A 461,373-nucleotide genomic window follows, 5' to 3' on the forward strand; every position below is an offset into this window, starting at 1 on the left:
GCGCAAAACAGCGGCCTGACGTCAGCTGCCGCTTCCCTACAAAGCCATTTGATCGCTTTCGCAGCAGAACAATCTCGATTATCCGGCGGCAAGCCGGTTGAACTGTCTTCCTCCTTTATTCCCCTAGGACAATAGGTTTCAACGCCCCCTAAGGAGCAGGGTCGTGTATATCGAAAGAAAGAATAGTGAAAATGTAAAATAAGCTCTCATGGCCAGCAGACCATTGAGAGCTTATTTTATGTAATGTCGCAGGTCTCATGCCTACCATGACATGCTGCCGCAGGTAGACGTTCAAATCAGCATATCACAACTGGATTAGGTTTCGAGTCGAAATATTAATTGAGAATGAAAACCTTCACATATTGAAAGCCGAATTCTGAAGCCTGCTTTTGCGATTGCGGGATGAAAATATCAATTCGATCTCCTTTAATGGCACTGCCCTTATCAGTAGCAATAGCCATCATACCACCAACTGGCAAGCCGGCATGATCATAACCGGTAATGTATACTTTACTGCCCATTGGAATTCGGTTAGGGTCTACCGCTATCGTTCCTAGCTTCAAAGGATTACCGTAATAATCTACTGCTCCCCAGCCATTCTCGGAAGCTGCTGCTGTGTAAGCGCTAGCTTTTGCCTGTACGACATCCGAGACGCTATAATCACGACCGCCGACTGTTATGCTATCTGCATTTACAGTGCTTTTTGCAGTCATAACCTGATTACTTGCCTGTTTCTTGGCAGCCTCCGTCGAGCTCACGTTCGGGTTGTTCGTGGCGGATGCGGGAATGACAATAGGAAGTCCTTCATAAATGTTCAGTGGATCTACGTTCGGATTAAATTTCTTAAGCTCCTCCAATTGAATGCCAAATTGCTTGGAGAGCTTCCACAACGTATCGTTCTCTTTGGCCTTGTAGGTCGTGGCCGCGCTGGCCGATCCTGCATGAATAAGAATAGCAATGCTGAGCGCTGCAGTAGCTGCGCTTTTTTTCCAAACTTTGTTGAACAATTTAATGTCCTCCTTTTTTTCGCCTGCGAGGTTAGTTGTCGGATTCGGATTGAGGAGTTCAACCCTACACATTTGCGGATAGCTCCGCTCTGCGATTCACCCCCAGCGCTTGCGCGCAATCACCGTGAAATCAACCACTTCTCAGTGTTCATTCTCGGTGGAAAACACCTTCTAGTGTTCTCCAAAAGATCCCCCGTACAAAAGTTTCGGCTCGCGTAAGAGAATACCATAGCTCAGCAGCTATTCCTACAGGTAAATCAGCCCAGTTGCATCAACGGCACGTACAAATACCGTTCCAAAGGCATCTAGAAGATGAATACAATAACAGTATATTTACGGGTTTCTCTGTCTTTTTTCACAGAGCCCATCCCTTGTCTTCTGTATGGAGGTGACCTAACAAATTGAATATTGTCATTATGGCAGGTGGCAAAGGGACACGATTTTGGCCCCGAAGCGTAGATAACCTGCCCAAGCAATTTCTTAATTTTCACTCGCAGCAAACCTTAATTCAAGAAACAGCGGCCCGCTTCCAGCAGCTCGTCTCTGCGGATCATTTATTCATTGCGAGTCCTGAACGATATTTACCACTACTTGATGAGCAGCTCCCCCTTTTTCCCAAGCAGCAGCTTATTGTTGAGCCCGAACAGAAGGATACCGCAGCATGTATTGCGCTTGCAGCCTTTCAATTCTTGAACGCTAACAATGATGAGGCTATCGTATTCGTCCCTTCCGATCAGCATGTTGCAAATGAACCAGCTTTCCTTCATGCCATTAAGCTAGCTGCTGATACGGCTGAGATGGAGGATGCAATTGTCACGCTTGGCATCACGCCAAGCCGACCAGAAGTCGGTTTTGGCTACTTAAAGACCGCAGAATCCAGCGATCATTTACCCCCTAGCGTTCTCCAAGTTGTTCGTTTTTTGGAAAAACCTTCAGAAGAGCGGGCCAGGCAGCTCCTGCAGGAGCCTGGCATGTATTGGAACAGTGGTATTTTTGTCTGTCGTCCCTCCACCATTGCTCGATGTATTCAGCTTTTTCAGCCAGACATATGGAATAGCTTGCTCCAATACCCTCTAGATCCCGCAGCTGCTTACGCATTGATGCCCAAGCTATCGATTGATTATGCCGTCATGGAGAAAGTCGAGACGATGTACTGCATTCCCGTAGATTGCGGATGGGATGATATCGGTTCTTGGGCAGCCGTTAGCCGTCACTCTTTAGCTGATGTGGATAGTAACGTAAGTCAAGGTACAGTGTCTCTAATTGGCTCCACAGGCAATACGGTTTTCACTGATGATGATAAACAGGTTCTTATAATTGGTGTACATGACCTCATCATCGTCTCCACTTCTAACGGCCTGCTCATCTGTTCTAAGACAGAAGAACCCCGACTAAAAACGTGGTTAAATCAAACACCGAGGTGATTTCCCCTTAAAAGGCTGGCTTGCGAATGGGGCTGTCCCACAGCCCCATCCTCTTATTCAATATTGTTGGATGACTGGTAGCTGAATGGTCACTGTTGTACCTTTATTAAGCTCACTGGTAATGAACATTGTACCTTGATGGGCTTGAATAATTCGATGGCAAACCATAAGCCCAAGACCCGTACCGCTGCTTTTCGTCGTAAAAAATGGACCTCCAAGCTTACCCAGCTGTTCCTTTGGTATACCGATTCCTTGGTCCGTAATTTGGATCATGACCAGATCTGACTGCCGCGTATCTAATTCGATCATTACCTCGCCGCCTTCAGGCATCGCTTCAATGGCATTCTTCAGAATATTAATAAAGACCTGTTTCAATTGATTCTCATCACATCTTACAAAAGGGTGACCGTCATCAATTTGGGTCCTGATCTGTACATTATTCAAATTTGCTTGAGTTTCCAACAACGTATTCACATGCTGCATGATATTAATTAAATCGTGATTCTTCAAATGGTTGGCTTGCGGCTTGGCAAGCGCCATAAACTCCTGAACGATGGCATTGATCCGATCAAGCTCAGTCAGCATGATATCATAATATTCATGGTAGTTATCAGTCTTAGATTTTAGAAATTGCGTAAATCCTTTAAGTGAGGTTAGTGGATTGCGGATTTCATGAGCTATACCAGCAGCCATTTGACCCGCAATGAAGAGTTTTTCCGCCTTAATGAGCGCTTCTTCTTCCTTTTTTCTTTCCGTAATATCTCGAAAGACCGACTGGACCACATATTCATGACCCTGAAAATTATGGATGCGTACACTAGATACTTCCGTATCAATAATTCGTCCGTCCATCGCAATTAATTTAAATTCACTAAACTCATTCGGCTCATCCGTCTTCAAAACTTCTTCTATACGCTGAAAGCTTTTAGCCAAATAATCAGGATGTAAGAGTTCTTGACAAGAATAATTCAATATCTGCTCCTCATCCGTAGCTCCCAGTAAAGCCATGCATGCATTATTGATAACAGCAGCTTATTTCCATCGTGGACTATAATGGGTTCAGGGAGATAGCGTATCAGCTGTCGATAACGCATCTCATTCTCGCGAATGATTTGATTGGCTTGAACGAGATTCGTGATATCTATGACCGTACCGAGCAGCGCTGGCTTCCCATTTAACAGGAATGAAGTTGCTTTCGTTTCATAATAAAAAAAACTTTTATCTTTTCGAATGCCCCTTAGCGAATAAAACTCCCTCTTCTCATGACCTTGCAGCCTTTGTTCCGTTTCTTTTCTAAGACGATCGCTATCTTCGGGATGAACAAAATCCAAGGGTCTCATAGCTAGCATTTCATTTTGCGCATATCCAAATAAATTGGCAAGGCTTTGGTTAACATATACAATCTTGTCATCTTGAACGAGATAAGCACAAGTAAGCGATTTATCTAATAAATGATACAATTGTTCCACGATCGTGATTGAACCAGAACCGATAGACATGGAAGAACGAAGTGACTTAAACAACTTCCTTCGTTCCATGTATTTCTTAGCAAGAGATTCATTGACGTATAGGGCTCGGTATCTCATCATCTATCCCCCGGTGTATAGAAGAAGCTATATTACATCAATTCGCTATCTCTATTGGAAACACCTTGGTACTTGAGAACTATTTATAAACGAATAATAAGGTATACTATGGATTTCGCATACCGGTTACCAAAATCTGTATGCCTTCATTAAAGATCGGTAATATTCTCTCCAGTAAGCTCTCAACTGGCTCACTATGATCGGTATAAGTATGAATAAAGCCCTGCAGATAATACACGAGTATCCGTCCGTTATTAAGGGTTCTGTTAGCATCTGTCGTCTGCGTTGCTTCCTGCAGCAGAGACATGATATGACTGAACAAACGATTGCGAATTCGATTCACTTCTAGTTCCGGCTCAACTACATCAACTCGAACAGAGCCTGATGTGAATAATACGGTTTGAAGACTACCATGCGTTAGGCAAAAGACGACGTATTCTCCGATGGCAGCCATTATTTTGTCCATGCTGTCTAGTGCCTCATTATTAGTTTGCGCCAGAAGTCGCTGTTCTAGCTCGAGTAGAGGGGGGATTGCGATTTGTTGAAGCAAATCCTCTTTGTTCTTAAAATATAAATAAATGGCCGTATGCGAGCAGCCTGCTTCCTTGGCAATTTCTCTCATCGTTACGGAATGATAGCCTTTCTCTGCAAAAAGCGAAGCAGCCGCATTGCGAACGGCTGCTTTCATTTCCTCCGTAAGCTGTTTCCGCCTAGATGTCGCCATATCTATCTCTTCCTTTCCAAATTAACACAAAAGTAAATAACCGTTGGTTATATTATAACCGACGGTTATTTACTGGTCAACTTTGATTGTGAAATGTTTTCTCAGATTACTTGTACATACAGTATATGTCAACGACCTCACGTCCGTCACGATACATTCCCACTAACTACTCACGATTGGAACGAAAACATCCCTAGGTTTGTGCGGTATCGATAACGAATTAGCCTCTGGCTTTCGAATGATGAATTGTGGACCCAGCTATTAATAGGCATTTCCCTCGAGGATTAGACAAAAAAAGCGGCCTCGATGGCCGCTTTGCTGTAGGAAAAGATAATAAGGAATAGACCCTCAGGAATGATTAAGAGGTAAACTCTTGTACCCATTCTCCATTGTAGTACGCAACACCAATTTTATTGTAATTAGCGCCTAGAATGTTGGCACGGTGACCTGCGCTGTTCATCCACGCTGTCATGACCTCTTGAGGTGTACGCTGTCCTTTGGCAATATTCTCACCCGCATAGGAATAGCTAACCCCATAGGCACGCATCATATCAAATGGAGACCCGTAAGTCGGAGAATTATGATCAAAATAATTGTTGGTATACATGTCTTTTGCTTTATCAAGCGCTACTTTATTCAATAGCGAATCGGATTTCAATGCTGATAGTCCAGCTTTTGCCCGTTCTTGATTAACTAGTGCAGCAACCTGTGTAGCAAATTGACTCTGCGTAACTGTACCTGTCGATCCGCCACCAGTAGTTGTGCCTGTGCCTGTGCCAGTTCCAGTGCCAGTTCCAGTTCCCGTTCCAGTGCCAGTTCCAGTTCCCGTTCCAGTGCCAGTTCCAGTGCCAGGTTTCACCGGTACTTTAACGGTCATCCCAGGACAAATCCAGTTAGGATTAGCTAGTGATGTATTCGCTCCGAGCAAAGTGTTTAAGTTAATGCCATACTTCTGAGCGATTTTGTACATCGTATCAATGCTCGTTACATTATACGAGACGGAGGTTACGTTTGTGGAGGCTGCATTGGCCTTCTGTACGGCTACTCCTCCGCCAAGCACGATTAAACCTGCTGCTAGCACGCTGGCTACACCTACGCGAAATGGTTTTTGCATCTTCATGAATGAATCCTCCTAAAAGTTTTTTGCGCTACTTCCTGAGTTACATCTCTGCAAGCAGAAAACCACTTCGGAAGCATACGCTTAGTTTTTTGCGCTACTTCCTGAATTACATCTCTGCAAGCAGAAAACGACTTCGGAAGCATACGCTTAAGTTTTTTGCGAGATAACATGACGTTCTTCCCGACGCCACCCATGTTATCACAGGAGGATTCATCATTCATGCCACAATATATACCAAAGCCCCATTTAGGCTCATGTTTACACGCTTGTTTACCCCTTTATTCCGAACTGATTTCCGTCTTCATCCACGAAAGAAGTGAAATTAACCAAAGGCCATTTTTGTGGTTTCTCAATCTGTACGCCATGCGCTGAAAGCTCCTTATAGTCTGTTGAGAACACTTGCTTTCTGTTGATCCTCCACGTAAACATAATAACCTAGCGAAGCGGACGGAATCGTTCTGAAGAAGCGGTAGCGTTCGCCTTTGTCTCCGTATTTCTACCCCTGAGGGCTAGAATCAAGAAATAGGGAGACAACAGCGATCGTAAGAATGATCCGTCCGCGCAGCGGGCTTTTACGCACAATGCTTCGAACTTATCAAGCTCTTATTAGTATTGAGCAAATTTAAAACCACTCCATTATTTATGATTTCAATGTAATGATATAGGTAATAAATACATATTTGTTATCCTGAAGAACCGCTGTCGTGGTAATGATTTTATGACCGGAAGGACTCCAGACAAGAGGGTCTGCAATAGACTGCACGTCTACCGCTATCTGGGTTGATTTACCAGATACAACATCTGCTACAAATACCCCTTTAACCCCTCCTGTCTCGGAGCTTTCGCTATAAGCCAGCTTCGTTCCATCTGGTGACCAGCTTGTACCGAATACCTGTGTGCTTTTGGCAAGAGCGACCTTTTTGTGAAGGGAAGAATCCGTTATGGTTAATTCCATTTCTGTATCGGAGGTACGTTTCACAAGTGCTAATTGCTTCCCGTCAGGTGAGGGGATAAGCCAAATCACATTCCTATCCAGCAAGGTTGTTTCTTTGGTTACAGTGCTAAATAGAAAGAGATTATTATTGATTCCAATATAATACAGATTGGCTCCGCGCTGTACCACATTATAGAGGAGTGGATTTTTGGTAATTGTAATCACGTTCATTTCACCATTCAAGTTAGAAGAAAGGATTCTCCCCGTCATGACTGGAAAGACCAGCTGTTCATTCCCGTTCCAGCTGCCTTCCTGAGTACTCATCTGCTCGGAACCCGTCTTAACCGTCTTACGCGTTCCAAGATCCATGATATAACCCGTCCCCGTCGTTTCCTCCGTCACTTTGTAGAACATATATTTCTTATCTGGTGAGAGGACCGCAGCACCTTGATTATCTGTTCCCTCTTTCAGCGCCTCGTCCTTGCTTTCTCCTTTACTTAGATCACGAATATAGAGATTATGCGGATAACGCTCCCGACCTTCTATCGTAGTCGGCTCCATCTTCTTGTTCTCTTTATCAATAATTAATTTATCCTCGCCCAGCCAGTCCAATCCACGAATTCCATTCAGCTCGTCAATTTTCACGACTTCAATTTCTGTATGGGCCGCTGCCGGTTCAGTATCCACTATTGTGATTGTTTTCTGCGGTTTCTCGATCACTTCCCGGCCCGAGCCTTCACCGCCGTTATTGGTAACAGGGCCGCTGCAGCCTGTCATAAGCAGGAAGCCTACAATCCCAACCGCTGCGGCTATCTTTGTCATATTCCTTTTGCTACCCTGCAAGTCTCTCATCTTATGACCTCCTGTAGAGCTGATAGGTCTAATCGTACAAAACGAATTTATCCAACATTCGCCCAACTTGTTTCAAGCTTGTAAATTTTTCTTCGAAAGAAGCGGGAAAGTTACCGTGAATTGCGAGCCTTGAGCAGCAGAAGGCGGCTCGGAGTATACAACCGTACCCTGTTGAAGCTCCACCAGCCGCTTAACAAGCGATAACCCGAGTCCCGTTCCTCCACTTAATCGAGCACGGTCTTTGCTTACGGTATAGAACGGCTCGAACAGCTTTGCCCTTGCCTCCTCGGGAATGCCGATCCCCGTATCACGGATAACGATTACCGCTTTGTTCGAATCCGCACGGCATTTAATATGAATAGATCCACCAGGAACATTATATTTAATGGCATTATCAAGTAAATTCAGGAAAATATGCATGAAGCTTTCCCGATCCGCCCTTATCATTGCCGCCTCAAGATCGGTTTCAATGCTGATATTGAATTGCGCCGCTTTCCCTCTTAACCTGCTGCAGACAGCGTTTAGTGATTCTTGAACATCCAGATTCTCTGCATGCAGGCTGAACTCATACTGCTCCATCTCGGATAAATGAAGCACCTTCACAACCATTTCGAGAAGTCTGTCAGCCTCTTGGCGAATATTGACTATAGCCTCATCAAGCAGCTTAGGATCATCACGATACATATCCAACAAATCGGAGTACGCGATAATAGACGTCAGGGGGGTCTTAAATTCGTGGCTGACACTGCCTATAAATTGCTTCTGCCTAGCTAAACTTTGCTCGATCTCGCGGCTCATGTAAGTAATTCCTTCGCTGAGTTCGCCAAGCTCATCTCTTCGTCTAATCGGTGATTGCCCAATATAATGCCCAGCACGAATTTGATCAGCTGCCGCCCGAAGCTTCCTCAGTGCTGAGGTCACTCGCTGCACATAAATGAAGCCAAGCAGGAAACTCACAGCTAAAGCGGCTAATCCGATATTTCGAAGCGAAAGGGCAATAGAGCTATAGAAGGCTTGATCGGCTTTCAATGAAAGCTGAAGCTGTACGATACCAACTTGGCCTACGGACCAAATGATCGGTGCCAGGTAGATTAATGAATCACCAGATTGCTCATAAACAATCTTCCCCTGCTTGGCATAGACCATGATATCCTTGACATCAGCACTTCCGGAGAGGGGCATCGAATTCCCGATTTCTTTTCCATTACTATCGTAAAGCATAACATGGGTGCCATTAAGAAGAGCACTAAGATCAGCCGCAAGCTCGGTCCCGCGTCTCCTTAAGAAGGTCGGTACATCATCAAGCGCACTACCGCTTAGATAGATTTGACGAACTCGCAAGCTCGCGAGCTCACTTCTTTGCTTCAGATCAGTCTCAACCTTCTGCTGCTGATCCAGTTTAATCTCGCGAAGTACTAACCAGCCAAGAGCCGAGATCGTCAGCAAGAGCAAAGCTGCTAATCCGATCGTGAACCGCCATTTCAAGCTGAATTGAATCGGATGGCTTCTCCTGCTCATTCGGGGAGCTCCCTTAACGCTTTATAGCCAACACCATAAACAGTCTGAAGCAAATGCTGATAGGAATCGCCCAGCTTCTTGCGCAGACGCTGCATATGAATATCCACGGTACGAGTACCTCCCGCATAATCCATACTCCAGACAAGGTCAAGCAGCTCATCTCGCGTATATACACGCTCAGGATGTGAGATCAACAAGGCTAATAAATCAAATTCCTTCGGTGTTAAATCAAGTGCTGTATGGTTAAGCTGAACAGTACGATTTTGCCTATGAAGGCGAAGATCACTGATCTCTACAAGCTGCACTTCTTCCTCAGGCTTGCTCTCCATACGCCGGAGCAGTGCCTTTGCCCTAGCAACAAGCTCACGCAAATCGAAGGGCTTCGTCATGTAATCATCGGCTCCTAACTCAAGTCCAATGACCTTATCGACAATATCATTTTTCACCGTTAGCATGATGACCCCCATTCCGGAGCGATTCTCCAGCTTGCGGCAAACATCATAACCATTTAGCTTGGGCATCATGACATCCAATATCATGACATTAGGTTTAAAAGACGCTGCAACCTTCAAGGCTTCCTCACCATCATAGGCAATTTCTACTATGTAGCCCTCACGTCGGAATGCATACGCAATTGCACCAGCAATATTTTGTTCGTCGTCGACGACAAGAATTTTCTTATCCAATGCTGTCAGCTCCTCAAGGAGTATAGTCATTATGATATCCAACCATAGTAAAAAGCTCCCTGTTTTTGAGGGAGCCTTCTATATAAAATCATCATATACGAAATCAAGGCTATCCGCTTTCTTTAAATTACATTCTGCGCAAGCACACACACAATTAGCTGGGGTAGATAAACCACCTTTAGACTTTGGCATAACGTGATCAATCGTATCCCCGAACCGACCACAGTAATGACAGATATAATGATCACGCTGCAAGACGAGCAGACGAAAATCAGTCTTCGTATACAGCTTATGAATTAATCCAGGGCTAATAATGCCAGCTGCACCTTCTTCCACCATACGAACGGCCATTTCTGTCGGAATTTCCGTTGACCATCGCTTACCCGTCTCCCGATGGCCGCGCAGCCGGATCATGCCTTTACCGCGATCATTCAAGATCGACGTCTTATACGTAAATGGTCCTTTTAACGGTTCAATTGACTTATCTGGGGGACGAATCACACTTATCGTATGTGCAGAAGGGTTCTCAACGTGCCCCTGCTTCAGCCTAGCTGCGCTTGATTTTTGACGTTTCCTTCGGCGTTTCCTTTTATTTTTACTGCTAGGGGTCATCTCACTGATTAGCTTAACTTGATTCTCGGATTCCCCTTCGCTAGGCAGCAGTTGATCCAACTGATTCGAGGTACTTTCTGACTCTATAGAAGCAGCTTGTAAGCCTAGTCTTTGCTTGCTGCCCCTGCTTCTCCGCTTGCGGCGACGCTTGCGTTTCGGAGGTGAACCTTCCGAATTGGTAAGTGTTCGCGCAACCTCGTCACTTCCTACATCTGCTTCAAGCCTCTCACCTGCTTGGCTCCAATGTTCACGCTGGCGCTGGCGTAAGCAAGCACGACATGTTCCACGCCGACTGCTGCTCCCAGATCGCTTCGTAAAAGCGGATAACGGTTTCTCCTGACCGCAGGCCGCACATTTTTTTACATCCATCGGTATATTCCGCTCCGTTCATTTTGCACCCCTACAAAACTGCAAGTCGGCAATTTCTCTAGTAGCTGTTGAGCCCATGCAGCTTCCGGAACTGTTCCGGTGTCATGCCTTCCGTCTTCCCGAAAGCGGAAATGAAGTGACTCGTATCCCGGTATCCTGACAGCTGAGCGATATCCTTAATCGTCTTACGGTCACTTAAACTCATAAATTCCTTTGCTTTGCGTATTCGAAGCCGAATGAGGTAGGCATAAGCTGTTATCCCAAAAGCCTGTCTGAATAATGAATTCAAATAACGTGGACTTATGCCTAGCTGGTCTGACATATCGTTTAAGCCAATTTCCGGATCACTAAATTTCCCATCCAGCCAGATCAGAAGCGGATCAAGCTTCTCCAAATGCTGAAATAAGGAAGAGCGACCACCTGTTTGACCAAAAATTTTTATCATCGTGAGGAAGCGGTATAGCTGTGCAGAAGCATTAAGCCCTGTTCGGTCATCATCATGCTGTGCTTGCTCAATCATTTCGATTAGATGCGATGTAACAGGTGCATCCTCTTCCCAATGAAGCCATTCTGTATGTCTAATTCCCAGTGAAGCCAGCATAGATGCAGCAATAGAGCCACCGAAGGTAACATAAAGAGTCGTCCATTTCTTTTCTTTTGCCGTATAGGAATGAGGGACACCGGGAAATAATAGAGAGCCATTGCCAGGGGGAAGCGAGAAGCGCCTGCCGCTCAGCTCAAATTCGCCTTCTCCGTCTAACGTTTGCAGCCAATGAAATACAGGATATCCTTTGGGGCGAATCGTTGTTTCCTGATCGGGATTGAGGCCTATACTTTCGATATAAAGCGGAAGCTCGAATTCACCCAGCTTAAACAAGAAACGCCGCATTGAACCTTCGACAACCCATTCCTTCCGCTCCAGTATCTGTTCCATATTATCATATCCTGCCTATTATTTTATATATATCTCTAACTGGAATCATAACATAAAATAAAAAAATATCATCATAAAATATGATTTCTACGCACTTTTATAAAGATAAACGCTGAGAAGGAGCAAGTAAACATGAATACATCCAAACTGCCCAAAATGTTATATGGTGGCGATTATAACCCAGAGCAATGGGATCGTAGTATATGGCCGGAGGATATGCGCATGCTTCGACTTGCGGGAATGGATATCGCAACGATAAACGTTTTTTCATGGTCGCTGCTTCAGCCAAGTGAAGATAGCTATCAGTTTGAGACCCTTGATGCCATTATGGATATGCTGCACGAGAACGGCATTTATGCTTGTTTAGCCACTAGCACGGGGGCTCATCCCGCATGGATGGCCCATCGTTATCCAGATGTGCTGCGAACCGACTTTGACAACCGAAGACGTAAATTTGGTGGTCGGCATAATTCCTGTCCGAATAGCCCGACTTACCGCAAATATTCAACTCGCTTGGCATCTAAGCTTGCAGAACGTTACAAAGACCATCCTGCCTTGCTGCTATGGCATGTCTCCAATGAGTATGGCGGTGAATGTTATTGTGATCATTGCGCAGCTGCTTTTCGCATTTGGCTTCAAAAGAAATATGTTACGCTGGACAAGCTTAATGAGCAGTGGAATACACGGTTTTGGGGACATACTTTTTATGATTGGGAAGAAATCGTGCTGCCAAATTCCTTGTCCGAGCAATGGTCAAGCACAAGCACTTGTTTCCAAGGGATCTCGCTTGATTATACTCGTTTCAATTCCGATGGCTTGTTAGATTGCTACAAACTTGAATATGAAGCCATTAAGCAGTACACGCCTGATGTACCAGTGACAACGAATCTGATGGGTACTTATAAACCACTTGATTATTTCAAGTGGGCCAAGCATATGGACATTGTTTCATGGGATAATTACCCTTCTGCTGATACCCCATTCAGCATGACCGCCATGACGCATGACCTGATGCGCGGAATTAAGGGCGGCGCCCCTTTTCTGCTTATGGAGCAAACACCGAGTCAGCAGAACTGGCAGGACTATAATACACTTAAGCGTCCAGGAGTTATGCGGTTGTGGAGCTACCAGGCAGTTGCACACGGGGCGGATAGCGTGATGTTCTTCCAGCTTCGCCGCTCTGTTGGCGCATGCGAGAAATATCATGGAGCATTGATAGAGCATGTTGGACATGAGCATACTCGTGTATTCCGTGAGTGCGCAGCGCTCGGTGATGAGCTGCAACAACTTGGTGACCAACTTCTCGGTTCTCGCCTTACCAGCAAGATTGCCATTATGTATGACTGGGATAACCGCTGGGCCATCGAATATTCAAGCGGACCGACCATTGCGCTGCAGTATGTAGATGAAATTCATAAGTACTATGACGCTTTATATCAGCAAGGTATTCAAGTCGATATTGTCTCTTTTGAAGATGATTTGAGTCCTTATGATGTCGTCCTTGCCCCAGTCATGTATATGGTTAAGCCTGGGATGAAATCACGAATCGAGTCATTCGTGCAGGCTGGCGGTTCATTCGTAACGACCTATTTCAGTGGGATTGTAAACGAGAATGACATCGTTACACTTGGAGGTTATCCAGGTGAATTAAGGAACTTGCTTGGCATTTGGGCAGAGGAAATCGATGCTCTATTCCCGGATCAATCCAATCGAATCATCATGAAGGAATCCCTTGGTACGCTTCAAGCCAATGCCGAGTTCAATTGCTCGCTGCTCTGTGATTTAATTCATTCCGAAGGTGCTGATGTTCTAGCGGAATACGGGGATGATTTCTACGCCGGCATGCCTGTACTTACGCGTAACCGTTTCGGTTCAGGTGAGGCATGGTATCTGGCATCAAGTCCAGATGCAGAATTCTTACAAGGCTTTCTCCGTGAACTCTCCGCTCAGCATGATATTCACCCATTACCTGGAAAAATGCCGAATGTAGAAGTAACTCGGCGAGATAAAGACGGGCGGGATTACCTCTTTATTATGAACCATAATGCAGACAGCACAATGATCGACCTTGGCTCAAATCGAGGTGTAAACTTGCTGACAGGTCATTCTCTATCCGGTCAAACCGAGTTAGCTGGCCGCGACCTCTTGATTGTGGAATTAATTTAATTATTATTACAAAATTTGATCTGTGTTGACCTTCACACCATTGAGCATATTAGGTAATGTATTCATTCGTGTGAAGGGAGTTTATGAATCGATGAAGAAGCTTCTGCTAGCTGCCTGTGCTTTTGTTATCCTCGTAGGCGGAGGATCCTACATCTACAAAATGAATCAGAATGCCAAAATCAAGCCACAAGCAAGTTCGATTAGTACAGGCAACAAGCCCATTCATACGCCGCAGCTGCGTATGAAAACTACAGAATCGGTAACACCCATCGTAACAAATGACTTAAGCCAGCTTCCTCCATGGTTGCAGCAGCAATTGTCTCAGACGGGGCAGATAACACGGACGACTCAGCCTTCTACACAGCCTTCTACCCAGCGGACAACGCAGCCTGTTACACAAGCTCCAGCAACGAATACGGGAACTGGAGCTGGAACTGGAGCTGGAACGAGCGCAGGATCGGGTTCCATTGAAACTCAGGTGCTGCAGCTGGTGAATGCCGAACGTGCCAAAGCAGGCCTTAAGGCGCTTACAATGAACGCTTCACTTTCCAAGGTGGCTTCGACTAAAGCTTCGGATATGCGGGACAATAACTATTTCTCACATGATTCACCTAGCTACGGCAGCCCTTTCGATATGATGAAAAAGTTCGGAATTAGCTTTTCCTATGCGGGCGAGAACATTGCTGCTGGCCAGCAAGATGCGCAAGCCGTTATGACTGCATGGATGAACAGCCCTGGTCATCGGGCGAACATCATGAGTCCTAATTTCACAGAAATGGGACTTGGATATAGTCCCGGTGGCAATATGAGTCCATACTGGTCGCAAATGTTTATCCAACCTTAAAGGTCAAAAGCACCAATCCATCTAAAGAAATGGATCGGTGCTTTTGCTTATTATTCAACCTTGGCGATAGTCGGTTCAAATACTCGGCTAATGTATGTGAGAGTGAATGTTCAAAGTGCATGTTCAAAGTGCATGTTCAGGGCCCGAGACTGGGCTCCAGTCGCTGTTGAAATCCTGTTCCTTGAATTTATTTTTCAAAGGTAGGAACTCGATTTCAAAGGCGACACGTAAACTTTCCACTCCATTCCCGGTTCCCTTTCACACCTTTAATACCCGTTAAACCCTCAATCCTTCAGTCCTTTAATCCTTCAGTCCTTCACTCCTTTCAAACCTTTGTACCCTTTCAAACCTTCAATCCTCGAAATTCATTTATGCAAAATTCAAGCTATAATAATGGCCATATGCCATAATCAGTATTTGTCGACACGAAACAAAAGCGATGCGGACGGAATCGTTCTGAAGAAGCGATAGCGTTCGCCTTTGTCTCCTTATTTCTACCCCTGTGGGATAGAATCAAGGAATAGGGAGACAACAGCAATAGTAAGAATGATCCGGCAGCAACGCGGGCTTCTACGCACCATGCTTCGAATTTAAAGATTCTCACCTTGAACTTCCGCTGGTTGCATGGATGAAAATTCGTTTTCCTATTTTTACATTATTCGGTAATTGGGTGCGGTTTTCTGTGGATAAGTAGTTTGTCTTAAGTTGTTTGCAACCGCTTGGTTGATTAATAAGTCGCTTTGGAATGAACGGATCGCGTGTGGAATACGAATGGGAAATTGGTACTGAGAAGGCCAAACGTTCCCGTTTCGCCCTGGATTTTCTTAGAGAATGATCGGTATCAGAAAAACAAAAGCGAAGCGGACGGAATCGTTCTGAAGAAGCGATAGCGCTCGCCTTTGTCTCCTTATTTCTACCCCTGAGGGATAGAATCAAGAAATAGGGAGTCAACAGCGATCGTTAAGAATGATCCGTCCGCGCAGCGGCCTTCTACGCACAAGGCTTCGAGTTTAAAGATTCTCACCTTGAACTTCCGCTGGGTGCATGGATGAAAATCCGTTCTCCTAATTTTACATTATTCGGTAATTGGATATGAATTTCTGTGGATAAGTAGTTTGCCTTAAGTTGTTTGCATCCGCTTGGTTGATTAGAAAGTTGCTTTGTAATGAACGGATCGTGTGCGTGGGTACGAAGGGGAAATGGTACTGAGAAGGCCAAACGTTCTCGATTCGCCCTGGATTTTCTGTTAGAATGGTCGTTATCAGAAATTCCGGGGCAATAGGGATCGGGGAAATCATCTTCGGACGAAGTGGTTATCTGTATGTCTTGAAATTACTGAATATCAACCATAATCAATGTTTGCCATCACGAAGTACCTAGCGAAGCGGACGGAATCGTTCTGAAGAAGCGATAGCGTTCGCCTTTGTCTCCTTATTTCTACCCCTAAGGGATAGAATCAAGAAATAGGGAGACAACAGCGATCGTAAGAATGATCCGTCCGAGCAGCGGCCTTCTACGCACAATGCTAATCAGTGGTTACAATCGCGAAGTACCTAGCGAAGCGGACGGAATCGTTCTGAAGAAGCGATAGCGTTCGCCTTTGTCTCCTTATTTCTACCCCTAAGGGATAGAATCAAGAAATAGGGAGACAACAGCGAACGTAAGAATGATCCGTCCGAGCAGCGGCCTTCTACGCACAATGCTAATCAGTGGTTACAATCGCGAAGTACCTAGCGAAGCGGACGGAATCATTCTGAAGAAGCGATAGCGTTCGCCTTTGTCTCCTTATTTCTACCCCTAAGGGATAGAATCAAGAAATTGGGAGACAACAGCGATCGTAAGAATGATCCGTCCGCGCAGCGGCCTTCTACGCACTATGCTAATCAGTGGTTACAATCGCGAAGTACCTAGCGAAGCGGACGGAATCATTCTGAAGAAGTGATAGCGTTCGCCTTTGTCTCCTTATTTCTACCCCTAAGGGATAGAATCAAGAAATAGGGAGACAACAGCGATCGTAAGAATGATCCGTCCGCGCAGCGGGCTTCTACGCACCATACTAATCAGTGGTTACAATCACGAAGTACCTAGCGACGGACGGAATCGTTCTGAAGAAGAATGCTCCGTCCGCGCAGCGGCCTTCAACGCACCATGCTTCGAGTTTATCAAACACTTAGAGTTAAGCCAAATTGATATCACGGATAATTGCAGGGTCAATTTTGGGCTCGCGGTCGATTGTCATTAGACCATTCACTTCCTGCTGCACGTCCGTAATTTGGGTGTAGCAGTAGCCGACCATATAGGGTAAATCTTTGATTGCTTGTGTAATGCTGTGGAAACGTTCAATGAACTGCTCATCTGTCTTCACTTGATTGCCATAGCCCCAGCCTTCCTCGGAGTTGAAGGCAATACCCCCATATTCACTCATCAGAATAGGCTTGCCATTGTAGGCATACCCTTGAGCGAATGCATATTTGGAATTATTAAAGCATCTGTCAAAGCCAAGCACTTCTTCCTTGTTCGCATAACGCTCAGCAAGCACTTCGCCTCGCTCCTCATAATCATGCAGCGTAATAATATCGGAAACGGTATGCTCCCATCCATCATTAACGACAACCGGACGCATGGAATCGAAGGCTTTGGTCATATGATAAATCGCAACGGTTAACTGCTGCTGCTTCACATCCGTCAGAATGTTATGAACTCCCCATGATTCATTAAACGGTGTCCAAGTTATAATGCTCGGATGGTTATAATGCTGCTGCACCACTTGCATCCACTCCCGTGTGAATCGCTCGATCGCATCATCATTGAACTCATAAGCAGCTGGCATCTCAGACCAGACGAGCAGTCCCTTGCGGTCACACCAATAAAGGAACCTTGGATCCTCCAGCTTCTGATGCTTTCGAACGCCATTGTAGCCAAACTCTAACGTTCTATCAATGTCCAAAATAAGCGCATCAACCGATGGTGCCGTCAAATGAGAATCCTTCCAGTAGCCCTGATCGAGCAGTAAACGCTGATAGATGGGTACATTATTAAGCAATACTTTGCCGTTCACAATTGAGATTTTGCGCATGCCAAAGTAAGATTGTACTTTATCCGTTTCGACATTGTCCTTGAGAAGCGTGAATTCGACTTCGTACAGATTCGGATTATCCGGTGACCAGGTATGCGCTGCTTTCCACTCACCAATTCGATCGTTCACAACATGAAGCTGAATACTCGATCTAGAGCGGTCAACAGACATTGTCACCTCGCGAATTAGCTGGCCTTTGAAAGTCATTCTAGTCCTCAAGGACAGGTTGTCCAGTTGGGTGTAATTCGGTACTACATACTCGAACAATACAGAATTATTATCAACATCCGGCGTTATTTTGACAGATTGCAGGTACTGCTCTTCTACCGCTTCCATCCATACCGATTGCCATATTCCCGTCGTCTGTACATACCAGCAGCCAAAGTTATTCTGGGTCCAGCGCTGTTTGCCGCGAGGCTGGTTGCAGCTATCGCTGTCTTCAACGCGAACAACCAGCTTATCCGATCCCGTACCTGACAAGCTGCTGGTGATATCAAAGGAAAAAGCGGTGTAACCGCCTTCATGTTCGCCAACAAAGCTGCCGTTTACCCAAACCTTAGTTAAGTAATCGGACGCTTGAAAATGAAGCTTCACAAGCTTGCCATCCCATTCTGAAGGAACCGCAAGCTGGCGCTCGTACCAAACGCAAGGATGGAACTTCTCCTCCTCGATTCCACTTGCCTTAGTCTCGTAGGTAAATGGAACAATAATTTTCTTGTCTGCCGTTACCTCTTTATACCACTCTGCTCCTTCACCTTCATAAGCATCATCAAAACGGAAGTCCCATTCCCCATTCAAATTAACCCATGATTGACGAAAAAATTGCGGTCTAGGGTATTCTTTATCCACTTCAAATTGCAGCATTCCTTATCCCTCCAATAGGTAAATTTGTACCATAAGGGGATTATAGCATATTATATATACACTTTATATATTTAATATACATCTATATTTTTCTCCATTTTGCGATAAGCACCTGGCGCAATTCCAACCTGTTTTTTGAATGCTTTAGCAAAATGATGAATATCTGCAAACCCGCAATAATCCGCAATCTCGTTCATTCGAAGCTCGGAGGTGATTAGCAATTCTCTAGCATGATGAATACGCAGATTCAACAAATATTGATGGGGTGCAGTGCCAAACTGTTCCCGGAACTTCGCACTAAAGCGCGATGGCGATAAATGGGCTCTTCTTGCCATTTCATGAATACTAAGCGGTTCGGATAGCCGGAACGAGATAAAAGACGTAATCCAATTAAGCGGCTGCGGCGCTGCTTTCTCCGTTGTTCTGAGATCCGTGTGATCCTCTAGAATCGTGAGAATAACCTCTGTCGCAAGAGACTGCGCTCTTAGCTGCATAAGTGGATCACGATACTGCCAGCATTCAACCAGACGTAGGAAGGTATCCCGTAAGGCAATGGGCTGCTTGGGGCGCAGCTTGACTGGGATTTGGATACCATTCAGGTCATTCAGCTTTGTCTGCATAAGATGTGCGTATGCGGACAGATCAATTTGTCCCCCTTTAGTGGGGAACCGCTCCTCACGGTATGAATCATAGAATAGATCCATATGCACGAACGGTGTAATCGTATTGGTGCGTCCCTCCAAGCGGATAAGGCTGCTCGGTTGAATGAGACAAAAGTCGCCTACTCGAAACTCATAATCCACATCGTCTACCCGAAACATACATTCCCCTTCCTGAAAATAGACAAGCAGGTAATCTAGCAGTCTTCGTTCCGGAAGAATCCAAGGATTACGAACGGCAAAATCACCCTCGCGTATAAAAGGAACGATTGGATGCTTCGCCATCATTTCGGATAAATACATATTTCAACCTCCATGCGGGGTTATTTCTCTTATCCCTATTATAAGGCCATAACAGTTGTTTTTGACAAAAGAATCAGTACAGCCATACAAAGCCAATCCAAGGTTCCACACCTATAATAGGATTAAGTTAGCCACATGAAAGGGAGTTTGTAAATGGAAGCAAATGCGAAGCTAGCACAATTACCTACTTTGTCCGAAAATAATGATTTAGCAGAAGAGCAAGTTGCTTCTTTTCAAACGAAAGGTCATATTTTACTGCGCGGCGTCGCTTCTGCCCAAGAGGTAAGCAGATATGAGCCTGTTATTGAACAATTCGTCAGGCAGCACAACAATCACACACTGCCCGTGGATCAGCGCGATACGTACGGAAAAGCCTTCATCCAAGTCGGCAACATTTGGGCGCAGGATGAAGCAGTTAAGCGATTCGTTCTAGCAAGACGTTTTGCCAAAATCGCTGCAGAGCTGATGGGTGTGGACGGTGTGCGGATTTATCATGATCAAGCCTTGTTCAAGGAGCCAGGCGGCGGTCATACCCCTTGGCATCAGGATCAAGTCTATTGGCCGCTCGACACCACCAAAACGATAACGATGTGGATGCCGCTCGTTCCCATTTCTGAAGAAGTCGGCTCCATGACATTCGTGGACGGCTCGCACAGCTCAGGCTATATGAGTCGCCAGTTTATCTCCGATGAATCGCATAAAACACTCGGATCTTATATTGCTGGTAAAGGTCTGACCACCACCAACTACGGTGCAATGGCTGCAGGAGATGCAACATTCCACGCGGGATGGACGCTCCACTCTGCACCTGGCAACCCAACGGATAAGATGCGTGAGATTATGACGATCATCTATTACGCTGACGGAACACGAGCATTAGAGCCCGATAGCAGTGCACGGGAAAGTGATCTGAAGAACTGGCTCCCTGGCATTAAACCTGGTGAAATTGCTGCGTCACCACTGAATCCACTTTTATTTATACGTTAATCGCAGAGATATCTATTCACAAATAAGCAAGCGATCATCCCCAGACTGTTGGTCAGGAGTGATCGCTTGCTTAGTCATGTTATACCATTCGATTCGAGTGTAGTTGACTGCTTCCTATTGTGCTGTATAACCCCCATCAATAACTACAGCCTGCCCCGTTATACCCCTTGCTTGATCACTTGCCAAGAAAATGGCATAGTCAGCGATTTCACCTACATCTAACAGACGACGCTGTGGAACAAGTAGATATATGACTTCCTCAAGCACATTTTCAATTGAAACATTACGTGACTTAGCCAATTCCTGAAGTTGTCCGCGTACAATCTCTGTATCTACATATCCAGGGCAAAGGGCGTTTACTGTAATCCCAAAAGCGGCCGCTTCGAGTGCAGCTACTTTCGTTAGACCAATGACACCATGCTTGGCACTGTTATATGCGGCTTTCCCGGCAAAGCCAATTAAACCATTAATAGACGAGATATTGATAACTCGTCCGAATCCTTGCTCTTTCATGATAGGTAACACATTTTTTATTGCAATAAATGGAGCTGTCAGCATGATCTTTATCATGAATTCAAATTTTTCAGTGGGAAACTCTTCTATCGGAGAGACATGCTGCAATCCTGCATTATTGATCCATATGTCTACTCGGCCATATTCACTTTTCACTTTACGAATCATACTTACGATCTCATCTTCTATGCCAACATCTGCCTTTAAACCAATAGAATCATATCCCATACGTCGAAGCTCTTCAGCTGATGCTTCAACTTTCTCCTGGTTTATATCCGATAAAACAACCTTTGCTCCGTTTTCTGCAAATCTTTTACCGATCTCAAAGCCAATTCCTCGCGCAGAGCCTGTAATAACAACAACCTTATTTCCCACCATTCCTATGACTCCTTTTTTGTTTCCGCCCTATTTTACAACCTTCCAATATATAGCTAGAATACATATATATAATAGTTTTCATTCATTCATGCCATAAATAGAGGTGAAGCGTATGGATATTCGACAATTAAGCTACTTCTTGGAGGTAGCCAAAGAGGTAAGCTTTTCAAAAGCCAGTGTAAAGCTTCATCTTTCTCAGCCTACCTTAAGCAAAGTTGTGAAAAACTTGGAGGAAGAGATCGGTATGGCTTTGTTTGATCGCTCTACAAGACGTATGCATTTAACTGAAGCTGGCGAGGTCGTCCAAGCTCAAGCACAAATGATTATACAATCGATGGAGAATCTACTTTCTGCAGTGGCCGATTTATCACAAATGAAAACGGGGAAATTCAGACTGGGATTACCTCCTGTAATCGGTTCTAGCTTTTTCCCGGAAATAATTGCGCAGTTTCATGCCCTGCATCCGCAGATAAAGATTGAACTCATTGAAGAGGGTGGGAAATTAATAGAACGGTCCTTGCTGGAAGGGAACATTGACCTTGGGATCGTTGTGTTACCGGTCGATGAACAGCTTTTTGAGATTGTTCCGATCATACAACGTGAATTGAAGCTAGTCGTGAATATCAAGCATCCTTTGGCAGGGAGAAACAAAGTAAACCTTCAAGAATTGCAAAACGAAGCTTTCATTCTATTCCGGCAAGGATTCGCCATTCATGACCGCGTTCGTGAAGCATGCATACGCAAGGGTTTTGAACCGAATATAAGCTATGAAAGCACACAGTGGGATCTAATGAGTGAGATGGTTATTGCAAACCTAGGAATCTCTCTTTTACCAGAGACCATCACCGCTAAGCTAGATCCCACTCGAATTTGCATCATCCCTGAAATCGAACCTGCCGTACATTGGAACTTAGGCATTATTTGGGCTAAAAATAAATACCTCTCCCATGCTGCAAGAGGTTGGATTGAGTTTGTGCGTGATAGGTTTCAAGTGAATTAATGGTTTTCCTTCAGTTTTACGATCTGAAGTAGTTTCTGTTCTCTTTCATTTGATTGCGTATCTCTCACGGAGGCATCGCCGTATTCATAAAACCCTTTACCGCTTTTCACACCCAGCTCTCCAAGTCGTACTTTATTGCTAATCGACTCCGGCGAGAGTAAGTTAGGATCAAGCTGCGGAAACAAATGGCCGGTCACCTTTTCCCAAACATCGAGTCCGCCCATATCAGCGATCTCGAATGGACCATTTATAGCCCATCGCATACCTGGTCCTTCCTTCATAGCTGTATCGATCTGACTCGCATCTGCTACTCCACTCTCCATGAGATAACAAGCTTCTCTCATAACGGCCGCCTGCAATCGGTTAGCAATAAAACCAGCAATATCTTTCTTCAATAGCACGGGAACTTTACCGCATCTGAGTAGTAATTCGATAACTCGCTCGGTAATCTCTTGCTCAGTTTCAGCTAGTTGGACAATTTCAACTAAAGGAATAATGGCAGCTGGGTTGAAAAAATGAGTAATGATCATCTGCTTGGCAAAAGACTGTTGCTGCGCCAGTGTTTCTAAGCTGTAGGTAGATGTGTTGGAAACAACAATGGCGTCCTTTTTTAATAATGGCGTTAGGAGACGATAAAGCTCTCTCTTTATTTCCAAATTTTCTGATACGGTCTCGATAATGAGATCTGCTTCCTTTACAGCATCCGTCAAGTTATCCGCATACTGTAAATTCCATTCCTTTTGTCCTAATGCTTGCTTGTCGCCCAGCGCTTGTTTTGCAGCTTTAATCGCGTTAGCATTGGGATCATATAGAACAACAAATATTCCATGCTGAGCAAATACTTGGGCAATACCGCGTCCCATCGTTCCTGCACCAAGTACTGCTATTTTGTTGAACATGTACAATCCCTCCAATTGATTATTCTACTAATAGGCATCTACTATAACTTTCTCGTCCACAAGGAGATTCGGTTCCGTTGAATTCTGGATATCTTCAATGCTGTAACCTATAGCCACTTCGACAAGTCGTAAACCCTCTGAAACGACATCGATCACCGCACGATCGGTTATAATTCTGCTCACAACTTGTTTTCCAGTAAGGGGAAGGCTGCATTGATTTAAAATTTTGGGCTGCCCTTCTTTGTTGACATGATCCATAATCACAACGACCCTTTTCGCTCCGTGTACCAAATCCATCGCTCCACCCATGCCTTTAACCATTTTGCGAGGGATCATCCAATTAGCGAGATCTCCTTCTTTGGAAACTTCCATGCCTCCAAGAATGGCTAAATCAATATGTCCGCCTCGAATCATTGCAAATGAATCGGCGCTGTTAAAATAGGCGCCTCCGGGTATAGCTGTTACGGTTTCTTTTCCTGCATTAATGAGATCAGGATCGACCTCATTTAGGTTTGGATAGGGTCCAATCCCAAGTAAACCGTTTTCCGATTGCAGCACAAACTGCTTATTTTCCGTAATAAAGTTGGCTACTAGGGTTGGTATGCCGATGCCTAAATTGACGTAATAACCGTTTTTAATTTCCTTTTCCGCCCGTTTAGCAATTCGTTCACGAATAGAAATTTTATCTTCTTTCATTACACCTACTCCTTAACTTGTTGTTAGTCTCTCGATCCGTTTTTCTTGACGGCCCACAATGATTTTATTTACATAAATACCGGGTGTATGAATATTTTCAGGTGCGATCTCCCCGATTTCGACAAGCTGCTCGACTTCAGCGATCGTTATCTTTCCTGCAGTTGCCATCATCGGATTAAAATTCTGGGCTGTCTTGTTATAAACCAGATTTCCCATCCTGTCGGCTTTTGCTGCACGAATGAAACTGAAATCAGCTGTTAGCGCTTCTTCCAGCATATACGTTTTACCTTGAAAATTGCGCAGCTCCCGTCCTTCTGCAAGGACTGTTCCCACACCAGCAGGCGTGTAAAATGCCGGGATACCCGCTCCTCCTGCTCTTATCTTTTCTGCAAGAGTACCTTGAGGGATAAGCTCCACTTCAATCTCTCCTGATAAAGCTTGACGTTCAAATTCTTTGTTCTCACCCACATAAGAGGCTATGATCTTTTTAATCTGTTTGTTTCGCAGTAGTAACCCTAATCCCCAATCATCCACACCGCAGTTGTTAGAAATAATCGTTAACTGATTAACCTTCTTTTCAACTAGAGCAACAATTAAATTTTCTGGAATTCCAACCAATCCGAAGCCACCCACCATTAACGAAGCCCCATCTTCTACATCCTGAATCGCTTCTTCAAAAGACTTCTCTATTGTTTTCATCCTATTCACTCCATCTTTCGATGATTGTTGCAATCCCTTGTCCTCCGCCTATACACAAAACAGCCAAACCATATCGAACTTTTCTTCTCTGCATCTCATGAACTAACGTCACCATAATACGCGCTCCGCTTGCACCAATTGGATGGCCCAAAGCAATCGCTCCCCCATTTACATTGAGAATAGCTGGGTTATAATCAAATTCATTTGCAAAAACAAGAGATTGCGCTGCAAATGCTTCGTTTGCTTCAATAAGATCTATATTCGCCATTGTTAAACCGGCTTTCTTCAGAGCCTTCTTGGTTGCTGGCACAGTACCGAATCCCATAATAGCTGGATCGACTCCGGCTGTTGCATTGGCACGAATGACTGCAAGCGGGCTTAAACCTAATGCTTTTGCTTTTCTCCAACTCATTATGACCAGAGCGGCAGCACCGTCATTGATTCCGGATGAGTTGCCCGCTGTAACCTTGCCGTCGCTTTTAAAAGCAGGGCGTAACTTCGCTAGCCCTTCGATGCTTGCCTCCGGACGCGGGTATTCATCAGCCTCCACAATCACAGGATTACCTTTCTTCTGCGGCACTTCTACAGGTACAATTTCATCTAAGAAGCGTCCTTCAGCCAAAGCATTTGCTGTCTTTTTTTGACTCTCCAGAGCAAAATGATCTAGATCCTCACGTGTAAGCCCGTATGCGTCACATAAGTTTTCAGCCGTAATTCCCATCTGATAATCGTTGGTAGCACATCTTAAACCATCTTGAATTAGACTATCGACCACAATTTGATTACCCAGGCGATAACCAGATCGCGCACCTGCAAGCAAATAAGGGGCTTGACTCATATTTTCCATACCTCCTGCCACAACGATTTCGTTGTCTCCGCTTCGAATCGCTTGCGTGGCAAGATGAACTGCTTTTAAACCCGAACCACACACTTTATTGATCGTCATGGCAGGGGTCTCCACTAATAAGCCAGCAGCAAGAGAGGCTTGACGAGCAGGGTTCTGACCCAATCCAGCCTGCAATACATGTCCCATAATAACTTCGTCAACTTCTCCTATGTCGATATTCGCTCGACTTATAGCTTCTCTAATTACGAGCGCACCCAACTGGACTGCAGAAACGTCCTTTAACAAACCATTAAAATTACCGATTGGTGTGCGAACGGCACTGACAATTACAATATCATCCTCATTCATCCCATTTTCCCCTTTGGCTATTTTAGATAACTTTTCCTTGGAAAGCGATTACATTTCTCTTGAATCCTATTCTAAAACGGTTCATTTTATAAGTAAAATACATATATAGCATAGTTAGTATGCATTAAATTGATAAATAAATGGTTACATAAAGCCCTACTAATTCCGGTGAGATTGATGCATCTCCACTGATCTACTTGTATATCACTGTTAATCGCAGAGGTTACTATTTCTCTGGCCTACGGTCAGGAGTGATCTGTCTAGTGACAAGCCTTGTCATTTCCATACGTCAAGAAAATGATCCGATTGCCGATGGATGATTGAAATCTGTCCAATATCGAACTGTCCTGTCGCAGCAGATTTTTCGATGATGATTGAACTCCCTCGGTACGATATGATTTACTCACGAATGCTCGCTTATTCGCAGGATTTCACCGGTTGGTAGGGGCGAAGTGAGAAGAATGGGGACACCGCCAAAGACATTGGCAACATGAAGGCGTGCGGGAATAGAGGGGGAGGTTGTCGCCCCATAAATTTCCATGTACTGCACGCTATCTCCACGCCGCCCTTGGAGGCTTTCACTCCCATGTCTCAACGGGTCATTGCCCTCTCATTCCTTCGTTACACCTATCCAAGGGGTGGAGGCCGGTCTTGCTAACGGTACGGGTCGGTGCCCTTTGGTTCAACTGCATCCGGTACTCCGTGCTTTCTTTGAAATCCCGCGAATAAGCCAATCTACGTACAACGAAACGGTATTAAGTATTAAGCTGCAAGCTGGAGAGACAACGTTTTTGAGGGGTTGTAGGCTTCACCGCTTCGAGCCATCCCAACTAATATCCGAGCTAATTTGCCACAAAGCTTCATAATGGATCTCATTTTCTTCATCTTTTTCACTTGCACATTGTGTGCATGCATGGCTTTAAACTCTGGATTGTTCATCACTAGACTCATGGTCATCATGAAGATGAATCGACGGAGGCGAGATCGTCCGCGTTTGCTAATCTTCATCTGTCCAGTCCATTTACCTGAACTGGCTTCTGCAAGATTGAGGCCAGCATGACGCAGCAAAGCATTTCCGTGAACAAATCCGCTTAAATCTCCAGCCTCACCAAGAATACCAGCCAGCGATACAACACTAATTCCTTTAACGACAAGCATAGACTTAACAAACGGAATGCGTTCTAACACGGATGTAACCTCAAGTTCAATAGCCTGCAGCTGTACACAAGCGAGTTCGTACTCCTCGAGCAGTTGCTTTAAGTGAAGTTTGTAAGCATACGTTGCTTGCTTGGAACCGACAGAACGACCCGCTAGAGCGATTAGTGCTTTCGCTTTACGTTCGCCGGAGTGACGCTTCATCAGCGATTTCCAGCCCTGAATCAAGTCCTGAGGCTGTAACATCCTTAGCTCTGCCGGCGTAGGGAACAGGCGAAGTGTTGCCAGGGAACCCACACACATGATGTCCTTGAAGACATGTCGCAGTTCAGGGAAAACAACGTCAACCCAGCGGTGTATCTGGTTTTTCGCGCTAACGAGTCTCGTAACGACAGAATCGCGGTTTGAGAGGAAGACACGCAGTTCTTCAAAGGCTTCTGGCGTCGTTCGAGTAAAGGAGTAGTACCCGTTTTTCACCATGTCAGCGATGACAAGCGCATCCTTTTTGTCACTCTTTGAGGGCGTGTTGTCGCGGTTTTCTTTGTTCTTCTTCACAAGGTGCGGATTGACTAGAACGACTTCAAACTGGCGTTCGGAGAGCCACTTCGATAGGTTAAGCCAGTAGTGTCCGGTTGGTTCCATGCCAACGATGGCTGCGGATAAGTTATGAGCGTTTTGTAGCCGTTCTATCCATTGATAGAGTGAATGAAAACCATCTTCATCGTTAGAAAAGGATAAGGGGTTGCCGATCACAATACCGCGAAAGTTAACGGCTCGTGCGACATGCGTCAGTTGGGCGATATCGATCCCGACGACCAGATGCTTAGGCGTAATTTTTTCAATGAGTTGATTTTGTTTGTCCTGCGATTTAAACTTCATAGTAGAGCGTCCTCCTGGATGATGGGATTTTAAGGGCTATGACCCGTTGCGTACTCCCATCGTACCGAGGCGCTCGTTTTTTTGCAAAGCTGAAATTTAACGCTCTACAGGAATGCTAACGGGCAGTTTACTTGAATATCTTTCATTGTTGAAACATATCTGTTCCGCAACATTCCCACTGCAGTTTCCGTTAATTGGAAAGGGGGATGATGATGAAAAAAAACTTACTTCTAATCATATGCATTTGTATCCTTTTAATGGGATGTGCAAAAGAAAAGGAAAACCCTATTCAAGAAAATTTCGTAGATTGGGTGCATGCACTTGTCACGTGGAAGGGATATTCTTATGTCTATAAAGACGAAACCGTTCCAGCTTCCACAATCGGAGAGAAAATCGGTGAAGTGGATGCTTATGACAATCAGGGTTCACGTGGATACAATGACGAGCATGTCTTCTCAAATAGATATCCAGTGGGATCGGAACTGTTTCAATTGAAAGATGTCCCAGAAAGTAAATCCATCACGGTTCTGCATGATGGTGTCTATTATAAGTTGGATAATAGTCAACCCTGAATCTTGCGATCTTTAAGGCCCTTCGTTACGCTAACTGGCAGGATTGCGTTGTAGTATAAGTCAAAAAATATTAAAGATAAACTTTCTCACTTATAAGCAAAATGAAATGGTATAATTGGTAATTGGTAAGCATAATATTCGCCCGTAGTTTGGAAGGGCGAGACGAAGAAATTTTATATTAGGCGGTGTACTAAATTGGAATATAGTACTACTACATTTCATAAAATATTGACTGATTTAGATTTAGGCTCTTTCAAACTACAACCACAAAGGGTTTCTGGTGGTTTTATGCATAAAATGTATTGTTTAGAGACCACCACAGGAAAATATGCAATAAAGCTATTAAACCCTGCTATTATGAAAAGGCCGGATGTATTCCGGAATTATCAAAGGGCAGAGCGTTTAGAACGGGTATTGCAAGAAAACAAAATGCCTATTGTTCCGGCAATGGAGATAAATGGCCGCAAAATGCAGTATATCGAAGACCAATATTACTACGTCTTTCCGTGGGTTGAAGGGAGAGCGCTCCATGGGGATGAAATAAAAAAGGAGCATTGTAAAATAGTCGGTGAACTCTTGGCTAAAATTCACAAAATTGAGCAGTTTGAGAAACCATTTGTCAGAGATGAAATTTGTATTGATTGGGGCGCATATATTGCGACGGCAACTACAGAGTGTCCAGAAATCGCAGGCAAGTTAAATAGTTGTAGAGAAATCTTGTACTCTTGCCAAAAAGAATTTAATATGGCACTAAAAAAGATACCGGCTGTCACCTGTATCTCCAACGGCGATATGGACTGCAAAAATATTTTGTGGGTGGATGGAAATCCTTTTATTATTGATTTAGAATGCCTTGATTATGGAAATCCATTTTGGGATATGTTTTCACTGGCTTTAAGTTGGTCGGGCAATGATCATTGCAGCATAAATTTTGATCTATTAAAGGCGTTTATCGTATCCTATCACGAAGAGTACGGGAATGTTCAGGTTGATTGGGAAACGCTGTACAGCAGCGGCTTTGGTTGGCTTGAGTGGCTTGAATATAATATAAAAAGGGCTTTGATGATTGAATGTACAGATGAGGAAGAAAGAAAAATGGGTATCAGCGAAGTCCACGGAACAATTCAGCGTATCGTTTATTATCATTCTATAAAAGAAAAACTATTACAAAATATAACAACAATGTTTTGCTAAAAATTATATTGCACAGTTTAAGCATTAGTGAAATTTTTGTTAATAATATATGTATTTGTTGATAATTGTAATTAGAGTGCCAGTTCAACTAACGTATACGATAGTGTGGAGCAGCTGCCAGGAACAGCTCCTTTTTTCTATTGATGTAACGGGCAGAATAGCTCAACACAGAAATTATGACGCACTTACTGGGAACTATTTCTTGTCTTACTCCGTACTAGTAGTATTCAAAAAACAAAGGAGATATATCATGGATAACTTTATTGAAATCGGCCGTCGTGAAGGTAAGAAACTTCTAGGTATTGCTCTTGCGCTGGCCTTGATATTTGAGGGTCTACCGGCCTTCGCGAACTATCTGGACAGCCTTCACTAAAAGTGCATATAGAAGGGTCAATATGGCTTTCTCAGATAAATTAATAGCATTATTAAACGAAGTTAAAGTATTTCAAGAAGCAAATATGCCCCACCAACTCTGGTATAGGGGGCAAGGCGTAGATAAACCTTTACATTCAAGTCTTTTCAGAACAAATTACTCAAGTATTGAAAAGTTGAAGAATACTGAAAGAAATGCATATTTCTTATTCCGTAATCTCGGTTATTCCCTCCTTAACAAGCAATCTGATATAGAATTACTTACTCATATGCAGCACTACGGAGTTAAAACTCGATTATTAGACTGGACAACTTCTCTGTTGTTTGCTGTATTTTTTGCGGTCGAATCAGGCGAATCACCAGTGATTTGGATGTTATCACCCGAAAAGATGAATAAAATAATGTTTAACGAAGAAATCTTACCCACGCCACCGTTCGCGGAGTCATATGAGGATGCAATTGGTACTGGTCAGCTATTCCCACATACTGTGGCATTCACTCCGATAAAGAATTCACCACGCCTATTAGCACAACAGGGCTTTTTCACCATGCAGGGTGATTCTGGTAACCCCTTGGAACTTGAGAAAAACGGTCAGTTAATTCACGCGGGAATATCGAGGAAACTCGAAATAGATTCGGACTTGGCAACGGATTTGAAATGGTACCTAAACTTGAACAGCATAAATACCTTTGTAATTTACCCCGACCTCGATGGCTTGAGTAAACATTTGAATAAACTCTGTTTTAGAGACCGCGCCCTATAAACCTATAAATTCCATCGTTTAACGACGGGTACGAGAGCTCAACATCCAAAATACGTTCTTCAGAAGAATGTGTAGATTCGATTCTAAAATGTTTGTTTGGTAGGTCCGAAGGTTAATCACAATACCGAGGGACGGGGAACGATATCGCAATGAACTACATCATGAGGCTGCCGTTGATTGAACGGCAGCCTCGTTACGAACGGGCAGGTTAGCGCAGCCATGATATTTGAAATTCCCAGCAATGGTCGTTCACGCTGTCATCTACATCAGAGTGAGCACTGAGGAGCAAGCATTGCAGGGGTACAGCCTTGAACTCAAGTCGAAGAAGTTAAGGCAAAATGTCGGCAGGAATCCAGGAAGTTTCCAGCAACGATGACGTACATCGGAGCTTCCGATGTGACGCCGTAAACGTTTGTCAATTCCACTGTCGATTCACCGACTGGAATGCCCGCGTCGTCTACGACATCACGAGCAAGCCGCCGGCGACGATCGAATGGGAGTAATGAAAGAAACTCCGAAAACCCACTACATTCAAGGGTTTTCGGGTTTTCGGGTTTTCGGGTTTTCGGAGTTTCTTTTTTAGAGTCTACCCTGTGCGGGGCTGGTCTTCATTTCATAGATTTTTTGAAGCGTGTGGACAAGCTTAGTCTTCTCGTCATCGTCCTCTGTATGGAGATACCACTCCACAAGCCTGTACCCGAATACGAGAAGGATCAGCTCGTAGACGCAATGATCGGCGATAGGGGATACATCCGCATACTCCGAAAAGCCTTTGTAATACGCGGGGACACATCGCTGGTAGTATTCGACCATGTGATCGATATCCGCTTCATCCGCAATCAGGCTTGCGAGATCCTCGCCCAAGTAGCCCCATCCGGATGTATCCCAGTCGATGAGCGCGATTTTCCCATCGGCATAGATCAGGTTGGTCACCCAGAAGTCCCGGTGGCATAGCACGAGGGGCAATTTTTCGATGCGGGAGAGTATCTCGTCTGCGTGCTCATCGATGTCGATGAGCATTTGCCGCACGTGCTGCAGGAATTCGCAGTCATCCGAGCGTATATAATCGTAGACGACCGGCCATGACCGGTAATGCAGATACGTATTCTTCATGAGATCCGCATGGCTCAGGTTGGTCAGGCTCTGCAGCACAGCGGGCTGCTCCGCATACAGCTTGCCTTGATAACGTCCTAACTCCAGTGCAGCCTGTTCATACATGTTACCGGTCAAGTCTAAACCGGTTACGCCATCGATATATTCCAGCCACAGCTGGAATTCATTTTCTTCGGCATTGATCTCGGCATGATAACATGTCGGCCAGCGGAAGGCATCCGAGAACGTCGCTCCAAAGTCAGACGCATAGAGATCATATTCTCGGCGCCATGAACCCGGATCGCCGTAACGCTCCCATTTCTTCTGGATTTTCAGCACGATACGGTACGGCATTTTTTCGCCATCCGCAGTTTCGGCGATCCCCGTTACCAGGTACACATTTCCCACAGTTCCGCCCTGTAACGGCATGGTTTGGCAGTCGGCCGAGATGATATCCTTCTTGAACCGTCGGCTTAAGGCATAGATCAGCGTTTCGAATTTAATATTCATTTCTTCCATCCTCCGTTTTTCTTCGTTTGCTTGCTCCACATGGCGATCGTTTTGTTTCGAGCCCTCTTGTCGATGAGGTAGCTCGTTTTATCCTGGACATACTTGTTCTCATGCTGCTGGGCAACATAATGCTCCCACCGTTCACGCGGCAACGAACCGTCGGCAAGCACGGCGAGAACGGCACAGCCCGGCTCGGCCTGATGGCGGCAATCCGTAAATCGGCATTGCGGGAACCATTCCTCCACATCGGTAAAGCTTGCGCGTATGCCTTCGTCGGCATCAAAAAGCCCAAGCTCACGCATACCCGGCGTATCGATGACCATCGTACCGGAGGGGAGCATGAACAGCTGACGGTGCGTTGTCGTATGCCGCCCCCGGCTGTCGACCTCCCGGATCGCCTGAACCTTCATTACGTCCTGTTCTATCAACGCATTGAGTAGAGATGATTTACCGACGCCGGACATGCCGAGAAAGACGACTGTTTTACCAGGCATCAAGTAGGGAGCGAGTTCGTTCAGCCCCAGGCCTGTATGACTGCAGATCGCGTGAACCGGCACATCAGGGATGCTTTGTGTGACATCTGCGAGCAGGAGATTATAATCTTCAACGACAAGCGTGCCCCTTCCTGAACCCATGTCCGGCAAAGCGCCCTTCCAAGCCTGCTGCGAGCTTTTCTCCAAAAAACTTGCCCTACTTGCGATACGGTCCACCTCGTTTGAGGCTTCGGCAACGTAGGAGCACAAAAAAAGAGGGGTGGCTGTCCCCTCTCTTCGCTAACCATTTCTGGATTAATGGATATTGCTTTTACTTTTTACCAATCAATCTTTCCTTAGTTCCACCATCCGTTTGAGCACTCACCTGAACAGACTTGCCAACTCCGAAAGCGTAGTAACTAAGTACAACGATACCTATGAAAACAATTCCGGCAATAAGAGAGACGCGTGTATCATCATTAATCCACATACTGACCAATACCATAAGTAAAAAAGCAATGGTTACATAGTTTGTCACTGGTGCGAAAGGCATTTTGAACGGATGATTATCCAATTCAGCTCCCTTTACTTTTCTGAATTTCATTTGACTGATCAGAATAACAAACCACGGCACCATACCGGGAAGTACGCTGGCGCTGTACACATACACAAACAGATTTTCCGGTGCAATGTAGCTTAAGATCACACCAATGCCCAATCCCACGAGTACGCCAATCGTTCCCAGCAGGGGCACGCCGTTATGGGATAGCTTCGTAAATATTTTCGGTGCCTGTCCATTTACTCCTAATGTATAAAGCATGCGCCCTGCGCTATAAATCCCACTATTACAACCTGACATAGCTGACGTGATGACGACAAAGTTGATGATCCCTGCCGCTGCTGTAATCCCGATTTTCGCAAATGTTGCCACGAACGGGCTGCCGATTGCATGCAATTGATCCCAAGGGTAAACAGTTACGATCACAAAAATCGCGCCAATATAGAAAATTAAAATACGCCAAATAATACTTTGAGTCGCACTCATTAACGTTTTTTGTGGGTTTTTTGCCTCGCCCGCAGTAATCCCGATAAGTTCCACACCTTGATAAGCCCCAATTACCAGCGAGAGAGCAAAGAAAAAGCCTGACCATCCACCGGTAAAAAAGCCCCCATGCTCCCATAGGTTAGATAACCCGATTGCGTTTCCACCGTTGCCAATCCCAAAGAAAATTAGACCAATCCCTGCAACAATCATCAATACGATGGTTACGACTTTAATCATGGAAAACCAAAACTCAAATTCACCGAATGATTTAACAGAGAATAGGTTCGCTGCACCGAGAATCACCATTGCGATAATACCTGGTATCCACGCGGGTAAATCCGGAAACCAATACTTCATATATGTCCCAACCGCAATGATTTCCGCCATCCCGACAACGACCCACTGGAACCAGTTGCTCCAAGCCGTCGTGTAACCTGCCAAAGGATGAATGTACTTATAGCCAAAGGTCGCAAAGGACCCCGTGCTCGGTTCTACGTACTGCATTTCCCCCATTGCACGCATGATGAAAAATATAAAAATCCCTACAAGTGCATACGCAAGCATAACTGATGGACCTGTCCATTTTATCGTGCTTGCAGAACCCATAAATAACCCTACGCCGATTGTGCCGCCCAAAGCAATCATTTGAATATGACGCGCTTCGAGGCCCCTCTTCAATTCTTTATTTTTCACTTCAGCTCCTCTTCCTCTCTGCTACTCTAGAATGTTATTTTGAACAAGCTGAAAAAACCAACAATGATAAAGCAGGTCCGTATTTTAATTATTTGCAAGCATTTTCCAGTACATTTCTGATGAATCCCATTGTAATGTTTTTATCTGATGAAAACAATCACATTAAATTGGAAATTTACGCTACCTTGATTTAAGTCAATGACAAGCCATGCAATTAGAGAAATTCTGCGTCACTTGCGGTACGGTTCAGCTTAACCTAGCTGTCCGCACCTGCAAATGAAGAAAGCCTTGCAGGAGAATTGCTTTATATCTATAATTTTTCAGTTAAAGGAACCTGTTTTTAAGCTTGGGGCTTCATTGAGAACTCTCGGAATATGCTTATTTATTATATCGTCAAGATCCAATGCAAAAATATGTGCGTGTACATTCACTTTCGAAGCATAGAACACCTTTTTCACCAATTTTCGTCATCCCTTAAAAAAATACTACCATTTTACTATTCCCCTTTACTATAAGTAATTCAAATTTTTCAAAAAAAACGTTGCCTTCACTTATGATAAGGCTCACCGTGAATTATCCTAGAATTTATCGCATGGATTAGCTTATTTACAGTTCTCTCGATGCTCCGATAACCCATTCTTTAATCGTAGTGGAGTGCGAAAGAAAGTACGTGCTGATGCTGAGTCAATGGAAGAATGAAACTCATTCCATAATCTGTGGTGCTGCATCAGCAGCATGTATGGCTAACGGGGAACGATAGTTGAATAAAGAAGGAGCAGATTTCGCCGCGGCAGTTGCTCCTTCTTTTTATTGAGCTCACAGGCATTTCAGTGCGATAAGCAGACAATAAAAGAGACCACTTCAAGTGGTCTTTGGGGTAAGAAGTGATAGGATGATGGCTCATCGTTTTAGTCTTAGCGGTTTAGTAAAGTTGAGAGGAGTCTTCCACACCACGAATCATGTCCGTAATAGCAACATAAATGTTTGGAGGATATTCGGCGATTCTATGGCAAAGGTATAAGTACCACTCAGTACCATAGGTTAGATAAACCCGAACGGGTAGCCCGTCATCTTTAAGTTGTTTACACAGATCGGGATGGATTCCATATAGCATCTCGGCTTCTACATTCGGGTTTTGCAAATAACCTCGTTCGATGATTTGTTGGTACATGACTTCATCATGAGAAGCGATTGAAACTTGTTTCCCTGCTTTCACGCACAAATCTACCAATTCAAGGTAACGCTCATTTAAATTTTGTGAACGAGGAATACAAATATCTGGCGGCTCTTGGTATGCACCTTTAACGATACGAATTGTACCAGCGTAGTTTAGTAGATCGTTGATATCATTAAGAGTACGTTGTAATTGGGCTTGAAGTGTAATCCCTACATTGGAATAATCTACAACGACCCTTTTGTAAATAGACAGTATTTGATCCGTTTTAGTCGATTCCTCCATGCTAATCATAATAGACAGATCGTCGGATTGTGCTTCTTTAGCAATTTCTACTAAGTATTGATAGGCAAGCTGAGGGTCAATAGATAAGCCAATATGGGATAGATCAAGAGAAATGCGAGAACTTAATCCTTGCTTTGCACATTCTTTCATCAAAGTTATAAACTCATCTTTGGCTTGAATACACTCGTCCTTACTGGTGGTGTTCTCCCCTATATATTCAAGAGAAATACGGTATCCCTTCTGTATTAGTTGATTCCCTACCGATAAGCCGTCTTCTCTTGAATCGCCTGTTACAAATCGTTTAGACGCACGCTCAAAAATCGGATAAAGCTCGTTGGATTGTTGAATGTACTTCTTAATTTCTAAATTTCGCGCAACGGATTTTAACGTATCTGTAAACTGTTTTTCAACGGATGATTGTGCCAATTTTTCTCCCTCTTTCATTTTGAGTCCCATAAAAATTATAATTCAAATAGCTCTCTAAACACTATAACAGTTTTGAAAGCACCGATACAATTGGAGGAGAGACACTAAGTTTGGAATCGGACAATGTTCTTGTCATCCGACATGATCGTTTTTTTTCGGTAAATTCTCCCCTCACTCCCCCTTTGCCCTCCCTTCACTCCCTTTTTTATGGTAGAATGTAGATTCCTATTTTCATAGGGCTGCAACATTTACAGGTGGAGCCTACGTCTCTACCAATAGTAATTCAAGAGGAGATTGATTAACTATGAATGCCACCACGATCGAGTCGTCGACACCTAGCGGGTATGAACGCCAGCCCCGTAAATCCAAACCATCCATTTCCTTATTCCTTTCCATATGGATTATCTTAATTGCAGCCGGGGTGCTTGGCACTATCTGGTATACAGGGAAAATGAAAGAACAGCTTGCCACTCAGATCAGCAAGCAGACCGCTCAGCAAATCGCCATTCTTCAAACCAATTACGAGACTCAGATCAAACAATTGGAGACCAATTTCACAAGTGAAATCGGCAAGGTTCAAGGAAAGGTCGATGCTCTTAATGAGCTGCTGGAGTTCTCCAAGGATAATGCCAGCAGCAAGACCGATAATAGCAACAAACTATACAGCCAGATTAGCGAAGTGAAGAAGCAGCTGGATGAATTAAAGAAAAGTTTGGATGTGTTGAAATGACCTTGAATGTCAAACAGCTTAATCGGTTAGCTCTGCTGACTTTGGCTCCTTTTCTCGGATTAGTTATTTGGCTAGCTGCAGCAAATGTTTCCTTATCTTTACCTGAAGAAGCTTTTCCCAAGCAAACAACGGAGATTACGGCTATCCCTGCCCAGACATCTGTTCTCCTGAAGCAGCTTGATCAAGCCAAACAATCTGCCTTACATACGGCATCCGCTATCAAGAAAACAGTGTCACTCTACCATGCTACGAATCAAAGCATGTCTGTTCTTGTGAAGACAGCTTCCATGCAAGCAGATAGACCTGGAGCTATCTATGATCGCCGAATTACTAGGGCAATAGGATCTCCTGCACGTTCGGTGCAATCCGACAAAATAACGGCGCAGCTCTTCAACATTCATGCTCAGAATTTCAATGGCTATGCGCTGAAAGTGAAATTGAAATCAGACAGCGGCATGAAAATGGTGCTTGGTAAGGATAAGCTTGGCGGTGCAGAGACGACTTTAGCCGCGGCCAAGCGATACCAAGCCATCGCCGGTATTAATGCCGGCGGCTTCGCTGATCAGGATGGCAAGCGTTACCCGCTTAGTACGACTGTTATGGAAGGGCAATATTTGAGCGGCTTCGAGCCTACCTATAAGGATCTCTTCTTTGTGGGACTTAACAAAGACAGGAAACTGATTGGCGGGAAATTCAACGATAAGAGTCAACTGGATAAGCAGAGTCCTAAGTTCGGAGCTTCCTTTGTACCCGTGCTGATGAAGAATGGTGTACCGCAGACCATTCCGACCAAATGGCAATCCAGTCCTACCCGAGCACCTCGTACAGTAGTAGCTAATTACAAGGATAATCAGCTCTTGTTTCTCGTTATCGATGGTCATAATGAAAGCGGCAGCTCAGGGGCAACACTGAAGGAAATGCAGATCCTGCTCTCCAGATTTGGTGCGATTGATGGCTATAATCTCGATGGAGGCGGCTCCTCCTCGCTCGTATTTAATGGACAGGTTGTCAACCATCCTTCTGATGGCGCATTGCGACCCGTACCCACCAACTTTCTATTCTTCGAATAGTTCTTCTCGTGCAGAAGAGCCCGGTTCCATAAGGAACCGGGCTCTTCTGCTATATGGTTTCGCATCATCGCTTACAGGCTAATGACTTTACCTGTCGCTTGTGCCTCGAACGCTGCAAGAATGACTTCCAGCGACTTGCGGCCTTCTTCTCCTGTAATGCTAGGTGGTGTATTCGTAACGATGCTTGTGATGAAAGCATTAATGACACCGCTTGTTTCTTGCTTATCATTCGTAGCAATAGCACCAACATTATAGCGCTCTACTGTTCCATTGCGAAGCTCCACGATGATTTGATCCTCAGGATGTGTTCCGATTTTGATTAGACCGTTCTGGCACCAGATCAATGTACCGTTGTCTTCACCTTTGTAATACGTCCAGCTTGCTACAAGCGTACCGATCGCTCCGCTCTTCATACGTAGAAGAACAACAGCATTATCATCCACATCTGTACCTTTTTTATCAATGGTATCAATAAAGGCCGATACCTGCGCAACCTCGTCATCAAGCAGATAGCGAATCAGATCAGACTTATGAACACCAAGATCACCCATAGCGCCCATAACGGCTTCTTCCTTACGGAAGAACCAGCTTTCTCGGCCATCAATACTCCAACTCTCAGGACCTGGATGTCCGAAGGACGTACGGAAAGATAACACTTTACCAAGCTCACCTTTTTGCAAAATCTCTTTAGCCTTCACATGTGGCGGCATAAAGCGTTGGTTATGGCCGACCATCAAGTAAACACCATTCTTACTAGCAGCTTCAATCATCGCTGCCGCTTCTTCGTCTGTTGAAGCCATTGGCTTCTCAACAAGAACATGCGCGCCTGCATTGGCAGCAGCAATGGCTACAGCTGCATGCAGGTAATTCGGTGTACAGACGCTGACAGCATCCGGCTTCAGCTCACTTAACATATCCTCGTAGTTCGTGTAAGCCTTAGCCCCATATTCATCGGCATATTTCTGTGCGCGTTCTACAACAGGATCACAGAAAGCAACAAGCTCTACATTCTCATTCGCCGCATATTCAGGAATATGACGGTATTTAGAGATTGAACCACAACCGACTACCGCAACTCTTATCTTACTCATCCTTGTCTCGCTCCTCTATCATGTTGTTATTAAGCTTTATGTCCGTTCGCTCTCAGCCACTCGATGCTAGTCCGAACAGATGCTAGTGGTGGATTCGCGCAGCGGTCCTGCTCTACGATCAACCATTCTACTTGCGCTTTCTCAGCTGCGCCGATAAGATCATTAAGAGCCAAATCGCCTTGACCAAGCTCAACTGTATCGATGTCTTCGCCCGGTTTGCCTTGACGGAAATCCTTCAGGTGAAGCAGCGGCAAACGACCTGCGTATTTGGCAATATATGCAAGCGGGTCTTGTCCAGCGTATTGTACCCAGCCCAAATCGATTTCAACTTTAAGCAATTCTGAATCTACAGCGTTATACATCGCATCAAATACGAATTCACCGTTAATTTTTCTCTCGAATTCAAAAGCATGGTTATGGTAAGCGAGCACTAGACCTTCTTCACGAAGACGCTGACCAATGCCATTAAATTTATTGAATAGCTCAAGCCAGAATGCTTCTCCACCAGCTAATTGCTCCCCTGTCAGATAAGGGCAGACGACATAACGAGCGCCCACTGTTTTCAAATAGGCTATTTCTTCATCCAAATTCTCTTCAAGACGCTGCAGGCTGACATGGCTTCCGAATGCTTCAAGGCCAAGCTCATTCAGCAAATCGCGCATTTCCTCGGCAGTAGCATCTCCGTATCCAGCAAATTCAACGCCCTCATAGCCCATCTCTGCAACCTGACGAAGCGTGCCTGTGAAGTCCTTCGCGGTATCGTCGCGAACCGTGTACAATTGCAATCCAATTTTCATTATAGGATCTTCCTCTCATGAAAAAAAATATAGTTGACGAATCTGATTATTATTATAGTGGAAAAGCTTCTATAAGTAGATGTAGAATATAGCAATGACATGTACAATATTGCTACAAAAAAAAGGAGCCGCTATGTATACAGAAACGATGGACTGCGGATATTCGTATCACTCCCAGCCTTTTCAAACTGGATTTCCGGAAGGAATGAGTAATTATTTATTCCGCTTCCAAACAGAAGGCTCCTGTGAAGCGCTTGTTGATGGCCGCATGCAGCGCATTGATGCGGGTGATTTATTATTGTTCAAGCCAGGTGATGCTTACGTACTTAATATGACGAACTTACAAAGCGGTCAGGACATTACCGATACAGCTATCTCTAGCGGTGACTACTACATCATGTGCAGAGGTCCTTGGCTGGATGAATGGTGGAGCCGCAAGGATCGACCGCAGCGAGTAAAGGTGGTTGCTGATGAGCGCTGGCTATCCATCTGGCAAGCACTCATTCTGGAGAAGCGTCGATTTCTCGAGGAGGATCTGGAGCTAGCTGATTATTTACTTCGTTCCCTCTGTCTAGGCCTTGATCGGGCTATTAAGACCCAGTCCGTGCTTCAAGGCAAATCCTTCATCGCTACCCGTATGAAGAATTTTATCGATGAGCATGCCGGAGAGGCTTTTACCATTCAAATGGTTGCCGATCATGTTGGACTTAGCGTCTCGCGGACCGTTCATTTGTTCAAGGAATGCTACGGGATGACCATCATCCAGTATACCCAAAATGTCCGTCTATCTATGGCTGCAGAGCGAATCAAATTCAGTCGAATGACATTGGAGCATATCGCTGAAACCTGTGGATTCGGCAGCTATTCCTATTTCTTTCGCGTATTCCGGCAGAAGCATGGCATCTCTCCGGCAGCTTACCGGGATGCGCAGCGTTAATCCAATTCCTTCTTATCTGCCTGACCTTGACCTAATTCATAGAGTAAAGCCAATTTATAGGCATCTGCAGCCATATAGTGACTAGCCAGCTCATGCTTCCCGGATTGAAAAAACATGCGGACGAGCGAGCTGTTCGTCTGCATATGCTGCGTATAGGGAGAAAGGTACACCGTTTCGGCAGTAGTCGTATTGCGGATATATTGCTCTAACTGAAGCTCATATTCTAGGTCTGTAGCGTTACGAATCCCCCGGATCACGGCTCCGATCCCGTTGTCATTAATATAATCGGCAACAATGCCCTCGAAAGGGGAAATAACGATGCGTTCGGCAAATTGCTCTGGAATCGATCGGCTGACTAAGCTAGATCGCTGCTCTAACGAGAATAAATGCTTCTTCGAACGGTTATTCGCGACGACTATGTGAATGATGTCAAACAGCTTGAAGGCTCGTTCAATAACGGACACATGCCCAAGCGTAATCGGGTCAAAGCTCCCTGCATAAACAGCTTTCATCGATATCCATCTCCTTTGTTGAATACCACTTTTGCAGAGATTGTAACATGATTCTTGAAAACAACCAAGATACGCGTTACCCTTTGCGCGTTATCCTTTTGCGTTACCCCTTTATGTATCGCGTGTCCGACCGCAAGCCCACCTCTAAGTAAGCGAAAGACAAAGAGGCAGCCTCCATAAATAACTGGAAGCTGCCTCTTTGAAGGACTATACTTGAATTTACAGTTTATTCAACGTTTCTGTAAGAACAGGAACGATCTGCGATTTACGTGAAACAACGCCTTTAAGAGTGGCTTTGTTATCAGCTAATGTTACGTTATAAGCTTGCTCTACCGCATTTGCCACTTTACCAAGAGCCAATGCAACAGAGTCGTTATTCAAGATATCTGTTACGACGAATACGAACAGATCCAAGCCTTTGTCCGCGATAATCGTGTTCAGCGCAGCTTCAACCTCTGCTTGACGGTTAAGAACATCGTTCACGTCCACCGCATTCACTTGTGCGATTTCGACTTTGTAGCTGCCCATTTGGAATTCTTTTGCATCTAAGGAAATGAGCTGCGCGATTGTTTTGTCGCTCAGGTCTGCTCCTGCTTTGAGCATCTCAAGACCATAGCTATCCGCATCTACACCAGCAATTGCTGCCAGCTCACGAGCTGCCGCAACATCTTCAGGTGTACAAGTTGGTGACTTGAACAGCAAGGAATCAGAAATAATTGCGGAAAGCATCAAGCCAGCAATTTCTGGACGAATGGCTACGCCGTTTTCTTTGTACATTTTATTAAGAATCGTTGCTGTACAGCCAACAGGCTCGCAGCGGTAGTAAAGCGGGTGGCTTGTCTCAAAGTTAGCAATACGGTGATGGTCGATAACTTCTACCACGCGAACTTTATCGATATCGCTAGCGCTTTGCTGACGTTCATTATGATCAACCAGAATTACTTGGTTCACTTCATTGGCTACTGTTTCGACAAGGCGCGGTGCCTCTACTTTGAATTGGTTAAGCGCATATTGCGTTTCGCCGCTAACATCGCCAAGACGAACGGCTTCAGCGTCAACACCTAGGCTTTTCTTAAGTTCTGCATATGCAACTGCTGAGCAAATTGTGTCCGTGTCCGGATTTTTATGACCGAAAATAAGTACTTTTTCCATGATCAAACTCCTTAATCTGATGTATTGGGAAATCCCTCTCCAGATTATATCGTTATTTCACTCTTATTTCTATATTCTATCGTTCTTTGTCTTCAAATGGATGCGATTCCAATTACGCAAAGCGTATTACCACGCTTTCATTGCCATGCTCGTAAAGCCAAATGAATTTATAAGTACCACTGTGGTTTATAACCGATTATAATATATATAATAGTTAGATAACCACATGCTGAAATTTCAATGATGACGAGGTGCAAGATGATTATAATCAAGACAAAAGAAGAAATTAATAACATGCGCAAAGCCGGTATTATTTTGGCTTCCTGCCATAAAGAAATAGCCAAGCTCATCAAGCCTGGAATATCGACCAATGAAATTGATCAATTCGCAGAAAAATTCATGCTTGAGCATGGCGCAACACCCGAGCAGAAGGGCTACAACGGCTACCGCTTCGCAACCTGCGCATCCATCAATGATGTGATCTGCCACGGATTCCCATCTGAGACCGCTCTTAAGGATGGCGATATCGTAACCATAGATATGGTTGTTAATTTGAACGGCTGGCTTGCGGATTCCGCATGGTCATATGCAGTAGGCTCCGTTGCTCCTGAAGCGCAGCGCCTCTTGAACGTTACTGAGGAATCACTTTATAAAGGAATTGCACAAGCGGTTATAGGTAATCGGATCGGTGACATCTCCCACGCCATTCAAACCTACGCGGAGGCAGAAGGCTTCTCCGTCGTTCGGGAATTTATCGGTCACGGTATCGGCTCGATCATGCACGAAGAACCGCAGGTTCCGCATTACGGCCCCCCTGGAAGAGGTCCCAGGTTGAAGGAAGGCATGGTATTAACGATTGAACCGATGCTTAATGCCGGCGAATGGAAGAGCAAGCTGGACTCCGACGGATGGACCGCAAGAACGATAGACGGCAGGCTTTCCGCCCAATATGAGCATACGCTTGCGATTACTGAGGATGGTCCGTTCATTCTTACCAAGCTTTAAACGACAGAGGGCTGTATCCACTCGTGATGGTTTTCATCACAGCGGGTACAGCCCTTCACTTATTATGGGATCGCTTCAAGCTCAAGCTTTACCAGATAAGCATTTCTCGATAATCGCCATGCGAATGTACAATCCATTCTGGGCTTGTCTGAAATATGCCGCACGAGGATCTTGATCCACTTCGATCGCAATCTCTCCCGCACGGGGCAGCGGATGAAGGATCATCGCTTCCTTCTTCATAAACGAAAGAAGATGACGATCAATGATGTATTTACCTGCGGCCTTATTATATTCCTCTTCTGATGGGAAGCGCTCTTTCTGTATACGCGTCTGGTAGAACACATCTGCCACTTTAGCCACTTCTACCAAATCCGTCGTTTCTTGATATTTGATCCCTTTATCATCCAAATACTGCTTGACCGAATCCGGAATGACGACATTATCAGGTGCGATGAAATAGATATGAACATTTTGATAGTTAGCTAGCAGATAACTAAGTGAATGAACCGTTCTTCCGTAGGTTAAATCCCCAATCATGGCAATATGCAGCCCATCAATTCGGCCGAATTCCTTCTGAATGGTGTACAAATCGAGCAGCGCCTGCGTGGGATGCTCTCCAGAGCCATCGCCCGCATTAATAACAGGAACACTTGATACGGCAGCCGCTCGTTTAGCAGATCCAATCTCCGTATGACGTAGAACGATAAGATCGCTATAGCCTGAAATAATTCGTATCGTATCCTCAAGGGTTTCCCCTTTAATCGTGGATGAGAACTGACTGGCATTCTCAGTCCCTATCACACGTCCACCAAGACGGTGCATGGCTGACTCGAAAGAAAAACGAGTACGCGTGCTGGCCTCAAAAAACAACGTGCTCATAATTTTGGAAGTAAAACGATCTGTACCGGCATGTTTGGCAACGTGCTCCATCTCTCTTGCTGAGATGAAAAGCTTATCGAGCACAGCCCGATCGAATTGCTTGGCTCCGAGAACATGATACAAAGTACTCATATGCCTGTCCATTCCCTTCATGTGCTGGTTTCAACCAGCATTTGATTAGGTTCATACTGATTATAAGCTTTGAATGTAAGCGGACACAAATTGAATTGGTATTTTCAATCGTAACTTTAATTCTGGCTCAACACTAAAATAAGTGCTTCATGTGCGTAGAAGCCCGCTACGCAGACGGATCATTCTTACGATCGCTGTTGTCTCCCTATTTCTTGATTCTATCCCTTAGGGGTAGAAATAAGGAGACAAAGGCGAACGCTTGCGCTTCTTCAGAATGATTCCGTCCGCTTCGCTAGGTACTTCGGGATGGCAAGCACTGACTTCCCTAATTGATAGAACCTGAGGAGTGGAGGCTTTTATCCGAATAACGAGTCAGACGCTAAGAAAAAACCTGAAATTCCTTAGTTATCAAGGAATTTCAGGTTTTGTTGTTTGGGCTCCAGTCGAAGAGATTGTACCCTCATCAATCCTCTTGTGTAAAGACCATTGCCGCAGCAACTGCTTTTTGCCAGCCTTTATAGAGGGATGCACTTCTCTCCGGCAGCATAGTTGGCTCAAACCTTTTATTGACTTGCCAATTATCTTTAATCTCTTCTCTGTCCTTCCAATATTCGACCGCCAAACCAGCCAGATAAGCTGCACCCAGCACGGTTGTCTCGCTCACATTCGGTCTTTCCACTGGAATGCCAAGGATATCACTCTGGAACTGCATGAGCAGACCATTCATAACCGCTCCTCCATCGACTCGAAGTGATTGCAGCTTAATGCCGGAATCCTCTTCCATCGCATTCAATACATCCTTAGTTTGGTAAGCCAAGGATTCAAGCACTGCACGAATGAAATGCTCCTTACTTGTACCTCTCGTGAGCCCAAAGACAGCACCACGCATGTCACTGTTCCAGTAAGGCGTACCAAGTCCCACGAATGCTGGCACCACATAGACACCTTTGGTCGACTCCACTTTTTCGGCATATTTCTCACTATCACTGGCTTTTTTGATCATCCTCATACCGTCACGCAGCCATTGGATCGCAGATCCGGCCACAAAAACACTTCCCTCAAGCCCATATTCCACCCGCTCCCTGGAGCCGCATGTAATGGTGGTTAGAAGTCCGTGCTTCGAGAATATTGCTTGTTCTCCGGTATTCATTAGCATGAAGCAGCCGGTACCGTACGTATTCTTAGTAGAGCCGCGCTCGAAGCAAGCTTGACCAAATAGGGCAGCTTGTTGGTCACCAGCGGCGCCGGCAATGGGAATGCTTTGACCAAAAAAATGATGTTCGATCGTATGACCATATATCTCCGAGGAAGAACGAACCTCCGGCAGCATAGACTTCGGAATGTTTATAATTCGGAGCAGTTCATCGTCCCATTTCAGCTCATGGATATTGAACATTAAGGTTCGGGAAGCATTCGTATAATCCGTCACATGCACCCGTCCACCTGTCAGCTTCCAGATGAGCCAAGTATCGATCGTACCGAACAGCAAATCGCCTTGTTCTGCTCTCTTGCGAGCGCCGTCTACGTGATCCAGCAGCCATTGTACCTTCGTTCCTGAAAAATAAGCGTCAATTAACAACCCCGTCTTTTGCCGAAAAGTTTCTGAATGCCCCTCTTTCTTGAGCGCCTCACAAATATCTACGGTTTGCCTGGATTGCCATACGATTGCGTTATAAATAGGGATACCCGTATTTCGGTCCCATACTACTGTCGTTTCTCGCTGATTCGTAATTCCTATTGCTGCAATCTCATCCGCTCTGATATTCTTCGCGGATAACGCAGAGGCCATTACGCCAAGTACGGAAACCCATATCTCTGAGGCATCATGCTCAACCCAGCCCGGTTGAGGATAATATTGCTTAATTTCCTGCTGGGCAGAGGAGACAATCTCGCCCTGCTTATTAAATACAACGGCCCGGGAACTCGTTGTTCCCTGATCAATGGATAGAATGTAAGTTTGGGACATGCGTGCCTCCCTATTGATTTTGTTCGTAATGCTTCCAGAGCTCCGCCTTGGAGGTAGTTACCGCAGTGGCTCCCGCCGACAGAGCCTGTTCAACATCCGATACGGAGCGGATCAATCCGCCCGCGAATATAGGTATACCCGTTCTTTCATGTACTTCCGCTATGATATGCGGCATAACTCCCGGCAATACTTCGATATAATCCGGCCGTGAGCGCTCTAACAGCGCGTGACTCTTCTCCAGAGCATTCGTATCTAAGAGAAACATTCGCTGGATAGCCAACAGCCCGTTCTGCTTCGTCTTCGAAATAACACTGGCTCTTGTAGAGATCAAGCCTGCAGGCTTCATGACCTGACATAGATATTCTGCTGCATACTCGTCGTTCTTGAGTCCTTCGATCAGATCGGCGTGCAGCAATACTTTCTTACCATAACCTCTCGCGATATCTAGAATGGGCTTGATCTGGCTAATATGACTATCCAGCAGCACAATGTACTCATAGGAGGTTGTCATCAAGTTCTCTAAGTCTTTCATTTTCCTTGCGGCTGGTAAAATCAGTTGGTTATGAAACGCCAAATTCCTTCCCCCTCCAAAAGATTGCAGTCTCTCTATTCCGCTACGCGCACGGATCATTCTTCTCTCTATTCCGCTATGCGGACGGATCATTCTTACGATCGCTGTTGTCTCCCTATTTCTTGATTCTATCCCTTAAGGGTAGAAATCGTGAGACAAAGGCGAACGCTGCCGCTTCTTCAGAACGATTCCGTCCGCTTCGCTGGGTACTTCGTGATGGTAAGCACTGATTATGATTTTGACCCTATCAAAGAAAAGGAAACCCTTAACGAGTTTCCTCCTTTTCTAGGAATGAAAATCTAGTTAGAGTTATGCCGATAGACTGGAATCGGCCTTAGAGGCTTTTGTGCGCTTCACGAGAAGGATAATTGCAGCAACAACCGCGCAAATCAGGAACGTAACTATAGATGAAGTATTAGAAACAGCCTGACCGGCATATTGCGTAGCCTGACCTGCTACGATGTACCAGGTAATTAATAGCGTGTTGGCGATCGCACCCGCGTAAATCGTTCCTGTCTTACGGAAGAAGTAAGTGGACACGAGCGAGATGACGATATTCACCGGAACAAACTGGAACGCGACAATCCCGAGAAGTGCTTGCGTTTTCCAAAACAATTCCCCTGTTGAGAAGAGAGTGACATACTGCATCAAGATTAATACCAAGATTCCAAGTGTATTAATCGCGGCATTTGCCCCGAACCATTTCCATGCAGTAGCCGTTTCGGAACTACCTTCTTTGAGGCGAAGCTGACCATGAATCAGTAAGCCGTTCGCAAGGAAGAACAAGAGGAAAGGAACGGTGTACTTCAACATGAGTACAAATTGATCCCAGCTCATTACTTTAAACGCCATAACCCAAATTCGGAAGTCAAGATGGAACCATGAATCGATTAACAAGGTTAGCAGGTATAGGGATCCGACCGAGCTAACAGCGAGAACAATGGATGCCCACAAGCCTCGCAGATCAATTTCAAACCTCGCTGCGGAATAAGAAACGCCATAATGGAATGTACTTCCGCCTTCTTTGCGGTTTAAGAAGAAATGCCACAGACCGATCAAGATCGCTGCAATAACTGCATTGAACAAGACCCAAATCACGAATCCGTTCGTAATTGACTGGCCCCAGAAGCTTCCGGCCGGGAACCATTTGGATCCCCATTCTTGGAACTTGAAGAAGGTAACCGCGGGAATAGCTGTCGAGATCAATGCTCCCACAATCCAGCCTGATCCCGTAATTCCCTTGCCATCCGGTCTCGGTCTTACGGCAGCTTGGAAAAGCCCTGCTCTTAACATATTACCTGCTACCGAGAATAAGAAGAGGAATGCTCCGATCATCGCTACGAATGTTCCATATTCCTTCGTTCGCCATACTTGCGAGCTTGGATCGATCGGCGCCGGCGCTGGCATAGATTGTTGAAGGAAATCGATCGCATTGCCAACCGCTGCCTTAGACCAGTGGTCCCCAGGATGTATGACATTCGGGGTATAGAGCATACGAGCCGATTTATTATCGAAGGAGCCATATAGCTTCTCAGGTACGATAGAATCCGCAGCGCCGAATACTTTCTTCAGCTTATCGGTACCAACGATCTGAGGCGCCTTTGCCACCTCCCACATTAAAGGTGCGAACTCATCATATTTACTGAAGACGATTGCATAATTGAATGGCGTTTTTGCGGTTACTTCTCCGGAGTAGAAGGTTTCCGTAGAAGAACCCTCCTGAATAACCGTGTGTACCCATTCCGGCTTAGCTGTAGCTGCGGCCAATATCGACCAGCCACCCATGGAATGACCTTCAAGTGCAATCTTCTCTTTATTAACGAAAGCTAGGTTGCGAAGGTAGCTGAGACCGGCCAAGGAGCCCCTCATTGTAGGGTCAAGGGGAGATTGCTCAGAATATCCATGACCTTCCATGTCCATGGAAAGCACAACGTAACCTCGTCTTGCAAACTCAATGTCAAAAGCGGTTTGAGCCTCACGTGAGTTGATATAACCATGCATGGTAAGCACTGCGGGCAGCGGCTTCGTTGGATCCATCTTGGCAGGCGTATACAGCAGTGCACTTAGCAAATTGCCATTATCACCAACGAATCGGACATCTTTGATGCTAACGTTCCCATTGTCCGTCTGAACATTATTTGCGATTAGGCCGCTGATCAGAACAATCAACAATGATACGATAATCGATAATGGTCTAGAGAAAAAGTTTTTCATAACGCTGATCGACCCCCTGTTAATAATTTGCTATCCATTCTCCATTACCTGCTTGCGGATCTTGCTTTTATTCCGTAGAGCAATACTCTCATCACTCCTTCCAGCACAACAAAAAATCCACATCAAACTGCTCTCCCTAAGGATAGCAATTAATGTGGATCTCCAGTTCTCCATCACATTATTAACTTGTGATATTTATAACACGCCATGAAAGCGGTGTCAATAGCTTTTGACGCTGAAAGATTTGGTTAGTTCTCTTCATTGACCGTCGTAGGGAGAATCGCTTCCTTTAGTTGTCGCTCAAGGTCAAGTTCATATGCTGCAATTTGCTCAGCGGAATAACCGAGCTGAGCGGCCATGATGCGGATGACTTCACTTTTCCAAGCATGAACGGATGCGATGTCGAAGAAAAGTGCACCGGTTCTTCGAATGAAAAAATCGACCGGCTTGACTGCCATTTCAAACTTCATTGCATAAAGCAGCGATGTGTAAATATCAGGCGGAAGCTCTCCGCAATTTATCCTTTCGTCTGGTTTGGGCAGCAGTTCGAACACGAGTGACACATTCGTGCCGTAACGCTTTACTAAACGCTCAGCGGAAGCTTCAGATAATCCGAGCAGAACCCCCTGTTCCCGCATATTCCTCACGAACTCCGGATAACGTCCAGAACCTCCGACATCTCCACCGGAAATTGGGATGGATTTCGTTGTACAAGACCGAAATGTCCCTTTCCCCTCATCAACAAGTTCACGTGAGAGCAGGTCCGTTACCGTTTCCGCCATTTTTCGATAACCGGTGAGCTTTCCACCCGCTATTGTGAACATGCCGGAATCGGAGTGGAATATTTCATCTTTTCTGGAAATTTCGGAAGGCGATTTATCTTCTTGGTAGATGAGAGGACGAACTCCTGCCCAGCTCGATTCCACGTCATCCACCCTCAACTTCAAATCCGGGAACATTTCGTTCGTCGCCCGAAGCACATAATCGCGGTCTGCAATTGTCATCGTCGGATGTGCCGTATCCGCTTCATAATCCGTATCCGTAGTGCCGACGTACGTCTTGCCTTCGCGTGGAATAGCAAACATCATTCGGCCATCCGACGTATCGAAATATATGGCTTGATGTAACGGAAAGCGATCCGAATCAAAGACAAGGTGAATACCTTTGGTAAGCCGAAGCGTTTTTCCCTTCTTAGAATTGTCCTTTTCCCGAAGCATGTCCACCCAGGGCCCCGTAGCATTGACGATTTTTCGCGCCTTAATCGTATAGGTCCCGCCGCCTATTTGATCACCTGCCACGACTCCGACCAACTTCCCATTCTCATAGAGAAGCTCATCCGCCTTCGTGTAATTAACCACAGTGGCGCCAACCTCGACTGCTTTCTTTATGACTTCTATGGTTAAGCGGGCATCGTCGGTGCGGTATTCAACGTAGTAGCCTCCGCCCTTCAAACCTTTGCGTTTCAGGAGCGGCTCTTTGACTAGCGTTTCATCCATACTTAGCATTTTTCGGCGCTCGCCATGTTTTACGCCTGCCAAAAAGTCATATATGGCTAATCCGATTGATGCAGTAAATTTGCCGAATGTTCCTCCTTCATAGATCGGCAGCAGCATCCATTCAGGCGTAGTCACATGCGGTCCATTCTCGTAAACGACTGCCCGCTCTTTGCCTACTTCCGCGACCATCTTCACTTCAAATTGCTTCAAGTAGCGAAGACCACCGTGGACGAGCTTGGTCGATCGGCTCGATGTGCCTGAGGCAAAGTCCTGCATCTCAATGAGGGCCGTCCGCATCCCCCGTGATTGAGCGTCAAGCGCAATACCCGCCCCAGTAATACCGCCTCCGATAACGAGCACGTCCCATATTTCTTGTTCCATTTCTTTCAACCTGTCTACCCGGTGTGCAGCAGATAATTGATTTTCCATGTTTTCTTCTCCCTCCTAATCGATAAGAAAAAACAAAAAAACCACAACAATCTCAAGCTGCGCCATGTGCGCAGCCGAGTGTTGTGGTGTCTCCTGATCTCCAACCCACTATTAACTTGTGACCTATGATAACATATCCGGCATTCATTTGAAAGCCCAGATCGTCTTATGTTGTTCTTCTGTGATAATGTCACCCTATAACTGTTCTGAGATAATGTCACTATGGGACAGGAGATAATGACATTGACACGAGAAGAGATGAAGAAGGTTTTAGTGGTGGAGAAAGTTCTTGATGGATATATGACAAATAGAGAAGGAGCTGTGTTGCTGGGGCTGTCCAAAAGGCAGCCGATCAATAAGTGCCATCCATACCTGATTCATCACAGCATTTTCGCTTGTACCGTAGAATGTCTTGATCTTAATGTGTTGTTTCATCCACTTGAAGAACGTTTCGATGGCCCAGCGACTTCGATACATTTCACCAATCTCGTCTGCCGTCAGATCAAACCGATTCGTTAGCAAGAACAGCAGATTGCCTTCGGAATCAACCGTTTGAACCATACGAAGCGGATGTTTCATTCGTTTCTGTTGCGTGCCAACCCTGATTTTCTCATCCAAGCTAACCGTACTATTGGGCGGCAGGTCATACGTAAGGAGTGGCTCAATAACCGCGTTATTTTTCAATCGCGTAACGAAGAAAATCTGATTCATGCAGAATCGGTCGTAGGCTGCATAATCGACATAGCCTCGGTCGAACACATACGTAACCCCTTCTTCATCGGCTAGTTCTTCTAACAGATTCCGATCATTAACCTTAGCGGGTGTAACCTTTACTTGATCTGGATAAACATCATCGTCATCCCATTACGCAATACGCGAGTGCAACTTGATTCCGGCCTTCGTAGATCGAAAGTGCTCCCACTTAAATTTCTGCAAGCAAAGCACAATCGTCGTGGAGTCGATAATCTTGAGCTTGTTACGGGAGAGATGAGGATTAGCGTGTGAATGGATTTGCTTCACCAACCGGGTGAATACCTGTTCAAGTAATGCAGGATCGACCTGATTATGTTTTCGACTTAATTGCGCTGCTGAAATGGAAGGAAGATTGAGCTCGCGTTGAATTTCTAGGGACAATACATCATTTGCTATGTCACGAAGTCCGTCTCGTCCTTTCAACTCCGCAAGCAGAAAGAGTTTGAAGTAAGCAAGAGTCGTTAGTTTTTTTACGTACTTATCCTGATTGATTTCGTTGACACGATCTGTGAATGTTTTCGTACAAATTGGCGCTAGCCATTTACCAAATGATGAAAATAGAGTATTCTTGTCCATGAGCTATCCTTTTCAGTGGATTATGGACAGGTATTACCTACCATAACCATTGTAAAGGATTTTTTTTATGCTTGAATGCGAAAAGCACAGAAATTTTTGAAGATTCTAAAAACTTTTATGCAACGCTAGTGACTTAAGTTAATAAATCCAATTGCTTGAGTCTCCTCTGGTAGATTTCTTTTACAGATAATGGATTACAAAGGCCGTTTGAATCATACTTCCTTGTTTCTTCTCTAGTTAAAACTTTATCTGTGATAATCCCCATGAAATCGTTAGCAGTACCTTTTACCAAATGATAGACACCCGTCATCCCCTCTTGCCAGAAATATGGCATATCGACGATTCCTTCCACTAAATTATTTCCTATGATCTCCCAATTCCCCTTTTTTAGGGGAGTACTATCACACCAGATCTTAGACACAGTGGTTGTATCGTTTATTACTGCAAAATTCACCTCTTCTTTTGAAGTAATAGGCTTCATCTTATACAATTCGACAAATACAATATTTTCTAGAATTATTAACACACGTCCAACTCCATATAATTCTTCTTCTAAATTTATTAAGAAAATATCCCCGAGTTTATATTTTTTCTTTGACATTTGTATACACTTCCCATTTTCATAATAAGATTTTCAGAAATTTTTTGGCAAGTCTATAATATTCTTCTATTTTGGATGATTTTTCCGGTTTAGTTACAGTTCTATCAATAGGAAGTTGCCGATTTAGCAATTTTTCAAATCCACCTTTTTCTTTAAACCAGTAGTCCTCTAATACCACTGCGCCATGTGTGCAGCCGAGTGTTGTGGTGTCTCCTGATCTCCAAACCACTAATAACTTGAGTAACCAGTGTCTTTACCTATCCTGCATACAACTCTTTCATAATAACTTCAATCGGCAGCGGTTCTATGGACATATCGCGAATACCGTAGGTTTCATTAAACTGCGAGATAAAGTGCTTCAGAGGCAAAAGATCAGTGTCAATTTCAAGCTCTGCTTCTGATTCGTGAATCCTTTTTAACAACACAATTCCAGCTAATGACACATCAGGAAGGGGAATTTCCGTCGTCACTCGAATCGCCTTCTTCTCCCCTACCCTGCTCCTTAGTACATGCAGCGCATCATCAAATACGATTTCTCCATGGTTGATTACAATTATTCGGTCCGCAAGCAATTCCACATCATCGAGGTCATGCGTGGTCAGAATAAAAGTCACGCCTTGGCGATTCATATCCTTAATAAAATGACGAATATTTTCCTTGGCAATAACATCGAGGCCGATTGTAGGCTCATCCAGGAAAACCAGTTCCGGACCATGCAGCATCGCCATAATAAATTCGCATTTCATCCGTTCGCCAAGCGACAACTGGCGAGTTGGCTTGCGCATGACATCGCCAACCTCCAATAAAGTCGTTAGATGATCTAGTCTCTGTGCATACACTTGCTCTGGCACACCATAAATCGCTTTATTCATATAGAAGGCATCAATCGGGGGAATGTCCCAGAGCAGCTGTGATTTCTGCCCAAATACCGCGCCGATGCGCCGGACATATTCACTGCGCTGCTTCCAAGGCGTTAGTCCCAATGCCTTTACTTCCCCGGAAGTCGGATGCAGGACGCCGGTCAGCATTTTAAGCGTAGTGGATTTGCCTGCACCATTGGGCCCAAGAAAGGCAACCATCTCCCCTTGTCCCACCGTAAAAGAAATATCCTTAACTGCCGTAACCTCTTTCATAGGTCTGCGAATTAAGTTGGCCGCAATTTCTCGCAGCGTATGCCCTCGTTCATGAGTCATATAGGTTTTAGTTAAACTGCTGACTTCAATCATAGGTAATCTCCTATTCTTTATCCACCTGCGCTTGTATATCCGCGAAGCATCCAATGCCAATATAGAATTCCCGCACCCAAGAATGCCACTGAGCAAACACCAGCACCTAAAGTCTCCCAACCGACGCGACCTAATAAAGCAGAGGCTGGAACGAAGGCAATGATACCTACCGGAATAACATAGGTCATTAATTGCTGAAAGGATTTGGCATAAATCGTTCCTGGGTACATCCCAAAACTCGTTACCGAATCAAATATATCATAGACTCGACTGCTCCCTACCCATCGAAACAGTAATCCTGATAACACAAGCGAGAATGCACATAAGACCGCCAGTGATGCCAGGAACAATCCGCCAAACTGTATCCAACCGGTTAATGTCGGTGCCGGCAGGCCCGACAATGCATAGCCGAAGAGCACGCCTCCACTGAGCAGCCTGCCAAAATCCTCTGGATCCAGCCCATTTAACATCGTCATGAACAACGCTGGCCGAGGCTTCAGCAGAAGCAAATCAAATGTCCCTTCTCTAACCAAAGATAATGTGCTGCCCACCATTCCAAAGAAGAGCGGAAAGGCAATTCCTTTGGCAATGCCAAAAACACCTTGAATCAGAAGCGCTTCATGCAAAGACCATCCGGGAAAAGAGGCGCCTGATCGATAGACAAGCAGTGTAATCATCGGTACAAGCAGATCCCCTGCAACCAGAAGGATAATGCTCAGGAAGAAGTGGCTTCGGTACGCCATCTGCTCTGCAATTTTTGTCCGAAGTATAGAAGCGATGCAAGCAGCAATGCCTCTCATACCCCCACCCCCGTAAAGCGTTTCATAGAAGCACGATATAAGAGGAGCATCAGGATCGCCATTAACGCCGTTGCGCCAGCTTGAAGCGCGACAATGGTAGGAATTTTAAGCGAATACCCTGCTAATTCATATTTACCTATGAAGACCCGGGTCGGTACATAGGTAATGAATTGAAACGGCAGGAAGAACAGCAGTTTTTGTGTCCATTCCGGAAAAAAGGTGAGCGGAATGAATACACCAGCGCTTATATCCTTAAGCAGCAAGAAGACTCGCCTAATACCTTCCGCACGAATAAGCCAGAAAGCTGTTAGACCAACACAGTAATTAATCAGGAAATTCATCAGGAAGCTAAGGATTATCGATATCACAGCCCAAATTGGTGCAGCTGGTAAAAGCTTAATACCAAAGACAAACATAAATACAAGGAAAATAGGCACAAATTCAATCATGAAGCCTAGTGAGCGATGGCCGATTTTTTGTGCGAATGCAAACAGCCAATGCGGCATTGGCCGAAGCGCGAATGTAATGAATTTTCCTGAGCGAACGAGCATCTGCAAATTCCAGTCGGCAAAATCGAAAGTCAAATAATTGATGACTGCCGCGATACCGAAGTAGGCTAGCATCTGCTCCAAAGTCAAACCATTTAAAGTATCTTTCCCTGTATAAACAGCATTCCAAATGAAATATTGCACAAGAAAGTAGACCGGTCCAACAAGAAGCGAGACAGCCATATGCGATCGATAGGCTGCCCATTCCTTGTAGGTTGCAAAGCCGATAGCTTGAATGGATTCAATTACCCTCTTCATTTCCACCCAGACCCTATTATCTGCAGTGGGGTAATTATGGATTCTGGCACCCAATCCGAATTTGATGGAACGAAGAAGACGATAACAGCATTATGTTTGGGGTCAATAATGAGTTTCGAGCGTCCAGCGCCTTCATGACCGTAAGCACCAGCCGAGATCCATTCATTTTCTAGTGTTACACCTGGCCCCATACCATAAGGCATTGAAGCAACCTTGCCCCCCCAGCTATAAGCAAACAAATTTCGTCCTTCAAAATGATTGCGTGTCATCCGTTCGATGGATTTGCGAGATAGGATACGCCTCCCCTCGTACGAGCCATTGTTAAGCAGCATCTGACCGAACCGGAACAGATCTTCAAGGGTCGAATACAATCCACCTCCCGTTCTTGGCGGATCATAGGTTCTGTCTCGCTTATCCAGCCGCGATACATCCCATTCGTTCGTAACACATATCTCTCCGTGCAGCTCTGCAGGCACATCAAAAAATGTCCGATTCATTCCAAGCGGCTCTGTGATGTGCTTGATCACATATTCCTCGAAATGCATACCGCTCGCACGTGAAACGATTTCACCTATCAAAGCATAGCCAGCAGATGAATAGTTCCAATTCTCCCCTGGCTTGCATACAGGCTTTAGAGAAAGAATGGATCGAATCCATGCTGACTTTCGCAGTTTCAACCGCTCGTCCTCGTTTACTGCTGTATCTTCATTATCCGGCTCGAAAGCAAAGCGTACATCCCAATGCCCGAAAGGATTGGGTTCGTTATAATATCCAGGGTCTGGCCATAATCCAGATGTATGTGTAAGAAGATGCCAGATTTGAATTCTCTCAAACATTGGATGCTTGAACTCTTCTATCCACTCGGATACTGCCTGCTTCAAGAATAGCTTTCCTTGTTCGATGAGTTGGAATATAGCGACTGCCCCGAACAGCTTAGTGACAGAAGCAATTCTTCGAATGGTGTCCGTAAGCATTGGAGAATCGTCATCATTCTTATACGTACGTCTCCCCATAGCGCTGCTTGCAACAATCTTCCCGTCCTTGGCAAGCAAATAGGAAGCCGATTGTAATTGGTTTTCTTGGATAAGATTCTGGAAAAGCTGTTCAAGTCGGACCAGTACCTCTGGGCGAAACGAGGCTTCTTCAGGCGTCGTCGTTTGAAGCGAAGCGATCATCGTCATTTTTAATTACCTCCCTATAATAATCCCGACCATACGATCGCTTTCGGAACGAGGACAGACTCCGTGGTGTAGCCGCGTGTACTCGGAACTAAAAAAGCGAACACCATCTGTTCCACAGGATCAACATAAAGACCGCAGTGTCCGAATCCTTCATGATTGAAGGTGCCTGGTGTGCAAAGGTCGAAGTCTTCCAATGAGAAACCCAGCCCGAATCGGAAATTGTCTTCGTCGTTTCCCCAGCCCTGCATTCGAACATTAGTCAAATGATTTTGAGTCAGCAATTCCACCCCGCGTCTGGATAAAATAACTTCTCCATCCAACGTACCTCCGCCGAGCAGCATTTGACCAAATCGCAATAGGTCGGAAAGCGTTGAATACATGCCGTTCCCAGCCCTCGGTGGTGAATTTGCGTCAAGCTCTGTAACTAATAGCCCATTCTCCTCCCTTGAGCTGGTTATACAAACATCTTCTCTCCAGGCCGGGGGCACGATGAAGAAAGAATGCTCCATTCCAAGAGGAAGCAAGATTTCATCCTGAACATATTGATGATATGGAGTTTCAGCAATTCGTGTAATAATTTCGCCTAGAACCGCATAGCCGGCTGTCGAGTAGTGCCACTCCCTTCCAGGTGCAGCCATAACAGGGCCAGCTAGAATAATCTGAATCCAATCCGTGGTTGGATCCATTTTTTTTCTCTCATGATAGGCCCATTCAAACCAAGGCAGCGGATTCGGTTCAAAATAGTAGCCCGGATCTGCCCTCAAGCCTGATGTATGTGTTAACAAATGAAATATAGTGATATCTCGGTGCATAGGCGTATCAAACTGCTTTAATATACTGCTTACGGGTTGATGGAGATAGATGAATCCTCGTTCAATAAGCTGCATAATGGCGGATGCAGTCATAATTTTAGTTATGGAATACGTTTTTCGGATAGAATCCGGCAGTAAATCCAGACTTTCTTCCTTATGTGTGAGCTGTCCCATTGCTGCATGCGCAAACACCTTGCCATGTCTAGAAAGCACATACGATGCGCCTTGAATTATTTTGCTTTCGATCAACGACCTATAATGGTCATTTAATCGTTCCAAACTGGCCGAATCGAAACCCACCTCTTCCGGTGTTACTTCCGTTCTTCCATGATGTAACGTGATCGTCTCCATCATAATGCGGTCCAACCTCCATAGACTATTTGGTTAAAAGTGGAAATGATGTAAGGTGTACATATTGTAATCGATGTCACAATTAGCTGTCTATAAAAAAACATAGAAAATAGGAAGTAGTTCCTTGGTTATTACAGCCCTATGAAAGCTATAGAGTCCTGAGAGTGCCATAAGACTACTTCCCCCAAATCATTCCATTGAATGAGTGTGCCTGGGCCAAGCCATGACACTTTATGGCTAATAACATCAATCAGCCAAATTCCTGTAGCAGCTATTTGTACAGCGTAATAACGCTCTTTCTCTCCACTTGGATTCGGCAGCACTCTTAGGATTTCCGCGTCAGTACCTCCAATATAGTTCTCCAGTAATTGCATGGCCTCGTCAGGAAGTGATACATCCGCTTCTTTCTTCATGGAGGCGTCCTCTATGTTAATGTAGGCTTTTCCTCTTAAAAATTCTTCATCACCCTTTCCTTGGAAGATCACACCTATTCTATGATTATCCAACCAAGAGATTGGATAAACGAACAAAAATCCGTCACTATGCCCAGAAAAGCTTGCTTTATTTTTTCTGAATATTTCTTTACCCAAGCTGTTTAATACGATTAGGTCGGCAAAAGAGCTAATTATCGAATCAGAAGAAACAAGAATGGCAACTCGCTTGTTGTCAGGCGAAGCAGCGATACCGTATATCGGCTTCTCAGAAACATAAAGCTTACTAGCCTCGCCAGTTCTGCTATTTACCCTGTAAACCGTCTTGTTCTCCTTAACTGCATAAGACATACCACTAGTAAATCTATCGGCGTATAATACCCCTGTACCATAATCATTCCCATAACCTTTCTTTAGTTGAGGCCATTCAGTAAGGTTCATTGCATGAATGTCTCCGGTGGACAGTTTAATAAGACTTTGACTATCGTTATGATGGTATACCAATAGGGAATCTTGTTGGTTATCTGACCAAATAGGTTGAATGAGCACAGCAGAATCATATTTTTGTTCCCGTTCGATTTCTCTATTTGTATTTACCCACCTAAGACCTGAGCTCTTGCCATACACAATTACTTGGTTACGAAATGGTTGTGACTTACTTGCAAACGATTCACCCGTCTCTGCCATTACTCCATCTAACCTGAATAGTAAGGAATTTCCTTCCCCTACTTTTGCGAAGCGTATAACAAACCGCTGTGGGTCACTCCAATAAATGTGATAATCTAGCTGATCATTGGTTTCCATCATGCTGGTAACTAACGTATCCTTGATCGCTTTGTCAACTGAATCACGGTTCATGTTTCGATTGGACTGCACCACAACGCTATTACTAAGTGTATTGACACTAGCATATAGAAGCGGTTCTTCATTCATAGAAGAATCATAACCAAGAAGAAGACGAGCCCATGCAGTTGGGAGCACCCAGGCCCGACTAGGACCGTCGCTATTATCAACGTATATTTTCACACTATAATCAAGGGAATCTGTCTCTCGTAAATCATTAACGGTATACGTTTGAGTAGCAGATTCATTCGTCATTTTCACTTTTAATAACTTGCCGGATGGTTCGGGATCTTCAATATAGGAAGGAACAGCATCATGCAGTCCCAACAGCAAGGCTGCAATGACTTCTTCATTCTCTAGATTTGCTAGAACCTCAGTACCCTCATCATTCGTAACTGCAACCGACTTCACACGTTCCATTACCGGGAACATAGGGTCCGGTTTCTCTACTTCCGGCTCTGTGTTCTTGCAGCCCGCTGCGAATAATAGGACAAGAATAAGTAAGATTGACCATCCATTTGCTGCTTTCACAACACTCACCCCACTAGTAATAATTACCAAAATTACTAATCTAGACGTTATCAAAGATTGTTTTGTTTCAGCAGACCAACAATCCGGATATCTGCTAGCCCGAAGAGAGAACTGCCAGGACCAACAGAATGGGTGAATTTTCTGTGCGCGGAACTCAACAAACATGCTACGATACGTATATGAATTCTGAACGAAGAGGGGTACACTCATGCCTATACGCAAGGAGGTCACATTAAAGACGATCGCCAAAGAGCTGGGACTAACCGTGCAGACGGTCAATAAGGCTTTAAAAGGAAAGTCGGGCATGTCTGAGACGACCCGGCAGCTTATTGTCGAAACTGCGGAAAAGCTGGGCTACTTCACGAAAGATCAGATTCGCAGCCTAAGGGCTGAACGCATTATCTCTTATCCGATGGAACGCAAGCGATTCTTACTTATACAAACCGAACAATCGGTTGGCTACAACCGACTGTTACTCGAAGGCTTGCACGAACGCTTCGCTTCCTTCGGCCATCATATTGAAATCTGTATGCTTCCTGGCGCTATCAGAGAAACGGAGATGTACGACTGGATTGATGAGAATGGACTGGAGTTTGCCGATGGCTTATTCATCGCTCCCAGTATCGTCCCCAAAGCTTGGGAGCCTGCACTTCTTCAACTATCTATTCCTAGGATACTGCTTAGCTATCCCCCACTAGGGACTAGAGTGGACAGTGTCATCTGGGACATCTACGAAGCAACCTATCAAGCAGTCGCCTATCTGCAATCCATCGGTCATCACCGTATTATGTATGTGGGTGACACGCATTCCCAAAGGGGGTATATTTTACGCTGGCAGGCCTTTCTTCACGCCATGAATGAATTCCATACGGAGGTCGACCCGATTGTCCATTCGACCTGCCAACGGAGCACCCATCCCCAGTGGCTGGAGGAGCTTAGTGAAAGGCTTGTTCACTATGCTCCCACAGCTATCATCTGCGGAGTCGACGGAGAGGTTGCCACCGTATACCAACTCTGCACCAAGCTTCAACTGAGCATTCCTCAAGATATTTCCATAATAGGTATCATGAACGAACAACAGGAGCAGCTGCCGTTATTTACTCGTCCTCTACTGTCCATTCGGGAAACCGGATACCGGGCAGCCGATCGGATGTTATGGCGTATCGCTAATCCTACCCTCCCTTATGAGCACATCCGTATTCAAGGTGAATTATTCATTGGGAGCACTACGGCTGCTAATCAGCTAAAATGATTCCTTTTTGATAGTCGATAGTCATACAAGGAGATAGGTTACACTCGAGGTAAAGCGCATGTAAAATTGAAAATGGAAGAAGACACGCAGTTGTGTCTTCTTCCACTCTTAGCTTTTGTCATATCGTGTTACTCTGTTACTTCTTAGCCGTAGCGTACCAATCATTCACTTCTTTATAACTTGCTTCTCCGCCTGAGGATTTGAATTTGGCGATGAAAGCATCTAGACCGCTCAATTGCTCAGCACCGAAAACCAGCTTCATCGTATAATCCCCCGCCAAAGTGTACAACTGCTGAAAGTTTTTCGAGAATTCAGGCAGATAAGGAGCAAAACCTAATGGATCTTCTACTTTCGTATTAGCTGGCTCTTTTTTGTTCATGAATTCCCATGCTTCGAACAAACGCATATCCTTGCGAACACGTGCCTGCCAGTAGATCGGATAGTTCGTGTCGTCGGAGCCCGTTAAGAAATTATTGGCGGCAGCCCGCTCCTCGGAAAAGATAGGTTGAATAGGCGTATAAGTGCCATCCTTCAATGTATAGTGCTTATTTTCTTCACCAATGGTCATGTTTAAAAACGTTTCTTTTTCAAGCTTAGCATTTATCCACTTAATCGCATCTTCCGGATGCTTGGAAGCTTTAGGAATAAAAGTAAGTCGGTCAAAGCCCCTGAATGCAGCAAGTCCCGCTTTTCCATCCTTACCTTTCAATGCCGAAATAAAGCCCGCTTTCGCCGTGGGAATATTTTTCGTTAAAGCATCGGAAATAGTGGGAACGTCAGACCAGTTCAACAGGATCATGCCCGCTTTTCCACTTGTGAATTTTTCTTTAGACGTCGCATCTTTGTTGGCTGCATATTCTTTATCCAACAGTCCTTGTTTGAAAAGGTCGGTAACATAATTCACATAATCGGTATACGCAGGGTCTAAAACACGGGGTGTCATCTTGCCGTTCACATTATTCCAGAAATTCGGCATTCCGAATGCACCAACAATGTTATCAATGAAGGCTACCTCGCCTTTTACAGTCAAAGGTATATTTTGGTCCCCATTTCCGCCAGGATCCTTCTCTTTGAAAGCTTTAAGAACCGCTGTAAGCTCATCTAATGTAGTAGGCGACTTCATATTTACCTTTTCAAGCCAGTCTTGGCGAATATATAAGCTTGTATTTACATTCGGAATGCTTTTGGTTGGGATCGCGTACAGCTTTCCATCGACCTTGGCAGCTTCCAAAGCTTCAGGATCTATAACTGCTTTAATGTTGGGTCCAAATTGGTCGATCAACGGTCCCAAATCGATTAATGCGCCTTTTTTGGCATAGTCAGAATATAGCGCCTTGAAATCGGTGCTTCCAAATGTTGTTATCGCATCATAAGGCTCGCCAGAAGCAATCAATATATTTAACTTGTCCTGGGGTTTGTCTTGCGGCAGCATATCATAGTGAACTTTATAACCCGTCTTCTGCTCCAAATAGTTGGCAACCGGATACGTATTATAATCATCCTTCTGCCAGACTTGGAGTGTTTTCAATTCAGATTTGGATTCTGGCGTTACCGTTGAGACCTCTGCTGATGGGGTACTAGCTGGGGTTTTGCTGCTAGCTGCTGGTGTTCCGTTAGAGGAGCAAGCGACCAGAGATGTTACAGATAACCCTCCTGCGAGTACTGCCATAATCCATTTTTTATAGTTCTTAACCATGTGTAGACCTCCCTATTCATTTGTGTACTATATCATTAAACCCTTGATGTGCACATCGTGGGCATTAATGCAACAAGGCAAGGCAATTGGGGTCATCAGCCTTTAACAGAGCCAATCAGAACGCCTTTGACAAAGTGCTTCTGCAAATAAGGATAGACGAGAAGCATCGGTAAGATCGAAGCGATAACCGTTGCAGAGCGAACAACTTCTGGGGATACATTCATCATATCGTCAGCACTCTTATTCAAAGCCGAGGAGCTGTCTGCATCCATAACGATGTCACGAAGGTACAGCTGCAGTGGCTTTAAGCCTGCATCGTTAATGTAAAGCATCGGATTAAAGTAATCGTTCCAGTAATATACGGCATAAAAGAGGGCGATTGTTGCCAGAACCGGACCACTTAATGGAATAACGATACGGAACAAGACAGTGAAGTTGCGGGCGCCATCCATCTTGGCCGACTCTTCTAGTGATTCCGGAAGTGATTCATAGTAGCTTTTTATGACTAGCATGTTGAATACGCTAATTAAAGCTGGAAGAATTAAGGACCATAGACTATTGATCAGATGAAGCTCCTTCATCAACAGATAGTTAGGAATAATCCCGCCATTAAAGAGCATAGTGAATATAAACAGCAGCATAATTAAGGAAATACCTGGAAGATTCCTTTTCGATAAGGGATATGCCGTCAAAGCTGTTAATGCAATCGCAAGCACTGTTCCTGCAATCATGACTAGAAAGGAAATCCCTATGGAATTCATAAATTGACTGGAGGATATAACATATTTCATCGTTTGCAGTTGAAAGCCTACCGGGAAAATCCCCACCTTGCCGGATATGACGGCTGACTCATCGCTCACCGCTTTGGACAGTACGTTGGCTAGTGGCAGCAGGGTCACTGCTCCCATGAGAAGAAGAAACAGGTAGATAAACAGATCCAAGGACCGATCGCCCATCGTTTTTTTATGCAATATTCACACCCCCTTAGATTTTTTCGTAGAAAAACTAACATCGTATGCATCATCTACCATATGCTGCGTTTAACTAATTTTTTGCTTAGCTCGTTTCCGCATACGATCAGGATCAAACCGATAACCGAGTTGAAAAGGCCTACTGCCGTGCTAAAGCTATAATCCTGCTGACCAAGTCCTTGGCGGTAGACGAAGGTTCCGATCACATCTCCTGATGCATATACAACCGAATTATACATCGTCAATATTTGCTCGGTTCCAGCTTCAAGCAAGTAGCCTAAGCGTAAAATAAAGATCAGAATAATCGTTGGCACTATACCTGGAAGTGTAATGTGAATCATCTGTCTGATCCGTCCAGCGCCATCTATGGAGGATGCCTCATACTGCTCTTGTTCTATTCCCGCAATAGCTGCGATAAAGATGATGGCATTCCAACCGGATTCCTTCCAGCCTGCTGTAAAAACAACAACGCTTCGAAAAAAGTGATTATCGAGGAAAAAGGAAATCGGCGTCCCCCCCAGCCATTCGATCACATGATTCACCAGCCCTCCTGACGGAGAAAGGATATTCATGAATAGCCCAGAAATAATGATCCAAGACAAGAAATGCGGCAGAAATATGATCGTCTGGATCGTCTTCTTGAACAAGGCTTTGCGAACCTCATTCAGGAAGAGTGCTATGATGATGGGGATCGGGAAGAGCAGGACGATTTTATAAAAGCTGATTAACAGCGTATTATTGAATACCTGATAAAACTCATCTGAATGAATAAGCTTCTCGAATTGATCCAGCCCCACCCATTTGCTTCCGATAAACCCATCAAAAATGTTGAAATCCTGAAAGGCTATTATGATGCCATACATCGGCGCATATTTGAATAGCAGCAAAAATATCAAACCAGGAATCAATAATAAATACAGATCATAATTATTTTGAAATAGCTTCCAGCGGCTCTTATTTATTGACTTCGTCTTCATGTGAGCTGTTTGCTGTTCAAGCTCTGACCGTATCATCGGCTCACCTCCGTGTTCTTATATTTGAATTATAAAGAGTGGGGCCATCCATTTGTAGATGGTAATATTGTGGTTTCAGGTAGTATCTTAAGGTATTTACACAACGCAAAAGAGGCTGCCCCCAAGTAGAAAATCTACCGCTGGGACAACCTCTTTTTAGCCATGCTATTTTATTTTAAAACGAACCGAAACCGTAGTGCCCTCACCAAGCTTCGAATGAATATCCAAACCATAGGCTTCCCCTGCAAACAATTTGATTCTCTCATTTACATTATATAAGCCATAAGAGCCGCCCGCCCCGTCAGAACGCAGGTCCGGCTGCGGCTTGGTCAACAAACTGCTGGCAAGCTCTTGCTCCATGCCAATCCCATCGTCCGTAACGGACAGGACCAGATCTTCACCATCCCTGTAAGCTCGGATTCGGATCGTTCCCGATTTACTCTTTGATTTACGTATCCCATGCAGAAGTGCATTTTCGACCAGGGGTTGGAGCGTCAGCTTGGGCATTTCATAACGATCCAGATCTTCTTCTATTTCAAAATAAAAGGTGAAACTCTTAGGAAATCGTGTTTGCTGAATTTCCAAGTAAACCTTGGCCAAATTAAGCTCATCGCTTATGCTTACTAAGTCTCTGCCTTTGTTCAAGCTAAGTCTAAAATATTTGGCCAAGCCATCAATCATCTGGCTAATATCATGAGCATTACGTCCAATCGCAATCCAATTAATTGTATCCAGCGTATTGTATAAGAAGTGTGGATTGATCTGGGCCTGCAAAGCACGCAGCTGAGCTTCCCGCTCCTGTACCTTGGATCGATAGGTCTCCTCCATCAAATCATGAACTCTATGTATTAAATGATCCACACTATTCTCCAGCAGAGCATCGGAGCTTCCGATACGGTCGTCCAAGCTGTCAATGCCTTCCCGCTTAATCGTCATGATGACCATCTGTATCCTGCGGTTCATCCCACGTACAATCACAGCAAGCAATATGAATACAAGCAGCAAAAATAGAATGGTTACACCAAATAAAGTCGCTACGCCTGAAAACTGATTCAACGCAATCACACGAGAGGTTATCTCCGCTTTGGGTACCTCTGCCACTAGCCGCCAGCCTGTTGAATGAACGTTCGTGTAAATCACATATCGAGGATTCTCATCCTTCATCAGAGGAACGATTCCTTCGTCCCTTTGCCCCAATGCCTCCAACACCTCAGCTGATTTCAAGGTGGTCCCTAGTAATTCCTTTTCATTACTAGATTTAATCGTTCCATCGGGAGCTGCCAAATAAATATGGCCTTCGTTGGTTAGCTTCATTTTGGACAAAATATGCTCGATCGTTTTCTCAGCTACATCAATCAATAAATAGCCTGAAATTTGTTCGTAATCGTCAGGGTCCCTCAGAATTCTTGCACCCGAGAACACATAGGTGGATTCAGTATCTATATAAGATTCTAAATAAGCACCTGTCCACAGCATAGTACCTCCTGCATCCCTAACTTGTTTATACCAAGACCTATTCTTCAAGGTATCCAGCGTAAAAAAATTGACTTTCTCGCCAGCATACAATCGATTCCCATTCACAAACAATCGCACTCGGAATACATTCGGATTCGTTTGGGCATTGTCAACCAAATATCGCAGCTCCTTGAGTGAATCCAACTGCTGCCCAACTGTTGCCGTGCTGCTTAAATATTGATGCAGCTTGGGGTTCATAAAAATAATATTGGATGTATCTCGTACGGAGTCAAACTGATAATCCAGATTAATACTGGCTTGTTTAAGCGTTTGCAGCATCGAATTGGTTACCTCTTCTACCAGAATCTGCGATGATTTCTGCGTATATGTATACAGCAGCATCGATGCCGGAATCAGAATGAATACAATATAGGCCAACAGCCATGACTTAGCCGCCATAACTCCCTTCAAGATCAGCAAGCCGTAGTCCCAACTTCTCTTCAGGAATCTCTTCATCCTGCTTCACCGCCTTACATCAATTGATCACGAAAGGCACTCGGTGTGAGACCTGTAACCTTCTTAAATAGCTTACTGAAATAGCTGGGATCAGAGTAACCCACCATATAGCAAACCTCATAGAACTTATTGCGTGGATCGCCGAGCAGCTCCTTCGCCTTCTCGATCCTGGCCCTTGTGATGTATTCATTGATCGTTTCCCCCGTCTCCTGTTTAAATAAGAGACATAAGTAGGTAGGGGATAAAAAAACCTCCTTGGCGATATCGCCTACCTGTAAATTTTCAGCATAGCGCTGATCAACCAAGAGATGGATTCTCTCAATCACATTTTTGGGCTTTCCATTTCGCTTCTCACCAACACGTTCACATACCTCAAGCAGATGAGCTTCTACAATGGTCCTTAAATCAAGCATTGTTTCCTGCCTGAAAACCTGCTCCCAGAGCAGCGCATCCTTGTCCCCTATTTCCGGTGCCAGCATATTTAATTCCAGCATAAGACGGCTTGTTAGTAGAATCAATTGCAAACTGACATATCGACAGGTAACAAGTCCTTCCTTGCGACTGCGTGCCAACGGTGCAAAAACCTTGTCTAGCTCTGAAAGCAGCTTATCCTTATCCGCTGCTTTCAGCATAGACAAGATACGTTCTCCTTGGGCAAGATCGAATCGATAGAAGCTGTTCTTATCCTGCTGTAAATTATCGATCGAGATGATATGATTTTTGCCCAAAAACCATCTCTGATCAGCAGCTTCACGCGCCTGGGTATACGATTGAGGCAATGAAGACAGGGATGAGATGCGCTCGCCAACGCCGATCGTCACACTTATCGTTAGCCATCGCTGGAGATTATCCCGAATCTCCTCTGCTAAACGAAACAATTGCTCCTCTTGGTTGTCCTCCTTTCCCATTCTCAGAATACCTACGAACTCACCATTTCTATTCTCAAACATATATCCATGCATTTGCTGATCGATTAATTCCTGTATAATATTAAGAACCGAATAGGAAAGCAATTGTTGATCCCGTTCGGAGCGAGTTAAGACGACTATTGCGCTATCATCGATGTTCACAAGGATCGTCCAGTAATCAGCTTCCATCGGCAGATCAAGCCCCAGAAAATCAAGCTTATCCTTAATACGCCCCGGATGTGTGACCCCATCGCGAATCAAGGACATGAGAAACTTCTCGCGCAGTAAAGGCATGCTCTGCGTAAGCTTAACCTGCATATCTACTATATAGGTGCGTTCTTGCTCCGCTTCTTGCAGCACAGCAACTACACGCTCAATAACTGTGGACAGCTCCTGCATATTCACTGGCTTGAATACATAGTCAACCGCATTGACCTTCAGCGCAGATTTGAGATAATCCACATCATCATGGCCACTGACAAACACAATTTGGGTGGTGGGAAACCGTGCCTTAATTTCATTGGATAACCGGATTCCATCCATATGGGGCATACGCACATCCGTAAGCACAATATCCGGTCTGACCTGCTCGATGACCTCTAATGCAACATCCCCATCATCAGCCTCACCTACGACCTCAATGCCGTACTGACTCCAGTCAAAATAATTGCTTAGTCCAAAGCGAACGGTAGATTCATCGTCTACAATAACTAATCGATACATAAGTTCATTGACCTCCTATGCTTTGCTTATTTAGTATATCTGGATATGCAGCTTCAACCTATAACAAAACAAAAGATCGACTCCCCTGCAAAGCTTAACAGGAGGTCGACCTTCATCATTATTAGCAGCACCTAGCACTCCTCTTCAAATTCAATATGACCGGAAATAGCAGCTTGATCATGCTCTGCATAACCCGGCCGCTCCCCAAGCCAAGCGCCTTGCTCGATTAGCCTACGCTGAAGTCCGGATACGGATATTTCGCGGAATCCTCCTCCGTCCCTACTAGCCATGGCCGCTGCCGTACCTGCCGCTTGCCCCATCGCAAAGCAGTTAGGCATTACACGGAGCGAGCCCTGTACCGGACGATCCGATGAGACGGAGCGTCCAGCTACAATAAGATTAGATTTACCTTGCGGCAGCATGCAGCGATAAGGGACGCCATGTGATTTTCCTTTTGGCAAATACTTGATGGTCATTGTGCTGCTGGCATTTGCGAGATGAATATCAATGAAGTAGGCGTTGCGCGCGATATCATCCTCAAACGATCGCATCGACATGTAATCCTCCACGACCAGTGTATAGTCCCCTGCGATCCGCCGTGTTTCACGAATCCCAATTTGATCACCGGAATGGACGAGATGGATATCCTCAAACCCAGGCACATATTTACGCAAAAATTGGATTTGCACTTGAATTAATTGCCGTCCTTCGATGGCCGCACGGGTTAAATCCTCCGCCTTTGTGCCATCAATTCCAAATATATGTCCAAAGTTAAAGCCAGCAACCGTATCCGTAATCCAAGCGATGCCTGAAATACGCTTACGTCCTTGTGGAAGATCCCCATTTCGCTGTGCCTCAATGACGGTATTCTCCAAGGCTATATTTTGTCCCGTATCGATTAGAAATTGATCAAAGCGAGCTTGGTTCGCTCCTGTGACTAGATAACACATGGTGCCTGGCTGCATTTCACCATGCTCTCCCCCGGTCTGGAATGGAACGCCAGCAAGCGCTGCGAGATCCGCATCCCCCGTGGCATCGATATACAGCTTAGCTTGAACGACCGATCGTCCGGATTTATTACTTATCACAAGACCGCTGATGCGATCTCCCTCCAACAGAACCTGATCGGCAAAGGTATGAAATAAAATTTTTGCGCCGCTTTCCAATACCTCCTGGTCATATACACACTTTAGGGTCTCAACATCGATAGCTACCCAATCTAATCTATCTTTATTACGGCTGTAGAAGGCTTCACCGGCAGCAAGCTTCATCTTCTCCAACAGCTCCAGGCCGATCCCCCTTATGATAGGTTTCTCACCATCCGTATAAGGGCAGAATGCTGGTACCAGCGCCGCTGTTCCCATTCCTCCTAAATACCCTCTTTGCTCGATCAATAAGGTGTCCGCTCCGTTACGGGCGGCAGCCATAGCTGCTGCAATACCCGATGCTCCACCGCCCACCACAACCACATCTGGTGTATAGGAAACAGGAAGCTTAGATGAAAGTTGAATACTGGCTTGCACTTGGTTAACCATGATTAAATCTACCTCCTCAGTGTTATTCCCATTATAATCCGTCATAGCAGAGGAACTAGTTTAACTTTAGTTTCATCTAAAACTTCACCCTTTTTTGTTGACAGATGGCCGAATAAGAACAAAACGCAAAATAGACCATTTCCCAATAAGGAAAATAGTCTATGTTTACGTTATACTCAAAACTTATGAAAAATAAGTTCTTGACCTAATCTTGAACACCAGCACCAATTTAGTCTTTTTTGTCTCTTAAAAGAAGTACATTTGCATAAAAACAAAAAAAGCCTTGATAATCAAGGCTTTTCTCTGGGATGCGGTCGGAGGGATTTGAACCCTCACGCCTTGTGAGCGCCACCCCCTCAAGATGGTGTGTCTGCCGTTCCACCACGACCGCGAATTATAAATGAGGTATGCAATTATGAGAAAATGGTGAGCCATGTAGGATTCGAACCTACGACACCCTGATTAAAAGTCAGGTGCTCTACCAACTGAGCTAATGGCTCATAAGATGGTGACCCGTAGGGGACTCGAACCCCTGTTACCTCCGTGAAAGGGAGGTGTCTTAACCACTTGACCAACGGGCCGTGCTAATGACGCTCAATAATGGCTTGTTCGAACAACAGAATTCATAATATCAGATTCTAAGGATCAATGCAAGCTTTTTCTTTCACCGTTTATTGAGTTAAGACTTGAGGGACAAAACTCAACGATGATTTGAGCAAAGAAAAAGGGCCGGCTTAACGGCCCTGTCACATTCAATGATGGCGGAGAGAGAGGGATTCGAACCCTCGCACCACTTGCGCAGTCTAACCCCTTAGCAGAGGGTCCCCTTATAGCCACTTGGGTATCTCTCCATATGAATGGCTCCCCGAACAGGACTCGAACCTGTGACAACTCGATTAACAGTCGAGTGCTCTACCAACTGAGCTATCAGGGAATATGTTTTAGTGACAAGAAAGAATATATCATGTGTGGGAATTGAAGTCAAGCACAAAAATTTTTAAAGTCCCTCTACACTTTCCACAAGCAAATTTCTTAGGATCTACCTTACGTTTGCGTAAATACTCGGTAGCGCAGCTTCGACAAACGAGCTTGTATTTGTAAGGGATTACTTTACGTGCGCTCCCTCCAGGCAGTGACTTGCAGAACCGTGTGCCCCCCACCCTCGCAAGCAAAAGCTTGAAATCGGCATCGCGGTGCTTGTATCCTCGCCTCAATAGATGCAGATGATAATGGCACAGCTCATGCTTAATAATTTTCTCCGTCTCATCCTTGCCATAATTCTCTAGCTGATGCGGGCTAATCTCAATGTTATGCGTCTTCGTAAAATAACGACCACCGGTTGAGGTAAGTCTGCGGTTAAATGTAGCCTTATGACGAAAGGGCAATTCGAAATATTCAAGTGAAACTTTCTCTACCCAGGCTTGAAGCATTTCATCCTGCACGTTATACGCTCCTTCAACGTTATTACATGTCCTACACCTTATTACATGTCCTACTTGAATTTTAAAGGACAGATACGCTACACTGTCAAGTAGTATTCACCTGCTTAATTTGAGGGAGGCCGAAATAAATGGCACTTATGCGTTATATCGTATTACAGGGCGAGCAAGGCGTCACTTTTGTGGAAATGCCTGAATCACATGCTTACCAGCTAAGCGCGCTGAATCTTCGCCTGCATAAAGAGATCGACAAGCTGACGGCGAGCAATGTTCCTTCGCTTCCGTACGCGATTGCCGAATGTGCGGATCTCGAGCTGCATGATAAGACAATTGTCGTCTTTTCCGGCTTGGATTACTTGAATGCACTTGAGCGTGATTTTTCTTCGATTCAAGAAAAGTCTTATCCCCTGATATCGCTTTTAACAGAAATCCGCGCCCTTCAAGCTCAGCTTGAGCAGTGGTATGAGGAAGAGTTAGAGTAGGACCTGCACGGACATTCGCCCATTCCCATATGCTATGACTACAACTAGTGATGGCTGGAAGGAGGGCGAAGTTCATGCCTCAATGGCTATGCAATCAATTAATGGGCGCATTTTTGAAGAAGGACCGCCGACAAATTCGACTGTTGAATGATTGCTGGTATTTCTATCGCACGAAGCCGCGTCCGGAAGACGACACCGCAAGTTTGTAGCGTACGAGAGTCAACGTTGTACGGTGTACGGTGTACGTTGTACGTTGTACGTTGTACGGTGTACGTTGTACGGTGTACGTTGTACGGTGTACGTTGTACGTTGTGCGGTGTGCGTTCTGCCTATCTGCCTGCCCAAATGCGATTTGTTCATTCGACATGATGTAAATTAAAAAAGGGTGCTATCTGCAGGCAGTGACTTGTGACTGCCTGCAGATAACACCCTTTCTTGATCATAGAACGTGTATTTTTTCCTTCGGCTAATCGGGCTTACGCATGGTCAAGCTGACCCGGCCCTTCTTCTCATCCACACTCAGCACCCAAACCGTCACCGTATCACCAACAGATACGACATCCGTCGGATGCTTGACGAACTTGTCACTAAGCTGCGAAATGTGGACGAGTCCGTCGTTCTTAATCCCGATATCGACGAAAGCTCCAAAATCGATAACGTTACGAACCGTTCCGTTAAGCTCCATCCCCGCCTTTAGATCCTCCATACTTAGAACATCCGTATGAAAAATCGGTGCAGGAAGCTCTTCCCGAGGATCTCTCCCAGGTCGCAGCAGGCTGTCCAGAATATCGCGCAGCGTTGGTACACCCACTCCAAGCTTCGGTGCGATTTCATCCACCTTCACAGCGCTCAGAGCGGCCTTGAATGCGTCAGAACCCAAGTCCTTAAGCTTAAGACCAATCTCCTTGCAAAGCTTGTCTACGACGTCGTAGGACTCCGGATGGATCGGTGTCCGATCTAGCGGATTGGGACTCTCTAGGACGCGAATAAAGCCGATACACTGCTCATACGTCTTCGCTCCGAGACGAGGTACGCTCTTCAGCGTCTTACGGTCACCGAATTTCCCTTTTTCCTCACGAAACTTCACAATGTTCTTAGCCGTGGTCGCATTAATCCCTGCCACGTAAGAAAGAAGTGATGGTGAAGCTGTATTAACATCAACACCAACGTGGTTAACCGCGGATTCCACGACACCGCCAAGTGTTTCTTCCAGCCTCTTCTGGCTGACGTCATGCTGGTATTGACCGACACCGATCGCTTTGGGCTCGATCTTAACAAGCTCAGCAAGCGGATCTTGCAGCCGCCTTGCAATGGATACCGCACTTCGCTCCGCTACATCCAGATCCGGAAATTCCTCAGCCGCGAGCTTAGAAGCGGAATAAACGCTCGCACCTGCCTCATTGACGATAATATATTTCAATTCATTAGCCGCGGCTAGGCCAGCTGCTTTGCGCTTGCTAATCAGGTCCGCAATGAACTGCTCCGTCTCCCGGGAGGCCGTGCCGTTACCAATGACAATAAGCTCGACTTTATAACGATCGATAAGCCCGTTGATCAGCTTCTCCGCTTCCGCAACCTTATTGTTAGGCGCAGTTGGGTAGGAAACTGCTACTTCTAACAGTTTGCCCGTCTCATCGATGACAGCTAGCTTACAGCCTGTCCGGAAGGCTGGATCGACACCAAGCACTACGTTGCCTCGCACAGGCGGCTGAAGCAGCAAATTACGCAGATTCATGGAGAAAATCTGAATGGCATGCTCCTCTGCTTTCTCCGTCAGCTCCCCACGAACCTCGCGCTCTATGGAAGGTGCGAGAAGTCGTTTGTAAGCATCTGAGATCGTTTGCAGCAGCACATCACGTATAAGAGCTGTCGTCCCGCCGCGGATGGTTTGACGATCCATATAATCATGAATCCGCTCTGGTGCCACATCTAGCGATACACGAAGAACATCCTCACGTTCTGCTCGATTGATAGCAAGGACCCTGTGAGGCGGCAGCTTGCGAAATGGCTCTTGATAGTTGTAATACATTTCATAAACGGTTTCCTGCTTCGCATCCTTCGCTTCCGTGCGGATTATACCCTGGTCATAGGTAAACTTACGTACCCATGCTCGTATCTTGGCGTCGTCTGCTAGCTGCTCCGCTATGATATCCATCGCACCCTGCAGAGCATCCTCAGCAGTAGGCACACCCTTCTCCTCATTTATGTAACGGGCTGCTTCGCGAAGCGGTTCACCTTGACGAGGCTGCGTCAATAACCAAGCGGCCAACGGTTCGAGCCCGCGCTCCTTCGCTACACTTGCCCTTGTCTTCCGCTTCTGACGGTAAGGACGGTATAAATCCTCAATCTCCTGCAGCTTAACTGAGGCTTCAATGGACTGCCGAAGCTCTTCCGTCAGCTTGCCCTGCTCGTCAATAAGCCGAATAACTTCCCTCTTGCGCGTCTCTAGATTCCGCATATATTGAAGCTTCTCTTCAATGGAGCGAAGCTCATTCTCATCGAGCTCGCCTGTCATTTCCTTCCGATATCTCGCGATAAAAGGAATCGTATTCCCTTCATCAAGCAGGCTCACAGCTGATTTCACCTTCGTGATTGGCAGACTTAGCCCGGCGGAAATTCGCTTAACAATTCGTTCCTGCTCTGCAGCCCGCTCCTCGGGAGTAAGCTCGATTTTACCTGAAGCGCCTTCTTCGAGATCCTCATCCTTCATTCGTTGCTTCGTTTCAGCCACTCTATCTAACTCCCTCTCAGGTCACCCTATTATTCTGATAGTTCAAGAAGAAACGGCTTACGCCGTCCTTGACGGCGAAGTAAGTTTCTTCCCTCTTATATTTGGACAAAACCCTTACGGGCCAGCTATATTAAGCCGGCACGTAAGGGTTATTGGCCATTTCATAACCGATCGTTGTCTGCGCCCCATGACCAGGATATACGCGCACATTCGGATCAAGCTTATACAGTTTCCCGCGGATAGAATCGTACAAATCCCGCTCCCGTCCACCAGGAAGATCCGTCCGTCCGACACCCATACGGAAAAGTACGTCACCGCTGATGAGCTGCTGGTCACACAGTAAGCTGACACTTCCAGGCGAATGACCTGGCGTATGCATCACCTTAAAGGTATGGCCGATTAACTCCAGCTTCTGCCCTTCCGCTAAGCTGTACTCGGCAGGGTCCGTAGTAAGCGGCTCTGTAACATCCGACCATCTAGCAGAGCCATTCTTGCGAGCATCTGTCAGCCAGTCGGCTTCCTCATCGTGAAGGTACACCGGACAGCCAGCTGCTTTGCGAACAGCATCTACACCGCCCATATGATCAAAGTGCGCATGGGTCAGCACGATTGCTTCAATAGTTAAGTCTTTAATACGTTCCAGCAAACGCTTCGGCTGCATGCCAGGATCGACGATAAATCCGCGTTTGCCGGTTTCCTCTGTAAGGAGGTAGCAATTCGTCTGCAGCGGTCCTAATGTAAACGTCTCGATCTTCAGCATCTTATAAGGAGGCAAGCAGCTTATGTAGCTCTTGCACGATCACTTGCTGATATTCAGTGCCTTCTCCATAGCGACGACCTATCTCTTGACGTACAAGGCCAAGTTTCTCTTGGTAGTCTGCTGCTTCGCGGTCCGGATTCTCCTGTTTGAAAGCAACCATCGGTTCCTGAATGTAGCTCGTACGAGGACCCCATTGACCGAGAACATGACCACCTGTATCAGCAAAGATCACAATCGGAACAGCTCTGCCGCCCATTGTCAGGAACTCCTCCATCGTATCCATATGTTCTTCCATAATAAGCACTTCTGTAGGAATACCAGTAATCGCAAGCGTTTTGAAAATAACAGGAACGTTACGAACCACATCACCGCACCATTCTGCCATTAAGATCAGACAGCGCAAATCATCACGATTGTTCAAGGACTCAAAAAACTCACGGTCGTCCTCGCTTTCAATTTCAAAACGGTTAGACCAATCCAGAAAAGCTTCTTTATTTTTTTGCATCGTATCGATAAATTGCTGGGGGCTAATGCCTTTATTAAGCTTACTAGCAACGCTTTTACTCATTTTTGGTGCCTCCTACATTTTTTTATGATGCCGCTTTAGATCCACTCTCTATGATGCCTATGTTTATTTTATTGTACCAAATGACACGCAGCCACCACAAACTACACGGATTTGCCACGACTTTTGATCACTTTGAATAGAATGTAAGCCACAAGCAAGGCCAATGCAATCAGAATGGCAGGCTGCACATATGGGGCTGCTTTTTCATCGATATTTTTCCATTGATCACCAAGACTTGAGCCTAGGTATACGAACAACAACGACCATGGAAGCGAAGCGAGTGCACTAAGAAATGTGAAATACCAAAAATTCATCCGTGCCATACCGGCAGGAATGGAGATCGCTTGTCTCATAACGGGTACGAAACGAGCAGTAAACACGATACCAGCACCGTATTTGTTAAACCAATGCTCTGCTTTATCGAGCTGCTTAGGACCGATTTTAATGATTTTGCCATACTTTTCAAAGAAAGGCCTACCTGCATAACGACCAATGGCATACAAAATCCACTGCTGAACAACCGCACCAATTGTACCGGCTATGACTGCACCGATAAATGTAAACTGGTTGCCTCCCGCATCAGATACCATGTAACCTGCATATCCGAGAACAACTTCACTTGGAATAACCTCAAGCATGAGTCCCAAAACAATACCAAAATACCCTAAACCTTCAATCCATTGCAGCAGCGAGTTAACCATATCGTGAAACCAACTCATTCTCCATCTCCCATTCCTATAAGTTTCAACTAGTCAATGTCTCTATATGTTGGACTTATAAGGTATTCTAGCATACTTGAAGACAGGCCTCCATAGCAGTCATGCTGGGCCAGTCCTCCATTGCAGTCATGCTGGGCCAAGCCCCCGCATAGACTAGTGTAATCTATTTAAATGAAAAGAAGGTGAGAAGATCCCTATGGCCAAAATCTTTGTTGTAACCAAAAAACAGCTTCGTTTGTTTTCCATCCTGCTGCTAGTCGTGCTCCTTGCAGCCGCATGTCTCAAATGGAATCAATCCAGAGCTGCATCCGCTGTCCCGCAGGAGCCTCGGATTTTCCAGCTCGTTACGGGCGAATTCTCAACAAAAACCGATGCGGGGAAAGAAATCGAGGTCTACCGGTGGGATCCAGGCACGGTAGTCGTTAGTCAAGGCGAGCTTGTGGAGCTGCACATTACGGGTATAAACGGTAAATCCCATCCTTTTGTCATTGAAGAGCTCGGAATTAAAGGGGAAGTAACCAAAGGAAAAACGACGATCGTCCGTTTCACTGCTGCGCATAAGGGAACCTATCCAATCGTTTGTCTCACTCACACGACCATGGAGCACGGTGGTCCTATGGTTGGGTACATAGTCGTTCAGTAGGAGAGTGACCGCATAAAAGCAGGGTGCATATATAAGAGGTAGAGAGGAGTCGGTGACGATGAAACCTTCTGCCCAGAAACATAATTCGGACTATCCGTCCGCCCGCAAAATTCGACGCGCCTGCGAGAATGAGCTCTATCGAACCGTGAAGCGATTAGGTATTTATATTGCCAAGGATCGTATAACGCAAGCAGAGAAACTGTATTTTCAAAAGGTCATTCTTAACCTTCAATGGATTCACGAGAATTTCAGTAATCGCAAGCTGCTCTCTGACTGGTGGGATGAGAATCTCAGCGCTGAGATAGCAGAATTATGGGAAGTTGATCGTAATAAGCTGTGTACTGCTTTCCGGGATGCATTTGGCGGGTAAGGCAAGTGGGATAGAATCTGTTATGCCTTGAGGAAGCAGACTTCGACATGTTCAAGGCTTGATGATATCCCGTCTGCCTTCACCCAATATTTTAGCTGTTATCAAGCCGATGAGCATACACCATACAGGAGCCGATATTCCCAAATAAGAAACGTTGAAAACCGCGATGATAAAGGTAATAAGTGCTGCATATCGGTATGACGACTGTCTAAAGGTTGATTTCATGCTTTGCATAAATAGGCCGATTAATGAGAAGCCCGTAATAAGCAAAATGAAAGGTGTCGGCAGGATACTCATAAATGCCACTACCTTCCAAGCCAATAAACCGAACAGTGCCACCAGCCCTCCAGAAACAATACCCGCGATATAGCGATGTTCCTTGGGACCTGACCGTTCGTCACTGCAGACCATGCTCATCATTCCTCCTATATTGACTGCGTGACCGCCGAACCATCCGGCAAAGGCAGTCGCCATCCCTGTAAATACGATTGATTTGGCTACAGGAGGTTGATAGCCGTTCTTACGAAGAGCAGCTAGTCCGACGAATACGTCATTGCTCAGAATAAGAATTGCGAGTGGTATCGATAGAGAGACGAATCCATTCACTGAGAAGGAGGGCATGATATTATGAGGCCATACAAACGAATAATTCTCCCCTGCCGGAAAGTCATTCACTAGAGCCAGATACACCAAGCCGAGCGCAACCACGCCCAATACGGGAGGAACCTTCCTTGATACTCGGGACACTAGAAGAAATCCCAGCAGGGCGATTACACCCAATAGATAGTTTTCCTTAAAAGCAGGGATCATTTTCGCAATATGCGTGAAAATCAAACCAGCAAGCATCGCTTCAAGCAGTGGCTTCGGAAGCCATTCCAGCAGCTTTGCCGAAAACCCCGATAAGCCAAAAAAAACGATGAGCATTCCGGCCATGATTACGCTGCCGGCAAGCTCATCGATATGATAATGAACGGCTGTTGTACTCAAAAAGGCGGCAGCCGTAATCGAATGAGCACCGCCGAATGGGATTTTATAAATGACAGACAGGACCAAATTGAATAAACCGCCGAAAAAGTAGACAACGAATAGCCAAGATATTAATTCGGAATTCGTAAATCCTGCATGTTCTGCACTGCTTAATATGAGGGCGGTGCCACCCGTACAGGGCAGTAAGGCCGAAAGAACACCGCTAAGTACATTTTGGACGTTTATCTTTGCAGCAGGCTTCACTTCTTCACGATCCTTGGCACGATTACGCTCAATCCCTCTCATTATCAAGATCTTCCCATTTTCTGGAGTACGCCATATTCGTTACCCAGAATGTCATCCAAGCAATAATGCCGACAATGACTACCGCAGCGATCCAAATCCCAACTGGTACGTTCATGTATATACCTCCTATCGTTTGCATCTGATGTAAATCGTCCCCGTCTTGCACAAGCCTTAGATGTTAACGAAATTCCACGATTGCTTGTTTATCCTCTTTTACAATCAATTGAAACACATCGGGACGATTGTAATGGCCGACGACGTCAAAATCAAAACGGCTTTGCGTAACCTGCGACATATCCAGATCTGCCAGCAGCATTCCTTCTTGATCAAATAAAGGATTAGATACATACTCGCCGAGCGGCCCTACAATAGCACTGCCGCCTCTGGACAGCACATCGGGATCTTGGGCAATATCATCATATCCGTACAGGTCAGTAGGATAAGAGTCTTTGGTTACAAATTGATTGCTGGATACAACAAAGCAGCGGCCCTCACAAGCAATGTGGCGGATAGTCGATTGCCATGTCTCTCTTGCATCTGCGGTTGGCGTTATCAGGATATCAATCCCTTTCGCATACATGGCCGTTCTAGCAAGCGGCATATAGTTCTCCCAGCAGATCAGGCCCCCTATACGCCCAAAAGGGGTATCGATAACCGTCAAAGTGCTCCCATCCCCTTGTCCCCACAGCAGACGCTCCGCTCCCGTTGGAATGAGCTTCCTATGTTTGCCGAGCATTTCTCCATCTGGACCTATATACAGGATCGAATTGTAGAGAGTGGATTTGCTAAACTGATTATCTCGCTCCACTACGCCAACAATAAGATAGACACCGGCTTCCCTAGCGATCTCTCCCAAATACTCCGTATCTTCGCCTGGAATATCAATGGCGCTTTCCCAATATCGTTCCCAGTCCTTCCGACCCTCGGACGTGCGGCTTCCAACCCTTGTGCCCATGGATAGGCCGCGGGGGTAACCCGAAACAAAAACCTCGGGAAATACGACCAATTGTGCACCTTCGGAACTCGCTTGTTTCGTCCAGCTAGCTATTTTATCCAAAGCAGATATTTTGTCAAAAAGGATCGGTGCGGATTGGATAACTGCGACTCGGACATTTTGATTACTCATCCTTACACCTCAGCCTGATCAAGATTTTGTTCACATGCAGAATAGTAACGAGACAGCTCAACAATCATGGCGCCCATTCGTTCGAGTTCAGGCATTACCACTCGATTGATTCCCTCTTCTCTTAAGGCTCCTGAGGTAACTTTGCCAACAGCCCCAGCTATTACGCCTCCGTTAAAGGCCAGTCTTATGTCACTCTCCACACCCATTTCCCGGGCATACTCGAACAGATATTGAACTTGAATACGTGTCGTAAAACAAACCGCATCAACAAGGCCATTTGTGAGCTCATGTACGATTGTCTGAAGGGTATATCTTTCTGGCGCGTGATGCCTATAAGGAAGAAGAATTTGTATCTCCTTTGTTCCATTGCTCTCCATAAAATTTTGAATGGGAGGCGATAACTCCCCATGTAACTGAATCATCACACGCTGACCCGCGAAGTCATGCTGGGCAAGCTTCACAAGAAGATCGTTCACCGTGCCGTCATCATCGCTTACGATTGGCTGCAGATCATGCTTTTTCAGAAATGCATAGGTCTTATAGCCTCTGGAGGCGATTTTTGCTTTGGCAACTGCTGCTGTGAAAGCAGGGAGGATGTTCAGTTTATCCGCTGCTTGATATAGGGCTTCAGCCCCCAACCCGGTGGTAAACAAGATCCAATCCGCACCTTCTCGTGCGAATCTGGTCAAGCCTTGCTCTAGCTCTCTCTCGTCAAAGACGCTGATCCCTTGAAGCGGTCGGCTAACAGCGATGCCACCCTGCTTCCCAATAATGGCTTGCATCTCGTTTATTTTCTGAGACCCGGCAATTACGATTCTTTTGCCATTCAGCGTATTGCTCATTTGTTTACCTCTTGCTCGGTTATACTGCTTAGTACGGCGTTCAAACGTAATTGGAATGCGCCAATGCCTACACGTTTATAAAACTGGTGAAAGGTCTCTCCTGTGGCCCGAGTCTCTTTGTAATAATGAATGAGATCAGCGAGAACCGGTCCAACTTGCTCACCGACTACACGCCCCTTCAGCTTTTCGTTAAACTGTGCGTTCGGACCGAGAATTCCGCCGATAGCTATATCGAATGCTTCCTGCATACCCGCAGACGTCTTTACCAAAGAACCTTGTAAGCCGATATCTGCGATTTGCTTCTGACCGCATGCATTCGGGCAGCCCACAAAATGAATCCGTATGTCCTCATCGATATCTACATGGACTTCAAGATATTCCGCCACAGACTGCGCCCGCAGCTTGGTCTCTACGATAGCCAGATTACAGAACTCGTTCCCTGTGCACGATACTGTCCGATCTAGAAACCGCGTACGATTCGGAGATAATTTGCGGAAAATATCATGTGTGACAGCTTCGCTAACGCGATCTGCCGGAATATTGGGAATAATGATATTCTGGGAGATTGTTGTGCGAATCGAACCATCACCGTACGTTTCGGAAATGCGAGCGAGTTCGGCCAGGTCAGTTCCGCTTAACCGCCCAACCGGAACGTTTAGTGCGAGATATCGCAGCCCTTCTTGCTTCTGCTCCCCAATTCCGTCGTAGTAAGCAGACTGCCACCCGATCGTCTTATCCTCACCACGTTCGGGCAAAGGTCCGATAAGCTCCGTTAGCTTCTCGAAAAACTTTTCCGGACCCCAATCATTGACCAGAAATTTCATTCTGGCATGATGGCGCTTCTCACGATAGCCATAGTCGCGAAAAATCGTAGTTACACCTATCGCAACTTTAAGAACATTTTCTTGATGAACAAACGCATTCAGCGGCTGAGCAAGGAATGGCTTCGCCGAAAGGCCGCCGCCAACTTGTATATGGAATCCCTGCACTTCTTTCCCGTCGATCATCTTTACGGCAGGCGTGAAGCCTAGATCCTGAATTTCCGCGAAACCGTTATTATATATATTGGAGGAAATCGAGATCTTATATTTGCGGGGCAAGTTGGAAAAGTCCCGGTTCATGACGAAGAAATCGCTAACTTGCTGAACAATTTCAGTTGTATCGAATAACTCATATTTATCGATGCCAGCCAGCGGATTCCCTACAATTGCTCTTGGGCAGTCACCACATGCTTCGAAGGAATACAAACCGACAGCATCAAGTCTTTTGAAAATATCCGGCAGTTGTTCCACACGAAGCCAGTGAAATTGAATGGATTGACGCGTGGTCACATCCATCAGATTACGACCATAATTGGTGGAAATGTCGGCCAATGCCCGCGCTTGCGCTGCTGTCAGCATGCCAGAGGGGATACGTATCCGCATCATGAAGTGACCATCATTAGGTTTTTGTTGATAAACGCCAGCCCATTTGAAGCGATTCAGTTCATCTGCCGGTATGGATTCGTACCCTTCTACGGAGTACGTTTCAATAATCGTACGGATAACGTCAAGTCCGTCCTTTTCCATCTTCATGAACTCAGCAGCATTCAATTTGGATGGTTCATTGGCCCAAATCGCCTCATATGCCATACGAAATCATCTCCACATCAATTAGGTATTTCCTTCATCATAAATTCATCTGCCTTCTCTGTGACCATCCAATTCAGCAAGAATTGACCCCACCATTTCTTTATTAGATGATGATTTGGATGGTTGGTCCCAATGCCAATTGGATGTTTACAATCGGATCCCAGTAGACTAGAGTTATATTAAATATAAGGAAGAGATGAGGGCTCTATCATGACCGTGGAATCTAGGAAAGCACTTGAACAAATTCAACCCTACACGCCAGGCCTGCCTGTTTGGGAGGTTCAGCAAAAATATGGGCTTAAGTCTGTAGTGAAATTAGCCTCGAACGAAAACCCGCTAGGCCCTTCCCCTAAGGCGATAGAGGCCATCCAATCCAGTCTTGGGGAATTGCACCGTTATCCGGATGCCAATACCACTGCGATCAGACATGCGATTGGAGAGAAGCTCGGAATTTCTTCGGAGCAATTCATCATAACCAACGGCGGTGATGAATTAATCAAACTCATTTCGGAAACCTATCTAGAACCAGGTGACAATATTATTGTTCCATCACCTTCGTTTAGCGAATATGAGTTTGGCGCCCACCTGATGGATGCAAAGGTGATTCCCGTGCCCCTTGATGATCATTTTCGTTTTGATGTACCGGCGATCCTTGCAGCTGTAACCCAGCAAACCAAAATCATTTATGTATGCTCGCCAAATAATCCGACCGGAACCTATATGACACATGCGCAATTGACAGAACTATTGCAAGGTTTACCTAAAGGAATTATCGTCGTCATTGACGGTGCCTATAATCACTATGCGGATGCCGCAGACTTCACGGATGGAATTGAATTCGTGAAAGAAAATTATCCAGTGGTCATCCTGCATACCTTCTCCAAAATCTTCGGCCTTGCAGGGCTGCGAATCGGTTATGGTATCGCCCAAGCGTCCATCATCCAGCAGATCCTGAAGGTAAAAGAACCCTTTAATGTAAACACATTAGCGCAAATAGCCGCCACTGCTGCTCTTACAGATGAAGAGCATCTTGATTTGTCGCGACAAACTGTAATTGAGGGACGGAAGCAGCTATATGAAGCCTGTCGTGAGCTGGGGCTCCCCTACATCGAGAGTATGGGCAATTTCGTTCTTATTGAGCTTGGTCCACATACACAGAACATCTATGACACACTGCTAACCAAAGGGATCATCCTTCGAAATGGAAAAGCATGGGGCCTCCCACAGCACGTCAGAGTCAGTATAGGCACCAAACAGGAGAATAGCTTTCTTATCCAAGAACTTCGGACGCTGTTAACAGTAGGGAATATAAAGTAGTGATCATTACTTTGTAAGGGTGTTGTTTGGAAATGTGGAAACCGGAGCGTGCGTCCAAAAAGCCTTTATACCAGCAAATCGCCGATCATCTGGAAAGAAGAATCTCTTATGGCGAGCTTCCGCCAGGCAGCATCCTTCCGTCTGAGCGAAAATTGGCTGAACAGCTTGAAGTAAATCGGAGCACGGTCATTCAAGCCTATGAGGAATTACGCGCTTCTGGATTAGTTGAAAGCGTCGTTGGGAGTGGTACCCGGGTCAGCCGAACGAAGTGGGGGATTGCTCCAAAGCATACGCCGAATTGGCGTCAATATACGGAAGGCGGAACATTCCTTCCTAACTTGCCATTTATGAGACGTATTCGTGAGGTTACTCGAAGCCATCCCAACATCATCAATATGGCTAGCGGTGAACTATCGTCCGATATGTTCCCAAATGATATCGTTCAGAGCTTGCTGCAAGAACAGACCTTTAATGAACATCTAGGATATGACGATCCGCAGGGCTATTACCGTCTACGCAGCTCACTTGTGTCCGTTCTGGAACGAAACAATGGCATCCAAACAACAGAATCATCGATCTTGATCACATCGGGTTCTCAACAGTCCCTCTATCTGATTACGCAATGTCTGCTATCTCCAGGAGATGCCGTTGCAATCGAAGACCCTTCTTACTGCTACTCATTGCCAATGTTCCAATCTGCTGGACTGCGTATTTTTCGATTACCCGTCCAACAGGACGGGATCGATCCGGATGATATCATTAAGCTTTTTCGAGAGCATCGGATACGTATGCTGTTTCTTAACCCGAACTATCAGAACCCAACAGGCACGGTACTCAGCCAGTCCAAACGTATTCGCCTGCTGAAGATCGCGGTGGATCTGGGTATTCCAATCGTAGAAGATGATCCGTTCAGCTTAACCGCTTTTGAAGGCTCCCCCCCTACGACTTTAAAGGCAATGGATACTGACGGCATCGTGTTATATATCGGCTCTCTCTCGAAAATCGCCGCTTCCGGGCTTCGTATCGGATGGATGATCGCTCCTCAATCGGTCATCAGCAGGTTAACGGATGCTAGACAACAAATGGATTTTGGGTTAAGCATCATCTCACAGTGGGCTGCCGAAAGGCTGCTGAACAGTGATCAATTCCACCGTCATCTCGATCAATTAAGAGTCTCTTTGTATCATAAGCAACAGATTATGGTACAGGCCATTAATCGCACACTGCAAGGCCGTGTAACGTTCCATGCTCCTGATGGCGGTCTGAATTTGTGGTGTAAAATTAATCAAGTGGTAGATGACGGCAAGCTGCTGGAGGAGTCGATCCGCAGAGGCTTAGTATATGTACCTGGAAGTGTATACGGCTCTGAACCTGGATTCGTACGCTTCAGCTATGCAAAGCCCTACACGGCTGATATTTCATCAGGCATTTCAGCGTTTGCTGAAGCACTGAATACAATTTAAAGCATTAGCCCACCGCTTGATCAAAATGTGAGTTTTGTATTCAAACGCTTCTGAGAAACCGATTAATGTTGTTATGCCTTTGACAACCAACAGCAGCACAGCTTCTCTAGGACTGTGCTGCTGTTGTTTGTCGTCAGAGCTGCTCCATGTAGATTAGCCGATTATCGCGAAAGTCTGTACGCCTGCTGGAATGGTGCGCGTACGGAATAGAACCCCATCATTTCTGATCACCTGAATGGTAAAGGTTGCATTCGTTAGTGTACGGACGTTATTAAAGCGAACGACTCCGAAACGATCGAAAAATGCGGTTGAAATCAGCTGATTCCCCCGGAACAGACGGGCAAAGAATCCAGTCGTGTTGAATGGTACGCCATTCTGTGCTACCCAAACAACGGTTAGTCGATTGAAAGTTGTACCCGTGCTTTGAGATAAACCTCTTGCCCTCGTCTTACGAATGACTTTTCCTTTGCTCGGAACATTTAGCAATGGCCTGACGCGTGAAGATGCCATGGTTATCACTCCTCCCCTGGTTTCCTACAGCTTATGCTGTTGAATGACAGAAGGAGTGGACACAAGAAGAAACGGCTAACGCCGTCCTTGGCGGCGAAGCAAGTTTCATCCTCTGAATTTGTTAATCAGACGGCTTTCTTTCACAGCTGTCTTCGCCTCGTTCGTGATCGCAAACCTGCGTCCATTAACACGAACACCCTGACCAAGCGATGCGTAGGCATCGAAGAATTGAATCGCCTGCTCCGCGGCCTGACTTGCCGCAGGCAGTTCGTCAGCAGTTAGCAGCTGCTGCGCGAGCTGCGTCATTGTCACCACCGCTCCGGTTTGTTTCACACGGTCGAAACGATCATAGTGCAAGGCGGTACGCATATATGCCGCAGCTTGCATGGTGTTATTTCGCTTAGCTTCCGTGATGCCAAGCGCCCATAGGAGCGGAACGGACTGGGGCTCGTAACGCAGCCCGATAGCCAGCAAATTGACCCTCTCTTGCAGCGGCTCAAGCTTGGACAGCTCAATTCGAACTCGCGTCCAATAGGGATTCCAATCGAGCGCCGCGCGAAGCCCGGATATCCGTGCGATGCCCGAAGATGCAGCTGCTGTCTGACGGTATTGCAGAGAGTTCTCGAATCTCCAGCTGTAGATGGCTGCGGTAATGAGGAATAAGACTGCAGTAACCATCAGGACCGCTCTGACTATTTGATATCGCTGACCTAAACCATTCAACCGTTCTTTTATCACTGTTAATCGGGCAGCATCCTTTGCTTGTACGGTCTCATCCGCTCCAACCATCTGATTGCTATTCACTTTCGTTCCGCCGTACAAAACGAACCAGCTTATAAGCAGCAGCCAATAGTAACCAAAGGACATATCAAAATCAATCGCAGCATGTACGAGCAGAACCATAATCGGCAGTAAGCCTAAGCGGTCGTAACACCAGACCCGATAAATCAGAACAGCTGATACTCCAATAACAAGGAGCAGGCCAATCACGCCAAGATCAAGCATCAATTCCAAATATCCGCTATGCACTTCACTGCCTACATAAGGCTGAGATTGGATTTGAGTAAACATCATACGCCAGGTATCGCCACCATGCCCAAGAAAAGGCGCTTGCTTTATGAGCTTAAATGCATCTATGTAAAACAACTTACGCGCACCCACAGTCTGAAAGTGTCCACTTAATCGTCCATGAATGACCGAGGGCAGCAGCAGCGACATGATCGTTAGCACCGCAATCCATCCACCCCAAGCGAAGTATACGATCCGGTGGCTCTCAGCCCCTTTTGCAAGCCATAATCGAATCCACGCGAACCCTGCAACCGTTATGACAAGAGCACCTATCAAAAGCAAAGCCTCGTTTATCTGCTCACCTGACTCAGCTGTTCCTGCACCGCCTCGCGCCCCAATATGGACTACGAAACGATAGGCCGCTCCAGCAGATAACATCGTCCACCCACTGTAAAGAAGCCACTTGATTCGTTCAAGACGCGAGACCAGCAGCAGCCCTAATAGCCAACCAAGTGCTGTAACAAGCCAGGCTCCTCTGGATTCTGTCAACAAAAACGCAAGCATAATTGGTAATAGCTGCAATGAAACGAAGAAGAAGGACAATTGAGATCGGGACCGAACAAGCAGCAGCCAGCTCCAAAGTAAATAAGCACCCGTTATTGCCCCTAAGAAGTTAGGATACTGCACAAACCCCGATAGTCTCGCACCAACCGCAGACAACCGAGCATCTCCAGTCGTCATCACAATATCAGGAAAGGAAATCCATCCCATCCACCCCGCAAGCGCTCCCCAAACGACGAAAACGCCAGCTGCTTGCACCGCTACAGACAGCCATTGACGCCCTCTAACAGAGTTGAATCCTATCGTGGTTATCCACAAAAAAGCGGCATAGGTAGACCAACGAATTCCTTGCTCAATCGTGCTTTGCACCGATACAGGGTTATTTAATAAAGACAATGCGTATAAACCAGCAATAGCTAAAAGGCCAGCAGCAGGATATATAACTTCCATCACACCCGTACTAGCTTTGTTTCCATTCTTCCATAGAACAATCATTCTGAACATTGTCGTTAGCAAAGCAAGGAGAATGATCATCCATTCCAAGCGATAGAAATTCATCTCAAAAAACAGACCATAGCTATAAGCAGAATATCCAAGTACCGCTGTAAAAAACAGGGCACTCAAAGATAGGAGCACGACTGAATTTTTCTTATTCCTATACATCATTTAATAACACCCATATTCTCCCTGTTCTTTGAAGTGATTGTATCATATTGGACACTTATCCCAAAAAAGTCCAGCACCGTTAAAACTTTATTAAACAACGGTTCGTTATCAACACAGTGAACACGATAACAATGGCTGATCAGGCAGAGCCGCGCAAAAACTTAAGCTTATGCTTCCGATGTAGTTTTCGCTTGATCATGCCTTAATCAGGCTGATCAGGCTGAGCCACGCAAAAACTTAAGATTATGCTTCCGATGTAGTTTTCGCTTGATCATGCCTTAATCAGGCTGATCAGGCAGAGCCACGCAAAAACTTAAGATTATGCTTCCGATGTAGTTTTCGCTTGATCATGCCTTAATCAGGCTGATCAGGCTGAGCCACGCAAAAACTTAAGATTATGCTTCCGATGTAGTTTTCGCTTGATCATGCCTTAATCAGGCTGATCAGGCAGAGCCACGCAAAAACTTAAGATTATGCTTCCGATGTAGTTTTCGCTCGATCATGCCTTAATCAGGCTGATCAGGCAGAGCCACGCAAAAACTTTTAGGGGGATCAAGATCAATGATACAACTTAAACAAATTGAACATGCTTTTAAGCTTGGGCGAAAGGGTAGTGAGCGGGAGGTGCCTGTTCTTAGAGGCATCGATTTGACCGTTAAAAGCGGTGAGATTGCAACGTTAATCGGGCGCAGCGGCTCTGGCAAATCCACACTGCTTCATATTGTGGGCGGATTCATCCGACCTACCAGCGGCAGTATTACGATTGCCGGTCAAGACACAACCGCCTACGGCGAGGGACAATGGGCGGACTTTCGCAGACGCCACGTCGGTGTTGTGTTTCAGAACTTCCAGCTCATTCCGAGTATGACTGCCTATGAGAATGTTGAGCTCCCACTCGTGCTGCAGGGTACAGCCCCAAGTGTTCGCCGTAAGCTCACGCTTGAACTGATGGATCGTCTAGGCATCGCGGATTATAGCGACCATTATCCAAGTGAACTATCAGGAGGGCAGCAGCAGCGAGTCGGCATCGCCCGCGCTCTTATTCTCAATCCACCCATCATTCTTGCCGATGAACCAACGGGGAGCTTGGACAGTGAGAACGAGGAACAATTCCTGCAGCTGCTCCAGTCACTCAACCGGGAGAGCAAGCTAACGCTGCTCATTATCACACATGATGATAAGGTCGCCTCCATTGGGCATAAAAAATTGCGAATTGAAGACGGCAAGCTGCTAAACCAAGCAGAACCCCGTAAGCTGGAGGTTGTAAAATGATGAAAATGAAAGATAAAATCCGTTTCGTTCGGCAAAATATGAAGAAAAATAGATCGCGTGTTTTTATGACTATACTCGCCACCGCCATGGGCTGCTCCTTCTTAATCATGATTGCGTCCGTTGCCTTCGGCCTGCAGAAGAGTATCGTCAATAAAGTACTTGAAGATCAAAACCTAACCCAAATTCAAGTTCATTCCAAGAAGAGTGGCGATTCCTACAATGCTCCACAGCAATCCGATATCGATGCTTTGAAAAAGATGGACCATGTCAAGGCCGTTACCACGCAGAGAATGGCACATGGTGATACGGAAATCGACGGCTATAAGTCATCTACTTCCGTCACAGTCACCGATTTTGAACAGGAAACCAAATCCGGACTCAAGCTCTCGAAGGGCCGTATGCCCATCAATGAGAACGAAACGATTGTCGGTTACGATTTTGCCAAAAACTTAATAAAAACCGGAACTAAAGAAGCTTACCCCGAAAACCCGATTGGACAAACAGTAACCCTCCATGCAAAGGGATTTGACCAAAACAGCAATAAGGAAATTGATCTAGCAACGATAAAGGTTACCGTTGTAGGAATTATGGAAAAGCCAGCTAAGCAGTGGATCGAAGGCAGAAACATGTATCTCTCTGATACTTTCCAAAGCAAGTTATTTCCGAAAATTGAAGAAAACAGACCAGATATTAAGGTTTACGCGGATAGTGCGAAGGAGGTTACCTCGATCTCCAAAGCTCTGCGTGGTCAGCATTTCGAAATTTATTCGGTCGCTGATTCAATCAAGCAAATGGATCTTGTGTTTCTTGTGATGAAAATCGGATTGATTTTTGTCGGTACCATTGCCGTGCTTATCGCTTCAATCGGGATCTATAACACCATGACTATGGCTGTTACCGAGCGTTCGCAGGATATCGGAATTATGAAAGCCATCGGAGCGCATCCAAGGACCATTCGAAGCATTTTCTTACTCGAGAGCTTTGGAATCGGTTTGATCGGTGTCTTTATAGGTGCTGTCATTTCTTATGCCCTTAGTGCAATCATAAACAAAGTCGTACCACCGATCTTATCGTCTGTTCTGGACAGTAAACCACCGGCGAACTTTATCTTCTCGGATATCCCCTTAACGCTAACACTAGTCAGTGTAGTTATTAGTCTTGGCGTTGCCATTATCTCCGGCATGCGTCCTGCTGCAAGAGCAACTCGAATTGATGTACTTCGAGCACTTAGACGTGACATTTAAACGGAACAGCAATGACTTCAAACAACAAAAGGCGCGATTGGTCCAAGCGACCCATCAGCGCCTTTTATGTTTTGACTATTACTACCCTTTAAACCGCTGGTTTGCAGTAATGTGCTTTCTGCGATAGTAAGCAGCAATATGTTCACGAAGCAGAAAAGCACGCAGAGAACGCTGCTGAATCTCATTAATGTCATGAAACCTTGCGCCGTAAAAGCTTTGCCCACTTCCCTCTTCTTTTCGAACAATCTCAAGCTTACAGCTAAGCTCGAAGCCCAATTGGATGGTCGCTTCCAGCCACTCATCCGTATTAAGCTCATCTATGGTCTCCAACACGAAGCCAACACCTGTGGAACTAATATTCCTTACGGACAGTGGCAATACATCTGTGACTTCGATGACCTCAAGACCATTCACTGTCTCCCTCGTATCTTTTAAGGAGCGACTCAGCTTCCCCCTATGATTAACCTCAAACCGCGGAGCTTCCCTTTTCTCCTCCAGCCCAATAAGCGAGCGAGCCGGAAAAATAACAGCGATTGATCCTTCAGCCTTCGCAATGACCGTTGATTGTAACCGATGAATGCCAACAGGTGAATACAGCGTTAGGTTGACCGGATTACTCAACTCGAAAGACTTGAATTCCGTCATCTCGATCTCCATCATTTCACCCTCGACATGCGTCAAAATACCTGTGGATACATAGCCCTCTTTCTCTACAACTGTCCGGCTATGCAAGAGAGCATTGGAGGAGAAAGTCTGCTTGCCCGAATTATATGTTTCTTTGTTAGATCCAGTTGAATGAGTCATCCTCTGTACCTCCTATAGGTTCAACTAGTATTAAAACAGAAAAAGCACCTTCCATCGCCAGGAAGCCGCTCATTTCACCTCATTTGAGATGAGTGCTTTCGGCAGCCAGGCTATCAATCGTTCCGTTAAGAACATTAGATCCTTTAGCTTTGCGTCCTTGCCTTTCGACAAGTTTGCTATTATCGATGCTATAAAGTTAGTGAGCTTATAGCTCTTCAATAATCAATAGACTATTCTGATCCTTAAGATCAATTTGATAGGGTGCAGCTGGTGTAGTTCCATCCGCTTCACGCAGTATCCTGACAATCGGCCGATGAAGCGCTAATGGATTATTGAGCGCAACAACCCCGATTTGTCCCGAACTTAGCTTTACCGTTGTCGAAACCGGATAGATCGAGATATGCTTACAAAAGGTCTTGATCAGCTCTAGTTCAAAGTATGTGTTACCGGCAGCAAACAAGAATTCTATCGCTTCCGAAGGTGTGTGTCGTTTACGATAAGGCCTCGGCGATGTCAACGCGTCGTACACATCAGCTATAGCGATGATTTGTGCATATTCATGAATTGCGTCACCCTTGAGCTGTCGTGGATATCCGGATCCATTATATCGCTCATGATGCTGAAAAGCGCAGTGAGCAGACAGCAGCGATATATCATGCTGCGCACGTATAATATTGAAGCCTTCTTCTGTATGCTTCTCCATAGCGATTCGTTCTGCACTGCTAAAAGGCGACGTCTTGCTCAGCAATTCTTTTGGCAATCGTGTCATTCCAATATCGAATAGTAATGCACCCATGCCGAGCTCTTCAAGCTGGTTACGGTTATATCCTTTGGCCAGTCCCATAATACCTGCGAGAATCGCGACATTCACGGAATGCTGGAAGAGGTAACCATCTGCTACCTGAATGTTGGTCAAATTCACCATCACATTCTCACGCGTAATCAGATCCTGCATAATATCGCCAAACACTTTACGAAAGGATCGTCCCATCTCAGGCGCTATCGTTCGGCCTCTAATTACTGGCTGGTCAATAAGCGTACTCATCGTCTTATATACCGCATCTGTCGCAAGTTTTCGTGTATTGTCTTGAATTGCGCTAGTCGGCTCCAAGTCTTCTGTCATCGGATCATCGATATAAAGTATATCGACGCCAAGAGAAGTTAAGCGCATAATAAATCGTTCATTTAGTTCGACACCAACACCAAGCAATATGTTCCCATTTTCTTGGAATATGGCACGAGCTAATTTATCTCCCGGCTTAGCGGAGTGAATGTGTAGTTTTCTCATGTGTGTACTCCCGCCTTTAATCACATTGCTATAGTCTGCTAGGCTTGTTTTATTTCCGGCTCGGCAGCTATCCGTTTGGTTATCACTTTATGAGCGTACATTCGTTTGTCAGCTGTTTGCACAAGCTGAGTGAGCTTAGAACCTTCTACAGGACAAACTGCGCTTCCAAGTGATACTGAAAGAAGTAAACCAGATTGCTGAGAGAGCTTCAATAATTGTTCATGAAGCTGTGCAGATAACTTGTCTATACTTTTATCATCGGCATAGGGACAGATCATGATGAATTCATCTCCGCCCCACCTTGCAACAATCTCTCCCTTAGTCGAGCAATCCTTCAATGTCTGTGAAATAAGCTTAAGTGCCATATCCCCTCGCGCATGTCCGAAGCGATCATTTACCTCTTTAAAGTCATTCACATCGATTAGAATAACGGATAATCTCTTATGATTGCGCTGTGCCTGCAAACTCAGCTTCGGGAAGCTGAGTTCGACAAATCTACGGTTGTATATATCAGTTACGCAATCTACGAAGGAATCAATTTTGAGTTGATCATACTTACGGCCAATTATCCACGATAACGGTAAGGCAACTGCAGCGAAAATGGCCGCACCAATTGAGACTGATATCCAACCATGGGTCTTACTCGACCAGTAGTTCAGCCCAGTCGTAAACAGTATCATGCCGATCGCAATCATTACTGCTATAATACGTCCTTGGTGCGACAATTCGCTCCCTCCGCTCTCTTAGAAATTCACAACTCGATTACGACCATTATCCTTAGCTTTATATAAGGCTGCATCCACATTGACGAACAGCTCGCGCAGATATGCTTTAGCATCTAGAAGTTGAACATCCAATGGTTCTTCGATAGCAATAACTCCCATACTAATGGTCACAGAAATCTGTGTATTCTCGACCCCTGACGGTATCTTATTGCTTTCTACTGCTGTTCGGATTCTCTGTGCCAGCATTTCCGCTTGTGCTCGATTCGTATGCGGCAAATAAACCGTGAATTCTTCGCCGCCATACCTAGCTAATATATCTGTTCTCCTTAGAACAGAACGGACGATGTCAGCCGTTCTTCTAATAACTTCATCACCAACCGGATGTCCGTATCGATCGTTAACCGTTTTAAATAAATCGATATCAAAAAGAAAAATAGCAAATGGAATGCGATAGCGTACATTGATCATCACTTCATGCTCTAACTGCTGCATTAAGTATCTGCGATTGAAACAGCCGGTTAGCCCATCTGTAATGGCCATTCTCTCCAGCTTCTGATTCGCTTGGAACAGCTCGTCTTGCATAAACATGAGCGCTCGATTACGCTCCTGAAGCGCCACATATTGTTTCTTGGATTCGTCGATTAGTCCCCGAAGCTCTGAGATATCCTGGAACGTGATTACTCTTCCGATTATTCGCTTATCCGCAATGATCGGCGCAACATTCAGGGACAAGTGATTTGGCTTGTCTGCATTGTTGAAACAAATTTCGGTCTGCAGTCGTTCAAAGGGATTCATCCAATAGGCTTGAAGAAATTCTTCCGTCTGATTATTGGATGAAAAAGAAACCATTATATTGTCCATATCCAGTCTGTCTCCAAGCTTTATGCCAAGCTGTGGGACCACCCTAGGATTCATCTCGATGACATGATCCTGATTATCAAGAACAAGGATACCGACAGCAATCGTATCCACAACAAGCTGTTGTGAGATTTTACTCCTGTCAAACATACGATGCTTCTGAATCGAGATAATGAAATAAATGTCCGACAGCACGATACCAAGTGAGGTCAGCCCAGGAATAACTGGAAGCCAAGGATCAAGGAGGACGTTCAGGGTCAAATCCAATACTGTGAAAAAAATAAGAATAAATATACCAAGAAGCGCATTAGCAATTTGCGAGCGATCCTGAATCGTCGAGACTGAATGGGACGCACGCCATAATAGACAAAGCGAGTAGATAAAGTAGCCTAATAGCACAGCAAGCATTAACCAAAAGATTGGCCCATATATTCGTTCCTCGTACCGACCATCAACAGCCTCAACAAAGGAGTTCCATGGATTCGAAGCTATTCCAATAGCAACTAGAAGTGCAGGCAGTACCATGTAAAACAGCGATCTTCGTCGAGGCATATAAGACTGATTGATTAAGAAGTTGGAGAATAGAAGCCATCCGAACCCAATCATAGATAAGCCGACAAACGATATCGTGATGTAGGTGAGCTGGAGTTGAGGATTGTCTGTCGTGTGAACTGCGACTTGACCGAGCGGCCAGATCATCATAAAGAAGTGGAAGAGCAGATAGACTTTATGTAAGCGTGTAATCACATTGTAAACAAATACATAAGCAAACAATACGAATAGAATAAGAAAGAGGCTTATGTCTAACCATGTCAATAGTCCCACAACACTCCACCCAATCACGATTTATATAGTAGAAATTATCGACCTGGGACTAGCCATACTCTCTTATTCTATCACAGTCCGCATTTATTCGACAATGACTTGCGTCTTCTTATTTAACATTAGTCGTTATCTCTTGTAAACGGCTAGCAAGAGCTCGCTCCAGGTAGGGCGAAAGGCGCAGCATATCTCGAAATGCCACATACTCGTCCCATTTTTGCTTGGTTTCACTTGCAGCGCCTCGAACAGCTCGAATCAGCATGTTCTTGGGTGTATGCTCAGGATCAATAAATTCCAGAAGCTGTGTCTTATAACCAAGAACCTCAAGTAGTTGAGCGCGCACTGCATCGGTAGCAAGCGCAGAGAAACGTTCTTTCAGCAGGCCATGGGATAGAAGCGGTTTCAACCCTTCATTGGCTACTTGACGGAATAGTTCATGCTGACAGCAAGGAACGGATAAGATGAGAGAAGCGCCCCACTCAACGGCCTTCACCAGTGCTGCATCGGTAGCCGTATCGCATGCGTGCAAAGTGACCACCATATCAACAGCAGACTGATCCTCATATTGTGCAATATCGCCAACCTGAAAATGCAGCTTCTCATAGCCTAATTTATTAGCAAGCTCCTTGCAAAAAGCGATAACATCTTCCTTCAAATCGAGTCCTACAACTGAAATCTGACGTTTCTGCTTGATCGCAAGCAAATGATAGAGTGCGAAGGTTAAGTAGGATTTGCCACAGCCAAAATCAACAATCTTGATTTCTCGATCCGTTGGCAGATTCGGCAGAACATCGGAAACCATTTCGAGAAACCGATTAATTTGCCTGAACTTATCCTGCTTCTTAGCATGGACTTGTCCATCCTTCGTCATAATGCCAAGCTCAATCATGAAAGGAATGAGTTCTCCTTCTTGAACGACGCGCTGCTTTTGCCGGTTATGAGCGAGTGATTCTCCCGCAGCTTTGGCTGTTGCTGGCTTGATTAGCATCGTTGCTTTGCCTTTCTTAGAGAAAAGCAGCTGCGCGTCTGCTTCATTCGTCTTGAACAAGGCTTGGCGGTAGTGCTGCTCCAGCCATTCAATAATTCGCGCATAAGCTTCTGCTTGCGGCACGTTCTCATGGGTAACCTTCGTTTGAAAATGATATTCAAATTGAATATGTCTATTCCCTTTTAGCTCAATGGGACGGATGACTGTTTTTGCCGGAATGCTTGCATCCTTGCGTCTTAGCTGACTGAATATCGCTTGACGAAGGCTGCCGCTTTCTATCCACTGCTGTATATTCTCTTGCCATTGTTCCATCTTCTCTCATTCAGCTCCTAAACAATCTTTGAGGTCGATACCTGTTGGCGTCCCTCGAGAACTTCATCTCTTGGAAGACCGCCTTCTATAAGCCTTTCATCTGGGAGCAGCAGCAGGCGGCGATAAAAGTCATCCGCTTCCTCCTGCAGGAGCATACCATCCACCAGCAATTCATAGAGTACATTCTCCGCTTGATCATATCGTCCGTCGGCTTCATACCATTCAAACATAAGCCGCTTTGTCGCCTCAGGCAGCTCGTAGGCCTTTAATTGGAGCGCAAGATCGTTGGCCTCCTCAGATGGTGTACGGAGCAATAACGGTGCATCCAGCAGAGCAAGCCGCATGAACAAATGAAAGGCCTTCAAACGACTGACGTAACTTTGATCCAAGCGTCCAAGCTCTTCTAGAATCTCGCCCTCTTCCTTCATCAGCAGGGCAATTGCGTGCAAATTAGCTGTCTCCACGACTCCATTAGTGGTTAAAATTCTTATCAGATCGACATCAGACAAGGAACGGATTAGTTTGCCATTCAACCGAAATTGCTGATTAAACAAATCGTCAATAACAAAAAGTGCTTCTTCCTGTTTCTGTTCTTTGCGAAGCCCCATCATTTGTCCCATGACCTGACCCATTTGCCCAATCATCCGCATGAAATAATCTCTTTCAAACATCGTTATCCTCTGCCTCTCCCTGCCACTGACTAGATCGTGGATAGATAGCTCATAAAAGCGGAAATACGTTCTCCAAGCGCCGCCGGTGACTCCACCATGGACATATGACCGGATCCATCAAGCACTACTTGTGTTACATGCGGACCTTTAGTCGTAAACGTATTCTCAGCCGGAATGATTGCATCCTCAGAACCTGCGATAAGGAGCAGTGGGATATGCAATTGAGAGAGCACGCCTGTTCGATCTGGTCGTGTCTTCATTCCTTGAGCTGTTGCCGCAGCGCCAGCACCCGAAGTACCATAACCAATTTCAATGATATGCTTCACGATTGGCTCCATGGATTCGAGATGCTTAGGTGCGAACAGCTTCGGTATTAATCCGTCCACAAAAGGATGAATACCTTTCTCCTGGATGGCTGCAGCTGCTTTATCCCGATTCTTCTTCGCTTCCTCACTATCGGGCTTCGCTGTAGAATGAACAAGACTGAGGGACTTCAGACGATCTGGGCTGCGCTCTGCAAAAGCAAGCGCTACATAGCCCCCGAGAGAATGTCCGAATAAGCTGACACTTTCCAAACCAAGCTCATTCAGCAGCAGCAGCAGATCATCCGCAAAGGCATCTATCTCGTAAACTTGCTCCTCGGGAGCTGAGCTTCGGCCATGTCCTCGCAGATCGGGTACGATAATTCGACCTTTGTTCTCCAACAGGGGGACAATTCGTTCCCAATAAGCAGAGCTTCCACAGAAACCATGTAACAGTACGATAACGGGTTCAGAAGACCCGCCTTTGTTCCCTTGACTGCCAGAGTCAAAATAGGCGATTTGACGTCCTCCGGAAGCGGTGACGATTTGATTAGCTATTGATATTTCGCTCATCTGCTATCATCCTCTCTGAATCGAACCTATTTATGTCTCCAAGCGGAATGTATGGCATCTGTGACAGCACGAGCCAAATCGATTACTTCATATAAAGATGCGCTTTGCAGACTCCAGTATGGCTTCACACTAAGCGGAGCGACGATACCTTCCAGGCTATAATTGCCGATTGGGGGCAGATTCTTGCCAACAGCACGAGCCGGATATAACGGACCCTCGGAAATGAGATAGCGACAGGCATCATCGATCTTGCCAAGGCAGGCATCAATCGCAATAACGGGAAGCGATGCTGGCATATCCAGGACGCTCGCTTCATAACGAGTTGAATCCCATGGTTCCTTCAACGTACCCCTGACAACTGGCCAGCCAAGCTCCTCAAGCATCGTTCCAATCCAAGGCCCAAAAGAATCCCCCGTCGATCGGTCCGTTCCGATGCATACAATAGCAAGCCCAGACTTATCGGGATGCATCAAAGCCACCTTATCAAAAAACGATCGAACACCGCCTATGTCAACCTTCTCACGAAGATGCTGTTCATGGATTGTGTCTCTACGTGCTTTAGAACGATTGACCATAATTACTCCTTAACGTCTTTGCAGAATTTACTAAGATGCTTCTGGAAGAGCGAGCTCCCTTAGAAGCACAAAAATGATTATCGATCATTACCTTACTTCTAATTGTACAGAAAAGGGGGCCAAGCTACAAATGAAGCCAGGTAGCGATTACTATCCTGCTCATGATACAATACGAACAACCGTAAAGGTAAGAAGAGGAGGTCCTATATTAATGAAAAATTTAGATCAACCGACAGCTGAAAATGTCGAATTCATGATAGAAGCGATTAAAACTAAATTAAGAATGGCTTCTGGAGCAGCCATGCAAGCATCAAACTTCAGTATGGACAAGTACGAGGATATGAAAGATATTTACGATCTCATAGCGAGTAAAGAAAAATTCAGTATTAGTGAAGTTGAAGCACTCGTATCTGAGCTTGGCCGCCTTCGCGCTTAATAAACCTACTTATTAACAGTTTGTGACAATTAGTAACATTATTCGACCATATATTAGAAAAAAGAAACCGCTGCTTCTAAGCCGGTTTCTTTTTTATCTCTCAGACAGCTATTTTATTGGTCAAATGAATCATTCGATGGATCGGGAACTTTAGCAGCCGCGGTTATGGAAAGCTTAATCGTAACCACCTTATTCTCACCCTTCAAGAAATGAGCAAGCCGCTCCAGCTTATCAGCCAGCTCCGGTCCGGTTAATGTCGTATTGAGCTCATAACCGAATTGATCGGCAGGAAGACTTCGCTCATGCGTCACATAGGCAGCCGAAACATAGTGATCTGCTCCATTACGAGAGGACAGCAGTTGTTCTGGTGAGAACTTGTCTGATTTATTCACAACCCGTTCATATATTCGCAGCTTCTTAAGCAGCATGTAATATTGAGCTGAATGTTTGAAGCCCCAAGCATCACGAATATCCTTAAGCGTATAATCCATCTTCCACTGCTTCAGCTTCTCCACTTGGTCATCTGTTGATAAGCCCAGAAAATCATCCAGTGGTATAATTGGTAAAGGCATTCTAAATCCCTCCGAAAATTCTGAAATTGAACTCTTTTATATTTTCGCCACTGCTAACATGATTCCTCTAAATAATTATAAAAAAATTCCATTATTAATTATTATTAACCTAGGCTGCCAATGTAACTATGCAATAGCATAGCCCTATGTGCCCCTTCCTTAAACCAAATAGACGATCTCTTTCCGAGATATCGGAAAAGCGATCGTCCTATTATTGTATCCCGCCTTATTGTTTGCTTGTGATCAAGCCGAGCGAGGTAAGGAACCGCTTAAATGCATATTGGCCTTCCCGTGTGCGTTTATAGACGCCAGCATCCTTGAGAACATCAAGAAATTTTCGGCCAACCTCATCTCGCAGCACCTCTTCGGCTTGCCAAGTAGATAGTTTATTACCATGAACGGCAATCATATCGCGAATCCAATCCTCATGCTTAGCTAGTGGACCATCCTGAAAAGAAGCTTGATTTAAATCCGTTCCGAGGGTGAGCATTTCTGCAATTTCTTCGAGCTCGGTTTTTAATCGACCTGGAAGAACAGCTAGTCCCATCACCTCGATTAAGCCGATATTTTCTTTCTTAATATGGTGTAAGTGCTGATGCGGATGAAAGATTCCGCTCGGAAACGCTTCGGTTGTCCGGTTATTACGCAGAACGAGATCAAGTTCATACTCACCGTTATCACGAATACGTGCGATTGGCGTAATCGTATTATGCGGCACTTGCTCACCGCCTTGATCCGAGAATGCAATAATATCTGCTTCAGGATCGCTATAAGAGCGCCATGCCGTCAGAAGGCGGCTTGCTGCCCTCAATACAGCCGCTTTACTTGTACCATTCACACGTACCACCGACATTGGCCATGCAACTGTGCCGTAACGAAGACCTGGCTCTGCAGGATCCGTGAAGATCGCTTCTACGGATGCTGCCTCCATCGGGAATACATGTCGACCCGCTTGAAAATGGTCATGGCTAAGAATGGAGCCGCCCACAATCGGCAAATCTGCATTTGATCCGATAAAGTAATGCGGGAATACATCGACAAAATCGAGCAGCCTTGCAAATGATTCGTCTGAGATGCGCATCGGCTCATGCTTTCCTTTGAACACGATGCTGTGCTCATTGTAGTAGACATAAGGCGAGTATTGGAAGTACCATTGTTCTCCACGCAGTTCCAGCGGGATTACACGGATATTTTGACGGCCTGGATGGTCGGCACGGCCCGCATAGCCTACATTATCGATACATAGTAAGCATTTTGGATAATGACTGGGTGCCATTGTTTTGAGCAAAGCAATTTCCTTGGGGTCCTTCTCCGGCCTCGATAAATTGATGGTAATCTCAAGCTTACCGTATTCGGTTGGCTGCTCCCAATACTGATTCTTCGCAATGCGATCCATCCGTATATAATTAGAATTGATATTCTGGCGATAGAAATCATCTGTCGCACGGGCAACACCCTCAGATGCAGAGAGTCTTTGGAACTTGGCTGCTGTCTCTGACGGACGTGGCATAACCAGTCCCATAATGCGTGCATCCAGCAAATCTCGGAACGTGATTGTGTTATCAGGAATAAGACCGATTGACGCGCCGTAATCAAGAAGCTGCTCCAGCACCGTTATTGGGCTTTGGAGATTCTCCTCAGGCACTTCGCCACTGTAGGCTTCGGTAAATTTGAATAGGTCCAGCAATGCATTTCGTGACGAATAGCTATCAAGCTGCTCAGCCAGTCCATGCTGAACAGCGAATTGAACCAGACGTTCGATCAGTACGAGCGCTTCATCAGCACTCGGCGTTTGATGTTGTTGTTTCATAATAGACTCCTTTGTAAAGCGCTCTGCTAACTATGCATACCACCCGCTCTAGCTGAGGGGTGGTATACGGTGACTTTACTTGTCGTTATAGCCGCTTGGATTAGCTTGGTGCCACGCCCATGCGCTGCCGATAATGTCTTCAAGTTTATTACGTGTAGGATTCCAGCCAAGCTCTTGGCGAGCACGATCGGATGAGGCAACGAGTATAGCTGGATCACCCGCACGGCGATCCTCGATGACAGCTGCTATTTCACGACCAGTTACTTGGCGTGCTGTGTCAATAACCTGCTTCACGGAGAAGCCTGTACCGTTACCTAAATTATAAACCGAGCTTTCGCCGCCTTTACGCAAACGATCAACCGCTAGCACATGCGCATCGGCAAGGTCGCTTACATGAATGTAATCACGGATACAAGTGCCATCCTCAGTCGGATAATCTTCTCCGAAGACGGAGATATGAGGCCTCTGGCCAAGTGCCGCCTGAATAACTAATGGGACCAGATGCGTCTCCGGACTGTGATCCTCGCCGATACGGCCGCTAGCGTGAGCGCCTGCTGCATTGAAATAACGAAGTGCGACGAATTTCAAGCCATAAGCGGTATCGTACCACTTCATCATTTTCTCCATAGCCAGCTTGGTTTCTCCATAGGTGTTCGTAGGAAGCGTCCGGTCATTCTCTTGGATCGGCAAGCTTTCTGGTTCGCCGTAGGTTGCCGCAGTCGATGAGAATACAATCTTCTTCACGTCATATTGGATCAGCTTCTCCAGCAATACAAGCGTGCCATAGACATTGTTGTGATAATATTTGCCTGGATCCTTCATACTCTCGCCTACTAGTGAATTAGCTGCAAAATGTATAACAGCATCAATGCTATTCTCTTGAAAAATCGTATCTAGAAATTCTCCATCACGCAGGTCACCTACATAAAGTTTACCGCCGATAATGGCATCCTTATGGCCTTGCTGCAGATTGTCTATAATAACGATTTCTTCACCGCGCTCTACTAATGCTGCCACGGCATGCGAGCCAATATAACCCGCTCCTCCAGTTACTAATACTGCCATTTGGTTTCTCCCCTTTTCAGTTCGTTCCTTGTCCTTCATTCCTTGTCCAAGAAGTTCTTAAACGCTTAAGATAATTGCTCTACACCATTACCGATTGTACAAACATAAAAGTCTGGTGTAAGGCCTGTCGCTGCAAAATACTGACGTCCGACTTCTTCCTTGAAGCGTTCGATGCTGTCCTCGTGAACAAGTGAGACTGTACAGCCGCCAAAGCCGGCCCCCGTCATTCTTGAGCCGAGTACGCCTTCCACGGAACGTGCTGCTGTAACCATTGCATCGAGCTCTAAACCTGTTACTTCGTAAAGATCACGAAGCGAGTCATGCGACTGATTCATCAATTGTCCGAAGGCTTCCAAGTCATTCGCCTTAAGCACCTCGATGGAACGAATAACACGGTCTATCTCTTCCACCACATGCTCAGCGCGCATGCGGACGACTTCATCCTTGATGAGATGCTTATTCGCGTTAAAATCTGCAAGGGAGAGCTGACCAAGCAGGGTAAGACTTGGGAAGGCTGCCTTCAAATCCTCAACCGCTTGCTCGCATTGACTGCGGCGCTCGTTATATGCAGAATCCACTAGCCCCCGACGTTTATTCGTATTGCCGATGACCAATTGATACTGACCAGATTGGAAAGAAACCAGATCATATTCGAGTGTATCGCACATGAGCAGAATCGCGTGATCCTTACGACCATTTGCTACCGCAAATTGATCCATGATGCCGCATTGAACACCGTTGAATTCATTCTCCGATTTCTGTGAAAGCAGTGCGATCTCAACTGTATCCGTAGGATATCCGCCCATCGTCAGCAGCGCAAAAGCCGTAACAACTTCAATGGATGCCGAGGATGAAAGACCTGCTCCATTAGGAATCTCACCATGAAACAGAAGATCGAAGCCTGTTTCAAACTTGCGACCGCGCTGCTGAAGCTCTTTCACGATACCCTTTGGATAGTTCATCCAATCATCGGCTTCATCATAAGCGATCGGCTCAATTGGCAAATGCCTATGCTCGGCAAAGTTTGTTGAGGCTAAGCCTAGTTGATTATCATTGCGGTTGCGGATCAGCAGCGTTGTACCAAAGGTCAATGCCGCTGGAAAAACATAACCTCCATTATAATCCGTATGTTCCCCAATCAGGTTAACCCTGCCTGGCGCATGAAAGACATGGATGCTCTCTGATGATTCACCATATACGTTAAGAAATCGTTGTGTCAGCTCCTGGATGTTAGCCATCGTTGCACCACTTTCCTTCTGTTGTGTAGTTGTTTCACTCTAGCATTAGTATAGCTGAACACAGAGTAGAACAAAATGGCTTGATGTGAGCATGACATGGATATATGTGACTTTATTCGAATGTATGAAGGAAGCTATGTTACTATTAAAGCCTAAGCAGATATTCCTATTGGCAAAGGAAGTGGAGCGATTTGAACCGATCAGTAACCTACTCGGTTGTATCGAACCCGATACCGAATGAACATGGTGATTTATATGTATTATTTTCCGGTGAAAGCCAAACAAAGCCCGGCCATATGGTCGGGCCCAAAGTCTATGACTTCTATTTGATGCATCATGTACTGTCTGGCTCCGGCACTTTCTCTTATGAGGGCGAGCAGCGTGAGGTAAGTGCCGGACAGTCCTTCTTGATTCATCCTGACCAGCTAATCAGCTATGCCTCAAGTGAATCGGAGCCTTGGCGTTATCGCTGGATAGCCTTTGAAGGACCTCAAGCTGCCAAGCTCGTTTCTGGAGCCGGCCTATCCGCACAGCAGCCCATTATCAACACAGGTCTGAATCCAAGAGTAAGTGTGCTCTACCGCAGTATAGAGCGATCCTTCCGTCATGGCGGCTCGACCGCACATCTGCGCGCAGCCGGCTATTTATATCTTTTGTTTGCCGAGTTCGGCATGCTGCTTAGCAAGGAGGAAGCAGGAGCTCCTCAGCGAGGCAATGATGGCAAGGCGCTCATACAGCAGGTTATCCGTTATCTATCAACGCAATATACGGAACCTATATCAATCGAGAATATAGCAGAGATGCTCGGTTATAACCGCGCTTATCTATCACGGCTATTCAAGCAGCAAACCGGCCTTACACCCGTAACGTTCCTGCTCAAGCTTCGCATAGATAAAGCACATTTATTACTGCGTGAGCGGCTGGAGCTGACGATTGAGCAAGTCGCTGCTTCAGTCGGCTTTCAGGACCCGCTCTACTTCTCCAAGCAATTCCGACGTTTCTACGGGCAGTCGCCGACCGTTTATCGAGAGACCATGAAGACGCTGTAAGCTGAAGGAGTTCAGGAATTTAATCAGTGCTTGCCATCAGGAAAACAAAAGCGCAGCGGACGGAATCGTTCTGAAGAAGCGTAGCGTTCGCCTTTGTCTCCTTATTTCTACCCCTGAGGGATAGAATCAAGAAATAGGGAGACAACAGCGATCGTAAGAATGATCCGTCCGCGCAGCGGGCTTCCTGTTATTCGACGAGCTCCTCAACCTTCTCGGCTAAGAATAGACGATAAATACGGACGATGATGATTTTGACGACCATGTAGAACGGAATCGCCAGAATAACGCCTAGAATACCAGACATCTCCCCCGCTACCAGCAATAAAACGATCGTAGTCAGCGGATGAATATCGATTCTTTTCCCATAAATAAAAGGCGATAAAACGTTCCCCTCAATTTGCTGGGCGATTACAACGACGATCAACACCCATAGTACCATGGTTGGAGAAACAATAAAGGCTACAATAACACATGGAATAGCGCCTAGTATTGATCCGATATACGGGATAATGTTGAGAATCGTGGCAATGATCGCGATCAGCAGCGAATAGGGCAAGCCTATGATCAAAAATCCGATGTACATCATAACGCCAAGCAAAGAGGTAATAATCATCCGGCCCAGAATAAATCCGCTCAAAGCCGAATCGATTTCGTCCAGCACTTCTTTTCCATCCCGCGTGTATCGACTTGGAATGAGGTGAAGAAAAGATCTCGGGATGGACTCCCCTTCTTTGAGCATGTAATACGAAATAATTGGAGCAGTCGCTACAACGATGATGAAGCTGGTTATGGCAGAGATGACATTCGTCACATAATTGGATGCAGTCGTAATGATTGTGTTCAGAAGCTCGGATAGTTTGTTAGAAAGATCCGAATTACCCGGGTTTAAGAAACCAACGATTCGATTGCTCTGAATATTGTTAAGTTGAGTCTTGAATCCTTCAATCAGCATTGGAACACTATCGGCAAAGTTATTGATCTGTTTAATGAGTGTCGGCCAGACGACGATGAAGAAAATAAAAGCCAAGGCTGCAAATAGGAAATAAATCAGCAGAATGGCTACGATTTTGTTCATTTTCCTTTCTGTGAGGAAGTGAACAATCGGACGCAGCAAGTAGTAAAAGAAACCTGCGAGTACAAAGGGCACAATGAGGATGTTGAACATTTTGGATAAGGGTTGGAATAGAAAGCTGACCTTTGAAATCATGTAGATGATCAGCAGCAGCCCCAGCGTATACACGCAAAATCGAAAAAATCTGCTTTTTTGCAGCATGATTGAACTCGCCCCTTTGGATACAAAAGTAGACCGTTCGCCAATGAACGGTCTACTCTTGTTAGATGTTTCTATTGGATAATTCCATTTTATACAAGAACCAAGGGGGAGTAAACCACTCGAGGATTAAAATCCTCATTGGGGAATGGCACACCGCCCCAAGCGATGACGACAATCTATCCCAAGTTATGAACCGTATGAACATTAGTGACTTGAACTTCCATCGTAAATCCATCATTCATTCGGGTTGATACATGAGACTAGAATGACTTGAATGACTTGAACTCGCTTAAATGGTATAGACCACAGTTAGGCTCGTCTTCTGCCGAAAATAAGCGAGATGACGAAAATAACAAGAAATACGAAGAATAAAACGGCTCAACACTAAAACTAGTGGTTGACGACGAAGGTAATCAGATGTTGAGCGGACAGGAGAGCTCTTATTTCATTCCAATCACTGCATGTAGGTAGACTAAAGGACAGAGAAGCCGCTATTCTCCAGCAAATCATCTGAAACCAGCTGCATTTTAGTTGATAGCGGAACCTGTGTCCGCTGAACTTGTTTGGAGTCGTGTTTCGATCTGAATAGCGGTTCCACAGTCCGCTCAGCAAGATTAACGGGAAAAATGACCGCTCAGCCCAAAATCGAGAGAATGAAATGGTGGTTTTCCTGTTATTTCTTATTGAACGTCTGAATCGCTGTGTAGAATCACCTATCGACGAATAAAAAGCGGCTTAGACTCGAAACGGACCCGTTACAAAATAGTCAACCACTGATTATAAGATTGAGCCAATAAAACTTTTGCTTTACTTCCGGCTTGTCGCTGCTAATGTAAATAATCCTAAAATCCCTGCCATTAAAGCCCTTGAGGAAATATAAAATGGTTAGTGAAAGGTGAGCTGCAGGCAGGGCTCGCGACGGCCGACGATCTCCCCGGCGTCATTGACGATCGCCGGCGGGAACTGCTCGCGGATGCGACTGACGAGGTTGCCGCCTACGCGAAGCTGCTCGAGCACCGCGCAGGCTGCCTCCGGCCAAGCGGACTCTCCGCCGTCGGCCAGCTTCATGGCGACGGCTAGCTTCTCGCGCCGCAGGGCAAAGGCGAAGACGCCCTGCGCGCCGCTCTTGGCGACTACGTTGGCGTCGCCAAGCATGACGCTGGCAAGCCGCCCGGAGCCCTCGACGAGGGCGGGGCGGCTGTTCATGGCTGCGGCTATGCGCGCAGCCGCAGCCATGGCGGCGCTGCCCCCGGCGACGGCCGGGGCGGCTAGCCGCCCATAGATGAGCGCGAGCCGCCATAGTGGCAGCGCGAATACCGGCAGGCCGCAGCCGTCAATCGCGCGGCCGATCGCCTCTTGCGGCATGTCCGCGAAGGCCGCGACATGCCCCAGCAGCTCCTGCTGCAGCGGATGTTCCGGCTGCGCATAGGAATCCAGCGGCCAGCCGCGCTTCTTACACAGCGCGAGCATGCCAATATGCTTGCCCGCGCATACATGATAGAGCTTGCGCGGTCCTCCCCCCGCAGCAGCAAGAGCATCACGCGCTCGCAAGCTTGCTGGCAGGGTTGGCCCAAAGGCCAGCTGCTCCTCCTGAATGCCCGTTTGCTCCAGCATGCGCGTGAGCAAAGCAATATGCTCTGCCTCTCCTTGCTGCGAGCCGCACATAATGGCAAGCGCATCCTCCCCTAAGCCATAGTCCTCTAGTACACCGCCCATCACAGCAGCCAAGGCTTGAATCGGCTTTGCGGTTGATCTCATATAATTCAGGATGGAGGCATCACCCGCCTGCGCAATGATTTTGCCGCTGCCCCCCATGGGGTCACTGCCTTGATCCTCTATTGAAACAACGGCTATATGACCGCTGTGCACATTTTCAATCCGCTCTCCCCGCGTCGTCTGCACGAGTGGAACACCAAGCACCTCAATACCTGTATCCTTTTTCAAAAGAGCACCTCCGATGATTTGTCAGGATGTAATAGCCTTGTAAAGTTGATGATACAGGTTCTTCTGAGGAAAGACCATATGACTCATTATAGCGATCGACAAGCTGGCGGTTCAAACTTAGTAAAAGGTGCTGCCTGCATCACCGCTTTACTCAAAGAAAGCCCAACATATTCGGAAAAGTTGGGCATATTAGGCTTGGGAGGTATCGACAATGAAGGACTTGCACAATGGAACACTTTATTGGCCACAAACGATGGAGCACTATCGTACATACCCACAGCTTGCAGCAGATATTGATGTGCAGGTTGCTATTGTTGGCGGTGGTATGTCAGGTGCTGCTTGCGGTTATGCGCTTGCCAAGAACGGCATTCAAGCTTGTATCTTGGAGCGTGGCGAAGTTGCAGGTGGAAGTACCTCTGCTAATACAGGACTGCTGCAATTTTGTAACGATGTCATGCTATCTGCACTCATTGACCAGATCGGCGAAACTGACGCCGTCAGCTTTTATAAGGCCTGCAAGCAAGCTGTAGAGCAAATTGGACAGATCGCCTCAGAGCTAGACGTAGATGTCGGCTTCATCAGCCGGAGCAGCCTGTACTATGCCAGCACGGAGAGTGAATTACCCAATCTTAAGCGTGAATTTGCTGCGTTAAAGAATCATGGATTCGACGTGGAATTTTGGACCCCCGAAGATATCTCGGCCCATTACCCTTTCAGTAAGCCAGGCGCCATCATTACTCATGGGGATGCCGAGATTAATCCGTTTCGCTTTGTCCATGCGCTAGCAGATGCTGCCTCTAAGCTTGGACTTGCTGTTCACGAGCACACGGATATCGTTGCCCACATTACACAAGAAGATGGTCGGCAGCATCTTCAAACTGCATCAGGAGCAACCGTTCTTGCCGATCATGTCATCTATGCCATTGGTTACGAGCCGGAAGAGCTTCGCGGACAACTCATTAAAGCGGCTATCAGTCGAACCTATGCCATTGCAACAGCTCCACAGCCAAATATTGAAAAGTGGTTTGAGCATCATTTCATATGGGAAACCGCGAGACCCTACTTCTATATGAGAACCACGTCTGATGGACGAGTAATCGCAGGCGGTCTTGATGAAGAAACACCAGAACCCCTTACAGATGTACAAGCTCGTTATAGACGAACGGACAAGCTCTATGACAGAGTCAAGGAGCATTTCCCAACCTTTGATGCACCGCTCACTCATGATTGGACGGCAACATTCGGGGAGTCCCGCGATAATCTGCCTTTCATCGGCGTTGATCCAAGCTGGCCGAACGTCTATTACTGCCTCGGCTACGGAGGCAACGGAACTGTCTACAGCATGATAGCCTCTCACCTGCTTCGCAACCTGATAAGTGGCAAGGATCATCCAATCGCTCCTATTGTCAGGCTCGATCGTCCATCTCTCCAGAACGTCTAAACCTACTCCCTTCCCTATAAGAAGAAACGGCTTACGCCGTCCTTGGCGGCGAAGCAAGTTTCTTCCCTCTAAAATATAAGCAAAGTATAGAGGAAACTTATACTTTCTTATATTTCGAAAAAAGCTATCCGTGACGTCATTTCGAATGACACGCCGGATAGCTTTTTACATTTAATCAATGACTTACAGCAGCGGAGACAGCATACGTGCGATAACCTCGCTTGCCTTTTGCCAACGCGGACGTCGTTTAAACTCGTACATGTGGATCTCCATGCAATCCTCCAAATCCTTCTTGAAATCGTCATCTAACTGCTTAATAGCAGACTCGTCGAACATTAATGCATTGATCTCAAAATTACTGAAAAAGCTGCGCATATCCATGTTAGCCGACCCAACGGATGCGATTAATTCATCCACGATGAGTACTTTCGCATGAATAAAGCCTTTTCGATAGCGGTAAAATCGTACACCTGCCATTAGCAGATCCTCCACATAAGATAGCGAGGCGTAGAGCACCAGCTTCGAATCCGCCACATACGGAATGATGATTCTCACATCGACGCCGCTTAGTGCAGCCGTCCGCAGCCCCATCAGTACACTTGGATCTGGAATAAAGTAGGGCGTCTCTATGAAAATACGTGACTTGGCAACAGAGATGGCAGCAAACACGCATTCCAGAATAGCATCCGCGCTGCTGTTCGGACCGCTTGAGACGATTTGCACCTGCTCATTGCTCACACAGCTATGCTCGGGCAAATAAGCAAGATTATTCAATCTCTCTTTGGATGTAAAAAACCAATCCTGCATGAACACCTCTTGCAAGAAATAAACCGCATCCCCTTTAATCCGCATATGGGTATCGCGCCAAAATCCAAGCTTAGGATTAGCGCCCAGATATTCATCTCCAATATTGATGCCGCCCACAAAACCGACAAGCCCATCCACGACCACAATCTTTCTATGATTGCGATAATTCATCCGCTTGTCAAAGAAAGCAAGGCGAGGCGCTAAGAAACACTGCGTATGTATACCAGCAGCAGCCAATTCCTCAAGGTAGCGATTGCTAAGCTCCAAGCTTCCGACTCCATCATAGATGACCCGAACTTCCAGCCCTTCCTTCGCTTTCTTGATTAACGCCTCCTTGAAGCGCTGGCCAATCTGATCATGACGGATCGTATAATATTCAACATGAATATGATGCTTGGCCTGCTCGATAGCCTCTAGAATGGATGCATAGGTTTCATCGGCATTCGTTAAGACCGATGCTTCATTACAGCTTGTAATTGGGGATAAGGTCATGCTCTGAAGCATCCGAAAGAGACGTTCCTGATGAGTAAATTGATTACTATGCATATCACCTGGCCGGTGAACGATCTTGCAGCGCAGCAGTGCTTGAAGCCGCATCTCTTCCGCAACTACCCCGCGTTTACGAACCGTACGCCTGCGTTGATATTCTTGCGCCAAGAAATAGTACATAACAAATCCGATGATAGGAAAAATAAACAAGATGAGCAGCCATGCTACGGTCTTAGATGGATGACGAAACTCGAGGATGAGAATCGTGGCGATCTGAAAAATAAAAATGATGAGTGCTAGCACGACCCATATCATACAAGCCCTCCTGATGATTCGAAATGATACTAGCTTTAACTGCTCGTCTCCACCATATACACCTTTTTGTTGGCATGTTTTATAGCTTCTTAGAATAAATAGCTATAAGAACGTTCTAATCTTTGCCGGCCGGAAGGAGAACGCATGTTAAAAAGAACTCGGGGAAGCAAATGGTCGCTCCTGATCATGCGCGGCGCTGATCGAAACGTGAGGCAGTTCCAAGTTTCGAGGCGTTCCATTATCGCCGCACCTGCCGTTGCCGTACTTGCGGTATCTGGCTGCATCGCCGGGTTGCAATTCCGTTCCGCTTACCACCTGCACTTAACGGAGCAGACCTTGGCCACACAAAGGGCTTCTTTCGCTCAGAACGTTCAAGCGAAGGATAAGAAGGTTGCCTTACTGCAGCAGGAAATAGATCGCTTAAAGCAGCAAACCTCCGATATGGAGGATAAGCTGACCGATCTGCAGGAGCTCGAAGCGAAGCTCAAGCAATTCACTGACGCTTACAGCAGCACCGTTCATCAGAGTGCTCCTGTCCAAGCTCCTGAGCAGTCCATCACCAATGATAGCTATTCACCTACGAAGGAAGCACATCGTATGATCAAGCTTGCCATGGAATCCAAGCTCGATTTTCGTGCCTTCTCAAGCCTTATCGATACAATGGCAGAGACGATGACTGCCTCTCTGAAGCGAGATCAGCTGCGTCGTGCCGAACAAGCCGCCATCCCCTCTGGTTGGCCTACGCGATCACATATGCTAACATCTGGATTTGGTTATCGCACCGATCCCTTTACCGGCCGATCTACCTTCCACGCGGGTATCGATATTGCGGGTAAACAAGGTGATGCCGTCATCGCAGCAGCTGATGGAGTAGTTCTGGAGACAGGTACAAATGACAGCAAAGGGAACTATATCATTATTAAACATACTAAAAACCTCAAAACCACTTACTATCATTTAAAACGAATTGTGGTTAACCGAAACGATATCGTGGTACGCGGCGAGAAAATAGGTCTGCTTGGCTCCACAGGCCGCAGTACAGCTCCCCATTTGCATTTTCAGATCATGCAAGAGGATGAGCCGGTTAATCCTTTCAACTATTTGCGATTAGTGAAGGAGGACTGATAACGGATGTTCAAGGAAAACAAAAGACTCGGCACGACCGACACGTTAATCGGACAAGGAACTCATATTGACGGCAAGCTTACCAGTGAAGCAGGCATTCGAATTGAAGGTGAGTACCACGGTGAAATAGCCTGCAAGGGTGATGTCATCATCGGAGAATGCGGAGTCGTTAAATCCAACATAACAGCCAGAGACGTCATTGTTGCCGGCAAAGTATTCGGTGATATTCATACGAAAGGTCGTCTGACAATTACGGCCTCCGGTCACCTAAACGGCAATGTTGCTGCTCAATCTCTGCTCATACAAGAGGGCGGTATCTTCAATGGCAGCAGCCGGATGGAACATACTCCTGAGGCGAAGTCACGCCCGCTTACCGACCATGAGTTAGCCCAGCAGCAGCAGAATAAGGAAGCTAACAATAAAGAAAAAGAAAAATCCCGGCAAGCTGGCTAACGGGAATATCCATACACAGTTGAAGATGTTACCTCTACTTTTACTTATTCACACAAAGGAGCTCCCTTGTCATCACGACGGGGAGCTCCTTAGTTATTAAGGAATCAGCCGGCTTGTCAGGCTGCTTCCTTGATTATTTCCTTAATCCCTAGATGTAGTTGATTATGCGGCTACATCACGTTTGTTGAAGATAAACCAAGTCAGACCCATGAACACCACATAATAGACGGCTAATACGGAGATGGAGAAGCCCATAGTCATCCCTTCCTTCAGTGGCGACAGGTTCAAATAGGAAGACAGGTTCATATTTAGGAATAGGATATACTTCACCCATTCATAATCAAGCATACTTAACAAGCCAGTAACGGTACTTCCCGCAAGCAATACAAACAAGGAGAGTCCAATCGCTAACCCACCACTACGGAACACGGTCGATAGCATAAACGCGAGTGTCACCGTAATGATTAAAGAAATGAATTGATACAGGTAAAACAGCAGCATATAGCCAAGTACTGGAATATCCCGATTTACGGAGAAAACGTTCTTGACCACATCCTTCGAGCTATCATATCCGAATAACAGCATATTGACGAAGAAGGAGAATACGAATAGCACCACAGACATGAAGAGCGCTAGCAGGATGAGGCTGATATATTTGGAGAGAAGAATCTTGGAGCGGCTCCAAGGACGAATCAACAAGAGCTTAATAGTCCCGCTCGTAAATTCACCGGCCACGCTGTCAGCAGAAGCGACAACTGTAAATATAGTGACAAATACCAACAAGATGTTGGATTCAAGAAACATCATGGTCCAGTTGTTGGGATCACTATGCGATACAAGCTTAGCGATGATGGATATCGCCAGCTGTAGGACGACAATTATGCCGAACATAATCCATGTCCGCATACGCAAATATATTTTCATGTTCTCGTTTCTAACGAGTTGTAAAAAGTTAAACAACACTCTCGCCTCCTGTCATTTCCAGGAACTGCTCTTCTAGAGATTTATTCAATATTCGAATACCAAACACCTTGAATCCTGCCGTAACAAGCTCGGAATTAACGACTGCAATCGTCTCTTTATCTACATTGACAAGCGCTGCGTCTTCCTCTTGAATCGCATTATACTTGGCAAGATAAAGTACCGCTTCTGCCGGTCGATCAACCTCGAACAAGACACGGCTTGCCTCGCTTGCAAGTGGTGCCCCTTGACGAATGCTGCGTACATCAATCAGCTTGCCGCCTTGAATAATTGCTACGCGATCACACATGAGCTCCATCTCGCTGAGTAGATGGCTGGATACGAATACGGTTATTCCCTCTTCCTTGGCAAGCTTACGCAAGTAATCGCGCAGTTCGCGGATACCTGCTGGATCGAGTCCATTCGTAGGCTCATCTAATATGAGCAAAGATGGCTTATGCATAATTGCTTGCGCGACCCCAAGCCGCTGACGCATTCCAAGCGAATAGGTTTTTACTTTGTCATGAATACGAGATTTCAATCCGACTAACTCAACGACTTCATCAATTCGCTGCTTCGTAATGCCAGGAACCATGCGAGAGAAATGAAGCAAATTCTGAAAACCTGTCAAATATTTGTACATCTCCGGATTTTCAACAATCGCTCCGACATGCCGAATCGCTTTCTCATAATCCTTCCGAATACTGTGTCCTTCAATAAGAACGTCGCCATCTGTTAGCGACATGAGACCGACCATCATCCGAATTGTCGTCGTTTTACCGGCCCCATTGGGTCCTAGGAAACCGAATACTTCAGCAGACGGCAAATCAAGCGTCAAATGATCGATAATCGTTCGACTTCCGAATGTTTTCGTTACATTTTTCAATTGTACTACTGGCTTTGATCCGGTTTGAGAATCCATCCTTTACCTCCTGTTCGAGCAAGCTACACAATGGATAGCCGCTTCAATTCGTTTTCATTATACAGAAGATAGGAAGTGATTGGAAGTTTCTTTAGCGAAAATTAATACCTGCCCATTTACAGCAATATAAGCTGTAAATGGGCAGGTATTAATGGTTCACAAGGCTATAGCCAATTGGTTATTGTTATAGTTGGATTGATCCGACATCGCATCATGACGTTTCAGTCGGCCTTCGCTGAATAAATCCTCGTTCTCCGGCATTCCGGAACCAGCGGTTATTTCATAGCAGGTTTTGCAGCAGCCCAGTGCATGAATAGAGCGATAGAAGCCTGTTCGAAATAAGACCTCAGCTTCTTCCTTCAAAAGCACCTTCTCGCAGCGCACACAACAAAAGTGTTCCCTATCTAACATCGCTACCCTCTCCTTTTTCATTCTATTCTTTATACTATATGTATCAAAACATCGATATATGTTACATTACGTATCAGACTATTTTTAGATTAAGACATTTAGCGAATATTGTCAATAGATAAGAGTGTCTGATAGAATAATTTGTCGTGTATACGCTTACATAAATGGGCAGAAGAAGACCTTTGACATCTTCTTCTACATCTTCTTCTACATCTTCTTCTACATCTTCTTCTACATCTTCTTCTACATCGTCTTCTATGTAATCTTCTATTTAATCCCACGCATTCCAGGTCTACCAATTCCAACATAACGAATTCCAGTGTCTACTAGCTGCTCTTGTTTAATGGCATTCCTACCATCAAAAAGAATCGGTGTGGTCATAACCGCTTTCAACTTGTGCAGATCAATAGAGAGGAATTGCGGCCAGTCTGTAAGCAGACATACAGCATCTGCTCCTTGTGCGGCTTCCAATGGATCCGTATGCCAGCTGATCAAGGGATGATCCAAGCTGCGGCGGAAGTTCAACTCTGCTGCTGGGTCACTCATACGGACAGAAGCGCCTTCTTTAAGCAGATGTCGAACGATATCGAGTACTGGTGAATGACGAACATCATCTGTATTCGGTTTGAAGGAGGCCCCCCATACCGCAATGAATTTCCCGGATAAAGATTCTAGCTCTTGGAGCAGCACTTTGCGGATATGCCGACGCTGATCTTTATTGACTTCAATGACCGCTTTCAGCAGCTTAAAATCATAATCCACGTCACCAGCAATTTGTAGAAGTGCATGCGTATCTTTAGGAAAGCAGGAACCGCCATAACCGATACCCGCTTCAAGAAAAGAAGACCCGATTCTTCGGTCCATCCCCATTCCCTGTGCTACGGTAACGACATCAGCGCCAACTTTATCACATATATTAGCCATCTCGTTGATGAAGGAAATTTTGGTAGCGAGAAAGGCGTTAGAGGCGTATTTGATCATTTCTGCCGTACGATAATCCGTTTCAACTACCTGCTCAGTAAGCGGTCTATGAAGGGCCGCAATGGCTTCTGAGGCATGAGCATTTCTAGCTCCAATGATGACCCTCTCTGGCTTCAGCGTATCACTCAGTGCAGAACCCTCCCTCATAAATTCAGGAACGGATACGACATCAAAGGCTTCATTCGTGGTTGCTTTGATCCATTTCTCTATCTGTTCATTGGTTCCAACGGGGACGGTACTTTTCGTCATTATGTAGGTATGGCCCGATAAATAGATAGCCATAGATCGTACAGCAGCTTCCAAGTCGGTCAAATCACTTTCTCCATCTGCCTTTTGTGGTGTTCCAACCGCTAGAATAACGATATCTGCACAAGAAACGGCTGTCATGGAGGTTGTAAAAAACAATCGACGCTCCTCCTGCTGCCTCTGAAGCTCTTCTTCTAAACCCGGTTCATAGATCGTAATTCGTCCAGCCGCGAGCTCGTCAATCTTATCCACATCACGATCAATACAGATGATACGATGACCCAGCAGCGCGAAGCAAACACCTGTTACAAGCCCAACGTACCCCGTTCCAATGACTGCTATTTCCATATGTGCGCCTCCAGAAAGTTGGACATGCTTCTATTATACGCTTATGGGATTTATCATTACTGTTAAATTACTGTAAGAGCAGTCGCTTTATATCCACTTGTTTATTTGCCTAGTAATCGGCTCTCGCATTCCCTGCATCATCTGTTCGTAGATGCGGTGAATGCGATGCTGATTCGGATTCATTAAACGCAGCTTTTCCTGAAGGGCTGTAGAGAGCGCTTGCCAGATTTGGCTGTCTGGAACGAATACAAGACCATATACATATAAATTCTCTTCTCTACGCCGCCAAGCAACAGATCCATTTAAGCAGAATTGCCATTCATCAAAAGAAACCTGAACCTGAAGTAAATAATCCTTGCTGACGGGGAAGCGCAGATGGGTTTGAAATTTAAGTCCAGTAGGGCTCAAATCCTGAAGAAGAACCGGTGTAGCTCCTGATCCGATGGCTTTCCCAAAGATCGTACAGATGGATACATCCGCATGGACGCCATCTCTCACCTGAATACGCACCTGTTTGCGTCGTACTTGCTTCCTCTTATTGTCCACCTTTGTTCACCCCTTTTTTATTTTATGATACAATTTGTATCTAAATGTTCAAAAAAATAATGCCTATTAGGCACATAGATGCTTCTGAATGTTATCCCAGCATTGGAGACTATGATGATCCATGTGTTCCAGTTCCGAGAGATCAAACCTTCGACCACTGTTATCTGTTATGATCCATCGAGCGGATGTAATCGCATGAATATGATCTTCCAGCCGATCCATCACGATGAATGCGTTCCCCTCATCCGTATCCACGCTCCATATCCATTCCGCGCTTAATCTCTCCATCGACCTTAGTTGCAGGATACGTGGAATCCGATTAGGGCGATCTAATTCAAGACGGACAAGCTCCCGACTTTCATCACAGAATGCCTCTATATCCCGCAGGAATGCGATGGTTTCACCCGTGCAAGCGTAGAGTGAAATGAACAACTCTGGCATCAAACAAGATAGCATACGATCAAGCCTTACCCGCTCGTACCGCTTCCCCTCGACCTCCGCTGCCAGATAGCCATCGGAAGTACGCTGTAAGCGGAGTGCACAGGATGTTCTTGAATGAAAACAAACCAGCTCTGTCATTTACTCAGCTGCCTCCTCAACTTTATCTTGATAAGACCAAAGCAATCGCCACTTCCCCGTCGAATTAACCACGTAACAAGGTTGAATAAGTTCAAAATTCCCATAAGGACTGTGAAACTTCTGAGTAACGATAATTTCATAAACACCCTGAAGCTCCGCAGCCTCGCTGCTCATCTTCCAGCCTGCCAACAGCTTGGGCTCGCCTAGTGAAAATTGGAAGGTCGCCACACCATAATCCTGCATCGTAATATGTGCACGTTTTTGAATATATTCCGGCTTACTGAAGCGCTCCTGCATAAGCGGATGAAAGAGCTCCCAAGCACTCCCATAGTCGCCCACCTGTTCGTCTTTATAGAACTCTTGAACCAAGGCTGCCGCCTCACTCTTATCTTCGGAGGTGAATAAGCTTGCACCACTTCGCAAGGCCATCCAAAGTAGTAAAATAGCGGCAATGCCTAATCCAATTTTAAGTCCAATGGGTCCTCTACTGCTCCGTCTTCGGTACATTCTTAGCACCCCTGTCCATAAGGTTCTTACACTTTATGAGACAAGCGATTGGATTATGAGCAATACCTTTTCTTCTCTACACATTCTCCGATTTATAGATAAAACTAGTAGTGCGTTCAAGTTAAAACCAATTGAACTTTTGCTCTCCTAGCCATCAGATATAATCGAAACCTGCGTTTTCTTTCTTTCTTTCTTTCTGCCGAAAAGTTGAAGAGTACAAATTTCTTCCCAATCTCCATCATTCTGTGGACTCATCTCTATAACCTCAACCATTAAGAATTTTCTTCAAAGTATGTTCTCTTTCCAGTACTTCTTCTAATGCGAGCATCAGAGGATTTCTCAAATCCTGATTCAAAAGAGCAAAGTCGATCATTGTAGTAATAAATCCGAGTTTTTCGCCAACATCATACCGTTTTCCATTAAAGTTGTACGCGTATACACCTTCTATTTCATTAAGTCTTTGAATTGCATCTGTGAGCTGAATTTCCCCACCTGCTCCCGTTTCTTGCGTTTCCAGAAGATCGAAGATCTGTGGTGTCAAAATGTATCGTCCCATAATGGCCAAATTAGATGGAGCCGACCCAAGCTTCGGTTTTTCAACGAAATTACGAACTTGATACAAATCCCCATCAGACTCTAAGGGATCCACAATACCGTATCTCTCGGTTTGTTCAATCGATATCGTCTGTACACCAATCACGGATCGTTCAATCTTCTCGAATTGATTAATTAACTGTTTCGTACACGGAACATCTGCAACTACAATGTCATCTCCAAGCAGAACAGCAAAAGGTTCATCACCAATAAACTTGCGAGCACACCATACAGCGTGACCAAGCCCATTTGGTTCTTTTTGTCTGATATAGTGAATGTCAACGCCAGAAGATTTTTGTACTTCTTCTAAAAGCTCGAGCTTACCTTTCTCAAGCAAACTATGCTCAAGCTCAAAAGCATTATCAAAGTGATCCTCAATTGCACGCTTCCCTTTTCCGGTTACAATGATAATATCTTCAATACCTGAGGCGATGGCTTCTTCAACAATGTACTGAATGGTAGGTTTATCAACGATTGGCAGCATTTCCTTAGGCATTGCTTTCGTTGCGGGAAGAAATCTTGTCCCTAATCCTGCGGCAGGAATGATCGCTTTTCTAACCTTTTTCATAGTATCCACTTCCTATCCTCATATTTTCTCTCTTCTGAACCAAACCTGATGTGTAAAAATATGAGCTATTCTCTTCATCTTTGAATCAAGAGAATAGCTCGTATTTTTATAAAAAAGTAGGCATTCAACCCCGCCTCGAAACAATCTCAATAGATACAATTTGTATCATTTTATTCTTTACTTTACGATACGATTAGTAACATGTCAATATGATTTTCATAGTTTTTTTCTCATTTGCGACATTCTGTGTCTAGAATTTTATGTGAGTGTTTTGTATTATTTTCAGATAGAACCTAATAAATAGTGCATTAGTTCACCATTGGGAGCGGCTTCGTTTGTTAAGCGCATGTACAGAAAGAGGCGGATGATTTCACGGATGGATGTCGGAAACGATGCTGTGGAGTCGACTTCATCATCAAGCGAACTCGAGGCGTTACCCCCGGGTTTGGATATGAGCTCCTAGTCCGGTGATCAGCGGGACTTCAACCCACCTGATGATCGTGCTGCCACGCACGCACTATGGCGACGAACAAAATAAAAGGAAAAGCAGCTGCTTTTCCTTTCATAATAGCTGACACCATCTACAACTTATTGATCTGCCTGATGTTCCTTCAATACATTATGAATTCGTCCCCGCTCTGCATCATCCACAATGTAGTACCAGACCTTATTAATGATCTGGCCTTTACCTTTAATCTCAATGCTTTCCATGTTATTTAGATCTGCCCGGTAATCCATAACGAACGTCTTCATCTCTTCGTACTTAATATTGGTCTTTACACTATCTCCAATTTCATTAAGCAGAGTATTAATTCGTGTAATGGAGGAGATTTTCATTGCCTTCTTCATAACCTGCGACAATACCTCGCGTTGTCTAGCATTTCGCCCAATATCCCCCCGTGGATCATCATACCGCATTCGAGAAAACAGAAGCGCCTCTGTCCCGTCCAATGTCAGATGTCCTTTCTCAAAGTTAACCCCTTCATATTGAAAGCTCAAAGGGTTGTTCACCTCTACACCACCAAATAAATTAATGATACGCTCGAAACCTTCCATATTAACCTTAATATAATAGTCGATTGGGTAATCAAGGAACTTCTCCACCGTATGAAGTGACATTTCAACATTTCCGAAGGCGTACGCATGATTAATTTTGTCCACTGTTCCATGTCCTACTATTTCTGTGCGTGAATCTCGTAAAATGTTAAACATCAGAATAGATTTGTGCTTTGGATTAACACTAAGTACGATAATTGTATCTGAGCGCCCATGGTCATTCTTCCGCTGATCCACTCCGAGCATCAATACAGTAAAGGGATTCCGTTTGTCTGTATCCGGGTTTGAATTTGATTCTGACTTTAGTTTTACTATATCTTTACTTCTACTCAGGGATGGATCAACACTTATGTAATCCGAATGTGGGATATCTTCATATATCCGATCTGCTGTTACTTTAACGGAATGAAAGAGATACCACAAATATCCACCAACAAATAGAAGGATAACGAAGCCTATGGAACCGCTCCAAATTAAGATCTTTCTAAGCGGGAATTTCATACCGCTCACTCCTTGTTATTGAAGGTGTAACCTTCATGCTCTTTCAACTCATCACTTCCAACGTACTTAGATTGCCTTCTCGCGTTCCTTCTGAATTATCTCTTCAATAGATTGAAGCAATGGGTATTTCAGTTCTTCGTTCTGTATAGCAAAATGGAGTGTAGTAAGAATGAATCCAAGCTTCTCTCCCACATCATATCGAGTTCCATCAAACTCTAAGGCAAGCACACCACTTGCTTTATTGAGTTCCTGTATAGCGTCTGTTAATTGAATCTCGCCACCTGCTCCGACTTGCTGAAGTTCTAGAAAAGAAAAGATTTCGGGAGAGAGAATATATCGCCCCATAATAGCTAGGTTGGAAGGCGCGTGCCCCTTTTGAGGCTTCTCTACAAGCTTATTAATGGTATATAACGATCCATCAATGGATATAGGATCTACGATTCCATAACGATGTGTCTCCTCAGTGGATACAGTCTTCACACCAATAATGGATTTCTGATGCTTCGCATACTGGTCAATCAACTGCTTTGTGCATGGTACTTCGGCTTGAACGATATCATCGCCCAGTAGCACTGCAAAAGGTTCATCTCCGATAAATTTCCTTGCACACCATACTGCATGCCCTAGTCCCTTTGCCTCTTTTTGTCTAATATAGTGAATCTCCACGGATGAAGAGCTTTGAACCTTCTTGAGTATATCAAGTTTCCCGTTTTTCTGAAGACTGTGCTCTAGTTCGAAAGCGACGTCAAAGTGATCCTCAATCGCTCGTTTGCCCTTACCAGTAACAATAATGATATCCTCAATACCCGATGCGATCGCTTCTTCAACAATGTATTGTATCGTTGGCTTATCAACGATCGGCAGCATTTCCTTGGGCATAGCCTTTGTAGCGGGCAAGAAACGCGTTCCTAACCCTGCAGCCGGAATAATTGCTTTTGTCACCTTTTTCATAAAATGCTCACCTAATCCCTCTTCAATTTTTCTCTCAAAAAGACATAGAAAATTACATAATCAAAGCAAAACAAAGGTATAATCAAATTAACTTTAGGTTATAATAAGATTTGCTCAAGATACAATTTGTATCATTTATATTCTTCACTTTACGATACATCCCGTAACACGTCAATGGATTACTTATTCTTTTTGTGATTTGCGACGTTTTGTTTCATACGATGCAATAGTAATCATTTCGTTATAAACTGAAGTTGTGTAGGTTAGGAGGAGAACAATGAATATAGGCAGCCGAATCGCTAAATTGAGAGAAGATCAGAAATGGACGCAAGAACATACAGCCTCATCGCTTGGTATTTCACGCGCCGCCCTATCTCATTATGAGAAGAACCGGAGAGAACCAGATTCAGAGACTTTGATGAAATTCGCCGATTTATTTCATGTGACTGTCGATTATTTGGTAGGGCGTACTAGTAACCCAGAAATTAATCTTGATGATCCTATTCGTTCATTTGTGGATCAGTTGGAATTATCAAGCGAGGACCTTCTAAATAACTTCGAGCTGACAATAGACGGACGTAAACTAACAATCGAAGAGGCCCGCCGTTTCATCGCTTTTGTAAGGGCAGAACGCTCAATGAAAACCTAAACAAAAAAACTTGTCCGGGTGTGTTTTACTGCACCCGACAAGTTTTTTATTTTATGCTTTTCTCATCATCATACATGCTAAAAGGACTGTATACGGTTAAGATCTCTTTGGCCCATTTCTCCTCCGAAATACCTATCTGTAAAAGCAACTGTTTAATATCAATTTGTACAATTCCATTCTCACAGTATTCTCTTTTCTTGTTATCTCCACTAGCTTCCACGTTACACCCAACCCTTCTATCTGTATAAGCTTGAACAAGAACAGTGTTATTATATCTAACATTTCTTGAAGAAGGTGTCGGTTTATGGAAGTCGTTATTCACCTAGTTTTGGTAAAATTTGTCGATTTCGCACTTAACCTACTACTGAATAACCAACTGAGGAGGATGCGAACTTTCTCTGCTATCAAATAATACGCTGACATCTTTGGTTGCATTCTCTACTGTAAATGATACAATCTTTATTCCTTCCTCTTGCTGACTTCGAATGAATGCAGTAACATCAAGATCAATGTAAGCTCCTGAGGCCTTGAGATTAACCGTTCGAATCGGGCTATCTAATCTTGTAGGGAACGTATTCCAAGTAACCTTATTTTCCTGCCAACCTGATTCAGGGGAAACAAATACTTCTATTAATGCATTATTTCCCTCTATATAATTCGTATAAATTCTAAGCTTCGCATTCGCAATAGATGTATCCCATGAAGACAGATCAAACTTAATTATGGACTTTTGATTATCATCCTTTTGGGCCGAGGTCTTAGCACCCAAGGTCTTCTCTAAACCATAATTGCTAGTCGCATACATACCGTCTCTAACAAAGGAATCCGCAAATGCCGAAATTGTTCTCACCGATGCAGTACCAGAGTTCCCCCCAGTCGTTGCTCCAGATGATCCTGTAGTTGATCCCGTCGTGCCTCCTGCTGTGCCTCCGGTTGTTCCACTTCCCGAGGTCGTTTCTTTAAAATATAAGATTTGCAGCTTAGGTTTATTTATTGCATTTTCACGGCTAAAAATCTCTGCAAACAATGCTTTCCCAGTTTGTACGAGAGCAAAGCTAAAATTTTTGTTGTTGCTTTCTGACTGTGTTTTGACGAATGATGTCACATTGAAGTTTCTCCATTGATGATTACCTTCAAACCTTACCTCCTGAAGCAAGGCATTTATCTGCGGTTTGTTGTTCCAGTTTACTTTATTTTCTATCCAATTATTATCCAATACAGAGTATGCGGCAATGCTAGAATCATTACCTTTACTATCTGTCGTTGCACCATACACGATTAAATTAGCACTTTCAATTTTCCCAATAATTGAGCTAATATCGAATTTCAAGAATGCCTGCCGGGCATAGTCGGTGCTGCCATTAGCGATGGGAAGTATGTTAGAACTGCCGTAATTCGTCGTTGCATACGTTCCGTTCCGAACAAATGAGTCTGCAATTGGTGCCAGCTCAACCGTCGTAGGATACGTAGTTGGAACTGATGTATTAAGCGTTAGCTTCACACTATGTGTGGCACCCATTGATCCGCTCGTATTGACACTAATCACAGTGGTTGGAGCACTCTGTAGAATCGTTACTGAAGGATCCTTACTTATTACAGCAGCTGCCACCTTACCGATCTCTACCACAACATTTGGATTCATTTGTGTAGGATCCGAGATGGCAATACTAAGCTGATTGCCCGTTTGCTGAGCAACAACTGCTGCTGGATTCCTTGCAATGATATATTCGACAGAACCTGCACTCCAAAAATTAGCTTGGATGATACCGAGTTTTTGTTCTTTAACGGCCTGTACCATTTTGGTGTTGCTCAGAATCTGAATATCTGGGTTTGCGCTGTATGCACTTGTCTGAGCAGCTGTTCTGTTAGGCAAGACTACATAAGAGTAGGAAGCATCAACTGGTTTCATCCCATGATTAATCGCTAAACTCAAATAGCTTTTCTTTATTTGCGTAGTCGAGCCTGCTTGATTGATTTGATTCCATGATCCGGTTCTTTGTTCCCTCAATCCATCAATATTCGACTTGTCCGGAAAATAATACCCAATATCGGAATTAGCAACTGAGCCCTGTAGGTGGGCCCATTCAACCCCACTCATCGTCTCCGACCAACCAAGAGTGGAGCTCTTCGCCGTATTGTTAACTGTCAGCTTATTACTCCCTGCTGCATTCAGCTTTCGATTCTCGACAATGGTTTCTACTTTTCGCGAATCACGACTTGTGATTCCTGCTCCTAATGCGACAATTTCATCATCGAACATGAACCATGATTTCTTTCCTTCGAGGGTGCTGTTATCAGGTCCCAAATCCATTCCTGCAGTACCATATAGCCGATCAAGTGACACACCTCCAACAAAACTCTTTGAGCTCTCAAAGCCGTCCTTTCTTGGAGCGCCATCTGTAGTAACACCTGGTAGTCTATAAGCATTTACCGTCGGCCAGTATTGGTCACTGTATTGAGAGAGATCGTTATTGTATAAATATGTCATTCCTTCGTTGGTATACCAGCCTTTTAAATTCTCATTATTCATCAGCTCATAGTTTGTCGTTCGATTGGAATACATGCTAATGCCGAATGCAAAATTCGGCCGTAAATGTACAACTCTATCCATGGAAGGATATTGAACATTACGAAGCAGGTCTGCTTTGGGGACAATAGAAGCATTGTTCAGAACCGATTTGACGAGGAGCATACCATTTATCGTTAACCCCCAATAATAGTTCTCGTAGCGGTTCTCTGATAAAATCCAAGCTTTCACCATTTTACGCAATTCCAAAGCTTGATCCGTTTTTGAAATTTGTGCAAGACGTAATATGATGATACTGAGCTCACGACCGATTTTATAATCACGTAAGTCTTCTCTTGAAATGGAACGCCCGCGAACAGAATCCATCATTGCACCTTTATAGATTAAGGGTTCAAAGGATTGCAATACCCAGTTCTGTATATTGGCAACATTGGGATCCTGTACTTCCCAGGAAGACCCATTGGTTAAATAAAGCAGATCCGTTAAATGATCTAAAAGCACATAGCCATAGCTGCCAGTTGAGGGTACATTATCATGCTGAATGAATGAGCCATCCTTATAGAATCCGTCACCTTTCGTCACGTAAGCGAGAACGAGACTGAGTGCATCTCTTCCTTGCATCATCTTATTTGAATTTTTTCCGAGTATGCCGCGAAGTGTCACAATCAGCGATTTATCTACACGATTAGCCCCTGTTTCTACCCATTGCCCATCCGATTTCATTGTTGGATTCGGGCAGAATTTATCGATTGCTCGCAAATATTTAGTCACTTGATCTGCAGATAAATCATTATACATTAATACTATCGTATCTAGCAGGAACAAAGGGGCACCAATTTCCCATTCCCACCAATTTGTTCCAGCATACTCTGTTTCGTTCTCATTATAGCGATGATCGTACATCCAATCCATCGCACTGATGATCTCAGTCTTCAACGTAGGATTCATGTATAAGCTTGAGCCTGGTGACTTGAGCGCGAGAGCCATCGTTTTAAGCCGAGAATAAACTGTATATATATCATTAGAATATGCAGGATTCGACGTGGGGCGATTCAAATTCGACCATAGATAGGTACGTGAAGAAGATCTATCTAGTGTATCTAGCAGGCCTGTCCGATTCTTATTCGTAATTGAACCCGCTAGAGAAACAAGATAGTAGAAGATGTCAGAATCTGTCGAACTATAACTTCCCCCTGTAAGTTTCTGCCCCCACTTCGTACGCAAAGCGTCGAAATCATCAGCTGCAGAAGCCCGCTTCATCAATGGTGTGAAACTAAGCATCACAATGAGAAAAGCAAGCACTGTCAGCACTAATCTTCTACTTTGACTTTTTATTTTTTTCAAAACCAAATCTCCTTTCAACATTTTACTGTCGTACATAATAAAGCCGGCAGGCTCGTCTGTCTCTATAAATATACCATCGCAGCCTGCCGATAACGTCATTCGAATCCTTTTTCAGACTGGTGATACTCATCAAATTTTCTAATCGTTGGAAATATTGGAGTTGCAGCTATTGTCTAAATTTCACGAAAAATTTTCTTCCATGGGAATCATGAGTATCTATAAGAAGTCTTATCGTGGGATAGGTTTCTAATACGGTAACTGAGTTGTCTACACTAATGATCTGAGAAGCAGATTTATTAAGCTCTACATTAATTTTCTCCTGTTTCTGGGTCGGATCAGCAATGGATAAAAGTAGGTTTTTCCCACTTTCTTGCAGCATCATTGAGGCCGGGGCATCCACATTAATCGTTCCGTATGTTCCGGATGTCCAGAAATTTACTGCCGTCATATTCAGAGTCTGTTCCCGAACGGCTTGAACATTCGTCGAATTTTCTAATATGACAATATTCGGGTTCTTACTATAGAGAGAAGTCTCTATAGCCGTCTTATTGGGTAACAATACATAGGCATATTTAACATCTTGCGGTGAAGATCCATGATCAAAGGAAAGACTCAAGTAGGAAGCTTTGATTACCCTGGAAGAGTCTCCACTGTTTAGCTGATTCCATGAGCCTGATCGCGCCTCTCGCTTCCCTTGTACATTAGCTTCATCAGGAAAAAAGTAACCAATGTTTGATACCGTTCCATTACCTTGAAAATGTGCCCAATGAACATTTTGGAACGTCTTGTCCCAATTCAGAGAAGAGGACTGCAGAAGACCGTCAACTTTAAGCAGATTAGAGCCATTTGCTATTAATTTTCGGTTATCAATAATCGTCTCTACCTTACGACCAGATCCTTCCGAAATCCCTGCTCCAAGCGCGACAATCTCATCATCGAACATGAACCAAGATTTCTTCCCTAGTAATGAGCTGTCTTTGGAAGCAACATCCATACCAACTACGCTATATTCACCTAAAACAGTACCACCAACCCAACTTGCTGAGCTAAGGGCTCCTGCATTACGGGTTGTACCATCTGTGGTTGTACCAGGAAGACGATATGGATCTACTGTAGGCCAGAATTCTTCATTATATTGATGCATGTCACTATTATATAAATAAGTCATTCCTGCCCCGGTATACCAGCCTCGCAAATTCTCATTGTTGATTCTCTCATAATTGGCAATACGCTCCGAGGTCATACTTATGGCAAAAGCAAAATCCTTTCTTTGATGCACTGCCCTATCCATAGCGGCGAAGACGATACTCTGATTTTTCTTAGCTACTGGGATGATTAGCTTATCATTTAGCAACTGCTTAATTCGTTTAATGTGAAACGCATCTAGTCCTGTATAGTAGTTGCTATACTGTCGATCCTCCTGAACAGCTCCTTTTACAATCTGTTTAAGCATCGTGTTCACACCGGCTGGTGCGAATTCTGACAACCGAAGAATTGCCATATTAATTTCTCTTCCGATATTATTGTCCTGCCAACTCGATCTTGCTATATTCCTGCCTCTAACCATATCCATGATTATTCCCTTATACATCAAGGGAGCAAAGGAGTTGAATACCCACTGATAGACATTGGATACATTAAGGTCATTGATCGACCATTCTGAACCATTCAGTAAATAAAGCACATCGGCTAAATGATCAAGCAGCACATATCCATACCCGCCTGTATACGCGATATTCGAATGCTGAATAAACGAGCCATCACGATAAAAGCCATCGCCGACTTCCACATATTCGAAAACTTTGCTTAGTGCGTCTCTACCTCTAACAATCTCGAGGGCATTCTTCTGTAGGATCCCTTTAATAATAACAATCATTGCTTTATCTACACGGTTTGCTCCTGTTTCTTCTTGTTTGAAGTCATACTGTATGGTCGGATCTGGGCAAAACTTGTCCACTGCACGCATGTACTGAGCAACCTGATTACTGTTTAATTGATCATACATGAGAACAACAATGTCATTCAGCAAGAGAGGAATGCCAATTTGCCAATCCCACCAATTGCTTCTTGGCGTTGGTACAACACGCTCGTTGTAACGATTCGCGTACATCCAGTCCAAACCACTTACTATACTGTTCTTTAAATTCTGCTGATGATACAAGGCTGTCCCTTTTGCTGCATAAGCAAGCGCCATACTTCTCAATCTGGAGTATGCTTGATAGATATCACCAGAATATAAAGGATCAGAAGACCATTTTGTAAGATCAGGCCATAAAGATGCGAGATTGGCTCCCTTGTTCATACGATCCAGATATCCAGTGTATCTCGTATTGCTAACCTCAGAAGCAACTCCTTGATTCCATTGCTTAAGATCCGGGTCAATCACATTTGTCTGACCTTCCCCGACCAATCTTACAACCCATCGCTGCCTGATCTGGGCATAGTTGTCTGCCCCATCGGCATGCTCACTGGACTGCGGCCAAAGAAATCCTCCTAGGAAGCTCATGAGAATAACAACAATCACTTTTTTCTTATTGCTTATAAACAAGAAAGTCGCCTCCCTTTAGCTTGTTCCTTACAAGCTCAGACGAATACCCGCTGATTACGAACAGCGGGTATTGCGTTTAGATGTTGACTTGATTACCTTGGAATGAGGGTTACTGTCGGCTTAACGGAGTAGGAGATTCTAAGTTGATCCTTAGGCGATAACGATAGCGATCCTGAGGTCATCCCCAGATCAAAGAAATTAAAACCATCTCGGCTAAATTCAATTTTGGTTACCGCCCCACCAGCAACAACCACTTCAACAGAATAACCATTCGTATTGGCTAATAAATATGGGCTGGCGTTGATAGCGGGTACCGTAGGGCTGATATCATTCCGAGGTACAGTGAGTTTAATGAAATCAGGCTGAGCATAAGTCACCGTCTGGTTAGTTTGTGTCACAGCAGTCTGCGCATTCAATTCAAATTGTGTAGAGCTTCTACGCAGTGACACCGTATAAACGGTCGTATCACTCCCGATCATAATCCGGTTATTCACACGAATAGCATCAGGGCTACTTATAGTAAGAATGGCTGCTCCCGCTTGGATAGTTCCCATAACATTGTTAATGGTACCTAATGTACCCGAGACAGAGCAGATCCAACTGTAGCCTTCCATACGTGTTGTATCCGGATTAGTAAAGATAATCTGATCCCCTTTACCGAATGAACCTGATTTAGGAGCTGTTTGCAAATAAAATATTCGGCTTGGTGATTCCTGAGGATTCACCTGAGTGATCTGTCTCAACCAAATGCCGGCGACATGAATAGGTTTGTTTTGTCCGCTCGCAGCCCGGTTTATCAGGCCGAATTGAACTATACTGCCGCTTGGAGCCATTTGATTAACCAGATCGTATAGGAATACAGATTTCTTGATAGCGAATTCATTCTGGACATTTAGATTAATACCCGAACCCGTTTCATCATTCTGATCGGTGTTGGAAGATGCACCCCAGCTTTGTTCCAGCAAAGTCCCTCTTGACCCTACCTCGATTCGAAGCATCCACTCCCCGTCCATACTCACAGCAGGCAGTTTATAGAGAATTGCCATTTCATATCTTGCTCCCGGTAATAAACCGTTATTGATTGCCTGCCGCAGTCCCTGATATTGAGTAGTAGGTGCCAAAGTAATCGGATTGTAACCCAAGGGAACATCCGTACCTGCATAAGCGGTAGTCGGCATTGCGCCTGCACTCCAGCTGCTTGGCACATTTGTTCCGTCGAAGTACAATTTAAAATCAGAATTATAGGCAAGCGATGGTAACGAATTGTTGTCATCCATTTCCTTAAAGGTTGGTAATAACCGATTCATTTGTACAGAATCAAGAAGTACAGGCATCTTGTCGACATAAAATGTAGGAACTCCAGAGATAACATCTCCATTTGCCCGAGTGATGTTCACAATTGCCCAATCAGCTGGAACATTAATACCATAGATCTTCTCTAGATCTGTTGTCCACACACAGTAACCTTTGTGGTCATCTTTGGTAAAGGTTATTGAATGCATGCCTTCGTCGGTTATCTCGTAATTGTTCATAACGGCGCCGTCAAACCAGCCTACCATCCGTTTATAAGCGTATCCCACAAGCGATAAACTTTTGTTATCCGGCGTCAACAGCCTGATACTGGACCACATACTGTCCATTCCATAGAAAAAGCATCTCTCAATCCCAGCTACCCAGTTGCTTAAAAACATGCGAAACAAGTAAGACGTAGCTAAATCATCAGGCATAATCGGTGTAGCATCGTTGTTTGCACCACTAGGATAATAGATTCCTTGATAATAAAAGTTATTCCAGCTACTCTCCGTATTCCAAATTGGCAAATGACCAATTTGATGATTCGCAGCTACTTTGCGGTAGCTCTGAGTAAGTGATATCATCCGTTCCGGTTGACTCGGATAACAATAAAGATGAACAGCGATGATATCTATGAAGAATTTACCACCTGCTGCCAAAAACGCATCAAACCCTTGATAACCCTCAAGTCCCGTATAACATGGACTTAATACTTTTGCTGTCGAGTCACTTTGATGAATAATAGCAGAAGCTTCCTTTGTCAGCTGAACAAGCCCCTGAATCGTTCCTGCATAGAACATAGCCAGGTTAGGTTCATTCCAGATCTCGTAATACTTAATTTTACCGCGATATCGCTTTGTAACCGCTGTGACATAATCTTTCCAATCTTTAATATTATTCGGTGGATAGGGGTTGTAATGCGAGCTCTGACTCGGCACTTTAGGTGTCGTAGCCCAGAGTGGCGGCTGTCCAAGTGTGTACACAATTTCATTGCCATTCGTGACCGCTTGCTGGACAAATTGATCTAATCTTGTCCAATCGAACTTTCCTTTCTGCGTTTCAATATCCCTCCATGTTGTTCCAGTATCCCAAAGACGAATACTTCCATACCCGACTGGTTTGTCATTCTCAATATTTTGAAGATGCATGCCAAAAAAACTTGAATTAATTCCATTTACAGCATCCATATAATGTAACTCCTCTCCACTTGATAAATTCTCCTCACCTCCTCTTCTATTAAGGAGATGGTAGTAGTTTATCTATATGGCGAAAGTTCATTTTTGGCAATGTTGATTAGCCGTAGGATTCTTCTTTTTCTTGATAATTGGGCATAACAGCGGGTAACGTTCGGATATGCATCGCTTGTGCTAGCAGATACAGGCTATAAAGAGGATTTAAAAACAAATAGCGTCTCCATAATCGTCGTGGCTCTTGAATAAGACGGAACACCCATTCTAAACCTCGTTTTTGCATCCACCCTGGTGCTTGCGGAAGAATTCCCGCATGGAAGTCAAATGCCGCTCCTACTGCAAGCAAAGGCATAGAAAGTGATTGTCGATATTCATAGGCCCAGACTTCCTGTCTTGGACATCCTAATCCTACGAATACCACTTGGGCACCGCTTTGCTTTATCCTTTGCACAACTGCTTCCTTTTCCTCATGCGTCAGTTTACGAAACTTAGAGGGCTCCTTGCCCACAATTTGAATACCAGGGTATTTCTGCTGCAAAACTCTTTCAAACTTTTCGATGGTATCCATCTTGCTTCCATATAAATAGATTGGAATACTATTAGCAGCCGATGCTTCTGCAACACGAAGAGTTAACTCAGGACCATAAACCCGATCAGGAAGTTTAATGCCATACACAAGCCTAAGCCCCCATCTTACAGGTTGACCATCAGGGACGACCAAATCAAGACCATTCAATCGACGTTGATGAATGCGATCAAGAAAGCCCGTCATAACTCCATGTACAGCAAGTGCTGAGACTGCATAAGGTTTTTTATTCCTAGCATGCGTAATGATCTGCTCCACTGCATAGCTGTAGTCGACTGCATCAATATTTACACCCAAAATGGGAAATTTGCCTCTGTTCAATGGGGGACGGTTCATTTGGCAACACTCCACCGTGCTTGATTGGCTTGAACGATCTCTTCCATGATGGCTTTAACATCAAACCGGATGTTCCATTCCGGGTAATGCGTGCGGAATTTAGTTAAGCCGCTGACATACCAGATATGGTCACCAGCACGAAATTCGTCGGTATAAGTGACTTCCATCTTCCTATCCGTAATCTGCTCAGCAAACGCAATGGCTTCAAGCATGGAAATATTGGATGTAGGTCCACCGCCCAAGTTATACACTTCTCCACCTCTGCGAGGATTCGAGAAGAAGGTGTGAAAGGCTGCTATGACATCGTTGCAATGAATAACGTCACGAACCTGTTTTCCTTTGTAGCCAAAGATGGTGTAAGGCGCACTTGTCATTGCACATTTCATGAGATAATTAATGAAGCCATGAAGCTGAACACCTGATTGCCTTGGACCACTCAATACGCCGCCCCGAAAACATACGGTTTTGAAATTAAAATACCGACCATACTCCTGTACAAGAATATCAGCTGACAGCTTCGATGCCCCGAACAAGGAGTGCATATTCTGATCAACGCTTAAATCCTCAGTGATACCATCTTTATAAGCATGTTCCTCTGCAATCTCGTATCGCGTTTCCCGCTCTACAAGAGGTAACCGGTTAGGACTGTCACCATAAACTTTATTAGTGGAAGTGAAAATGAATACAGCTTCTGGACAATGCTGCCGCGTAGCCTCAAGCATATGAAGCGTTCCGTTGGCATTGATCCCAAAATCCATTAATGGATCTCTAGCTGCCCAATCATGTGAAGGTTGTGCAGCAGTGTGAATAATCAGCTCTATATCCGTTCCATAGATCTGAAAAATCTTGCATATGGCATCGAAGTCCCTAATATCGACATCATGATGCTCATATTTACTACCAAATGAGCTTTCGAGTCTCTGCCGATTCCAATGTGTGGAACCCTCTTCACCAAAAAAAGTCTGTCGCATGTTATTATCGATACCAACAACCTTGTAGCCTAGTCCTGCATAGAAATCAACAGCTTCCGACCCAATTAATCCTGCAGATCCTGTGACAATAACAACTGACATATGTGTTCCTCATCTCCGATTGATCTTATTTATTCCCTGCTAAAGTTAGTTCCTTGCTATATAGCATCGCTTCATGTTCGACCACTGCTTCTTCCGTGAACCTGCGAGTAATCTTCTTAGCAGGGTTGCCTCCGACTATCGTGTAGGGCTCAACATCCTTCGTCACAACCGACCCAGCTGCTATAATAGCTCCTCTGCCAATACATAGGCCGGAGAGGACAATAGCACCGAAACCGATCCAGACATCATCACCAATATGAATGTTAAGCCCTTTACCCGGTCCCTCGTAATCCTCCTCGCCGATCCACGGCGCTTGTCTTATTGCGCGGCCAATTACTGCATAATCATGGTCGTACCTGCCTATTAATCCGACCTGATTAGCGATCATGACATTATTGCCGATGCTACCGTCACACTCCAGTGTGCAGCGCTTACCAATGTAGACGTTATTCCCGACAGTCAATCGGTTCGGTGCCCAAAGTGTAGAACCGATCCCAATGTGTACATCTCTTCCTAATTCGACACCAGAACGCACTGCATATCGATTAAGTAATTTCAGTAACCACTTTTTCCCTGCGAAGTTCAGCATACTTCTACCCGAGCTCCCTCTACTCCCATGGCTAATAGAACGCCCTGGGCGAACCGATCCGCCATTTCTTCTACCGTGTAAACACTTCCAGTTTCTAGACAAGCCTTTACGAGCTTGGCATGCTTTACATCGTTCTGAAGCAGCTTGATCACCGTATCGGCATATTGCACAATGTCTTCAGCATCCTTACATATGACCCCGTTATAATCATTGACCAAGTATTCTATTTCCGGACTATGATAAGGAACTTCCGTAGTCACAATGGGTACACCTAGCGCGAATGTATCCAAAATGGCTAGCCCAACCAATCCCGGCATCAGAAACAGCTTGGATATTTCAAAATAAGGAACTTTAGCCGCATCAAATTTGGGTCCAACATAGTGAATCCAGTCATCCTTTGCCGCAGCTTCCTTCACAAGATTATCTTCCGATCCCGCTCCAATAAATATCATATGAAAATCAGGCACCTGTTTGCGAATCAGTTTACATGCCTCCAATAAGAACGGCAGCCGTTTCTCCTCATACATGCCACCTGCGTAGATGCAAATCTGATTACTGTTAATACCCAACTCCAGTTTAAGCTGATCGAGTTCAGATGGTCCAAGAGCGGCACTAATATCTGTTAGTTGCTTGGTATCGATAGCATTTTGCACAATCGTAATTTTTTCTTCTGGGAAACCAATTTCCCGAACTACATCGGCACTGGTCTGGTTATATGAGAACCACCAATGTACCCTTCTTGATAGGAACCGTTTAACATTCTCACCTAACGAGCTTGCTGTGTGACCTTGAAAGTTTTTCCCATGGCCCCAGAATGCCATTTTACGTCTCCCGGCAAGATGAGCCGCGAACAGGTAATAGTTGACCAGCAATTTACTAGCTTGCTCGACAATGACAAGATCTGATTTCTTTAATAGTTTAATACAAGGCTGCCAGTAGAGTTCACGATTACCCACTCTAATGATGTGATTGGTGATTTTGTGAGCCCATGGTAAATCAACAGTATCTTTCTTAGCTGCATCCTTAATGCCTGGCTGTCCATAGATGAGATTTAACTCAACGCCATGCTGATCCAGACGCTCCTTAAGCAATTCAAAAAATTTACGCCGATATTGAGGCAGTGTTTTATAGATAATAGTTACCTGATATTTCTTGACTTCCATCAGCTTTCATCCTTCCGGCTGCATGAATAGCCATTTTTGTTAACTGGTATTTTTGATAGTTAGGTTTCCTTTGCCAATATGTTGTTATATATAGAGTGTTTCGTCTCACACCGCGGTAGACTCTTTTGGCAAGAGACTTCAATGTTGGCGGATTCACCGGTTCTATCAACGTTTGCTCCCATAGAGATTTTACAATCTCCCGATAAAGCGTGAAATTAGGTGGGATACGATACTTTTCTGGGACGGATAGAAGGATCGTTAGAAGCTTGCGATTGTTAAACGGGCAAAACTCTTCCACCGCAATATCCTGTTCAGCCGCGTACATCGCTCCCCAATTGCCCATTCTCATTTCCCAATAAAATAAATCAAATATATTGATTTTTGAACGCTTGGCGATATCCTCTGTTTGCTCTAGCCATCTTGCATAAATGGCCGTTGGGTATTCCATGTTCTTGTATTTGAATACTTTCGCCAAAAGTTCTGGTGTGATATGACGCGCATAATGATGGGTATACACGCATTTCTTGGCGATTTCGCTACATATTCCACATATGTTGATCCTATCCTGTGTGTGCTTGTAGTGTCTGTAAATAATCAGCGATTTAGGCAAATGGCGAGCCATAGTAACATTACGGTTATAAATATTTTTGAAGCTTTCATCCATTTCTTCCTTGCATTCATCAACATGATATTCTAGCCCTAGTCTCTTAAGAAGCTTAGCCGGCACTCGAACATCTTGACTCTCATCAGATAAATGCTCGTGTTTGCCGATGTAATAGTAGACCTTATTTTTAATATTTTTACTTGCGGCAAGTAATGAACGACTTTCCCAGCCAGCCGTTACCGGTATCATGACTTTATATCGCTGCGCAATACTTTCAACAGAACCTCGTAATAGGGCGGCTGCTTCTACAACGGCTTCTTTAATGGCCAAAGGTTTGAGATTCTCGTAAGGCCAGTAGCGGTGAACCGTGACACGATTCAAATCCAGATAATGATTGGGAATTAGATGATTAATCCCTTTATAAGGGGACCCCTCTCCAGCCCAAGCTCTCTCCTCTGATTCAAATTGAGGTGAATGCATGAATTGTTGCATACTCGCATCGTTATCTTCTTTGATATTCAATATCTCTGCTAATCGAATGGCTTGCGATGCACACCATAAGCCCTCTTCTGTATCCATATAGTGAATTTGTCTCAATCCACAAGGGTCATGGAATAAACGCACACCACAATTGTCTCTATGAATAATAATCCAGCGCCCTCCGTAAGGCTCGCTGCGCTTCGTCAGCTCTTCAAATGAAGATAAATTATCTTGAAGTCTATTTAAGATCATCATATTGGTTTCATTTGGGTGGTAAGGATCAATTATGTAGCCTAGCAGCGTCAATTGAATACCGTTATTGATTGTCGTTTGTTCAAATTGTAAATCAGGATGTATAGTCAAATAATGCTTGCCGTCTATATCGAGAGTTTTCCAGCCAGATAACGCTACACTTCTCGGCCCCATTATAAACTGCCTACGGTACAGTAATTGATGCTCCACTCTTGTGCCCACTGTCATATCCTCCTTGGATATTTCAAACTGTTATCCCAACGAATCGATCCAATAAATTTTTGGTTACTCCTTGAACAATTGGACTTACAACCCCTCTTGGGTCCTCAGCTGGATTCGCAAGACCAAATCCCCAATATATTGTTCCCGAACTGAATATGGTCGACTTACTCCAATGTTCATAAATCGTGCTATTTGCTTCATAGACCTTATTCTGTTTATTGATGACCTTAGAAGCTGCTATAATCTCTAGGTTGGGGGGGGTGAACAAGTGATTAGCGACACCATCGAACTCCCATCCGATGAGCTTGTTTACTTTATCTCCTTTGTTCACTTTCAAACCATTGAATAGCCAATGCGTCGGATTACTGATGACCCAATCCTGAGACTCATTTACGACAGAGCCCCAATTCTGACCGACTATCAAATTCTCAGGCTCATCTATTTGACACCAAGTTGTCGTGAGAAGCTTTAAGTCTCGTACAGGATCTTGGCTTTTCGCACGATACTTATAACAGGTCTGAATACGTGGCTCTAATGTTGAATCATTCATGTTTGACTCGTAGCGACTTTGCCAATAAATTGAATTTGCCCCTAGAAACGCCATATGAATACCGTTATCCCGAAAGTTCTCTAAGTATTCTCTCATCGGTCTAGAATAGTACTCGTCATGCCCAATAGAGAGAAAGCCCTTTGGCTTCCATTTCACTCGGGATAAGTGTGTATCTATATTGCTTACATATCCAATGTCATAACCATGCGATTCAAGCCAATAGACAGTAGGGTATTCAATGAATAGATCTCCAGCTCCGTTCCCTTGTTCATATGGACGATTATAGGAAATTGAAACCGCATTATTCTTCGGATCCTGATCATAGGTGAAATATTCATGGGTTTCGTTGTCATAATGTCCATAGTAACTATGCCCTCCCCATGCGCTATATGCATGCCAGGTAGCCACAGAGGATTGAACCATGAGATCATGGGCATTCTTGTCGTCCCGCACAATGAAAGGTATGTAGGTTTCATATCCTTCAGCATCCGTTAATTTAGTCAAGTAATACCCAGATACCGCATTAGTTGGTACTGTCCATTTGTAAGAAGGCACCCATTTCAAATCTAACAATTTAGTCACCAGATCTGGTTCGGGAAGACCATTCCTTCCTGATTTGCTTGACCACCAGCCCTGAGCGATCCCCTTTAACCCCTTGGCCTCATCGACAAGCCTTCCGCCTTTTCCCTGATAATAGCCAAGCCGGAAAGTTTGCAAATGATAGAGTGTACCTCCTTTTTTCGTGCTGATCATAAATTCGATCGTTTCTCCAGCAGTCACACTGGTCGTTGAGGCGTAGCCTTGTATATTACCGGCTCCGCCTTTCTTGAATTTCCATCCATCTGTTCCCGGAAGCTTATTCTCTTCACTAATTGCTGATGTGCTTAACACTGCCCTGACTTTGTTCGTATAGATAGGTTCTTCATTCCTAGCCCTTCCATCAGCATGCTTTAACAATAGGTTCAATCCACTTAGTCCGAGGAGGGCGCCTCCCCCGACTCCTGCCACAATCTTAATAAAGTCTCTGCGTGTAAAAAGCTTTTCTTGGTCAACTTTGTTTTTTGTCATGCTACCCTCCTGACTCGGAATTAGTGGATTCTTTTAAACAAGTAGCTTCGTGAGCTCAGATACTTTCAAATCTTGATACTTACGAAGCCCAAGACCTTCATACTGGAATCCAGCGCGCTCCATCTCATGGTGCTCCAGAACGTTACGTGTATCGAATAAAAAAGGATGCTTCATTCTTTTTGCTACCTTGGTCCAATCCAAGCGTTGATAATCAGCCCAATGGGTCAACAACACAACCATATCTGTCTCTTCCGCCGCTTCTTGAGGTGACTTGCAGAACTCAACACTCAGGCTGCTATTCAGAGATCGGAACATTTCCATGCCTTGAGGGTCATGTACTTTAACATGAGCACCCAGCTCAATTAATCTTGCTATAATGTAAGAGGCTTGCGTTTTTCGAGCATCATCCGTATTAGGCTTAAACGTTAATCCCAAGATACATATACTTTTGCCATGTAGAGACTTGAGACGATGTTGAATCTTCTCAACCACATAGGCATGCATCCGTTCATTCGATTGCATCGCCGTCTTTACGAGCGTAAGTTCGCTACCATACTGTTGACTTGTGTGCAGGAATTCAGCTGTATCCTTAGGAAAACAGCTTCCACTCCATCCACTCGAAACTTCAAGAAACTTCTCTCCGATACGAGAATCCATTCCCATTCCTCGTGCGACATCCGGTACATTCGCTCCCAATGATTCGCATAAACGAGCCACTTCGTTGATATAACTGATCTTCACTGCTAGAAAAGCATTCGCAGCGTATTTAATCATTTCCGAGCTCTTCGTATCCGTTTCAAAATATTTGGCTTGAGGCGCTTCAGGGTTATGCTTGAAGTAGAAATACTTTGCTGCTGCTTCATAACCTTCACGGTAAACAATGGAATTATATAGCTGCCTCATTCTATCCTTTGCTGCGTGATGAACCGAACCAATAATGATCCGGTCCGGGAAGAACACATCCTCCAAAGCATAACCTTCTCTAAGGAATTCCGGGTTACTAATAACCGTAAACTGATGCTCCGCTCTAAGCCCAGACTCTTTCTCAATGATTGATGATACTAAGTCGGCCGTCCCAACAGGAACCGTTGACTTGTTGACAATAACGGTGAATCGATCCCGACTCAATGACTTACCGATACTGCCTGCGGCCGCTTTAATGTAAGAAAGATCTACACTTCCATCTGGCCTTGAAGGTGTTCCCACTCCGATAAAGATGACATCAGCGCTCTTAACCGCCTCATAAGAAGTCGTTGCAAATAATGTCTTCCCGATATAAGCACGGATAAGCTCCGTTAAGCCCGGCTCATAGATGGGACTTTGGCCTGAATTTAGAAGGGCAACCTTACTCTCATTGATATCTATGACTGTCGTCTTATAACCTAATGCAGAGAAAGCTGCTCCTGTCACACTACCTACATAACCAGACCCGATACATACTATATTCATATGCCACCTCTTATTTCTGATTATTGGAAAATCAAATTTCTTCGATAAGCTTCGATCGTGTGCATTAATCCATCTTTGAGATCCACTTTTGGCTCCCACCCAAGAAGGTTAATTGCTTTATCAATAACGGGTCTGCGAACCTTAGGGTCATCTTCAGGCAAGGGGTGATAGGTAATTGAACTAGAGGATCCTGTCAGCTCTAATACTAGGTTAGCAACCTCAATAATTTGGTACTCAATTGGGTTACCAATATTAATAATTTGACCCGTTGCCTCAGCGCATTCCATTAAGAGCTGTAATCCTCTAACATTGTCATCTACATAACAGAAGGAACGTGTTTGCGAGCCATCCCCATATACCGTAATATCAGCACCCATTAGAGCTTGTGTTATAAAATTAGAGATGACGCGTCCGTCGTCGTTTCTCAGCCCTGCCGAATAAGTATTGAATATCCGTGCTACCTTCACTTCAACACCAAATCTAGAATAATACTCGTAACAATAAACTTCACCTAGCCGCTTAGCTTCGTCATAGCAGGCCCGCGGCCCCCAAGTATTCACATTTCCGTTGTAGGTTTCTGATTGGGGATGCTGCTCGGGATCTCCGTATGCCTCGCTTGTACTGGCATACACTAATTTAGCTGCTTTACGTTTTGCAAGCTCAAGCATATTGCGTGTTCCATCCGTATTAATGGAGATGGTTTCGAATGGGGCACTCTGATAAAACTTCGGTGAAGCTGGTGAGGCCAAATGATAGATGCCATGGATTTTAACCTTATAATTCTCCAATACCTCAATCACTCTTTGATCTGAGACATCATAATCAATGAATGAAAAATTCTTACTTTCAAAGCAAGTATCCAAATTCGAAATTTTGCCGGTTGATAAATTGTCAACTCCAATAACATGATTTCCTTTCATAAGCAGCTCCTTAGTTAGATGGGAGCCTAAGAAACCAGCAGCACCTGTTACGACAATGTTCATGTTATACCTCCACGAATGATTTATTTTCTATTGGACTGCAATTGCTTTAATGCCCCTTTTTGATTTTGATATTCATAGAAGCGTAACCCGCTCATACCAGCTAGCATGCCTAAACCACGACAAAGCAGCAGCAGCGATCTTGTAAAAGGTATCCTGCCTCCTAGAATAGCAACAGGCATATACACGGTTCCTTGAATAATTCGAAGAAAGGCCTTGCCTATTCGAAGCAATGTAGTCTTCCAATTCCCCTTAATTTCTAGCTCACATTGCACATATGTAATACCAGTACGATAAGACCTCCGCATTAACCATCCAATTTGAAGTCTATTATGAGGTACTGGCTCAAACACGACAGCTTCATTGGACCAGACAATTCGATAGCCTGCTTGACTAATTCTCATAAAAAAGTGCGTATCTTCACCGCCAGTTAAAGCGAAGCGCTTATCAAACCACGAGGAGAATGTTTTTAGCATGCTTGAACGTATAAGAACATTCCCTGACGCTGCAAAAGGTAGCTCCTGCCCAGTTTGAAATCGTTGTCGATCATAAAAGCCACCTCTCTTACTCCACTGCGGTGCATCCTCCGGAAACTGCGGCAGCACGGGACCAGCTACAACATCTGCCTGAAACTTCTGCTGGGCATCCATTAACTCGTCTAGCCATTGTGGCTCCGGCACTTCATCATCATCGATGAAAACTGCAAACTCACTATTTTCCACCGCCATTAATAAGGCAGTGTTTCTGGCATAAGATATGCCTTTCTCTCTTTCTACCTTACAAGTAATCGGCCATGGAAAATCGCCTATTTCCTCTTCTACGTATCTTGCTCCTTCACCGGCAGGATCATTATCAACGACAATGATTCGAATATTGGGCATAGGATTACGTTGAAAGGATAACTGCCGAAGTCCCTGGAAGAGTCGCCTTAAACCCTCATTCCTCCGGTAAGTTAAGATGCAGATCGACAAGTTCATCATACTATCCCACCCTTATTTTCCTTCCTTTTATGCCGACGTATAGCAATGGACAACGATAGACTTATGGATACATACAATACCCAGAAGACACTATTTGGTCTAAGAATGGTGTTCTCTGTCAAGTTGTATAAAAACATAAACATGAAGTAGAGAAGGGGACAAAAACTAATAATTGTACGTGTTTGCCGAATGTAAGTAACGCCAAGTTTAAAGCCCCTAATCATGTGAAGCAGAACAAGGATGACACCTACTACCCCAAGATCAAGCCATACATCAAGTAATCCATTATGTGAATGTGGAGGATCCCACTTTGTAACCAACCATACATAAGCAGATTCACCATCAAGCCCTAGCCAGAATCCGTTATAGCCATAGCCAAGCAATGGTCGCTGCTTTATCATCTCCCATACCGCCGCCCATAGATCGGTTCTCCCTGTTAAGGTGACATCACGATCCATTAGACTTAACAGAAGATCAGCATTACTAAACAGTAAGGATATTGCTCCTCCAGCTATTAACAGGGCAAACATCCAATAAAGGACCGCTATGCTGATATTCCAACGAAACGATTGTAAGAAAGGGATAAGCATAAGCAGGACAAGCATGATTACCAATGCTGTCTTGGAAGTTGAAAGAAGCATCAAAAGAAAAGACCCGCCTAACCCTAACCATATTAATTTTTTCTTTTCCCCTTTATTGAACATAAAGACAAAAAACAGGACGGAGCTGAAGCACATTAACCTACCTAGCTGATTTTTATGAGATAAGACTCCCTGCCAAGCCGTTCCTCTGTTGTCGCTCATTACGCCATATTGAGGCAAGAATAGTCCGAATAGGAAGCTGAATACGATGACAACCAACAGCATACGGCTTACTAGCTTAAATTGCTGCTTCAAGCTGAAACGAATGGCCATATAAAGTCCGAAGAGATTCGTACCAATAAGAGCAAAGGATCGACGAAGTGTCATCTCAGGTGCTGCGGACCACGTGAGGGATAAAATAACCACAAAAGTGAGCAGCAGCAGCAATTTATCCTGTCGAATGACAATGATGACAGCCCTCCACCTAATACAGCACAATAATAAAGCAACGGCATAAATGAAAGCCCAGATTTTCTGAACGAGCGGATTTCCATCCGTTATGCTCTCCGCTGCACTGCCTCCCTGAAGAATGGTCAGGAATGACTGGCTAAACAACAAGAGAGCAAGCAATATATAGAACTGTTCAAGCGAATGAAGTACCTTGATGAGGATGGCCTTATATCTATAAAACGAGCGAAATCCGGCTTGAAGTGTATGAATGGTCACTTTTCTGTCCTCCAGATTATTCAGACACTGTGCTCAAAGAGAGCCTTCTCTGATTCAGCAGATAAATGGATGTCCAATAACAAATCGCCAATATTATTTCCGTCACAATGGTTACGACTACTGTTCCTCTCCACAAGTAGATAGGAATAACTATCAGATTGGCAATCACATTCATAATAGCAACGGATGCTTGAATTCCTGAGCGCGTTCCTTGATAACCAGCTCCAGTGAGCGTATCAGCTGCGAAGCTTTGAATACTTTTTAGAAAAGGAATGATTGCGAGCCATCTTATAGCTTCGACAGCCAGTTTATAATCATTTCCTAGTATCCAAGGTAGATAAGGAGCAAATATGTAGATACCGATTCCCGCCATAGCGCTGTAAATGACGGCTACGGGTAGAAGCTTCCGGGTCAAAGCTAAACTCCCTCCGATTCCTTGCTCTCCTTCTTTAAAAAACTTCGCATAGGTTGCACTCATGAGCGATCTTAGAGGTGTCAACGTCACATCCATTATTCGACTGGCAGCGGAGAAGATACCGGCTGACTGTAAATCTCCGAATCGTACAAGCATTGTCTTGTTGATATCGTTATAGATCACAACAGATGATAGACTAATTGAGAAGTAAAAACCTTGCTTAAGCTCTTCGATTAACTTGCGAAATTGAACCTTCGGAATACCCAGCTCGCGAATAACTATAGTTAGTGCGAACAACATACAAATCAACGTACTCATGAAGTAAAGGAAGCCCCAGGTCTCAGGAGTTTTTGTTGGTAACAGAAGGATCAACGCGACAGCTCCGATTAAACGTAATACTCCAAGTGTCACTTGAATCTGCGCTGTCCGTTTCAGCTTCTGCATTGCTTGATAAGATTGACCGCTGATGTCCAGAATCCGATATAGTATCAAATCAGATATAGCAATCCAGAAGATCAACATTGGATGTACCGAAGCGGGAAGCACATATTGCGCTGCCAGAAACGTAATGGATGTCAGTATAATACCTGAAATGAAGGTCATGAGGATTGCATTACCCCAATAGGTTCTGAATACATCAGGATCTCTAGAAACATTCATAACCAGCAGTTCACCGCGACCTAAGCTTGAGAACGGCGCTAGAATGGCCACCAGGGATACTGTTCCCACAAAAATTCCATAGCCATTAACTCCTAAGGTCCGTGCGATAATAATGAAATATGCCGCTTGAAGTAAAATCTTGAATCCCTGTCCGGCAAACATCCACATTGTATTCTTCAGCAGCAGGCTGTCCCGGAAACGGCTAATCATCAGACTTCACATCTCCCTATGTAATCTCTCATCTCTTAATGTGTATTACTGCGAACGATCACACGTAGCGTTCTATAGAGAATCGAGAGATCCATTACGACAGACAGATGATTAATATATTCAAAATCATGCTGTAGATTATGATGGATAGGTTTCGTTCGATCCTCACTTATCTGCCAAAGCCCAGTGAGCCCAGGTTTCACACAAAACCGTTGCTTCTCGTATTCGGTATAGCAAGTGTCTACAATCGACTTCTGCTCGGGTCTCGGCCCGATAAAGCTCATCTCTCCACGCAAGATGTTGATTAACTGCGGCAGCTCATCAATACTCGTTTTTCGTAACAGCCTTCCTAGAGGTGTAATTCTCCGATCACTGCCAGAGGTTGGAGAGTGACCCTCTTTGGGAACGTCGATATACATCGTCCGGAATTTATAGATGGTGAATGGTTTGCCATTCTTCCCAACTCGTGGTTGTCTAAAGATTGGCGTTCCAGGCGAACTCCATTTTATAAGAAAGAATACAAGCACGAGGAATGGCAACGCAGGGATGAATATCAACAATGCAAGTAGGTAATCAACAACTGCCTTGATATAAAGTTCGTAAAGGGACGATTTATCCTGTGCCTTCGTTTGACTGGTAACAGGTACGACCGACTTCATTTACATTCTCCGCCCCTCTGCTTTGAAGTTCCTCTCGGCATCTTGCAATAGCTTCATTAGACCCTTAAGTGCTTCTACTACTACAACAAGCAATATACAGAGCAGCAATCCCAAAGCGAATCCCAGAAGAGTGTTAGTAACAATTTGTGGACTTACAGGGGATGCGTCTTTCTGCGGAACAGCCTCATCGACAATCATTACATTATCTAGATTAACGAATACACCAACATTCTTAGCGAAGGAACGAGCTACCTCATTCACTACTCTTACTGCACGTTCTTGATTCGTATCGGTATAGGTCAAGGTAATCAAGAAAGTTACATTTGATGTTTTGACCCCCAAATTTTCCAACACTCGCTCAGGTGTTACCTTATTATCTAATCTGCGAGATACATCTAAAGCGATCGTTCGTGTTTTGATTAGCCCCTCATAAGTCTTGATTAGTTGCTGATTACCCATGATGCTGTTGTACATATTTTGCGAGCTAATATTCTGTGGTTGTACTAATAGAGTCGACTTGGCAGCGAATAAGGGAACTACATAATAGTTGCTATAGGCCCAAGCTGCAGTGCCGCAGAGCAACGGGAAGATGATAAGTAATATCAGCCATCGCTTTAATAACTTCAGTACAAAGATCAGTTTCTGGTAAAATCCTATTGGGTTCACTATTCCTAATTCTTCCACAAATTCCGAGTCCGACAGTCCATATACATCCTGCTGTGCAATGAGATCCTTAGATGTAATCGACCGTGGAGGATATGATTCCGAATTTACATCTAAAATCCTTGAGCTTCTTACTGTTTCTATTACTAACACCACCTAACCTAAATTGACGAAAAGTATACAGTTTGTAACATTGCGCTAAAGTTAATTTACGATACATATTGTATCATGTCAAGTCTATTTCTAAAAGTTGTTTTCGATAAAAGTTAGTTAAATTGTGTATTTAGGCATGGGAATCATGAACTTTAATAGAATAGTATAAACTCAGTTAATTGGAGAGAATCGCAGGGGTAACTATACATATTGTATCTTAAAGTGAATGATGAGCGTTTTGAAGGTATCATGTATATCAATTTTTTGATACACTATTTCTCAAAGTGCTTTTTGGTAGATGGGAGGATAAATATGGATGAAATTGGGAGCAGGATAACTTTATTACGTAAAAAGCATGCAATAAAACAAAATCAATTAGCGAAACTACTTGGTATCTCTTCATCCTCACTTTCTCATTATGAGAAAAACCGTCGTTTTCCAGATTATCGAACGATAAGAAGCATTGCTACCCTCTTTCAGGTTACAACAGATTATTTACTTGGCAGAACCCAGATACCGAGTCCACTTAACGACGATTCGTTGGTTCAGCTTGAACTCGAACCAGCTGAAATTCAAGGCTAGAACATGAACAAGTAAATTAAAGCCCTCACTCGTTGATATACCGATGAGGGCTTTGATTTGCTTATTATTTTACGCTACGACTACATTATTATCGTTATCGATGATCTCTACAATAGCTTCGCCAGGCTTGCCTATCACAGCTCCGCCCTTCGGATTCATAAGCTTTACCCGAAAGGTTTCCATGCCTTCAATGATCTGATCATCAATAATTTTTAGCTGAATTCGTTTAGTTCGCTCACCATTCCTAAAGGCTATCGTGCCGCTAGATCCTAGGAAATCACTTCCTTTTTTAGCTGTTAAGTCACATAAGCAATAATCTACAGTTACATTTCCCATTGATCCTCCAAGACGCTCCACAGTCACCGCCGCATATCTCTGACCTTCTTTTACATGATAGAGCTCTTTATGCATAACGATTACACCATGTTTATTATAGGTAATGCCTTTCCCCTTTGCCGATGCTGCTCCCTGTAGAGTAAACACCAGTACGATTGAAATCATAACAATAATAACCATTCGAAGCTTGTCCGATCCTAGTCTGACTGAATCCTTTAAATTCACTTTTTTTCCTCCTAGTTATGATACAAATCGTTTACAAAAAATAGTATATGTTACTTATTGTATCATTGTCAATTAGGTCATCCATTTGGAGGTAATAGACATGAGAATACTATTATCCGCATTCATGTGCGAACCAGGCAAGGGCTCTGAGCCGGGTATAGGCTGGAATTCAGCCATACATCTGGCCAGACAAGGTGACAACGAGCTATGGGTGCTTACTAAGCTTGAGTTCAAAGCCAAAATAGAAGAAAAGCTAAATATGTTGCAGCTCACTAATCTACATTTCATATACATTCAAGATTCTCAACGCATTCGACATATTTCTTTTGTCGGCTACTTCTTAAACTATTACTATTGGCAATGGAAAGCCTACAAGGTAGCAACAGTATGGGATAAAGAAATAAACTTCGATGTTGTACATCATGTGACCCTCGGAAGTTTACAAGGAGGTTCATGGATGTGGAAGTTAAGAAAACCTTTTGTATTTGGACCTGTTGGAGGAGGACAGTTTGCACCTTCAGCGTTTAAGAAATATTTTGAACAGGAATGGTTCACCGAATCACTCCGAACTTTGTTTCGTTGTAAGCTCTCCGCCCTTAATCCATTAATTCGTTGGACAATTCATCATTCTAATCTGATACTGGCAACAAACACAGATACCTTTGACATGATCAATAAGCTAGGTGGCTCCAATAAAGTGATGCTTTGTCTGGATTCTTCCCTACCCGAGGAATTCTACCCTGATACCTTGCCTCAAAGAGTATCCCATCCTTCGTGTCTCCATCTTCTATGGGTAGGAAGAATAATGCCTAGGAAGGCCTTGAATTTGGCGTTAGAAGCTATATCAAAAGTAGCCAGCACAATAACAGTCAAGCTCACTATTATCGGTGGAGGTCAATACGCGAGCAAAATCCAGAGTTGGATACAAAAATATAACGTTAAAGATCGTATAGAATATAAAGGTGAGCTTCCTTGGGAGGAATTAAGAGGCTACTATCTGTCATCAGATGCATTTCTATTCACAAGCTTGAGAGATTCTTTTGGAAGTCAGGTTCTTGAAGCGATGGCATTCGGCCTACCTATCATTGGACTCGACCATCAAGGAATAAGGGATTTTGTCCCCCAACAGGTAGGCATGAAAATTAAAGTTCATAGTCCTGATCAAGTTACTCATGATCTCTCTCAGGCGATTGAGTATTTGGCCAATCATCCGGATAAAAGATTAGCAATGGGCAGAATTGGCTGGGAATTTGCGAGGACATGCAGTTGGGACCAGTTCAGCAAGAAAATGACTGGTTATTATAACAACTTAATAACTTAGATCAGCATTCTTATATACAAAGAGACCGAGCGTCTGTGGACGCTCGGTCTCTCCTATTAATTCCCGCCTACGCGAGCTAATTCTTTCATATTCGCTTCAAAAGCAGCGAGAAGTGCATCTTCACCGACAAGACCGGACTGTTCCATCTTATCGATTTGCTCCAGCATCCGTTTGTAATCCTTCGGAATGATCTTCACGAATTTGGCACGGTATGTGTCCCAATCCGCTAAGACGCGGTCGCCGACCGCACTGCCTGTGTACTGAACATGACGTTCAAGCATCTCATGCAGCTCTGCCGCATCTGCTGACTCTTCAACGCGCTCTAGCAATACCATCTCGATATTACAGTGCTTATAGAAGTCTCCTGCCTCATCTAATACATATGCGACACCGCCGGACATACCTGCTGCAAAGTTACGGCCTGTAGCGCCTAGAATAACAACGCGGCCACCTGTCATATACTCACAGCCATGATCGCCGACACCCTCGACAACAACCTTCACCCCAGAGTTCCGTACAGCGAAACGTTCTCCCGCAATACCGCGGATATAAGCCTCACCATTCGTTCCTCCGTAGAAAGCTGTGTTACCTATGATAACATTCTCTTCTGCTTTAAAAGTGGCCTGCGGTGAAGGTGCGACGATAATTTTACCGCCGGATAATCCTTTACCCACATAGTCATTGGAATCGCCTTCGAGCGATAGCGTTATTCCTTTCGGTACGAAAGCACCGAAGCTTTGACCAGCAGATCCAACAAAGTGGAAGTTAATTGTATCATCAGGCAAGCCCTTCGCTCCGTAGCGACGTGTAACTTCACTTCCTACAATCGTACCGACAACGCGATTCGTGTTGCGAATCGGAAGTGTTGCACGAATCGTCTCACCGCTCTCAAGCGCTGGCTGTGCAAGGCCCATAAGCTCCTGCATATCAAGCGACTCTTCAAGCTTGTGATCCTGCTGCTGTACATTGTAACGGACTGCATCATTCGGCAGCTCCGCTTGATATAGAAGCGGCGTCAAGTCGATGCCTTTAAGTTTGTAGTGATCGATAAGAGATTTGGTCTGAAGTCGCTCAACACGACCAACCATATCTGTAATCTTACGGAAACCAAGCTCTGCCATAATCTCACGAAGCTCTTGCGCTACGAATAGCATATAGTTCGCAACATGGCTTGGATCGCCCATGAACTTCTTACGAAGTTCTGGATTTTGTGTGGCAACACCGACTGGACAAGTATCCAGCTGACAGACACGCATCATAATACAGCCAAGCACGACAAGCGGTGCAGTGGAGAAGCCGTATTCCTCTGCTCCTAGCAATGTTGCGATCGCAAGGTCACGACCATTCATGATTTTGCCGTCTGTTTCAACGACTACACGATCACGAAGATTGTTGAGCATGAGTGTTTGGTGCGTCTCCGCAAGTCCCAGCTCCCACGGCATACCCGCATGACGGATCGATGCAAGCGGCGACGCGCCTGTTCCGCCATCGTATCCACTTACTAGGATAACGTCAGCACGACCTTTAGCAACACCAGCTGCGATTGTACCTACGCCTGCTTCAGAAACCAGCTTCACGTTGATACGGGCACGAGGGTTAGCATTCTTAAGATCATGAATAAGCTCTGCCAAATCCTCGATCGAATAAATATCATGATGCGGCGGAGGCGAGATGAGGCCTACACCTGGTGTAGATCCACGAACTTCAGCAACCCAAGGGTATACTTTACGTCCTGGCAGCTGACCGCCTTCACCTGGCTTCGCACCTTGTGCCATCTTGATTTGGATTTCGTCTGCATTAACCAAATAGTTGCTTGTTACGCCGAAACGGCCAGAAGCTACTTGTTTAATCGCACTGCGACGGGAATCCCCGTTCTCGTCATTAATGAAACGCGCTGGATTCTCTCCGCCTTCACCTGTATTGGACTTACCGCCGATGCGGTTCATCGCAATCGCTAGCGATTCATGCGCTTCCTTCGAGATCGAACCATAGGACATTGCCCCAGTTTTGAAACGTTTGACGATCGACTCAACCGACTCCACTTCTTCTAATGGTACTGGATCAGCATCGTAGTTGAAGTCAAGCAGCGAACGAAGCGTCAGATGTTTCTTATCTTCACCCTGCACTAACGCAGAGAATTTCTTATATAGTTTGTAATCATTCGAGCGGGAAGCCATTTGCAGCGTATGAATCGTCTGCGGGCTGAATAAATGATCTTCGCCGTCTTTACGCCATTGGTATTCACCGCCGGAGTCAAGCTCCTTCACGCGGCCCTCTTGCTCAGAGAACGCACGGTTATGGTGCTTCAGTGTCTCTTCGGCAATAACATCAAGGCCGATCCCACCAATACGAGTCGTAGTCCATGTGAAGTACTCATCCACTAGCTCTGGCTTCAGACCGACTGCTTCAAAAATTTGTGCTCCGCGGTAGGATTGAATCGTCGAGATGCCCATCTTGGACAAAATCTTAACGACACCCTTCGTTGCAGCTTTAATGAAGTTCTTGACTGCTTTCTCGTGAGTAACCCCTCTGAGAAGCCCTTGACGAATCATATCATCAAGCGTCTCGAAAGCCAGGTAAGGATTTACTGCACTTACGCCATAACCAAGCAGCAATGCAAAATGATGCACTTCGCGAGGCTCACCAGATTCGAGCAGCAAGCTTACTTTCGTACGCGTACCTTGACGGATCAAGTGATGATGAAGTGAAGATACAGCAAGAAGCGCTGGAATTGCTGCATTCTCACGGTCCACTCCACGGTCAGAGAGGATCAATACATTATGGCCTTTTGCCATAACACGATCTGCTGCTTCACACATTTGCGTAATCGCAGCACGAATTCCTGCTTCGCCTTCCGATGCTTCGAATAGAATAGGAAGCGTAATGGACTTGAATCCAGGACGACGCACATGGCGCAGCTTAGCAAACTCTTCATTCGACAGAACCGGCGATGCAAGACGGATGTGACGACAGCTCTCTGGCTCAGGTTTGAGCAAATTGCGCTCAGGTCCTAGCGTTGTGCCGGTTGCCGTAATGATCTCTTCGCGAATCGCGTCAATTGGTGGATTCGTTACTTGAGCGAACATTTGCTTGAAATAATTATATAAACGCTGAGGGCGTTCGGATAGAACAGCAAGTGGTGCATCATAACCCATGGAAGCAATCGGCTCTATACCGCTGCCCGCCATAGGCTCAAGCACTTTACGCAGGTCCTCGAACGTATAACCAAATGCTTGCTGACGCCGCTCTACCGTATTATGATCCGGTTCTGGCAGCTCAGGTGCTTCTGGCAAATCGTCCAAACCAACCAAATGCTCATCAAGCCATTCTCGGTATGGATGCTCTTCAGCAATCTTTGCTTTTACCTCTTCGTCAGGTACGATGCGGCCTTCTTTGGTATCAACAAGCAGCATACGACCTGGGCGAAGTCGATCTTTATATAGAATGTTTTCCGGTTCAATAGGAACCGTTCCTGCTTCAGAGCCAAGAATAATAACATCATCCTTGGTCACATAATAACGCGCTGGACGCAGACCATTACGGTCAAGAATCGCGCCAATTTGTGTACCATCTGTAAAGCCCATTGCAGCTGGTCCATCCCACGGCTCCATCAAACAGCTGTGATATTCGTAAAAAGCTTTCTTCTCATCATTCATAGCTTCGTGGTTCGACCATGGTTCAGGCACCATCATCATGGCTGCATGAGGCAGGGAACGGCCAGAGAGGTATAAGAATTCCAGCGTGTTATCAAACATCGCGGTATCCGAGCCATCTGGATCAATGATTGGTTTAATTTTCTCCATATCATCGCCAAACAATTCGCTCTCACAAAGCGTTTGACGGGCATGCATCCAGTTCACGTTTCCGCGAAGCGTATTAATCTCACCATTGTGAATCATATAACGGTATGGATGCGCGCGCTCCCAGCTTGGGAATGTATTCGTTGAGAAACGGGAGTGCACAAGTGCAAGGGCGGTTTCAACAGACTCGTCATTCAGATCCAGATAGAACGAACGAACCTGCTCCGTTGTAAGCATCCCTTTATATACGATTTTCTTGCTCGATAAGCTGGAGAAATAGAAGCTGTCTGCTCCTACATCACCGGAGTAACGGATCGCATGCTCCGCACGTTTGCGGATGACATACAGCTTGCGCTCGAATGCCAGCTCATCCTTAAGCTCAGCGTTCTTCCCTATGAAAACTTGGCGAACAAACGGTTTAGCCGCAATTGCAGAAGTTCCAAGTTTCTCATCATTAGTAGGAACCGTACGCCAACCAATGAATGTTTGGCCTTCCTCACGAATGATTGCTTCCAATTCACGTTCATGTTTATCGCGCAGCTTCTCGTCCTGCGACAAGAACAGCATGCCTACCGCATACTCTCCGCTTGCCGGCAGTTCAATATTTTGGCTCTTCAGTTCGCGCGCGAAGAAGGTATGTGGAAGCTGAAGCATGATCCCTGCTCCATCACCTGTATTCGGCTCACTGCCTTGACCTCCGCGATGTTCCATGTTCTCGAGCACCGTGAGCGCCTGGCGAATAATTGAATGCGACTTTCTCCCTTTGATGTTGGCCACAAAGCCCATGCCGCAAGCGTCTTTCTCAAACTGCGGATCATATAGACCTTGCTTCGGTGGCAATCCCAAACGATTCTCTTTCATTGGTTGCAACCTTTCTATGAGAAATTTTTGATAAACAATATTCATGAGGCCCCGCTTCATTTTTGGCGATTTATCGCTTAGAATGAAAGTACACGTAAGGATATAGCATATCAAACAGCCGGAAATTGAACAAGAGGGTGTGAAACAACGCTCTCGCTGTTCACAAACTGCTTACGGGGATAAAAAAAACGCTGTCTACGGCTGCATAGCATGCCATAATGGTCAGCATCCTCAAGTAAAGTAGCACTTTTTCGCATTTTCGTTATTATTTTATTTTAACATCCTGTCAAAACGATATCAATTTAATATTTTTATGGTGCTGATAAGAGAATCTTTATCTGGATGGGCATCAACTCACCTCAGAATAGACTAAAACGCTTTTTAATTATACTTTTACTATAACAAAGGATGTGTGTGGATTGTATAGTAACTTAAGGAAATCACGGCGGCTAGCCATTTCATTGACAGCGGCTGCACTGCTTGCAGCCTCGGTAAGTGCAGGGGCCGCTTTCGCCTCAGGAGCTTCAAACAAGGCAGCGTCTAACTTTCAAGCATCCGGATTAGCAGCACCGAATCAAATTCCTTACGCAAACAGTGCAGTAACCGCTGAGGCAGCAGATCAGCTCCATATCGTTGCAGTTGGTGATTCCTTAACTGCCGGGTATGAGCTTGGCATGCAGGTAGGAGCAATCCCATACGGATATGTTGATCGCGTATACGAGCAAGCTCTTTATCATTCTCGTGCTGATTTGCAGAATTATGGGGTGCTTGGATTAAAATCCACGGGACTTAAAGGCTGGCTGGATGCCGCTGTGAATGGCACAACAGCAACAGCGGAACAAGTTCAGCCGAACTTATCCAGTTATCCCCTTGCTTCGGAAATGATTGCAAAATCCTCAAATTTATGCAGTGCGCTAGAGCAAGCCAATATTGTTGTCATGACAATTGGAGGCAATGATTTTACCGGTATCCTCGAAGAGATCAAGAAAAGCCCAATGACAGCTGAGCAGCTTGGAGCACGATTGGATACGATGCTGAGTGATTACAACAGTTCACTTGAAGCCTCATTACGAATGATCTTCTCTATTAATGGAACAACACAGGTTATCTTCGCTGATCAATATTTACCTGTTCCTAAGCCATCCGCTATCAATAAAGCAGTAACGGAGGAGCAATATGCCGTACTCCTGGATGCTGTGAAGAAGCTAAGGGAGCAGGATGAAGCATTGGCCGCTAAGCTCCGTCAGGAAGGCCTGAATGTGAAGTCAGTTGATGTATCGGAGCCTTTCAAGGGCAACGAGCTTGCATATACCTACATCCTGCGTGGTGATATTCATCCGAAGCAAACAGGTTATGAGCAAATCGGCAAAGCATTCGCGAAGGGAATCTGGAACGAATATCGAGAGCCGGCAGCATTGCCGACGGGCGTTCCTTTACGCGTGGTAGTCAAGGGCATAACACTGTCTGGAGCAAATACGGCAATCGTCAAAAATAGCACAACTTTTCTGCCGATGCGTGATATTGCAACAGCGATGAATGCCACTCTTTCCTGGGATAACAAGGCTAGAACAGCCACTTTGAAGGCTGGTGATAAGCAGGTTTCCTTTACCATCGGTGCAAAGACCATGAATGTAAATGGTCAGGTCATTCCCCTTGAAACACCCGCATACTTGCAAAAGGTCGGCAGCTCACAGGTTACTTACCTGCCGCTAGCGGCACTTTCCAAAGGACTTGGTTATCAGGTTATCTACAGAAAACCGATTCAAACTGTTTTTGTTAATAAATAATCATTTCCTAACTATTATGGAAAACAAGAAGAAACGGTAAAAATTTGAAGTATTGTTCGTAGAAGCCCGCTGCGCGGACGGATCATTCGAAGCCCGCTTTGCTGCCGGATCATTCTTACGATCGCTGTTGTCTCCCTATTTTTTGAATCTATCCCTTAAGGGTAGAAATACGGAGACAAAGGCGAACGCTATCGCTTCTTCAGAACGATTCCGTCCGCTTCGCTAGGTTAGCCGAGAGGGTAAGCACTGATAATGATTTAGAGCCGAAAAGAATAAGCGAATTTTATACTTTCTGATAGTTAGAAAATAGTTTGAAAAAAACCACCTCCGCAGAATCATGAATTTCATGATTCATCGCGGAGGTGGTTTTTGTTAGGAAAAACATTTACGATTATTTAGCTCGAAAGCGGAGTGTTGTTTAACCTAGGCTGACAAAGCAACGTCTCTTGTTGCTGCGGTGCGTTTGTTTTTGCGGAACATGATCGTATACACCACTAGCGATAAGGCTGCACTCACGATTGCAAATAATGCAACATGGAACGCACTACTCCCTGCTGTAAGCAGCTCATTGCCTGTTACAATCTCGCGGAAAGCCGAGATCGTGTATGTCATTGGCAGCCATTCACGAATATTACTGAGCCATGTTGGCACTAGCTCAGATGGATAAGTGCCTCCACTGCCTGTCAATTGGAGAATAAGCAGAATAACCCCAATAAACCGACCTGGTTGATCAAATGCCGCAACCAAGAATTGAATAATCATCATGAACGTAACACTCGTCAATAAAGTAAAACCAATAAAGGCAGCCATATGATTCACATGCAGCCCGATACCATATAGAAGAATCGCATCCGCTATAAGTGCTTGCACAACTCCGACAAGTCCGAATAATAAGGCTTTGCTCAAGAACCAGCTCCAACTGGAACGCGGAGTAATCGTTGTCTCACGGAAAGACATGACCATCGTGGAGAGTAACGCCCCGACGAACAAACCTAGTGATAGGAAGTACGGTGTGAAGCCTGTGCCGTAGTTCGGTACTTCCGTTAATTTGGTCTCATCGACTTGTACCGGCTTGGCAAACATATCATATAAGGCATCGGAACCTGTGATGTCACCGGATTGACGCGAAGCGTCACCAAGCTTGCCTGATAGCTCGGCGGATCCATCGGCGAGCTGCTTCGTGCCGCTGGCTAGCTCAGCGGATCCGGTAGCCAGCTTGCCAGAACCATCAGCTAGCTTCGCCGCACCATGGCTTGCTGTTACAGCGCCGCTTGCGACCTTCGCGGCGCCTGCAGCTGTTGCCTTCGCGCCCGCGGCAAGCTGGGCCCCGCTCTTCGACGCCTCTGCGAGCTTCTCGTGCAGCGTGCCAAGCCCTTGCTGCAGGGAAGTTTGCCCCTGCTGCAGCTGCGTCGCTCCAGCGGCAAGCTTCGCGCTGCCGCCGGACAGCTCGGCTGCGCCGGAGGATACCGCTTTGGCAGCGCCCAGCAGCTGCTGCAAGGTCGCATTCCCCGCAGCATCAGGCTGTGCAGCGACGTATGCGTCCAGTGCCGCTTCAAGTTTAGCGGCACCTGCAGCCAGCTGCTCACTGCCTTGCTGCGCTGAAGCAAGCCCAGCTTCCAGCTGTTTACCAGCTGCAGCCGCTTTATCTGCACCACTGCTGAGCTGTTTGCCCGCAGCTTCAAGCTTTCCGAGCCCGCTGGACATTGCCGCCGCTCCCGTACTTACTTTAGCAGCTCCATCCGATACGCTGCTTGCGCCTGTACCTAATTGGCTAACGCCGCCAAGCAGATCCTTAGTGCCGCTCGCCAGCTTCGCGACATTATCACGGAGCAGCTCCGCTCCTTGCTTGGCACTCGACGCTCCATCACTCAGCTTGGTCGCACCGTCACTAGCTTTAGCTATACCGTCAGCAGCATCGCCAATTTGATTGAATACCGCTTCAGCATAAGACTTAGTTACCTGAGCGGATATCTCAGCTTGCAGCTTCGTAATGGCAGATTGGCCGATCTTCGAAGCCAGATAGCTCTCACTGTCATTCGTAACATAACGAAGTGCAGCCGGCTGTGGATTCTTATCTAGCAAGGTGGTCGCTTGCTTGGAGAATTCCTTGGGAATTTCAATCGCGTAATAGTAATTACCATCCACAAGCCCCTTCTCCGCCTTCGCCTTGTCAACAAATTCCCATTTGAAATCCTTCTTTTCCTTCAGCTGCTCTACCAGATCATTACCGACCGTCAGCGACTTTCCTTCAAATTGCGCTCCCGCATCTTCATTAACAACGGCAACCGGCAGCTTGCTTAGCTTTCCATAGGGATCCCAGTTAACCCCAATTAACATCCCGCTGTACATAATAGGAATGAATAAAATGCCGATGATGGGTATGAGAAGCTTACGGTCGCGTACGATCCGGCTAATTTCATTCCCGAATAAAGATAATCCTTTCATAGCCTTTCGCCTCCAGCTTCATGAATTACTGACCCATATAGTATTGCAGTCAATCTATCTCAAAAAAATAAGCAGCTCAGCTAGCCACTATTTTTCAATAGTTAACACTCTTCTACCTTCGCACCTACACCATTCTTCATCAAACTGATAAAATAACTCGTCACTTCTTCCTTCGTCAGCGACTCATGCTCCTTGCTCCATTCCACCGCTAATGCCAAGTACAGCCTTATCATAACAAAAGCCGTTAGCTCTGCATCCACCTGACGCAGCTCACCTTTCTGTACAGCAGTCGAAACACGCTGCTGGATGAACTGGACAATCGCCTGCTCCATCTTAGCGATACCTTCCTTGGCCATAGGGGTCCCAATATCCCGAACCTCTTGAGATAGCTTAACGATAAGTTCATGCTTCTCTCGAAATATAAGAAGCTCATACAGAACATCAGCTAGGTTCTCAAAAAAAGGACGTTTGTGGTCAATCGTTCGTTCCGCAACTATTCGAAGCTCGAGCGTCAGCTGGCGAATAATTTCACCAAAAAGATCTTCTTTGGTTGGAAAGAATGTGTAGATCGTACCTTTGCCAACTGCAGCAATTTTGGATACAAGCTCCATTGTCGTCGCTTTGTAGCCGAACATGGCAAAGGACTGGCCAGCCGCTTCTACAATTTGTGTTCTGCGATCAACTGGTTTCTTCTGCTCCATGGCTGCTGCCTCCTTCATTTTCAATTCTCTTTATGACCAAATTTCAATTTCGGTCAGTTAGTCACTTTATGCATTGTAGCACGCTTCAAACAGGAGTGCAAGGTGTAACTAGCAAGAAGAAACGGCTAAAGCCGTCCTTGGTGGCGAAGCAAGTTTCTTCCTTCTGAAATATAAGCAAAGTATAGAGGAAACTTATACTTTCTTATATTTGAACAAATTCACAAGTGACGCTGCTTATCCAAGCTTATGCTTGGACATGCAGCTTTCATCAACCTTTGAAGAAACGCAATGGCTCACCGCTACCCCTTCATTTCCCCTGCTTCCACAAGCTCTTGCATCGTAAAGAGCGCGTGCAGCTTCAACCCGATCTCTTCAAGCTTCTTTCGACCTTCTGGTTGACGTTCGATCACACAAACAACCTCTTCAACAATAGCTCCCGCCTCGCGCAATTCCATTACGCTGCTTATGATTTGACCGCCAGTCGTAACAACGTCCTCAACTACACAGACGCGTTTCCCCTTAATATCGGCCCCCTCAGCCAGCTTACAGGTTCCATATTCCTTCGCCTTCTTCCTCACAAAAGCAGCGGGAATATTCGTCTCCATCGAGAGCACAGTCGCGATCGGGATGCCGCCCATCTCAAGTCCTGCAAGTACATCTGTCCCCACGGCAATGCGTGTTGACAGCTCCGCAGCAATTGCACCAAGAAGCCTTGGATCCGATTCGAACAGATATTTGTCAAAATAATCATTCGACACTTGTCCGGATCGAAGCGTAAAAGTCCCCGTCAAATGAGCAACCTTATAGAGTTCTCGGGCCATGATCAATCGTTTCTTTTCGATTCTAAACCCTCCTAGCTCAAATGTGCTCTGAGAAACTACTCCACGTAATTCTCTACTGAGTTATTGACGATACTGTGATACCATCTTAGACCTTTACAGTATCAATACAACTTGCAGCTCGAATTGCATCAAACTCACCTTTGAAGTTGGTAATACTCCTTCTATTAACTGATGTACTGAGCGAGGCGCCACCTAACACCGCCGTCCGAATATTACTGTTATATTTGTACAATGTGTCGTAGATATAGCGCTAACTCCCTTCTGTTTTTATACATCAAGTCTAAGTAAGTGAGTAAAAACGCCCTTAAAATAGAATACCACAGAGAACAATTATCACCCACACAATTACTGAATTTTCAAAGAAGGTATCATTCGGTGCAATCGCAAAAGCGCTTTATCCTATAAGGTAAGCTAACTGCTACTTCTAACTGTTTTATGACTTAATCCCAGAATTGATAATACCTCCAAATATTTTCACCAATCCAGTTTCGATCAATTATTAAGGGAAATTATTTCCTTGATTAAACTTAATAAATCCAATACCAAAAGAATGTTGGGTGAAGACTGCAAGCCTGTCCGCTTTTGAATTATCCTTATACTTGTGCTCTCATCATCTGACGTTAAATCATTTCATCAATCCGCGAATACATTTTGTAACTAATAAGATACAAAATGTATCTTTTGTGTTACGATGTAAAAAAGGAGTGATGGACTTGCAAGCTATGTTTAGAAGGAACAAACTAATAGAATTCGCTCGCTACCTCGCAGATCAGCATAAGAATCATGAACAAATGCGATTAGACCGACCGGATGATCAATACACTTTAGGTCTGACATCAAGTAGTAAGATACTTTATGAGCGATATTTTGAGTTTTTCCGTATTGAACCTGATGAAGTTACTCCTCAAATTGGAGGAACAAATGAATGAGGACAAATAGCAAATTATTCTTTAGAGATCAATTATACGGTAATAAACCAAGTATAAAGTATGAAAGATTTATTTTCCTGTCATTACTGCTACTTCCAATCAACTGTTTTTATTTTGGGAGTATGAATGAGATGTTATTCGAATTAGGATTATACCCCTACTTGATAATTTCTCCATTAATTGGAGTTCTACTGCTAGAAAGGTATTATCACAATAGTTTCATAGTGAAATTGCTACTTTTTTTCTTGTACTGGGCTTTAATATCTGGAGTAGCCAATATCATTGGTATTTATCATTCAGCAAATTACAGTGATGTAGGATTATATAGGTATTTCAAGCAAATGCTAGAGATAACAGTTGGTATTTTTCTAGTTCTCTTTATTTCTACTGTCATCGTAAAGCGCGAGATAACCATAGAAAGGATTTCGGAATTCGTTATATACTCCATAAAAGCGTGTGTCTTTGTTGGAGTGATAGAGATAATGGGGAAAATAGTTGGAATCTCAGTGTTTCTTGAAGTATTTAATTTAATTTCACATCTCGTCAACCGAAATCCTTATATCCCCGGACGCATTCATACATTATCGGGTGAGCCTAGCTGGTACGGGATATATACCGCTTTTGCCTATCCTTTCTTGCTTCATATGTTACTGAAGCATGGAAAGCATAAAATTTTATTTTTACTCTTTTTAGTTACTATTTATTACACGACGTCCCGTACGATGTATGTAGTTGTACTATTACAAAGTCTTGTGTTTTTCCCTACTATTTTCAAACAAGTCATGAGTAGAAGACTTATTCCAGTTACCATGTTTCTAATCGCTATGTCACTTTGGATCGGGTATAACAATCAAAGCGCGGTATCGACAGCAATGGAAAGTGTAACAGAAACGATATCATCGATTACAGATTTCACCATGGAGAGCGATGAGAGTTATTCATCAACTGCCAGGTTAGGTATGCAGATGACTGCAGTCAATATGGGGTTAGCTCACCCGTTCTTTGGTGTAGGTGAAGGTCAATTTATATTTAATTTTGCATCATATATACCGGAATGGACAACAGGATCATACGAAATTGAGAAAGCTGAGTTGGGCGGTACAGCTCAAGTACACGGGATGTATGCACGAATTTTTGCAGAACTTGGTGTAGTAGGTTTATTAATTTGGCTTTCAATATGGGCTTTATCTGTGATAAGGCTCGTGAATGCTAAAAAAGATGCAACAAATAATGAGAAGAAAGAAATAAATCTATTACTATGTTTAATCGTAGGAGTCTTTGCCTGTGGCTTTAACGTAGACTCTTTTAGAATGATGGTCGTATGGATCACATTTGGGATCATAGCGGGATGGTACCTTAAATACGAAAGGAGGATTAATCACATTTCTGAGTGATAACTTGATCGAAAAGACGTCCCATGTAGGGGACACTTTTCTATTCGTCAAGGAGGTCAAGGTTCCTGAACTCGTAAAGTACGGAATAACTCCTGTTAAAAAGGCCCAAAGTCTAAAAGTCTAGTCATAAAAAGGACACACCCTCTTTGGGAATGTCCTTTTATTATTGCAGTGAAGTCTTAAGTGTCGTAGTCACAAGCGGCGTAGCTACTTGGTAAGACGGGTCGACATAATCCCCATTTTGAAAGGATCCATCTGTCACTCGCATATTATCAATGTGTAAGTTAGCACCTGCCGTCACTGTGCCGCCAGCTATGAGACGCCGTAAGTTAATCGTACCAACAATAGTATTGTCTTTAATTTCGATGCCGTTCACAGTAATTGTGGAGTCATCGCTAAGTTGGAACAAGGCCACTGTGTTAGAGAGTGATTTGGAGAATGTAGAGAAGGTTAACGATAAGCCTCGAATGTTCAAACTTGAGTGATAGTTGGTTTTAACGATGGAAGAGATATTTCCTTTAGGCACAAACCCTTCGATATGAATATTATCGATAATGAAATTGGGTGCATCGACAGCTTCAATTGCAGTGGTATAAATACCATGTTCAATGTTAATTTGACGCAATTGTTCATTGGAGGTCGTTTGGAAGTACATGCCCCAAGTAGCAGTGAGCTTTGTTTTCTGCTCCACATTGTCCCAGTTCATACCGTGGATATTCGACCATATATTTCCGGTATTTGATCCACGAATGTAAGACATGGAGTGACTAAATGCGCTAATTGTAATATCACGAAGACTCGTGGAGAATACGTAATTCCCCTTACCCGCAGTCAGAGACTCTCCACAATATAAACCAGATGTCACATTTTTGATTTCCAGCCGTTCGAGTACACTACCATAACCTACTCGCTGCAAATTCACGCCAACACCTTGAGGAACTTTTTGACTAAGCGCTGAACGATCCGCATGCTGAAGAGTCATATCGGCAAGGTAGCTATACACTTCGCCAGTAATAACAACTGCCTCACTTGCCGTATGTTGAACAAGTATGGTTCGATCCACACCAGCACCAATGACACGACGACTACGAAAGTCAGGTGCTTTAGTAAGCTTATAAACTCCTTTTGGAAAATACAAAGCACCTAGATAACCAGCTGCTTCAATAGCTCGATTAATTGCAGCTGTGTCATCCGTAACCCCATCGCCTTTAGCATTGTAAGGGGAAAGTTGCACATTAATACCCGATTGTCGTTGTAAATTAACCATGTCCGAGTCGTTCACTCCCACGGCTTGTTCTCCCTTCTGACTGTTCCTCCCTGTATTATTATCTTGAATATTAAAGTTGTTTGGAAGAAAACTGATGCTTTTCTTGTAGCTGGAGTTGTGGGATGAGCTGACTAGAACTAAAACAACAATAAGCGCAATAAATAAACGCGTTTTCTCCAGCCCGTCCTTAATCGGTACGTCCCCATTTCCATGAGTCTTCAAAGAGTGCACTCCCATACAATTAATTATACGCGTCTCAACCAAAAACGTGCTAGACGGTACAGAATAATTATCCTTCAAGAAGTGTTGGGTAACGAGAGGATTACCGATTATTTACTTAGTCAAAAAGCACCATTTTCATGCATTATTTTCAAATATTCCACTTTCTTTGTCGATATACAGCTCATCGATCTGTCCATTTCTCATTTACACGTTCCAATATATTGGGTTGATCAATTCGCTTATTTCTTACAGTATTTTTCAAGAGGAATGACTCTTTATCTCTTCAGAAAAGAAGTCAAACTAACCAGTATCTTTGCTATTTCGTCTCTTATACTTCTGATAATAACAGGATGGTTTGGATACCTACATGAAGGACTTATCATTTTGTTCATATTTAATCATTTATCTCTCTTTTGGAACCAAAATAAATTTCAATACATCTAATCCATGGCAATGGCTCTAATTCTAAAGCTTATATTCCTTCTCCAGCCCTTCAAGCTGCCCCAAGCCACGCTCAGCCCATCGCTTCAATCGGTCAAGCGCTGCAATATCCGCGGCCAATGCTTGCTTCAAGGATTCCTTATACTCAGGAACCTCCCCATGAAAAGGTTCCATGTCCGAAGCGAGGATGTTCGTCTTTTCTGTAAAGCTAAGCGCCCGACGTTCATGAAACATCGGTACATCGGGATTGTACGGATTATGTAAATCACCTTGTTCAGGATGCTTGCGAACAGCTAATACTTTGACAAGTGATCGGGGGGAGCCTGCTTCTACCACTTCACCTACATATTCGCCTGTTTTATAAGTAATGACGACAAGCGTACCCGGCTCCGGGGAGAATTTCTGGTTAGATTGCATCTGTTTTGACCTCCTATTTTTTTCAATTCAACTGATTTCCCTAAATTTTAGCATAAATTAATGATACATTCACATCCAAGTCTCCATTCCAATCTTGTGTTGCAGAGCTTTGCATCGTAATATGGTAATAAGACTTTAATAATAGAAGATGAACTCGCTGAATCGCCAACCGAAACTTCGAGTGCAATTCCAGAGTTGGAAAGAAAAGTAGGTGAGAAGATTGCGTAAAAAAAGAGTGCTTTTGCTTTCAGAGGGTTTTGGCTCCGGACATACACAAGCTGCATACGCACTTGCCGTTGGCCTACGCGCGCTCAATCCAAACATTCAAGCCCGAGTCATTGAACTAGGTAACTTTCTAAATCCAGTTATTGGTCCTTTAATTGTTTCTGCTTATCGTAAGACAGTTAGCACACAGCCTAAGCTGGTAGGCATGGTATACCGTAGACAATATAAAAAATCGCTCAATCGCTTCACCCAGCTTGCCCTGCATCGCCTATTTTATAATCATATCTCACAGGTTATCTCGCAGCTGAAGCCGGATTTAATCGTCTGTACACATCCCGTCCCAAACGCAGTCGTATCTCGTTTGAAGCGGCTTGGGCTTCCTGTTCCCTTATATACGCTGATTACCGATTATGATGCTCATGGGACTTGGACCAGCTCCGAAGTGACTAAATATTTGGTCTCCACCTCTCTGGTTAAGAAGAAGCTAACGGATCGCGGCATTCTTGGCAGCAAAATCGAAGTAACCGGCATTCCCGTGCATCCGAACTTCTGGCAAACGCATGACAGAGTGGAGCTGCAGGCACAATTTGGTCTGAAGCCATTGCCAACGGTCCTTATTATGGGCGGCGGTTGGGGTATCATGTACAGTGACAATTTACTTGAGTATATGACACGCTATCGTGAGGACATACAGCTTATTTACTGTGTAGGCAACAACGATAAATCACGGGAGAAAATGCTCGCCGATCCCCAGTATCAGCATCCCAATATTAAGGTGCTGGGATTTACTAAAGAAATCAGCAAGCTTATGGATGTCTCCGATCTGCTTATTACCAAGCCGGGCGGTATGACCTGTACCGAAGGCCTTAGCAAAGGTATACCAATGTTGTTCTACGAGCCGATTCCTGGTCAAGAAGAAGAGAACTGTGAATACTTCATAGCAAGCGGCTTTGGCGAAATGCTGATCTCCACTGAAACCATCGATAAATGGTTCAAGCTCATTCTTGAGCCTTATGCTTCCGTGCAATTTAGGAACAGTCTGATGACCAAGCGCAATCAGCAATATAACCCTATGCAATGTTCACGCGCCGTCCTGCAACTGATGCAGTGACGGTTTTTTTTACCCGCAATCCTCTTCACCCTGCATAGGGCCTTTCTACTCTGGGTAAACATAGGTAGACATTTAAGGAGGCGTAAGAGATGAGAGACCAGCCGTTAGATGGAAAAACGGTCATATTACGTATTGAGCTCGATACGAAGCAAACCCTTTTTGGTACCGCTGCAACTGCCATTGAAAGTGCCGGCGGCGATATTATCGCTATCGATGTCATTCAGACAAGTCGAGACCGTACCGTACGAGACTTAACCGTCAAGGTTCGGGAAGCCGAAACAACCAATAAGATAGCAAAGGCATTCGAATCGCTCCCAGGTATCCGCCTGGTTAACGTCTCAGACCGTACCTTTCTACTCCATCTCGGAGGTAAAATAACGATTCAACCTAAGACACCCATTCAGAACCGGGATGATTTATCCCGTGTCTATACGCCTGAGGTAGCTAGAGTATGCACCGCCATCCATGAAGATCCATCCAAGGCCTTCACTTTAACGATCAAACGTAATTGTGTGGCAGTCGTATCGGATGGCAGCGCTGTACTCGGCCTCGGCAACATCGGTCCCTTCGCAGCTATGCCTGTTATGGAAGGAAAGGCCATGCTATTTAAACAATTTGCTGATGTGGATGCTTTCCCAATCTGCTTGGATACTCAGGATACTGAAGGTATTATTGCTGCGGTCAAAGCAATCGCTCCAGGCTTCGGCGGTATTAATCTAGAGGACATCTCCTCCCCTCGCTGCTTTGAGATCGAACAGCGCCTTCGAGAGGAGCTGGATATTCCAGTCTTTCATGATGACCAGCACGGGACTGCTGTCGTTCTCTATGCTGCCTTGCTCAATGCGCTGAAGCTAACCGATCGCCGGATCGAAGATGCTCGCATCGTCATTTGTGGAATTGGAGCTGCTGGTACTGCCTGCACGAAAATGCTGCTTGCTGGTGGTGCTCGCCATGTTATCGGAGTGGATCGGGAAGGCATATTGACACGCGACAAGCATTATCCTAATGGGATGTGGCAATGGTACGCGGAGCATACGAATGAGGAACGGTTATATGGCGGACTTACGGAAGCTCTGCAGAATGCTGATGTCTTCATTGGACTTTCCGCTGGCGGCATACTGAAGCGAGATTATATCCTCACGATGGCTGAGCAGCCTATTGTGTTCGCAATGGCCAATCCAGAACCCGAGATTCGTCCTGAAGAAGCCGAGGATATTGTTGCGGTCTTCGCGACGGGAAGATCGGATTATCCGAATCAAATTAATAATGTTCTCTGCTTTCCTGGCATATTCCGAGGTGCGCTCGATTGTCGCGCCTCCGTTATCAATGAGGAGATGAAGCTGGCAGCAGCTGAAGCAATCGCAGCCGTCATAAGCGCTGATGAGCTAAGCCCGCTCTATATTGTGCCTAGCGTATTCAATCAACGTGTCGTGGAAGAGGTTCGCCGTAGAGTCGTACAGGCCGCCATACAGAGCGGCGTTGCCCGTCGACAGCCGAGAGAGTAAGCAGGGTTTACATCCTAATTGAATAAAAACCAGTCCAAACACGGAAATAACGTGTTGGGCTGGTTTTTGTTTATTCCGCTAAATATTAGTCAGGACTACTGTTCTACAAAGCGCTTCCTCCAAATAAGAAGCGGTACTCCCAGTGTGTACCGGTAATATCATTCGTACGAACGCCGCCCGACTCTGTCGAGTAGGTATGCAGCACTTGTCCATTGCCCAAGTAAATCCCAACGTGGGAAATGACAGCTTTATCTTTGTTGATGTTCGCATACGACGATGCTTTGGTACCTGCGTAGTTCGTGAAGAACATCAAGCTAAGTACCAATGAGTCACTAGGAAGACAGCACAAAAAAGACGTCTCTCATAAGACGTCCCTTGTTTGCGAGCTATTTAAGCCTTCTATATACAAGCATTGCGGCCTCGATTTCTTTTGAGAAATGCTCGACTTTATTGTCCCGATTCTATGACTTAAGTACTATTTTATAGGATAGCCTTCACAGTCTGGTAAGTTACACCAATGTTTACCTATCCAAACGAAATCTCCACCTTAGGAATAATAAAAAGTCGTGAATGAAGGAATGTTCATCTTAAATTAATTAGAAGTTGTTCTTTAACGTTACCTAGATGTCTTGCACTGCGGGCGCTCCCATCTCGGGAACAACGACACCCAATACATCATCTGTTTGACCCTTTTGTGTTACTTCCATTAGAGTATCATACCGATTCGCCGAATGAAGGATAGACTGGTAATCACTTTGATGAACAGACGGAACAACGACAATTTCTCCAGTGTGATAGTACAATTGCAAGGTTGACTCCGTCTCATCATAGGAACAGAATGATATTTGTTTGGATTCCACAGGTAAGAGCAAATAAACGCCTCCTTTTTTATTAAGCACGATTAGAGTTCTTTGGGTAACAATGAGAGCAACAATCTCTGGGCTCTCCTATATATACCCCCTACATGACGGTTGCAACACTAAAATAAAAAAAATATTTTGCGACATCTGCAGAAAAAATGAAGCGGCCTCTCCCCGGCTTATGTATGAGCTCCTGTGCCCTCAATTAAATAATTAAATGCTTGCTCATACAACCAATGCCCGTAATCATTCGGATGGTTAATATTGTTAAGCAGCAGGCTTTCTGGCGTTTTACCTGCATTCAATTCAATTTTCCATATCTCATTAACGTCTGCAACACCGATTTTATACTCCACTCCCAAGCGACGAAGAACCTGGGCAAATTCACCTACTTGACCGCTTGTGTGCTTCCATAATGGATTCGGCTCGCAAGGAGTAACCAACACGATATCCGTTTCACCGTTTCGAAGGGTCGCTTCAATAATATTTCGTATATTTTGCTCATAGTCATGGAGCGGTACAGCCACTTTCCCCTCAAATAGGTTCTGGTCATTCATGCCGTACCCTATTGTCAGCAGATCCGGATGATTAGCCACAACATCTTGCTCTACACGAGCTGATCCTCCAGTACTCGTCTCTCCTCCGATCGCTTTATTCACAACACGAACGTTCCCTGCTGGACTTAAGGTCGAGAGACGATTGGCTAAACGCTGGAAATAAGCATACCGCTCTTCGCTTGCTTCTCCGCCTGTACTGATACTATCGCCATAAACCACATAGACGGCTTCTTGTCCGGATTGAAGCTTATTGATCGTATTCTTCAAAAAATGACTAGCAGCATTGCCGAATCCAGCCTTTGCTGCATCCCTATCCAGCTCATACTCATAATCAATAAATACGGTGAAATTGCGGTTACTGTAATCATCAAACAGGGTATGATCAAAATTCACCTTTTCATATAACACATGGTCAGACCAATCCAGAATGCTGCTTCCCTCCGCTCTAACGATAACTCCAGAATCGTAATCGACAATAAAATCTTTTCCTTCTACAAAAGCAACCGCATCAACATGCTCCGGATCCGTATGAGTTCTCAATTTCACGCTTCCTTTAATAATAGGACGATGCCGCAGCTGCTGCTTTTCCTGCCTAGTAAAAACAAGTGACTCTGCCGTCTGCTTCACATTTTCGGACATTTAATGATCCCCTTTTCGTTTTTTTCCTCTGAAATAGAAGCAAAGTATGGAGAAACTTATACTTTCTTGTATGTAAAAAAAACAGGCAGTCTACCTATGCATCCTACAGCACTGGTGACTACCTGCTCTCTGACCTTCTTAATCTCTTCTTCCTGCTATTGCCCATGCTGGTCTGTATAAGCATCAGAGCCTCCAGAGAACTCTGAACCGCAAACGTAGCAAATTTTGGTATTTAGCTCATTTTCAGTCTGGCATTTGCTGCAGATAACGCGTATTTCGCCAACGGTTGAATCTGGTCTTGGCTCCTGCGGAAGCTGTGTACCGCAATCTGGACAAAAGCGAGTATCCAGCGCGACCACTTTGCCACAGGTACAGGTTTTCTCGAAGCGAATCATCTTAATTCGCTCTTCTAGCATTTGAATATCAGATTGCAGCTCATCCAGCTGCTGACAGCAGCTCATAACTTCATTCTCGGAATTCGCAACATTTCCCTCTTGATGAGAGCGATAGATAGACAACCCAATCTGGTGATAAACTTTGTCTTGATCCTTTTCTTTGCCAGAAATCTGTGATTTTATCTTGGTGATCTCTACAGTCTGCGACGCTTTCTTTGCAGCATCGGATGCACCTTGTTTGATTTTATCTAAAAAGGACATCAGAATCGCCTCCTCTTTTCTAACCCAATCTAAGTTGCTCTATAAGTTTATCACAAACTAGGGGATAGGGTCACGCACGTGCCGCTCTTTTACCTTGATTCTATTCGCGTTTTAAACAAAAGAGACTGGTACCCTCTAGTAAACTTCTACGTGAGGGAACAGTCTCTGCTTCATTGTTATTATTCAGCTGGATACATGCGCTCGCGAAGCCCTTTGACTTCTGCGCTTTCGAGGTACTCATCATAAGGCATAATCCGGTCGATGATCCCGGTAGGCGTAATTTCGATGATCCGATTCGCAATCGTTTGAACGAACTGTTGGTCATGCGAGGTGAAGATCAGCGTACCATCAAAATCAATTAATCCGTTATTCAATGCCGTAATGGATTCGAGATCCAAATGGTTCGTCGGTTCGTCCATCAAAAGAACGTTCGAGCTCGACAGCATCATTTTGGACAGCATACAACGAACCTTCTCGCCACCGGAGAGCACGCTTGCCTTCTTAAGCGCTTCGTCACCGGAGAACAGCATACGTCCAAGGAAGCCACGAATAAAGCTCTCATCTTGCTCCTTGGAATATTGGCGAAGCCAGTCAACCAGGTTCATATCTACGCCATCAAAGTACTGCGCATTATCCTTCGGAAAATAAGCCTGCGACGTTGTAATGCCCCATGAGAATGTTCCTGCATCCGGCTCTAATTCCCCTGTAAGCAGCTGGAATAGAATGGTTTTCGGAAGTGTATGCGGGCCAACTAGGGCGATTTTGTCGCCTTTATTAATGGCAAGCGTCAGGTTGTCGATCAGCTTAACACCATCAACAGACTTTGTTAAACCTTCCGTTAACAGCAATTGCTTGCCTGCTTCACGCTCTGGCTTGAAGTTGATGAACGGGTACTTACGGTTGGATGGACGAATGTCGTCCAGCGAGATTTTATCAAGAAGCTTCTTACGGGAAGTAGCTTGCTTGGATTTGGATTTGTTCGCGCTGAAACGTTGAATAAACGCCTGCAGCTCTTTAATCTTCTCATCCTTCTTCTTGTTCGAATCCCGCATTAGCGATAGCGCCAATTGGCTGGACTCGTACCAGAAGTCGTAGTTACCGACATACATTTGGATTTTACCGAAATCGATATCCGCAATATGTGTACAAACTTGGTTCAAGAAATGCCTATCATGGGATACTACGATAACGGTACCTTCATAGTTGCCCAAGAAATCCTCAAGCCAATGAATCGATTCCATGTCCAAGTGGTTGGTAGGCTCATCGAGCAGCAGAATATTCGGAGCACCGAACAAAGCTTGTGCAAGCAAGACGCGAACTTTCTCGTTACCGGAAAGCTCCGACATCTTCTTGTCATGCAGGTCTGGCGTGATGCCAAGTCCATTCAGCATTCCTGCTGCTTCGGATTCGGCTTCCCAGCCGTTCATATCAGCGAATTCTGCTTCCAGCTCGCCCGCGCGCATACCGTCTTCATCGGTAAACTCTGCTTTGGCGTAGATTGCATCTTTCTCTTTCATCACTTCAAACAGCTTCTTGTGGCCCATGATAACCGTCTCAAGTACGAGATTCTCATCGTACTCATAATGGTTCTGTTTCAAGACTGCAAGTCGCTCACCTGGCGTAATGTGTACTTCACCATGAGACTGCTCAACCTCGCCGGACAAAATTTTCAGGAAGGTAGATTTGCCAGCTCCGTTTGCACCGATCAAACCATAACAGTTGCCTGGTGTGAACTTAATATTCACATCTTCAAATAGCGCACGCTTACCGTATCGAAGCGTTATACCGCTTGTGCTAATCATTGTAAGTAATCCCGTCCTTCACTCGAAGATCTTATTCATCGCACCATTATAACACAAGAGTGTGTATTAATCCCACGCTCTTAAGCTAGTTTTAGTTTTCATTTAAGCGCCATGTTTCACCATGCTGCAGCTTAACAACCCTTGCTGGAACAATCTGTCGCTTAGCCCGTTCTGCTTCAAGCCGATCCAGCGCTTCCCGCGGGGTATCGTCAGCCAGTCGGAATGAGCCGTAATGCATAGGAACGAACCAACCTGCTCCTGTATCTTCAAAAGCCTGCAATGCTTGTTCGGGCGTCACATGCTGCGGACCCATAAACCACTCCGGGTCATATGCGCCAATTGGCATAAGTGCAATATCGATGCGGAATCGTTCTCCAATTTGCTTGAAGCCATCAAAATATCCGCTGTCTCCTGCAAAGTAAATCGTTGGGCATTCCCCGAGAGAAGTACTTGTGGAATTATCATTAGCTGTCAGCTGTACCTTGATTGTGTTGGCGCTTGTAATAGAAGCTTTCGCCGCTGCCTTCATCACATCATATTCACTTGATGAGTTGATGATGTAACCGCCCCAATGCGAACGGTTCATATCCAGCAGTGTGCGGCGAGTCCAATGCTGTGAAGGAACAAACGTAAATTCGACCCCGCCAATTGTAGCCGATTCCCACCAATCTAATTCGATGACGGAAGAGAAGCCCTTGCTGCGCATCTTATCTGCTAAGCCAATCGGCACGATAAGAGTCTTACCTCCTGACAGCTGCTTGAGTGAACCGATGTGCAGATGATCATAATGAGAATGGGAAATAAGGACGACGTCTATAGGTGGAATATCCGTGATGGGAAGTCCGGGCTGAGAAAGTCTCTTTTGAAAACCCAACTTCTCCGCCCATACGGGATCCGTAATAATATTAAGTCCGGAATGTTGAATCAGAAACGTCGAATGCCCAATCCATGTTAAAGATGGCTGATGTTTGTTCTCTTGTAAATAAGCAATATCAGGCTTCACTGCGGGAACGGCGAACGAATAATCCTTCAGCTTCATCTTCACAGCGCGCTCACGGCGCCATTGTCTAAGTTCTTTGAAAGACTTCACGGTAGCAGTAGGGTCAAGGTTTTCGAAACGCATAGTTTGTCTCCTATCTGAATAACAACCTCTATACCTTTAACGATACCAAGGCTCAAGCGAATAAGCAAACGATCTGCCATGAATCTGGCACCAAGTGGTTTACTTCTCAGTTTTGGTTTAAAATTGAAATAACAGAAGGAAAAAAGAATAGATACCGGAGGATTAATAGGATGATATTAATTGGAATAGAGCCAACACCAAGTCCGAATACGATGAAGCTGAACGTCGATGAGAAACTGCCCCCAGGTCAACGCTTTAGTCTCAAGACGGCAGATTTGAACGAAACTGCAGTTGGCACAGCAGGCGCAAGGAATATATCTGAGCCACTGCGCAGCTTGCTTGCGATTGACGGCGTGCGCGGCTTGTTCCGCACGGCGGATTTTATCGCGCTCGACCGTAAGCCGGGCGCAGACTGGGAGCGCATCTTAGCAGCGGCGCGGACAGTCCTGCAAAGCGGTGACGCCGGAGCAGCGGATAGCGCCGCGGCTGCGGGCGCGATGGACAGCTTCGGCGAAGCGCATGGGTTCGTGCAGCTGTATCGCGGCATTCCGATGCAGGTGCGTGTGCGTATTGGCGATCGCGAGGTACGCGCGGCGATGCCTGCGGCTTTCACGGAAGCGGTGACGTCCGCGGCTGCCGCTTCTATGATTCGCGAGCGCAAGCTTGAGGAGCTCGGTGTACGTTATGGCGAGCCGGATGACATCGCAGCTGAGCTCGTCCGTGAGCTCGAAGCCGCTTATCCGCAGGAACGGCTGAATGAGCTTGTTGCTGCCGCGCTTGCACAGGGCAAGGACGTCAGCGGCGAAGGAACTACGCCAGCTGCTCCCGTGCGGCCAGCACCGCTTACGGCAGAGGAACTTGCCGCACGCCTTGCTTCGCCAGAGTGGAGCGACCGCTACGAGGCGTTATCACGCACATCGCCTGAACTAAGCATGCTGCCGCTGCTGGCGCAAGCCATCACCGACGACAACGTCTCCATCCGGAGACTAGCCGTCGTCTATCTCGGTGAGCTGCGCAGTGCCGAGGCCATGCCGCATCTATTCGCTGCCTTGCGCGATTCCTCTGCCTCCGTACGCCGTACGGCAGGCGATACACTATCCGATCTAGGCGATCCGGCTGCAACCGGTCCGATGATCGAGGCGCTCAAAGACCGCAACAAGCTCGTCCGCTGGCGGGCAGCTCGTTTTCTCTATGAAGCCGGGGATGAGACAGCAATCCCCGCACTTCAGGTTGCTGCGGCTGACCCTGAATTCGAGGTCAGCCTGCAAGCGAGCATCGCGCTTGAGCGAATCGAACGCGGCGAGGAAGCTGCAGGCTCGGTCTGGCAGCAGATGACTGCCCGCAAACGTGATAATGACCCAAGCGGCGAAGCTTGATTCATAAAAGCAATAATATGAATTAAATCACCCCGAATAAAACACAGCGGCAGCCTAAAACATTTATGTTTTAGGCTGCCGCTGTTGTTATTGAGCTGTTTTTGCTCACTAGAATTGGGTATGGCTTGAGGTATTCCCTCAAAAAGAGCCGCCAATTCGATTGTCGTCGTAAAGCAGTCAAATTAATAGATGATCTTGCCTGTAATTGTTATCTCATTCGTCTTCCTATCCCAGGATATCGTTTTACCTAATGCTACAATTGAATCACGAAGCGGAAGAAGAATCTCACCATCTTTTGAAATGATCGTAGAATTATTCATTGTAAGGTTCTGGATTTGTTCTTCTTTAGATTGCGTCGAACTTATTTCCACTTTTTTTGAGTTTTTAAACCAGGTATAAAACTCATCCGAGTTCCCTTCTTTAGAGAAGTGGCTAACAAAACTAACCGATTGTTTGTCTTTAAAGACCCAACCAAACATTGCACCCATCATACTGGATACGGTTTCGATACTACCATAAAGTCGGTTGTCCTTTATGATAAATAGGGATGCTGGATAATCGTTTTCATTAACGGTTACAAGAAGAGGCTCAGCAGCGAAAGAGGTTACTGTTGAAAGAGGTAAAACCACTAAAAATGATGCAAGGATAACCAATTTCTTAAACATCTTATCACCTCGTAATATGTCTTAACCTCTAATTAGTAAATGTCAAACCCACGCCTGTTGAATAACCACTAAATTTTACACAAAAGATTTGACCGACCCTCGAAGCCTTACAATCATAGATGCTCTCGTAAGGCAAAATCAAGAATTATCAAGTTTCTTAGCTTTTTCGTCAAAAAGTGTATTTACATTTTTTAACTCAATATTCTCTATCCCAAGCTCATTTAATTGGTCGGAAACATTTTTGTCAAGCGAGAGTTTCGTTACTTTCCCGTTTTTCGTATCAAGTATTCCTAATTCTAAATCATCCGTGATTTTTCTTTTATACAAGACATATCGATCATTCCATCCAATCATATAAACATTTGATTCGGCAACAATAGGTGAATGATCTTGCTTCTTTGCAATATAATGCAATTCAGAATTCCCTTTAAATAGACGATAATCATTCGGTAAAACAATAACATCATCTGTTGTGTCTCGATAATCTTCAATAATGTTAAAGCATCCAACTAATGAAAACAACAGGAGACAGAAGACGCCAATTTTAAAAATTTTAATAGCTGCTCACCTCTTACGATGTTTTTGAAAAGAGGAAATAGTTGGAGTCAATATTGACTCCAACTATTTTAACATAAATGAGATTATTTTGTATCTTGCATAAAGAAAGTAACGTTATAAGGCACAATTGCACCTATCTCTTGAGATCTCACAGCTGAATTGTTTACAAGAGTCACAAATTTGGCAGGAACACTATGAGCGGCATCATAATTCCAATATTCAAAATTATACAAATCGTATACCCTTGTATAGATAGTCCATACCCCATTCACTTTTTCTGCTGCAGTTAAAACTTGGACATTGTGAAGAGAAAGATAAATGTCAGTAGGTGAATTCAAAGCTAAGCTTGTTGATTCAGAATAGAAGCTTCCAGTAGATGGAAGACGTTTTTTAAAATCTGTAATAAATGTATTCATAGCCGGAGCTGCATGAACTTTGTTACTATAGTTACTGTTTGCAGGATAAGACAAGTCAACGGGATGATCATCCAAAGAAAAAATTAAGAAATCGCAGGTCATGGGTAGACCCGCTATACGCAAAGTTATTGCTGCATCACCCCATGTAGCTCTTAATAAATCGACTTCCCCACTACTATTGATTGCGATTAATGGTTCTACTTTCGGTTGATGGAGAGATTGAAGTCTTTGATTTTGGGCAGGGAAATTAGACTGTGCTGCCTGCATTTCCTTCTTTAATTGATCGACAATCGCTTTGTCACGTTCTTCTTTTGAATAATTAACCTCCTGCGAGATAGTTGAATTATTTGGAGTTTCTGCAAATGCAGGCCCACCGAGAGACATAAGAAGAGCTGATCCGAGTACGATTGATGCCACTTTGTTACTTCCTTTTTTCATACATTTCCTCCAAAATTTTATTTATTATAACAGTTAACTATATTGAACATCAATAATTTTATAACAATATTCACCATTAAATAATAGTAAATTTGAACTCTTTTTGAGGGATGAAATTCGACAAATTTTTCACCTATAACTGCAAAGAGGTGAATAGTATCTTAAGTAGCGGCATATTTTTTTTTAGGGGAACTCGCAGAAGCTTGCAAAAGCTTAGTGATCTTCAGCCCTCGTGCCACCTCCGCTACCGGCGTGCCATTCTCTTTCTGTCCCCCCACCTCCCTGTAACATTCATGTCACAATGCAGTTCTAGAATGAGGGTGTGAAGAAAGAGAAGGAGGAAACAGAAGTGAACAAAAAGAAAACCACCGGCACGGTAATTGCTATTCTCGTCGTAGTACTTGCTACCGTATTCACCCTGCCGGCTCTGCGATCTGAGCAGACACCAACCGAACAGCAGCAAGCTGCAGCAACCGGTAATCCCCCCTCGAATGTTAATGTGAAAGGGAATGATTTCACCTTTGACGTTCATCCAGAGACAGCAGAGTTAATGATGGAACATGAAGGGGTGAAGGAAAGTGTCTCTCTCCCCCTGCCGAAGCAAGAAGTATTGAATCTCAAGAAAACCAATGACTCCGTCTCGTGGAGTTACCCAAGAGCACAAATGAATGTTGCCGTGGAGAAGAAAGACGATTACTTGCATGTCTCATTTACTTCTACAGGAGCCGAGCAATTTGAATGGCCAAAAGTCCAAGGGGACAGTTATATGCTGCCTTTAGGTGAGGGGAAATTCATTCCTAGTCAGGATCCCTATTGGAAAAAATTTTTAGCGGAATCGGATTTGAATTTCATCGAAAGCTTCTCCATGCGGTTCTTCGCTGTGAACAAGAAGAATTTCTCCATCTTGTACATTGCCGACGACATGTATAATGACACGATTCATTTTAATACAGATCCGGCGATTCGAATGAGTGTTACTCATGAGTTCCCTTCCATTAATCCCAATAAGACATACGGATTCCGATTATATGTGACGAAGAATGATCCCGTTCAGATTGCGACAACCTATCGCGCGTATATTCAAGAGCATGGGGAATTCAAGACACTTCAGGACAAAGCGGTTGCTAATCCGAATGTTACCAAGCTATATGGTGCGCCGCACATCTACTTATGGAATAGCCAGGTGCTTACACAAGACAATATTCACTGGCAGAAGCTCATTCCTGTGATTAACGGCCCCTTGCTCCAGTGGGTGAACCAGCTTTTAGGCCAATATGGAGAAGATGGTTCTAAAGAGCTGACAAGCATGCTGCAGGAAATCAAAAAGAACGGATATATGGATAAATATCAGAAGCAGACCTTTACCGCAGCTTTGAATAATGTCCTAACTTTGCCGCAATTATATAACAAAGGCTTGTTTACACATCTGGACAAAGACACGCAGACGCTCTTGAATAAAGGAGTCCCTCGCTTAAGTGAGCAGGAATTATACAGCTTTAACAAAGGCTTATTGAAAAGTGTGCTTCAGGACATCGTCGATCCTATCGATCAGTGGGGAGAAGAGGCATCTACAGATATCCTGAAGGATATGCATGAATCCGGTATTCAGAAAGCGTGGATCGGCTTACCCAACTGGGCAAACGGTCTCAAGAATCCTGCCATGGTCAAGGAAGCCAATCAGCTTGGCTACCTAATCGGTCCCTATGATTCTTATCATTCCATCCAGCAGAATGCGAGCACGGATTGGAACACGGCTTCCTTTGAAGACAGCAGCCTCTATGACACGGCCACGATTGAGAATAAAAAAGGGGAGAAGATTAAAGGCTTCTTAGGACGAGGAAGAAAACTGAATCCAACCTTATCTCTCCCTAGCGTTAAGCAGCGCGTCAACGGGATTCTACAAGATGGCATTGCTTTCAACTCGTGGTTCATTGATTGTGATGCAACTGGGGAAATATATGATGACTATTCGAAGCGTCACCCAACAACCGCGAGTCAAGATTTAGCGGCACGGTTAGAGCGGATGCGTTACATTAGCGAGGACAAGAATATGGTCATTGGGTCAGAGGGTGGTAATGACTTTGCGAGCTCCACGATCGCTTTTGCCCATGGGATCGAGACCCCCGTTATTGAGTGGTCAGACCCCGATATGCGAGAGAACAAGACAAGTCCTTATTATGTAGGAGGATATTGGTCGCCAGCGGGTGAAACACCCGAGCGCTATAGCAAGTCGGTACCGATAAAAGAGCAATACAAACGCATCTATATCGATCCTGTCTATAACCTGCCCTTATACAAGCTTGTCTATAACGATTCCGTCATAACCACACATCACTGGGAATGGGGCAGTCTCAAGATTAAAGGTGAGGTAGGAAATCGGATGCTGTCAGAGCTGCTATACAACGTTCCTCCCCTCTATCATATTGATAAGGATAGCTGGAAAACGAATAAAGCGATGATCACCTCTTATCTGAAGGTATGGAGTCCTTTCCATGAAAAGGCGATCACCCAGCCTATGACCGACTTTCAAATTCTATCGAAGGATCGTTTGGTGCAGAGCACCTCATTTGGTGATAATTTGAAGGTCATCGTTAATTATTCCACGCAGGATTTTGCATACAACCAGCAGACTATTAAAGCTAAGACAGCTGTTGTTATGAATGGGAAAGCTGCAAGCACCTTCGATGTTTCTGCGTATTAGATAAATGAACAAACAACTCTCTTGCTGCCTAAGCGGTAGGAGAGTTGTTTATCTTCATATACACGTAAAAGTGAATGTGTTGACCATCAACAGCAGCTTCATATCGGTACTCATGCTGATCCAAAATCGCCTTCACAATTGCGAGCCCAAGGCCAGTCCCTGAAATTTCTTTGCTCCGAGACTGCTCGAGCACGTAGAAGGGCTCCCAGATTTTATGTATATCATCAATCATCTGTTCGATCCCATTCTTCATATGAAATAAGAGTTCCTCTCCTCGCAGCTGTAAGGATATTTCAATCTGTTGATTCGTTGTATACTTCATGGCATTGCTCAGAAGATTATTCACTACTATTCGAATCTTGTCTGGGTCCGCGTAGATGAGAGAAGCCGCAGCTGCTGGTTCTTCTTGAATCAGAAGTGAGATCTGTTTCGATTGCAGCTTAATCTCGAATTTCTCGGCACAAGCATGAAAGAGAGGACTGAAAGAAAAGACAGTTCGCTCTAACGCATTTTGTTCGATCTTTGCAACATTCAATAATTCATCAATCAGCCTCGTGATGCTATCGGTCTGCCGCAGAATCGTATCCGTGTAGCTCCCATCATCCAACCCATCCTTCATCCCCTCCGCATAGGCTTGAATTAACGAAATTGGCGTTTTCAACTCATGGGTAATATCTGACATGAACAGCTTTAAGCTCTGATTCTTTCTTGTTAAATCCTGATGCGCTGTATGCAATTTATGACTCATCGTATTAATGCTCACAGCCAATTCTTCAATCTCATCCCCAGTATGAATGTGGACTTGCTTGAACTTAAGCTCTGAAATCTCCTTCGCAGCTTCCCCCAACTCTTGAAGAGGTCTCGTAATCCGATACGACAATATCCAGACGATAACAACCATGATCAGGATCGAAATAATTCCCAAATAGAGTATGAATTCATTCATGATCTGGATCGTGTCATGCAAGTAAGCCATTGATAGACCAATAAGCACGATGTTGTGATCCTTTTGGATGAACCTCGCATAAAAGCTCGATTTCAACTTCCCTTGATCATAAATCTTATTCACCTGATGACCGGCTTGCACCTTGGCGAGAGACTCACTAGTGATCCAAAACTTATTCAAGGTGACTCTCTTATTAGATAATTGCTGCAATAGCGCTTCATTTAATTGATTCACATTCCCCGGCATAGCAGCGTAAACAATCGTCAGGTTATACTTAGCCTCCAGCTGCGGAAGCGCAGCTAGGAACTTCTTCATTGGCATCTGTTCAATCGATTCTGTGACTTGTCCTAGCTTTTCCTTGGTTTTGAAGATATAGTACTTGGGCAAAAAGACATTTGCGAGGATGGCTAAGATGACGAAGATGAATACGATGGCGAGTGAAATACTCACGAAGAGTTTTCTCCCCAGCTTATTCATGTGCTCCCTCCACACTGTACCCTAGACCTCTGTTTGTCTTGATCACGGCTTCTCCCACCTTCGCCCGCAATCTTCGAATATGCGTATCTACTGTCCGTTCATCGCCAAAATAATCAAGCCCCCATACCAAATCCAGCAGTTGATGCCTCGTGAGAATATTCCCTTTGTTCCGAACCAGACAATGCATGAGCTCGAACTCCGTTTTCGTCGCTTGTACATCGCGTCCATCAAGGTACAGCTTATTGCCTTCCAGAGCTATTCGGATATTGTGGTAATGAATATCCTTTTCATCCCCCAACAGCTTCTTCACACGAAGAACTAGAATTTTGGGGTGGAAGGGTTTACGGATGAATTCGTCCGCGCCAATATGCAGAGCCTTTAATTCATCCTCCTGCTCGCTTTTCGCGGTAAGAATCAAGACCTTCTTGTCAGAACGCGCCTTGATCTCCATACATACCTCAAGGCCATTCACCTTCGGCATCATCCAGTCTAAGATGGCCAAATCGATTTTCTCCCGGTAAAAGATCTCCAGAGCCTTCTCTCCATCCTCGGCCTCAAACACTTTATAGCCTTCCTTTTCAAAATAGGCTCTTAAAATTTTCAGCATATCTCGTTCATCATCTGCAATTAGAATCTGCATCGATATCTCCTATTCCAGCTCGCGTCCAGTTGTAACATTATTGTCACGAAGCTCCTTTATAGTCTTGTTGTAAGGGGGAAGGACGCTATGAAATATGTATACAAACGCTCTGCTTTTATCAAAATCTTACTTATACTTATGATTCTTGTCTCCGGTACGCTCTATTATTATGCAAGACATATCGAACCGAATCTACTCCATGTTCGTTATCAAACTATACGAAGCTCTTCAGTTACTAAGGATTTGGACGGCATCCGTATCCTTCAATTTAGTGATCTCCATCTAGGACCGTTCTATTCGCTAGCCGAGCTTAAGCAGCTTGTGAAACGGATTAATGAACTGCATCCAGACCTCGTCGTATTCACAGGCGATCTCGTAGATAACTTCGCTCAGTACCCTACTCAGGGTAGCATTGCGCCGATTTTAAAACAAATACAAGCGCCACTCGGGAAATATGCGGTCTATGGCAATCACGATCAAGGAGGTGGGGGCAAGCAAATCTATCGTCGACTCTTAGCGGACAGTAACTTCGTTTTACTCGTAAATGAGCAAAACAGGATTCGTATTCAGCAAAGTGAGCTCACAATTGTGGGGCTAGATGATTTCTTACTCGGTTCTCCGAATATTAAAAAGGCATTCCAGCACGTACCCGAAGATGGATTCACACTGCTGCTTGCCCACGAACCCGACATTGCGGATCGAGTCCGAACATACCCGATTGATCTGCAGCTCTCCGGCCACAGCCATGGCGGACAGGTTCGTCTTCCTTGGTTCGGCTCCCTCTATACGCCCCCTCTTGCAAGGAAATATAGGGAGGGACTCTATAGGATTGTAGGCGCAAGGAAACCAATGACCTTATATGTGAATAGGGGTATCGGGATTACGAGGCTGCCTTTTCGATTCAGCAGCGTGCCTGAGCTTGCGGTCTTCACCTTGCAGCATGAAGCCAGCTGAAGAAGCCCTAAGGAACAACTTGAACAGATGCTGCCCATTCTATCAGGGGATTTTAATGTTCGCAGGCTATTATAAGCGTGAAGACCAATTCGACAGGAGTGATAGAACAGTGAAAATCAGAACAGGTATACTTTTTTTGATGCTGATCCTCATTGCGGCACTGGCCAGCGCCTGCGGAAGCAGCAGCACGTCAGATACCGCGAACACTGCGAACGCTACGAGTACTACGAGCGCGGCGGATTCGTCTGCTACGGGCAAAACCGTGGAGATCAAACTGGGAGCTAAAGATTTTGAGTATGATCAAAAGGAGATCCATGTCAAGAAAGGCAACCATGTAAAAATCACACTTACGAGTGATGATGGCGGCCATGGATTCACCATTCCCGATTACAACGTAGATATCCAAGGCAATAAAAGTGCAGAGTTCGATGCCAAGAACGCGGGAACCTTCGAGTATCATTGCTCCGTCATGTGCGGAACGGGACATACCCAGATGAAGGGGAAGCTCATCGTCGACGAGGCTTAGCCGGTCGGACAAGAACACAAAAAAGGCAGAGAACCGCTTAGGCGTTCCTGCCTTATTAACGTACACTAATATATTATCGGCTCCGCCTTCTACTAGCTTGCTCAATTCGCAGCAGGATACCATTTCACCCACTGATGATCTTTTTTCATTTGAGCATCATTCTTCAAAAAGTAACTATAGCTTACCTTCCCTTCACGATCAGGGATAGGGTCATCCCAGGTAACATCCATGTGATACCAAGTGTCTCCAATATGAACCAAGTTCCATACATGATTACCGGAATCAACAGTACCTTCAATGATGCGGACTTCAATCCCTGCCTCATTCAACATCCGATAGGCCAGCAAAGAATAGCCTTGGCAAACCGTCTTTCCCGTATGAATTGCATCATAAGCGGTGTACCGCTCAAGCGACAAGTCATAGGCGACATGAAGCACTATCCAGTCGTGAATCATTTTGATCTTTTGCAGATCAGTCATATAAGGCTTTATGATCGTAGGCAGCAGTTTTTTGATTTGTGCAGCGACTTGTTCTGTTTGTCCCGCTGTTTCCCTGTATTTAATCGATATCTTGATTTTGGCTGTGGATCCCCAAGTCCGAATCGTATACAAGTACGAGTCAAGAATGTAAGCCGTATAATCATCTTTGGCGAAAACATTCCGCAGCAGCTTGGCAAAGTCTGCTGATAATTCCTTCTGATCGCCAGTATATTCCATCGTGATTTCATTGGATTGTTCTCGTATTTTCTGATCAAGCTTACTCTCAAGCTCCTTCATTGTTGAAGCGCTAGTGACTGTAGGCGAAGGCGTATAATAAAAATCAGATCCAAGTCCAAATAGTAGAAGCAGGGCTACTAAACTAAATCTGAACATGAGCTGCTTCATTTGCCTGCTCCTCCCCCTTTAACTATCGATTGATCACACTTTAACAGTCATTTGCCAACAATTCCTAGTTATAGTATACCCAAACCTTACATGTAAATAAAGTGTAAGTAAAATTGAGTTGCCATAAATTTAAGCCTGGGCAGTCCGAGGTCATTGCAAAAGCCATTTTTATTGCTACCTCAAAATTCCATCATCCCGTACACGCCCATGAATGGTCACCGGAGAAGACAGATGAAGAATTTGATGCCGTATGGAATTTGCTTCTTACAGGCATCGCATAATATGGCTTAGCGCAAGTTTCGTAACTTTGAACCCTTCTGATGAAATAATCAGAAGGGTTTTTCTAAGATGATAGCGATTATTTATGATTATGCCTTGAATGCTTGGCTTTCAGAAAATAGAAAAAGAAGCCATGCTCAGTTAGCTTGACTTCTTCATTAATATTGTTGAACCATAATTATTTGAGAATAAACAATTCCTCTACAGGTACCCTAAATATTCTTGCCAATTTAATTGCTAACATTGTGCTGGGTATAAACTTACCATTTTCGATTGTGTTTATGGTTTTTCTAGTCACTCCAACCAATTCGGCTAACTTCTCTTGAGTAAGATTCATTTTGGCTCTTTGTACTTTTATTGTGTTTTCTAGGAATTCTTCAGTCATCATGTTAACCCCAATATTAGTCTTTTTCAATTACTAGGTAAGATATAAGGATAGCTATGACTCCAACAAAAATGGATGAAAGCAAAACAAAAGAAACATTCAAATCAATAAATCCGTTAATGGCCATCAAAAATGCAATAAACCCCATGAGTACCCAAAACCCTATCGTAAAGCTCTTAAATCGAATTACTTGAATATATTCATCATTTAAGGAATTTGCCAACTCACGTTTTTTTCGAAGAAGTCGTGAGAATTGTACAATTCGAAAGAGGTAATACGCCCAAACCAACCCACCAATGGCAGAAATAATGGAACCCCACCCTGCCAAGGGTCTGGATGTAAAATAGTGGAATAAATTCGGAAGTTGCCATACTATAAAACCAACCAAATTACCAATAAGTATTTTCCTTCTATTAATTTCCAACCGAGCTGTTTCAGACGCCAAATGTATAGCCTCCTCAATAATGTAACCTATGTTACTCATTATATAACCTTTTCGTTACATTTTCAAGGGACGACATTTTTAATACCATCTGAAGTTCAGCTCCGCTTTACCACTATTTATGATATGGTTCACCTTATACGCTATAACTGCTAAATTCTCAGTAAATCTTATGCCGATCAAAACAAAAGAATCGTACATGTTAACCCGAAATACAAACAAAGCGGACTATATAACCATGTATCATTTCTAGCGAATACAGTGTGTTTTACTTTCTTGAAAAATCCTATATGTGTAAAGTCACCTATCGCCCGAAGAAAGAAAACAGCAGCGCAAACGATACACCCTCCTCTTATTAGGGTAGCTGGTATAACGGAATGTAGATAACCGCCCTGAACTAGAAGAATGAAGCACACGATTAGCATAAGGGTAGCCACAGCTAGTGTCCCTATCTTATGAGGAACAAAAGCAGGCTTATTCTCCCCCGCTTTCGAAGGTATGACCGCACCGACACCCCAGCGACCCCCATACGCCCAATAAATATGTAAGATGCTGATCAGACCCAAAAGACTTACAGTTGATAATGTCATAACGAATTTCATTAGAACGCCTCCAAAATCATCTTATTTAAACTTGCTCAAAATCCTAACAAGGTTTCCAAAAACATTAAAAATACAAACAGTTTCGTTTGCGGCCTAGGGAGTACACGAACTAAAATAAGTGAAAATATTAATGTCAGTACATTATTTCCTTGGCAAAGATATTTCATCGAACTCGATTCCAGCTTAACGTTAATCATAACTAAATTAATGATAGCGTTGGAGATTAATGCCAGCCCACCGCTCACGAACCACATCGATTCTTGAGTCATAGATTTGTGTATTCTGGGTGCTATGCAGATATGAATAAACCCCAAGAGCATAATCATTAATGCCACTATGAGGTATACTATTTTCATGTAAAAAGCTCCTTTCTCCATCTAATATGGGAGTCGTTAGCAGCCGAGACATACGGTTCCGTATGTTTGATGCATTTTTTATGCCCCTATGGGTCGTACAACCACATTAAGGGACATGCGTAATCATATATTTAATAAAATCATGAACATTTTTTCGATATCAAAATTTGTATTGGCCTCAATTCGGGGCATCCACCCTACATAAGTTAAATAAGTAAGTCTGGCCCTGTCTATCGCTTCCGTAAGCGTCAGACCCTTCCTTTGATAGAGCACAGCAAGACAATTCATTCTTTGCTCCTCAATATCAACTAAACGAGCTGCCACGATAGGGTCATGTTTGGCCCAAGCATATATGCCAATCTCAATTTTCTTGTCCCGATTGATACTTATGTGAAGCAGCTGTTCCAATGAGGAATTATCCTGTTCTATACTATGAATGATCCGTTTGGTTGCATAATCTTCCCAATAATCCATCATGGAATCCAGAAGCTCTTTACGATCTCGAAAGTAGTGGTAAAAGCTCCCTTTACTTATATTGAGCGTCCGAGCAAGTATTTCGACACGAACTTCATGTATTCCAGCTTCAGCTAGTTTATTCAATCCAGCTTTTACCCAGTCTTCCCTGGTTAATTGCATGACTCACCTCTAGATACGGCAGCGTATGTTTTTATTAGGTTACTACCCTGTTTCTATATTGTCAATAGATTGACCTTTCTGGATTAACCTTTCTAGATAATCTAAGCAAAATAGTGGCCGGTAAGCCTTTTGTTATTTCATCATGGAATTGCCTTCTGTACATATGATAGTAACGATCAATGTTTGGAGGAGTAAAGGAATAAATTAAGGAGGTGTTCTATCTATATGGCAGCAAAAGTCAAACTGCAAAAATTTGTAGATAAACTACCGATTCCCAAAACTATTTCCCCGGTCAAGCGAGACAAGAAGGGCTCCTATTATGAAGTGACCATGAGGGAATTTACCCAAAAACTACATCGTGATCTCCCGCCTACCCGCTTATGGGGCTACGATGGAATGTACCCGGGCCCGACTTTCGACGTAATGAAGGGTGAAACGACTTTTGTCAAATGGATGAATGATCTGCCCACGAAGCACTTTCTCCCCATCGATACGACCATTCATGGTGCAGAAGGAACTCTACCAGAGGTTAGGACTGTGGTTCATGTACACGGAGGAAAACAGCCAGCCCATAGTGATGGGTACCCTGAAGCTTGGTTTACAAGAAATTTTGAACAAACAGGACCTTTGTTTGAAAGAGAAATATATGAGTACCCGAACCTTGAAGCCACTGCTTTATGGTATCATGATCACACAATGGGAATTACGAGATTGAACATGTATGCGGGACTAGCAGGATTTTTTATCATCCGCGACAAGTATGAACAATCCCTGAATCTGCCGACGGGAATATATGAAATCCCTCTATTAATTCAGGATCGATCGTTTAACCCGGACGGATCGCTCTATTACCCTAGTTCCCCGGATGAAAAGAACCCTCGTCTTCCTTATCCCTCGATTGTCACACCTTTTGACGCAGACATGATTTTGGTAAACGGGAAAGTATGGCCCTATGTCGAAGTGGAACCGAGAAAATACCGGTTTCGCATTTTAAACGCCTCCAATAGTCGAGCCATTACATTCAAATTGGACTCCGGACAGCCATTTTATCAAATTGGAACCGATCGCGGACTAATGGAGAAACCAGTGAAAATGAATGAGATCCTCCTTCTAACTACCGAGCGCGCGGATGTAATCGTTGATTTTTCCGGCTCCTTCGGTAAGTCGATTGTCCTTAAAAATGTCTTCAAGGGTGCTTCCCCCGAAACAACAAATGTGATGCAGTTTAGAGTTACAGTTCCCTTAAAGGGTAAAGATACCAGTTCCATTCCGGATTATTTGGGGAAGATCAATTTTCTTTCAAGAAATATGGCTAGCAGGACAAGAGATCTCACACTCGTCAAGGTGGCGGATGAATATGGAAGATCGTTAAATTTACTGGATGGTAAAATGTGGATTGACCGTATTTCCGAGAAAATAGAGGTAGGAACTGTTGAGATATGGCGGTTAATCAATACGTCAACGGATGATCACCCCATTCATTTACATATCGTTGACATGCAAATTCTTGAGCGCCAGCCTTTTGACGTTGCTCATTTCCAAACCACAGGAAAACTTAAATTTACAGGACATGCGGCTCCTCCTGATCCTAACGAAAGGGGATTTAAAGATACGATTCGTGCTCCCGCCGGTTACGTTACCTCTTTTATTGCAAGTTTCGGTCCTCTCACCGGACGTTTTGTATGGCATTGTCACATGCTCGAGCATGAAGATCACGAGATGATGCGACCGTTTGAAATCCTGCAGAAAAAGAATAGTCTAAAAAATAGACTAATCCGAATGATTTCCCCTTCACGGTTTGATAGGTAGTGATGGGAATTTGTTAAGCTAGCAGGCGGGCAGGCCGTCAAGATGACTATAACTGGCCGCCCCTCCCTACTATTTTCCATAGATGTCTTAGCTCCCTTATCAGCTTGTTTTCGCAGTCTCGCTTGTGCCTAAATCTTTTCGAGATACTCTGGTAACGTCTTCATTCATCTTGGGTCGTTAAGTAGCGAATATCTTCCGGGTATTCCGAGTTATTGCGGTTCGCGTTGCAGATGTAAATAACTGTGACTTGCTGTCAGGCTACTGCCGACTCACCTTCATCGACTGCCGCTTCCTGTAGGCTCCGGGAGAAATTCCGTATGTCGCGCGGAAAACGCGGTGAAAATACGTATAGCTGCCAAGACCCGTTTCCATGGCGATCTGCTCCAGCGACAGCAGGCTATGATCGAGCAGCTCCAGTGCGTGCGACAGCCTTAATTGCTGAGCGTACTGCATCGCGGACACGCCGAAACGGTCCTTGAACAAATGCACCGCGCGCGACACGCTTAGACCGGCATGACTGGCGATATCCTGAAGTCGCAGTACGGACGAGGCGTTCTCTTCGATGAAATTCCGCATCTTCAGCGCGTGGAAAGCTGACACCGACTGCGCAGGAGGAGCCTCCTCAATCGCGCGGTCAAGGAGCAGCAATAACGTGCGCACCAACAGCGTGATCAGCTCGGGATAACCTCCGTCCAGCCGCCTTTTTTCCTGAATCAACTGCTGCCATTGCCCCTTTATCCGCTCATCCTCCGCTAGCTTCGTTCGCGTCGGCCTGCGTTTCTGCGCCCACCATTCGTCCATTCTCGGTCCTGTACTCATAATGAAATAATCCCCGTTAGGCTTCATTGGCTCACCCGGCTCTCCGATATTCAGCGCATACGCGTCCCCGGGCTTGAACAACAGCAGATCTCCCGGCAAAATGTCCACGATCTCGCCTTCGATCAGAGCTTGGCTGAATCCTTCCAATTGCAATCGGATAATATAGGTGTCCAAGCCATTCCGATAATCATGTTTAAATGGTTCTAAATGCTTCGAATATCCGCACAAATGTACGTTAATTTCACTCAAGCTCACATCCAGCGCCTCCATATATACCTTTTACTACGACCAGATCGTATAGGTATTCAATCACTTTGTTTCTACATAAACCTCCGCTAAACCTTTTATAATAATGACATAAATGATATTGTTGGCTAAAGATCATGAGCCAACGCACCATCAGATTGATCCAAACCGAGCAGTATAGTGGAGATAAACTAACGGAAAAAGCGCCTCTTACTTTGAATCCCGACATGAATGGCGTCTAGTATCCGCTTCTGAACATTTACGACGACTTGGAATATCAGCGAGTCATCAGCGCACAGCATTCAAACCCTATTATTCCCTTGCCCTTGAAAGGAGCCGAATTTTCAATGACATTTAAATGGATGACACCCGATATTCGCAGGAGAGCCCAAGATTTGGTCAGCCGGATGACGTTGGAGGAAAAGGCGGGTCAGATGACCCAATACGACTGGGGCTTTAATCCGATCAATCCGGATACCGGCCTCTCCCAGCACAATATTATCACCGAGCAAATCTCGCAAGGACTCATCGGCTCCATGTTCAACCTATCTGGAGCCGCGGAAGTCAACGAGCTTCAACGCCTCGCTCGCGAGAAGACACCACACGGAATCCCCTTGCTGATCGGACGCGACGTCATACACGGTTATAGAACGGTGTTCCCGATCCCGCTCGCTCAAGCCTCCGCATGGAATCCCGAGCTGGCAGGGCAGACGGCCGCTGCCGCATCCCGCGAAGCGCTTGCCGACGGCGTTGCTTGGGTATTCGCGCCAATGATCGACGTGACTCGTGATCCTCGCTGGGGCCGAATCGCGGAGAGCATAGGTGAAGATCCTTATCTTGCCTCCGCTTACGCCAAAGCGTGGGTCGAAGGCGCTCAGATGGACGAAGGCCCCGGCTTTGCCTCGGCAAGCTGTCCGAAGCATTTCGCCGCATACGGCCTCGCGGAAGCCGGCCGGGATTATAATACGGTAGACCTCTCCGACCGCATGCTTCGCGAGGTCATCCTTCCGCCGTTCCGCGAAGCCATAGAATCCGGTGCGCTTAGCATCATGGCCTCTTTTAACGAAATTAACGGTATTCCTGCTTGCGCCAACCGCTATCTGCTGACGACCATTTTACGGGAGGAATGGGGCTTCGAAGGCATCGTATGCGGCGACTACGGTGCGATTCAGGAACTGATCGTTCATGGCATTGCCGCGGACGAGGAAGAAGCGTGTATCCTGAGTATCAAAGCCGGCCTCGACATGGATATGCACTCCGGCATCTACGCTAGATATCTTCCGAAACTGGTGCGCGAAGGTAAAGTACTTGAACGGCTCGTGGATGAAGCGGTCATGCGCATCTTGGCCGTCAAGCTGAAGCTCGGGTTGTTCGAGCAGCCATTCGTGAATCCTAGCGAGTATGCGACGGACGCTTCCCTTCCGGAAGCTCATCTTGCGCTCGCCCGTCAGTCCGCTCGGGAATCGATCGTGCTGCTTCGCAACGAGAAGGAAACATTGCCTTTGCGTAAAGAAACGGCTTCTATCGCGGTCATCGGACCGCTGGCCGACAGCAAGAAAGATCCGCTCGGATGCTGGGCGCTCGACGGCAGACCGAATGATGTCGTATCGTTGCTGGAAGGTATCCGTCAAACGGTAACTCCCGGCACGACGCTCCCCTATGTCCAAGGCTGCCAGGTCGATACTGACTCGGAAGACGGCATCGCGGAAGCGTTGGAAGCGGCTGCCGGAGCGGACGTTGTCGTCCTGGCGCTCGGCGAAGCATTCGATATGAGCGGAGAATCCCGTTGCCGGACGGATCTCGACTTGCCGGGCGGCCAGAGAAAACTGGTGGAATCCGTCGCCAAGCTAGGCAAACCGATTGTCGCCGTGCTGATTAGCGGCAGGCCTCTCGCCATACCGTGGCTGCAGGATTATGCGGACGCGATCGTTCAAGCGTGGCACTTAGGCGTGCAAAGCGGCCATGCCATCGCCGACGTCCTGTTCGGAGATTACAATCCAAGCGGACGGTTGACCGCGACATTCCCGCGTAACGTAGGCCAAATTCCGATATACTATTACCGTAAAAATACCGGTCGTCCCCCCGGAGGCGTCCATACGTCCTACTATATCGATTCTACGACGGAGCCCTTATATTCGTTCGGCTATGGCCTAAGCTATACGACTTTTCGTTATGGAAGAGTCCAACTATCGCAGGAACGGATCAGCCCGGACGATGCCTTCGGCATTACCATCGAAGTAACCAACGAGGGAAGCCGTTCCGGCGAGGAAGTCGTCCAATGCTACCTCCGCGATGAAGCCGCCAGCGTTACGCAGCCGCTCAAGAAGCTGATCGCTTTCCGTAAAATCAAGCTGTGCGCGGGTGAAACGGCAATCGTGACGTTCGCGATTCCCAACTCGGCACTGGCGATCATCGACGCGGATATGAATCTCACGGTCGAACCCGGTAACTTTACCCTGTGGGTAGGCCCGAATTCCTCGGAGGGCGAAACGGTTCGCCTGACCGTCGAACGGTCGGCTGCCGCCGTCGACTAGCCACTACCTGCAAAACATCCATGTGCTTCAGCAAAAATCAGTCTTAAATCCAGATGACCTGCAATAAATGCATACTGTTAGGAGCAGAGTAGCGGATTTTCGCTTCTTTATCTATAATAACCTGTAGCAGATGCAGATCATCAACAAATCAGGGCTGTCCCAGAAGGTCTCGAAAGACCTTCTGGGACAGCCCTTTCGTCATTCCAACGCAATCGGCTTGCGGAGTTTGGAACGTACTCGGCACAAGCTCTACCTGCGGGTCCTACATTGTAAGCTTTTCCCAAACACCTATTTATTTTGAATATCTTTCATCTTATTCGAGGTTCCCCTCGCCAATATAGTCTGTGTATGAACTGTAAGCGATTTCGTTCTGTAATATAATTGTAATGTTTCTTTCATGTTATTTTCATATAGGCGGATTATAATAGACACATGACCCCCCTTTATTATATATTTTCTCTTGTGCCTGCGGATATGCCGCAGGCCTCTTTGTTTTTATAGGGATAAATTCTTCTTTAAGAAAGGGATCACATTGTTCCAAAAAGCTGGATCCTGCTCCGACAGACTATGTCCGTTTCCTTCTACGAATAGCGTCTCCACAGGGCATTTCTCGGCTAGCTCCCGCAAATCCCCTGCTGGGATATAATCATCCCCTATTGCGTGAACCATCAGAACCGGAACTCGTCTTCCTGCTTCATTAGCAGCCAATGCTACCGGAATCTGAGCTTCCTTAAATTCCTTTCTACTTATCCGTGCTCTCAGAAGCCAAATCCGCGGAATCAGAAGACCAAGCGGGAAGAAAGGCAGCTTCTTCCGCTTCAGCTCTGACTTCACCATAGTCTCGAACCGAGTAGGCATGGAGTCCGTGATGACCGCCTGAACGGGTAAACCACGCCCAAGGGCAAGAATGGTACCGAATCCTCCAAGTGAGTGACCCAGAACAGCAATTCGCCCCTGGTCGATATCAGGCAAATTCCGCACAGCCGCTACCGCTGCTTCAATATCAGCACGGAACATAAATGCCGATGGCGTCTTTACCTTATCGCTATCACCATGGCTGCGAACATCATACATGAAAATGGTAAGTCCTGCGGCAAGCAGCGGCTCCGTATAACGGAGAACGCGAGAACGATTAGAGCCCCAACCATGTGCAACAATAACAAGCGGCTGCTTCGCTTCATCCTCACGAGCATTACGATCTGCTTCCGTCGTCGGATGCAGCAGCCACCCCTGAAGTACAGCTCCGCCATTCTGAAAGCTGATCGATTCATAGCTGCCATTCGGTTTTACTGTATTCTCTCGCAGTTTTGGCTGTTGACTTCGCGCCCCGATTGTCCATATGAGCCAAATAAGAAGCGCGGCTATCGCCGCGCTTATCAGAATTGCTATTATCATCGATTCACCGCCTAGAGCGATTTGGCCGCCTCCGCGAATTGACGGGCCTTGTCAGTCAGCAGATCAAATCTACCGCTGCGTACCCAATCTAGATTCACGAGCTTGCTTCCCATACCTACTGCACAAACACCTGCTTTGAAATAGTCCGCGATATTGTCCAAATCCACTCCACCAGTGGCCATCATCGGAATTTTATCGAGCGGCGCTCGAATTTCGGCTAAGTACTTCCAACCAAGCGTCCCCATCGGGAACACCTTGACTGCTTCAGCACCTGACTTCCAAGCACGCACAATCTCGGTCGGCGTCATAACGCCCGGCCATACCGAAACACCTTTTTTCAAGCCATAATCTACGACGGCCTCGTCCAAATTTGGCGAGATCAGAAATTGCGAGCCTGCAGCTACGGCTTCCTTCGCCATATCTAGATCAAGCACGGTTCCCGCTCCAATAGAAGCCTGGTCACCGTATTTGTCCCGCCAACGGCTAATCATTCCCGCAGCACCCTCGGTATTCATCGTAATTTCCATCATTGTAATCCCGCCCGCAAGCAGCGCTTCTGCCGCTTGATCCGCATATTGATCCTCAATATTACGAAAGATGGCGACAACCTTTTCTTTTTGCAGTATTTCCAGCATTTGACTCACTTAAGCAACCTCCCGTCGAATAGTGAAACCACTTCCTATTGTAGAATGAATACGCCTATGAAGCAATCTATTATAGCAATCTATTGCTCTATTGCATGCCAATACTCACCTAGAAGCTTAAGAAACACATTAGGAAACGCCAATTCCTTCATTTGCTGAACACCGATCCAACGATAGTTGGGCGGGAGCATCTTTGTTTCACCAAGCTCAGCAGGAATACCATCAACAAGCTCATAGAAGGAGCGTTGTTCCGCAGCAAGCATCCCGACAAGCTCAGCAGCTGCTTTTGGAGCTGCTGCTCTCATAGGTGATTGTGCCTCTGAGGGGGATTGATCTACAGAGGTGAAGAAGCCAAACTCCGCCTTGAACACCTGCACATCCCATACGATGTGGCTAAATACATGCTCTGCTTCACCCCACCATCCAGTCGGCCGAACAAGGATGCCATCCTCCTCGGATAATGTCCGGCACAGAATGTCGGACTGTAACGAATGAACAGACTGCAGACTCCCTGCAGATGCAGTTGCAGTTGCATTTGCATCTTCAGCAGCAGCTTTACGACCTCGTCCTTTTGGCTTAATGATGCTTTCTGCCGATTGAGGAGCCAACACATGCGGCAGCTCCCACATCTTGGCCAATAAGCCGGTCTCTGCACGTTGACGGATGAGTACCATTCCGGCTAGCTCACCGGTACCTACAATAAGTGCGGCAAGCCGAGTCTCTGGACGCGGCGGCTTCGCCTTTGTCTTGATCGGCAATGTATGCTCCATCCCTGCCATTCTGCCCTCGCAATGCGCCATAACTGGACAAGTTAAGCAGCCCGGTGACTTTGGCGTACATACAAGCGCACCTAGCTCCATCAATGCTTGATTAAAGTCGCCTGCAGAACCCTCAGGAATAAGGGAGGCCGCTAGCTTTTCAATTTTCACACGTGTTGCAGGCTTGGCAATATCATCCTCAAGGAGGAAGTAACGAGAGAGAACCCGCATTACGTTACCGTCAACAGCGGGTTCAGGCCGATTAAAGGCAATACTCATAATTGCCCCAGAAGTGTAAGGCCCTACGCCTCGAAGCGCTGCCACCGATTCCTTGTGATCAGGTACAATTCCGTTATGCCGGCTAACAACTTCCTGCGCACCAGCCTGCAGGTTTCTTGCCCTGGAATAGTAGCCCAGCCCTTCCCAGCACTTGAGCACCTCAGCTTCAGGAGCCTCTGCTAAAGCAGTTAAGGTCGGGAACTTATCCATAAATCGCTCATAGTAAGGAATAACGGTATCTACCCGTGTTTGCTGCAGCATCACTTCCGATACCCATATCCGGTAAGGGTCCCGGTTCATCCGCCAGGGAAGAACTCGCTTGTTCGCGAGATACCAATTGAGCAGCTCTCGGCTAAAATAATGGGCGGCTTCTGTCTTCATCTTCACTACTCCCTCCTTCATCCTTGCTTTGAACACCATACGCGGTTCGATAAATCTGGCGATACCTGCTAGGAGACAAACCTGTATGCTGCTTGAATAAACGAGATAAATAATGATTCTTCATGCCGACCTGATCGGCAACGCTCAATATATTATCTGATGTCTTCTCTAGTAATTGCTTGGCTCGCTCCAGCCGCCGTAAATTAATATACTGAATCGGCGGACAGCCGACTATATTCTTGAAGAATCCAATAAAGTAATTGGGGTGCAGGTAGGCCAATCTAGCCAATTCGTCTATGCCCATGTTATCAGCCAGATGCAAATCAATATATTCCAAAACTCTATCGATTTTACCTATATTGTCATTATTCTGAAAAATAATTTCATTTAATTCACAATGTTCTAAGTAGCAAGCCATAATGTCGAGTAAAGCAGCGCGCAACCGGAGCTCTCTTGTCATAGCTGTAGATCGGAACGCATCGATCATTCTCGTAAACAGCCGCCTCATACTATCCCCATCCAGAGGCTCTACACATACCTGCAGCTTCAACAGATCAAACAGCTGAATATCGCCCATTGACGCACGAAAATGACACCAAAAAATGGATACAGGTTGGCTCGAATTGCTGAACCTCTGTGGTATACCTGGAGGCATCATTAACAAATGACCTGGCTTCACATCATAATTACGATCATTTAGCGTAAGCTGCCCTTCACCACGAAACACATGCCAAAAACTGTAATAATTAGGAATTTCATCAATTTGAAAATTCGGCTTAGTATTGGAAAATGCCGCCATAGACACTTCTGCTTGGAAGCGGTGAAGATAATTCTCGATCATTGTCTTGTAAGAAGGTTTCATTGTATCCCCAAATCTATTTGTAATCTAAGCTGCCAAACGAACTATTATATTATACACTTATTATTACATAAAAATGAAATCTCCTAACTAGGTTGCAATCCGTTCAAACTACCATCTATACTTGGAGTATAATAGCATTTTTACTCATATCTGAGCCACGGAGGTACTCCTTCTCAATGAATAATTACATGCCATTCCTCTTCATTCGTCGCAGCTTTCTCTATGCGTTTATGGTCACTATTCTTGTGATATCCCTATCAGCATGCGGAGAATCGACATCCAAGCTTGATGGTCCCGCAGAGACTGTCAGTCTGTATAAGGCAAGATGTATCGCCTGCCATGGCAATGATCTACAGGGTAAAATGGGACCCTCTACTAATTTACAGCATGTTGGCAAACAGTTAAGTTTGGAATTAATTACCAAACAAATCCATGATGGCGGAGCTGTTATGCCTGCATTCGCAACTAAGCTGACCCCAAGCCAAATCAAGCAGCTCGCAGAATGGCTAGCCAGTAAGAAATAAATCGAATAGAACCAACAAAAAAACCAAAAACCCGCTCCTCTAGGATGCGGGTTTTGATTAATCTATATTTTTCAGCATAAGCGCCTCTCTGCCTTCCTGCCGTATGTTAACCTCTTCTTCGTTGTTTCTTATTCCGATAGTATAACCCCTGCAGACCAAACAAAAGCGGTCCCTCATATGTCCATCTGGATTGCCCCATATCAGGATGCACCGGGAAAAATTCACCCTGCAGCAGAGGCAAACAACCGCCCCATATATCCTTGAACATGCCATCAAAGGGAACAAATTGCCCGCTAAGAAATCTTCTTCTGCCTGCATCTTCTTCTGTTTGTACTTTCATCTACAATCACACTCCTCTCACCCATACATTCCTATAGTTCTATTCCAAGTATAGGCAAAAGGTGAAAGGTCTAATCGACTCCAGCTCACTACCATCTCTCAAATCTGTTCGAGGATAACAAAGGCGGAAGCGAGCATCTTATCATGTGTAATCGTAACATGGACTACAATCTGTTCCTTCTCGTAATTGAGCCGTCCCCATGCGTCTTCGGATAACCGACAAATCGGCTTCCCTAGATCATCACGACCAACCTCAATATCACGAAAGGCGAGCTTACCGCCAATCCCGCAGCCGAATGCTTTGGAGACTGCTTCCTTAACGGCAAAACGACCAGCAATGAACTCAATCCGTCTGCTCCCACTCACCGCATTCGCCATCTCTTGTTCCGATTCGGTTAATATGCGCGATATAAATCGTGACCCTACCTGGCCCTGCAGCAGCTGCTGTATCCGCTCAAGGGAAGTGAGATCATGTCCTATTCCGATAATCATACTCCTGCACCTTCCTATCTCTTTCGTATGGAGAAAACTTATACTTTCTTATATTTCAACGAAAAACCGTCCTCCAACCTGCTTCATCTGCAGGATTCAAAGGACGGTCATTTTCAAATATCCACTTAGATGCCTGGAATCGGCTCGCGTTTATGTGCAGTCTTCACGTATTGCTTCTCCAGCTTCTCACGGGTTGCTTCACTTACTGGCTTGCCTTCGAGATAAGCGCTGTTCTCAGCATACGTGATACCAAGCTCATCCTCATCGGTTTGACCTACCCATAAGCCAGCGGTTGGTGCTTTATCAAGCACACTGCTAGGCACCCCAAGGCTTGCTGCAAGCTGACGTACCTGACGCTTATTTAACGTACTAAGCGGTGTGATATCGACAGCACCGTCGCCCCACTTCGTATAGAAGCCCGTGATCGCCTCAGATGCATGGTCTGTACCTACAACTAAAAGATTGAGCTCAAAAGCAAGCGCATATTGGGTCACCATACGTGTGCGGGCTTTGACATTTCCTTTGCCCCCGCGGCTAATATGACGTGATATGCCAATAGACTTCAAGCTGTGCTCGACTTCAATTGCGATTTCATCCACCGCTTCTTGAATGTTCGTCTCTACACGATGCTTCAGGTCGAACGCTTCGGCTACCGCATAGCTATCCGCAATATCCTCCTGCTCCCCATAAGGCTGGAACACCCCAAGCGTCATATAGGGTTGGCCGGTCTCCGCAGATAGCTCATCCGTAGCTTTCTTGCACAGTCCAGCTGCTACCGCGCTGTCGATCCCACCGCTAATTGCGATGAGAAGTCCTGTTGTTCCGGATTTACGCACATATTCTTTGAGGAAATCGACACGAGTACGGATTTCAACTTCTGGATCAATTTCAGGCTTTACGCCAAGAATTCGAATAATATCCTGTTGTACGGTCACGCCATCACCTCTTAACGGCAAAAGCGTTCGAAAGCAGAAGTTAAATCTGCCGCGATATCAGCAGCCGAACGATTCTCAATTTGGTGACGCTCGATAAAATGAACAAGCTCTCCATCCTTCATAAGCGCAATCGAAGGTGATGAAGGCGGGTATGGAGCAAAGTATTCACGGGCTTTAGCTGTTGCTTCTTTATCTTGACCAGCGAATACAGTGAACAAATGATCAGGTGTCAGATCATTTGCCAAGGCTTGAGCAACACCTGGACGACATTGACCTGCTGCACAGCCACATACCGAGTTTACAACTACAAGTGCTGTCCCTTTCGCATCCGGAAGCTTTGCTGCAACTTCCTCCGGTGTACGCAGTTCCTCAATACCAAGACGCGTTAAATCGTCACGCATAGGCTGTACCATATCTACCATGTATCGTTCAAAAGACATTGACATATATATTCCTCCTAGAGTATAAGATCTTGGTCTTAGCTTCGTGTTTATAATTATTATTATAACGCTCAACGAATTTGAAAGCAAAAGAAAAAGCAACCGTCGCTTCCGCTCCGATTGCTCTTAGGCCTTGCTGCTGAGCTCATTCCTTCTACTGCTAAGCGTCATCACCAGCACCATAAGCACTATTCTTGTCGGCATGCATAAATAGGCCTTCCTTGGGCATAATCCCCTTCTCGAAATAATCCCTATTCTCGCTCGTTAGAAATCCAATATCCTTATAAGGATGGATCCACTCATCGCCCGCCATGATGGCTGGATCCGTCTCTTCCGTCCAGTTGGTTAGCGGCGAATCCTCAGATTCATATTGGTGATCTCCGATAACAATTCCGCTGCTGTTCACGAATGGTGTCCGAGGTCCCCGGCCTGTTCGAAACTGCGGCAGGAAATTAATTTCATAAGGATCCAGTCCAGGATCATCCGAGCTTATGTGCTCATCTCCGCTGATAAGTAGCCCTCCTCACACAAAGACTCAAATCGCAACAATAAGGCCTTAAATCGATGGACGATTCGGCCCGTCTAGCTTCTTGTCAAAACCCTCTGATTCCGGAGCTTTCTCTGCTTGCTGCTGCCTATTCGAAGAATCCTTTTTTGAAGCCGACTTTGAACGTGCCGCTGTTTGATTCTGATCCATTGTCAATTCTGGCACCTCCTTCTAGCCCTATTATGTGCTAGAGATGGCTGAGCTATCCGCTTCTGGCTTGAAGCAAGGTACCAAGTACAGACAAACCTACGAAGGACCACTGTCCTGTCGTTAAACCTACTGTCAGTTCTGGCAGCATCCCAGGTGAGTATGGAGCAAATAGACTAATGAGGAGACCCCCCAGTCCAGCACCCAGCAAGGTTATTTGGGCCGATCTCCCACTGCCCGCTTCTCTGGTACCCGGAGAGCGGAGCAGCACAACATATAAAGCCGCGAACAAACCTGCATAGGGCAATAGATATGGATTCTGCCAGAGCAGACCAAACCCGATACAGCATGGAAGAACTGCAAAAGGTAGGATATCCAATAAGCTCAAGACAGTTATACCGCGCTTCCTTACCGCAATTATCATATAGATGAGCGCCACCATAATGCCAAGCGCTGCATCCTCAGCACTCCCACGCATTAAAATAAGCGAGCTTGGACGCTCCCACAGCATCGAGGGTTCATTGAATAAGAAGGCTAGCTTCCAGCATAGGAGCGTCAACAAACATCCATTTGGCCATAAAGAGACCCACCATGCCTTCCTCTCATCACCAACGTGTTTAAGCCATATACTTAAAGCAATAAAACCTACGGCCGCCGAGAGGATCGCTGTCAGCAGAATACCATCTAATCGAAGCGTTCCCAGGGTTAATAGCTCAGGCATCATTAACACTCCTATCCGAGACCCCTGCCGCTACCAGATGTAGAGACCGCTGGTATTCGGTGAATTTAACAATGAAAGCCGTTCCCTTTCCTTCCGTTGATTCAACCTTGATTTCACCGCCGTGTCGTTCAACTATACTTAGACAAAGCGGCAGGCCCAAACCGGTACCACTACTTTTGGTTGTGTAGAAAGGCTCGAATAGATGCTCTTGCTTTTCTATTGAAATGCCGCAGCCGTTATCAATAACGCGAAGCTCGACGCGGTCGGAATAGACAAGTGTTTGTAGGGTAAGAATTCCATGTTGGTCCATTGCCTCCATACCATTACGCGCTAAATTTAAGATCAACTGCTTCATTTCTTTTTCATTGAGAAATAGCGTAGGCAATTGATCGGCAAACTCAAGTTCAATGGATTGGCCGCGCAAATTGGCATCTGCCCATAACAGAGGAAGAATTTCATTAATAATCTCATGCAGAGAACAGCTTTCCTTCGCAATAACCCGGTTCTGAGCAAGTGATAGGAAGTCGTTAATGATGCTGTTCGCTCGATCAAGCTCATCCATAACGATTTGGAAGTATTCCTGTTGATGATCTGGACTTCGCTCACGCATCAGCTGGACAAACCCTCTTATTACCGCCATTGGGTTGCGAATTTCATGGGTGATGCTTGCCGCCATTTGACCGACTAAACTAAGCCGCTCCATCCTCCCTACTTCGTCTCGCAAACGATTCAGCTCAGTAATATCATGAGAGATGATGGCTGCGCCGGTTATATTGTTATTCAGCAAATCACGGACACAAAAGCTAGTATGCAGCAGCACTCTTCCTTGCTCCTGAACAAATTCTGTCGTTGTTTGATTGCCACTCAAAGCCTGAAGAAGCAGCCGTCCAATAACATCCTTATCTATATTCTCATTGATGCTCCTAAATGGCTGTCCAATGAGATCCTTGCGTCCTTTGCCGCCGATTTTATGATGTAAAATATGTATGGCCATTTCATTAATATGTGTAATAATTCCAGCTTGATTAACAAAGATAACACAAAGCGGCGTTTCTTCTATAAATTGCTGCAGCTTCTGAACTTCTATTCGATAATGATGAGATAGATTTTGGAGCTGATAAGAAAGCGCTTGCCTCTCGATATAATTCTCGCAGAAAATAATGCTTAACCACATGGTAACGAAGCAGAGCAGACCATGCAGCCCAAGATTATAATAATCCGCTTGAGTGAGTTCGGTCTTTGTAGTGAAAATATAGGATAGTAGAGAGCTGCACACGATAAGAAGAGACATAGCGGTTAACAAAAAGGCGATTCCTTGCTTTCGTTTGCCAATAGATTGACCAAAGGCCTTCATTGACACATAGATGACTGGGAGAAATAAAAACAAGAATAAACCGAGCTCCACCCAATCCCAAACTCCTTGAATGTTCAAGGACTGATAACAGATGTACACAATACTAACTGCAAAAAAAACAGTTTCGCCGCCATACATAGCCCCAACTAGCAGAGGTATAAACCGGAAATCAATATCAAACCCATGCAGATCCGAGTAAGCCACGATGGATAGGAGCAGAGACCCTCCACAAAGGAGACTAATGAAGACAGGAGCAAATCTTACCGATTTGGAATGTTCAAACCATAGCTGAAAGGTAAATACGGGCATTAAAGCAACGACCATTTGCAATAGCATCTGCTTCCACACAAATTCACAAACTCCCCCCTGCCACTTTTTTTACAAAAAATTACATATAAATTTTCCTATTCATTCCGATTAAAGCATAGGACTATAAATTTTACAATCATCAACAATAAATGGTTTTCGACTATTCGTCTTTTGGTTGCACAAAATGATATGATGGTGAAATGAAGCAGAAAAGGAAGATTACAATTGAAATATGACGTTATCGTAATCGGCGGCGGTTCCGCCGGACTAATGGCAAGTGTTGCTGCCAGCTTGAATGGACATAAAGTGCTGCTCATCGACAAAGGAAGCAAGCTTGGGCGCAAGCTAGGCATCTCTGGCGGAGGTCGCTGCAATGTGACCAACAACAAAGAAATAGACGAATTGATTAAGCATATCCCAGGTAACGGTCGCTTCCTGCACAGCACCTTCTCTACCTTTAGCAATAAGGAAATTATTCAATTCTTCAAGAATCTGGGAATTGGACTCAAGGAAGAAGATCATGGCCGCATGTTCCCAATATCTGATAAGGCGAAGACGGTTGTCGATGCACTTGTCAACCAAATCAAGCAGCAGGGTGTCTCGATAAGGACCAACAGTCCTGTTAAGGAGATCCTTTATTCAGAAGGACAAGTAGCTGGCGTTATGCTGCAATCAGGCGAAACGATCGCTAGCCAAAGCGTCATCGTTGCTTCTGGGGGTAAATCAGTACCGCAAACCGGTTCAACCGGCGACGGTTATGCCTGGGCAGAGAAGGCTGGCCATACCATTACCGAGCTATTCCCAACTGAAGTTCCACTCACCTCGAATGAACCTTTTATTCAAAGTAAAGAGCTTCAGGGACTGTCTCTTCGAGATGTCTCGCTCTCCGTCTGGAATCCAAAGGACAAACGAATTATTGAGCATCGGGGTGATATGCTATTTACTCACTTTGGTCTTTCTGGCCCTATAGCTCTTCGCTGCAGTCAATTCGTCGTGAAAGCCCTGAAACAATATCAACTTGGCAACGTCCTTGTATCGATAGATCTTTTGCCTGATAAGCGTGTGGATGAAGTGTACGCAGAGTCGTTAAGACTTGCCGAGGAGGAGCCGAAGAAAGCGATTAAGAATGTGCTGAAGGGCTATATTCCTGAACGAATGATCCCCATACTGCTGGATAAAGCTAAGCTAGCGGATAGTCTAACTTACGATAATATCCCGAGGCAGAATTGGCTGCAATTAGCGAATCTAATGAAGCGCTTGCCCATTCGTGTCTATGGCACGCTTTCGATTGAAGATGCATTTGTTACTGGCGGAGGTGTTAGCCTGAAGGAAATTAACCCTACTACGATGGAATCTAAGCTGATGCGCGGCTTGTACTTTTGCGGAGAGATTCTGGACGTGCATGGCTATACAGGCGGCTATAATATTACTGCTGCTTTCTCGACCGGCTATACAGCAGGTACCCATGCGGTTTCTTCATTAGAATAATCGGCAGCTGCTGCCGCTTTATGGTAAATACTGCGACCCAAGCTAGCTTGGGTCGGCTTTTTTTTGTAAAAGCTCCTGAAGCATCGTCTCTATACGGTTCAACTGCTGCTGCATCTCGACATTTTCCTGTTCGGCCTGATAGTTAATCGCAAAGTCGATCATAGACTCATGCTTATCACGAGCAGCCTGCCGATTCTGGCTCATTAGTATAATAGGAGCCTGGAAGCCTGCAAGAAAAGAAAGGACTAGATTCAATAGAATAAATGGAGGCGCGTCAAAGCGCGGCAACCCCGGAATGCAGTTCCAAATTACCCAAAAGGCTAGAATGCAGAAGAAAATAATGATAAAGTGCCAGCTGCCGCCAAAGCTTGCGATCTTGTCGGCAAGTAGATCAGGCCAAGTGTTTTTCTTTTTCTGTTCTAGACTTAACCTCGATTTAATATTCCCCTTATAATCGTGAATCAGCTTCTCGACACGCTTCATCGTTTCTTCATTTTGCTCATCTACCTGTAATTCATCTTCATCAAGCGTATCAATGATAGAAATCTCTACATCTACATCCACTACATCCACTACATCCACGTCTACCGTTGACCGCCCTTGTTCTTTATCTTTCTTCACAATGAAACGCCTCCTTCTTTCTCCCATTAAAACGAATCCTTATAAGCCGGAAACAGGACCTCATATAAAATTACAAAGAGAGCTGTCCGTGTCGTTTCTAGGGTTCGGACAGCCCTCTGTTAATCAGTTCAGAATGGAAGGGTTCACGTATGCACATCACCGGAGAAATAACCGTAGGACCTATCATCCGGATCGAAGATATCCTCGGATGCGATTAAATCCTCATTCACAACATGCGCCGGAATGGGAATCGTATCCATATGATAAGCATCGTCGGTTATACATGCATCCGTAATCGGGGACTGAGTGGTAAGCCAGCCTCCATGACTTTGCGCAATCTCAAGCGCTGATGTCAAATCACTTCCATCCAGATGAATATGCACATTCTGGCCTTGTTGAATGACTGGCTCATAACCAAGCTCCTGCAGCATTTGTGAAGCGAGTACAGCACTTTTATCGTCACTGAACTGAAATAATAACGCGGTCTCATCCAGCATGGGGGCACTTCCCTTTCTAGTAAATTGTTCCATTCCCTGTATAGAATGCCCTACCCCATGCAGATCATTCAGATGATTCCGATCCCTGCAGCGGTCCACCCTTCTCCTTGGGCTTAAGGAGCATGAAGGCCGACTGAAATTTATTCACGGCTATCCAGATCAGAATGGCGGGTACAGCCGACAATACGCCCCATATTCCGTAGGTCTGCAGGCCGCCAATCATACTAAGCAGCACGACACATGGAACAACAAGCCACATACGCACTTGTTCCGCTGATTGCCTCAGTGCAGAGTCCGACCAGCGAAACTGAGCGACATAAGATTCTGCAAGAACAGCTCGCCAATGCGACTGCACCCATGCGGATAATAATAGAGGTAGGATAACGACAAGGAAAGGCTTCAGCCCGCTTGGTGATAAAGAGATCGCGAGCATTGAAATACCCACAAAGACAAACCACAACCGAATTAAGGATAATCGTCGGATGAACGTTTTAATAATCATCTCGGACAGTATGGTTTCCGCATCGAAGCGTTTGAAAATACGGTTCGATTGACGCAGCACAAGCGGACGGTTCAAGCGGATTCGCGGCTTCCGATCTATGACACCTCGAAGCAGAAGCTGTGTACTGGCAAGCCTTGCTTTATGCTCCTGCTGTACATCGGAATCAAAGGTGTCACTTGCACGCAGCTTGACTCGAATGGTAACGAGAAGAACGATCACACCTATACTTATAGGCACGAATAGCTGTCGCCAATGCTCACCAACAAGCGTAATGGGATAGAAATACGTAACCGCAAGCAGGGCCATGGCTGCAAGCTTACCCACCCATTTGCGCAAGCCAACGAATCTCGCCTCGAGGAGATTGCGCCATAACGAGCTGATCCATGACCAAATCCAGGTATAAATAATCATGCTTACAATAGAAGCTGTAGGCAAATGATGAATCGGCACCAAGAAGGGGAGCAGAAGTACATATACGAGAGCTGTTAAGAATGCCAGCTTGATGGAAGTATAGCCGATTCCCCTTAAGACTAGTCCCCGTCCCCACTTCTTCTTCTGAAGCAGGATCAAGACATCTGCATCTTCCGTAAAGGTACGAAGCCTGCCGATTAGAATGACTACAAGTGGTATCCTCTCTCCTACCCCGATCGGAAGCACCGTTAACCAATGCGGTGGATGCTGCCACACATCAACATATAAGCCGCCACCGATCCATAAACCAGGAATGACCACATACAGCCACACGGTCCAGTCTAGAGCTGTACGCCATACTTTCCACTGTTCATGCCAGAATCGCAGTACCCTCCGGCGGAAGAGCTTCGCGAACGTCCATTTACCCGCTAATGATTCCATTATGCTCCCCCTTAAGTTAACGCATAGAAGCAGTCAGTCAATGGAGCATCCGGGTTACAGCCCGCTTGCTCCCTAACCTGCTCCAGCGTTCCTTGGGCGACAACAGATCCACCATTAATGAGAATGATACGGTCACAGATACGCTCAGCGGTGTCTAGAACATGGGTACACATGAGCACGCCTGCTCCGCGGCGTCTCTCTGCCTGCAGCAGCTCAAGAAAATCCCGCGTAGCACGAGGGTCAAGCCCGACGAACGGCTCATCCACCACATAAACATCAGGCTGCAGTAAGAAACCAATGATAAGCATCATCTTTTGCTGCATGCCTTTGGAGAAGCCAGTTGGAAGCTTGTGACGCTCATCAGAGAGCCGAAATCGATCCAGCATCAGCTCTGCGCGGCGCAGAAAGGTTGGCTCGTCCAATTCATAGGCTGAGGCCGCTAGCTGTAGATGCTCCCAAAGCGTCATATATTCGTACAAGACTGGCTGCTCCGGCACGTAAGCATAGCGCTTCTGCTCACCACTAAAGGAGACTTTGCCCTCAACGTGACGAATCAATCCAAGCAGTGACTTAATCGTTGTACTTTTACCCGCACCATTAGGACCAATTAATCCAACCAGCTCACCAGCCTCTATTGAAAAAGAGACATCGCGAATAACAGGAACGCTGACTTCATAACCTGCTTTCTTGATGTCTACCTCTAATACATTCATTCCCATTCCTCCACTCGGGTTATCTGCTCATGTATACGGCACTTATCGTGCATAAGTTGCCTCATTCCTTTATTGTACATGAAATCGTTGAAAGGATGTTTGTGTCACTCCATAATTCGACTTCATTCTCCCAAATCATACCAAGTTTCTTTCTTTTTCTCCTGCTCAAATGACATTTTTTTGCGGATCGTGAACAATATTTCAGAATTTCAGATAAAAAACTTGTCTTTGTTGTTACAAAAACTTACATTCACTCTTCCTTGACACTCAGAAGGCATGGTATAATTATTTTAGAAGATGAATATTTATGAATGGAGCTGCATGAATTTGTATGACTTATTCACGTTTTCACCGCATCCCATTATTATTATTTCCAGACATCTAAAAGAATGGGTTGTTAAAGATATTAATGCCTCCTTCCAATTATTTACTGCCTATACGAAAGAAGATTTAATCGATAGATCGATCTCTATCTTATCTCATAGCGCGCCCTTTTCTCAGGTATTAACAAGCTTGGCTTCGCTTAAGGAGCAGCAAGATAATACGATGGAATGTGAAATCTCTAGCAGATTCGGCCGGTGCTTGTATGTGTCACTTCAACTTATTCGCGTATATTCAGAAGACGATAGTCTTTATGCCTTAATCCTAAACGATATTACGGAGAAAAAGTGGATCGAGCAGCTTATCTTAGAGCGCAAGGTTGAAGCGTCTCTGCTGCTATCTGCTGAAGGCGTCATTAGCTCTATTAGCCGATACTACTCCCCCGTACGCTTTAACGTCTCTCGAATGGAAGAAGGTTCTATCGCTGATTTCATCCTACATAGGGAAAAATTCAAAATTTATCGCTTCTTCAATACGATGAGGAAATCTAAGTTAGAAGCGGAGCTATCCTTTACGCTTACCTTATTTGGCGATGAATTCACTTCAAGAGTCATCGCGAAGCCCTTCTATCGGACAGATGGTCAATTAAAAGGTTATGCTATTGTGTTTCTGAAGCTTGATTTAATCGATCCGCTCGAGGATCCTTCTTACAAGCTGCGCTTGCTGATGACAGAGAAGAACATTTCGGTCACCCACCTCGCTCAGACGACGGATATTTCTTTGACGACCATATCTAAGATTCGTAATGGCAAAATAAAAAAGCCCCAGCGTCTAACCGCTGATCTCATCGCTGGAGAGCTTGGAGTTGTCCCAGGTGAGATCTGGAGCTGCTTCCGATAATCGCTGTACATATCAAAAAAAAACCGCTGCTTTCGATGACTCGAAAGCAGCGATAAATGGCCAGTACATGATTACAATGAATGCTTGCAGCTTAATTACGGTAAGACTTCAGACTTTCATTCAAGCCCTTTGTTTGGGCATAAACCTCTTGGTAAATTTGGAAAAGCCCCGCATAAGCTTCTACAGCCTCAGACTCAGGCTTGTAGGTAGAAGCAATTTTCACGAATTGATCCGCGCAAGCCTCCAGACTCTCGAACCAGCCGCAGCCATAAGCAGCAAGCATAGCAGCACCAAGACCAGGACCTTGCTCATTCTCAAGAGCAACGACGTCTGCATTGAAAATATCAGCCTGCATTTGCAGCCAAACAGGATTCTGCGCGCCGCCTCCGATAGAGATAATCGTATCGACCGTTTTACCCGCTTGACGGAACATGTGAACAGACTCATTCAGAGAAAACGTAATGCCTTCCATAACAGCCCGTGCAAAATGAATACGCTCATGCGAACCGTCTATGCCAATAAAGCTGCCTCGAATAACTGCATCCGGATGCGGGGTTCTCTCGCCTACAAGATAAGGTGTGAACAGCAGTCCATTCGCTCCAGGACGCACATCCTCCAAACCCTTCAAGAGTTCATCGAATGATTCCCCTTTGGCAAAATTATTCTTAAACCAGCTTAAGCTGTAGCCTGCAGCAAGCGTTACTCCCATTGCGTAGAAGGCATCCTGCTTGCCATGGTTAAAGAAATGAACCTTGCCTTGAAAGTCATTGCCGCTGCCCTGCTCATAGGAAAGGATAACGCCGGAAGTACCGATGCTGCACATCGTCAGACCATCCTTAAGGATGCCCGAACCGATAGCGCCGCAAGCATTGTCTGCTCCACCCGCGAACACCTTGGTTGCTGTGGTAAGACCAGTACTTGCTGCCACCTCTGGCAGCAGCGTACCCGTTTGGGCATGTGATTCCACAAGCGGCGGGCAGAATGATATAGGCAATCCGACTGCTTGAAGAACCGTTTCACTCCATGCTTTGTTCGCAACATCAAGCAGTAAGGTTCCCGCAGCATCGGAATAATCCATATGAAGCTCACCGGTTAACCGGTAGCGCACATAATCCTTCGGAAGAACGAATATCTTCGCTTGTGCGAATATTTCGGGCTCATGCTTACGAACCCATAGAATCTTCGGCAATGTGAAGCCTTCAAGCGCTGGATTACGAGTAATTGTCAACAGCACGCTGCCGAGCAATTGTTCAATTTCGCGACATTCCAGCGTTGTCCGTGTGTCATTCCAAAGGATCGCATTGCGTACCGGATGACCAGACTCATCCAGCAGAACTAGCCCATGCATCTGACCCGAGAAGCTAATACCTTCAATGGAATCGGCCGGAACGCCAGCTGTCTGGACAAGCTCCCTAATAGCTACAAGCGTTCCATCCACCCAATCTGTCGGAAGCTGCTCGCTCCAGCCTGAATGCTCATGGATGAGCGGATATTCGCGTGATGCTTCCGCGATAATCGTACCGCTTTTATCAAGGAGAAGCGCCTTTACCGCACTTGTACCAAGGTCAATCCCAATGACGTAAGACATGTGATTGAATCCCCCTTACACGCTATAGATAACTTCGTTAAGTACCAATTTGATGCGTTCTTGACGACCGGATTCATTCTTGATGCTGTTATTCTCAAGCGCGTATTTCTCAAGTGTGTGAAGAGTAGCTTTGCCTGATACGATCTCAGCGCCGATCCCCTCACGGAAGCTGCGGTACCGATTGTCAATGATATTATCGATGACTTTGTCTTCGACTAATTTCGCTGCGGCTTTGAGGCCCCATGCATAAGTATCCATACCTGCGATATGAGCAAGGAATAGATCATCATCCTCAAATGAACCACGACGTACTTTCGCATCAAAGTTGATGCCGCCTTTGCCAATACCGCCAGCTTTAAGCACTTCATACATCGTAAGCGTAGTTGAATAGAGATCTGTCGGGAATTCATCTGTATCCCAGCCGATCAAGAGATCGCCTTGGTTCGCATCAAGCGATCCAAGCATGCCATTAATAGCAGCTACACGAATTTCGTGCTCGAAGGTATGTCCAGCGAGTGTTGCATGGTTCGCTTCTAAATTCAGTTTGAAGTAGTCTTTCAGATCATACTTTTGTAAGAAAGCAATTGTCGTTGCTGCATCAAAGTCATATTGATGCTTCGTTGGCTCTTTCGGTTTTGGTTCGATTAAGAATTGAGCGCCGAATCCAATTTCCTTGGAATAAGCGATCGCCATGTGGAACAAGCGAGCCAAGTTATCAAGCTCAAGCGCCATATCCGTGTTCAGCAATGTATCGTAGCCTTCGCGTCCGCCCCAAAATACATAGTTCTCAGCGCCAAGACGTTTACCAACTTCAAGGCTCTTCTTCAATTGCGCACCCGCATAGGCATAAACATTCGCATTAACAGTCGTTCCTGCACCATGAACGAAACGAGGATTCGTGAACATGTTAGCTGTGTTCCAGAGCAGCTTCGCTCCCGTTGCTTTCATGTTTTGCTCCATAAGATCTACGATAACATCAAGATTCTTGTTCGTTTCTTGAAGGGATCCACCCTCTGGCGCGATATCGCGGTCATGGAAGCAGTAGTAAGGAATACCGATTTTATCAAGAAATTCAAAGTTTGCTTCAACGCGTGCTTTTGCTTGATCCATCGGATTAGCGTGATCCCATGCACGAACGGCTGTGCCAGCACCGAACGGATCTGCGCCTGATGCAGTGAATGTATGCCAATAAGCAACTGCGAAACGAAGATGCTCCTCCATTGTTTTGCCAAGTACGACTTCATTAGGATTATAGTGTTTGAATGCAAGTGGATTGTCTGAGTTTTTACCTTCATAAGCGATCTTGCCAATGTTTTTGAAATAGGTCATTTGGTGTGAACCTCCTAAAATGTTGTGGGCATCGCCCAAAGTTATGAAAACGTTCTTATTGACTATCTTATCATCACATAACTTGGTTTGTCTATTAAACAAAGTAAGTTATTTTGTAAAAACTTTTGGTAATAACATTAAATTAATTGCTTGATAAATTGGAAGCATGGTGCGTAGAAGCGCGCTGCGCGGGCGGATCATTCTTAGTGCAGCCCGCTGCGCGGACGGATCATTCTTACGATCGCTGTTGTCTCCCTATTTCTTGATTCTATCCCTTAGAGGGAGAAATAAGGAGACAAAGGCGAGCGCTATCGCTTCTTCAGAACGATTCCGTCCGCTTCGCTAGGTACTTCGTGATTGTAACCACTGATTAGCACTGATTAGCACTGATTAGCACTGATTAGCACCGATTATGATTTAGAGCCAACTTTTTTAACTAAACTCCCCCCATTCCATCTTTTTCCATCATTTGGTATCGTACTTATTCAGTCCTCCTTATTGCCATCGGATGAAACATCGCTGTAATTTCCTTCGCGCTCATGGTAAAATCGTACCCATATCGATCTAGAGGAACGGACGGAGGAAACGAAAGGCATGCAGAAGACTGGCGATTTGGCCCTCGTTAAGCAAATTAATACGGCAATCGTGCTGGAGGCGGTTCTGAAGAACGCGCCTCTATCACGTGCTCAAATATCGGAACGAACCGGGCTCAACAAAGCGACTGTATCCAGTCTCGTTCAGGATCTCATCCATAGCGATCTCGTTATTGATATCGGTCCTGGACAATCCAGCGGTGGCAGGAAGCCCTTCCTCCTGCTGTTCAATTCACGCGCAGGCTATGCCATTGGTGTTGACCTTGGGGTTAATTATATTCGTGGCGTTCTTACAGACCTGGAAGGTGCAGTCATTCATGAGTACGAGCTGCCCCTTAAGACCCATGATGTGGATAAAGTCCAACAGCAGCTTTTTACTTGCATCGAAAAGCTCCAAGCCACAATTCCAGAGAGTCCTTATGGCCTTGTAGGGATTGGGATTGGCGTTCCCGGGCTAGTGGATGAGACGGGTACGATTCTATTCGCCCCCAATCTAGCCTGGAAGCAAGTCCCGCTTCAGACCATAGTAGAGGACCGGTTTGGTGTTCCGGTCATCATTGATAATGAGGCCAATGCTGGCGCGCAGGGAGAGCAAAGATTCGGAGCCGGTCGAGGCATAGCGAATCAAATTTATGTGAGTGTCGGGATTGGGATCGGAACCGGCATTATCCTGAATAAGGAGCTCTATAAAGGAGCCTCGGGATTCTCCGGTGAGCTTGGTCATCTGTCCATTGAGGTTAATGGCAAACCTTGTCGTTGTGGCAATCAAGGCTGTTGGGAGCTTTATGCTTCAGAGAAAGCCTTGCTTGAGCAAGCGGAAGCCATTGGATTTACAGAATTGGATACATTAATCGAAGCGGCAAAAGAAGGCAACGAGCGTGTTCTCGCCCTATTTCATAGCATCGGGGAATATCTGGGCGCGGGCATCGCTAACATTGTCAATGTGTTTAATCCCGATCTCGTCATTATCGGTAACCGGATGAGCCGGGCAGAGACATGGCTGTCCCCTGCTGTTCGTGACACGGTTGCACGCCGTTCACTTGGCCAGCATCATAAGCGGCTCAGTATTCGATTCGCGGAATTGAATGACCAATCCGCCGTTCGAGGGGCAGCCTACTATGCCATAAGTCGATTCTTCATTAAGATTAAGAGCGGAGAACCGTACAATATGTAGGGCGAAATTATTACTTCATTATGATATGAAATCGGCATATAAGGAACTGAAAACGCCTATCGCTACAGGACCTTTATTTCGAAGCCACCCCCAAAGGTTGAATAATTGATGCGATAAGAATATCGAAAAGAAGTACTGGCTTTCACAATAGAATAATATATATACTTCACCTGAAGTTGGTAATGGAGCTGATCTTACCGGAAGAAGCATATTGTTAAGAGAAACCCCGATCCCGATAAGGACAGAGACTTAGGAGGTGCGGTATGAAGAAAACAATAGCAATTTTGCACGTAAAAGGCAGAAGATCGTAAGTTGAATTGCTGTTTTACCGGACGGCAGTTCTGCAGGAATGAACACATAATCATGTCATTCGAAGGTAGGTATATCCTATGTATGATGGCAAGGTGAAGGTAGGCCGTCCCGAGGAACGCATAGCTGTCCAGATTGACCAGCTAGAACGGCATTATTTGGTAGGGCGGGACATCGAAATTCAGTATTTCATGCAGCAGCTAACAGTCGGCGGACAACAGGGACGGATCTTGAATCTCTATGGTACCGGTGGCGTAGGAAAAAGCTATTTAATCGACGAGTTCCGTCGGCTGGCGGTGAATGTGAATGCCGCCTTTCTGTTGATGGACAGCCGCGGGTTCTCTCATACACCGCAGGACTTCTGCACGCAATTGTTGCGCATGCTCGGCTATCCGATGGTGAAGCTGCAGCAGATCGCTGAGCCGCAGGCGTTTACAGAGCTATGCCATGACATCCTGAGGGAAAAGGCGGTGAATCAGAAGCTTGTCCTCGCCTTAGACAATTTCGAGGACATGGGTGATATGGAGCTCTGGCTGAGAGAGGCATTCCTCCCACAATTGAAGCCGGAAATCCTGATTCTCATTGCGGGAAGATTGCCCTTGCAAGGCATATGGCTCAGTTCTCCGGCGTGGCGCCATTGGATACACCGAATGCCCATTGGGGATCTGGATTATTTCTCCGTTAAGCAATATCTGGAGCGCTCGGGCATTTCTCAGGACGCGATGATAAAACAAATTTGGATGAAAACTAGAGGACATCCGCTCACATTGTCCTTGATCGTCTCGACGACGATGGTTCAGAACATTCAAGGCTTGGAATTGGTGGATGGAACCGAAGTGTTCGAACATATCGTGAGCATTTGGCTAAAAGAGGTTTCAGACGACAATCTTAGAGAGCTCGTAGAGACCGTAGCTGTACTTCGGCATTTTAACCAGGAGCTGCTCTCCTATGTATTGGATCGGCAGGTAAAGACGGATTTATTCCAATGGCTGATCGGACTCTCCTTCATTCGGAGAGTGGATAGGGGTTGGATCCTTCATGATTTGATGCGGGATGCCATCGGCCATGAGCTGCGTTTGCGCCAGCCTGAACATTACGACTGGTTATGGAAGCGCTGCATTATGTATTACTACAGCAGGATGACCAACCCATCCAAGAGAAAGACGATCGCTTGGGAAGGCGTCGAATGGTACTATTATATCGGCGATCATGTTGTCCGCAATTTCTGTTTTCAGAAATTAACTCCGCATCCCCTGGAGACGTTGAATCCGTCCAATTGGGCGGAGGCAGAGCAGTATTTGGAAAATCGTCACAACAATCTGAAGGAAGCTTGCCTTCCTCTCCACAACCCGGACACGGGCGAGAGGTTCGAGTATATGATTTCTAAAGAAGAATCTTTTTACCCGATTAAACATATTCATCTTCAAGAGCTTTACGAGCTCGATCCTGACATTGTTAAGCTGATGAGAGATCCGCAGGGGGCAATATGCGGTCTGACGGCAATCATTCCGATTCATACAGGAACACTTGACTACTTGCTAACTCACCCGCCGTCATCCGCTTATTTCCAAAGTCTTCCGGATCATAGGTTAAAGGAACTCCGGGTGCCGAAGGAACATATTGCGGGTTATTTTGTGAAAACGGTCGATGTGACGGATTTTGAGGACGTGGCGATACGTACAACTGCAGGGCTATCATTCATCTCACTTATTTCTTCCGGTTATGTCGTGACTGGTCCTCCGGATCTCTCTTTCTTAAAGGAATTCCATCTTAGCTTGGGGTGCGAGCAGGTGAAAAACGTTGCACATTATGATTATGACATTAACACTCCTACGCCCTATTACGTTCTCGATACGAGGGGCAGCAAGCTGCAGGATTATTTGAACAAAATGATAGCGTCCTTCGGCCTTGTAGATCATTCCAAGCAGCAGAATGATGGTATGTCGATGCTATCCGAGCGGGAAAAAGAAGTGGTAGAACTGCTGGTGAAAGGTTATACGAATCAAGAAATTGCGGCGGACTTGTATATTACAGAAGTAACGGTCAAGAAGCATTTGACAGCGGTATTTCGGAAGTGGAATGTCAGGAATCGAACGCAACTCGTTAACAGCTACTTGAAAAGAACATAATCGTAAGGAGACAACCTTTCTTTCGGGAGAGAGCTTGTCTTCTTTTTTTATCTGTGAGGAGAACGAAGGTATACCCGAATTCGGCTATTTTGCTACGTTCGTATAATAGAATGAGCAAAAGCAAGGTGGTACTCTTAATTTTATCAAATCAAAGTAGTTTAAAAAGGAGGAAATCGGGTAGTGAAATGGTTGGTGTTGATTCATGTATTATCGGCGATTATTGGTGTTGGTCCAACATTTTTCGGACACGTGTTGGTTAGGAATAACCAAACGTTGGAACAATTGAGACACTCCATGAAACTGGCTCGTCTGCTAGACTTTTTTCCGAAAATCGGGGGCTCTATTGCGGTGATCTCAGGTATTCTGCTCATCTCGCTGAACAACTACGGTTCTTACAAGCAGATGTGGATATTGGGATCGCTTATACTCTATGTCCTGATCCAAATCCTCGTGATCGGCTTTGTAGCTCCAGCGCAAAAGCGTGTCAGACAATGGGTGTTCGATGCCAAGAACTTAAGTAAAATTGAACTTCCTCAAGAGCAGAGGGTCAACCTCTCAAGAGCGAATACGATGCTTTATGCAGCTTCGGTAATGGGCTTGGTATTATTCGTATTTATGATTATTAAACCTAATTAATCGAGAAAATTGGAGTGGAATGCTATGAAAAAGATTATGTTATTGGCTGTTAGTCTGTTCATTCTAATGTGCGGCAGCGTATCGGCGCACGGAATAACAGCGAGTGAGAAGAAAAGCGATGGATTGACCATCAAGGTCAACGGAGTCGAAGTGATATCCTCGGCGAATCATGTAACGACCGATGGTAAAACGTATGTGTCCGTTCGAGCTTTCGCTGATTTGTTCGATCGTACTTATACCTTGACCAAAGGGAACAAAGACGTCTTTTTTAGCGGAACAAAGATTTCAAATATACGCATGAAGCAAGATGAACCGACGGCCTGGATCCGTGATTTGGCCAATGCGGTCCACGCCCAGCAAGTCAGCTGGGACAGTAAGCAGGAAGTGTATGTACTGGCGCTTCCCGAAGGAACGATCAAAATATCCGGGAGCGTACCTGCCATGGGTGAGCATTGGTCGAATCCGCAAGCAGGAGACCTCCCGACCGGACCGATCTTCGGCGTACACGATGGAAAACTGGTGTTCCTTGAATATATGGTTGCTCAGGACGATTTTATAAAAGGAGTTAACCATACCAACATAGCTGGTATGAAGGGGGTCCCGTCACCCCCTGTCGTGCAAGTGGATATCGAGTTCCAAAAGGATGGGCACGAAGGTTTCGAAGTTCCGCACTTCGATATTCATGCATACTTTATTACCGACGAAGAGCAGCAGAAAATAAAATAATGTGCAATTGACGGGGTCAGCCTATTAAGTTATCAGGGGCTGACCCCGTTTCGTATTTGGGATGAGTAAAATCCACCGTTTTTTTGCGGTGTATACCAGCACAAAAACAGCAAGTCCCATTGTAAGGGAACTTGCTGTTTAGTCTCTTACGCACTACTTGGGTTGCGAGTTACGAACTAAGGCCGACCCTTCTCGTTGCCTGCTCTCTTCCTGCTGGATAAGGCAAGTTCGGTGGATGGTTGGCTGATGGTATCTAGAGACGGATGGTAGTATTCAGCCATCTCGATGCCATCAAAGCCGATGATGGAGATATCATCGGGGATACACCATAATATGCAGCTGCCAAGTTGTCCCAAATTGGCAATAGACATGCGAACATGTGTTCTGTTATAATGGGGAAGCGATGAATGGCTTGCAAGGGCGGTCGGCTAGTCTCTCGGAGGGGAGGTGATGCCATGGAGGTACAAGACGCGTTGGCGCTGATGTTTACGTTCGGCATGTTCATTCTCGCGCTGCTCACTTACCTCAAAAAAAAATAGACCGCCCCTCGCAAAGGTATGCGGTCTATCTTTGAACTCATAACCTGAATCTGCCTCCCGCCCTTAGAGCGGTTAATCGCGCGAGGAGTCGGTTGGCGCCGGCTCCTTTTGCTTGTTAGTAAACCATTACCACTACTATACCATATTGTTGTTTAGGTTGAAAATATGCAAATTCAGTTGCTTGTCTAGATTCATATTCCGTTATTCCATCTCATCCAATCAGGGAGTATTATTCATCCAAATATAATCCACGTTCATCGTGCCAGTGGTCGAAAAAGGATCGAACCTTAGCTTCGACAGGAGAAATGCCAACGGTTCTCTTGAACACTTTAGCAAAATGATTCTGATAGTTAAAAACCAACCGCGATTGCTATATCGTGAAATCGAGCGAAACACTAGCTTTCTCTATATACCGGCGCTTCGCCCCGTTCATTCTAAATTATCCAGCCTTCAGCTCAGCCAGCTTCTCATTCAGACGCTGAATCAGCTCATCGGCTGCTTCTTCAGGTGTTGCTTTCTTGAAACCGACCTTCTGAATAATGTCAGTTGTAATACTATAAATTTCGTTGTTCGCTTCGACGGAATTCTCATTTGAGCCTTTCGTTGCTGTAGCAATCTGGATACCTTTGGCAACGAGTGGATCCATCATTTTGACATCCAGCAGCTGTGTTCTTGCACCCTTGGTTGCAGGCACACCGCGAACCGTACCCAGTGTCTTGATCGCTGCAGGGTCGTGATAGAAGAAGTTCAAGAAGTCCAGTGCAGTCTCTTGATTCTCAGAGGCTGCATTTACCGCGATCAGCTGCGAAGGACGTATAACAACGCCTGTGTCCGCAGCGCCGACAAGAATCGGAGCTTGGACAACATCAAGTGTGCCCTTCGTCGTGCTTTGATAGTTTTCCAGTTCGCTCACTTGGTCGATGTAACCCATCAGCTGGCCATTTGCCCACTTCGGATTTTGGGATGGATCCTCATCAAATGGCAATATATCTTCAAATGGCTCAAGCACATGGCTTTCTTCCATTTTCAGCAGCAGTTTGAACGCATCGACCGCATCCTGCTTCGTAAAGCCAAGTTTGTAATTTTGGTTAATCCAGCGCTTGCCTGTATGCTGAACGGTGTATTTTCTCAAAATGTCTGCTATATTGTGCAGCCCGGCGTTAAGCAGGTAAGCTGACTTGTCGACCGACTTCAGCTGCTCTCCGTAAGCGATCAGCTTGTCCCAGTCCAACTTCTCATCTACTTGGATGCCGACTTTGCTCATGGCATCTTTGTTATAGATCATGACATCACCGTTCACGCCTGTTGGCAACGCTTGCAATTTGCCATTAACGACTGAGAAGCTATCTAGGAATGACTGATCGAAGCCTGCAACATCAAACTTATCTTTCAAATCTACGAATACATCGGAATGACTAGTCAGATCAGCAAGCCAAGGCTGATCGATCTGGATAATGTCCGGCGCTGTATTCAACGAGAGCTGCGTGACCAGCTTCTGATAGTAGCCGGCATAACTGCTGTATTCGGCTTCAATTTTGACGTTCGGATGCTTCTTCATGTAAAGATCAATGACTGCAAGCGTCGCTTTGTGATGCTCATCGCCGCCCCACCACGAGAAACGAAGCGTCACCGATTCTCTCTTTGCGTTTGTATTCCCCGCTGCAGCTGTCTCATTAGCTGTGTGCTTTGCTATGTTATCAGCGGTGTTCCCGCTTGAGTATCCTACTATGCTGCCTGCAAGCAATATGAGTGCGAAAGATATAGTCCACCCTTTTTTAAACGTCTTTTTCACTTAACCGTCCCCCTGTGATGCCGCTTTCATACAACGTGAATACTTGTTGTAACTTCATTTTAGAACATGTTGAAGCGGATCTCTACTGAGGGAAGGTGACAATTCCTATCTTTATATGCGTATTTGAAAGTTGGAAGTCTATCTATTTTTATCTTAGTTATCAAATTTCGATTTTTCACTTTATTATTCTGTTTAAATCACACAATATGGTGTATACTTTCAGGAAGTTTCACCATCCTTGGAGAAGTATTTAGGAGGCATCCCGATGTACAATTTAATGATTGTCGATGACGAAATCGAAATCCGTACCGGTTTGAAAAACTATTTTCCATGGAATGAGATTGGCTACGAGGTTGTATGTGAAGCGGAGAACGGTCGTCAAGCCTTGGAATTGCTGAAAGAGCAGCAGGTTGATGTTATTCTTAGTGACATTATGATGCCGATAATGACGGGTCTTGAGCTTGCCAAGGAGCTGCATGACAATGAGTCCGCCATCAAATTAGTGTTTCTGAGCGGATACATGGACTTTCAGTATGCCAAGCAGGCCATGATCTACAGCGTTAAGAATTATCTCGTGAAACCAACTGTCTATAAAGAGCTGGTTGAAGTATTCCAAGGCTTAAAGATGGAAATGGATAAAGAACGCAGCAAAGCCGAACCGCGATCCGTTGAAGTAGATCCGAAGCAGGAAAACCGCTATATTTCAGCCATAAAAAAGTATATTGATGAGCACTACACGAACGTCACTCTTGAAAGCGCATCCAAACATGTCCATTTGAACCACTCCTACACAAGCAAGTTGTTTAGGCAGCAGACCGGTATGACGTTCATGGACTATGTCATTCAGGTCAAAATGCAGAAGGCAGCCGAGCTGCTGTCTAACCCGATTTATAAAACCTATGAGATAAGTGAAATGCTTGGTTATACCAATCCGCATAATTTCACCCGCTCCTTCAAGCGAGTCTTCGGGAAAAGTCCAAGAGATTACCGCAATCATGGATAAGAAGCTCCGAACTGTCCATCGCTCCATGCGTCATCAGCTGCTCTCCTTATTGATTCCGATGCTGATTCCGATGCTGGTCCCGCTGCTGATCCTGGGCTCGCTCTCGACTTTTCTCATTAAACTCTATATTCAAGGTCAGATTGATACCAATAATAAAGCACTCTTATCCCAGACCAAATCCTATATTGAGCTTTCCTTCCGCGAGGTGGACTCGCTCAGTACGAACTTCTCCGCAAATCCGGGACTTACCGTAACGATGAAGGATATTTTGAAAACAGGACAGTTCACAGACAGCAACTTCGATCTGCTTAAGGTCATTCGCAATTTTGTCGATTCAACCGTTTATGCGAACCCGTTCATCTACTCCGTCTATATCTATTTCGATAACGATGACCAGCGATTCTTATCCTCGGTAACCGGTTTGAATACGGCGGATAAATTTTATGATCATGACTGGTACGCGCTGTATAAGAATCATTCCAACGAGCGCGTATGGACAGAAAACCGCATTGTGAAGGGGCGGGCCCCCGATAAAGGAACACGCATCATCTCCATCTACAATAGACTGCGCCTTGCAAGCGGCGGCGGTGTTGTCGTCTTGAATGTGAAAGCCGATTATATTGAATCGCAGCTGCGCCAACTGCCCGCCATCGACAGCCAGTGCATTCTTCTTATGGATGAACACAACCGTATCATTGCCAAGAGCGCGGATCTGGATTACCTGAAGTCATTCAAGAATGACGTTTGGACCAGTAAGGATCCCCTCCCCGAGGAAATGAAGATCGACGGCCGTACGTACAAAGTCGATACGCTGTCGTCATCACGCTTTGGGTGGAAGTACGTATCAATTGTACCCAAAGCCGCACTGTATTCACTGCCCAACAAGCTGAGTATGCTGACCGGACTGCTGCTGCTCATTTCCACCTTGATCGGGCTTTTTCTCTCTTATTCCTTGTCAAAGAGAAAGAACCAGACGCTTCAAACGGTCGTTTCCATTCTTCATGCCGCTGAACACGGAACACCGCTGCCGCAGGTGGCTCACGGTGCAAAGAGCGATATTTACGGCTATATTACCGAGAATATCGTGAAGAAGTTTATCGAGAACGAGTTCCTGACCGTTCAATTGTCCGAGCGAAAGTACAGATTGCAAGTGATGGAGTTTATTGCGCTGCATGCTCAGCTTAATCCGCATTTCTTATATAACACGCTGGAGACGATCTACTGGAAAGTTGCAAGCTATACGGGCAAGCCGAATGAAGCCAATGAAATGATAGAGAATCTCTCCGGGGTGCTCAGATACTCCTTAGACAGCTCCGTGCACTTCGTGCCACTGCAAGAGGAAGTCAAGAACACCATGCGTTATGTGGACATTCAGAATATCAGGTACAAAGAGAAGTTCGATGTGATCTGGCAGATTGACGAGGCCGCAGCTTTCTGTAATGTCATGAAGCTAATTTTGCAGCCGATCCTTGAGAACAGTATTATTCACGGTGTTCGGATGAAAACCAGCAAAAGTATCATCCGCATTAAAGCCGAATTAATTGGAGATCATATGCGGCTGACCGTAACGGACACCGGTGTAGGGATGGAGAAGCCGCGGCGGCAGGAGGTTGTGGCCAAGCTGGCCTCCGAAATCGAGGGCGGACGGCATATTGGACTACTAAATACGCATAAACGACTCACGATTCGCTACGGTGAACAATACGGCATTAAGATTCTCAGCAAGAAAGGTTTGGGAACCTCCATCAGTATGACTTTCCCAGTACAGAAGCAGATGGAAACGGTATACGAAAGCTAGTCTACGTCCGTTTAAACATTATACAAGAAGAAACGACTAATGCCGTCCTTGGCCGCGAAGCAAGTTTCTTCCCTCTGAAATATAAGCGAGGTATAGAGAAAATTATATTTTGAACGAAGGGCAGCCGATTCTCGGCTGCCCTTCGTCATGTTCACCCTAAACGTGAGCAGCATCATTGACACATAAATGATTGGTTTAATAAAAAAAACGATACATAATGACAATTTAGAGTGATTAGGAGAAATAAAGCGCCAATTAATGATTGAATTTGTTAAACAAACGAACTAGGAATGAGCCTTAAAGTTGATCATAATAGGCTTATAATTCGCAAATGAAAGCGGATTCATACAGATTGCGAAAATGGAGGGCGTCGTTCATTTCAATCCAGGTCTTACATCAAAAACTAACCAAAAGGAGCTACTAAGAATGCCAAGAAAAATCTCGCAAGTCCTTTCTTCAATCGTAATTGGCAGCATGTTGTTCTCTAGTACAGCTTTCGCAAGTTCATCTCAAGATGTTTCTAAGCATTGGGCAGCACAGGAATTGCAAAAATGGACTTCTGAAGGTTTATTGAAAGGCGATGCGAATGGTAATTTAAACCCCAACGAGGCTATCACTCGCGCGGAATTCATTACGATTTTGAATCGCATTTTCAATCTACAAAGCACAGCTGGTTCAAAAGTATTTGTTGATTCTAATCCAAATGCTTGGTTCTATGCAGAACTGCAAAAGGCTTCTGCAGCTGGATTGCTTAACGGCGACGCGAACAACTACGCGAATCCTAAAGCACTTATTTCCCGCCAAGAAGCGGCTGTTCTGATTTCAAGAGGATTCCAAGTTGTTTCTGGAACAAATACAACGACTTTCAATGACTCTTCCGAAATTGCCAAGTGGGCAATGGATGCCGTTGCCGCTCTTGCTTCTAAAGGATACCTGCAAGGAAGAGGCAATGGTAACTTTGATCCGCTTGCTAAAATCACGCGTGCCGAATCTTTCGTTATGACGGATCGAGTTATGGGAACCTTAGTCAGAACACAGGCAGATCTTGATAAGCTTCCAGCTACAATCGTTGGAAATGTTACGATCGCTTTTCCAGGAGCCGTGCTGAAAGGTCTTACGATCACTGGTGATGTCTACATAACTGACGCTGCAGCTAAAGCTCCTGTAATCTTGGATCACACCAAAATAACGGGCGATCTTAGTATCGTCGCTGCAAAAGGTGTCAACTTCATCGCATCCTCTGTTACAGGCACAACGAATGTAACTGATGCACATGAAGTAACCACGCTAAACCTGGACGCTGATTCTTCACTTAACATTCTTACACTGAACACAGCAGCGAATGTCACAGGTACGGGCAGCATTCAAACGGCTCTCATCAATACGAACGGCGTAACAATAGCCCAGCAGCCTAAGAATGTGAAGGTTGCAGCTGGGGTTACCTCTACTGTTGGCGATAACACAGGCAGCAACACAGGTGGAAACACTGGTGGTAATACAGGCAGTAACCCTGGTGGTAACCCAGGCGGTAACCCTGGTGGTAACCCTGACAATTCTACACCGGTTGTTTCACCTGTATCTACTGGAAGCAATGTAGACATGTACAGCACACAAGTCACTCGTTTACAACCTAAGGGCTTGAACGTCGATCAACCTATCCAATGGACAACCTCTGATCCCTATGTTGCCTATGTAGACATAATCGGTAACAGTGCTGGAGATTATTCCGGTAAAGTTCTTGGCGTATCTGCCGGAACAGCTACAATTACAGGTAAACAAGATAAAAATACGGTCACGGTTACCATTACCGTTACAAATGATCCGAAGCTAGCTACTAATTTAGAAAAAGTCGTTTACTATTACAATGCCGGCGATGCCAGTATCCCTACTGATCTTGCTTCAACAAAATGGAATACAACGAATATCCCTGCTGCTCCAACAGGAAAAACTTTCCCTTCGAAAACGTATGCAGGTTTTGTTGATGGCGAGAATGGCGTTAAATGGCTGGTATCGAAAGACGCGTTAATCAAGTCTTTGGATAAAGTGGCATTAGATCGAGATTATACTCCTGTAACTACTGGCATCGTATCTGATGCTGTAACGCTCTACGACCCTAACTTAGCTTCTGCTGACCAAATTCAATACCTACAGGGTGGAAGATACATTCCTCAAACTGGTGGTTCCACTGCTCCGTACTCATACATTGACTATGACAATAATCCTGTCAGTGGAGCCTTCAACGCAGAAGAAATAATCACCAACATTAAGTCTGACGGCAACAATGGACTTTGGGTACTAGGTTCCACTGGCAATGCCACTCACATTGTTAGAAAACCAATGTCGTTGATGGCTAAATCCTTGGTGCAAGAAGAAATATCCAGAAACTTTGCCGATCGATTCGGATTCCAATCGGGTGCTGTATCCTTCAATACGCAAGGCGATATGCTAAATGCAATTATGCATGCTGATAAAGGTGCAGGAAGTTCGATCGACGATAGAGACAATGATGGTCTGTGGACGACAATGTACGTTTCTGGAGAAATCTGGAGATACAACTACATGAAGGCTACTTATGGAGATAACGACGCTAGAACGCAAGATGCGAAAGCTTCTGCTACTCGCGCTGTTGAATCCATCGTGACGCTCGGCTATATTTCAGGTACACAGCTAAAGGTTCCTTCCATGAACAACGTAAACGACCCTACTATCTACACTACTTTGGGTGCAAATCCTGATGGTTCTGATGAAGGTAAGCCGGTTTATGTTGACGCACATGGTAACTATACGTTAGTTGCAACAGGTAATAACCCTGCATCTGCCGGCTTCTTCGCGAGATCCTATAAAGTTGCTGGTAAGAACAACAGCTCTACTACACCTGAGCTGCCAAGCGAAGAAGCAGCCTGGTTGAAAAAGAACGCAGGACAAACAACAGATATCAACGGCACTCCTATCACCTATTCCGAACCAGGTAAGTCAAAATTTGGAAAATTAAGAGCTTATGACACTGTCCCTGTCCCATCCAGACTTGTTCAAAATTATTCCGATCTCAATGGCGGAGATACGCAAAACAACCTGGATAGCAGCAATGTTTATTACAAAGCTTCAACGTCAACGGATGAGCTGGTAGGTCATTACTTTGCACTTGACCTCGCATACAGCGCATTCAAAGACAGCGATCCTGAGCTCGCTGCGCTTATCAAAAATGACATGATCAACCATACCAATGCGATAATTTTGAATAACTACTATCAAGTGAGCGTTACGGGTGAAAACCCAGAAGAAACTCGTTTTAACGTTGCCAATCCTAACGATAAGAATAGAATTACTTTAATTAACCCTGCTGATTATGCATCGAAAGGTAACGGGTTGAATTATCCTTCCGTCCCTACGAAATGGGCGAATATGAATCCTGAATTCCTTGACGGTGTATCTAACGCTTGGGATAGAAACGACTATGAGGACGGCCCTCTCAATGCTACGCTTGGGCTTCAAATGCTTGTCGTTGCAAAAGATATGGGGAATTACACAGCTGCCGAGAAAGCTGCACTTGCTAAACAGCATGTAACAGCTACCAACCCTCTTGATTATGCGAACGAACTACGTGTTATGGATGGCGTTGCTCCAACTGAAGCTGCTACTGCTCATAACGATTACGAAACCAGATATCCAAAAACGTACTTCTCCACTTCTCTGCTTGATATGTCTCAGCAATACCTTTCCAGATACTTTGGTATTTCTGCTCATAACGGAGATGCAATGGGTGAAAACGGCGTTTCGTTCGAATCTTATATGAACTATTCTGACGAAGAAGAAGCTGCTCTTTCATACTATACGTTAACTGCCCATGCTGATGCTTCTAATGCTGATGGCATTCTAGCCGGCATGAATCAGTGGTGGTATAACGAAAAGAGAGAGAAAAATCCATTTATGACTACGTTCTATGCAGCTTCGCTTGGTGCATTGAAAAGCAAAGGATTTAACATTGGATCACCGACGGTTGATCTTGCTGGCTCAACTTGGCAAATGACTCGCATACCGAACAGCTTCATTGAATGGGATGTTCTTGCGGCTAACAGAAACGACATCACCCATGTTATACCTGATTTGATGGTTGACCAGCTTATTCCTCGTGATGAAGTGAAGATGTCTAAGTATAATACGAATATCTTCGGTACGATGGACAGAAGAACCATTGACACAGACTTCTGGAGAGGTTTGGAATCTTCAACCGTTATTTCAATGCCTTTCTGGTTGACTCAGAATCCGACTGATGCAGCTCATGTATCTGCTCTGGGACAATTCATTACGGCTCCTGTAAACAACGGAACAGAGAGTATAACTTATCCGACTAATGTTGCAGCTGTAAACCCTGATGGTAACTACGATGCAGCTACTCACACGTTTACCATTAATGTTGGTGATTCTGTGAAGCTGGATGCTATAGTTACCGGCTATATCAAGAACGTTTCTTGGCTGACAGATGCTTGGAACCAAGCAGGATATGTGAATGGGAAGCCTGCTCCAATCCATGCAGATCCTAGCAAATTCCAAGTTATTGACCTGAGAGCATTAGCGACCTATGGTGAAGTCGGAAATGTGGATGCTACAGGCATCAGTACAGCTGGCGAGCATTATGGGGCCTATGCAACTGGTCTAAAACCCGGAACAGTTACGGTTACGGCATATGTTATCGACGGATTCTTTAAAACACCTTCGACAATAACGTATACGATCAATGTCGTAGATCCTAATGCAAGTTCAGCACCAATTTCTGCTTCCAATGTTTCCGAAACTGGCTATTACCTTCCAGATTGGCTGGTGTCGGTATTGGAAAGAGAAGACCTGAACACAGATGGAAACCCGTTTGTAAGTGTAATCTTCTCTTCTTCTTCTCCGGCTGACGGTAAGATTGACCCTGTTACAGGTGATATCACTTATCTCACTAGTAAGGCATTCAATATCATCGCAAAGATTGCCTACTCGGGTAAAACAGTAAATGCTGATCCCGACAATAAGCCTAATGCTTATGATGATTTAGGTGCTAGATTTGAAGCAGACAGCCATGTAATGACTTTTGTATGTCCTGTCCAACAATCCGTTAAAGGCTTGGTTGGTGCTGATAGTACGCTGGTTCCAGATGCAGATGCAGTAGCTGCAGCGAAAAGGGCAATTTCAGGCGCTGATTATACAACGCTTCAAGTAGCGGACACAACAGATCAAGCCCAGAAAACAGCAGCTGTACAGGCTCTTGTAGATGGGTTAAAGGGCACCACGACAGCAGTAGCAACATGGAACGAAGAAACATCTGCGTATGATGTAGTTATTTCTCAACATGCAGCGAGTGATAGCTTCAGCATTACAACTGCAACGTTTGAAACACCTTAAAATCAGTTCGCAGCTTAAGTAAGAACCCGCCGAAGTGGCGGTCAGGTTGTAGAGAAACCCGACGATTAAAACGTCGGGTTTCTTTTTGCTCACGGCGTAGGTCATGAGCGCATGTACTACGGCCTCTGATGACTCCTAACTAGTCCGTGCGGCTTTTCAGCCGTAGTTACAAAGCGTCTTTGCTTCCTGCCCGAAACCACTGAATTCTAAAGGGTTCACACTAGAGAGTTCGCCCATGCTGGGCGTACAAACAAAGAAAGCGCTGACCCCATTTGGCCAGCGCTTTCTTCTTATGTCTGCTCTTGTTATCCTATTGAAACATGTTAGCCGACAAGCCATTCCTTCGCCTTCACTTGCAGCTTCATCGTTATTCGGATTTGTAATGGGGAATACCCAAACCTTGAGCGCCCGGCTCGGAAATAAGTAACTCCGGGTGATACCGCTGAATGAAATCGTAGCCGATCCGGGCGCGTCGAACCCGTTCTCTCGAAAGCTTGACTACGGTGTCCTCCAGATGCGTGCCCGATGGATACACGTTGGGGGCGTTGCGTAATCCAAACTTCACGTATACAGGGGCAGCCACTCGAATAATTTCGCAAATATCGTAATAGCGAATGAAGCCGCCGAAATCGTCGGGCACCTCGATATACAGATCGATCGGAATATCAACCGCTTGACGGATGGCGGCCAGCTTCGCCAGAGACAGATCGGTCGGGACATTATACGTGTCCGCCCCCAATTGCTCCATAAGCCGCACGGAGATCGGATTGCAAGCTCCCATCGACACAGATACTTTTACGACCAGATCAGACGGGAGCTCTCCAGCTTTCTTGCATTCGTTCACCGCCCACAGAACGCCTTCGTCGGCCACGAGAATGCCGCGAATGCCGTGCTCGCAAGCACGCTTCACATCCTCCAGGGCATAAACAACCTGATCCATGCCCGATGCGCGCAGCCCAATGCTCTTCCCTCCGGCAGCAGCAGTTTGAGCGTAAATATCGAACGAAGCCCGCGGGCCCGTAAAGAGACTGACTTCGATCCGATGCTGTTCAGCAATTCGTGCCATATCCTTGAGCTCGTCATCCAACAGCAGCATGACGCCGCTGCCTTGGGAAACGCGATGCACGGGAACGCCAAACTCCTTAGCGGCATCTACGACCGCCTGCAGGGAAGCCGGCCCCTCGACGGAAGGAATCTCGATCCGATATTGCGCCCCGTCAGGAAACGTCTTCGAAGAACTCGGGAGGTGGTGCAAATCTCCCTCCGGCAATCCTAGCTTGCCGAAAAACTGCTTTGTCTCTTGCATATGAATTAACGCCCCTTTGAATGGATCAGATATTCCTGTATAAATTGCAAATACACCTGAGCCGTCTGCTCCAAATCCGACAGATGAGCGAATTCATGCTCTCCATGCGAGCTGCTCTGATCAGGACCATGACATACGGTAGGGATACCAAGGCCGTTGACGAAGAAACCCGCATCGACGACCACCTTCTTGCCTACCAAGGGAAGCTCAATCCCTCGCACCTTGCGAACGGCTGCTTGAAGTGCGAATACGGCCGGATCGTTCTTATCGATCCGATAGCCGTCCCGGACCTTGCGCATATCCAGCTCGATGCTCACTTGATACTGCTCAGCAATCTCATCCAATACGCCGCGCAGCTCCTTCTCTACTTCTGCGAAAGAAATGCGCGGGTCGAATCTTCGGACGCCGACGATATCCGCTCGATTAGGATGCTGGTTGTAAAATTGCCCGCTGTGCAGGGAGCCGATAAAGTATGACGCATAACCTGTATCTTCAATATAGTGCTTCTCTAATTCGAGATTCAGCTCGCATAGCCTGCGTACGATTTCGGCGGACACCGTAATCGGGTGCGGAGTACCCGGAGCCGTATAAAGCTGATGGGTAGGCTCTCCGTCTCGGATAATCGCGATTTCGAAGGTGGCCGACCCCAGTTGCGCGACCGTGCTATCGTATCTGGCCCCTTCCATGACAAGAGCCGCATCGGCGCGAAGCTCGACGTTATTGATCAAGGCCTCAAGATCTTCGCCTCTTCCGCCTGGGCTTTCATGCATACTGTTCGCGACAACGATCACCCTGCCGGGCAGATCGATTTGGCTCTTGCCCAGCACACGCAGCACTTCGACGATGCACGCGAGGGAGCCCTTCATATCGCAGGTGCCCCTCCCGTGAATGACCCCCTCCTCGAACCGGGCCGGCTCATGCTCCAGCGGGACAACGTCCATGTGCCCGTTGAAAATAAGCGATTTTCCCTCTCCGGAGAAATCGTCTTCGAAGGTCGCGACAAGCGTTGGATTATTGGGAATGAATTCGTAGCGTTCAACCTTGCAGCCCACTTCCTCAAGCAAACTCTGATAGGCTGCCGCGATTTCCCTTGAATCTCCGGTCGGGCTGGCGATTCGGACTAATCGCAGCGTGTCCGCCGCGATTCGCTCCGCATCAATTTGCAGCCAATGTTCCTCCATCTCGTTCCCTCCCATTTATGGTTCGCTGGCGTTCGCCAAATGGCCGCCATCGACGATCAACGTCGTTCCCGTTACATACGACGATTCGTCGGAAGCCAGAAACAAGAACACATTCGCTGCTTCCTCGATCGTCCCCAATCGCCCCATCGGCGTCTTCGAAGTAATCGTCGGAATCGTAGGGTCCTGCTTCCTTAGCTCGTGGTCCATCGGCGTATCGATGAAACCCGGGGCAACTGCGTTTACCCGAATACCATAGGGTGCCAGCTCTACAGCCATCGACTGCGTCAGCAGTACACCTCCGCCCTTGGACGCGTTGTAATGCGCAAGCTTAGAGCTCCCACTCAGTCCGTTCTTGGAACTCATATTCACGATGCTTCCTTTGATTCCTTGGGCGACCATTTTACCCGCAACCTGCTTCGTCAGACGGAACATCGCACCTAGGTTGACGTCCATGACCCGCTCCCAATTGTCATCGGAAATGTCCAAGAACGATTGGCGCACCGCGATTCCCGCATTATTGACCAGAATGTCGACCGCTCCCCATAGAGCGAAAATACGGTCCACTGTCTCCGTCAATCCCGACTTGTCCCTCAAATCGCAAGCGAAGGCGAGAATTTCATGGCCTTCGTTGCTCCACTGCTCCGAAGCGGCCCGCAGGGCCGATTCGTTCATGTCGATCACGGCAATTCTGGCGCCTTCCCGCAAAAACCGATCGACGATTCCTTGACCGATTCCTTGCGCGCCGCCCGTCACGATAACACGTTTTCCTACTAAACGCATGAGAATGACCTCCACTATTTCATCCAATTTTCAATGACACTATGACTTCATGAACACGGTTTTAATTGATGTATAGAACTCGATAGCCGCTTGACCCTGCTCTCTTGAACCGGAGCTGGATTGTTTCATCCCGCCGAACGGGGCCTGCAGTTCAACTCCGGCGCTCTCGGCATTGATGCGAACAAGACCGGCGTCCATTTCACGAATGAAGGTCATTGCACGGCCGACATCCCGCGTGAAAACGGAAGCGCTCAAGCCATACCGTGACCCGTTAGCCACGTTCAGCGCTTCCTCCAGCGTATCCACTTTCAGGAGCGCCAGCACGGGGCCGAAAATTTCCTCCTGCGCGATAACCATGTCCGGATTCACGTTCTCGAACAGCGTCGGCAGCACGTAGAAGCCTTGCTCGTACCCTTCTCCTTGCATTCTTCCGCCGCCATGCAGCAAGGTCGCCCCTTCGGCGGTTCCTTTATCGATATACGACAGCACGGTCTGCATCTGGTTCTCGCTGGCGCACGGCCCCATCCAAGTATCTTGAACCATGCCGGGACCGACCTTGATCTGTCTTACTTTGTGAAGCAGCTTATCCTTAAAAGTCTCATAAACGCCGCTCATGACAATCACCCGGCTCGTGCATGTGCATTTCTGTCCCGTCGACTTCAAGCCGCCGCTGATCACGGCGTCCACGGCCAAGTCCAGATCCGCGTCGTTGCAGACGATGACTGGGTTTTTGCCACCCATCTCCAGCTGGTATTTCGCTCCACGCGCGACCGCTCCCAGCGCCACTTTCTTGCCAACGCCATCCGAGCCGGTAAAGGAAATACCGTCGATGCCCGGATGATCGATGATGCCTTGTCCGATGACGGAGCCAGCGCCTGTCACCAGATTTAACACCCCATAGGGCAGCCCCGCTTCAGCGAAGCATTCGACGACTTTCGCCGCCGTAATCGCCGTGTCTTGGGCCGGCTTGAACACAACGGTATTGCCGTAGACGAGTGCCGGAGCTATTTTCCAGATTGGAATCGCCACGGGAAAGTTCCACGGTGTAATCAATCCGACGACGCCTAATGACGCGCGAGTCGTGAACATGAGGCCATCGGGGTCGGTTGACGGAATGACGTCGCCGTGCTTCCGCATCCCCTCCCCCGCGTAATAACGAAGAATAGCCACGCCGCGGGCAGTCTCTCCTCTTGCCTCTGGCAAGGTTTTTCCCATTTCCCGCGTCATCGTCTCCGCGATATCGTCTAATCGGCTTTCAAGTACGTTCGCCGCTTTGAATAAGAAATCTCCCCTCGCCGGGGCGGACAATCTACGCCAGATCAGTGCAGCTCTTCTTGCAGCGGCTACCGCTCGATCCAAATCCTCCTGACCCGACTTCTGGCAATAGCCGACCGTTTCATGGCGATCAGCAGGGTTAATGCTCGCTTCGATATTCCCGGACACCGAAGCCGCCCAAAGGCCGTCGATATAGTTGCCGTAGGTTCGGGGTTCTGTTGGAACCATCACAATCTCATCCTCCTCAGGTATTCCGCATAGACGACCTGTGCTCGAACGTATGGTCGAGTCGTCCTTCAAACCATTCCTGACTGCGCAAAATCATGCTTACATCTCCATCCTCTTCTGCTCACGCCTTCAACTTCTTGCCCAAGTTCTGATAGACTTGCTTCCATCTTTCTTGCAGCTCCGCCCCTTCATAAGCAGGCTGAAACCCTAATTTCAAATAGATATGAATGGCCGAAAGCCGAAAATCGTCCGTCTCGAGAACGGCATGCTTCTTGCCCTCTTCCCGCATCTTCTGCAAAGCCGCAAGACTTATGCTATATCCGAGTCCAAGACCGGAGTATGCAGAGGAGACCCCCACCATATGCAAATAACCGCAATCCTCTTCCCACTGCGGCTCCTCCCATGCGCAGGCGGTAGCGACGGTCGCCTCCCCTTCGCAAATGAACAAGACCCGTTCGGGCTTAAAGTATGAATGAGAGGCGATTTTGCGCTCGAAATTCCGATCCCATCCGAATGATTTTTCCACAATCGACTCCCAGTTCTCCCCATCACCCGCTTCGAAGTTTCGAAGATGAAATCCTGAAGGCAGTGCCAAAGCAGGCAAGTCAGATAAACTCGCTAGCCGCATGACCAGTTGAGGCAGCTTCCGTCCCTCTGTCATATCCTCTTCCCTCCGCTTCTACGGAAGTCAGGAAATTCAACCGGCTGTCCGTTATTTGCATGCGATTCCATCGATAATGGGAAGATACTGCTCCATGTCACTGCATCGTACACGTCGACAAGCGGACTTCTCTGTTCCTGAATCGACGAAACAAACTCCTCAAGCACGAAAAAATCACCCCCGCCGTGTCCAGAGCTCTGAGCGTGCTCCTCCCACCGTCTCCAAATCGGATGATCAAGCTCAGGCTGATACCGGGTGAGTGGCTCCCACATTTCATCGCGCTCGTCATCAACCCGCTGCCCGGGCTTTAATTCCCTCTGCGGGGATCGTCCGTTAAACCACACCAAATCATCTTCCTGATCGTGGCGCTTGGACAGATAGGCGCCTTCTGTCCCCTGCAGGACGTAATGGCGCATATTATGCGGGCGAGCGGAAGTCCAATCTACGCGTAACGAGATCAGGACACCGCCCTCGGTCATGATGTTCGTCACGGCCGAGTCCCCCTGCTTCCAATAGCCTGGTTGTGACGCAGGATGCTCTTTCCCGAACTTCTCTTGAAAATAATGTTGCAAGGAACGAGAGTTCGAGACGAACGTCGACATGCTCTTCATCCGGTCGCCGCCGTCTTTGTTCAGTCCCAGCCAGTGGGAAATCGGTCCGATCGAATGCGTCGGATAGTTCATTCCGTCATAGGTATGGTGAAGATCGCCGCGCCATGTCAGCGAGCCATCCTTGTTATGGACCCTATACCGCAAATCATGGATATAGCCCCCTTCCAAGTACGTAATCTCGCCAAACATCTTTTGCTCGGCCATGTGCTTGACGGCCAAATTCGAGCGGGCGAAGCAATAATTCTCAGCCATCATATAGGTCAATCCGGTCTTCTCCACCGTTTCGACAAGCTCCCAAGCGTCATCCAGCGTATGCGCCGCGATGACCTCGCACAACACATGCTTGCCCGCCTTAAGGGCATCAATCGATTGCCTCGCGTGCAGCAGCATCGGGCTGGCCAGGAAAACAGCGTCGATATCCGGGCTTTGCAGCATCAGCTCGTAGCTGCGGTACGTTTCAATCCAAGGATAATTTTCTTTCCATTGCGCAGTAACTTCCTCATTCAGATCACAGATCGCAACCAGCTCAAGACGGTCGGCCAATGCGGCAAGCGTGCGTTTGAACCGTCCGCCACGGTTGCCGCCGACGATCGCTAGACGCAGTGTTTGATTGGACATAAGGGTACCTCCCCATATAATTCGTTTGTATTCGTGTGTGATTGGATTTGCCCACGTTTACACGCGTTTACCAGCCATACTTCGCCGGTCCCCACTCTTTCCGAACAAGGTCCTGTTTTACATACAGCAGGGAACGGTTAGGTACATCCTCTTCAAGGATGACGCCCGAACCCACGATGCTGTATACACCTACCTTTACCCCTGGCATGAGAATCGCGTTCACGCCCGTGCGCACAAAGTCGCCCAAGTAGATGGCATCGCTGTGCTCGCTTGGCGTTTCCTTGCGCCCTTTGATCCGATGCGAGGTTCTGCCGTCATCAAACCGCAGCGTTCCGCAGACGGTAGCTGCGCCCAGATCCGTGGACGTACCGATCACGCCGTAGAACTCCATGTAGTGGTACAAGTAAACGGTGTCAAATATAACGCCTTCCAGCTCCGCACAGTGATTGATGACGCAGTGATCGCCGACCGTCGTGCCTTCGGATAGAAAACAGTAGTTGCCAATATTGGAATCATTGCCGATGATATGGCTGCCCTTCAATATAGCCCCGTTCTCAATAACGGTTCGGTCGCCAACGATTATATTGCCTTCAATAATGACGTTACGGCCGATTCTGCTGCCAACGCCCAGCTGCACAAATCCATCGATAGCTGCACTAGGATCAATGGATGCACCCTCGGCGAGGACATTGCACGTCAGCTTCGCACAGTTTCTTCGCGCAACAAGTTCATTGGCTAACAGAATATGCCACGGCTTATCCAAGTCCACAAAATCACCTGTCGTCTCAACGGCCCGAACCGCATAGCCGTCATTCATACAATCCAACAAGGACATTTCCAGATGTGCTTCCAGAGGCGGCATCATCCCAACTTGCACACTTGTAAACAAGCCGGAGTTGCTGCTTGCATAGGACCAGAAGTCATCGCTGAAGGCAAATGCGCAGAAACGATGGGTGCAGCCACCTCGCGGATGTCCTAAAATATGCCGGACGAAGCCTCCCTCAAGCTGGCAGCAAATCCAATCCGAGGAGGACTGCTCGTGCAGCGGATTGACGAGCACAACAGCAAGCTCACGCTCAGCCCGCTGCTCGAACGAAGCCATCAACTGCTTGATGTCTGCCGGATCAATAAGCGTATCGCCATACAAGACTAGGAAACTCCCTTCGTTTCCTGCCGCCGTGCGCGCAGCAGACAGCGAAAGCGCCGTTCCCTGCCCCTTCTCATCGGCAACCACGATCACGTCAACTTCCTGCCGGGCACCTGCAGAACTCGGCCCGTTCTCGCGAAAGTAATTACGAATCTGCCCATGAAGCTTTCCGCCGACAATAATGATTTTCGTAAAACCGAGCTCTTGCAGCGACTCTACCTGATGCGCAATAATCGGCTTGGCCGCAACAGGAATCATCGCCTTCGGCCGAATCTCAGCAAAGGGCCACATCTTGGTGCCCAGCCCCGCTGCCAGAATAATCGCGGTTTTCATGCTACCGCTTGCTCCCTTCGCCCAATACGTTGAAATCTATGATAACAACCGATTTATCATCGGATAATTTATGCCTTGGGTAATGCTCGCACAGTGGATCTTGACTCTCGATGCAAGTCAAATGATCCGAATAATATTCGATGCCTATCTCGTTCATATCGTGAATCATGATCTCCCATTTTTTCGGATCGTCGGAGTGTTCGATGAGGTGGAACATGCCATCCGACACGGCATAAATTTTGCTCACATTAGCTCTAGAGATATGACCATGCTCCAAATAATCCTCCAGCTCCGCTTCTCCGTTCATGACCGAGTAGCCTTCTAGCGTATTCGCTCGATTCCGATTCGCGATACTAAGAGGAAGCATCTGTTCTTTCACTTTTTCTTTGGATAGTCCGCCCGACTCTGACAGCTCCTTCTTTTTATTCAACGTCTGCAGATCAAAGTGGGCGACTTGATTGCGCGTCAACACGCGTAAGCTCTTATCCGTATATTCAATGAACAGCATGCAGTCTCCGGTTTGCACATATTCAATAGACTTCTCATAAATGCGTACGACTGCAAATACAGCGCCCCACCTCTTCCATTTGCAGGACAAATCGATATTCGTTTCTAGCATGCTTTCGTTTAACTTCCGATTCGCGGAAAGTACGGCTTGTTTTAAGTCCAGGCCGGCATCGTGCGCATTCAACTCCGAAGCGAGTAATTGTGCCGCAATGTAGCCGCCCGTTCGCCCTTGAGCATCTTGATACGCCACCATCGAGGACACACCGTCAATAACCCCGTAAACCTGACAAAAGGGATTCATCACCAAGGCATCTTCATTCATTTTGGCCCCACCCGGCACAGTGTGGCATTGCACATGAAGTTTTACAGTTTCCGTGCTCATTTCGCTCACCTCTAACCGATAGATTCAAATCAATAGATTACTTCAAGGATCCTTCCGTCAATCCGCTTACGATATGTTTGTGAAAAAACACATAAATCATGATCATCGGAATGGTAATTATAGTAAGTGCTGAAAACAACAATTTATAATTCGTCAAATGCTTGCTTGAAAATGCGAGCAAGCCTACGGGAATCGTCTTTAGACTGTCGCTTTGAACATAGAGCAATGCTAGCAGCAGCTCGTTCCAGGAATTCAGCGAAGAGAAAATTGCAACGGTCGCTAAGCTTGGAATGAGCAACGGTAAAAGGACACTTGCAAATAATCGCATATCACTGCAGCCGTCGATCCTCGCCGCTTCCATCATTTCTTTAGGGAGTGAATCGAGATACGCTTTAAGCAAAAATATCGCCAGCGGAAGCCCCATCCCGATATAAGGTAAAATAAGGGCCCAATACGTATTTTTAATATGCAAATGATCAAAAATATAGTTTTGGGCAATGAAAAACGACTGCATGGGCATGAACAAACCGAACACGAACATCAACAGCAGAAGCTTGCTCCCCTTAAAGTTCAACTTGCTAAAAGCAAACGAAGCTAAGCTTGAAAACAGTAAGATACACACGACCGTTGCCGAAGTTACGATGATGCTGTTGATCACATAGGTGTTCATGCCGCCGATTTTCCAAGCTTCTACCCAGTTGTGTAAATTAATTTTGTTCGGCAGCGAGAATGGCTTATTGAAAATTTCATTATTTTCGCGGAAGGAAGAAAACAGCATCCAGATCATTGGATAAAAATATAAAAGCGAGAACACGCTCATGCATACATAAAAAGTCATCTGATAGACCACATTGCCACCGCTTTTGCGCACGGCGTTTGAACTAGAAATTTCCATGTTGGGCACCTCTTTCATTCCATCGACTGCAACTAATATTCCAGCGTGTCATCTTTACGCTTTAACATGTTCAATAGTAAACCGATCCCAACGACAACCAGCGTCATGATAACAGCCAGTGCAGAACCATAGCCAATGCTGCCATTCGTAAACACGACCTTAACCAAATACGTCGTTACAATTTCCGTCGCGTTATACGGACCGCCATTCGTCATGACATAGAACAGGTCAAACCCTTGGAAACCACCGAGTATGCATAAGGTAAGTGCGACTTCCACCAAATTTTTAATCATCGGAATTTTGATTTTGAAGAAAATATCTTTCTCCGTCGCCCCATCCAGATAGGCCGATTCATAAATATCTTTCCCAATACGTTGAATGCCTGCATAGAAGATCGTCATATAAAATCCGGCATAGGACCATCCGGAAACGATAGAGAGCGCATATAACGCAGTATGGGGATTGCCTAACCATACTCTTGTCCAGCTTTCCAGACCTACAAATTTCATGATGGCGTTCAATAAACCGAAATCCGAATTGTATACAAACCTCCACATGAAAGAGGTAACCAGCATTGGCAGCATAACCGGAGTAAAGAAAGCGACTCGGAACAGGCCCGTACCCCGTAAATTCACAGTAATAAGCCCTGCAAGCAAGAGTCCGGCAAATACTTCAAGAAAGATAGTCAGAAAGATATAGATGAAGATATGCCAATAAGACACAAGGTAAATATGATCGTGAAAAGCCCGAATATAATTTTCAATACCATTGAATTTCATGGCTCCGAAACCGTTCCAATCGTAAAAACTGAAGATGAACGTCATCACAATGGGAAGGAGGATGGTGAAAGAAAATAAGAGTACTGCCGGTGCTGTGAATAAATAAGGCGAAATGCGAAATTTCTTCATGACTTTCTGACCTCCTGAGTTAACAACTGAATAAGCAGGCGGCTTAATAATAGTCGCCTGCTTATAGGAGCAAACATTATTTTTTCAGCGGAGCAATTTTTGTATCCAATTTTTCCAGTGCTTTTTCTGGTGTGCTCACTCCGCCAAGGACTTCGGCTGTAGCTGAATTAAGCGCATCTGCGACCTCTAAGTTATATCCAGTATCTGGAGGAGAAACCACTGTCTTTGTACTCTCCATCATACTCTTCAGCTTCAAACTAACCGGATTCGTTTCAGGCTCTGCTCCTGGCGCAATCATCGAGGAACCGGCCTTACTCAGCAGGGAGACAACCTCAGGTGATTCGAGCAGCTTCAAATAATCAACAGCGGCTTGAATATGCTTGGAATTCTTGTTGACGACATAGCCCTCCAGAACGCCGATTACGCTTCCTTGATCGCCTTTGCCTTCAGGCATATTCGGCATATTGAAGTAATCGTAGTCCATATCGGGCGCATGATCCTTAGCTCCGGAAATAAACCATCCGCCTGAAGGATACATGGCAGCTTTGCCGTTAAAGAACAATGCCGCGCCTTCGTCGTCGTTAATGCCATTGACGCTTTCATTAATGTATTGGTTATCCCAGATTTGTTTCATGTAGCTCATTGCTTTAGCAAATTCAGGCGTATTGAACGGCACTTTCATTTGCATCGCATCGGCATACGCTTGTTCCCCGACAACTCTGGAGATCAAATGGGCGTTCCAGTTGCCGGCCGTCCACAAGTCCTTGTTGCCCGTCGTAATCGGAATGTATTTGGCCGCTTTGATTTTCGCGCAATCCGCCATAAACTCGTCCCACGTTGCAGGAGGCTGCTGTATGCCCACTTCGCTAAAGATTTTTTTGTTGTACCAAATGACGTTCGTGACTTGGCTGTCCGTCGGAATCATATATTTCTTCCCGTCGTAAACCATGCCAACGAAATTGCCCTCTGCAAACTTCCCTTTTAGACCATCCTGCTCCAGTGCACTCGTTAAATCTGCCGCAAATCCATCGTTAACTCTCGTCTTGAGTCGGTCGCCGGCCCATTCAAAATAAATATCCGGCGCATTTTCACCATTCAGCAGGCTAGGTAGCCCCATCGTTTGATATAACTGAGGATCCTGAAGAACAAATTCTACGGTGACGTTCGGATGCTGCTTTTCATACATGTCCTTCACTTGGTTCCATACTTTAAGAACTTCATCGCCTGGAGAACCGTCTGCCAGACGGATTGTAAACTTTTCATTGTCGCCGGTCTGCACTCCCGTTGTTGTATCCGATTTCGATGTTCCGGAGCACCCAGTAAGTGCTGCAATTGAAGTCATAATAGTGAGTCCAATGATCACTTTTTTCATTTGATAATCGTTCCCTTCAATTTGTTATTTAATAGTAAAATGTTGTTCGAGTACTTTATTTAAAAAAGAAACGAGTACATCGGCAAAAACATACGTTACATCACTACGATACAGATCGTAATTGCTGTGAACTCGCAAAAGATCGTCTGCGTCCTGACTTCGAATGTAGTCCATGCAGTCCTGCAGCAACGCGCATCCAACGGAAAATTTAAGAACCCAGCGCTGCAGTTCCTTCTGCAATTCCCGATTTTCCATACTATTCGATAACAGCGCTGCTGCGGAATTGCTCATCTTCGTTACGAATTGCTCCAATTCATCAATGCCTTGTTTCCGGTCCCCGTAAAAGTAAGCAAAGTTAAATCGAGTCAATTCAGCGGCAAGCATCGGTGAATCTGTAGGATACAAACAGGAATATCGTACATTATCGGCAAATTGGAGCATGTGCTCGAAATCCGAACGGCCGACCACCTCTTCGAGCGCTTCGCGCCAACTCACTTCCGGATCGTATTGCTCAGGGTTCCATAAGTAAGATGCGATCGTAGCATAGGCAATTTTAGAGCTTTCGGCATACTCCATCCCGTTAGCTATAATGCCTCGAGAAAATCGATACAAATGACGATCCCTTAGCCGGTATGGGCCGATATGCATCTCGTCTGTCATTTCCACATCGTTTACCGGGTAATTGTCCCAATAGAGCGGTTTCCGATGCGTATGTTGCGTAAACACGGAAGCTTCGCTCAAAGTAATCTCTTGTGAGCAAATGTTGCGTCCCGTCCAAAATAGATCAATACTCGGATGTATGCTGCTCCCCAGCTTCGAAATATAACGCTCATTGCCTATTCCACAATATTGCGTAGGGCATACTATAAGACGAATTCCCGCATCCCACTTCATGATCTCCGTATAGAATCGATTGACTAGCTGAATGTGTGCTTCACTAAGATCTCTATAAATCCGAATATCCTCTTGATGCTGAAGCTCTCCCGGTATGTCATCCAACAGCAAACAGAAGTGTTTAACACCAAGTTCATAGATTTGACCTACTTTACGAATGAGCGCCTCAAATTGTTCTTCGCTTGAATACCGCATGGACAGCCCCGGAGCAATACTATAATAAAAGTCGAGCCCAAGCGCGGTAGCTTCGGAAAACACTTCGCTTAGTCTGGAGTACGATTCCTCATCGTAAAGCTCCTGCCACCGCTCGCGATGATAAACGTCATCCTTTGGGCCGTATATGTATGTATTCATATTGTTCGAAGCAATGAAACGAAGCATATTCAGGCGCTGCTCCTGATTCCAGGGCTGCCCATAAAATCCTTCGATGATGCCTCTGATCGAAAACAACGGGTAATCGTATTTCACACCTTCCCGCCATTCCCCCCGCTTCTTCAGTTGTCCAATTGCATTCAATGCGTATCTTAAGCCCCGTTCTCCTGAATAAGTGATTTTCACCTCGCAATGAGGCGGCTCACCTTCTATCGCCAGCTCATAAATCTCATCGGAAATCGAACATATTTCCTTTATATATGTAAATCTGGCTTCCGTTGATTGAGAGGCTGCAATTTGTAATTCACCTCCTTTCTCGCCTAGATAGGAATACCCGTTGCTTTCACACCAGCTCCGAATAACCGAGCTGTTCTCACCTTGCGAAGATATGGAATGAAATGTCATAAGCTCCGAACAACTCCTTTATATTTTTCAATGAGACGACGATTATGCTCATCTCCCGAATCCATATTGCTGCTGGCGAACAAATCCGGCGTGACCCCCCGCTGCACTAAAAGCTCAACGACTTCCGCCACGATCGCGTTTATAATCAACGCCCCTGACACCGTAGAGGTTGGAGATACTCTTATAGCCAAACCCGGGATGTCGACCGACGCATCGCCGATACACCCGTGATTATCGATGACGACATCGCTTACTTCATGCAGCCGCTTTCTACTGCTGTGTCTTGACGAAGATGCCTCCGCATGATTTAGGCTCGTAATGGCGATGACCTTTAAACCCCTCGCCTTCGCTTCCAGAGCCATCTCAATATTCACAGCATTTCTGCCGGAATTAGATGCGATGATGATTACGTCGCCCGCCTGAGCAGATTGCTGCTTTAAGAGCACGGCAGCTAACCCTTCCAGCCGCTCCAGATCCGTGCTTTGTACCGCATTTCGGTGCAGCATCAATCCTTCTTCCAATATCGGATTTACGCACGCTAAGCCGCCTGCCCGATAAAATAGCTCTTCCGCGAGCATATGAGAATGCCCAGTTCCGAACGCATGCAAAGTTTGACCTGCCCCAATCGCATCTGCAATAAGATATGCGGCTTGACTCAAATGTTCCCGTTCCTTTGTTTTCAACACTTCGACAAGCTCCAATACGCCGTTAATATACTGCGATCCCGCGTTCACTCTACTCCTCCTTCAGTAATTCATAGGTTAATTTCATGCGCTGTTGAATGGATGGCTCGAGTAGAATCTTATTTTCGTGAAAGCAGGCGAAGATTGCGCCAAATTCCGGAGGGAAATCGATTAACCTCACTGCCGAGAATGGACAATTTTGTTCGAGCAACCCTTTGAATTCATCGAAAATATAGTTGTTTTTTGTGAACACACTCCCGCTCGCACCGATGGGCACACCCTGAATGTTCAACCGTTTCTCTAGCTCCAGCGCATGGTTGGCAAGATCGTGCGCCGCCTGCTTGACTAGCTTCAGAGCAACCTCATCACTTTGTTCGGCGCATTTCGCAACTTCGGAGGCAAAGCCGGCAATAATGTGCCTATCTAAAGGAGGATTATAAAATTTATCGATGAGATCCCTCATATCTAAGGCGGCAAAATATCGTTTCAACGCTTCCTTCAACATCGTCGCTTTCGACATTCCTTCCTCGGCTGCCACCGCTGCTTGAATCCCCTGAAGAGCTATATGATACGCACTCCCATAATCCCCAAGCAAATAACCCCAACCCCCGATATTCAGGAGTTCATCGGTCAATCCCTTAGCTATCCCCATCGATCCGGTTCCGCTTATGATCAAAATTCCTGGTTTACCGATCGTCATAGCTATTAATGCGATATACGAATCACTGTGCATATAAACGCTTCCACTCTTGATGATGCCGCTGGTAAACTCATCGATCATGGCTGCCGTCGCTTCCTGACTCAGGGCTGAATTTCCGATGTATACGCTTTCAAAAGATTCGATTTTTACTTTTTCTAATATCTGATCCATGATTTGTATGAGATGATGGCGTGCTCGTTTCATCCCCAAAGAATAATAATTAATCGATTCACCAATCACCTTTGCTAAGACGTTTCCCTCAAGATCGACAGCGATGGCGGTCGAATGAGTTCCACCACCGTCAATGCCTAAAAAAACATCTCTTCTTAACATTTAACTACACTCCTTGTTCATCTTTGCTGACATTATATACTATTTGCTGACCGCTTGGGTTTTCGCCTAACCGGAAACGGTTTCTTTTTTGTTCGGTGAACCGTCCCACTACGATGCCGCTTTCATGCAGCTCCATAACTTGGTACGACTTCAGTTTAGAACAGGTTGGAGCGACCCGGTACTGATGGAGGATGGCAATTCCTATCTTTGTATGCGCATCTGCAAGCTGGAATTCTATCTCCATTTGTCATAGTCAATCCTATTTAGATTTTTTAGGTCATCATTTCTGTTTAAATCAATCATTCTGGTGAATTCTTTCAGAAAGTTCCACCATGCTTGAGGAAGTATTCAGGAGGTATCGCGAAGTATTTTCAATGACGAAATAGAAATTCGTACTGGATTAAAAAACTTTTTCTACTATCACCATGTCCAAGTTACCATGCTTCTTACTCATGAGAAAGTTGAATTTATTTGTATACAATCCTACAGTTTTGTCCAACAAGCTCTATTCAAATGTACAACGAAAAAATACAAGTATATCCAAAGAAAACAGGACAGCCTCTATCAAAGGCTGCCCTTAAAATCTGCACGATTAGTAGTGAAATTCTAGACAAATCGTTACTCTATCGCTTCTTACTTCTTAATCTTCGCTGCATCCAGCAAAGCTTGTCCTTCCTTCTGAATCGCAGCTATGATTTGATCGACGGACTTCTCGCCTTTCACAGCGGCAGTAACTTCTTGATTGACGAGATCCTGGAATAACGTGAAGAACTTGGAGTCATAGCCAGCGAACGAAACCCCCGGTGTCCAGAGCGGCAGCAGCTCGTACAGCTTCCTAACCAGCGGATCATGGTTATAGGTCAAATAGGATTTATTACTTGCAAAATCGTAATCCTCCAGACCTGAACGAACCTTTGCCATGTAATCACCGTTCATAAAACGTATGAGCTCCCATGCCGTGTCCCCATTTGCGGCTCCTTCTCTGATTGCCATATAGTTATTAACATCAATATTAAATGAACGTGTATTATCCAGGGAGCTTACTGGAGGTGTGACCATTCCAACTTTGAACTTCATATTCTTTATCCCGTTGTAGCTCGAGATCTTCATAGCTGCTTTGCCCTTTTGAAACAATTCCGCCTCACTTATTTCCTCTTGGCCATAATAAGTTGTACCGTCTTTCACGTCGCCTTTAACATCCTGCATTAGAAATGTACCGTTCTTATACAAATTAACGACCGTACTTAATGCCCGCTTCCATGCTGGGGTATCGACCGTTACCTTTCCAGTTGTAAAGTTATATGACCGGATACCTTCGGAATAATTGATTCTATCGATTAGGTTATAGGGCATGCTGCTGAAAGGCTGATGATAACCAACCACACCATCCTTATTGCTCCCAGCTTGAGCAAGCTTGCCTGCAAGCTCCATCACATCAATCATCGTCATTCCGTCATGCGGCTGCTCGACCTTATATTTATCAAAAATATCTATGTTGTAATATAAAACTGAACTTTGGAAAGAAGGCAGCAGTCCATAGAGCTTTCCATTGTCGTTTTGCCTAGCAAGTTCCAACATACCTGGATAAAACTGATCCTCTTTCATTCCACTATCAATCATTCGCGGAGTGAGCTCTTCAAGCAGTCCCTCATTGGCTAATTTCTTGTATCTACTTCCCTCCCAGATCAAGAGGAGATCTGGATTTTCCTCTTTAATCTTTTGTACATATTGCTCATCCGTTAGTGGATGATGAAAGTCTGGGTCCAGCTCAATGAGTTCAACCTTCAAATCAGGAAATGCGGCTTCAATATAATCACCGTAATAATAGGGGTACGAGCCTTTGTTACCGATAGCGATCTTCATACTTTTCTCTGTCTTCGAGCTGTTTCCGGAATTCGACATGCAGCCTGACAACAATACGCTGAACAGCGCCATAACAACCACCACTCCTATTGCAAGGAAGCGATATTGAGAATGATTACGTCGTTTCATCATTTAGTACCACCTTGCTTTGCAACCATTAGAAGAACCTGTTCAAGCTTCTCCTGAAGCTGATGAACTGCTGCATCTACGGTAATTTTCCCATCCATAACCGACTGCATAATTCCGCTGCCAAGCTGCTCGAGCTGACTATTAACCTCACTATTTGAGGGGTTTTTCTGATAGAGATTGATTTCCGCAAAAACTTGGTCTGGATCTACATTGGTCTGGTAGAAGGCTTTCCACTGATTAGAAGGTTGAGATTTCATATCTGTTTCACGTGAACTTAGTGGATTAATCGACATACTCAACTGTGAGCTCTTAACTAGTTCACCGCCTGTAATGAAGCGCAGCAGCTCCCAAGCTGCTTCACTGTTCACTGTATCCGTATTAATGGCGTATACCGTTCCGGTATTCAAATATTGCGTTTGGTTTGTAGCTGACAAATCCATATGAAGCGGCAGCGTTGACCAACTCAACTTCATTCCAGCCTCAGACTCGTAGCTATTCATCATCCTGTAATAGTAGCTATCATCAATCTTCATCGCTATTTTCCCTTGAGCGAAAAGATCTTGTTTATAAATATCCTTCATAGTGCTGCCACCCTTGCTATATACGATTGGCTTAGGTTTAGCGAGCCACCCTTCTTTGTACCCTCCAGCAACTTTTTGCCAAACCTCCTTCCATGCCCCTGATTCAACAGTTGCATGCATAGTGCCGCCACTGTCGCTTATCGACTGCAGCCCCATCGATTGACCGATAAAATTGACAATTCTGTAGGGATTCCTACTATAATAGGAATCGAGTCCTGACACGCCAGTTCCTTGGAACCGAGCTGCAGCAACCAACACCTCGTCCATTGTAATATTCCCCTTCGGAAGAGGCACACCATATTTGGCAAATAAATCTTCATTGATGAAGAGTGCCGTCGATGTGAAATCAGAAGAAAGGCCATATAACTCCCCGCCCCCCGCCTTGCGAAGCAGCTGTACAAGTGGAGCATATAAGCTATCGATATCGAACTTACTGGATTTAATAAATGAATCTATTGATTTCAGTTTCCCCTCCGCAGCCAGTTGGACATATAAATTCATAGGCAATTGAAGCAAATCTGGCTTCTCTTGTTCCATCCAAGAGATAAATTTCGAAGCATCTGTGTTGCTATCATTGGGCGCATTTGTCATCGTAATTCGTACAGAAGGATGCCTAATGATGAATGGTTTCCTGATCGTATATTCAAATGAACCCGTTTGCGGAAACTGATGAATCTTAAGTGTTACCTCTTTATCCGCAAGCGGATCATCCCTTAACGCAGCTGGAATACTAGAGTCAATCTTAGGACCAAGCATGTCCTTCAAATCCCCGCGGAACCACCAGCCGCATCCAAGCAAGATAATGACGCTCATAATCGCGGCGACTGTGCGAAAAGGTGATCGGTGATCGTTTGATTTCATTCAAATACACTCCTTCACTTTACTCTTTATATATGAGGTGAACCCATTCTTCCATTGGAAGTCTTTCAAGCAGAACCATGACATTCAAGCCATTAATTAGATCTATGAAGTCAAACTGAAAGTCGTTCACCTCATAAAGTAGACGAAATAATGTGGGAAAAGTTCCCTATTTATGAAATAAGTATATTTTATATATGTAAGAGATCTGATTGAACAACAAATAAGAGCCACCCTCCAACAGTAAATACTGATAAAGGATGGCTCTTCACTAACGCTCATTCAACACTGTGGATTCTGCTTGACAACCTTTACCTGCCCCAGCTTACTGTATGGAATGTAGTTGGATTTGCTCTTACTTCTTAATCTTCGCTGCATCCAGTAAAGCTTGTCCTTCCTTTTGGATCGCAGCTATAATTTGATCGACAGACTTCTCGCCTTTCACAGCGGCAGCTACTTCACTATTAATTATATCTTGAAACGACTTATAAAAAATGGTTTCATCATACTTATCATTAGAGAAGTAGGGCGTATGAATCGGAAGCAGGTCGAAAACTTTGTTAACAAGTTGATTTTGCGAATAGTTAAGATAAGATTTTTTGCTAGAAAATCCAGACACTGTACCTAATTTGGAAGAGACCTTGGCTATATGATCACTTGTCATCAATTCGATTATTTTCCATGCCATCTCTGAATTCGTCGAACCCGAGCGAATGGCCATAACATCAAATACATAAATATTAGCGCTTCTATTCCGTTGTGTAGAACTTACTGGCGGAAGTACCGCTCCCCACTTAAACTTATAATTATTGTGTTCATTGTAATAACTAATCGTCATTGCTGCTTTCCCTTGTCCAAACAGGTCTGCTTGCTCACTAGCTTCTTGATCATAGGTTTGAACCCCATTTATCACTTTGGGCTTTATTTCTTTGAGTGATAACGTCCCGAATTGATACAAATTCACTACGCTCTCTACAATATGATGCCATGAAGGGGTATCAATTGAAACTTTACCAGATCTAAGGTCAACCATTCGAATGCCTTCGCTTCTCTGGAAATCTTCCAAAACGTTATAAGGTAGGTTAGAGAATGATTGATGGAAGCCAACGATTCTATCCTTACTGCTGCCACCTGATTTAAACCGACTTGCCAGTTTGTATACCTCCTCAAGCGTCATGCCATCTTGAGGAAATTCTACGCCTGCTTTTTTAAACAGATCCTCATTATAATAGAGAAACGCGCTTTGGAAATTCTGAGCAAGCGCATACAGCTTGCCTCCGCCATCTTGCTTTAGCCAATCGATCATACCAGGATAAAAGTCATCCTCCTTCATGCCGCTCTGATACATTTTATCCGCGATATCCATGAACACGTCTTCGTTTACCAGAGTATTGAAACGCCATATATCACATAAGATCAAGTCTGGCTTTTCCCGCTCTAATTTCTTCTTAAACTCCTCGATGGTTGTATTATGATACTGATCAGTTTCCATCTCCACCAGCTCTACTTTCAGATCCGGATATGCCGCGTCAATGTAATCTTGATACAAATACTCATAAGTCCCCTTATCTCTAACCGCTATCTTCAAAGTACCCTTCATACCCTGAACGGGTGTTTCTGAAGAGCACCCTATGGTCATAAGAGACAGAATAGAGACCACCAGAGTTATGGAGATTATGTGCAGCCAATGGCGTCTCATTGCTTATCCCCTCCTTTACTGTTGGTATTCTGAAGAAGGGTGTCTACCTGTATCTGTGCTTCCTTCAATGCCTGTTCAACCGTTGCTTTCTCAGCAATGACCGCCTTCATCTGTTCACCAGCTATTTCATTAAATTGCTGATAAGCATTCGCATAAGCGGAATCCGATTGCCTATTCATATCCGTCAGTGCTTGTTGTGGATCGATCTCCATCTTATAAAACGCCCGCCATTTGGGTTCAGGAACCGACTTCATCGCAGATGGGCGAGATAAAATCTGTTTTGCACTAAAATTCTCGGCGCTATCGTCCCGTTCGGCTACCTGCGGTCCGACTGTAAAACGTAAAAATTCCCATGCCGCATCTGGATTAGTTGTTCGGGCATTAATCGCATAAACAAATGGAATGTTAAGGTATTTACTGCCATTAGTGGCGGAAGAATCAATACGATAAGCTACCGTTGACCAATTGATTGCTTTTTTTGTACTTTTCTCATATTCCGCCATGCTTGCATAATAACTAGTCCCAAAACTCCCGGGTAACATCATTGCAGCTTTTCCAGAAGCAAATAGATCCGTTTTGAACATTTCATTGGCATAGATAACCTTTTTACCCGAAAAATCCAGAGGTGGTGAATTATTAATCCATCCTTCTTTATAGCCTTCCGCAATTTGGGACCAAATCTTCTCCCAGCCCTTCGTTTGCAATGTCGCTTTCCACTTGCCATCGATTTGCGAAATCGCCTGCAGCCCAGAAGATTCCCCAATTAAACTTGCCAATAAAGATTTATTACTGCGCTCATAGCTTGTTAATCCCACCGTACCTGTACCTTGAAAACGTGCAGCTATCTTCAGAATTTCATCCAGGGAAGTCCCATCCTCGGGAACTGGTATGTGGTTAGCTTCAAAGAGATCCTTGTTAATAAACAACACACTTGAATCAAACTCTGTTGTTAATCCATATAATTCTCCACCTCCTGCTAAACGGAGCGCATCAACAACCGGCTTATGGATGGCATCCAAATCGAATTTTTCTTTGGCGATTAATGTGTCGAGTGCCTTTAATTTACCTTCTGCGGACAATTTAACAAACAGATTCATGGGCAGCATCATTACATCTGGCTGGTTTTTATCCATCCATTTCTCAAACTCTTCGGGAGTTTGTTTTTCATTCATTGTTATGTTTAAAGTATCTATACTCACAGAAGGATGACGAATAATAAAAGGCTTCTTGATTCGATCGAAATTTCCATATTGGAGAATTTGAACCTTCAAGCTAACTTCCTTATCTCCTAACGTATCGTTACTCAATGCACCAATAGCTTCATAAGGCTGGTCCTGCCCAAGCAAATTCTTCAAATCCCCGCGGAACCACCATCCGCAGCCAAGCAATATTACGACGCTCATGATCGCGGCGACTGCGCGAAAAGGCGATTTGCGCTGTGTTGATTTCATTCGAATACGCTCCCTCACTCTACGTTCTAGGTCTGAGGTGAACCCATTCTTCATCGGAGGTCTGCTGGCAAGCTGACGCTCCCAATCCTTCACCGGTTCCTTCATGTCCATTTTTCCTCCCCGGTCATTAACGATTCCTCTGTTAATTTGCGATTGACCGCAGCTCTAGCACGGTGAAGCCTGGACCTCACTGTACCGCCAGAAACTTGAAGCATATCCGCCATTTCTTTCATCGAGAGGCCATAATGGCTATTCAAGAGCAGCACCTCACGCAGCTTGGTGGGCAGCTTTAACACGACCGCCCATACCTCCTCGGTCATCAGCTTATCAAAGGTCTCTCGTTCCGCCGACGGGTATGCTTGGGTATGCTCACGAGCTGCCCCAAACAGCGTAACTCGGCGAATCCAGGCTGATCGCAGCACGTCGCGCGCCGTGTTGCGAGTAATGGCCAGCAGCCAAGTTTTGACCGAAGATTGCCCGCGGAATTGATAGAGATGCTCGAATACCTTTACGAACACATCTTGGGTAATGTCATCAGCCAGCTCTCTTCGATGCGTTAAGAAGAAGGCGAAATTCCAAACGTCTTTGCCATACGCCTGCATGAGCTCATCCAGCACAGCGTGTCGGTCCAATCCGTCTGTCACATGCTTCAAATAATCAAACTGCAAGTCGTTCACCTCACAAAGTAGACGAATCAGGTTGGAAAAGGTTCCCTAAAGTTCAGCAGATAAATAAGGCTTTATCTTTTGCTTGAAAATAGCCCTAAATGCTTCGCTGCTTTCGAAGCTGTAAGTGGTCTCACCATTAAAGAGAGTCAGATACCTGCCCTGTTCATCCCATATAAATTGCAGCTCACGAAAACGCTCCTGCTCATGTTCCTGTCTCAGTTCGATTGAGACCGCTGGCTGCCATGTTGACGGAACAGCAGCAATGCGCTTGGATTCAACTAATGCCGCATAGAGCTTAACGGCATCGGCATCCTTTTCCGATAGAGAATCTCTTATCTGATTATGACTATCCAGAATAGTCATGCTAAACCCCGTATTGCTAGGTTCGAGCTGCTTGTGGAGGTAGGAAGACATTTGATCACGAGGATATAATAATTGATCAATCTGCTGGGTTAACGGCAGTAAGTTGAACAGGAACAAAGCACCGCCCAGAAGAACAGCTTTCTGCTTGATAGAACGGTTTGTTACCGCTTTACTCATTAAAAGATAGGCGACGATAAATCCCAGTGGCAGTGGCAGTGGTAACGACTGTATATGAAAAGTGAATACGGACAAAAAGAGATAGCCAACTATTTTCAGGAATAAGAACTGTTCAGGTTGTGCCTGCTTGATACTTCTAAGCCACAGCGTAATCGCTATGATGAACATTAATCCAAAGTCGATCAGATAGGTTAATCTAATCGATTCTGACGAGAAGGCCAGTGCATGAGGCTCCATAATGAACTCATCCCCCTTAATAATTCTAATTCCATAATTATACATCACTCTTGAGAGTTAGCCCTTTAATCTTTAAAATACTGCTTCGGTGTGTTTGACCTAGGCGTAAATGGCATCCGGATTCTTAAACGATTAAGTAAATAAGCACCTTTAAAGTGAGAAACACCCTTCACCTATGCCAAGATTGGCAGCAGTGAAGGGTGTTTGTTTGAGGTCACTCATCTGCTAAAGATAGCTTTACAATCATTGCCCACCTAACTCGTTTTAGCATTTCAGGTGTTAAATCTACTGTTAGCATACTATTCTGGTCCGTTGTTTGCATTCCCCATACCGCAATATCTTCATTTTCAGCAATATCCATTCCTTTATCATTCATTACGATTGGACTGCTCCCTGTTAATTTACTGTCTGCCTCTAAGGTTATCTCATAACTGCTTGAACCACTCTTATCTATATAGGAGGAAGTTACAGTATAGCGTGTCTTATTTTCGTCAGCTGTATTATTCTGTTTTTTTACTGATAGAATAAGCTCGCCATCATATACATGATCCCCGCTCTCCGAGGCCCTAAGTATTGCTCCCCCCATTGAAGCAAGTGTTTCTTTCTTCGTACCATTTTCCCATATTTCAATAGAAGCTTTAATGGAGGTTTTGCTTCCTTTGTATTTCAGTTTAACGGCTCCGGACATTAATCCAAGAAAGGGTTCGAATTTCTTCGCATCTCCAGCAAACAAATCAACGGGTTTTACATGAAGTACAGGCTTTATATTTGGGTTTGATTGCGAGCATCCAACCAATGTAATAGCTATTACAAGAGCGAAGCCTATCATTACCATTCTTTTCATAAAAAAACTCCTTATTGCCTTACTCGATTATGTACTTCTCTAAAATTTTTTCTACAGAGGAAACGAAATTGTCTGCCGCGCCCCAATCAAAATTAAAAATTAACCCCTCGGAGCTTCCTGTGGAAATCGCCCTTACGTTTGTTACTCCTTTTAAATTATCGATGATAATAATTAGAGCTGCTCGATTTTTCGATCTAAAATAATACTTTTCGTATATTTGGGTACCCGTGAATCTATTCTGACCTAGGTCATGAAACTCTTCATGTACCAGTGTGGCATTTTGTTGATCTTGAACTAAATTCAAGGCTTCCAATGGCGTGATGCTGATATTGAAGCTATTTTTACTCATTATTCATCTCTCCTTCAAAAGTATTCCGGTCATTATCATAAGCATATTAGTCGTATGTTATTTTTAGGCTCAACACTAAAAATAGTGCTTGATAAATGCGAAGCATGGCTTAAAAGCCCACTGCGCTGACGGATCATTCTTACGATCGCTGTTGTCTCCCTATTTCTTGATTCTATCCCTTAGGGGTAGAAATAAGGAGACAAAGGCGAACGCTATCGCTTCTTCAGAACGATTCCGTCCGCTTCGCTTTTGTTTCGTGATGGCATGTACTGATTATGGTTTAGAGCCTATTTTTACAAGTCATATTATTGAAATTAATCAGCCTGATTACAGTGAGGTCTACACTTGTAGTCGAAATGATCTCATTGAATACATTTGTGGTGGCTCGGGACGGAATTGAACCGCCGACACTAGGATTTTCAGTCCTATGCTCTACCAACTGAGCTACCGAGCCTTACTATTAGATATTTTGATTTTTCCGAGCTGAATCGAAACTGCGACACAACACTCCAAAAAAATACAAAAAGCCCCTCATCCGAAAGGGACGAGGAGCCGCGGTACCACCCTAAATTAGAACTTCTCTGTAAAAAGCAGAAATGTTCTCACTTTAATTAATAACGGTTAAGACCGGTACACCTCTACTTACCAAAAATGGTTTCAAGGGACTGCTCCGGAGTGAACTTCAATCAACCCTTTTCCTAGAAACGCTCTCAATCTCCGGCGTTTCCTCCCTGTAAGAAGGTATTGAATTACTTTTCTCCATCAAAGCATTTTATTATAGAATTTTCCTTATTGTACGTTAAGGACCAATATAAGTCAATGGTGGAAACTATGCTATTCATAGACTGACTATGGACACCTACAAATCCCAACTCACCCTTTATCCATTATCCGAAGACGATGATGTATCCATCAGGATCTTGGATGTAGAGATTCTTAAACGTCATGCCGTTGTTATGCGTTTTTTCGATAGGTCCTAAAATAATGTTGGCTCCATTTGCCTTCATTTCTTCTACTAAGAGATCAAACTCGTCATAATTCACGTGGACAAAATTGTCCCATCCCAGATCAGGACCTTCCCAATCTGTCGGATAATTATCCCGTTTTGCCGATGCTTGATTGGGCCTGACATCACTCGGTTGTTTAGCTTGCTGGAGGATTAATTTCATCCCGCCTCTTATCGCATGTCCCCAATAATCGATCTCGCAACCTAGCACATCGCGATAATAAGCTAATGATTTTTCAAAGTCAGATACAAGCCGCACTTGCAAACTATCGTAAAAAGTCGCTTTTATTTTGGTGTTTTCTTCCATTATCAAACACTCTCCCCGTCATCTCATTATTCATAATAATCTTGCCCTCTAAAACCGTTAAAGACTGACAGAAGTCCACATAGATGAAGCCGATCTTGATCAACCCTATGTCTTCCATAAACCTCAATAAAGCGTGGTGTATAGTTATCGCTTTTCAAATTATACTGTAACGACCAGAGCCCCCAGAAAATATCATAATGTCGATCCCCTATGCCAGCATAACCAACATCAATGTAGCCAGACTTATTGAAGTCATGAAGGATCAAGTTTGGTAAGCAATAGTCTCCATGAATGATAACTTTATCTTCACATTTAACACTTTTGTACAAAGAAAGCATATCTTTGTAGGCGACATCGACACTCTTATAACCCACATACCGAAGAAGCCCCTTTTCAACTTTTCCCGCCCGATAGTTTCTTTCCGCACGAATAACCATTTCCTCTAGACCATTAATACTAGGGCAGTCTAAAGCTTTGATTTGGTGCAAGCTAGAAAGGCTTTCTGCGAATACTTCAGTTAAACGTTCCGGTCGTACAAGATATTCAGCACTCGCAGCATCCAAACCAATAACCCGATCTGTAATGAGATAGTCTTGTGCATCATCAGAAGTGTATATCAACACTTTTGGACAAACACCGTATTTAGACAGATAATCCGTCATCATTGCTTCAGATTTCAACTGTCCTTTGGGAGTCACTTTTAGAAAGGAATCACAAGTTTGATTTTCTAAGTGATATACAGATGATCTAATTTTATTCTTAATGATGGATATATTGGAATCCTTAAGATATGATTGGATTTCTGAAGGAAAGGAGTCATAAATAACTGGTTCCACATTCGGATTCATGATTTCACCCTCCCTTCTGAATCAAAATGAGTCGCTCCTATTTCTCTCTATCATAAATAATCCGCCGGATCCGATCTTCACTCAAGTTATAAAAATTCACCAATTGAGAAATGGTCAAACCTGATTTATATTTCAGGACTATTTCTTCGTTTCGTTCATTTAACTCTTCACGAATTCCCGTTGACACCCCCCAATTTTGACGTTCCGTTTGTGGAATGTAGATATGCGCGCCTCTAACATGCTTTTGAATTTCCTTGATCAAATGTTCGGGTAATATATCCTTGGCATTGATATATTTTTTCATATCATACCTTTTTATATAAGTTAACTGTACTATTTTTTTCCATTTCAGGATCATCAAAGCCTTCTCGAATCATAAGGGCGAAAATAGTGAAATTTTTTAGAGTGATTCGAGTAATGATATGAAGAACTCCCAGCTGCTTCGTTGAAAATATTGCGGCATGCAGTAATCTTTGCATCTCCGTCTTACTGAGCTCGAAGTTAGGCCTAAAATGCAGCGTAAATGCATACGCATCAAGAAATTCGTACTCGGTTCCTTTATTAACTAAATCGACAAAGTAGTAGGCCAACCCCATTATTTCATTCGTATTCTCATCTCGCAGAGTTAGTAGAACCTTTTTCGGATTATCAATCCGTTCGGCAATAAAACTTTCATCATCCTCAATTAATAACTGTTTGATCGTTTCTAATTCAGTATCGGACGCGGGCGTAATATTGGCATTATTAAAATCCTGTGGTTCTATCCAATCTTTAAGATGAAGAATAATAGTTACATTCGAATACTCTTCTGATGTAAAACCCATTCTCTCCCATAAGGTAATTTCGCTGTTTCGAATCTGGCCAAATTTACTGAATGCAAATTTATAAAGCTTGTTTCCACCGTTATCACGCACGACTGGAGGGCATTTGTCTACTAGCTCTGATAGTGCAAATTCGTATCCTTCGAGATAGCCAAATGTAATATTTCCATTCTTCGTAATTGGTGATAACGAAACGCCTATAAATCCAATGACCATTCCATTTTGTTCCGCTAGGAACCCATTACTTCTTGTAATATCGGAGTAATCATCTTTCAGTTCCTCGGGAGTGGTACCAAACCCATGGAAGGTTGGATCGGGATTAAATCTTTTTGCCGTATCATTCATCATTTGGTGCAAATGTACAAAATCATCATGTTGAGTAATATGTCGGATCAATAAACTGGATCTTTCCTCCATTTACCATCACTCCTCATTAACCTTCTTACTATATTATCCATAATAGTTATCCCCTTTTAAAGGCTGAGTCTTTTTATAAAATAACTTGCCGCCGCATGCGAATCTGGGCCCGAGACCTCTCAGGCCCATCAGGTTTATTTCGTGTCTGAACAACGATTTCCATTAATCCATTTTGAGTTCGTTCAATTATTGCTCGAGAATTAACTAAAAACATTGATTTCACAGCACCCTTCTTATTTCTTTTTCGAAACTCTACTATTACTGAAAAATAATTTCCTCTAGTTCACAGAGTTTATCGATTATATACTTTGACACTTTTATATTTTGATCCCACTCTATAAATCCTCTGAACCAAACCGCATTCAATCCTGCATCTCGTGCACCTTTGACATCATTCAATGGATGATCCCCTATATACCATGAATGCTCTGCTTTTGTTTGTAGTAGATCTAGTGCAATCATAAAGATTGCTGCGTCAGGCTTCTTGACCTTTACTTCATCGGAAATAATAATGGTATCAAAGAAACGTCTTATTCCTACTTGATCAATTTTTGCGTTTTGAGTAAAAACAGAACCATTTGTTATAAGCCCTAATTTAATATTGTGAGCACTGATATTATTTAATAAATCCATTGTTCCATCCATTAAAATTGTGCATTTGAAAAATTCTGAGAACCAATGACCTAGTAATTCATCTAAGTTTGTATTTGATTTTTTCAATTCACAGTTTACTCTTAGATACTCAAATAAATCTTTTCTATCTCGATATCCATCGAGATCAGCGATACGAATGTATTCCATAATATTTTCTATCTGCTCTTCGCCACTAACATTGATGAATTGCTCAATGAAGCTTCTTGTATAATTTCGAAAGGCAAGTTTTCGATTGATTAAAGTATTATCTAAATCAAAAATCACTGCTTCTACTCTCATTTTCTCCATCCTCTAATATGGGATATATCAACATTCGATGTTTAGAGAGTAATCCCTCTGGGATTTTAGGCGAATTCAAACTTTTAGATATAACAAAGAACCCTGCATCCATATGGAGAGGGTTTACAAGTGAGCATTTTTGAAACGCAACAATGAGCTTGTTTAAAACGTTAAAGAAGTATGAATTCTTGAAGTGAGGTGGAGTATATTGTTAAAACGATATTATAAACAAGTATTAGTTGGGCTGTGTATGGTCTTATTACTTTTCTTAACTTATAGCCAATATAAAGAGAAGAAGATGTATGAATCCTATATTTCAAATCATTTACATTACGATATGATAACACTCGCACAAGGCATTGTGAAAAATGTTTCTTTATATGAAGATATTTTGGAATCAGGTGAGATAACCATGCTACAAGCAGACTCTCTTGCTCAAAAAAATGATTTCATACTTTCAACTGTACAAAATTACGCTCATTTAGCTGTTGACTTTAACCGTTTGAAGGAAGGTTTTGAATATAATGAAACTTCGGCAAACGCTCAAAAAATAGCTCTCTTTTTTAGCCATTGGGAGGAGAACCATGGAAACAAACCGATTACATTGGACCCTCAGATAAGAACTATAATTACAAAATTTCAAGCATTAAATTCTAATTGGGTCAATGTAGTGAAGGAGAATAAAGCATTTGCAATAGACAATGTTAGCGTGAGTTACAGTTCTGGAGAACTCCAACCGTATGGTCTTTCAAATAAATTTTGGCTGGATTTACTTGTTGGTTTAGAAGAAACGACAACAAACTATTTATCAGAAAATAAACTAAATAGTATTGGAGACCTATTTTTGAAATGAAATAGTAATACGAAGACCACCTTTTCACAGCTGGTCTTCGTATTGTTTTCGCACGGTAAGGCTAACTTTTCACTTGAATCAACAGGCCTGTTGATTAACCACAAAATGGTAGAAAAAGAGCCGTCAATTCGGTAGAATGTTTGTACCCATACAACCAAACCGAAATGGTGACGACTCAATGAAAAAGTCTACCACGATCCCGTTTATCCTTTGCTGTCATACTGGTGTTTCGCCGCATCTAACCAAAAAAGCTTACGGACACTGGATTCGTTATTCGTGAATTTTAATGCCATCGGGGATGTTTACGGACCTGAGATCCGCTATTCCTCCTGCCTGGGGTCATATTCAATCTCTTTCTTGCAAATAACGGATCAGAGGTCCGCAAGCATCCATAAATAGGGATCATTTTTGCATATAAAGGCCCCTGTGTCCGCTACCTGTATTCATACCTGAATTAACTTGTAATCCCAATAGTAACAATCTCACAAGGACCCACTGACAATGATAATTGCCCTTCGGAGTTACGCTCGACACGAGCGCCTCGCTCTTCTAAGATGCTGCTCTTGAATGCATCGTCATAAGGCAAATGGCAGGCAAGGTTTAACATAGAAGCTTCCGAGCTCATGTTGAACCAACGCAGCATCAGATTGCCTGTTCCTTCGTGCAGCTTCATCGAGGAGAATGCGAGCTCCGCACTTTGGAATGCATATGGCGCGAATGTTGATTTCATACTTCCCGCATGCACGCCTGTCTGACAGAGTGTCCAAGGTACTTGGAATTGATATGCTTCCGCGTAAGCCCCGGACTTCAAGCCGTCACCGTTATGCGGAATCAATTCCATGCGGACGGTATGCTCACCAAGGCATTGAGCTTCTGGTGTCGGGAACAAGCCCCAATCGCCAAGCTCGCCTACCGAACGAAGCAGAGTAACCGCAATCGTGTTGCGTCCGTCGCGCAGTATCTCATATTCATTCAAGCCCAGATTCGCTGCTGTCAAACCAGCTACCCCAGCCTCGCTCACATCTACGAATGCCTGCTGATGCTGCGTATTGCTTGGGTTCTCCCACTCCGGCGCTGGTTCGTTATCACGTACAGGAATCTCGAACATCGAGTCCACATGGTGGACATTTGCTGCTAAGTCCGTTGGGAACAGAGCCCGAATACGATGATCCTTCGCTTGATTGTTGAAGGAGGCTTCGATCTGAACGCCTTTACCACTCTTGTTTAAGCTAATAACCGTACGAATTCTGAGAGGAACCATAATGCTCGACCGCTGCGCTTTGCGGTTAGGGAAATAAATACATTCACGCTGCTCTTCATCCAGCTTCTCATCAGCGGAAGCTGGAATTGCCCATTCGTGAATCACTTCAATTGCAGCACGATAAGGTGTATCTACGAGCACATTGATTTGCGCAGGCAGCCCTTTTGTCGTCAAAGGAATCTCCCCGTCTGGTTGCTTGTACATATATTCATTACCAATATCGCCCGTATTCTCATAGACGCCGAGATCACGGTACGTTCGGCCACTCTTCTTGTCCATCAATGTAAAAGAACCATCATCCGCAAGTTCAATCTTCAGTCCATCGTTCTCGATTGTGCGTTCACCTTTCACAAGCGATGCTTCATTCACCACGGACTTTGCATCACTGCGAACCCAAGCATAGGTTTTCAAGCCAAGCGCAGGAACTTGTGAAGCTTCGAAGGTTAGAATCACTTTGCGGCACATATAAGGCTGGCGGAACTTATCGTCTGGCAGATCATAGCCGAATTGAAGACCAAGGTCTTCGACAGAGTACGGAACAACCGTTCCTTGCTCGTCCACCAGCACGCGACCCGTAATATCCAGCTCTCTCATACGCTGACTGGCTTCCTCCAGCGTATAGCCATCGCGGAAATAAAGGCGTGCTGCGTCAAGCTCAATCGTTACGACTCCCGTGCGTTCCCATCCCGTTGTATTGAAAACAACAACAGGAAGCGCTTCGCTGCCCCTTTGTGCAAAGCTTGATGTATCTACTGCGTCAGCAAGGAATTGCTTCGTATCATCGATGATTGTTTCCGTTACATGACGGCTCTTATCGAAGCGGGTTACCATCTCACGGTGAACCTCATCCACGCTGCAGCCGCAAATGCTGTCATGAGGATGGTTCTGCATTAATGTCTTCCAAGCATAAGTGAATAGGTGATGCGGATATGCTTCACCGACACCTACCAAATGAGCCATCGACGCTAGCGGTTCCGCTACCTTCTCCAGCATCACTTGTCCGAGCTGATTCATCTGCTTCAAATACACACGAGCAGATGCCGTATTCACAAGTGTCGACCAGCCGTCCGTACGCTGACTGCGAAGCTCCCCGCGAACTGAAGATAATTCGCGGTCAATCGCGCGATCTACCGCATTCAAATAGTCAATGAAATTGGAATGCACGAATGCGGTATCCGGGTACAATTCTCGAGCAGTTCGAATCGCTTCTGGTAAATCCAACTGAATCGGTTGATGGTCACAACCATTCATAAAGAGCAGCTCACCTGTAGATGCATATTTCTCTGCATCAGCCAGTTTGCGTGTCCAGTATTCCTTCGCTTCCTCCGGATTCGCTGGAACTTCATTCCCGTTCGAGTACCAGTTCGCGAATAGAATGCCAAGCACCTTCGAGCCGTCTGGTCCTTCCCATTGCAATTCGGAGAATGAGGACTCATAGTCCCCGTCTGATACGGTATTGTTAAAGCCGGTCGGCTTCACACCGCGGCCGAATATGGCATTGTTAATACCCGACTGCCGCATTAATTGCGGCGTCTGGCCTACAAGTCCGAATGTATCGGGGAAATAACCGACCTTCGATACAGGTCCGTAGCGCAGCGCATCTTGATGCCCAATTTGCATATTGCGCACATTAGCTTCACCACTTGTAAGAAAGGCATCCTGCAGGATATACCACGGCCCAATTAGAATACGACCGTCACGAATATGCTTGGCCAAACGATCCTTTTGATCCGGTCGAACCTGAAGATAGTCTTCCAGAATAATCGTCTGTCCATCCAAATAGAAGCTGCGATAATTCGGATCTTGATCAAGCTTATCGAGGAGCGTATCCATTAGCTTCACGAGCCTTACATGATGCTTCTCATAAGGCAAATACCATTCTCGATCCCAGTGTGTATGTGAGATGATATGGACGGTTCTTTTCTTACTCATCACTGTTTCCTCCTAATTATCGCTGACTTCAATATGAACTTCATGCGGACGGTAGATCGATAATAATTGCCCTCTCGCATCTGCTGCAAATAGGACTGACCGCTCTTTCTCAAGAACGAAGGCATAGCTTTTCTTTGTATGCTTATCCATGACTTCTATATTCACATTCCAAGCAAATTCCGATACGAAAATATATAAAAAGCCCTCTTTATATCGCAGCTTGCGACCATAAACACCCGCTGTATCTCCGCCTTGAATCCATTCCAGACCACTATCACAGCCTGCAGCCTCTATTGCATAACGATAAAGCTCCGCCACGGATTCCGAGCGTTCATTCAATTCTATCGGAATCGGACTCCAAATCAGTCTTCCTTGGCCGACTGGAATATCGATAACAGAATCGCCAATCATGCTCGAGTTCCTGTCTAATCCCTGGCTTCCAGCACGCACTTCTTTACTAACCTCAGCAATTCTTCGGTGGCCAAAGGAAACCGGAATCGCCTTGCCCTGCAAATCCAATATTTCTTCGCGGCGTACATTGTGAAGCTTCGCTTCCCCGAGCACATCTGTCAGTCGATCTGTCTCTCTCCAATAGGCATCAATGCCAATCGGACCAGTTGCAAGCAGCGTTGCACCTGTCTGACTCACAATATGGATTAATTTCGCCCAAGCCGCATCATCGATATTATGAGCACTCGGGAGCAGAATCAGCTTCGCTGGATTCGCTTCAAGTTCATCCAAGTGATATTCAGATGCTCCGCGGAATGGCATGTTCAATTCATAGGCTAACACCCGTGTCAGACGTGTCGTTGCTTCAAACGCCAATTTGCGATTGGAGAAATCGTTGGAATACGGGAAAATCGCTGCGATATCCTCCAATTCACGTCCTTGGAATAGATCTCTAATTTCGCCCATAAACTGACCGAAATCATAGGAGACATCTGCTTCAGGCTTCTCTGTACCGTCCGCACGTAACGCTCCAATATGCGATTCATTCGCATTGTCCATGTAGAAGTTTGTATTCCAAATCCAATGAATCGCACCTGCTCCACCCGTCGAGAAAGCATAAGCGTACTTGCGTTCAAGCAAGCTGCGTAACTCCTGCTCCGAGCGCTTCGCTCGACCATCCGGCGTCTCCACATACATAATACCGGTCTCTTGAATCACGTTTGGTTTGTTCGCCGTCTTGGCGAAGATACCATCCCACACCAAATAATCATTGAACCACCAGGAATGGACCGTCGTATAATCGACCGCTTCTTCATAGAAGAACGGAGATGGACGCTGCGCGCCTAACGCTTCATCTTGTCCGACCGTTACGAGATGGTCTGGTACTAGTTCCTTAATCGTATCGTAAAGCTGTTTCGCCCAGCGGTTGTGCATCTCCATCGAGAATAAGCAGTAGTCCAGCCAACGTGTGCCTTTCTTCCCCCGATGCATATCCTGTACATCAAAGTTAATTTCTTCTGCGGCTGGAACAGCGGCAGCAGCAAAACTCGGAAGCTGCTCCGGCGTCATGTTCCATCGCTCCTGCAGTAGGGAAATATCGCCATGACGCTCTTCCAACCATTCTACAAAAGCTTCCTGCTCGAATCGATCCTTGCAGGATCGTGGCCCATTCGAGAAGATCAGTGCCGGATCGAACATCGAAGGCTCGTTGATCAAATCCCAATCGACATTCGTCGTTGCCTGGTGACGTGACACGATGGAGCGAATAAACCGCTTTTGCGCTTCAACGCTTTGCGGATCCAGATAAGGATTGACCCCTTCCCAAGTCTCCGGCGTGAACGAGAAGAAGGTAAAAGTAACCTGCAGGTCATATTTCTTCGCCGCCAAGAAAAAGGCATCGATAGCACGCAGCACTTCTTCAGATGCGTGACCATCAACTTGCATCACATTACGATAGGCCGTCCATATTCCTGTACGAATCCAGTTGATGCCAGCCTTCGCCATTTGTGCCATATCGCGATCCCAGACGTCCGCATTCGGTAGGAATAGGAATTTGCGTGCGACATCTGATGTCATATAGGTCATACCGACGATCGGCAATGGACGACCGTCCTTAATAAAGTAATCACGATCGCATGTGATCAGACTTCCCGAAGCAAGCGCTGCCGGATCAGCTCCCCAGAAGCCCTGACGAAGCACTCGGATCTCACCATCCTCAGCTGTAGCCGTGCAAGTTACGCGATAGAGACCGCTCTGGATTTCGAGTGGTACAGGAATACGCATATAATCAATTTCATTCGTCACTTCGGACGTAAATGAATGCTCCCATTGCTGCTCTCCAGCTTCACGTTCTACCGTAATCTTGAAGCTCCAGCGATCCTTGTGCTGATCAGCTGCAGCCGGTTGTTGAATACGTTGTGTCTGCAAAGTAAGTATGGCCCGTTCTCCTGCTTCATAGGAAGCATAATTCGGTTTAATCCAAAGCTCCGTTACATCTTTGGCGCAGAAGGCCGCCCATGAAGCTAATGCATTAGCTCCGCCTTGCTCCAAGAATCTTGCATGCAGCGGCAAGTTAACGAACAGCCAGCGTGAACCGGCAAAATCACCACGGGAATTCTCCCACAGTACGATCGGAGCCGCAATCTCGCGTCCCTGCGCATTCAGACCTTTTAACAGTGGGTAGATTTGGGTACTCATTGTACCTGCCGCTCCCATTTGATGAGGCAAATCCGAGTTCCGTGTCGTATGCGGTACGAGATTCCAAGTCGATTGAATGTCAAATAACGACTCCTGACCGACAAGGAGCGCAAAACGATCCCATGCTGAAAGTGTCGTTACAGATGCCGCGTCAACCTGCAGCACTTCATGAATATAAAGCTCCTGATGATAAGCCGTTTGCTGCACTTCCACCTGCCAGCCATCCGCATCTAGTCGTACTGGATACTTGAACGGCGCACCCCCGATACTTACCAGACCGCCGCCTCTTTTCAGAAAAGCAAGGATCTCTGGCCAAGCGGACTTGGGGAAATACGGTGCATGCAGGTTAATGAAGCAGCCGCCTTCTGCAGAGCGAAGTGCATCCGAAAGCCCCTTCCCATCAACTACAGAGCCGATTGGGCCCAGAGACTGGGCCGCATTACCTCCAAATGTAGAGAGACTAGGAAACGCCGGATCATAGAATACAATCACCTTGCGACTCATAGAATCCCTTCCTTCATCGACTTATAGACGAGTTGGGAGAACAAGCTATTCGACCATGCGAACCACTTTCTTGTAAATACGTTCGGATCATCTGCTAGGAAGCCTTCATGCATATAGCCTGTATCAGCATCCGTTGCTTCAAGCATCGCAAGCATCGCTAGCTTCTCTGCCTTCGTCGATGCCGTAATCCCCTGCATCGACAAAGCCATATGCCAGATATAACCGTCTGGTGTATGCGGGCTGCCGATTCCCTTCGCCATCTTTCCTTCAAAGTAGAACGGATTCTCTTTGGATAAGGCAAAGCGTCTTGAATTCTGATAGATTGGATCATCCGCAGATACGTAACCCAAATAAGGAATAGACATTATGCCTGGTGTTCCAGCATCATCCATCAAGCAGTAGTTGCCGAAGCCATCTGTCTCATAAGCATAGATCGGACCGAATGTCGGATGACGATAGATGCCATACAATTGAATGCCATGATCAATATCAGCTTCCAGCGCTTTGAGCTCCTTCAAGAAATCCGTATCACGGAATACCCACTCCGCGAACTCCTGCATATGGCGAAGCACCACAACCGCGAACATATTCGCTGGGATGTTGTAATGAAAGTCGCATGCATCATCACTAGAGCGGAAGCCAGACCAGACCATGCCGGTGTAATTTACAGGCATCCCGAGACCATTGTTACGCAAGGAATCCTCCGGGATACCATTGTCGCGCGTAAAGCGGTATGGAGATTGCTCAAAATGATGTTGTTCAGTCTTGAACAAATCATAAATAATACGCATGGCAGATTTAAATCCAGCATCAAAAATATCCGTGAGTCCGGTTTCCTTCCAATAGGCATAAGCCAAACGCATGGAGAAGCAGAGGGAATCCAGCTCGAACTTCCGCTCCCATACCCATGGCGACATTTTCGTAATATCGGCCTTGTTCCAGTGCCAGTCATTTGCCGATTCATTGAACGCATTGGCATAAGGATCAATATGGATATATTGAATATGACGCTTAATTAAGCCGCTTAGGATGCGCTGCAAATCAGCATCATCCTTCGCGAGCGGCATGTAGTGCATCACCTGCTCAGCCGAATCGCGGAGCCAAGAGGCTGGAATATCTCCTGTAATAACGAACGTCGTCCCGTCTTCCATTACTTTGGTGGTGGTCTCTAGCGTGTTCGGAAAACAGTTCTTGAATAATTGCAGCAGCTTAGGACGATGAGCAAGCTTTTCTTCCGCTTCCTGCATGACTTCTTGCACCGCCCGAGGCAGCATGAGCTCCGGCATCGGAATTTTTGGCAGTCTAAATTGTTCCACGATTATGATCTTCCCTTCAATTATTCTTTTACCGCACCAATCGTCAGCCCTTGAATGAAATAACGTTGGAAGAACGGATAAGCAAATATAATCGGTCCTGTCGCTAGTACAACCATAGCCATCCGAGAAGTATCCGCTGGTAAAGATTGTAGCACACCTGTACCAAAGGAAGGATTATTTGTATTTTGCAAAAGGAACTGCATGCTGTTCTCAATGCGCATAAGCATCGATTGCAAAGGCACCAGATCCGGCTTGTCGATGTAAAGTAAAGCATTAAACCAGTCGTTCCAGTAACCAAGGGTACTAAACAATCCGATCGTCGCGAGACCTGGAAGGGATAAAGGCAGAATAAGTCTGATGAAAATACCAAACTCACCTGCACCGTCAATTTTCCCGGATTCGATGATAGCTTCAGGAACTGAGGTCACAAAAAAGGTCCGCATAATCATAATATAGAACGCATTCCCGGCAAGTGGTAAAATGAGCGCCCATAACGTATCTTTCATACCAAGTAATTGCGTAACAACGATGTAGGTCGGAACAAGTCCGCCATTGAATAGCATGGTGAAGAAGGCAAAGAAGCCGAAGAAATTACGGTATTTGAAGCTTCTACGCGAGATAGCATAGGAGAATAATGCCGTTAGCAGCAAACTAACAAGCGTTCCCACAATCGTGATTGTGATGGTAATCCCATAAGAGCGAAACAATTGATCTCCTGATTGGAACACATATCGGTACGCTTCTAAGCTCCATTTCTGCGGAATAATCCAATAACCATTCGCTGCAAGCGATGTTTCATCCGTGAATGAGATAATGGTAATGAACAAGAATGGGAATACACAAGCAAAGGCAAAGATACCAGCAATAATGTTAAATATTACATTCCACAGCGTAGGCAGTCTATGGAAATCATTGGTTTTAATCGATTTAGCACGCATAGCCATTTCCTCCTTTCTATGAAAGTGAATTAGAACAACGCATTATCTTTATCAAATTTCCTGACAATATAATTCGAGACCATAACAAGAATGAAGCCGATGACGGATTGATATAAACCTGCCGCCGCAGTCATACCAAAATCACCCGTTGCTTTAAGACCGCGATATACATAAGTATCAATTACGTTCGTCACTGGATATAAGGCGCCCGAATCTCTTGGCACTTGGAAGAACAGCCCAAAGTCGGCATAGAAAATACGCCCTATGGCAAGCAAGGTTAGAATCGTAATGAGTGGTTTGAGCATCGGGATTGTAACATTCCGAATTTGCTGCCACTTATTCGCGCCATCAATCATAGCTGCCTCATAGAGCGATCGATCAATCCCCATAATAGCTGCCAAATAAACCACGCTGTTATAACCGACCGATTTCCATAGGAACACGAGTACGATGATAATCGGCCAATAGGTCTTATCGGTATACCACTGCGTGGGATCTACCCCAAACCAACCGCCGATATGATTGATCATCCCTCGGTCATAGCTTAAGAAGCTGAACACGAAATATCCGACAATAACCCAGGATAAGAAATAAGGCAAGAACATACCGGTTTGATACACCTTCGCAAGCCTTTTATTCGCAATTTCTGCAAGAATAATGGCCATAACGATTGCGAGCACAAGACCGACAATAATGAAAAATATATTGTAGAGCAGCGTATTACGCGTAATGATGTACGCATCTTCCGTGCTGAATAGATACTTAAAGTTTTGCCATCCGACCCACTTGCTGTTCACAATACTCGCCAAGAATCCATCACGGCTAAATCGATAATCCTTAAAGGCAATAACCATACCCGCCATCGGTAAATAGGAGAACAACAGAAACCATATGGTCGCCGGCAAAGCCATCAGCAGAAGAACTTTGTTCCTGTTGATATCTTTAAAAAATCCGCCGATCCCTTTCATACAATCACCCCTCATTCAAAATTGAAATAAATTAGGCGAATGATAAACATCCGCCTAATTCGATCAGAGCCAATTACTTATTATTTCGAAGCTGCTTTCCATGCATCGACTTGACTTTGCGCTTCCGCAATAATCTTATCCAGACCTGCTGCTTTAAATTTTTTCGTTGCTTGTGGAATGAATTTAACAGGATCAACGGTTCCAGTCATTAACGATGCCCAGAACTCTTCTTTAACGTTCTGTACGGCTGCGATTTCCGTTTTCACTTTGGTAGGATCAAAGTTAAATCCAAGCAGCGGCGCTTTTTCGCTTGATGCGTTGAATTTCTTGAATTCTTCCCATTTGTTCTCAGGGTCATTCTTATCTCTGTACGTCAACATGACATTACCCAGTGAGAAAGTTGGCATATCGTAGTTCTTCGATTCTGGCAAATTCTCCATAGCATCCGTGCCGACTTTTTTGTAATGTACGCCTTCAATACCGGAATCAACCATGTTACGAAGCACAGGATCGGTATTCAGCAGGTTCAAGAATTCCATTGCTTTTTCTGGGTATTCCGAATTTGCTGAGATCGCTTGCATAGAACCCATAACGGACCAGTTGTAAATCAGAGCTGGGCTTGCTGCTTTGGATACAATCGGGTAGCCTAAGCTTGCAGACCATAGGTTATCCGCAAACGGTTGGTTCGTTGCTTTATCTGTGAACCATTTGCCTGTTGCTTGTACATCCGTTAAGGAATTCAGTGTTGCTGCTTCCGTAGGAATGTAACCTGCTTTGTAGTATTTATTCATTGTTTTTAACGTTTGCTGCATTTCTGGTGTATCTAGAATGTCCACGACTTTAAGGCCCGAATCGCCCACTTTCACAGCCATCGGCATACCTTCAATGATGTAATCATAAGGAACATAAGGACCAAAAGTTTTATCAACGGCAAGTCCGTAAATGCTAGGATCCTTTTCTTTAATCGTTTTAAGAAGCGGCTCTAAGCTTTCCAATGAGCTCACGTTATCAATATTCAGCTTGTATTTATCCACTAAAGTTTTGTTAAAACGCCATACAACTTGAGCTGGAAGCTCTTTGTTCGCAGGCACACCATAGTTGTGACCATCGACTTTGGAGCCTTCCAAGAACGCAGGATCCAGTTCTTTCACGATTCCTTGTCCTTGTTTTTTCAGCAAATCGTCGATCGGCAAGAAAGCGCCTTTACGTGCATTTTGCACATAATCGAATGCCCATGAGCTGGTGAACATGATGTCCATCGGTGTACCTGAAGCTGTCATAACCTGCATTTTCTGCGAATAATCGCCCCAGTCAATCTGATTCATTTTGACGGTAACGCCGATTTTTTCTGCTGTATATTTGCTAACCTCTGCCATAACACGGTCAACATCTTTTTGCGGCGTTCCGATCGTGTACCAGATCAGCTCCACCGGTTTCTTAGCGCTTCCATTTCCTGAAGCCTCACTGTTGTCCTTTTTGCCCCCGCATGCACTTAATGTAAGTGATACTGCCAGCAACAAAGCGAGCGTGATCAAATAACTCTTTTTACCCTTCATCATTTCTCTTTCCTCCTAGTTAAAAATCATTATGTTTGGCCCTTGTGGGCATACATTTACACTACCTCATGAAAGCAGTTTCAAATAGGCGACAAACTAAATGAACTCTGTTCAAACTAAAGAAAAAAAAGGACTGCTCTATTATGTCCTAGAGCAATCCTTTATAGTCGGTCGGTGAAATACCTACATATTTCTTGAATTGTTTGTAGAAATATCCTGTCTCCCAATAGCCCACATTTCTCGCGATTTCATGCACCTTCAGATTCGTGGTCGTGAGCAATTCCTTTGCTTTATCGATGCGGTACTTATTGATGAATTCGGTGAATGTCTGACCCGTCTCCTTGTGAAACAACTGACCTAGATACACAGGGTGGATATTGTATTGTATCCCTAACATTTTGAGTGAGAGCTCTTCCGCGTAAGCTTTGTCGATTCGATTCAATACTTGCTGCACGACAGGGCTCTTCACATCCGAGATTAAGAAATCTACCGTCATATCTGCAACATCTTGGATCGTTTCACTCAATTCATCAATCGTCTCTGCCGCTCGGACACGCTGGAAGGCTTCATAGAACAGCTCTGGATCATCGTCGGTGTGCCGAATTGCCTTTAATTCCACCTTGAAGCGGACGATCATTTCTAACGCGACATTCTGAATATCATGCGGCATCACACCGGATAAGGTTTGAATACGACTGAAATCGCTCTTTATTTGCTGATGCAGACTGTCTTTGTCTTTTGAAATCAAGGTTTTGACATAGACCGCCCAATCGAGCGTGAAATCCACCTGGTCTAACTCTTGACGAATCGGAAGCTCCCCATAATCCATCAGCTCAAGCTCTGGATAAATCCAGAAGTAATCCTGTGTTTTCTTCGCATTCCTATAGCTGGCTGCTGCCTGATCTGGAAGACACTCCACACTGCCAATTGAAATTCGAAGCGGACGGTAATTCACCAGTTTCTCTTGAATATCCTTCATCACTTGTAGAAAGACCTCTCGCCCCTTCGATACATCATCCATGACCGCAAGCACGATCAAATCACCATCGATATCACGAAATAAGGTCAGAGAGCGATTATTCTTCAGCTGTTTGCCGATCAACTCGAATACTTCGGCGTGATCCTTCTCCAGCCTTAACACGGCTGCTGCCATATAAGGATGATTGAATTCAATATGAAGCAAATCTGCACGCTCTACAAATTCTGATTCCCCGATTTGATGAGTCAACCAACGATGCAGCGTATTATCCTTCAAGATCTGCGTGTTGAACTCGGCAATCATTTGTCCTTCTTTGAAGGAATCCAGCTTATCTACCACATTAATCAGCGTTGATCGGAGTTCCTCTACATTGATTGGTTTTAATAAATAATTCTCAATGCCTAGGCGCATGCCCTCTTTCAAGTAGGAGAACTCGTTAAACCCACTAAGCACGATGACCTTCAGCTCTTCATGAAATTCTCTCACCAAGTGAATGAGCTCAAGACCATCCATCACCGGCATCGAAATATCCGTAATGAGAATATCAACCAGCGTTTGCTTCATCGCCTCTAACGCCTTCCGTCCATTCTCTGCATGACCGACAATTTCCAGACCCAGCCCTGCCCAATCGATAATGTCATAAAGACCTTCAATAATAAAGGGTTCATCATCTACAATAAAAACTCTATACATCATAACTCTCCTTATCCTCGATGCTTGGCAGCCAAATATTTACACTCGTCCCTACTCCAGGATTGCTCTCTATTTGGATACCATATTCACTGCCATACAGTAATTTAATTCGCTCATTCACGCTGCGAAGACCAAATGATTCTCCCTCAGGAGCATCTGGCGAGAGCATCTGTTTGATTGTTCCTAGTCGATCTTCTGCAATCCCATTCCCGTTATCTATAATTTGAACACGAATTCCTTTATCGAATCGCATCGCCTTAATGGTAATTTGGTTATCCGTTCGTTCGCTTCGCAGACCATGTACGATATAATTCTCGATAATCGGTTGGAGTGACATTCGAAGAAACCTCTTCCTCCCAAGCTCCGAGTCACATTCGATGACATAGGAGAACTTGTCTTTATAACGAATACGGAACAGCTCCAGATATAATCGGCACGCCTCAAGCTCATCTTTGAGCAGATAGATTGTTTTCTGCTGCACGAAGCTGCGGAATAAGGCCGACAAGCTGTATATCATTTCGCTGACATCCTGTGCGCCGTGCGATATGGCCCGCATCCGAATCACTTCCAGTGTATTGTATAGGAAATGCGGATTAATACGGGCCTGTAAAGCAGTCAGCTCGCTCTCCTTCTGCTTGATGTCCGCCTTATAGACCTGATCAATATATTGATTCAACTCATCCAGCATCTCATTAAAACTATGTGAGATTTGACCCAGCTCATCCTCTTTCGGATTGTGAATTCTTGCGCTCAGATCTCCCTTCTTCACCTTGTGGGTGAAGCGAATAATTTCATTCGTCCTCTTAGCGAAGCGAATAACAAATAGGGAAGGAATCACTATAGCTACAAAGATACAAATGGCGCTGATCGTTAGAATAGTATTGCGCAGACCACGGTAGGATTGTGCCATTTCCTCTGCAGAAATCATACCAAGAACGACAACGCCTCCCTTGCTCTGCGTCAGCTTCGTTACATATGTATTTTGCACCAGCTCACTGCTCTCATAGAAAGAGTCGATTTTATCCATATTGGGATAAACCTTCCCATACATTCGGCCTAAGGAGTCGAATAAAACGCCTCCCTCGTTAGTCAATACAAGAATTCTACCCTTCAATTCATCCTTGTCATCCGCGAGTGCCTTCCATATACTGTCTGAATTATAATAGACCACTAATTGGCCGATATTTGTATACGACTGTCTGTCATTGATCTGCATACGAACCGAATAGAGATGTGTATCCCATTGCTGGATCACCTTTCTAATCCATCCGTTTGGCAGTGTAATACTGCCTCCTTCAAGCGCCATGGCGTCCGGAATATATGTATGCACGGAATCTGTATTATAAAACTTTAGCAGCTTATTATGGTTATACGCGTATAACGATTGCTGGTCAGCGCTATAAAGAATCAAATTACTGATATCCGTATCATCTTCCAACTTATTCTTAAAATATTGCAAAACTTCCGACCCTACACGGCTCGTATTTGGATCATACATTTCAAGGTTATGCTGAACATATTCGGGATACGAATGCGTTAGGAAATAAGTCATTCCTGCAGACAAGGATGAATCCCGGTATAGACCTTCTATCATCGCATTCACGGAATCATGCTTGGATGTAATATTATTGTTGATGCTCTCCATAGCTTTCTTCTGATTATCGAGCTCACGATTAATGACCGTTGCTGACATGGAGCGAAACATCAAATACGAGAACGCAATGATGGTCACGATCGTAATGACGGAGAACAGAAGAATTATTTTTATAAACAAGTTATTGCGAAAATATTTGCGGTATATGCTGCCTACTCTCATGCTGTACACCCCTCAATTACGTCAGTCAGTCAACAATTATAACACGTCTCAAACACAAACCCTAAAACGATACGACAAGAAGAAACGGCTAACGCCTTCCTTGGCGGCGAAGCAAGATTCTTCCCTCTGAAATATAAGCAAAGAATAGAGGAAACTTTTACTTTCTTATATTTTGACAAAAAAAACGAGTGACCCTGGCACTTAGCCTTGGATCACTCGTTATTGATGGGATGGGTGAAATGATAAAATTAATGCATACTAATGGTAGATGGTGTCTGCGCTTCTCCGCTTTCTCCTCGCTCGGCTGGTTTGTGGCTAAAGATCGGTATGAGTACAAGCATACCTACAAACATGGATAAGCCAGCTATCGAGTAGATCGTTACCAATGGCAGAACAGTCTTCAGCGGACCCGCGACTGCCATCATGATAACCATCATACCGACGAACATCGGGCCGAGCACACCGTTAACGCGACCAATATAAGCGTTATCCGACCATTGCAGCATTAAGGTGCTGATGGAAACCTGCACGACAGGGAAGAACAAACCGTTAATGAATTGGAGAATTAAGGTCAGTGTTACACTTGTGGAGAAGCCAATTCCAACCGTACACATTGCACCGGTGAGCATGCCCAAAGCAAGCAGCCTCTGCGGTAATACCCGCTTCGAAAGCGTCATAACGGAAGCTCCTCCAATAAGCATGGCAACCCCATTGATCATAAGAATGAACTGCAGGAATTCCTTTGGCTGATGAAGTCGTTCTGTTACGACGAAAAGCCCCAAGGTCTGGGCAATGCCGATGGAAAGACCTGCTAATGCAAAGGTTCCACATAGTGTGCGAAGAACCTTACTACGCCAAACATAACGAAGTCCTTCTCCCATCTCCCGCCAAATATGCGGCTTGAGCCCACTGGTTGGTGTAACGCGAATATCCGCCGGAATTCGATAAAGCACAAGTGCGGATAAAAGGAATGCAACGCCCATCACTCCAATGGAGGTATGAATACCAAAATTCTGATACACAATAACGCCTAAGGAAGGACCAGCAACCATAAACACAGCCATTAACGTTTGAAAAATAGCCATAGCGCTCTGTATTTGCTCTGGTGCAATATGCTGCTTGAACAGTCTCATCGCGGAGGGCTGCGAGAATTGGGACAGAATAGCGGAGATAAAAGTAGCAAAATAAACAGCTTCCCAGGTCTCGAACATAATGGTCAATAAAACAGCAAAGACCGACAAGGCGGACAAAAAGTCACACCAAATCATTGTTTTCTTCGGAAGCCAGCGATCAGCGAGCGTCCCGCCGAGAAAGGAAAACACGAAGATCGGAGCAAATTCGGCTACGGAAATAAGGGAGACCGATATTGGATCGTTACCGGTCTTATCCGTTACATACAATAGAATGGCAAAGTTACGGACCCAAATCCCAACCTGTAATAGAACATTAGAAAGAAGGATGGTTTGAAAAAATCGATTGCGGAACAGCTGTCCATTTACGGATTTAACAGCTGTTGTGCTGCTAGACATTCATAATCTCTCCCTTAATATAGAATAAAGCGACAGTTTTAATTGCCCTAGTCCTGCTTCGGTGGGCGGTTGTAGCCATCTGGTTCATAGGGTTTTAACTCCTCCAACCATTTCTTCTCCAGCTTACGCAGCTGATCCCTATAAGATTGAACAGCAAAACGATTTAGAACTGTTGAACCCTCCTGCACAATATCCTTATAATCATTGCGAACTTCATCCCCGAGCTTAAGCTTCTCTAATACCTGAAATTCAAATTGTGCTCCCGCCTGTTCTTTATATTCCTTCTGGAGCGAGCTATTCATATGGCTCCCCATATCCAGAATAAACTTCTCCCGCTGCCAAGCAGAATCCAGTGTTGGGGAAGCAGCGATATATCGTTTACCATTCTTCTCATTCACAATTTGAAAAACACCCATCGAGCGCTGCTTCATTCCATATTCATTTTGTAGCTCTTTACGTCTGTTCATCTTAGATCCTCCTGAAAGTTCTGAAATCTATTATACAGTCAACCAGTATATGCTGCCATCACTTTCACGACTTAGAAAGCCGTAATCGATCAAATAGCGTCTCAATGTGACATATTCCTCATCCATGAAACGCTTAAGAATATCATCAACTTCAGCCTCTTTATATTTGCGCCCTTTCCTGAAGCTCGTTGCAATATGCCGTAGAAGTGCAGCCTTCCGCTTCTCCTTGCGCGGCAAGCCAGTAAGCGGACCACTTAAGCCTTGCGGCAAATACTTCAATAATAAAGCGTTATATTCATCATGGGTCAGCGCATACCTTTCATCAACCTGCGGCGCATTCCGATTAATCGGCACAAACTTCGCACCCGCCGGGAGACCAGTATCCATTAGCTCCAAAATCGCCAAAAATAGCTTCGCCTGCTTTGCTTTCTCCTTGAGAGCGAAACGATGATTGCGAATGGTTGAGGCACTCCCAGCTCCTGTTAGCTTAACCGTATCCGCATCACTCTTGCCCGAAGCAAATGCTTCAATGAGCTGCTTCTGCAAATCGGTTAAGCCAGTCGCTTTCTTATCGAGCTGAAGCAAATAATCCAGCATGGAGCCGTGGGCACTGCTTATATGATGCTTCACATACTTATGGGCTTCTAGAAAACGTTTCTCGACAGGGTATACGACCCCTTCCTCTACCTGCTCGCCACAAATTAAACAATAGTAGCTTTCCGTAGCTTCATCGTAAACAAACCCCTGTTTGAGTTCAGTCAGTGATGCGCTATAAAACTGTTCAGACACTTCCATATCAAACAACTCCAATTTCCGTTTATTAATTATATAGATATAATATCATTTTGTTTGGTTTCTAACAACAAAAGATTAAATCACAAGTATTTCAGAAGAACAATTCGATTCAAGATAAAAGTTAAAAATAAAGAATGACGATGATCCAACCTTTAAGCGGTTTGCTTAAAGACTCGATCATCGTCATTCTTCGGTAGCATAAATTTTCGTTTATTCGGCTTAACCTTCATAACCGGCTTCACACCATTCCAATTCCCTCTTAGTAATCTTGGGTCCATACTTCCTCGCTGCAGTTTCTTCTCCATCCTCTTACGTGCCAAGCTTTTGGCCATTCTGATCACTCCTAAAAGTTTTGTGTAGTTATGCATCCTGAGTAGACTTCGCAGCAAAACTGACTTCGGAAGCATACACTTAAGTTTTGTGTAGTTATGCATCCTGAGTAGACTTCGCAGCAAAACTGACTTCGGAAGCATACACTTAAGTTTTGTGAAGAATGCACTTCCTCTATAGCATACGTCACATTGACCCTTTGGTTCAAGTCTATCTTGGTATTGATTCATTCTATCGCAGAGTCCCTTTATTCTGATTTCATTTATCTCATTTGCGGGGTGATAATAAGGATAGATAATGAATCGAATCATAAATAAGGATGTGATCAACAATGGCAGGAAACTCATTCGGTGATGCTTTTAGAATAACGACCTTTGGGGAATCTCATGGCGAGGCAGTCGGTGTCATTATTGATGGAGTGACACCAGGAGTTGAACTGGATGAACCCTATATCCAAATTCAGATGGATCGAAGAAAGCCTGGGCAATCCTCTGTCACTTCGCCGCGCAAAGAATATGACCGAATACGTATTCTCTCTGGTGTCTATGAAGGGAAGACAACGGGCACGCCGCTGTCCATTCTTTTGCATAATACAGATATGCGGCCTGAAGCCTATTCCGATATTCAGCATTCCTTTCGACCAGGCCATGCAGACTATACGTATCTTATGAAGTATGGAATACGTGATCATCGCGGCAGCGGACGCGCATCTGGACGTGAAACGGCTGGTCGGGTTGCAGCCGGTGCAGTTGCTCGCAAGCTGCTTGAGAATAGAGGTATCAGCATTATCGCTTATACAAAGGCCATTGGCGGTATCGAGTGCAAGACTTTCGTTGAAGGTGAGATCGAGCGCAATGCAGTGAGAGCTTGCGATCCAGAAGCCGCACTTCAAATGATTGAACGAATTGAATCACTTGCAAATGCTGGCAACAGCTGCGGCGGGATCGTTGAATGTCGAATTCGAGGCGTCATGCCAGGACTCGGTGAGCCGGTATTCGATAAACTGGATGCCGATCTTGCCAAAAGCATGTTATCCATTGGAGCGATAAAAGGCATCGAATTCGGAGCTGGATTCGCGGCAGCCGACATGCTTGGCAGTGAACATAATGATGAGATGAATGCAGATGGATTTCTCAGCAATCATTCCGGCGGTATTATAGGTGGAATTAGTACAGGGAATGAGATTATTTTCAGAGTTGTCGTTAAACCTACTTCCTCTATCTCAATTCCACAGCACACGGTAAATGAAAATGGAAAAGAACAGCTCATCGTAACTGAAGGAAGACATGATCCCTGCATCTGCCCAAGAATCGTTCCTGTCATTGAAGCCATGGCCTGTTTGGTTCTCGAAGATCACTATAAACGTCAAGGAGCTATGCTTTATTAGAGAGAGGGATGTCCATATTTGAGTACCAGAGGAGCTCTCAACGGCTCCTCTTTTCTTATTGAAGAAGCCAGAAGCATAGTAAATGTTAACGGTACTATTAAAACTTGGTACTTTCTCTTAAACAAGAACTAATATAGTTTTGAATTATAAATAAGGCTCAACACACTAAAATAAGTGCTTGATAAATTCGAATCATTGTGAGTAGCAGACCACTACGCTGACGGATCATTCTTACGATCGCTGTTGTCTCCCTATTTCTTGATTCTATCCCTTAGGAGTAGAAATCCGGAGACAAAGGCGAACGCTATCACTTCTTCAGAACGATTCCGTCCGCTTCGCTTTTGTTTCGTAATGGCAAACACTGATTATGATTTAGAGCCTTTAATTATATATAAAAGGAACTATTTTACTCACAAAGGAGAAGGTAACCTTGTTACTAAGAAATAATAGACTTTTAAAAATGTTGTACTACTTATTTTCGATTGTGATTGGCGCAGGGTGTTTTGAGTCCTTTATGATAATTGCTTTTAGCTGGGATAATAGCTTCATGAGCACCAAGAACCGACCATTAGCTGTTTCTCTGATCATAATTACATTGCTTATTGTTATTTTATATCTTGTATTAGGCCGCTTCTTCTTTAAGAGTAAACAAATTTTTTGGACTTCCTTTGTCCTTATCTTTTTATCATTCTTGCTCACAGGACCAACCTTCATGATAATTGCAGCTATCTATAATGGCTATTGAGCACAACAACGAAAAAAAGAGCGGCTGCTGAAGCGTTCAACCGACACACGAGCAAACAGTATGCTGCTAATCGAGCTGCAAGTGCTAAAAGAAAAGCTTTGTTCATGAAACTTAATCTCAAATAGAACCGTCTGTGATTCTGTAATCATTTACCAATACACAACTTAAGGAGGAGCAGCAGTGAGAAAATATATTCAGTCTATTACAGCAGCCTCCCTATTACTGGGCGTTCTTTCGGCGGTACCGACAACGAGTTATGCAGCAGAGCCGTCAGCAGCATCCAGCGTCTATATTGATGGGCAACAGCAGGAGAATGTGTTGACGCTGAACGGACGAACTCTCGTGCAATTGACCGCCTTTAATGATCCTGCATGGGTCGATTATAACTATGAAGCGAAAACCAAGACAGTTAATATTACAAATAAGACCAACAAAGCTAGCATCCGGCTTACTGGCGGGTCGATGGAAGCAGATATCAACGGGACGAAGGTAAAGCTTGATGCGCCCGTAACATTTAAGGATGGTCGTACGTATGTGCCGCTTCGTTTTCTGTCGGAAAACCTTGGAGGGAACGTTGCGTATGACGCGGTCGGCAAGAAGGTAGTGGTGAGGACACCTTCTGGGCAAAAGCGATTCAAGACACTAATGAGCGGGAACTTAACGGAAGCTCGTATGATCGCCATTCGTCTTCCTAACTTATACGGGAAGGATGCGCTACAGCCGCTAAGTGAAGGATTTACAATCCAGTACACGTTCCCTAAAGGGGAGACTCTTCGCTATTTTAAAGAATATAAAGGGCTAATTGACTATGTTGAAATTAATGCGGAGGGACTCGCTGAGGTGAAATGGCAGAAAGATTTATCGGGATTGACACTTGGGCCTCGCGAAAAGGGAACGAAGCCAGCGTCGTTTAGCGAAGCGGTCTTTTTTGTGGATGCTGTAATGGCGGATCTCACCATCTATGGTACGATCGACAGCACGGGCAAGGAGACGGAACTCGGGCGGCTAGACCGCATGGAGGATATGAACAAAGGTAAGTTTATCGTTGCCATCGATGGTGAAATGAGAACCGACTCGAAGTAACCGGTAAATTACATACCGTTTCAAGTCGGCAAGTTCTTGAGTGAAATAGAAGCGCGGCAGCAGCATGTTAATAATTAATCTTCTCTAACGACTAACATATCCATATGTCTGCCTTCACGGAGCAGCTTCTTCACGATATTATCGCTGAAATACCATAACAAGCGGCGAGCGCCCTGGGCAGGACAGCCGGATTGGCCGATAATAAGCTGCGTCGCTTGCAGCGATTCTGCAAGAGCGAGCAGCTTATCGGCAATGCTGCTGTCTGCGTCTCTTTGAATTAGATCGAATTGTCCACCGAAGCGTTCCGTCATTTTGCGAATATTGTCCATTTTGCTATCGGATTGATTATCTCGCCCTTGATGATTAGCAACATGCACAACATGCCATGCTGCCTTGAGCCTGTGCGCGATACGAAAACCATGCCGAACAAGACGGAGTGCCTTCTCACTATCAGATACACAGACAAGAATCATTTCCTTCCTCTGCAGCTGACCGCGAAGCGCGCTTTTGCGATCCCAGGCCTCCAGCCTTTCATCCACGTCATCAGCAATTTCACGAAGTGCGAGCTCACGCAGGGCGATCAGATTGCCCAGCTTGAAGAAAGCGCCGAGTGCCTGCTCCACCTTTTCTTTGCTGTAAATTCGTCCCTGCTGCAGACGCTGCTGAAGCATCTGAGGGGTGACATCAATTAATTCAACCTCATCAGCCAGCTGCAGAAGCCAGTCCGGCACCGTTTCACGTACACGAACACCAGTCAGCTGCTCCACTCGGTCATTCAAGCTCTCCAAATGCTGCACATTCACGGTTGTCATGACGGATATACCTGCTTGAAGGATTCGCTGCACATCCTCATATCGCTTCTTATTTACACTGCCGGGAATATTGGTATGAGCCAGCTCATCAACCAGTACAACCTCTGGATTTCGCGCGATAATCGCATCTGTATCCATCTCCTGAAGACTTGTTCCCCGATATTCCGTCTTCAGACGAGGAATAATGGTGAGCTCTCCAACTTGTTCAGCTGTTTCCTGTCGACCGTGTGTCTCAAGTAAGCCTATCACTGCATCCACACCCTTACGCAGCAGCTCATTGCCTTCACGCAGCATGGTGTAAGTCTTGCCAACTCCTGGAGCGGCGCCAATATAGACACGTAGCCTGCCTCGCTTAATCGCTTCAATTCGTTTCTCAACTTCATCCGCACTCAATCGACGGAACTGCTCTTCCTCTTTAAAGCTTATCCGCTTGGCCGGCATAATCCGCTCACCTTCATGCTCGGCGCGATCAGCAATGAAAAATAAATCCATTTGCGTCTTTCGGCTGAGCAGGCCCATAGCGATAGAGCCGTGGAACCATTCCTGCCACTTGCTCTGCTTGGAGTGACCAAGCACAATGCGGGTAACCCCCTTATGATGAGCAAATTCAACAAGCTCATCTGGGAGTGAGCGTTTCATGCGGATAGGGAGCTCATGGTGCTCGGCACCGATTTTGTCAGCCAGCTTTAAAATCGCTCTTCGAAATGAAGACTGTTCTTTGGTTAGCTCTGCGCCTTTCTTCATAAAGGTGACGGATAACAAATCCCCATTCAGCCTTCTAGCTATTTGTTGACCGCGCCGCAAATGAATCGAGCCGTTCCAATGATATTGAGTAAGTATAAGAATTCGCTCTGTTGCTCCAGATGGCCCAATCAGTCCGAGCCGTTCTCTATGCTTCTCGAGTGTATCATTGACATCCTCGGCTACAAGCCGGAGCGTTAGCTCCCTAAGAACACCTAAGTTGCCACGTTTGAACAAGGCTTGATCCGAGCCGCTTCGGCTGCCAATAATACCTTCTTCCATTCGCTGCAGCATCGTTTCGGGAGATACGTCAACAAGCTGAACCTCATCGGCTAGCTCAAGCGTATCAGCTGGTACAGTTTCACTCGCGATGATTCCAGTTAGCTTATAAGCACGGTCACGAACATCAGCCAGTTCATATACGTTAACGGTTGTCATCACACTTATCCCATGATTAAGCAGAAATTTAATGTCATCCAGCCGCGTCGGAAACTTAGCTTCCGGTCTATTTCTATGCGCCAATCCGTCCACAAGGATAAGCTCTGGATTACGCTCCAGTAGTGCCTCCAGGTTCAAATCCTTTTGCTGGATGCCATCCTTCTCCCAATGAATGCTCGGCACCCGCTCAAGATCAGCGAGCTGCTTCACCGTTTCCGGCCTCTGCAAGGTCGAAACTGCGCAGATGACAACGTCAATGCCCTGCTCCCGAAAGCTTTGCCCTTCCCGAAGCATTCGGTAAGTCTTGCCCGTACCGGTCATAGCGCCAATCCAGATTTTAAACCTTCCGCGATGGAGCCGCGAGATTGAGAGCAGCAGCTCCTCGGGTGTTTTTCGCTTGAATTGCAACTGAATCCAACTCCCCCATTGCCAGATCTTGCTTTGCACAAAGCATTGAACCTTGTTGCATGCAAGCAGCAAGGTTCTCCTTCTTGTAACTATTTTATTGACGAAGCGCCTGAAGCGCGATATTAAGCTTGAGAACATTTATGCGCGGATCGCCGAATACCCCTAAACTACGGCCTTGCGTATGCGTATCGACCAGTTTAGTCAGCGTGTCTGCCGAAATGCCTGTCAGCTTGCTGATACGTGGAATTTGCACAATTGCAGACTGTGGTGTTATATCCGGGTCAAGACCCGAGCCCGAGTTTGTCAGAAGTGCAATAGGTACCTGATCAATTGGAACATCCGGATTATTCTTCTTCCACTCTTCCATTGAAGCCTTTACTCGCTCTAGTAAAGCTGGGTTCGACGGTCCGTAGTTATTGGTTCCTGATGCCTCTGCTTTGTACTCGATACTGGATATACGTCCTTGGAAGAAGGATTGATCCGTGAAGGACTGGCCGATAAGCTCGGAACCGACCACATTCCCTTTGGCATCCTTAATCAAGCTGCCATCAGCCTGAAACGGGAAAAGCAGCTGCGCTGCCCCCGTACTAACAAGCGGATAAATAACTCCGCAGAGCAAAATAAATACGATACTAGCTCGAATCGCAACTGTCACGATCGGAACCCGCAGGTTAGCTTCACCACTGCTGTTTGAGATTGTATGCTGCATAATCTGACCCTCCTAAAAGTTTTTGCGTGGCTTTGCCTGATAAGCCGAAGAATGTGGCTTGATCAAGTAAAAACTACTTCGAAAGCATAGGCCAAGTTTTTGCGTGGCCTTGCCTGATAGCCGGGATATCCGGCACCTTCAAGTAAAAACTACTTCGAAAGCATAAGCCAAGTTTTTGCGCGGCTTTGCCTGATAAGCCGAGGAATGAGGCTTGATCAAGTAAAAACGGCTCAAAATCATAATCACTAATTGCCATCATGGATAACCTAGCGAAGCGGACGGAATCGTTCTGAAGAAGCGGCAGCGTTCGCCTTTGTCTCCGGATTTCTACCCTTAAGGGATAGAATCAAGAAATAGGGAGACAACAGCGATCGTAAGAATGATCCGTCCGCGCAGCGGGTTTTTCCCACCTCTACACCCATAAATGCACAAGCATATCAATCAACTTAATACCCGCAAACGGTGCGAGGACTCCACCAAGACCGTAGATGAGCAGGTTGCGGCTAAGCAGCTTCATAGAGCTCATCGGCTTATAGGCAACGCCCTTCATCGCAAGAGGGATAAGCAGCGGTATGATGATAGCATTGAAAATAAGTGCCGAGAGAATCGCTGACATCGGCGAGCCAAGCCGCATCACATTCAGTGCGCTCATAGCTGGAATGGCTACCATGAACATAGCGGGTATGATTGCAAAATATTTGGCTACGTCATTAGCAATACTAAAGGTTGTTAATGCACCGCGGGTCATGAGCAGCTGCTTACCAATTGCTACAACCTCTATAATCTTGGATGGATCGGAATCTAGATCGATCATGTTTGCCGCTTCTTTCGCAGCATTCGTGCCGCTGTTCATTGCAAGACCCACATCTGCTTGCGCAAGAGCCGGCGCATCATTCGTACCGTCCCCGGTCATCGCAACGAGCTTGCCCTCCGCCTGTTCGCGGCGGATGACGGCGATTTTATCCTCCGGCTTACTCTCCGCGATGAAATCATCAACGCCCGCTTCTCTAGCAATCGTCGCAGCAGTTAATGGATTATCACCCGTACACATGACCGTGCGAATCCCCATACTCCGAAGCTGCTCGAAGCGTTCTTTCATACCCGGCTTCACCGTATCCTTCAGATAGATGAGCCCAAATATTCGGGAATCTACAGCTACCGCAAGGGGCGTACCGCCTGCAGAAGCAATTCGGTTCGTCTCCTGCATCAAGCTTTCCGGGATCTCTCCCCCTTGTGCCAGTACCCACTGCCGTACCGCATCGACAGAGCCTTTTCTTACATGACGGCCATCCGTCAAATCAATTCCACTCATTCGAGTCTCCGCTTTAAACTCAATAAAGCTTCCACCTTCTGTAAGAGCATTGTCGTAAGATAGTCCTTGAAGCTTCATCAGCTCCAGCACCGATCTTCCTTCTGGCGTTTCATCCTTCACAGAGCTGATCGCGGCCCATGCCGCAAGCTCCTGTACATCTGCCTGACCGACTGGAGCAAATTCGCTCGCCATGCGGTTCCCGAAGGTGATCGTTCCTGTTTTATCCAGAATCATTGTGTTGATATCACCAGCGGCTTCAACTGCTTTTCCCGACATGGCGAGAACGTTAAACTGCGTAACCCGGTCCATACCGGCAATACCAATCGCAGAGAGCAAGCCTCCGATTGTCGTAGGAATGAGACATACCAGCAATGCAATTAACACTGGAATTTCGATATGAACACCAACATAATCCGCAATGGGTGCCAGCGTCACAACAACAAGCAGGAAGATAATCGTCAGGCTGGTAAGAAGCGTATTTAGCGCGATTTCGTTCGGCGTTTTCTGACGCTTCGCCCCTTCGACGAGTGAGATCATCCGGTCGATAAAGGATTCTCCTGGATCACTAGTAATCCTTACAACAATGCGATCACTGACTACCTTCGTACCACCCGTAACGGAGCAGAAGTCACCGCCCGCTTCTTTGATCACTGGAGCAGACTCACCCGTAATCGCCGATTCATCGACTGAGGCAAGCCCTTCGATGACTTCTCCATCGCCGGGAATCATTTCACCCTGCTCAACGACAACCCGATCGCCCTTGCGAAGCTCCGCTGCCAATACGATCACGATTTTACTATCAACTAGCTTGTTGGCAGCTACTTCTCGCTTCGAGCTCTTCAAGGAATCGGCCTGTGCTTTTCCCCGTCCTTCCGCCAAGGCTTCTGCGAAGTTAGCGAATAGAAGCGTAAACAGAAGCGTGAAGAATACGGTGAGATTAAAGCCAAGCCGGCCCTCGGTTCCGAAGTAACCTGGGAACATCGTCAGGAGCAGAACAACGATTGTGCCGATTTCTACGACGAACATAACTGGATTTCTCATCATCACTTTGGGATTCAACTTGACGACACTATCGATAACCGCTTGCCCCACAATTTCACGTGTCAGCAGCTTTTTACGTTGTTGATTCATCATTACATTCACCTCAGCGTCAGAAATTCAGCAACAGGGCCTAGGGCAATAACCGGCAGGAACGTTAAAGCGCCAATTAATACGACGGTTCCAACAAGAATGGCTGTGAATAGCACATTATCGGTGCGGAACGTGCCTATGGTCTCTGGAACTGTCGATTTTCGTACAAGCGATCCAGCTACAGCAAGCATAGCAATCATGGAGATATAACGGCCAAAGAACATAACAAGACCGGTCGTAATATTCCAGAACGGCGTATTATCTCCTAATCCCTCAAACCCGGAGCCGTTATTGGCTGCCGATGAGGTGTACTCGTAGAGTACCTGAGAGATACCATGAAAGCCCGGATTGGAGATTGCGCCTTTACCTAGCTCTGTCAGGAATGCTAGCGCAGTCGGTGCTAAGATAATGAATGGATGCGCCAGAATCGCGATGGCGATAAGCTTCATCTCTCGAGGTTCGATTTTCCTACCAAGAAACTCTGGCGTTCTCCCGACCATCAAGCCGCATATAAACACACCAAGGATGGCATACATCAGCATATTGACAAGCCCCACACCTTTGCCGCCAAAAACAACATTCAGCATCATCTCACCCAAAGCGCTCATGCCGCCCAGAGGTGTGAGAGTGTCATGCATATTATTGACCGAACCGGTTGTCGCCGCTGTCGTGACGGTTGTGAATAGTGCTGATTGGGCGATTCCGAAACGCACCTCTTTGCCTTCCATACTTCCTTGCGAAGCATCGATACTCAGCGCATTCAAAGCTGGATTGCCTGCTTTTTCAGAAATATAAGTAACCGATAAGAAGATAAGGAAAAGGCTCATCATGGCGGCGAAAATCACCCAGCCCTGCTTCTTATTGCGAGCAAATCGGCCATACATGTACGGCAGCGAAGCTGGCAGCGCCCACATCGATAAGATCTCGATGACGTTCGTAAGCGGACTTGGATTCTCGAATGGATGAGCCGAATTGACTCCTAAGAAACCGCCCCCATTCGTTCCGATATGTTTAATCGATTCCAAAGCAGCAACAGGTCCGATGGCGATTTGCTGAACAGCACCCTGAAGCGTATGAACAGTTAAGGTAGGATCCAACGTCTGCGGTACCTGAAGCGCCACAAGTACAAGTGTGATAATGAAAGAAAACGGAAGGAAGATTCGAGTATTTGCTTTAACGAAATCCTCGAAGAAGTTCCCAATAGTCAGCCCTTTGCTCGTGATCCCCCTGACGAATGCCACGGCTACTGAGAATCCTGAAGCCGCAGAAGTGAACATCATCATGGTAATAACAACCATCTGTGTCAGATACGTCACGCCGCTCTCTCCGCTATAATGCTGAAGATTCGTATTGGTCATGAAGCTGATAATGGTATTGAAGCTAAGCGACGCCTCCATATTGCCATTTCCGACTGGATTCAGAGGCAGTATACTCTGTACCCGAAGCAGCAAATAGCCGAGAACTACAAGTACGGCATTCATTGCGAGTAAGCTCAGCGCATAGACCTTCCAGGTCATACCCTGACGTTTATGCAGACCAATCAGCTTATAGATAAGTCTCTCTGTTCCTCCGAACAGTCGGTCTGTCCGATTCGCTTCATTCGAGAATACATGATAGACGTAGGTACCAAGCGGCTTCACAAGCAGCGCGAGAATGGCAATAACAATAACAATTTGCAAAATATCCATGGACTAAACCTCCTGCTTGCAAGCTAGAACTTCTCGGGATTAATCAAAGCATAAATTAAATAAATGAAGAGGAGCAGCGCTACAATCAAAATGAAGGTCATGACGTTTCACTCCCCGTATTCTCAACTACTTTGTCGCAAAAGAATACAAAGCTTACGGCTACACCAAATCCACAGATTAATACAATAATCATCAGCGCATCCATCATTTCCATACACTCCCCCATCTCACTCATGAAAGGCTCTCTTCCTTCCTCACTCCAAAAAAGGGCAACAAAAAAGAAGCCTACGGGTATAAGGAACATACCCGTGGCTTCATGAATCCATAGCAAATCAAGCTATGGCAGCACGTCACGTGTTCTGTCGCCTCTCCCTATACGCTTACGAGGTTAGCTGTCGGATTCGGGCGTGAGAGTCGCCCTACGACTGGAAACATCCAGTTGATTCACCCCATGGCTGCTATGCAAACCGCGTTAACCGCGCCGCACGCTGCCTTTGGTTCCCCCGCTCCTTCGTGAGAAGGACTCAGCGATAAAGACAATTACAATTACAATAACAATTACAATTACAAAAATAATTACGAGCGCATGCATCGGATGCATGGATTACCTCTAGACTACCTTGGAAATATCAGCTGTATTCCTTTTCCGGAGGCCTCCGTTGTAAGAACACGATAACTGCTGAAATGAATACTACTCCTGTCTCCATTCGCTGTAAAGCGAGAACGAAGCTGAAAAACGAGTGCTTAAACCCTGAATATGACAAAAATAAACGCTTACAAAGGGCCGCAGCTTCATGCTACTCTCTCATTCGCGTGCATACGCCAATTCTCGAAAATAGTGTCTCCTATTTCACGTTCCGCACCACCGGAAGTGTCGTTCGGTATACGGATGTCTATATAGCGTCCGATGATCGAAATAAAAAGCTCTCTGGTTTCCCATCTCGAACCATATAACCGCTATCCGGGACCATAGTACTTCGTTTTATTGCTTTTTCTTTGATCTTGTTTGTGTTTGGCATTAAACACATTTACGCGGTAATTGATAAAAATAAATGGGCAAAAAAAAAATGGCCGTCGAGATTTCTCGACAGCCTGACGGCAATTTTAAGTTGCCATTTTATTTGTATTCATAGAAAAATCAATAAGAGCTATAGGTACATAATATTCTAATAATAAAATTAACATAAGTCTATTGTTTTTTTGGGATACCCTGTATATTTTCATTAAGCAACCGCGGTGTGAAAATAAGGAAAAGGAGATTAAAACAATGGAACCATATTATTGGGATAGTAAAATTGAGTATTTGAAAAAATCGGTAAGTTTGTATTACAACGACGATTATATAAAATTTCTCGTCGATACGGTTTGGAAGATTAATGACCCCGTCCACATCATTGATTTTGGCTGCGGCTTTGGTCATATGGGACTTCGCTTGCTCCCCTTACTACCTGCTGGCTCGAAGTATACAGGCATTGATGAAGGTGTGAAACTTATCGACCACGCACAAAATCTGTTTAAGGATTTACCATACGATACAGAATTTATACTCGAAGATTTTAATAACGTCATGTTTGAAAAAAAGTATGACATTGCTGTTTGTCATGGTGTATTGCTGCATATGACAGATCCGACGCTCTTACTAAAGAAGATGATTGATAGTGTGAAGAGTAAAGGAAAAGTTATCGCGTTTGAGCCTCATTGGATAGGCAATAATGCCAGTTTTCATTTTGAGGGTATTGAACAGTCTAGTGTCATACCTCTTGGTCAACTGCAGGAACTATTTGAGCGGGACGAAAAACGTACGGGGAAGGATGGCAACATCGGTCTGAAACTCCCCTTATATCTCAACCGTTTGGGATTACATGAAGTACAATGTAGAGTGAGCGATAAGGTGAATATATACGATCCAAAAGTTGACAGTGAAAAAGCGTCTACGATTTATGAAGCGATGCAATTCAGCGACCCTGGTGATCGTGAATCTTATATAAATGCTCTATTAGATCGTGGAATGTTAATTGAGGAGGCCGAACGGCAATACGAGGCTGAAAAGAATTTGTCACTAACATTTACTTCATCATTGGCTGCTACCTATGCAGCTGGTATGAAAATCACCTTTGGTACAGTAGAATAGCTTAAATGGATTTCTATTGAACGGGCAGAATAGTTGGAAATACAATTTGTGTTCCACGAATTAGAGAGCAACATTACAAAAGTCACCTTATGTTATAACTATAGTCGAACTGTTAGACACATGAGGAGATGAAAATAATGAGTAAGTTGAAGGGCAAGGTTGCATTAGTTACGGGCGCAAGCCGAGGGATTGGACGTGCCATTGCGATACGCTTGGCGCAAGAAGGTGCATTAGTAGCTGTTCATTATGGCAAGAACCGGGAAGCAGCAGAAGAAGTAGTTCGTGATATTGAGCGGAACGGAGGGTCAGCGTTTACGATTGGTAAGAAACTGGGTTCTTCAGAAAGTATAAAAGTTCTTTATAAGGCATTGGATGAAGCATTAATAGAACGAACGGGTGACACTCACTTCGATATTCTAGTGAACAACGCAGGGATCGCCCTCTTAGCTCCCATTGAGGATACTACGGAAGAAGCTTTCGATGAAATCATGACAATTAATGTAAAAACACCGTTTTTCCTGACTCAACAAGCTTTGCCACGTTTACGAGACGAAGGTCGAATTATTAACTTGTCGTCCGCTATAACAAGAATTTCCCTGCCTGCCATTCCCGCCTACAGCATGACCAAGGGGGCAATCAACACACTGACGCTCGCCTTATCCAACCAACTCGGCCCACGTGGAATTACGATCAATGCAATCCAACCTGGGTTTGTTGCCACGGATATGAATGCCGCGATGCTGCAAGATCCTACTGGACAGAAATTCGGTGCCGACTTTTCTACCTTTGGAAGATGGGGGCAACCAGAAGATGTCGCGGATGTCGCCGCTTTTTTAGCCTCTCCTGACAGCCGCTGGGTAACCGGGCAATTGATTGATGCTAGTGGAGGCTCTCATTTGTAAAGTCATCCGGAAATATGGTTGATCTTTTTGAAATTCAAAGTATTATCCGGCCTCTTCCTGGGGCTGGACTTTTTAATGTTGAATGGGAAGGAAAGTACAATTTTACGGGCAGGATAGCATGAAAAATTCTACTTTTGAGTGAACCGGATAGTTGAAGATCGATCGTTGATTAGGATGGACGGAAATGATTATAATTAGTATCGAATCCAATATAGGTAATCTCGGATTCAAGGTACATTGGAAACGACCAGATAATAAAATGACTATTCTTGCGCTTCCTTCAGGCCCATCCATTTTTCTGTGTGAAACGGAATTGCACCAGGGAATGATGTCTATCGTTATCGGTTTTGAAGCAGCGGATATTCGGAAGCTGCTATCCGATTTGCAGAGTAAAGGGGTGCAGATTGGGGAGATCAGAGGAAACGGAGGGGTAATCGAAGGAGAGATACTGGGAATGGATTTTGACTTCTTTGATCCCAGCGGAAATATGTTAGTGGCACATGCCACTCCAAAGTTTGTTGAGTAGAGCCAGGTCCAGCGATCTCAGGGTGCAGTCAGCACGTTCATCTATAGTGTCGTGATTCCTACTTATTCAAGCCCTCATCTTTCGTTAGTGGGGGCTATTTTGCATTACCTTGCAACATCTTCTTTTGTAAGTAGTCATTACGCGAACGGGCAGTTATGTTCAATTGGCACCCATTAAATGGCAACTTCAGGCTTGTTCTTGACGTATGTAAACATGGGAGTTAAAAATAGGAAAGGTGGCAATCAATAATGCTAAAGGTCAAGTTAGGACTGTTCTTGCTTGTGGTTGCCTTATTTTTCTCAGGCTGCGGTCCAAGCAAAACTGATGTTCTTGAAAAGTTAGTTTCAAAAAAAGAAAATCAGCTCAAAATGCAGATTTTCTCGGCTTCAAAAGATTGGGATTTCGAGGTAAATAAGGTGCATAATTCTGAACCAACTCTTCTTAAATACATTCAACAAGTAACTATTCATTCGGAGAACGATAAGTTGCAATGGTTAAAGATATTAGGTCTAGACGAGAAGAGCCCAGTTATCCTTATTTTTGATACCGAAAAAATGGTTTTCCACACAAATGACCCCGAGAAACTGAGGGAATTTGCCAAAAGTCTGGATAAGTAGCTGTTAAGCTAAAAGAGGGGGATGAAAGTTGAAATCTAACAGATTAAGAGTTCTTGCTCTTTTCTTAGGTCTATTGGTAATCATTTTGTTATTTTTTCTTTATATACCACCTGGGAATCGTGTAGTGGCTGACTTCGTTAGGAATACACGGCTTGAACAGTATGCAAAGATTATTGGAGTCAAGATTGAAAAAAAATACCCTCCCCAACCCAAAGTAATGGCTGGAACCGTTGATATCCCAACCACCCAAAGCACTTATTGTTGGGGGAAGTTGGGTTGTGCGGATTATGCAGGTGGGATAATTATGGTTAAAAATAAAATCAAAGCTATAGTATCGCCTGATACCCTTATCAAAATTAAGTATAACTATAGTACCTCTCCAAGCAAATTAACTGTTACACAGTTGGAGGAAAACAACAAATCCATTCTCGTTCAACTATCAAATAATTGTTTTCAGGCACCAAAAGAAAGTGGCGTCTACTATTACGAAATTTCGGCATCTTGGCAGACTAAAGGCGATACGTCCTCTGTATTTGCAATAGAAGTGAAGTGAGAAATTAAGCATCTATTCAACCGAGGGACGGAACACGATAGTTGAATGAAAGCAGCCAAAACCGGTCCTTTTTGAGGAGGCCACTGAAGAACTTGTAGTTTTTCGAAGCAGCTATGAGAAACGAATAAAAAGACGACCCCCATTCCCATTTTTTGGGGTAGGGTCGTCTTTTCATTATTTAAGCAGGCTTGTATGGCTGCTTTCACTTTATTAACTTCAATATTCGCTTTAGATTAACCGTGAATATGGCCACAGCGCCTTGGAGCTCCATGCCTAATAGACCCGAGGATGTCGCTATATCATACCCGTGCCTATGCTAAGGTTCGCTGTTCTTTGCTTCAATTTTGTAACGTTCCTTCGCTTTTTCTTTGAAGTATTCGCTTTCTTGGAACATCATTTGTTCCGTATGCTCGTCGGATTCTGTTTTGCCAGTCCGGCATCCACCCTCTTCTCGCCGGGGAGCTCCAGCTTCGTTAACCCGGATTCGCTGACCTTGCCATCGTTAGATCCCTTGTAGCCCGTCTTTGTGAAAGTATGATCCAGACCGACGCGAGCGTATTCCTCCCAATAGAGAACCCCCGACATCCCCCAAGTGTGATAGAGGAACGGTTTTTGAATGATTGGAGCCGTCCCTCGCTGATCCTTGATGTTCTCCTCCAAGAAGTCCTTCACCGAGTTGGCATGTTCAAGATGCGCCTGCCAGATGGCGACCGGGAAATCCTCCTGAATTTGAACCAAAGAGACGGTATCGCCATAAATGCTGTAAAAGCGAAGCACCTCGCCCTCTGGGAACAGGTATGCATGATCGTAAACCTCCGGCTCCAACGTAACGTCCAGTGGCTCCTGCAGGTAACGCGCCTGCTCCGACAAACCCGCGGCCAGCTTCCGGGCGCTCGCCAGATCGCCTTCGTACAGCGTTTTCTGCTGAGCGGCACTTAGCGGCGAGCCGATCGAAACCGTGCGGCCGTCCCAGTTCACCCGATAACCGAACTGCTCGGACACCAAACGAAGCGGAACGTATACACGGTTGTTCACCAGCTTAAGCGAAGCGTTCACCTCCATCTGCCCTGCTTTTTGATTCCCTACGCCAGCCGGTACTAGAATTCCTTCCACCGTTGCCGACTTCTTCCCGACGGCCAAACGTAAGGTCACCGACCATTTTCGGACCGTCGCGGTTTGCGTCTTCGCATTCCACTCCACTTTCGCCCCGAGCGACTCCGCCACGGCGCGGATCGGCACGTACAAACTTCCTTGATCCATAATCGGCGCGGTATCGGTCTGAACGACGCGGTTCATGGCCACGATCCGGACCGGCTCTTCGCCAAACACGGACGTGGCGCCAAATACTGCAAACAGCACGACGGCAACAAATTGCTTTTTCAACAAAATCCCTCCAAAGTTAAGGAAATGGCCTACTGCTTTAACGTCGGACGGAAAGGAAAAGTTGCGTTCAACCTTGCGTCCGCGCCCCGGGTTCTTTCATTTGTTGATAAAGCTCCCAATATGATTTGATCTTCTCACGCAAGTTCGTGAATTCGCAGGATTTCATTCCCATAAAACATAGTCGTAAAGATAAGAAGTTAAGATTGGTAGTTTCGTCTGCTAGTTTACTACCTCATAAAATAAGGTCGACCAGAAAGATCTGGTGACCTTATAATACGAACGGGCAGAATAGCATGGAAGAATGAAACTCATTCCATAATCTGTGGTGCTGCATCAGCAGCATGTATGGCTAACGGGCAGATTAGTATGTTGGTGAGGGGGCAGCAACCTTATGTACGAAAGATTACTTTTAGCAAGTGGAATGCCGCTTTTAATTATTTTTGGTTATCCTGCTCTTATGAAGACTGATAGTCCTGAATATTACAGGTACGTCAGTTTTATGGGGCTCACTCTAATTTGTATATATTTTTTTATTAGATATAGACGTAATAAAAGAAAAGATTAAGCTAACGAGGAACGATAGCGTGGCGATGGAACCGATTCATCGCTTGTTTTCATTGTAGGCACGGTTTGTTAAACAAACGGGCATGATAGTTGAAAAAGGAACTTAAATTCATATCTCGAATATCTAATGTAATCGGATAGCTAAAAATTTGATGACAGACAGGAGTTAGATACGATGATAAAAGGTTTCGGAGGAATATTTTGGAGAACTAAGAATCTTGAAGTTATAAAAAAATGGTACAGTGAAGTATTGAAGATTGAAATAGAAAATTGGAATGGGACTGTGATAAAACCCCAATTAGGAAATGAGACTATCTTTTCTTTCTTTACCGAGAATGACAGTTATTTTCCAACAGAACAACAAGTGATGTTAAATTTCCAAGTACATAATCTAAACGAGACTATTAAGCATCTTGAACATATTGGTGTACCTCTTGCAAAGAACATAGAGATTAGTGAATTTGGAAAGTTTATTTGGATTGAAGATCCTGAAGGTCGACTGGTCGAGCTTTGGGAGAAATAACGAGTTGTAATTCATTTGCTATTGAGCTCACGGAGAACGTTAGTTAATTGAACCAAGGAGCAGTTTGCCGTCAGCAGCTGCTCCATTTTTCATTAAGCTAAAGCGCAGAAATGCGTAATAAAAGGCGCGGGATCTTCAATAATCAGGATATTTTATTTACTAATTGTGGCAACATAGATACTCCAGTAAATAAATAATAAATCATAATGATTTCATGGAGGAGAATATGGCTGATATCATTTTAGACAATATCAAGATTACAGTAGAGTCGAATGACACTGATTACAATGAGGTGTGTGATCATTTATATGAGTACAATGTTCGTGCAACAAATGGTTTACTCAAAAAACCTGGCAAGGATATTAATTTATATTTAAAAGATGAATCAGGCAAAGTCGTGGGTGGTTTGTTTTGTGAAACTTGGTCTTACGGTTTGTATATTGATGTTTTCTGGATAGCTGATGAATATAGGCACAAAGGACATGGTAAAGTCATGATAACTGAAGCTGAGAGACGAGGAAAAGAACTTGGGTGTATATTTGCTCATACTTGTACTTTTACGTATCAATCCCCGGAATTTTATAAGAAAATGGGCTATGAGGTTTTTGGGGTTAATGATGAATACCCGGATGGAATAAAACAATTTTTTTTGAAGAAGAAATTGTAGTGTTCCATATACAATTCCAGAATGGAGATACCTTAAATGAATGCAAACTTATCCTCGATGCGATTAGAAACTGAACGTCTGGTAGTACGGCCTTATATCGAAAGTGATCTCATCGAATCGTTTGAACTCATGCAAAATCCAGAACTTTTCACTTACATGCATATGAGCGTAATGCCATTGGAAGATTACAAGGGTTTATTTCGTTGGTTGATCGAAAGTTACAATACCCCATTCGACCAACCGTTTAAATATTCATTTGCTATTCGTAGCAAGGCGACAGGTGCTTTCGTTGGTTGGTGCGGTGTAGGTCTTCTCGACTTTAGCGCACCAGATAATGAATTGTATTATTTAATCGGCCGAGATTATTGGGGCAACGGTTATGCGTCCGAAGCAGCAATGGCATTAACTACTTATGCATTCGATGTAATTGGGCTGGAACGATTATATGCAAAGGCAGATTCACAGAACGCAGCTTCACTTCGTATATTCACGAAGCTCGGCTTTGAGTTCGACTGCGTCCTGACAGGTTTGACAGAAGATAATCAAGATTGTAATGGTGAATTGAAGTACGTATTGACTAAAGAACGTTACAAAGCTAAGAGAGTGTAATGAGACCTATCAAGCTGCCTACTCGTTTGGCAGCTTTTTCCGCTAACGGAACACGATAGTTGATGAAAGCAGCCATAACCGGTCCTTTTTGAGGAGGCCACTGAAGAACTTGTAGTTTTTCGAAGCAGCTATGAGAAATGAATAAAAAGACGACCTTCATTCCCATTTTTGGGGGGTGAGGGTCGTCTTTTCATTATTTAAGCAGGCTTGTATGGCTGCTTTTACTTTATTAACTTCAATATTCGCTTTAGATTAACGTGAATATGGCCACAGCGCCTTGGAGCTCCATGCCTAATAGACCCAGCTTACATTCCTGAAGGGTGCCCTATGGCAGCCCTTACTCAACTATTCCAGCTAATAGCTTGTCAATATTTAATTATTAATGAACAAAACGAAGGATGCTATACTGATAAAAGGATATGACAAATAACCGTCCCACAGATATTGGGAAGGTTTTCCTCCATATCTAAGCGCTGCATATTCAGTCTAGGATGAATGCTTCTTTCTTGGTCAAAATCGCAAAAATCCAGTGGAGCAGTTTATTTGCACACGCGATCACAGCTACTTTAAACAGTTTTCCCTCTGCACGCTTTTTATCGTAATAAGCTCTTATTCTTTTGTTACGTGAGCCTTTCAGACCACACCTTACAGCTTGATATAAGGCTGTCCGAAGCCTCCTAGAACCGCGTTTGGTGATTTTATTTCGTGTTGCTGTAAACTTGCCGGAAGCAAACACACTTGGATCAATACCGGCAAACGCAACCAGTTTCTTGGCGTGATCGAACCGATCAATTTCCCCGATTTCAGCTAAAATTGTTGCAGCAATTTTGGTGCCAATGCCGGGTATCGATTGGACTAAATCATACTCTTGTAATTCTTCAGCCAGAGCCTCTATGGATTGATCAAGTTTCGCTAGATGCTCTTGGTATTGAAGAAGTAAGTTAATGAGCAATTCTAAGGCAATTAAATGACTCGGAAAAGCAGTCTCCCTAAAGGGATTTCGCTCTGCTGCAGCTATTAGCTTCTGTGCCCGTTCCAGCGACCACCGGTTAGAGTTGACATGTCCCACAAGGTGCTGTATCCGAACCGTTACGTCGTTCTCAGACATGGCCAGCACCGATTGAGACGTTGGGTATAGAGCCAGGAAACGGAGTGACACCTTCGAATAAAGGTCGCCAAACACGCCATGATATTCCGGAAAGACCTGATCTAACACCGCCTGAAACTGCAGCTTTGCTTGGACATACATACCCGTCAGAGACTCATATTGCCGAGTCAGGTAACGGAGATTCATCAGATACTGACCCCGCTTTTTGTAAGGCTCCAGCTCTTCTTTGTAGAACATTTCCCCCAGTTGATACGCATCAGCAACATCCGTTTTCACCTTGCGTAATTGGCTCTTTTTTGCTTGGTGTGAAAGGAACGGATTGATTATAATGTACAGATACGGATGCTCATCCAGGAACTGAATGACCGGGCTGTGATAATGGCCCGTTGCTTCTAATACAACGGCCGGACGCTGCCTAGTAAAGGACTCCAAGTCTTGAAGATAACGGAGGAAGGACGCTAATCCGTCAAGATCGTGCTTAAACCGGAAGGTCTTTCCGTAGGGCGTTCCCCGATCTGAAAAAGCTTGTGCATGACTTTCTCCTTTAGATACATCCAATCCAATGACAGGGTTCATTCAACCACTCCTGATCTGATATTCGCCGGCAACCCCTAGCCTTCTTGTCGTCCACAGTATCGCTTGTTATCCGGGATCTCTGTCCCAACCAGCCTAATCATGGTTTAACAAGTAGGGGGGATGAACGGAATAGCTCTCGGGATCCAAGTCCCACGGGCAGAAACGTTCGATCCCCGACTACCGTAATCTTATGACCACACAAAAATAAGGTCTACCAGAAAGATCTGGTGACCTTATAATACGATGGGCAGGATAATTCAACGAAAAATGCTTTTGCGGGAGGTTCCGAATGGACGAGCTACACCAAAGCAAAGATTAAGGTTCATACTTCACAGGATTTAGTCAATGGGAAGATGCTTTATAAGATTTGGATGAAACCATTTATGGAGTAATCAAAAAATCACTATTGACGTTTCGAATCGTTCAACGGGCAGGTTAGCGTGGCAATCTAATAAAATGTAAATATTTACAACAGGGAACATATGTTCTAAAATGAAGGGGTGAACTTATTACATAGGAGGCTCATGCATATGATAAATCGAATTTCAACGCGATGAAGAGAACGATACAATGAGCATTCATTCATATTGAAATAACGTTCCACAGTTAAATGTTGACAAATATAGGAGAAGGTCATAAGATTCTGTTGTTAATGATAAAAGTGATGGTGAATAACAGCTGATTTGTTATTCTCATCCTATCTTTCGGAGGAGGTTTTGCCGATGAAACCTATTCGCGTAAAAGGTGTAAATTCACATGATTGAAAGCGCCATCTTTGGTAATGCTCTTCACGTCAACGTATGGACACTCCATGCGAATTAGATCTTTTGAAAGAGATGATGATTATTCTGACCAATGAAATCAAAGCATTGTTGAACCAGAACCATCTACGGGAAGAAGAAATTGTTTATTCAATGCTCTGTGACCGGACGACTGAAGGCGGATTTCTGGACACATATTTAATATTAAGTAAGGATCGACTATTTATTGTTACCAGCCAGGATGCGCCATCATCAGAGAAAATATATAAAGGATATTCGGTAACTAGAAAGACAAATAAAAGTAATAAGCCTATTCAATCCTCTGGACAATGGTCGGTCGAGGTGATCGACATCCACAAGATTGAGAACGTTTCCATAGTTAACCTTGTTGCATCTGGAATGGTTGTTATTAAGGAAGAAGAAGAACGTGTAGTTGCAGCCTTTACGAATGGCGAGATGGGAAGAGCGTCGAAGTTTGCTTCTGCTTTCTCTAAGCTTAAGAAGCAAGAGGCCATTGAGGATCACCTCCTTAAGGAGGATCACGAGCATGCGGCTTGCCCCAAATGCGGCATGGTCTATCCGGAGGAAGGCAGACAGATTTGCCCGAAATGCATGAAGAAGCATGCGATTTTCGGCAGGCTGCTGTCCTTTGCAGGCCAGTATAAGAAGTCGATGTTTCTCATTATTCTCTTCATGTTAATAAATTCAGCAACCGGACTTGTAATTCCATACTTGCAGGGCTCCGTACTGATTGATCAGGGCCTTGGCGGGAAGGGCGTTTTTGCTCATAAAATCGGCCTCATTATTCTTCTCATTATCGGATTCCGAACCATGTCTCTCCTATTCGGTGTGCTGTTCGGTGTCATTAATGCGAAGATGTCCGCTAACATTGCTTTTGACCTAAAATCAAGCGTGTTCTCGTCCATGCAGCGGCTGTCACTCAGCTTCTTCCAACGAAAGCAAACGGGGCAGCTTATGACAAGGGTTACTAATGATGCGACTGAGCTTCAATATTTCTTCGTCGACGGATTGTCCTATTTTATCGTTAATGCGATGAATATTATTGGAATAACAGCCATCCTGCTGGTATTGGACTGGAAGCTCACGCTGCTCTGTTTTATCCCGCTCCCTATCGTTATCATTCTTGTTCGCAAAGTGTTTCCTAGACTATGGCGGCTGTCATGGAGAAGGCATCGAACGATTAGTAAGATGAATTCCATCATCAGTGATACGATTCGAGGCACGCGTGTGGTGAAAGCTTTCGGTAAAGAGCAGAAGGAAATGGATCGCTTCCATAATGCCAATATGTCCTATTCGTTCGCAGAGCAATCGTTCAACAAGATGAGCGATACCGTGTTTCCGATATTGAATATTTTGACTCAAACCGGCGGTCTTCTCATCTGGGCATTTGGCGGCTGGATGATTATGCAGGGCGAAATTTCTTTTGGTAAAGTGCTGACGTTCGTCAATTACATGTACCTTCTGTACGGGCCTATTCAATTCATGAATAACATTGTGGGCTGGTGGTCGTACTGTATGGCTGCCGCACAGCGTATATTTGAGATTCAGGATTCCGTTCCAGACGTTACGGAGAAGGATGATGCCATTGAGCTTGTTCATATGAAGGGCGACATTCTAGTATCCAACATCGTCTTTGGATATGAACCGAATAAAGCGATTCTAAAGGATGTCTCGCTGCATGCCAAGCCTGGGCAAATGATCGGAGTTGTGGGTCATTCCGGTGCGGGCAAATCAACGCTGGTGAATATTATCTCACGTCTGTATGACGTCTCAGAGGGTGAAATTCGCATTGACGGAATTAACGTCAAGGATTTAACGACTGCATCTTTGCGTAATAACATCGGAATCGTCTCCCAGGATGTGTACGTATTCTCCGGAAGCATCGCTGAGAACATCGCCTATGCGAATCCAGAATGCAGTGTGGACGATATTATCTATGCGGCCAAAATCGCTCATGCGCATGATTTCATTGAGAAGCTGCCAGATGGCTTTGACACGATTGTCGGTACCGGCGGTCATAACTTATCCGGCGGTGAGAAGCAGCGTCTCTCGATTGCACGCGCGATTCTGCATAATCCCCGCATACTGATTTTGGATGAGGCCACAGCTTCTTTGGATACCGAGACAGAGCTGCAAATTCAGGCTGCTCTTGATTCCTTAATCAAAGGAAGAACAACGATCGCGATTGCGCATCGGTTGTCTACACTTCGAAATGCGGATTATTTGGTAGTCATGGATAATGGAAAAGTAGTTGAGAATGGAACGCATGATGAACTAATGGCACTAGAAGGCGCTTATCATAGCCTCGTGAAAAAGCATGATGAAGCGCTCAAAATGAATGAGGTGATTTCAGCATGACCGCAATAGTACCTTCTCTTGTTGAAAAAGAAGCAGCGATTACTCCAAGCGAATCCGATCTTGCAGATGCTGCTAATATTCGATACTTAACGCAATTCAATACAACCTTCACGAAGACAGCCGGCCAAATGCTAACAGTTAAGGTTGATGAAGAAGAGCATCCATCGGTTTATGTGCATTGCTCTTTCCCTCATACAAACAGGCGTATCTATTTATCCATTCGTACGATTGATAATAAGGAGATCGGTATGATCCGCTCCTTGGATGACTTCTCGCCGGAAACCACGGAGCTGCTTGAAGAACAAGTTCAAATCCGGTATTTTGCTCCAGAGATTACGAAGGTTGTTAATGTGAAGGAAGAATTCGGATACGCGTACTGGGAAGCAGAAACCACAGCGGGTTTATGCCGATTTACGGTCCGCGGTGGCGGGAGCAACACGAAACTCATATCGACAAGCCGATTATTGATTACGGATGTAGATGGCAACCGTTTTGTAATCGCGGACATTAACCTTATAAGCGAGAAGGAATATCGGATGGTTGAAATGTGCATGTAGGCGGCATGGCGCCTTTCATGAAGGGGATGAAGGTTTAAGTGAATCTCAATTTTATGCTTGCTGAGCATGACTTACTTGCTGCTCAGCAAGCTGTCGGAGAGACAATTGTCTATTGTGTGCCTGCTGATCTATCATTAGCCGGACGAAGAATGCCGGGTTTTCTTGTAATCGGTCAAGATAAATGGGCGTATGTGGAGGACGGCGAGGTGCGTGAAAGCCGTCTTATCGCCGAAGCTAGTAACTATAAGATCGTTCCTCTAATTGGTAATGCGGTTCTGGAAGCAGAAGTGCACCATACCAAACGCATCATAGTGAGAGTCACGATGCAGCATGCAGCCCGATATGGCTTCATTGCACAGATCCTGAACGATATGGCTGCTGAACGACGAATTCGTATTTTTAACAACGAAGAAGAAAGTGTCTGTGTAAAATGTGGCGGGCCGCTCGTACACGGGACTCGGGTGTGTCCGAAGTGCATGAGTAAAGCAGCCGCATTCAAAAGGCTGTTCATGGTTTCGCAAGCCCATTGGAAGAAGCTTGCGCTTGGACTCGTTGTATTGTTCGCCTCTTCAGGAATTTCGCTGACCGGGCCATTCTTCCAGAAGCTCTTAATAAATGGCTCCTTACAGCCACCCGCTGGACAAAGCGCAGATCGAAATATGTTTTATTTGGCCATTGCCGGAATGCTTCTTGTGCTTGTGTTAGGGGAATTGCTGGTCATTTCTCGAGGCCGCATAATGGCTGGCGTAAGCTCAGGTATTGCAGCCGATCTGCGGAAGATGGTCTTTGACAAAACCCAGCAGCTTTCACTCGGTTTTCTGACCTCCCAGCGTGCTGGAGATATTATGAACCGGATCACGTCGGATACGGATCGGATCAGGCATCTGATTCAGGAATTGTGTACAACTGCGATATTCCAGCTCATTATGCTGGTGTCCGCCAGCTATCTGCTGTTTCATGCGGATTGGCGGCTGGCTGTAGTTGTTCTAATCCCTGCTCCAATTGTCGCCCTCTTACATCGTTATATCTGGAAAACGATTCTATGGAAGCTGTTCCATAAGCAGTGGCGGGTGTACGATAAAGCCAATTCCTTCTTGCATGACGTGCTCAGCGGTATTCGGGTTGTAAAGGCCTTCGGCAAAGAGGATCGTGAGATCAAACGTTTCCGAGACTATAACAGTGAATTTGCCGCTGCGACGGTTCAAAGCGAGAGGCTATTCAGTATTCTATCTCCGATAACGAATTATCTCATCGAGCTGGGACAGTATCTTGTTCTGATGATTGGCTGTGGAATGATTATCGGCAAGCAAATGAACATCGGGGAACTGATTCAATTCAGTGCTTACGCATCTATGATCTTCGGCCCAATCGCCTGGTTGATGTTCATGCCTAGGTGGGTGGCTAACGCGGTGATCTCGATCGATCGGGTGTTCTCTGTTATCGATGAGCAGCCAGAGGTATTGGATGTTGAGGTTAGCGAGAATCATCCGATCCAAGGCACAATTTCCTTTAAAGATGTTATATTCGGCTACAAAACCTATGAGCCCGTACTGAAACAGCTTAATTTTGAAGTGAAGCAAGGTGAAATGATTGGACTTGTTGGTCATTCGGGTTCAGGTAAATCAACCTTAATTAACTTGGTATCTCGCTTCTACGATGTGACAGAGGGCGAGATTCTGATCGACGGCGTTGATATTCGCAGTATTAAACAAGAGGATTTGCGCTCCCAGATCGGTGTCGTGCTGCAGGAGACCTTCCTCTTCACCGGTACGATTATGGAGAATATCCGGTATTCCAAGCCGGATGCTTCACATGAGGAGATTATTCAAGCTGCAAGAGTCGCCAATGCTCATAACTTCATCATTAATTTCCCGGATGGTTATGATACGATGCTCGATGAGAACGGCAATAATTTATCTGGCGGCGAGCGCCAGAGGATTGCGATCGCTAGAGCCGTACTGAATAACCCTCGTATTCTCATCTTGGATGAGGCAACCGCCTCCTTGGATATCGACACCGAAATGGCGATCCAGGAAGCACTGCAGCGGGTGACGAAGAACCGAACAACCATCGCCATTGCACACCGACTATCTACGTTGCGCCATGCTGATCGACTCCTCGTTTTAGAAAAGGGAGAAGTGGCTGAGGTCGGTACCCATACCGAGCTGCTGGAGAAGAAAGGGATTTATTATAATCTCATTCACGCCCAGCGCGATATGACGAAGCCTAAGGTTGAACAGTCAGCAGAGAGTATTGCGTAATCGATAGCTCAATAGGAGATTTCTCAAACTGGGCTTTCACAAAGGGCGAACCCGAGTGAGTCTATCCCATAAAATGTGCAAAAGAACCTTCGGAACCACTTAAAAAGTGGAAAGAAGGTTCTTTTTTGGCTCTACTTTAATCAGTGCTTGGCATCACGAAGTACCTAGCGAAGCGGACGGAATCGTTCTGAAGAAGCAATAGCGTTCGCCTTTGTCTCCTTATTTCTACCCCTAAGGGATAGAATCAAGAAATAGGGAGACAACAGCGACCCTTAAGAATGATCCGTCCGCGCAGCGGGCTTCTATGGAAAGTCCCTCTTCCATTAAGCCTTTTCACGGCGATCCGCTGGCAGCAGCAGGGTTAAGAAACCGAGCAACGGAAGTACGCTTGAGTAGGTTAATACTTGCGTAAGTCCCCAGACATCGGCAGCTTTTCCGATTACAACAGCTCCGAGTGCCCCCATGCCAAATGCCAGACCTGTAATCAGACCCGATGCCATTCCCACCTTACCAGGCAAGAGCTCTTGGGCATAAACGACTGTGACGGAGAAGCCGGAGAACAGAATAAATCCCATGATGAAAATGATCGGATACACCCATGCGAGCGACAGATGAGGCAGCATAAGAGCAAACGGAGACGAGCCCGCTATCGAGAACAAAATAACCTTCTTTCGGCCAAAACGATCAGCTAACATTCCGCCAAAGAACGTGCCCATCACACCCGCAGCCATAAATAAAAAAATAGGAATCTGAGCCGCCCGATCCGTTAGTCCGTATTTATTTCTAATAAAAAACTGAAAATACGTTGATATTCCGCTGTAGTACCATGACCGTGCAAAAACAAGCAGAATCAGAACCAGCATCGCATATACAATAACCTTGCGGTCGCGTCTGGCATTCTCATTGATGTCCGTCTTAGCAGCACGCTTCACAGGCTTACCATGCAGGGCAAGCTGTTCTTTATACCAAGGAACAACACGCAGGAGAATAAGAATTGCAGTAGCAGCCAGCAATGTCCCCCAGATTGCACCTGGCTGACCTAAGGGCAGGAAGATAAAGATCGTCATTAGCGGAGCCAGTGAGCTTCCCAAATTACCCCCAACCTGATAGATCGACTGGGCCAATCCACGTCTGCCTCCTGCTGCAAAGTAGACCACACGAGAGCCTTCTGGATGGAAGATCGCTGAACCTAAACCTACAAATATAACAGCCAAAATGATCAGGAAAAAGCTTGGCGCAACAGAAATTGCAGCCATCCCAATTAAGCTGAGTCCCATTCCCATCGGCAGCATCCAGGGTGCAGGCCTCTTGTCCGAGAAATAACCAACCACTGGCTGCATAAGCGAAGAGGTCATACTAAGTGTGAACACGATCCATCCCATTTGCCCATAGGATAGATTCAGTGATTTCTCCAAAACGGGGAAAAGTGCGGATACGACGGCCTGCATCGTATCGTTCATTAAATGTACCCCACTGATCGCGAATAAAATGGCATAGATCGTTCCTGTTTGAGCAGCAGTCTTATTTGCTGAAGCTATTCCCATCCTGATACCGTCTCCCCCTACACGAAAGTTTACAAGCCACAATAATCAAGTCTATCAAAGATAGCACACCCTAACTAAGGTGACAAATAAAGATAATCAAGAGGGTGAAATTATTCAAGGGGTTACCGAAGATCAAAAAATCATCGTCAATGAATAAAAAAGAAGCGCCTGGATCCGGTCGTGCAGCGTTCACACATTCGGATCCAAGGCGCTTTCATGCTTACGTACGATTAAGCTGAACTTTCTTTATTCAAATCGCAGTGCTTCTATCGGTCTTAAATTGGAGGCTTTGTTCGCCGGGAATAGGCCGAAGACAACCCCGATGAAGACGGAGAAACCAAAAGCCAGCCCCATAATCGGCATCGATAAGACAACTGTCATCCCCATAGCCTTCGATAGGATTTGCGCGGTCCCGATCCCGATGCCCACACCCAATAGGCCGCCAAGTCCACTAAGCGCGATTGCTTCAATGAGGAACTGCGTTAATATATCCCTCTTCTTCGCACCGATCGCTTTGCGAATACCAATTTCCCTCGTTCGCTCCGTAACGGAAACAAGCATAATATTCATAATTCCTATGCCGCCGACTAGCAGCGAGATCGCTGCTACACCACCAAGCGCGAGGGATAACGTATCCGAGATGCTGCTGAAGGAATCCAGCAGATCCTGCTGATTGAACACGCGGTAGCTATTCGTATTCCCTCGAAATTTAGCGCTTAGCGCTGCCTCAAGCTCCGCTGTGACAGCTGTCATCTTATCCGATGATGCAACCTGTACACTAATCGTCTTAACACCCTTGGATTTGAATAACCGTTCAGCGCTTGTGATCGGAATAACAACAACCTCGTCATTCGAGCCGGTTAGTGAGCTGCCCTTCGTAGCCAGTACGCCGACCACTTTATAACGAACACCATTGATGAGGAAACTTTGACCGACAGGATCAAGTGTTCCGAATAGATCCGTCGCCGTCGTAGAACCGAGCACGGCTATTTTCTGATAATAATCAAGATCGATTTGGGAAACGAATCTTCCTGCTGCCAGCTTGTAATCCTTTACGTCCAAATAATCTGCTGTCGAGCCAACAACGTTGACACTAACGCTCTGCGTTCCATTCTTGACCGTTGCGTTGGACGAATTCATCGGAGCCGAATATTGAATATCATTCTTCGCGGTGATGTCCTTCGCTTCTTTGTAGTCGACCGTTGTCTTAGAGCCACGACCGGTAATATTGATGGTCAACAGGTTCGTACCTAAGCTCTGTACCTGATCCGTTACGTTCTTCGTGGTGCCTTGACCCACACCGACAAGCGCAATAACAGCAGCGACGCCGATAATAATCCCAAGCATCGTGAGCAAGGAGCGCATTTTGTTAGCTAGAATGCTTTTGAAGGCCATTCTGAAGGCTTGGCTGATGTTCAATTCTCTCACCGCCTTCCTCGCTGATTTCACCATCCTGAATGCGTACCACGCGGGAGGCTTGTGCAGAAATTTTGGGATCATGCGTAATAAGCACAATTGTATGGCCTTGATTGTTCAACTGCTTCATAAGCTCCATCACTTCGATTCCGGTCCGTGTATCAAGCGCTCCGGTCGGTTCGTCGGCAAGCAGAATCGGAGGGTTGCCAGCAAGCGCTCTGGCAATAGCAACACGCTGCTGCTGCCCACCTGACAGTTCACTTGGCTTATGGTGAACACGTTCCTCAAGCCCTACCTTGCGGAGTGCTTCGATCGCCTGCTCTTTCCGTTGTTTACTTGGAACCCCTCGATAAACGAGGGGGAGCTCCACATTTTCAAGTGCGGACAGCTTGTTTAAAAGATTGAAGCCTTGAAAGATAAAGCCGATTTTGCGATTGCGTATCTCTGCAAGTCTGCTTTCTTTTAGACGACTCACTTCTTCTCCATCCAGCCAGTAATTCCCTGATGTTGGCCCATCCAGACAGCCGATCACGTTCATCAGTGTTGATTTTCCCGAACCCGACGGACCAATGATTGCAATAAAATCACCGTATTCGATACGAAGAGAGATATCGCTAAGTGCATGAACGGTTTCCCCGCCCATCTTATATTGCTTGAATAGCTTATCGATAAGGATTAAGGATTCACGTGTAGCTTTCATTACCGTGTGCCTCCTCCGCTTGAACCGCTTGAGGAAGATCCGGCGCGTTGACTGCCTTGACCGCCGCCAAAGCCGCCACCACCAAAACCACCAGCTCCGCTTCCACCACTAAACCCGCCAAGTCCGCCTAGCCCCAAGCCGCCTGCTGCGCCTTGCTGCTTCGTCGTCGAACTAGATGAAATAACGGTAGGCAGAATAACTTTATCGCCTTCTTTAAGACCAGAGACAACTTCAATATAATCCTCATTATGAATGCCAACCTCAATGACTTGCGGAACACCTCCGCCAGTCATCAGTGTACGAGAACCGCCTTGACCGCCGCCATAGCCGCCTGTGCGATTACCACCACCGTAGCCGCCTTGACCGCCTGTGCGATTGCTGCCACCATAACCGCCTTGGCTGCCTGTGCGATTGCCACCACCACCATAACCGCCTTGGCCTCCTGTACGATTGCCACCACCACCATAACCGCCTTGGCCTCCTGTACGATTGCCACCACCATAACCGCCTTGACCACCCGTTTGACCCGTGCCTTGTGCTCCGCCAGCTTGACCTGTTCCTTGACCGGTCATGCCTTGTCCGCTGGCTGTGACTGGGCTGCCAGTAGGGATCAGAACCATATAGCGTTTGCCTAACGATTGAACCGCATCAATGGGAAGTAAAAGTACATTATCTTTTTTCTCAATTTCAATGCTCGCCTCTGCGGACATCCCGCTCTTCAGACCCTCTGCCTTATCAAGTGAAATAGTAACATCAAAAGTAGAGACACCATTGCTCGCCGTACCCTCATCAGCGATCTTCAGCACTTTACCCGTATAGCTCTTATCCGTAAGCGCTTCTACGGAAACCGTTGCTGCTTGCCCAACCTTCACTTGTGAGATATCAAGCTCATCAACCGCAACTACAATTTGTAAGCTTGCAAAATCCGCAATCTCTGCTATTTCAGAGGATGGATTAATTGAATCTCCTGCGGCTACTGACAAAGTTGTTACCGTACCGTTTATAGGTGCCGTTAAAGTGCTGCCTGTTTCACTGCTCTCAAGGTCAGCAATGGTTGCATTGGATTGTTCAATGCTGAGCTGTTGTTTCTTCATATTCAGCTTCATGCTAGCAATATTATTCTCATCTGTCTCACCTTTGAACTTATCCTGCATATCCTGCAGATCAAGCTTCTTACTCTCCAGATTTAGCTGCTCGCTCTTAATCTTATCGGAGTTGTCTACACCCTCAATTGTTGCCAGGACATCTCCTTTTTTCACTTTATCGCCAACTGCGACCTTTACGGTACCAACAGTACCTTGTTCCGATGCTTTTATCGTCTGACGCTCGGCAGGTGCCAAGCTTCCGGTTCCACTGACATGAACATCAATGGTTCCTTTCGTCACAGTTGTCGTTGCAACGACGGCCGCCGCCGTCTCCTTCTTCGTGCCCATCTTCAAATAGACAAGCACTGCAGCCGCGACGAGCAGTACGCCTATACCTAGCAGCCACCATTTTTTCATTGTTTATTCCCTTCCTTTCCAGCATTAGCTGGCATCTTACGCAGCATCACGTATTGCGCCGTTGTTTTGTTCGTCTCATCAAGCCATATGGTTACAATGTCGCCTTCTTTCAAATCCACTGCTTTTAGCTGACTCGTTGTCATTCCTTGTTGCCCGCGCGTTGTGGAAATAATTGGGGTATTGGCATTGATGGTGAGCGTCGTTTGCCCCTCTTTAAACTCCATTTGGAAACCGCCAGACCGACGACCTCCTGCTCTATTACCTGAACCGCCAGTTTGATTGCCATTCGCTCCATTCCCAGTAGGAGCTTGGTCTACGCTGCCGCTCGCACCTGAGTCAGATTTGGAGCGATTCCAGCAGCTCCACTACCATCTGTTCCAACCGTCTCTTGTCCATTATTGGAAACGACTGAATTTCCACTTTGAGCTCCACATCCTGCCAGCATAACGGTCATTAGCATCACTGCGACCACGAGTTTGATACTAGAACGCTCCATAAGACTATGCCTCCGTCTCTCAATGGTCTAAAGGAGAAACTTTACCTCATTATCAAAGCCTTTGTTAACCGTTTCTCCTGACTCGAATTTTAGAATAGCATTCATAAATGAAGATCATGTGAATCTGCTGCTGCCTGATGATAAGAGGACACAAAGTTTTTTTATGTGACCCATTCCTTGTTTGCAAAAGTAAAATTGCACACCAAAAGGGATACCGCTAAAGACGGTATCCCTTTTGGTGCAAACTCGGCTTTCATAAGTAATCAATTGATAACAAACATTGAGGAGGCTAGTGCTTCCGCTAATGATTCGGCCTACGCCTATACCTATGCCTGTGCCTGTGCCTACGCCTTCAATCCTTTATGAATGGTATCGAGTAACCGATGTGTCCCGTCACAACTATACTCCCAAAACATCACACCGGCTAAACTGTTATTTTTAACATAATCGCATTTGTGCAGAAGCGATTCTTCATCGTCATAGGATATGAGGCTGCTGCCGTTGAAGAGGAACGGCGCACAAGCTTCACTATCCCAATAACGGGTATACCCATTCTTATTGATGTAATCCGCCGAAAGGGCCGTGAAGTCAGGCCCATAACCGCCCGTGCTTCCGGCCATCTGGAGAAGCCCGTTATTACGATCCGGAACTTGATGCCAGATACGGGAGTAGAATGCGGCACCAATGACTATTTTCTCCCTCGGAACACCTGCACGGATGAATAGGTTGACGGAGGCGTCTGTACTAATGCGGAACAAATCACCGGTCGGGGTAAATAAATTCGTGTGGTGACCCGTCAGCGTTTGAAATCCCCCGCGCATATCGTAGGTCATCAATTGAACAAAATCGAGATATTGCTGGACTAGATCCATCTCTGTACCGTCTACGTAATACTGGTCAGCTCCCGCAGCAATGGTAAGCAAATAATGCCGTCCGTCCTGTCCCCCTTTACGATCCAAGGCTTCCCTCATCTTCTTCAGGAGTAATGTGAAATTCGTCTTATCCTCAGGGCTCGAATGAATGTCAGCTTCTCCATAACAAGGGTATTCCCAATCCAGATCAATCCCGTCAAAAGGATAGTCGATCAATACACGGATTGCCGAATCGGCCATACGTTCTCTTCCCGCTTCGGTAGCAGCAGCTTCAGAGAATCCTCCTGCGCTCCATCCTCCGACTGACAACAGAAGGTTCAGCTCGGGATGATCGCGTTTGATCTCCTGCAGAAGGTCCATATGTTTCATATGATCCGTGCAAATCTTATCCTCCCGAACATGCCCGAATGCCACATTCAGATGAGTCAGTTTATTCAGGTCTTCCTGTGTCATCTCAGAAAGCTTGGAATCGACGACATAACCCGCAACAATGTATTCCTGTTCCTGTTTCATTAATTCGATTCTCTCCTGTCCGTCTATTATTCCTTCCATAGCTGTCCTTCTATTATTCCTTCCATAGCTTGCCGTCTTCCCTAATGTAGAAGGTTGTACGCCCATCTGATGAAGGCGTAGAAATCTGAAATAGTCTGCTGGTCGTTTCGATCACAGGTGTGATGCTCCATGGATCTTCACCCTTCAACAGCTTCTCGTCCTTGGTAAATTCACCGTGACTTGCAAAGTAATTGCGTTCACGGTAGTACAGCTTGCGCAGCTCCCATTTGATGCGTTCATCTGGTGAGAGCTGGAATGATTCAGGACCGTCCCCATCAGTGAATACGACATATCCCCATAGCTCTGGATAATGCATGTTGATAATGCCCATCGGGGACCATACCCAGTTATCTTCTGGATAAGACTTACCCGTGTCCGGATTCAGCACCTTGCGGTATTCGCCATCCTCGACCTCTGCTCGCCACTCGACTCGGGAGAAATTAACGCGCCAGAACTCGCCTTTCGCCGGCCGACGGCCTTCGGGTGCACACTCACGCAAGCTAGTCCAAGGCATCGCCACTTCAATACTCCACTTCCGATTGGCCGCTCCCGGCTTATTCAACTCGCCGTCAATATGCACTGCGCTCTGGAGTCCGTTAATATCCCAACCGTTAACCGGTGGCCCGCCGTCACGATACGGCTTAACTAACATGAGATCCCATACCGTGTTGAGCGCATTGATCTCAAATTCATAATATTGGTGCGTATCCCCATCAGGGTCAATGAAAATTTCAAAATCATTATCATAGAAAATGACCGATTCCCGCTCCGTCAACGTAGCCCAGATCTGATCTTCCATCAATTCCGCTGCAAAATAAAAATAATCGTCATCCCATAGCATCTTGACCCGGGTACGCTTCATAGGCATCGGACGAAGATCCCCTTCGATATCGACAAAATCATCCGTCCAATCTGCTTCTGCCCAGAAAGGCTTATCCACACGACCATCTAGAACAAGTGGCGCGGCCGCGCGTCTACACATATATTGTTTCGGAGCATAATCAATATTAGGCTCCGGTACTCCACTATGATTCATCTTTTCTCCTCCATGCTCGCTTAAAGGATACATTCATCCCAGAAGCGGCGTAAATTGTCCATCGCAATACGGGAGGCTGACTTGCATTCTTCCATCCCTTCAAATTCAATCGTGATATACCCATCGTAGCCAGATTCCTTGATCAGCTTGACGATCTTGCGAATATCGATATCACCTTGACCCACAATAGCTCCGCGCAAATAGTTCCCGTTCGAAGTCGTGAACCAATCTCCACCACCTGGATGCTCGTCATACGCCCGGAAGTAGAAATCCTTGAAATGAATAAGGGATGCATAAGGCAGGTTCTTTTTCACTCCGATAATCGGATGCTCGTCCACACACATGAAATTCCCGATATCGAGTGTGGTCTTGAAATTAGGACGGTCTACCGCGAGCAAGACGCGCTGCACCCGGTCGCTGGACTGTACGCTGAAGCCGTGATTCTCGATCGTCGTCGTGATGCCATACTGCAATGCGTAATCGGCAATGTGCTGACTGCCTTTAACCATCAGATGCAGATTCTTCTCGAACCATTCGATGGTTGTCTTCTCTTGAGGCAGGGTAAACGCGGTAACATCATGACGCATATGCTTCATGCCGAGACGGTGAACAAGATCGACATGCTGTTTGATCCGAGCGACTTCCTCATCGAATAATGACTCGGTCTCCTGAACAAAATTTGCCGGCATCGAATAGTTGGACAGCTCGATTCCAACTTCCTTCGCCTTCTCCCGAACGGCATCCGCAAGTTCCAAGGAATCGACCAGCGAGTACCCATACGGGACAATCTCCATATGCTCCCCGTTATTATCCGCAATCCACTGAATGACATCAAGTATGCTCATCTCTCCAGACTTAATTGCTTGCAATAAACTGTATGAGCTTAATCCAATTTTCATGATTCCTTCTCCTTCAGGTTGGGCGACTCCGCCATAAGTCTTACTAATTGTGTGAAACAACAACTCCAGAACCGCCGTACATATCCAGTTCTTCGTCGAACTCTAGTTTAAGTACGGTTACTTGTTCATGGGTATCTTCAGGTGTCATGTGAATCCATGTTGTACCTGGAATGTTGAACCAAGGCACGCCGCCATGAATTTCATGCGTAAGCTCTTTGCCAGAGTGAAGAACAGTGATTCTCTTGATCGGGTTTGATAGTCCTTTCAGACATACATTCTCTTTCGGATCGTCATATACAAAAAGGTACAAGGTCTGTTTATCTTTAGAAATTGTACTTCCTCCTAAGTAATAACGTGTCATAATTCCTTCATCTGTTCCAAAAACAGCTTCTTCATGCGTTCTAATCCATTCACCTAGTCCTAACAGAATATCTTCTTGTCTCTTATCGATCGTTCCATCTTCCATCGGCCCGATATCCAGCAGCATATTGCCTCCCAATGTGATGCAATCACAAAACATTCGGATGATTTGGTTCAACGATTTATACTGATTATCCGTCGGTACATAACCCCAAGAACTATTGATCGTTGTGCAGAACTCCCATGGTCCCTCTGGTCGCGTAATCGGAATACCTTGCTCTGGGGTTTTGTAGTCTCCATGGCCTTGCAGACGCGAGTTGATCAAGATATCAGGGTTAAACGATTGCAGGTACTGCTTGAACTCAGGCAAATCCCACTGCTCGGCACTTCTTTCCCAATCTCCATCAAACCACAAGAGATCAACTTTACCGTAGTTCGTTAAAATCTCTTTCAGCTGATCCCTGTTAAACTGTAAAAAATCGTTCCATTTCTCTTCATCTTGAATGCCGTCTATAGGGCTGGAAAATTTATTTACTTTGCTTAGATCCTCGGGTACTTTGCCACCTTCATATACACTTGGATAATCGGGGTGTGACCAATCGATCAGAGAATAGTACATGCCAAGGCGAATGCCTTTTTTAGTTATAGCTTCCGCATATTCTTTAATAAGGTCTCTTTTGACTGGCGTCTTTTTCACAACGTTTAAATCACTAAATTGAGTATCCCATAAGGCTACACCATCATGATGTTTCGTCGTAAGGACAGCGTATTTCGCACCTGACTTTTCAATGAGATCGGCCCATTTGTCTGCATCAAACTTCGATGCCGTGAAACCATCTAATTGCTTCATGTATTCATCATAAGGCATTCTTCCATTATAGAAAGACCATGATTCAGAAACTCCCTCTACTGCATAAATACCATAGTGAATAAAAATCCCTAGTTTTGCTTCCTCGAACCATTTTTGCATCTTTTTCATCTCCCATTACACCTTCCTCTTCTGTTTGTGCCTTACTGTATTCGAAATACATGCGCAATCGGTGCTTTATCCAGCCGTTCACTCTCCGGGAGACGCACAGCGATTCCATTCTCCGTCCGGCGGTAATTCAGATTGTCTTGCCCGCCAACGAGATCAATCTGGCTAATGGTTGCCTGTAGTGGGAGGTGTATCTCTTCCTCGACCGCTTCATGCTCATCTTTATATAAGTAGAAGGCATAGGTCGTATCACCTTTCTTAGTGAATTGGTAGTTGCCTACAGAATACGGCTCGCAAATCCGCGTTCCATAGATCGCTTCACCATGAACCTTGAGCCACTCTCCTATTCCCTTAATCCGGGAAATTGCAGTTTTAGGAAGCCTCCCATCTGGCTGCGGTCCTACGTTAAGGGCGAGATTGCCGCCTTTAGCGACAATTTCAATGAGCAAATGAACCAACTGCCGCACCGATTTATACTCATCCTCATAACGGAAAGAGAATGAGGTGCCCATCGTAATACAGCTCTCCCACGGAACATTCAGCGGATGCTCAGGCAGTGTCTGCTCAGGTGTAATCACATTCTCATAAGGACCTCCGATGGTACGGTCAGCCGAGAGCAACCAAGGTTGTTTTTCACGCGCCTTGTCCACTGCTTCACCAAGTCTGATGTTCTGGTCGCCGTAGTCATTGACCCATCCTGCATCGAGCCATAGCATATCAATACGGCCGTAACCCGTCATCAGCTCGTTAATCTGCTTATGGGTGAATTGCACGAATTGCTCCCACAGCCAAGGATATTCCTTTGGATCATAGGAAGGTCCACGCGACGTAAAGGTTCCACGCTCCATGCCTGGTGCCCAGTAGTGAGGCGTGTGCCAGTCGGCCTTCGAGAAGTAAGCAGAGATACCTAAACCTTTTGCACGGAAAGCATGGAATAGCTGCTTGCAGATGTCGGCATATTTATGCGTATGGAATGGACAGGCCGGACCTGTGATGCGGTAGTCGGTCGTGTGCGTATCCCACATGCAGAAGCCGTCATGATGCTTGGTCGTGAAATTCAAATATTTGAAGCCGTTCTCTGCAGCCAAATCTGCCCATAGCTCAGGCTGAAAGCGGAGCGGGTTAAACGTCTTGTTTAATCCAAAGTACTGCCGTTTCAATTCTTCAGCATCGACATCCCAATCGATGCCATCGCGGGACCATTCTTCATCTTTGTCGCTGAGTGCCCACGATTCTACGACGCCAAGCTGAGCGTACGGTCCCCAGTGCATCATGAGACCCAGCTTCTGATCCTTGAACCATTCTAGACGCTCAAGCAGAAGCGGATTCTCAGGCTTCACCCATTCTGCTTCACTGCTGTAGTTATGAACTCCCTGCTCGACCACTTGATCCATTTCATATTCTTGTTCTTGTTCTTGTTCTTGTTCTGTAACATGCTTTTCACTCATAATAGACCTCCAATGATAGATTCATCTTCAAGCAATACTTGCGCTCTATGTCCAAACGGTAGATTTGTTGTTATCATTAAAAAACATCGGCAATAATAACAGGAGGCAGAATAAATGAATCGGAATTACTTCAAATCCAAACTATTCTTAAAATATATATGGTCCTACTTATTCATTTTGCTTCTCCCATTAATCCTCATTACCGTTTTCATTTATGAGAACGCTGTCAGCAACCTCAGGTCAGAGATTGAACAATCTCATCTCAATCAATTAACACAAACGAAAACGATTATTGACGGCCGAATGAAAGAGCTCAGCGAAATCGCCTCTCGTGTCTCCTATGACCAAAGGCTGACCCCTTATCGAGTCCATGATCCTTATTACAGCGGTGAAGCGATTCAAGCGCTGGATCAATACAAAGCATCAAGCTCTATCATTGGTGAAATGTTCCTGTATTTTCACAAGGATGATAAAATCTACTCTTCCAAAGGAATGTCGAATCTTAACGTGTTTATAAGTAATTATAGCTTTCACAAATGGAAACAAGCGGACCTCACCCAAGACTTGAACAGCGTGATATTTCCATCCATGCGTCCGGCCGATCTCGTCAATCGTAACACTCACTTGCAGCAATCAATGCTGGCTTATCTGGTTCCAATTACACCGAACAGCCCTAACCCGCATGGCACGATCATGTACTTAATCCAGGAATCCGAGCTAACCGGCTTGATCGATTCGATTCTTGGGAAGTTCCAAGGATTATCCTATATTTTCGATAATAATGGTCAAATTCTGACCAATAATCGCCAGGGGGAATCCCTTGTGGATGCGGATGCCAAATCGCTCTTTAAGCTCTCTTCAGGTATTCACAGTAAAACTATAAACGGCAGCCAGCATTCTATCGTATCTGTCAAATCAAAGGAAAACGGATGGACCTATGTGACATTGATGCCAAGCGCTCAATTCTTCAGCAGCGTGCTGCATGTTCGCAGCTTCATCATCATGTTGTTCTGCATCGTTGTACTTGTGGGTGCTGCAATTGCTCTCTTGCTTGCTAGAATGCAATATCAACCGATATCCGTCCTGTTGGAATTCGCGAACTCCAAATCCAAACCGAACGGCTCGGCAGCTCAGTCCGTACCCTCCGGCAATGAGCTTGAGCGAATTCGAACAGCTCTGCAGGATTACAGCTCTCGGGTGGATCTTCAGGAGCCCTATGCACGCAATCATTTTCTGTCCATGCTGCTGAAATACGGAAACGCCCAGAGCATGACGCCAGCTCTCATGTCAGCGTTCGACCTTCAATTCGACCGTTCTCATCACTTCGTGATGGTCATCGGATGGGTTGAATCAGAAGATCATCTAGGCGACAGACAAGATCGACAAGAAATTATCGAGCTGCTTGCCCAAGTGGAGTTCCCGGAACTAGCTGCACATGCCTATGGTGTTGAGCTCCCGCAGCCGAATCAGCTCGCACTCATTGTCAGTTTTAACCTTGATGATACTATGCAGGAATTCATTCACGTCAGTCATATCGTCGAAGCGGCACGCAGTAAAATGCTCGAAAATTTCGATGTGATTCCGATGATTGGCGTCGGGATCTGCTATTCTAATCCTAACCAGCATAATCAGTCCTTTATTGAAGCCTGTTCCGCATATGAGCTTCGTATGTCAACTGGGCATGGCAGTGTCACTTATTTTGAGAATCTGTCTTATACGCCGGATCACACCTACTGGATTCCTAATAACGTGTTGTTGAAGCTCTCACAAAGTTTGAAGCTAGGAAGCTATGATGTGGCGGCACAGATAATCAGTCCAACGATCCGAAGTTTGCATTCTTCCGATCTTTCTACATTAATCATGCGCTGTATATGCTTTGACCTTCTGAATACGATGCTGAAGACTGCATCTGAACTCGGCATCCATAACGTCATGCAGGAAATTCCCCATAATATGATTGTCAATTCATTAGATGAATTAGAGCGCAGTTTCCTTAATCTTGCTTCCCGGATCTGCACGCAGGTTGAGCGGAATACGAAGAAGGAAGAACATTCACTAATGGATCAGGTAGTTGCCTACATTGACAGTCACTTTATGGATCATACACTCAGTCTCGAGACGCTATCCTTCGAGTTCGCCATCTCACCTTCGCATATCAGCCGTTCATTCAAGGAGAAGATGGGCCTGAACTTCATTCCGTATATTTGGAATAAAAGGCTGGAAGAGGTCATGCACCAATTAAAAACAACGAATGATGCGTTAAAGGACATCATTATACGTGTCGGATACCTCGATACACCTAACTTTATCCGTAAATTCAAGAAAGAAACCGGCTATACCCCAGGCCAATACCGTAAGCTCTACTCGGAAAACGAGCTGGCGGATACAGCATTGAATTTCGATGAAGAATAACAAAATATGATGCCAATATACCCGATCACCATTAAGCATGACCGGGTATATTGGCTTTTTTTATTCATTCATTCATTCATACATTCATTCATTCATGCATGAATTGAATAGTCATCCTACTTTTTCGAACCGTTCCATCGATCGTATGCGCCTTGATAGAGTTCGGCTATACGGTCACCGCCCATTTTTTTGATTTGAGCCGTATACTTATCCCAGTTAGCGAGTGGTTCTTGACCTGTTACGAACTTCGCTTCCATCTGAATCACATACGTGTTCAGATCGGACAGCAACGCGGAAGCTTCGCTCTGCTCTTCATTCGTTAAATAAACGTTAGGGAACGGCGCTTTGCCGATTGGAGTAAGTTTCTCCGCATTTTCCTTATCGATCCATGTGTCGAAATCGCTTTTAAGTCCTTTAGTAAGATCGGCTTCGTTCATACCAGGCGTGAGGATACCATAGTTAGGCGTCATCGTACCGCGGTATTCTTCACGATCTACGCCGCCAGGAACGGGAAGCCATTCTTTCTCATGTGTATCCTTGTTTTTGTATTTCCACAGCAGGTTCTCAGGACCTTGTGCGAATAGTGTAGCACCTTCATAGCTGTATAGGTAATCGATCCAACGCATTGTCGCTTCAGGATCCGGATTGCTTTTCGTAATGGCAAAGGTACCGTTCGCTGAGATACCTGGATGCTTACCATAGACAGGTGAGTCCGCAATTTCACTCTTCACAGGAGTCATCAATGGATTGTCTCCACTTGGTTCACCGCCAAGCGTGAAGTAAGGGTAGTAGTCATTGAACAAGGCAATTTGATTGTTTTTTCCTTTGGCTTTCTTCTGATCAGGAGTTTGCGAGAATGTCTCGTGGTCAAGTAAATTGTCTTTCCAAAGACGATTCATAAATGTCAGATAGCCTTTGTAGCCTTCTTCTTGTGGTGTATAGTGCACTTTACCAGCCTTATCGGCATAGATAACCTCATCATAAATGCCCCAGAAACCAAGGAAGTACATACGCAAATCGTCTAGTTTAACGGAAGTGAGCGGAATTTCATCCTTTTTCCCGTTGCCGTTCGGATCTTCTTCCTTAACACGCTTCAGGAAAGCATAGAGCTCATCTGTTGTCTTAGGCAATTCGGTAACCCCCAGAGCTTTCAGGAACTTGCCGTTATACCACATCGGGCTGCGATACCAGACCGCTGCTAGATCGATATTCGGAAGCGCATACATATGGCCGTCAGGTGTTGTAAAAGACTTGCGAATACCTGGATTCGCGTCGAAAATCTTCTTCAGGTTCGGCGCATAACCGTTATCAATATAACTTTCGAGAGGAATAAGAACGCCCTGACTGCCGTATGTTACTTGTTCAGCAGGCTTGAGATCAGCAGCATAGAACATATCTGGCAAATTGCCGCTAGCAAATACCAAGTTTTTCTTCGTTGCGAAGCTGTCTATCGGCGAATTTTGGTATACCATCTTGATGCCTGTCAATTTCTCCATCTCTTGAAGGACGGGCATTTTGTTCCAGTCCGCAACGCCAGCGTCTTGAGACATCATTGTCAACGAAAGCGGCTTACTAACAATCGGAAACCCTTCTTTCTTGACGTCCGAAACCGCCTTGGAAGATCCCGTGTCAGTTGAACTGCCAGCAGTACCCTCGTCTTTGGACGAACCGCAACCTGCAAGTGATGACATGAGTAAAGTAAGACCTAACAATAAGATGGACGATTCACGAAGCTTTTTCATCAAACATTCTCCCCTTTAGTTAAATTAATTGCTTATGAGTAAGATCAGCCCTTAACGGAACCAATCATGACACCTTGTACAAAATAACGCTGAAGGAACGGATAAATCGCAATAACGGGTACTGTTGCTACAATAATGACTGCATATTTGACCAGTGCGGCAATCTCAGCTTTGTTGTTAAGTGCCGCTGCTGATGACGCATCTATGGCGCCCCCGCCCTGTGCCGACATTTCTTGCAGAACAAGAATTTGTCGTAGGACGAGCTGCAGCGGGTATTTATCTGCATCATTCAAATAGATAAGTGCCGAGAAGTAGCTATTCCAGTTACCAACACCGTAGAATAATCCCATAACAGCGATAATCGGCATCGATAACGGTAGAATGATTTTGATGAATAACCGCATGTTCGTGCATCCATCGATTTGAGCGGCTTCCTGCATTTCCTTCGGGATTGAAGACTGAAAGAATGTCCGCGATACAATGATGTTCCAGATCGAAGCGGCTGAAGGAATAACAATCGCCCACATCGTGTTTACCATGCCTAATTCTTTCACGAGCAGGTATGTCGGCACAAGACCGCCGCCGAAGAACATGGTCACCATGAACATACCCATAAAAAAGTTTCGTCCCACAAAGTCTTTGCGGCTCAAGGCATATGCCGCTGGCAGCGTAACGATTAAATTGATCAACGTTCCTACTACTGTATAGAGAATGGTGTTCCCATATCCAGTCCAAATACTCGCGTTCGCGAAAACTCTTCTGTAACCTTCAAAGGTAATGCCTTTGGGCCACAGCCACATTTCACCAGCAGCGACTAACTTCGGATCACTGATTGAAGCACTGACCATATATATTACTGGATAAGCCACAATAATAAAGGCTAGAAACACATAAATATAGTTACAAATAACGAATGCTCTATCCCTACCGGTTTCTTTAACAGCAGAAATCATCGATTCTCACCTCCTTCTCTTACCACAAGCTGTTACTCTCATTGGAACGGCGAACGATCTGGTTCACAACAATCAATAGGATCGCGTTAACAACAGAATTGAACAACCCGACCGCCGTCGAGAAACTATATTGGGCATCCACGAGTCCCGAACGATATACGAAGGTCGAAATGACATCCGAAGCTCCCATGTTCAATGGATTTTGCAGCAATAATATCTTCTCAAATCCTACCCCAAGCAGACTACCCATATTGAGTATTAATAGAATGGTAATTGTTGGGATGATCGTCGGAATGTTAATGTAGCGAACACGTTGGAAACGTGAGGCGCCATCGATAATGGCTGCTTCATGCAGACCTGGATCAACACCTGATAGCGCTGCCAAATAGATTATCGTACCCCAGCCTGCGCTCTGCCAGACGCCCGAGAACACATACATCGTCTTAAACCATCTCGGGTCCGTTAAGAAATCGGGTGCTTTGAATCCAAGCCATTCAATCAAGTGAGTAACCATTCCCGCTGAGGGAGACAAGAACGTAATGATCATCCCCGCCATAACGACCACGGAAATAAAGTGAGGCGCATAAGTAATGGTCTGAGCGGCCCTTTTAAAATACCCGTTCTTTATCTCGTTGAATGCCAAAGCCAGTAGAATTGGAATCGGAAAGCCAATGGCCAGTTCATACAAGCTGATACTTAGTGTGTTCCATAATAAGTCCCAGAAGTAATAAGAATGAAAGAAACGGATAAAGTGATCGAACCCGACCCAAGGGCTTCCGAAGATCCCTCTTGTTGGAATGAAGTTCTTAAAAGCGATTTGTATGCCGTACATCGGACCATAAGAAAAAATAAGAAAGTATAAAACCGCCGGTGCTATAAATACATATAGCTCCCAATTTAGCAGGACTCTCTTCCATACTTTACTCTTTTCTTTCTTTTGTTCCGGAAGCGCTCTGCCTGCTAAGATACTTTTAGTATCCTGCATAGTATCACCCCCTCCTATTCAGTTAGTGTTTCTCTTGCTAAGTTGTCTTCGCCAGGATCGATATTTGCTAGCGCTTACAAAACATAGCCGAAAACAGATGAACTCGTAAATATGTCATTTTCGATTAGGGTACAAACCGCATAACAGCAGGGATTCCGCGGGAATGGAGAGATCATATAGATCTAAATAAGAGGTGTGAAATGTGTCATTTTTGATCAAAAACCTTTGTTTTTCCCCTTGCGCAATTTTAACCTATCCCCCTTTTCACGTTAATAAGACCTTCATTATGGATTCTTCCTTGCGAAATCATGAATAACATGTAAGCAGTTACATTTGGGAATGTTGAAGTGTCCTTCGTAACACAAAAAAGCCAGCGATGAGCTCACTTGGCTCTCACTGGCTTCTGCTGGATTCCGTTCCATTCAGTTCGATGCTGCTTGATTCCATGAACAGCATCCTCTTAAAGTTAGAGGATTTGGTAGTCCGGTTTTACTTTATCAAAATTCGGATTCTCTCCACAGACCATAAGCCCCATGCCCCAATCATAATGCTCCTTCGTCGTCGGGAAGTCCGTCGCGCTCCGGTACTGGAACAGCACATTGCGGCGTGTCCGCTCACTTCGGTTAGCTGGAGAGCCATGAATCGTCAAATAGTTGAAGAAAAGAACGTCGCCAGCCTCTGCTATACAAGGGGTTCCCATAGAAACGGGATATTCCTTGGCATTGAGATAATGTTTGCCGACATGCGGAAGTGTTCCTTCTTTATGTGAGCCCGGAATGACATGCAAGCAGCCATTATCCACATTCGCATCGTCCAAATGGACGCTGGCTGCAAGCATCGTATGCAGCTCATGCGGGAAATAAGGGGCGTCCTGATGCATTGGGAAAGCTGCGCCGTTCTCAGGCGGCTTCACTAACATCTTGGAATGATGAAGCTGTACGTTCGGACCAATCAGCTGGGATAGAACAGCTGTCATATTCGGATGAATGATTGCTCTCATGAATGCTGCATCATGATAATGAACATCATGGAAGCCTTTAAGCACAAGCTTCTTCAGCTCTTCAGGCGGCAGGAAATCCCCTTGCCATTGTGCATTATCATCTTTATTGATCTTAGCAGCACGATCAATGATCTTCCCTACTCCGTTTCTCATCTCTTCGACTTCTTCTTTATTGAATACACCCTTGACCAGCAAGTACCCTTGTTCATTGTAAAAATCAACATCCTGTGCTTTAATCATGATAGATCCTCCAGTGGGATGAAATGTCTTACTTATGGCTTTATTATAGCTTTGTCTGCGTATTCAAGTCTTTATCCAAGCAAGTCATCTTTTTGTCTTTTCACGCCATTTATTAATACTACAGTTAGGAGATGTCTTCGATATGTATCAATGGATGGCGAGTGACCGATGGCTGAATCAATATGCACTGCGGCTGCAATCCCAAGGTGCCGTCTTCACCGTTCATTATTGGGGCGCAGATGAGAATCACTTCTCGAACCTTGTTCATAAGCATTCCTTCTTCGAAATATGCTATGTCCTAGATGGTGAGGGCACTTATGTCGATCAAGAGATGCAATATCCTTTAACCGCACATACACTCTTCTACTCCCGTCCTGGAATTACGCATCAAATACAGTCAACACTTGGTCTGCAGCTGCTCTTCGTTGCCTTCGAGCTTGATGAGAACCAAAGCTCGGTTCCAGCTCGCAATACCTTTCAAGCATTAGCATCAACAGAGACCGTCTACATGACGGATGCGGAGCAGCATCCAGCTGCACAGCTATGGCGTTCACTTCTTCGACGCACGGATAATCAAAGTACTTTGCCTGAAGCATTAGTTCCTGAGCTAGCTGGCGTACTTATAAATTCACTTGCTGCTTTATTTAATAACCAAGCCGCGGCACCTGGGCCTGTCCCACGCCGAAGCTCATCCGCATTATTGAAGCAAGCTAAACGATATATAGGTGATAATTTATCCGACGATGAATTGTCGCTTGGCAAAGTCGCCGCCCATATTAATCTATCCTCCAGACAGCTGTCACGATTGTTCTCCGACAATATCCTTGAATCCTTCACGGAATATGTGAGGCAGCAGCGTGTTCGGAAGGCGGGTGAGCTGCTTCGCCGCTCTGATTATTCCATTAAAGAGATTGCCGAGATGACCGGCTTCGGGTCCGTTCATTACTTCACGAGAACCTTCCACGCGCTCATGCAAGCAACCCCTGCACGTTATCGTGATGAAACGTTCATCAATGACTGATATCAGCTAGACACTCCAGCACAACAATAAAAGCCTTTAACTTGCGCCATCGGCGTCGTTAAAGGCTTGCTAAAAATTCTAAATTTCGATTTTAGAAGAAGCTGAACATCAATGAGGAATAAATAAGAAGCGTCTTACCCCACCGTTTCTTCATGAAGTCCTTGCTGCGGTGAATACGGGATTTGACTGTATTAACCGGAATATTGTTGGCACGTCCGATGTCTTCCATCGACATCTCCAGTACGTAACGCTGGTAAACAACACTCTTATATTTATCTGGCAGCTTTTCAATCATTTCAGCCATCTTATCTGAGAATTCACGTTCAATGACTTCCCCTTCAGGAGACATGGCGGTGTTCGGAATGACATCATGCAGCGAGAGATTCTGATCGGAATGAGCAACGATTGGTTGATCGAGCGGCAATGAAGGTGCCTTTCTTCGACGCAGCAGATCCAAACAAATATTTTTGCCGATATGAAAAATCCAAGTCGAGAACCGTTTGTTCTCATCAAACCGATTTAAATTCAAATATACCTTTAGAAAGGTCTCCTGAACGACATCCTCGCACTCTGTCTTACTCCGTAAGATACGATGCGCCATATTAAAAATTTTGTCCTTGTACAATTCAACTAATTTGTTGAAAGCAATCTGATCGCCCTGCCTCGACAACAACACCAACTGAGCCTCGTTCACCGCAAATTCTCCTCTACTGCCCGTCATCCATCTTTATCTCCTATTATAGCAGGAAAATTTAGAAACGCATCTGAAAAAGCACGCGTTTCTAGGAAGTTTATGAACTGCTGGTGAATTTGATGCTAAAGTTGCTCTCCGTATACCTCCAGCTCCGATAATTGTGTCTTGTCTTATTTTATTCCTTCCATAAAGCTCCTAAAGTTTTCAACGATTTCTTTTGATCTGGTATGGTGTAAATAATGTCCTCCTTCAAATGTCATCACTTTCCCGTTCACAGAATCTTTTATCTGTTCTTCATGTTTTGCTTCCCATCCTGCAACTTCCGTATCATTGTTTTGTAAAAAGAAAATAACAGGAAGATTTTTAGGGAATTTAAAATGTTCGGCAGCTTTAAAATTATTATTAAAATTTTTCCCTTCGCTTATGATGTTTGGATTCATCATGTTTTTGAGAGAAATCATTCGAATTTGCTCTCTTGTCTCATCATCAACTTCTGGTGTAATAAGTTGGTCAGGATTTAGTTTCATTATTAATCTGTAGAAACCTGATTTATTGAGTAGTCCATAGAGTTCTGCTGGGAATTCATCCGTACCACCTTGCGTTGGAAAACTACTATCAATCCCAACAAATGCACGAACTTCTTTTTCGTATTTGTTCACATATTCTAGTCCGTAAATTCCGAAAATCGAGTGACCCATCAGAGTATACCGGTCAATATTTAGTTTCTGTAAACATTCATGAATTTCATCTACAATATTATCAATGGTTCGTTCTTTTTCAGTTATATCACTTAATCCATAACCAAAAGGCTCAATCACTACTACCTTGTAATATGGAGATAGCTCTTCCACTAGTGGCTTAAAATCAATACCTGGCGCTGCTGTTGCAAAACCCGGAAGCAGCACGACCGTTTCTTTGCCCTTTCCTTGAATCGTAACATTCATATTTTTCCCATCGACTGGTACAAGCTGTCCATAGGATACAATTTTTGCTTTCTCCGATTTGTTACAGACAATATTAACTATATAAACAGTTAATAGAAAAACTCCGATTGCTATAAATATAGCAACTATTATTTTAAGTAGAATGATTAGTATTTTTTTCATAATTCAATTCAATTCCTTTCCTAATGAGCTTAGTGCTGATAAAGTTTCTTCATTATAGAGCTCTTTTGAGACATTCAATATTTGATTAATTGTTTATTCCGAGTTCTATTTTTTTCATATCCTTCCTCGCCCGAGGTGGGTTTTAATTGAGCCGTGAATATTTTGATCGTCATTTTACCCGATCCGCTTGGTCCTAAAAATATCATCTTCTCCATGCGCTCTAAGCCTCCATGTTGTTATCTGGTATACCCTAATACTAGTACGGATCTAACTAAGCGGCATTATAATCCCATCCAAAGGAGCATACAGACAGGCGAATGGTGCCTATTTAGAGGTGAATGGATCAATAGGGGGGCTGTTTGGAGGCGCTAGAAAAACGATCCTGTTGACCGCTATACTTTCGATCACTATATATACCGTGTATCATTTCATAACCTAATTTTCACTACTTTTCTTTATGCGCTTGTTGCTTCATAATGAGACGGGTACTGCAAACCTACTAATTGGAGGTTCATAATGACGAAATCTATCCCTTTAAAACTTCGTGATATTAACGCAAGCCAGCTTGTTCTGGGCTGTATGAGACTTGGCGGTGGTTGGGATCAAACCCCAATTACAGCTGAGCATATTAAAGAAGGCCATGAAGCCCTTGATGCTGCGCTTGAAATTGGCATTAATATGTTTGACCACGCTGATATTTACACAAAAGGTAAAGCGGAGCAAGTATTTGGAGAAGTGCTGAAGGAGCGTCCAGGACTTCGCGAGCAGATTCTTATTCAATCCAAATGCGGTATCCGGTTCGGCGATGAAGTAAACCCGCATCGTTTTGATTTCTCCGAAAGCCATATTTTGAATAGTGTGGATGGTATTCTAGAGCGTCTTGGAACTGAATACATCGACTTTCTGCTTCTGCACCGTCCAGATCCGCTAGTCGAACCTGAAGAAGTGGCAAGTGCCATTCATAAGCTGAAGGCTTCCGGCAAAGTACGTTACTTTGGGGTATCCAACATGAGCCAAGGACAAATTCGTTTGCTGCAGGCTTACTCCGACGAGCCGTTTATTGTGAACCAACTGGAGATGAGCTTGAAGAAGATCGGCTTCGTAGAAACCGGCGTACACGTCAACCAAGAGGCTGCCAAGAACAATGTCTTCCCAGAGGGCACGATTGAGCACTGCCGTCTAGAAAATATCCAGCTTCAATCATGGGGGCCCCTTGCACAAGGTGTTTACTCCGGCCGTTCCTTGGAAGAGGAAAGCGAAACCGTTGTGAAAACAGCTGCATTGGTACAGAAACTGGCCGAAGAGAAGAATACGACACCTGAGTCGATTGTTCTCGCTTGGCTGATGACACATCCAGCTGGCATTCAGCCTGTTATCGGAACTATTAATGCGAAGCGTATTCTTGCCTGCAAGGATGCAAGCACACTTCGATTGACACGTGAGGAATGGTACACTCTCTATATCAGCTCCCGCGGCGTGAATATGCCCTAGTAGTTTTCAATGTTAAGTAAGCTTATTTATAGTGAAAAAGCTGGCGACCGCCTCTCGATTTATTGGGAGGTATTCGCCAGCTTTTTGCTTTGTATTGAAATCAGTTCCTTTGAATATCCTAACATGGACAACATAGGAAGAAGCTATTCCCAACCTCGGAGGTTATGTATGAATCCTTTTCACGTTTTTGCGCGAGATTTTCGATATTTCATCAAACAGCCGATGCTTATCGTTACATTTATCGCTGTCGCTTTCATACCGATTCTATACAGCGGTTTCTTGATAAAAGGGGCCTGGGATCCTTACGGTAAACTAAAAGAGCTTCCAGTTGCTGTCGTCAATCTCGATCAGGGTGCGAATTTCCAAGGCAAATATATGACAGTAGGCAATGAATTCGTCGATGAACTTAAGAAAAACCGAAGCTTCGATTGGCGATTCGTTAGCGATCAAGAAGCCCGCCAAGGGATGAAGAAGAATCATTATTATGCGACAATCACCATCCCTGCTGGATTCTCCGCAGATGCCGCCTCTCTAACAAGCAATAATCCAAAACAAGCTGAAATTATCTATGAATCGAACAGCTATTATAACTTCGTTGCAGGTCAAATCAGCGAAAATGCGACCAAAGAACTGAGGAATAAGCTGTCTAAAAATCTTACTGAAGCTTATTCCAGAAGTATTTTCTCACAATTTGAGACAATATCCAGTGGATTCCAAACCGCTGCCGAAGGCGCTGTGAAGCTGAATGAAGGAGCAAGCCAGTTAAATGCAGGAATGACCAAATTAAAGACCAGTACAGCGCAATTAGCAAGCGGAGCGGACAAGCTAGGCAGCGGTGCCCAGCAATTGCAGACCGGTGCTGTCAAGCTGCGAAATGGAGCGTCGCAAGTTAGTACAGGTGCGGCAGACCTTGCTAGCGGTGCAGGGCAGTTGGCTGCAGCAGGGACGAAGCTCCAGCAAGGTGCCGCTAAGACCGTCGAAGGCTCCTCAGCCTTTATCTCCGGAATAAAGGCAAGCAAAGTCGGGGCCGATCAATTAACGGCTGGTATCGAATCATCTGCATCAGGAAGCAAGCAATTGGCGGCAGGTCTCAGTGCTTCTGCTGATGCCAGCAAAGAACTATCCGATGGCAGTGAGCAAGTCGCAGCATCATTGAAGCAGCTGATGAGCGCCAATTCTGATCTGGCTGGCAATGCAGACCTGCAAAAAATTCTCGCTGCAAGCGAGACCGTTGCGCATGGAGCCAAAGCTTTACATACGGGCCAAAACCAGCTTCTCTCCGGCAGCCAGACTCTTGACCAAGGACAGCAGAAGCTTTTATCAGGCAGCAAGCAATTGAGCAGCGTTCAGCAGCAATTATTACAGGGTGCCATAAGTTTACAGGAAGGACAACAGCAGCTGAACAGTGGTTTGAAACAGTTCAACTCCAAATTCACTTCGCTTGTCAGTGGCAGCAGCAAACTACAGCAAGGAGCAGGTGCGTTAGGTCAGGGTGCGGATCAATTGGTCAGCGGACTAGGAACGTTAGTTGATGGAATTAGTAAAGTCGCAAGCGGCGCCAAGCAGTTGGATTCCGGCGCTGCACAATTAAGCGTTGGAGCCGTCAAATTAGTCGACGGCAGCAGCGAGCTTGCGACCAAACTAAAGGAAGCAGCTAAGAAGACCTCCGATATTAAAGCAGATGATAAAATGATCCAAATGCTTGCACAGCCCGTTGCAATTAAGGCTAATGATGACCGGAAGGTAACCCTGTATGCAAACGGTATCGCTCCGTATTTCCTCTCCATGTCATTATTTGCTGGGGGACTAATATTCACAACCATGTTCTCTGCTCGCAGCACCACCGTTGAGGGAGCAACTGGAATCGGATTATTTATTAGTAAAATGCTCATATTTGGCATCATGAGCTTGATTCAATCCTTAATTGTGAGCACCGCTATCGTGTTTATTCTTGGACTGAAGGTGCAGAGCATTCCGTTGTTCTACTTGTATACGACCTTGGTTGGCTTTACTTTTATGTTTGTCATCCAGGCCTTTGTTACTTGGTTGGATCAACCCGGGCGTTTTGTGGTGCTATTGCTTATGATCTTTCAGCTCGCATCGAGTGCAGGAACTTTCCCACTCGAGCTGCTGCCAAACTGGGCGAAAGCCATGAATCCTTGGCTGCCGATGACATACAGCATACGTGGTTACAGAGATGTCATCTCGAGCGGGGATTACACAAATATGTGGCATCAGCTTACCTATCTGGTAATATATATCGTCATCTTCGTCATTCTGACTTTCACCTATTTCTTGATTAGAAGAAAGGGAACTACCGACGAACAGCTGATGCCAGTGAAAATATAAAATCATAAAGAGCAGCCCGAAACGATGATTTCCAGTTTCGGACTGCTCTCTTCTTTTAGATACGATGAATTTTATAAAGCTGCCCTTTTACGGTTTCGAAACGAAGGAAGCCCTCTTCTTCTTGATCCGCTTGAATCAGATTCGCTTCGTCCACTACAACTCGAACCGATCCGCTGACTGCTATTACACAACTTCCTCCGCTGCCGGATAGAATCTGCACTTCAGTCCAGTTTCTATTTTCCCAGTTTACACTGACCTCGAATCCCCCTCGCGCTCTCAATCCGGAGATATAACCCGCAGGCCAAGCATCCGGTAAAGCAGGAAGCAGCTCTATATAACCTTGATGCGATTGTACCAGCATCTCGGCAATACCTGCTGTTGCTGCAAAGTTGCCATCAATTTGGAAGGGTGGATGTGCGTCGAATAGATTCGCATAAACGCCCCCTCGATGGTAATTATCCGAGTCGTCATCTTTGACAAGCTTTAATAAATTGGATAGCAGAAGACGAGCGCGATTGCCGTTACCAAAACGCGCCCACAGGGAGATTTTCCAACCCAAACTCCAGCCAGTGCCTTCATCTCCACGCCGTTCTAGTGAATGCCTCGCCGCTTTGAAAAATTCAGGTGACGAGCTTGCAGTTAATTGTCTGCCTGGATATACCCCGAATATATGGGATACATGCCGATGATGAATGTCCTCATCCTCGAAGTCGATTGCCCATTCCTGAAGCTGTCCGTGCTTGCCGATCTGAAGAGGGAGCAGCCTCTCTCTTACCTCAGTCAATTCGCTGCTGAACACCTCGTCCGTACCGAGTGTCACTGCGGCTTCTATACAATTCGTAAATAGATCCCAGATGAGCATCAAATCCATAGTAGAAGCTGCACTAACCCCGGAAAAGCCGTTCTCTACTCTGAATTTATGCTCCGGTGAAGTAGAAGGCGCAGTAATAAGCCGATCATTCTCATCTTCTATCAGCCAATCCAAGCAGAACAATGCCGCTTCCTTCATAATTGGATAAGCCTTCTCCCGTAAATAGGAGACATCTTTTCCATAGGCATAATGCTCCCATAGATGCTGACAAAGCCATACACCGCCCATCGGCCAGAGTGCCCAAACTGCATCGCCGTGACCGTAAGCACCAACTGGAGCGGATTGTGCCCAAATATCCGAATTGTGATGCACCGTCCAGCCGCGTGTGCCGTAGTTAATTTCAGCTGTTTTCTTGCCGCTTACTGCCAAGCTGCTGATAAAGTCCAGCAAAGGCTCATGACATTCCGCCAAATTACAATTCTCCGCTGGCCAATAGTTCATCTCTGTATTGACATTTAGCGTCCAGTTGCTGCTCCATGGCGCTCTTGTTTCTTGATTCCAAATGCCCTGCAAATTAGCAGGCTGTGTCCCAGGGCGGGAGCTTGCTATCATTAAGTATCGTCCATATTGAAAAAGCAGTGTCACCAGTGCCGGGTCATCAGCACCATAATCCGCAATCCTTTTGTCCGTATCCATATCCACTGGTGCAGCTGATTCACCTAGATGCAGCTGCACCCGGTTATACAAGGATTGATAATCCGCTATATGCCGCTGACGAAGCTGTTCGTACGGTATGTCAGCTATATGCTTCAGATATGCTGCTGCGAGTTCACCTGGATCTCTACCATCACTTCCAGGCAAACGGTCGAATCCATTAAAGCTGGTCGCCGCGCTCCAATATAACGTAACCGCTGTGCCACCCGTAATATGAATGCCATCCTGATCGATGACAATGTCCCCGCCCTCAAGGCTGGCGGATAAGTATCCTTCGAAGCGCATCGCTTCCGTTGTTGATAGGTCTCCATACGAGATAGGGTTATCGACATCATAATAATTAGGAGCCACACTCTCCGGGGCTACTCCGTGGATCTTGAAGCAGTCTTCAGCTGCATCCGTTCGATAACGTAGAGGACTATCCAGCCTTGCATGAAGGTTAAGCATACCCGGACTACTTGCTTCCAGCCGAATAGCAATGATTTGATCCGGATAAGAGGCCCATATCTCCCTGGTGTAGGTCACATTCCCTATCACATATCGGGTATGAGTCGTTCCTTGTTCCAGATCAAGTGTTCTCTGATAATCCCGATAAAGGTCGCCATGTTCAAAAGCAATATGTATATGACCCAGCGGCAAATACGATTGCGTATAAGGTCCCATCATTTCCTTACAAAGGAGATCAGCCTCGATGAAGCGTTTCTCCGCTAGGAGACGGCGTACCTCTGGCAGCACATTCTTCGCATCAGGATTATTCCAATCCATTGGGTAACCAGACCAAAGGGTATCCTCATTTAATTGAATCCGTTCCTGCTCCACACCTCCGGATACCATAGCACCAAGTCTACCGTTACCAATTGGCAGTGCTTCTGTCCATACTTTAGCTGGTGTTGAATATTGCAGCTTCATCGTCGTATTGCCTCCCATGTTTTAAGGCGTCTTTACCCCTAGATGAGATACGCCTTGTTCTCCTAAGCAAGCGCTTGCAATGATGTGTGCAACCATTTGCAATAATGTGTACAACCATAATAACAGGTTGCGGAGAATAAGATAATACACCTTTATTGCGTAAATATACTCTCTTTTGCGCTCCTGCTTCAGATCAAAAAAGCTATTCCACAGCGGTTAATTTCAGAGGGTAAAGTGCTTACCAAATGATGATCCTTCCGGGTGGTTAGGTCAGGGCTGAGTGTGGGCTCCATTCGCTGTTGAAGTCGTGTTGTTTGATTAGTATTTTATAGGTTATAACACGACTTCAAAGGCGAAACGTAAACTTTCCGCTCCACACTCAGACCCTTTCCTTTACAAATTAGGACTACACGTGTAGCATGTTGATTCGCGAGGGGAAGTGAGAAGATCGATTGGTTTTTCACGATATCGACTTAACGAACCCCTCCAGATCATCAACAGCTAGGTTTATATGAGTGATATCTCTAGATATTCCTAAAAAACCGTATGATCTTATAGCCTTCTTAAGTATTACCTGACAATTGATATCATCTTTAAACCCAATGAACTGCTTATAAAAGAGTGGGGTCGCCACCACCCAAAAGCTGCTTGAAGCATGAATTAATTCCTTCTCACTGTGAATTACGCTTACAGATTTAACTTCTTTTCGATCAATCTCGATTGACTTTCTAATCCCTACATTGATTAGAATTTTAGTGTCATCGACTTTCACTCGTCCTCGGCGTACTAAATTGTAATCGCCGATTAAATAGATAATCCCGTAAAGATGAATGACCTGCAGCAGCGATACCAAGAAATCGGGAAATCGATCATTCAATAGGTAATGAAAGGCGATAAATTCAAGCAACTGTTCATGAACAAGCGCCAAAAAAATAAACAAATATAAACTTTTTTTGTGGTAGGAGAAAGATAGCTGCTTATCCTCTTGAATCCTTCCCCATTTAAAGAAAGCATAATAAAACACAAATGCATCACCCAATATGGCTTGCAAACGTTTGTTAAGAACGATCATCCGGGACGCTTCCTTTCATAGTTTCCTTCTATTCTTATCTCGTTAGAATTTCCATTATTTCCTGCGGCTGCTTAACCAAATAATTAGGTTTCTCAGCAAGCAGCGAATCCATCGTGTCTAGCCCCCAAGTCACAGCTATTACATCTATATTGCATTTCTTGCACGCCAATATATCTCTTCGCTCATCACCGATATAGAGGATATCTTCGCGATTTAGTCGATTCTCTTTCATATATTGCTTCAATGTTTGATGTTTACCGAATAATCCATTAGAAGAACGTACATCGTGGAATCCTTTTAAACCTTGAATTTGTAAGAATTCCGTTACGTTGGCTGCAGCGTTCGATGTTACGACCGAGATGATATATCCTTTACTTTGCAGCAAGCCCACAACTTCCTTCATTTCAGCAATAAAATGTATTTCATTTAAATATTGCTTATACCGTTCTTTAAATTCCTTACCAATTTTCCTTATTAAGAGAAATCTGTACATAGGCACATTCAATGCTTTGAATCTCTCTTTTATTGGCAAATTATTGAGGAGGTTGAACTCTTCTTGATTGACCTGCTTAAAGTTGTATTTCATAGCTAATTCATTGTAAATCATCATAATTTCAGCTGTTGAATCTACTAATGTTCCATCGAAATCAAATATAATATGTTTATACATAGGAACAATACACCCTCATTCTGTCTACTTTTCAATGACTTTGCATTTATAGGCTAAACAATCAGCCCCTTTCTTTAATTCAATAGCATTGCAAAGTATCCCTTCCTTTTTTTACTGTTTACTTAATATTAATTACAATATAGATGGCCTTTGCGGATCTAATTAACTGAGGTTACGATATATTACAATAATTGAGATTAAGACTATCAAGATTACTGACGTAAGGGAGTTCTTTCATGTCTAAATTAAACAGTCGTTCTGGACCCGTGTTATCTAAAATGGCCCTTAATCGGGCCTTACTGGAGCGGCAGCTGCTGCTGCGCCGCTCGAAGATTTCTGCGCTAGAGGCCATTGTGCATCTGGTTGGTTTTCAGGCGCAAGCCCCAAATCCCCCTTATTATGGACTATGGACGCGGCTGGAAGGCTTCCGTCATGAGCAATTGTCGGAGCTTATGAAAGACCGTCAGGTAGTACGAATCGCGTTAATGCGATCAACCATTCATTTGGTCACTGCGGAAGACTGCATCATGTTTCGCCCCTTGTTGCAATCGGCACTCGAACGGGGCTTGAAGGGGAATTTTGGCAAACAGCTTAATGGCATAGACCTTCAGGCACTTACAGCTGCGGGCCGAATGTTGGTCGAGGAACAGCCACGGACATTTAATGAGCTTGGGATGCTCTTGCAAGAAAAGTGGCCCAATGTTGATCCGATTGCTCTTGGCGCAGCTGTCCGTACCTTCGTTCCACTCGTCCAAGTACCCCCTCGCGGTCTTTGGGGTGAAAGTGGACAGGCTGCGCATACTTCTTCTGAGCATTGGCTTAAACGCCCCCTCTCCTCCGATGCAACAGCTGAAGAGATGCTTCGTCGATATCTTGCCGCATTCGGCCCGGCGTCCGTCAAAGACATGCAGGTATGGTCTGGCTTAACTAAGCTGCGGGAAGTCATTGAGCTGCTCCGCCCAAGCCTGCGCACCTTCCACGATGAGCAAGGTATCGAGCTGTTCGACTTACAGGACGCTCCATTACCCGATCCAGCTGCTCCAGCCCCGCCGCGTTTCTTAGGGGAGTTCGACAATATGCTCCTTTCGTATGCTGATCGCTCTCGTATTATGAGCGAAGAACATCGCAAGCGAGTTTTCACCTCGAATGGAATTATTCGAGCAGCGATCCTTGTGGATGGTTTTGTCAGCGGGTTATGGAGGATCGAGCGTGAACGTGATCGCGCAACCCTAGTGATTGAGCCGTTCGTGCCGCTGTCCCAGCAGGACAGCATATCTCTCACTGAGGAAGGCTCAAGACTGCTTCAATTCGCCTGTACAGAAATAGGTACACATCACATCCGATTTGCTTAAACAAAGCTTATTCATTTCATGTCTGGTGCAGCTGAAATCGTTTTTTGTTGATTCCTTCCTGAATGGTACACTATGATAGAATACGGACAATAACCGATAACCGATAAATGGAAAGGAGCAGGATTCATGTTTGAACATCTCGTTATCTTTAAATTCAACTCCAGTTTGACGAAGGAACATGAGCAAGTGCTTCTAGGGAAGCTGCAGGCATTGAAACAAACTATTCCTGGCATTATTGAGCTTAGTGCGGGGATTAACGTCACAGAAGAAACGGAGAATAGGCATGGTTATTCCTTGGGATTAAGAGTCACGTTCGAGAGCCAAGAAGCACTCCGCCAATATGGACCGCATCCGGCCCATCAAGATTTCGTGAAGGCTCTGGACGGCGTTCTAGACAATGTGGTCGTGGTTGATTATCCCCTTACAATTGCATGATTACCATGGATTGCAGTGCAATCACTCTGCCGACCAGCTGAAACTCATCATTCTGAAAGTAGATGGGTTTCGCGAAACGCAGGCAGAACAAATAGATAGCCGGTAGGCGATCTGATGGAAAAGGACGCCGAAGTACATCTCGGCGTCCTCTTATTGGAGTGCTAATTGGTGAACGGATTGATTGTTCTCTTACTTAGCTACTTTTTCCTTACTCCCGTGCTCAGCGGATAGAAGGAACGCATCGATCACCTGCTGAACATGATCAGCATCATCGAACCCCGCTAACTCCTCATGACTGGCATGATCTCCCTTTTCAGCAGCGAATACAGCACTTGCCCATTTCCATGCTTCATTCTTCTCCGAGTTCCGATAAGGTCGGAATCGATCCTCCGATGGCTCTGCTGCAAGATCCCAAGGGAGTGCTGTTGGAAGCTCAATCGGTTGCAAGGTCTCGCCTGCTTTCGCGGTATAAAGTCTATATCCATATCCAGTTGCCGTTAATTGCAAAGCGCCTCCGGTTCCATATAATTCGATAGCTATGCTCTGTCCCCCATTACCTTGCGAACGAACCCAGCTCGTCTGGAAGGCAGCATGACCACCTTCTGCAAATTCGACTTGTGCATAGATAGAATCGGCTGCTTGATCACGATTCTTTCGTTCCTTGAAATTCACCAATCGGCCCGCTTCCAGACAACGAATAGAAGCAGCTACCGCCGTGATTGGCTCCTCCAGCACATACTGAGCGAGGTCGATCAGATGAGAACCCAGATCCTGAAGCACGCCGCCTGCACCCGCTTCACTTACAGCTCCGCGCCAGCCCGGTGAACCGCCAAGTCCGTAATCACCAGTATATTCAAAGCGACCCTCCAGATATTGACCGATCGCTCCTTCGCGAATGGCCTGTCGCAGATATTGCACGCCCGGGTGCTCACGTACGGAGAAGTTAACGCTATGCACCAAATTCTTCTCTATTGCAGTTTGTGCCATCTCACTCGACTGTTTACCATCGAGTGCCAAGGGCTTCTCACACAGCACATGAATGCCTCTCTTCATCGCTTCCATTGCCAGGGGATAATGAAGGTTATTAGGCGTAATAATGCAGACACCCTCCAGCTTCTCGGTATCCATCATTTCAATAGCAGAAGTATACACAGAGGGAATATCGTATTTTCCTGCCATTTTACGCGCGTTTTCCCCATTCTTGCTGCAAATAGCTGCTACACGAACATGAGGATGCTTCGTTAATACGGGCAGAAACCATAGATCTGCAAACCAACTAGCTCCAATGATCCCAACATTAATTTTATTCTCCATAGGTCATCACCTTTCTGAATCGGGATAACTATTCTACTGGATAATACCAATGTTCCCTAAGCGGAAATTCGTCCCTTTACAATCCGGGCGGCTGCCGTGTATGACTTCCAGTTCAAAGTAATGCTTCCCGAACTCCAGCTCATCGCCAAGGAAGCTCATTCGATACCAGCCATCATCTCCGCACCAGTCGGGTCTATCCCGTCTCTCGGTTACCCAATCACCACCATCGATCTTGTAGCGGAATTCCGCAGCGTTTTTTCCAAAGTCGAATCCAAGCGTTAAGCCGCGACCCTCGAAAGTAAAAGCTAACTTAGCTCCAATCGCCGCCGTCTCAAGCACTTGATCAATCCAAATATGATGAAGAAACCGCCTTATCACCCACGGTCCCTCCGTTTGCACCTGATCAAAAGACAGATTGGCAGCGAGCTCCCAATGCTTCGGATGCAGGGGTGTGGGTAAAGCGATATCTTGCTGTTCTTGTCCTGTTCCCTTGGCGAGCTTCAGCTCCTTCTCGAGGAAGGCAATAACACTTTGACCATAACTGAGACTGCCTCGGCTCGTTGGATGAAGACCATCAGGCAGCCATTCTTCCCAGCGCATCCTTCCTTTGCGAACCTCCTCTAAAGCGTGGAGTCCCATCCAAACAGAACCGATCCCATAATGATCCGCCAGCTCTTCTAGCTCCGCAATCGAATCAGGAACGCCGCCCTCCTCCATGTCGGGGTACATATCCTGACAAAAGGTATGTACAAGCACGACATCGCGCTGTCCATCTGCAAGAAGCTTGCGCACAAGACCTTCACGCGTGCGTTTGCGTTTATCTGACACTTCGCCATAATCATTAACCGCATAGTCGATGAAGACCAAATCGCATCCACGGTCGATCAAATCACGCTGAGCGCGAAATACTGCAAGCTCACTGCCTGTTGCGCCTATTGCTGCATTTTCCACGATAATACGTGTCTGGGGAAAAGTCTCACCAAACCAAGCAATAACCGGCTCCGGCCAGTTATGACGAGGCCGTCCATCCGTAATCGACCCACCGATAAATCCAACCGTTATTTGTCCTTCTAACTGCTTGTTCCAGATATGCTGCAGAGGTTTACGATGCTTCCAAATCGTTTCATTCATAATAGGTAATCCTTTCTAAGGGAAGTTATTGTAGGTATTTATTTATTCTTATTCGCCGTGCAGCTCTATTTTCCTTGGAAACGGTTCCATAATTATCTAAGCAGCTTCCACAAAAACTCCGCAACAGCTAATTTCTATGAGACAAAGTGGACGACGCACGCCGACTTCTATATCATACGGATTACAACTACCTTTAGGAGGCGCATGACATGCTTTTTATCAGTAATGAGAATAATCACGATCCATCCATAAATTTGGCACTGGAGGAGTACGCGCTGAGGCATCTGCCTTTAGAAGAAGAATATCTGCTCTTCTACATCAACGAGCCTTCGATTATAATTGGTAAAAATCAAAATACAGCCGAAGAAGTGAATACGACGTATGTCGACGAGCAGGGCATTCATGTCGTACGCCGATTGTCCGGTGGTGGAGCGGTCTATCATGATTTAGGTAATCTAAACTTCAGCTTCCTAACTCGTGACGACGGCAAATCCTTTCACAATTTCCGCAAATTTACCGAGCCTGTCGTGGAAGCACTGCGCAAGCTGGGCGTCGAAGCCGAACTATCCGGACGCAATGATCTGCAGGTAGGTGAACGTAAAATCTCAGGCAATGCACAGTTTGCCACCAAAGGACGAATGTTCAGCCATGGTACGCTGCTGTTTGATTCCGAGGTTGATTCCATCGTCTCTGCTCTTAACGTCAACCCTGCTAAATTTGAATCGAAGGCGACAAAGTCCGTACGAAGCCGAGTTGCTAATATTGTTGAATTTCTTAAAGAACCCCTGACAATGGAGCAGTTCCGGCAGTTCCTGCTGGAGTCCATCTTCGGAGGGAATACGACCATTCCCGAATATAAATTAACCGAAGCAGACTGGACCGCTGTTCACCAGCTAGCAGATGAACGCTATCGAAGCTGGGATTGGAACTATGGACGATCCCCTGCCTTTAACGTACGTCAGGTCAAACGACTTGCAGCAGGAACCTTTGATGTCCGGTTGAATGTCATAGATGGGATAATCGCTGAAGCGGTCGTCTTCGGGGATTTCTTCGGAACGGGTGAGGTATCCGAAGTCACAGATAAGCTCAAAGGGGTCAGATATGACCTTGCATCTGTGGGTACGGCACTGTCAGAAGTGGATCTGCGCCTCTATTTCGGACCTGTTGACCGAGCAGAGTGGCTGGCGTTGTTGTTCTAAGCAAGCTGCTGCTTTCCATGATTTCAAGCAAAAGGGGAATTCGAAAACAGCTAATGCTGCTTTTGAATTCCCCTTTACAACTTCTTATCGGCTTGCGCCACCACCACCGCTGGATCCACCGCCGCCACGGCCGCCGCCAAATCCTCCTCCACCAGAAGAGCCCCCGCGTCGACCAACCATATTAAGCACAGCGAAAGTGAATGCGCCTCCTGTCAGCTTGAAATCTAGGAAAAACAGGAGAACAACGATGAGGCCAATACCAATTTTCATATAGCCAGGCAGGGAGCTAAACCAGCCGCCTCCCTCTCCTTGAACCGAGGCTATATCTCCGCTGCCCTCTGGCATTTCCGAGGCGTTAATGCCATACTCTGCCGCAGCTTCGCGAATAATAGCGCTTTGCGTCTGAATGAATGCCTCATCCAATTGCCCAGCCTGCATATTAGGAACAAAAAACTGATCCAAGATCGCGCCCGCCTTACTATCGGTTATTCGACCTTCGAGCCCATATCCGACCTCGATACGAACATGAGGTTCATCACCTGCCACATACAGAAGAAGAACACCATCATTGCGCTCCTTGCCCCCGAGTCCCATCTGGCGGAGACGATCCACCGCGTAGTTCTCCAAAGACTTATTCCCAAGATCCGCTGCTTTCACGGCCACGATACCTACTTGGGCCGTTCCCGTCCGATCATGAAGCCATACGGCATGACTGTACAGCTGCTGCGCCGTTTCCGGCAAAATCACACCTGCATCGTCTTGAACATACACACCATAGGGTGATTCAGCAGCCTCAACTGTGCTTCCCATACCAATAATCCCAAGCAGAAGAACAAGCAAGCAAAGAAAGCCAGCTGGTAACCGCCTTATTCGCAACTCCCCGATGGCAGACATCAGAATTTCACTTCAGGCACCGTATCCGCGCCTTCCTTAGCTTTGAAGAACTCTTTCTTCTCAAATCCAAACATGGAAGCGAATATCGATGCAGGAAACTTCCGAATCTTCGTATTGTAGCTGGTTACCGCTTCATTATAATCTCTGCGTGCTACCGATATCCGGTTTTCTGTCCCCTCTAAGTTATCCGTTAGCGTTTTGAACTGGGCGTCCGCCTTCAAGTTGGGATAATTCTCTACCACTACAAGCAATCTAGATAGAGCCCCTGTCAGTTGTTGGTCCGCATCTGCTTTTTCTTGCGGAGTTCCTGCAGCATTCAGCTGTGCTCTCGCTTTCGTAATGTTTGCAATAACTTCCTTCTCATGAGCCGCATAGCCTTTGACCGTACTTACGAGATTGGGTATGAGATCAGCCCGGCGTTGTAGATCGACATCGATCTGCGACAGCTTATTTTCTACTGCTGTCTCGGAAGAGACAAGTCCATTATAGGAACCTACTCCGGACAAAATAAGAATAAGCACGATAACCCCGATAACCACTCCAATAATTGTTGAACGTTTCATACGAACCCCCCCATTTCAATCTTATATATCATTTATACCTATTATATACATAAGAGAAAGAAGTGAAAACATTTCACCCCATTCTCATCGACCTTTAACAAGACAACCCTTCCCCAATGATATACACTAGAACTAACTTCTATTCCAGATTGGAGAGAATTCAATGACTGAACACCAGAGTAATGTGACGTCGTTAACAGCATTGAGAACCTGGAAGGCAATTCCCCAGTCTCTCAGAGATAAGTTGGTCCGCAACGTCTTCTGCGGCAAGTGCAAGGGTGCTGTAGAAATCGTTGATTTCAACATTCAGCAAGATAAGAACAGTCTCATTCTTCGCGGCAAGTGCCGTATCTGCAGCGGACCTGTCGCCCGTGTCGTAGAAAACGAATAAAGCACATTCGTTATAGAAAGGCTTTCTCTAAGATCTGAAAAGATCCGAGGGAAAGCCTTTTTGCTGTAATTAATCAATCAACAACCAGCGGACAGTCGGACATTTCCACACAATCAATTTCCTGCGGTTTCAAAGTGCTAGGAGCCGATCGGATAAAGCGCGGGTATTTCTAGATTTTTCAGCGCCTTGTAAAGAACTCAAATTTGAGTATAATGACAATAGGTAATCAAATTTGAGTATGTACTCGATTTGTTAATGAAAGGAAGTTGAAAAGTGGACGCAAATAGAAGTAATGTGAAGTTGGTTATTGCCGGACTGCTGCTTGGTCTATTCATGGCCGCACTCGATCAGACCATCGTATCGACCGCCATGACCAAAATCATCCAGCAATTGGGAGGGCTTGATAAATTCGTTTGGGTTTATTCCGCGTACATGATCGCAATGGTTGTATCGACTCCGATCTTCGGCAAGCTATCCGATATGTATGGTCGAAAACGGTTCTTCCTAGCAGGCTTAATTCTATTCATGCTGGGCTCTATTCTATGTGGAACCGCTCAGAACATGGAGCAGTTAATTATTTATCGTGCCATTCAAGGTATCGGTGGCGGTGCTCTGATGCCAATCGTTTTCACGATCATCTTCGATCTATTCCCAGCGGAGAAGCGGGGCAAAATGATGGGACTCTTCGGAGCCGTATTCGGTGTATCCAGCGTGTTCGGTCCTATTATGGGCGGTCTAATAACAGATAACATTAGCTGGCGCTGGATATTTTATATCAATGTCCCGATTGGGATTTTGTCCGTATTCTTCATTGCCAAAGCCTATCACGAGTCCAAAAACACTCGGAAACAAAGCATCGACTGGGCGGGTGCGATTCTACTTACCGCTGCCATTCTGTGTTTAATGTTCGGCTTGGAGCTTGGAGGGTCAGATGGCTGGGCATGGGGATCAGTCAAAACAATCTCGCTCTTCGTTGCATCCGGCGCTCTGTTAATTATCTTCCTGCTTGTTGAACGGGCCGTAAAGGATCCTATTATTCAGCTTAGCCTATTCAAGAAACGTCTATTCACCAGCAGCATGATGATCAGCCTTCTCTATGGTGGTGTTATGATCTCTGCAGCGACTTACATTCCGATCTTCATCCAAGGTGTCTTCCACAAGACAGCTACAGAAACGAGCTCTGTACTGACACCGATGATGTTAGGCGTTGTGCTCAGCAGCCAAGTCGGGGGACGAATTGCCAATAAGTTTAGATTTCGTGATGTTATGATCGTGTCCGCTCTAACTTTATTAATCGGAATTACTTTACTTGGTTTCGCCATGGATACAACAACCAGTCGTTTGATCATCACGCTTTATATGGTTATCGTCGGTCTTGGTATGGGTGTATCCTTCTCCTTGCTTAACATCTCCACACTGAATTCCGTACCGCCGCAATATAAAGGATCGGCTTCATCTCTGATCACTTTCTTCCGCACCATCGGTTCAGCTCTTGGGGTTACAGTCTTCGGAGCGCTGCAGAAATCAGAATTTCAAGCGGGGGTAAAGGAAATCTCTGCGATTACTCCAGCAATGGCCGCTAAAATCAAGGGAGGGCAAGCACTACTTGATCCGACCGTTCAAGCGAAAATGGGCATGTCTCCCGATATCGTCAATAGTTTGCTTTCCAAGCTTGCAGATTCCATCATCTATATCTTCCAATGGTCAGTTCTCCTGCCTGTTCTAGCCATTGTGTTCGCGATTTTGATGGGTCGTGCCCGTTATGAAGTAGCAAAGCAGGGAAGTCATGGAGCTCCGGATAAACAGGGTCCTCAGGCTGAAGGAACGAGTAAGCCAAAACCATCCTACCGAGGAGGTTAAGCTTCCATGTCAATGAAGCTGATGATTTTGGGTCTATTAATGGAATCTGAACGTCATCCTTACGAAATACGTCAGACCATCAAAATGCGGAATTGGAGTGAATGCTTCAAGCTAAGAGATGGTTCCTTGTATTATGCTGTCGACCAGCTTCGTGAAGATAGCTTGATCGAAGCGGCGGAAGTGGTTTCCGTCCCCGGCGACAATCGTCCCGACAAAACCATTTACAGAGTCACGGATAAAGGGAGAGCGGCTTTTAACGAGCTTCTGTATGCCCAATTCAAACAAATCTCTTACCCCCAGCACCCTTTGTTCTTGGCCATGCCATTCGTCCGTCATAGTGATCCGGATAAGGCCATTGCTTTAATTGAAGAGCAGCTAGAAGCATCTGAATCCCGAATTCAGAGAATGAAGGCTGTTCTTGAGATCAAGGAAGCTTTCCTGCCTAGAGGCTCTGCGATGATGATTCGCGGCTTCATCCAATTCAGTGAGACTGAGCGGTTATGGCTGACAGATGTGCTCACCGAGGCCAGAACAGGCAGCCTCTTCGCTGGCCCTAAATGGACATTAGAAGAGATTGAGGCTTATTTGAAGACTCAGCCTCCACAAGAGAAATAAGAATAGGGCGATTTCAAAGGTTAAGTGCCTTTGAGATCGCCCTATTCGTTTTCTTTCGTATACAACTTTATCGAAAATGAACCAAAGTTCCATTGCCTAGGGCAGCAAGGAATATTCAAATACTACGTCGAATAAGAGAAACACACTAATCGAGATATGGTTATGTTAAAGGAGTACATATGAATAATGTAGCTAATGAAGAAAAGTATCTTCAACTCCGCGAACAACAATCATTTTATTTTCAAGAACATTTTAAATCCGACAAAACAGAAACCTATATCTCGCCTTCTTTGAAATTCACATTAACGGTTGAGCACTTTTATTATAGTGAGGGAATAGTCGGCAAAAATTACACACGGGGCACAGTTACTAATAATGTGGATGAAAGTAAAATCATCATCGACCGAAACTATAGTCATTTTCTTTTTAAATGGGTTACTCAAGGGGAGCATGAGTACCTTCTTTGTGGGCAGGATTATCAAGGATACACGATGGTTGATTTATCAAACAACGAAATTATAGATTTTGTCCCCGAAGAAGCCTATGAAGGGGACGGCTTTTGTTGGGCTGCCATTTATAATTATAATACCCACAATATATTAGTGGTGGAAGGATGCTTTTGGGCTGCTGAATATGAAATTGTTTTTTATGATTTCTCGGAACCATTAAAGCTTCCATATAAAGAGATAATGAGAATTACCCCCTATGAGAAAGTAGTCGGCTGGGCTGAAGCAGGTTATTTTGAATACCTCGATGAGAACCTCAATTTAATAAAAGCAAAGGTACTTTGAGAACAACATCAGTTGTTCTTGAACGAAGAACATCAACAATTTTAAAAAATCGGCTCTAAACTATAATCAGTGCTTGCCATCACGAAGTACCCAGCGGAGCGGACGGAATCGTTCTGAAGAAGCGATAGCGTTCGCCTTTGTCTCCGAATTTCTACCTTTAAGGAATATAATCAAGAAATAGGGAGACAACAGCGATCGTAAGAATGATCCGTCCGCGCAGCGGGCTTCTACGCACAATGATTCGAATTTTTAAAATTAGAGCCTTAACGGAAATACTTCGTCAAATGCTCAGCCGCCTTCACAATACCTTGCTTCTCCGCTTCAAGAGATCCCCAGAAACGATGATCCTCAAGCTCAATACTAACCGCACCTTGATAGCCCAGACGATCAAGACGAACAGCCACTTTGCCCCAATCTACATCTCCGTGCCCAGGAATTGTATACCTCCATGAGCCTTCAGAGAAATCATATTTCTCGCCAAAGGTTGCAGGAATAACTCCGCATTCATACAGCTCGTCATGCAGAATTTCCGTATCTTTGCCATGACAATGGTTGATCCGATCACCAAATTCCGTAAGTGCACGAAGGTAATCGATCCCTAGACGGACCAGATGCGACGGATCATAATTCAGACCAAAATGCTTCGACGGAATGGCCTCGAACATCGCTCTCCACATTTCTGGCGTACAGCCAAGTGTTGGATAGTACGGAGCAGGCCCTGGCCAACCCTCAATGGCGATATAGATACCCTTCTGCTCCGCATGACGGACGATCTCGGGGAATGTTTCCTTCCAAATGGCGAAGCCTTCTGAGCGTGGAAGCGTCAGATCCTCGGGTACCAAGCACATGAATAGGACGCTGCCGCCCAGCTTCGATATGTCATTCATTTGTTTCTTCGCTGCTTCAATCGCATTCGCACGTCGTGCTTCATCTCGGCTTAATAGCTGCGCGATATGATGGGCGTCCACAGATCCGATTCCAAGACCTGCTCTCTCACAGGCCTCCTTCACATCAGGCGTCAAATCAGAGACATCCAATATATCTAATCCAGCACCAGCAGCCCATTGAGCGGTTTGAATGATTCCTAGCTCCCCAAGCTTGGGCGGGATACGCATGCCTAATTTAACCTTCATACTGTTTGTTCCTCCTCGTGCTCAGGTGAAGCATTCGGGACATAACCGGCGGCTAAGTAAATCATTTCGGAGAGCTGGACGACCTTAAGCGCGAACTCACCAGGAACAAGTACTTCATGGCGCCCTAGAATGGCATCGATGAAGCTTTTGTCCTGATTCGTGATTTGCTCAGGAAGTTCTGGCACGATAGATTCTTGTCCTAATCGTCTTAACGTAATCTTGCCATTATCGTAGAAAATCCCGCCGTCCTCGCCGCAGAACACGAAGGTTTCATGCCAGCATGGCGCATACCCGACTAAATTCAATCCAGCGATAGCTCCTTCCGCAAATCGGATAGAGGTGAACGTATCGATCTCAACCGGCGCTCCATGCTTATGCAGCTGCGGCTTCACCTCGACAGGGGTGAGACCAGTCGTCCAGAGCAGAACATCGATAATATGGCTGCCGGAATCCATAAGGAAGCCGCCACCGGATAATGCTGGATCTTGGCGCCATGAACCCGGTGTACCCTGTCTCCACTCCTGATAGAGAGAAGCGGTAACAGAAGTGAGTTTACCGATCGCTCCGCTTGCAATCGCATCCCGAATATATAAGAATTCAGGCTGAAAATGACGCTGATAGGATACCTGCATGATTTTCCCCGATTGCTCCGCCGTTCGTATCAGCAGCTCAGCTTCTGCAGAGGAGCAAGTCATCGGCTTCTCAATCAAGACATGCAAGCCTTTATTCAGAACATCAGTTGCTTGTTGAAAATGCAGCGTATGCGGCGAACAGATAACGACCGCATCTAGATCAGCCTCTTCCAGCATAGCTTTATAATCCGTGAATTGCTTCGCTTCTGATAAGCCATATTTCTCTACAAAGCTCGCCCTATTCACAGCACTTGTATCGGTCACAGCAGTGATTTCCACTTCCGGCAGCTCCAACAGCTGCTGAGCATGCCAACCTGCAATGCCTCCTGTACCAATCATACCGATCCGAATCTTATCCATTCGTTCAGCCTCCCATATTATCATATACAGACATTGTAGGAGATTTGACTGACGATCGACATAGCCTTTTTATGGCGATATTGATCACTTCTTTAGGTTAAGGAGCGAAGATTCAGCTGGCGGTATTGTAAGGGTGCCATGCCTACGTACTTTTTGAATAACCGAGTGAAATTAGTAACTTCTTTAAAATGAAGCAATTCCGCGATTCGTGTGACACTCATCTCCTGATCGGAGATCAGAAGAGCCTTAGCCCTCTCAATTCGCAGTCTACGCTGCATCCCAATCGGAGATTTCCCATAAAGCTCCTTGAATCGGCTGCTGACATAAGCGGTATTCAGATGCATATTCTCTGCCATATCCGTAAGCGAGAGTGACTTTTCCGGATGTTGAATCATTTGACAGAGCAAACCTAGAAAGCTCTGCTGCGCTGGGCTAATTTCTTTACTATCCCGGTAGCCAAGTGCTTCATCAAGCAGAAAATAAAGCAGTTCGAGCGACTTTGCCTTATGCAGAATCGTGGCTGGCAGTGCGGACGTGTTTTGTTTGGATGCCATAAATTGGTCAAAGACGGTCTCGAATCTTTCTGTCTGCTTGAGCTCATAAATGTAAGGAATATTAAAGAGCGGCAGGACATCAAGCACTCGCTCTACTTTATAGGTAAAGTGCCACCACAAAATGATCGCTTCCTCATCCGTTTCTTTGTATATATCATGAATCAGATGGGGTGGAATGAAGATTACCGTACCGGGAAGAACATCATAGATCTCTTCGCCGATTCTTAGCTTAGCCTTGCCTGATTTGTGATAAGACATCACGTACTCCGAGGCAAACGTACGGTTGCGAATGTTCATATCTGTTCGACTATGGATTGCGAAGTCTGTTATATTCAGCTCCGCATGCTGAAGCAGGTTAATCAGATGCTGGTTCACGATCTTCATCCTCTCGCCCTAAGTCTATTCAATCCTACTTAAGCACAGTTTACCTGTAAATTAGCGTCTTGTTAACCAACATTAGAGGGAAACTTTTCCTTTTCTCTAAGGAAATCACTATTGCACAAAAAATCCCCTGTTCTGCTGCAAGCTGCAGCAAAACAAGGGATTTTCGATACCCTTATTATTCTAGTCATTCTACTTGGCAATTGATGTTGTTGATGTCGCCTTCGTCGATGATGTGCCAGAGGAAGCCTCTGCTGGTTTGTTTTTCTCATTGGCTATCTCCTTCACTAGCGCCTGTTGACCCTTCGTTTGCACTAAGGCAAGCGCCTCGTCAATTGATTTCTTTCCGTCGAGTACTCCCTTCAACCCTTCTTGTGCAATACCCATAAACTGATTGAAGAAATTTTGCGGAAGCTTATCCAGATCTTTGTAAATCGAAGATTGCATAGGCTTGAGACTGTAGAAGGCTGTCATGTTATGATTGCCGTCATCCACAATATACTTCGTACGAACAGGGAAATTGCCATTGTTACGCTTGGCGTTCACTCTAGCAAATTCATCACTTGTTACATAGCGAATAAAATCTTTTGCTGCATCGATATTAACAGATTTTGAATTTATTGCGAAGATTTGACCAAACGACATATACGGACTGCTATCGGGATTTTGTGGATCTATGGGCACAGTGACGATATCCCAATTTTTAATTACTTTATCCTTTAATCTCGTTTGGGCTTCCTTGATCTGGTTCATCATATACGCCCCATCCATTGTCATCGCTGCTTTACCAGAGACGAACGGATCGCGCAAGAGATAGTCCTCATAGGTGCTGTTGGAGCTTCCATTCTGATCTTCCTTGTACATAGCACCGGATTTCAGCCCATTAATTGCCGTCTGGAATACTTTCTTCCAAGCATCTGTGTCAATCGTAACCTGCTTGCTCTTTGGATTAAACATGCTTAGGTTCTGTGCGCCTCCAATCAGGCTTCCTAATTGAAAGATATCACTGTTATAGCCAAGATTGAGTCCATATACTCGCTTATCTTTGGCGCCATCTCTCGGGAATCGTTGTGCCAGTTCAAACAGCTTGTCCCAGCTCATATGGTCCTCCGGCAGTGCGATACCGTATTTGGTAAACATATCTTTGTTATAAAAAATAACCTGACTATAGAAGTTCGGAGAGAGACCATAAATTTTGCCTTCTCCAAGATCCTTCATATAATCGAGAAGACCAGGAATGAGCGTTCCCTTATTGTAGTCCTTCTCCTCCGTCATCGCATCCAATTCGACAAGTTTGCCTTCACCGGCATATTTGGTTAATTCATCTGGGCTGAGCATAATGATGTCTGGCTGCTGCTCTTCAATGAATTTATCAAATACAGCTTCAGGATCCTTCACCGGTTCATTCGATGTATTCTGATTAGAAACAACGGAGAAGTCCACATTCGGATGAAGAGCGGCATACAGCATCCCAAATTGATCATAAAAGGATCTTTCATCGTAATACATCACCTTTAGTGTTGATTTCTCAGAGCTGGTATCAGATCCCCCGCCGCCAAGACTACAACCGGACATTACAATCGTCGAACCTAAGGCGCACATCAAAGCGATGCGTTTGTAATAAAAACCTTTCAAATCATCCACTCCACTCTCATTTTAAAAGTAAAATAATTCCCATTTCCGGAACATTGTACCACAATGAAAGTGGTTAAATATTACGTTTACCTTAAGTAAAGATAACGAAGAACATACTTCCTTTATCTGACAACGGCTTGTCATTCATGTAACTAAAAAAGCCTGAACCCCCGATTTGAACAAGGTTCAGGCTATAAATATTCATTAAGTTGCACAATCAACTGATACCCTGGAAGACGGACATAGTTCTAGTCATTCTACTTGGCAGTTGTTGTTGTTGATGTTGTTGATGTCGCCTTTGTGGATGATGTGTCAGAGGAAGACTCTGTCGGTTTGTTTTTCTCCTTCGCTTCCTCTTGAACCAGCGCCTGCTGACCCTTCGTTTGCACCAATGCAAGCGCATCATCAATTGATTTCTTTCCGTCGAGTGCTCCCTTCAGCTCTTCTTGGGCGATGGTCATAAACTGCATGAAGAAATTTTGCGGGAGCTTATCCATATCCTTGTATATCGATGATTGCATAGGCTTGAGACTGTAGAATGCTTTCATATTATGATTGCTGTCATCCGCAATATACTTCGTACGAACAGGGAAATTGCCGTTGTCGCGCTTGGCGTTCACTCTAGCAAATTCCTCACTTGTTACATAGCGAATAAAATCTTTGGCTGCATCGATATTAACGGATTTTGAATTTATTGCGAAGATTTGACCGAACGACATATTCGGACTGCTATCGGGATTTTGTGGATCTACGGGCACAGTGACTATATCCCAATTTTTAATTACTTTATCCTTTAGTCTCGTTTGGGCTTCCTTGATTTGGCTCATCAGATAAGCCCCCTCGAACTTCATCGCCAGCTTACCAGAGACGAACGGATCACGCATGAGATAATCCTCATAACTGCTGCTGGAGCTGCCATTCTGATCTTCTGTGTATAGAGCGCCTGATTTCAACCCATTGACTGCCGTCTGGAACACTTTCTTCCAAGCATCCGTGTCTATCGTAACCTGCTTACTCTTAGGGTTAAACATGCTTAGGTTCTGAGCGCTTCCAATCAGACTGCCTAATTGATAGATGTCACTGCTATATCCAAGGCTAAGACCGTATACTCGCTTATCTTTGGCACCATCTTTTGGGAAGCGCTGTGCCAGCTCGAACAGCTTGTCCCAGCTCATACGATCCTCTGGCAGCGTGATGCCGTACTTACTGAACATGTCTTTGTTATAAAAAATAACCTGACTATAAAAGTTCGGAGAAAGACCATAAATTTTGCCCTCTCCAAGATCCTTCATATAATCGAGAAGACCAGGAACGAGCGTTTCCTTATTGAAGCTCTTCTCCTCCGTCATCGCATCTAATTCGACCAGCTTGCCCTCACCGGCATATTTGGTTAATTGATCTGGGCTGAGCATAATGATATCTGGCTGCTGCTCTTCAATGAATTTATTAAATGCAGCTTCAGGGTCCTTCACCGGTTCATTCGATGTATTCTGATTAGAAACAACGGAAAGGTCCACATTCTGATGAAGAGCGGAATACAACATCCCATATTGATCATAAAAGGATCTCTCATCGTAATACATCACCTTCAGCGCTGATTTCTCAGAGCTTGTATCTGATCCTCCGCCGCCAAGACTACATCCAGACATCACGATTGTCGAACCTAATGCACACATCAAAGCGATGCGTCTGTAATAAAAACCTTTCAATTCATCCACTCCACTCTCTTTTAAAAGTAAATTAATTTCCAATTCCGTACCATTGTACCACAGTACTTGTAATTAAATTCTATTTTTTCCCTTAAATTAAGTTAAAGAACGAGAGTGAAATGCCAATGAACCAGACATTACGATTGTCGAACCTAAGGCACCTATCAAAGCGATGCGCTTGTAATAAAAAAACTTGCAATTCGTCCACAAAAAAAGCCTGAACCCCACTCTAAAGAGGGTTCAGGCTATTAATATGCATTCGAATTCTTAGTCAGCTGACACCCTGGAAGGCGCGTCACGCTTCGTCTTAGTCAGGTAGGTGACCAAGACCAAAATCGTTACGAGGAAGATTGCACTAGTCCCCACCGTACCCAGCCCAAGGCCACCGTCATCGGGAGACTGTGACAGATAATCGCCAAGAGAGGCACCCAGAGGACGAGTTAAGATATAGGCGATCCAGAAAGCCAGTACAGCATTTAGCTTGAAGCGGTAGTAGGCGATGGTCACAACTCCGATCAGTGCAGCAAACAGAAGCGCTGAAATCAGGTAACCCAAGCTCAGACCCTCTGCGATAAGGTCACCAGCTGCTGTACCCAATGCGAAGGTAAACAGAATGGCCAACCAATAGAACACTTCCCGTTTGACCGTATAGATGGAGTGAATGGACAATGTCTTCTCACTCGCGTACCAAGCCGCAAAGGTCACCAACAGTAAGATGGCGAAAATGATGGTGGTTGTCTCCAGCGCGACCCCGAAGTTATCCACAAGGTTGTCCGTAACCAGAGTGCCGACAACGCTGATCAGCACGACTGCGAGCCAGTAGATCACGGGCACATACTTTTCCGACTTGAATTGAAAGACCAACGTGATGAGCAAGAGAGCGCTCATAACAAAGGTTGTGTTCGTTAAGCCCAAGTTTAGGTTTGTGTTCAGGAAGTCTGCTGCTGTCTCACCAACAGTAGTTGCCAAGATCTTAATGATCCAGAAGAATATTGTAATTTCTGGAACCTTGCTCAACATCTGCTGGCCTAAGTTAGATAATGGTTTTGATTCATGCAAGGTTGATGTCCCCCTCTCGATTCAATGTTAGGTTAGGCGGATTTCTGTGCCACTGCAATTGAGTGTATCAGAGCATTCTGTGAATACGATGAGAGAAGATAAAATGGCGTCGATATCAGAAATTCCGACATTATATTGATGCTTCCACGCGATAAATGGACTATTTTGTTAAAAAAACCAGAATAATTGTAGGATCTTTTCCCTTTTACATAGGAAAGTTACAGGTCAGTAGCGAATAGAATTAAGAGGTTAGTGTGAATGAGTTTTACACACTATCCCGTCATTGTGTTATACGTCTGACGAGAAAGGCGGCGAATGAAGATGGAGCTTTGGGCGATATGGCTCATAATCGCTGGAATTCTGCTGGTTGCAGAAATGTTAACGCTAACGTTCTACTTGCTCTGGCTAGGTATCGGTGCTTTGGTGGCTGCTATTGTAGCTTGGATTATTCCGGAGTTTTTTATTCTCCACATCTTTGTAGGATGTATAACAGCACTTATTTTGACCTTTGCTACAAAGCCTTTAACAAGTCGAATTCGAATGTCCAAAGGCTTTAAAGACCCCATAGACGAGCTGGTCGGCAAAGAAGGGGTCGTTGTAGAGGAAATTGACTTTGGAAAGCATGGAATCGTTAAAGTTGGTAATGAAACATGGAGCGCTTCTTCTCAGGTATTTTTGCCTAAAGACGAGACGATCATTGTTGTTGCCAGAGGCACTACGATATTGGAAGTCCAAAAACGGGAGGTAATTAAGTAAATGGGTATTGCCGTAACGATAATCATTCTGATCATTGTCATTGTTTTTGTTGCCTTAACGGTCAAAATTGTTCCGCAGCAAAGAGTAGCCGTGGTGGAGCGATTGGGAAAATTCAGTCGGCTGTTGACTCCGGGCCTGAATATTCTTATACCGATTATTGATCATGTACGTACGTATCACGATTTGCGTGTACAGCAGGCAAATGTCCCTCCGCAAACGGTAATAACAAAGGATAATGTTCAGGTACAAATTGATACGATTATCTTTTACCAGGTTGTCGGCCCAGAACAGGCGACTTATGGCATTTCGGATTATGTATATGGCGTGCGGAATATTAGTACAGCAACGATGAGACAAATCATCGGGAAGCTGGAGCTCGATGAAACCCTATCCGGCCGCGAGAAAATTTCGAGTGAAATTCGAATTGCTCTCGACGAAGCGACGGAAAAATGGGGCGTGCGCATTGAGCGGGTCGAAGTCATTGATATCAAACCGCCGGTGGATATTCAAGAATCAATGGATAAGCAAATGAAGGCTGAGCGAAGCAAGCGTGCAATTGTACTGGAAGCCGAAGCAGCCAAGCAGGATATGATTCTACGGGCAGAAGGCGACAAGCAGGGCAAAATCCTTAAAGCCGAAGGCGATAAGGAAGCACGTATTCGCCAAGCTGAAGGTTTGCGCCAAGCACAGGAGCTTGAGGCATTGGGACATGCAAAAGCCATTCAGGCCATTGCAGAGGCTGAGAAAAACCGGATCGAACTGCTGCGGGCGGCTGGACTCGATGAGAATGTACTCGCTTACCGCTCGTTAGAAACATTAAGCGAAATATCAAAAGGCCCCGCCAATAAAATATTCATTCCTACAAAAGCCATCGAAACATTGGGCAGCATTGGTGCTATCGGTGAAATATTTAAAGCAAAAAATTCTGATTAATTTATATAAAGGATGTCTTCTCAAATGAGAAAACATCCTTTTTTTCATTCAGCCTTCCTGTTCTAACTCCCACGGTGGGAAATACCACAGCTTGACCCTATCTTCCTGCAAGAGTAATAATTTCCGCAGGATTTACGCTATTATAGGTGCGCTATTTCAAAAAAAATCAAGTCATCTCCTTATTAGAGATGACTTGATTTTTAAGGGGCGTTATGGTGTATGAGAAGCATCGATCTAATTGAACGGAGCGTTTAGCGTATACCAAGGCAGCCGATTGATTGGTGCCTTAATCACTTTGGTGCATGGCCCCTCCTCCTGGCTTCCATCATCCCCAAACCAAATTCCCGGAGGGAATGAAACCGTGCGTTCGGTCGCTCCTTTCTGCAGAACAGGTGCAACCAAAATGCGATCCCCCAGCATAAACTGGTCGACAATGGTTTCATAACTATTGCCCGGAAATACATATTCCATCATACGGATAATAGGTTCACCTTCGACGGCCGCCTGTTCAGCCAATCGGCGAATCCGCTCCCCAAATTGAACGTGCAGCTTAGCGGCTTCCCGGCAATATTCGAAGTGTTCCTGGTCCAACACTCTCCAGGGGGCCGCCGAGAATTGCATCATTGGAAACAAAGCGGAGCATTGGGCGTAGCGCACAAACAGTTCGGAATCGAGATGTTCCGAATTCGCCAGGAAATTGCGGTATTCCCCTCCGCCAATCATATCCGGGCACGTATAAGAATAGCCTATTATTCCCTGAGCTAGCCCATTCGGAATAAGAGAAGCCAAACCGTTAACGCCCCAATCATGCTGCTTATCGCTTAGTCGTTGGGCAATCGCTCTGCCGGCCATCTTCCAGCATGCACGATATTCATTGGCCGGGTAGTCCAGACCAAGCTTGGCATAAGCCTCAGAATGGCCATTCGCAGACGTTGGAACGGCGCTTAAATCGGTATCTTCGTAATACATCGCATCGCCTGCGTCAAATTTAAAGCCGTCGACGCCGTATTTCTCGGTTAAATACATCAATTGCTGCTGAAACCACGAAATCGCCCCGGAATGCATCAAGTCCAACACCGCGCTGTACCCGTCCCACCATTCGCGTATTGCCGGCGTCCCGTCTTGGTTTCGCAGCAAGAAGCCTTTTTCCAGAAGCTCCCGATATATTCTGCTGTCCGCGCTGACGAATGGACAAACCCATAGCATGACATGGAAACCCATTTCATGGAGACGTTCGATCATCTTCCTAGGTTCCGGAATTCTTCCTGGATGGAAATCCCAGGCTCCGTAATAATCATGCCAATTGCAATCGATGATAAGCATTCCCGCAGGCATTCCCGCAGCAAGGATGTCCTCCGCGTACTTGAGAATTTTATCCTGTTCCTGGTCATACATAAGTTCGATCCAAGTATTGTACTGGGGGCGGCTGAACATGATTTCATGGGGATATCGACCGTCCGGCGGAAATTTCTTTTCCTGAATCGCCCGGTACGCGCCGCGCAAGCTACCAAAGCCTTCCCCGAGCTCAATGACGCCTTTTGAGCTCTCCACGGTCAACAGTTCCTCGCGGAACGCGAAGTCAAACGGTTCATCTGACCAGATATACCTGCCTTTGCTTGATAGGAGCAGCGGCGTCGCTTGATTCGCGGTCCTGTTCGGATCCAATCCGCGACTGAACGCTTCAATTCCGAACGGCATATGGATGCCGTCAGCGACCGCTCCTCCCCACCAATACTCGCCTTCCAACAGGCGGATTTCCTTCATTCGCCGCATTGAGATTCAACTCCTGGATAATAGGATGACTCCATAATCGGTTATTTTTGCTTACACATTTCCTTTACACCCGGCACGTTCGGATGCTGACCGGCTCGCTTCGCTCAAGATCCTCCAATAATTCAACCAGCAGACGCATCCTGATATCCGCATATTCAGTCCATTCAAATAGATTATGCTTCTCTCCCGGATCATTACGCAAATCGTACAATTCACCGAACGATTCCCCAGGATAGACGGCAAGCTTCCATTCCGGCGTCACCCAGCATTTGAAACGGATTCGGTCCGGTTCCTCTTTGTATTCAATTCGCACTCCCGGCCGCGGCAGCGAGGCTCCAGCCTGCAATCTCGCCTTAAGACTGATTCCATCCCTTTTAATAGAATCTTCGATTCCGGCAAAATCCATGATCGTTGGCAGCAAATCAACCAACGATACACATTCCTCGACATGACATGGCGCAAATCCTTCTGGGTAACGCATCAACAATGGAACATGGGTGACGCCTTCGTAGACTAATGGCCCCTTCATGCCTATCGAGTGGTCTCCCAGCATTTCCCCGTGGTCCGAAGCAAAGATGATCAACGTATTCTCCCGCAGCCCCAACCGGTCAAGCGAATCCATAATTGCGCCCAGCTGTTCGTCAATCAATTGCACCATCGAATAATAGTAAGACCGCGTGAGCTTACTTTTTTCCTCATCTTCGAAGTACGGCTTCCAGGCATGATCTCCGTTGCCAGCTATATCAAATTGGCCAACGAAGCGCGATTGCGAAATGTCTCCCCGATGAAAATAAGGAATATGATCGACCAAACCGCTTTCATTACGCAAATCGGTATCAGGGAGTGGAATATTTTCCGGATCGATTCTTCCCATATAATCAAAAGGAAGGATGTGTGGGTGGTGCGGATCTTGGAAGCCCAAATTCAAGAAAAACGGTTCCCCTTGCGATACCCGTTGATGATTTTCCAGAATGAAATCGGCCCGTTCAGCTAACCATGCACCGGAATGCAGCGCTTTAGGCAGATCCCATTCCCCCGTACCATTCGGATCGTCCGCAAATAACTCCTTCACTTGAAATTGCTGTGGATCGTAACCCTTTTGTTTTATCCAAGCTCCATAATGCCCTTTCAACCCATAGGAGCCATGACCAATACTAAACTCCGCCGTATCGAATCCGACCACATCGTGAAAAGCCGTTCCCTGATCGTCTACAGGAGCCGTTTCCAGGCTACTTGATTGCCACGGATGCCAATGCGCTTTCCCAACATGGTGAGTATGATATCCTTGCTCTCTTAGAAGATGGCTTAAGAATAGGGAATAGTCGTCGGCATACGTGCCTATATTATAGGCTCCATGACGGGACATATGAAGGCCGGTCATCATGGATACTCTGGAGGGGGTGCAAACGGTATTTGGGCAATACGCTCTTTGGAAAGAGACCCCTTCCTTCCCCAACCTGTCCATATTAGGGGTCTGAATAAAGTTGTTTCCATTGACCCCCACGCTGTCATAGCGTTGTTGATCTGTCGTAATCAGAATCACGTTCGGTTTATCCGACATTTCGAACCCATCCTTTCAAAAAGGATAATCTAAATCAGGACAATGCAGCTTGAAATGTTTGGGTTTGCGGGCCATCATGCCTTGATCGCCCCGGAAGTAAGACCTTGTACGAAAAACTTCATCGTAAAGCTGAATAATAACATCAATGGCACGGATGCCAGCGTCATCGCTGAGAATACTTGTCCATACAAAATTTGCTGTTGATCCATGAATCTGTACAATCCAACGGTGATCGTCATTTTCTGTTGATCCGGCAGCACAAGCATTGGCCAGAAAAACTCGTTCCAGGTATTAAGAACAGTGACAAGCCCCATGGAGAGAATGATTGGAAGAGCAAATGGAATTACAAGGTTAATAAAACATCGAAATTCGCTTCCTCCGTCGATCTTAATGCTTTCGAACAGTTCCTTCGGGATACCCTCAAAAAACGTTCGCAATACGAATATCGTCACCAGTTGACCGCCGGCAATAGCAGGCAGTATGGCCGCCCATGGCGTATTGATCAAACCAAGGTTTTTTACTAGCACGAATTGGGGGATGAGTGTCAGCACGCCGGGAATCATGAGGAAAATAAGCAACGTAAAAAAAAGCGCATTTTTCCCTCTGAATTCGAACCGAGCAAAGGCGTAGGCCGACAATGAAGAAATGACGAGTACTCCGATCGCACTAAGCCCCGAAATAATCGAGGAGTTCATCATGTACGTTTTGATTTTAACAAGGGCACTGCTGTAATACTCGAACTGAGGCTCGATCGGCAACCCGAAGAAATTGCTTTGCAGCTCCGCATTTGTCTTTACGGAAGAGATGAGCATGAAATAAAGCGGGAATAAGGTGCAGAATGCAAAAAACAATAACAGGACAATAATGAAGAAACGCGAAGATTTATCCACTTTCATTGTGTTCCCTCCTAGGTCCTCGACTTCATGAAGCGTAGATTCAGAATAGTAAACAGTGCGATGATCAGGAATAAGGTTACACCAGCAGCCGACCCTACGCCGAGTTTTCCATAATTAAATGCGTTATTAAACAAGTATAATCCTGGCACCATCGTATCGAACCCTGGGCCGCCTTTGGTTATAATATATTGATCGCCGTATTGCTGAATACCGCCAATCAGAACAAGAATCGTTGTCAGCTTTAGTTGTGGAATAATGAGAGGCAAATCTATACTCCAAAATATCGTCCATGCGCTCGCCCCGTCGATACGGGCCGATTCACGTACCGATTCATCAAGTGACTGAAAGCCTGCCAAATAGATAAGGAACCCAATACCGCTGATCCATGGGAATCCCTTCATTAGCAGTGAGCCGATTGCTGTGAGCTGGCTTTCGCCCAGCCACACTTTCTGCCAGCCATCCAGATCTAAATTGCGAAGAAGAACGTTTAACATGCCGTTATTCGGTTCGTAGAAGAAGAGCCAGAACATGGTAATGACCATACCTGGAATAACCATTGGAATGATAAATGCCACCTTGATCCATTGAGCAAATCGACTTGCTCCGAGCAAATAAATCAAGTATCCTGCGAGGACGGAAATCCCTTGAAGCACGACAAGCGCCCACACAAGAAAGATTAATAACACTTTAAAGGAGTTAATAAACACCTCACTGTTAAAAATCTCTCGATAGTTCGCCAATCCAACAAATGTTGGATGGTAATAATCCCGCATATTCCAATCGAGAAAAGAGATTCGGATGGCTTCAAATGTCGGATAGACAAGAAAGACACAAACGAATAAGAAAGTTGGCAGCAAACAGAGGTAAGCTACTTTTGATTTCATTGCTTTCACTTCCAATTCATCGTGAATGAGTTAATAAGGAAGGATAGAGCGAAACGCTCTATCCCTTGCGATGCTCGTATCTTTAATTATTTTAGATGCTCTTCTACTTTCCATTCCGGATGGAGTTTGATCGCGGCATCCGCATATTTATCTAGCGTTTTAATAAAGCCGCCAATGAATTGATCAGCCGTCAGTTTGCCATCCAGATACTGCTGCTGGGATTTATACCACATGTCGGCTTGCTCTGGCTCGAATTTGAAGGCAGTGTATGAAATCTGCTTCTGGCTGCCGAACGTATCGATGATCGGCTGTACTTGCTCTGGCGCCTGAACGTCTTTGACGACAGGAATTAGGAATAATTCATCTGCCATAATCTTCGCGCCTCCGTTCGGGTCAGTCCAGAAGCGCAGCCAATCAAGCGCTGCCTGAAGCTTGCCGTCCTTCTCCGCTTTCGAAGTAATCGCTACGTATGCTTCTCCACCTATCATGTAATTGAAGCGTTGATCCTCCCCTAGTTCAGAGTATGACTTGTCTAGGTAAGGAATCGGCGCAATACCATAATTAACTTTAAGATTACCTTGTAAATGCTGGTTCGGATACCAACTGCCATTTAAGGTCATAGCCGACTTGCCTTCATTAAACAATCCTTCGAATTCCCAGCTTGCCGTGTTGAAGCCTTCATTAAAATACGGAGTTAAATCCTTGATAACTCGCGCGTATTCCTTCAACTCTGGTGAATCCTTAGTAATCATTCCCTTTTTCACTGCAAGCGCCCACTCGTCGGTATTGACGTTGCCATCTTTGATGATTACGTCGAGCTGATCTAACTTCGGCTTCCATAAGTAACCCCAAAGATCGGTTGCAAGCCAACCAATGTTCCAGTCCATCGAGTTCTGGATACTAAATCCGATATAACCGGCGTCTTTCGCCTTCTTGGCAACTGCGAGCAGCTCTGTTATCGTCTTCGGCGGCTCGGTTACTCCGATCTTAGCGAAAATATCTTTATTGTAGTACAAGTTTACAGTGGTCAACTGAATTGGAATTCCATACAGTTTTGCCGGAGGCAGCTTATCAATCGCGTTTTCAAGCACACCGTCAATAAAAGATTCTTTCCACGGAGCATTCGTGAACCTGCTTACTTCCTCCATATGGGGAAGCAAATTGGTAATCCAACCATTTTTGAACCATGCTGATTTGTCCCCCGGTCCACCCATAATAATATCGGCCTCGCTGCCGGCAATAAACTGTGCATCCAAATATTTGTCGTACTCGGCCGCAGGCACATATTGCAGTTTAACGGTATGGCCCGTTTTTTCTTTAAACGCTTTTGCCATCTTCTCATATGCAGGCCAAGAGAATTCCCCTTGAGAGTAAACCATGGTCAAAGTTTGAGGCTTCTCAGCAGGTTTATCGCTACCTGTATCGCTACCCTTATCGCTGCCCTCTTTCGTCGCGTCAACATTCCCGCTTGGCGCTGGCGAATTGCCAGAACCCGTGTTGCTGTTCTTGTTTGTACCTGTGCATCCTGCCAGCACGAGGAGCGTAATACTAATGACAAGCATGATTAGTGATACTCGTTTCACATTGATGTCCCCTTTTCTAATTGAATGAATGATTTAATTCCCTCTTAACTATAAGAAGTTGGCAAGTCACAAACAATAAGGCTGTTTCTAGATTTCATTTGTGTTTTTTGGAGATTTTTTTAGGAAATTTCACAAAATAAATGCCAAGAAGCTCACGAAATCATTAGATTTCGTGAGCCTTCTTGGCATTTGCAAATCATTTGGACATCCTTTTACATCCTATTACTCCGTCACTTTTTTCTAAGCTCGAAGAACCTTGCCTGATTCCGATTTGATGATCGCGATGAGAGAATTGAATCATCCTAAAATAAAGATCATCATTGATATATAAATGCATCGATGTCAGTATAATAACCGCTTGAAGAGGCATTTTTGTCACTACGCAATTGAATTTTTATCATATGCGTTCCACACTTGTGAGTCCAGATTTCGTATAAAGACTTACTTGCTTGTTCCATGTGGATGCATACGTATCTAACGTGGAATCGAAGGTTCCATCAATGTAAACATCTACTTTACCATGATTAGTATTTTGTCCTCCAATCCATGTGATGGAGGTACCTGTGAAAGAATACGTGACATAATCACCCGAAGTATTTGAATAATGAGCGGTATTATTATAGTACCCAGTTTGGGCACCGGAGGAACCCCAAGCTCCCGTATAAGTACCGCTAGTATCATCATCTGTGGTTGTTACACTTGAATAAGTAATGATCGGATTCCAAGTGGTAGAGTCATACGAGCTGGTGCTGTTATTATTGACAATGAAGTAAATGGCGTCATTCACTGCAACTGTAGTGCTCACATTAACATTGTAGCCTGTTGAATCATTGTAGGCGATGGATTGCCAACCGCTCGCCGGCCAGATTTGCGTACCGTTCTTCATAATTTTTACGTTAACACCATCGCCACCGGTTATATCACTCTTCTTCACTGTTCCCGTAATCGTGATGTTCCCTGCTGACGGCGCTGTAAACTTCCTTACCGAATCGGCGCTGTCGTCGGGATGTTGCCCATTGTCCTTGACAAAACTATACGACCCGCTTTTACCCCACCAACCTTTAGTGGAATCCCAGGTCATATTGGTATACGCGCTTCCGTTCCAGTATTGGTAGGACCAATTGTTCGTGCCTTGCGTGCTGCTAAAGTCTACGGAGGCTTGGTAGCTCGAACCGTAAGTTATGATTGGGTCCCATGAAGTGCTATCATAACTATTGTTGCCATTCATATTCGTAATGAAATAGATGGCGTCATTTGCAGTAACGGAAGTGGTTACGTTCACATTGTAACCAGTGGCATCGTTATAGGCTATGGACTGCCAACCGCTCGCCGGCCAGATTTGCGTACCGTTCTTCAGAATTTTTACGTTAACACCGTCGCCGCCGGTTATATCACTCTTCTTCACTGTCCCCGTAATCGTGATGTTGCCTGCTTGCGGTGCGGTAAACTTTCTTACCGAATCGGCGCTGGCGTCGGGATGTTGCCCTTTGCCGGCGATAAGACTATACGTACCGCTTTTACTCCAGCGACTTTTGGTGGAATCCCAGGTCATATTGGTATACGTGCTTCCGTTCCAGTATTGATAGGACCAATTGTTCGCGCCTTGCGTACTGCTGAAACCCGTGGAGGCTTGATAACTGTTATTGCTGAGGTCAATCGTCCAGCGGTATAATTTAGGGAGACTATAAGAGTTAAATCCGCTGTAAAGATAAAACTGCTTGCCTATAATACCATTATTGCTCCCATCCGTACCCACAAAACTTACATTCTGATAGCCCATAGCTTCACCAAGATTAGCCCACGTATCTTGGGCTACCGTTTGGGTAAGCGTCCAAGTAATGCCATCCGTTGATTCATAAAGCTTTATCCATGAATCTATTCCGCCCCAAGTCATGGTAGTTAATGCAATATAATATTTGCCAGTGTAGGTGCTATAAGCTGCATTAGAATGAGTGATGCCCATAATATTTAACTTCGCGGCGTTTCCTCCCAGCCCTAGTTCGGTCCAAGTGCCATTATAATATTTATGCCACAAATTTGTACCTGTGTTACCGGCCTGTGCGGCAGTTATTACATCTGTGACAAGTGCCCTTGCAACAGAGATACCGACTGACCCTTCGTAGTTATCGATAAAGTAAACATAGAAGTACCCATCCTTAATAAAGTAAGGGACGCCCTGCATAAAACCGCCACCCATGTCCGGGTCTCCATAAGGAGATAGAATGTCTCCCAAATAAGTATAGGTATCCCCATTATCCGTTGACCATGCAAGTCCAGTTCTTCCTTTATTACCATTAGATCCGGCAAATTCTACATGAATAAACCCTAAGAGCCCATTGGTGTCTTGGTAAGTGCTTATTACCCATGGTTTGGCTGGTGTCGATGATGGATTGGTGTACAGCTGTGCTCTTGTCTTCGACCATACTAATGCTCCGCCGCATGGGGAATATAATGACCCGTTGAACTTTAGATGCGTATCGCCCCAATTTGTAGATTGAAACCAAGTTTGGGTCCCTCCGAAGATTTTGGTACTAAAAGGCTCATCAATTACATCCATACCCAAATTAGTTAATTGTCCGGAATTACAAACTGTAACTGGTCCTGTTTGCGAATAAGCCATTGCTTTAGGAGCACCTATAATAACCAATACCAACAATATCGAAACGGCAAAGAATGCATAGCATGCATATTTCATTTTTATCAGCATACTCTTAAATCTCCCTTCAATTTTCTTTTTTTTGAAAGTGCTTACATTTCTAAATCTATTTTATTTTTATACTCTGTCAGGGTCAGTCCTGTCCATTGTTTGAAGAGCTTGGAAAAGTAATATGGATCGTTGAAACCGACTAGCACAGCGATATGCTTGAATAGTAAACGTGGATTATTTTTAATTAATCGCTTCGACTCTTCTATTCGCAGTTGCATCTGATAGTTCAGAGGTGAAATCTTTTTCTTGCGGGTATATTCGCGGCTAAGATATAGCGCACTTAAATGAAAGTGGTCCGATAAGGAATGCAGTGTCAGATTTTTAGTGAAGTTAAGCTGGAGGTATTGTTCCATTTCTTCAATCCAATTGTTCTTGGAGTTTGGCTGCTCATGGACTACGTTGTCGATTTCTTGTTCTACAGGAGCCAGCTTATACGATAATCCTCTCCATTTAGACAATAAAATCCCTCCAAGATGCTGCAGCATTTTGATTCATTGCTTCCGGGTAAGAATAGATAGCAATTACACTATGATTTCACAGCACCCGTCATTATCCCGCTGACTAAAAAACGCTGTCCGAATAAATACACGACTAGAATCGGTAGAATAAAGATAACAAGCGCAGCAAACTGAACTTGAGGTATTTCGATATTGGGGGATTTAGGATATATATACCCTATTTGCAGCAATGCTGTTGAAAGCGGATACTGACTTTCTTGTAGAAACATGAAGGGAGTCAAGAAATCTGCACCCCAGCTGTTGTTAAACAGCAAGATGCCCGCCGTTGCAATGACTGGCAAGGAAATGGGTATATAAATCCGGAATATGATGCCATACGTAGAACATCCGTCCATCCGCGCAGCTTCATCCAATTCCATTGGAATGTTCATAAAAAATTGCCGATATAAGAAAATGACAAAAGGACTGCCCCCGATACCTCCAAGAATCCACGGTAAATAGGTACCCAAGAGACCATATTCATGAAATAGAACATATTGTGGGATTAATATAACAGTAGCGGGCACCATCATCGTTGACAAGATGATCATAAACAGAAATCCCTTGAACTTGGCCCTTAATCGGGCAAAGGCAAACCCTGAAAAAAAGCTGAAGAATAAAGGCAAGACTACTGAGATTGTGGTAAGAATGACTGAGTTTTTAAAAAACATCCAATACGGACGAAGCGTAAATGCCAGATGGTAATTCTCTAGTGTAGGATGAAGCGGAAACCAGGCTGTGCCTGTAAAAAGCGGCTGAATGGAGTTCACGAATAACCAATATAACGGGAACGAAAAAGCCACTACGAAGATAAGCACAAGAAGATATAAGGATGCCTTGACTAATTTAGTCTGGTTCATGTTTGGTTACCTTCCTTTCCGATCATCGGAATCATAGTGAACCCATAATCGGCTTGTGCCAAAAACAATAAGGGTAAGCAGTATTGTAATCGCAAAAAGCACCCATAATAGGGCTAAACCATACGCATATCTTTGAAACGCGAAAATTTGTTGGAAAGCATGGATTAAATATAAATAAAGTGGTCTGATCGGTACACCTAAGATTGCACTTGAAGTTAACACTGTGGATTGGAGGAATATCTGCAAGGAACCAATAATTCCGAATACTAGGTTAAAGAAGATTACTGGGGTCATAAGCGGTACTGTTATACTTTTAAATCTCTGGAACGCGTTGGCTCCGTCAATAGCAGCAGCCTCAAATAGATCCACTGAAATCCCTTTAAGTCCCGCCAAATAAATGATGATGCCGCCGCCACATCCCCAGCATAATAAAATAAGCAGCGAGAGCGTAGCATGGTCATAACCCAACCAGTTAATAGTATGAAATCCGAGGAATTGCAATAAACTATTGAGTATTCCGCTTTGAGAAAATATAGATTTCCACATCAAGCCCACAGCCGTAATCGGCAGAATGGCTGGCAAATAGAACAGAGACCTATAAAGACCAATGCCACGAAAGTTATTATTTAATAAAAGAGCAAGAAAAAAACAAATTACTGTACTGAATATAACGTTGATAAAACCGATAATAAAAGATCGGCCTAGTGAATACATTGCATCGCTGTCAGTAAACACGCTGTGATAGTTGCGAAGACCCACAAACCTCACACTGTTAAAGTTAAATCCCGAATAGTTTGTAAAGCTTAAATACAATCCATACAATAGAGGAAATAATCCCATTGCAATAAATATCACGATCCATGGTAGGGTCAGAATATAAAACTCTTTATTTTCCCTGCGCTCGATCTTGCCCATCATAGAAATCCATCCTTCCTCAAATTGAAAGTGGAAGCGACGGTGGTCACTTCCACTACAGAAATCAACTCAACTACTTGACGCCGACAATATCTTTATTTTCTCGTATTTGGATCTCTATTTCCTTCTTACTCTTCGCAATCGCTCCATCAAGTGTGTCTTCACCAAAGTACACAGGCATAAAATACTTGCCAAAGATGGTATCGATTGCGGTTGTCGAGATATAAGGATTATTCGGAATTGTAGTCAAATGACTGACATTGTTACTCACTACGGCATAGGTTTGTTTGTCGAAATTCGTTGCAACCGGAACTTTACTCATCTTGGATTGAAATCCTGGCAATCCCCATCCGCTAGCTGCTCTTTCGTCCGCAGGCTTGCCGCCAAAGAACCACTCGAACACGGTCCAAGCTTCTTTAGGGTGTCTGGTTTTACTATTAATAATGCCTCCCGTACCGACTTGCGAAGCTTCGATTGCTTTCCCGCCTGCAACCATTGGGGCAGGTAGAAGCATAAAATCATCCAAATGGCTCTTTGAGGCGTCAGTACTTTTCAATATTCCTGCAAACCAATATCCAACTGTCATCATACCCAATTTACCCTGTGTAAAGAGGTCAATAAAGCCTGTTGCTTCTGGGTTAAGCGGACTTGGTCCAACTCCGGCTTTAGCCAGATCAACCCAATATTGCAAAGCCTTCTTCGCTTCCGGAGAATCCAGCAGTATTGTACTAAAATCATCGCTGTATAATGATTTTCCAGATGATGCTAACATATACTGTAATCATGACTTATGCAGTTCATTCCAATCGTTGGAAAACGATCAATAGTCATAGAAATGTAAACTAAAACCCGGAAAATCCCTTGACTTTTTGGAATCACCCCGATAATCACGAAGAATACCTTTTCTACTGGGTATACCTTCGAGATAATAGGTGATTTTCGTGAAACAAACCCTTGAAAATCCACGATTTCGTAAGCTTTCACAAGGCGAATGCGCGGGAGCGCCGGTCTTGCGATCACTTTGGGAAAAGTTCGACTTTTCTTTGCTCTTGATGCAAGCTGGGATATTCAAACGAAGCGGAGCTCCTTCATGGATGCTTTGCTTTATGTACATCATCGGATTGATCTCTGGATGCTCATCGGTTGTACAAATGAGCGAACTGGCTGGGAAAGATGCTCTACTTGAACTCATGTTTAAACCCTACAAACTCGCACAATACACGCTCAGCCGGTTCTTCACAGTTCCCCATGCATGGCTGACGTTTGGGAAAAAACGGGTTGCCAGGCTTCAGGAAGAACGGGAAACCGCGCTTCAAGAAGGCGATATTATTAATCTCGACGATACACATAGCGCCCATCCCTATGCAAAGAAACTGCCATTCCTGTGCTGGCTCAGGGACTCTTCATCCAAATCCTATAGCTGGTGCATGAACCTCGTTGTCCTTCAGGCCGTGCTCCGAAACGGACTCGAATATCCGTTGTTCTACCGCGTTTGGCGCAAAATGTCTGACGAGGAAACCGGCTTGACCAAGTTTGATTTAGCCAGACAAATGCTGCTCATGCTTCGCGAGTCGGTCACTTGCCGCCTCTGGGTAGCGATGGACCGATGGTATTTATGCAAAGACTTTTTCGTTTTCTTGCAAGAGCATTCCTTTGACTGGGTAACTAAAGCTAAGCGCAATACTGCACTGCATCGAAAGATTACAGTCCCCGGACGTCGTGATCGGTATGTACCTGTTACGGCGCGACAGCTTATTCAGGATACATACAAGCGCTTATCTACATCCAGCAAGAAGGGAATCTTCGCCATTTCAGTATCTGATATTTATATGAAAATACCTTATCTTGCTGAAGGGCGGAAAGGGCAACTTGTAACGAAACAACGCTTCGTTCCCCTTGCTGCCGTTGTCGCTATGCGGCTTAAAGAAGACGAGGAAAGCGTTGATGTGAAGGAAGATTCACCAGATGAACCGGCAACCTACAAAGGAGCCTACTTGATCATTAGCAACCGACATGATGCGCCAGATAAGGCGCTTGAAGTGTACGGAAAGCGTTGGCGTATAGAGGTGTTTTTCCGCGCGGCCAAACAAGAACTTGGCTTTGAAAAGTGCCACTCTACATCCGAAGCACATCAGCACGCGCACATGGAGTTACTTTTTGCTGCGGAGACGCTACTTGCCTATGCGTTATGGCAAGTAAACAAAGAAAAAACGAGTGATGAGAGCCACACCCACGGCGAAATGGTTCGCGGTCTCTTCCACACTCGTTGCCAGGTTCGCACAAGAAACCACAAGGGTTTAAAGCGAATCTACATCGATTTTGACATAGAGGCACGCCGTTTTGCAAGCCTTATTTCCGCATATTGGCCCAAAAATCTCTCCATGACCATGTGGCCGGTGCATTCAAGCATAGATTCTCACAATTACCGATTAATCTCATGAACTGCATAAGTCATGTGTAATGTAGCTTGAGAAACTGTAACCCCGCCAATAAATGGGTTCGTATATCCCCACTGGATAAATTTATCCCCATCTTTTTTAGTTAATTTCTTTGCATAGTCTGCGACTTGATCCCAAGTCAAAGCTGTTTTATCATCCGGTATCGGTATCCCTGCTTCCGCAAACAACTTCTTGTTGATGTACATATCTGTTTCTGGTTGCCAGTCTTTCACAAATCCGTACAAATCGCCTGTTCCCTGATTTTGGCCATCCCACTTGAATATGTCCCCGATGCTAAGAAGATCATCTTTTTTGAATACCGTACTTGCATCAAAGTAGGGCTGTAAATTCAAAGCCAAGCCTCTGGCAGCATAGAAGGGGAATTCGTTCCCTCCATTGACACGGAGAATGTCTGGAGTTGTTTCAGAATTCGCAGCAATTGCAGCCATTAATTTATTGAAATCGGCATCTACTCGTTCCAGATTAATATTCGGATGATCCTTATTAAATTCTGTGATCTGATCCTTTGTAATCTCTCCCTCACCCATATTCATCCGAATGGTGACTTTTTCACCGTTTGTTGTAGCCGCAGCAGTTCCTGCATCTGTAGCTGCATCTGTAGTTGCATCTGTACTTACAGCAGTTCCCGTATCTTTAGCTGTTCCTGTATCCGTGCTTTTAGAATTCGTACTGCAGCCTACTAGAATTAAAACTAATGATAATATTACTGCCGTGAATCTGATGGACAACTTCTTGGTCATGTAAATCCCCCTATTAGTTTTTTTTGAACTTGCAAGCGTGTTCATTTTTATTACTCTATAACTATACGAAGATGGAAAGTCACAAACAATAAGGCAGTTTCTAGATTTCATTTGTGTTTTTTGGAGATTCTTATTTTTGGCAAATCTTACAAAATAAGATAAAAAAGACTCGCGAAATCAAGAGATTTCGTGAGCCTTCTTTGTGATTGCAAATCATTCGGGTATCCTTTTACATCCTATTGTTCGGTCATTTTTTTGAGCTCGAAGAACCTTGCTTGATTCCGATTCGGCAAATTCACGATTAATGCTCCGTCGACAATATTATAATTGTTCATGACTTGGTATGGATCCGCTGCCGGATAAAGCTGCTTCACCTCAACGGAACCATTCTCCCAACCCGATATCGGAAGTCGGATAGTGCTCTCCTCGCTTTCCAACCTCCATATCGCTAACAAAACCCGCGCATTGTCCATAGAGGCAAGACCAACACTGTTCCAGCCCGATGAATCGTTTACCGCTTTAAAACCGAGCGGCCAGATCGGGGATGAATTGCGAATATGAATTCTCTCCGCTTTATAAAGAGTTATTGCTTCTTGGATCAGCGACAGGTTTAAACCATCCGCTTTATCCACTCGACCGGACAAATACAGATTGCCGCATAATCCGTTAATCATATTGAAAATGGTTTGTTCTCCATCCTGCATGGAGTTCCTGTATTCCTTGTCATCCAGCCATTCAGGATGATCGCGATGGGAGACAAGCAACGGATATGGATATGCCCATACGCCGTTCTGTTCAGGCAATACCGCCGCCAGCATTCCCCCGATAATGGATGGATACTTCGTATAATCTTCTTGATCGCTCGAACTCACCATATGAGCATGAGATAATATCCCATAGTCGGCTCTCATGCCGCCGGAAGCGCAGCCTTCTATGATCAAATAAGGATGTTTCGCTTTCACTTCATCCAAGAAGGCATAGAAGCTGCGCATGTGGATAATCAGCCCATCGGCTGCCGAACTGCCAAGCGTATCGTCGCCGAATCCGACACAGCCGTTGTAATCGTTCTTGATAAAACCGACTCCCATTGCTGCCAATCGGTCTATCGTGCCGTGCATATATGCTCTTACTTCGGGGTTGGTGAAGTTCATAAACCAGCGCTCTCCGCCGCCCACTCTTCGGCCATTCCGCCTTAAAAACCATGTATCCGGTTGGCGGCCCAAGGCCGCACTTTCCCCGCATACCTCCATCTCCAGCCAAACACCCGGAATCATTCCTGCCTGTTTTATTGTTTGCAAGATCCCCGCGAGACCCTCGTCTCCGAATCGGTTCGCATTCGGCTGCCAGTCCCCCAGAGACGTTCCCCAATAAGTATTCGGCTCAGCAAACCAGCCCGCATCGATACAGAAAACTTCCGCCCCGACTTCAGTGGCGCGTTGAATTAAGGGAAGGAGCTTAGCTTCCGAAGGATCGGCCCACAAGCAATTCATATAATCGTTAAACACAACCGGAACTTCGCCCAACCAAGCGTTGGCTGGCTTGAGGTGCGAACGCCGGTAAGCGGTCAATTCCCGAGCTGCCGCTTCTATACCGCCGGAGCAGCATCCGATCGCTGCCGGTATCGTCGTAAAGTTTTCTCCTGGCAGCAAGGTTTTGGTCCATCCGCCAAAACCTTCGCTGGCCCCGTCTATTTGAACATATAGACTGTCGCTGCCGACTGAAGCATGCTCATGGCGGTTTCCAAGCTCTATATGCCAGTTAGACGAGGTTTCAGCCTGCGCATACCAAACGGATTGCGTCTCCAAATCTTCGATCACAACCATAGGCAAATATCGTCCCGTACTCCAACTTCCCCTGGATTCCCAATGAACAGCATGCGACATCGAATAAGGCGAGGTGCGATAAAGACCTAGTTGGTCCAAATCGTCGCATCTCCATTGTCCTTCGCCGCTCCAGGCTTGCCGCCAATAATGAACCTTTACCCTGCCAGGTTCGGACCAGGAGCCAGTGCTGCCGAGCGCGATTCCCTGCATACATAAGGAAGAAAGATGGGTCAGAACGACGGCTTCCGGGCCGTCGTTCTTCACTGTCGTTGTCTGCCTGATTACCGCCGCTCCAGGGACGAATTCCATATTTAACTCCACAATCAGCTTCAACTCTTCATGCAGATACCGCAGAGACAAACCACTTTCCGTCCGATCTACCTGCTCTAGGACCAGCTCTTCGGCAAGCAAAGAGTGCCCCACCGCAAGCCCTGGATGAACCCCATGCGGCTTGCCAGCCACAGCAGCCTGAATATTCATCCCAGCAGCATATGATCCTTGGATATCCGTGGGCAGAACTTGCGGCTGAAAGATGTCCTGCCGCAATTTATTATCCGAGCGAGTAAAGCCGAGCCTCATCTTCTCATGTACAAACTCCATGCGTTCCATAGTTACACTCCTGTCGCGTAATCGATCACTTTTACTGAGTTCAGAAATCCCCACGTATACGCAACGGATTCGATTTCAATCTTCAAATAAACGGTCTTGTGCCCTTTCGCTTGTTCTGTCAAGTCGAGCGTCCGAATCGTATCATAGTTTCCCGGAGCCGAGGTAGACAGCTCTCCGATTTTGGTCATCGCAGTCACATCCGTTCCCACGTAAAATCGCATCGCCGCAATCCGATCCTCATCGATATGCAGCGTTCGACCGCTATATAACATTTCAAGCTTTTTGAATCCATTCGAATCCGTGCTATCCAGCTTATAAATGACATAACCCGCCTGTTTGCCCCCTGCGTCATTAGGAGTACCGGTTAATCCTATATCCGGCAGCGATTCAAACAGCAGCTCATTTTGCAAATTAACAACCTCATTGGCTCCGATCACCTCAGCTGTTATCGTGCCAATCGGAATATCTTGAAAATCCTCATCGACTAGCGCGACCGGCTGGGCGACAGTAACCGTAATGAACTTGCTTAGACTCAGCCCATGAAACGTGATAACCGCTGTAATATTCGCGGTTCCATAGGAAATACCTGTCACAATTCCATTCGCGGAGACCGTCGCCACAGATACGTCGCTGCTCGTATACACAGTCTTGTACAGAGACGGTTGAAGCTCATTATTTTGCTCGTTATACGCTTTTACCTCGGCAGTAACTGTCCCGTTGATGGGCACGAAAGCATCCGCTGGCATCATCTCCATGTGACCAAGCGTATTAGCTGTGACCGACACTGTTATCGTATTGGTTGAGACCACTTTGCCTTGAACGGATAAGTAAGCCTTGACCGTCGTAGTCCCCGCACCTATGGCACTAAGTCCATTGGATGTTTGGGCCAGTATGCCGTTCGTACCAAACGCATATACGATTTTCGCTCCGGCTAAATTAACCGTATCGTCGTTATCATACTTCGCGGTTAACACAACAGGCACATTCTGCCCCTCGTACACAACGGAGTTATTCCAAGTCAGCGAAGCGGTGTCGAGCTCCCGGATTCCTGTTCTCTTCACAATAAACTTCACACTGTTGATCGACGCCCAGGTATCCGGATTCGATGTTGTCATGACAACTCGAACATAAAGTGTATTCGTGTTCAAATTTGCGATATCCAGATTGATGTCCCTTAACTGATTGAAGCTGTTGCTATCTGCATCATTTGCGATCTCGCCTACCTTTTGCCATGTGCCCTCGGAGCCTGTCACGCTCATTTCCCATTCCACCGTTGTACCCATGATGGCTCGACCGCTGTATTGAATAGCCGCACCTTCAAAGGGGGTTGCACTCTCCAGCTTCCAGGTCGCAATCCCTGGCGATGCGATATTATCAGGCCTTAAGACGATATCTTGATTATTGGAATCGAGTCGCGTTTTTAAAATATTATGCACCTCATCAGCTCTCGTTCGCCATGCTTCGCCAGTCTCCTCGAAGTTCTCGAACAGCATCGTGTCATACTGTTCAGAAATTCCCAAAACCCGCTTCGCTCTCCCCAAGACCGCATACGGACTATAGCTAATCGTAACCAGATCCCCAACTTTAAAGCCCCAATCGTTTATTGGAGCATTGAAAACATTCGTACCTTTCGCATTGGGCGAATTAAACTGGCTGTCTTGACCCATTTCGAACCGATATTCTTTGTTCGCGCTATCTCGCAATTCGACGAAGGCGTTCTGTAATTGCCCGGTAACCGTAACCGGCTGGATTTTGGTAATCGTCCCGGATACTTTACCGTAATAGGCTTTTAACGAGACGACTTCACCCTGCTGATTCAACGTAAGCTTGAGCAAATCGCCATAATCGAGCATCTCTATCGGTACCTGCTGAAGTTCTTGATCAGGCGTGCCTTTCGGCCCTCTCAAAATAATCACCTGATCCGCAAGCTTCAGATCGATATAATTCACGTATTCGCTGATAGCCGGATCTTGGGATTGAATATTTATCGTAGCCGTTCCGCTCTTTGAATAATACCTTGCTTCGATTTCCGACGGATATGTCTTGGCAGGCTTCGTCGGAGCGTTCAATGCAAATGTCGCTTTGCCACCGGTAACGGCAATGGCTCCGGCATCATTCGCCTGCGTCGGCGAAATTTCATAGATTCCACCGCCTAAGTCTACAGCCTTGTAATAGGCGGAGGTTGCATGCGTTAGCGTCAAGGAAACGGTTGCTGCAGCATCGGCAACAAATCCGATTTTGAACGAATTGCCGAATGTATACAGCGTCGTATGAATCTTGGCTGCCGTATCCACGATCTGCATCGACAACGGATAATCTCCGAGCGTTCCGGATCCTTTGACAACGAATTTGGCAGGGAGAAGCTGAGACATCGCCTCCATCAGTCTCTTGTATGCCTTTCCGTAATAACCGCTCCGGTAAAGCTCATCGATCTCTTTGTACATGTCATTCTGTCCTGCTTGGTCAACGTATTTCGCTAACAATCGTTCGATATCTGCTCGGTACGTTACCCATAAATTTCTTTCTCGCAGCTGCTTGAACGTATATTGGAGTCCACTCGTGTGACCGCTTGCTCTTCCTAACAATGCCGTGATTTTCACGGAGGACAAAGATACCCAATCGAATACCTGGCTTGGAAGATTAGGCGAGTATAGCCGGATACGAACATAAGCAATTGAGCTGGACGGATCAATGTAATCGCTCGCGTCGATTGTTGCCGTATGAAACATATCTTTCAGTGTATCTACAAGTGACAGCTGATTCAGCTCAGGACCGGCCCAGACCTCCACCTTGCATAGACTGCAAAGATAATTCAGACTGCGTCCTGCCAATTCAACCGCAAGACCATGCGTCAGCGGAACACCTTGATTATCCGCCTTGAAAGTGATATAGCCTCCGTTAGCATCGCCTGTATTGGAACTGACAACGTAATTCTCCAGCAATGGCCCTCTCTTCACCTGATTGGTTTCTACGAAACTTATGCCTGTTGTCAGCGATTGTTCATCCGCAAAGTTATAATCGATTACTACTTTCCCATAGGATGGAGTGCTGTAAGGATCGGACATCTCCACGTCATTCGAGCGGATGATGCTCTCGTCTCCACTCCGGTAATTATAAATCGTCACATGATCCGCTCCGTAGGCGTAAGCCTGAGGCAGAACTTGAAAATCCTGCATGGAGTTAGCGCCTCGTTCCGCATTGACATCGGCGAACTTGCCCCGGGCAGCAATATAGCTTAAGTAGCGATCATCCAAAATGTCTTCCCATTCTCCGCCGAAACGAATATTTTTCACCATATGCGCTTCCCACAGTGACTGCTGTTCATCTAAACCCGGAAATTTCTGATTAGTGAACGTATGTGTAAAGGCATTCTCCACGAGTTGGTTATCCGGATAGGTAATCTGTCCGTTATCTACAATAATCGCATTGTAGCCATATCCTTCCGCCATCGCATTTGATACAGTCGAAATATAATCCGTCATATTCTTCGCAAGCCATTGCCTCTCCTGTACAGATATACCGTCGGTTGGATCAAGCAGCACACCATCATTTGCCGCGGCTGCAATGACCTCCGGACCAAAATCTCCTGTACCCTCGGGCGATGCGTTAAAAGCGAAATATGGCCAATACCACGGCTCATTCTCGGTAAATACGACAACAGGGGGAAGTTCAACACCATCTGCCTTCAAGTCCGCGGTTCTGGCCGCTAGATAAGCCGTTACGCCTCTGATTTTATCCGCGCGGACTTCGTTGTAATGCTCGTTATTCATCGTAAGCCAAGGCGTATTGCCCCATACGTTCGGCGTTGACAGCTTCCAGTTTCCTCTGCCGTCAGTGTTCAACGGATCGTATACAACTTGTTGATAAGGCATATCCCGCCAATAGCCTCCCTGTCCATCTGGACCTATCGGCGTTCCGTCCCACCAGGAATCAACGCTTAAATGAATGGCCAGTCCAGAATCAGCAGAAAGCTGTGTCAAATAATCCAGACGCCGCTTCATCTCCTTCTCGCTCCAGTGCATGTAGAGAATGTCGAAGACAACCGCAATATTATACATCTCATAATCAGCATACTTTTGCTTAATTCCGTTCAAGAGCGCTAGGTCAGCCGCATGGTCATTCCATTTTATATTCGGCTTGAACAATGCAACCGTCATTGGGCGGTAAATATGCTCGTCCGCCAGCAGGCTTTCGAAGTTGCTGTATGCCCACACCTTCGCGAAATTAACCCTTGTTGGACTGTCGTTACGCAGCGTAAGCGTGAGAGAAGAAGCCCCTCCGATGATCGAAGCGTTCAGATCGATAAAATAATGGTTAGGCCCGGCTGACGCTTCGCGATACGTTCGGAAATAAACCTCCTGATCGTTCGCAAGAACGGTATACGCGAAAGCGTCAGGGTTGCGACTATGAATTTCCTCAATTTCGACGGTCACCGGCTGATTCGGCTTAAGATCGGTCAGCGTGAACGTAATTGCGGATCCTTTGCCTTGCATGTACCTGACTTTGTACGAATCCTCGAGCTCGCCCACCTTCGTCCCGATCGTATCTATGCTGCTGTTTCCGGTGAACCTCAGTTGGCTGGCAGTTTCCTGTCCGCTTTGACCGAATGCCAGGTAAGATACCTTCGAAATCAACGGATCCGGCTTAACCGGAGGATTACCGTTGTCACCGTTGTTTACCGGAGGAATATCCCTCTCAGTGTCTTGCACGCGATCAGCGTCAATAACAACATTTTTCGCTTTATTTTCGAGATGCCCGATCCTCGATTCCTTATCCGATTTAATAAGACTATTGCTAGCGGAAGGCATAATAAGCATCTGACTGATGTCTGTAGCTGCAAGCGTAAGCTTCGTGCCCGCTGCTGTCATCTTCACAATCCCAAGGTGCGAACTGGTTATCGAAACACCGCTAACCGGGCTCCCCTGGATGAGCAATCTGCCTTTCACTGTCACATTTTCCAGAACAACCTCCCCTGCTGTCATACCGGGAGCAAGAAGCAAATCTCCATTAATAACCAAGTCCTTTAAGGTGACTGGCGAGTTTTTCACCACCACATTGCCATTGATGGTTATACCGCTTAATCCGTCGACATCTACAAGCTTATCTACAACATTATCCAAAATCTTAATCATTTCGGCTCTTGTAAGGTTCGCTTTAGGAGCAAAACGATGATGATCTCCGCGTCCGGATATGTAGCCATGCTCGAACAATGCGTTCACATATGGAACCGCCCAGTCCGATATTTCATTCAGATCTTTAACGTTCATACTGGATGAAGCAGGCTCGAGATCGAAAGCGACAGCGATCATTTTCGCCGCTTCCTCCCTTGAAACCGATCGATTGGGTTGGAATTTTCCATCCCCCATCCCGCTAATGATTCCTGCTGTATAAGCTTTTGACAATGCATCTGCATACCACGCTGCTGCAGGTACATCCTTGAATGGATTTACCGATCCTTGGCTAAAGTTGAATACCCTGCCGAGCATGACGACAAATTCCGCTCTTGTTATCTCATTATCCGGTCTCAGACTGCCGTCCGAGTACCCATTAATGATCCCGTAGTCCTTCCATGTTTGAAGCTCCGCTGCGGCCCAATGATCTTCAGTTTTCTCAGCCAAGCTGGTCGATTTTTCGGCAGCCGAAACTTGAGCTTGAAGCCCTGTACCCATAAAGCCAGTCAATAGGATGGCAGCAATCAATATACAACAGCTTATTTTCTTCAACATATCCATGCCTCCACTTCGTTTTTCAGTTACGCTGATCATTCCTTCAACGGAATGATCAGCGTAACTGTCGTCCCTTTCACATACTTGCTATCAATAATTAAATCCGCCTCCTAGCCGTAATAGATTTTCAGGGGTTCCCTGTCGGGGAAGATCTTGAACGAAAGCGCTTACACATTGCAGTTATTGATCGCACGTATAACTCCACTTCTGGCGTATGGCCTTCTGCTGTTCTCCCTCTTGAATATAGATTGGAATGCTTGGACGTAATTCCACTGTTTAGAATCCGCACCCATTTAGTGAAAGGATGGGCCTTCTTGACCTTTTCCGCCAATTCCAAGCCGCTCTATAACGGCTTCCTCCCGTTATACCCAATATCATAAATGAGGTTGCAAACAGAAAACAACATGGCTGTTTCTAGATTTCATTTGTGTTTTTTGGAGATTGCTTTTCCAAGAAAATTGTCCAAAACAAGCGCAAAGAAGCTCAAGAAATCATCAGATTTCTTGAGCCTTCTCGGCGATTTCGTTCATGTTGGATTACCGCACCCGACTGGCTGGCATTCAGACTCTGCTCAGCTTTTCAGTTCCGCTTCATGTATCATTCCTTCAACGGAATGAACAGCGTAACTGTCGTCCCTTTCATATACTTGCTCTCTATAATCAAATCCGCCTCTTCACCGTAATAGATTTTCAGACGCTGATACACATTGCTCAGTCCGACTCCATGACGGATAGACGAGGATGATGGCGGCGTTTCATCATTGGATCCTTCTCGAAGCTTATGTTCCAACACCTCCAACTCTGTTTTTCGCATGCCAATTCCATTGTCCGAAATCCGAATCATTAACCTTCCATTCTCTATCTGCGAGGAAATGACAAGCTCGCCCCCAGAAGCATACTCGGACAAACCATGGTTAATGGCATTTTCAACGATTGGCTGCAGAATAAACTTCAGCACCTTGCAGTGAAGCGTCTCGGAATTGATCCGCCACTCCACGGTAAACCGCTCGCGGAAACGAATTTCTTGAATGGTCACATAATAGCGGGTATATTCAATCTCCGTTTCTAAGGACACGCCTTGTTCAGGTCCTGAACTGATCGAATAACGAAACAAGCTTGCAAGAGAACCGATCATCTTGCTCACCATATTGCCATTATTGCGCTGCGCCTCCATATTGATCGATTCCAAAGTATTGTATAGAAAATGCGGATTGATCTGCTGTTGAAGCATACTCATTTCAGCCTGCGTCTTGAGTGCATTCAATTCCTTCTCTCGCAATTTGCTGCGGAAATCTTCCTCCACGAGCTGATTGATTTTCTCGACCATGCGGTTAAAATGATGGGCAAGCAAACTCACTTCGTCTCTCGTCTTGCCTTTCGAGACAAATTCGAAATTGTTTTCGTTTACCCGATCCATCGCATTCTGCAGCAAACCAATCGGACGAACCAGCCAATGGGACAAAATTAACCCAATCAGAAAGCATAACAATGCGACCGATGCGACGACCCACAACAACTCTCCGTTCAAGTCATGCAAAGCATCCAGCGGAAACTGAACGGTCATTTTCCAATCGAGCCCCGGAATCTTTTCCTCTAAAACAAGCGATTTGCCGGCAGCGTTCGACGTACGGTTTACGGCTTCGCTCATCTTGCTGTGGTCTTCATAGCCGTCGCTCTTGTACATGGGATTTCCCTGTTCATCCTCGATTTGAAACGAGAGATCTCCCTGCACCACAACTGATTGGAATGCATCCGGTTTCAGTACCAGCTGCAAATAGCCGACAATTTCCCCCTGCCCGTCCTGATTGATATGGTATACCCGCTTAATCAATTGAATCGCGAGATGATTAAAGATATCCGGCGTCGCCGGAAGCCAGGCGATCTCCGGAACCTCCTCGGATTCATAAGATTGCGGATCTAAATAAAAAAGTGATAGATTGTTGGAAAATAACGTAGAGTACTTTGCGTTGCCGTTCGTATCATACAAGACGAAATAGGCGATGTCCTTGGATTCGGGGTAAATCGTTGTCGAAATATTACCTTGAACAGATGAAGCTGCCGAAGAAAAGTTTCCTGTTGACGAAGATAGATACGCGTTCAACAGGTCGTTCACCGAAAGCGCATTCGCGGCTCCTTCGTACACTTCAGCTTGCTTGGAAACCGTCCAGCTCATCTGCTTGGACACGGCCTCTACCGTCCGTTCCCACTCTTGCTTCGCATACTGGTTCTGCATCATAGAGAACAAAACGACCATGCAAAGCAGCGGCGCCAATACCGTCAATAGGAATAGGACGAACAGCTTCGTCCTGACCGTAGTCGTCGTAAGCAGCTCTCCCGCCGGCTTAGTCCTTGGAAAAGCTTCGAGCGGCAGCAGCCCCCCTTGGTTGCGAATAAACCTAGTCAGCTTGAGCAGCGGCGACAATACCCCATTGGCAAGTGATAGTGAAAGGATGAGATTGCCAATCAGCAGCAAGCAGAACAGGACTCCCATAACCATCATCATATGGCTGAAATCGGCCCCCCAGCCTGTCTTCGTATCCGTCAGTACGAGAACAACGCCGTACGGGGACAATTGTTTAATATAATGAATTTGCCCCCCATCCCCCGCTCGTCGTGCCCACGACGTTTTCTCTTCCTGCGAAGGACTTTGACCGGTCAAGTCCAACTACAGCGATCCCGTGCCCCAAGTTCTAATCCCGCTATCCGTATAAATAGACAAATGATATCCTTCAAGTTCGCTCTCATATAGAAGCTGCTGCGGAAAATCGTCGCTCAGAACTAGCAAGCCAAGCGTATAATCGTTCACGCCGTTGTTAATAATCCATTTTCCTTCCAGCCCACGAGCAAAAGCGCTTACGCGTCGAAGCTGCTGTTCGCTTACATAACTCCACTTTTTATGTATGACCTTCTGCAATTCTCCCTCTTGAATATAGATAGGAATACCCGTTCCCTTTACAGCAAGCGCCTCCATGATACCTGATCCGTTCAAATCATCGATCCAGAGCACCATGCTTAAATCCTGGGCCTCTCCATCGAAAAAATGGACGTAATTCCACTGTTTAGAATCCGCACCCAGAAGGTATATGCTTTGAAGAAGATCAGCGTTAATTTGCAGCCGGTTTATTTTCTCGTTCTGCTCCCGCAGCGCCTTCTCCGCCTCTGCCGCCGTACCAAGACTTAGAAATCTGGATGAGAAGGAAGTAAACTCCCGTGTTTTCAAATGAACGGCATACGTGTCCACCTGCTTAAACGCCGAGAGCGCGTTGAATTCCAATTGGCTGATCATGTAGTTTTTTCTAAAGCTTAAGGACGACTCTCTAACATTGCTCATGTTGGCATATCCATATATGCCGAAAATAATTTGCGCGGACAACAGCAGAAGCAGCGCGCTGATTACAATCCGATTGCGATGGGTCATGCCGTTCACGCATGATTCGCCTCGCCCTCGATGAAGTTCACCGTTACATGCTTGTTGCGGTATTCCAAAGGTGTAACTTGGTTATATCTTTTGAAGATGATTGAAAAATGCTGCGCGTTTTGATACCCGACCCGTTCGGAAACTTCATATATTTTAAGGCTGGGATCTTTGAGCAGGCGGGTCGCCTCTTCCAATCGGCAAGCCGTCAAATATTGCAAATAATTTTCTCCCGTCACTTCCTTGAACAAATAACTCAAGTACGCACTATTAACATGTACACGCTGGGCAATTTGCTTAAGCGAGATTGGTTCCCGGAAATGCACTCGAACATAGCTTTTAGCTGCTTCTACGATTCGCCTGCTTGTCTCAGAATCGCCCGGCGGTCCAGATTCGGTCCCTACAACCGCTTCCTTGACAGCGGATTCATCCCCTTCCCCTATCGAATCTCCTTCGAATACATAATGAACGATTTCTTCATCTCCGTTCGTCCGCCTTTGCGCGATATCCGCTTGTTCACGGGAGATCCAAATATCCGCTAGACGCGAAGCCGACTCGCCCAGCGCAATCGACATCGTCGTTTTAAACAAACCGCGAAAGCGATACAGATGTTCTCTGACCGAAGCGAGATGTTCCGCCAGCTTCTCGTTCTCGCCCTGTCCGAGAATATAACAGCTGCCTGAATCCGCCTCTACGAAGTAACTGCCATGTCCTTCCCTTTCCCAAATTTCAGTCAAAGTGTTGTCGAGAGCAAATAATAACAATTCCCAGTCTTTAATGGAATAATCTGTCCTTATCTTGTCATCAAGGCCGATTACAGCAACTGTGTAAGCCTCCGCATCGCTCCGAATATTCGCATTCGTACAGCCTTCCTCGATTTCTTCCTGCGATAATGGCATGTACAGCAGCTTATTCAAGAATTGAATGCGCATCAATACCGATGCGAGCTGCGACTTACGGCGCAGCATCTGTTCTTCCTCCGCTTCTCGCCGTTCATCGTTCAACATAGCCACAAGCGGTAGAAACGCACGCGTCAGTTCCTCTGTCGTAGAAGGCTTCAGCAAATAATCGCAGACGCCGCTTCGCAAGGAAGAACGAACCAGATCGAAATCGCTGTAGCCAGTCAAGATGACGATTTTCGTGAAAGGATAGGCCTTCTTCACCTTTTCCGCTAATTCCAAACCGCTCATGAACGGCATACGAATATCTGCGAGCAGCAAATCCGCGGCTTCTTCCTCAAAACATCTTAATACTTCCAGCCCATTCTCATAAGATCCAGCAAGCTCAATGCCAAGCGCGTTCCAATTCACCCGGCTTAGCCCTTCTCTTATGTTGACTTCGTCGTCAACGATGACTAGCTTATACATCCTAATTACTCCCCTCCGATTTCAAAAGCATCTTCCAGCCGCTCGTATCGATGTTGTTAGCCTGAATGATGCGGTCAGCAGCCTTGCTTTGAATCTCGTCGATCGCAGCGAAGTACATCTCATCGGTCAACTTTCCATAGACCCAAGCCGTCGTATACTGGTTCCATTGATCGTTGCTTTCAATATCCAGACCGGTTGGCCATGTATAGCTCGGCGTGATGGGAAACGGACGGGAAATCAATTCTTCAAGCAACGCCGGTGTTGGAACGCCCTTGACTGCACCTATCGACGTTTGGTCTTCTTCAATAAGCAACGACAAATTTTCTGGAGCCGTCAAGAATTGAAGAAACCGAACTGCAGCTTCCTCCGTACCGTGTTTTTCGACGGAAGGTTTAATGATATTTAAAGAAACGACTGGCTCAGGCTGATAAGGCCCTTTCTCGGTATATTTCGGAACCGAAACGTACTTCGATTCTCCTGCAGCTAACGGAAGCGGCGGGAACAAACCAAATTCAAAGGTACGCTCCTCATTGGCACTCTCTGTAGCTAGCGTCCAGGTTCCGTCCTCGAACATGGCCACTCTCCCTTCTTCCCAAGGCTTTGTAAAATCCGTGGATTCCCAATTCGGAGGTGAAACAGCAAAAAATTTCTTAAAGTTCAAATACAGCTCCCTCGCATACTCGTTAAGAACCGGCGAAAACATTCTCTCCTTCACACCCCGAATTATTTCAGCATGATCGATATTGCCGTGCTTATCGGACTTGAGTTTGTCAGCTACATTTTTTTCAAAATAATAAGGACCCAAATTGAATAAAAACGCCCAGTTGTATATCTGATTCTGCGCAGTCCAAGGGTGAAGCCCGATATAACCTTTGCTATTCAACTTCTCCGCCGCTTGGATAAACTCCAGATAGGATTTAGGAACTTCAATACCTTCCTTGGTCAAGATCTCTTTATTATAAAAAATAGCTGTCGCCGATCCCGAATTTAAGCTGATCGGAATGCCTATTACGGACATCTTTCCTTCAACCGCCTCGGAAACCATGTTCTTGCTCCATAAATATTCCGGAAATTGTTCACTCCACTTCCGGTTGTCATTAACAAAAGGATTGGGCTGATTAAGGTATTCATCCATTGGTAAATACCAACCCTCTTTGGCAAACGCATTCCAACTCATTCCAATGTCGGGCCCATCTCCGGAGGACAACTTAACCGTGTAGTAATTGGCCAAAGAAGTCCGATCTTTCTTGTTCATACCGCGAACCCATTCAATCGTAACGTTAGGATATAATTTGGTGAACGCATCGGCTATCTTTTGTCCGGCAACCCGCTCCTCAGGGTTTTCCTTCGTCCGTGTCGATTTGAGTGTTGGCGTATATAACCATAAGTCAACCTTTAATGTAACGGGTTTCCCCCTATTAAGCTGGTCTTGTTTCTCGAACGAATTCCCGGCTGCCTGATTCCCCTGCTTCGTATCCTTGCTGCCGCTCGCGGATTTCCCCGCATTCGGCTTATCTATTTTCGGACTCGAACTGAAACAGCCGGATGCGGTTAGCATGAACAGAGAACCCAAGACGAATAACAGGCAAAGCTTCGTTGACGATAACAATCTGACTCAACTCCTCTTAATTCGTATTCTCAGAATCTCTTAATTTTACATTAAAAAACATTACATAACCTTACATTACATCACATTACTCCTTATAAACAATATGGCTGTCTCTAGATTTCATTTGTGTTTTTTGGGATCTTTCTTTACTCCCCATACTGTAATCGGAACTGATTGGGAGTCATACCCGCCACCTTGTGAAAGGTATGGATAAAGTGACTGTCATCTTGAAAGCCGACTGCTCTTGAGATATCCCTGACTGTTCTGCTGCGATCAGCAACCAGCAGCTCTTTAGATTTTTGAATACGGAATTGAACCAGATATTGATAAGGACTTATCCCCCAGCTGGAACGGAATAGTGTATTGAGGTACTGCGGGCTGACCTGCAGCGTATCCGCCATCGTTCCCAGACCTAGATTAGGGTCACTGAATCCTTCCTCTATGAGCAGATAAATTGGAGTCAGCCTCTCATGCCCTTTTGATAGGGATCGCTGTCCACTGGATTGGCCGTATTGTTTGATCTGTGATAAAAAGGCATACACCTCCAGCGATCCGTTCATCCCTGCAAAATCGAAGCTATAACCGAACTTTTCATTATATTGTTCATGAATATGGGCAAGCGGGCATTCCTTGTCCCAGGAAATCGGTAAGTTCTGCTGGATGTCTAAGGATGCGGTAATGGGATTCGCCAGTGCGCCATCAAACGTCATATACCACGTGGACCAAACGGCGGTCTCCGGATAATAGCTGTGAGGCACTCCAGGCTTAAGAAGGAAGCCTTGATTCGGATACAGCTTCATGGGTTTGCCATTAACGATAAATTCTCCACTGCCTTCAACCGTATGCAGCCAATGGAAGCTATGGAATCCGCTCTCTCTATTGATAGCGCCCTGATGCCCAGAAAAGCCAATACTGGTTAGATAAAGCGGCAATCGACGATCCCATTCTGTGGTCACAAAATGTCTGCTATACGAAGTATTCATAAGCCACACCTCTAGTTTCATTTTCCTATATCCAATACGAGTTATCTTATATTTTAATAACCTATAAATTGATCTAGAATAGGAGCAAGCTTGAATTATATTATACCCTATCGATCAGGAGTGATGAAGTAGATGACCATTAAACTTGGTTTTATTGGATCTGGTGGAATCGCTGAGCATCATCTTAAAAATTTGGTTCAAATGGATGGTGTCGAACTATCGGCATTCTACGATGTAGACATCCAGCGTGCCCAGAATATAGCTTCCAACCATCTTGGGGCGAAAGCATTCTCTAATCTAGACGACATGCTGGACAGCACGAAGCTGGATGGCGTATATGTATGTGTTCCTCCAATGGCCCATGGGCCTGCAGAACATAAATTAGTCGAACGAGGCATTCCTTTCTTAGTGGAGAAGCCTCTAGGAATAAATCATGAAGTCCCTCTTGCCATAGGCGATAAAGTCAAAGCATCCAAGCTCATCACATCCGTGGGCTACCACTGGCGATATGATGAATCTGCCAGGGTAGCTAAGCGTTTGTTAGCAGACAGCAAGGCGGGGATGGCGCTCGGTTACTGGATGGGCGGCATGCCCATGGTTCCTTGGTGGAGAGTTCAAGCTGGCTCGGGCGGACAATTCGTCGAGCAAACCACACATATCGTCGATTTGCTTCGCTACTTGTGCGGGGAAGTTCGCGAGGTTTATGCTGCGTATGGACTACAGGTCATGGGAGAGCAGGTCGAAGGTACTGATGTGCCCGATGTTGGAAGCGTTACACTGAAGCTTGCCAATGGCATGATTGCTACGATATCGAATACCTGCCTGCTCCCGATTGGTCACCATGTCGGACTGGACATCTATACGAACAAAGGGGTTCTGGAGCTTAGAAGCAACGCGCTTCGCGAGCTTACTACCGATGGGACCAAGACCTATTCGAACGTCACCAATCCTTATTTTATCGAGGACGAGGCGTTCATTCATGCCCTGCGAACCAGTGACACTTCCCGCATTCTTTCCAATTATGAAGATTCACTGCTGACACATGCTGTCACGATTGCCGCGAATGAATCAGCCGTATCCGGCAAACCTATTTCCTTAATTTGAAATTTATAAAAGGGAGGAAGACGAAGCCATTATGAAATATTCACTATGTATCGGAGCCTACTCCGGTCAAGACGAGATTTATCACCTGGAGAAAATCAAGGAGCATGGGTTTAACGGCCTTGAATATTATGCTTGGTGGGACCTGAACGATATGAAGAAAACAGCGAAGGAACAGGAACGAATCGGCGTTGGCATTAGTGCTACCTGTACCAAATTCATCAGCTTGGTCGATGAGTCCTTGCGAGATGCCTACTTGGAAGGCATCCGCCAAACGATAGAAGCTTGCCAAATTCTAAATATCCGCTCTGTCATTTCCCAGACGGGCAACGTTTTGGAAGGCGTATCTCGTGACGTTCAGAAACAAACCATGGTAGAAACACTTAAACGCTGTGCCCCCTTGTTCGAGGAGGCAGGTATTGTATTAGAGATCGAGCCTTTGAACGGGCTAGTTGATCATCAAGGGCATTTCTTGCAGCGCTCCGACGATTCGGTTGATGTCATTGATCAGGTTGGCAGCCCGAACGTCAAGCTCGTCTTCGACGTCTATCACCAGCAGATTACGGAGGGTAATGTCATCCGCAATGCTACCGGCTATATCGACCGGATCAATCACTACCACATTGCAGATAACCCTGGACGTAAACAGCCAGGTACAGGTGAATTAAATTACGTCAATATTCTGAAGGCAATCAAAGCTACCGGCTTCTCCGGCTTTGTTGGACTGGAATGTGGGTATACCGTTGATACGGACACAGCGATTGAGCAGTTCAAGAATGAGATTTTGTCACAAGTTGAATAGGCTATATAAGTTGAACTTAAGAAACGAACAATGAGCCGCTGCACAGATGGAATGTTCTTCCGATCGCTGTTGAGCCCGGATTTCTTGTTTTGTCCCCTGATAAGGGGGAAATCCGGTCTCAAAGGCGAACGCTTACGCTTCTCCAGAATCATCCATCTGCTCCGCTCACTTGTTATTTCTCTAGTTCAACTTATCTAATAAAGAGATAAAGAGTACTTGATCAGGTGGTTATTTCTGATCAAGTACTCTTTATTGTAACTGCCGAGAATCACACTAGTGGTTATTCAAGCCTCGCTTAATCCCCAACCAATTGAATTTCGCATCGTCTTCTCGAACCAAGCTTCATCCGTGAAATTCGGGATTTCCCCCAGCACTTCAAGAACTGGAATTCCGTCTCTCCCAGGATGGGGGACATGAACGGGCTTAATCCAATCTATAGTCCCGCTCCTTCTAAATTGCAAATGATAGGCATAGAGGCCTGGGACGAGCTGCTCATTAACCTCTTGAATCGATTTCTTAAATGAAAATGCTTCCCCAAAGTCTTCCAAAGTCTCGAATACACCTTCCATAAGAAGAATTGCCTCCATTCGCAACCCTTCACTTTGATCGAGCAATTCCAAGCGATATTCCATACCCGGTTCACCGTAAAGCACCAAATACATCGGTAGTCCCTTCACAACGACCTTAGGCCCTTCAAAGTATACAGGCTGTCGTTCAGGCTCAAATCGCTCCGCCTGCTCCCATTCCTCTGCCCTTTCGCTGGATCTTCGATAATGCCAGGTTCCCTCCGCCTGAAGTTGTTCACCTGTCAGAAGAGACACCAAACATTCCGTTGCCCGATCGAAAGGATGGGTACAATTGTTGTGGCCGAAACGGTAACCAATTTCATGCCGGACCTGCACACCGTATCTTCTGGCTCGGTTTACCCATTCGAAGCCAGGCCAGCTAGCCGTAAAAGCATCATGCGTCCCATGTGTAAACCATACCTTCGTTCCTTTTTCTTGCAATGTGCGGATGATCCGATCCGAGGACGGACCGTGCTCAATTCCAATTAACCTGGAATCGCTTGTTCCGAACTGATTACGCAGGAAAAGCTCGATTGCTGAGCTTCCATCCGTGCTTAGCCAGTTCGGCCGCCAGGCATCCTTATAGCCGATATCACTGCGGATTGCCTCCCAGCGAACGGGAAACGTCGTATTTAATATCTCCTCCATGGGATCGCTGAAGAACAGAGGAGGGTTATAACAGACGAGATACGGGATCGAATAACCGCTGTTTCTTGGATTGCCAGCTGCGAGCAGACCCGTTACTCCCCCGCGTGATCCTCCGACTGCGACGATCGCATCGCTATCAACTGCGAACCTTTCCACTGCCATTCGAAACAAATCGTTCATATTGTCGTAAATCGAATCTTGCAGCGTTCTTGTACCAATGGAGCCGCCTCCGTTCCAAATGATACCTACAGCACCTTTCCCGGTTTGGAGAAATGCCGATCCAAGCACCTTCAGAAGCGGAGGTCCTACGGTCGAGAATACATTTTCATTCTGGTCATAAAATCCGCTAAATACGGCGGGATAACGCGCCACTTGTGCTCGGGACCAATAGGGCGGGAGGATAAAACTAACCATACTGCGGTGTTCGCCCTCCCCGATGATATCTCCATGAACCAGTTGAAAAGCCGGCACTCCTTCTTCCAACTTATCAACTGTAACCTCATAATGACGCAGCACAACCGGATACCCCGTCAGCTTTAGCGATTGATCCGACAGCTTCAATACAGCTTCTTCCGTGACATGTAACAAGCTGTAAGTTTCACCGATATAACGCTCATACGCCGGTACACGCCTGACTTCCCCTGCACTCTCGTCTTCAAACAAGGCATAAGCATCTGTTCGGTATAGATAGGGATTAGACAGCTGCTCGTCGCGCAGTGGTAATTCTGTTACCAAATCGCCAGACTCCCGGTTCAGCCGAAGCTCACCAATTCCATCCGTTCCGCCCTGGCGGATTCCTCCCCTCCCTCTGTTAAGGGAAGCATCCCAGTTCGTAATGACCGGAAACGAATGGCGTAGCTCCTCGCAAACGATGATGTAGACGCCGCGCTCACTCGTATCGATTCGAACGATCCCTTGCGCTGCATCAGTCACTCTCACTTCCATATACGTAACTGCGTCATCGGTATATCTAGCCGCAGTAATACTGCTTCCTCTTTCTATTAGCGCCTCAAGGATATCCTTCCGCACCTTAATCTCCATATAAGAGCAGGAACCATCATGAACGTTATATTCGCTTATCGGCACATAAGTATCAGCTGCGAACAGGTCATTATACATATAAGCTCCTTCTTGTCCTCATTGTTATAAGCTCCTTTTTGTCCTCATTGTTATCCTCCATCGCCCAGTTGAATAAAGCGCTTCCTCGTACATCATTCATATTAGCATGACCCTGTTTGCTAATCGGAGAGTGTAATCCTGCGAAATGGTTTGTATTCCTGCCAAATGCTCCTGGGTAGTTATTCTTCAAAAGGATTTGCTCTCGCACTATCGAATTGTTTGTATTACGCTATTATTAATGAGCACGGAAACAGCATGTTAAACTGAGGTGACCCCTATGTTAAAAATCCTTGTAGTAGATGATGAATACCTTGTTCGAATGGGCATATGCCAGACGATCGATTGGGCTGAGCACGGCGTCCAGATCATCGGTCAAGCTAGTAACGGTGAGGAAGGACTGGAGCTCGCATTGCTGCACAAGCCGGATGTCATCATTACCGATGTCCGAATGCCATATATGAACGGGCTAGAATTTATTGCCAAAGTCAAAGAGAACAAACTTCATGCAGGCATTATCGTATTGAGTGGATATGATGAGTTTCAGTACGCCCAGACTGCCATGCAGCATGGCGCATCCACCTACCTGTTGAAGCCTGTCGATATCGAAAAGCTTGCCGAGTCCGTACGTGAGATTGGCCATGAAGTTCGGGAACGTCAATCGAATACGGTGCGTCTAGAGCGTTTGAATAAGGAAGTCGGTGCCATCATCCATCAGTTCTGGCTCGACCTGCTGTTCGGCAGTTTTCCAGAATCCGAAGAAATAGAGGAAAAGGCGCGGATGCTTAACCTTGCATGGGAAGAGGCAGAATCTTTAACCGTTACCGTGATCTCGCTCAAGAAACTGGAAGAATCTAGTCCTATTGATACACTTAACTTCCAGCAGCGCATCATTGCCGAACAGTTGGAAGCGTATTCAATCATTCCTCTCGCATTGATTCGCACGATGCCGGAGCAATGGGCCATCGTGTCCAGGCTCAGAGAAGAAGAAGGAGCCTCGTTAGCGCTTATTCGGTCCTTTGGTACACAATTAGTACAGGCATCGAAAGGGCAATCGGCTTATACCCTTTCGGTTGGCATTGGTACCCCAGCGGGGAATTGGGAGAACATTCATGCCTCATACGAATCAGCTAGCTTGGCGGCGCTTAGGGCATCCTCCGGAATGGACAGCGTATTATACGCAGATGAACAATCCGAAGCCAAGTACCGCAGGGAAATTAGGGCCGCACTTGCCTACATCCGCACCCACTATGCGAATAACGTTACCGTAGAAATGGTTGCAGCTGACGTGTACGTAAGTCCAACCCATCTCATGCACTTGTTTCGAAAGGAACTGAACAAAACATTCTCCGAATGCCTAACCGAATATAGAATCGAGGTGGCCAAGCAGATGCTTCACAATCCCAAATACCGCGTCTATGAAGTCGGCAGTCTGGTCGGCTTCGGCGATTCCAAATATTTCAGCCAGGTATTTAAAAAGATGACCGGCATGCCACCTAGTGAATATGCGAAAAAACGATGACAGACCCTAATCACGCCCGTTCCCTATCTCTCATTTCGTTTCTGAGGAAGTTTAATATCAAGAACCGTATCGTAATGGTTTTGCTAATAGGCTTCACGATCCACTTATCTGTTGTTTTATTCGTTTTCAACCTATTCTCTGATATCTATCTCAAAAAAAGCATAAACAACCATATTGCACAAACCCAAAGAGAAGTCGGACTTGGCATCGAGCTGATGGTGTACGATATTCAGATGCTATCCCTTCGCTTCCTTGTTAACTCAGATATTTATAAAATCATCGGGAATGATGCAATAGCGAATTCGATTAAAAAAGAGCAAATTAGAGACGTTATGAAACAAATGATCGCACAGAACGAAATGGTTGGCGATGTTGTGATCGTTACAACGAAGGGAGAAACCTATCGTTATCAACCGGACAACGTTCTGATTGAGCAGCCGGATTCCCTTCTGCTGCACCGTATCGCTGAATCTAGTAAGCCAGTTGTCGGGCCGATTAAGCGAGATGCCAACCATAACGCCTACGTGACTTTCGGACAGAAATTCCGCAATTTCAATACGGGACAAAATTTGGGTGCCATTATTGTTTACATCAAGGAATCTACCCTGCTGCACTTGTATCAATCGAGCTTCGAGGGACTTGGTTATTCGTTCCTTGTCTCCGATCAGAATGTCGTCATCTCCCACCCGGATCAGAGCCGGATTGGAAGCACGGTGTCGCAAACCGATGTCATCTATCCAGATCGAGAGGCTGGATATCGCACGGTAAAGGTAGACAACCATTCCTACTTCATGATTACGTATCCACTGAACAAAAAACTAGAAATATTCGATGTGAATTGGAGATTCGTTAGCGTTCTCTCCAGCAGGCAGCTATTCATAGCCATTGATGAAGGGAACCGATACGCACTTCTCTTCGCTGGTCTCACCTTTCTTTTCCTGCTCATTTTGTCCTATTACTTGGCGAAGAAGATCACTAACCCGGTTACGCGTCTGAAGACGAAATTGAATTTGCTTGGGAAGACAGGGTTGAAAGGACTCTCTGGTCCGCCTGTGAAGGGTGACGAAATTAGTGAGCTTGAGCGCAGCTATTATCGAATGGTTGAGCGCATCAATCAGCTGCTGGAAGAAAATAACGAAGAAAAAGAAAAGCAGCGAAAGATGGAGCTTACTGCTCTACAATCCCAGATTAATCCACACTTCCTATATAACACGCTCGATGCGATCGTCTGGATTGCAAGGCTGAAGAAACAGCCCGAAATCGAACGTCTTATCTCATCTTTGGCCACTTTTTTTCGTATCAGCCTGCATAAAGGAGACAAGTTTATTCCGGTTGAAGAGGAAATCAGGCTTGTACAAAGCTTTGTAACGGTAGAGCAAATGAGGTTTCCAGACAAGTTCGAGATCGAATACGAAATTCCGGAAGCCTTGCGAAAGATCCGTTTATTGAAGCTGATTTTGCAGCCCCTTGTAGAAAATGCGATTAAACACGGAATAAGCGAGAAGCGAGGGAAGGGCCATATCCACGTTAAAGGAGAGCTTACCGAGGAAGAAATCATCTTTAGCGTCTCCGATGACGGAGTGGGGTTCCAACATGATCGTGAAACGCTGCTTCAGAAAAGCCAGGTCCTATTCCAAAGCGGATATGGCTTGCGCAACGTTGAAGAGCGTATCAAGCTGGAATACGGGCCCAACTATGGCTTGACCATTCAAAGTGAGATAGGTAAAGGTACGACCGTGTACTTGCGTATAAACAAGAAGCCGTGACAGACATCTGTCACGGCTTCTTCAAGGTTCCTGCATCGTACTGCGCATCTTCCGGTACAGCTGCTTTAAAGGCTCGGATATGCTGCTGGAGAGCTGAATAATCAATAGGATGAACAATAAGGCGATGACGGAATTAACGATTAGGAGTGTATTCTGCAACCACTTCAAATATTCGTTCAATTTATCGGTATTGATAAGAATGACCATCCGATCATTCGACTTATACAGACGATACAGCATGATCATCCCATTCCTGGACTCTCTCATGATCATGTTCTCCTTCGAGCTCTGCAAATCTGCCGTTCTCCTAACTTCCTCTTTCACTTCACTACCCAACTTGTCCGCACCCTGCAATTGATTATTTTCTGTGAAAAAGTAAATCTGATTATTGCCATAGATCGTTTGATCACTTGAACGATAAAAGTCATAGAGCTTGGAAAGATTGGTCTCTAGGAAAAGAATCCCGCGCAGCTTGCCCGATTCATCCGAAATTTTCTCCATATAGAATAACATCTGTCTCGGATCAGATGAAATGCTAACCAGCTTCTCAGGTGATTGAATGGTCCATTGTGAGGTTTTCTTAGAAGTCACGAATCGCGAAAAATCAGTATCCTGCTTAATATCAGCAAAGGGTTTCAACGCTGATATACTGCTAGTCGAGTATACCGCACCTTGTTCACCGTATATAACAATGGCCGAAATATCCAAATTCGAGGAGCGAATCCCATCCAACACGGGTGAGATCGTGTCGTCATAATGATTACTCTGGAGCGCATCCTGCAAGCCTGGATGATTCAGAACGAGCCGCGTAGTCTCCTCAAGCCATTGCAAATAAAGCTGCGCGTTCTTGTTCTGCTGCTCTGTATACTGAACAGAGAGCTGGTGCTGCATGTCCATGCTTCTGCTCTCGATGATACGAAACACGATATAACTAGCTAATCCGATATAGATCATGACAACGAGGATCAAGATGATCTTGATCCTCTTGCCCAATACTCTGAACATGTAAGCGCTCCCTTATTTCATCAAGATGGATGCAGCTTCATTGTACAGCATAACGCCTCAAGGTGTCATTCCTTGAGGCGTTGTGCATTATTATTGAACTTTGTCTAGGTAATCCTTCTGGAATTCAGCTGCTGCCTTATCCAGAAGCGCTTTTGGATCGGCATTTTTACTCGTTAATACCGACTGAATAACGGTGTCTAGCGTCTTATAAAGCTCTTGCGCATTAACAGGTACTTCTGGACGTAAACCCTTCGATCCATTCGTCATATAATCGTTGAAGAGTGCCATGTTTACGTTTGTGTATTTGTCGATAATTTGCTGTTCAGCAGTAATCCGGTCTTGATTGACCCAAACGCGAATGCCATGCGGTCCGACGATCAGGCCTTGCTCGTTAGCTGTTTTTGATGTGCTTTCGAGTCCCGCAAGCGATTCCGGCGTTACTTTCGGCGAGAATCCTTTCACATCCAACCATTTGAAAGCAGCATCCAATTGTTCTGGCGTCGATTCCGGAGCAAACATGTACAGCCCTCCGCCCAGCAGCGTTACGTTACCCTTAGGCCCTGCAGGAAGTGCGGACATGGCTAGATTATCTTTCGACATTTTGAAGCCTTGAACGATAGCGTTACCCCAATCCGATATTCCGAAGCTCATGCCGACTTGATCTGTTCCGAACATCTGGAACATATCAGTACCGATATCCACCAAATTATTGGCAGGAAGCACTCCATATTTCCACTTCAAATCCTTAATATATTGCAGGGCTGCAGCTGCCTCAGGTGTGTTAAAGGCTGCTTTCCACTTACCGTCAACCTGCTGTTCAAACTCCGCTCCGTACGCCCAAGCGATATTCATGAACATCCAACCACCCTGGTTGTTCTTCGTTGGTAAGAAGAACCCGGCTTTTCCCGTTTTATCCTTGATGGTTTTCGCAGTTACCGCAAGCTCCTCGTAGGTTTTCGGGAAGATCGGTACACCCTTGTCATCTACCAGACCCGCTTCCTTGAACAAATTAACATTGTACATCAGACCGATGACATAGCCATCTTTTGGGATGCCGAAATACTTGTCGTCCTTCTGAACCAGCTTCAACAAATCAGGATTCAGCGCTTGGTCAAACCCGTTTGTCTTGAGCGCATCCGTAATATCAGCGGAGTAATTCGCTTTAATGATTTTGTCTGCTTCCGTGAAGAATGTTTCGTATATGGTTGGAAGCTCCCCGCTTGCCGCTTTCGGCAGGAAGGAACTTACCTCATAGCCCCATTCGTCTTTTTCCAGCTTAATATTAGGATATTTCTCTGCCATCTTAGCCACGAAATCGTTAGCTACCTTAACCTGAGCCTCTTCGTTAGGCTTCGGCCAGTTGCTAATCTTGATTGTGACAGGCTTCGGCTCATACGTAGTTGAACCCTCGTTTGTCCCCGGTGTGTTGCTCTCCGTGGTCGGTTTCTTACCGCTCCCGCTGCCTTCATTATTGCTGCTGCTGCCACAACCAGCAGCAATCCAAGTAAATGCGAATAGAGTAACAAGCACCAACGGCCAACTTTTTCTTTTTCTCAATTCCATGTCTTCTACCCCAACCTTCTTTTGATATAATTATACTGTCTCATGTAAAAGCGCTTTCTTTTGCCGGCACCTTTATCCTATCACGTGAATCAACCGCTCATGAAGGTGATAAAGCTGCGAAACGGTTTGATATACTGCTATTCTCTCTATCCTTTTACGCCTCCGCCAATCGCGTAACCCTGCATGATATATCGCTGGAAGAATAAGAACAGGAGAACTGGAGGAACGATGGCGAACGTTAGCGCGATAAACTGAATGTCCATCGGCAGTGTCGATTTTAAATTATAGATGGCTACCATGACCGTCCAATTCGATTGATCCTTGAGCACCATATAAGGCCAGAAAAAGTCCATCCACACCCCATTGATCGTCAGAATGGTAATGGTAATCATCACCGGTATGCTCAGAGGAAGAACAATCCGGAAGAAGATACCTAGCTTCGTTGCACCATCAATACGAGCGGCTTCCACCAAAGAAGCAGGTATCGTATCGAAGAAATTTTTGAAAATTAATATGGTAACGGGATTCACCGCCGCCATAAACCACATCGGCCAATATGTATTTGTAAAATTCATATGCAGCAGTGGAAAATCGACAAGATTGCTGAAGAGCGGAACCATGCCAACCGTATTGGGCAACAAAATCGTCCAAAGGATAAGAAGAAAGAAAAACCCACTGCCTTTAGGCTTCAGCTTCGAGAAAAAATAACCCGCGAGTCCATTAAACAGAAGACAGAATACGACTGCCCCCAACGTTAAATAGCCAGTATTCACATAATACCTCATGAAATGGAACTCATTCCACGTCTCCCACAATTTCTCCAGATGGAACGAGCGAGGGATGATGGTAGGCGGAATGGCGTAAAACTCCTTAATGTCCTTCAAGCTCGATAATATAACCCATAATGCAGGTAATATACATACTAACGAAACGATTGCCATACCCGCGAAAAAGAGCCAGTAGATGAGCTTTACTCCGGGTGATTTATATTCCAGATCTCCAATAATACCAGAGCCTCTGCCTGTTTTCATAGCACAATCACTACTCCTTTTCCCATTTCTTCTCCAGTTTGAAATAATAAATCGTTAATATCATCAGAATGACAAATGTAATGACACCCAGCGCTAAAGAATGTCCTGCTTCAAAATATCGGAAAGCATAGAAGTAGCTTTGAAGCATAAGTGACATGGAAGCATTGCTAGGTCCGCCTTCTGTCATGATAAGTGGCTCATTGAATACTTGGAATACACCGCTAATCTGAAGAATCAGCATAAGGCTAATCATTGGGGCGATTTGCGGAAGTGTAATACTGCGGAATTTCCGCCAGATGCCGGCACCATCGATGGACGCCGCTTCATAAAGTTCATTATTGACGCCTTGAAGGCTGGCCAAATACAAGAGCGTCGCTCCGCCGAAATTTCTCCAGGTAATCGTCAGAACGATCAATATAATCGACATCTTCGGATTTTGAAGCCATTCCTGCGCGGGGATCCCAATTTTATCGAGGATAATATTGAGCACGCCTCCCTCTCCGGGATTAAACAGGAACATCCACATTAAAGCGGCAGCAATTCCCGGCACCATACTCGGAAAATAAACCGAAAACCGGAAGAATGAGCTCCCGTGCCTCATTTCATTGATGATGATGGCGACGATAACAGGGACAAAAAAGCCAAAAATTAGCGACCAAAACACATATAGGAACGTGTTGATAAGTGTCTGCTGGAATACCGAGTTTTGGATAACATCCATATAATTTTGCAGACCGTTCAGTTCAACGCCCTTGAAGCCTTGGGTCTTGAAGAACGATAGCACCAGGCCGCTGAATAACGGCTGCCATGCGAAGAAAAAGAAAAACAATAACGTTGGAATGATCAACAACCACGAGGACCACTCTCTGAGCCAATATAAGATTAACTGTTTCTTTTGCCGCTTTGAGGAATTGGATTTAACTCCTGCATGTACACTCATGTTTGTTTCCTTCCCTTGCTTTCTATTTGTCTATTTATGATAACGCTTCCGTTATTATCAGGATACGCATCAATGCTGTGAAATCGTTTGTAATACTATGAATTTGTGTCGATAAGAATACCCCAGAACGAACTAAACGACCGCTCCCCGGTAGAGTACCGAGAAGCAGCCGCTGCTTAATGCCTTTTTTATTATCACTTCATTACCTTTTCTATCGCTTGTTTTAATGATCGGCCAGCCCTATTCCAAGATAACTTCAACATATCGCGTCTGCCTTGACGTCCCTTCTCCTTGCATAACTTGGGATTCTTATAAGCAAATCTCATCTGTTTTCTTAAGCTGCCCCTATCCGGTTCGGCCCAGCGCTGTCCTTTCTCTGCAAATAACTTGCGAAATTTACGTGATATGGCGTGTTTACTATTCATGCTCGTTTCCGGATTTTTTAATTGATAGGAAATTAAAAAGGAATTTTTGCGAGTCAGGAAGTCCATATGTCCCCCCCACCCCGTAGTGATGACGGGAACACCGCTTGCCAACGATTCAAGGAATGGTAATCCGACGCCTTCCCCTCGGGTTGGAAGAACAAATACGTTACCAAGCGTATAAATTCCTTTTAGCTGGTTAGAAGATAGCTGATGACCAATGACGACGACGGGAGCCGTTTTCTTGTGAATACCTAGTCTTTTTTTGTAACGTTCTATGGTATTCTTGATCCATTTTTCGTTTTCATAAGAGGCGTATCCATTCGTCTTGATGACCAAAAGCACGTTATCGGAAGCTGAAAATTCCTCCCAGTAGGCCCTCAGTAAAGTCTCAGGATTTTTTCGGTGCTGGAAGCCAAATACGGAGACAAAGATAAACTTGCCTTTTGAATTGGGGACGGACAGTTTCTTATTCTTGGGCGTATACGTCTTTGTATCTACGCCATGCGGAACTAGGAATAAGGGAACCTTAACGCCGCTGCGTCTCATTGCCTGCTTATTTTGAATGGAGGGTACGCAAACGGCATCAAATTTATTCATATACCGTAACCAACGTTTAGGGATTCGGGTTGTCTCCCAAACCGTATTCAAAATGATTGGATTAAACGATGCTCTTTCCTTCTTAAAGTTAATGTGGTTAGGAAGCTGATGATAGATTAATACTCTCCGCTTTTTTAGGTTTCCCTTATCGCGGTTTCTTTTTATCGCCGTACCTATCTGAACGTTCACACCTTGTTTTTTTAATGCTCTAATATACGATCTGCTGGCTATGCCAAGACCACTCGCTCTTTTCACAGGGCCTCTCCATACCACTTCATAATTTGTCATGGCTGAGCCACATTTATTTTTCTAATGTATCCTTTATGTTTGTGGGAAGAGAGGGATCTGTAGTTGTTCGCTAACCTGGTCATCCGTATATGCGGGATTGACATAACTTCACTCCATATATCGATATTTGGATCATCATATGTCACTCAATAGAAAAGGGCATGGGCAATGACAAGCCGTATAGTGCCTAAAACCAGTGTAGCTTTCACCCGGATCGGATATATTGCTTATACGCTGCTTTTTTTGTGCAACTAAATTCTTCCAAATTCGTTTACATATTACGAGGTGAAAACAATGAAGATGAACGGACGTTTACCGAAAAAGATAACTAGAAGAGCTTTCTTGAGCACATCCGCTAAATTAGCATTCGGGATTGCAGGCATTTTGCTGGGGAGCTCTGGCTTGTTCTATTACGGAGCGATACAGCAGAAAAAACGCGAAGCGCGGATGACTCGGACTTCCGAATTACCCGGCAACATCGTAAAGATCGGTGAAATGGAGGCGTTAAAAGCACTTCAAGGATTTGAAAAGGTTGCCTATTCCGCAACGATTCAGGACGCGTGGGTAACGAATTCCGTACAAGGATTCGTATATGTGACCAAGAGCCATACCGGGGAACTCCTCATTCTTTCCCCTTCTTGCACCCATCTAGGCTGCACGGTAGAGCCGGCTACTGAAGCACAGCGTATGAAGAAAAAAGAGCTTTTCTTTCTGTGTCCATGCCATGGCGCCGAATTCGACAAAGTGGGAGATGCGGTTGGAGTGGTCGTGCAAGGATTGGATACCTATAAACCTATTACTGCCGGCGGCAATGTGTACATCGATATCGCGTTGCCAATAAAGCGCACTTAGATGACCTCACTCCCTTATGAGCACATGTACAGGACGTAACTGGAAAACCCGCATATACCATAATCAGTATCCCGAGCTGCTTTTATAGTGGCTTCGGGATTTTTTTGTTACCTGAGACCGTTAACTCTTAAATTTACCATTATTGATTGACTATGTCCGAACTCCATATTATAATTTACGTAATACGATAATACGTAAATTAGGAGGAGCGAGGATTATGACAAGAGACTACGGCAACGAAATCGATGAGCTTAAAGGTCAGATGGATCAATTGCTATTGAAGATAGATAAACTGACGGGCACGAAGAATCGCATTCACTTCAACATTGAAGATCAAGTTGAAACGAATGAGAATCAAGGTACTATTTTTTACTCTGGACACTTACGTAATGAGAAGGATCATTTCCTCTGGGAGCCTCAAGAAAGAAACTTTTCTCAACTTTTAAACTTGGATAGTGAAAAAGTAGCTAAGATTTTATCCGCATTAGGTCATAAACAGCGTCTTGATATTCTTAGAGCCGTATTACGGGGACCCTTGAACGGAACGGAGTTAGTCGATCAATTAAATATGGGCACCACCGGGCAATTGTATCACCATATCAAGGCGTTGCTAGGTGCTGACTTATTGACACAAGAAGAACGTGGAGGAAAGTATCGGATTTCCAAAGAAAGAACCCTACCCTTTCTTTTACTTCTAGCGGCTGTTTCTGACCTTATGGACACAAGTGACTATCTCGATATGTCAGAGGTAAGAACTCACGTTGATACGTATTTAGGGAGCGCTTCGGAAAGCGGGCATGACGTTCATCTCTTGCTCTGGGCAATCATTGAAAATTCAATTCTGGAGCATAAAGCGGGGTACTGTTCCGATATTAGCATTTATACACATTCTGATGGCAGCATAACCGTGTCCGACAATGGCAGAGGCATCCCGGTTAGCATTCTTCCAAAATCAGAAAAAACAACGGTGCAATCGGTACTGACAGAGATCAACCGTCCTGGGTATACGTACTTTGTTAAAGGAGGAGAGAAAGGAATTAGTATAGCTGTCGTCAATGCCTTATCTCAGAAACTTCATGTCGAGATACGAAGAGAGGGCACGGTTTATCGGCAAGAATATTCGAATGGCATACCACAAACCGGACTGATGATAGTAGGAACAACCAAAGAAACAGGCACTTCTGTCACTGTTAAGCCACTACCAGAGATTTTCGCCACTGCGATCAGCCGCGATAAGATTAGTAATCACATCAAGGAGATTCAAGAAGAATATCCGGATCTCAACATCTCATTTGATGACGGTAATGTTAACGATTGACGCGAAACGAACAATGAGCCGCTGCACAGATGAAATGTTCTTCCGGTCTCAAAGGCGAACGGTGACGCTTCTCCAGAATCATCCATCTGCTCCACTCACTTGTTATATCTCTAGTTCAACTTATATAGTTTTTTGATAGGAACACTGAATTCATCTTTTCTCTATCATAATCTAGGATCCAATGGTTATACTTCAGGAATGTTTCTTGTAACGCTTCTTTAGAGTTAGAAACTATATCCAAACCTCTGCTATCATAAAAATAAAAAATTGTATGGTTCGTTGTATTGATGAAGAATAGACTATAGTCCGCGAAAAGAAAAGTAAGACTTTTAATATCAGATACTTTACACTTTAGAACATAGCGATAAGACTCCCAATCTTCATCCTCTTCATCTGAGTGCACTATACTTTCACAACTAAGGTTGCGTAGAACTCTTTTATTCTTTACACCCTTTCGAAAAACATTTAACTTGTGTGTTTTCCCATGTTTTCTATTAAGATACAAGTAAAGTACGATGTATATATCATCATTATCATTGTGTGTGTTTTTGAACAATTCGGTAGAACGGAACCGGACTTGTTCTCTGTATTTCTCATCCGAGACAGAAGGATCGGGATTACCTATTTCAAATCTAAGTCCTATGGCTGCGTTATAAAAAAGAGGAGATTCGAGTTTTAAAGTTGGAAATTTATCCTGCAGATACTCATCAATAGAGAAAGTCATTTAATAGGCCCCCAGTCCAGACTAAGTGATTTGAGCACATGAATCGTCTTGAACGTCATAAGAGTCGGCAAAGGCCACGACTTCATGGTTATGTAATACTACGGTTGGTTCTAATTCACAGCATCGATTGCAAGCTGAGACGCGGTACCTAGACGTACCTCATTAAGTTTACTATCCTATCCCATTCTATCCTTAATCCGAGAGCATCGGCAACCATAGAAAATGGGGATATACACAGCTCCATTTATTTTCTCGGGAAACACAACAAGTTTCTTTGCTGTTCCATTCAGCTTCACATGTGATTATCGTCTAGTTGGATGTTATCACGTTTCTCACGATAAGTCGTATGCACTTCAGACGCTAAAACAAAATGATAAGAGGGGGGTATCCCCCCTCCCCACTAGAAGATTTTATGAATTACTTTGGTCAGACCAACCGCCGGGACTAGGCCGTTCTCCAGAGCCGCCTTGCCACCCGTGATGCCATCCTCCAGGTGGAGTGGATCCCATCTGGTGAAAGTGAGGTTGGTGGGACATGGGATGGAAATGGTGGAAGTGATGGTGATGAACCTCAAAATGATGTTGTTGGTGGTGAGGTTGATGAGGATGGTGAGGATGGTGCGGTTGATGCTGAGGGGTAATCGCCAATGCCAATCTCTCCTTTTAATTGTGATGGTATCAACGTATTCGAAACTGACTAATCGTGATACTTGCCACGATAAAATGGGCACAGGCTGGGTCATTGCATCCAATCCAAGCAGTACTCTTCCCCAGACGCATATGAACCTTTATAGAAAGTAGGATAAAGAAAACATGAAGTATTCAACCATCCTTTTCGATTTAGATGGTACCTTAACGAATCCAAAGCTGGGTATCACTAAGTCCGTACAGTATGGACTTTCCAAATATAATATTATGGAAGAGAATTTAGATAATTTGGAACCATTTATTGGCCCTCCTTTAGCTCATTCATTCATGGAATTTTACTCTTTTTCAGAATCCGAAGCCAAGAATGCTGTTGAATACTATAGAGAGTACTTCGCAACTAAAGGAATCTATGAGAACGAACTGTACGACGGAATAATAGAATTACTGGAGAATTTAGTTAGTCAACAATGTGTATTGATGGTGGCCACGTCGAAACCAACTATTTTTGCTGAGAAGATTTTGGACTATTTTGGCATTGATAAGTATTTTGAGTTTGTTTGTGGAAGCCATTTGGAAATCTATCGTTTTCACCAAAGCTATTTCACGGATTCAGGTAATATCTGAATAAACTTTGGATCCTCCACCATGGGACCAAATAGATATTCCACTTCGGAAGCTAGTTCTAACCATCCTTTTAAATCATCCTTTGTTGCGTTCACAACATTCATTATTGAGTTCTCCTTCGCGGCTGCCCTTATCAACTATTATGAAATAGTTAGCCCTAATTCGTGTACCGTTTTTATATAGTATGTTGGTCTTATCCTAGTTAACTCATCCTCGCTCCCATAGCCATAAGCCTCAGGGATTAAAATGGAGATAATAGCTGGTTTTATGCAGCAATACCATTACACCTGTGAGGTGAATATTCATGTCTACTAAATTTACCCTCGAAACTTCCAGTGATTATTTAACTTCTCGCGCTGGACTTATCTTAGTTGGTCAACTGCTAGCCGATACGCATTTGAATAAACAACTCAACCTAAGTTCGGTTGGTGACACCAACGTTCCCACGATTTCTCACGCTGATAACGTCCGTGCCTACCTAGGGCTTCTTTGCCAAGGTAAAAGCGATTTTGATCATATCGAGCCTTTACGTAAAGACGTCTTCTTCTCCACGGCACTTGGTATTCGGAAGCTAACTTTCAGCCCGACTCTGCGTCAGCGTTTTGATCAAGCAGCTCCTTTGGGCCAATGGCAGAAGATTGTGCTTGAAGAGTCTGCTGATTTACTCAAACGAGCAAGAGCGCCGCTTACACCTGTTCAGATTACCTTTGACCATGACGAACAGAAGGCCTATTTACAACTGAAACTGTTCGCTGGTCGCATGGTCTTTATAGAGGGAAACGATCTGCTCCTCCGAGCACGGAAGGGTTGTCCAGAACAGGGCCATTTCAATTTCAGGAACGAGCAGCAACTGTCCATCTCGCTCCGCTGTTCGCTCGGTAATTTGGTAAACGAGCTGAACCGGCTTAATAAACCGTTCCGGCTGAACCGTCATCGATCCGAGATAGACTTTCCTACCCGGACGGGTTTCTTCACAACGCCCCTCACGCTGTGCGAGCTCGAGCCAATGCTCGGGTTTATCTTTACGTGGGTTTCGCTTGATGCTTTTACGGATACATGAACAACATTAGGATTAGACTCAAGAAGTCTCATCTGCATGGATGTGAAAAGACGCGTAGACATGATGTTCGATTACCTCATTCACTGTAGTATTTTTTATTAAAACACAAAAACCCGAAAGAAGGCACTTTTTTCAAAGTGTCTATCTTTCGGGTTACAGTTCAGCTGACCATCCTTTCATTTTATTTTTCAACGAATTTTGTGAGCAAATTCAACTGATCCACATTCTCAACGCTCCACTTTCTCATACCAATCTTCGACTTATTACCTGTCAAATAATGGATTGCAGGAGATAATTCCTGATGCCCATTATTAATGACATCAAATATATATGGAATTGCTGGAGTGCCTAACTCCTTTAATTGATCGACTTTCTCCGTATCGCTAATTGGTTCATTGGCTATGTTTTTTACCTTGTTCGGAATTTCTTTGAGATAGGCCGTATATGTCTTTAGAAATTCTTTTCCTGTACTCCATTCAGTCTTTTTTCTCATATCCACTTTAGATATCTTTTCAAGGGCTATAGCGTAGATATACTCTATTAAGCCATCTTGTTCTGAATTGTCTAACAACTGCTTCAACTCAGGTAATGCAGCGACGCCCAAAGCAATAATTGCCTCGAAATCTTCGTTATTCTTTACATAGTCGTACGGATTAGAATTAGCGCTTGTTTCCGAGGATGCTTGATTAATAGATTCTTGAATTTTGTTGACACTTGAATGAACCTGCTCCTTAACATCTACTTGACCCTTTGAGCAAGACGACAAAAAGACAACAATTGCTATAGTAGCCATAACAACAAATAACTGGGGAACCTTATTGTAAAAGAATATAACCTTCTGCATAATTATATACCTTCCATCTACTAGATTACTACTTCATCCTATAATAATAACTCTATTTAATTCGGTCTCACTGTCTACTTACTGCGTGGTTCATTACTAATCGATTGCAGTCTCTCCATAATGTATAATGAACGCTCACTTCGATTTTCTCCAACAATCTGATCAGCACTGTACTCATCAACAATTCGTCCATCACGAAACAGAACAACCCGATCACCATAAGTAGCAACATAGGGATCATGAGTAACGATGAGTATCGATTGTCCAAGTTTATCACGCATATTGAGAAACAATTCAAGTATATCTATTGAATTACGAGAGTCAAGATTGCCAGTTGGCTCATCGGCAAGCAGTATAGCCGGATTATGAATTAACGCACGTGCAATAGCAACCCGCTGTTGCTGACCTCCAGACAACTCCCTTGGACGGTGCTTACTTCGCTCTGACAAACCTACTAAATGTAACATCTCCTCTGTCAGAGTCGTAATTTTTTTCTTTGGTTGACCTGCTAGAATTAGCGGTAGTGCTATGTTCTCTTCTGCTGTTAAGGCGCTAATGAGATTGAAGAATTGGAACACGAACCCAATCATATCCCGTCGATAATGAGAGACTTCTGGCTCGCGATAGAACTCCTGCCACTCACCATCCCTAACCTTTATCTTACCTTCCGTAGGTGGCTCTAGTCCGCCTAAGAGCTGTAACAGTGTAGTCTTACCCGATCCACTTGGACCCATTAACATGACAATCTCCCCTGCTGCCAAGTCCAAGTCTACATGGTCTAGCGCAACTACTTTATTCGGCTCTTGCCCATAAATCTTAGTAAGATTCTTTACAGCTAATATTGAATTTGAGTTTTCCACGAGCACTCCCTCCCATCGCATCCGCTATCCGATATCGGCTTTTATCCCACAACGTCATATACTCTTTCCTCTTGATACCACTGTGCCTGTGCTTGATACATCTCTTTATATTCACCGCCTAATTGGATCAATTCATCATGACTTCCTTGCTCAACCAATACTCCATTCTTTAGTACAAGAATACGATCTGCTAGACGTGCTGGGCCTAAGCGATGAGAGACCATGAATGCAGTTCTACCGGCAGCTAACTTTTGAAAGGTTCGGAATATTTCTAGTTCTGCTAATGGATCTAAGGCGGATGTAGGTTCATCAAGTATCAATATTTCAGCATCTCGAACAGCGGCACGTGCAATCGCTATCCGCTGCCATTGTCCTCCAGACAATTCAATTCCACCCATAAAATCCGAACCTAAACGTGTCCCCATTCCCTCAGACAATCGATGCACCATTTCGGTTAATCCTACAGATGCCAATGCATCTAGCGTCTCAACTTGACTTAATTTTTTATGCATTGCTCCAAAAGCAACATTATCATGTACAGAATAGTTATACTGTACAAACTGTTGGAAAACCGCCGATACATGATTCAGGTAGCTGTCTATATTGAAGTTTTGCAGTGGTTCTTTGTCGATATAAATATTTCCTTGCGATGGAGTGTATAACCCGAGTAAACAGTTCATGAGTGTTGTCTTACCTGCTCCATTCTCTCCAACAATGGCAATCGTCTCCCCACGCTTCACCCTAAAAGAAATATCCGTCAGCACTTTACGTTCTGTATTCGGATAAGTGAAGTGTAATCCGGATACACTTAATTGTTCATAGTGCCTCGGAAACTTTAATTCACCTGTTAATTTAGAAGCTTCAGGAAGAGCTAAATACTGATATAAATGCTTAACGTATAAGCTCATTTCAAAAACTTGACCTAAACTCGCACCAATGCTTCCCATCGTTGATTGTACAATTACAACAGCACTCATTAACGCCACGTAATCCCCTATCGTTAACACGTTCTTATTGATTTGCATCACAAGTATGATAGCTACCGTCAATGCAGATAACTGCAGTATAACCACACCAGCAATGCGCCCTCGTCCTTCCGTAGCATACTGCTTCAATAATTTACTACGAACGCTAACAAATAAGTGCGTCCAACGTTCGATCAAAGCATCGCCTAACTGAAATATTCTAATTTCTTTCGCCCCGTGTTTGGATAGCATGAGTCGAAGCGTATAATCGACCTCCCTACTCTGTTGTGTCGTTGCCACCGCTAAACGATATCGTTTTTTCTTAGCTATCAGTAAAATAATAATACCGGGAAGGGTAGAACTAATGAGTAGTATAGGCAGACTCCAATGAACAATACTCAACATCACTACGACTGTAACTAAGGAAACGATGTTACTAAAAGAAGTAACGACACTGCGAATAACATCCGCCCCGCTGCGACTGACCGCTTGTGATACCATACTTACTTCATCATGAAATCGAGCATCTTCATAATAGTAATAGGGAACACATAATGATTTGAGTAAGATGCTACGCTGTAAGTGAAAGTTCGTATCTTCCTTTACGATATTAAACAGATATTCACTTGACTCCGACAAAATGCTGTTTAAAATATGAAGTCCGTATATCGAAGAAACGAGCAATAATAGAGGCAACAACTCTGCAGTATGGGCAGAAACTGTGCTAATGGCATCTACCGATGCTTTCTGCAACCAAATTTGAATAGCAGGTATTGCCGAAGTGAATAGCAATAGTAGAGTCCAGCCTGTTAGTGCCAACGGTCTTACTTGCCACATGACATGGACAATTCCCCATAGGTTACGCAGGGAGGTTCTTAGATCAATCTTGTTTTGATCAATATTTGGCTGCATAATGTCTACGCCTCGGCAAGATCTCATTCTCTCGTTTTAATAGCTGATCTAAGAAACGTTCAACCTTCTCTTTATTCACCGACTGACGCGCTACAATGACCCCTTGTTCATTTATTACATATGCAAAAGGAAAGCGATGTAAACGCCATTTATTGACAACTCCAATATCTGATACCACTCTCAAAGCTGGCAATGCTCGTCCTGCTAAAGACCACATCATTCTCGCCTGTTCTGCACTCTTATCCATAATAATCAATTTAATCGACAAATGAGAATATCTCTCTGCTAGCTGCGGCACAATCGGCATCATTTCACGGCAAAATGTGCATCCATAATCAACAATCAACAAGACAGTGTGACGCTCCTCTGCCGCTTCGAAGACAGTAGCAAATGGCTCTGCCTCATCGTTAGTAAGCGAATAAACAGGCATCGGTGGCAAAGTAAGCCCTGGTAGTAACCCGTCTTCTGCAAATTCTCGATGGGCTAACCTCCACAACCGCACAAGCAAGATGAATAATATAGCAATCCCTAGCCACAGCGCTAACATTGATTGTTGCCAAACCGGCATAACGCAACCCCCATTCGTTCCTACTGCCAACATAATCCCTAAGCTTCATCAGATTCTAATTGATTGACTTCTCAAATGAATATACTGTTGTACACATATTAAGAACAAGTAACAACAGAACAGGTAACAATATCAAGGTAACAAACTGTTGCATAGAAATGGTACTCACTAGAGACAATGATGGCTGTGTTGACCAGATCATAATTGGTAATGCGTAGATAAGTAAGATGATATTCTGCACGATCCCTGCCTTACCCAACCTTGTGCTCATCCATCTCCCGTGACAACCGCAAGTCATATCTATTTTTCGAACGAGTGCATAAAGATGCAAGCCAATAAAGCCGATAAATAGTACACTACCTACAATCGCTGCCATTCGAGCCAAGTATCCAAATAAGATCAAGCTACCTGTTACAAGTTCTGCACCTACGAGTAAAACAGCAATCACTTTATTTAATTTGGCAGGGGTTAAGCTTAGTAAGTTCATAATATTAAGTAGACTTCCTAGAGATAATAGCTTCAATATCGCTGATAGCAACAGCATTAGGCCAAGCGCAATTTGCATAATAAGTGCGAAGTAATCCATATATGCCACCCTCCACTACTCCACAGTTAGTTCCTCTGTAATAGACTTCTGACTGAGCTGTTTAGAATACAGTAACGAAATAAGTATCGATATAGCCCCGACAATGATAATAGGTAGTGCAATAGTGAGCCAACTTATCGTCCATCCATTTAATTCGTCATTCCCACTAAATAACCCGACAATAATCCAGCCGCTGGCTATAATACCTATAAGAATAGCTGTAATCGCATATAATAGACCTTGTACAATCATCACTAATCTTAACTTTGCCGTGGTCAATCGAATCGCTCGCAGTATGGCGTACTCCCTACGGTGTGCATGGAATGTTGCTCCAAGTGTGTTCATAACACCTACGATGCCTACTACTACAAATACTGCCATTACGGCCCATAAAATGGTGTACTGCTCTCTTGACTCCTCTGCCACGCGCAATAACTCCGAATCTAGATCCGTAACCTTAATCAATGGGTCATCTTCCAATAGTTTCTGCAATGCAATCCTTACAGTAGCAATATCTGCACCTTCACTAACTTGCACATATATAGTTTTGGGCAAAATCGCGCTAGATCTGACGTTATTTTCATTTCCAATCCATGAGACCTTTGGATTATTAATATCTACTAAACTTAACTTTTCCTGTGTAGTGAAGGATAACTCTGTCACTCCTCTTACTGGCAACTCATATTGTTCTAGCCTTTCACCTAGACTAGTTCTTTGCACAGACATTGTATCCCCTAATGCTATTCCCATATGTGAAGCATATTTAGATTGTATTACAATCCCCGATAATAACTCGTTTGTATCTAACTTCAATAATCCCATCTGCTTCATCAGCTTTAAATCCGTAGGTGCAACACCTAACCATTCATACTCATACGTATCATAATACGGTGAACCTTTAAAATACTCGGGATGATATCTGTTATGCTTCAACCATTTCGGATCAGCTCTTGTATAATCAAAATCTGCAAGAAGCACAGCATGGAATGTGCCCATCGGTAAAGCCTGACCGACTCCTTTTACTCGACGCACTTGGTCTAATACTTTAGAAGACATGACATCAAGTTTCTTCTCAATTACGATCTGTGTAATATGCTTACGCATTACTTGTTCCGTATTTGCATGGTTGAGATTGTCTATGAATGTTGGAATAGCAATTAAGGCTGTCACGATACTTGCTAATAGCATAACGATAAAAGAATTTTGCCTGCGTAATGCTACAAATTGCTTCATTGCATAATAAGCTTCCGCGATAGCGAAGTTACGAATGAACCAGCCACTAATGTAAGAGATGATAGGAATCATATATCCCGTGCTTAGAATACATCCCCCTGCTGCTAACAACCCACCCATAAGAGTAAATAGTAAACGTGTGCTGCTGCTAATTACATCAAACCAAGCTAAGCATAATATTACAAACCCAATGACTACCAGACTTCCTGCAACCCAAGCAACAGATCTATTTAATCTCTCCTGCTCGCTAGACCGAACAGCAACAAGTGGGGCAGCAGCAGCAGTAGTGACGGCAATCCTCATGACGGACAACGTCAATAGTAACCAACCGAGCACAGTAATCGCAACGACTGCTCGCCAATCAATCTCCACGTTAATCACTGCAATCCCCATCATCGAATCAATAAACTTCGTTGAAATATTGCAGAATAAAATACCTACACCAACACCCAATACAACGCCCATCAAATTCAACACGGCTGCTTCCATCATGACCATTTTATAAATTACTCGTTTACTGGCCCCAATCATCCGAAATGTCGATAATTCGCGAACACGTCCAAGTAACATAAGTTTGAAGCTACTAGATAAGAACAATATACTGACTAGCACTAGTATGCTCCCTAATCCGATAGCAATAAATCTTAACATTGTACGTTGCTTAATCACAACATTGTCCTGTGACCGCAGCGCTATATCTATATTCTCATCAATTTCTGATCGTATCGTTTCTTCAACAGTCTTATCGGATATGCCATCTGCTACATCAAGATATATGGCATTGGCAACCTCTCCTAATGAGTACTCTTGGCGAATGGCATCTATATTCATGATTACTGCAGAACCTGATGTATACTCAGGAATAATCTCTCCAACAACTTTTCTCAGAACAATGTCATTATTTATAGAGAATTCCTTAGTGTCCCCCTGCTTTACTCCCCAACGTCTAGCTACATCTTCAGTAATCACCATCTCGTCAGGCTGTAAAGTTGTGGTGAATCCAAAGTAGTTCCGTACTAATTCATTAGGCTCGACTCCAAAATAGTTAATACCATCCTTCTCTCTAACTGCATAATCATTTCTATTTGTTACAAGATCCGGGGATACGATTGCTACACCTGAATCAATAACACCATCAATGTTTCTTATTTTGGAAATCTCCTCTTTCGTCAGCAACTTCTTACTATCTTTATCATTAAAGGGACTATACCCCACCATCAGGTCAAAAATTCCGAATTCTTTATTTATAGTCTTTTGCACAGAACGATCCATAGAAACATACAACGTACTTACTACGATTATTAGACCGAAGCTAACAGCAATACCGATGCAAGTTAAGATAAGTCGCTGTTTCTTAGTAAATAGCATCCTCATTGCTATCCCAAATGTAGAGCGTTTCATCATTGCCCCCCTATAAATACAAGTAAAACGAATATAAAATGAACGATTGTTTTTGATGTATTTAATACCCCAGCCAATTCGAGAAATACCTTGAAACGATTACTCGAAGGGCGGGATGGCTATACGACTTTTTATCACGGACGCAACTATCAGTCCATCAGTACTCATTGGAAGTGTTACCAGGAAGGTGGCTTGTCGGATTTAAAATGGGTCAAGGAGGCCATGAAGATTAACAGATGAACAGGATCAGAAACTCGCTGACCTTAGATGTCAGTTTTGAAGCCAGACATACCTGGACACTTGCGATCATTGCTTCGTGGTTTCAAGCAGCTGCTCGGTCAACCTTAAAACAGAAAAAGACGTTGCCAAACTACTTAAGCGATTGGATTTAACAATGCCAAAGCAAACCAGAGGCTGAGATTACCGAGATCCAGAAGGCATCGTCATGGTCCTCAATCATCATGCATAGAAACTACAGATATTTTTCAAGAATCACCCGCGATTGTCGTTGGTTATTCAACCTAAATACAGCCGAAGTTAACTCTGTTGAAGGACAATCGAAATTATATCCAAATATATCTAAGAATTCAACGGAGCACATACTAACCTTTCCCGCTGTACCTATAATCACACGTAAATCAACTCGTAGGCCCATCAATTTGCCGAACTTTCCTAGGGCGTGTTTGCAAACCCTCAAACCAAATGGAAGTAGCCGTGCTTTGAAAGGCTACAAAAGTAAGAGATAGTTTATCGTACCGAGTCGGCATACGACTATTATTGTTAAACAACCACCAATTGGTTAGGTGTTTAACGGTGCCCTGTGGACGCCTGGGCAATCGCCTGAAATACGAAGTGACCGCCGACAACGTAAATGATTGCTTTACCATGCAATCCTCCATGTGTTCGGCCGATCGACTGGGATTATTGCCTCTTTTTCTCCGCTCTATGCGGATGGGCCAGACAATGAAGGCATCGAACAACATGCTTTCGGAATCGGTTCCGCGTCAAGCGCATCCGATCAACACGCCAGCCTGTCCTAATTGCGAAATCGGACGTATACCGATAGTCATAGCAGTCCTGGACGGATGACCCATAGAATGGTGTATAGTATCTGACAATTGTTCTTCGCCGGGCTTTCTCCCTATGTTTTCCTTTCTGGTAGTAAAAGCATCTCGTGGTTCTTTCCATATGAAAAGAAGGTTTAGAAAGCGGTTGATAGTTTGCAAACACGCCCCTGGCTCGACGCTACAAATCTATGATCATGCGTGTCCAAGCACTTTACCCTGCAACAACTATTATAACTACAGCTACCTGCACAAAACACAACACGAGGTTCCCCCATGCATGACGAGCTGTGATAACGCTCGGCGCATTCATCTTGAAGCAACCGCAACCATATGGAAAATTCCTCCTCATATTCATAAACATTAACATAAAAAAAACAATCTGTAAACAAGCTCCTAAAATGAAACCATACAGTCGTGTCCAGGGTAAAAAAATCCACACTGCTGTCAATAATTCAACGACAATCAGTAATGGTGCCAATTTTGTTGTTATAAATAGCGGCATGTGATATGTGCCTAATTGATACTCACTCATGATATAACTAAATGTATACGGCGTACGCAATTTCTGTATCGAACTCTTATAGTATAAAGCAGCTATAACTACGGACACCATCCAGATCGCAATACTTATAATCATAATGCAAAAACACCTAACTTATTAGTTATAAAATGTTGAATCGCAGTATTGTCCTGATCAATATGCATTTGATGAATGAACATCTGTTCATCATATTGATTATTCGTATTGACTGCTACGACACAAGGAAACTGTTCGATTTTTAACATTTGAGCAATCTCCATCCGCTCACTAAATATAATCTGTCCGTCAAATACTAACACCTCTAATCCCTGTTGTTCGATCATCTGCTTCAGAGGCTCAATCCACTTTGCACAATGAGGATAACCAACCACCTCTAGACAAAATACAAACCCAACAAATCCCGTTTGTAACTTTGTCTGAATAACATCTGCTGACGGCAAACCCACCACATATCGATGATGCTCCCTTACCTTATGAAGTAGAGCGATATATAACAGAACGGAACATACACCCGTTATTAACACTGAAATTGATATCGCCAACTACTCACCTCCTAGTACTATAATTAATATTTTAGTGCACTAGTTCTACTCCGATTTGCTCTTCCAGCTTATACAGCCATAACTCGAGTGCAAGCAAGACCCACATATCTTCTCTCTCTATCATTCCATGTCGAAATTTATATAACGCTTGTAACCATTCTTGATGGGATATTATGTTCAATATTCGGATCCTGCCCTTAGTTGCTACATTAAAAACTTCGTTCCATACTTGCTTTAGTCCCTCATGTGTAAGTGGCAGGTGTCCAGTCTTGTTTTTACGTTCAATAATTTGCTGAGGTAAGTACTTACCCATTGATTTGCGTAGCAATGGCTTAGTCATATTGCCTTGGAATCGCACTTCTCCTGGAACGCGAAATAAAAATTCAACAAGCTCACGATCAAGAAATGGGTGCTGCATCGTTACCCCGTACTTAGCAGCTAACACTCGGTCAGAAAACAAGCGAGCCATCGTACCTTTAAACTGTCGGTAGTACTCTTGTTGATTGTATGAAGGAATATGCTTAAGTTCTTCAATGAACTGGCCATGTTTACGCAGTTCTTTAGCCCAACCTCTGCCTATTAAAGGTCCTATACCGTAATGAGCTAGTAGCTTTGGAGTTGAAAGTCTGTATCTGCTCGCTAATTGTGATGCTTCTTTAACAGCAAGGGATATTTTTCCTGAATGCAACATATCTGCTAACGTTGGAAATGAACCTGTCAGCAGATGATCACTTCCATACCCCGTGAAGATTTGCTTAGCCCCAGCCGAAGAAGCGCAACGGATTAGAGAACTTGTAAAACTTGAAGTAGCTGCAGTTACAGCAGGTTCATATGTCCATATGTATTCACTCGGAAATTGATGAAAAGTTCCATAATCATCACAAACTTCAAAGACAGCATCATCTCGACTATTGTAATGGTCTAGTACAGCGTAAATATATTCACGCTCGTCGCACTCATGCCAGCGGTCGAAGACACCACTTACTGGTATTGTTTGTGCAGCTGGCATCTCCGTTTTTGCAATGCCGTACAATAACGTTGAATCAAGGCCACCGCTCATCAAGACCGCATGTTTTAACGAAGGTGTCATTCTTCGTTTCACAGCATTTACCACTAACTCACGAAAATGCGATTCATACTCACCAACATCACGATAACGCAATTCTTCACATTGATCATATAAATTCCAGTATTTATGTGGATGTACACTGCCATTAATTGCCTCTAGCCAAGATGCACTTGGTAAGCGATAAACATTGTTATACGGTGTATTTACTTTATCTACATGACCATTGCATAAATAAAAATCCATTAAATAGTCGGTATTAATCTGTTCAAGCGAGAAGACATCTTTCAGGAGACAGAGATCACTGGATATCCACAGTGTATTTTGCTTCTTTGTCCAAAATAACGTGCGCATCCCAATATGATCTCGTACAGCAATTGCCTTCCTTTCCCGTTCATCCCAAATGACAAAAGCAAACTCACCTACGAAATCGTAAACTATATTGATACCGTGTAACAGTATAAGTTCTAGGGCAAGCTCCAAATCATTGATGTAATCAGTCGTGCGGGTATGAGATTTAGTGAGTCGTGTCAACAGGACATCTCTATTATCTAAACGAATATCACCAATGATGGTCTGTTGATGATGCACGGTACACATATGCTGCGGAATATCGATCGCTAAAGCATCTATGACTAGCGCGCTAATTGCTGGCTCATAGTGAAGATGAGTATTTAACTGCCTATAAGGAGTGCCTATCGATTCCACGAGAGTCTGCTCATTTAAGGGGGGCATTGTAGTTCCGTCCAAATTTATAGCTACTATAAACCACTTCATCTAGATTCCCCTTCTATAATGCTCCCATAGGTTGAGATACTGGAAGCGTGATAAATAAGTTATAATAAAAGCTTAGAGAAATGGAACCAATAGTTCAAGACGAAGGAAGGGTTCCGTGCTCCGTTGCCTCAAACGGGCATTCAGCCGCTGCAAGCCGGAAATCATGAACAGCGACCAAGGCTCGCACTTTACGAACGCTACCTACTTGGAACTCCTAGATCAGGCAGTTGTGAAGGCAATCACGCATGGCAAAGGCTATGCGACAGACAACAGTCGGACCGAGCGATTCTTCAGCTCGCCCAAGTACGAATGTATCTAAATAAATAAATAAATAAATAAATTGGATGATCCTCGAGCCCTGCGCCATGGGATAGCTGGCTATGTCCAATAATAAAATAAAGAATGCCCGCATCAGCCACTCGGCGAAGCACTCACCATTCAGTTCTACGCTTACGAAATCTTGACACTGGAGGCATTACGATCCTTCTGTCGAAAGGATTATCTTAAATTGATCGGTATATTGTGTATCTTCATTCACGTTGTGTCCGTTAAGCATTAACCATGCATGTGCAGTGAATGGCATCTTGCGAACGCCGACAACTAACTCAACAGGTAGATGAAATTTCTTCCGTAAATATTGATAACCGAGAAAAGAACGATGCATACATTGCGCAGAACGCGGATACACAGTGCAAACATAGTCAATTGTTATCAACAGCCTATTAATCTCTTCTTCAACATGATTGGTTGCCATCAATTTCTGTACATCGGCTGAAGATGGAAGTGAATAACGCTGAACATGTCTTCTGAACAATCTTTCAAATCCGAACATTTGTAAGCCAAGATCAATTTTAAATAGTGAGGTATAGAGTTTGATAAATTCCCACTTACTCACCATAATCTTTTCACCTTAATGAGTTTGTTTCGTTTCAGTTCAGTAATAAAATTCCCCACGTCGATATGTAACTGTTCCTTAGAGACATTAGTATATTTGTAGTGTAACTGTATAACAATAGCATCTATACCAAGACCAGATTCAATCCCCCTCCAAATATCAGCACCAATCTCATCTATGCCATAGAATAGACCTCGTTGTGTATCTAACAATACTTTCTCTCCCTCTTGGTCAACAGTTCTAACATATGTATTAATCTTCACTGATATTGGCTCACCCCATTGAATATTATAAATTGAAATCGTTAACACATGCAGGAATATATTCTCCCGCATGTGTTAACGGACTAATTATCTTCTACAATTGAATCTTAGGAGCAATTGTAATTTTGAGCACACGTATGAGGAAGATCTTGAATTGAACAGATAGTTACATATTCACAATTAGTGCCCACACATTTTTTCGTGACATACTCATGATAATCTGTCTTATCCAGATAAACGTTCTCAGCACCCCAACCACAACTTCCCTGAATAAGGTCCTTTGACTTGCCGAACTTCACTAACTTTGGCGTTGCATAAATCTGATTAATCAAAAAATCTCCTCCCATTTCCACTTTTTGATTTTGTTGTAGTTTATAGGCCTATATTTCTACTACCTCCTAATATTAGCATTTTTTTTAGATGTGTTCAACTTATATTTTCCAAATTTGATATATTTATGTAAAAACACTTTCCGCAACGATTACTACTAATTAGGTGTATCCGAATCATAATTGGCCACTCAACGCAGAGGTTAGTGAGGAAATAGATTTTGCGTCGCTAAGAACCGAAGCGTATGACCGTCATGACCGTTAGGCGCTCCCTGCTTGCGGCCTGCTTGCCGCAGATTCGCTAGTTTACGCAGTCCAACACTGAATGGCGGCTTGCTGCTGTTGTTACTGTTATGTCGGAGCTGACGTTCCAGCTCATTGACACGTTTTTCTAATTGCTCAATCCGTATTGCTTGCTTCTCAACCAATACGGTCAGTTGCCGATTCTGAGCAAGTAGCGCACGGAAGTAACTAGCGATTTCCCGGTCGCTTTTGCAGATTATATTTACCTGTTCATGTGTTAGTTCCATCCCTCAGGCTCCCTTTGTTACTCTGGTTCAATTTACTTCGACAAGTAATATGGAAATCCTTGTAACAAAAGAAAGAATCTCTCTATTATTTAGAGAGACCCAAGTACTAACTCAACTTTCGCAGCTCAAATTACCGAACAAACCCTTGATGTACAAGGGTAAATCGGCCACGCATAAATTGCGGTATTCCTTTTCCACGAGAACAGCACCTCGCGCCGGAAGACGACGTGGTGCCCGCGATAATCCTCGAGACGAATCTTCTTGCGTCTATATCCTTCAGATCGAACGCAGGTGCGAAATTGCTCACGGCAGCCGTCTGATTGGCAGCGCTCATCTGATACACGACTACTGCTGCCAATATCGCAATGACCGCAGCCAAGAAAACGACGCCTAATCGCTTACGCGGGCGATCCGTCATGAGACTCTCTTTCCTGCCGGCCATACAAGTTTCGAAGCGATGCCGAGCGTCCTTCTTGAACGATTCTGCCTCCGCTTAGGAAAACGAGATGATCTGCGCAGGACTCGGCAACTCATTAAAATCAATATTTAGCTTCTTCATTACTACGCCCTTACGCAACGTTCTCCGATAGCTTAATATCGATAAATGCACTCTAGTTTGTTTATTCAAGACAACAATTTGACCAATTTCCTGTCACAATGTACATTTATCGTATTGCATTATGAATTAACCCATGGAGGAACAATGACTAAAATACGCCAACTAAACACACATGCGAACTTTGAAAGAATGCGAGTCTTCTCACGACCTATAGTAATTTTTCAGGATGGAGAACTACTGGAATCAGCAGCCATTATAAAAAACCATGATGATAATGTGGTCATTTCGACTACAAATGAACACTATATAAAAAATCTGCTTGTCAATCTATTACGGCACAAAAAGCTGACGAAATTGAGTCGAGGATTAACTGCCCATTATCGAAAGCCACTGCCTATGATTTGTCGAACGGATGAAAAGTTCCGCTTATCGGGATGCAAATGAATATATGTTCTTGTCCTCTTACAAAACGGTACACGAATTAGGGTTAACTATTTCATAATAGTTGGTAAGGGCAGCCGGCGAAGGAGAACTCAATAATGATTGTTGTGAACGCAACCTTGACACTCGTTGAGGTTCCAGCGGAAGTATCCGTTGTTACCTTTGGGGATGATATTCCAGATGGCCGGCCTGCGAGAAGGCTCTATCAGAAGTTTGGATTTTTGCCTCTGGAGGAATTGATTCCAAATGGTCCCGAAGAAGGAGGTTCGCGTCAAAAATTCATGTTGATGATTACTTAGAAAGATTATCGCACGGCTTATTAACTAAACATGGGAGGCTATCATGCCAGCTGAAATAACTTATGGAAGTAAAGAAGAAAGCGAATACGTTAGAAAACGGCTAATTGAATACAATTATGAGAATGTTCCCGATGAGTTGAAGAACATTTACGAGGAAATAAATCTGACTTTGAAGGACGACGAAGGTAATATAATCGGTGGGCTGCTAAGTGTCCTTTGTTGGAATTGGATAGAGGTTGATATTTTATGGATAGACAAGACGACTAGAGGAACAGGCCTTGGCACTCAACTTTTAAACCAAATTAAGGATATTGCAAAGCAGAAAAAATGCACCTTCATCAAACTCAATACTTTTAGCTTTCAAGCTCCCGATTTTTATATCAAAAATGGCTATAAAGAAGTTGCTGTTTTTGAAGATGCCCCATTAGGGAGTAAGCATTATTACTTTAAGAAGAAGGTTCTCACATAGCAGTGAGAACCTTCGGACAAATCAAAGCCATTTCAAGAAAGGTATCGTTATCGTTTACAGTGTTGTCTATACAGCCTAGTTAAATGTCTTTTGCAATATGAGGTTTACTATAGTGGCTGACTCCGCCAGAGCCAACGAGTACTCTTCCCCCTTTGTTGAAGATGAGCAATTTACTTGAACCGTTACTAAGCAGCACAGTCACTTTTGCCTGATTTGCGGTTGCGATATAAATGACATAACCGCTTCTAGATACAATCGTTCTCCAGTTTTTATCGAACTCAGATCTCACTACTCTATTCGAGTAGACCTGGTTTTCCAACCTCGATACTTGTGCTTTTTTCATGCTTCTCACCCATTTCCCTTCATTCGAATAAGTTCCCTATATATTATTCAAAAGACATGCTTTGGAATGGACAACTTACCGCGAATTTACGCGAATGAGAACATGGCTTCTCTATATAAGGACAATTTTAGTCCTGTACGACCCGAAATCCACTGTTCCCCGTCGAGCTGTCCGGCGTATTCGAGCTTCTTGCCGCTACACGGTAGCGGTTGCAATAGGAACGGTGGCATAGATAAGATCCGCCGCGCATCGATCGCTTGCCCGTTGCTTGCTCAAATCGCGGATTGCGGTTCGCAGTTTGAAGATGGTAGGCAGGGTTGAACCAATCCGCGCACCACTCCCATACGTTGCCTGACATATTGTAAAGACCGTATCCGTTGGGCTCGTAAGTATGAACAGGGGCTGTACCTGCATAGCCATCACTTGCATTGTTCTTAGTCGGGAATTTGCCCTGCCATATATTGCAGCGATGTTGCCCATCGGGCTTGAGCAAATCACCCCATGGGTATGTCTTCCGCTCGAGCCCGCCCCTTGCCGCAAACTCCCATTCTGCTTCGGTTGGCAGTCTCTGCCCCGCCCATCTGCAATAGGCGTCCGCATCATGCCACGAAACATGAACAACAGGATGGTCCATCCGCTCCTCTACATCGGAGTCAGGCCCCTCCGGCTGTGCCCAGTATGCTCCCTCGACAACTAGCCACCATGGAACCCCCTGTGGAACATCCTTCACCCGCTCCTTCGTCTGCTCGGAGACGAGCAAATGAAAAACAAAGGACCAGCCGAATTGCTCCGCTTCCGTGATATATCCGGTATCCTCCACAAAAACTTTAAATTGGGCGTTGGTAACGGCATGCGCAGAGATTTGGAACGAATCCACCTCCACCTTGCGAACCGGTCCCTCTCCATCCGCCACGAACCCTTCCCGCGAGTCCGATCCCATGTAGAACTCCCCGCCAGGGATTCGGATCATATTCATCTGAGATTTAAGAGTGCTGTTTGATGAATTCGCGGGTATGAAAGGCTGCTTGCTATCTCCTAGTGAAATCTGTTCTCTACCTGCTGCGCAGCATGAATGTTTATTGTCCAAGTCTGACTCTCCTCTCATGACATTCCAAACGGTACTGTGAAATGGTGATTATCAGCAATCTTATATCCATTTTGATTTTATGTACCTACATGTAAAGATGGTCTCTGAGTAAAAAGTAAGTTATAATAAGAATTAATTATTTCCAATGAGCTTACTCGGATAAGTGAGGGTTTTCATATGCTTAATCAACGGACATCCGTTTTACCTTCGCCTAAAAAAATGATTTATCATCGAATTGCCGAACAAGGAATCGTGTCTAAAGCGGAATTACTTGCGGACTTTTCTTTGACCAGCAGCACGCTTACTCGCCTGCTCGAAGAAATGGTTGACGAAAAGCTGCTGCTTGGCTCTGGCTTGGGTCCATCCAGTGGCGGCAGGAAGCCAATCCTATATGAAATCAATTCGGCATACGGTTATTTTTTCGGATTAGACATTTCCAGACGACATTCGTCGCTTGGTTTTTTTGATATGCGGATGAATCCGATGTCCTTCACGCGCTGGCGCATGGACGAAGCCATGACGCCATCTGAACTCGTCGAATATGTCTCCACCAACATGAGATCCATCCTTAACGATCACCGAATCGAATCCCATCAGGTCATTGGAGTCGGCATCGGTGCGGTGGGACCGCTCAATCGTGAGAAAGGGCTAATCCTGAAGCCATTATACTTCCCAGCTCCAGGATGGACGGATGTTCCGATCTGCCAGATGATTAAAGACAAAACAGGCATTCCGGCCCATCTAGAAAACGGCGCGAACACGGCTCTGATCGGCGAGCAGTGGTCGATGCGGCGCGAGAACCTGCAGCATATGCTCTATGTCCACGCTGGCGTTGGGCTTCGCTCCGCCATGATGTCTAATGGCCAAATCGTTCACGGTTCAATCGATATGGAAGGGGCCATCGGCCAAATGATCATCCAAACCGATGGCCCTAGATTGAATGACGGAGGCAACTATGGCGCACTTGAAGCCTTCGTATCCGTGCAGGCTCTGGAGAAACTGGCGCAATCCCATGTCAAGATGGGCCGAGGCAATTTGATGAACGCGCTTCCCATGCCGCCGGAGCAGATTCGCTACGATACACTTCTGCATGCTTTAATGCAAGGCAACACCTACATCATGGAATTATTCCTGCAATCCGCCGTCCACTTTGGCATCGGGCTTGCCAATTTATTAAATATGTTCCACCCAGAAGCGATCATCCTTGGCGGTGCTTTGATCAATTCGAATGAACGATTCTACCAAACTGCCATTGAAATTGCTCGAAAGAACACCTATTACTACCCCGATTACCAGCCGGTTTTTTCCAAAGGCGAATTAAGAGAAGACGCCGTCGCCACTGGAGCGGCCCTCATGGTGTGGAAAGGGATGACGATTTAGCACATACCTGCTAAGATGAATTCGGCGTAATGTTGTCGATCCCTTTGCCTCCTCAGAGTATTTCGCTTTTAAATCCCCTGTACCCTTCTATCATCCCTTCTAAAATAATATAATTCCGACCACCCCTCCAGCGAGAATAACCGCAAACGGATGGAGTTTATATTTAAGCATTGCAAACAGGCTGCCTGCGCAAATTGCTAATGCAGCGATTGTCGTCCATGTGAATCCTGTTTCATCACCGCCAAGAAAGCCGAAATGGATGGCTGCATATACGATAAGCCCCGTAATGATTGGCCGTAAGCCATAAAACGAGGATTTTAGCCATTTATTATTTTGAAGACGGAAGAAAAAAATCGCCAGCACCACCACCACAGTGAGCGATGGAAGTACCATGCCCAAGGTAGACATAACGGCCCCAGCGATTCCTGCCGACTTATATCCGATAAGTGTAGCGCTGTTAGTGGCAATCGATCCCGGAGCCATACCTGCAAGCGATATAGCCTCTTGAATTTGTACGTTTGTCAGCCATCCCTTAGCCATGATTTCATATTGGATCAAAGGTATGACTGCGTAACCTCCGCCGAAGGAAACAAACCCTATTTTCAAAAAAATAACGAATAATTCCCATAGCATCATTTATCCCTCCGTGCTGACTGTCCTTCAAATATAGTATTCGAGATATAAAAGCTCAGGTTTCTGCTTGTTCATGCCTGCTTTCTCTGTGCGCACCTTGAGACCAATCCATTCTTTTCCTTTCACGAGAATTATCCCCGCTAGCAATCCAGTTACAATGACATATAGAGGGCTAATATTTCCGAATAACAAAACGAGCAGTGCAATGATCGATATGGATGTTGTCGTCGCATCAAAAACAGATGTTTGTGCCATTCGATAAGCTGCCAGCAAGATAAGGGCTGTGACGGCACTGTGCACGCCTTTCAAGGCCGCCTCCACCTTCGGGTTATCTTGAAAAAATAAATAAAACAGACTTAATATAATGACGATAAGGAAAGTTGGCAACGTCACACCCACCACCGCCGCAATAGCCCCTGACACGCCAGCCTTCCGAAAACCAACAAAAGCAGCCGCGTTTACACCAACTCCACCTGGAGCTGTACCAGCGAGGGACACCATATCCACTAAATCTTTTTCTTCCATCCATTGTTTCTTGTCTACAACCTCACGCTCGATCGAAGGCATCATCGCGTAACCACCGCCAAAGGTTGAAGGCCCTATTCGAAAAAACACCCAAAATAGCTGCGCGAGCATCGTAAGCTGTTTCTTCTGAAACCATTTCATCATACCGCCACCTTTCACTCACTACCTCAATTTTACCACCTTAATTTCATTTTGAAATAAACTTTTGTGATTTCGGGCTATTATTTTAATTGATAGCCTTTTTAATTTCTATTAATAAGAAACTCACGCCGTTTTTTTGTGGTTTTCCTATAAGGTAACTCGAGATTATCTCATTTTAAATTTAACTATATGTATTGATCAGGTTATTGAATCCCGGAAACGAGAAAAATCCAGTCAGATCAATGGTTTGATCTGACTGGCTTTAAAACTTAGCTTCATATAAACGATACAAAAGTAAACGATACAAAAGTCACCGTCACGCTTCAACCTGTCCGATGCCGCCACACGGCCCAAGAACTGATCGCGTAGAGCAAGGCGCTCGCATAGAAAAGTGCATTGATCGTTAACCAGTCTATCAGGTACCCTCCGATTATGACGGCAAAACCTGAGGCAATCGACGTCCAGAACTGGTAGTTTGCAATGACGGGTCCACGCGCTCCCGGCTGACTGCCATCGGCAAGCAGCAGACGCTCCCCCATTTTTTGCATGGCGCTGCATGTACCCATCAGGAGCTGGAGTACGATTACCCAGAAGTAGGATGTTACCCAAGGAAATGCCAGCATAGCCACCGTCATGCCGAGTGAACTCAATACAAGGACTTGCGGACCTAGCCGATCAAGTCTTGGCCCCAGCCACTGGGACACAAGTGCAGAGCTAACCGTGAACACGGCAAAAGCGAGCCCGTATTTAGATAGAGTAACTATTTCCGAGATTTTTGAGAAACAGCAGGTAATACGGATAAATCATGCCGGCCGCCAGCGTCACGATACTTTGAGAACGGATGAGCCACTTGATCTCCATACATTTAGTCCCCTTTGTATTGTTCATAGAAATAGTTCATGAAAAGATGTCCTGGATCATATTCGTCCTTTTTCGTGAAAAACGCTTTGTTTTCCGGATACACTTCCCTAAACTGTTCCATTGTCGGATAGGCCGCATAGGGCAAATAATACGTGCCGTGATGCCGGATGACTTGGTCGATAATGCGCTGTATTCCTTGCTTAGTCGCTGCCTGACCCGAATTAGAAAGCGGCACGTTAAACAAGCAGACAAGTGCGAACATATCCTCCCTCGCGTACGACAAAGCAGCTTCTTGATCGCGATTGACATACCGGACCGTAATATTTAGCAGGTTCAAATGTTCTTGAGGCAGAAGCATCTTCAAATCCTCAACGAAACTAGCGAACTCCCCCACCGGGATAAAATATTCCTGAAGCAAGTCGTTCTTACCCGCCTCATGATATTCCATGAATTCGGAATCGGAACGCATCGCATTATTGCGGCTAATAATGGTATTCCGCTGCTTGACGAAGTAGCTTTTTTGCAAAGACCACAGAGCATTCTTACCCCAATCGAAATTCCGGTTCAAGTTAAATAGCAGCTTGAGCGGGACTACCCAATCCTCTCGCGTTTTCAACTTGTTATGGGCGGAAAGCGGAATGCTTTTATCGACACGGTAATTGATGGCGTACATATCGGAGAGATATCCTTCAGTCGCTACGGAAATACGAGCGATGTGCAAGTGGATGTCAGGGTCACCTTGTACCTTTTTGCGGAAATAGTCTGCATAGGAGTTGACGTTGGTTTCTTCTGTCAAGATTCGATAGACCTCATCTTCCGTCAGAGTCAGTGTGACGTCCAAGATGATACCGAACAGCCCATATCCGCCCAAGGCCAGCGGGAACAAATCTGCATTCTCTGTACGGCTGACTTCTCGAATCTGACCGTCCGCAGTAAGCAGACGAAACGACTCTACGCTTTTGATTAGAGAGCCATTGCGGATATCCCGACCATGAGCATTAACACTTATAGACCCGCCTATTGTAAAAACATTTTGCGACTGCATCATTTTAACGGATAATCCGTATGGGTTAACTGCGTCCTGCACATCCTTCCAGGTTGCCCCAGCTTGCACGCGGATCTTTCTCGCCTGCGGGTCCACGGATAAGATTTTATTAAAAGAAGTCATATCGACGACTATGCCGTCTTTGTAGTAAGTATGGCCACCCTGGCTATGCCGCTGACCCGCGATGGAAACAGTAAGATTCTTTACCTTGGCTTCGTGCAGCAGTGTCACTAACTGCTCCTCTTCCCTGCCAGGGATGATCCGTTCTATCTTAACTGGATGGAGTCGGCTGTAATCGGTAATTAGGAAAGGATCCTGATCTGGGGAAGAATTCTGTATATATTGGAACATACATATGGCGGCGAGCATTATTATGGCGATTCCCTTTTTCATAACAGGCTCTCCAGTCACGTATTTAATAGGATTCGTAAGCCCTTCATTGACCTTGCTCTAATTACGAGATTCGACACATAGCGGTAGGATCCTCCAAATCTTTTCATAAATTCTAGCGCTGCGATGCAATCTTCAGAGGCTGGATTTCATCAGCATCACTCTAAAATTCGACTTATGTTATATACATGTAATAAAAAAGACGCGTAATAACAGTGTTTTGATTAAAATAGTCATAATCATTGTTTTTTCGATCGCTTCATGATATATTTATGTCATAAAACATAACATATTGCTGAGGGGGAGTATGGATGAACGTTGCTTTTGTCGCACACGATGGTAAAAAAGAGGAACTAATTAATTTTGTGATTGCTTATGAGCAGCTGTTCCAAGATCATGCGTTATTCGGTACGGGAACGACAGGCACACTACTTATGGCCAATACGGGGCTTGACATCTGCCGGTTCAAATCTGGTCCACTCGGAGGTGACCAACAGATTGGGGCGATGGTCGCTCGTAACGAAATCGATCTACTCATCTTCTTCCGCGACCCCCTTGTCTCCCAGCCCCATGAGCCAGATATTACTGCCCTTCTCCGCCTATGTGACGTATACGGTATACCAGTGGCTACCAACATGGCCACTGCGGAATTGCTCATCCAAGCCTTGCACCGGGGAGACTTCCACTGGAGGGAGATCATCTCGCAGAATCGTCCCGTGTATCTGACTGAAAGAAAGATGAAGGCATCCCACTCCGAATCGCAAGACGTTCTTCCGTCCATAACCGCAATTAACAATTAGTCGGCCAAAAAAGAGAAGCCCTGATGAATTGAATTCCGTCGAGGGCTTTGATTGCTAAGCGGTAGAATCCCATTCTCATTCTTCAGTAAAACCACGCCCATACTCTCTGTGGCTGTTGTCCGTGCCAGTTGGCGGTGCTCATCTGGATAGTTTGCTTCCTTATTAGCATGGAATACAGCTTGGACCATTGGCAAACCGCTCTTTCCCACGAAACACTTCTCGCCAGATCGAACAGTTCCTGGCGGAAAGAACGATCCAAAAGCGTTGGAAACAGGCAGTTCTCAACTGCCTGTTTCAATTCAGGTGTATTTCCATCTAATCTGAAAACAAACTCTCGGATATTCTTAATACTATCGTGATCTGGTATCTCTGGGTCCAGCCGGGGATACAGTTGCGGGATCGGGGTCGCGAATCTGTATAGCAGCATTCGCCTTTCCTGATGGGATAATCGGCAGAACTAACGATAACGTCAAAATAAGATAAAATAACTTTTTCATGATTACTCTACTTTAAGGGAAGCGTAGGTCCCCGTTCCAGTTACTATATCCATATAATTATCTTTAACATATGCGCTACGTACCCAGACCCTAGTAGTTTTTCCTCCGGGCATGATATCCCCAAAAGTGATATATTTACCTTCTGATTTAGAATATCCAGTCTGACGAAGTGAAGAATATCCGTATTTTCCAGCAAGGGTAAACGTTCCCGTTCCAATCACCCAATCCAATGCACTAACGAATGACATACTATTAGTTACCGTCTTTTTTGGGGTAATGCTGATGTCCGTATAGATACGATAATAGTCGTCAACCACATCTCCAGGTTCTGCAAACATATCAGCATAGATCCCACGATTCTTCACGCCAGGAGAAGCATCAACATAAATCATACGATGAAGCACTAGAGACCCAATATGATTCTTAGCATCAATTGGAGTGCGCATAATACGATCCAAAGTTAAATCTTTTCCATTGTAATTTCCCCACGTAACCTTCTTAGAAATGCTAAGAACATTAGTACCCGTCAACCCAACTTCCCGAAGTTCATTAAGGTCACGATAGGAATTAGCAGCCTTTGTTTGAATGCTCTCATATCGCATCAGGATAGCTGCTACTTCGGCGCGTGTCGTTGTCTTACCGGTTCCAAACGTGCCATCCGGATAACCACTCATCAAACCAGTTCCAAGTGCAACAGATACAATCGGATAATCCAACTTATTAAGTCCACCTTTGTAATATTCAGCTACAGGAACAAGGGTATCCGCTGTATCTTTAAGGGCCTGTCCGTAGTCAGCATCATGCGCCGCCAATCCATATACCATCCATTTAGCCATTTCTGTACGTGTCAGTTTTCGGGTTGGTTTAAAGCCATTTGGAAAATCACTAGGCTTGAAAAAACCTAATGCTGCAGCACGATTCACCTCATCCTTGCTCCAGTGGCCGACTAAATCCGGAAACTCTCCATTAACTTGATTTTCCGTGTTAATCGATACGCGGGAAAGAACAGCTGCCAATTCAGCTCGTGTTACGGGTGCATCGGGCTTAAACAGGCCATTTCCCACACCTTTCAGATATCCTTTTGACACGGCGTAATCGATCGAAGATTTCGCCCAAAAATTGGCTTTTACGTCAAGAAATCTATCTGCACTTTTAGTTGTTGCTTCAGCATGAGAAGAATTTGAACTCGCAAATATACTAACCATAATCGAACCAAGAACAACCAAACTAACTACTAAGCCTGAATATCGTTTCATTTTAAATGCCCCCGAATTAATAGTTTATATTTATAACTTCAAGTTTTGATTCAACCTCTATCTGGTTACATCCTACTCGCATGGCAACATCGACAAAGCACGGACAATCGCACGCTGGGCGGCTTATTTCATTTGCTATGCGATGAAGTAAGCCAATTAGATTGGGAGGTTGCTCGGAAGCAACTCATCGACTTGATTGAGGATGTTGCTAAAACAGCCAATAAGAAGATCACAGCACTCATTCAAACACAACTCCACCAATGGATTGCTGGTTTGCCCAGCTATATCAAGGGTTATCTGCCTATTTTAGGCTGCAAAAGTTGAGTTATTCATAATTAAGTACGGCTGCCACTTGGGTCTTAGCCGGGTATGGATCGTAACAACCACCGACATTTCGTGCTATCACTTGGGAATTATTAAGTTGAGCAATCCAATCGTTACTATCTCTTTGAAACCATTTAGTTATTGGAAACACGTCATCGTCAGCTTTAACTCTTTTTCTAACGGTTTGCATCTTTGCTGGGCCTGCAGGAGAAATAACCGGTGATGGTGGATATTTAGTCGCATTATCTGACGGCTTACTAAAAACAATATCGATAGGAAATATTGCAATTAATAATACAAGAATCATAAAGACTGTTGGTGATTTTTTAAATATCCTCATATTTTCTTCGATTCCCTAGGAATTGAAATAATCGTTGTGAAACCACCATCTATAGTATAAATATCACCTTCAATGGAATTAGATTTCGGATCATTGTTTCTTTTAATCCAATAACCAACCCAGAAGGTTGATTCTATTCCTTTCTTAAAAATAGATGGATACCATTCAGGTTCAATTGAAAGAATACCGTACTTTCGCTGTGCTTCTGGGGCTCTAATACCCATAGAGGATGCAATATTAAGACTTGAACCATTTACAAATGTGTTTTCTTCCAACTTGTCTACGTTAGGTGTAAAGGAAACTTCACTAAAAGTGTAGAAATACTCATCGCTTCCTGTTACTGTTTTATCAACAAACAAAGGAGCATAGACACCTTTCATTTGTTTTGATTTATTATAGTCTACGACTACCATTCGTTTTAGCTTCAACGTGCCAATGTTATTACGTGTAGAAATTTTCTTATTCAAAATATTCGTGAATTTCTTCACTGGATCAATGACATACGGCGTAATGATTTCCAGATTGGTTCCTTGGGTAGCGAGTGCGCGCATTTCATTCAGATCCCGATAGGAATTAGCAGCCTTTGTTTGAATGCTCTCATATCGCATCAGGATAGCTGCTACTTCAGCGCGTGTGGTAGTTTTACCGGTTCCAAATGTTCCATCCGGATATCCAGTCATTAAGCCCGTACCGAGTGCAACAGACACAATCGGATAATCCAACTTATTAAGTCCACCTTTGTAATATTCAGCTACAGGAACAAGGGTATCCGCTGTATCTTTGAGGGCCTGTCCGAAGTCAGCATCATGCGCCGCCAATCCATGTACCATCCATTTAGCCATTTCTGTACGTGTCAGTTTTTGGGTTGGTTTAAAGCCATTTGGAAAATCAATAGGCTTAAAAAAACCTAATGCTGCAGCACGATTCACTTCATCTTTGCTCCAGTGGCCGGCTAAATCCGGAAACTCTCCATTGACTTGATTTTCCGTATTAATCGATACGCGGGAAAGAACAGCTGCCAATTCAGCTCGTGTTACGGGTGCATCGGGCTTAAACAGGCCATTTCCCACACCTTTCAGATATCCTTTCGACACGGCGTAATCGATCGAAGATTTCGCCCAAAAATTGGATTTTACGTCAAAAAAGCTACCTGCACTTTTAGTTGTTGCTTCAGCATGAGAAGAATTTGAACTTGCAAAAATACTAACCATAATCGAACCAAGAACAACCAAACTAACTACTAAGCCTGAATATCGTTTCATTTAAATGCCCCCAAATTAATAGTTTACTTTTATAAATTCAAGTTTTGATTCAACCGCTACCTGAGATGTTCGGCTATTCTTTTCTATAAGGGAATGATACCCAGCCAGTGCAGAGGATTCCATTTAACTCGTACAATTATCGGAATTTGGATTCGATATTGTTAATCATTACCTATCAATAACTCTAAGTCTCCATAACGATTTCTTCTGATAGAAGCGAGCGATATCCCTCATCTACATCATCTACAAGTTAACTCTATTTGCTTTCTCATCCATTTTTTAAAATTATCTGCATGCAAAAAAACTTACTCCTGCTCAATGACAAGTAAGCTTAAGCCTTCGTAGTCTATTAAGTTTTTTCAGGTTATTAGTTCCCACTATTTTTTGTCCCAATCATCAAGTTCAAACTTTAGTTGTTCAAATTGTTTGTTTGATTCAATAGTATTTAACACCGTAATTGCAGACATACTATTGTCCCCTTCAGTAGTGTCAATACCACTGTTTACTTTGGAGTCTCGAAAATGGCTGGTATATGTTGAATGATGGGTTTATTCGGAATCGAGTAGCCCCCCACTAATAAAGATGGCTTCTCCCCGAGGGGAGAAGATTATCTGAGATGCTGACCGATGCGATCCGGGAAGAAGACGGAAAGCTGGAGAAGCATTTGTGCCCTCAAAAGTGTAGTTATAATCCATATCTTTCCACGTATCAGGTGAACCGTCGGAAGTCCATGTTCCATTTAAACTTTTCCAAATAGCGTAGCTAAAGTTAGCAACAAAATAATAACGATTTGGATTAGAACTGTCTTGAGTAGTTGCTAGAGTGCCGGCATACACAATATTGGAGAATAAAGTACGCGTAATCTTTTTTCCAGTACCTGAATCTTCATTAATCGCCTTTGTCTTAAGTGTACTCGGTTTAGCAAAAAAAGATTTATAGCCATCGGTAATATCATCTTTTGAAGCTAATTCATATTGAATTTCCTTAGCGGGAAAGGTTTGCTCGGCTGCCGCGAAGGCAACGCTACTCCTGATAGGATATACTTGTGTAACAAGCGATATCATCATACAAAATACTATGATCCGACATAGTAGCCTTTTCAACAGATGTTCCTCCTAACCATTAATAAGGAATATCAGGATTATACTTGGGTCCATCAACGGATAACAACTGGTTACTTACATATCCGGCGCTAGAGTATGCTGGTATATAGATTTTAAAAGTTATTCCCCCATATTGGATCCAGCCTTTCTTGGGAATAATCATGGCTGGCAAATCACCAACTTTTTTCTTATAAAGAAGTGCGGGCATATTTAGAGAAGTACCCTTGAAAAATGCATCTAAATCGGGAGAATCCAAACCATTCAGATCGAACGGAATATAGGATTTTTGAGAAAACATTTTCGTATCTTTGTTATAAACTACGTGCGTCTTGGCATACAGGACATAGCTTTGCTTCCACTTATTGACCATTAAATCATCTCGATTATCATTATTAAACCATTTAAGTGTATTAATATTAGGCAATAATTTACGATTGGGGTCCTTCGGGTCTTCGAGATCTATCGCAATTAACGCATCTAATTGCCCTCGATATTTGTTATTCTTCGAATTGATAATCATTTTATCTTTGCGCCATAATTCTTCTATCGTTTTTCCTTGATATTGATTAGCAGCCGTTACTAGAATCTCTGGCATAACCGTGAATATATTCGTTCCATGCCACATAATCTCAGCATTGCCGACCGCATATTTATCTACGGGCAACTTTGCTCCACTCTTAACTGCCAAAATCCGGTTAATAATCGTTACCGCTTGCGCCCTTGTAGTTGTTTCCCCTTCGCCGAGCCTGCCATCACCTAGACCCGTTATTAGACCCTTTTTCGTTGCTAGATACATCCATCTCAAATCATCGGTGGTCGAGTCTCCTATTCCTCTTACAGCAATGCGAGACATTTGTTTACGATTAATAAAGGCATCCCAATTCGCATCTTTAAAGTCCGATGTTACCGTAAGTTTGGCCTCTGCAGCAGCAGTTGAATAAACCGTATACCAGGAGCCAGTCGTATATTCTCCGACCGGTAGGTGAAGAGCAGTAACCACCATTTTAATAAACTCGGCTCTTGATACATTCACATCTGGCTTGAAGGTGCCATCTGGATAACCTGATACATACCCTTCCTTAACGGCTTCTGCAATACTGGATTTTGCCCAGTGATTAGCTTTTACATCCGTAAAGCTACCTGTAGTTATCGTTAACGGCTCAGCATGAGAATTGTCTGAGCTTACAACAGTACCAGCAATAATTGAACTAAGAACAACCAAACTAGCAAGTAAGCTGGAATATCGTTTCATTATAAGTTCCTCCAAATTATAGTTATCACATTAATAAGGAATATCAGGCTTATATTTGGGGCCATCAACGCTTAACAACTCGTTATCAACAAAACCTGCGTTAGAATATGCAGGTATATAAATTGTAAAAGATATTTTCCCATACTGAATCCACCCTTTTTTGGGTATGATCATGGCTGGAAAATCACCATCTTGTTTACTGTAAATTGAAGTCGGCATATTTAGTGAAGTACCCTTGTAAAAGGCAGCTTCATCAGGGGAGTCCATACCACTTACCATAAACGGTATATAAGATAATTGAGAAAACATTTTCGTATCTTTGTTGTAAACCACATGAGTCTTGGAGTATAGGACATAACTTTGTTTCCACTTGCTAACCATCAAATCATGCCGATTAGGATCATTATTAAACCACTTGAGTGTATTTATATTAGGCAATAATTTACGATTGGGGTCTTTCGGGTCTTCCAGATCTATCGCAATTAACGCATCTAGTTGCCCTCGATATTTGTTATTCTTCGAATTGATAATCATTTTATCTTTGCGCCATAATTCTTCTATCGTTTTTCCTTGATATTGATTAGCAGCCGTTACTAGAATCTCTGGCATAACCGTGAATATATTCGTTCCATGCCACACAATCTCAGCATTGCCGACCGCATATTTATCTACGGGCAACTTTGCTCCACTCTTAACTGCCAAGATCCGGTTAATAATCGTAACCGCTTGCGCCCTTGTCGTTGTTTCCCCTTCGCCAAGCCTGCCATCACCTAGACCCGTTATTAGACCCTTTTTCGTTGCTAGATACATCCATCTCAAATCATCGGTGGTCGAGTCTCCTATTCCTCTTACAGCAATGCGAGACATTTGTTTACGATTAATGAAGGCATCCCAATTCGTATCTTTAAAGTCCGATGTTACCGTAAGCTTGGCCTCTGCAGCAGCAGTTGAATAAACCGTATACCAGGAGCCGGTCGTATATTCTCCGACCGGTAGGTGAAGAGCAGTAACCACCATTTTAATAAACTCGGCTCTTGATACATTCACATCTGGCTTGAAGGTGCCATCTGGATAACCTGATACATACCCTTCCTTAACGGCTTCTGCAATACTGGATTTTGCCCAGTGATTAGCTTTTACATCTGCAAAGCTGCCTGTAGCTATAGGTAACGGCTCAGCATGAGAATTGTCTGAGCTTGCAACAGTACCAGCAATAATTGAACTAAGAACAACCAAACTAGCAAGTAAGCTGGAATATCGTTTCATTATAAGTTCCTCCAAATTATAGTTATCACATTAATAAGGAATATCAGGCTTATATTTAGGGCCATCAACTGATAACAACTGATTACTCACATATCCCGCGTTAGAATATGCAGGTATATAAATTGTAAAAGATATTTTCCCATATTGAATCCACCCTTTTTTGGGTATGATCATCGCTGGCAAATCACCAACTTGCTTCATATAGATATGAGCCTGCTTATTTAGTGAGATACCCTTGTAATAGGCATCTTCATCAGGAGGATCCATACCACTTACCATAAACGGTATATAAGATAATTGAGAAAACATTTTCGTATCTTTGTTGTAAACCACATGCGTCTTGGAGTACAGAACATAGCTTTGTTTCCATTTGCTAATCATCAAATCATGCCGATTAGGATCATTATTAAACCACTTGAGTGTATTAATATCAGGTAATAATTTGCGATTGGGATCCTTCGGGTCTTCGAGATCTATCGCAATTAACGCATCTAATTGCCATCGATATTTGTTATTCTTTGAATTGATAATCATTTTATCTTTGCGCCATAGTTCTTCTATCGTTTTTCCTTGATATTGATTAGCAGCCGTTACTAGAATCTCTGGCATAACCGTGAATATATTCGTTCCATGCCACATAATCTCAGCATTGCCGACCGCATATTTATCTACGGGCAACTTTGCTCCACTCTTAACTGCAAAGATCCGGTTAATAATCGTAACCGCTTGCGCCCTTGTAGTTGTTTCCCCTTCGCCAAGCCTGCCATCACCTAAACCCGTTATTAGACCCTTTTTCGTTGCTAGATACATCCATCTCAAATCATCGGTGGTCGAGTCTCCTATTCCTCTTACAGCAATGCGAGACATTTGTTTACGATTAATGAAGGCATCCCAATTCGTATCTTTAAAGTCCGATGTTACCGTAAGCTTGGCCTCTGCAGCTGCTGCCGCATAAACCGTATACCAGGAGCCGGTCGTATATTCTCCGACCGGTAGGTGAAGAGCAGTAACCACCATTTTAATAAACTCGGCTCTTGATACATTCGCATCTGGCTTGAAGGTGCCATCTGGATAACCTGATACATACCCTTCCTTAACGGCTTGTGCAATACTGGATTTTGCCCAGTGATTAGCTTTTACATCCGTAAAGCTACCTGTAGTTATCGTTAACGGCTCAGCATGAGAATTGTCTGAGCTTGCAACAGTACCAGCAATAATTGAACTAAGAACAACCAAACTAGCAAGTAAGCTGGAATATCGTTTCATTATAAGTTCCTCCAAATTATAGTTATCACATTAAAAATCTGCTCAATCACACTCTACAGATTCTGACAAGGCTTCGGGAAGTATCCCGCAGCAGCAGCTTCTTTTTCATTTGCGAACTTTTCAATTACAGTATCGGGATAATTACAAGTCTCGCGGTAAGCGGCTCCCTTTTGACCATGATGTCATTGTCTTTAAAATAAACGACCTCCCCAACTCAGGGCAGGGAGGCCGTTGACTAACTATTACTTATGGCTGAGTAAAGACAATTCCCGAATCGAATTATTTTTATCACGAATTACTGAGGAGAGAATAGACACGGTCGACATTGCTAAAGGTGGTAGTAAAATAGTCATCCATGCAAAAGTCTGATCTTCTGTATGCACCTTTTATCACCACTATATGTAATTTTTTTCATTAAGAATGAAAATTCGACGTATAACGGCAAAATCCTCCAAATTATTTTAAAAATTATTCCTTATAACCCAGAATAAAAATAAACAATAGAATAACAACAGACAGCAGAAATCCCGATAGCATTGTGCTACCGGGATTTCTCGTTTACTTGACAGGCGGAAGAATCGAAGCATCTCAAATTGGGATTATCCCCGCCTGCTTGTCAAAGATATTGCCGAACAAGCGAAAATAGCTTGACTAAATAATCGATCGGATCATATGAGCGGCAGGCGCCTTTGAACGATCTTCCACAGGAGATATGGTTCCTTCTCCGGCTGCCTGGGGCACATTCAACAAAACGATCGGAACCCAAATATACCAACATGCTCAAAATTCAAAAAGCCAAATTTTTATTGAAAAGCACGAATCGATCCGTACAAGAAATCTCTAAAAACGTCGGCATCTCGGACACTTTTATTTCAGCAAGCTTTTTAAACAATACGAGAAGATCAGTCCTACCGTATTCCGTGAACGCATGACCCCATCCTGATATCGGGCAGGCACATGTATGTCTATCCCTTTACGGCGCCACCGATCAAACTTTTGGGCTTATCCATCTTGGTTGGCCTCATTAGGTTCTATTTAAACTTTATATCCCCATAATGCCCCTTGAAATCTATATACTGTTCCATGTTTTTAACAGACAATAACGTATCATTAATTTTAAAATTCTTAAACAAAATTCCCCGCACATTATGGATTTCGTCAACACCATAAATTAGAGATTTGCGTGGAAGCTTACCGTGGTAGGTGATGTCATTAAAGGAGATGTTGCTTACAGAACCCGGTGAAATTCCAGCAGCCATCTCATCTGTCTTGATTTGAAAGAGCATAGAATCTTCCGGAGCTTCAAACTCATCGATATGAATATTTTTAAAAGCAATATTGCTTATTTTGTTGCCGCCTGTTGCCCAGATTTGAATGGCACCGTTATATTTATTCAGATCCCACACGCCTCGCTGATTCAAGATATAGATGTTTTCAAAGTTAACCTTATCGATAGAGGCGCCTGGGGTGTTACCCAAGCCCAGCAATATGGGGCGGGCATTATCTGCCCAGAAGATGGAGTCCTTCACCGTTATATTTGAAGTCTCTCCATAATGATAAATGACAAAGTTATCGTCCGTTGTTCTAATAAATACGCCTGAAACACTGGCGTTTTTGCTGCCGGAGAGGTGGATGCCATCAGCATTAACCATAGAACCGAAGAAATTTATGTTTTTGATCGACGTTTGGTCAGTAAAGTTCATAACAACCGACCACATGGGATAATCGATCAGTGTAATGCCTTCCAACGATGAATTTGTACCTTTAGTAATCCATATCGCTCCGCTTCGTCCCTCTGCGTAATTTCTAGGCCGCAAAAGATCTCCCCCATACATGATACCGCGGCCCCTGATTGCGATATTGCTCTGGTCATCTGCAGAAATTGACCCTTTGACAACCGAACCTGGCGCCAAGTAAACAGTCGTGCCGCTTTGACTTATATAAAACGCTTCTCCCGCATGCCAATTGCCATAGCCAGTAGAAGAGATATATGAAGTGGATTCGTTGCCATCAACCACATTTAAGTAACCGGGGAAAGCTCCTCTTACCGCTTTTCCCTTTGCAATATTTGTTGAATCGTCCCCCTTTTTATAGAGCCTGAATTCGCTTGCTATAGATGTCATTACATAATTACTTGATCCGGTATTACCCAATAGGACAAGCTTTACAAATCTTGCCTTGACGTTGCTTAATATATCGGTGACTGTTCCTTCCGTTTTGTTCTCGTATCCATCATATATTTGTACATACGGGTCGCCCGCTTTCTCCTTGGCCTCAATAATGAAACGCTGCGGTCCTTTTGCAAACCATTGAGAGTTGGTTGGCAGCTGCACCAAATCAAACTTTTCCAGTTGAATGGTATCCTCAAGGTCAAGCTCAACCCACATGCCCTTAGGCAACTCATGCTCGCCTGGCGTAAAATAATACGTATTTTTCCCGGCTGGCAAATAAAGCGGGATAGGGTCTCCGGGATTTACTACATAAACGTTCGCGGCGTCCTGTAAAGGAGCATTGTTCTCAGGCGTGTTTGAAAGGATGTGCAAGTTGCCCTCGCTCCAGCTGCCATTCACCATTATAGTAGGCTTTAAAGGGGCCTTGCCATTCTGTGTGAGCGAAAAGATTAATGTATTTCCCCCAGTTTTTCTGGCATCTATTCCATAAGCTGAAGGGCGTATTTCATAATCGTTTATTTCCCCTATATTATAGGTCACCTTAAACTCAACTGTACCCGTAAAGTCAACGTTCACCATAGCCGCATCCGTAGGCACGTCTTGCTCCTTCTGCTCGCCGTTCTTTACGTTGTATACATAAAGCCCCTTCCAGACTTTCTTCCCTTTCTCACGTATCCATACCGAAAAGCTATTATTTTTTTCTTTCCAGTCGGGAGTTTCCCAAGTAACGATTTTTGAGGAGATCTCCTTATCCTTATTTTCCAGGTTCACAGCATTCGCCTCCCCATTACTTAATAAGGTTGCCATCAAAAACAACACAAGCAGTACCTTCATCTTCATCACAAATCATTCCTCCCAATATAATGTAATTATTCCACGCACAATGATTGAAGCGCTTACAATATTGAATGTTTTAAAAGCTTCATACCGGCAGCCTATCCTTTCACGCTGCCGAGCACGATGCCCTTCATGAAATATTTTTGCAGAAAAGGGTAGAGAACGAGCACAGGCAGTGCAGCCAGAAAAATTTGCGAAGCTTTGGTTGTACGGTCGGATACCTCCGCCAGTGCTTTCATATCGTCCGCGGTCAGATTTCCCCCAGCGGTGAATAGCTCCGTACTCACAACAAGTGTCTGCAGATAGGTCTGCAGCGGATAATTCGTCGGCGAGTTCATATAGATCAGGCCGTCGAACCAGGAATTCCACTGACCTACGCATGTAAACAGCAGAATTGTCGCCAGTGCAGGCATTGATATCGGAACCATCATTTTCCACAGCAGCTGCCAGTGGGTACAGCCGTCAACAAGTGCAGCCTCCTGAATTTCCTTCGGTGTACCACGAAAGAAATTGAGCAGCAGCACAATGTTAAACACCGCCACAGCACCTGGAAATACAAGTGCCCAGACAGTATCGAGCATATGGTAGTTTCGAATGACCATGTAAGTAGGAATTAATCCCCCGCTAAACAGGATTGTCACAAAGAAAAACCACACATAAAAGGTTCGCATGGGAAAGTCCGTCCGTTCCTTTGACAGCGGATAAGCGGAGATAATGACCACCAATAAACTGATGATCGTTCCCAAGACAACCCGCTGAATGGAGACTAGAAGTGACTGCAAAAATTCCGGTTTGGACAGCGCGTATTTGTAGGAGCTCAGTGTAAAATCAACCGGCCACAGCTTGACTGCCCCCGCCGTTGCCGCCGAGCTTGAGCTAAAGGACAGAGCCAGTATGTTAATGAGAGGAAGCAAGCAAACAACGGCTAAGGCAATCAGAAATACATTATTGCAAATAAGAAAAACTCTTCGTCCAAGTGAAACATTGAAGTCCATGACTGCCTCTCCTTTCCTTAAAAAATACGGTAACCGGCTAATCGATAAGCCAGCCAGTACGATGCTCCTACAAAAATCAAAGAGACCACCGATTTGAACAGGCCGACAGCTGTCGCAACCGCATATTGGGCATCGATAAGGCCAAGCCGATAGACGAAGGTGTCCAGAATATCCCCTGTCCGATAGACAAGCGGGTTATAAAGATTGAACACTTGGTCGAAGCCTGCATTCAGCACTCCGCCAAGGCCCAGCGTCGCCAGCAGTACAATGATCGGCAGCATGCCCGGCAGTGTCACATGCATCGTCTGCTTCCATCTGCCCGCCCCATCCATTATGGCTGCTTCGTATAAGGTCGGATTGATGCTGGTAAGTGCAGCCAGATAAACAATTGTGCCAAACCCGAATTCCTTCCACACGTCCGTGACGACCAGCACATAAGGGAACAGCTTATCATTGCCGAGAAAAAATAACGGTTTCATTCCAAACCAGCTCATCACCTCATTCAGCAGTCCATGTGAAGGTGAGAGAATATCGATCAGAATCCCGCCCAGAATGACCCACGAGAGGAAATGCGGCAAATAAACAAGCGTCTGTACCGATCGCTTAATCGATGATTTCCGCACTTCATTAAGCAGCAAAGCCGTTACAATCGGTGCAATTTGACCGAAGATGATTTTCAGAAACGCAATAAAAATCGTGTTCCATAACACCTGGCCAATTCCGGGCATCTGAAGCATAAATTCAAAATTATCCCATCCCACCCATTTGGAATCGAAGAAGCCTTTGGCGGGAATGAAATTCTGGAAGGCAATGACGATTCCTGCCATCGGGATATAATGAAACATAATCAACAATACGATTCCGGGCACCAGCATCAGATGCAGAGGGAGATGCTTCTTCCAAGGTCTTCTTTTGACGGTCGCCGCTTGCATCGTTATCATTCCTTTCTATGCTGATGGAGTAAGGAGGGAAGCAAGCAAATCGAGTCCCGCTTCCTCTCCATTCTCTGGCTATTGTTTAGCCTTATACCATTCGTTGACCTCAGCAGTAATCGCATCCCCGCCAAATTTCTTCCAATCGGCAACAAACTTATCGAACTCGCCTATATCCGATTGCCCCATAATAATCTTCGTGAACACTTCCAGCTTCATCTTATCCAGCGTGCTTTTCTTCGCGGTCATCGTGGGCGTGCTCGGTCCCGAATATTCGTCAACCAGGTACTTGTTATCCTTCACATAGTCGCTGACTACATTCATGCCGCCTCCAGGTCCAGCCCATTTATAAGAAGACCAGGCCTGCCCTTCCTCGTTGCTGTCTGCAAATTTGCCCGACAACCACAGCTGGTAGAGATCATAATGATGCTTTACATCGGCAATCGGATTATCCACATACTTCCCGGCATCAACCGATGCCTGAACGCCTCGGTGAATATTAATCAGCTCCAGCGGATCACTTATGATGACAGCTGCAAATGCTGATACATTAATTTCCTTATTCTCTCCGCCGTACCAATAAGCGTCCAGACGTCCTTCCGGACCATACTGCTTCTCTACCGCAAAATTAAGCAGCTTCACGAGCGCCTCCGGATGCTCGAAGCCTTTGCGAACGACATAATAGTTCCCGACCGGAATGCCGCCTGAGGTGCTGGCTGGCTTGTCGTCAAAGGAAATCAGCGGATACGGCTTCCAATCCGACTTTTCCTTCTTGTAGTGATCCGTCAGCGGCCACCACACGGCGCCCTCGCCTGAGTAGAACATGCCCGTTTTGTTGGAGGCAATCAGCTCGTAAGCTTTAGCCTGATCCTTGACCGCAAACTCCGAATCGATAAGACCTGCTTTGAACATTTCCTGCAGCTTCTGCAGCGCCGGCTTGAGTCCCGGCTGTATATCCCCGTAGACGAGCTGACCGGAATCGTCCTTGACCCAGCGGCCCGGATAAGCATGGAAGCTTTCGAAGAAGCCCATCAAGGAATTCAAATCCTTATTGATTCCACCCAGCCCTATCGTGTCCTTCTGCTTGTTGCCATCAGGATCTTGATTGGCAAAGGCCTCGGCGATATGATATACGTCCTCCATCGTCTTGGGCTCTGACAAATTAAGCTTCTTCAACCAATCCTGCCTGATCCACAGCATCTGCGCCCCGGTACCCGTGAAGGTAACGCCAGGCAGCGCAAGCAGTTTTCCTTCGAAGGTTGAGGCCTTCATTCCGTTGCCACCATCATTAGTAATGATCCGCTTCGTTTTATCCGAAGCATATTTCTCGAATACGTCCGTCATGTCCTCGACCATATCGGCATCGACCAGGCGCTTCAGCTCATTGGCCGACACCGTCAAAATATCTGGAATATCACCGGATGCAATGGTGACATTCATTTTTTGCTGCCACTGGGTCTGCGGAACACTCCACTTATTGGTCAGCTTAATGCCAAGATCCTCCGCATAGGAGCGGTACCAGATATTGTTGTCTATGCTGTCGCCCTTCTCGAACTTGATGGATGGCGGGAGCGACCTTACGGTTGTCACTTCAATCGCAGGCTCGTATTTGCCCATCGGGTCAGCGGCGGCTGGCTTGTCTCCCGTATTCCCTGTGCCCTTGCTGTCTCCTTTGTTTGCAGTGTTTTCTTTCTTACCCGTGTTCCCATTAGCTCCGTTATTCGTATTGCTGCTGCATGCTGTCATAAAAAGAAGCATTACCGCTGCGGCGAATATCAGATATCGCTTCAAGCTTGCTTGTTGCATGTTCAATCCCCCTTATGTTGTAAACGCTATCACTTGCTTGAATCAAGTATAAGCCCGTTACATTGACTTACGTAACAGGCCATTTCTTTACTTCTTCTTATCTATTTTTTACATCGTTCTTCGAGCGCCCGGTAATCCTGGGGTGTATGACCGCTTGCTTTCTTGAAGAACCTTGTAAAATGGGGCGGTGAAATAAAGCCAAGCGCGGCACTGATTTCATGAATTTTCAGATCCGGTTGAAACAGCATCTTCATGGCTTCCTTCAGCTTCGTCTCATGGATGTAGGCGAGCACATTCGTGCCCGTTACCTTTTTGAAAGCCCTGGATAAATAAGAGGGATTCCATTGTACTACCTCGGATAAACGCACCAAAGAGAGATCTTCGCCCAGGTGATCGTGAATATAACTCTTCACGAGATCGATTGTCCGATCGCGGCGTTCCGCCTGATCCTGCTGCTGCAGTTCAAAGATCGTGATCGCCAGCCGGTAATAATAATCTATCCATGACGCCGGATCAAGCTGAACACCTGAAGGCTGCATTAAAACCGACAAATCGGTGCGAGCCGATAGACGCTCCTGCAAATTGAACCGATGGATATGGCGCAGGAAAACGAGCGAAAGCGCAGAATAAACCGATTCGAGCCGCACAGGCTCGGCTGTGATACGCTTCCAGACGGAATCGAAGGCTTCCGCCTGGCCGGTGGCTAGATATTCGCCCAACAGATCCGTTTTGCGCAGCATCTTCGTCCGAGAGAGCTCCGTCTCATCGAATTCGACCTGAACAACCCCGTTCCGCTCACCAGATTGACGATGATATTCATGCTCCAGCATAGCCCAGCGGTCGGCGATGTCTTCCCATTCGCAAGGCGATCGGTCCAGCAAACAGAACAACGAAATATCGAAGGAGCGCAGACAGGCTGCCTCCGCATTCTCCGCATATTCCCGGACAGCTAGCAGAATACCACTCCATGAAGCAGGCTCTTCCGATTGTTCTTCCGGATGGCTCGCTGCTGGTTGTATGAACCAGACCATTGTGTCCTTGTCGACAAATATATACTTCATATGCAGGTGGGAATAACCGTATTGCTCATCGATCACCTTCATCCCCGCATGCAGCTGCGCCTTGCCGGCCTGCCGCGTTCCGAAATCGCCCCCCATTAGCTTGGCCATCATGAGGAGGACTGGACGCTTCGGATCCAGCGGAATACGCAGCTCCTCGAATTGGTCGGACCTGTCCAGCGTATCGGACGCTTCACCATAGAGAAGTTCGCTTAACAGCTCGTTCTGCAGCAGCGGCAGCGTCTGCTCCATCTGCTGCATCGCCTTGGCCATAAGTCCTTCGATCTGCTGTTCTCCAGCTATATCCTCAGCCAGTTTGCCGATCGTCTCCAAAATCGTCTCATGGTCCTCGGTCTTAAGCAGATAGCTGGTATTGTCATAATGTATAGCCTCGTACACATAATCAAATTCACTATACCCCGTCAGAAAGACAACCTTGCACCTTGGCCACAGACTGCGAATATGCTTATGAAGCTCCAGTCCGCTTAGAACGGGCATCCGAATATCGGTCATTACAATGTCGAACTTCCCCCTCCTTAACCATTCGAGTGCCGTCTTCCCAGAATAGGCCTTGTATAATTCGAACTCGAACGGAAAACGTTCCTGCAGAAGTGTGTGGAGACCGTCCGCAATATCGGGCTCGTCATCAACGATTAACAATCGAAGCATACTCCTTATCCCCCTTCCATATGGCCAACCTTACTTCCAATCCTCCGAGACGGCTGCGCCCCACGCCTATTCCGCCTCTATCCCCGTATTTCATGCGCAACCGTCGATGAATGTTCAGAAGGCCGGTCGTTTCAATCATGCTTTCATCCGTTCTCAGCAGCCGCTCCAGCGCCTCCAGTCGTTCCTGATCCAAAAGTGGGCCGTTGTCTTCCACCCGAATCAGCAGACAATCTTCCTCCTCCTCGAACGAAATGGACAGAAGCCCGCCTTCCTCCATATGGTCAAACACATGCTCGAAAGCATTTTCGATTAACGGCTGAAGGATAAGACGCGGCACCATAACCGCCCGGTAAGAGGCCGGCACCTCGCCGCACTGGGCCTTCATTCGCAATCGAAAGCGCCGTCCCTGAATTTCCGCATAAATCGTGGCGTGTTTGGCCTCCTCATAAAGCGGAACCTCATCTGAGGAATTGCGGGTAATATACCGTAAATAGTTGCCCATTTGCGAAGCGAACTGCTTGGCGTTGTCATGATCCTCTACTGCAATCATGTTATACAGAGTAAAATAGCTGTTATATAGAAAATGAGGATTAATTTGTGACTGGAGCTGCTTGAGCTCAGCTCGTTGAACTAATATTTTGTGCGTATATACCTGTTCAATCAATTCCCGCATATAGCGAGACATTTTATTAAAGCCCTGGAGCAAATAACCGAACTCGCTGCGGCTGTTCTCAGTGACCGTCACGTCCAGCTCGCCCTTCTCCATCTTCCTGAACGCCCGCAGAAGTGCCAACAGCGGCCGATGAATCATTCGGTACAGGGAAAGGCACAGCACAATAATAAAGAAGAGAAACACCGCTATTAATACCCAGAACAGCTGCTGGTAATGATGCAGATTGTTGAACAGATGTTTCTCAGGAACGTAATGAATAAGCGAGAAACCGAGTAGTTGCGAGAAACGGGAGGATACGAGTACACGGTCATCTCCTTTCCCCACACTGCTGATATTCTCGAATGCATTAGGCACACCCGATTTATATTGATCGATGTATCGGTCTAAATATGGATTCTCGTAATGATGAGTGCGAATGATAAACTCACCGTTCGGATCGCTTAGAACGGAGCCGCTGTTCTCGCTGCTTTCGAGGGCGGAAAGTGACCTGCTCAGCTCATTCGGAGAGAGCTCCACAATAATGGAATACAGCGCATTTTCCCCTTCGTACAGACCGCGCACCTCATGAACGAGCACAATATACGGGATATGGTGAAGGAAATATATCGCTTTTCCCGGACTCTTCCTAGCGAGCTCACTGGTAGCATTGAATTGGTCCTGTACCATCGCGCCCGTTCCCTGCATAGCGGATACCGTGCGGTTGATGGAGGGAATATGAACGGACACATCCGAAATATATACGCTGCTGTTTTTCAGTGCAAACAGCCTATCCTGCACCATTAGAATGGCCTGGCTTTTGTCATAGTTGTTCATATAGTCGGGAATAACCGCCAGCTTGTTCAAAGACTCATCGTTAATCAATTCAAACTGCAGCAGTTGAATCCGTTCGACTTCCTTCTCCATCGCACGTATATTCGCTTCAACCCGAGACTCCATCGAGTTGGATATTTCCCGACGCAGCGATTCCCTCCCCCCGGAGTAGAAGTTATTCCCAATCAAGATGATCGGTATCAGCATCAAAGTCAGTATTAAGGCGAAACGAAACAACAACGAGCTCTTCATCCTGCCAAGCCCTGTACGGATAAATACCACCTCCATTTTCGCCAAGATTGCCATGAAGCGGCAGCTTGGACTCGTTTTTCTCTTTCCACTCGGGCGTTTTCCTAGTAACGATTATTGAAGAGAGCTCCTTGTTATGCGGGTTCACCGCATACACCTACTCATTATTTAGAAGATTGCCCTCAAAAGCAACAAAAACAATAGATTCATCGTAAGCCATTCCTTGCGCTTTCAACATTGCCCCCCAGATTCGTCTTTCGCCTTCTTGGGCTTCCGAAGCATGAGTCCAAGCACGCAGCAAAAGTCCCGATAGCATTGTGCTACCGGGACTTCGCATTTACTATAAATTGTCCGAACGACGGCTCAGCAGCCCCTGCTAATGCATGACCCATCCTCCATCAACATTAAGTGATTGCCCAGTTAACGAATCGCTATCTGCAGAAGCCAAGAATACAAATGCTCCTTCGATATCCGACCCCGTTATCCTCCGCTTGATAGACTGTTCTTTCAGTAGATACTCAGTCCCTTGCTGCTGCGCCTCGATAGAACCGACCTTTTCGAGCTCAACCTCCGTAAGGATCGCACCTGGTATAATGCAGTTCACAGTAATTCCGTGCTCACCTATTTCTCTGGCCAGAGCACGGGTCAACCCAACTACTGCCCCTTTAGAGGCAATATAGTGCGGGAAGCCTTTCTGTCCAGTTAAAAATGTAATCGAAGAAACATTGATGATTTTCCCATAGCCTTGCGCCTTCATATAAGGAAATACCAGCTGCGCTCCAATAAACTGTGACTTCACATTAACATTCATTACATGGTCCCAGTCGTCCATACTAATTTCAAGCCAGTTTTTCCTAGGATCTATGCCAGCATTATTTACTAGGATATCCACTGTTCCATATTGCTTCACCGTTTCTTCAACCATGGTTTGAAATTCAGCCTGCTTCGAAACATCTGCATAACAGGCAAAGGCTGTCCCCCCGTTAGCTATAATCTCATTGACGACATTTTCTGCTAACTGCGGACTGTCCAAATAGTTGACTACCACCTTTGCGCCTTCCAGCGCATAACGAAGCGCAATGGCTTTGCCAATGGATCGCGAAGCCCCCGTAATAATAGCCACTTTTCCCTCAAGTCTCATAGCCAAATCTCCCTTTTCCCTATTAACTCGTAGACCCGCCTTTTTCCAAAGCTGATAGAGCGAAAACCTTCGTTTGTAACAAAAAACTCCCAGCCTATGGCACTAAAATCGCGGATAAAGCTTGGGCATACCAGCGAATCAGGAAATCATTCGGATGGTTGATATTGTTCCCAGTCATATCACGGAAAAGCTTGGTATTCAAGAGCTCCTGGTGCACTCCCGTCATGTCCTCAAGAACGGTGCCCGTATTCTCTGTCGTTAGCTGCTGCAGCACCGCCTTATAATTTGCCTGCAGCCCGGCATATTCCGATTCCGAATTAGCTAATGTTGGCGCAACCAGAATAAATTCCGCATTCGGATTCAGCGTTCTCACATTGCTCATCATTGATTGAATATTGCTCTTAAAGGTAGCTGGAGTCACATTTCCTGTTCCGTCATTCATTCCAAAAGCTATTATCACAAGGTCCGGGGTTTCTTGAGAAACGAGAGAAGCTACATTTGCTGCTCCCCATGCGGAATTCTGACCTGAGACAGACGGATTACGAAATGTAATGACCGAAGAGTAGCTGGCCTGCAGCTTTTGTACAGCAAGGAGGCCCCAGCTTGGCATGTATGGCGAAACTCCCACAGTACTACTGGCATTCAATCCTACAGAAATGCTGTCTCCAAAAAGACTTATTTTTAGAGGCTGTCCATTTATCAGCTTATTTGTCGTAATAGGCAAATTAGTTCCTTGATAGGTTGGGATAGGCCCCAACCACACATTCGAATGATGTGTATAGGTAACAACTAGCTGGCGATCGTGGAAGTAATGACCTTCACAGCCCAATACGCTGCCACCACCTACCTTACCTACCAAGAAACACCCTGTTGGAGCCGATACCGGATAAAATTCTGTGCTGTTCATATAGGCAGCTGCCGAGCCTGATGTCAGTTTAATTGTATTCGTTGAGCTATCGTAGGTCCAATCCGTACCCTGCACATATGTCGTTCCTAGCAGGGCATCCTTTACTGTCATGCTGCTAGGATTGGTCGGTACGAATAACAGCTTTGCTTCGGGCAGCTCAGAGCTTGTTGAGACCATAAGCAGAGACTCGTTATACATCGTCGTTCCTGACCAGAACGGAGTCATTAATTGAGTGAAGTTAAACGACTGTGCGCCTGCCAGTGTCATACCACTCGTTACCTTGGATAGCTCTGATGTATTCGGAATGTTGTCAGATGCCTTCATTGCAAAGAAATAAGTTGTGCTGGCATTTAAACCAGGCACAGTAAAGCTTTGAGATATGCCTGCCGCAAGCGGCACAGGTTCTCCAGAAACCTGCGTCGCGTTTGCCCAGCTTGCATCAGTGATAGGAGAAGTTGAATAACGGATATCATAGGTCGATGCTGTCCCGTAACTGCCATCCCCTCCCGTTGCTGTCCAGTTCAACACTGCCGAGTTAGCAGTAACGGAGCTTACCTTTAAATCTGCTATAAGGGCTGGAGGCATCGTGTCTCCGTTCTGCACAAAAACGATATCTCGAAAGTAATTGCTGTTATGATAAGTGCTGGTTGGGATAGATCCCAACGTAGTGGAGAATACGCCGCTCCCAGCATAAGTGATTAGGTTCCCATTATTAATGGGACTGTTAAAGCCATAATCTGACCAAGCATAGTATTTATCCGTGCTATTCGACACATCTACTATATATTCGGTATTGGCATTAATACTCAGAGGCGTTGGTAGTGTGAATTCTCTCCAGCCCACAGTACCGGACGTAATGTTCCATGTATAGGGTCCAGAAACTATAGAGCTATCAGACACTCGCCAAATCCGTACCGCATGATCACCATTTTCTACTGCGTTCGTATAAATTCTTACTTTCGTAATGATTCCATCCATACTCGTTTTAAACTTGGTTCCTAATTCGGCTTGCGTATCCGACATGAAAGTGCCGGGAGTCTGTGTCGTCAATATAGTCTGTAAGGGTGTAAAAACGATATCCCGGAAATAGTTGTTATTGTTGTAAGTGCTAGTTGGCATTGACCCCAATATGGTGTTGAATACACCACTTCCCGTATAAGTGATTAAATTATTGTTATTAATGGGGCTGTTAAAGCCATTGTCTGAAACAGCAAAGAACTTATCTGTACTAGACGATACGTCCACAATATAATCCGTATTGGCGGCAATGCTGAGCGGCGTTGGCAGTGTAAATTCCTTCCAGCCTGTCGTACCGGATGCAAGGTTCCATGTGTAAGGTCCCGCCAGTACAAAGCTATCAAACACCCTCCAAATGCGTACTGTATGATTGCCACTCTCCGTTGCATTCGTGTAAATTCTAACTTTGCTTATCGTTCCAGAAACACTTGTCTTAAATTTCGTGCCCAATTCAACTTGTTGTGTATCCTGAAAGTAAGTTCCAGGCGTTTGCGTGGTGAGGATTGTCTGCATGTTAAGATCTCTGATCTCAGGATCCCAAGCAACCTTATCGTTATTGGAATTAGCTTTAGCGTTCACTACAAATGAGATTGTATCTCCCGTTGCCACATCTACTTGAATATCATGATTTAGGCCAGTTGAATTGTTATAAGCAATCGTACCTGACCAAAGTGGCGTAGGATCACTATTCTTAATAATCCTGATATCTACCCCATCACCTCCACCTGTATCCAATTTGTAAGCGGAACCAATAATTTCGATCCTCTTATTGGATGGTGCTACCCATTGACGAGAAACTTCCTTGCCTGCATCGGGATGCAGCCAATTATCACCAATATAAGCTACACTACCTGGAACATGCCAATCTCCCTTTTCCCAGGAGGTCGGGATCGCATTCTCCCATGCCATGTTCGTTTGAACGCCATTCACAAGATAGTACCATCCATTTGTCCCTTGAGTACTGTCAAATTCGGTCGAAGCGTAATGAACAATATTCCCGTTTTGCAGCATGACCGTATTATTAGAAATCGTATAGCTCTTGGGCATGAACTGCCCATATGCAGGGACTCTTTCATCAATATCATTTAATGCTTGTGTGGCTGATGCTTTAATAATCGTATTGCCCGAGATCGTTCCCCCGTTATTCTCATTGAAGCCGTGTACTAAAAATGCAGCGTGTAGACCGTCACTTTTAATCCCGTTATTAGAGAATGTATTATTGATTAAGCTTGTATTTACATTATCCACTCCGCCGCTCCAGCCTGGATTCCTGAAATACATCACTGCTTCATCATCGTTATCATGAATATAGCTATTCTTTACAGTTACATTGTTGTTGAGCCCTTCATAATCAATCCCCACTCCATCTGGACTATTAGGAGATTTCGTATAACCAATATCAATATTATCTGCCGTGAACTTATGCACCGCATTAAATTGCAGCCCTGCAGTCCCCCAGGTCATGCCGCTCAATCCCGAACGGAGAATCGTACTGTTGGTCATGCTCCCAATAGGCGTCCCCACATAATTGTAATTTATTCCTGTCAGCTGTATACCTTCCCTATAGGAATCCGTTGCCGTAACCCTATCAATAGCCACATTGTCCGCATGCCTGATCTCCAAAGGACCATCTGTATATTGAATTGTATTATTTTTGATCGTTACATTTTGCAATCGACTGCCCGTTGATCCCAAGTAAGTGTAAATCCCTACGGAATAAGGCATAATTTGCAAAGCAGGTAATCTATTTTCGGCATATGGATAAGGAGTAAGCGGCCATTTTACAATATCATGTATATAACAGTTCTCTATCCACAAGCCGTCCCGTGTACCCGGAGAATCATTCATATAAACAATTCCACTTTTAACATAAGCCACTTCTAGGCCATTGATTTTCCACCCCGCAGTATTCAATAATCGAACACCCCAAAGTATGCCATTATTCGCTAGATTACTAGGATCTGCAGCAGGAACTGTCGCCTGAGAGCTGTAAGGATAAATTTTCGGTTTATTTCCAGTGCCATAGGAAGAGAGTGTTATCCAATTCGTTGAGGAGCCATTTCCCTTTAAGTCAAGAAATTGACCGCTCCAAGTATCACCAGATTTAAGTAAAATGCTATCCCCAGCAGCAAAAGTGATCGAGGATACTTTGGTAAGGGTTTTCCATGGAGTCGAAGTACTTGTGCCGTTATTAGTGTCACTGCCTGAGGTACTCACATAATAGGTTGCAGCGTAAGTTCTAATTGAGGAACTAAATACTCCAAGCAGCACAAAAGTTACTAGAAGGGCAACTACCATACACCAAAATTTAATACTGGTTTTTAAGGATACATGAAATGTCATTGGATAACCTCTCTTCTATGGAAGTGAAAATCCGTAACCATTCAAGAGCCATGCTTATGCATGACTCCTTCTCCCTTTTCCCTATTAACTCGTAGATCCGCCTTCCAAAGCTGGACGAGCGGAGCGCGTGTACTGCGCTAAAGCGCCGCGGTGATTAAACACCGGTGCAGCCCATTGCGCTTTTCTTTCTTGCAGAATGCTCTCGATTTCTTCACTTGATTTGGAACCGTCAACCGTACCAACAATTGCAATGCTGCGATTAGGAATATCTATGCAAACGAGATCACCGGTTGCAATGAAGGCAATCGGGCCGCCATCCAACGCCTCTGGACATACATACCCGACACATGGCCCTCGTGTAGCTCCAGAGAATCGTCCATCCGTTACAAGCGCTGTTGTTTTGGAAAGAACAGGATCAGAAGCAATCAATTCAGAAATGAAGAACATTTCAGGCATTCCGACTGCTTTGGGACCCTGATAACGGATCACAATTATATCCCCAGGAACAATAATTTTACGAACCAGTGCATCAACAGCATCCTCTTCGTTTTCAAAAACCTGTGCTTTTCCCGTGTGTACCTGCATTTCTTCAACCACTGCGAATTTTTTAATCGTTGACCCGTCAGGAGCAAGATTACCCTTTAATACGGCAAGCGCGCCTTCTGGTTTTAGCGGTTTTTTAATGGAATAGACCAGATCCCGTTTATTTAATTTATAATTGGCTAGAAACATTTCCGCAAAACGCGGCATTTCATTCGCTTTGAAATCCTGAAGGTTTTCACCTAAAGTTTTTCCCGTAACCGTAAGCACATCTAAATTTAAATGTTCCCTCAGCTCTTCCATTACAAATGGAACCCCACCTGCATACCAGAACAGCTCAGTAGGATAATGGCCAGCTGTCTTCGTATCCACAAGAACAGGAATTTCCCGATGAATACGATCAAATTCTTCTGCCGTGAGCGTAATCCCGACCTCCCTAGCAATAGCAATCAGATGCATAACTGCATTCAGCGAACCGCCGATAGCGGAATGAATCATAATGGCATTCTCAAACGCCGCTTTAGTAAGAATACGCGATGGGGTTATGTTCTTTTCCGTTAAGTACATGATTTGTTGTCCAACTGATCTGGCTGCTTTGCGAATTTCCGCATTCGTTGCTGGAATTAGTGCTGTCCATGGAAGGGCTAAACCAAGAGCTTCGGACATTACCTGCATGGTTGCCGCCGTTCCCATATATTGGCAGGCACCGCAAGTAGGGCAGCAAGCACGCTGGAATGCCAGAAACTCCTCTTTCGTCATTTTATTCTCCTTGACCTCGACGCTCATATGCCAAAGTTCTTCATTGGATCGCATACAAGGTCCCGCTCCCATTGCTCCACCAGGGAGATGAATGGCAGGAATGTCCAAGCGGGCAATGGCCATTAAATGTGCCGGAACCGCTTTGTCACCCGCAGAAGTTAACACCATAGCATCAAAAGGGGTTGCCAACGCATGTATTTCGACCATGGAGGCAATCAAATCTCTAGATGCTAAGGAATAATGCATGCCGTTATGTGCTTGGGCAACGCCGTCGCAAATATCCGTTGCCGTGTAAATTGCCGGCTTGCCGCCTCTTTGCAAAACTCCCTTTTCCATTTCGTCGACCAATTCACCTAGATGATAGGAGCTGGGATGGCTCGATCCTTGTGTACTCTCCACAAGCACCTGAACCTTATCTAAATCCTCAACGGTCCAATCCATCGACATCCTTAGTGCATCACCTTCAAAGCTGATTTTCCGAACATTTTGACTTTTTAATTCCATAGCATCCACCTTCTCATTCAGAGTTGACATATCAATTTCCTTTCCAGTTAAAGTCATCATCATATGGATAGAAGGGACGGGATATTTTATCGAAATGCAAGGTCTTCAGGTTTGCCGTGCTCACACCCGGAGTATCTAATATATAAATGTGTTTCGATACTTTCTCATACTCTGCACGGAACTGATTGGCAGACTTCACTAGAACCAGATCAGCATCAAGCGGCTCCAATCCAACTGATCGGTACATCGCTGGATCGCCTGTGAATACTGGATTTTCCGAGATTAGCAGCGAAATCTTATCTATCTGCAGGACAACACTGCGCCCCATATGCCCGAGAGTATCCGCCGCAAATCCTCCCTTAAACGTAAAGATGCCGTCACTGATTTTCTTCACGATACCTTTAACCGTTATTGGCTGGCCTTGATTAACATTCAATGTATAGCCAATCTTTAATTCAACCGTACTGCCTACGCCCATTTGTATAGCCTCTGCTACGGCAGGAGCATCGACTACACTAAGCAGACAATGAAGCTGCTTTTGGACATTAGCCTTCAAAAGCTCGGCAAGCACATAATTGCTATCCCCTGTTGCCCCAGCTCCGGGGCTGTCCGCAGAATCCGAAAAAACAATTGGACTTAGGCTCCTATCTTCTAGTGCCATAGCAATCACTTCGGCTGTTTCGTATAATTTAATATCAAATTCATGCCGCATTGCCCATGCAAAATCGCATAACCGCTCTACTTCAATGCGCCCCTCCTCAGGATTCTCACAAACTACAACAACGCCAAAGCCCAATTCATCGACATCAAGCCATGGCTGTACTGGGAACAAGGAAGTAACGATAGAGCGACCTGCTTGCTCGCCTTTTTGTGCCTCCATGAATAAATCAGCCATCGGTCCATGGGTATTCTGCATATTCTCAGCGGGAAGAATCATCGGAATTTTCTTAAAGACAAGATGGGTTTTTACTTTCTTATGAATAATCGAAAAGAGCAAACTAGCTGCATGATAACCCGTTTCAAAAAAATCAATATGCGGGTACGTTTTGTACCCAATAACTCCATCTATATTCGAGATCATTTGCTTAGTCAGGTTCGCATGATTGTCTAGTGTTATTACAATTGGGATATCCTTGCCTACCTCAAGTCGGACTGCCTCCAGCATATCTCCCTCTACATCATCGCAATCCTCACCAGCCATCGAACCATGAAAAGCTAACAGAATTCCATCGCATTTACCTGCTTTTTTAATTTGATTCAACAAAGTCGTCTTCAACTGCAGCCTGGAATGGTTCTCAATTTTCCCCCAGGATACTGCATTGGCATACATAGTGGGTACGATCTCTACAGCTTGCTCCTTGCAAGCCTGGATAAATCCGCTAATCTCATTCTGGCTCTCACTTAAACTCAAAACATCATGATCTACCACATAATTGTGACTATAAAAATGACTTATATTGCTTTTAAGCGGACTAAAAGTATTGCTTTCCTGCATAATTCCACCAATTATAATTCTCATAAATGTTCCTCCACTAAAACAATTTTATCTTTATCCTACTCTTACTGCCTCTCTTCTCTTTTGGTACGAAATGGACCCGCCGGAAGACCGAAGCTATTAACCAAATTTGCTTCTGTGTAATTGGCCCAGCCGTAGCGGACAGCCAGAGGATTCACTATTTGGTCACTCCAAACCTCCACAGTAGCTCCTTCGATAACAGCTTGGGCGGAAACATATTCGTTCGTTTCATCTGCAATTTCGAAGCCAATTAGTTGATTACCTCTAGCTTCAAGCCCATTGCCGGTATGATCAAAGTGCAGGATTATCTTGTTATGATCTATAAGATAGTCTTTGTAAACCGGGCCCGAGCTTTCCACCGGCTGCTCGTAAACACGCTCAAGTGCTAAAAGCGCCAACCGCTCGCCAACTGGCTTTTTGTTCGTAGGATGGATATCCTCCAAATCCCCGCAATCCAAAGCCACGACCATCCCTGTATAGGGAACCTGCTCCGTAACAATTAATTGCGATTCTCGCAGCAGCGGCCATTCCTTGCCATTTGCATTCCCCCCGTTACCAAATGCGGGCAGCTGTACAAACAAAAACGGCAGCATGGAATGATGCCAAATCGTCCGCCAATGACTAATCATTGCTGTCAGCAGCTTGTCATAAATCAAAGGTCTATGGGCATCACTCTCACCTTGATAGAAAAGAACTCCCTTCAGAGCGAAAGGTACGACGGTAAGCAGCATGGTGCTATATAAACCAAAGGGTCTAAGGAAATAGTGCGGATTCATGGGAGCTGCCGGAAAGTCACCTAGCTCCTTCTCTCTCAGACCTGCTGCAAATCTACGGTCATATTCGGCAATCTGCTCCTTATAATGCGCTTCTTTAGCCGCAAAAACGTCCCAATCAAAATTCTCAATTTGCTCGTTATATTCATCTGCATAAATACGCAGATCATCATCATGTGTCAAAACCTGCTCCGATACCCAGCAGGCGATAGAAGTGCCTCCCCAATTGCAACCGATAATTCCAATGGGAATGCCCAGTTCAGTAATAATTCCCTTTGCGAAATAATAGGCAACTGCCGAAAATGCTCCAGCATGCTCTGGTGTGCAGACCTTCCATGAAGGGCTATGTACGATTCCATCCTCATAGGATACTCTTGGTACATCGTAAAAACGAAAATCTGGAATATGGCTATCAACTATCTCAGCTTGTGCATGATCCGTTTGAGCAAGGGACCACTGCATATTCGATTGCCCACCGGCAAGCCAAACATCGCCAATAAGTACATCTCGAAATACAATGAGCTGATTGCCCGCTTCAATAATAAGCTCATACGGGCCGCCTGCCTTTTCAGCAGGAAGATCCGCTCTCCAACAGCCGTTTGCAACAACGGCCTCTGTCTGCTTGCCATGAAACTGCAGCTTAACTACCATTCCATCAAGACCAGTTCCCCAAACGGGGATTGTCGCTTCTCTTTGCAGCACCATATGATCACTAAACACAGCATTTACACGCACTTCTGCATTCACTAATTAACCCCCCAGAGTTAAGCCATTCATTTACTCTTTTGTATGACAAGATTGGGATAGGTTCAAAACAAACCCATCCCAAATTGCTTATTTATTTTATTTATTTAGTAGAAGCGTCTTTCCATGCTTTGTCCATTGTGTCTACAAATTGTTTTGTATTCTTTTGACCTGATACAGGAAGAGGGAAGAATCCAAGGCGAACATCCGGACTAATCTTTCTTATGCCGCCCAGATCCCAATCTTGAGAACGCTTCCAATCCAGATGAATCAGCTACAAAGCCCTTAGCAAGAAACCCTTTAATATCGCCAGTCCATAGCTGGTAAACATCGATTCCATCACCCGCATTTAATATTGGAATACCGGCTCCTGGAATTCCACCTCTTTCATTAGCTGGAGCCGGTTTAATTCACCATGGATAACATGGATAAGAGCTAAATAGTTAGGAAATCCAATGAATCACAAACCAAATTCCCTTCTAACTGTTCTAACGTAACGGCATGATAGCCTCCAGCAAGCGGCGTACTTTCATAAATGATACTGGATTCCACATCAATGGAATGCGTTAGATCTATGGTTTGCAGCAGCTGGCCGTCTAAGTATAAGTTGAATTTGCCGAGTTCTGGACCTCTAGGACTCCAAAGCTTGAAATCCGCACCCACGTAATTCCATTTCACAATACTTCCGGGCTCTGATGTCTTATAGCCAAACCCGAAACGAAATAAATTATTTTTCAGCAGCTTCCATTGATTGATATCAGCATCCGCAACCATACTAGCCTCGCCAGCACCAATGAGTCCTTCTGTAGCGAGGTATGGAAGCCAGCACATTTCCCCCGCTCTGTCGATTGTCATTCTGCGAACAAAGAGGTTATTGCCCTTTTCCGCCAACAATCCAATTCTCCCCGCACGAACAGGGATTATGCCGTTCCATACCTGTTTGTTGTTGATCGTTATATTGGTTTCTGTGAGGGTGCATGAAACTTGAACAGTATCTTCACCTAATACAGCCTCGGCATAGTCACCGCTTGCCCATATTCGAGTTTCTCCGAGATTAGTGATTTCCTTCAGCTGCCAGCGGCTATGCTCCCACTCGAGTATGATCATTTCATTCAGCATCAATGGATGTAAGGTCGCAGCAGCCGTAGTAATATTCGGCCCGATCGGTGCACCATGTGCCCAGAACAAAGCCTTTTTCCCCTTCGCTATCACTTCTGCTTCAATAACGAATTCTTCATAATGCCTCTGTAAGAAGGTTACCGCGGAACCATTAGGTGCTGAGAGATAGAAGCCCTCTCCTTTATCCAGCTGATCCCATCTGCACTGAGCTAAATTAATCGTTCCACAATCCTCAGCAACAGCCGTTTTTGCAGGGTACATGACTTTGAAATCCCCATTGTCTATAATCCCCGCAAAAGCCTGTCCCCAAATGCCTTGGCTTTCATTTTCCGCATCAACAGCATGCCAAACCGATCCGTATTTATAAATCTCCCAAGCCTCTGGAAGGTCAGCCTTTTCCTTCAATGCACGATAAATGACTTGGAAATTACGATTTAAGGCAACTGAGGTGAAAGGACAATATACATAATCTTGATCTTGGAAAGCTGGGAAAAACTCCACGATGGGTGGATGAAACACTTTACTTTGTGGATATACCAGAAATTGAGGAGGACCGTAAGGACCTTCAGGTTTATCCGCATGCAAGACGACTAGCGCCCATGTGCCTCCCCAGTTACCTGGGGTACTCATCATCGCAATGATGATCCAGTCATTCTCTCTTTTTATTAAGGAAGAAGAATAGATTCGTTTATATCGATTCAAAAGCAGCGGTTGATTCAGTTCTGCATGTAGTGGCGTGTCTGTTATTACAAATGGTCCGTCTGGCGTATCTGATCTGGCGTATCCTAAGCCTCCATTAATATTGTCTGGATCTGCCCAACCAAATATCGCATGATACACACCATTATCATAGTTAACGCACATGTCTGCGACACCGCCAACAAAACCATCGATACTGACATATCCTTCTTTACTGCCCTCTAAGACGGTACCAATATCCGTCCAGGTGACTCCGTTGTCAGTGGATTTGTAAGCAATACAATGCAGTCCTTTGTCGACTCCCCTTGGTGGCCAATAGCCTTTATAGTAAAGCGTCGCGTATATGTATAAATGCTGCGAAATGGGATCCTTGAATAACGTTCCGTTAACGGGCCATTCAAATGGTACGGACCCCTTATGTACAGGGTTTTGAGCATATCTTTCAAAAGTATCAAATGATGCGTCTCCTATTATAGGATGTCGGAACCATAAGTCCTTGTTTTCAAATAATGCCAGGTTATTCATCGTTTTATCGCACGCCCCTTCAAGTAACTGTCCTTAGCATAAAATCAATTTGTTAGATTGTCAACATTCTTAATGTAAGAAAATATTGTTGCCTGTCATCAGAATATTACTCGAATCTTTTGCATAGCTAGACCTTATCTGATTCTTCCAATCCACTCCTATCTAGTCTCATTTAGTCTATCAGTTAAGGAAAATTATTCATGCATGTAGCTTATTATATTCGTTGTAACTTTGTCTACAATCTTATTGCTGTGTTGTTTACTTTTTGTTATTTATCCTATACTATTTAAATAAAGAGATATTATTACGGCTCTAAACTGTAATCAGTGCTTGCCAACACGAAACAAAAGCGAAGCGGACGGAATCGTTCTGAAGAAGCGATAGCGTTCGCCTTTGTCTCCGTATTTCTACCCCTAAGGGATAGAATCAAGAAATAGGGAGACAACAGCGATCGTAAGAATGATCCGTCCGCGAAGCGGCCTTCTACGCACAATGCTTCGAATTTAAGCACTTTTTTTAGTGTTGAGCCAGTATTATAGTCAGGTGAATCTTTTTCCACTTTAATGGATAATGGCCATAAAGTTACATCTATAGTAGAATGAAGTAAATTTTTAATTAGAGGGAGTATATTCAATGACCGAATTTCGATTTGATGAACAAAAAACGACTTCTTTACGCCATAAAATTACCGATGATATCCGTAGAGCCATATTTCAGGGGAAAATAAAACCCGGTGATCGTATTCGCGAAGTAGACATGGCTAAGCAGATGGGAATAAGCCGCGGCCCGATTCGCGAAGCAATGCGCACGCTGGAACAAGAGGGAATTCTCAACTCTCAGCCTTACAAGGAAACGATGGTGGCGGAAATCTCCGCTGAAGAGGTGTTAGAGATATTAATTCCCATTCGTTTAACGATTGAACTATTTGCTATACGTAAAGCACTACCTAATATTGATTCTGAGAAAATTGAAAAACTGGCTGGGATTATTGCTGAAATGAAGGAGGCTAGCGCGCAGAAGAATTTATATAAAATTGTAGACTGTGACCTGCTTTTCCACGAATACTTAGTTTCTCTTTCGGACATGCCCAATTTAATAGGAACATGGTCCTCTATTTTCAACCGCATTCGTCTTCACTTTATTATGCAGGGCCAAACCTATGAAGAATTGAATATTCTGTGGAAGACACATGAAAAACTGCTGGAAACAATTAAGGAAGGGGATTTGGCTGCAATCTCTGCCGAACTTACTAGTCATATTAAAGATTCCAATCTCGGTTTTTTGAAGACACATGTTTAAATAAGAACTGCTGAACGAATCTCAATGGACAAATGGCAACCACTGCAACAAAATACTACAGAAGAATGTCTCCTCGGTTGCCGCTTTTCTTTTTTAGGAAAAAACTAAACGACCACTCCCCGGTATAGTACCGAGAAGCAGCCGTCGCTTAAAGCCTTTTATTATTGTCTACTAGACAGGGGTATGGCCACTAACCTTGTTGATAAGTCATGATCCGTTCAAGTTCAACAGCCTAATAATAGCCACCGCAGCTTGCGCCCGTGTGACGACGCCCTTCACATCAAAGCGATTGCCGCCCACACCTTGCAACAGTCCCGCATCTACAGCGGTCGCCACATATCGTACCGCCCACTCCGGAATCCGGTCGACATCACTAAAGGAAAGAGAAGATCTCTCGGCATCTAACTGCACCTGCAATCCGGATGCCCGGACAAGGAGCGCCGCCAGCTCCGTCCTAGTTATTGTCGCTTGCGGACGGAAAGTGCCGTCGGCAAAACCCGTGATCAGCCCTTGCTCCACAGCTTGTGCGACATATGGCTGTGCCCATTTGGCAATGCTGCCGGCATCGGCGAACGTAACCGCTGCTGTATCGTTTGGTGGGAGCTTCAACGCACGTACTAGCATGGCGATGAATTCCGACCGGCTTACTTCCTTGTCTGGCTTGAATGTACCATCTTCATATCCGGTAATTATCCCGAGATCGACAGCCTGGCGTATGCTGTCCGCAGCCCAGTGGCTGTCCGGTACATCAGTCAGCTTGACTTTGCCATCCGGGTGCTGACCCGGCTCAGTTCCCGGATTTGTATCCGGCACCTTACCTGGGTCCGTGCCCGGATTCGTACCGGTTACAGAATCTGGATTCTGCGGATTTACGACCGAAGCGACAGAGAATCGGACCTCATAGATAGTTGTCGTTATTCCGTCCTCCGCCGTCACTTGAATAACCGCCTTGCCTGTTGTTGATCCGGCCTGCGTGACCTTGACCTCCGCCTTCTCCTGCATGGCCTCCACTGCGACAGTCGGCACAGCCGTTGTACCCGCAGGAAGCTGGATATCATAGCCCGTTTTCCCCGAATCGAACCCTTGAAGCGGTCTTCCGGTCACAGCAATCCCTTTCAATCTCGCGTCGTGAGACTTGTTGTCCATGTACACTTCTATTGCGCTAACTCGGGCAATTGCCAGCGTATCCCCTTTGTAGCAGATCACCCGAATTTTCTCCGTTACAACTTCCGGGATCAGTGCCTTAACTGCCTCAGATTCATTACCCTTAACGGAATAAAGTGAGACCCAGTGCTCTCCGTCCCAATATTGGACATCAAAATCCTTCATTTGGAAAGCCTTGGTCGAGTAGATCTCGACATGATTGAAAGCAGTCGGCTGCTTGAATTGCACCTCCAGCCATTGCGGATTGGCGTAAGACGTCCCGCCATCCAAGCCTGACGTCCATCCGGTCCAATCCCCATGCTGGCTCGTAATCGCCTTGATCGGACGATAGTCGTTGGCGTAATCCGTAGAGGATGCCGTGACAGTCGCCCCCTCGAAAAGCGGATTGACGATGACGTCGTTGAATACAATCGTATAATCATAGGTTCCGCTGACTCCTGAGCCGTCCAAGGCGATTGCGACCACCTTCACGGATCCTTCCTGGAGCAGTTGAACGATGCCGGTATCACTGATTTTTGCCTTGTCGGTAGGGGTAACGCCATCCGACTCATAAACAGCCCATTCCACTCGCTGATCAAGCGAATTGTCAGGATCGAAATAGGCAAGCAGTTGACGTCTTCCCCCATCCTTAATCGTAATGTGCCGGGTCAAGGCAGGCGGCTCGCTCTTGTCCTGTCGGGTAAGAATAACCGTCTTAGAAGCGATCGTTCCGCTGCCATCCTTGGAAGCAGCCGTGACGCGAACGATACCGTTCCCTATCGCCGTCAGCAAACCGCTTGCATCAATGGATGCCAAAGCAGTATCCGAGCCGCCCGGGTTGATGACGTTCCAATTCACATTGTCCGTCCTGTCGCTGCCAGCAATATTCGCCGTCATCTGAAGCTTGCCATGCTGCGTGAAAATCGTTGTGGCATTGTTCTCGCTGGACACGATCAGCTTCGGCGCAAGAGCGGATTTGGCCGAGGTGACAAGCAATATCCAATCTTCCTTATCCGGCTTCTCGGGAACAGTCCATTCACCGCCAATTGGAATCACTTGATCGGAGATCAGCGCATATTCGCCCGTCCTTGTGTCGTACCATTGCGCTTTATACGTTGTATCTGCCATCTGCCTCAGCTTCCCTGTTCGCTTCGAACGATCAGCGAAGTAGGCGACATACGTACGGTTGCCGTCGACGCTCAGGAACGATTGGGAATCGGCAGCGAAGTCCGCATACCCGGTATTGCCGAACACCGGCGTCAGCTTCCACCACTCCATATCAGAGTAGAACCGCTTAAAGTAAGTCATCTGGCTGCCCGCCAACGCTTGCAGTCCGTCGAACCAACGGTAGTAAGGACCGTAATGGAACCAATCATCCGGCGAATGCTGGATTGCCCATACTCCTTGAGCGCCATAGCCGAAGCCGAATGAGCCGTTCTGGAATGCAATGTACGGCGCGGTGCGCGACTTTTCAGTCGTCACCCCGTTGTGCTCGTAGCCCGTTTCATAAGTCACAATAGGCTTGATTGTCGGATACGCCATATACGACGCATATAATTCTTTGGTCAAGGTCAGGACTTGAGCCGCAAACCAGGAATGATACGGCTTATCTCCCCATGTCGTCTCGAAAGTCGGCACCACCGCCATATGAGCGGTGAGCGGTTGCTTGTAGCTGTCGCTGTCGTGTATGCCCTGGGCTACAAGCTGCCAATATTTCGGATCAACACCCCCCATTAGCGGGTCAATCTCCTGCGCCGTCGTCCATAATACCGGATAAGCGCCATATCTGGCCTGCCAGTACCTGCCCAATCGCTGAAGCAAATCGGGATCGGTCACATTTAGTACGCTTGTGAAGGTTAGCGCGGCATTCGCATGAACGAGTCCGGCATCCGCGATATATTGAAATTTCCGGTCGATATCCGCAAGCTTGGCCAAGCTGTCCGATTGAATGCCCTGCGTCACATTCAGACCCATCCCGTTGGCATACAGCGGCTCCGATTGATAGACGGTATAGCCTTGGCTGACGCGATGGTCGACCGCATATTTGAATTGCGAATCTATACCGTCGACGTTGGACGATTCGAAGTCTTCGTCCGGCATTAACCAGTGCGTGTCACCTAGATAAAAGAAAGGCGTTTCGTCATTGTACATAAAATAACGCTTGTTTTCGGCTGTTTTGAGAAAACCCCGCTTGTAGATTTCCAGCGGTCCGTCATAAGAAACGGCCGTGAACTTGATCGGCTCACTGCGATTCAAGCCCTCGTCCCCAGTATCGTTCGATGCCGTCGTTACCTTCCATTCTCCAGTTACGGTCGGGGCGAATCTGACTTTCCACGTATTTCTCCCGTCCCAGAAAGCCGGGCGGGTTAGCTCCTCGCCGTTTGGACCCGTGAAGGTGGCGGTCACATCAACGTCCAGGAACGGATTGTCATAGGTTTTCCTGCTTTCGAGCGCCATTTCCAGTTCGCGCCACACTTCCGCCTCGGGCAGAATTACGACGTCAGCTGAACCGGTAATGCCCGAACCATCCGCGACTTCTGCTACTACAGTTACGGTACCCGGCGATTTCGCAGTCAACATACCGGTCGCGGGATCGATTTCCGCTTCACCCTGCGAACCGTTTTTCGAATATACGCTCCATGTTACCGATGGGTCGGTAGTCGTTAAGGGCTGGACATCGGCATGCATTTTTATCGACAGGCCGCTTATAACCTCCAGCTTCGCCGGACCTCTTACCAAGATCCTTTCTGAAGAGATTGGCTGAGAAGAATAGACCTGTAATTCATATAGATTGGCCCAATCGCGAGCCGTAAAACGGACATACCTTCCTTCTGTTCCCTTAGGCAGCAGCGCTCCCAGCTCGTTCGGCTGATGCTCCCCGTCCGTAGCGGCTGCATCCTTCATGTATTCGTATGCGGCACCGTCTCCACTCACGACGGCCGTCCAATGCTCGGCGTCGTCGGACACATAGAGCTTATTGGGCCCGTGCCACATCCGGTTGAACAGCACTTTCACGTAATCGAGCTCAAGCTTCCGACCCAGATCCACATAGAAATCGACCCGTCCGTAGCCGCCCGCCATTGTTCCAAAGTTCCCGTCCGTCAGGTTGGCCGGATCGCCATCGTTAAATTTCATGCCATTGTATCCGATAACCTGAGCCCCCTGAGAGACAATTCTCGATCCGGAAGGCGCTTCACTGTAAGCCGTATTCGGAGCAGAGAGCTCCTGGGAGGAATACACCCCAAATTCATATATATTCGCCCAATCCTTGGAGGACAGACGGACATATCTCCCCTCTGTTCCTTCGGGCAGCAATGCTCCAAGTTCGTTCGGCTGGCTCTCGCCGTCCGATGTGACTTTCATATACTCATGCTGGCCGCCATCGCCGGTGATAACCATCTTCCAGTTCTCGGCATCATCCGAGACATAGATTGTATTGACGCCGTCCCACATCCGATTGAACAGAATATTCACATAATTCAAGGGAAGCTTTTGGCCTAAATCCACATAGAAATCAACAGGTCCATACCCTCCGGACATTGTATTCTCCTTGCCGTCCGTCAAGTTTACTGGATCGCCGTCGTTGAATTTCATGCCATTAAGTCCGACAACGGCAGCTCCTTTGGATATAAGATAGGATACAGCAGGTACTTCGCTGTAAGCCTTGGCTTCTTCCGCACGGATAACTCCCGCGGGAAAAAGCTGGAGCATGAGACTCAGAAGGAGCATAGGAACAGTCCGTCTTATTAGCCGCTTCTTGATCATTATTCGAATCACTCCCCATAATGTTGGAATACGTTTCTAACAGCTTTCAAATAGGCCATACCATGCAGAGTGTCTGGCTCAAGATAACCGCCCTCCGTCCACTCGTTCCAGCATAGATTTGTCCGTTTATCCTTTGACCGAGCCCATAACCAGCCCTTTAAGCATATGTTTCTGCGTCAATACGAACATAAGCAGCAGAGGAAGCATCGCTAGGACGCTGATCGCGAACACCGGACCGAAGTTCGTTGACTGCTTATTGAACATAAATTGCACGATCATCGGCATCAGCGTCATTTTCTCTGGGGAATTGAGGAAGATAAGTGGAGTCAGGAAATCATTCCAGATCCCGTAGACGTTCGTGAGAATGAAAGTACCAGTAGCCGGCAGCAGCAAGGGAAAAATAATGATCCAGAACATCCGGAACGGCCCGCAGCCATCGATATTCGCCGACTCTTCCAATTCACGCGGAATCGACTTGGTGAACGCGGAGTACAGGAAGGAAGCAAATGGAATGAACCCCGCCGTGTACAAGAAAACGAGCAGCACCCGCGTGTTGATCAGATGAAGAAAGGTCGCCAATTTAAACAACGGTATGAGGGAGCCGACCGTCGGAATGATCATACCCGACATGAATACGTAGAAGAAAATCTGGAAAACGCGTTCTTTGCGTCGTGCCAGCGCATATCCAGCCATCGAAGCAACGAAGATCGTAAGCGACAATCCGCCGATCGTGACGAGCAGTGTATTCAATAGACTTCGGAAAAACTCCGTTCCGAGTGCCTGCTTGTAATAATCCAGATACAACCGATCAGGCAGCTGAAGTGGCTTGTAGAAAATGCCGGGCTGCTTAAACGTCATTTCTACCAAGTACAGAACCGGCAGCAAAAAAAGCAGTGCCACTATTAGCAGCATAATTTCCATACCAAGAGAAGCCCGCTTGGAACCATTCATCAGAGTTCAACCTCCCTGCGGCGTGTAGCGGTTAACTGCAGAATGGATACGATGACGATAAAGACCGCCATCACGATGCCGCCAGCGGTGGCATAGCCGTAATTATTGTCCTTGAACGCCGCATTATATACCGCTAGAAAAAGCGTATACGACGATGTGCCAGGACCACCGTTAGTCAGAATATATGGCAGATCGAACAGCTTAAGCGCGCCGACGACCGTAAGAAAAAGCACGATAGACACGGCTGGCATAAGCATCGGCAGCGTAATGTAGCGGAATAATGACCAGCCTCTAGCGCCTTCGATTTCAGCGGCTTCGTACATGTCCTTGGGTATCGCCTGTAGACCGGCCAGATAGATGATGGCACAATAGCCGATCGCCTGCCACTGCGTCAGCAGAATGATTGCCGGGAAGGAGGTCCGCACATTGCCGAGCCAGTCCTCCGTAATGGCTTCAAGTCCGATCTGGTTCAGCACTGCATTAATAAATCCGTCGTATTGCAGCATTTGCCCCCATATGACAGACGCGACAACTAAACTAATAATGACAGGCAAATAAAAAGCAGTCCGAATGAAGGCGCGCGTGCGAAATTGTCGGTTAAGCAATATCGCGACGAGCAGAGCCAGCGAGTTTTGCACGAGGAGGCCGAACGCCGCCATCTTCAACGAATTCACAAGACCTTCCGTCATGTGCGGGTCTTTCCAGATATGCATGTAGTTATCCCAACCGATGAAATTCGGCTTGCCGATTCCATTCCAGTCGGTGAACGAATAATAGATGCTTTGCAGAAAAGGAACATAGAAAAACAATAGGAATATAGCGGCTGCTGGAATTAAAAAAAGACTTGCCGCCATCACCTGCTTTCTCTTCAAATTCATGACCGCATTTCCCTCTCTCTTATGATGATGCGTTCAACCGCAGAGGCTGCGGTTGAACGATAGCGGCTTAACGTCAGGTGCAGATACATTGCATATTCTTATTCAAACAGAAAATCAGGTCTGCGGCAGAACGACTGTCGCTTTATCTTTGTCCATGGCGTCCTGCGCCGCCTTCAGATCTGCTGCATCGAACTTGACGCCGGAGACGACCTTGGTCAGAACGTCAACCATGGCGTTACTCGCGCTGGCCGACATGAATGCGCTTAGGTAGTACGGCAGTGTAAGCCCGCCGCCCAAATACTGCTTGATCGTATCAATTACCGGATCTGTGCCTTTCACGTCTACGTCCTTAAGCATCGGCAGTCCGCCTTCTCCTTCCAGCCATGGCCCCATAATTTCTGGACTCAGCATGAGATTGACCAAGTCCTTGGATTCCTGAACCAACTTGGTCTTAGCGTTGATGCCAAGTCCGGTACCGGAGTTCAGAACCAGGCTTTGGTTACCCTTTTCGTCCATAAACGGAAAGAAACCGATCTGGAACGAATCATACCCGCCTTTTTCGATATTTTCCTTATTTGAAGAAGGCATCC

392 protein-coding genes, 6 tRNA genes, 5 pseudogenes, 3 riboswitches and 1 other annotated feature (2 of these 407 cut by a window edge) are annotated in these 461,373 nt (G+C 45.2%); of the genes and pseudogenes, 102 read left to right on the forward strand and 301 right to left on the reverse strand.

Translation table 11 applies throughout. The annotated features are described in order from the left end of the window. On the forward strand, positions 1–135 hold the 3' portion of the coding sequence (locus EKN16_RS15075; RefSeq protein WP_125658644.1) for a Gfo/Idh/MocA family protein. 1,134 nt of this gene lie to the left of the window's left edge; 135 of the gene's 1,269 nt are visible here — the last part of the coding sequence; the start codon falls outside the window, past its left edge; its stop codon occupies positions 133–135. Between the two features lie 200 nt (positions 136–335). Here the strand turns inward: EKN16_RS15075 and EKN16_RS15080 are convergent, their stop codons facing one another. Further along, positions 336–1,007 (reverse strand): 3D domain-containing protein, encoded by a 672-nt coding sequence (locus EKN16_RS15080; protein WP_232016442.1) that lies wholly within the window; start codon positions 1,005–1,007, stop codon positions 336–338. A gap of 4 nt (positions 1,008–1,011) precedes the next feature. Then, positions 1,012–1,229: riboswitch (cyclic di-AMP (ydaO/yuaA leader) on the reverse strand. A gap of 179 nt (positions 1,230–1,408) precedes the next feature. Between EKN16_RS15080 and EKN16_RS15085 the strand changes: the two genes are divergently transcribed. Beyond that, the gene (locus EKN16_RS15085) at positions 1,409–2,431 is read left to right on the forward strand and encodes a mannose-1-phosphate guanylyltransferase (protein ID WP_125658650.1); all 1,023 of its coding nucleotides are present in this window, start codon (positions 1,409–1,411) and stop codon (positions 2,429–2,431) included. A 57-nt stretch (positions 2,432–2,488) separates the two neighbouring features. Here EKN16_RS15085 and EKN16_RS15090 read toward each other — a convergent pair whose 3' ends face one another. The 9 genes from EKN16_RS15090 to EKN16_RS15130 all read right to left on the reverse strand — a co-directional run bounded on the left by EKN16_RS15090 (position 2,489) and on the right by EKN16_RS15130 (position 11,766). After that, positions 2,489–3,439 (reverse strand): ATP-binding protein, encoded by a 951-nt coding sequence (locus tag EKN16_RS15090; protein WP_125658653.1) that lies wholly within the window; start codon positions 3,437–3,439, stop codon positions 2,489–2,491. After that, positions 3,400–4,020, reverse strand: a complete 621-nt coding sequence (locus EKN16_RS15095; protein ID WP_125658656.1) for a PAS domain-containing protein — start codon at positions 4,018–4,020, stop codon at positions 3,400–3,402. Before EKN16_RS15095 ends, EKN16_RS15090 begins: the two co-directional genes overlap by 40 nt. A 103-nt stretch (positions 4,021–4,123) precedes the next feature. After that, complete coding sequence (locus EKN16_RS15100; protein WP_125658659.1) at positions 4,124–4,741, reverse strand: TetR/AcrR family transcriptional regulator; 618 nt, start codon at positions 4,739–4,741, stop codon at positions 4,124–4,126. Between the two features lie 358 nt (positions 4,742–5,099). Next, on the reverse strand, positions 5,100–5,861 hold the full coding sequence (locus EKN16_RS15105) for a CAP domain-containing protein (RefSeq protein WP_125658662.1): 762 nt from the start codon (positions 5,859–5,861) through the stop codon (positions 5,100–5,102). A 640-nt stretch (positions 5,862–6,501) separates the two neighbouring features. Continuing rightward, positions 6,502–7,647 (reverse strand): PD40 domain-containing protein, encoded by a 1,146-nt coding sequence (locus tag EKN16_RS15110; RefSeq protein ID WP_125658665.1) that lies wholly within the window; start codon positions 7,645–7,647, stop codon positions 6,502–6,504. A gap of 72 nt (positions 7,648–7,719) precedes the next feature. Then, positions 7,720–9,165 carry a sensor histidine kinase gene (locus EKN16_RS15115; protein ID WP_125658668.1) on the reverse strand — a complete coding sequence of 482 codons (1,446 nt, stop codon included), beginning with the start codon at positions 9,163–9,165 and terminating at the stop codon, positions 7,720–7,722. Next, positions 9,162–9,851: a response regulator transcription factor gene (locus EKN16_RS15120; RefSeq protein WP_125666302.1), complete on the reverse strand. Its 690-nt coding sequence runs from the start codon at positions 9,849–9,851 to the stop codon at positions 9,162–9,164. The genes EKN16_RS15115 and EKN16_RS15120 overlap by 4 nt, the downstream gene beginning before the upstream one ends. Before the next feature lie 78 nt (positions 9,852–9,929). Next, on the reverse strand, positions 9,930–10,832 hold the full coding sequence (locus EKN16_RS15125; protein WP_125658671.1) for an HNH endonuclease: 903 nt from the start codon (positions 10,830–10,832) through the stop codon (positions 9,930–9,932). Between the two features lie 58 nt (positions 10,833–10,890). Then, entirely contained in the window at positions 10,891–11,766 is an 876-nt protein-coding gene (locus EKN16_RS15130; RefSeq protein WP_125658674.1) for an AraC family transcriptional regulator, read from the reverse strand. 132 nt (positions 11,767–11,898) lie between these two features. Between EKN16_RS15130 and EKN16_RS15135 the strand changes: the two genes are divergently transcribed. Together EKN16_RS15135 and EKN16_RS15140 are read left to right on the forward strand one after the other, a co-directional pair. Beyond that, positions 11,899–13,932, forward strand: a complete 2,034-nt coding sequence (locus tag EKN16_RS15135) for a beta-galactosidase (RefSeq protein WP_125658677.1) — start codon at positions 11,899–11,901, stop codon at positions 13,930–13,932. 91 nt (positions 13,933–14,023) lie between these two features. Next, entirely contained in the window at positions 14,024–14,776 is a 753-nt protein-coding gene (locus EKN16_RS15140; protein ID WP_125658680.1) for a CAP domain-containing protein, read from the forward strand. Between the two features lie 2,176 nt (positions 14,777–16,952). Here EKN16_RS15140 and EKN16_RS15145 read toward each other — a convergent pair. Beyond that, positions 16,953–18,716 (reverse strand): glycoside hydrolase family 2 protein, encoded by a 1,764-nt coding sequence (locus tag EKN16_RS15145; protein ID WP_125658683.1) that lies wholly within the window; start codon positions 18,714–18,716, stop codon positions 16,953–16,955. Positions 18,717–18,787: 71 nt separating this feature from the next. Continuing rightward, entirely contained in the window at positions 18,788–19,678 is an 891-nt protein-coding gene (locus EKN16_RS15150; RefSeq protein WP_232016443.1) for an AraC family transcriptional regulator, read from the reverse strand. A 153-nt stretch (positions 19,679–19,831) separates the two neighbouring features. Here EKN16_RS15150 and EKN16_RS15155 point away from each other — a divergent pair, with 153 nt between their 5' ends. Further along, positions 19,832–20,665, forward strand: a complete 834-nt coding sequence (locus EKN16_RS15155) for a phytanoyl-CoA dioxygenase family protein (protein WP_125658685.1) — start codon at positions 19,832–19,834, stop codon at positions 20,663–20,665. A 114-nt stretch (positions 20,666–20,779) separates the two neighbouring features. Here the strand turns inward: EKN16_RS15155 and EKN16_RS15160 are convergent, their stop codons facing one another. Further along, positions 20,780–21,556, reverse strand: a complete 777-nt coding sequence (locus EKN16_RS15160; protein WP_125658688.1) for a 3-hydroxybutyrate dehydrogenase — start codon at positions 21,554–21,556, stop codon at positions 20,780–20,782. Between the two features lie 112 nt (positions 21,557–21,668). Here EKN16_RS15160 and EKN16_RS15165 point away from each other — a divergent pair, with 112 nt between their 5' ends. Continuing rightward, the gene (locus tag EKN16_RS15165) at positions 21,669–22,556 is read left to right on the forward strand and encodes a LysR family transcriptional regulator (RefSeq protein WP_125658691.1); all 888 of its coding nucleotides are present in this window, start codon (positions 21,669–21,671) and stop codon (positions 22,554–22,556) included. Here the strand turns inward: EKN16_RS15165 and EKN16_RS15170 are convergent. From EKN16_RS15170 to EKN16_RS15190, 5 genes are all read right to left on the reverse strand, one after another. Then, the gene (locus tag EKN16_RS15170) at positions 22,553–23,455 is read right to left on the reverse strand and encodes a 3-hydroxyacyl-CoA dehydrogenase family protein (RefSeq protein WP_125658694.1); all 903 of its coding nucleotides are present in this window, start codon (positions 23,453–23,455) and stop codon (positions 22,553–22,555) included. The two genes, EKN16_RS15165 and EKN16_RS15170, sit on opposite strands and share 4 nt — an antisense overlap. Positions 23,456–23,482: 27 nt before the next feature. Then, complete coding sequence (locus tag EKN16_RS15175; protein WP_125658697.1) at positions 23,483–24,151, reverse strand: 3-oxoacid CoA-transferase subunit B; 669 nt, start codon at positions 24,149–24,151, stop codon at positions 23,483–23,485. A gap of 12 nt (positions 24,152–24,163) precedes the next feature. Further along, the gene (locus EKN16_RS15180) at positions 24,164–24,850 is read right to left on the reverse strand and encodes a CoA transferase subunit A (protein ID WP_125658700.1); all 687 of its coding nucleotides are present in this window, start codon (positions 24,848–24,850) and stop codon (positions 24,164–24,166) included. Between the two features lies 1 nt (position 24,851). After that, positions 24,852–26,045 (reverse strand): acetyl-CoA C-acetyltransferase, encoded by a 1,194-nt coding sequence (locus EKN16_RS15185; RefSeq protein ID WP_125658703.1) that lies wholly within the window; start codon positions 26,043–26,045, stop codon positions 24,852–24,854. Between the two features lie 762 nt (positions 26,046–26,807). Beyond that, a complete protein-coding gene (locus EKN16_RS15190) occupies positions 26,808–28,079 on the reverse strand; it encodes an IS110 family RNA-guided transposase (protein WP_125653424.1) in 1,272 nt (423 codons plus the stop codon). 257 nt (positions 28,080–28,336) lie between these two features. Between EKN16_RS15190 and EKN16_RS15195 the strand changes: the two genes are divergently transcribed. The 5 genes from EKN16_RS15195 to EKN16_RS33735 all read left to right on the forward strand — a co-directional run bounded on the left by EKN16_RS15195 (position 28,337) and on the right by EKN16_RS33735 (position 31,484). Further along, positions 28,337–28,651, forward strand: a complete 315-nt coding sequence (locus EKN16_RS15195; protein ID WP_232016444.1) for a hypothetical protein — start codon at positions 28,337–28,339, stop codon at positions 28,649–28,651. A gap of 195 nt (positions 28,652–28,846) precedes the next feature. Then, complete coding sequence (locus EKN16_RS15200) at positions 28,847–29,845, forward strand: phosphotransferase enzyme family protein (RefSeq protein WP_125658709.1); 999 nt, start codon at positions 28,847–28,849, stop codon at positions 29,843–29,845. A 250-nt stretch (positions 29,846–30,095) separates the two neighbouring features. Continuing rightward, positions 30,096–30,218: a hypothetical protein gene (locus EKN16_RS33485; RefSeq protein WP_260182922.1), complete on the forward strand. Its 123-nt coding sequence runs from the start codon at positions 30,096–30,098 to the stop codon at positions 30,216–30,218. Positions 30,219–30,240: 22 nt separating this feature from the next. Further along, positions 30,241–30,981 (forward strand): FRG domain-containing protein, encoded by a 741-nt coding sequence (locus EKN16_RS15205; protein ID WP_125658711.1) that lies wholly within the window; start codon positions 30,241–30,243, stop codon positions 30,979–30,981. A 338-nt stretch (positions 30,982–31,319) separates the two neighbouring features. Then, entirely contained in the window at positions 31,320–31,484 is a 165-nt protein-coding gene (locus EKN16_RS33735; RefSeq protein WP_125658714.1) for a GMP synthase (glutamine-hydrolyzing), read from the forward strand. A gap of 76 nt (positions 31,485–31,560) precedes the next feature. Here the strand turns inward: EKN16_RS33735 and EKN16_RS15215 are convergent, their stop codons facing one another. The 4 genes from EKN16_RS15215 to EKN16_RS15230 all read right to left on the reverse strand — a co-directional run bounded on the left by EKN16_RS15215 (position 31,561) and on the right by EKN16_RS15230 (position 36,697). After that, positions 31,561–32,583 carry an aminoglycoside phosphotransferase family protein gene (locus tag EKN16_RS15215; protein WP_125658717.1) on the reverse strand — a complete coding sequence of 341 codons (1,023 nt, stop codon included), beginning with the start codon at positions 32,581–32,583 and terminating at the stop codon, positions 31,561–31,563. Continuing rightward, complete coding sequence (gene rsgA, locus EKN16_RS15220; RefSeq protein ID WP_232016445.1) at positions 32,580–33,218, reverse strand: ribosome small subunit-dependent GTPase A; 639 nt, start codon at positions 33,216–33,218, stop codon at positions 32,580–32,582. The genes EKN16_RS15215 and rsgA overlap by 4 nt, the downstream gene beginning before the upstream one ends. A 169-nt stretch (positions 33,219–33,387) precedes the next feature. Next, complete coding sequence (locus EKN16_RS15225) at positions 33,388–34,794, reverse strand: amino acid permease (RefSeq protein ID WP_125658720.1); 1,407 nt, start codon at positions 34,792–34,794, stop codon at positions 33,388–33,390. 922 nt (positions 34,795–35,716) lie between these two features. Then, complete coding sequence (locus EKN16_RS15230; RefSeq protein ID WP_125658723.1) at positions 35,717–36,697, reverse strand: proline dehydrogenase family protein; 981 nt, start codon at positions 36,695–36,697, stop codon at positions 35,717–35,719. 286 nt (positions 36,698–36,983) lie between these two features. Here EKN16_RS15230 and EKN16_RS15235 point away from each other — a divergent pair, with 286 nt between their 5' ends. Together EKN16_RS15235 and EKN16_RS15240 are read left to right on the forward strand one after the other, a co-directional pair. Then, positions 36,984–37,409 carry a hypothetical protein gene (locus EKN16_RS15235; RefSeq protein WP_125658726.1) on the forward strand — a complete coding sequence of 142 codons (426 nt, stop codon included), beginning with the start codon at positions 36,984–36,986 and terminating at the stop codon, positions 37,407–37,409. Then, positions 37,406–38,479 (forward strand): phosphodiester glycosidase family protein, encoded by a 1,074-nt coding sequence (locus EKN16_RS15240; RefSeq protein WP_125658729.1) that lies wholly within the window; start codon positions 37,406–37,408, stop codon positions 38,477–38,479. Before EKN16_RS15235 ends, EKN16_RS15240 begins: the two co-directional genes overlap by 4 nt. A gap of 71 nt (positions 38,480–38,550) precedes the next feature. Here the strand turns inward: EKN16_RS15240 and EKN16_RS15245 are convergent, their stop codons facing one another. After that, positions 38,551–39,570 carry a Gfo/Idh/MocA family protein gene (locus EKN16_RS15245; protein WP_125658732.1) on the reverse strand — a complete coding sequence of 340 codons (1,020 nt, stop codon included), beginning with the start codon at positions 39,568–39,570 and terminating at the stop codon, positions 38,551–38,553. Between the two features lie 29 nt (positions 39,571–39,599). Further along, positions 39,600–40,367, reverse strand: coding sequence for a sugar phosphate isomerase/epimerase family protein (locus EKN16_RS15250; RefSeq protein WP_125658735.1), 768 nt, complete (start codon positions 40,365–40,367; stop codon positions 39,600–39,602). Positions 40,368–40,500: 133 nt separating this feature from the next. Here EKN16_RS15250 and EKN16_RS15255 point away from each other — a divergent pair, with 133 nt between their 5' ends. After that, positions 40,501–41,304, forward strand: a complete 804-nt coding sequence (locus EKN16_RS15255; RefSeq protein WP_125666306.1) for a helix-turn-helix domain-containing protein — start codon at positions 40,501–40,503, stop codon at positions 41,302–41,304. Here the strand turns inward: EKN16_RS15255 and coaD are convergent. Continuing rightward, a complete protein-coding gene (coaD, locus tag EKN16_RS15260; protein ID WP_125658738.1) occupies positions 41,301–41,816 on the reverse strand; it encodes a pantetheine-phosphate adenylyltransferase in 516 nt (171 codons plus the stop codon). The two genes, EKN16_RS15255 and coaD, sit on opposite strands and share 4 nt — an antisense overlap. Positions 41,817–42,035: 219 nt before the next feature. After that, entirely contained in the window at positions 42,036–42,968 is a 933-nt protein-coding gene (locus tag EKN16_RS15265; RefSeq protein WP_125658741.1) for a manganese-dependent inorganic pyrophosphatase, read from the reverse strand. A 258-nt stretch (positions 42,969–43,226) separates the two neighbouring features. On the opposite strand from EKN16_RS15265, the gene map reads away from it, so the two are divergent. Next, positions 43,227–43,973, forward strand: coding sequence for a type I methionyl aminopeptidase (gene map / locus EKN16_RS15270; protein ID WP_125658744.1), 747 nt, complete (start codon positions 43,227–43,229; stop codon positions 43,971–43,973). Between the two features lie 81 nt (positions 43,974–44,054). Here the strand turns inward: map and pyrB are convergent, their stop codons facing one another. The 3 genes from pyrB to EKN16_RS15285 form a co-directional block, all read right to left on the reverse strand. Next, the gene (gene pyrB / locus EKN16_RS15275) at positions 44,055–44,984 is read right to left on the reverse strand and encodes an aspartate carbamoyltransferase (protein WP_125658747.1); all 930 of its coding nucleotides are present in this window, start codon (positions 44,982–44,984) and stop codon (positions 44,055–44,057) included. Between the two features lie 463 nt (positions 44,985–45,447). Beyond that, on the reverse strand, positions 45,448–46,950 hold the full coding sequence (gene glpK, locus EKN16_RS15280; protein ID WP_125658750.1) for a glycerol kinase GlpK: 1,503 nt from the start codon (positions 46,948–46,950) through the stop codon (positions 45,448–45,450). 10 nt (positions 46,951–46,960) lie between these two features. Beyond that, the gene (locus tag EKN16_RS15285) at positions 46,961–47,524 is read right to left on the reverse strand and encodes a glycerol-3-phosphate responsive antiterminator (protein ID WP_125658753.1); all 564 of its coding nucleotides are present in this window, start codon (positions 47,522–47,524) and stop codon (positions 46,961–46,963) included. A 147-nt stretch (positions 47,525–47,671) separates the two neighbouring features. On the opposite strand from EKN16_RS15285, the gene EKN16_RS32245 reads away from it, so the two are divergent. Next, complete coding sequence (locus EKN16_RS32245) at positions 47,672–47,824, forward strand: hypothetical protein (protein ID WP_164522805.1); 153 nt, start codon at positions 47,672–47,674, stop codon at positions 47,822–47,824. Positions 47,825–47,830: 6 nt separating this feature from the next. Here EKN16_RS32245 and EKN16_RS15290 read toward each other — a convergent pair whose 3' ends face one another. The 12 genes and pseudogenes from EKN16_RS15290 to EKN16_RS15345 form a co-directional block, all read right to left on the reverse strand. Then, the gene (locus tag EKN16_RS15290) at positions 47,831–49,735 is read right to left on the reverse strand and encodes an alpha/beta hydrolase family protein (RefSeq protein ID WP_125658756.1); all 1,905 of its coding nucleotides are present in this window, start codon (positions 49,733–49,735) and stop codon (positions 47,831–47,833) included. Positions 49,736–49,983: 248 nt separating this feature from the next. Continuing rightward, on the reverse strand, positions 49,984–51,660 hold the full coding sequence (locus EKN16_RS15295) for a glycerol-3-phosphate dehydrogenase/oxidase (protein ID WP_125658759.1): 1,677 nt from the start codon (positions 51,658–51,660) through the stop codon (positions 49,984–49,986). 414 nt (positions 51,661–52,074) lie between these two features. Next, a pseudogene (locus EKN16_RS15300) lies at positions 52,075–52,458 on the reverse strand (transposase); the annotation flags it as partial. Between the two features lie 66 nt (positions 52,459–52,524). Then, positions 52,525–52,989: a DUF4372 domain-containing protein gene (locus tag EKN16_RS15305; protein WP_125658762.1), complete on the reverse strand. Its 465-nt coding sequence runs from the start codon at positions 52,987–52,989 to the stop codon at positions 52,525–52,527. 133 nt (positions 52,990–53,122) lie between these two features. Then, complete coding sequence (locus EKN16_RS15310; protein ID WP_125658765.1) at positions 53,123–53,590, reverse strand: Imm26 family immunity protein; 468 nt, start codon at positions 53,588–53,590, stop codon at positions 53,123–53,125. A 19-nt stretch (positions 53,591–53,609) separates the two neighbouring features. Further along, positions 53,610–53,819: a hypothetical protein gene (locus tag EKN16_RS33045; protein ID WP_125658768.1), complete on the reverse strand. Its 210-nt coding sequence runs from the start codon at positions 53,817–53,819 to the stop codon at positions 53,610–53,612. A gap of 28 nt (positions 53,820–53,847) precedes the next feature. Further along, positions 53,848–54,816 (reverse strand): ABC transporter ATP-binding protein, encoded by a 969-nt coding sequence (locus EKN16_RS15320; RefSeq protein WP_125658771.1) that lies wholly within the window; start codon positions 54,814–54,816, stop codon positions 53,848–53,850. Positions 54,817–54,833: 17 nt separating this feature from the next. Beyond that, positions 54,834–55,616 (reverse strand): ABC transporter permease, encoded by a 783-nt coding sequence (locus EKN16_RS15325; RefSeq protein ID WP_125658774.1) that lies wholly within the window; start codon positions 55,614–55,616, stop codon positions 54,834–54,836. Then, positions 55,613–56,422: an ABC transporter permease gene (locus EKN16_RS15330; RefSeq protein ID WP_125658777.1), complete on the reverse strand. Its 810-nt coding sequence runs from the start codon at positions 56,420–56,422 to the stop codon at positions 55,613–55,615. The genes EKN16_RS15325 and EKN16_RS15330 overlap by 4 nt, the downstream gene beginning before the upstream one ends. Continuing rightward, a complete protein-coding gene (locus EKN16_RS15335; protein WP_125658780.1) occupies positions 56,419–57,603 on the reverse strand; it encodes a serine hydrolase domain-containing protein in 1,185 nt (394 codons plus the stop codon). The genes EKN16_RS15330 and EKN16_RS15335 overlap by 4 nt, the downstream gene beginning before the upstream one ends. 14 nt (positions 57,604–57,617) lie before the next feature. Beyond that, a complete protein-coding gene (locus EKN16_RS15340) occupies positions 57,618–58,769 on the reverse strand; it encodes a serine hydrolase domain-containing protein (RefSeq protein WP_125658782.1) in 1,152 nt (383 codons plus the stop codon). Positions 58,770–58,897: 128 nt separating this feature from the next. Continuing rightward, entirely contained in the window at positions 58,898–60,571 is a 1,674-nt protein-coding gene (locus EKN16_RS15345; RefSeq protein WP_125658785.1) for a hypothetical protein, read from the reverse strand. Positions 60,572–60,779: 208 nt separating this feature from the next. On the opposite strand from EKN16_RS15345, the gene EKN16_RS15350 reads away from it, so the two are divergent. Next, positions 60,780–61,823, forward strand: a complete 1,044-nt coding sequence (locus EKN16_RS15350; RefSeq protein ID WP_125658788.1) for a LacI family DNA-binding transcriptional regulator — start codon at positions 60,780–60,782, stop codon at positions 61,821–61,823. A 136-nt stretch (positions 61,824–61,959) separates the two neighbouring features. On the opposite strand, the gene EKN16_RS15355 is transcribed toward EKN16_RS15350, so the two are convergent. From EKN16_RS15355 to EKN16_RS15410, 12 genes are all read right to left on the reverse strand, one after another. Beyond that, positions 61,960–63,519, reverse strand: coding sequence for an extracellular solute-binding protein (locus tag EKN16_RS15355; protein WP_125658791.1), 1,560 nt, complete (start codon positions 63,517–63,519; stop codon positions 61,960–61,962). 95 nt (positions 63,520–63,614) lie between these two features. Continuing rightward, positions 63,615–64,475, reverse strand: coding sequence for a carbohydrate ABC transporter permease (locus EKN16_RS15360; RefSeq protein WP_375782083.1), 861 nt, complete (start codon positions 64,473–64,475; stop codon positions 63,615–63,617). A gap of 68 nt (positions 64,476–64,543) precedes the next feature. Continuing rightward, a complete protein-coding gene (locus tag EKN16_RS15365) occupies positions 64,544–65,503 on the reverse strand; it encodes an ABC transporter permease (RefSeq protein WP_375782082.1) in 960 nt (319 codons plus the stop codon). 165 nt (positions 65,504–65,668) lie between these two features. Next, entirely contained in the window at positions 65,669–67,474 is a 1,806-nt protein-coding gene (locus EKN16_RS15370; RefSeq protein ID WP_125658797.1) for a cache domain-containing sensor histidine kinase, read from the reverse strand. 14 nt (positions 67,475–67,488) lie between these two features. Next, positions 67,489–69,105, reverse strand: a complete 1,617-nt coding sequence (locus EKN16_RS15375) for a response regulator (protein ID WP_125658799.1) — start codon at positions 69,103–69,105, stop codon at positions 67,489–67,491. Between the two features lie 131 nt (positions 69,106–69,236). After that, complete coding sequence (locus EKN16_RS15380; protein ID WP_125658802.1) at positions 69,237–70,640, reverse strand: FAD-dependent oxidoreductase; 1,404 nt, start codon at positions 70,638–70,640, stop codon at positions 69,237–69,239. 309 nt (positions 70,641–70,949) lie between these two features. Next, a tRNA-Leu gene (locus EKN16_RS15385) sits at positions 70,950–71,031 on the reverse strand. A 33-nt stretch (positions 71,032–71,064) separates the two neighbouring features. Further along, positions 71,065–71,140 (reverse strand) — tRNA-Lys (locus EKN16_RS15390). 6 nt (positions 71,141–71,146) lie between these two features. Further along, positions 71,147–71,221 (reverse strand) — tRNA-Glu (locus EKN16_RS15395). A 178-nt stretch (positions 71,222–71,399) separates the two neighbouring features. Further along, positions 71,400–71,491: transfer RNA gene (locus EKN16_RS15400), tRNA-Ser, on the reverse strand. Positions 71,492–71,498: 7 nt separating this feature from the next. Next, positions 71,499–71,574 (reverse strand) — tRNA-Asn (locus EKN16_RS15405). Positions 71,575–71,602: 28 nt separating this feature from the next. After that, positions 71,603–72,082, reverse strand: a complete 480-nt coding sequence (locus EKN16_RS15410) for a SprT family protein (protein WP_125658805.1) — start codon at positions 72,080–72,082, stop codon at positions 71,603–71,605. 128 nt (positions 72,083–72,210) lie between these two features. Here EKN16_RS15410 and EKN16_RS15415 point away from each other — a divergent pair, with 128 nt between their 5' ends. Together EKN16_RS15415 and cmpA are read left to right on the forward strand one after the other, a co-directional pair. Beyond that, complete coding sequence (locus tag EKN16_RS15415; protein ID WP_125658808.1) at positions 72,211–72,561, forward strand: hydrolase/acyltransferase; 351 nt, start codon at positions 72,211–72,213, stop codon at positions 72,559–72,561. Positions 72,562–72,635: 74 nt separating this feature from the next. Next, entirely contained in the window at positions 72,636–72,770 is a 135-nt protein-coding gene (gene cmpA, locus EKN16_RS15420; RefSeq protein WP_125658810.1) for a cortex morphogenetic protein CmpA, read from the forward strand. A gap of 257 nt (positions 72,771–73,027) precedes the next feature. Here cmpA and EKN16_RS15425 read toward each other — a convergent pair whose 3' ends face one another. The 4 genes from EKN16_RS15425 to EKN16_RS15440 form a co-directional block, all read right to left on the reverse strand. Further along, on the reverse strand, positions 73,028–75,271 hold the full coding sequence (locus EKN16_RS15425; RefSeq protein ID WP_125666310.1) for a Tex family protein: 2,244 nt from the start codon (positions 75,269–75,271) through the stop codon (positions 73,028–73,030). Between the two features lie 151 nt (positions 75,272–75,422). Then, on the reverse strand, positions 75,423–76,052 hold the full coding sequence (locus EKN16_RS15430) for an MBL fold metallo-hydrolase (protein ID WP_125658813.1): 630 nt from the start codon (positions 76,050–76,052) through the stop codon (positions 75,423–75,425). A 1-nt stretch (position 76,053) separates the two neighbouring features. Next, positions 76,054–76,620, reverse strand: a complete 567-nt coding sequence (locus tag EKN16_RS15435) for a thioredoxin family protein (RefSeq protein ID WP_125658816.1) — start codon at positions 76,618–76,620, stop codon at positions 76,054–76,056. 101 nt (positions 76,621–76,721) lie between these two features. Further along, positions 76,722–77,339, reverse strand: a complete 618-nt coding sequence (locus EKN16_RS15440; RefSeq protein ID WP_125658819.1) for an undecaprenyl phosphate transporter UptA — start codon at positions 77,337–77,339, stop codon at positions 76,722–76,724. Between the two features lie 196 nt (positions 77,340–77,535). Between EKN16_RS15440 and EKN16_RS15445 the strand changes: the two genes are divergently transcribed. Beyond that, entirely contained in the window at positions 77,536–77,982 is a 447-nt protein-coding gene (locus EKN16_RS15445) for a cupredoxin domain-containing protein (protein WP_125658822.1), read from the forward strand. A 58-nt stretch (positions 77,983–78,040) separates the two neighbouring features. Continuing rightward, a complete protein-coding gene (locus EKN16_RS15450; RefSeq protein WP_125658825.1) occupies positions 78,041–78,352 on the forward strand; it encodes a dehydrogenase in 312 nt (103 codons plus the stop codon). A gap of 51 nt (positions 78,353–78,403) precedes the next feature. Here the strand turns inward: EKN16_RS15450 and EKN16_RS15455 are convergent, their stop codons facing one another. From EKN16_RS15455 to EKN16_RS15470, 5 genes are all read right to left on the reverse strand, one after another. After that, on the reverse strand, positions 78,404–79,624 hold the full coding sequence (locus EKN16_RS15455; protein WP_125658828.1) for a benzoate/H(+) symporter BenE family transporter: 1,221 nt from the start codon (positions 79,622–79,624) through the stop codon (positions 78,404–78,406). After that, positions 79,611–79,739, reverse strand: coding sequence for a hypothetical protein (locus tag EKN16_RS33490; RefSeq protein ID WP_260182920.1), 129 nt, complete (start codon positions 79,737–79,739; stop codon positions 79,611–79,613). The genes EKN16_RS15455 and EKN16_RS33490 overlap by 14 nt, the downstream gene beginning before the upstream one ends. Before the next feature lie 63 nt (positions 79,740–79,802). Next, positions 79,803–80,750 carry a carbon-nitrogen hydrolase family protein gene (locus EKN16_RS15460; protein ID WP_125658831.1) on the reverse strand — a complete coding sequence of 316 codons (948 nt, stop codon included), beginning with the start codon at positions 80,748–80,750 and terminating at the stop codon, positions 79,803–79,805. Positions 80,751–80,752: 2 nt separating this feature from the next. Then, on the reverse strand, positions 80,753–81,592 hold the full coding sequence (locus tag EKN16_RS15465; RefSeq protein WP_125658834.1) for a uroporphyrinogen-III synthase: 840 nt from the start codon (positions 81,590–81,592) through the stop codon (positions 80,753–80,755). After that, a complete protein-coding gene (locus tag EKN16_RS15470) occupies positions 81,589–83,223 on the reverse strand; it encodes a nitrite/sulfite reductase (protein ID WP_125658837.1) in 1,635 nt (544 codons plus the stop codon). Before EKN16_RS15470 ends, EKN16_RS15465 begins: the two co-directional genes overlap by 4 nt. Positions 83,224–83,433: 210 nt before the next feature. Here EKN16_RS15470 and hisC point away from each other — a divergent pair, with 210 nt between their 5' ends. Both hisC and pdxR read left to right on the forward strand, forming a co-directional pair. After that, positions 83,434–84,540 carry a histidinol-phosphate transaminase gene (hisC, locus tag EKN16_RS15475; protein ID WP_125658840.1) on the forward strand — a complete coding sequence of 369 codons (1,107 nt, stop codon included), beginning with the start codon at positions 83,434–83,436 and terminating at the stop codon, positions 84,538–84,540. Between the two features lie 32 nt (positions 84,541–84,572). Beyond that, entirely contained in the window at positions 84,573–86,003 is a 1,431-nt protein-coding gene (pdxR, locus tag EKN16_RS15480) for a MocR-like pyridoxine biosynthesis transcription factor PdxR (RefSeq protein WP_125658843.1), read from the forward strand. A gap of 153 nt (positions 86,004–86,156) precedes the next feature. On the opposite strand, the gene EKN16_RS15485 is transcribed toward pdxR, so the two are convergent. Further along, positions 86,157–86,513, reverse strand: a complete 357-nt coding sequence (locus EKN16_RS15485) for a hypothetical protein (RefSeq protein WP_125658845.1) — start codon at positions 86,511–86,513, stop codon at positions 86,157–86,159. A 105-nt stretch (positions 86,514–86,618) separates the two neighbouring features. Then, the gene (locus EKN16_RS15490) at positions 86,619–88,748 is read right to left on the reverse strand and encodes an O-antigen ligase family protein (protein WP_125658848.1); all 2,130 of its coding nucleotides are present in this window, start codon (positions 88,746–88,748) and stop codon (positions 86,619–86,621) included. Positions 88,749–89,309: 561 nt separating this feature from the next. Here EKN16_RS15490 and EKN16_RS15495 point away from each other — a divergent pair. Both EKN16_RS15495 and EKN16_RS15500 read left to right on the forward strand, forming a co-directional pair. Beyond that, entirely contained in the window at positions 89,310–90,020 is a 711-nt protein-coding gene (locus EKN16_RS15495; protein ID WP_125658851.1) for an ABC transporter ATP-binding protein, read from the forward strand. After that, complete coding sequence (locus EKN16_RS15500; protein ID WP_232016447.1) at positions 90,017–91,264, forward strand: ABC transporter permease; 1,248 nt, start codon at positions 90,017–90,019, stop codon at positions 91,262–91,264. The genes EKN16_RS15495 and EKN16_RS15500 overlap by 4 nt, the downstream gene beginning before the upstream one ends. Before the next feature lie 81 nt (positions 91,265–91,345). Here EKN16_RS15500 and EKN16_RS15505 read toward each other — a convergent pair whose 3' ends face one another. The 8 genes from EKN16_RS15505 to yyaC form a co-directional block, all read right to left on the reverse strand. Then, positions 91,346–92,068 (reverse strand): PilZ domain-containing protein, encoded by a 723-nt coding sequence (locus EKN16_RS15505; protein ID WP_125658853.1) that lies wholly within the window; start codon positions 92,066–92,068, stop codon positions 91,346–91,348. A gap of 97 nt (positions 92,069–92,165) precedes the next feature. Continuing rightward, positions 92,166–92,256: riboswitch (cyclic di-GMP riboswitch) on the reverse strand. 17 nt (positions 92,257–92,273) lie between these two features. Next, positions 92,274–93,356: an HD-GYP domain-containing protein gene (locus EKN16_RS15510; protein ID WP_125658856.1), complete on the reverse strand. Its 1,083-nt coding sequence runs from the start codon at positions 93,354–93,356 to the stop codon at positions 92,274–92,276. A 38-nt stretch (positions 93,357–93,394) separates the two neighbouring features. Next, positions 93,395–94,081 carry a GGDEF domain-containing protein gene (locus tag EKN16_RS15515; RefSeq protein WP_125658860.1) on the reverse strand — a complete coding sequence of 229 codons (687 nt, stop codon included), beginning with the start codon at positions 94,079–94,081 and terminating at the stop codon, positions 93,395–93,397. A gap of 18 nt (positions 94,082–94,099) precedes the next feature. Continuing rightward, the gene (locus EKN16_RS15520) at positions 94,100–95,764 is read right to left on the reverse strand and encodes a histidine kinase N-terminal 7TM domain-containing diguanylate cyclase (RefSeq protein WP_232016449.1); all 1,665 of its coding nucleotides are present in this window, start codon (positions 95,762–95,764) and stop codon (positions 94,100–94,102) included. 109 nt (positions 95,765–95,873) lie between these two features. Next, complete coding sequence (locus EKN16_RS15525) at positions 95,874–97,061, reverse strand: class I SAM-dependent methyltransferase (RefSeq protein WP_125658863.1); 1,188 nt, start codon at positions 97,059–97,061, stop codon at positions 95,874–95,876. Positions 97,062–97,078: 17 nt separating this feature from the next. Next, positions 97,079–97,732 (reverse strand): DUF6483 family protein, encoded by a 654-nt coding sequence (locus EKN16_RS15530; RefSeq protein ID WP_125658866.1) that lies wholly within the window; start codon positions 97,730–97,732, stop codon positions 97,079–97,081. A gap of 29 nt (positions 97,733–97,761) precedes the next feature. Continuing rightward, entirely contained in the window at positions 97,762–98,607 is an 846-nt protein-coding gene (locus tag EKN16_RS15535; protein WP_125658868.1) for an alpha/beta fold hydrolase, read from the reverse strand. Positions 98,608–98,633: 26 nt separating this feature from the next. Beyond that, on the reverse strand, positions 98,634–99,182 hold the full coding sequence (gene yyaC, locus EKN16_RS15540; RefSeq protein ID WP_125658871.1) for a spore protease YyaC: 549 nt from the start codon (positions 99,180–99,182) through the stop codon (positions 98,634–98,636). A 211-nt stretch (positions 99,183–99,393) separates the two neighbouring features. Between yyaC and EKN16_RS15545 the strand changes: the two genes are divergently transcribed. Beyond that, positions 99,394–99,618, forward strand: coding sequence for a DUF1128 domain-containing protein (locus EKN16_RS15545; RefSeq protein ID WP_125658874.1), 225 nt, complete (start codon positions 99,394–99,396; stop codon positions 99,616–99,618). Positions 99,619–99,731: 113 nt separating this feature from the next. Here EKN16_RS15545 and EKN16_RS15550 read toward each other — a convergent pair whose 3' ends face one another. The 4 genes from EKN16_RS15550 to EKN16_RS15565 all read right to left on the reverse strand — a co-directional run bounded on the left by EKN16_RS15550 (position 99,732) and on the right by EKN16_RS15565 (position 104,303). Further along, on the reverse strand, positions 99,732–100,190 hold the full coding sequence (locus EKN16_RS15550; RefSeq protein WP_125658877.1) for a hypothetical protein: 459 nt from the start codon (positions 100,188–100,190) through the stop codon (positions 99,732–99,734). 226 nt (positions 100,191–100,416) lie between these two features. Next, positions 100,417–102,000: a UDP-glucose--hexose-1-phosphate uridylyltransferase gene (locus EKN16_RS15555; protein ID WP_125658880.1), complete on the reverse strand. Its 1,584-nt coding sequence runs from the start codon at positions 101,998–102,000 to the stop codon at positions 100,417–100,419. Between the two features lie 75 nt (positions 102,001–102,075). After that, entirely contained in the window at positions 102,076–103,065 is a 990-nt protein-coding gene (galE, locus tag EKN16_RS15560) for a UDP-glucose 4-epimerase GalE (protein ID WP_125658882.1), read from the reverse strand. A 65-nt stretch (positions 103,066–103,130) separates the two neighbouring features. Continuing rightward, positions 103,131–104,303, reverse strand: coding sequence for a galactokinase (locus EKN16_RS15565; protein ID WP_125658885.1), 1,173 nt, complete (start codon positions 104,301–104,303; stop codon positions 103,131–103,133). A 191-nt stretch (positions 104,304–104,494) separates the two neighbouring features. Here EKN16_RS15565 and EKN16_RS15570 point away from each other — a divergent pair, with 191 nt between their 5' ends. Then, positions 104,495–105,352, forward strand: a complete 858-nt coding sequence (locus EKN16_RS15570; protein WP_125658888.1) for an AraC family transcriptional regulator — start codon at positions 104,495–104,497, stop codon at positions 105,350–105,352. A 187-nt stretch (positions 105,353–105,539) separates the two neighbouring features. Here the strand turns inward: EKN16_RS15570 and EKN16_RS15575 are convergent, their stop codons facing one another. Continuing rightward, positions 105,540–106,625, reverse strand: a complete 1,086-nt coding sequence (locus EKN16_RS15575) for an AI-2E family transporter (RefSeq protein WP_125658891.1) — start codon at positions 106,623–106,625, stop codon at positions 105,540–105,542. Between the two features lie 885 nt (positions 106,626–107,510). After that, on the reverse strand, positions 107,511–108,569 hold the full coding sequence (locus EKN16_RS15580) for an asparaginase (RefSeq protein ID WP_164522806.1): 1,059 nt from the start codon (positions 108,567–108,569) through the stop codon (positions 107,511–107,513). 211 nt (positions 108,570–108,780) lie between these two features. Between EKN16_RS15580 and EKN16_RS15585 the strand changes: the two genes are divergently transcribed. Then, the gene (locus tag EKN16_RS15585) at positions 108,781–110,010 is read left to right on the forward strand and encodes an NAD(P)/FAD-dependent oxidoreductase (RefSeq protein ID WP_125658897.1); all 1,230 of its coding nucleotides are present in this window, start codon (positions 108,781–108,783) and stop codon (positions 110,008–110,010) included. Positions 110,011–110,193: 183 nt separating this feature from the next. Here the strand turns inward: EKN16_RS15585 and cls are convergent, their stop codons facing one another. Continuing rightward, positions 110,194–111,621 (reverse strand): cardiolipin synthase, encoded by a 1,428-nt coding sequence (cls, locus tag EKN16_RS15590; RefSeq protein WP_125658899.1) that lies wholly within the window; start codon positions 111,619–111,621, stop codon positions 110,194–110,196. A 144-nt stretch (positions 111,622–111,765) separates the two neighbouring features. Here cls and EKN16_RS15595 point away from each other — a divergent pair, with 144 nt between their 5' ends. Beyond that, on the forward strand, positions 111,766–112,746 hold the full coding sequence (locus EKN16_RS15595; RefSeq protein WP_125658902.1) for a peptidoglycan DD-metalloendopeptidase family protein: 981 nt from the start codon (positions 111,766–111,768) through the stop codon (positions 112,744–112,746). A 6-nt stretch (positions 112,747–112,752) separates the two neighbouring features. After that, on the forward strand, positions 112,753–113,199 hold the full coding sequence (locus EKN16_RS15600) for a bactofilin family protein (protein WP_125658906.1): 447 nt from the start codon (positions 112,753–112,755) through the stop codon (positions 113,197–113,199). A gap of 162 nt (positions 113,200–113,361) precedes the next feature. Here the strand turns inward: EKN16_RS15600 and EKN16_RS15605 are convergent, their stop codons facing one another. The 10 genes from EKN16_RS15605 to galU (EKN16_RS15655) form a co-directional block, all read right to left on the reverse strand. Beyond that, on the reverse strand, positions 113,362–114,159 hold the full coding sequence (locus tag EKN16_RS15605; protein ID WP_125658909.1) for an ABC transporter permease: 798 nt from the start codon (positions 114,157–114,159) through the stop codon (positions 113,362–113,364). Further along, entirely contained in the window at positions 114,152–115,081 is a 930-nt protein-coding gene (locus tag EKN16_RS15610) for an ABC transporter ATP-binding protein (protein ID WP_125658912.1), read from the reverse strand. The genes EKN16_RS15605 and EKN16_RS15610 overlap by 8 nt, the downstream gene beginning before the upstream one ends. 156 nt (positions 115,082–115,237) lie before the next feature. After that, positions 115,238–115,492, reverse strand: coding sequence for a hypothetical protein (locus EKN16_RS15615; RefSeq protein ID WP_125658916.1), 255 nt, complete (start codon positions 115,490–115,492; stop codon positions 115,238–115,240). Between the two features lie 267 nt (positions 115,493–115,759). Beyond that, positions 115,760–117,067, reverse strand: coding sequence for a UDP-glucose dehydrogenase family protein (locus EKN16_RS15625; protein ID WP_125658918.1), 1,308 nt, complete (start codon positions 117,065–117,067; stop codon positions 115,760–115,762). A gap of 87 nt (positions 117,068–117,154) precedes the next feature. Beyond that, positions 117,155–117,613 (reverse strand): PilZ domain-containing protein, encoded by a 459-nt coding sequence (locus EKN16_RS15630; protein WP_125658921.1) that lies wholly within the window; start codon positions 117,611–117,613, stop codon positions 117,155–117,157. A gap of 66 nt (positions 117,614–117,679) precedes the next feature. Next, positions 117,680–118,192 carry a DUF1854 domain-containing protein gene (locus EKN16_RS15635; protein ID WP_125658924.1) on the reverse strand — a complete coding sequence of 171 codons (513 nt, stop codon included), beginning with the start codon at positions 118,190–118,192 and terminating at the stop codon, positions 117,680–117,682. Further along, positions 118,193–118,699: a hypothetical protein gene (locus EKN16_RS15640; protein ID WP_125658927.1), complete on the reverse strand. Its 507-nt coding sequence runs from the start codon at positions 118,697–118,699 to the stop codon at positions 118,193–118,195. A gap of 265 nt (positions 118,700–118,964) precedes the next feature. Continuing rightward, positions 118,965–119,861, reverse strand: coding sequence for a UTP--glucose-1-phosphate uridylyltransferase GalU (gene galU / locus EKN16_RS15645; RefSeq protein ID WP_125658930.1), 897 nt, complete (start codon positions 119,859–119,861; stop codon positions 118,965–118,967). Positions 119,862–120,449: 588 nt separating this feature from the next. After that, complete coding sequence (locus tag EKN16_RS15650; protein ID WP_125658933.1) at positions 120,450–121,418, reverse strand: LCP family glycopolymer transferase; 969 nt, start codon at positions 121,416–121,418, stop codon at positions 120,450–120,452. A gap of 66 nt (positions 121,419–121,484) precedes the next feature. Next, a complete protein-coding gene (gene galU / locus EKN16_RS15655) occupies positions 121,485–122,369 on the reverse strand; it encodes a UTP--glucose-1-phosphate uridylyltransferase GalU (RefSeq protein WP_125658936.1) in 885 nt (294 codons plus the stop codon). Between the two features lie 277 nt (positions 122,370–122,646). On the opposite strand from galU (EKN16_RS15655), the gene EKN16_RS15660 reads away from it, so the two are divergent. Next, positions 122,647–123,018 (forward strand): helix-turn-helix domain-containing protein, encoded by a 372-nt coding sequence (locus tag EKN16_RS15660; protein ID WP_125658939.1) that lies wholly within the window; start codon positions 122,647–122,649, stop codon positions 123,016–123,018. 361 nt (positions 123,019–123,379) lie between these two features. Here EKN16_RS15660 and EKN16_RS15665 read toward each other — a convergent pair whose 3' ends face one another. From EKN16_RS15665 to EKN16_RS15740, 16 genes and pseudogenes are all read right to left on the reverse strand, one after another. Beyond that, positions 123,380–126,889 carry a polysaccharide lyase family 8 super-sandwich domain-containing protein gene (locus EKN16_RS15665; protein ID WP_164522808.1) on the reverse strand — a complete coding sequence of 1,170 codons (3,510 nt, stop codon included), beginning with the start codon at positions 126,887–126,889 and terminating at the stop codon, positions 123,380–123,382. Positions 126,890–127,055: 166 nt separating this feature from the next. Continuing rightward, entirely contained in the window at positions 127,056–129,437 is a 2,382-nt protein-coding gene (locus tag EKN16_RS15670) for a polysaccharide lyase 8 family protein (protein ID WP_125658945.1), read from the reverse strand. A gap of 92 nt (positions 129,438–129,529) precedes the next feature. Continuing rightward, the gene (locus tag EKN16_RS15675) at positions 129,530–131,917 is read right to left on the reverse strand and encodes a GH39 family glycosyl hydrolase (protein WP_125658949.1); all 2,388 of its coding nucleotides are present in this window, start codon (positions 131,915–131,917) and stop codon (positions 129,530–129,532) included. A 106-nt stretch (positions 131,918–132,023) separates the two neighbouring features. Next, positions 132,024–132,842 (reverse strand): WecB/TagA/CpsF family glycosyltransferase, encoded by an 819-nt coding sequence (locus EKN16_RS15680; protein ID WP_125658952.1) that lies wholly within the window; start codon positions 132,840–132,842, stop codon positions 132,024–132,026. Continuing rightward, a complete protein-coding gene (locus EKN16_RS15685) occupies positions 132,839–133,915 on the reverse strand; it encodes an NAD-dependent epimerase/dehydratase family protein (protein ID WP_125658955.1) in 1,077 nt (358 codons plus the stop codon). The genes EKN16_RS15680 and EKN16_RS15685 overlap by 4 nt, the downstream gene beginning before the upstream one ends. A gap of 82 nt (positions 133,916–133,997) precedes the next feature. Continuing rightward, positions 133,998–134,171, reverse strand: a pseudogene (locus tag EKN16_RS33740) (CatB-related O-acetyltransferase); the annotation flags it as partial. Between the two features lie 326 nt (positions 134,172–134,497). Next, on the reverse strand, positions 134,498–135,667 hold the full coding sequence (locus EKN16_RS15695; protein WP_125658958.1) for a glycosyltransferase family 4 protein: 1,170 nt from the start codon (positions 135,665–135,667) through the stop codon (positions 134,498–134,500). Then, a complete protein-coding gene (locus tag EKN16_RS15700) occupies positions 135,630–137,213 on the reverse strand; it encodes an asparagine synthetase B family protein (RefSeq protein WP_125658961.1) in 1,584 nt (527 codons plus the stop codon). The genes EKN16_RS15695 and EKN16_RS15700 overlap by 38 nt, the downstream gene beginning before the upstream one ends. Positions 137,214–137,247: 34 nt before the next feature. Beyond that, positions 137,248–138,843, reverse strand: a complete 1,596-nt coding sequence (locus EKN16_RS15705) for a N,N-dimethylformamidase beta subunit family domain-containing protein (protein ID WP_125658964.1) — start codon at positions 138,841–138,843, stop codon at positions 137,248–137,250. 33 nt (positions 138,844–138,876) lie between these two features. Then, a complete protein-coding gene (locus EKN16_RS15710; protein WP_125658967.1) occupies positions 138,877–140,292 on the reverse strand; it encodes a UDP-glucose dehydrogenase family protein in 1,416 nt (471 codons plus the stop codon). A 20-nt stretch (positions 140,293–140,312) separates the two neighbouring features. Beyond that, entirely contained in the window at positions 140,313–141,275 is a 963-nt protein-coding gene (locus EKN16_RS15715; protein WP_125658970.1) for an NAD-dependent epimerase/dehydratase family protein, read from the reverse strand. A gap of 20 nt (positions 141,276–141,295) precedes the next feature. Continuing rightward, complete coding sequence (locus EKN16_RS15720; RefSeq protein WP_125658973.1) at positions 141,296–142,252, reverse strand: glycosyltransferase family 2 protein; 957 nt, start codon at positions 142,250–142,252, stop codon at positions 141,296–141,298. Next, on the reverse strand, positions 142,249–143,559 hold the full coding sequence (locus EKN16_RS15725) for an O-antigen ligase family protein (RefSeq protein ID WP_125658976.1): 1,311 nt from the start codon (positions 143,557–143,559) through the stop codon (positions 142,249–142,251). Before EKN16_RS15725 ends, EKN16_RS15720 begins: the two co-directional genes overlap by 4 nt. Before the next feature lie 16 nt (positions 143,560–143,575). Continuing rightward, complete coding sequence (locus tag EKN16_RS15730; RefSeq protein WP_125658978.1) at positions 143,576–144,844, reverse strand: oligosaccharide flippase family protein; 1,269 nt, start codon at positions 144,842–144,844, stop codon at positions 143,576–143,578. Positions 144,845–144,879: 35 nt separating this feature from the next. Further along, positions 144,880–145,503, reverse strand: coding sequence for a sugar transferase (locus EKN16_RS15735; protein WP_125658982.1), 624 nt, complete (start codon positions 145,501–145,503; stop codon positions 144,880–144,882). Beyond that, complete coding sequence (locus EKN16_RS15740) at positions 145,504–146,169, reverse strand: YveK family protein (RefSeq protein ID WP_164522810.1); 666 nt, start codon at positions 146,167–146,169, stop codon at positions 145,504–145,506. Positions 146,170–146,631: 462 nt separating this feature from the next. On the opposite strand from EKN16_RS15740, the gene EKN16_RS15745 reads away from it, so the two are divergent. Further along, a complete protein-coding gene (locus EKN16_RS15745) occupies positions 146,632–146,901 on the forward strand; it encodes a helix-turn-helix domain-containing protein (protein ID WP_164522811.1) in 270 nt (89 codons plus the stop codon). A 69-nt stretch (positions 146,902–146,970) separates the two neighbouring features. Here EKN16_RS15745 and EKN16_RS15750 read toward each other — a convergent pair whose 3' ends face one another. Beyond that, positions 146,971–147,462, reverse strand: coding sequence for a Calx-beta domain-containing protein (locus tag EKN16_RS15750; RefSeq protein ID WP_125658989.1), 492 nt, complete (start codon positions 147,460–147,462; stop codon positions 146,971–146,973). A gap of 100 nt (positions 147,463–147,562) precedes the next feature. On the opposite strand from EKN16_RS15750, the gene EKN16_RS15755 reads away from it, so the two are divergent. Then, on the forward strand, positions 147,563–148,783 hold the full coding sequence (locus EKN16_RS15755; protein WP_125658992.1) for a glycosyltransferase family 4 protein: 1,221 nt from the start codon (positions 147,563–147,565) through the stop codon (positions 148,781–148,783). 56 nt (positions 148,784–148,839) lie between these two features. Here the strand turns inward: EKN16_RS15755 and gltB are convergent, their stop codons facing one another. Continuing rightward, the gene (gene gltB / locus EKN16_RS15760) at positions 148,840–153,444 is read right to left on the reverse strand and encodes a glutamate synthase large subunit (protein WP_125658995.1); all 4,605 of its coding nucleotides are present in this window, start codon (positions 153,442–153,444) and stop codon (positions 148,840–148,842) included. 419 nt (positions 153,445–153,863) lie between these two features. Between gltB and EKN16_RS15765 the strand changes: the two genes are divergently transcribed. Continuing rightward, complete coding sequence (locus tag EKN16_RS15765) at positions 153,864–155,231, forward strand: SGNH/GDSL hydrolase family protein (RefSeq protein WP_125658998.1); 1,368 nt, start codon at positions 153,864–153,866, stop codon at positions 155,229–155,231. Between the two features lie 423 nt (positions 155,232–155,654). On the opposite strand, the gene EKN16_RS15770 is transcribed toward EKN16_RS15765, so the two are convergent. From EKN16_RS15770 to pyrE, 3 genes are all read right to left on the reverse strand, one after another. Then, positions 155,655–157,676 (reverse strand): YhgE/Pip domain-containing protein, encoded by a 2,022-nt coding sequence (locus EKN16_RS15770; protein WP_125659001.1) that lies wholly within the window; start codon positions 157,674–157,676, stop codon positions 155,655–155,657. Between the two features lie 101 nt (positions 157,677–157,777). Then, positions 157,778–158,377 carry a TetR/AcrR family transcriptional regulator gene (locus EKN16_RS15775; RefSeq protein WP_125659004.1) on the reverse strand — a complete coding sequence of 200 codons (600 nt, stop codon included), beginning with the start codon at positions 158,375–158,377 and terminating at the stop codon, positions 157,778–157,780. Positions 158,378–158,676: 299 nt separating this feature from the next. After that, a complete protein-coding gene (gene pyrE / locus EKN16_RS15780; protein ID WP_125659007.1) occupies positions 158,677–159,198 on the reverse strand; it encodes an orotate phosphoribosyltransferase in 522 nt (173 codons plus the stop codon). A 734-nt stretch (positions 159,199–159,932) separates the two neighbouring features. Between pyrE and EKN16_RS15785 the strand changes: the two genes are divergently transcribed. Together EKN16_RS15785 and EKN16_RS15790 are read left to right on the forward strand one after the other, a co-directional pair. Further along, positions 159,933–160,148 (forward strand): hypothetical protein, encoded by a 216-nt coding sequence (locus tag EKN16_RS15785; protein ID WP_125659010.1) that lies wholly within the window; start codon positions 159,933–159,935, stop codon positions 160,146–160,148. A gap of 224 nt (positions 160,149–160,372) precedes the next feature. After that, positions 160,373–161,542 (forward strand): O-antigen ligase family protein, encoded by a 1,170-nt coding sequence (locus EKN16_RS15790; protein ID WP_164522812.1) that lies wholly within the window; start codon positions 160,373–160,375, stop codon positions 161,540–161,542. 163 nt (positions 161,543–161,705) lie between these two features. On the opposite strand, the gene EKN16_RS15795 is transcribed toward EKN16_RS15790, so the two are convergent. Both EKN16_RS15795 and kapB read right to left on the reverse strand, forming a co-directional pair. Then, the gene (locus EKN16_RS15795) at positions 161,706–163,031 is read right to left on the reverse strand and encodes a glycosyl hydrolase family 28-related protein (protein ID WP_197719132.1); all 1,326 of its coding nucleotides are present in this window, start codon (positions 163,029–163,031) and stop codon (positions 161,706–161,708) included. 465 nt (positions 163,032–163,496) lie between these two features. Then, positions 163,497–163,889, reverse strand: coding sequence for a kinase-associated lipoprotein KapB (gene kapB, locus EKN16_RS15800; RefSeq protein WP_125659019.1), 393 nt, complete (start codon positions 163,887–163,889; stop codon positions 163,497–163,499). A gap of 220 nt (positions 163,890–164,109) precedes the next feature. On the opposite strand from kapB, the gene EKN16_RS15805 reads away from it, so the two are divergent. After that, the gene (locus EKN16_RS15805; RefSeq protein ID WP_125659022.1) at positions 164,110–165,225 is read left to right on the forward strand and encodes an MGDG synthase family glycosyltransferase; all 1,116 of its coding nucleotides are present in this window, start codon (positions 164,110–164,112) and stop codon (positions 165,223–165,225) included. A gap of 89 nt (positions 165,226–165,314) precedes the next feature. Next, positions 165,315–166,730, forward strand: a complete 1,416-nt coding sequence (locus EKN16_RS15810; protein ID WP_125659025.1) for an NAD-dependent malic enzyme — start codon at positions 165,315–165,317, stop codon at positions 166,728–166,730. 103 nt (positions 166,731–166,833) lie between these two features. On the opposite strand, the gene EKN16_RS15815 is transcribed toward EKN16_RS15810, so the two are convergent. The 6 genes from EKN16_RS15815 to EKN16_RS15840 all read right to left on the reverse strand — a co-directional run bounded on the left by EKN16_RS15815 (position 166,834) and on the right by EKN16_RS15840 (position 172,367). Then, entirely contained in the window at positions 166,834–167,055 is a 222-nt protein-coding gene (locus EKN16_RS15815; RefSeq protein WP_311547514.1) for an NlpC/P60 family protein, read from the reverse strand. A gap of 295 nt (positions 167,056–167,350) precedes the next feature. After that, a complete protein-coding gene (locus EKN16_RS15820) occupies positions 167,351–167,602 on the reverse strand; it encodes a hypothetical protein (protein WP_125659028.1) in 252 nt (83 codons plus the stop codon). Between the two features lie 167 nt (positions 167,603–167,769). Continuing rightward, on the reverse strand, positions 167,770–168,786 hold the full coding sequence (locus EKN16_RS15825) for an SGNH/GDSL hydrolase family protein (RefSeq protein ID WP_125659030.1): 1,017 nt from the start codon (positions 168,784–168,786) through the stop codon (positions 167,770–167,772). Positions 168,787–168,941: 155 nt separating this feature from the next. After that, entirely contained in the window at positions 168,942–169,442 is a 501-nt protein-coding gene (locus EKN16_RS15830; protein ID WP_125659033.1) for a zinc ribbon domain-containing protein, read from the reverse strand. 179 nt (positions 169,443–169,621) lie between these two features. Beyond that, complete coding sequence (locus EKN16_RS15835) at positions 169,622–171,244, reverse strand: ABC-F family ATP-binding cassette domain-containing protein (RefSeq protein ID WP_125659036.1); 1,623 nt, start codon at positions 171,242–171,244, stop codon at positions 169,622–169,624. 91 nt (positions 171,245–171,335) lie between these two features. Beyond that, positions 171,336–172,367 carry an MBL fold metallo-hydrolase gene (locus EKN16_RS15840; RefSeq protein WP_125659039.1) on the reverse strand — a complete coding sequence of 344 codons (1,032 nt, stop codon included), beginning with the start codon at positions 172,365–172,367 and terminating at the stop codon, positions 171,336–171,338. 170 nt (positions 172,368–172,537) lie between these two features. On the opposite strand from EKN16_RS15840, the gene EKN16_RS15845 reads away from it, so the two are divergent. Continuing rightward, positions 172,538–173,743 (forward strand): conserved virulence factor C family protein, encoded by a 1,206-nt coding sequence (locus EKN16_RS15845; protein ID WP_125659042.1) that lies wholly within the window; start codon positions 172,538–172,540, stop codon positions 173,741–173,743. Positions 173,744–173,925: 182 nt separating this feature from the next. On the opposite strand, the gene EKN16_RS15850 is transcribed toward EKN16_RS15845, so the two are convergent. From EKN16_RS15850 to EKN16_RS15860, 3 genes are all read right to left on the reverse strand, one after another. Further along, positions 173,926–174,408 (reverse strand): stalk domain-containing protein, encoded by a 483-nt coding sequence (locus tag EKN16_RS15850; protein WP_125659045.1) that lies wholly within the window; start codon positions 174,406–174,408, stop codon positions 173,926–173,928. A 138-nt stretch (positions 174,409–174,546) separates the two neighbouring features. After that, positions 174,547–174,930, reverse strand: a complete 384-nt coding sequence (locus EKN16_RS15855) for a DUF3997 domain-containing protein (RefSeq protein ID WP_125659048.1) — start codon at positions 174,928–174,930, stop codon at positions 174,547–174,549. Positions 174,931–175,049: 119 nt separating this feature from the next. Next, the gene (locus EKN16_RS15860; protein ID WP_125659051.1) at positions 175,050–175,820 is read right to left on the reverse strand and encodes a hypothetical protein; all 771 of its coding nucleotides are present in this window, start codon (positions 175,818–175,820) and stop codon (positions 175,050–175,052) included. 349 nt (positions 175,821–176,169) lie between these two features. On the opposite strand from EKN16_RS15860, the gene EKN16_RS15865 reads away from it, so the two are divergent. After that, complete coding sequence (locus EKN16_RS15865) at positions 176,170–178,521, forward strand: glycoside hydrolase (RefSeq protein WP_232016451.1); 2,352 nt, start codon at positions 176,170–176,172, stop codon at positions 178,519–178,521. Positions 178,522–178,549: 28 nt separating this feature from the next. On the opposite strand, the gene EKN16_RS15870 is transcribed toward EKN16_RS15865, so the two are convergent. Both EKN16_RS15870 and EKN16_RS15875 read right to left on the reverse strand, forming a co-directional pair. Beyond that, positions 178,550–179,944, reverse strand: a complete 1,395-nt coding sequence (locus EKN16_RS15870) for a HAMP domain-containing sensor histidine kinase (RefSeq protein WP_125659054.1) — start codon at positions 179,942–179,944, stop codon at positions 178,550–178,552. Continuing rightward, the gene (locus EKN16_RS15875; RefSeq protein WP_125659059.1) at positions 179,937–180,584 is read right to left on the reverse strand and encodes a response regulator transcription factor; all 648 of its coding nucleotides are present in this window, start codon (positions 180,582–180,584) and stop codon (positions 179,937–179,939) included. Before EKN16_RS15875 ends, EKN16_RS15870 begins: the two co-directional genes overlap by 8 nt. Positions 180,585–180,671: 87 nt before the next feature. Between EKN16_RS15875 and EKN16_RS15880 the strand changes: the two genes are divergently transcribed. Together EKN16_RS15880 and EKN16_RS15885 are read left to right on the forward strand one after the other, a co-directional pair. Beyond that, positions 180,672–181,538: a metallophosphoesterase gene (locus EKN16_RS15880; protein WP_125659062.1), complete on the forward strand. Its 867-nt coding sequence runs from the start codon at positions 180,672–180,674 to the stop codon at positions 181,536–181,538. 109 nt (positions 181,539–181,647) lie between these two features. Further along, positions 181,648–182,064, forward strand: coding sequence for a cupredoxin domain-containing protein (locus tag EKN16_RS15885; protein ID WP_232016453.1), 417 nt, complete (start codon positions 181,648–181,650; stop codon positions 182,062–182,064). A gap of 101 nt (positions 182,065–182,165) precedes the next feature. Here EKN16_RS15885 and EKN16_RS15890 read toward each other — a convergent pair whose 3' ends face one another. Continuing rightward, the gene (locus EKN16_RS15890) at positions 182,166–182,948 is read right to left on the reverse strand and encodes a transglutaminase domain-containing protein (RefSeq protein WP_125659065.1); all 783 of its coding nucleotides are present in this window, start codon (positions 182,946–182,948) and stop codon (positions 182,166–182,168) included. 113 nt (positions 182,949–183,061) lie between these two features. Between EKN16_RS15890 and EKN16_RS33745 the strand changes: the two genes are divergently transcribed. Continuing rightward, positions 183,062–183,229 (forward strand): hypothetical protein, encoded by a 168-nt coding sequence (locus EKN16_RS33745; RefSeq protein ID WP_164522813.1) that lies wholly within the window; start codon positions 183,062–183,064, stop codon positions 183,227–183,229. Positions 183,230–183,405: 176 nt separating this feature from the next. On the opposite strand, the gene EKN16_RS15895 is transcribed toward EKN16_RS33745, so the two are convergent. The 4 genes from EKN16_RS15895 to EKN16_RS15915 all read right to left on the reverse strand — a co-directional run bounded on the left by EKN16_RS15895 (position 183,406) and on the right by EKN16_RS15915 (position 185,648). Beyond that, positions 183,406–183,642, reverse strand: a complete 237-nt coding sequence (locus EKN16_RS15895; protein WP_311547505.1) for a helix-turn-helix transcriptional regulator — start codon at positions 183,640–183,642, stop codon at positions 183,406–183,408. Continuing rightward, complete coding sequence (locus tag EKN16_RS15900; RefSeq protein WP_125659068.1) at positions 183,629–184,057, reverse strand: hypothetical protein; 429 nt, start codon at positions 184,055–184,057, stop codon at positions 183,629–183,631. The genes EKN16_RS15895 and EKN16_RS15900 overlap by 14 nt, the downstream gene beginning before the upstream one ends. Positions 184,058–184,233: 176 nt before the next feature. Beyond that, positions 184,234–184,656: a DUF3995 domain-containing protein gene (locus EKN16_RS15905; RefSeq protein WP_125659070.1), complete on the reverse strand. Its 423-nt coding sequence runs from the start codon at positions 184,654–184,656 to the stop codon at positions 184,234–184,236. 479 nt (positions 184,657–185,135) lie between these two features. Beyond that, complete coding sequence (locus EKN16_RS15915) at positions 185,136–185,648, reverse strand: TetR/AcrR family transcriptional regulator (protein WP_125659076.1); 513 nt, start codon at positions 185,646–185,648, stop codon at positions 185,136–185,138. A gap of 225 nt (positions 185,649–185,873) precedes the next feature. Between EKN16_RS15915 and EKN16_RS15920 the strand changes: the two genes are divergently transcribed. Next, positions 185,874–187,457, forward strand: a complete 1,584-nt coding sequence (locus EKN16_RS15920; RefSeq protein ID WP_125659079.1) for a multicopper oxidase family protein — start codon at positions 185,874–185,876, stop codon at positions 187,455–187,457. Between the two features lie 258 nt (positions 187,458–187,715). Here the strand turns inward: EKN16_RS15920 and EKN16_RS15925 are convergent, their stop codons facing one another. Continuing rightward, positions 187,716–188,531: an AraC family transcriptional regulator gene (locus tag EKN16_RS15925; RefSeq protein ID WP_232016455.1), complete on the reverse strand. Its 816-nt coding sequence runs from the start codon at positions 188,529–188,531 to the stop codon at positions 187,716–187,718. A gap of 338 nt (positions 188,532–188,869) precedes the next feature. Between EKN16_RS15925 and bglX the strand changes: the two genes are divergently transcribed. Continuing rightward, positions 188,870–191,056 carry a beta-glucosidase BglX gene (gene bglX / locus EKN16_RS15930; protein WP_232016458.1) on the forward strand — a complete coding sequence of 729 codons (2,187 nt, stop codon included), beginning with the start codon at positions 188,870–188,872 and terminating at the stop codon, positions 191,054–191,056. 495 nt (positions 191,057–191,551) lie between these two features. On the opposite strand, the gene EKN16_RS15935 is transcribed toward bglX, so the two are convergent. The 4 genes from EKN16_RS15935 to EKN16_RS15950 form a co-directional block, all read right to left on the reverse strand. Continuing rightward, positions 191,552–192,451 (reverse strand): alpha/beta hydrolase, encoded by a 900-nt coding sequence (locus tag EKN16_RS15935; RefSeq protein ID WP_125659086.1) that lies wholly within the window; start codon positions 192,449–192,451, stop codon positions 191,552–191,554. A gap of 11 nt (positions 192,452–192,462) precedes the next feature. Further along, positions 192,463–193,095, reverse strand: a complete 633-nt coding sequence (locus EKN16_RS15940; protein WP_125659090.1) for a bifunctional 4-hydroxy-2-oxoglutarate aldolase/2-dehydro-3-deoxy-phosphogluconate aldolase — start codon at positions 193,093–193,095, stop codon at positions 192,463–192,465. Between the two features lie 80 nt (positions 193,096–193,175). Continuing rightward, a complete protein-coding gene (gene mutY / locus EKN16_RS15945) occupies positions 193,176–194,513 on the reverse strand; it encodes an A/G-specific adenine glycosylase (RefSeq protein ID WP_125666329.1) in 1,338 nt (445 codons plus the stop codon). Further along, positions 194,485–195,375, reverse strand: a complete 891-nt coding sequence (locus tag EKN16_RS15950; RefSeq protein WP_125659093.1) for an AraC family transcriptional regulator — start codon at positions 195,373–195,375, stop codon at positions 194,485–194,487. The genes mutY and EKN16_RS15950 overlap by 29 nt, the downstream gene beginning before the upstream one ends. Positions 195,376–195,551: 176 nt before the next feature. Between EKN16_RS15950 and EKN16_RS15955 the strand changes: the two genes are divergently transcribed. Next, on the forward strand, positions 195,552–195,899 hold the full coding sequence (locus tag EKN16_RS15955) for a c-type cytochrome (RefSeq protein ID WP_232016460.1): 348 nt from the start codon (positions 195,552–195,554) through the stop codon (positions 195,897–195,899). A gap of 106 nt (positions 195,900–196,005) precedes the next feature. On the opposite strand, the gene EKN16_RS15960 is transcribed toward EKN16_RS15955, so the two are convergent. The 8 genes from EKN16_RS15960 to EKN16_RS15990 form a co-directional block, all read right to left on the reverse strand. Continuing rightward, positions 196,006–196,239 (reverse strand): hypothetical protein, encoded by a 234-nt coding sequence (locus EKN16_RS15960; RefSeq protein ID WP_125659096.1) that lies wholly within the window; start codon positions 196,237–196,239, stop codon positions 196,006–196,008. Positions 196,240–196,337: 98 nt separating this feature from the next. Next, the gene (acpS, locus tag EKN16_RS15965; RefSeq protein ID WP_125659099.1) at positions 196,338–196,730 is read right to left on the reverse strand and encodes a holo-ACP synthase; all 393 of its coding nucleotides are present in this window, start codon (positions 196,728–196,730) and stop codon (positions 196,338–196,340) included. Positions 196,731–196,855: 125 nt separating this feature from the next. After that, positions 196,856–197,665 (reverse strand): NAD(+) synthase, encoded by an 810-nt coding sequence (nadE, locus tag EKN16_RS15970; RefSeq protein WP_125659102.1) that lies wholly within the window; start codon positions 197,663–197,665, stop codon positions 196,856–196,858. A gap of 11 nt (positions 197,666–197,676) precedes the next feature. Next, the gene (locus EKN16_RS15975) at positions 197,677–198,111 is read right to left on the reverse strand and encodes a BrxA/BrxB family bacilliredoxin (protein ID WP_125659105.1); all 435 of its coding nucleotides are present in this window, start codon (positions 198,109–198,111) and stop codon (positions 197,677–197,679) included. A gap of 154 nt (positions 198,112–198,265) precedes the next feature. After that, positions 198,266–198,616, reverse strand: a complete 351-nt coding sequence (locus tag EKN16_RS15980; RefSeq protein ID WP_125659108.1) for a DUF3905 domain-containing protein — start codon at positions 198,614–198,616, stop codon at positions 198,266–198,268. 45 nt (positions 198,617–198,661) lie between these two features. Further along, positions 198,662–198,808, reverse strand: coding sequence for a hypothetical protein (locus tag EKN16_RS32265; RefSeq protein WP_164522600.1), 147 nt, complete (start codon positions 198,806–198,808; stop codon positions 198,662–198,664). A gap of 46 nt (positions 198,809–198,854) precedes the next feature. Next, the gene (locus tag EKN16_RS15985) at positions 198,855–199,523 is read right to left on the reverse strand and encodes a hypothetical protein (protein ID WP_125659111.1); all 669 of its coding nucleotides are present in this window, start codon (positions 199,521–199,523) and stop codon (positions 198,855–198,857) included. Beyond that, entirely contained in the window at positions 199,513–201,222 is a 1,710-nt protein-coding gene (locus EKN16_RS15990; protein ID WP_125659114.1) for a two-component system sensor histidine kinase NtrB, read from the reverse strand. The genes EKN16_RS15985 and EKN16_RS15990 overlap by 11 nt, the downstream gene beginning before the upstream one ends. A gap of 186 nt (positions 201,223–201,408) precedes the next feature. On the opposite strand from EKN16_RS15990, the gene EKN16_RS15995 reads away from it, so the two are divergent. Beyond that, the gene (locus EKN16_RS15995) at positions 201,409–202,671 is read left to right on the forward strand and encodes a BaiN/RdsA family NAD(P)/FAD-dependent oxidoreductase (RefSeq protein ID WP_125659117.1); all 1,263 of its coding nucleotides are present in this window, start codon (positions 201,409–201,411) and stop codon (positions 202,669–202,671) included. Between the two features lie 42 nt (positions 202,672–202,713). On the opposite strand, the gene EKN16_RS16000 is transcribed toward EKN16_RS15995, so the two are convergent. From EKN16_RS16000 to EKN16_RS16015, 4 genes are all read right to left on the reverse strand, one after another. Continuing rightward, positions 202,714–203,292, reverse strand: a complete 579-nt coding sequence (locus tag EKN16_RS16000) for a DUF1003 domain-containing protein (RefSeq protein ID WP_232016462.1) — start codon at positions 203,290–203,292, stop codon at positions 202,714–202,716. 143 nt (positions 203,293–203,435) lie between these two features. Beyond that, a complete protein-coding gene (locus EKN16_RS16005) occupies positions 203,436–203,822 on the reverse strand; it encodes a hypothetical protein (RefSeq protein ID WP_232016463.1) in 387 nt (128 codons plus the stop codon). Between the two features lie 31 nt (positions 203,823–203,853). Further along, complete coding sequence (locus tag EKN16_RS16010; protein WP_125659120.1) at positions 203,854–205,143, reverse strand: ABC transporter permease; 1,290 nt, start codon at positions 205,141–205,143, stop codon at positions 203,854–203,856. Between the two features lie 11 nt (positions 205,144–205,154). Then, on the reverse strand, positions 205,155–205,856 hold the full coding sequence (locus EKN16_RS16015; protein WP_125659122.1) for an ABC transporter ATP-binding protein: 702 nt from the start codon (positions 205,854–205,856) through the stop codon (positions 205,155–205,157). Between the two features lie 297 nt (positions 205,857–206,153). On the opposite strand from EKN16_RS16015, the gene EKN16_RS16020 reads away from it, so the two are divergent. Next, on the forward strand, positions 206,154–207,077 hold the full coding sequence (locus EKN16_RS16020; protein ID WP_125659125.1) for a helix-turn-helix domain-containing protein: 924 nt from the start codon (positions 206,154–206,156) through the stop codon (positions 207,075–207,077). A gap of 91 nt (positions 207,078–207,168) precedes the next feature. On the opposite strand, the gene xylB is transcribed toward EKN16_RS16020, so the two are convergent. Beyond that, on the reverse strand, positions 207,169–208,665 hold the full coding sequence (gene xylB, locus EKN16_RS16025) for a xylulokinase (protein ID WP_125659130.1): 1,497 nt from the start codon (positions 208,663–208,665) through the stop codon (positions 207,169–207,171). A 15-nt stretch (positions 208,666–208,680) separates the two neighbouring features. Beyond that, entirely contained in the window at positions 208,681–209,994 is a 1,314-nt protein-coding gene (xylA, locus tag EKN16_RS16030) for a xylose isomerase (RefSeq protein WP_125659133.1), read from the reverse strand. Between the two features lie 166 nt (positions 209,995–210,160). Here xylA and EKN16_RS16035 point away from each other — a divergent pair, with 166 nt between their 5' ends. From EKN16_RS16035 to EKN16_RS32710, 5 genes are all read left to right on the forward strand, one after another. Further along, complete coding sequence (locus EKN16_RS16035) at positions 210,161–210,340, forward strand: hypothetical protein (RefSeq protein ID WP_125659136.1); 180 nt, start codon at positions 210,161–210,163, stop codon at positions 210,338–210,340. Between the two features lie 248 nt (positions 210,341–210,588). Beyond that, the gene (locus EKN16_RS16040) at positions 210,589–211,761 is read left to right on the forward strand and encodes an ROK family transcriptional regulator (RefSeq protein WP_125659139.1); all 1,173 of its coding nucleotides are present in this window, start codon (positions 210,589–210,591) and stop codon (positions 211,759–211,761) included. 389 nt (positions 211,762–212,150) lie between these two features. Continuing rightward, positions 212,151–214,199 (forward strand): LuxR C-terminal-related transcriptional regulator, encoded by a 2,049-nt coding sequence (locus EKN16_RS16045; protein WP_125659142.1) that lies wholly within the window; start codon positions 212,151–212,153, stop codon positions 214,197–214,199. A gap of 180 nt (positions 214,200–214,379) precedes the next feature. Beyond that, entirely contained in the window at positions 214,380–214,835 is a 456-nt protein-coding gene (locus EKN16_RS16050) for a DUF2269 family protein (protein WP_125659144.1), read from the forward strand. 24 nt (positions 214,836–214,859) lie between these two features. Continuing rightward, a complete protein-coding gene (locus tag EKN16_RS32710; protein WP_197719133.1) occupies positions 214,860–215,561 on the forward strand; it encodes a hypothetical protein in 702 nt (233 codons plus the stop codon). 176 nt (positions 215,562–215,737) lie between these two features. Here EKN16_RS32710 and EKN16_RS16060 read toward each other — a convergent pair whose 3' ends face one another. Continuing rightward, complete coding sequence (locus tag EKN16_RS16060) at positions 215,738–215,932, reverse strand: substrate-binding domain-containing protein (protein ID WP_232016465.1); 195 nt, start codon at positions 215,930–215,932, stop codon at positions 215,738–215,740. A gap of 84 nt (positions 215,933–216,016) precedes the next feature. On the opposite strand from EKN16_RS16060, the gene EKN16_RS33050 reads away from it, so the two are divergent. After that, the gene (locus tag EKN16_RS33050; RefSeq protein ID WP_221226815.1) at positions 216,017–216,100 is read left to right on the forward strand and encodes a putative holin-like toxin; all 84 of its coding nucleotides are present in this window, start codon (positions 216,017–216,019) and stop codon (positions 216,098–216,100) included. 439 nt (positions 216,101–216,539) lie between these two features. Here the strand turns inward: EKN16_RS33050 and EKN16_RS16065 are convergent, their stop codons facing one another. Further along, positions 216,540–217,892 carry an ABC transporter substrate-binding protein gene (locus EKN16_RS16065; RefSeq protein WP_125659147.1) on the reverse strand — a complete coding sequence of 451 codons (1,353 nt, stop codon included), beginning with the start codon at positions 217,890–217,892 and terminating at the stop codon, positions 216,540–216,542. Positions 217,893–218,157: 265 nt separating this feature from the next. Between EKN16_RS16065 and EKN16_RS16070 the strand changes: the two genes are divergently transcribed. From EKN16_RS16070 to EKN16_RS16080, 3 genes are all read left to right on the forward strand, one after another. Further along, positions 218,158–218,895: a response regulator transcription factor gene (locus EKN16_RS16070; RefSeq protein ID WP_125659150.1), complete on the forward strand. Its 738-nt coding sequence runs from the start codon at positions 218,158–218,160 to the stop codon at positions 218,893–218,895. Continuing rightward, positions 218,888–220,693, forward strand: a complete 1,806-nt coding sequence (locus EKN16_RS16075) for a cache domain-containing sensor histidine kinase (RefSeq protein ID WP_125659153.1) — start codon at positions 218,888–218,890, stop codon at positions 220,691–220,693. The genes EKN16_RS16070 and EKN16_RS16075 overlap by 8 nt, the downstream gene beginning before the upstream one ends. 426 nt (positions 220,694–221,119) lie before the next feature. Continuing rightward, complete coding sequence (locus EKN16_RS16080; protein ID WP_164522815.1) at positions 221,120–226,078, forward strand: S-layer homology domain-containing protein; 4,959 nt, start codon at positions 221,120–221,122, stop codon at positions 226,076–226,078. Between the two features lie 367 nt (positions 226,079–226,445). On the opposite strand, the gene EKN16_RS16085 is transcribed toward EKN16_RS16080, so the two are convergent. From EKN16_RS16085 to EKN16_RS16225, 29 genes are all read right to left on the reverse strand, one after another. Further along, a complete protein-coding gene (locus tag EKN16_RS16085) occupies positions 226,446–227,384 on the reverse strand; it encodes a U32 family peptidase (protein ID WP_179955612.1) in 939 nt (312 codons plus the stop codon). A gap of 5 nt (positions 227,385–227,389) precedes the next feature. After that, positions 227,390–228,565 carry a M20 family metallopeptidase gene (locus tag EKN16_RS16090; RefSeq protein WP_164522816.1) on the reverse strand — a complete coding sequence of 392 codons (1,176 nt, stop codon included), beginning with the start codon at positions 228,563–228,565 and terminating at the stop codon, positions 227,390–227,392. Between the two features lie 15 nt (positions 228,566–228,580). After that, positions 228,581–229,345, reverse strand: coding sequence for an SDR family NAD(P)-dependent oxidoreductase (locus EKN16_RS16095; protein ID WP_125659163.1), 765 nt, complete (start codon positions 229,343–229,345; stop codon positions 228,581–228,583). Positions 229,346–229,384: 39 nt separating this feature from the next. Further along, positions 229,385–230,848 carry an alpha-ketoglutaric semialdehyde dehydrogenase GucD gene (gene gucD / locus EKN16_RS16100; protein WP_125666339.1) on the reverse strand — a complete coding sequence of 488 codons (1,464 nt, stop codon included), beginning with the start codon at positions 230,846–230,848 and terminating at the stop codon, positions 229,385–229,387. A gap of 121 nt (positions 230,849–230,969) precedes the next feature. Then, positions 230,970–231,509, reverse strand: a complete 540-nt coding sequence (locus tag EKN16_RS16105; RefSeq protein WP_125659166.1) for a GNAT family N-acetyltransferase — start codon at positions 231,507–231,509, stop codon at positions 230,970–230,972. Further along, positions 231,506–232,738: a Gfo/Idh/MocA family protein gene (locus EKN16_RS16110; protein WP_125659168.1), complete on the reverse strand. Its 1,233-nt coding sequence runs from the start codon at positions 232,736–232,738 to the stop codon at positions 231,506–231,508. Before EKN16_RS16110 ends, EKN16_RS16105 begins: the two co-directional genes overlap by 4 nt. Positions 232,739–232,805: 67 nt before the next feature. After that, entirely contained in the window at positions 232,806–234,218 is a 1,413-nt protein-coding gene (locus EKN16_RS16115) for a sugar phosphate nucleotidyltransferase (RefSeq protein WP_125659171.1), read from the reverse strand. Position 234,219: 1 nt separating this feature from the next. Continuing rightward, positions 234,220–235,107: a protein phosphatase 2C domain-containing protein gene (locus tag EKN16_RS16120; protein WP_125659174.1), complete on the reverse strand. Its 888-nt coding sequence runs from the start codon at positions 235,105–235,107 to the stop codon at positions 234,220–234,222. A gap of 37 nt (positions 235,108–235,144) precedes the next feature. Then, a complete protein-coding gene (locus EKN16_RS16125) occupies positions 235,145–236,002 on the reverse strand; it encodes a carbohydrate ABC transporter permease (RefSeq protein ID WP_197719134.1) in 858 nt (285 codons plus the stop codon). 32 nt (positions 236,003–236,034) lie between these two features. After that, a complete protein-coding gene (locus EKN16_RS16130) occupies positions 236,035–236,910 on the reverse strand; it encodes a carbohydrate ABC transporter permease (RefSeq protein ID WP_125659176.1) in 876 nt (291 codons plus the stop codon). A 76-nt stretch (positions 236,911–236,986) separates the two neighbouring features. Then, complete coding sequence (locus tag EKN16_RS16135) at positions 236,987–238,282, reverse strand: ABC transporter substrate-binding protein (RefSeq protein WP_125659178.1); 1,296 nt, start codon at positions 238,280–238,282, stop codon at positions 236,987–236,989. Positions 238,283–238,306: 24 nt separating this feature from the next. Then, the gene (locus tag EKN16_RS16140) at positions 238,307–239,953 is read right to left on the reverse strand and encodes a protein O-GlcNAcase (protein ID WP_125659181.1); all 1,647 of its coding nucleotides are present in this window, start codon (positions 239,951–239,953) and stop codon (positions 238,307–238,309) included. After that, positions 239,950–240,687, reverse strand: coding sequence for an SIS domain-containing protein (locus tag EKN16_RS16145; RefSeq protein WP_125659184.1), 738 nt, complete (start codon positions 240,685–240,687; stop codon positions 239,950–239,952). Before EKN16_RS16145 ends, EKN16_RS16140 begins: the two co-directional genes overlap by 4 nt. Before the next feature lies 1 nt (position 240,688). Then, entirely contained in the window at positions 240,689–241,669 is a 981-nt protein-coding gene (locus EKN16_RS16150) for a BadF/BadG/BcrA/BcrD ATPase family protein (RefSeq protein WP_125659187.1), read from the reverse strand. Between the two features lie 4 nt (positions 241,670–241,673). After that, complete coding sequence (locus EKN16_RS16155) at positions 241,674–241,913, reverse strand: hypothetical protein (protein ID WP_125659190.1); 240 nt, start codon at positions 241,911–241,913, stop codon at positions 241,674–241,676. Between the two features lie 389 nt (positions 241,914–242,302). Next, on the reverse strand, positions 242,303–243,664 hold the full coding sequence (locus tag EKN16_RS16160) for an ABC transporter substrate-binding protein (RefSeq protein ID WP_125659193.1): 1,362 nt from the start codon (positions 243,662–243,664) through the stop codon (positions 242,303–242,305). Further along, positions 243,661–245,103, reverse strand: a complete 1,443-nt coding sequence (locus EKN16_RS16165) for an ABC transporter substrate-binding protein (RefSeq protein ID WP_125659196.1) — start codon at positions 245,101–245,103, stop codon at positions 243,661–243,663. Before EKN16_RS16165 ends, EKN16_RS16160 begins: the two co-directional genes overlap by 4 nt. Before the next feature lie 352 nt (positions 245,104–245,455). Then, complete coding sequence (locus EKN16_RS16170; protein ID WP_125659199.1) at positions 245,456–246,799, reverse strand: ABC transporter substrate-binding protein; 1,344 nt, start codon at positions 246,797–246,799, stop codon at positions 245,456–245,458. Continuing rightward, a complete protein-coding gene (locus EKN16_RS16175; protein WP_164522817.1) occupies positions 246,796–248,355 on the reverse strand; it encodes an ABC transporter substrate-binding protein in 1,560 nt (519 codons plus the stop codon). Before EKN16_RS16175 ends, EKN16_RS16170 begins: the two co-directional genes overlap by 4 nt. Beyond that, positions 248,352–248,918 (reverse strand): RNA polymerase sigma factor, encoded by a 567-nt coding sequence (locus EKN16_RS16180; protein WP_125659205.1) that lies wholly within the window; start codon positions 248,916–248,918, stop codon positions 248,352–248,354. The genes EKN16_RS16175 and EKN16_RS16180 overlap by 4 nt, the downstream gene beginning before the upstream one ends. Before the next feature lie 45 nt (positions 248,919–248,963). Beyond that, a complete protein-coding gene (locus EKN16_RS16185) occupies positions 248,964–249,695 on the reverse strand; it encodes a hypothetical protein (RefSeq protein ID WP_125659208.1) in 732 nt (243 codons plus the stop codon). A 214-nt stretch (positions 249,696–249,909) separates the two neighbouring features. Further along, entirely contained in the window at positions 249,910–250,539 is a 630-nt protein-coding gene (locus EKN16_RS16190) for a hypothetical protein (RefSeq protein ID WP_125659211.1), read from the reverse strand. Between the two features lie 19 nt (positions 250,540–250,558). After that, on the reverse strand, positions 250,559–250,888 hold the full coding sequence (locus EKN16_RS16195; protein WP_125659214.1) for a DUF6054 family protein: 330 nt from the start codon (positions 250,886–250,888) through the stop codon (positions 250,559–250,561). 378 nt (positions 250,889–251,266) lie between these two features. Next, positions 251,267–251,342: transfer RNA gene (locus tag EKN16_RS16200), tRNA-Phe, on the reverse strand. Between the two features lie 83 nt (positions 251,343–251,425). Next, positions 251,426–251,663, reverse strand: a binding site (T-box leader). A gap of 112 nt (positions 251,664–251,775) precedes the next feature. Next, entirely contained in the window at positions 251,776–252,201 is a 426-nt protein-coding gene (locus EKN16_RS16205) for a VOC family protein (protein ID WP_125659217.1), read from the reverse strand. A 26-nt stretch (positions 252,202–252,227) separates the two neighbouring features. Beyond that, positions 252,228–253,049 carry an aminoglycoside 3'-phosphotransferase gene (locus tag EKN16_RS16210; protein WP_125659220.1) on the reverse strand — a complete coding sequence of 274 codons (822 nt, stop codon included), beginning with the start codon at positions 253,047–253,049 and terminating at the stop codon, positions 252,228–252,230. A 37-nt stretch (positions 253,050–253,086) separates the two neighbouring features. Further along, positions 253,087–253,353: a CD3324 family protein gene (locus EKN16_RS16215; protein WP_125659222.1), complete on the reverse strand. Its 267-nt coding sequence runs from the start codon at positions 253,351–253,353 to the stop codon at positions 253,087–253,089. Position 253,354: 1 nt separating this feature from the next. Beyond that, on the reverse strand, positions 253,355–254,287 hold the full coding sequence (locus EKN16_RS16220; protein WP_125659225.1) for a hypothetical protein: 933 nt from the start codon (positions 254,285–254,287) through the stop codon (positions 253,355–253,357). A gap of 258 nt (positions 254,288–254,545) precedes the next feature. Then, complete coding sequence (locus tag EKN16_RS16225; RefSeq protein WP_164522818.1) at positions 254,546–255,220, reverse strand: HAD family hydrolase; 675 nt, start codon at positions 255,218–255,220, stop codon at positions 254,546–254,548. 208 nt (positions 255,221–255,428) lie between these two features. On the opposite strand from EKN16_RS16225, the gene EKN16_RS16230 reads away from it, so the two are divergent. Then, positions 255,429–256,073, forward strand: coding sequence for a hypothetical protein (locus EKN16_RS16230; protein WP_125659231.1), 645 nt, complete (start codon positions 255,429–255,431; stop codon positions 256,071–256,073). A gap of 454 nt (positions 256,074–256,527) precedes the next feature. Here EKN16_RS16230 and EKN16_RS16235 read toward each other — a convergent pair whose 3' ends face one another. From EKN16_RS16235 to EKN16_RS16290, 12 genes are all read right to left on the reverse strand, one after another. Beyond that, on the reverse strand, positions 256,528–259,266 hold the full coding sequence (locus EKN16_RS16235; protein WP_125659235.1) for an alpha-mannosidase: 2,739 nt from the start codon (positions 259,264–259,266) through the stop codon (positions 256,528–256,530). Between the two features lie 12 nt (positions 259,267–259,278). Next, the gene (locus tag EKN16_RS16240) at positions 259,279–262,416 is read right to left on the reverse strand and encodes a beta-galactosidase (protein WP_125659238.1); all 3,138 of its coding nucleotides are present in this window, start codon (positions 262,414–262,416) and stop codon (positions 259,279–259,281) included. Next, complete coding sequence (locus tag EKN16_RS16245; protein ID WP_125659241.1) at positions 262,413–263,732, reverse strand: glycoside hydrolase family 125 protein; 1,320 nt, start codon at positions 263,730–263,732, stop codon at positions 262,413–262,415. Before EKN16_RS16245 ends, EKN16_RS16240 begins: the two co-directional genes overlap by 4 nt. A 20-nt stretch (positions 263,733–263,752) precedes the next feature. Then, complete coding sequence (locus EKN16_RS16250) at positions 263,753–264,670, reverse strand: carbohydrate ABC transporter permease (protein WP_125659244.1); 918 nt, start codon at positions 264,668–264,670, stop codon at positions 263,753–263,755. Between the two features lie 29 nt (positions 264,671–264,699). Continuing rightward, positions 264,700–265,638, reverse strand: coding sequence for an ABC transporter permease (locus EKN16_RS16255; RefSeq protein ID WP_125659248.1), 939 nt, complete (start codon positions 265,636–265,638; stop codon positions 264,700–264,702). An 80-nt stretch (positions 265,639–265,718) separates the two neighbouring features. Next, positions 265,719–267,197: an ABC transporter substrate-binding protein gene (locus tag EKN16_RS16260; protein WP_125659251.1), complete on the reverse strand. Its 1,479-nt coding sequence runs from the start codon at positions 267,195–267,197 to the stop codon at positions 265,719–265,721. A 145-nt stretch (positions 267,198–267,342) separates the two neighbouring features. Next, a complete protein-coding gene (locus EKN16_RS16265; protein ID WP_125666343.1) occupies positions 267,343–268,866 on the reverse strand; it encodes a response regulator transcription factor in 1,524 nt (507 codons plus the stop codon). Then, on the reverse strand, positions 268,859–270,682 hold the full coding sequence (locus tag EKN16_RS16270) for a sensor histidine kinase (protein ID WP_125659254.1): 1,824 nt from the start codon (positions 270,680–270,682) through the stop codon (positions 268,859–268,861). Before EKN16_RS16270 ends, EKN16_RS16265 begins: the two co-directional genes overlap by 8 nt. 248 nt (positions 270,683–270,930) lie before the next feature. Next, positions 270,931–272,211, reverse strand: a complete 1,281-nt coding sequence (locus EKN16_RS16275; RefSeq protein ID WP_125659256.1) for an MFS transporter — start codon at positions 272,209–272,211, stop codon at positions 270,931–270,933. A 47-nt stretch (positions 272,212–272,258) separates the two neighbouring features. After that, positions 272,259–272,678, reverse strand: coding sequence for a GIY-YIG nuclease family protein (locus tag EKN16_RS16280; RefSeq protein ID WP_125659259.1), 420 nt, complete (start codon positions 272,676–272,678; stop codon positions 272,259–272,261). A 30-nt stretch (positions 272,679–272,708) separates the two neighbouring features. Next, on the reverse strand, positions 272,709–273,473 hold the full coding sequence (locus EKN16_RS16285) for a DUF2087 domain-containing protein (protein ID WP_125659262.1): 765 nt from the start codon (positions 273,471–273,473) through the stop codon (positions 272,709–272,711). Between the two features lie 152 nt (positions 273,474–273,625). Further along, the gene (locus EKN16_RS16290) at positions 273,626–273,805 is read right to left on the reverse strand and encodes a hypothetical protein (RefSeq protein WP_125659265.1); all 180 of its coding nucleotides are present in this window, start codon (positions 273,803–273,805) and stop codon (positions 273,626–273,628) included. A gap of 329 nt (positions 273,806–274,134) precedes the next feature. On the opposite strand from EKN16_RS16290, the gene aroC reads away from it, so the two are divergent. Together aroC and EKN16_RS16300 are read left to right on the forward strand one after the other, a co-directional pair. Continuing rightward, a complete protein-coding gene (aroC, locus tag EKN16_RS16295; protein WP_125659269.1) occupies positions 274,135–275,190 on the forward strand; it encodes a chorismate synthase in 1,056 nt (351 codons plus the stop codon). 925 nt (positions 275,191–276,115) lie between these two features. Further along, positions 276,116–277,018, forward strand: a complete 903-nt coding sequence (locus EKN16_RS16300; RefSeq protein WP_125659272.1) for a copper amine oxidase N-terminal domain-containing protein — start codon at positions 276,116–276,118, stop codon at positions 277,016–277,018. 74 nt (positions 277,019–277,092) lie between these two features. On the opposite strand, the gene EKN16_RS16305 is transcribed toward EKN16_RS16300, so the two are convergent. The 6 genes from EKN16_RS16305 to EKN16_RS32270 form a co-directional block, all read right to left on the reverse strand. Beyond that, a complete protein-coding gene (locus EKN16_RS16305; RefSeq protein WP_232016467.1) occupies positions 277,093–279,417 on the reverse strand; it encodes a universal stress protein in 2,325 nt (774 codons plus the stop codon). 94 nt (positions 279,418–279,511) lie between these two features. Continuing rightward, a complete protein-coding gene (gene kdpC, locus EKN16_RS16310; RefSeq protein WP_125659278.1) occupies positions 279,512–280,126 on the reverse strand; it encodes a potassium-transporting ATPase subunit KdpC in 615 nt (204 codons plus the stop codon). A gap of 412 nt (positions 280,127–280,538) precedes the next feature. Then, a complete protein-coding gene (gene kdpB, locus EKN16_RS16315; RefSeq protein WP_125666345.1) occupies positions 280,539–282,569 on the reverse strand; it encodes a potassium-transporting ATPase subunit KdpB in 2,031 nt (676 codons plus the stop codon). An 8-nt stretch (positions 282,570–282,577) separates the two neighbouring features. Next, positions 282,578–284,257 (reverse strand): potassium-transporting ATPase subunit KdpA, encoded by a 1,680-nt coding sequence (kdpA, locus tag EKN16_RS16320; RefSeq protein ID WP_125659281.1) that lies wholly within the window; start codon positions 284,255–284,257, stop codon positions 282,578–282,580. A 23-nt stretch (positions 284,258–284,280) separates the two neighbouring features. Then, a complete protein-coding gene (gene kdpF / locus EKN16_RS33750) occupies positions 284,281–284,358 on the reverse strand; it encodes a K(+)-transporting ATPase subunit F (protein WP_125666347.1) in 78 nt (25 codons plus the stop codon). Continuing rightward, a complete protein-coding gene (locus tag EKN16_RS32270; protein WP_164522819.1) occupies positions 284,355–284,492 on the reverse strand; it encodes a hypothetical protein in 138 nt (45 codons plus the stop codon). Before EKN16_RS32270 ends, kdpF begins: the two co-directional genes overlap by 4 nt. Before the next feature lie 126 nt (positions 284,493–284,618). Then, positions 284,619–284,797: riboswitch (cyclic di-AMP (ydaO/yuaA leader) on the reverse strand. A 727-nt stretch (positions 284,798–285,524) separates the two neighbouring features. On the opposite strand from EKN16_RS32270, the gene EKN16_RS16330 reads away from it, so the two are divergent. The 5 genes from EKN16_RS16330 to EKN16_RS16350 all read left to right on the forward strand — a co-directional run bounded on the left by EKN16_RS16330 (position 285,525) and on the right by EKN16_RS16350 (position 288,986). After that, entirely contained in the window at positions 285,525–286,388 is an 864-nt protein-coding gene (locus EKN16_RS16330) for a class I SAM-dependent methyltransferase (protein WP_125659284.1), read from the forward strand. Between the two features lie 137 nt (positions 286,389–286,525). Further along, complete coding sequence (locus EKN16_RS16335; RefSeq protein WP_125659287.1) at positions 286,526–287,290, forward strand: SDR family oxidoreductase; 765 nt, start codon at positions 286,526–286,528, stop codon at positions 287,288–287,290. Positions 287,291–287,474: 184 nt separating this feature from the next. Beyond that, on the forward strand, positions 287,475–287,816 hold the full coding sequence (locus EKN16_RS16340; RefSeq protein WP_125659290.1) for a VOC family protein: 342 nt from the start codon (positions 287,475–287,477) through the stop codon (positions 287,814–287,816). Between the two features lie 248 nt (positions 287,817–288,064). Further along, positions 288,065–288,433, forward strand: coding sequence for a hypothetical protein (locus EKN16_RS16345; protein WP_125659293.1), 369 nt, complete (start codon positions 288,065–288,067; stop codon positions 288,431–288,433). Between the two features lie 28 nt (positions 288,434–288,461). Then, the gene (locus EKN16_RS16350; RefSeq protein WP_125659296.1) at positions 288,462–288,986 is read left to right on the forward strand and encodes a hypothetical protein; all 525 of its coding nucleotides are present in this window, start codon (positions 288,462–288,464) and stop codon (positions 288,984–288,986) included. A 202-nt stretch (positions 288,987–289,188) separates the two neighbouring features. Here EKN16_RS16350 and EKN16_RS33055 read toward each other — a convergent pair. Both EKN16_RS33055 and EKN16_RS16355 read right to left on the reverse strand, forming a co-directional pair. Next, positions 289,189–289,407, reverse strand: a pseudogene (locus tag EKN16_RS33055) (IS5/IS1182 family transposase); the annotation flags it as partial. After that, complete coding sequence (locus EKN16_RS16355; protein WP_331852381.1) at positions 289,380–290,282, reverse strand: copper amine oxidase N-terminal domain-containing protein; 903 nt, start codon at positions 290,280–290,282, stop codon at positions 289,380–289,382. The pseudogene EKN16_RS33055 and the gene EKN16_RS16355, both read right to left, overlap by 28 nt. A gap of 826 nt (positions 290,283–291,108) precedes the next feature. Between EKN16_RS16355 and EKN16_RS16360 the strand changes: the two genes are divergently transcribed. From EKN16_RS16360 to EKN16_RS16370, 3 genes are all read left to right on the forward strand, one after another. After that, positions 291,109–291,456: a VOC family protein gene (locus tag EKN16_RS16360; RefSeq protein ID WP_125659302.1), complete on the forward strand. Its 348-nt coding sequence runs from the start codon at positions 291,109–291,111 to the stop codon at positions 291,454–291,456. Between the two features lie 226 nt (positions 291,457–291,682). Next, positions 291,683–292,123 carry a GNAT family N-acetyltransferase gene (locus tag EKN16_RS16365; RefSeq protein WP_125659305.1) on the forward strand — a complete coding sequence of 147 codons (441 nt, stop codon included), beginning with the start codon at positions 291,683–291,685 and terminating at the stop codon, positions 292,121–292,123. Positions 292,124–292,159: 36 nt separating this feature from the next. Beyond that, positions 292,160–292,732, forward strand: a complete 573-nt coding sequence (locus EKN16_RS16370) for a GNAT family N-acetyltransferase (RefSeq protein WP_125659308.1) — start codon at positions 292,160–292,162, stop codon at positions 292,730–292,732. Between the two features lie 481 nt (positions 292,733–293,213). Here the strand turns inward: EKN16_RS16370 and EKN16_RS16375 are convergent, their stop codons facing one another. Then, positions 293,214–294,416 (reverse strand): IS110 family RNA-guided transposase, encoded by a 1,203-nt coding sequence (locus tag EKN16_RS16375; RefSeq protein ID WP_125659312.1) that lies wholly within the window; start codon positions 294,414–294,416, stop codon positions 293,214–293,216. A gap of 869 nt (positions 294,417–295,285) precedes the next feature. Here EKN16_RS16375 and EKN16_RS16380 point away from each other — a divergent pair. The 3 genes from EKN16_RS16380 to EKN16_RS16390 are packed head-to-tail and all read left to right on the forward strand — an operon-like array spanning position 295,286 to position 300,374. After that, entirely contained in the window at positions 295,286–297,556 is a 2,271-nt protein-coding gene (locus EKN16_RS16380; RefSeq protein WP_232015802.1) for an ABC transporter ATP-binding protein, read from the forward strand. Then, complete coding sequence (locus tag EKN16_RS16385) at positions 297,553–298,113, forward strand: DUF1854 domain-containing protein (protein ID WP_125659315.1); 561 nt, start codon at positions 297,553–297,555, stop codon at positions 298,111–298,113. The genes EKN16_RS16380 and EKN16_RS16385 overlap by 4 nt, the downstream gene beginning before the upstream one ends. 38 nt (positions 298,114–298,151) lie before the next feature. Then, positions 298,152–300,374 carry an ABC transporter ATP-binding protein gene (locus tag EKN16_RS16390; RefSeq protein ID WP_125659318.1) on the forward strand — a complete coding sequence of 741 codons (2,223 nt, stop codon included), beginning with the start codon at positions 298,152–298,154 and terminating at the stop codon, positions 300,372–300,374. A 323-nt stretch (positions 300,375–300,697) separates the two neighbouring features. Here the strand turns inward: EKN16_RS16390 and EKN16_RS16395 are convergent, their stop codons facing one another. The 11 genes from EKN16_RS16395 to EKN16_RS16445 form a co-directional block, all read right to left on the reverse strand. Next, complete coding sequence (locus EKN16_RS16395) at positions 300,698–301,918, reverse strand: MFS transporter (protein WP_125659321.1); 1,221 nt, start codon at positions 301,916–301,918, stop codon at positions 300,698–300,700. A gap of 246 nt (positions 301,919–302,164) precedes the next feature. Then, positions 302,165–303,313, reverse strand: coding sequence for an ABC transporter permease (locus tag EKN16_RS16400; RefSeq protein ID WP_232015804.1), 1,149 nt, complete (start codon positions 303,311–303,313; stop codon positions 302,165–302,167). Beyond that, on the reverse strand, positions 303,288–304,034 hold the full coding sequence (locus EKN16_RS16405) for an ABC transporter ATP-binding protein (RefSeq protein ID WP_125659327.1): 747 nt from the start codon (positions 304,032–304,034) through the stop codon (positions 303,288–303,290). The genes EKN16_RS16400 and EKN16_RS16405 overlap by 26 nt, the downstream gene beginning before the upstream one ends. Further along, positions 304,034–305,536, reverse strand: a complete 1,503-nt coding sequence (locus EKN16_RS32650; RefSeq protein WP_179955550.1) for an efflux RND transporter periplasmic adaptor subunit — start codon at positions 305,534–305,536, stop codon at positions 304,034–304,036. The genes EKN16_RS16405 and EKN16_RS32650 overlap by 1 nt, the downstream gene beginning before the upstream one ends. Further along, positions 305,533–305,760, reverse strand: coding sequence for a hypothetical protein (locus EKN16_RS16415; RefSeq protein WP_125659330.1), 228 nt, complete (start codon positions 305,758–305,760; stop codon positions 305,533–305,535). Before EKN16_RS16415 ends, EKN16_RS32650 begins: the two co-directional genes overlap by 4 nt. Before the next feature lie 89 nt (positions 305,761–305,849). Further along, complete coding sequence (locus EKN16_RS16420; protein ID WP_125659333.1) at positions 305,850–306,032, reverse strand: hypothetical protein; 183 nt, start codon at positions 306,030–306,032, stop codon at positions 305,850–305,852. Between the two features lie 344 nt (positions 306,033–306,376). Next, positions 306,377–307,417, reverse strand: a complete 1,041-nt coding sequence (locus EKN16_RS16425) for a glycoside hydrolase family 18 protein (protein ID WP_125659335.1) — start codon at positions 307,415–307,417, stop codon at positions 306,377–306,379. Between the two features lie 52 nt (positions 307,418–307,469). After that, positions 307,470–308,492, reverse strand: a complete 1,023-nt coding sequence (locus EKN16_RS16430) for a carbohydrate-binding family 9-like protein (RefSeq protein WP_125659338.1) — start codon at positions 308,490–308,492, stop codon at positions 307,470–307,472. Positions 308,493–308,512: 20 nt separating this feature from the next. After that, complete coding sequence (locus EKN16_RS16435; RefSeq protein ID WP_125659341.1) at positions 308,513–309,391, reverse strand: sugar phosphate isomerase/epimerase family protein; 879 nt, start codon at positions 309,389–309,391, stop codon at positions 308,513–308,515. A gap of 43 nt (positions 309,392–309,434) precedes the next feature. Next, positions 309,435–310,721, reverse strand: coding sequence for an alpha-L-fucosidase (locus tag EKN16_RS16440; protein WP_125666351.1), 1,287 nt, complete (start codon positions 310,719–310,721; stop codon positions 309,435–309,437). Positions 310,722–310,762: 41 nt separating this feature from the next. Further along, the gene (locus EKN16_RS16445) at positions 310,763–312,175 is read right to left on the reverse strand and encodes an alpha-L-fucosidase (RefSeq protein WP_125659344.1); all 1,413 of its coding nucleotides are present in this window, start codon (positions 312,173–312,175) and stop codon (positions 310,763–310,765) included. A 114-nt stretch (positions 312,176–312,289) separates the two neighbouring features. On the opposite strand from EKN16_RS16445, the gene EKN16_RS16450 reads away from it, so the two are divergent. Further along, on the forward strand, positions 312,290–314,587 hold the full coding sequence (locus EKN16_RS16450; RefSeq protein WP_125659347.1) for a helix-turn-helix domain-containing protein: 2,298 nt from the start codon (positions 312,290–312,292) through the stop codon (positions 314,585–314,587). 116 nt (positions 314,588–314,703) lie between these two features. On the opposite strand, the gene EKN16_RS16455 is transcribed toward EKN16_RS16450, so the two are convergent. The 4 genes from EKN16_RS16455 to EKN16_RS16470 form a co-directional block, all read right to left on the reverse strand. Continuing rightward, positions 314,704–316,329, reverse strand: coding sequence for an extracellular solute-binding protein (locus EKN16_RS16455; protein ID WP_125659350.1), 1,626 nt, complete (start codon positions 316,327–316,329; stop codon positions 314,704–314,706). Positions 316,330–316,373: 44 nt separating this feature from the next. Then, entirely contained in the window at positions 316,374–317,282 is a 909-nt protein-coding gene (locus tag EKN16_RS16460; RefSeq protein WP_125659353.1) for a carbohydrate ABC transporter permease, read from the reverse strand. Between the two features lie 19 nt (positions 317,283–317,301). Continuing rightward, a complete protein-coding gene (locus tag EKN16_RS16465) occupies positions 317,302–318,267 on the reverse strand; it encodes an ABC transporter permease (RefSeq protein WP_125659356.1) in 966 nt (321 codons plus the stop codon). Positions 318,268–318,733: 466 nt separating this feature from the next. After that, on the reverse strand, positions 318,734–319,507 hold the full coding sequence (locus EKN16_RS16470) for a phytanoyl-CoA dioxygenase family protein (RefSeq protein WP_125659359.1): 774 nt from the start codon (positions 319,505–319,507) through the stop codon (positions 318,734–318,736). A 142-nt stretch (positions 319,508–319,649) separates the two neighbouring features. On the opposite strand from EKN16_RS16470, the gene EKN16_RS16475 reads away from it, so the two are divergent. Further along, positions 319,650–320,528: an AraC family transcriptional regulator gene (locus EKN16_RS16475; RefSeq protein ID WP_125659362.1), complete on the forward strand. Its 879-nt coding sequence runs from the start codon at positions 319,650–319,652 to the stop codon at positions 320,526–320,528. 91 nt (positions 320,529–320,619) lie between these two features. Here EKN16_RS16475 and EKN16_RS16480 read toward each other — a convergent pair whose 3' ends face one another. The 3 genes from EKN16_RS16480 to EKN16_RS32275 form a co-directional block, all read right to left on the reverse strand. Continuing rightward, on the reverse strand, positions 320,620–321,249 hold the full coding sequence (locus tag EKN16_RS16480; RefSeq protein WP_125659364.1) for a sigma-70 family RNA polymerase sigma factor: 630 nt from the start codon (positions 321,247–321,249) through the stop codon (positions 320,620–320,622). A gap of 143 nt (positions 321,250–321,392) precedes the next feature. Beyond that, positions 321,393–322,328 carry an alpha/beta hydrolase gene (locus EKN16_RS16485; RefSeq protein ID WP_125659367.1) on the reverse strand — a complete coding sequence of 312 codons (936 nt, stop codon included), beginning with the start codon at positions 322,326–322,328 and terminating at the stop codon, positions 321,393–321,395. Positions 322,329–322,402: 74 nt separating this feature from the next. After that, positions 322,403–322,543, reverse strand: a complete 141-nt coding sequence (locus EKN16_RS32275; protein ID WP_164522601.1) for a hypothetical protein — start codon at positions 322,541–322,543, stop codon at positions 322,403–322,405. Between the two features lie 301 nt (positions 322,544–322,844). On the opposite strand from EKN16_RS32275, the gene EKN16_RS16490 reads away from it, so the two are divergent. Together EKN16_RS16490 and EKN16_RS16495 are read left to right on the forward strand one after the other, a co-directional pair. Next, positions 322,845–323,819 carry an aldo/keto reductase gene (locus tag EKN16_RS16490; RefSeq protein WP_125659370.1) on the forward strand — a complete coding sequence of 325 codons (975 nt, stop codon included), beginning with the start codon at positions 322,845–322,847 and terminating at the stop codon, positions 323,817–323,819. Positions 323,820–323,987: 168 nt separating this feature from the next. Further along, complete coding sequence (locus tag EKN16_RS16495) at positions 323,988–326,168, forward strand: YhgE/Pip family protein (RefSeq protein ID WP_125659373.1); 2,181 nt, start codon at positions 323,988–323,990, stop codon at positions 326,166–326,168. A 55-nt stretch (positions 326,169–326,223) separates the two neighbouring features. Here the strand turns inward: EKN16_RS16495 and EKN16_RS16500 are convergent, their stop codons facing one another. The 3 genes from EKN16_RS16500 to EKN16_RS16510 all read right to left on the reverse strand — a co-directional run bounded on the left by EKN16_RS16500 (position 326,224) and on the right by EKN16_RS16510 (position 330,344). Further along, positions 326,224–328,602, reverse strand: a complete 2,379-nt coding sequence (locus tag EKN16_RS16500; RefSeq protein WP_125666353.1) for a glycoside hydrolase family 95 protein — start codon at positions 328,600–328,602, stop codon at positions 326,224–326,226. Positions 328,603–329,062: 460 nt separating this feature from the next. Beyond that, complete coding sequence (locus EKN16_RS16505) at positions 329,063–329,674, reverse strand: hypothetical protein (RefSeq protein ID WP_125659376.1); 612 nt, start codon at positions 329,672–329,674, stop codon at positions 329,063–329,065. Between the two features lie 34 nt (positions 329,675–329,708). Beyond that, positions 329,709–330,344: an HAD-IA family hydrolase gene (locus tag EKN16_RS16510; RefSeq protein WP_125659379.1), complete on the reverse strand. Its 636-nt coding sequence runs from the start codon at positions 330,342–330,344 to the stop codon at positions 329,709–329,711. A gap of 236 nt (positions 330,345–330,580) precedes the next feature. Between EKN16_RS16510 and EKN16_RS16515 the strand changes: the two genes are divergently transcribed. Together EKN16_RS16515 and EKN16_RS16520 are read left to right on the forward strand one after the other, a co-directional pair. Beyond that, positions 330,581–331,696 carry a winged helix DNA-binding domain-containing protein gene (locus EKN16_RS16515; RefSeq protein ID WP_125659382.1) on the forward strand — a complete coding sequence of 372 codons (1,116 nt, stop codon included), beginning with the start codon at positions 330,581–330,583 and terminating at the stop codon, positions 331,694–331,696. Between the two features lie 126 nt (positions 331,697–331,822). Further along, the gene (locus EKN16_RS16520) at positions 331,823–332,131 is read left to right on the forward strand and encodes a Dabb family protein (RefSeq protein WP_125659385.1); all 309 of its coding nucleotides are present in this window, start codon (positions 331,823–331,825) and stop codon (positions 332,129–332,131) included. Positions 332,132–332,320: 189 nt separating this feature from the next. Here the strand turns inward: EKN16_RS16520 and EKN16_RS16525 are convergent, their stop codons facing one another. Then, positions 332,321–333,445, reverse strand: a complete 1,125-nt coding sequence (locus EKN16_RS16525) for a Gfo/Idh/MocA family protein (RefSeq protein WP_125659388.1) — start codon at positions 333,443–333,445, stop codon at positions 332,321–332,323. Between the two features lie 33 nt (positions 333,446–333,478). Next, positions 333,479–334,576, reverse strand: a complete 1,098-nt coding sequence (locus tag EKN16_RS16530) for an SGNH/GDSL hydrolase family protein (protein WP_125659391.1) — start codon at positions 334,574–334,576, stop codon at positions 333,479–333,481. A gap of 209 nt (positions 334,577–334,785) precedes the next feature. On the opposite strand from EKN16_RS16530, the gene EKN16_RS16535 reads away from it, so the two are divergent. After that, entirely contained in the window at positions 334,786–335,775 is a 990-nt protein-coding gene (locus EKN16_RS16535; RefSeq protein ID WP_125659394.1) for a lipoate--protein ligase, read from the forward strand. An 84-nt stretch (positions 335,776–335,859) separates the two neighbouring features. Here EKN16_RS16535 and EKN16_RS16540 read toward each other — a convergent pair whose 3' ends face one another. Then, entirely contained in the window at positions 335,860–336,669 is an 810-nt protein-coding gene (locus tag EKN16_RS16540; protein WP_125659397.1) for a TPM domain-containing protein, read from the reverse strand. Beyond that, the gene (locus tag EKN16_RS16545; RefSeq protein WP_125659400.1) at positions 336,669–337,232 is read right to left on the reverse strand and encodes a LemA family protein; all 564 of its coding nucleotides are present in this window, start codon (positions 337,230–337,232) and stop codon (positions 336,669–336,671) included. Before EKN16_RS16545 ends, EKN16_RS16540 begins: the two co-directional genes overlap by 1 nt. 163 nt (positions 337,233–337,395) lie before the next feature. Between EKN16_RS16545 and EKN16_RS16550 the strand changes: the two genes are divergently transcribed. The 4 genes from EKN16_RS16550 (at position 337,396) to EKN16_RS16565 (ending at position 340,889) form a co-directional block, all read left to right on the forward strand. After that, the gene (locus tag EKN16_RS16550; protein WP_125659403.1) at positions 337,396–337,623 is read left to right on the forward strand and encodes a hypothetical protein; all 228 of its coding nucleotides are present in this window, start codon (positions 337,396–337,398) and stop codon (positions 337,621–337,623) included. 273 nt (positions 337,624–337,896) lie between these two features. Next, on the forward strand, positions 337,897–339,483 hold the full coding sequence (locus EKN16_RS16555; RefSeq protein WP_125659406.1) for an MDR family MFS transporter: 1,587 nt from the start codon (positions 337,897–337,899) through the stop codon (positions 339,481–339,483). A gap of 6 nt (positions 339,484–339,489) precedes the next feature. Then, positions 339,490–340,098, forward strand: coding sequence for a PadR family transcriptional regulator (locus EKN16_RS16560; RefSeq protein ID WP_125659409.1), 609 nt, complete (start codon positions 339,490–339,492; stop codon positions 340,096–340,098). Between the two features lie 179 nt (positions 340,099–340,277). Beyond that, complete coding sequence (locus EKN16_RS16565) at positions 340,278–340,889, forward strand: hypothetical protein (protein ID WP_125659412.1); 612 nt, start codon at positions 340,278–340,280, stop codon at positions 340,887–340,889. Positions 340,890–341,152: 263 nt separating this feature from the next. On the opposite strand, the gene EKN16_RS16570 is transcribed toward EKN16_RS16565, so the two are convergent. The 6 genes from EKN16_RS16570 to EKN16_RS16595 form a co-directional block, all read right to left on the reverse strand. Then, positions 341,153–342,022 carry a sugar phosphate isomerase/epimerase family protein gene (locus EKN16_RS16570; protein WP_125659414.1) on the reverse strand — a complete coding sequence of 290 codons (870 nt, stop codon included), beginning with the start codon at positions 342,020–342,022 and terminating at the stop codon, positions 341,153–341,155. Next, positions 342,019–343,014 (reverse strand): Gfo/Idh/MocA family protein, encoded by a 996-nt coding sequence (locus EKN16_RS16575; protein WP_125659417.1) that lies wholly within the window; start codon positions 343,012–343,014, stop codon positions 342,019–342,021. Before EKN16_RS16575 ends, EKN16_RS16570 begins: the two co-directional genes overlap by 4 nt. 92 nt (positions 343,015–343,106) lie before the next feature. Then, the gene (locus tag EKN16_RS16580) at positions 343,107–343,952 is read right to left on the reverse strand and encodes a helix-turn-helix transcriptional regulator (RefSeq protein WP_125659420.1); all 846 of its coding nucleotides are present in this window, start codon (positions 343,950–343,952) and stop codon (positions 343,107–343,109) included. 189 nt (positions 343,953–344,141) lie between these two features. Next, a complete protein-coding gene (locus tag EKN16_RS16585; protein WP_183530840.1) occupies positions 344,142–345,584 on the reverse strand; it encodes an extracellular solute-binding protein in 1,443 nt (480 codons plus the stop codon). Positions 345,585–345,841: 257 nt separating this feature from the next. Then, positions 345,842–347,302 (reverse strand): ABC transporter substrate-binding protein, encoded by a 1,461-nt coding sequence (locus EKN16_RS16590; protein ID WP_125659425.1) that lies wholly within the window; start codon positions 347,300–347,302, stop codon positions 345,842–345,844. 258 nt (positions 347,303–347,560) lie between these two features. Then, positions 347,561–348,313: a COG4705 family protein gene (locus EKN16_RS16595; RefSeq protein WP_125666355.1), complete on the reverse strand. Its 753-nt coding sequence runs from the start codon at positions 348,311–348,313 to the stop codon at positions 347,561–347,563. Between the two features lie 354 nt (positions 348,314–348,667). Between EKN16_RS16595 and EKN16_RS16600 the strand changes: the two genes are divergently transcribed. Both EKN16_RS16600 and EKN16_RS16605 read left to right on the forward strand, forming a co-directional pair. Then, the gene (locus EKN16_RS16600; RefSeq protein WP_232015807.1) at positions 348,668–349,108 is read left to right on the forward strand and encodes an NfeD family protein; all 441 of its coding nucleotides are present in this window, start codon (positions 348,668–348,670) and stop codon (positions 349,106–349,108) included. Beyond that, a complete protein-coding gene (locus EKN16_RS16605; protein WP_125659431.1) occupies positions 349,109–350,041 on the forward strand; it encodes an SPFH domain-containing protein in 933 nt (310 codons plus the stop codon). Between the two features lie 234 nt (positions 350,042–350,275). On the opposite strand, the gene EKN16_RS16610 is transcribed toward EKN16_RS16605, so the two are convergent. The 10 genes from EKN16_RS16610 to EKN16_RS16655 form a co-directional block, all read right to left on the reverse strand. After that, positions 350,276–351,814, reverse strand: coding sequence for a glycoside hydrolase family 31 protein (locus EKN16_RS16610; protein WP_125659434.1), 1,539 nt, complete (start codon positions 351,812–351,814; stop codon positions 350,276–350,278). A gap of 64 nt (positions 351,815–351,878) precedes the next feature. Beyond that, positions 351,879–353,375 carry a sulfatase family protein gene (locus EKN16_RS16615; protein ID WP_125659437.1) on the reverse strand — a complete coding sequence of 499 codons (1,497 nt, stop codon included), beginning with the start codon at positions 353,373–353,375 and terminating at the stop codon, positions 351,879–351,881. A gap of 74 nt (positions 353,376–353,449) precedes the next feature. Next, positions 353,450–354,271: a carbohydrate ABC transporter permease gene (locus EKN16_RS16620; RefSeq protein ID WP_125659440.1), complete on the reverse strand. Its 822-nt coding sequence runs from the start codon at positions 354,269–354,271 to the stop codon at positions 353,450–353,452. An 11-nt stretch (positions 354,272–354,282) separates the two neighbouring features. Beyond that, positions 354,283–355,155, reverse strand: coding sequence for a carbohydrate ABC transporter permease (locus EKN16_RS16625; RefSeq protein ID WP_125659443.1), 873 nt, complete (start codon positions 355,153–355,155; stop codon positions 354,283–354,285). Positions 355,156–355,241: 86 nt separating this feature from the next. Then, positions 355,242–356,738 carry an ABC transporter substrate-binding protein gene (locus EKN16_RS16630; RefSeq protein WP_125659446.1) on the reverse strand — a complete coding sequence of 499 codons (1,497 nt, stop codon included), beginning with the start codon at positions 356,736–356,738 and terminating at the stop codon, positions 355,242–355,244. A 397-nt stretch (positions 356,739–357,135) separates the two neighbouring features. Then, positions 357,136–359,445, reverse strand: a complete 2,310-nt coding sequence (locus EKN16_RS16635; RefSeq protein WP_125659449.1) for a hypothetical protein — start codon at positions 359,443–359,445, stop codon at positions 357,136–357,138. A gap of 41 nt (positions 359,446–359,486) precedes the next feature. Further along, entirely contained in the window at positions 359,487–359,903 is a 417-nt protein-coding gene (locus EKN16_RS16640; RefSeq protein WP_164522821.1) for a helix-turn-helix transcriptional regulator, read from the reverse strand. A gap of 68 nt (positions 359,904–359,971) precedes the next feature. After that, positions 359,972–360,802: a carbohydrate ABC transporter permease gene (locus EKN16_RS16645; protein ID WP_125659455.1), complete on the reverse strand. Its 831-nt coding sequence runs from the start codon at positions 360,800–360,802 to the stop codon at positions 359,972–359,974. Between the two features lie 6 nt (positions 360,803–360,808). Further along, entirely contained in the window at positions 360,809–361,720 is a 912-nt protein-coding gene (locus tag EKN16_RS16650; protein WP_125659459.1) for a carbohydrate ABC transporter permease, read from the reverse strand. 70 nt (positions 361,721–361,790) lie between these two features. Continuing rightward, a complete protein-coding gene (locus tag EKN16_RS16655; RefSeq protein ID WP_125659462.1) occupies positions 361,791–362,489 on the reverse strand; it encodes an extracellular solute-binding protein in 699 nt (232 codons plus the stop codon). Positions 362,490–362,658: 169 nt separating this feature from the next. Between EKN16_RS16655 and EKN16_RS33755 the strand changes: the two genes are divergently transcribed. Then, positions 362,659–364,158, forward strand: a complete 1,500-nt coding sequence (locus EKN16_RS33755; RefSeq protein WP_375782107.1) for a transposase — start codon at positions 362,659–362,661, stop codon at positions 364,156–364,158. Here EKN16_RS33755 and EKN16_RS16665 read toward each other — a convergent pair. From EKN16_RS16665 to EKN16_RS16700, 8 genes are all read right to left on the reverse strand, one after another. Then, complete coding sequence (locus EKN16_RS16665) at positions 364,140–364,916, reverse strand: ABC transporter substrate-binding protein (protein WP_164522822.1); 777 nt, start codon at positions 364,914–364,916, stop codon at positions 364,140–364,142. The two genes, EKN16_RS33755 and EKN16_RS16665, sit on opposite strands and share 19 nt — an antisense overlap. 236 nt (positions 364,917–365,152) lie before the next feature. Further along, positions 365,153–367,348 (reverse strand): glycoside hydrolase family 36 protein, encoded by a 2,196-nt coding sequence (locus tag EKN16_RS16670; RefSeq protein WP_125659468.1) that lies wholly within the window; start codon positions 367,346–367,348, stop codon positions 365,153–365,155. Between the two features lie 2 nt (positions 367,349–367,350). Beyond that, on the reverse strand, positions 367,351–373,074 hold the full coding sequence (locus tag EKN16_RS16675) for an S-layer homology domain-containing protein (protein ID WP_164522823.1): 5,724 nt from the start codon (positions 373,072–373,074) through the stop codon (positions 367,351–367,353). Positions 373,075–373,671: 597 nt separating this feature from the next. After that, positions 373,672–375,738, reverse strand: a complete 2,067-nt coding sequence (locus tag EKN16_RS16680; RefSeq protein ID WP_125659474.1) for a cache domain-containing sensor histidine kinase — start codon at positions 375,736–375,738, stop codon at positions 373,672–373,674. Further along, positions 375,739–376,491 (reverse strand): hypothetical protein, encoded by a 753-nt coding sequence (locus EKN16_RS16685; protein ID WP_232015809.1) that lies wholly within the window; start codon positions 376,489–376,491, stop codon positions 375,739–375,741. Positions 376,492–376,496: 5 nt separating this feature from the next. Further along, positions 376,497–377,855, reverse strand: coding sequence for a response regulator transcription factor (locus tag EKN16_RS16690; protein WP_125659480.1), 1,359 nt, complete (start codon positions 377,853–377,855; stop codon positions 376,497–376,499). A gap of 1 nt (position 377,856) precedes the next feature. Beyond that, on the reverse strand, positions 377,857–379,464 hold the full coding sequence (locus EKN16_RS16695) for an ABC transporter substrate-binding protein (RefSeq protein ID WP_125659483.1): 1,608 nt from the start codon (positions 379,462–379,464) through the stop codon (positions 377,857–377,859). A 146-nt stretch (positions 379,465–379,610) separates the two neighbouring features. Continuing rightward, positions 379,611–380,447: an AraC family transcriptional regulator gene (locus EKN16_RS16700; protein ID WP_164522824.1), complete on the reverse strand. Its 837-nt coding sequence runs from the start codon at positions 380,445–380,447 to the stop codon at positions 379,611–379,613. A 132-nt stretch (positions 380,448–380,579) separates the two neighbouring features. Here EKN16_RS16700 and EKN16_RS16705 point away from each other — a divergent pair, with 132 nt between their 5' ends. Continuing rightward, entirely contained in the window at positions 380,580–381,551 is a 972-nt protein-coding gene (locus EKN16_RS16705; RefSeq protein ID WP_125659490.1) for a Gfo/Idh/MocA family protein, read from the forward strand. 31 nt (positions 381,552–381,582) lie between these two features. Further along, the gene (locus EKN16_RS16710) at positions 381,583–382,350 is read left to right on the forward strand and encodes a TIM barrel protein (RefSeq protein WP_125659493.1); all 768 of its coding nucleotides are present in this window, start codon (positions 381,583–381,585) and stop codon (positions 382,348–382,350) included. A gap of 284 nt (positions 382,351–382,634) precedes the next feature. Here the strand turns inward: EKN16_RS16710 and EKN16_RS16715 are convergent, their stop codons facing one another. Next, positions 382,635–384,683 (reverse strand): hypothetical protein, encoded by a 2,049-nt coding sequence (locus EKN16_RS16715; RefSeq protein ID WP_125659496.1) that lies wholly within the window; start codon positions 384,681–384,683, stop codon positions 382,635–382,637. Positions 384,684–384,960: 277 nt separating this feature from the next. Between EKN16_RS16715 and EKN16_RS16720 the strand changes: the two genes are divergently transcribed. Next, positions 384,961–386,202, forward strand: a complete 1,242-nt coding sequence (locus tag EKN16_RS16720; protein ID WP_125659499.1) for a response regulator — start codon at positions 384,961–384,963, stop codon at positions 386,200–386,202. After that, entirely contained in the window at positions 386,199–387,968 is a 1,770-nt protein-coding gene (locus EKN16_RS16725; protein ID WP_125659502.1) for a sensor histidine kinase, read from the forward strand. The genes EKN16_RS16720 and EKN16_RS16725 overlap by 4 nt, the downstream gene beginning before the upstream one ends. A gap of 21 nt (positions 387,969–387,989) precedes the next feature. Here the strand turns inward: EKN16_RS16725 and EKN16_RS16730 are convergent, their stop codons facing one another. The 5 genes from EKN16_RS16730 to EKN16_RS16750 form a co-directional block, all read right to left on the reverse strand. Further along, positions 387,990–388,973, reverse strand: coding sequence for a cache domain-containing protein (locus EKN16_RS16730; RefSeq protein ID WP_125659505.1), 984 nt, complete (start codon positions 388,971–388,973; stop codon positions 387,990–387,992). 90 nt (positions 388,974–389,063) lie between these two features. Then, complete coding sequence (locus EKN16_RS16735; protein WP_125659508.1) at positions 389,064–390,530, reverse strand: ABC transporter substrate-binding protein; 1,467 nt, start codon at positions 390,528–390,530, stop codon at positions 389,064–389,066. 152 nt (positions 390,531–390,682) lie between these two features. After that, positions 390,683–391,567 carry a carbohydrate ABC transporter permease gene (locus EKN16_RS16740; protein WP_125659511.1) on the reverse strand — a complete coding sequence of 295 codons (885 nt, stop codon included), beginning with the start codon at positions 391,565–391,567 and terminating at the stop codon, positions 390,683–390,685. Between the two features lie 10 nt (positions 391,568–391,577). Next, entirely contained in the window at positions 391,578–392,507 is a 930-nt protein-coding gene (locus EKN16_RS16745) for a carbohydrate ABC transporter permease (protein WP_125659514.1), read from the reverse strand. Positions 392,508–392,701: 194 nt separating this feature from the next. Further along, entirely contained in the window at positions 392,702–393,580 is an 879-nt protein-coding gene (locus tag EKN16_RS16750; RefSeq protein WP_232015811.1) for a glycosyltransferase family 4 protein, read from the reverse strand. Between the two features lie 531 nt (positions 393,581–394,111). On the opposite strand from EKN16_RS16750, the gene EKN16_RS16755 reads away from it, so the two are divergent. Both EKN16_RS16755 and EKN16_RS16760 read left to right on the forward strand, forming a co-directional pair. Next, complete coding sequence (locus EKN16_RS16755) at positions 394,112–394,669, forward strand: QcrA and Rieske domain-containing protein (RefSeq protein WP_125659520.1); 558 nt, start codon at positions 394,112–394,114, stop codon at positions 394,667–394,669. A gap of 217 nt (positions 394,670–394,886) precedes the next feature. Next, a complete protein-coding gene (locus tag EKN16_RS16760) occupies positions 394,887–395,987 on the forward strand; it encodes an ATP-binding protein (protein ID WP_125659523.1) in 1,101 nt (366 codons plus the stop codon). A gap of 115 nt (positions 395,988–396,102) precedes the next feature. Here EKN16_RS16760 and EKN16_RS16765 read toward each other — a convergent pair whose 3' ends face one another. Continuing rightward, on the reverse strand, positions 396,103–396,711 hold the full coding sequence (locus EKN16_RS16765) for a DUF3885 domain-containing protein (RefSeq protein ID WP_125659526.1): 609 nt from the start codon (positions 396,709–396,711) through the stop codon (positions 396,103–396,105). Positions 396,712–397,204: 493 nt separating this feature from the next. Here EKN16_RS16765 and EKN16_RS32280 point away from each other — a divergent pair, with 493 nt between their 5' ends. The 3 genes from EKN16_RS32280 to EKN16_RS16775 all read left to right on the forward strand — a co-directional run bounded on the left by EKN16_RS32280 (position 397,205) and on the right by EKN16_RS16775 (position 399,042). Then, positions 397,205–397,351 (forward strand): hypothetical protein, encoded by a 147-nt coding sequence (locus EKN16_RS32280; protein ID WP_164522827.1) that lies wholly within the window; start codon positions 397,205–397,207, stop codon positions 397,349–397,351. A gap of 172 nt (positions 397,352–397,523) precedes the next feature. Continuing rightward, positions 397,524–397,982, forward strand: coding sequence for an HAD hydrolase-like protein (locus tag EKN16_RS16770; RefSeq protein ID WP_125659529.1), 459 nt, complete (start codon positions 397,524–397,526; stop codon positions 397,980–397,982). A 304-nt stretch (positions 397,983–398,286) separates the two neighbouring features. Next, the gene (locus EKN16_RS16775) at positions 398,287–399,042 is read left to right on the forward strand and encodes a hypothetical protein (RefSeq protein ID WP_125659532.1); all 756 of its coding nucleotides are present in this window, start codon (positions 398,287–398,289) and stop codon (positions 399,040–399,042) included. A gap of 181 nt (positions 399,043–399,223) precedes the next feature. Here EKN16_RS16775 and EKN16_RS16780 read toward each other — a convergent pair whose 3' ends face one another. From EKN16_RS16780 to EKN16_RS16805, 6 genes are all read right to left on the reverse strand, one after another. After that, on the reverse strand, positions 399,224–399,886 hold the full coding sequence (locus EKN16_RS16780; protein ID WP_164522828.1) for a hypothetical protein: 663 nt from the start codon (positions 399,884–399,886) through the stop codon (positions 399,224–399,226). A gap of 74 nt (positions 399,887–399,960) precedes the next feature. Then, on the reverse strand, positions 399,961–400,746 hold the full coding sequence (locus tag EKN16_RS16785) for an ABC transporter ATP-binding protein (protein ID WP_125659538.1): 786 nt from the start codon (positions 400,744–400,746) through the stop codon (positions 399,961–399,963). A 41-nt stretch (positions 400,747–400,787) separates the two neighbouring features. Beyond that, positions 400,788–402,650 carry an ABC transporter ATP-binding protein gene (locus EKN16_RS16790; RefSeq protein WP_125659541.1) on the reverse strand — a complete coding sequence of 621 codons (1,863 nt, stop codon included), beginning with the start codon at positions 402,648–402,650 and terminating at the stop codon, positions 400,788–400,790. Continuing rightward, entirely contained in the window at positions 402,607–403,191 is a 585-nt protein-coding gene (locus EKN16_RS16795) for a TlpA family protein disulfide reductase (RefSeq protein WP_125659544.1), read from the reverse strand. The genes EKN16_RS16790 and EKN16_RS16795 overlap by 44 nt, the downstream gene beginning before the upstream one ends. 55 nt (positions 403,192–403,246) lie before the next feature. Continuing rightward, a complete protein-coding gene (locus tag EKN16_RS16800; protein ID WP_125659547.1) occupies positions 403,247–403,777 on the reverse strand; it encodes a MauE/DoxX family redox-associated membrane protein in 531 nt (176 codons plus the stop codon). A 15-nt stretch (positions 403,778–403,792) separates the two neighbouring features. After that, positions 403,793–406,414, reverse strand: coding sequence for an ABC transporter permease (locus EKN16_RS16805; protein ID WP_125659550.1), 2,622 nt, complete (start codon positions 406,412–406,414; stop codon positions 403,793–403,795). Positions 406,415–406,647: 233 nt separating this feature from the next. On the opposite strand from EKN16_RS16805, the gene EKN16_RS32285 reads away from it, so the two are divergent. Then, positions 406,648–406,803, forward strand: a complete 156-nt coding sequence (locus EKN16_RS32285; RefSeq protein ID WP_164522829.1) for a hypothetical protein — start codon at positions 406,648–406,650, stop codon at positions 406,801–406,803. An 886-nt stretch (positions 406,804–407,689) separates the two neighbouring features. Here EKN16_RS32285 and EKN16_RS33760 read toward each other — a convergent pair. The 3 genes from EKN16_RS33760 to EKN16_RS16820 are packed head-to-tail and all read right to left on the reverse strand — an operon-like array spanning position 407,690 to position 410,404. After that, on the reverse strand, positions 407,690–408,115 hold the full coding sequence (locus EKN16_RS33760; RefSeq protein ID WP_125659553.1) for a MauE/DoxX family redox-associated membrane protein: 426 nt from the start codon (positions 408,113–408,115) through the stop codon (positions 407,690–407,692). Next, complete coding sequence (locus EKN16_RS16815) at positions 408,112–408,561, reverse strand: hypothetical protein (RefSeq protein ID WP_125659558.1); 450 nt, start codon at positions 408,559–408,561, stop codon at positions 408,112–408,114. The genes EKN16_RS33760 and EKN16_RS16815 overlap by 4 nt, the downstream gene beginning before the upstream one ends. A gap of 31 nt (positions 408,562–408,592) precedes the next feature. Further along, a complete protein-coding gene (locus tag EKN16_RS16820; RefSeq protein ID WP_125659560.1) occupies positions 408,593–410,404 on the reverse strand; it encodes an asparagine synthase-related protein in 1,812 nt (603 codons plus the stop codon). A gap of 163 nt (positions 410,405–410,567) precedes the next feature. On the opposite strand from EKN16_RS16820, the gene EKN16_RS16825 reads away from it, so the two are divergent. Continuing rightward, positions 410,568–410,723, forward strand: a complete 156-nt coding sequence (locus tag EKN16_RS16825) for a hypothetical protein (protein ID WP_221226760.1) — start codon at positions 410,568–410,570, stop codon at positions 410,721–410,723. Between the two features lie 156 nt (positions 410,724–410,879). Here the strand turns inward: EKN16_RS16825 and EKN16_RS16830 are convergent, their stop codons facing one another. The 4 genes from EKN16_RS16830 to EKN16_RS16845 form a co-directional block, all read right to left on the reverse strand. Next, positions 410,880–411,302 (reverse strand): lasso peptide biosynthesis B2 protein, encoded by a 423-nt coding sequence (locus tag EKN16_RS16830; RefSeq protein WP_125659566.1) that lies wholly within the window; start codon positions 411,300–411,302, stop codon positions 410,880–410,882. Next, positions 411,296–411,610 carry a PqqD family protein gene (locus EKN16_RS16835; protein WP_164522830.1) on the reverse strand — a complete coding sequence of 105 codons (315 nt, stop codon included), beginning with the start codon at positions 411,608–411,610 and terminating at the stop codon, positions 411,296–411,298. The genes EKN16_RS16830 and EKN16_RS16835 overlap by 7 nt, the downstream gene beginning before the upstream one ends. A 484-nt stretch (positions 411,611–412,094) precedes the next feature. Further along, positions 412,095–412,421: a DUF6444 domain-containing protein gene (locus EKN16_RS16840; RefSeq protein ID WP_125659572.1), complete on the reverse strand. Its 327-nt coding sequence runs from the start codon at positions 412,419–412,421 to the stop codon at positions 412,095–412,097. A 130-nt stretch (positions 412,422–412,551) separates the two neighbouring features. Further along, positions 412,552–412,863, reverse strand: coding sequence for a hypothetical protein (locus tag EKN16_RS16845; RefSeq protein ID WP_164522831.1), 312 nt, complete (start codon positions 412,861–412,863; stop codon positions 412,552–412,554). A gap of 656 nt (positions 412,864–413,519) precedes the next feature. Here EKN16_RS16845 and EKN16_RS16850 point away from each other — a divergent pair. After that, entirely contained in the window at positions 413,520–413,720 is a 201-nt protein-coding gene (locus EKN16_RS16850) for a hypothetical protein (RefSeq protein ID WP_125659578.1), read from the forward strand. A gap of 43 nt (positions 413,721–413,763) precedes the next feature. Next, positions 413,764–414,189, forward strand: coding sequence for a GNAT family N-acetyltransferase (locus EKN16_RS16855; protein WP_125659581.1), 426 nt, complete (start codon positions 413,764–413,766; stop codon positions 414,187–414,189). 79 nt (positions 414,190–414,268) lie between these two features. On the opposite strand, the gene EKN16_RS16860 is transcribed toward EKN16_RS16855, so the two are convergent. Together EKN16_RS16860 and EKN16_RS16865 are read right to left on the reverse strand one after the other, a co-directional pair. Further along, positions 414,269–414,532, reverse strand: coding sequence for a hypothetical protein (locus tag EKN16_RS16860; RefSeq protein ID WP_125659584.1), 264 nt, complete (start codon positions 414,530–414,532; stop codon positions 414,269–414,271). A gap of 127 nt (positions 414,533–414,659) precedes the next feature. Beyond that, complete coding sequence (locus EKN16_RS16865; RefSeq protein ID WP_232016545.1) at positions 414,660–415,508, reverse strand: formylglycine-generating enzyme family protein; 849 nt, start codon at positions 415,506–415,508, stop codon at positions 414,660–414,662. Positions 415,509–415,796: 288 nt separating this feature from the next. Here EKN16_RS16865 and EKN16_RS16870 point away from each other — a divergent pair, with 288 nt between their 5' ends. Next, positions 415,797–416,999, forward strand: a complete 1,203-nt coding sequence (locus EKN16_RS16870; protein ID WP_125659590.1) for an ROK family protein — start codon at positions 415,797–415,799, stop codon at positions 416,997–416,999. Between the two features lie 99 nt (positions 417,000–417,098). Here EKN16_RS16870 and EKN16_RS16875 read toward each other — a convergent pair whose 3' ends face one another. The 4 genes from EKN16_RS16875 to EKN16_RS16890 form a co-directional block, all read right to left on the reverse strand. Next, a complete protein-coding gene (locus EKN16_RS16875; RefSeq protein WP_311547201.1) occupies positions 417,099–417,635 on the reverse strand; it encodes a chromate transporter in 537 nt (178 codons plus the stop codon). A 24-nt stretch (positions 417,636–417,659) separates the two neighbouring features. Next, a complete protein-coding gene (locus EKN16_RS16880) occupies positions 417,660–418,301 on the reverse strand; it encodes a chromate transporter (protein WP_331852351.1) in 642 nt (213 codons plus the stop codon). 320 nt (positions 418,302–418,621) lie between these two features. Continuing rightward, the gene (locus EKN16_RS16885; protein ID WP_232015813.1) at positions 418,622–419,026 is read right to left on the reverse strand and encodes an MFS transporter; all 405 of its coding nucleotides are present in this window, start codon (positions 419,024–419,026) and stop codon (positions 418,622–418,624) included. Positions 419,027–419,163: 137 nt separating this feature from the next. Continuing rightward, positions 419,164–420,597, reverse strand: a complete 1,434-nt coding sequence (locus tag EKN16_RS16890) for an FAD-binding oxidoreductase (protein WP_125659593.1) — start codon at positions 420,595–420,597, stop codon at positions 419,164–419,166. Between the two features lie 308 nt (positions 420,598–420,905). Between EKN16_RS16890 and EKN16_RS16895 the strand changes: the two are divergent. Next, positions 420,906–421,310 (forward strand): annotated as a pseudogene (locus EKN16_RS16895) (methylglyoxal synthase); the annotation flags it as partial. Positions 421,311–421,390: 80 nt separating this feature from the next. On the opposite strand, the gene EKN16_RS32290 reads toward EKN16_RS16895, so the two are convergent. After that, positions 421,391–421,582: a hypothetical protein gene (locus EKN16_RS32290; RefSeq protein ID WP_232015815.1), complete on the reverse strand. Its 192-nt coding sequence runs from the start codon at positions 421,580–421,582 to the stop codon at positions 421,391–421,393. Between the two features lie 311 nt (positions 421,583–421,893). Then, positions 421,894–423,147, reverse strand: a complete 1,254-nt coding sequence (locus EKN16_RS16905; RefSeq protein WP_125659602.1) for an S-layer homology domain-containing protein — start codon at positions 423,145–423,147, stop codon at positions 421,894–421,896. A 60-nt stretch (positions 423,148–423,207) separates the two neighbouring features. On the opposite strand from EKN16_RS16905, the pseudogene EKN16_RS32295 reads away from it, so the two are divergent. After that, positions 423,208–423,471, forward strand: a pseudogene (locus tag EKN16_RS32295) (IS4 family transposase); the annotation flags it as partial. A 1-nt stretch (position 423,472) separates the two neighbouring features. On the opposite strand, the gene EKN16_RS16910 reads toward EKN16_RS32295, so the two are convergent. The 20 genes from EKN16_RS16910 to EKN16_RS17000 form a co-directional block, all read right to left on the reverse strand. Continuing rightward, a complete protein-coding gene (locus EKN16_RS16910; protein WP_125659605.1) occupies positions 423,473–423,778 on the reverse strand; it encodes a hypothetical protein in 306 nt (101 codons plus the stop codon). A 29-nt stretch (positions 423,779–423,807) separates the two neighbouring features. Then, positions 423,808–425,073, reverse strand: a complete 1,266-nt coding sequence (locus tag EKN16_RS16915; RefSeq protein ID WP_125659608.1) for an S-layer homology domain-containing protein — start codon at positions 425,071–425,073, stop codon at positions 423,808–423,810. Positions 425,074–425,621: 548 nt separating this feature from the next. Continuing rightward, positions 425,622–426,176, reverse strand: coding sequence for a hypothetical protein (locus tag EKN16_RS16920; RefSeq protein ID WP_125659611.1), 555 nt, complete (start codon positions 426,174–426,176; stop codon positions 425,622–425,624). Between the two features lie 19 nt (positions 426,177–426,195). Next, on the reverse strand, positions 426,196–427,428 hold the full coding sequence (locus tag EKN16_RS16925; RefSeq protein WP_125659614.1) for an S-layer homology domain-containing protein: 1,233 nt from the start codon (positions 427,426–427,428) through the stop codon (positions 426,196–426,198). 30 nt (positions 427,429–427,458) lie between these two features. Further along, a complete protein-coding gene (locus EKN16_RS16930) occupies positions 427,459–428,694 on the reverse strand; it encodes an S-layer homology domain-containing protein (protein ID WP_125659618.1) in 1,236 nt (411 codons plus the stop codon). A 30-nt stretch (positions 428,695–428,724) separates the two neighbouring features. Further along, a complete protein-coding gene (locus EKN16_RS16935) occupies positions 428,725–429,960 on the reverse strand; it encodes an S-layer homology domain-containing protein (RefSeq protein WP_125659621.1) in 1,236 nt (411 codons plus the stop codon). A gap of 1,031 nt (positions 429,961–430,991) precedes the next feature. Beyond that, positions 430,992–432,971 (reverse strand): glycosyl hydrolase family 28 protein, encoded by a 1,980-nt coding sequence (locus tag EKN16_RS16940; protein WP_232016548.1) that lies wholly within the window; start codon positions 432,969–432,971, stop codon positions 430,992–430,994. Positions 432,972–433,066: 95 nt separating this feature from the next. Next, complete coding sequence (locus EKN16_RS16945; protein ID WP_125659627.1) at positions 433,067–433,963, reverse strand: carbohydrate ABC transporter permease; 897 nt, start codon at positions 433,961–433,963, stop codon at positions 433,067–433,069. A 17-nt stretch (positions 433,964–433,980) separates the two neighbouring features. Next, on the reverse strand, positions 433,981–434,904 hold the full coding sequence (locus EKN16_RS16950) for an ABC transporter permease (protein ID WP_375782076.1): 924 nt from the start codon (positions 434,902–434,904) through the stop codon (positions 433,981–433,983). Between the two features lie 69 nt (positions 434,905–434,973). Further along, positions 434,974–436,701 carry an extracellular solute-binding protein gene (locus EKN16_RS16955; protein ID WP_125659630.1) on the reverse strand — a complete coding sequence of 576 codons (1,728 nt, stop codon included), beginning with the start codon at positions 436,699–436,701 and terminating at the stop codon, positions 434,974–434,976. A gap of 101 nt (positions 436,702–436,802) precedes the next feature. Then, positions 436,803–438,428, reverse strand: coding sequence for a response regulator (locus tag EKN16_RS16960; RefSeq protein WP_125659633.1), 1,626 nt, complete (start codon positions 438,426–438,428; stop codon positions 436,803–436,805). After that, positions 438,406–440,118 (reverse strand): sensor histidine kinase, encoded by a 1,713-nt coding sequence (locus EKN16_RS16965; protein ID WP_221226758.1) that lies wholly within the window; start codon positions 440,116–440,118, stop codon positions 438,406–438,408. Before EKN16_RS16965 ends, EKN16_RS16960 begins: the two co-directional genes overlap by 23 nt. Then, positions 440,087–440,308, reverse strand: a complete 222-nt coding sequence (locus tag EKN16_RS32300) for a hypothetical protein (RefSeq protein WP_164522836.1) — start codon at positions 440,306–440,308, stop codon at positions 440,087–440,089. Before EKN16_RS32300 ends, EKN16_RS16965 begins: the two co-directional genes overlap by 32 nt. A gap of 9 nt (positions 440,309–440,317) precedes the next feature. Then, a complete protein-coding gene (locus EKN16_RS33060; protein ID WP_125659639.1) occupies positions 440,318–440,497 on the reverse strand; it encodes a hypothetical protein in 180 nt (59 codons plus the stop codon). Between the two features lie 39 nt (positions 440,498–440,536). Continuing rightward, positions 440,537–441,301 carry an SDR family NAD(P)-dependent oxidoreductase gene (locus EKN16_RS16975; protein ID WP_125659641.1) on the reverse strand — a complete coding sequence of 255 codons (765 nt, stop codon included), beginning with the start codon at positions 441,299–441,301 and terminating at the stop codon, positions 440,537–440,539. A 94-nt stretch (positions 441,302–441,395) separates the two neighbouring features. Continuing rightward, positions 441,396–445,568, reverse strand: coding sequence for a DUF4082 domain-containing protein (locus tag EKN16_RS16980; protein WP_125659644.1), 4,173 nt, complete (start codon positions 445,566–445,568; stop codon positions 441,396–441,398). Between the two features lie 84 nt (positions 445,569–445,652). Continuing rightward, complete coding sequence (ilvD, locus tag EKN16_RS16985; RefSeq protein ID WP_125666363.1) at positions 445,653–447,371, reverse strand: dihydroxy-acid dehydratase; 1,719 nt, start codon at positions 447,369–447,371, stop codon at positions 445,653–445,655. 31 nt (positions 447,372–447,402) lie between these two features. Further along, the gene (locus EKN16_RS16990; protein ID WP_125659647.1) at positions 447,403–448,890 is read right to left on the reverse strand and encodes a M81 family metallopeptidase; all 1,488 of its coding nucleotides are present in this window, start codon (positions 448,888–448,890) and stop codon (positions 447,403–447,405) included. 41 nt (positions 448,891–448,931) lie between these two features. Next, positions 448,932–450,407, reverse strand: a complete 1,476-nt coding sequence (locus tag EKN16_RS16995) for a sialate O-acetylesterase (protein WP_125659650.1) — start codon at positions 450,405–450,407, stop codon at positions 448,932–448,934. 432 nt (positions 450,408–450,839) lie between these two features. Beyond that, complete coding sequence (locus tag EKN16_RS17000; protein WP_125659652.1) at positions 450,840–452,747, reverse strand: glycoside hydrolase family protein; 1,908 nt, start codon at positions 452,745–452,747, stop codon at positions 450,840–450,842. A 633-nt stretch (positions 452,748–453,380) separates the two neighbouring features. On the opposite strand from EKN16_RS17000, the gene EKN16_RS17005 reads away from it, so the two are divergent. Then, positions 453,381–454,046 carry a GntR family transcriptional regulator gene (locus tag EKN16_RS17005; RefSeq protein WP_125659655.1) on the forward strand — a complete coding sequence of 222 codons (666 nt, stop codon included), beginning with the start codon at positions 453,381–453,383 and terminating at the stop codon, positions 454,044–454,046. A gap of 207 nt (positions 454,047–454,253) precedes the next feature. Here EKN16_RS17005 and EKN16_RS17010 read toward each other — a convergent pair whose 3' ends face one another. The 5 genes from EKN16_RS17010 to EKN16_RS17030 form a co-directional block, all read right to left on the reverse strand. Continuing rightward, on the reverse strand, positions 454,254–458,954 hold the full coding sequence (locus EKN16_RS17010) for an S-layer homology domain-containing protein (RefSeq protein ID WP_125659658.1): 4,701 nt from the start codon (positions 458,952–458,954) through the stop codon (positions 454,254–454,256). Between the two features lie 8 nt (positions 458,955–458,962). Then, on the reverse strand, positions 458,963–459,121 hold the full coding sequence (locus EKN16_RS33765; RefSeq protein ID WP_125666365.1) for a glycoside hydrolase family 99-like domain-containing protein: 159 nt from the start codon (positions 459,119–459,121) through the stop codon (positions 458,963–458,965). Further along, positions 459,081–459,905, reverse strand: a complete 825-nt coding sequence (locus EKN16_RS17020; RefSeq protein WP_125659661.1) for a carbohydrate ABC transporter permease — start codon at positions 459,903–459,905, stop codon at positions 459,081–459,083. Before EKN16_RS17020 ends, EKN16_RS33765 begins: the two co-directional genes overlap by 41 nt. Continuing rightward, entirely contained in the window at positions 459,905–460,783 is an 879-nt protein-coding gene (locus EKN16_RS17025; RefSeq protein ID WP_125659664.1) for a carbohydrate ABC transporter permease, read from the reverse strand. Before EKN16_RS17025 ends, EKN16_RS17020 begins: the two co-directional genes overlap by 1 nt. Before the next feature lie 114 nt (positions 460,784–460,897). Next, positions 460,898–461,373 carry the 3' end of an ABC transporter substrate-binding protein gene (locus tag EKN16_RS17030; RefSeq protein ID WP_125659668.1) on the reverse strand. Its footprint extends 910 nt past the window's final position, so the window shows 476 of its 1,386 coding nt (coding positions 911–1,386); the start codon falls outside the window, past its right edge — the gene reads right to left on this strand; it ends in the stop codon at positions 460,898–460,900.

It is taken from the genome of Paenibacillus baekrokdamisoli, from assembly GCF_003945345.1.
GTDB lineage: Bacteria > Bacillota > Bacilli > Paenibacillales > Paenibacillaceae > Paenibacillus_Z > Paenibacillus_Z baekrokdamisoli.

Coding starts and splice junctions, on each gene's coding strand:
- EKN16_RS15090 (WP_125658653.1), bottom strand. CDS start 3,439: ATGGCTTTACTGGGAGCTACGGATGAGGAGCAGATATTGAATTATTCT.
- EKN16_RS15095 (WP_125658656.1), bottom strand. CDS start 4,020: ATGATGAGATACCGAGCCCTATACGTCAATGAATCTCTTGCTAAGAAA.
- EKN16_RS15100 (WP_125658659.1), bottom strand. CDS start 4,741: ATGGCGACATCTAGGCGGAAACAGCTTACGGAGGAAATGAAAGCAGCC.
- EKN16_RS15105 (WP_125658662.1), bottom strand. CDS start 5,861: ATGAAGATGCAAAAACCATTTCGCGTAGGTGTAGCCAGCGTGCTAGCA.
- EKN16_RS15110 (WP_125658665.1), bottom strand. CDS start 7,647: ATGAGAGACTTGCAGGGTAGCAAAAGGAATATGACAAAGATAGCCGCA.
- EKN16_RS15115 (WP_125658668.1), bottom strand. CDS start 9,165: ATGAGCAGGAGAAGCCATCCGATTCAATTCAGCTTGAAATGGCGGTTC.
- EKN16_RS15125 (WP_125658671.1), bottom strand. CDS start 10,832: ATGGATGTAAAAAAATGTGCGGCCTGCGGTCAGGAGAAACCGTTATCC.
- EKN16_RS15130 (WP_125658674.1), bottom strand. CDS start 11,766: ATGGAACAGATACTGGAGCGGAAGGAATGGGTTGTCGAAGGTTCAATG.
- EKN16_RS15135 (WP_125658677.1), top strand. CDS start 11,899: ATGAATACATCCAAACTGCCCAAAATGTTATATGGTGGCGATTATAAC.
- EKN16_RS15140 (WP_125658680.1), top strand. CDS start 14,024: ATGAAGAAGCTTCTGCTAGCTGCCTGTGCTTTTGTTATCCTCGTAGGC.
- EKN16_RS15145 (WP_125658683.1), bottom strand. CDS start 18,716: ATGCTGCAATTTGAAGTGGATAAAGAATACCCTAGACCGCAATTTTTT.
- EKN16_RS15150 (WP_232016443.1), bottom strand. CDS start 19,678: ATGTATTTATCCGAAATGATGGCGAAGCATCCAATCGTTCCTTTTATA.
- EKN16_RS15155 (WP_125658685.1), top strand. CDS start 19,832: ATGGAAGCAAATGCGAAGCTAGCACAATTACCTACTTTGTCCGAAAAT.
- EKN16_RS15160 (WP_125658688.1), bottom strand. CDS start 21,556: ATGGTGGGAAATAAGGTTGTTGTTATTACAGGCTCTGCGCGAGGAATT.
- EKN16_RS15165 (WP_125658691.1), top strand. CDS start 21,669: ATGGATATTCGACAATTAAGCTACTTCTTGGAGGTAGCCAAAGAGGTA.
- EKN16_RS15170 (WP_125658694.1), bottom strand. CDS start 23,455: ATGTTCAACAAAATAGCAGTACTTGGTGCAGGAACGATGGGACGCGGT.
- EKN16_RS15175 (WP_125658697.1), bottom strand. CDS start 24,151: ATGAAAGAAGATAAAATTTCTATTCGTGAACGAATTGCTAAACGGGCG.
- EKN16_RS15180 (WP_125658700.1), bottom strand. CDS start 24,850: ATGAAAACAATAGAGAAGTCTTTTGAAGAAGCGATTCAGGATGTAGAA.
- EKN16_RS15185 (WP_125658703.1), bottom strand. CDS start 26,045: ATGAATGAGGATGATATTGTAATTGTCAGTGCCGTTCGCACACCAATC.
- EKN16_RS15190 (WP_125653424.1), bottom strand. CDS start 28,079: ATGAAGTTTAAATCGCAGGACAAACAAAATCAACTCATTGAAAAAATT.
- EKN16_RS15195 (WP_232016444.1), top strand. CDS start 28,337: ATGGGATGTGCAAAAGAAAAGGAAAACCCTATTCAAGAAAATTTCGTA.
- EKN16_RS33485 (WP_260182922.1), top strand. CDS start 30,096: ATGGATAACTTTATTGAAATCGGCCGTCGTGAAGGTAAGAAACTTCTA.
- EKN16_RS15205 (WP_125658711.1), top strand. CDS start 30,241: ATGGCTTTCTCAGATAAATTAATAGCATTATTAAACGAAGTTAAAGTA.
- EKN16_RS33735 (WP_125658714.1), top strand. CDS start 31,320: ATGTCGGCAGGAATCCAGGAAGTTTCCAGCAACGATGACGTACATCGG.
- EKN16_RS15215 (WP_125658717.1), bottom strand. CDS start 32,583: ATGAATATTAAATTCGAAACGCTGATCTATGCCTTAAGCCGACGGTTC.
- rsgA (WP_232016445.1), bottom strand. CDS start 33,218: ATGGGTTCAGGAAGGGGCACGCTTGTCGTTGAAGATTATAATCTCCTG.
- EKN16_RS15230 (WP_125658723.1), bottom strand. CDS start 36,697: ATGAAAGAGGGAGAAAAATTGGCACAATCATCCGTTGAAAAACAGTTT.
- EKN16_RS15235 (WP_125658726.1), top strand. CDS start 36,984: ATGAATGCCACCACGATCGAGTCGTCGACACCTAGCGGGTATGAACGC.
- EKN16_RS15240 (WP_125658729.1), top strand. CDS start 37,406: ATGACCTTGAATGTCAAACAGCTTAATCGGTTAGCTCTGCTGACTTTG.
- EKN16_RS15245 (WP_125658732.1), bottom strand. CDS start 39,570: ATGAGTAAGATAAGAGTTGCGGTAGTCGGTTGTGGTTCAATCTCTAAA.
- EKN16_RS15250 (WP_125658735.1), bottom strand. CDS start 40,367: ATGAAAATTGGATTGCAATTGTACACGGTTCGCGACGATACCGCGAAG.
- EKN16_RS15255 (WP_125666306.1), top strand. CDS start 40,501: ATGTATACAGAAACGATGGACTGCGGATATTCGTATCACTCCCAGCCT.
- coaD (WP_125658738.1), bottom strand. CDS start 41,816: ATGAAAGCTGTTTATGCAGGGAGCTTTGACCCGATTACGCTTGGGCAT.
- EKN16_RS15265 (WP_125658741.1), bottom strand. CDS start 42,968: ATGGAAAAAGTACTTATTTTCGGTCATAAAAATCCGGACACGGACACA.
- map (WP_125658744.1), top strand. CDS start 43,227: ATGATTATAATCAAGACAAAAGAAGAAATTAATAACATGCGCAAAGCC.
- pyrB (WP_125658747.1), bottom strand. CDS start 44,984: ATGAGTACTTTGTATCATGTTCTCGGAGCCAAGCAATTCGATCGGGCT.
- glpK (WP_125658750.1), bottom strand. CDS start 46,950: ATGTCCCAAACTTACATTCTATCCATTGATCAGGGAACAACGAGTTCC.
- EKN16_RS15290 (WP_125658756.1), bottom strand. CDS start 49,735: ATGAAAAACTTTTTCTCTAGACCATTATCGATTATCGTATCATTGTTG.
- EKN16_RS15295 (WP_125658759.1), bottom strand. CDS start 51,660: ATGGAAAATCAATTATCTGCTGCACACCGGGTAGACAGGTTGAAAGAA.
- EKN16_RS15305 (WP_125658762.1), bottom strand. CDS start 52,989: ATGGACAAGAATACTCTATTTTCATCATTTGGTAAATGGCTAGCGCCA.
- EKN16_RS15310 (WP_125658765.1), bottom strand. CDS start 53,590: ATGTCAAAGAAAAAATATAAACTCGGGGATATTTTCTTAATAAATTTA.
- EKN16_RS15320 (WP_125658771.1), bottom strand. CDS start 54,816: ATGATTGAAGTCAGCAGTTTAACTAAAACCTATATGACTCATGAACGA.
- EKN16_RS15325 (WP_125658774.1), bottom strand. CDS start 55,616: ATGAGAGGCATTGCTGCTTGCATCGCTTCTATACTTCGGACAAAAATT.
- EKN16_RS15330 (WP_125658777.1), bottom strand. CDS start 56,422: ATGAAGAGGGTAATTGAATCCATTCAAGCTATCGGCTTTGCAACCTAC.
- EKN16_RS15335 (WP_125658780.1), bottom strand. CDS start 57,603: ATGACGATGATCGCTTCGCTTCAAACGACGACGCCTGAAGAAGCCTCG.
- EKN16_RS15340 (WP_125658782.1), bottom strand. CDS start 58,769: ATGATGGAGACGATCACGTTACATCATGGAAGAACGGAAGTAACACCG.
- EKN16_RS15350 (WP_125658788.1), top strand. CDS start 60,780: ATGCCTATACGCAAGGAGGTCACATTAAAGACGATCGCCAAAGAGCTG.
- EKN16_RS15355 (WP_125658791.1), bottom strand. CDS start 63,519: ATGGTTAAGAACTATAAAAAATGGATTATGGCAGTACTCGCAGGAGGG.
- EKN16_RS15360 (WP_375782083.1), bottom strand. CDS start 64,475: ATGGGCGATCGGTCCTTGGATCTGTTTATCTACCTGTTTCTTCTTCTC.
- EKN16_RS15365 (WP_375782082.1), bottom strand. CDS start 65,503: ATGATACGGTCAGAGCTTGAACAGCAAACAGCTCACATGAAGACGAAG.
- EKN16_RS15370 (WP_125658797.1), bottom strand. CDS start 67,474: ATGAAGAGATTCCTGAAGAGAAGTTGGGACTACGGCTTGCTGATCTTG.
- EKN16_RS15375 (WP_125658799.1), bottom strand. CDS start 69,105: ATGTATCGATTAGTTATTGTAGACGATGAATCTACCGTTCGCTTTGGA.
- EKN16_RS15380 (WP_125658802.1), bottom strand. CDS start 70,640: ATGGTTAACCAAGTGCAAGCCAGTATTCAACTTTCATCTAAGCTTCCT.
- EKN16_RS15415 (WP_125658808.1), top strand. CDS start 72,211: ATGGCACTTATGCGTTATATCGTATTACAGGGCGAGCAAGGCGTCACT.
- cmpA (WP_125658810.1), top strand. CDS start 72,636: ATGCCTCAATGGCTATGCAATCAATTAATGGGCGCATTTTTGAAGAAG.
- EKN16_RS15425 (WP_125666310.1), bottom strand. CDS start 75,271: ATGAAGGATGAGGATCTCGAAGAAGGCGCTTCAGGTAAAATCGAGCTT.
- EKN16_RS15430 (WP_125658813.1), bottom strand. CDS start 76,052: ATGCTGAAGATCGAGACGTTTACATTAGGACCGCTGCAGACGAATTGC.
- EKN16_RS15435 (WP_125658816.1), bottom strand. CDS start 76,620: ATGAGTAAAAGCGTTGCTAGTAAGCTTAATAAAGGCATTAGCCCCCAG.
- EKN16_RS15440 (WP_125658819.1), bottom strand. CDS start 77,339: ATGAGTTGGTTTCACGATATGGTTAACTCGCTGCTGCAATGGATTGAA.
- EKN16_RS15445 (WP_125658822.1), top strand. CDS start 77,536: ATGGCCAAAATCTTTGTTGTAACCAAAAAACAGCTTCGTTTGTTTTCC.
- EKN16_RS15450 (WP_125658825.1), top strand. CDS start 78,041: ATGAAACCTTCTGCCCAGAAACATAATTCGGACTATCCGTCCGCCCGC.
- EKN16_RS15455 (WP_125658828.1), bottom strand. CDS start 79,624: ATGAGAGGGATTGAGCGTAATCGTGCCAAGGATCGTGAAGAAGTGAAG.
- EKN16_RS33490 (WP_260182920.1), bottom strand. CDS start 79,739: ATGAACGTACCAGTTGGGATTTGGATCGCTGCGGTAGTCATTGTCGGC.
- EKN16_RS15460 (WP_125658831.1), bottom strand. CDS start 80,750: ATGAGTAATCAAAATGTCCGAGTCGCAGTTATCCAATCCGCACCGATC.
- EKN16_RS15465 (WP_125658834.1), bottom strand. CDS start 81,592: ATGAGCAATACGCTGAATGGCAAAAGAATCGTAATTGCCGGGTCTCAG.
- EKN16_RS15470 (WP_125658837.1), bottom strand. CDS start 83,223: ATGGCATATGAGGCGATTTGGGCCAATGAACCATCCAAATTGAATGCT.
- hisC (WP_125658840.1), top strand. CDS start 83,434: ATGACCGTGGAATCTAGGAAAGCACTTGAACAAATTCAACCCTACACG.
- pdxR (WP_125658843.1), top strand. CDS start 84,573: ATGTGGAAACCGGAGCGTGCGTCCAAAAAGCCTTTATACCAGCAAATC.
- EKN16_RS15485 (WP_125658845.1), bottom strand. CDS start 86,513: ATGGCATCTTCACGCGTCAGGCCATTGCTAAATGTTCCGAGCAAAGGA.
- EKN16_RS15490 (WP_125658848.1), bottom strand. CDS start 88,748: ATGATGTATAGGAATAAGAAAAATTCAGTCGTGCTCCTATCTTTGAGT.
- EKN16_RS15495 (WP_125658851.1), top strand. CDS start 89,310: ATGATACAACTTAAACAAATTGAACATGCTTTTAAGCTTGGGCGAAAG.
- EKN16_RS15500 (WP_232016447.1), top strand. CDS start 90,017: ATGATGAAAATGAAAGATAAAATCCGTTTCGTTCGGCAAAATATGAAG.
- EKN16_RS15505 (WP_125658853.1), bottom strand. CDS start 92,068: ATGACTCATTCAACTGGATCTAACAAAGAAACATATAATTCGGGCAAG.
- EKN16_RS15510 (WP_125658856.1), bottom strand. CDS start 93,356: ATGAGAAAACTACACATTCACTCCGCTAAGCCGGGAGATAAATTAGCT.
- EKN16_RS15525 (WP_125658863.1), bottom strand. CDS start 97,061: ATGGAACAATGGCAAGAGAATATACAGCAGTGGATAGAAAGCGGCAGC.
- EKN16_RS15530 (WP_125658866.1), bottom strand. CDS start 97,732: ATGTTTGAAAGAGATTATTTCATGCGGATGATTGGGCAAATGGGTCAG.
- EKN16_RS15535 (WP_125658868.1), bottom strand. CDS start 98,607: ATGAGCGAAATATCAATAGCTAATCAAATCGTCACCGCTTCCGGAGGA.
- yyaC (WP_125658871.1), bottom strand. CDS start 99,182: ATGGTCAATCGTTCTAAAGCACGTAGAGACACAATCCATGAACAGCAT.
- EKN16_RS15545 (WP_125658874.1), top strand. CDS start 99,394: ATGAAAAATTTAGATCAACCGACAGCTGAAAATGTCGAATTCATGATA.
- EKN16_RS15550 (WP_125658877.1), bottom strand. CDS start 100,190: ATGCCTTTACCAATTATACCACTGGATGATTTTCTGGGCTTATCAACA.
- EKN16_RS15555 (WP_125658880.1), bottom strand. CDS start 102,000: ATGAAACAACAACATCAAACGCCGAGTGCTGATGAAGCGCTCGTACTG.
- galE (WP_125658882.1), bottom strand. CDS start 103,065: ATGGCAGTATTAGTAACTGGAGGAGCGGGTTATATTGGCTCGCATGCC.
- EKN16_RS15565 (WP_125658885.1), bottom strand. CDS start 104,303: ATGGCTAACATCCAGGAGCTGACACAACGATTTCTTAACGTATATGGT.
- EKN16_RS15575 (WP_125658891.1), bottom strand. CDS start 106,625: ATGCTGCAAAAAAGCAGATTTTTTCGATTTTGCGTGTATACGCTGGGG.
- EKN16_RS15585 (WP_125658897.1), top strand. CDS start 108,781: ATGAAGGACTTGCACAATGGAACACTTTATTGGCCACAAACGATGGAG.
- cls (WP_125658899.1), bottom strand. CDS start 111,621: ATGATATGGGTCGTGCTAGCACTCATCATTTTTATTTTTCAGATCGCC.
- EKN16_RS15595 (WP_125658902.1), top strand. CDS start 111,766: ATGTTAAAAAGAACTCGGGGAAGCAAATGGTCGCTCCTGATCATGCGC.
- EKN16_RS15600 (WP_125658906.1), top strand. CDS start 112,753: ATGTTCAAGGAAAACAAAAGACTCGGCACGACCGACACGTTAATCGGA.
- EKN16_RS15610 (WP_125658912.1), bottom strand. CDS start 115,081: ATGGATTCTCAAACCGGATCAAAGCCAGTAGTACAATTGAAAAATGTA.
- EKN16_RS15615 (WP_125658916.1), bottom strand. CDS start 115,492: ATGTTAGATAGGGAACACTTTTGTTGTGTGCGCTGCGAGAAGGTGCTT.
- EKN16_RS15625 (WP_125658918.1), bottom strand. CDS start 117,067: ATGGAAATAGCAGTCATTGGAACGGGGTACGTTGGGCTTGTAACAGGT.
- EKN16_RS15635 (WP_125658924.1), bottom strand. CDS start 118,192: ATGACAGAGCTGGTTTGTTTTCATTCAAGAACATCCTGTGCACTCCGC.
- EKN16_RS15640 (WP_125658927.1), bottom strand. CDS start 118,699: ATGTACCGAAGACGGAGCAGTAGAGGACCCATTGGACTTAAAATTGGA.
- galU (WP_125658930.1), bottom strand. CDS start 119,861: ATGAAAAAGGTTAGAAAAGCGATCATTCCTGCCGCAGGATTAGGGACA.
- EKN16_RS15650 (WP_125658933.1), bottom strand. CDS start 121,418: ATGAAATTCCCGCTTAGAAAGATCTTAATTTGGAGCGGTTCCATAGGC.
- galU (WP_125658936.1), bottom strand. CDS start 122,369: ATGAAAAAGGTGACAAAAGCAATTATTCCGGCTGCAGGGTTAGGAACG.
- EKN16_RS15660 (WP_125658939.1), top strand. CDS start 122,647: ATGAATATAGGCAGCCGAATCGCTAAATTGAGAGAAGATCAGAAATGG.
- EKN16_RS15675 (WP_125658949.1), bottom strand. CDS start 131,917: ATGGATGCTGTAAATGGAATTAATTCAAGTTTTTTTGGCATGCATCTT.
- EKN16_RS15680 (WP_125658952.1), bottom strand. CDS start 132,842: ATGAACCGTCCCCCATTGAACAGAGGCAAATTTCCCATTTTGGGTGTA.
- EKN16_RS15685 (WP_125658955.1), bottom strand. CDS start 133,915: ATGTCAGTTGTTATTGTCACAGGATCTGCAGGATTAATTGGGTCGGAA.
- EKN16_RS15695 (WP_125658958.1), bottom strand. CDS start 135,667: ATGGAAGTCAAGAAATATCAGGTAACTATTATCTATAAAACACTGCCT.
- EKN16_RS15705 (WP_125658964.1), bottom strand. CDS start 138,843: ATGACAAAAAACAAAGTTGACCAAGAAAAGCTTTTTACACGCAGAGAC.
- EKN16_RS15710 (WP_125658967.1), bottom strand. CDS start 140,292: ATGAATATAGTATGTATCGGGTCTGGTTATGTAGGTAGTGTGACAGGA.
- EKN16_RS15715 (WP_125658970.1), bottom strand. CDS start 141,275: ATGAACATTGTCGTAACAGGTGCTGCTGGTTTCTTAGGCTCCCATCTA.
- EKN16_RS15720 (WP_125658973.1), bottom strand. CDS start 142,252: ATGATGAACTTGTCGATCTGCATCTTAACTTACCGGAGGAATGAGGGT.
- EKN16_RS15730 (WP_125658978.1), bottom strand. CDS start 144,844: ATGATTAGCCGTTTCCGGGACAGCCTGCTGCTGAAGAATACAATGTGG.
- EKN16_RS15735 (WP_125658982.1), bottom strand. CDS start 145,503: ATGAAGTCGGTCGTACCTGTTACCAGTCAAACGAAGGCACAGGATAAA.
- EKN16_RS15745 (WP_164522811.1), top strand. CDS start 146,632: ATGGATGAAATTGGGAGCAGGATAACTTTATTACGTAAAAAGCATGCA.
- EKN16_RS15755 (WP_125658992.1), top strand. CDS start 147,563: ATGAGAATACTATTATCCGCATTCATGTGCGAACCAGGCAAGGGCTCT.
- gltB (WP_125658995.1), bottom strand. CDS start 153,444: ATGAAAGAGAATCGTTTGGGATTGCCACCGAAGCAAGGTCTATATGAT.
- EKN16_RS15770 (WP_125659001.1), bottom strand. CDS start 157,676: ATGAAAGGATTATCTTTATTCGGGAATGAAATTAGCCGGATCGTACGC.
- EKN16_RS15775 (WP_125659004.1), bottom strand. CDS start 158,377: ATGGAGCAGAAGAAACCAGTTGATCGCAGAACACAAATTGTAGAAGCG.
- pyrE (WP_125659007.1), bottom strand. CDS start 159,198: ATGGCCCGAGAACTCTATAAGGTTGCTCATTTGACGGGGACTTTTACG.
- kapB (WP_125659019.1), bottom strand. CDS start 163,889: ATGCAATCTAACCAGAAATTCTCCCCGGAGCCGGGTACGCTTGTCGTC.
- EKN16_RS15810 (WP_125659025.1), top strand. CDS start 165,315: ATGAGAGACCAGCCGTTAGATGGAAAAACGGTCATATTACGTATTGAG.
- EKN16_RS15825 (WP_125659030.1), bottom strand. CDS start 168,786: ATGTCCGAAAATGTGAAGCAGACGGCAGAGTCACTTGTTTTTACTAGG.
- EKN16_RS15830 (WP_125659033.1), bottom strand. CDS start 169,442: ATGTCCTTTTTAGATAAAATCAAACAAGGTGCATCCGATGCTGCAAAG.
- EKN16_RS15835 (WP_125659036.1), bottom strand. CDS start 171,244: ATGATTAGCACAAGCGGTATAACGCTTCGATACGGTAAGCGTGCGCTA.
- EKN16_RS15840 (WP_125659039.1), bottom strand. CDS start 172,367: ATGCGTTTCGAAAACCTTGACCCTACTGCTACCGTGAAGTCTTTCAAA.
- EKN16_RS15845 (WP_125659042.1), top strand. CDS start 172,538: ATGATATTAATTGGAATAGAGCCAACACCAAGTCCGAATACGATGAAG.
- EKN16_RS15850 (WP_125659045.1), bottom strand. CDS start 174,408: ATGTTTAAGAAATTGGTTATCCTTGCATCATTTTTAGTGGTTTTACCT.
- EKN16_RS15860 (WP_125659051.1), bottom strand. CDS start 175,820: ATGAAAAAAGGAAGTAACAAAGTGGCATCAATCGTACTCGGATCAGCT.
- EKN16_RS15870 (WP_125659054.1), bottom strand. CDS start 179,944: ATGAATAAGCTGGGGAGAAAACTCTTCGTGAGTATTTCACTCGCCATC.
- EKN16_RS15875 (WP_125659059.1), bottom strand. CDS start 180,584: ATGCAGATTCTAATTGCAGATGATGAACGAGATATGCTGAAAATTTTA.
- EKN16_RS15880 (WP_125659062.1), top strand. CDS start 180,672: ATGAAATATGTATACAAACGCTCTGCTTTTATCAAAATCTTACTTATA.
- EKN16_RS15890 (WP_125659065.1), bottom strand. CDS start 182,948: ATGAAGCAGCTCATGTTCAGATTTAGTTTAGTAGCCCTGCTTCTACTA.
- EKN16_RS15905 (WP_125659070.1), bottom strand. CDS start 184,656: ATGAAATTCGTTATGACATTATCAACTGTAAGTCTTTTGGGTCTGATC.
- EKN16_RS15915 (WP_125659076.1), bottom strand. CDS start 185,648: ATGCAATTAACCAGGGAAGACTGGGTAAAAGCTGGATTGAATAAACTA.
- EKN16_RS15920 (WP_125659079.1), top strand. CDS start 185,874: ATGGCAGCAAAAGTCAAACTGCAAAAATTTGTAGATAAACTACCGATT.
- bglX (WP_232016458.1), top strand. CDS start 188,870: ATGACATTTAAATGGATGACACCCGATATTCGCAGGAGAGCCCAAGAT.
- EKN16_RS15935 (WP_125659086.1), bottom strand. CDS start 192,451: ATGATAATAGCAATTCTGATAAGCGCGGCGATAGCCGCGCTTCTTATT.
- mutY (WP_125666329.1), bottom strand. CDS start 194,513: ATGAAGACAGAAGCCGCCCATTATTTTAGCCGAGAGCTGCTCAATTGG.
- EKN16_RS15950 (WP_125659093.1), bottom strand. CDS start 195,375: ATGAAACCTTCTTACAAGACAATGATCGAGAATTATCTTCACCGCTTC.
- EKN16_RS15955 (WP_232016460.1), top strand. CDS start 195,552: ATGAATAATTACATGCCATTCCTCTTCATTCGTCGCAGCTTTCTCTAT.
- EKN16_RS15960 (WP_125659096.1), bottom strand. CDS start 196,239: ATGAAAGTACAAACAGAAGAAGATGCAGGCAGAAGAAGATTTCTTAGC.
- acpS (WP_125659099.1), bottom strand. CDS start 196,730: ATGATTATCGGAATAGGACATGATCTCACTTCCCTTGAGCGGATACAG.
- EKN16_RS15975 (WP_125659105.1), bottom strand. CDS start 198,111: ATGTCAATGTCTTTTGAACGATACATGGTAGATATGGTACAGCCTATG.
- EKN16_RS15985 (WP_125659111.1), bottom strand. CDS start 199,523: ATGATGCCTGAGCTATTAACCCTGGGAACGCTTCGATTAGATGGTATT.
- EKN16_RS16005 (WP_232016463.1), bottom strand. CDS start 203,822: ATGGAACAATTTACTAGAAAGGGAAGTGCCCCCATGCTGGATGAGACC.
- EKN16_RS16010 (WP_125659120.1), bottom strand. CDS start 205,143: ATGGAATCATTAGCGGGTAAATGGACGTTCGCGAAGCTCTTCCGCCGG.
- EKN16_RS16015 (WP_125659122.1), bottom strand. CDS start 205,856: ATGAATGTATTAGAGGTAGACATCAAGAAAGCAGGTTATGAAGTCAGC.
- EKN16_RS16020 (WP_125659125.1), top strand. CDS start 206,154: ATGAATATTTATGAATGGAGCTGCATGAATTTGTATGACTTATTCACG.
- xylB (WP_125659130.1), bottom strand. CDS start 208,665: ATGTCTTACGTCATTGGGATTGACCTTGGTACAAGTGCGGTAAAGGCG.
- xylA (WP_125659133.1), bottom strand. CDS start 209,994: ATGACCTATTTCAAAAACATTGGCAAGATCGCTTATGAAGGTAAAAAC.
- EKN16_RS16035 (WP_125659136.1), top strand. CDS start 210,161: ATGGTGCGTAGAAGCGCGCTGCGCGGGCGGATCATTCTTAGTGCAGCC.
- EKN16_RS16040 (WP_125659139.1), top strand. CDS start 210,589: ATGCAGAAGACTGGCGATTTGGCCCTCGTTAAGCAAATTAATACGGCA.
- EKN16_RS16045 (WP_125659142.1), top strand. CDS start 212,151: ATGTATGATGGCAAGGTGAAGGTAGGCCGTCCCGAGGAACGCATAGCT.
- EKN16_RS32710 (WP_197719133.1), top strand. CDS start 214,860: ATGAAAAAGATTATGTTATTGGCTGTTAGTCTGTTCATTCTAATGTGC.
- EKN16_RS16060 (WP_232016465.1), bottom strand. CDS start 215,932: ATGTCTATTGCCAATTTGGGACAACTTGGCAGCTGCATATTATGGTGT.
- EKN16_RS33050 (WP_221226815.1), top strand. CDS start 216,017: ATGGAGGTACAAGACGCGTTGGCGCTGATGTTTACGTTCGGCATGTTC.
- EKN16_RS16070 (WP_125659150.1), top strand. CDS start 218,158: ATGTACAATTTAATGATTGTCGATGACGAAATCGAAATCCGTACCGGT.
- EKN16_RS16075 (WP_125659153.1), top strand. CDS start 218,888: ATGGATAAGAAGCTCCGAACTGTCCATCGCTCCATGCGTCATCAGCTG.
- EKN16_RS16080 (WP_164522815.1), top strand. CDS start 221,120: ATGCCAAGAAAAATCTCGCAAGTCCTTTCTTCAATCGTAATTGGCAGC.
- EKN16_RS16085 (WP_179955612.1), bottom strand. CDS start 227,384: ATGCAAGAGACAAAGCAGTTTTTCGGCAAGCTAGGATTGCCGGAGGGA.
- EKN16_RS16090 (WP_164522816.1), bottom strand. CDS start 228,565: ATGGAGGAACATTGGCTGCAAATTGATGCGGAGCGAATCGCGGCGGAC.
- EKN16_RS16095 (WP_125659163.1), bottom strand. CDS start 229,345: ATGCGTTTAGTAGGAAAACGTGTTATCGTGACGGGCGGCGCGCAAGGA.
- gucD (WP_125666339.1), bottom strand. CDS start 230,848: ATGGTTCCAACAGAACCCCGAACCTACGGCAACTATATCGACGGCCTT.
- EKN16_RS16105 (WP_125659166.1), bottom strand. CDS start 231,509: ATGACAGAGGGACGGAAGCTGCCTCAACTGGTCATGCGGCTAGCGAGT.
- EKN16_RS16110 (WP_125659168.1), bottom strand. CDS start 232,738: ATGTCCAATCAAACACTGCGTCTAGCGATCGTCGGCGGCAACCGTGGC.
- EKN16_RS16115 (WP_125659171.1), bottom strand. CDS start 234,218: ATGAAAACCGCGATTATTCTGGCAGCGGGGCTGGGCACCAAGATGTGG.
- EKN16_RS16120 (WP_125659174.1), bottom strand. CDS start 235,107: ATGAGCACGGAAACTGTAAAACTTCATGTGCAATGCCACACTGTGCCG.
- EKN16_RS16125 (WP_197719134.1), bottom strand. CDS start 236,002: ATGGAAATTTCTAGTTCAAACGCCGTGCGCAAAAGCGGTGGCAATGTG.
- EKN16_RS16130 (WP_125659176.1), bottom strand. CDS start 236,910: ATGAAGAAATTTCGCATTTCGCCTTATTTATTCACAGCACCGGCAGTA.
- EKN16_RS16135 (WP_125659178.1), bottom strand. CDS start 238,282: ATGAAAAAAGTGATCATTGGACTCACTATTATGACTTCAATTGCAGCA.
- EKN16_RS16140 (WP_125659181.1), bottom strand. CDS start 239,953: ATGACATTTCATTCCATATCTTCGCAAGGTGAGAACAGCTCGGTTATT.
- EKN16_RS16150 (WP_125659187.1), bottom strand. CDS start 241,669: ATGTTAAGAAGAGATGTTTTTTTAGGCATTGACGGTGGTGGAACTCAT.
- EKN16_RS16155 (WP_125659190.1), bottom strand. CDS start 241,913: ATGGAGATAGAATTCCAGCTTGCAGATGCGCATACAAAGATAGGAATT.
- EKN16_RS16160 (WP_125659193.1), bottom strand. CDS start 243,664: ATGATGAAACGACGTAATCATTCTCAATATCGCTTCCTTGCAATAGGA.
- EKN16_RS16165 (WP_125659196.1), bottom strand. CDS start 245,103: ATGAAATCAAACGATCACCGATCACCTTTTCGCACAGTCGCCGCGATT.
- EKN16_RS16170 (WP_125659199.1), bottom strand. CDS start 246,799: ATGAGACGCCATTGGCTGCACATAATCTCCATAACTCTGGTGGTCTCT.
- EKN16_RS16175 (WP_164522817.1), bottom strand. CDS start 248,355: ATGAAGGAACCGGTGAAGGATTGGGAGCGTCAGCTTGCCAGCAGACCT.
- EKN16_RS16185 (WP_125659208.1), bottom strand. CDS start 249,695: ATGGAGCCTCATGCACTGGCCTTCTCGTCAGAATCGATTAGATTAACC.
- EKN16_RS16190 (WP_125659211.1), bottom strand. CDS start 250,539: ATGAAAAGAATGGTAATGATAGGCTTCGCTCTTGTAATAGCTATTACA.
- EKN16_RS16195 (WP_125659214.1), bottom strand. CDS start 250,888: ATGAGTAAAAATAGCTTCAATATCAGCATCACGCCATTGGAAGCCTTG.
- EKN16_RS16205 (WP_125659217.1), bottom strand. CDS start 252,201: ATGGAAGAAAACACCAAAATAAAAGCGACTTTTTACGATAGTTTGCAA.
- EKN16_RS16210 (WP_125659220.1), bottom strand. CDS start 253,049: ATGAATCCGAATGTGGAACCAGTTATTTATGACTCCTTTCCTTCAGAA.
- EKN16_RS16215 (WP_125659222.1), bottom strand. CDS start 253,353: ATGAAAAAATATATCAATGCCAAGGATATATTACCCGAACATTTGATC.
- EKN16_RS16220 (WP_125659225.1), bottom strand. CDS start 254,287: ATGGAGGAAAGATCCAGTTTATTGATCCGACATATTACTCAACATGAT.
- EKN16_RS16225 (WP_164522818.1), bottom strand. CDS start 255,220: ATGAGAGTAGAAGCAGTGATTTTTGATTTAGATAATACTTTAATCAAT.
- EKN16_RS16235 (WP_125659235.1), bottom strand. CDS start 259,266: ATGAGTAAGAAAAGAACCGTCCATATCATCTCACATACACACTGGGAT.
- EKN16_RS16240 (WP_125659238.1), bottom strand. CDS start 262,416: ATGAGTCGCAAGGTGATTGTATTCTATGATCCGGCGTTTCCTAGTCTC.
- EKN16_RS16250 (WP_125659244.1), bottom strand. CDS start 264,670: ATGCGTGCTAAATCGATTAAAACCAATGATTTCCATAGACTGCCTACG.
- EKN16_RS16255 (WP_125659248.1), bottom strand. CDS start 265,638: ATGAAAGGGATCGGCGGATTTTTTAAAGATATCAACAGGAACAAAGTT.
- EKN16_RS16260 (WP_125659251.1), bottom strand. CDS start 267,197: ATGATGAAGGGTAAAAAGAGTTATTTGATCACGCTCGCTTTGTTGCTG.
- EKN16_RS16265 (WP_125666343.1), bottom strand. CDS start 268,866: ATGTATAGAGTTTTTATTGTAGATGATGAACCCTTTATTATTGAAGGT.
- EKN16_RS16270 (WP_125659254.1), bottom strand. CDS start 270,682: ATGAGAGTAGGCAGCATATACCGCAAATATTTTCGCAATAACTTGTTT.
- EKN16_RS16275 (WP_125659256.1), bottom strand. CDS start 272,211: ATGTCTAGCAGCACAACAGCTGTTAAATCCGTAAATGGACAGCTGTTC.
- EKN16_RS16280 (WP_125659259.1), bottom strand. CDS start 272,678: ATGAACAGACGTAAAGAGCTACAAAATGAATATGGAATGAAGCAGCGC.
- EKN16_RS16285 (WP_125659262.1), bottom strand. CDS start 273,473: ATGGAAGTGTCTGAACAGTTTTATAGCGCATCACTGACTGAACTCAAA.
- EKN16_RS16290 (WP_125659265.1), bottom strand. CDS start 273,805: ATGGCCAAAAGCTTGGCACGTAAGAGGATGGAGAAGAAACTGCAGCGA.
- aroC (WP_125659269.1), top strand. CDS start 274,135: ATGGCAGGAAACTCATTCGGTGATGCTTTTAGAATAACGACCTTTGGG.
- kdpC (WP_125659278.1), bottom strand. CDS start 280,126: ATGCAGCATACAATCTCAAACAGCAGTGGTGAAGCTAACCTGCGGGTT.
- kdpB (WP_125666345.1), bottom strand. CDS start 282,569: ATGAATCAACAACGTAAAAAGCTGCTGACACGTGAAATTGTGGGGCAA.
- kdpA (WP_125659281.1), bottom strand. CDS start 284,257: ATGGATATTTTGCAAATTGTTATTGTTATTGCCATTCTCGCGCTGCTT.
- kdpF (WP_125666347.1), bottom strand. CDS start 284,358: ATGACCTTCATTTTGATTGTAGCGCTGCTCCTCTTCATTTATTTAATT.
- EKN16_RS32270 (WP_164522819.1), bottom strand. CDS start 284,492: ATGAGTGAGATGGGGGAGTGTATGGAAATGATGGATGCGCTGATGATT.
- EKN16_RS16330 (WP_125659284.1), top strand. CDS start 285,525: ATGGAACCATATTATTGGGATAGTAAAATTGAGTATTTGAAAAAATCG.
- EKN16_RS16335 (WP_125659287.1), top strand. CDS start 286,526: ATGAGTAAGTTGAAGGGCAAGGTTGCATTAGTTACGGGCGCAAGCCGA.
- EKN16_RS16340 (WP_125659290.1), top strand. CDS start 287,475: ATGATTATAATTAGTATCGAATCCAATATAGGTAATCTCGGATTCAAG.
- EKN16_RS16345 (WP_125659293.1), top strand. CDS start 288,065: ATGCTAAAGGTCAAGTTAGGACTGTTCTTGCTTGTGGTTGCCTTATTT.
- EKN16_RS16355 (WP_331852381.1), bottom strand. CDS start 290,282: ATGAACCGCGTCGTTCAGACCGATACCGCGCCGATTATGGATCAAGGA.
- EKN16_RS16360 (WP_125659302.1), top strand. CDS start 291,109: ATGATAAAAGGTTTCGGAGGAATATTTTGGAGAACTAAGAATCTTGAA.
- EKN16_RS16365 (WP_125659305.1), top strand. CDS start 291,683: ATGGCTGATATCATTTTAGACAATATCAAGATTACAGTAGAGTCGAAT.
- EKN16_RS16370 (WP_125659308.1), top strand. CDS start 292,160: ATGAATGCAAACTTATCCTCGATGCGATTAGAAACTGAACGTCTGGTA.
- EKN16_RS16375 (WP_125659312.1), bottom strand. CDS start 294,416: ATGAACCCTGTCATTGGATTGGATGTATCTAAAGGAGAAAGTCATGCA.
- EKN16_RS16385 (WP_125659315.1), top strand. CDS start 297,553: ATGACCGCAATAGTACCTTCTCTTGTTGAAAAAGAAGCAGCGATTACT.
- EKN16_RS16395 (WP_125659321.1), bottom strand. CDS start 301,918: ATGGGAATAGCTTCAGCAAATAAGACTGCTGCTCAAACAGGAACGATC.
- EKN16_RS16400 (WP_232015804.1), bottom strand. CDS start 303,313: ATGGCCTTCAAAAGCATTCTAGCTAACAAAATGCGCTCCTTGCTCACG.
- EKN16_RS16405 (WP_125659327.1), bottom strand. CDS start 304,034: ATGAAAGCTACACGTGAATCCTTAATCCTTATCGATAAGCTATTCAAG.
- EKN16_RS32650 (WP_179955550.1), bottom strand. CDS start 305,536: ATGAAAAAATGGTGGCTGCTAGGTATAGGCGTACTGCTCGTCGCGGCT.
- EKN16_RS16415 (WP_125659330.1), bottom strand. CDS start 305,760: ATGGAGTTTAAAGAGGGGCAAACGACGCTCACCATCAATGCCAATACC.
- EKN16_RS16420 (WP_125659333.1), bottom strand. CDS start 306,032: ATGGAGCGTTCTAGTATCAAACTCGTGGTCGCAGTGATGCTAATGACC.
- EKN16_RS16425 (WP_125659335.1), bottom strand. CDS start 307,417: ATGAAACAGGAACAGGAATACATTGTTGCGGGTTATGTCGTCGATTCC.
- EKN16_RS16430 (WP_125659338.1), bottom strand. CDS start 308,492: ATGAATCATAGTGGAGTACCGGAGCCTAATATTGATTATGCTCCGAAA.
- EKN16_RS16435 (WP_125659341.1), bottom strand. CDS start 309,391: ATGAAAATTGGATTAAGCTCATACAGTTTATTGCAAGCAATTAAGTCT.
- EKN16_RS16440 (WP_125666351.1), bottom strand. CDS start 310,721: ATGCAAAAATGGTTCGAGGAAGCAAAACTAGGGATTTTTATTCACTAT.
- EKN16_RS16445 (WP_125659344.1), bottom strand. CDS start 312,175: ATGAGTGAAAAGCATGTTACAGAACAAGAACAAGAACAAGAACAAGAA.
- EKN16_RS16450 (WP_125659347.1), top strand. CDS start 312,290: ATGAATCGGAATTACTTCAAATCCAAACTATTCTTAAAATATATATGG.
- EKN16_RS16455 (WP_125659350.1), bottom strand. CDS start 316,329: ATGAAAAAGCTTCGTGAATCGTCCATCTTATTGTTAGGTCTTACTTTA.
- EKN16_RS16460 (WP_125659353.1), bottom strand. CDS start 317,282: ATGATTTCTGCTGTTAAAGAAACCGGTAGGGATAGAGCATTCGTTATT.
- EKN16_RS16465 (WP_125659356.1), bottom strand. CDS start 318,267: ATGCAGGATACTAAAAGTATCTTAGCAGGCAGAGCGCTTCCGGAACAA.
- EKN16_RS16470 (WP_125659359.1), bottom strand. CDS start 319,507: ATGATTAAAGCACAGGATGTTGATTTTTACAATGAACAAGGGTACTTG.
- EKN16_RS16475 (WP_125659362.1), top strand. CDS start 319,650: ATGTATCAATGGATGGCGAGTGACCGATGGCTGAATCAATATGCACTG.
- EKN16_RS16480 (WP_125659364.1), bottom strand. CDS start 321,249: ATGACGGGCAGTAGAGGAGAATTTGCGGTGAACGAGGCTCAGTTGGTG.
- EKN16_RS16485 (WP_125659367.1), bottom strand. CDS start 322,328: ATGAAAAAAATACTAATCATTCTACTTAAAATAATAGTTGCTATATTT.
- EKN16_RS32275 (WP_164522601.1), bottom strand. CDS start 322,543: ATGGAGAAGATGATATTTTTAGGACCAAGCGGATCGGGTAAAATGACG.
- EKN16_RS16490 (WP_125659370.1), top strand. CDS start 322,845: ATGACGAAATCTATCCCTTTAAAACTTCGTGATATTAACGCAAGCCAG.
- EKN16_RS16495 (WP_125659373.1), top strand. CDS start 323,988: ATGAATCCTTTTCACGTTTTTGCGCGAGATTTTCGATATTTCATCAAA.
- EKN16_RS16500 (WP_125666353.1), bottom strand. CDS start 328,602: ATGAAGCTGCAATATTCAACACCAGCTAAAGTATGGACAGAAGCACTG.
- EKN16_RS16505 (WP_125659376.1), bottom strand. CDS start 329,674: ATGATCGTTCTTAACAAACGTTTGCAAGCCATATTGGGTGATGCATTT.
- EKN16_RS16510 (WP_125659379.1), bottom strand. CDS start 330,344: ATGTATAAACATATTATATTTGATTTCGATGGAACATTAGTAGATTCA.
- EKN16_RS16515 (WP_125659382.1), top strand. CDS start 330,581: ATGTCTAAATTAAACAGTCGTTCTGGACCCGTGTTATCTAAAATGGCC.
- EKN16_RS16520 (WP_125659385.1), top strand. CDS start 331,823: ATGTTTGAACATCTCGTTATCTTTAAATTCAACTCCAGTTTGACGAAG.
- EKN16_RS16525 (WP_125659388.1), bottom strand. CDS start 333,445: ATGGAGAATAAAATTAATGTTGGGATCATTGGAGCTAGTTGGTTTGCA.
- EKN16_RS16530 (WP_125659391.1), bottom strand. CDS start 334,576: ATGAATGAAACGATTTGGAAGCATCGTAAACCTCTGCAGCATATCTGG.
- EKN16_RS16535 (WP_125659394.1), top strand. CDS start 334,786: ATGCTTTTTATCAGTAATGAGAATAATCACGATCCATCCATAAATTTG.
- EKN16_RS16540 (WP_125659397.1), bottom strand. CDS start 336,669: ATGTCTGCCATCGGGGAGTTGCGAATAAGGCGGTTACCAGCTGGCTTT.
- EKN16_RS16545 (WP_125659400.1), bottom strand. CDS start 337,232: ATGAAACGTTCAACAATTATTGGAGTGGTTATCGGGGTTATCGTGCTT.
- EKN16_RS16550 (WP_125659403.1), top strand. CDS start 337,396: ATGACTGAACACCAGAGTAATGTGACGTCGTTAACAGCATTGAGAACC.
- EKN16_RS16560 (WP_125659409.1), top strand. CDS start 339,490: ATGTCAATGAAGCTGATGATTTTGGGTCTATTAATGGAATCTGAACGT.
- EKN16_RS16565 (WP_125659412.1), top strand. CDS start 340,278: ATGAATAATGTAGCTAATGAAGAAAAGTATCTTCAACTCCGCGAACAA.
- EKN16_RS16570 (WP_125659414.1), bottom strand. CDS start 342,022: ATGAAGGTTAAATTAGGCATGCGTATCCCGCCCAAGCTTGGGGAGCTA.
- EKN16_RS16575 (WP_125659417.1), bottom strand. CDS start 343,014: ATGGATAAGATTCGGATCGGTATGATTGGTACAGGAGGCATTGCAGGT.
- EKN16_RS16580 (WP_125659420.1), bottom strand. CDS start 343,952: ATGAAGATCGTGAACCAGCATCTGATTAACCTGCTTCAGCATGCGGAG.
- EKN16_RS16595 (WP_125666355.1), bottom strand. CDS start 348,313: ATGTTGAGCAAGGTTCCAGAAATTACAATATTCTTCTGGATCATTAAG.
- EKN16_RS16600 (WP_232015807.1), top strand. CDS start 348,668: ATGAAGATGGAGCTTTGGGCGATATGGCTCATAATCGCTGGAATTCTG.
- EKN16_RS16605 (WP_125659431.1), top strand. CDS start 349,109: ATGGGTATTGCCGTAACGATAATCATTCTGATCATTGTCATTGTTTTT.
- EKN16_RS16610 (WP_125659434.1), bottom strand. CDS start 351,814: ATGCGGCGAATGAAGGAAATCCGCCTGTTGGAAGGCGAGTATTGGTGG.
- EKN16_RS16615 (WP_125659437.1), bottom strand. CDS start 353,375: ATGTCGGATAAACCGAACGTGATTCTGATTACGACAGATCAACAACGC.
- EKN16_RS16620 (WP_125659440.1), bottom strand. CDS start 354,271: ATGAAAGTGGATAAATCTTCGCGTTTCTTCATTATTGTCCTGTTATTG.
- EKN16_RS16625 (WP_125659443.1), bottom strand. CDS start 355,155: ATGAAATCAAAAGTAGCTTACCTCTGTTTGCTGCCAACTTTCTTATTC.
- EKN16_RS16635 (WP_125659449.1), bottom strand. CDS start 359,445: ATGCTGATAAAAATGAAATATGCATGCTATGCATTCTTTGCCGTTTCG.
- EKN16_RS16645 (WP_125659455.1), bottom strand. CDS start 360,802: ATGAACCAGACTAAATTAGTCAAGGCATCCTTATATCTTCTTGTGCTT.
- EKN16_RS16650 (WP_125659459.1), bottom strand. CDS start 361,720: ATGATGGGCAAGATCGAGCGCAGGGAAAATAAAGAGTTTTATATTCTG.
- EKN16_RS16655 (WP_125659462.1), bottom strand. CDS start 362,489: ATGTTAGCATCATCTGGAAAATCATTATACAGCGATGATTTTAGTACA.
- EKN16_RS16665 (WP_164522822.1), bottom strand. CDS start 364,916: ATGACCAAGAAGTTGTCCATCAGATTCACGGCAGTAATATTATCATTA.
- EKN16_RS16670 (WP_125659468.1), bottom strand. CDS start 367,348: ATGGAACGCATGGAGTTTGTACATGAGAAGATGAGGCTCGGCTTTACT.
- EKN16_RS16675 (WP_164522823.1), bottom strand. CDS start 373,074: ATGTTGAAGAAAATAAGCTGTTGTATATTGATTGCTGCCATCCTATTG.
- EKN16_RS16685 (WP_232015809.1), bottom strand. CDS start 376,491: ATGACCCATCGCAATCGGATTGTAATCAGCGCGCTGCTTCTGCTGTTG.
- EKN16_RS16690 (WP_125659480.1), bottom strand. CDS start 377,855: ATGTATAAGCTAGTCATCGTTGACGACGAAGTCAACATAAGAGAAGGG.
- EKN16_RS16700 (WP_164522824.1), bottom strand. CDS start 380,447: ATGAATACTTCGTATAGCAGACATTTTGTGACCACAGAATGGGATCGT.
- EKN16_RS16705 (WP_125659490.1), top strand. CDS start 380,580: ATGACCATTAAACTTGGTTTTATTGGATCTGGTGGAATCGCTGAGCAT.
- EKN16_RS16710 (WP_125659493.1), top strand. CDS start 381,583: ATGAAATATTCACTATGTATCGGAGCCTACTCCGGTCAAGACGAGATT.
- EKN16_RS16715 (WP_125659496.1), bottom strand. CDS start 384,683: ATGTATAATGACCTGTTCGCAGCTGATACTTATGTGCCGATAAGCGAA.
- EKN16_RS16720 (WP_125659499.1), top strand. CDS start 384,961: ATGTTAAAAATCCTTGTAGTAGATGATGAATACCTTGTTCGAATGGGC.
- EKN16_RS16725 (WP_125659502.1), top strand. CDS start 386,199: ATGACAGACCCTAATCACGCCCGTTCCCTATCTCTCATTTCGTTTCTG.
- EKN16_RS16730 (WP_125659505.1), bottom strand. CDS start 388,973: ATGTTCAGAGTATTGGGCAAGAGGATCAAGATCATCTTGATCCTCGTT.
- EKN16_RS16740 (WP_125659511.1), bottom strand. CDS start 391,567: ATGAAAACAGGCAGAGGCTCTGGTATTATTGGAGATCTGGAATATAAA.
- EKN16_RS16745 (WP_125659514.1), bottom strand. CDS start 392,507: ATGAGTGTACATGCAGGAGTTAAATCCAATTCCTCAAAGCGGCAAAAG.
- EKN16_RS16755 (WP_125659520.1), top strand. CDS start 394,112: ATGAAGATGAACGGACGTTTACCGAAAAAGATAACTAGAAGAGCTTTC.
- EKN16_RS16760 (WP_125659523.1), top strand. CDS start 394,887: ATGACAAGAGACTACGGCAACGAAATCGATGAGCTTAAAGGTCAGATG.
- EKN16_RS16765 (WP_125659526.1), bottom strand. CDS start 396,711: ATGACTTTCTCTATTGATGAGTATCTGCAGGATAAATTTCCAACTTTA.
- EKN16_RS16770 (WP_125659529.1), top strand. CDS start 397,524: ATGAAGTATTCAACCATCCTTTTCGATTTAGATGGTACCTTAACGAAT.
- EKN16_RS16775 (WP_125659532.1), top strand. CDS start 398,287: ATGTCTACTAAATTTACCCTCGAAACTTCCAGTGATTATTTAACTTCT.
- EKN16_RS16780 (WP_164522828.1), bottom strand. CDS start 399,886: ATGCAGAAGGTTATATTCTTTTACAATAAGGTTCCCCAGTTATTTGTT.
- EKN16_RS16790 (WP_125659541.1), bottom strand. CDS start 402,650: ATGAGATCTTGCCGAGGCGTAGACATTATGCAGCCAAATATTGATCAA.
- EKN16_RS16795 (WP_125659544.1), bottom strand. CDS start 403,191: ATGCCGGTTTGGCAACAATCAATGTTAGCGCTGTGGCTAGGGATTGCT.
- EKN16_RS16800 (WP_125659547.1), bottom strand. CDS start 403,777: ATGGATTACTTCGCACTTATTATGCAAATTGCGCTTGGCCTAATGCTG.
- EKN16_RS16805 (WP_125659550.1), bottom strand. CDS start 406,414: ATGATGAAACGCTCTACATTTGGGATAGCAATGAGGATGCTATTTACT.
- EKN16_RS32285 (WP_164522829.1), top strand. CDS start 406,648: ATGAACAGGATCAGAAACTCGCTGACCTTAGATGTCAGTTTTGAAGCC.
- EKN16_RS33760 (WP_125659553.1), bottom strand. CDS start 408,115: ATGATTATAAGTATTGCGATCTGGATGGTGTCCGTAGTTATAGCTGCT.
- EKN16_RS16820 (WP_125659560.1), bottom strand. CDS start 410,404: ATGAAGTGGTTTATAGTAGCTATAAATTTGGACGGAACTACAATGCCC.
- EKN16_RS16825 (WP_221226760.1), top strand. CDS start 410,568: ATGAACAGCGACCAAGGCTCGCACTTTACGAACGCTACCTACTTGGAA.
- EKN16_RS16830 (WP_125659566.1), bottom strand. CDS start 411,302: ATGGTGAGTAAGTGGGAATTTATCAAACTCTATACCTCACTATTTAAA.
- EKN16_RS16840 (WP_125659572.1), bottom strand. CDS start 412,421: ATGGAACTAACACATGAACAGGTAAATATAATCTGCAAAAGCGACCGG.
- EKN16_RS16845 (WP_164522831.1), bottom strand. CDS start 412,863: ATGGCCGGCAGGAAAGAGAGTCTCATGACGGATCGCCCGCGTAAGCGA.
- EKN16_RS16850 (WP_125659578.1), top strand. CDS start 413,520: ATGATTGTTGTGAACGCAACCTTGACACTCGTTGAGGTTCCAGCGGAA.
- EKN16_RS16855 (WP_125659581.1), top strand. CDS start 413,764: ATGCCAGCTGAAATAACTTATGGAAGTAAAGAAGAAAGCGAATACGTT.
- EKN16_RS16860 (WP_125659584.1), bottom strand. CDS start 414,532: ATGAAAAAAGCACAAGTATCGAGGTTGGAAAACCAGGTCTACTCGAAT.
- EKN16_RS16865 (WP_232016545.1), bottom strand. CDS start 415,508: ATGAATATGATCCGAATCCCTGGCGGGGAGTTCTACATGGGATCGGAC.
- EKN16_RS16870 (WP_125659590.1), top strand. CDS start 415,797: ATGCTTAATCAACGGACATCCGTTTTACCTTCGCCTAAAAAAATGATT.
- EKN16_RS16875 (WP_311547201.1), bottom strand. CDS start 417,635: ATGATGCTATGGGAATTATTCGTTATTTTTTTGAAAATAGGGTTTGTT.
- EKN16_RS16880 (WP_331852351.1), bottom strand. CDS start 418,301: ATGATGAAATGGTTTCAGAAGAAACAGCTTACGATGCTCGCGCAGCTA.
- EKN16_RS16890 (WP_125659593.1), bottom strand. CDS start 420,597: ATGAAAAAGGGAATCGCCATAATAATGCTCGCCGCCATATGTATGTTC.
- EKN16_RS32290 (WP_232015815.1), bottom strand. CDS start 421,582: ATGGTCCAAGCTGTATTCCATGCTAATAAGGAAGCAAACTATCCAGAT.
- EKN16_RS16905 (WP_125659602.1), bottom strand. CDS start 423,147: ATGAAACGATATTCAGGCTTAGTAGTTAGTTTGGTTGTTCTTGGTTCG.
- EKN16_RS16910 (WP_125659605.1), bottom strand. CDS start 423,778: ATGATTCTTGTATTATTAATTGCAATATTTCCTATCGATATTGTTTTT.
- EKN16_RS16915 (WP_125659608.1), bottom strand. CDS start 425,073: ATGAAACGATATTCAGGCTTAGTAGTTAGTTTGGTTGTTCTTGGTTCG.
- EKN16_RS16925 (WP_125659614.1), bottom strand. CDS start 427,428: ATGAAACGATATTCCAGCTTACTTGCTAGTTTGGTTGTTCTTAGTTCA.
- EKN16_RS16930 (WP_125659618.1), bottom strand. CDS start 428,694: ATGAAACGATATTCCAGCTTACTTGCTAGTTTGGTTGTTCTTAGTTCA.
- EKN16_RS16935 (WP_125659621.1), bottom strand. CDS start 429,960: ATGAAACGATATTCCAGCTTACTTGCTAGTTTGGTTGTTCTTAGTTCA.
- EKN16_RS16940 (WP_232016548.1), bottom strand. CDS start 432,971: ATGAAGATGAAGGTACTGCTTGTGTTGTTTTTGATGGCAACCTTATTA.
- EKN16_RS16945 (WP_125659627.1), bottom strand. CDS start 433,963: ATGGACTTCAATGTTTCACTTGGACGAAGAGTTTTTCTTATTTGCAAT.
- EKN16_RS16950 (WP_375782076.1), bottom strand. CDS start 434,904: ATGATAACGATGCAAGCGGCGACCGTCAAAAGAAGACCTTGGAAGAAG.
- EKN16_RS16955 (WP_125659630.1), bottom strand. CDS start 436,701: ATGCAACAAGCAAGCTTGAAGCGATATCTGATATTCGCCGCAGCGGTA.
- EKN16_RS16960 (WP_125659633.1), bottom strand. CDS start 438,428: ATGCTTCGATTGTTAATCGTTGATGACGAGCCCGATATTGCGGACGGT.
- EKN16_RS16965 (WP_221226758.1), bottom strand. CDS start 440,118: ATGCTGATACCGATCATCTTGATTGGGAATAACTTCTACTCCGGGGGG.
- EKN16_RS33060 (WP_125659639.1), bottom strand. CDS start 440,497: ATGCGAAGTCCCGGTAGCACAATGCTATCGGGACTTTTGCTGCGTGCT.
- EKN16_RS16975 (WP_125659641.1), bottom strand. CDS start 441,301: ATGAGACTTGAGGGAAAAGTGGCTATTATTACGGGGGCTTCGCGATCC.
- EKN16_RS16980 (WP_125659644.1), bottom strand. CDS start 445,568: ATGACATTTCATGTATCCTTAAAAACCAGTATTAAATTTTGGTGTATG.
- ilvD (WP_125666363.1), bottom strand. CDS start 447,371: ATGGAATTAAAAAGTCAAAATGTTCGGAAAATCAGCTTTGAAGGTGAT.
- EKN16_RS16990 (WP_125659647.1), bottom strand. CDS start 448,890: ATGAGAATTATAATTGGTGGAATTATGCAGGAAAGCAATACTTTTAGT.
- EKN16_RS17000 (WP_125659652.1), bottom strand. CDS start 452,747: ATGAATAACCTGGCATTATTTGAAAACAAGGACTTATGGTTCCGACAT.
- EKN16_RS17005 (WP_125659655.1), top strand. CDS start 453,381: ATGACCGAATTTCGATTTGATGAACAAAAAACGACTTCTTTACGCCAT.
- EKN16_RS17010 (WP_125659658.1), bottom strand. CDS start 458,954: ATGATCAAGAAGCGGCTAATAAGACGGACTGTTCCTATGCTCCTTCTG.
- EKN16_RS17020 (WP_125659661.1), bottom strand. CDS start 459,905: ATGAATGGTTCCAAGCGGGCTTCTCTTGGTATGGAAATTATGCTGCTA.
- EKN16_RS17025 (WP_125659664.1), bottom strand. CDS start 460,783: ATGAATTTGAAGAGAAAGCAGGTGATGGCGGCAAGTCTTTTTTTAATT.